Source organism: Pontibacter sp. YIM B11418 (assembly GCF_059278805.1).
This window is the reverse complement of the sequence record NZ_JCAEMH010000001.1, coordinates 344,613-803,491: the sequence shown is the minus strand read 5'-3', so window position 1 is coordinate 803,491 and position 458,879 is coordinate 344,613. Positions and strand designations below refer to the sequence as shown.

General features: G+C 49.6%; 433 protein-coding genes, 8 tRNA genes and 2 riboswitches (2 of these 443 cut by a window edge). Of the genes, 223 read left to right on the top strand and 218 right to left on the bottom strand.

From position 1 onward, the window contains the following. Both AC4QZR_RS03655 and AC4QZR_RS03650 read right to left on the bottom strand, forming a co-directional pair. Positions 1–552, bottom strand: the 5' portion of a protein-coding gene (locus AC4QZR_RS03655) for a YceI family protein (protein WP_494479668.1). 171 nt of this gene lie to the left of the window's left edge; the window shows 552 of its 723 coding nt (coding positions 1–552); the start codon lies at positions 550–552; the stop codon falls past the left edge of the window. 176 nt (positions 553–728) lie between these two features. Then, on the bottom strand, positions 729–1,358 hold the full coding sequence (locus AC4QZR_RS03650) for a porin family protein (protein WP_494479667.1): 630 nt from the start codon (positions 1,356–1,358) through the stop codon (positions 729–731). Positions 1,359–1,912: 554 nt separating this feature from the next. Here AC4QZR_RS03650 and AC4QZR_RS03645 point away from each other — a divergent pair. Beyond that, complete coding sequence (locus AC4QZR_RS03645; protein ID WP_494479666.1) at positions 1,913–2,815, top strand: histone deacetylase family protein; 903 nt, start codon at positions 1,913–1,915, stop codon at positions 2,813–2,815. A 2-nt stretch (positions 2,816–2,817) separates the two neighbouring features. On the opposite strand, the gene AC4QZR_RS03640 is transcribed toward AC4QZR_RS03645, so the two are convergent. The 5 genes from AC4QZR_RS03640 to AC4QZR_RS03620 form a co-directional block, all read right to left on the bottom strand. Beyond that, entirely contained in the window at positions 2,818–3,030 is a 213-nt protein-coding gene (locus AC4QZR_RS03640) for a hypothetical protein (protein ID WP_494479665.1), read from the bottom strand. Between the two features lie 23 nt (positions 3,031–3,053). Beyond that, a complete protein-coding gene (locus AC4QZR_RS03635) occupies positions 3,054–3,230 on the bottom strand; it encodes a hypothetical protein (RefSeq protein ID WP_494479664.1) in 177 nt (58 codons plus the stop codon). Between the two features lie 39 nt (positions 3,231–3,269). Then, positions 3,270–3,971: a methyltransferase domain-containing protein gene (locus tag AC4QZR_RS03630; protein ID WP_494479663.1), complete on the bottom strand. Its 702-nt coding sequence runs from the start codon at positions 3,969–3,971 to the stop codon at positions 3,270–3,272. Next, a complete protein-coding gene (locus AC4QZR_RS03625) occupies positions 3,952–5,073 on the bottom strand; it encodes a type III polyketide synthase (RefSeq protein ID WP_494479662.1) in 1,122 nt (373 codons plus the stop codon). Before AC4QZR_RS03625 ends, AC4QZR_RS03630 begins: the two co-directional genes overlap by 20 nt. A 178-nt stretch (positions 5,074–5,251) precedes the next feature. Further along, positions 5,252–6,361: an NAD(P)/FAD-dependent oxidoreductase gene (locus AC4QZR_RS03620; RefSeq protein WP_494479661.1), complete on the bottom strand. Its 1,110-nt coding sequence runs from the start codon at positions 6,359–6,361 to the stop codon at positions 5,252–5,254. Between the two features lie 161 nt (positions 6,362–6,522). On the opposite strand from AC4QZR_RS03620, the gene AC4QZR_RS03615 reads away from it, so the two are divergent. Next, positions 6,523–6,891 (top strand): T9SS type A sorting domain-containing protein, encoded by a 369-nt coding sequence (locus tag AC4QZR_RS03615; RefSeq protein ID WP_494479660.1) that lies wholly within the window; start codon positions 6,523–6,525, stop codon positions 6,889–6,891. 72 nt (positions 6,892–6,963) lie between these two features. Here AC4QZR_RS03615 and AC4QZR_RS03610 read toward each other — a convergent pair whose 3' ends face one another. Both AC4QZR_RS03610 and AC4QZR_RS03605 read right to left on the bottom strand, forming a co-directional pair. Further along, on the bottom strand, positions 6,964–7,299 hold the full coding sequence (locus AC4QZR_RS03610; RefSeq protein WP_253401078.1) for a hypothetical protein: 336 nt from the start codon (positions 7,297–7,299) through the stop codon (positions 6,964–6,966). Positions 7,300–7,447: 148 nt separating this feature from the next. After that, a tRNA-Arg gene (locus AC4QZR_RS03605) sits at positions 7,448–7,522 on the bottom strand. A gap of 329 nt (positions 7,523–7,851) precedes the next feature. Here AC4QZR_RS03605 and AC4QZR_RS03600 point away from each other — a divergent pair. Beyond that, positions 7,852–9,147 (top strand): hemolysin family protein, encoded by a 1,296-nt coding sequence (locus tag AC4QZR_RS03600; protein WP_494479659.1) that lies wholly within the window; start codon positions 7,852–7,854, stop codon positions 9,145–9,147. Positions 9,148–9,284: 137 nt separating this feature from the next. On the opposite strand, the gene AC4QZR_RS03595 is transcribed toward AC4QZR_RS03600, so the two are convergent. Then, positions 9,285–10,613 (bottom strand): Pycsar system effector family protein, encoded by a 1,329-nt coding sequence (locus tag AC4QZR_RS03595; protein WP_494479658.1) that lies wholly within the window; start codon positions 10,611–10,613, stop codon positions 9,285–9,287. Positions 10,614–10,935: 322 nt separating this feature from the next. Between AC4QZR_RS03595 and AC4QZR_RS03590 the strand changes: the two genes are divergently transcribed. After that, positions 10,936–14,745, top strand: coding sequence for a metallophosphoesterase (locus AC4QZR_RS03590; protein WP_494479657.1), 3,810 nt, complete (start codon positions 10,936–10,938; stop codon positions 14,743–14,745). An 81-nt stretch (positions 14,746–14,826) separates the two neighbouring features. Then, positions 14,827–15,876: a DUF6268 family outer membrane beta-barrel protein gene (locus tag AC4QZR_RS03585; RefSeq protein ID WP_494479656.1), complete on the top strand. Its 1,050-nt coding sequence runs from the start codon at positions 14,827–14,829 to the stop codon at positions 15,874–15,876. A 77-nt stretch (positions 15,877–15,953) separates the two neighbouring features. On the opposite strand, the gene ppk1 is transcribed toward AC4QZR_RS03585, so the two are convergent. From ppk1 to hflX, 4 genes are all read right to left on the bottom strand, one after another. Next, on the bottom strand, positions 15,954–18,134 hold the full coding sequence (gene ppk1, locus AC4QZR_RS03580) for a polyphosphate kinase 1 (RefSeq protein ID WP_494479655.1): 2,181 nt from the start codon (positions 18,132–18,134) through the stop codon (positions 15,954–15,956). An 18-nt stretch (positions 18,135–18,152) separates the two neighbouring features. Continuing rightward, a complete protein-coding gene (locus AC4QZR_RS03575; protein WP_494479654.1) occupies positions 18,153–18,644 on the bottom strand; it encodes a SixA phosphatase family protein in 492 nt (163 codons plus the stop codon). A 220-nt stretch (positions 18,645–18,864) separates the two neighbouring features. Continuing rightward, entirely contained in the window at positions 18,865–19,083 is a 219-nt protein-coding gene (locus tag AC4QZR_RS03570) for a hypothetical protein (protein ID WP_494479653.1), read from the bottom strand. 597 nt (positions 19,084–19,680) lie between these two features. Then, positions 19,681–20,886, bottom strand: a complete 1,206-nt coding sequence (gene hflX / locus AC4QZR_RS03565; protein WP_494479652.1) for a GTPase HflX — start codon at positions 20,884–20,886, stop codon at positions 19,681–19,683. A 211-nt stretch (positions 20,887–21,097) separates the two neighbouring features. Between hflX and rfbC the strand changes: the two genes are divergently transcribed. After that, positions 21,098–21,640, top strand: coding sequence for a dTDP-4-dehydrorhamnose 3,5-epimerase (gene rfbC / locus AC4QZR_RS03560; protein ID WP_494479651.1), 543 nt, complete (start codon positions 21,098–21,100; stop codon positions 21,638–21,640). A gap of 124 nt (positions 21,641–21,764) precedes the next feature. Here rfbC and AC4QZR_RS03555 read toward each other — a convergent pair whose 3' ends face one another. Further along, positions 21,765–23,051 (bottom strand): UDP-N-acetylmuramoyl-tripeptide--D-alanyl-D-alanine ligase, encoded by a 1,287-nt coding sequence (locus AC4QZR_RS03555; protein ID WP_494479650.1) that lies wholly within the window; start codon positions 23,049–23,051, stop codon positions 21,765–21,767. Positions 23,052–23,175: 124 nt separating this feature from the next. Here AC4QZR_RS03555 and AC4QZR_RS03550 point away from each other — a divergent pair, with 124 nt between their 5' ends. Both AC4QZR_RS03550 and AC4QZR_RS03545 read left to right on the top strand, forming a co-directional pair. Then, positions 23,176–25,407 (top strand): T9SS type A sorting domain-containing protein, encoded by a 2,232-nt coding sequence (locus AC4QZR_RS03550; RefSeq protein ID WP_494479649.1) that lies wholly within the window; start codon positions 23,176–23,178, stop codon positions 25,405–25,407. Continuing rightward, entirely contained in the window at positions 25,407–25,784 is a 378-nt protein-coding gene (locus AC4QZR_RS03545; protein WP_494479648.1) for a hypothetical protein, read from the top strand. Before AC4QZR_RS03550 ends, AC4QZR_RS03545 begins: the two co-directional genes overlap by 1 nt. On the opposite strand, the gene AC4QZR_RS03540 is transcribed toward AC4QZR_RS03545, so the two are convergent. The 3 genes from AC4QZR_RS03540 to AC4QZR_RS03530 all read right to left on the bottom strand — a co-directional run bounded on the left by AC4QZR_RS03540 (position 25,776) and on the right by AC4QZR_RS03530 (position 28,777). Further along, entirely contained in the window at positions 25,776–26,552 is a 777-nt protein-coding gene (locus AC4QZR_RS03540) for an amidohydrolase (protein ID WP_494479647.1), read from the bottom strand. The two genes, AC4QZR_RS03545 and AC4QZR_RS03540, sit on opposite strands and share 9 nt — an antisense overlap. 431 nt (positions 26,553–26,983) lie before the next feature. Next, on the bottom strand, positions 26,984–28,132 hold the full coding sequence (locus AC4QZR_RS03535) for a pyridoxal phosphate-dependent aminotransferase (protein WP_494479646.1): 1,149 nt from the start codon (positions 28,130–28,132) through the stop codon (positions 26,984–26,986). 60 nt (positions 28,133–28,192) lie between these two features. Next, positions 28,193–28,777 carry a uracil-DNA glycosylase family protein gene (locus AC4QZR_RS03530; protein ID WP_494479645.1) on the bottom strand — a complete coding sequence of 195 codons (585 nt, stop codon included), beginning with the start codon at positions 28,775–28,777 and terminating at the stop codon, positions 28,193–28,195. 63 nt (positions 28,778–28,840) lie between these two features. Between AC4QZR_RS03530 and AC4QZR_RS03525 the strand changes: the two genes are divergently transcribed. Then, on the top strand, positions 28,841–29,428 hold the full coding sequence (locus AC4QZR_RS03525) for a hypothetical protein (RefSeq protein WP_494479644.1): 588 nt from the start codon (positions 28,841–28,843) through the stop codon (positions 29,426–29,428). A 14-nt stretch (positions 29,429–29,442) separates the two neighbouring features. Here the strand turns inward: AC4QZR_RS03525 and AC4QZR_RS03520 are convergent, their stop codons facing one another. The 6 genes from AC4QZR_RS03520 to AC4QZR_RS03495 all read right to left on the bottom strand — a co-directional run bounded on the left by AC4QZR_RS03520 (position 29,443) and on the right by AC4QZR_RS03495 (position 37,407). Then, positions 29,443–29,886 carry an acyltransferase gene (locus AC4QZR_RS03520; protein ID WP_494479643.1) on the bottom strand — a complete coding sequence of 148 codons (444 nt, stop codon included), beginning with the start codon at positions 29,884–29,886 and terminating at the stop codon, positions 29,443–29,445. Between the two features lie 181 nt (positions 29,887–30,067). Beyond that, positions 30,068–30,898: a hypothetical protein gene (locus AC4QZR_RS03515; protein ID WP_494479642.1), complete on the bottom strand. Its 831-nt coding sequence runs from the start codon at positions 30,896–30,898 to the stop codon at positions 30,068–30,070. 159 nt (positions 30,899–31,057) lie between these two features. Next, positions 31,058–31,465, bottom strand: coding sequence for a response regulator (locus AC4QZR_RS03510; protein ID WP_253401060.1), 408 nt, complete (start codon positions 31,463–31,465; stop codon positions 31,058–31,060). A gap of 62 nt (positions 31,466–31,527) precedes the next feature. Continuing rightward, positions 31,528–33,129: a PAS domain-containing protein gene (locus tag AC4QZR_RS03505; protein ID WP_494479641.1), complete on the bottom strand. Its 1,602-nt coding sequence runs from the start codon at positions 33,127–33,129 to the stop codon at positions 31,528–31,530. Between the two features lie 188 nt (positions 33,130–33,317). Continuing rightward, a complete protein-coding gene (gene mfd, locus AC4QZR_RS03500) occupies positions 33,318–36,689 on the bottom strand; it encodes a transcription-repair coupling factor (protein ID WP_494479640.1) in 3,372 nt (1,123 codons plus the stop codon). 181 nt (positions 36,690–36,870) lie between these two features. Further along, a complete protein-coding gene (locus AC4QZR_RS03495) occupies positions 36,871–37,407 on the bottom strand; it encodes a hypothetical protein (RefSeq protein ID WP_494479639.1) in 537 nt (178 codons plus the stop codon). A 172-nt stretch (positions 37,408–37,579) separates the two neighbouring features. Here AC4QZR_RS03495 and AC4QZR_RS03490 point away from each other — a divergent pair, with 172 nt between their 5' ends. The 3 genes from AC4QZR_RS03490 to AC4QZR_RS03480 all read left to right on the top strand — a co-directional run bounded on the left by AC4QZR_RS03490 (position 37,580) and on the right by AC4QZR_RS03480 (position 40,604). Next, a complete protein-coding gene (locus tag AC4QZR_RS03490) occupies positions 37,580–38,065 on the top strand; it encodes a hypothetical protein (protein WP_494479638.1) in 486 nt (161 codons plus the stop codon). A 243-nt stretch (positions 38,066–38,308) separates the two neighbouring features. After that, positions 38,309–39,103 carry an alpha/beta fold hydrolase gene (locus AC4QZR_RS03485; RefSeq protein ID WP_494479637.1) on the top strand — a complete coding sequence of 265 codons (795 nt, stop codon included), beginning with the start codon at positions 38,309–38,311 and terminating at the stop codon, positions 39,101–39,103. Positions 39,104–39,206: 103 nt separating this feature from the next. After that, entirely contained in the window at positions 39,207–40,604 is a 1,398-nt protein-coding gene (locus AC4QZR_RS03480; RefSeq protein WP_494479636.1) for a CPBP family glutamic-type intramembrane protease, read from the top strand. Positions 40,605–40,659: 55 nt separating this feature from the next. Here the strand turns inward: AC4QZR_RS03480 and AC4QZR_RS03475 are convergent, their stop codons facing one another. The 5 genes from AC4QZR_RS03475 to AC4QZR_RS03455 form a co-directional block, all read right to left on the bottom strand. Further along, positions 40,660–41,736: a J domain-containing protein gene (locus AC4QZR_RS03475; protein WP_494479635.1), complete on the bottom strand. Its 1,077-nt coding sequence runs from the start codon at positions 41,734–41,736 to the stop codon at positions 40,660–40,662. A gap of 66 nt (positions 41,737–41,802) precedes the next feature. Beyond that, positions 41,803–42,432: a hypothetical protein gene (locus AC4QZR_RS03470; protein ID WP_494479634.1), complete on the bottom strand. Its 630-nt coding sequence runs from the start codon at positions 42,430–42,432 to the stop codon at positions 41,803–41,805. Between the two features lie 466 nt (positions 42,433–42,898). Further along, positions 42,899–44,656: an ABC transporter ATP-binding protein gene (locus tag AC4QZR_RS03465; RefSeq protein ID WP_494479633.1), complete on the bottom strand. Its 1,758-nt coding sequence runs from the start codon at positions 44,654–44,656 to the stop codon at positions 42,899–42,901. Positions 44,657–44,838: 182 nt separating this feature from the next. Then, positions 44,839–45,285: a PepSY-like domain-containing protein gene (locus tag AC4QZR_RS03460; RefSeq protein WP_494479632.1), complete on the bottom strand. Its 447-nt coding sequence runs from the start codon at positions 45,283–45,285 to the stop codon at positions 44,839–44,841. Positions 45,286–45,389: 104 nt separating this feature from the next. Continuing rightward, positions 45,390–46,748, bottom strand: a complete 1,359-nt coding sequence (locus AC4QZR_RS03455) for a mechanosensitive ion channel family protein (protein ID WP_494479631.1) — start codon at positions 46,746–46,748, stop codon at positions 45,390–45,392. Positions 46,749–46,957: 209 nt separating this feature from the next. Between AC4QZR_RS03455 and AC4QZR_RS03450 the strand changes: the two genes are divergently transcribed. After that, the gene (locus AC4QZR_RS03450) at positions 46,958–47,485 is read left to right on the top strand and encodes a DUF2911 domain-containing protein (protein ID WP_494479630.1); all 528 of its coding nucleotides are present in this window, start codon (positions 46,958–46,960) and stop codon (positions 47,483–47,485) included. A gap of 85 nt (positions 47,486–47,570) precedes the next feature. Here AC4QZR_RS03450 and AC4QZR_RS03445 read toward each other — a convergent pair whose 3' ends face one another. Then, positions 47,571–48,539 carry a glutamate--tRNA ligase family protein gene (locus tag AC4QZR_RS03445; protein WP_494479629.1) on the bottom strand — a complete coding sequence of 323 codons (969 nt, stop codon included), beginning with the start codon at positions 48,537–48,539 and terminating at the stop codon, positions 47,571–47,573. Between the two features lie 226 nt (positions 48,540–48,765). On the opposite strand from AC4QZR_RS03445, the gene AC4QZR_RS03440 reads away from it, so the two are divergent. The 9 genes from AC4QZR_RS03440 (at position 48,766) to AC4QZR_RS03400 (ending at position 55,753) form a co-directional block, all read left to right on the top strand. Beyond that, positions 48,766–50,376, top strand: a complete 1,611-nt coding sequence (locus AC4QZR_RS03440) for a sensor histidine kinase (RefSeq protein ID WP_494479628.1) — start codon at positions 48,766–48,768, stop codon at positions 50,374–50,376. 1 nt (position 50,377) lies between these two features. Continuing rightward, positions 50,378–51,127, top strand: a complete 750-nt coding sequence (locus AC4QZR_RS03435) for a LytR/AlgR family response regulator transcription factor (RefSeq protein ID WP_494479627.1) — start codon at positions 50,378–50,380, stop codon at positions 51,125–51,127. A gap of 50 nt (positions 51,128–51,177) precedes the next feature. Continuing rightward, the gene (locus AC4QZR_RS03430) at positions 51,178–51,744 is read left to right on the top strand and encodes a Crp/Fnr family transcriptional regulator (protein ID WP_494479626.1); all 567 of its coding nucleotides are present in this window, start codon (positions 51,178–51,180) and stop codon (positions 51,742–51,744) included. An 82-nt stretch (positions 51,745–51,826) separates the two neighbouring features. Next, positions 51,827–52,249, top strand: coding sequence for an inner membrane protein YiaA (gene yiaA, locus AC4QZR_RS03425; protein ID WP_253401039.1), 423 nt, complete (start codon positions 51,827–51,829; stop codon positions 52,247–52,249). Between the two features lie 72 nt (positions 52,250–52,321). Then, on the top strand, positions 52,322–53,287 hold the full coding sequence (locus AC4QZR_RS03420; RefSeq protein ID WP_494479625.1) for a DUF2157 domain-containing protein: 966 nt from the start codon (positions 52,322–52,324) through the stop codon (positions 53,285–53,287). Next, positions 53,277–54,353 carry a DUF4401 domain-containing protein gene (locus AC4QZR_RS03415; RefSeq protein WP_494479624.1) on the top strand — a complete coding sequence of 359 codons (1,077 nt, stop codon included), beginning with the start codon at positions 53,277–53,279 and terminating at the stop codon, positions 54,351–54,353. The genes AC4QZR_RS03420 and AC4QZR_RS03415 overlap by 11 nt, the downstream gene beginning before the upstream one ends. Then, on the top strand, positions 54,343–54,858 hold the full coding sequence (locus tag AC4QZR_RS03410) for a GDYXXLXY domain-containing protein (protein ID WP_494479623.1): 516 nt from the start codon (positions 54,343–54,345) through the stop codon (positions 54,856–54,858). Before AC4QZR_RS03415 ends, AC4QZR_RS03410 begins: the two co-directional genes overlap by 11 nt. A 30-nt stretch (positions 54,859–54,888) precedes the next feature. Beyond that, complete coding sequence (locus AC4QZR_RS03405; protein WP_494479622.1) at positions 54,889–55,377, top strand: hypothetical protein; 489 nt, start codon at positions 54,889–54,891, stop codon at positions 55,375–55,377. Positions 55,378–55,384: 7 nt separating this feature from the next. After that, positions 55,385–55,753 carry a hypothetical protein gene (locus tag AC4QZR_RS03400; RefSeq protein ID WP_494479621.1) on the top strand — a complete coding sequence of 123 codons (369 nt, stop codon included), beginning with the start codon at positions 55,385–55,387 and terminating at the stop codon, positions 55,751–55,753. Between the two features lie 29 nt (positions 55,754–55,782). Here AC4QZR_RS03400 and AC4QZR_RS03395 read toward each other — a convergent pair whose 3' ends face one another. Continuing rightward, positions 55,783–56,331, bottom strand: a complete 549-nt coding sequence (locus AC4QZR_RS03395; RefSeq protein ID WP_494479620.1) for a lipocalin family protein — start codon at positions 56,329–56,331, stop codon at positions 55,783–55,785. 12 nt (positions 56,332–56,343) lie between these two features. Beyond that, a complete protein-coding gene (locus tag AC4QZR_RS03390; protein ID WP_494479619.1) occupies positions 56,344–56,775 on the bottom strand; it encodes a GNAT family N-acetyltransferase in 432 nt (143 codons plus the stop codon). 617 nt (positions 56,776–57,392) lie between these two features. Here AC4QZR_RS03390 and AC4QZR_RS03385 point away from each other — a divergent pair. From AC4QZR_RS03385 to AC4QZR_RS03370, 4 genes are all read left to right on the top strand, one after another. Further along, positions 57,393–57,890, top strand: coding sequence for a YajQ family cyclic di-GMP-binding protein (locus tag AC4QZR_RS03385; RefSeq protein ID WP_494479618.1), 498 nt, complete (start codon positions 57,393–57,395; stop codon positions 57,888–57,890). Between the two features lie 92 nt (positions 57,891–57,982). After that, positions 57,983–58,762 carry a TerC family protein gene (locus AC4QZR_RS03380; protein ID WP_494479617.1) on the top strand — a complete coding sequence of 260 codons (780 nt, stop codon included), beginning with the start codon at positions 57,983–57,985 and terminating at the stop codon, positions 58,760–58,762. A 222-nt stretch (positions 58,763–58,984) separates the two neighbouring features. Then, positions 58,985–61,300, top strand: a complete 2,316-nt coding sequence (locus tag AC4QZR_RS03375) for a M20/M25/M40 family metallo-hydrolase (protein WP_494479616.1) — start codon at positions 58,985–58,987, stop codon at positions 61,298–61,300. A 75-nt stretch (positions 61,301–61,375) separates the two neighbouring features. Beyond that, positions 61,376–61,957, top strand: coding sequence for a DUF4142 domain-containing protein (locus AC4QZR_RS03370; RefSeq protein WP_494479615.1), 582 nt, complete (start codon positions 61,376–61,378; stop codon positions 61,955–61,957). Between the two features lie 17 nt (positions 61,958–61,974). Here AC4QZR_RS03370 and AC4QZR_RS03365 read toward each other — a convergent pair whose 3' ends face one another. The 5 genes from AC4QZR_RS03365 to AC4QZR_RS03345 all read right to left on the bottom strand — a co-directional run bounded on the left by AC4QZR_RS03365 (position 61,975) and on the right by AC4QZR_RS03345 (position 67,865). Further along, positions 61,975–62,643, bottom strand: a complete 669-nt coding sequence (locus AC4QZR_RS03365) for a hypothetical protein (RefSeq protein WP_494479614.1) — start codon at positions 62,641–62,643, stop codon at positions 61,975–61,977. 90 nt (positions 62,644–62,733) lie between these two features. Then, complete coding sequence (locus AC4QZR_RS03360) at positions 62,734–62,919, bottom strand: hypothetical protein (protein ID WP_220627928.1); 186 nt, start codon at positions 62,917–62,919, stop codon at positions 62,734–62,736. A 179-nt stretch (positions 62,920–63,098) separates the two neighbouring features. Beyond that, positions 63,099–64,106 carry a dipeptidase gene (locus tag AC4QZR_RS03355; protein ID WP_494479613.1) on the bottom strand — a complete coding sequence of 336 codons (1,008 nt, stop codon included), beginning with the start codon at positions 64,104–64,106 and terminating at the stop codon, positions 63,099–63,101. A gap of 505 nt (positions 64,107–64,611) precedes the next feature. Beyond that, positions 64,612–67,089 carry a TonB-dependent receptor gene (locus AC4QZR_RS03350; protein WP_494479612.1) on the bottom strand — a complete coding sequence of 826 codons (2,478 nt, stop codon included), beginning with the start codon at positions 67,087–67,089 and terminating at the stop codon, positions 64,612–64,614. A 245-nt stretch (positions 67,090–67,334) separates the two neighbouring features. Next, positions 67,335–67,865, bottom strand: a complete 531-nt coding sequence (locus AC4QZR_RS03345) for an RNA methyltransferase (protein WP_494479611.1) — start codon at positions 67,863–67,865, stop codon at positions 67,335–67,337. Between the two features lie 610 nt (positions 67,866–68,475). Between AC4QZR_RS03345 and mutS the strand changes: the two genes are divergently transcribed. The 10 genes from mutS to AC4QZR_RS03295 all read left to right on the top strand — a co-directional run bounded on the left by mutS (position 68,476) and on the right by AC4QZR_RS03295 (position 77,393). Beyond that, entirely contained in the window at positions 68,476–71,106 is a 2,631-nt protein-coding gene (mutS, locus tag AC4QZR_RS03340) for a DNA mismatch repair protein MutS (protein ID WP_494479610.1), read from the top strand. A 167-nt stretch (positions 71,107–71,273) separates the two neighbouring features. Next, positions 71,274–71,346, top strand: a tRNA-Gly gene (locus AC4QZR_RS03335). A gap of 77 nt (positions 71,347–71,423) precedes the next feature. Beyond that, positions 71,424–71,507, top strand: a tRNA-Leu gene (locus tag AC4QZR_RS03330). Between the two features lie 202 nt (positions 71,508–71,709). Then, positions 71,710–72,804, top strand: a complete 1,095-nt coding sequence (locus AC4QZR_RS03325; protein WP_494479609.1) for a tyrosine-type recombinase/integrase — start codon at positions 71,710–71,712, stop codon at positions 72,802–72,804. Positions 72,805–72,808: 4 nt separating this feature from the next. After that, complete coding sequence (locus tag AC4QZR_RS03320; protein WP_494479608.1) at positions 72,809–73,897, top strand: hypothetical protein; 1,089 nt, start codon at positions 72,809–72,811, stop codon at positions 73,895–73,897. A gap of 144 nt (positions 73,898–74,041) precedes the next feature. Then, positions 74,042–74,347, top strand: coding sequence for a helix-turn-helix domain-containing protein (locus tag AC4QZR_RS03315; RefSeq protein WP_494479607.1), 306 nt, complete (start codon positions 74,042–74,044; stop codon positions 74,345–74,347). Then, complete coding sequence (locus tag AC4QZR_RS03310) at positions 74,344–74,877, top strand: hypothetical protein (RefSeq protein ID WP_494479606.1); 534 nt, start codon at positions 74,344–74,346, stop codon at positions 74,875–74,877. The genes AC4QZR_RS03315 and AC4QZR_RS03310 overlap by 4 nt, the downstream gene beginning before the upstream one ends. Then, positions 74,861–75,841, top strand: coding sequence for a phage/plasmid replication domain-containing protein (locus AC4QZR_RS03305; protein ID WP_494479605.1), 981 nt, complete (start codon positions 74,861–74,863; stop codon positions 75,839–75,841). The genes AC4QZR_RS03310 and AC4QZR_RS03305 overlap by 17 nt, the downstream gene beginning before the upstream one ends. A gap of 354 nt (positions 75,842–76,195) precedes the next feature. Then, positions 76,196–76,780, top strand: coding sequence for a hypothetical protein (locus AC4QZR_RS03300; RefSeq protein ID WP_494479604.1), 585 nt, complete (start codon positions 76,196–76,198; stop codon positions 76,778–76,780). 310 nt (positions 76,781–77,090) lie between these two features. Continuing rightward, entirely contained in the window at positions 77,091–77,393 is a 303-nt protein-coding gene (locus AC4QZR_RS03295) for a hypothetical protein (protein WP_494479603.1), read from the top strand. A gap of 350 nt (positions 77,394–77,743) precedes the next feature. On the opposite strand, the gene AC4QZR_RS03290 is transcribed toward AC4QZR_RS03295, so the two are convergent. Together AC4QZR_RS03290 and AC4QZR_RS03285 are read right to left on the bottom strand one after the other, a co-directional pair. Continuing rightward, positions 77,744–78,616 (bottom strand): hypothetical protein, encoded by an 873-nt coding sequence (locus tag AC4QZR_RS03290; protein ID WP_494479602.1) that lies wholly within the window; start codon positions 78,614–78,616, stop codon positions 77,744–77,746. 89 nt (positions 78,617–78,705) lie between these two features. Further along, positions 78,706–80,190: an MBOAT family O-acyltransferase gene (locus AC4QZR_RS03285; protein ID WP_494479601.1), complete on the bottom strand. Its 1,485-nt coding sequence runs from the start codon at positions 80,188–80,190 to the stop codon at positions 78,706–78,708. A gap of 779 nt (positions 80,191–80,969) precedes the next feature. On the opposite strand from AC4QZR_RS03285, the gene AC4QZR_RS03280 reads away from it, so the two are divergent. Further along, positions 80,970–82,088: a class I SAM-dependent methyltransferase gene (locus AC4QZR_RS03280; RefSeq protein WP_494479600.1), complete on the top strand. Its 1,119-nt coding sequence runs from the start codon at positions 80,970–80,972 to the stop codon at positions 82,086–82,088. A gap of 137 nt (positions 82,089–82,225) precedes the next feature. Here AC4QZR_RS03280 and AC4QZR_RS03275 read toward each other — a convergent pair whose 3' ends face one another. The 39 genes from AC4QZR_RS03275 to AC4QZR_RS03085 all read right to left on the bottom strand — a co-directional run bounded on the left by AC4QZR_RS03275 (position 82,226) and on the right by AC4QZR_RS03085 (position 118,697). Next, positions 82,226–82,507 carry a DUF4242 domain-containing protein gene (locus AC4QZR_RS03275; protein ID WP_494479599.1) on the bottom strand — a complete coding sequence of 94 codons (282 nt, stop codon included), beginning with the start codon at positions 82,505–82,507 and terminating at the stop codon, positions 82,226–82,228. Positions 82,508–82,805: 298 nt separating this feature from the next. Then, the gene (rodA, locus tag AC4QZR_RS03270) at positions 82,806–84,131 is read right to left on the bottom strand and encodes a rod shape-determining protein RodA (RefSeq protein WP_494479598.1); all 1,326 of its coding nucleotides are present in this window, start codon (positions 84,129–84,131) and stop codon (positions 82,806–82,808) included. A gap of 3 nt (positions 84,132–84,134) precedes the next feature. Further along, the gene (gene mrdA, locus AC4QZR_RS03265; RefSeq protein WP_494479597.1) at positions 84,135–85,964 is read right to left on the bottom strand and encodes a penicillin-binding protein 2; all 1,830 of its coding nucleotides are present in this window, start codon (positions 85,962–85,964) and stop codon (positions 84,135–84,137) included. Further along, a complete protein-coding gene (locus AC4QZR_RS03260) occupies positions 85,961–86,485 on the bottom strand; it encodes a hypothetical protein (RefSeq protein ID WP_253401008.1) in 525 nt (174 codons plus the stop codon). Before AC4QZR_RS03260 ends, mrdA begins: the two co-directional genes overlap by 4 nt. Next, complete coding sequence (gene mreC / locus AC4QZR_RS03255) at positions 86,478–87,341, bottom strand: rod shape-determining protein MreC (RefSeq protein ID WP_494479596.1); 864 nt, start codon at positions 87,339–87,341, stop codon at positions 86,478–86,480. The genes AC4QZR_RS03260 and mreC overlap by 8 nt, the downstream gene beginning before the upstream one ends. Positions 87,342–87,350: 9 nt before the next feature. Beyond that, positions 87,351–88,376 (bottom strand): rod shape-determining protein, encoded by a 1,026-nt coding sequence (locus AC4QZR_RS03250; protein ID WP_007652384.1) that lies wholly within the window; start codon positions 88,374–88,376, stop codon positions 87,351–87,353. A 410-nt stretch (positions 88,377–88,786) separates the two neighbouring features. Then, on the bottom strand, positions 88,787–90,310 hold the full coding sequence (gene purH / locus AC4QZR_RS03245; protein ID WP_494479595.1) for a bifunctional phosphoribosylaminoimidazolecarboxamide formyltransferase/IMP cyclohydrolase: 1,524 nt from the start codon (positions 90,308–90,310) through the stop codon (positions 88,787–88,789). A 50-nt stretch (positions 90,311–90,360) separates the two neighbouring features. After that, the gene (purN, locus tag AC4QZR_RS03240; protein WP_494479594.1) at positions 90,361–90,948 is read right to left on the bottom strand and encodes a phosphoribosylglycinamide formyltransferase; all 588 of its coding nucleotides are present in this window, start codon (positions 90,946–90,948) and stop codon (positions 90,361–90,363) included. 82 nt (positions 90,949–91,030) lie between these two features. After that, the gene (locus tag AC4QZR_RS03235; protein WP_494479593.1) at positions 91,031–91,486 is read right to left on the bottom strand and encodes a DUF1801 domain-containing protein; all 456 of its coding nucleotides are present in this window, start codon (positions 91,484–91,486) and stop codon (positions 91,031–91,033) included. 137 nt (positions 91,487–91,623) lie between these two features. Next, a complete protein-coding gene (locus AC4QZR_RS03230; RefSeq protein ID WP_494479592.1) occupies positions 91,624–92,163 on the bottom strand; it encodes a DUF1697 domain-containing protein in 540 nt (179 codons plus the stop codon). Between the two features lie 124 nt (positions 92,164–92,287). Continuing rightward, the gene (locus AC4QZR_RS03225) at positions 92,288–92,704 is read right to left on the bottom strand and encodes a hypothetical protein (protein WP_494479591.1); all 417 of its coding nucleotides are present in this window, start codon (positions 92,702–92,704) and stop codon (positions 92,288–92,290) included. Between the two features lie 86 nt (positions 92,705–92,790). Further along, positions 92,791–93,294, bottom strand: a complete 504-nt coding sequence (locus tag AC4QZR_RS03220) for a PaaI family thioesterase (protein ID WP_494479590.1) — start codon at positions 93,292–93,294, stop codon at positions 92,791–92,793. Positions 93,295–93,354: 60 nt separating this feature from the next. Then, positions 93,355–93,798, bottom strand: a complete 444-nt coding sequence (locus tag AC4QZR_RS03215; RefSeq protein ID WP_494479589.1) for a Fur family transcriptional regulator — start codon at positions 93,796–93,798, stop codon at positions 93,355–93,357. An 86-nt stretch (positions 93,799–93,884) separates the two neighbouring features. Continuing rightward, positions 93,885–94,100: a hypothetical protein gene (locus AC4QZR_RS03210; protein WP_494479588.1), complete on the bottom strand. Its 216-nt coding sequence runs from the start codon at positions 94,098–94,100 to the stop codon at positions 93,885–93,887. Positions 94,101–94,162: 62 nt separating this feature from the next. Then, positions 94,163–95,008 (bottom strand): geranylgeranylglycerol-phosphate geranylgeranyltransferase, encoded by an 846-nt coding sequence (locus AC4QZR_RS03205; RefSeq protein ID WP_494479587.1) that lies wholly within the window; start codon positions 95,006–95,008, stop codon positions 94,163–94,165. Between the two features lie 112 nt (positions 95,009–95,120). Beyond that, on the bottom strand, positions 95,121–95,315 hold the full coding sequence (locus tag AC4QZR_RS03200) for a cold-shock protein (RefSeq protein ID WP_076669063.1): 195 nt from the start codon (positions 95,313–95,315) through the stop codon (positions 95,121–95,123). A 117-nt stretch (positions 95,316–95,432) separates the two neighbouring features. Then, a complete protein-coding gene (locus AC4QZR_RS03195) occupies positions 95,433–95,930 on the bottom strand; it encodes a KdsC family phosphatase (RefSeq protein ID WP_253400998.1) in 498 nt (165 codons plus the stop codon). A gap of 92 nt (positions 95,931–96,022) precedes the next feature. After that, positions 96,023–96,265 carry a Fe-S cluster assembly protein IscX gene (gene iscX, locus AC4QZR_RS03190; protein WP_188500466.1) on the bottom strand — a complete coding sequence of 81 codons (243 nt, stop codon included), beginning with the start codon at positions 96,263–96,265 and terminating at the stop codon, positions 96,023–96,025. A 45-nt stretch (positions 96,266–96,310) separates the two neighbouring features. Next, on the bottom strand, positions 96,311–96,640 hold the full coding sequence (locus AC4QZR_RS03185; protein WP_494479586.1) for a 2Fe-2S iron-sulfur cluster-binding protein: 330 nt from the start codon (positions 96,638–96,640) through the stop codon (positions 96,311–96,313). A 116-nt stretch (positions 96,641–96,756) separates the two neighbouring features. Beyond that, a complete protein-coding gene (locus AC4QZR_RS03180; protein WP_494479585.1) occupies positions 96,757–97,536 on the bottom strand; it encodes a Rossmann-like and DUF2520 domain-containing protein in 780 nt (259 codons plus the stop codon). Next, complete coding sequence (locus AC4QZR_RS03175) at positions 97,533–98,756, bottom strand: glycosyltransferase (RefSeq protein ID WP_494479584.1); 1,224 nt, start codon at positions 98,754–98,756, stop codon at positions 97,533–97,535. The genes AC4QZR_RS03180 and AC4QZR_RS03175 overlap by 4 nt, the downstream gene beginning before the upstream one ends. 104 nt (positions 98,757–98,860) lie before the next feature. Next, the gene (gene ccsA / locus AC4QZR_RS03170; protein WP_494479583.1) at positions 98,861–101,458 is read right to left on the bottom strand and encodes a cytochrome c biogenesis protein CcsA; all 2,598 of its coding nucleotides are present in this window, start codon (positions 101,456–101,458) and stop codon (positions 98,861–98,863) included. Between the two features lie 82 nt (positions 101,459–101,540). After that, positions 101,541–101,966 (bottom strand): cytochrome c maturation protein CcmE domain-containing protein, encoded by a 426-nt coding sequence (locus tag AC4QZR_RS03165; protein ID WP_253400994.1) that lies wholly within the window; start codon positions 101,964–101,966, stop codon positions 101,541–101,543. Positions 101,967–102,080: 114 nt separating this feature from the next. After that, a complete protein-coding gene (locus tag AC4QZR_RS03160) occupies positions 102,081–102,362 on the bottom strand; it encodes a CcmD family protein (RefSeq protein WP_494479582.1) in 282 nt (93 codons plus the stop codon). Further along, the gene (locus AC4QZR_RS03155) at positions 102,349–103,014 is read right to left on the bottom strand and encodes a cytochrome c biogenesis protein (RefSeq protein WP_253400992.1); all 666 of its coding nucleotides are present in this window, start codon (positions 103,012–103,014) and stop codon (positions 102,349–102,351) included. The genes AC4QZR_RS03160 and AC4QZR_RS03155 overlap by 14 nt, the downstream gene beginning before the upstream one ends. 183 nt (positions 103,015–103,197) lie before the next feature. Beyond that, positions 103,198–103,839, bottom strand: coding sequence for a heme exporter protein CcmB (locus AC4QZR_RS03150; RefSeq protein ID WP_007652356.1), 642 nt, complete (start codon positions 103,837–103,839; stop codon positions 103,198–103,200). A 391-nt stretch (positions 103,840–104,230) separates the two neighbouring features. Beyond that, positions 104,231–104,908 carry a phosphate signaling complex protein PhoU gene (phoU, locus tag AC4QZR_RS03145; protein ID WP_494479581.1) on the bottom strand — a complete coding sequence of 226 codons (678 nt, stop codon included), beginning with the start codon at positions 104,906–104,908 and terminating at the stop codon, positions 104,231–104,233. 60 nt (positions 104,909–104,968) lie between these two features. Continuing rightward, positions 104,969–105,733 (bottom strand): phosphate ABC transporter ATP-binding protein PstB, encoded by a 765-nt coding sequence (pstB, locus tag AC4QZR_RS03140; protein WP_253400990.1) that lies wholly within the window; start codon positions 105,731–105,733, stop codon positions 104,969–104,971. A gap of 10 nt (positions 105,734–105,743) precedes the next feature. After that, positions 105,744–106,601, bottom strand: a complete 858-nt coding sequence (gene pstA / locus AC4QZR_RS03135; protein WP_253400989.1) for a phosphate ABC transporter permease PstA — start codon at positions 106,599–106,601, stop codon at positions 105,744–105,746. Beyond that, on the bottom strand, positions 106,594–107,469 hold the full coding sequence (pstC, locus tag AC4QZR_RS03130; RefSeq protein ID WP_494479580.1) for a phosphate ABC transporter permease subunit PstC: 876 nt from the start codon (positions 107,467–107,469) through the stop codon (positions 106,594–106,596). Before pstC ends, pstA begins: the two co-directional genes overlap by 8 nt. 72 nt (positions 107,470–107,541) lie before the next feature. Then, positions 107,542–108,519 (bottom strand): PstS family phosphate ABC transporter substrate-binding protein, encoded by a 978-nt coding sequence (locus AC4QZR_RS03125; protein ID WP_253400987.1) that lies wholly within the window; start codon positions 108,517–108,519, stop codon positions 107,542–107,544. 93 nt (positions 108,520–108,612) lie between these two features. After that, positions 108,613–109,800, bottom strand: a complete 1,188-nt coding sequence (locus AC4QZR_RS03120; RefSeq protein WP_494479579.1) for a porin — start codon at positions 109,798–109,800, stop codon at positions 108,613–108,615. Positions 109,801–110,191: 391 nt separating this feature from the next. Next, positions 110,192–111,325: a beta-helix domain-containing protein gene (locus AC4QZR_RS03115; protein ID WP_494479578.1), complete on the bottom strand. Its 1,134-nt coding sequence runs from the start codon at positions 111,323–111,325 to the stop codon at positions 110,192–110,194. A gap of 69 nt (positions 111,326–111,394) precedes the next feature. Beyond that, positions 111,395–114,118: a TonB-dependent receptor gene (locus AC4QZR_RS03110; protein WP_494479577.1), complete on the bottom strand. Its 2,724-nt coding sequence runs from the start codon at positions 114,116–114,118 to the stop codon at positions 111,395–111,397. A 455-nt stretch (positions 114,119–114,573) separates the two neighbouring features. After that, positions 114,574–114,762: a hypothetical protein gene (locus tag AC4QZR_RS03105; protein ID WP_494479576.1), complete on the bottom strand. Its 189-nt coding sequence runs from the start codon at positions 114,760–114,762 to the stop codon at positions 114,574–114,576. 157 nt (positions 114,763–114,919) lie between these two features. Next, positions 114,920–115,912, bottom strand: a complete 993-nt coding sequence (locus tag AC4QZR_RS03100; protein ID WP_253400982.1) for an AAA family ATPase — start codon at positions 115,910–115,912, stop codon at positions 114,920–114,922. Positions 115,913–116,025: 113 nt separating this feature from the next. Next, positions 116,026–116,490: a hypothetical protein gene (locus AC4QZR_RS03095; RefSeq protein ID WP_494479575.1), complete on the bottom strand. Its 465-nt coding sequence runs from the start codon at positions 116,488–116,490 to the stop codon at positions 116,026–116,028. Between the two features lie 371 nt (positions 116,491–116,861). Further along, a complete protein-coding gene (locus AC4QZR_RS03090; protein WP_253400980.1) occupies positions 116,862–117,248 on the bottom strand; it encodes a hypothetical protein in 387 nt (128 codons plus the stop codon). Positions 117,249–117,554: 306 nt separating this feature from the next. After that, on the bottom strand, positions 117,555–118,697 hold the full coding sequence (locus tag AC4QZR_RS03085) for a DUF8457 domain-containing protein (RefSeq protein ID WP_494479574.1): 1,143 nt from the start codon (positions 118,695–118,697) through the stop codon (positions 117,555–117,557). Between the two features lie 35 nt (positions 118,698–118,732). Between AC4QZR_RS03085 and AC4QZR_RS03080 the strand changes: the two genes are divergently transcribed. Together AC4QZR_RS03080 and AC4QZR_RS03075 are read left to right on the top strand one after the other, a co-directional pair. Then, on the top strand, positions 118,733–119,056 hold the full coding sequence (locus AC4QZR_RS03080) for a 2Fe-2S iron-sulfur cluster-binding protein (RefSeq protein ID WP_494479573.1): 324 nt from the start codon (positions 118,733–118,735) through the stop codon (positions 119,054–119,056). 26 nt (positions 119,057–119,082) lie between these two features. Continuing rightward, positions 119,083–119,676: a thymidine kinase gene (locus AC4QZR_RS03075; protein ID WP_188500443.1), complete on the top strand. Its 594-nt coding sequence runs from the start codon at positions 119,083–119,085 to the stop codon at positions 119,674–119,676. A gap of 38 nt (positions 119,677–119,714) precedes the next feature. Here AC4QZR_RS03075 and AC4QZR_RS03070 read toward each other — a convergent pair whose 3' ends face one another. Then, entirely contained in the window at positions 119,715–119,882 is a 168-nt protein-coding gene (locus tag AC4QZR_RS03070; protein WP_494479572.1) for a hypothetical protein, read from the bottom strand. Positions 119,883–119,915: 33 nt separating this feature from the next. On the opposite strand from AC4QZR_RS03070, the gene recO reads away from it, so the two are divergent. Then, positions 119,916–120,626, top strand: a complete 711-nt coding sequence (recO, locus tag AC4QZR_RS03065; RefSeq protein ID WP_494479571.1) for a DNA repair protein RecO — start codon at positions 119,916–119,918, stop codon at positions 120,624–120,626. Between the two features lie 56 nt (positions 120,627–120,682). Here the strand turns inward: recO and AC4QZR_RS03060 are convergent, their stop codons facing one another. Genes AC4QZR_RS03060 through AC4QZR_RS03050 form a run of 3 tightly spaced genes read right to left on the bottom strand, consistent with a single transcriptional unit; the run spans position 120,683 to position 123,262 of the window. Further along, positions 120,683–121,225, bottom strand: coding sequence for an FKBP-type peptidyl-prolyl cis-trans isomerase (locus AC4QZR_RS03060; protein ID WP_494479570.1), 543 nt, complete (start codon positions 121,223–121,225; stop codon positions 120,683–120,685). Positions 121,226–121,252: 27 nt separating this feature from the next. Beyond that, the gene (locus tag AC4QZR_RS03055) at positions 121,253–122,215 is read right to left on the bottom strand and encodes an FKBP-type peptidyl-prolyl cis-trans isomerase (RefSeq protein ID WP_494479569.1); all 963 of its coding nucleotides are present in this window, start codon (positions 122,213–122,215) and stop codon (positions 121,253–121,255) included. 30 nt (positions 122,216–122,245) lie between these two features. Then, the gene (locus AC4QZR_RS03050; RefSeq protein ID WP_253400973.1) at positions 122,246–123,262 is read right to left on the bottom strand and encodes a DHH family phosphoesterase; all 1,017 of its coding nucleotides are present in this window, start codon (positions 123,260–123,262) and stop codon (positions 122,246–122,248) included. Positions 123,263–123,525: 263 nt separating this feature from the next. Between AC4QZR_RS03050 and AC4QZR_RS03045 the strand changes: the two genes are divergently transcribed. Both AC4QZR_RS03045 and AC4QZR_RS03040 read left to right on the top strand, forming a co-directional pair. Beyond that, positions 123,526–123,945: a nucleoside-diphosphate kinase gene (locus AC4QZR_RS03045; protein ID WP_220625955.1), complete on the top strand. Its 420-nt coding sequence runs from the start codon at positions 123,526–123,528 to the stop codon at positions 123,943–123,945. Between the two features lie 99 nt (positions 123,946–124,044). Beyond that, positions 124,045–125,313 (top strand): energy transducer TonB, encoded by a 1,269-nt coding sequence (locus AC4QZR_RS03040; RefSeq protein WP_494479568.1) that lies wholly within the window; start codon positions 124,045–124,047, stop codon positions 125,311–125,313. A 68-nt stretch (positions 125,314–125,381) separates the two neighbouring features. Here the strand turns inward: AC4QZR_RS03040 and AC4QZR_RS03035 are convergent, their stop codons facing one another. Beyond that, positions 125,382–125,687 (bottom strand): LysM peptidoglycan-binding domain-containing protein, encoded by a 306-nt coding sequence (locus AC4QZR_RS03035; protein WP_253400971.1) that lies wholly within the window; start codon positions 125,685–125,687, stop codon positions 125,382–125,384. 210 nt (positions 125,688–125,897) lie between these two features. Between AC4QZR_RS03035 and AC4QZR_RS03030 the strand changes: the two genes are divergently transcribed. After that, positions 125,898–126,329, top strand: a complete 432-nt coding sequence (locus tag AC4QZR_RS03030) for a lipocalin family protein (protein WP_253400970.1) — start codon at positions 125,898–125,900, stop codon at positions 126,327–126,329. 120 nt (positions 126,330–126,449) lie between these two features. Here the strand turns inward: AC4QZR_RS03030 and AC4QZR_RS03025 are convergent, their stop codons facing one another. The 3 genes from AC4QZR_RS03025 to dxs all read right to left on the bottom strand — a co-directional run bounded on the left by AC4QZR_RS03025 (position 126,450) and on the right by dxs (position 131,051). After that, positions 126,450–127,589: an MFS transporter gene (locus tag AC4QZR_RS03025; protein WP_494479567.1), complete on the bottom strand. Its 1,140-nt coding sequence runs from the start codon at positions 127,587–127,589 to the stop codon at positions 126,450–126,452. Between the two features lie 518 nt (positions 127,590–128,107). Continuing rightward, positions 128,108–128,887 carry an alpha/beta fold hydrolase gene (locus AC4QZR_RS03020; protein ID WP_494479566.1) on the bottom strand — a complete coding sequence of 260 codons (780 nt, stop codon included), beginning with the start codon at positions 128,885–128,887 and terminating at the stop codon, positions 128,108–128,110. A gap of 247 nt (positions 128,888–129,134) precedes the next feature. After that, positions 129,135–131,051 (bottom strand): 1-deoxy-D-xylulose-5-phosphate synthase, encoded by a 1,917-nt coding sequence (dxs, locus tag AC4QZR_RS03015; RefSeq protein ID WP_494479565.1) that lies wholly within the window; start codon positions 131,049–131,051, stop codon positions 129,135–129,137. Positions 131,052–131,438: 387 nt separating this feature from the next. Here dxs and AC4QZR_RS03010 point away from each other — a divergent pair, with 387 nt between their 5' ends. The 3 genes from AC4QZR_RS03010 to AC4QZR_RS03000 all read left to right on the top strand — a co-directional run bounded on the left by AC4QZR_RS03010 (position 131,439) and on the right by AC4QZR_RS03000 (position 134,544). Next, complete coding sequence (locus AC4QZR_RS03010) at positions 131,439–132,209, top strand: segregation and condensation protein A (RefSeq protein WP_494479564.1); 771 nt, start codon at positions 131,439–131,441, stop codon at positions 132,207–132,209. 118 nt (positions 132,210–132,327) lie between these two features. Continuing rightward, positions 132,328–133,389: a lysylphosphatidylglycerol synthase transmembrane domain-containing protein gene (locus AC4QZR_RS03005; protein WP_494479563.1), complete on the top strand. Its 1,062-nt coding sequence runs from the start codon at positions 132,328–132,330 to the stop codon at positions 133,387–133,389. Between the two features lie 12 nt (positions 133,390–133,401). Further along, positions 133,402–134,544 (top strand): FAD-dependent monooxygenase, encoded by a 1,143-nt coding sequence (locus tag AC4QZR_RS03000; protein WP_494479562.1) that lies wholly within the window; start codon positions 133,402–133,404, stop codon positions 134,542–134,544. A gap of 13 nt (positions 134,545–134,557) precedes the next feature. On the opposite strand, the gene AC4QZR_RS02995 is transcribed toward AC4QZR_RS03000, so the two are convergent. The 3 genes from AC4QZR_RS02995 to AC4QZR_RS02985 form a co-directional block, all read right to left on the bottom strand. Beyond that, on the bottom strand, positions 134,558–135,082 hold the full coding sequence (locus AC4QZR_RS02995) for a GNAT family N-acetyltransferase (RefSeq protein ID WP_494479561.1): 525 nt from the start codon (positions 135,080–135,082) through the stop codon (positions 134,558–134,560). 132 nt (positions 135,083–135,214) lie between these two features. Further along, a complete protein-coding gene (locus AC4QZR_RS02990) occupies positions 135,215–136,015 on the bottom strand; it encodes a hypothetical protein (RefSeq protein WP_494479560.1) in 801 nt (266 codons plus the stop codon). A gap of 247 nt (positions 136,016–136,262) precedes the next feature. Next, positions 136,263–137,252, bottom strand: a complete 990-nt coding sequence (locus AC4QZR_RS02985) for an aspartate-semialdehyde dehydrogenase (protein WP_494479559.1) — start codon at positions 137,250–137,252, stop codon at positions 136,263–136,265. Positions 137,253–137,756: 504 nt separating this feature from the next. On the opposite strand from AC4QZR_RS02985, the gene AC4QZR_RS02980 reads away from it, so the two are divergent. Both AC4QZR_RS02980 and AC4QZR_RS02975 read left to right on the top strand, forming a co-directional pair. Beyond that, positions 137,757–140,417: a lamin tail domain-containing protein gene (locus AC4QZR_RS02980; RefSeq protein WP_494479558.1), complete on the top strand. Its 2,661-nt coding sequence runs from the start codon at positions 137,757–137,759 to the stop codon at positions 140,415–140,417. Between the two features lie 973 nt (positions 140,418–141,390). Then, a complete protein-coding gene (locus AC4QZR_RS02975) occupies positions 141,391–142,656 on the top strand; it encodes a DEAD/DEAH box helicase (protein ID WP_494479557.1) in 1,266 nt (421 codons plus the stop codon). 219 nt (positions 142,657–142,875) lie between these two features. On the opposite strand, the gene AC4QZR_RS02970 is transcribed toward AC4QZR_RS02975, so the two are convergent. From AC4QZR_RS02970 to AC4QZR_RS02950, 5 genes are all read right to left on the bottom strand, one after another. Then, positions 142,876–143,973, bottom strand: a complete 1,098-nt coding sequence (locus AC4QZR_RS02970) for a BamA/TamA family outer membrane protein (RefSeq protein ID WP_494479556.1) — start codon at positions 143,971–143,973, stop codon at positions 142,876–142,878. Continuing rightward, positions 143,970–144,329: a c-type cytochrome gene (locus AC4QZR_RS02965; protein ID WP_494479555.1), complete on the bottom strand. Its 360-nt coding sequence runs from the start codon at positions 144,327–144,329 to the stop codon at positions 143,970–143,972. Before AC4QZR_RS02965 ends, AC4QZR_RS02970 begins: the two co-directional genes overlap by 4 nt. Positions 144,330–144,336: 7 nt before the next feature. Further along, positions 144,337–145,791, bottom strand: a complete 1,455-nt coding sequence (locus tag AC4QZR_RS02960; protein WP_494479554.1) for a PQQ-dependent sugar dehydrogenase — start codon at positions 145,789–145,791, stop codon at positions 144,337–144,339. A 227-nt stretch (positions 145,792–146,018) separates the two neighbouring features. After that, positions 146,019–146,552: a dihydrofolate reductase family protein gene (locus tag AC4QZR_RS02955; RefSeq protein ID WP_494479553.1), complete on the bottom strand. Its 534-nt coding sequence runs from the start codon at positions 146,550–146,552 to the stop codon at positions 146,019–146,021. Positions 146,553–146,607: 55 nt separating this feature from the next. Next, positions 146,608–146,823: a YgaP family membrane protein gene (locus AC4QZR_RS02950; RefSeq protein ID WP_494479552.1), complete on the bottom strand. Its 216-nt coding sequence runs from the start codon at positions 146,821–146,823 to the stop codon at positions 146,608–146,610. A 122-nt stretch (positions 146,824–146,945) separates the two neighbouring features. Between AC4QZR_RS02950 and AC4QZR_RS02945 the strand changes: the two genes are divergently transcribed. The 6 genes from AC4QZR_RS02945 (at position 146,946) to AC4QZR_RS02920 (ending at position 156,937) form a co-directional block, all read left to right on the top strand. Then, positions 146,946–147,266, top strand: a complete 321-nt coding sequence (locus tag AC4QZR_RS02945; protein ID WP_494479551.1) for a DUF2752 domain-containing protein — start codon at positions 146,946–146,948, stop codon at positions 147,264–147,266. Positions 147,267–147,269: 3 nt separating this feature from the next. Beyond that, positions 147,270–147,656 (top strand): TM2 domain-containing protein, encoded by a 387-nt coding sequence (locus AC4QZR_RS02940; RefSeq protein WP_494479550.1) that lies wholly within the window; start codon positions 147,270–147,272, stop codon positions 147,654–147,656. Positions 147,657–147,983: 327 nt separating this feature from the next. Continuing rightward, complete coding sequence (locus AC4QZR_RS02935; RefSeq protein WP_494479549.1) at positions 147,984–151,130, top strand: SusC/RagA family TonB-linked outer membrane protein; 3,147 nt, start codon at positions 147,984–147,986, stop codon at positions 151,128–151,130. Between the two features lie 17 nt (positions 151,131–151,147). After that, positions 151,148–152,626 carry a RagB/SusD family nutrient uptake outer membrane protein gene (locus AC4QZR_RS02930; RefSeq protein ID WP_494479548.1) on the top strand — a complete coding sequence of 493 codons (1,479 nt, stop codon included), beginning with the start codon at positions 151,148–151,150 and terminating at the stop codon, positions 152,624–152,626. A gap of 141 nt (positions 152,627–152,767) precedes the next feature. Beyond that, on the top strand, positions 152,768–154,438 hold the full coding sequence (locus AC4QZR_RS02925) for an amidase (protein ID WP_494479547.1): 1,671 nt from the start codon (positions 152,768–152,770) through the stop codon (positions 154,436–154,438). Positions 154,439–154,534: 96 nt separating this feature from the next. Further along, positions 154,535–156,937: a prolyl oligopeptidase family serine peptidase gene (locus tag AC4QZR_RS02920; RefSeq protein WP_494479546.1), complete on the top strand. Its 2,403-nt coding sequence runs from the start codon at positions 154,535–154,537 to the stop codon at positions 156,935–156,937. Positions 156,938–157,138: 201 nt separating this feature from the next. On the opposite strand, the gene AC4QZR_RS02915 is transcribed toward AC4QZR_RS02920, so the two are convergent. Beyond that, on the bottom strand, positions 157,139–157,960 hold the full coding sequence (locus tag AC4QZR_RS02915; protein ID WP_494479545.1) for a phosphatase PAP2 family protein: 822 nt from the start codon (positions 157,958–157,960) through the stop codon (positions 157,139–157,141). 309 nt (positions 157,961–158,269) lie between these two features. Here AC4QZR_RS02915 and metK point away from each other — a divergent pair, with 309 nt between their 5' ends. Next, entirely contained in the window at positions 158,270–159,574 is a 1,305-nt protein-coding gene (gene metK / locus AC4QZR_RS02910) for a methionine adenosyltransferase (protein ID WP_494479544.1), read from the top strand. Between the two features lie 94 nt (positions 159,575–159,668). Here the strand turns inward: metK and hpf are convergent, their stop codons facing one another. The 4 genes from hpf to AC4QZR_RS02890 form a co-directional block, all read right to left on the bottom strand. Then, complete coding sequence (gene hpf, locus AC4QZR_RS02905) at positions 159,669–159,968, bottom strand: ribosome hibernation-promoting factor, HPF/YfiA family (protein ID WP_253400945.1); 300 nt, start codon at positions 159,966–159,968, stop codon at positions 159,669–159,671. Positions 159,969–159,992: 24 nt separating this feature from the next. Beyond that, complete coding sequence (locus AC4QZR_RS02900) at positions 159,993–160,871, bottom strand: tyrosine-type recombinase/integrase (RefSeq protein WP_494479543.1); 879 nt, start codon at positions 160,869–160,871, stop codon at positions 159,993–159,995. Positions 160,872–160,945: 74 nt separating this feature from the next. Further along, positions 160,946–161,140 carry a 30S ribosomal protein S21 gene (gene rpsU / locus AC4QZR_RS02895; RefSeq protein ID WP_253400943.1) on the bottom strand — a complete coding sequence of 65 codons (195 nt, stop codon included), beginning with the start codon at positions 161,138–161,140 and terminating at the stop codon, positions 160,946–160,948. A 161-nt stretch (positions 161,141–161,301) separates the two neighbouring features. Next, on the bottom strand, positions 161,302–162,441 hold the full coding sequence (locus AC4QZR_RS02890; protein ID WP_494479542.1) for an acyl-CoA dehydrogenase: 1,140 nt from the start codon (positions 162,439–162,441) through the stop codon (positions 161,302–161,304). Positions 162,442–162,769: 328 nt separating this feature from the next. Between AC4QZR_RS02890 and AC4QZR_RS02885 the strand changes: the two genes are divergently transcribed. From AC4QZR_RS02885 to AC4QZR_RS02815, 15 genes are all read left to right on the top strand, one after another. After that, positions 162,770–163,516 (top strand): tyrosine-protein phosphatase, encoded by a 747-nt coding sequence (locus AC4QZR_RS02885; protein WP_253400941.1) that lies wholly within the window; start codon positions 162,770–162,772, stop codon positions 163,514–163,516. Between the two features lie 22 nt (positions 163,517–163,538). Continuing rightward, complete coding sequence (locus AC4QZR_RS02880; RefSeq protein WP_494479541.1) at positions 163,539–164,549, top strand: NAD-dependent epimerase/dehydratase family protein; 1,011 nt, start codon at positions 163,539–163,541, stop codon at positions 164,547–164,549. A gap of 68 nt (positions 164,550–164,617) precedes the next feature. Beyond that, entirely contained in the window at positions 164,618–166,015 is a 1,398-nt protein-coding gene (locus AC4QZR_RS02875) for a tetratricopeptide repeat protein (RefSeq protein ID WP_253400939.1), read from the top strand. Continuing rightward, positions 166,015–166,803, top strand: a complete 789-nt coding sequence (locus tag AC4QZR_RS02870; protein ID WP_253400938.1) for a phosphosulfolactate synthase — start codon at positions 166,015–166,017, stop codon at positions 166,801–166,803. Before AC4QZR_RS02875 ends, AC4QZR_RS02870 begins: the two co-directional genes overlap by 1 nt. 84 nt (positions 166,804–166,887) lie before the next feature. Continuing rightward, entirely contained in the window at positions 166,888–167,832 is a 945-nt protein-coding gene (locus AC4QZR_RS02865; protein ID WP_494479540.1) for a polyprenyl-phosphate transporter, read from the top strand. A 23-nt stretch (positions 167,833–167,855) separates the two neighbouring features. Further along, positions 167,856–168,593: a shikimate dehydrogenase family protein gene (locus tag AC4QZR_RS02860; protein WP_494479539.1), complete on the top strand. Its 738-nt coding sequence runs from the start codon at positions 167,856–167,858 to the stop codon at positions 168,591–168,593. Positions 168,594–168,690: 97 nt separating this feature from the next. After that, complete coding sequence (locus AC4QZR_RS02855) at positions 168,691–169,092, top strand: YkvA family protein (protein ID WP_494479538.1); 402 nt, start codon at positions 168,691–168,693, stop codon at positions 169,090–169,092. Positions 169,093–169,322: 230 nt separating this feature from the next. Then, entirely contained in the window at positions 169,323–169,901 is a 579-nt protein-coding gene (locus tag AC4QZR_RS02850; RefSeq protein ID WP_494479537.1) for an RNA polymerase sigma factor, read from the top strand. Beyond that, the gene (locus AC4QZR_RS02845) at positions 169,885–171,618 is read left to right on the top strand and encodes an outer membrane beta-barrel protein (RefSeq protein WP_494479536.1); all 1,734 of its coding nucleotides are present in this window, start codon (positions 169,885–169,887) and stop codon (positions 171,616–171,618) included. Before AC4QZR_RS02850 ends, AC4QZR_RS02845 begins: the two co-directional genes overlap by 17 nt. Before the next feature lie 91 nt (positions 171,619–171,709). Further along, entirely contained in the window at positions 171,710–171,877 is a 168-nt protein-coding gene (locus AC4QZR_RS02840; RefSeq protein ID WP_494479535.1) for a hypothetical protein, read from the top strand. Positions 171,878–171,894: 17 nt separating this feature from the next. Then, a complete protein-coding gene (locus tag AC4QZR_RS02835) occupies positions 171,895–172,353 on the top strand; it encodes a hypothetical protein (protein ID WP_494479534.1) in 459 nt (152 codons plus the stop codon). Positions 172,354–172,475: 122 nt separating this feature from the next. Further along, the gene (locus AC4QZR_RS02830) at positions 172,476–172,844 is read left to right on the top strand and encodes a hypothetical protein (protein ID WP_494479533.1); all 369 of its coding nucleotides are present in this window, start codon (positions 172,476–172,478) and stop codon (positions 172,842–172,844) included. A gap of 189 nt (positions 172,845–173,033) precedes the next feature. Then, positions 173,034–175,061 carry an excinuclease ABC subunit UvrB gene (gene uvrB, locus AC4QZR_RS02825; protein WP_494479532.1) on the top strand — a complete coding sequence of 676 codons (2,028 nt, stop codon included), beginning with the start codon at positions 173,034–173,036 and terminating at the stop codon, positions 175,059–175,061. A 342-nt stretch (positions 175,062–175,403) separates the two neighbouring features. Next, a complete protein-coding gene (locus tag AC4QZR_RS02820; protein WP_494479531.1) occupies positions 175,404–177,077 on the top strand; it encodes a M28 family metallopeptidase in 1,674 nt (557 codons plus the stop codon). Positions 177,078–177,166: 89 nt separating this feature from the next. Further along, entirely contained in the window at positions 177,167–178,063 is an 897-nt protein-coding gene (locus AC4QZR_RS02815; protein WP_494479530.1) for a hypothetical protein, read from the top strand. A 21-nt stretch (positions 178,064–178,084) separates the two neighbouring features. On the opposite strand, the gene AC4QZR_RS02810 is transcribed toward AC4QZR_RS02815, so the two are convergent. The 4 genes from AC4QZR_RS02810 to AC4QZR_RS02795 form a co-directional block, all read right to left on the bottom strand. Continuing rightward, on the bottom strand, positions 178,085–180,289 hold the full coding sequence (locus AC4QZR_RS02810) for a B12-binding domain-containing radical SAM protein (RefSeq protein ID WP_494479529.1): 2,205 nt from the start codon (positions 180,287–180,289) through the stop codon (positions 178,085–178,087). Between the two features lie 424 nt (positions 180,290–180,713). Next, complete coding sequence (locus tag AC4QZR_RS02805) at positions 180,714–181,091, bottom strand: hypothetical protein (protein ID WP_494479528.1); 378 nt, start codon at positions 181,089–181,091, stop codon at positions 180,714–180,716. A gap of 33 nt (positions 181,092–181,124) precedes the next feature. Beyond that, the gene (locus AC4QZR_RS02800) at positions 181,125–181,358 is read right to left on the bottom strand and encodes a DUF2798 domain-containing protein (RefSeq protein ID WP_494479527.1); all 234 of its coding nucleotides are present in this window, start codon (positions 181,356–181,358) and stop codon (positions 181,125–181,127) included. Positions 181,359–181,409: 51 nt separating this feature from the next. Beyond that, on the bottom strand, positions 181,410–181,586 hold the full coding sequence (locus AC4QZR_RS02795) for a hypothetical protein (protein ID WP_494479526.1): 177 nt from the start codon (positions 181,584–181,586) through the stop codon (positions 181,410–181,412). 142 nt (positions 181,587–181,728) lie between these two features. Between AC4QZR_RS02795 and AC4QZR_RS02790 the strand changes: the two genes are divergently transcribed. Next, positions 181,729–182,013: a hypothetical protein gene (locus AC4QZR_RS02790; RefSeq protein ID WP_253400923.1), complete on the top strand. Its 285-nt coding sequence runs from the start codon at positions 181,729–181,731 to the stop codon at positions 182,011–182,013. 80 nt (positions 182,014–182,093) lie between these two features. On the opposite strand, the gene AC4QZR_RS02785 is transcribed toward AC4QZR_RS02790, so the two are convergent. Together AC4QZR_RS02785 and AC4QZR_RS02780 are read right to left on the bottom strand one after the other, a co-directional pair. Next, complete coding sequence (locus tag AC4QZR_RS02785) at positions 182,094–183,224, bottom strand: YncE family protein (protein ID WP_494479525.1); 1,131 nt, start codon at positions 183,222–183,224, stop codon at positions 182,094–182,096. Positions 183,225–183,249: 25 nt separating this feature from the next. Further along, a complete protein-coding gene (locus AC4QZR_RS02780; RefSeq protein WP_494479524.1) occupies positions 183,250–185,163 on the bottom strand; it encodes a TonB-dependent receptor plug domain-containing protein in 1,914 nt (637 codons plus the stop codon). A 101-nt stretch (positions 185,164–185,264) separates the two neighbouring features. Next, positions 185,265–185,466, bottom strand: a riboswitch (cobalamin riboswitch). A 188-nt stretch (positions 185,467–185,654) separates the two neighbouring features. Here AC4QZR_RS02780 and AC4QZR_RS02775 point away from each other — a divergent pair. Continuing rightward, the gene (locus tag AC4QZR_RS02775) at positions 185,655–186,254 is read left to right on the top strand and encodes a DNA-3-methyladenine glycosylase (protein WP_494479523.1); all 600 of its coding nucleotides are present in this window, start codon (positions 185,655–185,657) and stop codon (positions 186,252–186,254) included. Positions 186,255–186,256: 2 nt separating this feature from the next. Here the strand turns inward: AC4QZR_RS02775 and AC4QZR_RS02770 are convergent, their stop codons facing one another. From AC4QZR_RS02770 to AC4QZR_RS02750, 5 genes are all read right to left on the bottom strand, one after another. Next, positions 186,257–187,162, bottom strand: coding sequence for an arginase family protein (locus tag AC4QZR_RS02770; protein ID WP_494479522.1), 906 nt, complete (start codon positions 187,160–187,162; stop codon positions 186,257–186,259). A gap of 71 nt (positions 187,163–187,233) precedes the next feature. Continuing rightward, complete coding sequence (locus AC4QZR_RS02765) at positions 187,234–187,971, bottom strand: EcsC family protein (RefSeq protein ID WP_494479521.1); 738 nt, start codon at positions 187,969–187,971, stop codon at positions 187,234–187,236. A 99-nt stretch (positions 187,972–188,070) separates the two neighbouring features. Beyond that, entirely contained in the window at positions 188,071–188,250 is a 180-nt protein-coding gene (locus AC4QZR_RS02760; protein WP_494479520.1) for a hypothetical protein, read from the bottom strand. Between the two features lie 141 nt (positions 188,251–188,391). After that, positions 188,392–188,868, bottom strand: a complete 477-nt coding sequence (locus AC4QZR_RS02755; RefSeq protein ID WP_253400916.1) for a hypothetical protein — start codon at positions 188,866–188,868, stop codon at positions 188,392–188,394. 293 nt (positions 188,869–189,161) lie between these two features. After that, positions 189,162–190,358 (bottom strand): THUMP-like domain-containing protein, encoded by a 1,197-nt coding sequence (locus AC4QZR_RS02750; protein ID WP_494479519.1) that lies wholly within the window; start codon positions 190,356–190,358, stop codon positions 189,162–189,164. 135 nt (positions 190,359–190,493) lie between these two features. On the opposite strand from AC4QZR_RS02750, the gene AC4QZR_RS02745 reads away from it, so the two are divergent. Continuing rightward, on the top strand, positions 190,494–191,186 hold the full coding sequence (locus AC4QZR_RS02745) for a DUF4397 domain-containing protein (RefSeq protein ID WP_494479518.1): 693 nt from the start codon (positions 190,494–190,496) through the stop codon (positions 191,184–191,186). A gap of 150 nt (positions 191,187–191,336) precedes the next feature. Continuing rightward, positions 191,337–192,644, top strand: coding sequence for an adenosylhomocysteinase (ahcY, locus tag AC4QZR_RS02740; protein ID WP_253400913.1), 1,308 nt, complete (start codon positions 191,337–191,339; stop codon positions 192,642–192,644). A 54-nt stretch (positions 192,645–192,698) separates the two neighbouring features. On the opposite strand, the gene AC4QZR_RS02735 is transcribed toward ahcY, so the two are convergent. The 4 genes from AC4QZR_RS02735 to AC4QZR_RS02720 all read right to left on the bottom strand — a co-directional run bounded on the left by AC4QZR_RS02735 (position 192,699) and on the right by AC4QZR_RS02720 (position 199,064). Continuing rightward, on the bottom strand, positions 192,699–193,433 hold the full coding sequence (locus AC4QZR_RS02735) for a glycosyltransferase family 2 protein (RefSeq protein ID WP_494479517.1): 735 nt from the start codon (positions 193,431–193,433) through the stop codon (positions 192,699–192,701). A 116-nt stretch (positions 193,434–193,549) separates the two neighbouring features. Continuing rightward, positions 193,550–194,290, bottom strand: a complete 741-nt coding sequence (locus tag AC4QZR_RS02730; RefSeq protein ID WP_494479516.1) for a LytR/AlgR family response regulator transcription factor — start codon at positions 194,288–194,290, stop codon at positions 193,550–193,552. 30 nt (positions 194,291–194,320) lie between these two features. After that, positions 194,321–197,293 carry a two-component regulator propeller domain-containing protein gene (locus tag AC4QZR_RS02725; RefSeq protein WP_494479515.1) on the bottom strand — a complete coding sequence of 991 codons (2,973 nt, stop codon included), beginning with the start codon at positions 197,291–197,293 and terminating at the stop codon, positions 194,321–194,323. A 232-nt stretch (positions 197,294–197,525) separates the two neighbouring features. After that, positions 197,526–199,064: a glycosyltransferase family 2 protein gene (locus tag AC4QZR_RS02720; RefSeq protein WP_494479514.1), complete on the bottom strand. Its 1,539-nt coding sequence runs from the start codon at positions 199,062–199,064 to the stop codon at positions 197,526–197,528. A 267-nt stretch (positions 199,065–199,331) separates the two neighbouring features. On the opposite strand from AC4QZR_RS02720, the gene AC4QZR_RS02715 reads away from it, so the two are divergent. The 4 genes from AC4QZR_RS02715 to nadD are packed head-to-tail and all read left to right on the top strand — an operon-like array spanning position 199,332 to position 201,392. Continuing rightward, positions 199,332–199,925 carry a sigma-70 family RNA polymerase sigma factor gene (locus AC4QZR_RS02715; protein WP_007653448.1) on the top strand — a complete coding sequence of 198 codons (594 nt, stop codon included), beginning with the start codon at positions 199,332–199,334 and terminating at the stop codon, positions 199,923–199,925. A gap of 25 nt (positions 199,926–199,950) precedes the next feature. Continuing rightward, entirely contained in the window at positions 199,951–200,232 is a 282-nt protein-coding gene (locus AC4QZR_RS02710; RefSeq protein ID WP_253400908.1) for a zf-HC2 domain-containing protein, read from the top strand. 6 nt (positions 200,233–200,238) lie between these two features. Then, complete coding sequence (gene gmk / locus AC4QZR_RS02705) at positions 200,239–200,823, top strand: guanylate kinase (RefSeq protein WP_494479513.1); 585 nt, start codon at positions 200,239–200,241, stop codon at positions 200,821–200,823. Beyond that, complete coding sequence (gene nadD, locus AC4QZR_RS02700) at positions 200,820–201,392, top strand: nicotinate (nicotinamide) nucleotide adenylyltransferase (protein WP_494479512.1); 573 nt, start codon at positions 200,820–200,822, stop codon at positions 201,390–201,392. The genes gmk and nadD overlap by 4 nt, the downstream gene beginning before the upstream one ends. Before the next feature lie 74 nt (positions 201,393–201,466). Here the strand turns inward: nadD and frr are convergent, their stop codons facing one another. The 3 genes from frr to AC4QZR_RS02685 form a co-directional block, all read right to left on the bottom strand. Beyond that, entirely contained in the window at positions 201,467–202,030 is a 564-nt protein-coding gene (gene frr / locus AC4QZR_RS02695; RefSeq protein WP_253400905.1) for a ribosome recycling factor, read from the bottom strand. Between the two features lie 52 nt (positions 202,031–202,082). Continuing rightward, positions 202,083–202,868 (bottom strand): UMP kinase, encoded by a 786-nt coding sequence (pyrH, locus tag AC4QZR_RS02690; RefSeq protein WP_494479511.1) that lies wholly within the window; start codon positions 202,866–202,868, stop codon positions 202,083–202,085. Positions 202,869–202,952: 84 nt separating this feature from the next. Then, complete coding sequence (locus AC4QZR_RS02685; protein ID WP_253400903.1) at positions 202,953–203,450, bottom strand: acyl-CoA carboxylase biotin carboxyl carrier protein subunit; 498 nt, start codon at positions 203,448–203,450, stop codon at positions 202,953–202,955. An 87-nt stretch (positions 203,451–203,537) separates the two neighbouring features. On the opposite strand from AC4QZR_RS02685, the gene AC4QZR_RS02680 reads away from it, so the two are divergent. The 54 genes from AC4QZR_RS02680 (at position 203,538) to hscA (ending at position 243,288) form a co-directional block, all read left to right on the top strand. Next, positions 203,538–206,093 (top strand): M1 family aminopeptidase, encoded by a 2,556-nt coding sequence (locus AC4QZR_RS02680; protein ID WP_494479510.1) that lies wholly within the window; start codon positions 203,538–203,540, stop codon positions 206,091–206,093. 154 nt (positions 206,094–206,247) lie between these two features. Continuing rightward, a tRNA-Tyr gene (locus tag AC4QZR_RS02675) sits at positions 206,248–206,330 on the top strand. A 40-nt stretch (positions 206,331–206,370) separates the two neighbouring features. Beyond that, a tRNA-Gly gene (locus AC4QZR_RS02670) sits at positions 206,371–206,443 on the top strand. Positions 206,444–206,555: 112 nt separating this feature from the next. After that, a tRNA-Thr gene (locus tag AC4QZR_RS02665) sits at positions 206,556–206,627 on the top strand. A gap of 69 nt (positions 206,628–206,696) precedes the next feature. Next, positions 206,697–207,884 carry an elongation factor Tu gene (gene tuf / locus AC4QZR_RS02660; RefSeq protein WP_253400901.1) on the top strand — a complete coding sequence of 396 codons (1,188 nt, stop codon included), beginning with the start codon at positions 206,697–206,699 and terminating at the stop codon, positions 207,882–207,884. Between the two features lie 107 nt (positions 207,885–207,991). Then, positions 207,992–208,064, top strand: a tRNA-Trp gene (locus AC4QZR_RS02655). Positions 208,065–208,092: 28 nt separating this feature from the next. Next, complete coding sequence (secE, locus tag AC4QZR_RS02650) at positions 208,093–208,284, top strand: preprotein translocase subunit SecE (protein ID WP_188501539.1); 192 nt, start codon at positions 208,093–208,095, stop codon at positions 208,282–208,284. 9 nt (positions 208,285–208,293) lie between these two features. After that, positions 208,294–208,851, top strand: coding sequence for a transcription termination/antitermination protein NusG (nusG, locus tag AC4QZR_RS02645; protein WP_253400900.1), 558 nt, complete (start codon positions 208,294–208,296; stop codon positions 208,849–208,851). A 12-nt stretch (positions 208,852–208,863) separates the two neighbouring features. After that, a complete protein-coding gene (rplK, locus tag AC4QZR_RS02640; RefSeq protein ID WP_007654322.1) occupies positions 208,864–209,307 on the top strand; it encodes a 50S ribosomal protein L11 in 444 nt (147 codons plus the stop codon). Positions 209,308–209,323: 16 nt separating this feature from the next. Beyond that, the gene (rplA, locus tag AC4QZR_RS02635) at positions 209,324–210,016 is read left to right on the top strand and encodes a 50S ribosomal protein L1 (RefSeq protein ID WP_007654321.1); all 693 of its coding nucleotides are present in this window, start codon (positions 209,324–209,326) and stop codon (positions 210,014–210,016) included. Between the two features lie 4 nt (positions 210,017–210,020). Next, positions 210,021–210,545, top strand: a complete 525-nt coding sequence (gene rplJ, locus AC4QZR_RS02630; protein WP_253400899.1) for a 50S ribosomal protein L10 — start codon at positions 210,021–210,023, stop codon at positions 210,543–210,545. A gap of 41 nt (positions 210,546–210,586) precedes the next feature. After that, positions 210,587–210,967: a 50S ribosomal protein L7/L12 gene (rplL, locus tag AC4QZR_RS02625; protein WP_007654319.1), complete on the top strand. Its 381-nt coding sequence runs from the start codon at positions 210,587–210,589 to the stop codon at positions 210,965–210,967. A 151-nt stretch (positions 210,968–211,118) separates the two neighbouring features. Beyond that, complete coding sequence (gene rpoB / locus AC4QZR_RS02620) at positions 211,119–214,997, top strand: DNA-directed RNA polymerase subunit beta (RefSeq protein ID WP_371927305.1); 3,879 nt, start codon at positions 211,119–211,121, stop codon at positions 214,995–214,997. 102 nt (positions 214,998–215,099) lie between these two features. Beyond that, positions 215,100–219,425 carry a DNA-directed RNA polymerase subunit beta' gene (gene rpoC, locus AC4QZR_RS02615; protein WP_494479509.1) on the top strand — a complete coding sequence of 1,442 codons (4,326 nt, stop codon included), beginning with the start codon at positions 215,100–215,102 and terminating at the stop codon, positions 219,423–219,425. 6 nt (positions 219,426–219,431) lie between these two features. Beyond that, a complete protein-coding gene (locus tag AC4QZR_RS02610; RefSeq protein WP_188501544.1) occupies positions 219,432–219,749 on the top strand; it encodes a DUF3467 domain-containing protein in 318 nt (105 codons plus the stop codon). A gap of 106 nt (positions 219,750–219,855) precedes the next feature. Beyond that, on the top strand, positions 219,856–220,272 hold the full coding sequence (gene rpsL, locus AC4QZR_RS02605; protein WP_250427896.1) for a 30S ribosomal protein S12: 417 nt from the start codon (positions 219,856–219,858) through the stop codon (positions 220,270–220,272). 19 nt (positions 220,273–220,291) lie between these two features. Next, positions 220,292–220,759: a 30S ribosomal protein S7 gene (rpsG, locus tag AC4QZR_RS02600; RefSeq protein ID WP_076669252.1), complete on the top strand. Its 468-nt coding sequence runs from the start codon at positions 220,292–220,294 to the stop codon at positions 220,757–220,759. A 3-nt stretch (positions 220,760–220,762) separates the two neighbouring features. Then, positions 220,763–222,865: an elongation factor G gene (gene fusA / locus AC4QZR_RS02595; RefSeq protein WP_494479508.1), complete on the top strand. Its 2,103-nt coding sequence runs from the start codon at positions 220,763–220,765 to the stop codon at positions 222,863–222,865. A 12-nt stretch (positions 222,866–222,877) separates the two neighbouring features. Then, entirely contained in the window at positions 222,878–223,183 is a 306-nt protein-coding gene (gene rpsJ / locus AC4QZR_RS02590; RefSeq protein ID WP_007654312.1) for a 30S ribosomal protein S10, read from the top strand. Positions 223,184–223,357: 174 nt separating this feature from the next. After that, positions 223,358–223,975, top strand: a complete 618-nt coding sequence (rplC, locus tag AC4QZR_RS02585) for a 50S ribosomal protein L3 (protein WP_116541568.1) — start codon at positions 223,358–223,360, stop codon at positions 223,973–223,975. Position 223,976: 1 nt separating this feature from the next. After that, entirely contained in the window at positions 223,977–224,603 is a 627-nt protein-coding gene (gene rplD / locus AC4QZR_RS02580; protein WP_494479507.1) for a 50S ribosomal protein L4, read from the top strand. Between the two features lies 1 nt (position 224,604). Next, positions 224,605–224,892 carry a 50S ribosomal protein L23 gene (gene rplW, locus AC4QZR_RS02575; RefSeq protein WP_253401941.1) on the top strand — a complete coding sequence of 96 codons (288 nt, stop codon included), beginning with the start codon at positions 224,605–224,607 and terminating at the stop codon, positions 224,890–224,892. Between the two features lie 10 nt (positions 224,893–224,902). Further along, the gene (gene rplB / locus AC4QZR_RS02570; RefSeq protein WP_253400894.1) at positions 224,903–225,727 is read left to right on the top strand and encodes a 50S ribosomal protein L2; all 825 of its coding nucleotides are present in this window, start codon (positions 224,903–224,905) and stop codon (positions 225,725–225,727) included. A gap of 3 nt (positions 225,728–225,730) precedes the next feature. Then, a complete protein-coding gene (rpsS, locus tag AC4QZR_RS02565) occupies positions 225,731–226,009 on the top strand; it encodes a 30S ribosomal protein S19 (protein WP_188501548.1) in 279 nt (92 codons plus the stop codon). Next, the gene (gene rplV, locus AC4QZR_RS02560) at positions 226,009–226,404 is read left to right on the top strand and encodes a 50S ribosomal protein L22 (protein ID WP_188501549.1); all 396 of its coding nucleotides are present in this window, start codon (positions 226,009–226,011) and stop codon (positions 226,402–226,404) included. Before rpsS ends, rplV begins: the two co-directional genes overlap by 1 nt. Before the next feature lie 4 nt (positions 226,405–226,408). Then, on the top strand, positions 226,409–227,182 hold the full coding sequence (gene rpsC, locus AC4QZR_RS02555) for a 30S ribosomal protein S3 (RefSeq protein WP_076669267.1): 774 nt from the start codon (positions 226,409–226,411) through the stop codon (positions 227,180–227,182). Positions 227,183–227,212: 30 nt separating this feature from the next. Then, positions 227,213–227,635, top strand: a complete 423-nt coding sequence (gene rplP / locus AC4QZR_RS02550; RefSeq protein WP_116541563.1) for a 50S ribosomal protein L16 — start codon at positions 227,213–227,215, stop codon at positions 227,633–227,635. Between the two features lie 3 nt (positions 227,636–227,638). Next, positions 227,639–227,839 carry a 50S ribosomal protein L29 gene (gene rpmC / locus AC4QZR_RS02545; protein ID WP_188501550.1) on the top strand — a complete coding sequence of 67 codons (201 nt, stop codon included), beginning with the start codon at positions 227,639–227,641 and terminating at the stop codon, positions 227,837–227,839. 15 nt (positions 227,840–227,854) lie between these two features. Continuing rightward, positions 227,855–228,112 carry a 30S ribosomal protein S17 gene (gene rpsQ, locus AC4QZR_RS02540; protein WP_220626035.1) on the top strand — a complete coding sequence of 86 codons (258 nt, stop codon included), beginning with the start codon at positions 227,855–227,857 and terminating at the stop codon, positions 228,110–228,112. A gap of 1 nt (position 228,113) precedes the next feature. Continuing rightward, entirely contained in the window at positions 228,114–228,482 is a 369-nt protein-coding gene (rplN, locus tag AC4QZR_RS02535) for a 50S ribosomal protein L14 (protein WP_076420876.1), read from the top strand. 20 nt (positions 228,483–228,502) lie between these two features. Beyond that, entirely contained in the window at positions 228,503–228,826 is a 324-nt protein-coding gene (gene rplX / locus AC4QZR_RS02530) for a 50S ribosomal protein L24 (protein WP_220626036.1), read from the top strand. A 1-nt stretch (position 228,827) separates the two neighbouring features. After that, on the top strand, positions 228,828–229,382 hold the full coding sequence (gene rplE / locus AC4QZR_RS02525) for a 50S ribosomal protein L5 (RefSeq protein WP_116541561.1): 555 nt from the start codon (positions 228,828–228,830) through the stop codon (positions 229,380–229,382). Between the two features lie 4 nt (positions 229,383–229,386). Further along, positions 229,387–229,656 carry a 30S ribosomal protein S14 gene (gene rpsN / locus AC4QZR_RS02520; RefSeq protein WP_188501552.1) on the top strand — a complete coding sequence of 90 codons (270 nt, stop codon included), beginning with the start codon at positions 229,387–229,389 and terminating at the stop codon, positions 229,654–229,656. A gap of 90 nt (positions 229,657–229,746) precedes the next feature. Next, positions 229,747–230,145, top strand: a complete 399-nt coding sequence (gene rpsH / locus AC4QZR_RS02515; protein WP_188501553.1) for a 30S ribosomal protein S8 — start codon at positions 229,747–229,749, stop codon at positions 230,143–230,145. Between the two features lie 14 nt (positions 230,146–230,159). Then, complete coding sequence (gene rplF / locus AC4QZR_RS02510) at positions 230,160–230,714, top strand: 50S ribosomal protein L6 (protein ID WP_253400893.1); 555 nt, start codon at positions 230,160–230,162, stop codon at positions 230,712–230,714. Positions 230,715–230,722: 8 nt separating this feature from the next. Beyond that, complete coding sequence (gene rplR, locus AC4QZR_RS02505) at positions 230,723–231,073, top strand: 50S ribosomal protein L18 (protein ID WP_494479506.1); 351 nt, start codon at positions 230,723–230,725, stop codon at positions 231,071–231,073. A gap of 5 nt (positions 231,074–231,078) precedes the next feature. After that, positions 231,079–231,597, top strand: a complete 519-nt coding sequence (gene rpsE / locus AC4QZR_RS02500; protein ID WP_188501556.1) for a 30S ribosomal protein S5 — start codon at positions 231,079–231,081, stop codon at positions 231,595–231,597. Positions 231,598–231,602: 5 nt separating this feature from the next. Further along, positions 231,603–231,782 (top strand): 50S ribosomal protein L30, encoded by a 180-nt coding sequence (gene rpmD / locus AC4QZR_RS02495; protein ID WP_188501557.1) that lies wholly within the window; start codon positions 231,603–231,605, stop codon positions 231,780–231,782. A gap of 1 nt (position 231,783) precedes the next feature. Further along, complete coding sequence (gene rplO / locus AC4QZR_RS02490; RefSeq protein WP_116541558.1) at positions 231,784–232,230, top strand: 50S ribosomal protein L15; 447 nt, start codon at positions 231,784–231,786, stop codon at positions 232,228–232,230. 5 nt (positions 232,231–232,235) lie between these two features. After that, the gene (gene secY, locus AC4QZR_RS02485) at positions 232,236–233,552 is read left to right on the top strand and encodes a preprotein translocase subunit SecY (RefSeq protein ID WP_188501558.1); all 1,317 of its coding nucleotides are present in this window, start codon (positions 232,236–232,238) and stop codon (positions 233,550–233,552) included. A 3-nt stretch (positions 233,553–233,555) separates the two neighbouring features. Further along, entirely contained in the window at positions 233,556–234,329 is a 774-nt protein-coding gene (gene map, locus AC4QZR_RS02480) for a type I methionyl aminopeptidase (protein ID WP_494479505.1), read from the top strand. Continuing rightward, positions 234,330–234,548, top strand: coding sequence for a translation initiation factor IF-1 (infA, locus tag AC4QZR_RS02475; RefSeq protein WP_018476861.1), 219 nt, complete (start codon positions 234,330–234,332; stop codon positions 234,546–234,548). A gap of 5 nt (positions 234,549–234,553) precedes the next feature. Continuing rightward, entirely contained in the window at positions 234,554–234,670 is a 117-nt protein-coding gene (rpmJ, locus tag AC4QZR_RS02470; protein WP_045688470.1) for a 50S ribosomal protein L36, read from the top strand. Positions 234,671–234,679: 9 nt separating this feature from the next. After that, on the top strand, positions 234,680–235,057 hold the full coding sequence (rpsM, locus tag AC4QZR_RS02465; RefSeq protein ID WP_076669293.1) for a 30S ribosomal protein S13: 378 nt from the start codon (positions 234,680–234,682) through the stop codon (positions 235,055–235,057). 9 nt (positions 235,058–235,066) lie between these two features. Beyond that, positions 235,067–235,459 carry a 30S ribosomal protein S11 gene (gene rpsK, locus AC4QZR_RS02460; RefSeq protein WP_116541555.1) on the top strand — a complete coding sequence of 131 codons (393 nt, stop codon included), beginning with the start codon at positions 235,067–235,069 and terminating at the stop codon, positions 235,457–235,459. Between the two features lie 22 nt (positions 235,460–235,481). Next, positions 235,482–236,087: a 30S ribosomal protein S4 gene (gene rpsD / locus AC4QZR_RS02455; protein ID WP_076669294.1), complete on the top strand. Its 606-nt coding sequence runs from the start codon at positions 235,482–235,484 to the stop codon at positions 236,085–236,087. Between the two features lie 37 nt (positions 236,088–236,124). Continuing rightward, complete coding sequence (locus AC4QZR_RS02450) at positions 236,125–237,114, top strand: DNA-directed RNA polymerase subunit alpha (RefSeq protein ID WP_253400890.1); 990 nt, start codon at positions 236,125–236,127, stop codon at positions 237,112–237,114. A 70-nt stretch (positions 237,115–237,184) separates the two neighbouring features. Beyond that, on the top strand, positions 237,185–237,694 hold the full coding sequence (gene rplQ, locus AC4QZR_RS02445; protein ID WP_253400889.1) for a 50S ribosomal protein L17: 510 nt from the start codon (positions 237,185–237,187) through the stop codon (positions 237,692–237,694). A 76-nt stretch (positions 237,695–237,770) separates the two neighbouring features. Continuing rightward, positions 237,771–238,877 (top strand): glutamine-hydrolyzing carbamoyl-phosphate synthase small subunit, encoded by a 1,107-nt coding sequence (gene carA / locus AC4QZR_RS02440; RefSeq protein WP_494479504.1) that lies wholly within the window; start codon positions 237,771–237,773, stop codon positions 238,875–238,877. Between the two features lie 20 nt (positions 238,878–238,897). After that, positions 238,898–240,175: a phosphopyruvate hydratase gene (gene eno / locus AC4QZR_RS02435; protein WP_494479503.1), complete on the top strand. Its 1,278-nt coding sequence runs from the start codon at positions 238,898–238,900 to the stop codon at positions 240,173–240,175. A 101-nt stretch (positions 240,176–240,276) separates the two neighbouring features. Then, the gene (locus AC4QZR_RS02430; RefSeq protein WP_253400886.1) at positions 240,277–240,576 is read left to right on the top strand and encodes an FtsB family cell division protein; all 300 of its coding nucleotides are present in this window, start codon (positions 240,277–240,279) and stop codon (positions 240,574–240,576) included. 172 nt (positions 240,577–240,748) lie between these two features. Next, positions 240,749–241,006 (top strand): helix-turn-helix domain-containing protein, encoded by a 258-nt coding sequence (locus AC4QZR_RS02425; RefSeq protein WP_494479502.1) that lies wholly within the window; start codon positions 240,749–240,751, stop codon positions 241,004–241,006. Next, entirely contained in the window at positions 241,006–241,314 is a 309-nt protein-coding gene (locus AC4QZR_RS02420; protein ID WP_494479501.1) for a magnetosome magnetite crystal formation protein family, read from the top strand. The genes AC4QZR_RS02425 and AC4QZR_RS02420 overlap by 1 nt, the downstream gene beginning before the upstream one ends. Before the next feature lie 111 nt (positions 241,315–241,425). Beyond that, positions 241,426–243,288 carry a Fe-S protein assembly chaperone HscA gene (gene hscA / locus AC4QZR_RS02415; RefSeq protein WP_494479500.1) on the top strand — a complete coding sequence of 621 codons (1,863 nt, stop codon included), beginning with the start codon at positions 241,426–241,428 and terminating at the stop codon, positions 243,286–243,288. Between the two features lie 64 nt (positions 243,289–243,352). Here hscA and AC4QZR_RS02410 read toward each other — a convergent pair whose 3' ends face one another. Both AC4QZR_RS02410 and AC4QZR_RS02405 read right to left on the bottom strand, forming a co-directional pair. After that, positions 243,353–243,691 (bottom strand): hypothetical protein, encoded by a 339-nt coding sequence (locus AC4QZR_RS02410; RefSeq protein WP_494479499.1) that lies wholly within the window; start codon positions 243,689–243,691, stop codon positions 243,353–243,355. 3 nt (positions 243,692–243,694) lie between these two features. Beyond that, the gene (locus AC4QZR_RS02405; protein ID WP_494479498.1) at positions 243,695–244,762 is read right to left on the bottom strand and encodes an Ldh family oxidoreductase; all 1,068 of its coding nucleotides are present in this window, start codon (positions 244,760–244,762) and stop codon (positions 243,695–243,697) included. 189 nt (positions 244,763–244,951) lie between these two features. Here AC4QZR_RS02405 and AC4QZR_RS02400 point away from each other — a divergent pair, with 189 nt between their 5' ends. Beyond that, positions 244,952–247,339, top strand: coding sequence for a hypothetical protein (locus AC4QZR_RS02400; protein ID WP_494479497.1), 2,388 nt, complete (start codon positions 244,952–244,954; stop codon positions 247,337–247,339). 69 nt (positions 247,340–247,408) lie between these two features. Here AC4QZR_RS02400 and AC4QZR_RS02395 read toward each other — a convergent pair whose 3' ends face one another. From AC4QZR_RS02395 to AC4QZR_RS02380, 4 genes are all read right to left on the bottom strand, one after another. After that, the gene (locus tag AC4QZR_RS02395) at positions 247,409–248,347 is read right to left on the bottom strand and encodes a Ppx/GppA phosphatase family protein (RefSeq protein ID WP_494479496.1); all 939 of its coding nucleotides are present in this window, start codon (positions 248,345–248,347) and stop codon (positions 247,409–247,411) included. Positions 248,348–248,367: 20 nt separating this feature from the next. Further along, entirely contained in the window at positions 248,368–248,634 is a 267-nt protein-coding gene (locus tag AC4QZR_RS02390; protein WP_494479495.1) for a hypothetical protein, read from the bottom strand. A gap of 77 nt (positions 248,635–248,711) precedes the next feature. Beyond that, on the bottom strand, positions 248,712–249,788 hold the full coding sequence (locus tag AC4QZR_RS02385) for a calcium:cation antiporter (RefSeq protein ID WP_494479494.1): 1,077 nt from the start codon (positions 249,786–249,788) through the stop codon (positions 248,712–248,714). 143 nt (positions 249,789–249,931) lie between these two features. Next, on the bottom strand, positions 249,932–250,825 hold the full coding sequence (locus tag AC4QZR_RS02380) for a class I SAM-dependent methyltransferase (RefSeq protein ID WP_494479493.1): 894 nt from the start codon (positions 250,823–250,825) through the stop codon (positions 249,932–249,934). 102 nt (positions 250,826–250,927) lie between these two features. On the opposite strand from AC4QZR_RS02380, the gene dapF reads away from it, so the two are divergent. From dapF to AC4QZR_RS02295, 17 genes are all read left to right on the top strand, one after another. After that, a complete protein-coding gene (gene dapF, locus AC4QZR_RS02375; RefSeq protein WP_494479492.1) occupies positions 250,928–251,713 on the top strand; it encodes a diaminopimelate epimerase in 786 nt (261 codons plus the stop codon). Positions 251,714–251,716: 3 nt separating this feature from the next. Next, positions 251,717–252,238 carry a GNAT family N-acetyltransferase gene (locus tag AC4QZR_RS02370; RefSeq protein WP_494479491.1) on the top strand — a complete coding sequence of 174 codons (522 nt, stop codon included), beginning with the start codon at positions 251,717–251,719 and terminating at the stop codon, positions 252,236–252,238. 863 nt (positions 252,239–253,101) lie between these two features. After that, entirely contained in the window at positions 253,102–256,467 is a 3,366-nt protein-coding gene (secA, locus tag AC4QZR_RS02365) for a preprotein translocase subunit SecA (protein WP_494479490.1), read from the top strand. 135 nt (positions 256,468–256,602) lie between these two features. Further along, positions 256,603–257,274 carry a deoxyribose-phosphate aldolase gene (gene deoC / locus AC4QZR_RS02360; protein WP_494479489.1) on the top strand — a complete coding sequence of 224 codons (672 nt, stop codon included), beginning with the start codon at positions 256,603–256,605 and terminating at the stop codon, positions 257,272–257,274. After that, the gene (locus tag AC4QZR_RS02355) at positions 257,258–257,764 is read left to right on the top strand and encodes a sporulation protein (RefSeq protein WP_494479488.1); all 507 of its coding nucleotides are present in this window, start codon (positions 257,258–257,260) and stop codon (positions 257,762–257,764) included. The genes deoC and AC4QZR_RS02355 overlap by 17 nt, the downstream gene beginning before the upstream one ends. Before the next feature lie 120 nt (positions 257,765–257,884). After that, positions 257,885–259,087, top strand: a complete 1,203-nt coding sequence (locus AC4QZR_RS02350) for a M20 metallopeptidase family protein (RefSeq protein WP_494479487.1) — start codon at positions 257,885–257,887, stop codon at positions 259,085–259,087. A 6-nt stretch (positions 259,088–259,093) separates the two neighbouring features. Next, positions 259,094–259,870: a porin family protein gene (locus AC4QZR_RS02345; protein WP_494479486.1), complete on the top strand. Its 777-nt coding sequence runs from the start codon at positions 259,094–259,096 to the stop codon at positions 259,868–259,870. Between the two features lie 146 nt (positions 259,871–260,016). After that, positions 260,017–260,511: an Hsp20/alpha crystallin family protein gene (locus AC4QZR_RS02340; RefSeq protein ID WP_494479485.1), complete on the top strand. Its 495-nt coding sequence runs from the start codon at positions 260,017–260,019 to the stop codon at positions 260,509–260,511. 183 nt (positions 260,512–260,694) lie between these two features. After that, complete coding sequence (locus AC4QZR_RS02335) at positions 260,695–262,188, top strand: Do family serine endopeptidase (RefSeq protein WP_494479484.1); 1,494 nt, start codon at positions 260,695–260,697, stop codon at positions 262,186–262,188. A gap of 165 nt (positions 262,189–262,353) precedes the next feature. Then, the gene (gene amaB / locus AC4QZR_RS02330; protein ID WP_494479483.1) at positions 262,354–263,931 is read left to right on the top strand and encodes an L-piperidine-6-carboxylate dehydrogenase; all 1,578 of its coding nucleotides are present in this window, start codon (positions 262,354–262,356) and stop codon (positions 263,929–263,931) included. A 352-nt stretch (positions 263,932–264,283) separates the two neighbouring features. Then, positions 264,284–264,841: an RNA polymerase sigma factor gene (locus AC4QZR_RS02325; protein WP_494479482.1), complete on the top strand. Its 558-nt coding sequence runs from the start codon at positions 264,284–264,286 to the stop codon at positions 264,839–264,841. A gap of 27 nt (positions 264,842–264,868) precedes the next feature. Then, a complete protein-coding gene (locus AC4QZR_RS02320; protein ID WP_494479481.1) occupies positions 264,869–265,534 on the top strand; it encodes a hypothetical protein in 666 nt (221 codons plus the stop codon). After that, complete coding sequence (locus tag AC4QZR_RS02315; RefSeq protein ID WP_494479480.1) at positions 265,515–266,633, top strand: DUF4097 family beta strand repeat-containing protein; 1,119 nt, start codon at positions 265,515–265,517, stop codon at positions 266,631–266,633. The genes AC4QZR_RS02320 and AC4QZR_RS02315 overlap by 20 nt, the downstream gene beginning before the upstream one ends. Before the next feature lie 158 nt (positions 266,634–266,791). Next, complete coding sequence (locus tag AC4QZR_RS02310; protein WP_494479479.1) at positions 266,792–267,217, top strand: RidA family protein; 426 nt, start codon at positions 266,792–266,794, stop codon at positions 267,215–267,217. Between the two features lie 31 nt (positions 267,218–267,248). Continuing rightward, positions 267,249–269,069, top strand: coding sequence for a MutS-related protein (locus AC4QZR_RS02305; protein ID WP_494479478.1), 1,821 nt, complete (start codon positions 267,249–267,251; stop codon positions 269,067–269,069). 64 nt (positions 269,070–269,133) lie between these two features. After that, positions 269,134–269,376: a hypothetical protein gene (locus tag AC4QZR_RS02300; RefSeq protein WP_494479477.1), complete on the top strand. Its 243-nt coding sequence runs from the start codon at positions 269,134–269,136 to the stop codon at positions 269,374–269,376. Between the two features lie 104 nt (positions 269,377–269,480). Then, positions 269,481–269,798 carry a hypothetical protein gene (locus tag AC4QZR_RS02295; RefSeq protein ID WP_494479476.1) on the top strand — a complete coding sequence of 106 codons (318 nt, stop codon included), beginning with the start codon at positions 269,481–269,483 and terminating at the stop codon, positions 269,796–269,798. 100 nt (positions 269,799–269,898) lie between these two features. Here AC4QZR_RS02295 and tsf read toward each other — a convergent pair whose 3' ends face one another. The 7 genes from tsf to AC4QZR_RS02260 all read right to left on the bottom strand — a co-directional run bounded on the left by tsf (position 269,899) and on the right by AC4QZR_RS02260 (position 276,184). Continuing rightward, on the bottom strand, positions 269,899–270,732 hold the full coding sequence (tsf, locus tag AC4QZR_RS02290; RefSeq protein WP_494479475.1) for a translation elongation factor Ts: 834 nt from the start codon (positions 270,730–270,732) through the stop codon (positions 269,899–269,901). A 222-nt stretch (positions 270,733–270,954) separates the two neighbouring features. Continuing rightward, entirely contained in the window at positions 270,955–271,722 is a 768-nt protein-coding gene (gene rpsB / locus AC4QZR_RS02285; RefSeq protein ID WP_188501590.1) for a 30S ribosomal protein S2, read from the bottom strand. A 21-nt stretch (positions 271,723–271,743) separates the two neighbouring features. Next, on the bottom strand, positions 271,744–272,130 hold the full coding sequence (gene rpsI, locus AC4QZR_RS02280; RefSeq protein WP_116541526.1) for a 30S ribosomal protein S9: 387 nt from the start codon (positions 272,128–272,130) through the stop codon (positions 271,744–271,746). A gap of 6 nt (positions 272,131–272,136) precedes the next feature. Further along, positions 272,137–272,586, bottom strand: coding sequence for a 50S ribosomal protein L13 (rplM, locus tag AC4QZR_RS02275; RefSeq protein WP_494479474.1), 450 nt, complete (start codon positions 272,584–272,586; stop codon positions 272,137–272,139). Positions 272,587–272,881: 295 nt separating this feature from the next. After that, positions 272,882–273,679 carry a TlpA family protein disulfide reductase gene (locus AC4QZR_RS02270; protein WP_494479473.1) on the bottom strand — a complete coding sequence of 266 codons (798 nt, stop codon included), beginning with the start codon at positions 273,677–273,679 and terminating at the stop codon, positions 272,882–272,884. A 32-nt stretch (positions 273,680–273,711) separates the two neighbouring features. Beyond that, on the bottom strand, positions 273,712–275,817 hold the full coding sequence (locus AC4QZR_RS02265; RefSeq protein WP_494479472.1) for a M56 family metallopeptidase: 2,106 nt from the start codon (positions 275,815–275,817) through the stop codon (positions 273,712–273,714). Position 275,818: 1 nt separating this feature from the next. After that, positions 275,819–276,184, bottom strand: a complete 366-nt coding sequence (locus tag AC4QZR_RS02260) for a BlaI/MecI/CopY family transcriptional regulator (protein ID WP_494479471.1) — start codon at positions 276,182–276,184, stop codon at positions 275,819–275,821. Between the two features lie 197 nt (positions 276,185–276,381). Here AC4QZR_RS02260 and AC4QZR_RS02255 point away from each other — a divergent pair, with 197 nt between their 5' ends. After that, on the top strand, positions 276,382–277,362 hold the full coding sequence (locus tag AC4QZR_RS02255) for an NAD(P)H-quinone oxidoreductase (RefSeq protein WP_494479470.1): 981 nt from the start codon (positions 276,382–276,384) through the stop codon (positions 277,360–277,362). Positions 277,363–277,542: 180 nt separating this feature from the next. Here the strand turns inward: AC4QZR_RS02255 and AC4QZR_RS02250 are convergent, their stop codons facing one another. From AC4QZR_RS02250 to recA, 5 genes are all read right to left on the bottom strand, one after another. Next, the gene (locus tag AC4QZR_RS02250; protein WP_494479469.1) at positions 277,543–278,256 is read right to left on the bottom strand and encodes an RluA family pseudouridine synthase; all 714 of its coding nucleotides are present in this window, start codon (positions 278,254–278,256) and stop codon (positions 277,543–277,545) included. Between the two features lie 242 nt (positions 278,257–278,498). Continuing rightward, positions 278,499–279,542 carry a sensor histidine kinase gene (locus AC4QZR_RS02245; protein WP_494479468.1) on the bottom strand — a complete coding sequence of 348 codons (1,044 nt, stop codon included), beginning with the start codon at positions 279,540–279,542 and terminating at the stop codon, positions 278,499–278,501. A gap of 3 nt (positions 279,543–279,545) precedes the next feature. Continuing rightward, positions 279,546–280,304 carry a response regulator transcription factor gene (locus AC4QZR_RS02240; RefSeq protein ID WP_494479467.1) on the bottom strand — a complete coding sequence of 253 codons (759 nt, stop codon included), beginning with the start codon at positions 280,302–280,304 and terminating at the stop codon, positions 279,546–279,548. A 133-nt stretch (positions 280,305–280,437) separates the two neighbouring features. Beyond that, a complete protein-coding gene (locus tag AC4QZR_RS02235; RefSeq protein ID WP_494479466.1) occupies positions 280,438–281,250 on the bottom strand; it encodes a DUF3108 domain-containing protein in 813 nt (270 codons plus the stop codon). Positions 281,251–281,425: 175 nt separating this feature from the next. Then, the gene (recA, locus tag AC4QZR_RS02230; protein ID WP_116541516.1) at positions 281,426–282,469 is read right to left on the bottom strand and encodes a recombinase RecA; all 1,044 of its coding nucleotides are present in this window, start codon (positions 282,467–282,469) and stop codon (positions 281,426–281,428) included. Positions 282,470–282,629: 160 nt separating this feature from the next. Here recA and AC4QZR_RS02225 point away from each other — a divergent pair, with 160 nt between their 5' ends. After that, a complete protein-coding gene (locus tag AC4QZR_RS02225) occupies positions 282,630–283,778 on the top strand; it encodes a lipid A deacylase (protein ID WP_494479465.1) in 1,149 nt (382 codons plus the stop codon). Between the two features lie 6 nt (positions 283,779–283,784). On the opposite strand, the gene AC4QZR_RS02220 is transcribed toward AC4QZR_RS02225, so the two are convergent. Further along, positions 283,785–284,414 (bottom strand): GNAT family N-acetyltransferase, encoded by a 630-nt coding sequence (locus AC4QZR_RS02220; protein ID WP_494479464.1) that lies wholly within the window; start codon positions 284,412–284,414, stop codon positions 283,785–283,787. 180 nt (positions 284,415–284,594) lie between these two features. Here AC4QZR_RS02220 and AC4QZR_RS02215 point away from each other — a divergent pair, with 180 nt between their 5' ends. Beyond that, positions 284,595–285,461 (top strand): SDR family NAD(P)-dependent oxidoreductase, encoded by an 867-nt coding sequence (locus tag AC4QZR_RS02215; RefSeq protein ID WP_494479463.1) that lies wholly within the window; start codon positions 284,595–284,597, stop codon positions 285,459–285,461. 67 nt (positions 285,462–285,528) lie between these two features. On the opposite strand, the gene AC4QZR_RS02210 is transcribed toward AC4QZR_RS02215, so the two are convergent. The 9 genes from AC4QZR_RS02210 to AC4QZR_RS02170 form a co-directional block, all read right to left on the bottom strand. Further along, a complete protein-coding gene (locus tag AC4QZR_RS02210) occupies positions 285,529–285,960 on the bottom strand; it encodes a hypothetical protein (protein ID WP_494479462.1) in 432 nt (143 codons plus the stop codon). A gap of 264 nt (positions 285,961–286,224) precedes the next feature. Continuing rightward, positions 286,225–287,190 (bottom strand): AAA family ATPase, encoded by a 966-nt coding sequence (locus AC4QZR_RS02205; RefSeq protein ID WP_494479461.1) that lies wholly within the window; start codon positions 287,188–287,190, stop codon positions 286,225–286,227. Positions 287,191–287,198: 8 nt separating this feature from the next. After that, a complete protein-coding gene (locus AC4QZR_RS02200) occupies positions 287,199–288,572 on the bottom strand; it encodes a peptidylprolyl isomerase (protein ID WP_494479460.1) in 1,374 nt (457 codons plus the stop codon). Positions 288,573–288,608: 36 nt separating this feature from the next. Continuing rightward, positions 288,609–290,918: a peptidylprolyl isomerase gene (locus AC4QZR_RS02195; RefSeq protein ID WP_494479459.1), complete on the bottom strand. Its 2,310-nt coding sequence runs from the start codon at positions 290,916–290,918 to the stop codon at positions 288,609–288,611. A gap of 164 nt (positions 290,919–291,082) precedes the next feature. Further along, positions 291,083–291,493 (bottom strand): ATP-binding protein, encoded by a 411-nt coding sequence (locus AC4QZR_RS02190; RefSeq protein WP_253400842.1) that lies wholly within the window; start codon positions 291,491–291,493, stop codon positions 291,083–291,085. Further along, positions 291,486–291,824, bottom strand: a complete 339-nt coding sequence (locus tag AC4QZR_RS02185) for an STAS domain-containing protein (protein WP_188501609.1) — start codon at positions 291,822–291,824, stop codon at positions 291,486–291,488. The genes AC4QZR_RS02190 and AC4QZR_RS02185 overlap by 8 nt, the downstream gene beginning before the upstream one ends. A gap of 19 nt (positions 291,825–291,843) precedes the next feature. Next, on the bottom strand, positions 291,844–293,919 hold the full coding sequence (locus tag AC4QZR_RS02180; RefSeq protein ID WP_253400841.1) for a SpoIIE family protein phosphatase: 2,076 nt from the start codon (positions 293,917–293,919) through the stop codon (positions 291,844–291,846). 203 nt (positions 293,920–294,122) lie between these two features. Continuing rightward, positions 294,123–295,592 carry an IMP dehydrogenase gene (gene guaB, locus AC4QZR_RS02175; RefSeq protein WP_494479458.1) on the bottom strand — a complete coding sequence of 490 codons (1,470 nt, stop codon included), beginning with the start codon at positions 295,590–295,592 and terminating at the stop codon, positions 294,123–294,125. Between the two features lie 215 nt (positions 295,593–295,807). Further along, complete coding sequence (locus AC4QZR_RS02170) at positions 295,808–296,125, bottom strand: rhodanese-like domain-containing protein (protein WP_494479457.1); 318 nt, start codon at positions 296,123–296,125, stop codon at positions 295,808–295,810. Between the two features lie 106 nt (positions 296,126–296,231). Between AC4QZR_RS02170 and pnuC the strand changes: the two genes are divergently transcribed. From pnuC to AC4QZR_RS02145, 5 genes are all read left to right on the top strand, one after another. Further along, positions 296,232–296,855 (top strand): nicotinamide riboside transporter PnuC, encoded by a 624-nt coding sequence (pnuC, locus tag AC4QZR_RS02165; RefSeq protein ID WP_494479456.1) that lies wholly within the window; start codon positions 296,232–296,234, stop codon positions 296,853–296,855. Between the two features lie 146 nt (positions 296,856–297,001). Continuing rightward, entirely contained in the window at positions 297,002–297,178 is a 177-nt protein-coding gene (locus AC4QZR_RS02160; RefSeq protein WP_253400838.1) for a hypothetical protein, read from the top strand. Positions 297,179–297,787: 609 nt separating this feature from the next. After that, entirely contained in the window at positions 297,788–300,349 is a 2,562-nt protein-coding gene (locus AC4QZR_RS02155; protein ID WP_494479455.1) for a T9SS type A sorting domain-containing protein, read from the top strand. Between the two features lie 114 nt (positions 300,350–300,463). Further along, positions 300,464–300,985 carry an AAA family ATPase gene (locus tag AC4QZR_RS02150; RefSeq protein WP_494479454.1) on the top strand — a complete coding sequence of 174 codons (522 nt, stop codon included), beginning with the start codon at positions 300,464–300,466 and terminating at the stop codon, positions 300,983–300,985. A 14-nt stretch (positions 300,986–300,999) separates the two neighbouring features. After that, positions 301,000–301,875 (top strand): aldose 1-epimerase family protein, encoded by an 876-nt coding sequence (locus AC4QZR_RS02145; RefSeq protein WP_494479453.1) that lies wholly within the window; start codon positions 301,000–301,002, stop codon positions 301,873–301,875. 75 nt (positions 301,876–301,950) lie between these two features. Here AC4QZR_RS02145 and AC4QZR_RS02140 read toward each other — a convergent pair whose 3' ends face one another. After that, positions 301,951–302,199 carry a hypothetical protein gene (locus AC4QZR_RS02140; protein WP_076669363.1) on the bottom strand — a complete coding sequence of 83 codons (249 nt, stop codon included), beginning with the start codon at positions 302,197–302,199 and terminating at the stop codon, positions 301,951–301,953. A gap of 235 nt (positions 302,200–302,434) precedes the next feature. Then, a riboswitch (TPP riboswitch) is annotated at positions 302,435–302,532 on the top strand. Between the two features lie 61 nt (positions 302,533–302,593). Between AC4QZR_RS02140 and AC4QZR_RS02135 the strand changes: the two genes are divergently transcribed. Both AC4QZR_RS02135 and AC4QZR_RS02130 read left to right on the top strand, forming a co-directional pair. Next, on the top strand, positions 302,594–305,071 hold the full coding sequence (locus tag AC4QZR_RS02135) for a TonB-dependent receptor (RefSeq protein WP_494479452.1): 2,478 nt from the start codon (positions 302,594–302,596) through the stop codon (positions 305,069–305,071). A gap of 675 nt (positions 305,072–305,746) precedes the next feature. Beyond that, positions 305,747–306,925: an acyl-CoA dehydrogenase family protein gene (locus AC4QZR_RS02130; protein WP_494479451.1), complete on the top strand. Its 1,179-nt coding sequence runs from the start codon at positions 305,747–305,749 to the stop codon at positions 306,923–306,925. A 224-nt stretch (positions 306,926–307,149) separates the two neighbouring features. Here the strand turns inward: AC4QZR_RS02130 and AC4QZR_RS02125 are convergent, their stop codons facing one another. Then, on the bottom strand, positions 307,150–307,656 hold the full coding sequence (locus tag AC4QZR_RS02125) for a phospholipase D-like domain-containing protein (protein ID WP_494479450.1): 507 nt from the start codon (positions 307,654–307,656) through the stop codon (positions 307,150–307,152). Positions 307,657–307,868: 212 nt separating this feature from the next. Between AC4QZR_RS02125 and ruvB the strand changes: the two genes are divergently transcribed. Further along, on the top strand, positions 307,869–308,912 hold the full coding sequence (gene ruvB, locus AC4QZR_RS02120) for a Holliday junction branch migration DNA helicase RuvB (RefSeq protein ID WP_116541501.1): 1,044 nt from the start codon (positions 307,869–307,871) through the stop codon (positions 308,910–308,912). Between the two features lie 97 nt (positions 308,913–309,009). Here the strand turns inward: ruvB and AC4QZR_RS02115 are convergent, their stop codons facing one another. Next, positions 309,010–310,212 (bottom strand): amidohydrolase family protein, encoded by a 1,203-nt coding sequence (locus tag AC4QZR_RS02115; protein WP_494479449.1) that lies wholly within the window; start codon positions 310,210–310,212, stop codon positions 309,010–309,012. A gap of 142 nt (positions 310,213–310,354) precedes the next feature. Between AC4QZR_RS02115 and queG the strand changes: the two genes are divergently transcribed. Continuing rightward, entirely contained in the window at positions 310,355–311,302 is a 948-nt protein-coding gene (gene queG / locus AC4QZR_RS02110) for a tRNA epoxyqueuosine(34) reductase QueG (RefSeq protein ID WP_494479448.1), read from the top strand. Here the strand turns inward: queG and AC4QZR_RS02105 are convergent. Continuing rightward, a complete protein-coding gene (locus tag AC4QZR_RS02105) occupies positions 311,293–311,484 on the bottom strand; it encodes a hypothetical protein (protein WP_076669372.1) in 192 nt (63 codons plus the stop codon). The genes queG and AC4QZR_RS02105 overlap by 10 nt on opposite strands. 288 nt (positions 311,485–311,772) lie before the next feature. Between AC4QZR_RS02105 and AC4QZR_RS02100 the strand changes: the two genes are divergently transcribed. The 4 genes from AC4QZR_RS02100 to AC4QZR_RS02085 all read left to right on the top strand — a co-directional run bounded on the left by AC4QZR_RS02100 (position 311,773) and on the right by AC4QZR_RS02085 (position 315,725). Then, a complete protein-coding gene (locus AC4QZR_RS02100; RefSeq protein WP_494479447.1) occupies positions 311,773–313,215 on the top strand; it encodes a BatD family protein in 1,443 nt (480 codons plus the stop codon). Then, complete coding sequence (gene aroC / locus AC4QZR_RS02095; RefSeq protein WP_494479446.1) at positions 313,212–314,297, top strand: chorismate synthase; 1,086 nt, start codon at positions 313,212–313,214, stop codon at positions 314,295–314,297. Before AC4QZR_RS02100 ends, aroC begins: the two co-directional genes overlap by 4 nt. An 86-nt stretch (positions 314,298–314,383) precedes the next feature. Beyond that, entirely contained in the window at positions 314,384–314,722 is a 339-nt protein-coding gene (locus AC4QZR_RS02090) for a hypothetical protein (protein WP_494479445.1), read from the top strand. A 244-nt stretch (positions 314,723–314,966) separates the two neighbouring features. Further along, on the top strand, positions 314,967–315,725 hold the full coding sequence (locus AC4QZR_RS02085) for a hypothetical protein (protein WP_494479444.1): 759 nt from the start codon (positions 314,967–314,969) through the stop codon (positions 315,723–315,725). Between the two features lie 37 nt (positions 315,726–315,762). Here the strand turns inward: AC4QZR_RS02085 and AC4QZR_RS02080 are convergent, their stop codons facing one another. Together AC4QZR_RS02080 and AC4QZR_RS02075 are read right to left on the bottom strand one after the other, a co-directional pair. Next, positions 315,763–317,268, bottom strand: coding sequence for a potassium/proton antiporter (locus tag AC4QZR_RS02080; RefSeq protein ID WP_494479443.1), 1,506 nt, complete (start codon positions 317,266–317,268; stop codon positions 315,763–315,765). Between the two features lie 244 nt (positions 317,269–317,512). Next, a complete protein-coding gene (locus tag AC4QZR_RS02075; protein WP_494479442.1) occupies positions 317,513–318,904 on the bottom strand; it encodes a sodium:proton antiporter in 1,392 nt (463 codons plus the stop codon). A 263-nt stretch (positions 318,905–319,167) separates the two neighbouring features. On the opposite strand from AC4QZR_RS02075, the gene AC4QZR_RS02070 reads away from it, so the two are divergent. Next, positions 319,168–319,782: a NifU family protein gene (locus AC4QZR_RS02070; RefSeq protein WP_253400823.1), complete on the top strand. Its 615-nt coding sequence runs from the start codon at positions 319,168–319,170 to the stop codon at positions 319,780–319,782. A gap of 117 nt (positions 319,783–319,899) precedes the next feature. Here AC4QZR_RS02070 and secDF read toward each other — a convergent pair whose 3' ends face one another. From secDF to AC4QZR_RS02035, 7 genes are all read right to left on the bottom strand, one after another. Further along, on the bottom strand, positions 319,900–322,944 hold the full coding sequence (secDF, locus tag AC4QZR_RS02065) for a protein translocase subunit SecDF (protein WP_494479441.1): 3,045 nt from the start codon (positions 322,942–322,944) through the stop codon (positions 319,900–319,902). Between the two features lie 171 nt (positions 322,945–323,115). Then, a complete protein-coding gene (locus AC4QZR_RS02060; RefSeq protein ID WP_253400821.1) occupies positions 323,116–323,487 on the bottom strand; it encodes an RNA methyltransferase in 372 nt (123 codons plus the stop codon). Between the two features lie 43 nt (positions 323,488–323,530). After that, the gene (locus AC4QZR_RS02055; RefSeq protein WP_253400820.1) at positions 323,531–324,223 is read right to left on the bottom strand and encodes a potassium channel family protein; all 693 of its coding nucleotides are present in this window, start codon (positions 324,221–324,223) and stop codon (positions 323,531–323,533) included. A gap of 2 nt (positions 324,224–324,225) precedes the next feature. Further along, positions 324,226–324,840 (bottom strand): uridine kinase, encoded by a 615-nt coding sequence (udk, locus tag AC4QZR_RS02050; protein WP_494479440.1) that lies wholly within the window; start codon positions 324,838–324,840, stop codon positions 324,226–324,228. Between the two features lie 85 nt (positions 324,841–324,925). Continuing rightward, a complete protein-coding gene (locus AC4QZR_RS02045) occupies positions 324,926–325,504 on the bottom strand; it encodes a non-canonical purine NTP diphosphatase (protein ID WP_494479439.1) in 579 nt (192 codons plus the stop codon). A gap of 114 nt (positions 325,505–325,618) precedes the next feature. Continuing rightward, entirely contained in the window at positions 325,619–325,975 is a 357-nt protein-coding gene (locus tag AC4QZR_RS02040; protein WP_494479438.1) for a hypothetical protein, read from the bottom strand. A gap of 49 nt (positions 325,976–326,024) precedes the next feature. Further along, positions 326,025–326,534 (bottom strand): phosphoribosyltransferase family protein, encoded by a 510-nt coding sequence (locus tag AC4QZR_RS02035; protein ID WP_494479437.1) that lies wholly within the window; start codon positions 326,532–326,534, stop codon positions 326,025–326,027. Positions 326,535–326,700: 166 nt separating this feature from the next. Here AC4QZR_RS02035 and AC4QZR_RS02030 point away from each other — a divergent pair, with 166 nt between their 5' ends. The 9 genes from AC4QZR_RS02030 to AC4QZR_RS01990 all read left to right on the top strand — a co-directional run bounded on the left by AC4QZR_RS02030 (position 326,701) and on the right by AC4QZR_RS01990 (position 335,391). Beyond that, the gene (locus tag AC4QZR_RS02030; protein ID WP_101444000.1) at positions 326,701–326,946 is read left to right on the top strand and encodes a type B 50S ribosomal protein L31; all 246 of its coding nucleotides are present in this window, start codon (positions 326,701–326,703) and stop codon (positions 326,944–326,946) included. A 172-nt stretch (positions 326,947–327,118) separates the two neighbouring features. Beyond that, the gene (locus tag AC4QZR_RS02025) at positions 327,119–328,324 is read left to right on the top strand and encodes a GlmU family protein (RefSeq protein WP_494479436.1); all 1,206 of its coding nucleotides are present in this window, start codon (positions 327,119–327,121) and stop codon (positions 328,322–328,324) included. 107 nt (positions 328,325–328,431) lie between these two features. After that, entirely contained in the window at positions 328,432–329,559 is a 1,128-nt protein-coding gene (locus AC4QZR_RS02020; RefSeq protein ID WP_494479435.1) for a DNA polymerase III subunit, read from the top strand. Positions 329,560–329,571: 12 nt separating this feature from the next. Then, positions 329,572–330,525: a hydroxymethylbilane synthase gene (hemC, locus tag AC4QZR_RS02015; RefSeq protein ID WP_494479434.1), complete on the top strand. Its 954-nt coding sequence runs from the start codon at positions 329,572–329,574 to the stop codon at positions 330,523–330,525. Positions 330,526–330,753: 228 nt separating this feature from the next. Further along, a complete protein-coding gene (locus AC4QZR_RS02010) occupies positions 330,754–331,395 on the top strand; it encodes a peptidylprolyl isomerase (protein WP_494479433.1) in 642 nt (213 codons plus the stop codon). A gap of 175 nt (positions 331,396–331,570) precedes the next feature. Beyond that, positions 331,571–332,479, top strand: a complete 909-nt coding sequence (locus tag AC4QZR_RS02005; protein ID WP_494479432.1) for an SDR family oxidoreductase — start codon at positions 331,571–331,573, stop codon at positions 332,477–332,479. A gap of 121 nt (positions 332,480–332,600) precedes the next feature. Next, the gene (locus tag AC4QZR_RS02000; RefSeq protein ID WP_494479431.1) at positions 332,601–334,256 is read left to right on the top strand and encodes a sodium-dependent transporter; all 1,656 of its coding nucleotides are present in this window, start codon (positions 332,601–332,603) and stop codon (positions 334,254–334,256) included. A 6-nt stretch (positions 334,257–334,262) separates the two neighbouring features. Then, a complete protein-coding gene (locus AC4QZR_RS01995; protein WP_494479430.1) occupies positions 334,263–334,424 on the top strand; it encodes a hypothetical protein in 162 nt (53 codons plus the stop codon). A gap of 7 nt (positions 334,425–334,431) precedes the next feature. Further along, entirely contained in the window at positions 334,432–335,391 is a 960-nt protein-coding gene (locus tag AC4QZR_RS01990; protein ID WP_494479429.1) for a ComEA family DNA-binding protein, read from the top strand. Positions 335,392–335,401: 10 nt separating this feature from the next. On the opposite strand, the gene AC4QZR_RS01985 is transcribed toward AC4QZR_RS01990, so the two are convergent. The 3 genes from AC4QZR_RS01985 to AC4QZR_RS01975 form a co-directional block, all read right to left on the bottom strand. After that, positions 335,402–335,884: an NUDIX hydrolase gene (locus AC4QZR_RS01985; protein WP_494479428.1), complete on the bottom strand. Its 483-nt coding sequence runs from the start codon at positions 335,882–335,884 to the stop codon at positions 335,402–335,404. 27 nt (positions 335,885–335,911) lie between these two features. After that, the gene (locus AC4QZR_RS01980; protein WP_494479427.1) at positions 335,912–337,003 is read right to left on the bottom strand and encodes an alpha/beta hydrolase family protein; all 1,092 of its coding nucleotides are present in this window, start codon (positions 337,001–337,003) and stop codon (positions 335,912–335,914) included. Between the two features lie 204 nt (positions 337,004–337,207). Then, the gene (locus AC4QZR_RS01975; RefSeq protein WP_494479426.1) at positions 337,208–337,852 is read right to left on the bottom strand and encodes a hypothetical protein; all 645 of its coding nucleotides are present in this window, start codon (positions 337,850–337,852) and stop codon (positions 337,208–337,210) included. Positions 337,853–338,163: 311 nt separating this feature from the next. On the opposite strand from AC4QZR_RS01975, the gene AC4QZR_RS01970 reads away from it, so the two are divergent. The 3 genes from AC4QZR_RS01970 to AC4QZR_RS01960 all read left to right on the top strand — a co-directional run bounded on the left by AC4QZR_RS01970 (position 338,164) and on the right by AC4QZR_RS01960 (position 344,053). Further along, positions 338,164–342,120 (top strand): DEAD/DEAH box helicase, encoded by a 3,957-nt coding sequence (locus AC4QZR_RS01970; RefSeq protein ID WP_494479425.1) that lies wholly within the window; start codon positions 338,164–338,166, stop codon positions 342,118–342,120. Between the two features lie 93 nt (positions 342,121–342,213). Then, complete coding sequence (locus AC4QZR_RS01965; RefSeq protein WP_494479424.1) at positions 342,214–343,071, top strand: hypothetical protein; 858 nt, start codon at positions 342,214–342,216, stop codon at positions 343,069–343,071. A 115-nt stretch (positions 343,072–343,186) separates the two neighbouring features. Beyond that, complete coding sequence (locus tag AC4QZR_RS01960; RefSeq protein ID WP_494479423.1) at positions 343,187–344,053, top strand: SDR family oxidoreductase; 867 nt, start codon at positions 343,187–343,189, stop codon at positions 344,051–344,053. A gap of 74 nt (positions 344,054–344,127) precedes the next feature. Here AC4QZR_RS01960 and AC4QZR_RS01955 read toward each other — a convergent pair whose 3' ends face one another. After that, a complete protein-coding gene (locus AC4QZR_RS01955) occupies positions 344,128–346,149 on the bottom strand; it encodes a hypothetical protein (protein WP_494479422.1) in 2,022 nt (673 codons plus the stop codon). A 382-nt stretch (positions 346,150–346,531) separates the two neighbouring features. On the opposite strand from AC4QZR_RS01955, the gene AC4QZR_RS01950 reads away from it, so the two are divergent. Continuing rightward, the gene (locus AC4QZR_RS01950; protein WP_116541469.1) at positions 346,532–346,723 is read left to right on the top strand and encodes a cold-shock protein; all 192 of its coding nucleotides are present in this window, start codon (positions 346,532–346,534) and stop codon (positions 346,721–346,723) included. Positions 346,724–346,795: 72 nt separating this feature from the next. Here the strand turns inward: AC4QZR_RS01950 and AC4QZR_RS01945 are convergent, their stop codons facing one another. The 3 genes from AC4QZR_RS01945 to AC4QZR_RS01935 all read right to left on the bottom strand — a co-directional run bounded on the left by AC4QZR_RS01945 (position 346,796) and on the right by AC4QZR_RS01935 (position 350,080). Continuing rightward, positions 346,796–347,896, bottom strand: coding sequence for an endonuclease/exonuclease/phosphatase family protein (locus tag AC4QZR_RS01945; protein ID WP_494479421.1), 1,101 nt, complete (start codon positions 347,894–347,896; stop codon positions 346,796–346,798). Between the two features lie 194 nt (positions 347,897–348,090). Then, a complete protein-coding gene (locus AC4QZR_RS01940; RefSeq protein ID WP_494479420.1) occupies positions 348,091–348,567 on the bottom strand; it encodes a gliding motility lipoprotein GldH in 477 nt (158 codons plus the stop codon). Continuing rightward, positions 348,560–350,080 (bottom strand): PSP1 domain-containing protein, encoded by a 1,521-nt coding sequence (locus AC4QZR_RS01935; RefSeq protein ID WP_494479419.1) that lies wholly within the window; start codon positions 350,078–350,080, stop codon positions 348,560–348,562. Before AC4QZR_RS01935 ends, AC4QZR_RS01940 begins: the two co-directional genes overlap by 8 nt. Positions 350,081–350,442: 362 nt before the next feature. On the opposite strand from AC4QZR_RS01935, the gene AC4QZR_RS01930 reads away from it, so the two are divergent. Beyond that, entirely contained in the window at positions 350,443–351,858 is a 1,416-nt protein-coding gene (locus AC4QZR_RS01930) for a lipopolysaccharide biosynthesis protein (protein WP_494479418.1), read from the top strand. A gap of 99 nt (positions 351,859–351,957) precedes the next feature. Here AC4QZR_RS01930 and AC4QZR_RS01925 read toward each other — a convergent pair whose 3' ends face one another. Beyond that, positions 351,958–353,121: a zinc-dependent alcohol dehydrogenase gene (locus tag AC4QZR_RS01925; RefSeq protein ID WP_494479417.1), complete on the bottom strand. Its 1,164-nt coding sequence runs from the start codon at positions 353,119–353,121 to the stop codon at positions 351,958–351,960. A 157-nt stretch (positions 353,122–353,278) separates the two neighbouring features. Between AC4QZR_RS01925 and AC4QZR_RS01920 the strand changes: the two genes are divergently transcribed. From AC4QZR_RS01920 to AC4QZR_RS01910, 3 genes are all read left to right on the top strand, one after another. Further along, entirely contained in the window at positions 353,279–353,644 is a 366-nt protein-coding gene (locus AC4QZR_RS01920; protein ID WP_494479416.1) for a hypothetical protein, read from the top strand. Beyond that, complete coding sequence (locus AC4QZR_RS01915) at positions 353,542–354,156, top strand: GNAT family N-acetyltransferase (RefSeq protein ID WP_494479415.1); 615 nt, start codon at positions 353,542–353,544, stop codon at positions 354,154–354,156. Before AC4QZR_RS01920 ends, AC4QZR_RS01915 begins: the two co-directional genes overlap by 103 nt. Before the next feature lie 84 nt (positions 354,157–354,240). Next, entirely contained in the window at positions 354,241–354,570 is a 330-nt protein-coding gene (locus tag AC4QZR_RS01910) for a DMT family transporter (protein ID WP_494479414.1), read from the top strand. Here AC4QZR_RS01910 and AC4QZR_RS01905 read toward each other — a convergent pair. The 5 genes from AC4QZR_RS01905 to rsfS all read right to left on the bottom strand — a co-directional run bounded on the left by AC4QZR_RS01905 (position 354,567) and on the right by rsfS (position 359,391). Then, positions 354,567–355,433, bottom strand: a complete 867-nt coding sequence (locus AC4QZR_RS01905) for a hypothetical protein (protein ID WP_494479413.1) — start codon at positions 355,431–355,433, stop codon at positions 354,567–354,569. The two genes, AC4QZR_RS01910 and AC4QZR_RS01905, sit on opposite strands and share 4 nt — an antisense overlap. Then, complete coding sequence (locus tag AC4QZR_RS01900; RefSeq protein WP_494479412.1) at positions 355,396–356,166, bottom strand: UDP-2,3-diacylglucosamine diphosphatase; 771 nt, start codon at positions 356,164–356,166, stop codon at positions 355,396–355,398. Before AC4QZR_RS01900 ends, AC4QZR_RS01905 begins: the two co-directional genes overlap by 38 nt. Next, a complete protein-coding gene (locus tag AC4QZR_RS01895) occupies positions 356,150–356,800 on the bottom strand; it encodes a LutC/YkgG family protein (protein WP_494479411.1) in 651 nt (216 codons plus the stop codon). The genes AC4QZR_RS01900 and AC4QZR_RS01895 overlap by 17 nt, the downstream gene beginning before the upstream one ends. Positions 356,801–356,812: 12 nt before the next feature. After that, a complete protein-coding gene (ftsH, locus tag AC4QZR_RS01890; RefSeq protein WP_494479410.1) occupies positions 356,813–358,948 on the bottom strand; it encodes an ATP-dependent zinc metalloprotease FtsH in 2,136 nt (711 codons plus the stop codon). 68 nt (positions 358,949–359,016) lie between these two features. Further along, on the bottom strand, positions 359,017–359,391 hold the full coding sequence (gene rsfS / locus AC4QZR_RS01885; protein ID WP_253400791.1) for a ribosome silencing factor: 375 nt from the start codon (positions 359,389–359,391) through the stop codon (positions 359,017–359,019). Positions 359,392–359,440: 49 nt separating this feature from the next. On the opposite strand from rsfS, the gene AC4QZR_RS01880 reads away from it, so the two are divergent. Beyond that, the gene (locus AC4QZR_RS01880; protein WP_494479409.1) at positions 359,441–360,190 is read left to right on the top strand and encodes a biotin--[acetyl-CoA-carboxylase] ligase; all 750 of its coding nucleotides are present in this window, start codon (positions 359,441–359,443) and stop codon (positions 360,188–360,190) included. On the opposite strand, the gene AC4QZR_RS01875 is transcribed toward AC4QZR_RS01880, so the two are convergent. Continuing rightward, the gene (locus AC4QZR_RS01875) at positions 360,183–360,776 is read right to left on the bottom strand and encodes a YceI family protein (protein WP_494479408.1); all 594 of its coding nucleotides are present in this window, start codon (positions 360,774–360,776) and stop codon (positions 360,183–360,185) included. The genes AC4QZR_RS01880 and AC4QZR_RS01875 overlap by 8 nt on opposite strands. An 802-nt stretch (positions 360,777–361,578) precedes the next feature. Here AC4QZR_RS01875 and AC4QZR_RS01870 point away from each other — a divergent pair. From AC4QZR_RS01870 to rlmB, 4 genes are all read left to right on the top strand, one after another. Then, complete coding sequence (locus tag AC4QZR_RS01870; protein ID WP_494479407.1) at positions 361,579–362,139, top strand: T9SS type A sorting domain-containing protein; 561 nt, start codon at positions 361,579–361,581, stop codon at positions 362,137–362,139. A gap of 128 nt (positions 362,140–362,267) precedes the next feature. After that, positions 362,268–365,222 (top strand): glycosyltransferase family 117 protein, encoded by a 2,955-nt coding sequence (locus tag AC4QZR_RS01865; protein WP_494479406.1) that lies wholly within the window; start codon positions 362,268–362,270, stop codon positions 365,220–365,222. A 90-nt stretch (positions 365,223–365,312) separates the two neighbouring features. Next, complete coding sequence (locus tag AC4QZR_RS01860; RefSeq protein WP_494479405.1) at positions 365,313–366,566, top strand: GWxTD domain-containing protein; 1,254 nt, start codon at positions 365,313–365,315, stop codon at positions 366,564–366,566. Then, positions 366,539–367,384 carry a 23S rRNA (guanosine(2251)-2'-O)-methyltransferase RlmB gene (gene rlmB, locus AC4QZR_RS01855; protein WP_494479404.1) on the top strand — a complete coding sequence of 282 codons (846 nt, stop codon included), beginning with the start codon at positions 366,539–366,541 and terminating at the stop codon, positions 367,382–367,384. Before AC4QZR_RS01860 ends, rlmB begins: the two co-directional genes overlap by 28 nt. Before the next feature lie 122 nt (positions 367,385–367,506). Here the strand turns inward: rlmB and AC4QZR_RS01850 are convergent, their stop codons facing one another. Then, positions 367,507–368,583 (bottom strand): mannose-1-phosphate guanylyltransferase, encoded by a 1,077-nt coding sequence (locus AC4QZR_RS01850; protein ID WP_494479403.1) that lies wholly within the window; start codon positions 368,581–368,583, stop codon positions 367,507–367,509. Between the two features lie 2 nt (positions 368,584–368,585). Continuing rightward, on the bottom strand, positions 368,586–369,557 hold the full coding sequence (locus AC4QZR_RS01845) for a KpsF/GutQ family sugar-phosphate isomerase (protein ID WP_253400783.1): 972 nt from the start codon (positions 369,555–369,557) through the stop codon (positions 368,586–368,588). A 68-nt stretch (positions 369,558–369,625) separates the two neighbouring features. On the opposite strand from AC4QZR_RS01845, the gene recQ reads away from it, so the two are divergent. Together recQ and purD are read left to right on the top strand one after the other, a co-directional pair. After that, positions 369,626–371,806: a DNA helicase RecQ gene (recQ, locus tag AC4QZR_RS01840; RefSeq protein WP_253400782.1), complete on the top strand. Its 2,181-nt coding sequence runs from the start codon at positions 369,626–369,628 to the stop codon at positions 371,804–371,806. Positions 371,807–372,026: 220 nt separating this feature from the next. Further along, on the top strand, positions 372,027–373,319 hold the full coding sequence (gene purD, locus AC4QZR_RS01835) for a phosphoribosylamine--glycine ligase (RefSeq protein WP_494479402.1): 1,293 nt from the start codon (positions 372,027–372,029) through the stop codon (positions 373,317–373,319). A 73-nt stretch (positions 373,320–373,392) separates the two neighbouring features. On the opposite strand, the gene AC4QZR_RS01830 is transcribed toward purD, so the two are convergent. Further along, positions 373,393–373,809, bottom strand: coding sequence for a BrxA/BrxB family bacilliredoxin (locus AC4QZR_RS01830; RefSeq protein WP_305884434.1), 417 nt, complete (start codon positions 373,807–373,809; stop codon positions 373,393–373,395). 268 nt (positions 373,810–374,077) lie between these two features. On the opposite strand from AC4QZR_RS01830, the gene AC4QZR_RS01825 reads away from it, so the two are divergent. Beyond that, entirely contained in the window at positions 374,078–374,434 is a 357-nt protein-coding gene (locus AC4QZR_RS01825) for a hypothetical protein (protein ID WP_494479401.1), read from the top strand. Positions 374,435–374,544: 110 nt separating this feature from the next. Here the strand turns inward: AC4QZR_RS01825 and AC4QZR_RS01820 are convergent, their stop codons facing one another. Next, positions 374,545–375,309, bottom strand: coding sequence for an SDR family NAD(P)-dependent oxidoreductase (locus AC4QZR_RS01820; RefSeq protein WP_494479400.1), 765 nt, complete (start codon positions 375,307–375,309; stop codon positions 374,545–374,547). 674 nt (positions 375,310–375,983) lie between these two features. Here AC4QZR_RS01820 and AC4QZR_RS01815 point away from each other — a divergent pair. Further along, entirely contained in the window at positions 375,984–378,722 is a 2,739-nt protein-coding gene (locus AC4QZR_RS01815; RefSeq protein WP_494479399.1) for a family 10 glycosylhydrolase, read from the top strand. A 537-nt stretch (positions 378,723–379,259) separates the two neighbouring features. Beyond that, entirely contained in the window at positions 379,260–379,934 is a 675-nt protein-coding gene (locus AC4QZR_RS01810) for a response regulator transcription factor (RefSeq protein ID WP_494479398.1), read from the top strand. A 14-nt stretch (positions 379,935–379,948) separates the two neighbouring features. Here AC4QZR_RS01810 and AC4QZR_RS01805 read toward each other — a convergent pair whose 3' ends face one another. After that, the gene (locus AC4QZR_RS01805; protein WP_494479397.1) at positions 379,949–380,254 is read right to left on the bottom strand and encodes a hypothetical protein; all 306 of its coding nucleotides are present in this window, start codon (positions 380,252–380,254) and stop codon (positions 379,949–379,951) included. Between the two features lie 258 nt (positions 380,255–380,512). After that, positions 380,513–384,508, bottom strand: a complete 3,996-nt coding sequence (locus AC4QZR_RS01800; protein WP_494479396.1) for a chemotaxis protein CheB — start codon at positions 384,506–384,508, stop codon at positions 380,513–380,515. 239 nt (positions 384,509–384,747) lie between these two features. On the opposite strand from AC4QZR_RS01800, the gene AC4QZR_RS01795 reads away from it, so the two are divergent. The 4 genes from AC4QZR_RS01795 (at position 384,748) to AC4QZR_RS01780 (ending at position 388,176) form a co-directional block, all read left to right on the top strand. Then, positions 384,748–385,788, top strand: coding sequence for a chemotaxis protein CheB (locus tag AC4QZR_RS01795; protein WP_494479395.1), 1,041 nt, complete (start codon positions 384,748–384,750; stop codon positions 385,786–385,788). A 323-nt stretch (positions 385,789–386,111) separates the two neighbouring features. Beyond that, on the top strand, positions 386,112–386,453 hold the full coding sequence (locus AC4QZR_RS01790; protein WP_494479394.1) for a hypothetical protein: 342 nt from the start codon (positions 386,112–386,114) through the stop codon (positions 386,451–386,453). 925 nt (positions 386,454–387,378) lie between these two features. Beyond that, complete coding sequence (locus tag AC4QZR_RS01785) at positions 387,379–387,720, top strand: STAS/SEC14 domain-containing protein (RefSeq protein WP_494479393.1); 342 nt, start codon at positions 387,379–387,381, stop codon at positions 387,718–387,720. Between the two features lie 39 nt (positions 387,721–387,759). Next, the gene (locus AC4QZR_RS01780) at positions 387,760–388,176 is read left to right on the top strand and encodes a hypothetical protein (protein WP_494479392.1); all 417 of its coding nucleotides are present in this window, start codon (positions 387,760–387,762) and stop codon (positions 388,174–388,176) included. 170 nt (positions 388,177–388,346) lie between these two features. Here AC4QZR_RS01780 and AC4QZR_RS01775 read toward each other — a convergent pair whose 3' ends face one another. From AC4QZR_RS01775 to AC4QZR_RS01755, 5 genes are all read right to left on the bottom strand, one after another. Beyond that, positions 388,347–389,432: a hypothetical protein gene (locus AC4QZR_RS01775; protein ID WP_494479391.1), complete on the bottom strand. Its 1,086-nt coding sequence runs from the start codon at positions 389,430–389,432 to the stop codon at positions 388,347–388,349. Between the two features lie 451 nt (positions 389,433–389,883). Beyond that, the gene (locus AC4QZR_RS01770; RefSeq protein ID WP_494479390.1) at positions 389,884–391,089 is read right to left on the bottom strand and encodes an N-6 DNA methylase; all 1,206 of its coding nucleotides are present in this window, start codon (positions 391,087–391,089) and stop codon (positions 389,884–389,886) included. Positions 391,090–391,091: 2 nt separating this feature from the next. Further along, on the bottom strand, positions 391,092–392,051 hold the full coding sequence (locus tag AC4QZR_RS01765; RefSeq protein ID WP_494479389.1) for a hypothetical protein: 960 nt from the start codon (positions 392,049–392,051) through the stop codon (positions 391,092–391,094). Beyond that, entirely contained in the window at positions 392,048–393,979 is a 1,932-nt protein-coding gene (locus AC4QZR_RS01760) for an ORC-CDC6 family AAA ATPase (RefSeq protein WP_494479388.1), read from the bottom strand. The genes AC4QZR_RS01765 and AC4QZR_RS01760 overlap by 4 nt, the downstream gene beginning before the upstream one ends. After that, on the bottom strand, positions 393,940–394,881 hold the full coding sequence (locus AC4QZR_RS01755; protein WP_494479387.1) for a phosphoribosyltransferase-like protein: 942 nt from the start codon (positions 394,879–394,881) through the stop codon (positions 393,940–393,942). The genes AC4QZR_RS01760 and AC4QZR_RS01755 overlap by 40 nt, the downstream gene beginning before the upstream one ends. 353 nt (positions 394,882–395,234) lie before the next feature. Here AC4QZR_RS01755 and AC4QZR_RS01750 point away from each other — a divergent pair, with 353 nt between their 5' ends. Next, positions 395,235–396,374, top strand: coding sequence for a hypothetical protein (locus AC4QZR_RS01750; protein WP_494479386.1), 1,140 nt, complete (start codon positions 395,235–395,237; stop codon positions 396,372–396,374). A 163-nt stretch (positions 396,375–396,537) separates the two neighbouring features. Here the strand turns inward: AC4QZR_RS01750 and AC4QZR_RS01745 are convergent, their stop codons facing one another. After that, positions 396,538–396,963 (bottom strand): PH domain-containing protein, encoded by a 426-nt coding sequence (locus AC4QZR_RS01745; RefSeq protein WP_494479385.1) that lies wholly within the window; start codon positions 396,961–396,963, stop codon positions 396,538–396,540. A 398-nt stretch (positions 396,964–397,361) separates the two neighbouring features. Here AC4QZR_RS01745 and AC4QZR_RS01740 point away from each other — a divergent pair, with 398 nt between their 5' ends. From AC4QZR_RS01740 to AC4QZR_RS01715, 6 genes are all read left to right on the top strand, one after another. Next, on the top strand, positions 397,362–400,130 hold the full coding sequence (locus AC4QZR_RS01740; RefSeq protein WP_494479384.1) for a class I SAM-dependent DNA methyltransferase: 2,769 nt from the start codon (positions 397,362–397,364) through the stop codon (positions 400,128–400,130). 77 nt (positions 400,131–400,207) lie between these two features. After that, positions 400,208–401,332 (top strand): DUF4268 domain-containing protein, encoded by a 1,125-nt coding sequence (locus AC4QZR_RS01735; RefSeq protein WP_494479383.1) that lies wholly within the window; start codon positions 400,208–400,210, stop codon positions 401,330–401,332. A 311-nt stretch (positions 401,333–401,643) separates the two neighbouring features. After that, positions 401,644–403,005 carry a tyrosine-type recombinase/integrase gene (locus AC4QZR_RS01730; RefSeq protein ID WP_494479382.1) on the top strand — a complete coding sequence of 454 codons (1,362 nt, stop codon included), beginning with the start codon at positions 401,644–401,646 and terminating at the stop codon, positions 403,003–403,005. A 228-nt stretch (positions 403,006–403,233) separates the two neighbouring features. After that, positions 403,234–404,079 (top strand): hypothetical protein, encoded by an 846-nt coding sequence (locus AC4QZR_RS01725; protein WP_494479381.1) that lies wholly within the window; start codon positions 403,234–403,236, stop codon positions 404,077–404,079. 130 nt (positions 404,080–404,209) lie between these two features. Next, on the top strand, positions 404,210–404,554 hold the full coding sequence (locus tag AC4QZR_RS01720; RefSeq protein WP_494479380.1) for a helix-turn-helix domain-containing protein: 345 nt from the start codon (positions 404,210–404,212) through the stop codon (positions 404,552–404,554). Positions 404,555–404,620: 66 nt separating this feature from the next. Next, the gene (locus AC4QZR_RS01715) at positions 404,621–405,376 is read left to right on the top strand and encodes a hypothetical protein (RefSeq protein ID WP_494479379.1); all 756 of its coding nucleotides are present in this window, start codon (positions 404,621–404,623) and stop codon (positions 405,374–405,376) included. 357 nt (positions 405,377–405,733) lie between these two features. Here AC4QZR_RS01715 and AC4QZR_RS01710 read toward each other — a convergent pair whose 3' ends face one another. Beyond that, positions 405,734–405,970 (bottom strand): helix-turn-helix domain-containing protein, encoded by a 237-nt coding sequence (locus tag AC4QZR_RS01710; protein ID WP_494479378.1) that lies wholly within the window; start codon positions 405,968–405,970, stop codon positions 405,734–405,736. A 98-nt stretch (positions 405,971–406,068) separates the two neighbouring features. Between AC4QZR_RS01710 and AC4QZR_RS01705 the strand changes: the two genes are divergently transcribed. Both AC4QZR_RS01705 and AC4QZR_RS01700 read left to right on the top strand, forming a co-directional pair. Beyond that, positions 406,069–406,593 (top strand): hypothetical protein, encoded by a 525-nt coding sequence (locus AC4QZR_RS01705; RefSeq protein WP_494479377.1) that lies wholly within the window; start codon positions 406,069–406,071, stop codon positions 406,591–406,593. Positions 406,594–406,809: 216 nt separating this feature from the next. Further along, positions 406,810–407,067 (top strand): helix-turn-helix domain-containing protein, encoded by a 258-nt coding sequence (locus AC4QZR_RS01700; protein WP_494479376.1) that lies wholly within the window; start codon positions 406,810–406,812, stop codon positions 407,065–407,067. A 125-nt stretch (positions 407,068–407,192) separates the two neighbouring features. Here the strand turns inward: AC4QZR_RS01700 and AC4QZR_RS01695 are convergent. Both AC4QZR_RS01695 and AC4QZR_RS01690 read right to left on the bottom strand, forming a co-directional pair. Beyond that, positions 407,193–407,266: transfer RNA gene (locus tag AC4QZR_RS01695), tRNA-Arg, on the bottom strand. A gap of 70 nt (positions 407,267–407,336) precedes the next feature. Further along, a complete protein-coding gene (locus tag AC4QZR_RS01690; RefSeq protein WP_494479375.1) occupies positions 407,337–408,056 on the bottom strand; it encodes a TVP38/TMEM64 family protein in 720 nt (239 codons plus the stop codon). 186 nt (positions 408,057–408,242) lie between these two features. Between AC4QZR_RS01690 and AC4QZR_RS01685 the strand changes: the two genes are divergently transcribed. Further along, positions 408,243–409,382: a cystathionine gamma-synthase gene (locus tag AC4QZR_RS01685; RefSeq protein WP_494479374.1), complete on the top strand. Its 1,140-nt coding sequence runs from the start codon at positions 408,243–408,245 to the stop codon at positions 409,380–409,382. Between the two features lie 74 nt (positions 409,383–409,456). Next, positions 409,457–409,981 carry a DUF6141 family protein gene (locus AC4QZR_RS01680; protein WP_494479373.1) on the top strand — a complete coding sequence of 175 codons (525 nt, stop codon included), beginning with the start codon at positions 409,457–409,459 and terminating at the stop codon, positions 409,979–409,981. A gap of 90 nt (positions 409,982–410,071) precedes the next feature. Here the strand turns inward: AC4QZR_RS01680 and AC4QZR_RS01675 are convergent, their stop codons facing one another. The 3 genes from AC4QZR_RS01675 to AC4QZR_RS01665 form a co-directional block, all read right to left on the bottom strand. Next, positions 410,072–410,788, bottom strand: coding sequence for an OmpA family protein (locus AC4QZR_RS01675; RefSeq protein ID WP_253400766.1), 717 nt, complete (start codon positions 410,786–410,788; stop codon positions 410,072–410,074). A 320-nt stretch (positions 410,789–411,108) separates the two neighbouring features. Then, positions 411,109–411,474 carry a SpoIIAA family protein gene (locus tag AC4QZR_RS01670; protein ID WP_494479372.1) on the bottom strand — a complete coding sequence of 122 codons (366 nt, stop codon included), beginning with the start codon at positions 411,472–411,474 and terminating at the stop codon, positions 411,109–411,111. Positions 411,475–411,578: 104 nt separating this feature from the next. Continuing rightward, positions 411,579–411,971: a DUF5329 family protein gene (locus tag AC4QZR_RS01665; protein WP_494479371.1), complete on the bottom strand. Its 393-nt coding sequence runs from the start codon at positions 411,969–411,971 to the stop codon at positions 411,579–411,581. A 146-nt stretch (positions 411,972–412,117) separates the two neighbouring features. Here AC4QZR_RS01665 and AC4QZR_RS01660 point away from each other — a divergent pair, with 146 nt between their 5' ends. Continuing rightward, positions 412,118–414,046 carry a hypothetical protein gene (locus tag AC4QZR_RS01660; protein WP_494479370.1) on the top strand — a complete coding sequence of 643 codons (1,929 nt, stop codon included), beginning with the start codon at positions 412,118–412,120 and terminating at the stop codon, positions 414,044–414,046. A gap of 41 nt (positions 414,047–414,087) precedes the next feature. Next, positions 414,088–414,585 carry a DUF421 domain-containing protein gene (locus AC4QZR_RS01655; RefSeq protein WP_494479369.1) on the top strand — a complete coding sequence of 166 codons (498 nt, stop codon included), beginning with the start codon at positions 414,088–414,090 and terminating at the stop codon, positions 414,583–414,585. A 60-nt stretch (positions 414,586–414,645) separates the two neighbouring features. On the opposite strand, the gene trxA is transcribed toward AC4QZR_RS01655, so the two are convergent. The 3 genes from trxA to dnaE all read right to left on the bottom strand — a co-directional run bounded on the left by trxA (position 414,646) and on the right by dnaE (position 419,673). Further along, positions 414,646–414,972 carry a thioredoxin gene (trxA, locus tag AC4QZR_RS01650; protein WP_076669473.1) on the bottom strand — a complete coding sequence of 109 codons (327 nt, stop codon included), beginning with the start codon at positions 414,970–414,972 and terminating at the stop codon, positions 414,646–414,648. A gap of 253 nt (positions 414,973–415,225) precedes the next feature. After that, positions 415,226–415,771, bottom strand: coding sequence for an REP-associated tyrosine transposase (locus tag AC4QZR_RS01645; protein ID WP_494479368.1), 546 nt, complete (start codon positions 415,769–415,771; stop codon positions 415,226–415,228). 278 nt (positions 415,772–416,049) lie between these two features. Further along, positions 416,050–419,673, bottom strand: a complete 3,624-nt coding sequence (dnaE, locus tag AC4QZR_RS01640) for a DNA polymerase III subunit alpha (protein WP_494479367.1) — start codon at positions 419,671–419,673, stop codon at positions 416,050–416,052. 288 nt (positions 419,674–419,961) lie between these two features. Between dnaE and AC4QZR_RS01635 the strand changes: the two genes are divergently transcribed. Further along, the gene (locus AC4QZR_RS01635) at positions 419,962–421,290 is read left to right on the top strand and encodes an MFS transporter (RefSeq protein ID WP_494479366.1); all 1,329 of its coding nucleotides are present in this window, start codon (positions 419,962–419,964) and stop codon (positions 421,288–421,290) included. A 73-nt stretch (positions 421,291–421,363) separates the two neighbouring features. Here AC4QZR_RS01635 and AC4QZR_RS01630 read toward each other — a convergent pair whose 3' ends face one another. The 4 genes from AC4QZR_RS01630 to AC4QZR_RS01615 all read right to left on the bottom strand — a co-directional run bounded on the left by AC4QZR_RS01630 (position 421,364) and on the right by AC4QZR_RS01615 (position 427,066). Continuing rightward, a complete protein-coding gene (locus AC4QZR_RS01630) occupies positions 421,364–423,937 on the bottom strand; it encodes a LysM peptidoglycan-binding domain-containing protein (RefSeq protein ID WP_494479365.1) in 2,574 nt (857 codons plus the stop codon). A gap of 329 nt (positions 423,938–424,266) precedes the next feature. After that, positions 424,267–424,911: an O-methyltransferase gene (locus AC4QZR_RS01625; protein ID WP_494479364.1), complete on the bottom strand. Its 645-nt coding sequence runs from the start codon at positions 424,909–424,911 to the stop codon at positions 424,267–424,269. A gap of 97 nt (positions 424,912–425,008) precedes the next feature. Continuing rightward, positions 425,009–426,247: a M16 family metallopeptidase gene (locus AC4QZR_RS01620; RefSeq protein ID WP_494479363.1), complete on the bottom strand. Its 1,239-nt coding sequence runs from the start codon at positions 426,245–426,247 to the stop codon at positions 425,009–425,011. A gap of 66 nt (positions 426,248–426,313) precedes the next feature. Beyond that, positions 426,314–427,066 carry a hypothetical protein gene (locus AC4QZR_RS01615; protein ID WP_494479362.1) on the bottom strand — a complete coding sequence of 251 codons (753 nt, stop codon included), beginning with the start codon at positions 427,064–427,066 and terminating at the stop codon, positions 426,314–426,316. 162 nt (positions 427,067–427,228) lie between these two features. Here AC4QZR_RS01615 and AC4QZR_RS01610 point away from each other — a divergent pair, with 162 nt between their 5' ends. The 3 genes from AC4QZR_RS01610 (at position 427,229) to AC4QZR_RS01600 (ending at position 431,548) form a co-directional block, all read left to right on the top strand. Then, complete coding sequence (locus tag AC4QZR_RS01610; protein WP_494479361.1) at positions 427,229–428,227, top strand: glycosyltransferase family 9 protein; 999 nt, start codon at positions 427,229–427,231, stop codon at positions 428,225–428,227. Between the two features lie 187 nt (positions 428,228–428,414). Then, complete coding sequence (locus AC4QZR_RS01605; RefSeq protein WP_494479360.1) at positions 428,415–429,707, top strand: aminopeptidase P N-terminal domain-containing protein; 1,293 nt, start codon at positions 428,415–428,417, stop codon at positions 429,705–429,707. A 386-nt stretch (positions 429,708–430,093) separates the two neighbouring features. Next, on the top strand, positions 430,094–431,548 hold the full coding sequence (locus AC4QZR_RS01600) for an OmpA family protein (RefSeq protein ID WP_494479359.1): 1,455 nt from the start codon (positions 430,094–430,096) through the stop codon (positions 431,546–431,548). 796 nt (positions 431,549–432,344) lie between these two features. Here AC4QZR_RS01600 and AC4QZR_RS01595 read toward each other — a convergent pair. From AC4QZR_RS01595 to AC4QZR_RS01575, 5 genes are all read right to left on the bottom strand, one after another. After that, entirely contained in the window at positions 432,345–433,268 is a 924-nt protein-coding gene (locus AC4QZR_RS01595) for an aspartate carbamoyltransferase catalytic subunit (RefSeq protein WP_494479358.1), read from the bottom strand. A gap of 7 nt (positions 433,269–433,275) precedes the next feature. Continuing rightward, positions 433,276–433,824, bottom strand: a complete 549-nt coding sequence (gene pyrR, locus AC4QZR_RS01590; RefSeq protein WP_188501759.1) for a bifunctional pyr operon transcriptional regulator/uracil phosphoribosyltransferase PyrR — start codon at positions 433,822–433,824, stop codon at positions 433,276–433,278. Between the two features lie 205 nt (positions 433,825–434,029). Further along, entirely contained in the window at positions 434,030–435,508 is a 1,479-nt protein-coding gene (locus AC4QZR_RS01585; protein ID WP_494479357.1) for a hypothetical protein, read from the bottom strand. A 106-nt stretch (positions 435,509–435,614) separates the two neighbouring features. After that, positions 435,615–436,019, bottom strand: a complete 405-nt coding sequence (locus tag AC4QZR_RS01580; protein ID WP_494479356.1) for an EVE domain-containing protein — start codon at positions 436,017–436,019, stop codon at positions 435,615–435,617. Between the two features lie 70 nt (positions 436,020–436,089). After that, on the bottom strand, positions 436,090–436,488 hold the full coding sequence (locus AC4QZR_RS01575) for a hypothetical protein (protein WP_494479355.1): 399 nt from the start codon (positions 436,486–436,488) through the stop codon (positions 436,090–436,092). A 159-nt stretch (positions 436,489–436,647) separates the two neighbouring features. On the opposite strand from AC4QZR_RS01575, the gene polX reads away from it, so the two are divergent. From polX to AC4QZR_RS01560, 3 genes are read left to right on the top strand one after another with little or no spacing between them, the layout of a single operon-like run. Then, positions 436,648–438,351, top strand: coding sequence for a DNA polymerase/3'-5' exonuclease PolX (polX, locus tag AC4QZR_RS01570; RefSeq protein ID WP_494479354.1), 1,704 nt, complete (start codon positions 436,648–436,650; stop codon positions 438,349–438,351). Between the two features lie 32 nt (positions 438,352–438,383). Then, entirely contained in the window at positions 438,384–439,574 is a 1,191-nt protein-coding gene (locus AC4QZR_RS01565) for a tetratricopeptide repeat protein (protein ID WP_494479353.1), read from the top strand. Beyond that, positions 439,571–440,557, top strand: coding sequence for a glycosyltransferase family 9 protein (locus AC4QZR_RS01560; RefSeq protein WP_494479352.1), 987 nt, complete (start codon positions 439,571–439,573; stop codon positions 440,555–440,557). Before AC4QZR_RS01565 ends, AC4QZR_RS01560 begins: the two co-directional genes overlap by 4 nt. 110 nt (positions 440,558–440,667) lie before the next feature. Here the strand turns inward: AC4QZR_RS01560 and AC4QZR_RS01555 are convergent, their stop codons facing one another. Continuing rightward, positions 440,668–441,615: a TraB/GumN family protein gene (locus AC4QZR_RS01555; RefSeq protein ID WP_494479351.1), complete on the bottom strand. Its 948-nt coding sequence runs from the start codon at positions 441,613–441,615 to the stop codon at positions 440,668–440,670. A gap of 121 nt (positions 441,616–441,736) precedes the next feature. Between AC4QZR_RS01555 and AC4QZR_RS01550 the strand changes: the two genes are divergently transcribed. Further along, positions 441,737–442,147, top strand: coding sequence for a hypothetical protein (locus AC4QZR_RS01550; RefSeq protein ID WP_494479350.1), 411 nt, complete (start codon positions 441,737–441,739; stop codon positions 442,145–442,147). A gap of 188 nt (positions 442,148–442,335) precedes the next feature. Here the strand turns inward: AC4QZR_RS01550 and serS are convergent, their stop codons facing one another. Then, complete coding sequence (serS, locus tag AC4QZR_RS01545; RefSeq protein ID WP_494479349.1) at positions 442,336–443,610, bottom strand: serine--tRNA ligase; 1,275 nt, start codon at positions 443,608–443,610, stop codon at positions 442,336–442,338. A 282-nt stretch (positions 443,611–443,892) separates the two neighbouring features. Between serS and rho the strand changes: the two genes are divergently transcribed. Continuing rightward, a complete protein-coding gene (gene rho / locus AC4QZR_RS01540) occupies positions 443,893–445,752 on the top strand; it encodes a transcription termination factor Rho (RefSeq protein ID WP_494479348.1) in 1,860 nt (619 codons plus the stop codon). Positions 445,753–445,884: 132 nt separating this feature from the next. Here rho and AC4QZR_RS01535 read toward each other — a convergent pair whose 3' ends face one another. The 6 genes from AC4QZR_RS01535 to AC4QZR_RS01510 form a co-directional block, all read right to left on the bottom strand. Next, on the bottom strand, positions 445,885–446,259 hold the full coding sequence (locus AC4QZR_RS01535; RefSeq protein WP_494479347.1) for a four helix bundle protein: 375 nt from the start codon (positions 446,257–446,259) through the stop codon (positions 445,885–445,887). Between the two features lie 100 nt (positions 446,260–446,359). Next, on the bottom strand, positions 446,360–446,833 hold the full coding sequence (locus tag AC4QZR_RS01530; protein WP_494479346.1) for a hypothetical protein: 474 nt from the start codon (positions 446,831–446,833) through the stop codon (positions 446,360–446,362). Between the two features lie 68 nt (positions 446,834–446,901). Next, positions 446,902–447,807, bottom strand: a complete 906-nt coding sequence (locus AC4QZR_RS01525) for a UbiA family prenyltransferase (protein ID WP_494479345.1) — start codon at positions 447,805–447,807, stop codon at positions 446,902–446,904. 140 nt (positions 447,808–447,947) lie between these two features. Further along, positions 447,948–448,760, bottom strand: a complete 813-nt coding sequence (locus AC4QZR_RS01520; RefSeq protein ID WP_494479344.1) for a class I SAM-dependent methyltransferase — start codon at positions 448,758–448,760, stop codon at positions 447,948–447,950. Positions 448,761–448,784: 24 nt separating this feature from the next. After that, on the bottom strand, positions 448,785–449,225 hold the full coding sequence (locus tag AC4QZR_RS01515; protein WP_494479343.1) for a YciI family protein: 441 nt from the start codon (positions 449,223–449,225) through the stop codon (positions 448,785–448,787). A 19-nt stretch (positions 449,226–449,244) separates the two neighbouring features. Further along, positions 449,245–449,757 (bottom strand): hypothetical protein, encoded by a 513-nt coding sequence (locus AC4QZR_RS01510; protein ID WP_253400737.1) that lies wholly within the window; start codon positions 449,755–449,757, stop codon positions 449,245–449,247. Positions 449,758–449,942: 185 nt separating this feature from the next. Here AC4QZR_RS01510 and AC4QZR_RS01505 point away from each other — a divergent pair, with 185 nt between their 5' ends. Further along, positions 449,943–452,282: a penicillin-binding protein 1A gene (locus AC4QZR_RS01505; RefSeq protein ID WP_494479342.1), complete on the top strand. Its 2,340-nt coding sequence runs from the start codon at positions 449,943–449,945 to the stop codon at positions 452,280–452,282. 110 nt (positions 452,283–452,392) lie between these two features. Here the strand turns inward: AC4QZR_RS01505 and AC4QZR_RS01500 are convergent, their stop codons facing one another. The 3 genes from AC4QZR_RS01500 to AC4QZR_RS01490 all read right to left on the bottom strand — a co-directional run bounded on the left by AC4QZR_RS01500 (position 452,393) and on the right by AC4QZR_RS01490 (position 454,503). After that, positions 452,393–453,316 (bottom strand): TIGR01777 family oxidoreductase, encoded by a 924-nt coding sequence (locus AC4QZR_RS01500; protein ID WP_494479341.1) that lies wholly within the window; start codon positions 453,314–453,316, stop codon positions 452,393–452,395. Between the two features lie 121 nt (positions 453,317–453,437). Beyond that, entirely contained in the window at positions 453,438–454,133 is a 696-nt protein-coding gene (folE, locus tag AC4QZR_RS01495) for a GTP cyclohydrolase I FolE (RefSeq protein ID WP_494479340.1), read from the bottom strand. Continuing rightward, positions 454,096–454,503, bottom strand: coding sequence for a 6-pyruvoyl trahydropterin synthase family protein (locus tag AC4QZR_RS01490; protein ID WP_494479339.1), 408 nt, complete (start codon positions 454,501–454,503; stop codon positions 454,096–454,098). Before AC4QZR_RS01490 ends, folE begins: the two co-directional genes overlap by 38 nt. Before the next feature lie 220 nt (positions 454,504–454,723). Here AC4QZR_RS01490 and AC4QZR_RS01485 point away from each other — a divergent pair, with 220 nt between their 5' ends. Beyond that, on the top strand, positions 454,724–455,428 hold the full coding sequence (locus AC4QZR_RS01485) for a DNA repair ATPase (RefSeq protein ID WP_494479338.1): 705 nt from the start codon (positions 454,724–454,726) through the stop codon (positions 455,426–455,428). Positions 455,429–455,607: 179 nt separating this feature from the next. Beyond that, entirely contained in the window at positions 455,608–456,147 is a 540-nt protein-coding gene (locus AC4QZR_RS01480; protein ID WP_494479786.1) for a DUF6630 family protein, read from the top strand. 123 nt (positions 456,148–456,270) lie between these two features. Here AC4QZR_RS01480 and AC4QZR_RS01475 read toward each other — a convergent pair whose 3' ends face one another. From AC4QZR_RS01475 to AC4QZR_RS01455, 5 genes are all read right to left on the bottom strand, one after another. Beyond that, positions 456,271–456,858, bottom strand: coding sequence for an inorganic diphosphatase (locus tag AC4QZR_RS01475; protein ID WP_494479337.1), 588 nt, complete (start codon positions 456,856–456,858; stop codon positions 456,271–456,273). Between the two features lie 175 nt (positions 456,859–457,033). Then, positions 457,034–457,387, bottom strand: a complete 354-nt coding sequence (gene rplS, locus AC4QZR_RS01470; RefSeq protein WP_007657440.1) for a 50S ribosomal protein L19 — start codon at positions 457,385–457,387, stop codon at positions 457,034–457,036. A gap of 163 nt (positions 457,388–457,550) precedes the next feature. Then, a complete protein-coding gene (gene trmD, locus AC4QZR_RS01465; protein ID WP_494479336.1) occupies positions 457,551–458,228 on the bottom strand; it encodes a tRNA (guanosine(37)-N1)-methyltransferase TrmD in 678 nt (225 codons plus the stop codon). A gap of 11 nt (positions 458,229–458,239) precedes the next feature. Next, a complete protein-coding gene (rimM, locus tag AC4QZR_RS01460) occupies positions 458,240–458,803 on the bottom strand; it encodes a ribosome maturation factor RimM (protein WP_494479335.1) in 564 nt (187 codons plus the stop codon). Between the two features lie 12 nt (positions 458,804–458,815). Next, positions 458,816–458,879: the 3' portion of a 30S ribosomal protein S16 gene (locus AC4QZR_RS01455; RefSeq protein ID WP_253400730.1), read on the bottom strand. 485 nt of this gene lie beyond the right edge of the window; the window shows 64 of its 549 coding nt (coding positions 486–549); the start codon falls outside the window, past its right edge — the gene reads right to left on this strand; it ends in the stop codon at positions 458,816–458,818.

The window sequence follows — 458,879 nt, the reverse complement described above, 5'->3', positions numbered from 1 at the left end:
GATGCTCTTGGTGATATCCTTAATGGTGAGGTTGCCTGTTATCCTGTAATTTGGATCTTTGACGCGCATTCGTTTTGCGTGCCCTGCGGGGGCAGGCGTTTCCTGACGCTCCGTACTGTCAAACGGGGCAATGGTGGTGATTACAAAGGAGGCGGTGGGATGCTGCTCCACAGCAAAAAAATCGGCAGAGCGCAGTTGGTTTGTCAGCTTCATGTTACCTGCCTGGTCAATGGCCTTGTCCTCCGATCGCACATGCGCCATGTCAAAGACCGTTTTCCCGCCGCGCAGTTCGCCGTTGTGCAACGTGATGGTGCCTTCCCTGATGGGGATAAGGCCGTTGTGGCGGCCCGTCACTTTAGCGCCTATCCATGTGACGGTGCTCCTGGACGTGTCGATCTGAAAGGTTTGGTCGGGGTTAACCGGAGCCAGGAAGTTCGCGGCTGCACCTATCTCCGCTTCGTCCGTTTTAACAGTGGTGTCGCAGGCCATGCCGGCAATAGCGAGCAGGGTCCAAAGCAGGGTATAGAACGGTCGCAATCTGTACGTGTTCATAAGTATGGGCGCTGTGTCTGTCGATACAAGGGTGATTTCTTCGCATTATCCCGTTATTATAAAATACGATAGGCAAAGTCAAAGGTCTGAAACAGAACGCTCTATATTTGTGCTAAAACAAAGCAGGGACCTGTTGCCAAGTCCCTGCGTCGGGTTGATCGGAGGTGATTAATTCCTTAAAAGCCGACACCCAGGTATACCTGGAAAACGCCGTGCTTCAAATCCTGAGTGATTTTCTGCCCCTCGTTATTTTCTTTGCGAAGGTCCTCCAACCCCAGATTGTAGCGGGCTCCCAGCCTGAAGATACTCAAACGCGCCTCGGCTCCAGCCGCCACGCCATAAGCAAAGGTGTTCAGCGGCTCTATGCTCACTTCTGTGTCTTCTTCTTTGGCTGACATCAGCACGCCTACCTGCGGACCAAAATGCACACTTACGGTCTCGGTGATATTGAACACGGCCAGAATCGGTACCTCCAGGTAGTCGAAACGGAAAGTGGAGTCGTTGCGCTCGATGCCTTTGCGAGAGTAAAGCGCCTCCGGCTGTATGGAGAAGGTATTGCCCAGCGAAAACTGGGTATAGACGCCAGCATGAAAAGTAGTGAGGCCACTGAAATTGCCCAGCACCTCTTTGTCGCTGCCGCGGAGTGTGGCGAAGTTCACGCCACCTTTAATGCCGAAGCCCGCATTTCTTCCGGAGTCGCTAAACAGGTTATGATTCTGCTGCCCCGTCGAAGGACCGTATTCAGTTTGAGCAAAAGCAACGGCTGAGATCAGGAAGGCAATGAAGAGTAGTATCGGTTTTTTCATGGTGTTGGCTGGTTTAAATAGAAGTTTGCGGTAGCACAACTTACATATTATTAATTTATAAAGTTATATATAGCGTTTTATATTTACTAAGGTTGCATGAGGCTTTCGCATAGACTTGCAGGTATAGCTTTTGTCTTGCCGGAATCGATAGGGAATCATCACTTTTTTGGATTACGCTGGGTATAGGTGGTGCCGAAAGGACTGCCCAATGGGAGGGAAGGTGATGAAAATTTACCTGAAATTAACATAGAGTTAACACGAAATGGTGGATAATTCACCCTAATCAACATAGTTATCCACATTTTTCCACATTCTGAATGGGCATTTGTGGGCAATTATATAGGGTTTCAAGAATTTATGCACCGGTGTGCAAAGGGTGTTTTACATAATGTTGTGCGTTTGTAATTGCACTGAAAATCAGGTATAAGTGAGGTGAAATTTATTAGAGCAGAAGCCTGAATATGCATCCGGAGTACAGGTATGAGTGCCTTTTAAAAAGCAAAAATGCACTCGTGGATAAACCAGTCAAGGGGTTTAAATGTTAATTTTACGTTATGTTGAAAATTGCCTGGACCGAGATATTTGCCCATTCCCTGCCCGAAGGCCATCGCTTCCCGATGGCCAAGTACGACCTGCTGCCCGAGCAGTTGCTTTACGAAGGTACCATCACCCAAGACAATCTCTTCGCTCCCAAGCCAATCAAGGAACAGTACATCCTCGACACCCACGACGCCACCTACTGGCAGCGCCTGCGCAACCTGGAGCTGAGTCCGTCAGAGATCCGCAAAACAGGCTTTCCGTTATCAGAGCAGCTGGTGCAGCGGGAGGTGGTGATCATGAATGGCACGCTGCAGGCGGCCTTGTTTGCGCTGGAGTTCGGCATTGGCATGAATATCGCCGGTGGCACGCACCATGCCTTTACGGATAGGGGCGAGGGCTTCTGCCTGCTCAACGACATAGCCATCGCCGCCAATCACCTGCTCAGGTATAAGGGTATCAAAAAAGTGCTGGTAGTGGATCTGGACGTGCACCAGGGCAACGGTACGGCGCAGATTTTCCGGGATGAGCCGCGGGTATTTACCTTCAGCATGCACGGCGGGCACAACTATCCTTTTCACAAAGAGCAGTCGGACCTGGATGTGCCGTTGGCGGAGGGCACGGATGACAAAACTTACCTGAAACTACTGGGAGAGCACCTGCCACGGCTGCTGGACGAGCAGCAACCGGAGTTTGTGTTTTTTCAGTCGGGGGTGGATGTGCTAGCAACCGATAAGCTCGGGAAACTGGGCATGAGCATAGCCGGTTGCAAAGCCCGCGACCGCATGGTGCTGGAAGCCTGCGCACGCCACCGTATACCTGTCACGGTTAGTATGGGTGGCGGCTACTCCAAACAGATCGCGCATATTATAGAGGCGCACGCCAACACTTTCCGGCTGGCGCAGCAGCTCTTTTTCTAAACTTAAGGTCTGGATTTCAGCTTGTCGTCCTCGCTCTTGCCTCTTGCTCCCGGGAGCAGCAGCTTGAGCACAATGTAAACGATCGGAGCCAGTACAAGCACCAGGATCACAAACAGCGCAATCTTGATCACCTTTACAAAAACAGAGATAATCAGGACTGAGATAATGATGGAAACTATGAAAAGGATCCAGAAGTTGAGCGTGCTTTTGTTCATGTCAAAAGGGTTAAGTGAGCGATTCAGCCATACCTGTTGCGGGCGTGCCGCAGCACCAGGTAGATAGCCGGTAGCAGCGTTGCAATAAGGGCCAGTGCCAGCCATACATTCGTCACAAACTCACGGGACCAGGCGAAATAAAACGCCACGGCAGCCAGCAGTACCGAAAGCAGGTAAGGCACGTTGATCCGTCGCATCATAAGGGAGTTGGTTTGTATACCTTGTTAAGGTACTAATTGTTAAGCTTTTTTCAAAAGGAGCTGCCACCTGAAAGCCCACATCCAGCGCAGGTTATACCTGTCTATACCTGCCTCCTGTACCAGTTGCTGTAACTCATCTTTTCGAAATGCCCGCCAAACTGAGAGCGGTGCGTCGTTTTTAACCAGGTGAGATTCTGAAAAAAAGCGGGTTAGTATTTTAATGGAATGATAAGCCAGCCAGTGCCGGTGCAGGTCATTGACGATAACGGCTATACCTGACTGCCGGTGCAGCTGCCGGAACATGCTCACGAGTTGCTCGTCGGTGAAGTGGTGGCAGAACAGGCTGCAAACGATTATGTCATACTGTTGCTGCTGAAAACTCTCCGAAAACACATTATGCTGCACCAGATCTATCTCAGGGAAGCCACCGCAGCGCTGCCGGGCGTAACGCACCATAAAGTCGTTGGCGTCTATACCTGTGAGTTGCATCGGGATGTTTTTGCGGCGGGCCCACTTGGCAATATGGCGCAATGTGTCGCCGCCACCGCAGCCGATGTCAGCCAGGCGCAGAGGAGGGCCCGTATACCCGGCTAACAGCCTTTCCAGCGCATCGAGCACTACTTTATAGCCGCCCAGCCAAGTATTGATGGTTTCCAGTTCTTCGAGGTTGCGCCGTAGCTCGTCGCCAGACAAGTTGAGGTCGTCCATCAGTTCGGCTTGGTTAGACCTTTGCTTCAGCATAGTGCACTTTCAATAGCATCGATTCCAATGTGAGGCCGGGGCCAAAGGCAAAGCTCAGCACCGGTTCGTCTTTTTCCTGCGTGGTCAGGCTCGCCATCAACTCTTTCAGCACAAAGAGCACCGTCGCCGACGACATATTACCAAACTCATGCAGCACCCGGTAAGCAAAGCGGTTGTCGTCGCGGGTCATGCCCAGTTCCTGTTCTATCACTTCCAGAATGCGGCGCCCGCCGGGGTGTATGGCGAAAAGTTTAATTTCCGAAACGGTGGTACGAAGCCCTTGCAGCAGGCGATCAGTCAGTTGTTTGATGCCGTTTTTGATCAGATCGGGCACGTAGGAGGAGAGCGTCATTTCAAAGCCGGTGTCGCCGATGTGCCAAGCCATTTCGCGCTTGCCTGCTGGAGCCAGATCGCAGTGGAAAGACTGTAGCTCGAGGCTCACTTCCTGACAAGGTTGGCCCTGCATGAGCACCGCCGCCGCGCCGTCGCCAAAGAGCGCATTGGATACCAGGTGGTCCTGCTCCGGGTTCTTCTGGAAATGGATAGTGCAGATCTCGGTACACACCAGCATTACTCGGGCACTCGGATCAGCTTTGCAGATGGCGTCGGCCAGTTTGATGGCGTTGAAGGCCGCGTAGCAGCCCATGAAATTAACGGCCGTGCGCTGCACACTGTAGTTCAGCTCCAGCCGTTCCACGAGCTCAATGTCGAGGCCGGGTGCGTACATGCCGGTGCAGCTCACGGTGATCAGGTGCGTCAGACTCTGCAGGGAAGTGCCGCTGACCTGGTCCAGGCAGTTGCGCACCGCTTGCTCCGAGAGATCGAGGGCGTGCTTGCGGTATACCTCCATGCGTTGCTGCACGGTGGGGAAAGGCTCCAGGTCAGGGGTGTTGGGGAAGAAGGTATAGTCGCCGTTGCGGCGGGTAAAATCCGTGAGCACACTGTAGCGCTGGCCTATACCTGACACACGGTAAAGTGCCTTGAGTTTGCGGCTTCCCTCTTCATCCAACTGGTGGGCCGCGGCCATAAAGTCGACTACCTGCATTTGCGGCATTTTGTTGGGAGGGTTAGCTGTGCCTATACCGCATATATAGCTTTTCATAAGCTGGTGTGTGTTCTAAGAATTTGTTTCAGAGCAATAGGGCCTTATACCTGCATCCTGTCAGTGTGTCTTAAGGTATAGCAGCAACAGCCAAGTAATTATCATGTTCAGGCTTTCCTCCTAAAAGTGGCTACAGGTTTGGATAAGTACGAAAGCGGGCGTTTTAAGATGTACGGGGTTAGAAGGGCTGCCCATGGGTTTGGCGCATGATCAGGTGCACGGCTGCCGGCAGGTAGCGCAGCGTGCCCACCGCCACTTCCGAGAGCAATGGGTTGCCAAACAGCCGCTGCACCGCGCGGCCCAGCTGCAAGCGCTGCTTGAACTGCCGTTCCCAAGCTAGGGTATAGCCTGCCTCCAGGGCCTGGCGGTTGCGACCGTTTTCGAAGTATTGCACCACCTGCTCTGACGCCAGCTTGCCTGCATGGATAGCCATGGCCATGCCGTTGCCGCAAAGCGGGGTGATCATGCCGGCCGCATCGCCGCACATGAGCATATGGTTTTCCACGCAGGTTTTGGTGGCAAAGGAAATTTCGTTGATGACCTCCGGCTGCTCATACAGAAATTCCGCCTCTGAAAAAATGCGGCGCAGGTGCGGGTTTTGATAAAGGATAGCCTGCTCCATGTCAGGTATAGACCCGTGTCGGCGCACGTTCTCACGAGTAGTCAGGTAGCAGAAGCAGTAGCGCCCGTCCTCAATGGCCGATATGCCGGCATAGCCATCCTCAAAATTATGCAGAGCGATGAGATCGGCTGGCATGTCGAGGCGCAGGTGGTATTTGACGCCAATGTAAGGGGAGCGTTTTGCAAAAAAGGAGCGGTTGAGTTGCCGGTCGAGGGTGCTGCGCTTGCCATAGGCCCCCAGTGCTACTTCAGCTCGAAGTGTGTCGCCGTTGGATAATTTTAGCGAAAACTGATTGTCTGCGAATTGCACGTCCTGCACCACCGTCTGCAGCTGTACCTGCACCCCTTTCGCCAGCGCCACCTGGTAAAGGAAGTGATCAAGGGTATAGCGACTCACGCCAAAGCCTCCCAGGTCGAGGGGTGATTCCAGTATAACGCCTTTGGGGGAGGTGAGCATAAAACGCGAAATTGAAGCAGGCTGAAGCCCTGCCGGGTCGGCTCCGATGGCACGCAAATAAGGCAGTACTTCGTTCGAGACGTATTCGCCACATACCTTATGCAAGGGGTAGGACTTTTTTTCGATCAGCGTCACAGAAAGTCCTTGGTTGGCCAGTGCGATTGCACTGGTCAGCCCGGCAAGGCCCCCTCCGATAACGGCTATCTGCATAATTGACAGGCAATATGTTTTAAGTCCAAAAAAACTTTCTGTTATTTGGTGAAAGCATCTGATTTGGTGCGTAAAATGCAAGAACAAATTGTTGCTCCAAACGTTAACAATATGGAACAACTTTTGTATATAATCAGAAGGACAAAATCTTAATTTTCAATATGAAGCAAATTATACTTACTTTCTTTTTCTCTATGACAGTCTTACTGGCAGATGCCCAGGTACGCGATCCTGTTCCCGTGCAAGCTGATACGAAGAGTAAGAGCCTGGAGCAACAGGAAAAGGAAGTTGCTATTTATCCTAACCCCAACAACGGGGTTTTTACGATTTCGTTTGCCCAGCTTAATACCCAGCAGGTGGAGTTGCGCATTTTAAATGTGATTGGAAACGAGGTGTATCATGAAGTGATCAGCCGCCCTGACATTCATGCAACCAAGACCGTAGACCTGACCCGGCTTGCCAAGGGGCTATACTATGTCAAGATCGAAGCTGACGGCTACAGTTCTGTCAGACGGGTAGTCGTTAAATAAAGCAGCATTGATAAAAACAAGAAAGGCCGCTCTGCAAACAGAGCGGCCTTTCTTGTTTTACGCTTAAGCCAATTATTCCGGCAGGATAGCTTTGGATACAAACCCGGTATATGCGGTGGTGTCTCGGTGCACGCGGGCTTTCACAAACATCACATCGGATGTGTCGAGCACCTGGATGACCTGCGTGGTGTCGAAGTGAAGCAGGCTGGCCGCCTGAAAGCTGGCTGTTTTGTATACTTCCCCGCCCATCAGGGGCCTGGTGGCATACAGCACATCTATGGGGAGTTCCCCGGTCTCACTGGCTACGGTAGCTTCAGAACCGTCCACTTCCATGCTTCTCTGTTCGCTGTTGCAGGCAGCAAGGCTGGCAAAAAGGGCCAGCAAGCATACTGTTAAAGTTGTTTTCATGGTGTTAGAGAGTGGCTTCAGCTCCAATATAGCAAAGAAAATATAAATTCGAAAATATAGTGAATTAGCAAAGTATCTCAGGCTCTTACTATTAAGACGAGCCGCTGGGTTTTAGTTCCCTGATCACGCTGAAAAACAACTCTTAAAATGGTGGCCCTGAGCAGAATCGAACTGCTATCTAAAGTTTAGGAAACTCCTATTCTATCCATTGAACTACAGGGCCTTATGGACTTTATACCTGGCTGGTTCATTTCAGCCTACTCATACCTTTGTCTGTAAAAATGCGCTACGCTTTGTGTTACACGTTTTCCTGAACTTCAGCTAAACAGCACAAAGTATAATTACTGAGTGTGCAAAGATAACTTTTCTGGTTACATCATAAAAGGCGTATAACGTTTAAATAAAGTATGATTTTATGCTTGTAAGATGCCGCGTGTCATTAACAGCATGCTTTGCTGAGGATTTACTTAAATTAGTGGCATTCTTTATACTCTTTTCATCGCATCAGGTATAAAGGCAGGTAATTCATCTTTCTCACTACCCGACACCTTTATGGAAATTGTCATTTTAATACTCCTGACCCTGTTAAACGGCTTCTTCGCCTTGTCAGAACTGTCCATCATCTCCGTTAACAGAAACAGGATTATGAACAAAGCAAAGCAGGGAAGCAAAAATGCGGAGACGGTTTTGAAATTACTCGAATCGCCGGAGAATTTCCTGTCAGCCATACAGGTCGGTATCACGCTTATCGGTATTGTGTCTGGTGCCTATGGCGGGGCCGCGCTGTCCGACGATATGAGGCAGTGGCTAGTAGGTATAGATTTCCTGGCGCCATACGCCGATACGCTCTCCATTGTGCTGGTGATTGGACTTATCACTTACTTCACCATCGTGATCGGGGAGCTGATACCCAAAACCATAGCGCTTGGCAATGCCGACAACATCGCCCTTTTTGTAGCGCCCATCATCAGGGTATTCACCACCCTTACCCTACCGCTGGTGAAGCTACTCTCCGGCTCCACTAATCTGGTCATTAAAGTGCTCGGCATCAAGGAACCCTCAGAAGAGAAGATGTCAGAGGAAGAGCTCCGGCAGATTATAAAGACAGCAGGCAAGCAGGGCATTCTGGCCAAAGAAGAAATTCAGCTGCACCAGAACATTTTCACTTACTCCGAGCAGCGCGCCAAAAACCTGCGCACCCACCGCATGGATGTGGAGTACATCGACATCAATCAACCCATCGAAGCCATCCGGGATATGATTCAGCACAGCGCACACTCTAAATTTCCGGTGGGCGATGGCAGCTTCGATAAGATCATCGGGATACTGACGGCAAAGCGCTTCTACGAGTATCTGGCGGAGAATAACGGGGAACCGCTACAAAGTGTCCTGCAGCCGCCCATTTACATCCCCGAAACGATGATGGTAAGCGTAGTGTTGAACATTTTCAAAAAGCAGAAGCAGTACCTGGGCATTGTAGTGGATGAATACGGTTCGAGTGAAGGTATCATCACGCTGCATGACATCCTGGAAGCCATTGTGGGAGACATTCCGGACGTGGACGAGCATGATGAACCGGATGTTGTGAAAAGAGATGATGGGTCGCTTCTCGTGAACGGCTCTATGGAGATATATGACCTCAACCGGGAACTGAGGCGGGAAGTTATACCTAAGGATGCCGACAACTACGTAACGCTAGCCGGATTCATTTCCTATGAACTGGACAAGCTGCCGGTCGCCGGCGACAAGTTTCAGGTCAGCGGCTACGAGTTCGAGATAGTGGACATGGATGGTTTCAGGGTGGACAAGGTTATTTTAAAGTCCATTGAAAGCGAAGAAGCATCTTAGCCTGAATCAGTAGACCAATCTAATCTCCAAAAAAAGAGAGCCTGGCAGCAGTAGCTAGGCTCTCTTCCTGTTTTGTACTTTTCGGTCTGGTAGCGTGCTTTCGCCAACTTGCACAGGCCTTAGCTTATACCCACTATTTACTGGTTGGTCCGTTGCTGTGGGTTCTGTTCTTGCGGAGTTTGTTGACCCTGCGTGGTCTGCTCCTGTGGGGTCGGTTCCAGCATAGGTTCGTCGTACAGGGCGATGGAAATGCCGAAGGCGATCACGGTCAAGATTAACCCCACCATAAAAATAGAGTAAGAAATACGCAGGATCTTATACTTGCGGCTCAGCACCTCACCCAGATAATAGATGTCGGTGATCATGTTCGTATAAAGCGATTGCTTGTCGCGCATGATCTCGTGCATACCGTTTTGGAAATCCTCCAGCGGGATGTTGGTGAAGTTGCCGAAGAAGAGCAGGTTCACTTTTTTGCTGTCGATCTTCTTTCGGTTGAAAGAGAAACTTGTCACCTCCGGCTGCGCTGAAATAATGGCGAAGATCACCGAGCCGAGCGTGGTGAGCAACAGCGTGCCCACCGGTATAAGCAGCGAACGGTGCTGGGCAAACTCAGCCCCCGTAATGGAGGTCTTGGTGCTCAGGTAGGTGATGATTACGGACATGATGATGGCGTTGAGGCTGATCATCATGTTGGCCTTGTTGTCGGCGATGGCGCTCAGGTTCAGGTGCGTGCGGTAGGTGTTGCGAAACATGGTTTCGATGCCGCGCTTGGGCTGGGCCAGTGTCTCGCGCTGCTCTTTCTCTTCCTTCTTCAGCTTCTTCGACTCTTTCTGCAGCTGGTTGCGCTGCTCCTGTATGTTCAGGCCGAGCTGCTCGGCATATTTGTGCTGGGCCTTCGCGGTGTAAAAAGTGGTGGAGAGCAGAAACTCCATCTGAAACTGTGCCCACTCCTGATCTGTGAAAAACTTGTCTTTGAATATTTCCCACTCCACACGCAGCAGTTCGGCTGTGGCGAAAAAGGTTTCTTTGCCGATATTGGCCATGTCCGCATCCACGATCACCTCCTGCAGCAGGGACTGGGGTTTGATACCGTGCCTGGTGGCCATGATGCAGTCAGTCACACGGGCGATGCGCTCAGGTGGGTAGTTCATCTTCTGCAGCCAGGAAGTAGCATAACCTACGCTTTCTTCCTCGTGCCCGTCGTAGGTTTTAATATAACCCGTATCATGAAACCAGGCGGCCAGCTCCAGGTCCTGCAGTTCCTCAGGGCTAAAACCGTACAGTTCGCCCAGTTGCCGGGCTTCATTGGCAGTCTCGAAAGTGTGTTTGTAATTGTGATAGACAAGCTTCTTGGACAGCTGTTCCTTAAAAAGCCTGAAAACGTACTCACTGGCTTGCTTGACGATATCTTGTTCTTCCATAATGGTATCTGCCGCCATGGTCAGGGAGCTCTGCAAGTGGTGCATAGTTGTGAGCGGCGGTTATAGGGTGGTGCTTGTATTCTTTTGCCGTTACGGTGAATACCGGTTTTTGTTGAAAGGACCGACCACGATGCACACAATGCCCTATATAGTAAAGCAAAAACTTAATGCAGCTGCCCTACGTTATTTATCTCAGCCCGGACGTAACCCCGATGTTACCTTCAGGCGCTGACACCAACCATGCACTACCGAAACCAACCATCGCTTTTAGTCCTTGCCGAACGACAGCAAGCACATCTCCAAACGAAGTGTTGTTGCCGCCACGCTTGCTTTCGCTAGACAGGACACCCCGTACACACAGAATCTTATGAAAAACCGTCTTCACCTTATACCTCTTATCCTGCGTCCTCTGGCTGTGGGCTTTTTTTTGGTGCTTTTGCAAGCCTGCGCCACCAAAAAACCTTACTACAGCCGCGATGTGCTCAACTGGCAGCAAACCGAGCCCAAAGCTGACAACAAAGTAAATTATACCGTGTTTCTGATTGGCGACGTGGGCGCACCCGACCTGAAGCAGCAGGAGCCCTCGCTCAAGCTTATGCAAAAGCAGATGAACGAAGCCGGCGCGCAAAGCACAACCGTTTTTCTGGGAGACAACGTGTACCACAACGGTCTGCCTGAGCCAGGGCGTTACGACCGGGAAGTATCAGAACAGCGCCTGAACGCCCAGCTGGATGTGCTGCGGGGCTACCAGGGAGAGAAATACATGATTCCGGGCAACCACGACTGGAACCACAGCGGCCGCGGTGGGCTCGAGTTTGTGGTGCGCCAACAGAACTACGTGAATGAGTACCTGACGGAAGAGGGCATTGTGGTGGGCGGTGACTTCTATGTGCCGGGCGATGGCTGTCCTGGTCCTTATGAAGTGAAGATAAGCGATGATGTTGTATTAATTGCGCTGGACTCGGAGTGGTGGCTGCACCCCTGGGAGCGCCCTTACGGAGCGGGCAGCAACTGCTGGGCGTCTACAGAGGCTGACTTCCTGGTAAAACTGGAGGATATCATAGAAAAGCATCAGGGCTCCAACATCGTGGTAGTGGCGCACCACCCCTTGTTCACGCGCGGTAATCACGGTGGATTCTTCACCTTGAAAGACCACATTTTTCCGCTCACCATGCTGCGCGACTGGATCTACCTGCCGCTGCCTGTCATCGGGTCCATCTATCCGTTTGCCCGCAAGTACGGCGGCATCCTGCAGGACATTCCGCACCCGCGCTACAACGCTTACATCGAGGGGCTGCTCAACATCTTTGATAAGTATGATAACATTGTGTATGCTGCCGGTCACGAGCACTCCCTGCAGCATTTCAAGCACAACAAACTGGCTCACATTGTTAGTGGATCGGGTTGTAAGATACAGCACGTAAAGCCAGGCGGCAACGCCATGTACACCCACCAGGTGAAAGGTTTTGCCAAGCTGATGTATTACGAAAACGGGGAGGCCTGGGTGGAATACTGGACGCCGGAGGGCGACGGATCGGAGGGCACCATGACCTTCCGGACGCCGCTCTATGCCAAGGAGCCGCGCCGCAAGCGGTCAGCCATAGTAGACGAAACCAACTACGCGGACAGTACTATTGTGGTGGCTGCTAACGATAACTACACTGCCAAAGGGCTGCGCCGCACCATGCTGGGCGACCACTACCGCCGCGAGTGGGCCACCCCGGTAGAAGTGCCCTTGCTGGACATGCGCAACGAGTTGGGCGGGCTCACACCCTACCAGAAGGGGGGCGGTAAGCAAACGGCTTCGCTGAAAGTGCGTAACCCTGATGCCCGCGAGTATACCTTACGCACCGTCGATAAGGACCCGACGATGGCATTGCCGGAGTATCTGCGCCAAACCGCTGCCAAAGCCTTGCTGCAGGACCAGATTTCAGCCCAGCACCCTTATGGTGCGCTGGCTATACCTAGGCTGGCAGATGGGGCCGGTGTGTTCCATACCAATCCGAAACTGGTGTACATTCCCCAAACGCCATACCTGCGCCAGTATATGGATGAATTCAGCAACACGCTGGCTTTTCTGGAGGAGGATGCCGACGAGAACCACGAGGACGTGGAGAGCTTGGGCTTTGCCGAGAACCTGGTAGGTACAGATAAAGTGCTGAAGGAGCTGCGGCAGGACAACGACAACAAAGTGAACCAGCAGGAGTTTGTGCGTGCCAGACTGTTCGATATGCTCGTAGGCGACTGGGACCGACACGAGGGGCAGTGGCGCTGGAAAGAAGAGAAGACCGACAGTGGCAAGGTATACATCCCGGTGCCCGAAGACCGTGACCAGGTGTTCTTCAAAGCGGATGGCATTATACCCTGGCTGGCCACCCGGAAGTGGGGCGTGCGCAACGTTCAGAACTTCGGCCACGACTTCCCTGACATCGTGGGACTCAACCTGAGTGCACTTACCATCGACCGCACTTTTACCTCATCCATCACCCGGCAGGACTGGATCCGCATTGCCGAAGAGATAAAGGCAGGTGTAACGGATCAGGTAATTGAAGAGGCCATCAACCAGTGGCCGGAAGAGGTGCGGACTATATCTGGGGAGGACATCAAAGCCAAACTGCGCTCACGACGCGATAAGCTGCCGCAGGCGGCCGAGGCCTATTACGAACACCTCGCTGAAATGGTAGACGTAGCCGGGAGCGACAAGCACGAGCACTTTGTAGTGAACCGCCTCAATGACGAGGAAACCCACCTGACGGTATACAAGATCAACAAAGAGGGTGTGCTGCGCGACACTCTTTACAAGCGCACCTTCTATACCCCTGAAACCGAAGAGCTGCGCCTGTACGGGCAACGCGGCAAAGATATTTTTGAAGTGAAGGGAGATGTGAACAAAGGCATCGTGGTGCGCATCATTGGGGGAAATGACGAGGATGTGATCACTGATAACTCGCGTGTGGCCGGTATTAAACGACACACGATTGTGTATGATACGGAAGAAGGCAACGTGTTCAACTTCGGACCTGAAACAAAAGTCCGTACCAGCATTAGCCCGGATGTGAATTTTTATGACCGGGACAATTACAAACTACCCTACCTGGGGCCGCGTCTGTCGCTGGAGTACAACGTGGACGACGGGCTGTTTTTAGGAGCCGGTATACTGGCCCGCACGCATAAGTTCCGCAAATCGCCCTATGCTTCGGAGCACCTGCTGGAGGGCAATTATGCCTTTCACACAAACTCATTTAACGTGCGCTATACCGGCGATGTCCGGCAGGTGTTCGGTAACTGGAACATCGGTGTGAATGCTGCCATACAGGGGCCGCAATACCAGCGTAACTTCTACGGCTACGGCAACGACACGCACCAGCAGGATGGGGCGGATGACTCCTTCTACCGTGTTCGGTTCAAGCGGGTGAACGTGGGCGCAACGCTCAACAACAACCTGGCACCTTTCTTCAAAGTAGGTATAGGCCCTACTTACGATCGCTTCCGGGTAGTGAACTCCGAGCATGACACCTACCTGGTAAACGAGGCACTGAGCGGCCGGATGGAGCCAGGCACCTACGACTTTGAGCAGGACCGCTTCGAATCGCAGCACTACGTGGGTGTGATGGCTTTTGCCGACATGGATGTGCTGGGAGAGGGCAATCAGAAGAACCCGCGCATCGGCATGCGCCTGCATAACCGCGTGAGTTACAACAAGCAGACCGACGGTGAGGGGCTGAGCTATACCCACGTAAGCTCTGAGTTCGCCTTCTACCTGACGCCTGGCTTCCCGTTCCAACTCACCTGGGCGGGCCGTCTGGGGGCAGCGCATAACTTCGGTGACTTTCGCTTCTACCAGGCCAACACGCTGGGCGGCATGGACAACATGCGTGGCTACCGCCGTACCCGGTTTGCCGGCCGCAGTGCCATCTATGCCAACGCCGAAGCCCGCCTCTCGCTCCTTGACTTTAACCTATACCTGACGCCGGGGAGGCTCGGAGTACTGGGCTTGTACGATGTGGGTCGCGTGTACCAGGATGGCGAGCGCGATTCTGCCTTCTTCCGCAGCCTGCATACAGGTATAGGCGGTGGTGTATGGGCCGATATTATGCAGAAAAACGTTATCGTGCTGACCTACGCCAAAGGCGATGTGGAAAGGCTGTGGACATTAAGCTTCGGCTTTTTATTCTAAAAATATCTAAAGACGTATAGCAAAAAGTGCCTCTGTTTTGGCACTTTTTGCATTTACCGCCATGTAATTTAGCTACTAACTATGAAATTAACCTTACCTAAACTACTCCTTATACCTTTGCTCCTGCTAGGAGAACGCGCACTGGCCCAGGAAACCGAACAGGATCTGAGCGATGTCCAAAAACAGACCAAAGAATACGCCAGCCCGGGCGTAAGGGGCATGGGCAAAAGCCGGGGCATTGTGATTGGCTACGAGCGCCTGCCGCAGTTCGACATGGAATCGGAGTCGGACAACCCGGAAGTGGGCAACGGACAGGCGCGGGTGCGGCGACACAACAAGTTTTCTGTGCGGGCGCTGGCCCCTGTCATGAACAAGCCGCAAACCAAGCTGATCCTGGGCATAGACCACAGCTTCGAGGAGTTTAATTTCGAGAGTGTATCGCCAGCCTCATACAGCCTGTACCGCAACCTGGAAGACAAAAACCTGAAGAGCCTGGGCCTGCAGCTGGCTTTCCTGCACTCTTTTGACGAGGTGCGCTTCCTGCTGGTGCGCGCCAAGGGCGAGCTCAACGGCGATTATACCCGCGACAACATCAGCGTGTCGGATTACCTGAAAACCACTATAGACGTGGGCTATGGCTGGAAGCGCAGCCCTGACTTTGCCTGGGGTGTCGGCTTCCAATTGGGCTATACCTTCGGGCGGCAGCGCCTCTACCCGGGCATCATCTACAACCGCACCTTCAACGACCGCTGGGGCGTGGAGTCCATCTTCCCGGCCAACCTGCGGGTGCGCTACAACGTGTCCGAAAAGACGCTCCTCTATACCGGCTACCGCATTGAGGGGGCCAGCTACAACCTTTACGCCAGCGAACCACCGCTCTCGCAGTTCAACGACATCGAACTCCGGCGCACCGACATCAAAGGCTTGCTGCGGCTGGAGCAGGAGATCTATGACTTTTTGTGGTTTGCCGTGGAAGGGGGCTTCAGGCAGTATTACCGTCACCGGGCTTTCGATGATGTGGGCTCACGCGATGTGCTGATCAAAAACACGCTGAAAGGAGCAGGCTACGTTGGGATAGAGCTTTACGCAGTGCCACCCCGCAAGCTGTTGGAACGCAGCCAGAACCGATAAGAAACACAGGTATAGAAATGACAAAGCCCGACTTGCAGGTATAGCGAGTCGGGCTTTGCTCTTTATATGAGGTACAGTTACTTCGATTTCCGGGTCGGTTCCATCCCCTCGGGTATCAGCTTGCGCAAATACTCGTACGTGGCGTACTGCGACCGGATGTGGGTGGGGCTGGGCTGCTCCACATAGTTGTTGTCTATGTCGCGGGCCTTGGTGTCGTCGGCGAGCTGCAGATCAATGATCGCACGCAGCTGCTCCACAAGGTCCTTTTGCAGAATCGGGAAAGCCACTTCTACACGGCGGCTCAGGTTGCGCGTCATCCAGTCGGCGGAGGCCACGTAGTATTCTTCTTTGCCGTCGTTGTGAAAGATATATACCCGCGCATGCTCCAGGTAGCGGTCCACGATGCTGCGCACCCGGATGTTTTCACTCAACCCTTCCACGCCCGGCACCAGGCAGCAAATGCCGCGCACCAGCAGTTCTATCTTCACACCAGCCTGACTGGCAGCGTACAGTTTCCTGATCATGCGCTCGTCCTGCAGGGCGTTCATCTTGAGGATCATGGAGGCAGGCTTGCCTTTGCTGGCATTTTTTATTTCCCGGTTGATCAGATCCACGAAGCGATCCCGCATGTTGATCGGGGCCATCAGCAGCTTCTTGAATTTCTTGTCGTGCTGGCGATCGATGAAGAAGTTGAACACCTGCTCCACATCCTGTGTGATGACTTTGTTGGAGGTGAACAGGGCGTGGTCAGCGTAGATTTTGGAAGTATCTTCGTTGTAGTTGCCTGTGCTCAGGTAGGCATAGTTTACCAGTTGGCCGTCTTCGTTGCGGGTGATCAGGCCCAGCTTGGTATGCACCTTCAGGTCAGGAAGGCCCAGGATGACGTTGGCGCCGGCTTTCTGCAGCTTGCCTGCCCAGAAGATGTTCGATTCTTCATCGAAGCGGGCTTTGAGCTCCACCACCACCGTTACCAACTTTCCGCTCTTGGCAGCCTTCACCAGCGATTTGGCAATGGCGGAGTCCTCGGCTACGCGGTACAGGGTGGCGCTCATTGCGGTTACTTTGGGGTCGTTGGCGGCTTCATCGAACAAGCGCAGCACGTAGTCGAAGGACTGGTAAGGGTAGTGCGCCAGGTAGTCCTGCTTTTTCATGGCCTCAATCAGGCTTGCTTCCTTCTCCAGAAGCGGGTGCACTAACGTCGGCTGCGGCGAGTACTTCAGGTCCGGCAGGTCAAAGTCGGGGAACCCAAAGAAGTCGCGGAAGTTGTGGTACTTGCTGCCCTCCACCAGTTCATCTTCCGATATGCCGGTATGCGCCATAATCGCCTCCAGCATCGGTCTGGGCGTAACGGGGTCGTAGAGCAGGCGGGCCGGATAGCCGGTTTCACGCTTCTGCAGGCTCTTCTGGATCTTGGCCATCAAACTGCCTGATACTTCCTCTTCAATATCCAGCTCGGCGTCGCGCGACACCTTCACGGCATGCGCCTCGAAGCGACTGTAATTCGGGTACAGGGCGGGCAGGCAAAAGCGAATCGCATCGTCGAGGAACATGACATAGCGCTGTTCGCCCACCGTTGGCAGTTTCACGAAGCGGCCGCCGTGCTTTTTGGTAGGTATCTCGAGCATGGAAAAGCGCTCCGGCTTCAAGTTCTTCTCTTTCGGTTCGAAGAGTTGCACACCCAGGTATACGGTCTGGTCTTTCAGGAAAAAGTGCGTCTCGGTAGCATCGAGCAAAAGCGGCAGGATGTGAGGTTGAATGTGCTCGGCAAAGTAGGTTTGCACCCACTTTTGCTGCTCCTCGTTCAGGTCGTTTTCGGTGAGCAGGTGGATATTTTGTTGGCGAAGGTCGGCGAGGATGCCTTCCCTGAAAACTTCTCCGAACTCTTCCTGCTGGCGTTTTACCTCCTGCATTACCTGCTCAAAGGTATCGGCGGGGTCTTCGGACAGCTTTTCGCGGGTCTTCTTTTTGAGTTTGATAAGGCGCTTGAGCGTGGCCACGCGCACTTTGAAGTACTCGTCGAGGTTCGACGAGAAGATGGCCATAAACTTGATGCGTTCCAGTAGCGGCACCCTACGGTCTTTCGCCTCCTGCAGCACGCGGTAGTTAAATGCCAGCCAGCTGAGCTCACGGTTGATCAGCGGCGTGGTGGTTGGTTTTTTATCTTGGGTATCAGTTTCCATGGTCTGGTTTGTTGCCCGGTGAGGCAATGGTGTAAAGGTATAGGCGGCGTGGGCAGGTATGGGGTTATACCTGCCCACGCCGCTGTGCTGTGTTATTTATAATTTTTTGGGCACTTCGTAAAACAAAAGCCCGGCATTGCTGCGGTTGATGTCGTGCCAGCTATTGCAGTCGAAGCGTAGCGCAACCACCCCGGCAGTCGGCATGCTGGTGAGAGGCTTGGGTGAGAGCGTGTTGGCAAACTCCGAGATGGCATCATTGTGACCTACCATCAGCATACAATCCACATCAGCGGGTGCCTCGTGGACTATCTCGAGTAATTCTGCAGCGCTGGCGCCATAGATGCGGTCATCTATCGCAATGTCATCGGCATCATAATCGAGCTCGCGGGCCACCAGCGTGGCTGTCGTAATTGCCCGCACCGCAGGGCTTGACAGGATAAGCTGAATTTTGGCGTTGTTGGCCACCAGTTCCTGCCCCATAAGCGGAGCATCCGTACGGCCGCGTTTGTTAAGAGGTCGGTCATGGTCGCTCAGCTCCTCGAACTTCCAGCTGGACTTGGCATGACGCATGATATATAAGGTTTTCATAAGATGATTCACATTCAGAAAGGTATAACAGCACGCCTGTTACATAGCGCGTCTGCTATACCTGCTGTTTACTGAAAGCAAGGGAAAATAGTTGTGACGGGGGAGGGGAGTGTGATGGCTTGGCTGGCTAGGGGAAATTTGCTGTTGAAATAGTTGGTTGTAGGGATAGCTTTGGCGGGTGCAGGTAAAGCAGGTATGGCGCGAGCGTCCTCGCTTGTGACTAGTATAGAGGGGTCTCTGGCCCAGGTATAAGGTATAGCTGATAGTCTCGCAAGGTATAGCAATCTACAGGTAGTCTCTTTCGGATCTCCAGATCCGAAAGCAAACTGTTGGGGATGTCCACATTCCCGTGGGCAGGTATAGGTATAGCTACTGCTGCTGTTGCAGAGTATGCCTTGGCCAGGCGGGCGGCTGTTTCGCCTGTGCGGCGGGCACTCACTTTTTTCCTTGATGAAAGGAAAGAGGGCCCCTTCCCCCAACACAAAATCGTCAAAAGTGCACATGGCTAAAGTTGTTTCTTTCATAGTTCAAGGGCCAAGGATGTCTTTCGATGCGTGTCAGTGGTATGTGTGGTCTGTGACTGAAATAACAGGACTATATCTACGATGGCTAGTTGCTACAGCGCCTATACGCTAGAATGGCAGTGGCCAAAAGCTCCCCTCCTTGGACAAGGAGGGGCAGGGGTGGTTTGACCCGGCAACTATGAAACAGTAACTACGAAGCTATACCTGTTGAATGGCAGCTAGAGAAAGTCCCCCTTCGAAGGGGGCAGGGGGATGTCAATCGTGCACCGCTCCTTCCCCTGTTTTGAGGGTAGGGGCCCTCGATAAAAGGGAAGGTCCGGGGTGGGGTTACAAACGTGCACGAGCATCCTGTAAATCCTTTAATCCTGAAAATTCTGATCCAGACAAGCTATACCCACCAGACACTCACAGGTATAAAAGCCATTGCAAGATTTGAACATCACATAGCAATCACAAAAAAGGGAACAACCCTTACCGGGTTGTTCCCTTTTCTGGTGCTTCCAGGAGCTGCGTTATACGTTATTTGGATACCTCTCGAAGTGGATTTCCGCCACACGGCGCTGCAACTCGGCACGCAGCTCGTCGATGTTAATGCGGTTGGTTGCTGAAATAAACAGGGCAGGGGCGTGTACCTTGGCCATGTAGGTGGCTTTGAGATCTTCGATGGAAGGGCGCACTTCGTGACCCTCTTCATTATTCGCACTTTCTTCCTGCATCTCCTGCTCCCGCTGCTCCAGGTATTGGTCTATCTTATTGAACACCAGCAACACGGGTTTGTCAGCAGAGTTGATGTCAAGCAACGTGTTGTTTACCACCGCAATCTGGTCTTCAAACGAAGAATGCGACACGTCAACCACGTGCACCAGCAGGTCGGCTTCGCGGATCTCGTCGAGCGTAGATTTAAAGGCCTCGATCAACTTGGTAGGCAACTTGCGGATGAACCCTACCGTGTCGGAGAGCAGGAACGGAATGTTGTCGAGCACGACCTTGCGCACCGTGGCATCCACTGTCGCGAAGAGTTTGTTTTCGGCAAACACGTCGGATTTGGAGAGCAGGTTCATGAGCGTAGATTTGCCCACGTTGGTATACCCTACCAGTGCCACACGCACCATACCGGCCCGTGATTTGCGCTGCTCAAAATTCTGCTTCTCGAACTTCTCCAGTCGGTCGCGCAACAACGAGATTTTGTCGCGCACGATACGACGGTCCGTCTCAATCTCGGTTTCACCCGGACCCTTCATGCCGATACCACCCTTTTGTTTGGAAAGGTGAGTCCAGAGGTTAGTCAGGCGGGGCAGCAGGTACTGGTATTGGGCCAGTTCCACTTGTGTATGGGCCTGCGCCGTTTTGGCACGAAGCGCGAAGATGTCGAGAATCAGTAAGCTTCTATCCACAATCTTCACCTGCAGTTCGCGCTCAATGTTGCGCACCTGCGAGGGGGTGAGGTCATCGTCAAAGATTACCATGTCCACTTTATGCTCCGTTACATAGGCTTTGATCTCTTCCAGTTTGCCGCTTCCCACAAAGGTTCGGATGTCGGGTTTGTCGAGTTTCTGGATGAAGCGCTTCAGGGTCACGGCACCGGCTGTTTCGGTCAGGAAGGCCAGTTCGTCGAGGTATTCGTTGGTTTGTTCGTCGGTTTGCTTGTAGGCAGGCACCGCTACCAGCACGGCAGTTTCCTGCGGCTTGGCGGTTTCGTAGTATTTTTGTTTACCCATTTTCAGATGTTAAGCGTAGCGGTTAGTCAGCCTTTTTTCGGCGTGCATCATTGTACGTAATTGTTCCCGGCCCCGGTCAAAATTAGCAGGTATAGCGCCGTGGAAGCAGGCAGGATGGGTGCAAGTTAGTTGAAAAATTTCAGAAGAAAGGGGAAAAAACCTAACTTGCCACCCTTCTAAAAGAACCAAAGCAGATCCATTTACACCAGCTATGCAGCATAAGACCTATCACATTGAAGGCCTGATCGAATTTATACCACGCGTGTTCCGCGACGAGCGTGGCTGGTTCATGGAAACCTACAATGCCGGCATGTTTGCGCCCTACGGCATTAACCCGGTGTTTGTGCAGGACAACGAATCGGTGTCGAAAAAAGGTGTGCTGCGCGGACTGCATTTTCAGAAGCCGCCCTACGCGCAGGGCAAGCTGGTGCGGGTTGCTTCGGGCCGTGTGTTAGATGTGGCGCTCGACCTTCGCAAAAACTCCCCTACCTACGGACAGCATGCCACCTGCATACTTGATGCCGGGCAGCACAACATGCTCTACATACCGGAAGGCTTCGCACACGGCTTTGTAGCGCTGGAGGACAACACCAGTTTCCTGTATAAATGCACCAACCTCTACCACCAGGCATCCGAAGGCGGCATCCTCTGGAACGACCCTGCTCTGGGTATAAACTGGGGTATAGCCGAGCCGCTGGTATCGCCGAAGGATGAGGTGCTGCCGCTGTTGCAGGACTTTGACTCGCCGTTTTAAAGAAGTTTCAGTAAATGGAGTATAGAGCGTCTGAATAAAACCAAAAGAGCAAGGCCCACGATTGTCTAAATCGCGGGCCTTGTTATTAGGTATAGGAGTGGCTAGAACCAGCGCACTCTCAAATCTACAGTACTTCCACCAGCGTTTCCAGTCCCATACCGCGTGAGCCCTTCACGAGCACATAACTTTCCGAAACAGGATTGGCCTCTAGCCATTTTTGAAGCTCAGCCTTGGTAGCGAAGTAGTGGAAGCGGCTGTCTGCATTTGCCGCATGCTTCATCTCAGGTCCGCATAGCAATACGGTTTCAAAATTCTGTTCTGCGATGACCTCGCCGATGGCTTTGTGCTCGGAGGCACTCTCACTACCCATCTCCAGCATATCACCCACGATCACAACCTTGCGCGGGGCGTTCATGCCGCCGAAGTTGCGGATAGCCGCCGCCATCGAAGTCGGGTTGGCATTGTAGGCGTCGAGGATGAGGGTGTTAGAGCCTTTCTGCATCACCTGCGAGCGGTTGTTTACCGGGCTGTAGTTAGCGATGGCTGTGTTGGCTTTCTCCAGCGGTACCCCGAAGTACTTGCCGATACAGGCTGCCGCAGCCATGTTCTCGTAATTGTAGCTGCCTACCAGTTGCGTATGCACCACGTTACCTTCTTCGTCCTTATACACTACATAAGGCGAGGCCTCCAGTAACGCACTTTGGTAAAAGTCGCCTTGGGCCGGGTAGGTTACTTTGTGCTCAATGCGGCGACTCATGCGCAGCAGATGCTCGTTGCCGGTGTTCACGAACACAGTGCCGCCATGCTCCAGCAGATGCATGTACAGTTCGCTCTTACCACGGGCCACACCCTCCAGACTGCCGAAACCTTCCAGATGCGCTTTGCCGATGTTCGTAATCATGCCGTGGGTGGGCATTGCGATGCTGCTTAGCAAAGCAATCTCCCCAATGTGGTTGGCGCCCATCTCGATGATCGCCATTTCGTGCTCCGGCTTGAGGCGCAGCAAGGTGAGCGGCACCCCGATGTGGTTGTTGAGGTTGCCTTGAGTATAGAGGGTGTTGAACTTCTGGCTCAGCACCGCATAGATCAGTTCTTTGGTCGTAGTTTTGCCGTTGCTGCCCGTAATGCCGATCACCGGTATGCTCAATAGTTGACGATGGTGACGGGCCAGGTCCTGTAGCGCCTGCAGCGTGTCTTCTACCACAAACACGGTGTCAGAAGCCAATGCCGGGTCGTCTACCACGGCGTATCTGGCACCTTTCTCCAAGGCGCCTTGTGCGAACTTGGCACCCTTGAAATTAGGTCCGTTCAGGGAAAAGAACAGGCTCTGGTCCTGCGGGGCACGGGAGTCGGTGCTGACGTGGCGGCACTCCAGGTATTTTTGGTAAAGAAAGTCGATGCTGTTCGGCATGAAATGCGTATTTTTAGTCTGAAAATTGGCGCAGCTGCCCGTGGTAAGGTATAGCACGCAGTCGCCATGGCAATATACACTCAAAACGGCAAAAGCAACAGCCCGATTGCCTAACAAACTGTCTATGCGCTACCTGTTATCACCTCTCCTTTTCCTGTTACTTATTGATGCGTCTGCTCAGGAGCCTTTGCGGTTCCAGCAACGCACGGATGTGCCTGTAAAGATGGGTGAAACCGAATTGCGCAACCCCTGGGGTGGCGGACTCAATACACCGCAGTACTCCACCATCGACCTGAACAGAGACGGGCGCGACGACCTGTTCGTCTTCGACCGCATGCTGCGCAAAGTCTATACCTACATGGCCGTGCAGGAAGAAGGGCAGTGGCGCTATACCTACGCTCCTGAGTACGAGGTCTTGTTTCCGGCCGAACTCGAAAACTGGGTGCTGCTGCGCGACTATAATTGCGACGGCCTGAAAGATATCTTCACCAGCACACCGCTTGGTATACGGGTATACCAGCAGGAGGCGAGCAGCAACAAATACCCCACCTTTGAACTGACAGAAGATGCTCTCTTTTACCGGAGCCGCAATGGCGTGAACAGCATCAACATGCAGATGAACATCTCTGACATACCTGCCATCGTGGACATGGACGGCGACGGCGACCTGGATATCCTGCTTTCAGAATTTTCGGGAGGCTATACCCTGGAGTATTACCAGAACATGCAGGTGGAAGAAGGAAAAACCTGCGGATCGCTGGAGTTCGCGCTTGCCTCTGACTGGTGGGGACAGATCACAGAGTGCCATGGCTGTAATAATTTTGGCTTCGGCATCCAGTGCCGTATGGCAGGTCCCCTGCACTCGGGCCACGACGGTTCCGCGCTGCTGGCCATCGACCTGGATGGCGACGGCGACAAAGATCTGCTGATGGGCAGTGTGGAGTGCGAAAGCCTGGTGAAGATGGAGAATGTGGGCACGAAGACGCAGGCGCGCATGGAGAGCTTTGAGACGGTTTTTCCGGCAGGTAGTCGTGCTGCCAGTTTCAATCGTTTCCCGGCAGCCTATTACGAGGATGTGACATTTGATGGTATACCTGACCTGCTGGTGGCGCCTAACAGCAACGAAAACGCAGGAGACCTGGAACTGCAGCGCTCGTCATGGCTTTACCAAAACAAGGGCACTGCCAGCCAGCCTAACTTTGACTTTGTACAAGATAACTTTCTGCAGAGTCAGATGATCGACCTGGGTGAAAATGCCCACCCTGCTTTTGCCGACATTGATGGCGACGGCCTGCTCGACCTAGTAGTCGGTAACGGACGGGCAAACCGCAACGGCAAGTTTGTGGCAACGCTGAGTCTCTATCGCAACACGGGCACCCTGGCTGAACCCGCTTTTACTTTTATCACCGACGATTACCTGGCGCTGTCCACCCAGAACATGCTTTCGCTGAAACCGTCGTTCTTCGACATCAACCAGGACGACGTGCCGGATCTTGTCCTGACTTACAGAGCGCAGTTTGGCTCTGATCATGCCACAGCAGGCACCACACACATCGATTATTACATAAACAACGGCAAAGCCGGTCAGCCTTCTGCTTTTAACACGGCCCGCCTGTTTCACTTGCATACCCTGGCCAATGGCGATACACCACACCTGTTCCGGGTGGATGGGCAGCGCGTGGAAATGCTGGTCGGCAAAGCCGGTGGTACGCTGGACTACTACCGCTCTTCCGGAAATGAATTTGTGCTGGAGAAGCAAAGCATAGGCGGAATCAAATTTGACTTCTTTCGCCGCAACCTGGCGCCCGTAGTAGTGGACATAGATGGCAATGCCAAGCTCGACCTGCTTACCACAGACGACAGCGGAGCCCTGCGCATATACCCTGATTTCCTCGGCAAACTGGATGGCGACTTCACTGAAACAACTGAGGTGCTGGAAAACGAGCTGACAGGGAAGGCGCAAACCACCCGTTTTGGTCGCGGACTTGGGTTGGCTGTGGCTGAGCTGGGCGGGCCCAATAACACCTACCTGGCCATCGGCACGCAGGGGGGCGGCCTATACCTGTTGGAGCAAACCGGTGGCAATTATGGCAACCCGGATGATAAAACGAGCGGCTTGGAACTGAAGGTATACCCGAATCCGGTGGCAGGCGCTCAGGAGCCTGTGCAAGTACAGGCAAGCGAGTCCGTTTCCATCGTGCTGCACGACATGATCGGGCGCAAGGTATACGATGGAACCGAAAGCTTCAATCGCCGCCATACCTTGCATGTGAGCCACCTAAAGGCGGGCGTATACCTGCTGCGTGCCACCTCACGCAACGGCCGCCACGAAACTTGCAGACTGGTCATACACTGATGCAAGCCTTTCTGTTCATTGATCTTTCGGAAGAAACGGCTTTTGACAAACCCATCCTCAAAATGGTGCGACAATACGCTCCGGCTATACCTGTCTTTGATGTAGACGCCAAATCAGATGCCACCTTGCAACAATACGCGGTGCGGCTTCTCCAGGAAAATCCGGAAACAGTTGTGTGTATAAAGGGTGGGGCAGGAGACTTAAACCGGTTGATGCCCTTACTCGAGGAGTTGCTTTTGCCACATGCACAGCGACACATTGTCCTTGTCGGTCAGCAGCCTCGCTTGTTGCGCATGCTGCAGGCCCGGTCAGGTATAGCCTATACCTTGCTGGCCAATGAAGAGGCGCTGCGCCAGTTTCTGACAAAATCAGTTTAACGTAAAATCATCTGCATCGAGGTGCGCCGGGAAAGCCTCCCGAAAATCGGTCAACTCCTGTTTGCTCAAGGTGATGGTATGTATACCTTCCGCCTCGGAAGTTTCAAGCAGCTTATGTCCTTTAGGGTGGATGATGGCTGAGTCGCCGGTGTAAGGGTGGCCGTTGCCGTCAGTTCCGACGCGGTTCACACCCACCACATAGCTCAGGTTTTCGATGGCACGTGCCTGCAACAGCGTGCTCCAGGCATTGGCCCGGGGCTTTGGCCAGTTGGCTACGTAGAGGAGCAAATCGTATTGGCTATTCGTGTTGCGGCTCCAAACCGGGAAGCGCAGGTCGTAGCACACCAGCGGGTAAATGTTCCAGCCTTTTAATTCTACCAACAGCTTTTCTTTGCCCGAGGTATAGCTGTGGTGCTCCTTCGCCATCCGGAACAGGTGGCGCTTGTTGTAATGCTCGTACGTGCCGTCGGGGCGTACCCAATAGAGCCGGTTGTAATAGTTATCCCCTTCCTTCACCATCACGCTGCCGGTCAGCACGGCGCTATACCTGGCTGCTTCCTTCTGCATCCACTGCAGGGTTGGTCCCTCCGCGTCTTCTGCCAGCCCGGCCGCGTCCATGCTAAAACCGGTCGTGAACATCTCCGGAAGTACAATCAGATCAGTCGTGGGCGCTGCAGCGGCCATTTTTTCCGAGAACATGTTTCGGTTGGCTGTAGCGTCCTGCCAGTGCAGTGTGGTTTGGATGATGGTGATGCGTAAGTCTTGCATGGGTGATAGGTATAAGGAATAACGTTTTACGGTTGTACTGACATTTTATCCCAAGCTAACCCTTTTGTCATTCTGAAAGAATCTTGGGTAAAAGGTAGGTAAGCTCCTGCTTCGAATCTTCTACTGTTGCTTCGCTTAACTTGGCGTTGTTTTATAGCTTGCCCTGGCCGGGCGGGCCCTACTTTTTTCCTTGATGAAAAGAAAGAGGGCCCCTACCCCCAGTAAGCAAAAAAATCAAGACGCTCCAAACTCGCTGAACGCTCAGACAGTGGAGCGCCAATTGGTGCACCTGGCTAAGGGGATCCGCTTCGTAGCTCAAGGGGCAAGTTAGTCTGGCTATACCTGCTAGTGGTTGTGTAATATCAGACTTATACCTAAACCGCTTACCCCTTCAGCAATTTAACCATTTAACAATTTAACAATTCATCCAATCACAACTTCACTAGCCGCTCCGCTGCCTGTCTCAAGGTTTCCTCACTTTTGGCGAAGCAGAAGCGTAGGTAGTGGTGGTCGGTTTTGTTGTGGTAGAAGGCCGAGACAGGCACAGAGGCTACGCCGATTTCCTGTGTGAGGCGCTTGGCAAATTCCAGGTCGTGCTCTTGAGAAATAGCGTCATACTTCAGTAACTGAAAATAAGTGCCGGCCGAAGGGACAAGCTCGAAACGCGATGGCTGCACCAACTCGCAGAACAGGTCACGCTTGGCCTGGTAGAAGTCGGGGAGGGAGCGGTAGTGGGCTTCGTTGTCCATGTAGTCGGCAATGGCCAGCTGCAGCGGCGTAACCGTGCTGAAGGTGATGAACTGGTGCATCTTGCGCAGCTCTGCCGTAAGCGCAGGTGGTGCTACCACATAGCCTATCTTCCAGCCGGTGGTATGGTAGGTTTTCCCGAAGGACGAGACTACAAAGGCCCGCTGCCGCAGCGACTCTACCTGCAGGGCACTCACGTGCTCCTTCCCGTCAAACACCATGTGCTCGTATACCTCATCGCTCAGGATCAGGATGTCGGAGCCGTCGGTCAGGTTGGCCAGCTTTTCCAGGTCCTCGCGCGGAATCACGGCACCGGTCGGGTTGTGCGGCGTGTTGATGATGATCAGGCGGGTGCGGCTTGAGATGTTCTTCTTCAGCAAATCCCAGTCGATGCTGAAGTCAGGTATAGCTAGGGGCACGTAAATAGGGATGCCGCCCGCCAGGCGGATGGCAGGAGCGTAGCTGTCGTAGCAGGGCTCCAGCACCACAACCTCATCACCGGGTTTTACTACCGCCGTGATGGCTGCAAACAGCGCCTCTGTCGCGCCGGATGTGACCGTTACTTCCTGGTCCGGGTCTGGGCGGTAGCCGTATACTTTCTCTGTTTTTTCGCTGATCTTGTGGCGCAAAGCCGGCATGCCAGGCATCGGGGCATATTGGTTGTAGCCCTCCTGCATATACCTGGTCACAAGTGCTATCAGCTCGTCGGGACAGTTAAAATCCGGGAAGCCCTGCGACAGGTTAATTGCTCCGTGCTCATTAGCCATCGCCGACATCACAGCGAAAATACTGGTGCCGACATCAGGTAGTTTGCTGCTTGGGTAGTTGATCATAGGGTAGGTTTTGTGCTGATGAACGAAGATAGAAGTTAAAGGGAATATTCCAAGTAAAAATTAGCCAAGGGCCTCTGCCACGAGCTGCTGCAGCACAGGTATAGCCTCCTGCTCAAACCAGGGGTTGCGCCGCAGCCAAAACTGGTTGCGTGGCGAAGGGTGGGGCAGGGGCATGTACGCAGGCAGATAGTCGGCCCAGTTTGTTACGGTTTCGGTTAAGGAAGGTCTGGCCCTCTCGCCCAGAAAGTAGTCCTGCGCATACTTGCCGACCAGCAGCGTGAGTTGTACGTCGGGCAGCAGGGGCAGTAGCTGCTGGTGCCAATGCCGGGCGCATTCGGGGCGGGGCGGCAGGTCGCCACTTTTCCCTTTTCCGGGGTAGCAGAAGCCCATCGGGATGATGGCCACCTGTTGCCCATCATAAAACACCTCCGGTGCTATACCCATCCACTGCCTGAGGCGCTTGCCGCTCTGGTCGTCCCAAGGTATACCGCTGGCGTGTACCCGGGTGCCTGGCGCCTGCCCCACAATCAGCAGTCGTGCAGAGGGAGAGGCCCGGAGCACAGGGCGGGGCCCATGTGGCAGGTGTTCGGCACAAAGGCGGCAGGCACGTACCTGCTCAAGTAAAATGTCCAGGGTATCGTTCATACGGAGTGCAAAGGTATAGCGATCTGCTAACAAAATGCGCTTTATCCTGTATAATCAGGTTGTATGCAGCATTTTATACGTTTTATACTTCTTCTTTTTTTGTGCTGTCAGGGTATACCGTCGGGCTGGGCGCAGTCGCCCATAGCTTATAAAAATGCCTTTACCGTGAAGTACTTTGGTTTGTCGATGCACCTGCGCCAAACGCCCTACCCGGAGCTTTTCAAAAACAGGCTTGACGGGAAAGGTATAGCCGTACTCAATTTTGGAGGTATAGTAGGCTACGACCGGTTTGTGGTGCGCGACGTCATTAGTGTGCGGGTAGAGCAGGGGCTGTACTCCGACTGCGCCTCGTCAATGGCCGGCTTTACGCACCTGGGCTGGCGCGGGCAGATTTTTAAGGCGGGTCGACACTCACTTAATGGCGGCTTCGGCCCCACTCTGGTCTACCGCCGCGACTGGAACCGACTGCCGGGTTACGAAGACGACGGCTACTTTGACCGCAGCGGCGACTGGCAGTATAAGTTTTACTGGTACGGCGGCGAGTTCGAGTACAACTATCAGCTGAAAGGTCAGTATGACCTGTCGCTTAACCTGGTACCCGGCATACCGGAACTGGTATCGTTCGGGGCCGGGTTCAGGAAGCGTTTCTAAACGATGGGGCTCAATTACCAGCCCCGTTCATCCCAGTCCTCATCACGACGGCTCTGTTGCCGGCGGCGCTGTTCGCGTAGCGGGGGGAGCTGCTCCTGCTGCTGCCATCTGTCGCGGGCATGCTGGTTCTCGGCGCTAAACTGCCCGCCGTCATCCCGCCAGTTACGGTGCTCGCCTCTTATATGGTGGACATGGTGGTCATCTGAAAAACCGTGCAGATGTCTGTCTATGTTCTCATGTTGCTGGCGGTCGCTTTGCTGCTGGCGGTAGGCATGCCGCTCCCGCTCTTCCCGCGCACGCATTTCTTCTTCGTAATGTCTTCTATCCCGGTCATGCATAAAAGGTCTGGGTTCTTCCCAGCGGCTGCGAAAATTCTGCTGCTCGCTCTCGTGGCGTGGGTGCGGACGACCTGGGCGTTCGTGCCGCTCATGATGTCTGTTTTCTTCCTCGTGGTGCATATCTTTTCTTTTTAAATACTGAGATGCCTCTAAATAGAGTGTCGAGTTTTATGTACGGGCACCTGAGCCTGATGTTTATCAGCGTTCGGAATCAGCAAAAAAAAGGCAGCTCGCCGATGCCGGTGAGCTGCCTTTTTTACTAATCTACTACCAAAGTAACCTAATCTGTCTGCTATACGCATTAGCGGCGGTTGCGTTGGTTTCTGCCAGCATCTTTGTAATAATTGTCGTTGCCGGAGTCAGTTTCATCGGCCCAGCGCGGTCCGCCCTCGTAGCCACGGTCAAATTTGCGGTCGCGGAATGACTCCCCGCCGTAACGCTGGCGGGTGCTCAGCTGCTCGGCGCGGCGCTCCGGGTCGTATCTGTTGTGTGGCTCGTAGTCCGGGTTGTCGGACTGCATAATGTCATCCCAAGTGTCGCGCATGCGCTTAAAAAATCCGCGCTTGTCCTGGTTCTCCGGCTCCACGTCCGGGGAGTAGCGGCCCTCGTTGTACCAGTTGTGCGTGCCGCTTCCATAACGGTAGTCGTCCTCTTTATAACGGCTGCGGGTGCCTGGTCCCTCACGCCACAGGCTGTCCTGCGAGGTTGGGGGTTCGTTGTAGTTGCCCGGCTGGGATCCACTGCCCATCTGCGAACGATAAGGCTGCTGACCGGCACTTCCCGGGCCTCTGTAGCCATGGTTCAGGTATTGACTTTCGTTACGGTAAGGGCTTTCGCTGCGGCTGCCATAGTGGCCGGTCTGGTAAGTGCCCCGGTCGCTTTGGTAGGGCCCCGGTCTATTACCTGTGTAATGATGTCCGCTTTCAGCTTCCCGGTTGCGGTCCTGCGCGCCACGCGGACTAGGGCCGGTATGGAAGTAGTTGCCTTCATCCCACTTCTTTTGATTCTGACCCTGACCTCTATAGCTGTAGCGCTGTGGGTGTTCCTGTCCTTTGTCCTTATTGTATAGCTCACGGCCGATGCGCTGGTTGTAGTCGCCCGGTTGGTCGTGATGTTCTGCGTCGTTTCTCATAGTTGTTTTATTTTTGAATAATAGATGCCTTGATCTTATGTCACATAATGGTGGCATTATTTTTTACGGTTTATGGGGGCTATTGTTGGCGCAGGCACAGGTATAAAAAAAGAGGCGCCCTTTGTGAAGGCGCCTCTTAAACAATAAAATGGGGTTCGATTAAAAATAGGTTTCCATGATCTCGCGCACATCGGCTTCGGCAAGGGGCTTGGAGTAATGCCTGCGTACCTCCGGGTATTTTTTAAGTCGCTCCAGATCGTAAAAACTGGCCGAAGAAGTAAGCATGAGCATTACTGTGCGTAGCTTTTTATCCTCCTCAAATCGCTGGTACTCATCCAAAAACTCAAAACCATCCATTACTGACATCTTGATGTCAACAAAAATAAGGTCCGGCTTCGGATAGTTCTCCTCGCCGTTGAAAGCTTTGTTCAGGTAGTCGAGAGCCTCTTCACCATTTGTCACTACCCTGATGTCCGATGCCGCCTCCATACGGGAGAGCAGGCGCTGGTTCAGGTAATTGGTTGTATCGTCGTCGTCTATCAGCAGGATAGTCTTTACAGATTTCATAGCTTGTATTTTGAGTTCTTTTACAAATTATGGCCTTTTTTGTTTTAAACAAAGTTAAAAAATTAAGATCCGGATTCTCCCCTTGCCAGTGCCTCCGCTCTTTGCCTGGCTATTACCAGGTTGGTTACTTCTATGGCCGAAATCATAATGCCCTCTACAGTAGAGGTGCTGTCGAACAAAGGCTGGTATTTAAAGTTAAAAAAGGCATCGCGCGGGTTGCCATTGAAGTCGTCGTCAATTTGTGTGCGGAACTCGTTGATGTACACGGTGCGCCCTTTGGCGTATACCTCATGCAGCAGATCAAAAAAACCGATCGGCTCGAGCTCCGGCCAAATCTCACGGGCAGTGTGACCAACGTAGCTGCGGTTGCCATATAGCTTGTATACGCCGGGGGTTACATACTGGCACACATGGTTAGGACCATGCAACAGGCACAGGTGCACCGGCGAAAGACGGAGCAGGTTCTCCAGGTGGTCGTCTTTGTGCTCCTCCACCTGATTCTTCTGGTCATCTATATCCGTGTAAGTGCCGATCCAGAGAGTAATGTTTCCATTGGCGTCGCGCATCGGCAGGCCACGTTCCAGAAACCAGCGGTAGCTGCCGTCCAGGTGGTGGCGAATACGATACTCCAGTTCAAAGCTGCTGCCTGTGGCCACGGCGTTGTGCCAGCTGGTGAGTATGAAGGCTGAGTCCTCCGGATGGACCGCGTTGATCCAGCCATCTGTCTGGCCCCGGAGCATGCCGGTATAGCTGTACCAGTTCTTGTTGAAGAAGAGCACCTTGCCTTTTGGTGAGGCCGTCCAGGCCATGTGCGGCAGCGTCTCCAGCAGGTGATGGAAGCGGGCGTCGCTTTCTTTGAGTGCCTCCTTCGTATCATGGTTCTGGGTGATGTCGATAATGGAGCCGGTGGTGCGGATGGGTTCACCCTCAGCATCGTATGTTGTATAGCCCTGGTCCAGGATGTAAGCGTAGCTGCCATCTGCTTTCCGAAAACGGTACTCGCCCGTCCATGTGCTCTGCTTATTGGCCAGCGCCTCTTGTATACTGCGTTGCACCTTCTCAAAATCATCCGGATGCACCCGCGAATCCCAGGATTCTCCACTTGGTCCTATTTCCTCGGGTGTGTAGCCAAACAGTTCCTTGAGCCCTTTCCCCCAGTGCATGCGGTCATTGGCGATGTCGTACTCCCAGGCAATGGCTTTGGTGGCGTTGCTGATCAGGTTCAGTTGTTCCTGACTTTGCTGGTGCAGGCGTTCGACCTGGATCTTGTCGGTCACCTCGATAACCTCGTGTATGAGGTACTGCACTTCCCCGACGTCGTTCAGCACAGGTACAGTGGTTGCACTCCAGTAGCGCTCCTCGTACTCTGAGCCACATTGAATGTCGTAACGGAGCATGCCATTATGAAAAGGCTCTTTGTGTATTAGGGCATGCTGCAGGCATTGCATCACAGCCGCCCGGGATTCAGGTTGGTTGGGATCGTTTGGGAACAGATCGAACAGGGAGTGCCCTAAGATCTGCTCGCGTGTCAGGTGCAGCCCTTTCAGCAGTAAATCGGTCACCTCAACGATGACAAGATCCGGGGTCAGGACAGCGTATAGCCTGGGCAGGGCCCTGAAGATGGGCTCTAGCGTGGGCAGTGATATCGCAGTTGTGTGGGGCACAGCAATAAATATTAGATTAAGTTCGGTTTTCGTAGCTTATAAGTTTCCAAAATAGCAAAATTTAATCTAAATATTACCCTGAATCGCGCGGTCGTAAGAAAAATGTTCAGCTGCACACACCTTGTAGTTTCATAGCGTGTGCAGCTGTTACAGTTCTGCCTACTTTTAAGGACTCGCGCTATATGTGTTTATCCTTTCACAGTGGCTTTTACATCGAGACTGTCGAATACTTCGCGGGCATCGGCAATGTTCCGGATGTCTTCCACGATCACAATCAGTTTGTCTTTGGCCTCCTTCAGGCGGGAGCGGCGTGAGTGCTGCTGCACGTACTTGAGGATGTTGCCAAAGGTATCGGACTGGAAATAGGCGTCGTTGTTCTCGCTCGGCAGGTAGCCTTTCATCACTTCCTTTTTGATAGTAAGCTTCTCGAAACCCAATTGCTGTGCCTGCCAGCGCAGTTTCACGATCTCGATCAGTTTCTGTACCTCCTGCGGCAGCGGGCCAAAGCGGTCTACGATACTGGCTTGTAATTTCTCCAGGTCCTGCAGGTCTTTGGTGCTGTCGAGTTTGCTGTAGAGGCTGAGGCGCTCCGAGATGTTGCCCACATACCAATCAGGTATAAGCACTTCCATGTCCGTCTCGATGTTACAGTCGCGCACCGGCTCCACAAACTCCGCCAGGTTGTCCTTCAGGAAGAGGTCGCGGAACTCCGTTTCCTTCAGCTCTTTGATGGCATCGTCGAGCACCTGGTGGTACATCTCGAATCCCAGGTCGTTGATGAAGCCGCTTTGCTCGCCTCCCAGCAGGTTACCAGCCCCGCGTATATCCAGGTCACGCATCGCGATTTTGAATCCTTCGCCCAGATCGGAGAATTCTTCGAGCACGCTCAGGCGTTTGCGGGCATCGGTTGGCAAACCGGCCACTGGTGGCGTGAGCAAGTAGCAATAGGCTTTCTTGTTGGAGCGGCCTACGCGGCCCCGCATCTGGTGCAGGTCCGACAAACCGAACATGTGTGCCCGGTTGATGATGATGGTGTTGGCGTTCGGTATATCGAGGCCCGATTCAATGATGTTGGTCGACACGAGCACGTCGTATTCGCCATCCACGAACTTCATCATGCGCTTTTCCAGTGTCTCGCCGTCCATCTGCCCATGGGCGAAGGTAATGCGGGCATCCGGCACCAGCTTCAGGATCATGTTGGCCATCTCCTCGATATCCTTCACGCGGTTGTGCACAAAAAACACCTGCCCGCCCCGCTTCAGTTCGGTCGCCACGGCATCCCGGATCAGTACTTCATCGAACACATGCAATTCCGTTTTTACTGGCTGACGGTTCGGTGGTGGTGTAGCGATCACGCTCAGGTCGCGGGCACCCATGAGCGAAAAGTGCAGTGTTCTAGGTATAGGCGTAGCTGTGAGCGTAAGGGTATCCACGTTCACGCGCATCTCCTTGAGCTTCTCTTTGGTCTTCACACCAAACTTCTGTTCCTCGTCAATCACGAGCAAGCCAAGATCCTTGAACTTGACGTCCTTGCTGGCAATGCGGTGCGTTCCGATCAGGATGTCCACTTTGCCCTCGGCAACACGTTGCAGTGTGTTCTTGATATCCTTGGCCGTTTTGAAGCGGTTGATGTAGTCCACTGTAATCGGGAATTGCTCCAGCCGGTCGCGGAAGGTTTTGAAGTGCTGCATGGCCAGTACCGTAGTCGGTACCAGCACGGCCACCTGCTTGCCGTCGCAGGCTGCTTTGAAGGCAGCACGCATGGCCACTTCTGTTTTGCCAAAACCTACGTCGCCGCACACGAGGCGGTCCATCGGATGCGGCTGTTCCATGTCGGCTTTCACATCTTCAGTGGCTTTGCCCTGGTCGGGGGTGTCTTCGTAAATGAACGACGACTCCAGCTCGGCCTGCAGGAAGCCATCGCGGGTATAGGCGTAACCTGGCGCGGCTTTGCGCTTGGCGTATAGCTGTATGAGTTCGGCAGCAATGTCCTTTACCTTGCTCTTTACTTTCTTTTTCTTGTTTTCCCACTCCGGCGAGCCTAGCTTGCTCATGGTCGGCGGACCGCCTTCCTTGCCGCTATACTTGCTGATTTTGTGCAGCGAATGGATGGAAACGTACAGCAAATCGTCGTCGCGGTATACCAGTCGGATGGCCTCCTGCAGACGGCCGCCAACCTCCACTTTCTCCAGTCCGGCGAACCGGCCCACGCCGTAGTCCATGTGCGTGATGTAGTCGCCGGGCTGCAGCGTGCGCAGCTCTTTCAGCGTCATCGCCTTAGTCTTGGAGCGGCCCTCTTTGGCTTTGTGCTGATAAAAACGATCGAACAACTGGTGATCGGTATAGCAGGTGATCTTAAGCTGCTCGTCAATAAATCCTTCGCGCAACGACACGGCCAAATGCTGGAAACGCATGTCGTGGTCCAGCTCGTCGAAAATGGTGGTGAGACGGTTGATCTGGCGCGGGGACTCTGTAGCAATGACGTTTACAAAGCCCTTGGTCTGTTGCTCGTGCAGGTCTTTTACCAGTCGGTTGAAGTCTTTGTTGAACGAGGGCTGCGGCTTGGACTGGAACTGCAGCACCTCCGTGTCTTTGTAGTTAAAGCGTTTGCCAAACTCCACGATGCTGAATTTCTCAAGCAGCTTTTTGAACTGCTTCTGCGTCTGGAACAGCTGCTCCGGGTCGGACACAATCTGGGTGCCGCCGCTTCCGGCCATCAGCTTCTCGAAGGCGTGGGAAGCCTTGTCGAAGTACTCGTCAATCACGTCCAGTGTCTGGCGCACATCCTTGAACCAGATGGCAGTGTTCTTTGGCACGAAATCAAGGAAAGCCTCACGTGTCTCCTGTAGCAATTTGGTCTGCACGTTAGGTATAATCGAGATGCTTTTTTTCGTCTCTACAGACAGCTGCGTGTCCGGGTCGAAGGAGCGTATACTCTCGATCTCGTCGCCGAAAAGCTCGATGCGGTAGGGCAGGTCGTTGGCGTAAGAAAACACGTCCACAATACCACCGCGCACGGCGTACTGGCCGGCCTCATACACAAACTCCGTCCGCTCAAAGCCATACTCAGCCAGCATCTCGCTCAGGAAGTTCACGTCCAGCTTTTCGCCTACCTTGGCACCCAGCGTATTCTCCACCAGCGATTTTTTGTTGATCACTTTTTCGGTGAGCGCTTCCGGGTAGGTCACGATCAGCTCGCCTTTGTCGGATTTGGTGTTGAGGCGGTTGAGCACCTCGGCCCGCATGAGGATGTTGGCGTTCTCGGTATCGTCGAAGCTGTAGGGCCGCTTGTAGGAAGTCGGGAACAGCATGACCTCCTTCTCGTCGCCAAGCAGATTTTTGAGATCGGTATAGAAATAGGCTGCCTCCTCCTTGTCGTGCAAGACGAAGAGTTGGTGCTGCGGGTGCAAGGTATAGACGGCCGAGGCCATGACGGCATCCAGGCTGCCCGCCATACCTTTAAGTTGCAGACGGTAGGGTTTATCGGCTTTGAGTCGCTCGGCAATGGTCTGCACCACCCCATCGAGTCGGTACAGCTCTAGAAAATCAGTTACTTTCATTCAGGTATATCACAAAACAGCAAAGGCAGAACACAGGACTTTTCGATAGTCGTGTTCTGCTGGTTGTTATTTTACAAAGGTAAATAAACTAATGCTTTATCAGAACTGAGAGGAGCGGGAGAAAGTTGCGGGGAAGCGGAATTGTTTTATACTACAAGTATCTTAAATCTAAGTCTGTGAACTAGGCGGCTAAATAGCCCATGATCCACAAATGAACGGGTAGTAGTAGAAAATTCATGATAGCTGCATTTAGGAGCTGCTCCTTATTGTTCCGCATGGCTACACCGAAGATAGCAATCAGGCCGAAGCTGATCGGGAGAAAGCAGAAAGTACCAAATATGCCTGCATTTTGAACTAACTCTTTTTCTTCACCAAATCTTTTGACATATCCTGTCTTAACAATACTGAATAGATAAGTGGTAACGAGTTTTACTGAATCAGCTTCTTTGGGATTAAAACCCTGAATTTTGTCGTATGGGTAGTAAAAGTTCTCTGTAATTAGAATCACGTTATCAAGCTGGCTTCTACTTGATTTTCCTGTGAATTTAGAGCGAGTCGTAACATACAGCGCTTCTCTAGCCAATATTTTCTCGTTTCGAATCACCTTAGGCAGCAAGAAAACATCAAGACATACTAAAAAAATTAATAGTAAGCAGAAGGCATTAAACCATCTGCAAATCTTAATAACAATAGGCGGAAGTGAGTTCGCGTAAGCCATACGTTTACAATATAGATATTGCTGAATGAAATAGAAAACAGTACATTTTCTATTGTATTATCCGTTCTCGGATTGCAAATCCGAAAAGCAAGGAAACCGAATGGGCGGTTTACTGCTTCACTTTAACTGTTGGTATGGCTAATCTCCCATAAATCTATACCTTGTACACTCAATGGAAACACCTCTACTACGCTATAGACTGACTGATCCTGCTGGCTTCACGACGAAGGTATACGCTCTTGTGATTATCGCTGGGGGCGTTTGGGTTTTCATGACTTATCCAGTGGTTGGTGTCCTGATGATTGTGCTCGGGATTTTTCCATTGGTCCAGTTTAAGTGCCTCGAAATTGATCTGTACCAAGGCACTTATTGCATGGGAGTAAATGTACTAGGCCATACTGTTGGCACCAGAGAACCTTACCCCGGCACTAAATGCATTTTTCTCAAGAAGAACAGATACCTTTCTTCCGACTCGCGCCGTACCTGGCGTCCTACCGCTTCTACTTCGTTCGATAGCTTTCTGTGGTTGGAGGACGACACCAAGATCCTGCTGTCACGTGACGGTGAAAAAGAGGAGGCAATGGCACGAATACAGCCTCTTGCCCAGGAGCTGCAGACGGAGATCGAGGATCTGACAGCACCCCTATCACACATTTAGCCTCCGCCCTTCCTGATTTCAAATCAAAAGAACTCAACTGAATAGATAGGTAGTTGAACTCATCAAAGTATTTCCTCTCTCCTTTAGGGTCCCCAAACGGAAGGACAATTGCTTAAATAAACTTTCCTTGTATAATTATGGTTTTGTCATATTTTAAATGCGTATAGGTATAATTAGGGTGTTTCGTATCGGAGGAGAGCTATACCTTATTAAATAATTAGTAAAGGCTAGTAGTCGCATGCAATGGATGTGATCAAACGAAATAATATCAATATCTCCGGAAAGGGGGAGAAGCCGCTTGTGTTCGGTCATGGCTTTGGCTGCGATCAGAATATGTGGCGTTTTGTGACACCGGCTTTTCAGCAGCATTACAAAATCGTGCTGTTCGACCATGTGGGGGCCGGTAACTCCGATCTTGCTGCATACAATACCGTGAAGTATAACACCCTGCATGGCTATGCAACCGACATCCTGGAAATAATCGATTTCCTGGATTTGCAGGATGTGATTTTTGTAGGGCACTCGGTGAGTGCCATGATGGGGGTGCTCAGCGCGATCAAAACACCAGCCTTGTTCAGCAAACTCATCCTGATCGGTCCGTCGCCCTGCTACATCAATGACAAAAACTACATCGGTGGGTTTGACCGGGCCGACATCCTGTCGATGCTGAAATATATGGAGCGCGACTATACGCTTTGGGCCGATACGTTTGCTCCCCTGATCATGGGAAATCCGGATAAGCCCTCGCTGGGCGAAGAATTGATAGAGAGTTTCTGCAATACCGACCCCGATATTGCCAGGCACTTTGCCCATGTCACCTTTCTGTCAGACAATCGCCCGGACCTTCCTAAACTGCAGACCGAGGCCCTGATTATGCAGTGTGCTGATGATATTATTGCGCCGGAAGAAGTTGGCAATTACGTGCATAAAGCAATCAAAAACTCTACGCTGGTGCACCTGAAAGCGACAGGGCACTGTCCGAATCTGAGCTCTCCGTTAGAGGTGATCGACACCATGGAAAACTACCTGCAGGTATAGCGCGCGCCAGGACAAAGATTAACAGCAGGAATTCATAGAAGTATAGGCAGAATTATATATATTTAGACTGCAATTAGTGCAACAGTAGCTCTATCTTTATTCCATGCTTCAATCCTTTACCCTCCAGCTAAAACAAACTGCCTCCGACATCTGGCTTTTCCTGAAAAACCCGAAAGACCAGCCTGCTGCTCAAAATAGCCGTTCCATCAAGTTGCGCATTCTTTTGCTCGTGATCCTGCTTAACATGATGCTTACATTTGCCTTCATTGGTGTGATGCAACTTATGAAACTGATGGGCTGGTATGTAAACAGCAGCCACTCTGTGTTGGAAATGATGCGGTCTTTACCAATCTGGGCTTTCCTGCTACTGGGTGTACTGGCAGTCCCGCTTCTGGAGGAATTGGTATTTCGATATGGTTTGCGATTTAAGAGCGGCTATATAGCCTTTCTTACTGTGGTAGCCTCCATTGCACTAAGCAGCTTGGCCTACTCACAATTGCCTTTGGCCGGTGCTATAGGCGTATGGATTATACTAGGTATGGCGCTGGTGTTGTATGCGCTGAACGCTGACAGAATAGCTGGCTTTTGGAAGAAAATCTGGGACAGGGTATACTGGGTATTCTTTTACTTTATGGCCGTTGCCTTCGGTCTTATTCACATTACCAATTTTACTGACTTCGATTACGCATCGGCAGCTGTACTGCTTATCCCTATTTTGATTGCACCCCAAGCGATAGGCGGTATGCTGATGGGCTATATGCGGGTGAAGCATGGCTTTCGCTGGGGCTACTTTATGCATGCTGGGCACAACGCGCTATTATTTGGACTGGCATTTGCCACGATGGACACGTTGGAAGAGAAACTGCAAATCCAGAACGAAAACTATACCCTGCAGCTAGGGGAGTATATGCTGCACGACCAGACAGCCCTTGCCTCTCAATTTGTCGGACCCGACTCGATCGGGTTTAAGAACCAAAAGCTACACGATGTTATCCTGGCGCTGCTGGATAAAGAGGAATCTCTTGTAGAGCTTGACAAAAAGCGGCATCAGTACACAGCCATAGATCTGCACTTTAAAACCCATGCGGCCTCCAAAGACATAAAGCAAAACAAGCAACTGGTACTGGAGCAACTGCAGGAAGTGTATAAGTTTGATGTAACCTACCGCACACAGAAACAGGATGCCTGGGACGTGGCGATTGCCGATTCGAGCCTGCTGGCAACAAACGCTGTGGCAGATATTGGGAAGTCTACGGTGATGTATAACGAAGAAGGCATTACATTCGAGAACGTAACCTTGGGCGAGTTAGTGGGCGCTATCGAAAAGAATTTCAAGGTGGGGCTTATTGCGAAAAGAGAACTCCTGGAGTCGGGTAAGTATAACTTCAAACTGCCTAAAAGCGACTTTGAAAAAGCAAAGGAAGACCTGAAAACAAAGTACGGCATCCTGTTGCAATCACGGATGGAGCTGGCCGATCTGGCGGTGGTATCTTTTAAGTAGCAAAGAAAGTTTGAAGCAGCCGCTCACAAGTCAGGGAGACAAGTGAGCGGCTGTTCTATTTTAGAATCACCTTGATCTGCACCGGGTCCTGCAGCACTTTGAGGTTCTGCTTCAGCTGCTCCAGTTCATAAGTTAAACCTTCCTTTGCCTGCTTAAATTTTTGGTTCATCTGTTTAGGACTTCCGCAGAAGCGGTCGTAAAAGCTGGCATTCGGGCCAGAGATGAAACCGTGTAATTCTGCCTGCAACTCGCTTAGCTGGTCGTTCAGGATTTTGATGTAGTAAGCTAGCTGCTCGTCGGGGAGCTTGTCGAGTGCCTGGCCTTGTTCCTGCAAAAACTCCATCTGCAGGCGTAACAGCTCGAAGAAGTCGTCGTGGTGGTAGGCTTGGGTAACGCGCTTCATGGCTTCTTCCTTCCAGGCACGTTTGGTTTCGTCACGCTCCTTGTCGGGGTGCAGCTGCTTGGCGAGGTCGGTGTACACGCGGCGACTGGCCTTGCTGATGTTGCTGAGTTCGGCCTTTGCTTTTGCCTCTTTTTCCTGCTGGGCTTTGGTCTTGCGGCCTTTCTGGCGGTTTTGCCTGGCCTTTTCCCGCTCTTCCTCTTCACGGTCAAGCTTAGCCTGTATGCGCTCAAACTCATCGAGCTCATCCCAGTTGTCAGGTATAGCTTCTTCTTCCTCGTCGGCTATACCTTCCTCCGGAAAATCATTCTCCTCAGCCAGGTATACATCACGCTCGGCATACGGCACCTCGGCATACCGATCGTGCAGGGCGACTAAGTCTTTGCGCTCGTAATTCTGGATCAGATCAAATGCGATGCTGGCAATCAGTTGGGCAAGTTTTTCTTTCTCCCTGAAGCTGAACAAGGGCAAGGCAAAGGCATCATCAAGCAAATGGGCCAACTCCACTCGCTGTGCCACCTGCTGCATGATGATGGGGCGCAGGTCCTTTTCGATGCGCTTCTGAGCAAGATCCATGCTGTCGCGCCGTGTGGCCAGCTCCTGCTTCAGCTGTTCTATCTGCGCCACTTTCTTATTGAATTCCTGCTGCAACTGGCTCAGCTTGCGCTGGTCCGGAGAGGTGATCTGTGGGGTGAGCGATGGAACAGGTTTGTCAGACTTAAAAGCAGGCATAAGCGGGTAGCAGGTATAAAAGCAAGGTATAGCGCCTGCAATTTACGGATTAGCCGGCGCTATACCTTACTGCTGCGCGTCGAAAGGTATAAAACGGTTGTTCTGCAACAGGTATAGCGTCGTGCGGTTACCGTCCAGCACGGACACACCATCGGTCTTGAGATTGGTGAACTGCTGCTGACGCGGGTTGCGCACAAGCGAATCCTGAGGTGCCAGCCTGAGTTGCAGGTTGCTATACCTGCGGTCGTTCAACTGCTGTGATGGGTAAGATGCCACTTTCATTTCGCGGACCTGCGGAGTGCCGTAATCCAGAAAAGCCAGGATGTGGATAGAGTCGTTCTGCAGCACCTGCACCGCATAATCGGGGTTTTGGTTGCCGTTGAGGTTGCCGCGCAAGTATACCGGATTGTCGACATGCCGCGTGCGGTTAGACATTGTTTGGTCTGTCAGGACTGCCACTTCTGCCTGCGGCTGGCGCTGTTGCAGCAGGGTAGTTAGCGTGTCGGGGAGTGGGTGCAGAATAGCGCCTTCGTCGGTGGCACGCGCCACGCTGTCAATAGAGGTTTTGGTGTCGGAATCGATCTGGCTTTCGATCAGGTCATCGTCAGCAGCGCGGTTGTAGTTGCCGTCGGCGGAGTCGGAGCCGCAGGAGGCAAGCGCCAGCAGACCGGCTATGGCTGGTAGGTATAGTTTCATAGGTATAGGCTTCGTTTCTGATTTGTTGCTTTGCATACCTGAGCTGCAGGTATAAAGTTGCAATCCATCGTGTTGCGGCAGGTATAGGTAGAGGCGGAGTTGTTAAGTTCTGTCAGGAACTATCCCCTTGAGGGGATTATAGGGGTGTAAATACAGAGCCGAAAAGCCAGTGTATGACCAACTCTCAGTTTCCTCGCAGATGTAAACATCCCTCTGCGCTCCCCTCAAGGGGAGAATTCGTTAGAACTTAACGGCCCTAGGTATAATCGCAAAGAATTTCCCAGGAAGACAAGTTAGTGCTTTAAGCACTCGTAGTGAGTCGGTTGCAGGAAAGGACTGTAACTATAGCAGCAAGCTCAAGTTGCTGCAATGTCCTCAAAGTTCCACTATGACTTTCACAGGTCTGGGGGCCTGTCCCGAACTTGATTCAGGAACAAACTCACAGGTAGATCAGGCACTATGCGACCTACCGTATCAACTCCACCTTACGTTCGCCGATCTGCTGGCGCCACATGGCGTAGTACAAACCTTTTTGCTCCACCAACCCGGCGTGGTTGCCCTGCTCTACAATCTTGCCTTTTTCGAGCACATAAATGGTGTCGGCGTGCATGATGGTGCTGAGACGGTGGGCGATGAGGATGGTGATCTGTTCACGCAGGGCTGATATTTCTTTTACGGTGGCGGTAATTTCCTCTTCGGTGAGCGAGTCGAGGGCCGAGGTGGCTTCGTCGAAAATGAGCAGTCGCGGGTTGCGGATGAGGGCGCGGGCAATGGAGAGGCGCTGCTTCTCACCACCTGACATCTTCAGACCACCCTCGCCGATCTGGGTATGGATGCCTTGCTCGGAGCGAGTGAGCAGGTGGGTGGCGGAGGCCTTTTCCATCGCCCGGATTACTTCTTCGTCGGTGGCGTCGGGCTTCACATACTGGAGGTTCTCCTTGATGGTGCCCGAAAAAAGGTTGGTCTCCTGTGTCACAAAACCCAGTTGTCGACGCGCCTCATTCAGCCAGATTTCCTTCACAGGCGTGCCGTTGTAGTAGATCTCGCCGCTGGCTGGCAGGTATAGCCCCACCAGCAGCTTTACCAGCGTAGACTTGCCCGAACCCGAGGGCCCCACGAAAGCAACGGTGTCGCCGGTATTGGCCTCAAAGGAAATGCCGTCCACTGAGTTCTGCGGCGCGCCTTTGTGCCGGAACACCACATTCTCGAAACGCAGTTGCTGCAGGGGGCCCACGTTAATCGCCGATTCGGGTCGGGTCTCTACAGGCTTGTTCATCAGTTCGTCGAAGTTATGGAGCGAGGCCTCTGCTTCGCGGTAGGTGAGGATGATGGTGCCCATGTCCTGCAGCGGGCCGAAAATACTGACCGAAATAAACTGCATCGAGATCAGTTCGCCGGTGGTGAGCACATCCCGAAAGATCAGCCAGAGCAACGTGAACAGGATGGACTGCCTGAGCAGATTGAGGGCCGTGCCCTGCAGAAAAGAAAGCGTGCGCACCCGTTTGACTTTGGCCATCTCCAGCGAGAAAATTCGCTCTGTATGTTCGCGCAGACGGCGTATCTCCGGATAGGTGAGGCCCAGACTCTTTACCAACTCAATATTGCGCAGCGATTCCGTGATCACGCCCGACATTTTGTTCGTGGCCCGGTTGATGGATCGTTGCATGGTCTTGATCTTGGCGCTGAGTATACTGGTTAAACCGCCGAGCACCACCATTCCGATGAGGAAAATAGGCACCAGCGCCCAGTGTTTGGTGATAGCATACCACACCAGGAAACCCACACCTACCAAAGACGAAAAAAGGATGTTGATGAACGAGTTGATGAAGCGCTCGGTGTCGCGGCGCACCCGCTGCAGGATCGAAAGCGTTTCGCCGCTGTTCTGGTCAGCATACTCTTGGTAAGAGAGTTTGAGTGTCTGTTTGAGGCCGTCGTTAAAGATCTGCACACCGAATTTCTGTACGACCAGGTTAGTGAAATACTCCTGAAAAGCCTTTGCTAAACGTGAGAGCAGCGCCACCGCTACGGCCAGCAGCATTAGCCAGAGAGCACCTTTCACCCGCTCTTCGCTGGACATGGTAAAAGGCGGCGTGGCGTACTTGTCGATGATCTTTCCGAAAATGATCGGGTCGACCAGCGCCAGTATCTGACTGATGCCGGCCAGGAATAACGAAAGTATAACCAGCCCACGGTGAGGCTGCAGGTAGTTCCAGAGTACGCGCATGAAAGATGATATAAGTTCGGGTTCTCTTCCTACGGGCGTACTCAGTGCAGGTATACAGATCGCGTATCCTCCGCCGGAGGCAGCAGGCAATTAGCTGGCAGGTATAGGAATTAAGGTATAGGTCAAAAAAATGCCCGAAGCGTGGCCCCGGGCATCCCATGTAGTATTTAAAAGACAAGTGGTTAGTCCCAATAGGCAGGGTCAGTTACCTCTTTCCCGTCTTTTGACATCACAATCTTTTTGTCTTTTCCTTTCTGGTCGAGCTCCAACTGATAATAGGTGTTGCCGTCTTTCTCCACCTGCTCTACGTCATCCACGCGCATCCCTTTGTAATTCTGGCTGATGGCAGTTTGTATATTCTGTGGCAGGTCTTTCTCCATCAAGTCGTGTCTGGTCATCAATATTTTGCCGGATGGGTCGATCATAACAGCGTGGTCGATGCGGTTCACATCAAAATCGGCCTCGTAGTTCTCACCGTGCTTTTCCCAATCCAGGTCGGTGGCGTTGGCATACTTTTGAGAGAGCGCGCTTTTCACAGCTTCCGGAACATCCTTCTCGGCTACGTCCTGCGCCTGCACTGCCACAACTGAGCCTATTACGAAGGCAAATCCAACTAATATCTTTTTCATAAATCTAGATTTTAAGTTTTAAAAATTGGTATGTTACAAGTATACGGTCCAATTCTGAAGCAAATCTGAATTTTGGAAATTATTGATAGTAAAATAGTTGTGTTCTAGAATTCGCTGCTGCTTTTGGGGTTGGTTTGTGAAGGAGTACCATCGGGGTTGATGAACTGCACCTGCTGCCGTGGGTATACCGGTATGATTTTATTTATATACTCGGGCTTGTTCAGCTCCATAGTGAGGCGCAGCGTGAGCTCGCTCTTCCACTTGCGCCGCTCGCGTGCCCCCACCAGGTAGCGGATAGTGATGTTGGTCCACGACTCATCCATGGAAACAAACACCTGGGGCTTGTCCGGCACCGTATTGTCCAGGCCAGCCTGCTGCAGTAGCTGGGCGTAAGAGGTGGTTGGCCCTTTCATGTAATCGCCCAGGAGTCCCAGCGCCACACTTTCGACCACCCCCATGGCGAGCGGCATATCGGACTCATTGGCCACACCCACATCCAGTTCGTCCCATACAAAGGGGAAATCGGCGGTCAGGTTGATCACAGAGCCCGTCAGGACTTCGTTGTTGGGGAACGTGACCAGTCGGCCTGTGGGCTGCTCGGCCCGCACAAAACCCGGCTGGTAAGGCGCGCCGATCTCCCAAACCGTGGTGGTCAGAAAGTCGATGCGGTAGACGTCGCCGAACACCTCGCCAACCTGGATGCGGTCGCCCACCCGGTAGTAGCCCTGGTACGAATTCATGAGCCAACCGGTAAAACTTTCGATGGGTGTCTGCAACGACCACGACAGAGCCAGGCCGATCAGGCCAAAGGAGCCGACCAGCGCCCGGATATCGCCTGCAACCACACTCACCGCCACGCCAATGGCCAGCAACCACACGGCAATGGAAACCAGGGAGATAACGGCGCTGGCGCTTTGCCACTTGCCGATGGAGCGGTGCAGAATGGCCCGCAGTATACGCACGGTCAGCCAGGCTAAAAAAAGGGTGATGAAGGCGATAATTATTTTAGGCAGGTTGAAAATAAAGCCTTCCCAAAGGCCCTGCAGCGCCCCGATCGCCTCCTCCGTTGCCTCTTTGGAACCTTTTTTCTTAACTACTGCCTCTTCGGTAACAGTGCTGCCAGATACAGGGTCCTGCACCGCCACCTCTTCCACTACTGCAACCGTGTCGGGGTAGTTGTCCTGAGCCAGGCCTGCCTCGCTTGGGGCAAACAGCATCAAAATCAAACCTGTAATGGCCACGGCCAAAAGGGAGGCTTGCCGGAAATTGCGTAGCCGGTTCTGGGCCCCTTTCACGGCTGAGCCGCGGGTGCGTTTTCTTTTTCGTAATCTGGTGCGGAGGTTTCTGCGTGTGGGAGTAGAGGTATAGCTTTGCGGCTGCCCCATACTTTGCGTACCGGTGCCGGGTGTGGGGAGGCGTACGTTTCGCTTAGAGATTCTTCTGTTTCGATTATAAGAAGGCATAGGTTCCGCGGCTTTCTCTTTTTTGAGCTTTTTCCTTCTATACGCAAGAAAAGCCGGGGTGCTGCAAAGGACGGTTTGTGGGCTCCGAAAACCTTTGCTTCGCCTGTACAATCCAAAACAGCTATTATACGTTAGCTAATTGGTTGATAATCTTGTAGTAGAATATTGCTCAATTGCTTATCTTTCCTTTAAAACCAAAATATAACACTATGAAAAACCTGAAAATCACAAATGTACTCGCCATGTTGCTTATTGGCATACTCGTTTCATCAACCGCCTGGGCGCAGGATGCGAAGCCAAAAGCAAGTCCGGCTGCTACTGCCACAGGCAAGGTTGGAAATGCCACTATCACCATCAACTACAGCAGTCCGTCTGTAAAGGGACGCACCATTTGGGGTGAACTGGTGCCTTATGGCAAGGTATGGCGTGCAGGTGCAAACGAGGCCACAACCATTACTGCCGACCAGGACGTGATGGTGGAAGGTAAAAAGCTACCAGCCGGTACTTACAGTTTCTATACTATACCTGGCGAGGACGAGTGGACCATCATTTTTAACAAAACAAACAAGCAATGGGGCACGCAGTACGACGAAAAACAAGATGCCCTGCGCGTGATGGCCAAACCACGAAAGGCGGCTTCGATGAACGAGCGCTTGGTATACGATGTGACCAAAGATGGCATTGTGCTGCGTTGGGAGAACCTGGAAGTGCCGGTTAAGGTACAGGCAGCAAAGTAAAGTCTTACATAAAGCAAGAAGCCCTGCTGTGGATTCAGGTATAGCCTGGAAACAGCAGGGCTTTTTTGTGCCCACTTGCAAGCGGCTATACCTGAGCGATGTGTCGTGGCAGATCCTCCAGCCGGAACCTGCTCAGGAAACTTTGCGCGTCTTCTATACCTGCGTTTTGCCAGCCGAGCAGCTCGGCCAGTTTTTGCCAGAGTTGCTGGGTGGTGAGTCCGGCCTTACGCATTTCGGTAAGCGAGAGGGCGTCGTGGGACTTGGAGAGCTTGTTGCCTTCGCTCACGATAAGCGGGTGGTGCACAAAAGCTGCATTGGTAAAGGCAGTGGCGCCCGTGTGCTGCGCCAGGAAAAGCTGCGCCGCCGTGGAAAGCATCAGGTCCTCGCCCCGCACGATCAGGTTCACGCCCATGGCCAGGTCATCGACGATCGAGGCGATCTGGTAGGCAGGTATACCGTCTTTGCGGCGCACCACAAAGTCGGGCATTTCGAGGGCAAGCGCCACGGTGCAGTGGCCCATCAACTGGTCCTGGAAAGAGATGGTTGTGCCCTCAGGTATACGCACACGCCAGGCAGCGTTGGTCGTGTCGAGCGGCAGCTGCTCGTCGCGGCAGGTGAGCGGGTATAGCCCCTGCAGCGACAGGGCCGCTATCTGGCTGCGGGAGCAGGGGCAGGCGTACACCATACCTTGCTGCACCAGTTTATCCAGTTGCGCCTGGTAGGCCGGTAGCTTTAAAAGTTGGGAGTAGTTCTCCTGAAAATCCTGTGGGTTGCACGGCCCTTCGTCGTAGTCGAGGCCCATGAAGTCGAGCGTGTCGAAGATGTCCTGCAGGTACTCGGGGCGGAAGCGGGCATTGTCGAGGTCGTCGATGCGGAGGGCGACTATACCTTGTTGCTTGCGCGCCAGCGCCCACGTAATGGCAAACGACAGCGCATTGCCCAGGTGCAGATAACCGCTGGGAGTAGGGGCGATGCGGGTTTTTATTTGCTGCTTCGTTTCCACAGGTATAGCGCTGGGTTTGATGAGGTCAAAGGTATAGCTGCTATTTCTCAAGTCAAATTATAAACTGTTAAAATGCCTGAGGATGAATAAGGGCCTTGGTGCTACGGCCAATACGGATGGCTCCCTACAGGTTCAGCCACTGGTGGGCGGAATTGGCGGCAATATTCAAATACTGCTCAAAACAACACATCTGCTATTTCAATCACTGTCGTTAATGTTTTAGGGTTTTTGTTTCGCTATTATTGCTACAAGTTTGGTGAAAATCAAACCTAACATTATGAAAAAGATACTCTTCATCCTTCTCAGCTTCATCACTGCGCTTTCTACGGTCAATGCGCAAAAAGGCATTGACTTTTCTCGTACATACCCTGCTGGAGGAAAATTACTTATGAGTGTGGATAGTTTAGCCAAAAAAGTCTACTATAACTTTGTGTTTCCTAATCAACCCCGAACCTCATTTAATTATTTGCCTGACGTTAGCAACGTAAGCATCCAAATTTATTTTAGAGAGACAGATAGCGTACAGCATTATCGCTACACCATTTTGGAGGATGACAAACCACTAGTGGTAAACATGCCGATCAACGAAGCGGAACTAAAAGATGTTGATAGACCAGGCGAAGTATTCAGGTCAACCACACTTGGCGTTTTTCCTATTAAAGGTAAAACCATCACAACATTAATCTACAGCATCGAAAAACCACTCGACATTGACAAAGCTGTTTTTTACGGGAAGCCTATTCCAAGAGCAAAAATTAAAGGTTTTTCAAAGCGCTTCGCTACTGACAATGGCGTTGACTACAGCGACATAAACGCCATAAAAGAAAGAACAGACCTCACCTTCTCTGAAAAAGACGACGAATTAACCATCGTAAAAGACAGATCAGATAATGATTATCTCTACTACACCATAATAAAAGACAAGCAAACAAATAAAATAATTTTCGAATCCACTGCCTGGCAATATGGCGGCTACATTGAAGAACATCAGTATTTACCTTATGTGAAGATCGACAAAAGCCTATTCAAAAAATCGGGAGATTATGAAATTATCATTCAGCCGTTAATTGATTGGTCTAATTGCCTTGATTGCGATATTTCAGAAAAAGAAACAGAAAAGTACATAACCAGGCATACGCTCTCTGTCACATTAGATGAAGAGAACTACACTAAAAAAGAACTTCTGCTATATATCTTCATTGTCGGGTTTTTAATTGGATTATTTTTCCTGGTTATCCTCTACCTCAACAAAAAGAAAAATAAAAAGCGACTAGCAGAAAATGAGCAGCAAAAAAACACGGCAAAGCTCCAGCTTACTTCTATTCGATCCCAATTGAACCCTCATTTTCTGTTCAATGCACTCGCTGGCATTCAAAATTTAATGAACAGAAACGAAATAGACAAAGCCAATAAATACCTCTCTAAATTCGCCAGGTTGACCCGTAACGTGCTTGACGATAAAGAATTGATAAGTTTATCGCAGGAAAAGACTTTACTGGACGATTACCTGCAAATGGAGCAATTGCGGTTCGGCTTTGAATACGAAATTAACTACTCCGAAGACTTAGATTTAGCTAACATAGAAATACCAAGTATGCTCCTGCAACCTTTCGTTGAAAATGCGGTGAAGCACGGGATATCGCAAAAGGCTACTGATGGAAAAGTGATGGTCACATTTATTAAACAAGCAAATGATTTGCAGTTAACTGTCACCGATAATGGCAATGGATTTGACACAGTGAAAAAGACCAATGGTTTGGGTCTACCATTAAGTGAAAGTAGGATAGCACTCTTAAACAGTATTTACAAAGAAAATCGCTTTACTTTAGCCATACAGTCAACCACCAACGGCACTACAATAAGCTTAATATTAACAGATTGGCTATAATATGATGAGAGCGGTTTTAGTAGATGATGAAATATCCAACTTAGAAAACCTGCGAATTTTGCTGGAAAAGCACTGTCCGCAGGTAACTATAATCGCAACAGCACAAAATGTAGGCGATGCAGTTGATGCTATTGAAAAATACTTGCCTCATTTAGTGTTTCTGGATATTCAAATGGGCGAGCAAACTGGTTTTGATGTGCTCAGACTGCTTCCAAAGCGTAATTTCGAAGTTATCTTTATTACCGCCTACGACCAATATGGAATACAAGCTGTAAAATTTGCCGCCTTAGATTATCTTTTAAAGCCTATTGATATAGACGAATTGATAAATGCAGTACATAAAGCTGGGCATAAATTGTCAGCACAGATACAAACTTCGCAGCTTGATTTTTTAATGCAACAATTAAAAAAGCCAGAAACGCATGTTAGCACAATTGCCCTGCAGATGCAAAGCGAAATAAGATATGTTACTTTGTCAGAAATTATACGCTGCGAAGCAGACAATACTTATACCCACTTTTTCCTATCGAGTAATGAAAAAATATTGGTTTCAAAATCACTTAAAGAATATGCTGATTTACTGAGGCCTAAAGGATTTTTAAGAACTCATCAAAGTCATTTAGTAAATCCAAAATATGTAAAAAGCTGGTTAAAAGAAGACGGTGGTATCCTACTTTTGACATCTGGAGAAAAAATACCAATCTCTAAACCCAACAAAGAAACAGTTAAACAAGCTTTGCAACGGCTATAAGTAATTTCTCAACAAATAAATTCTTACCTCATACCTAAGAAACGCTTTAAATGAACGCCCTACACCAATGCATCTTCCAATACCACCCTATTTCTATACCAGCATGGGAGGCGCTTTCCAAGGCGTTAACGCAGGTGGAGTTGCCCAAAAATGCCTTTTTGGTACGGGAGGGAATGGTGTGCAATAAGCTGTACTTTCTGGAGCGGGGTTGTTTGCGCGGATACTACAACAACCTGGATGGCAAGGAAGTGACGTACTGGTTTGGCTTTGAAAACAATTTCATTACCTCTTTTTACAGCTTCATCTCCCGGAAGCCGGGTATTGAAAACATCCAAACCCTGGAAGACTCGACCTTGTGGGGGATCAGTTTCGAAGCCCTGAACCAGTTGTTTGACCAGCACCAGGACCTGGAGCGCCTGGTGCGGATCATAAACGAGCAGTACTACATCCGGCTGGAAGAGCGGTTGATGGCTATGCAGTTCAAGACGGCGCGGGAACGGTATGAACAGCTCTTGGAAACCTCGCCGCATATTCTACAGCGAATCCCGCTCGGGCAAATTGCTTCTTACCTGGGTATAAGCCAGGAAACGCTGAGCAGGATCCGGAGTCAGGTTTGATGGGTTTCCTTTTTTGATAATTGTCAAAAGAAAGATTTAGGGGCTGCTATACCTTTGATTCATCACTTAAACGAAAGACAAAATGAATCAGAAACCATCCAACGCATTTGTAGCAGCCTCCTGGGCTACTTTACTCACCGGTATAACCGCCTACCTCATCGGCCTCTGGAACGCCGACATGCTGCTGAACGAAAAGGGCTATTATTTTGCCATCTTAATGTTTGGTTTATTCTCAGCCATCTCGCTCCAGAAAAGCGTGCGCGACCAACTGGAGGGTATACCGGTGACCAACATCTATTATGCACTTAGCTGGTTTTCTACCATTCTGGCGATCGTGCTGCTGACAGTGGGGCTTTGGAATGCAGATTTACTCCTGAGCGAAAAAGGCTTCTATGGCATGTCGTTCTTGTTAAGCCTTTTCGCAGCTATTGCGGTGCAGAAAAATACCCGTGACAGTTTAGACAGAGAATTGCCTGCAAAGCAAGATGGGGAGCTATATTATTAAAAGCCACTGTGCTTCAGATTCAAAACATATCAGCTTCTATTCCGGAATGACAGCATCTTTTCAAATGATTCTATGAAACCACACCTCACCCGTGAGATCATTTACAGCATTGCCCGGCACAGCAACTGGCACGAGACAGGTATAGCCGCTTGGCTGCGCAAAGAGCAGGTATACGCCGGGCCACAGGACTGGATCAAGTTTGTCCGGCTGTTTCTGCTGGGGCTCGGGGGCAGCTTTCTGATTTCGGGAATCATTTTCTTCTTTGCCTACAACTGGGCCGATATGCACAAGTTCGTGAAGCTGGGACTGATCGAGTTGCTGATACTGGCTGTTACGTTTGCGGCGGTGTTTACCAAGCTCAGCAGCACGGTAAAAAATGTGCTGCTCACAGCCAGTACCATGCTGGTGGGCGTCCTTTTTGCCGTATTCGGGCAGATTTATCAGACCGGCGCCAATGCCTACGACTTCTTCCTGGGCTGGACGATGTGCGTGGTGCTATGGGTGCTGGTGGCCAGGTTTCAGCCGCTGTGGTTCATCTTTTTGGTGCTGCTCAACACGACCTTTGTGCTCTATACCCAGCAGGTGGCCACACACTGGCGCTTTGTCGTGGTGATGGATGTGATGTTCATCCTCAATGCAGCGGCCGTTGTCATCTGGGAAGTTTTAGCTGCAAAAGGCCGTGTAGGTATACAGCACCGCTGGTTTCCGCGCCTGGTGGGGCTGGCGGCGATCACGGTCATCACCATCAGTATGATCTCAGCACTGTTTGCAGGTATACGCGAAGATTACGGACTGGCTTATGTGCTCGGCGCGGCGATGTATGGCGCAGGTATAGCTTATGGCCTGAAAGTGCGCGATATCTTTTACCTGACGGCCCTGCCCTTTAGCGCCATAGCGGTGGTGACGGCCATCCTGGTGCGGATCGGGGAGAACGTGCCGGAAATTATGCTGTTGCTGGCGACGCTTTTTGTGGTGGGCAGCATCACCTTACTGATTCAGTATTTGGGCAAACTTAACCGACAGTGGCATGGCCGATAAAGAATATCCACGTCTGGGCAATGTGCTGGAGCAAATTGCACAGGAGCAACCCGACTTCCAATACAACGAGCTAGTGATAGCTGCAGAAATTGATCAAGCTACATCGCTGCTCAAGCGCTGGCCTGTGAAATTGCTCACCATTTTGGGCGGCATGCTGGCGATGGGTACATTAATGGGTGCTATAGCTGGTACGCAGTTACTCCAATCAAGTACAGCCATGCTGATTTTTGGCTTGATTTTCCTGATCGGGGCTGAAGTAGTGATTCGTAGCAACAAAGATACGACCGCTGACGCGCTGGGTATCTCTATGAATATTACGAGCTACGTAATGCTGGCCTTCGGTATTGGCCAAATGACGGATAGCGCCTCGGCCGCAGCTCTCACTTTAGGTATAGCTTCAGCACTGGTGCTGGTTTTCTCGAAGAGTGCCGTCTGTGTTTTTATCTCAGTGCTGGTGCTCAACGGCAGCCTGCTGAGCCTGATTTTCATACATAAGGTATATAACCTGTCGCATGCCCTGATCATAGTGCTGGCAGGTATACTGACCCTAATGAGTTTGTACGAAGCAAAGCTGCTGGCTCTGTCGCGGCGCTTTGCGTTGGTTTTCGGGCCGGTCCGCATGGGGCTGATCTTCTCCCTGATCGCCACACTGGTGCTGTTTGTACATCAGAAACTGCTCTCCACCAACATCACCCATTTCTGGCTGTCGGGTTTGTTTCTGATCGGCTTTCTGCTGCTGTTGCTGCACCGTGTGCTGCGCGAAAGTGGGGTGAAGAATCAGAAGACGCTGGGCATTTTCTATACCTGCTGCGCGGTGGTGTTGCTGCCGACTGTGCTGGCGCCATCGGTGCCGGGCGCTTTGCTGGTGGTGCTTTCCAGTTTTTACATCGGGCACCGGACAGGCTCTTGGGTCGGGCTGCTGGCGCTGGCTTATTTTCTGGTGCTCTACTACTACGACCTCAACATGACGCTCCTGGCTAAGTCCGGGGTGCTGGTGCTCACGGGTAGCCTTTTTCTGGCTGGTCTATACCTGTTAAACCGTTATCTGCGAAGCCATGAAGCGTAACCTGAAAAGCATTGTCGTGCTGGTCAACCTGGTGGCGGTGCTGGCCTTTTTTAACTTGTCGGTGGTAGAGAAAGAGGAAATCCTGGAAGATGGCCAACTGGTGCTGCTCAGCCTAGCGCCGGTAGACCCGCGCTCGCTCATGCAGGGCGATTACATGGTGCTCAGCTACGCCATCAGCCAGACGCAGGAACTGGAGAAACTTCCCAACCGCGGCTATGCCGTCGTGCAGCTGGACTCACAAAACGTGGCGCAACTCGTGCGTTATCAACCAGGAAAAGAGCCACTGCAGTCTGGCGAAATCTTGCTCAGGTATAGCAAAGGCGGTTGGTCGCTCAACTTAGGGGCGGAATCCTACTTTTTTGAAGAAGGGCAGGCCGAAACGTTCGAAAAAGCAGCCTATGGCGGGCTGAAAGTAGACGATGCAGGCAACAGCATATTGGTGGGGCTCTATGATGAAAACAGGCAGTTGATCGTGCCAAAGCGGGAGCAGAGATCTCGGAAATAAACCTTACCTTGACGATCATTTCACATGCCCATGTCAGCAACACGACACAGCTACCGCACAGGCCAATACTTCAGTGCAAGCGCACGGGCGCTCGGCTGGATCACCACCACACTTGCCATCACGATGGTTGTAAACGGTTCAATAGCGGCCTACGCCTTCCTTCCGATCGCCATCATCACGCAATTCACACACTATCGCACTGAGTTCGATCTGGCACAAAAGACCTACCGTGAAGGCGTTCGGTTTGAAGGTATAACGTTCGGTAAAATGCTGCCCCTGGCCGGGATCAATTTCCTGTTTTTGAAAAAGAACAGTTATGGGCAGTCCAATGCGGTCGGAGGATCGACGCATACCTATCAATTAGAGCGATACGATGGCTACATCAAGCTCTCGGATAACGTGAAACTGCACCTGCTGCAGCGCAAAACGAAAGAGCAGGCCATGCAGGAAATGCAACGGGTAGCGCAGGATCTGCAGGCAGAACTGCGCGACCTGACTGATAAGAAACTACAGGGTTAGAAAAAACATGCGCATCGAGAAGCAATTTGTGACAGGTATAGCCCGCGGACTCGCATACTATGCGGGTGGTGTTGTTTTAGTTTGGATTACCTACCTGCTGTTTGGCTGGGAATATGCGCACGCACCCGGGGCGCACCACATGGTGGGGCTGCTGGTGCTGGTGATTGGCGCGGTGCTGCTCATCAGGCGGTTGATCGGTGTACTTGCAGCACCCGCCGACCCGCATAACAAAGGAGCGCTTCTGGTCCATGCCTTGGCAGTGGTTGGGTTCATTCTCTTCTTCAAGCTCTTCATTCTGAACGGTGCCCTCAAGCGCGATACCGGCGACCCAGCCAGTTTCAAAACCACTACCACCAGTCTCCGGCGGGCGTATTAAGGCACTTCAAGTGTAGATTTCGAGGCGAATTATTCCGCACAACCCTGATCCGTCATTTGCATTTGCTCCACCGGGAAGCCCTTGGCATTGGCCAGTTGCTCTAGTCTGGCGTAAGTGGCCTCGTCCATGGTAGGAGTGCGGGAGAGGAACCAGAGGCTCTCGCGGTCGGGCGCACCCACCATCACGTAGCGGTACTCTGGGTCGAGCTCCAGAATCCAATAGTCGCCTTTGAAAGGCCAGAAGAACTGTACCCTGAGTTTGCTGTTGTTACTACCCTCCACCGGAAAAGCCTTCCCCTTCACATCGCTCGTCTTGCCTTTTTTCAGGCAGGAGTTGTATACCTCCACATAGCCCTTTTCGGCATTGAGTTTATAGTCTGCTGTAGTGCAGCGGCAGCCTTTTGTGAAGCGCTGTGGAATAGAGGCGATCTCGTACCACCTACCCATGTAGCGTTCCAGGTCCACGTCTGGCACCGTTTCGAGTGGCGCGTTTGTGCTGCTGCAACTGCTGATGATAGCAGCGCCGAGTATTACTGCACCGGCGGTCAGTAAAAGTTTTTTGTTTTTGTTCAAAGCCATTTCTGCAACGTGTTAGAGTTGCCTGGCCATTTTGTAATGCTGAATAGAGCCAAACAACAGGTATGTTTTTTCTACTACTTCATACCCGTTGCGGCGGTAAAAGTTTACGGCGTTTTCGCGCGCCTGCAATGTCATGATAGTGGCCCCAAGCTGTCGGGCGCGGTCCTCGAGGTAGCTGATTAACTGATCGCCGAGGCGCATACCCTGTTTATCGGCTCGCACGCCCATAAAGCGGATCTGCCCTTCCTGCGGCGTGTTCAGGTGCAGACGGCAAACGCCTACAGCTTCATTGTTTTCATCTATGAGCATGGCGTGTATGGCTTGGTCATCGTCTTCGGCACGTTCGCTGCCCTCGGGCTGGTTCCAGGGTTTGCGCAGGGTGTCGTAACGGAGTTGGTAGTATTGTTTGAATTGCTCAGGTGTAGCGGGTTCTATGACGTGCATGGGTATGTGTTTTTATGATGCAAGTTTACTATAAAATGTGGTGTTGTGGGTATAGCGGAGGTTGTATTACTAGCTGCTGTTGCAGGTATAGCGGGTTGTGTTGTTTTATAGCTTCGCCTGTGCGGCGGGCACCTACTTTTTTCCTTGATAAAAAAAGTAGGCAAAAAAATCAAGACCCTCCAAACTCGCTGACCGCTCAAACAGTGGAGTGTCAAGAGGTGCACCCGGCTAATGCTTTCTGTTTCATCGCTGAAGGGACAAGTTAGTCTTGTTATACCTGCCAGTGGTATGTGCTACGAAGCTATACCTAACAACTGGCTATAGCTGAAAGTCCCCCTCCTGTTTTTAGGAGGGGCTAGGGGAGGTTATTCTCCCTTCTAAGGGGGCAGGGGGATGTTAATCGTGCACAAGAATCCTGTCAATCCTTTATTCCTGAAAATCCTGATTTAGACAAAGATGCCCCGCGCGTTCCATTCATTCCACAATCCAATCATTAACCCCAACAACCAACAATTTACCCATTTAGCAACTCACCCCCTAGCAATCAACAATTAGATAAATAACTTTGCAGCTTATTAACCGTGTAAATCTTATCATTTAACCTAACCCGAAAAACTATGGCATCTTTCGATATTATCAGCAAAGTAGATCCGCAGATCATGGACAATGCGATAAACGTGGCCCGCAAGGAAATCATGAACCGCTACGACTTCCGCGACACCAAAGGCTCGCTGGAGTTCGACAAGAAAAACAACGAAGTGCACATCAGCATGGAAAACGACATGCGCGTGCAGCACACTGAGGACGTGCTCATTGGCAAAATGGTGAAGCAGGGCCTCGACGCGACCGCCCTCGACTTTTCCAAGGAAGCCTACCAGAGCGGCGCGATGGTGAAGAAAGACATCAAAGTGAAAGCCGGCATCGACAAAGAGACTTCCAAAAAGATCATGAAGCTGATCAAAGACAGCAAGGTGAAGGTGTCGGCCGCCATCATGGACGAAACCATTCGGGTGACAGGTAAAAAGATTGACGATCTGCAGCAAATAATCGCTGTTTTGCGTACAAACGCCGAAGAAATTGGTATGCCGCTTCAGTACGTCAACATGAAGTCGTAATATCTGATTGCTGCCTGGCTAAATGGTTAAATAGTTACCCTCTATAAAAACAATCTAACCATTTAGCCATTTAACAATTCAACCTTCACCTTATGGAAATATTCGCTAATCCGGACACCTGGATCAGTCTGCTGACCCTGACCTTTATGGAGGTTGTGCTGGGCATCGACAACATTGTTTTCATCTCGATCATTGTAAGTCGACTGCCCAAAGACCAGCAGGCCAAAGGGCGCAACATCGGCTTGACGCTGGCACTGGTTTTCCGCATCATCCTGCTGATGTTCATCGCCTGGATCGTGAGCGCAAGCAACCCGATTTTCTCGATCAATTTGCCGTTTACCGAAGAGGATTTTCCGGTGTCGTGGCGCGACATTATTCTCTTTGCGGGTGGTCTGTTCTTGCTGGCTAAGTCCGTAACCGAGATACACAACAAACTGGAGGGTGAGGAGGAAGGCCACAATGCCGGACAGGGTACGGCCACGCTGGGCAAAGTGCTCATCCAGATCATCCTGATCGATATCGTGTTCTCGTTCGACTCCATTCTGACAGCTGTTGGCCTGGCGCAGGAAATTATTGTCATGATTGTTGCCGTGATCATCGCGATGGGCATTATGCTGATCTTCGCCAAGTACGTGAGCGATTTTGTGAACAAGCACCCGACCGTGAAAATGCTGGCGCTTTCCTTCCTGCTCCTCATCGGCTTTATGCTGATCGTAGAGGCCCTGCACCAGCACATCCCGAAAGGCTACATTTACTTTGCCATGTTCTTCTCGCTGATGGTGGAGATGCTCAACCTACGCCTGCGCAAGAAAACCATACCGGTGCATCTGCGTCAGAACGAAGTATTGCCCGAAGGCGATCCCTCCAACTAAAGCAGCTTATACCTCTTTTGCAAAGGCCCTGGCAGTATACCTGTCAGGGCTTTGTTTTATAGCCATTTGTTTTCCCAACAGCTTCCAGCAGCGGTATAGCCGAAGCACAGTTTAGCAGGTATAGATTTCATTACGGCCGGAATATCCTGGTAGTCCGGAGAATTAACAGACATACATAGGAATTTACTATATTAACCGTACGGAACCTCTCTATACCTGGCCATGTCTACAAGACCTTATCTCATAGCGCTCTTTCTGCTGATCGCCCTTGTGGGCTTGAGTGTGTATAGCGTCAGCCTGATGCGTCCACCGGAGGCACTGCCAGCCGATGCGCCGGCTGCCGATTTTTCAGCAGAGCGGGCCATGGCCTATGTGCAGCAGGTGGCCAGTCAACCCCACGCCATGGGCACGCCCGGCCATGCTCAGGTGCGGCAGTATCTGCTAAAACAAATGGAGATGCTGGGGCTGCAGCCACAAGTGCAGGAAGCGGTGATCGTAAACCCGGTGGGCGAAACCAGCAACGTGGGCTATGTGTACAACCTGTTGGGCCGCTTGAAAGGGACGCAACCGGGCGGCAAAGCTGTGCTGGTGATGGCGCACTACGACTCGCAACCCAACACCCCGGGCGCCGGCGACGACGGTGCAGGTATAGCCGCCATGCTCGAGACAGCCCGGGCCCTGCAAACGGGTGAGCCGCTGCAGCACGACGTTATTTTCCTGATGACCGATGGCGAGGAGTACGGCCTGTACGGGGCCAAGGCTTTTCTGAAGCACCCCTGGGCACAGGAGGTGGGCGTGGTCGTGAATGTGGAGGCGCGCGGCAATGCCGGCCCGAGCATGACCTTCGAGATCAGTCCTGAAAACGGCTGGATCGTGGAGCAGTTTGCAGCGGCCGCACCCTACCCCTTTGCCAGCTCCATGATGTACGAGGTATACCGTAACCTGCCTAACAACACCGACTTCACCGTGTTTCGCGACGCTGGTTACACGGGCGTCAACTCCGCCTTCATCGACGGATTCGTGCACTACCACAAAATGACCGATTCGCCCGAGAACCTGGACCGGAGCAGCCTGCAGCACCACGGCAGCAACATGCTGGCGCTGGTACGGCACCTGGGCAATGTGTCGCTCGACAACACCAGGGCGCAGGACAAGATCTTCTTTAACCCGGCAGGCAGTTGGCTGGTGCAGTACCCGGCCGGTATGAACATCGTCTGGGCGGTGCTCACCACGGTGCTCTTGCTGGCCAGCATTGTGGTGGGATTGCGCAAAAAAGCCTTTTCTCTTCCGCAACTGCTGGGTGCTTTCATCGGCTTTTTGCTGGTGGCAGGTATTATCGCAGGCTTGTTTTTCCCGCTCAACAGCTTCGTGAAAGGTATGTTGCCTTACAGCCATGAAATGAACGGGGTATACGGCGCTGACCGTTTCTTCATGGCCTATCTGTTGCTGGCACTCGGCATGCTGCTCTTCCTTTGCTGGCTGCTGCTGCGCTGGATGTCGGTGTTTGCGCTGGCCATGGGTGTGTGTCTGCTGTGGTTTTTATTGATGGCTGTCACGCTGGTGATAGTGCCGTCGGCCGCTTATCTGTTCATGTTTCCGCCGCTTTTCTGCCTGGCGGCCTTGCTGGTGCTTTTCCTGAGAGACCTGCACCGCCAGCCGGTGGGCTGGGCCTATGTGCTGGTGCTGCTGGCAGGTATAGTACCCGCTATTTTTATGCTGATGCCGCTGGTTCGTTTCCTGTTTGTGGTGTTTGCGCTGCAGATGCCGGTGGCCATGGTCGCGACGCTGCTCCTGCTTTCCGGGTTGGCTATACCTCTGCTGGTGGTGATAGAGCGGAGCTTCGGCTGGCGCACCTTGCCGCTGCTGCCAGGCCTGCTACTTTTTGTAGGCGGTATCCAGTTGTTCCGGGCCATAGAGGCGGAGAAGCCGAGCGAAACCCAGCCCCTGCACAGCCACGTCAGCTACTACCTCAACACCGACGACAGCGTGGCCGTCTGGGCTTCCGCCTTCCAGCGCACCGACGACTGGAACCAGCAGTTCTTCCCGAACCCAACTACAGGAGCCCTGACTGAAATATACCCCATGGCCGCACGGGAGTACCTGAAAAACGAAGCCAAACCTATACCTGTGCAGGCGCCTGTCGCCAGTCTGGTGAACGAAGCGATAGCCCCCGGCGAACGCGTGCTGACCATCCGGCTGCAGTCGCCACGAGGGGCCGCTCACCTGGACCTGGTGCTGCAGCCTTCCGAAGAGGGTGGGATGCTGGAAGCCGCCATCAACGGCGAGGCCCTCACCCTGGGTCCGATTAAAACAGCGCAAGGGGCAGTATACTTTGCCAAGGTACATGGTCTACCAGACTCAAAGGAAGTGGAATTGGAAGTGCGCCTGAAACAGAGCAGCGGACTGCAGCTATACCTGTACGATGTGAGCATCGGCCTACCGCAGCAGTTGGTGCGGGAGCCGGTGCCCGCCCACGTCATACCGGAGCAGGGCCGCGAAAGCAACCTGACGCTGGTTCGGAAGTCGTACCGGTTCTAAACCAAGGCATTGCTGTACTTTGGAGTGTTTCTAGGTATAGAACATAACTTGTGAGGCGAGGTATACGGTATAGCTATGGACGACACCTTGCGCCCCTTGCTTATGCTCACCGATAAACTGCTCACCCTGGCCTGCGGGCTACTGTTTTTGCTCATGATCGCCTGCGACGACGGCCCCAAAACTGTACAGGCCAAAACCGACACGCCTCCGGCTGTAAAAGAAATGAGCCGCAGCGCCGCCTTCCTGGACTATGCTGCCAGCACCACCATGTTGCAGGCCGAGCTAGCCCGGTTGGCCTCTAAGCGTGCTCAATCCGAAGAGGTAAAAGCCCTTGGCACCGAAATGCTGGATTTTTACAGCCAGGCCATGAAGCAATTGCAGCAGGTTGCCAGAGCCGAGGGGCTGCACACCAGCCTACCCGACTCGCTGGGATCGGCCGACAGAATAACGGTAGAAGAGTTTGGAAAACTGACCGGTGCTGCGTTCGACGAGCGCTACAAAGCGTACGTGTATACCTCACAACAATCGCAGCTAGACCATTACCAGGAGGCGCTTTTGCGCGCAGAAGAGGAGGAGATCAGGAATTGGGTAAACGAAATGCAGCTACAGTTGCGGGCACGCCAGCAATTAGCTGCGCAAGATGACAGTGCCAAGTAGGTATAGCAGGTATAGAATTAACTCCAGAGATCGGCGGCTTTGCGGGCCATCCGGAAGAAAAGGTCTTTTTCAAGGCCAGCCACCTGGCGGGCCTCGCACTCCGAGTAGCCATTTTCGGAGGCATTGAGATAATCGTAGTAGAGCTGCGCCAGTTCCAGTGAGTCATCCTCAAACTGTTCTGTCATGCTTTCGCGCTGCAGCTTCTCGGGCTCGAAGATCTTGGAAGGGTATAGCTTGTCGAGCTGGTAGATCAGGTACTTCTGCGAGGTATTGTCGGAACGCTTGCTGCCGCCACCCAAAAGTTGCTCCAAGGGCAGGTCATCGTCATCTTCGTACTCATCCTCCAGTTCATCATCCACCGCCAGCGGCTCATACACGATCAGGTCGAAACCGGTTAGCTCCAGGTAGTCATCAAACTGCTCTTTGATGGGCACCAGGGTAGGGGAGTCGTGGTCGCTGTTGAGCACATTGGCCATGTGCAGGGCAATCTCCTTGCCTTTATCGCCGGCACCGATCAAAATCTGATTGAACTGTGTGAAGTCGCAGCCCAGGTAAATGAACTTGTACGTGTCATCGAGCACAGTAAAACACCACAAGGTAATGAACTCTGTATCGTCTATTACGACCGTGTCTATGTAGAGCTCATTTATCTGAATATAGTATGGTGCGTACTGCGGAGAGTCCATGGCTGATTCGGCATTTAGTGTACATTATTTGCGTATACGCAGTTTGTTTGCACATGGCAAAGTTTCTATATAGAAAATAAGCGAATGGCCTTAATCTTCGTGTCGGTAAATATAGTACAATACCCCACCGAGCGCCGTTATACCTGCCCGTATGGCCCATCCAATACCTTCGCCCCACTGGTTAACCCAGTTCAATACAAGTAAGTTAGCACCTGTAAGACCAATAACGAGCGAAACCAGCCCGGCAAGAAGGAGAAACAGTCCGATGAATTTCATAGTGGCTTTTTATAAGGTGACAAACCCGAAATATAGAAGTATGTTATAACAAAGAAAGGCTTGTTTTAAACGGCTTCTATATAGTCCACATGAAATATAATAAATATTATTTTCAGCACAAGATTTCATGCAGAAAATAGCTGTTTCTGCTACTGCAAAGGATAGGATTAAAGCCTGAATCAGGACCAAATGCGCTCCAGAAAGCGCTGTACATTTCGGAATGCAAGTTTCTCGAGCTGAGGTTGCTGGAGCTTTTCCTGCAGCTGCTCCAGCAGGTAGGTATAGCTGGTGCCCGCGTGCTCGTGCTCTTTAAAATAGTAAGGTATACGGCTCAGATCGGGCGAATCGAGGGTATAGAAATAGTCGGCTCCGAAGCAGATGCTGTCTTCAGCCCCTTTCTCAAAGCCATACAGAATGTGCTGCAACAGGGCCTCGGGCTGCTCATTGTTCACAAAGGCGCGCAAAAAGTTCATGCCGATCAGTCCCTTCCGGCGAATGATCTCCTGTGCAATCTCGTCGGGCAGGTTGCGGTTATGCTCCCAGACTGGCCGGAAGTTGGAGTGGCTGGCCATAACAGGTATATCGAGTCGCTCGCGGTCGATGTGCTCGAGGATGTCGTAGGCCAGGGCATCGCTGGTGTGTGAAAAGTCCACGGCGATGCGGCGGCCGTGCAGGTAGTCGAGCAGCATTTTGCCGTCGCGGGTAATGCCCCGGTCCGTCATGTTGCCGCCCCCGAAGCGGTTGCCCATATGGTGCGTGAAACTGATGTACAAAAGCCGCTCCACCGCTTCGATGATCTTCTCCAGTTTCTTAAAGCCATCTTCCAGCGGTTCGTCCTCCTTGCAAAAGCCAGAGGCATTCTCAATAGAGGCAATCATGCCGATATCGCCACGTCCGCTCAGCGCATTTTGTAACGATGCTGTATCCGTTACCGCCGTTAGGCAGCTGCGCTCGTCTGTGGCCAGCTTGCGGAATATCTCGGCCTGCAGGTGGGCATAGTTGGTGCTTCCCGGCGCGGTGGCGCAATAAATAGCCATCGTCTGTAACCGCACGTTGCCCTGGGTGAGGGCCGGCAGCGAACACCCGATCTCGGCAACATTGTCAATAGCTGAGTCCGGTACGTCCGACAGGTATACCAGTAAGTCACAGTGCAGGTCTATAATGGGCAGTCGGGCAGGAGCAGTCATGAAGTTGATTTTTTGTTCGGTGTAAGATACGGAGAAGCAGGGCAGAAGGTATAGCTGTGTGTCATTCCGGCTACCCGTCTGTCATTTCGACGAAAGGAGAAATCTGAAATACAGCATCAGGTATAGCAGTGCGAACTATAGCGGAGGAACCGGGAGCAATTGTCATTCCTTGTATCCTTTAAAGGAAGATTGTTAGGTTCTGATGGAGACTGTCCCCTTGAGGGCAGGGTTGTTTCATTTCAGGGAACTCGCCACTCGTGGGTGCGAAGAGAGATATTTAGATCTGTGAGAATAACCTAGATTGGCCAATTTATGCCTATTAGCACCATATCTACACCCCTATAATCCCCTCAAGGGGATAGTTTACTACAGAACTTAACAGACCTAGCTTCAAAAGGGGACTTCTTACAAATCCTCCCGCCGGAAGACCCCACAGGGGAGATAGCAGCCAAACAAAAGAGCCGGAGATTTCTCCCCGGCCTCTTTTTATCTGTTTCAATGTGGTTTAGTTGTCAAAACCCTCGTCGTCTCCACCGTTTTGTTCGTTTGGTCGGCGGCGTTCGCGGTTGTTGCCCTCACTGTTGAGGCGGTAGGTGAAGCCCAGGTAGATGATGCGGCTCTGGCGACGGTTCTCACTTTCGGTTCTGAACTCAGGGCCAAAACTCACAAAGTTGAATTGCCGCGTGTTGAACACATCCGACACCCGGAGCGAAATGGTGCCGTTCTTTTTGAGCACATCTTTTTTCATGGCCAGGTCAGCGCTGAACATCTGCTCCATGCGGCCCTGTATGTCGGCTGTCGGAGCGCGGTAGAAACCAGACAGCTGGATGTTCAAATCTTCCCATACCGTGAAAGTCGAGTTTACCTTCGAGCTCCAGCTGAATTGCGCGTTGCTCAGTTCCGTGTCGCCCTGTGTGGTGTTGAGCTGCGTCCGGAAGCCGGAAATACTGCCGTTGATGCGCCACCAGTTTGTAGCAGGGTAATTAAAGCCGAGTTCTGCCCCATAGGCTTTGTTGTCGGAGATGTTCAGGAAAGTAGTCTCAGTGGCAGGTATAGTGTCGTTGCCAACTACCACCTGAGTCCCCATCCGGAAGCGCTCTATCTCATCCATGGTATGGCGGTAAAAGACCGTGGCATTGATGGAGGCATCGCCCCAGTACCTCAGGTAGCCCAACTCCAGCGAGTTGACAAACTCCGGCTTTAGGTCGGGGTTGCCATAGTGCACACTGAAACGGTCCGAGCGGTCCACAAACGGGTTCAGGAAACGGCTGCGTGGCCTGTTGATGCGGCGGCTGTAGCTGAACTGCACTTTGTTGTCCGGGTTGAAGTCTTTGGTGATGAAAAACGTCGGGAAGAGGCTGAAATAGTCATTGTCGCTCTTTTTGTTCTCGGTACGCAGGTCGGTTTTGGTCACGGTCTGCTCGGCGCGCAGCCCTACCTGGTAACTGATGGACTTATACTTGTTGCTGTAGTTGGAGTAGACAGAGTAGATGTTCTGGTCGAAAACGAAATGATTGCTCTGGTCGGTGCTGTACACCAGGTCACCGGTCTCGTTGTTCCGGTTAAAAAAGCGGGAGTCTTCGTCCAGTCGCTCAAAAGAACTGCGGAAACCGGCCTCGAAACGGCTGTTCTCCGAAATAGGGTGCACGTAATCGGCTTTGGCGACTATTTCCCGGTTAGCATCGTCCACTAATGTCTGCTGCATCTCCGGAAAGTTACCTTGCAAGCCACTCCGCTCGTTATACAGTGCCACTTCGTCGTCGATGTTGGTGTTGTAGACGATGTCAGCCGTCAGTTCCTGGCCCTTTTTCTCGAAGGTCTGACGGTAGCCCAGCGTCACATCCACGGCCTTCTCGTTTTCCTCCTCATCAGTTTCGCGTGTGCGGGTATTCACCAGCTGGCGATTCTCATTCTCGAAGCGGTAGAAAATGTTGTTATACCCGGTGTCGCGGCCGAAGCGGTATATGCCGGATGCCGACAAGGTATGGCGGGGCGTGAGGTAATAATCAGCTCCCAACCGGAAGCTGTGCGAAATATCTTTGCTGTTGCGTGTGCCTTCCTGCAGACGGTAGCTGGTGCTGTCCTGCTGCCCGAAGTCGTTCAAATGGTAGTTAGTCGTAAAGCTGTTGCTCTCCCCCGGCCGGGTGCGCTGCCTGAAGTCGTAACCGGAGTTCAGAGACCACTTGTAGTAGCGGTAGTTCAGGTTGAGCGAGGTGTTGTAGTTGTCGTAAGTGCCGGCTGTAACAGAGGCCGAGCCATTAAAGCCGGGCTTTTTCTCCTTCTTCAGCACCAGGTTTATGATGCCGGATGTTCCTTCGGGGTTATACTTGGATGAGGGGTTGGTAATTAGTTCGATGCTCTCAATCAGGTTCGCAGGAATCTGGTCGAGGGTGAGGTTGGAGAGGGCGGAGCGTTTGCCGTCAACAAGAATAGTCACGTTGGAACTGCCGCGCATGCTCACGTTGCCGTCCACGTCAACAGTCACTGAGGGTAGATTCTGCATCACCTCGGCCACCGAGCCGCTTTCGGCGTTGATGTCCTGGCTCACGTTCACCACCCGCTTGTCCAGCTCGAACGCCACGATGGGGCGTTCCGTCACAATCTGCACTTCTTTTAGCTGAGTGGCGCTTCCACGCACAGGTATAGCGCCTAGCTGCAGGTTGTTGTTGGCCGCCGAAATGGAGATGTTAGGTATAAACTTAGTAGGATAGCCCACCGATGAAACACGCAGAATAAAGCGCCCCTGTGGCACGCGTGTCAGCTCGAATTTACCTTCTATGTCGGAAGTGGCGCCGGTTACCAGGCTGGAATCAAGGGCAGTGAGCAACACCACGTTGGCAAAGCCGAGCGGTGCCTTGGTCTCCTGGTCCTGCACCGTACCGGAAATTCTGCCTTGGGTAGCGGCTTCCTGAGCCAGTAGCGCGGTGTTGGAGATAAGTAGTAGAAAAAGAACGAGAGGTAATGGTAAGATATAGATTCTCATAGTGTATTATACGGATAATCAAAGAAGCAGCTTTTGTTCCCTCAGGGTGTGGAGGCAGCAGATGGGGAGGGTGTTAAAGGTAATAACCGGGGTACGCCGCTTTTCCTGTTACGGAGATGGCAGTTTCCCCCGGCTCAACTTTTAGCCGTAGGTAAGACAAACTGCGGCACCAAAGGTTTAAACGGAGCGTTTAAAAATTCTGATAAACGTGGATGTAGAATGACAATAGGTTCAGAACCAATTAATTAGCGGATGATTTTGCTCAGAAAATCCCAAACTACCACGCCCGTGGCCACTGATATGTTGAGAGAGTGCTTGGTACCGAACTGGGGAATCTCCAGCACAAAATCAGAGTGGTTAATGACCTCCTGCTCCACGCCAAACACTTCGTTGCCCAGTACCAGCGCGTAGTTCTGTTGCGGTTCAGGTATAAACTTATCAAGCTTCACACTATTTTCCGCCTGTTCCACCGAGCCAATCTGATACCCTTGTTCTTTGAGTTGCTTCACCAGTTCCAATGTATCGGGTACATGCTCCCATTCCACGGACTCCGTGGCGCCAAGTGCCGTCTTCTCGATGTCGCGGTGGGGTGGGGTGCCGGTGATGCCGCACAGGTATACCTTGCTCACCATAAAGGCATCGGCGGTGCGGAAAACAGAGCCTACATTATTGAGGCTACGCACATTGTCGAGCACCAAGACTAACGGTATTTTTTTCTTATTTTTGAATTCTTCAACCGAGTCGCGGTTGAGGTCGTCCATGGAAAGTTTTCGCATTGGATTGTTGGTAATGGGTATTGGGGCAAAGGTACAAAGAAAGGATTGTCTGAATCAGGATTTAGAGATTTTAGGATTTACAGGATTCACGCGCACGATTGACATCCCCCTGCCCCCTTCAAAGGGGGGATCTGAGCCGTTGCCAATTAATAGGTATAAGCGTTGCCGTTAAAGTCATGCGCCACTGGCAGGTATAGCAAGAGTAACTTGCACGGGAGCTACGAAGGTATAGCCTTCGCCAGGTGCACAAGTGACGATTTTGTGTTTGAGCGGTCAGCGAGTTTAAAATCGTCTTGATTTTTTTGCTTACTGGGGGTAGGGGCCCTCTTTCTTTTCATCAAGGAAAAAAGTGAGGCCCGCCCGGCCAAGCTATAAAACAGCAAAGGTCGCTATACCTACAGCTCTTGCTACGCCAGTTACAAACTGGCCCTATGCGCAACCACAAGTTACGCTCCGCTAAACTTGCGGTATATAATAGTATAAGTAGGTAGGCTATACCTGACACAGGGGCCAGAGGCCCCACCATAGTAGACACGAGCGAGGACGCTCGCGCCATAAAAACACAGTTAAGATTAACAGGGAATCTATTTCCCATCAAAGATACACAGGTATGAAAGGAGGAGACAACGGCACAGTAACCCCACTGATGAAACAGTACAACGCCATTAAGGCGAAGCATCCGGGAGCACTGCTGCTATTCAGGGTAGGGGACTTTTACGAAACTTTCGGCGAAGATGCCGTGAGGGCCAGCAAGATATTAGACATCGTGTTGACCAAGCGTGGTGCTGGCTCGAGCTCTGAGACGGCTTTGGCAGGTTTCCCGCACCACTCCCTCGATACGTACCTGCCTAAACTGGTGCGTGCTGGTGAGCGTGTGGCCATCTGCGACCAGCTCGAGGACCCGAAATCCGTGAAAGGCATTGTGAAGCGGGGCGTGACCGAACTGGTAACACCGGGCGTCTCCTTTAATGACCAGGTGCTGGAGCGACGCAGTAACAATTACCTGGCGGCCGTGCATTTTGGTAAGACCGAAGCTGGTGTTTCCTTTCTGGATATCTCTACGGGCGAATTCATCACGGCGCAGGGCGACAAGAATTATGTGGGCAAATTGCTGCAGAGTCTGGCACCAGCGGAGGTGCTGTTCTGCAAGCGTGAGAAAGAAACCTTCTTTCAGAGCTATGGTCCTGATTTTCGGTATTATGCTTTAGAGGAATGGGTGTTCAGTTACGACTTTGCATATGAGTCCCTGACGCGGCATTTTAGTACGACCTCCCTCAAAGGCTTTGGTATAGAAGGGATGCAGGAGGCGATCACTTCGGCAGGGGCTATCCTTCATTACCTCTCTGAGACGCATCACCACGAAATCAGCCACATCGCCACCATCTCCCGGTTGGAAGAGGACAAATACGTATGGTTGGACCGCTTCACAGTGCGCAACCTCGAGCTGGTATACCCTCAAAACCAGGACGGCGTGCCGCTGATTCAGATACTTGACCAGACAACCACGCCCATGGGTGCCCGCTTGCTCAAAAAGTGGGTAGTGCTGCCGCTGAAGGATGTGGTACAGATCAAGCGCCGCCTCGACACAGTGGAAGCGCTAACCAAGCATGCTGAGCTACTCGACGAGCTATACCTGCAACTCAAGCAGATCAACGACCTCGAGCGACTTATCTCTAAAGTAGCTGTGCGTCGTGTGAACCCACGGGAGCTGATGCAGTTGGCCAAGGCCTTGGATGCGATTCAGCCGATTAAAAAAATGCTCGCTGCCAGTGGTATACATGCGCTTGTTAAGTTAGCCGACCAGTTAGCGCCTTGCGATGGACTGCGCGAAGAGATCAAGAACATCCTGAAACCCGACGCGCCGATGCTCACGAACCAGGGCAACATGATCAACGACGGCGTGAACGAGGAGCTGGACGAACTGCGCCAAATTGCGTTCTCGGGTAAGGACTATCTGGCACAATTGCAGCAGCGGGAGGTACGCAACACAGGTATAAGCTCCCTCAAGATTGCCTATAATAAGGTGTTTGGCTATTACCTGGAGGTGACGCACGCCCATAAAGACAAGGTGCCGGCCAGTTGGATCCGCAAGCAGACGCTCGTGAACGCTGAGCGCTACATCACAGAGGAACTAAAGACCTACGAAGAAAAGATCTTGAACGCAGAAGAGCGCATCTATACTATCGAATTCAGCCTATTCAACGAACTTGTGCTTCAGGCCATGGATTATGTGGGGCAGATACAGCAAAACGCTAAAGTAATTGCCGTCATCGACTGCCTGAGTGCTTTTGCAGGTATAGCGGTGGCCGGTAACTACGTGAAGCCCGAGGTGAGTGAGAGCCGCGTGCTGGACATTAAGAAAGGGCGCCATCCGGTTATCGAGAAGCAACTGCCGCTGGGAGAGGAGTACGTGCCCAACGACATCTACCTTGATAATGAAGAGCAGCAGGTTATCATCATTACCGGTCCGAACATGGCCGGTAAAAGTGCTTTGCTCCGCCAGACGGCCCTGATCGTGCTGATGGCGCAGATTGGTTGCTTCGTACCTGCCGAGGCCGCCAGTATCGGCATCATCGACAAGATCTTTACCCGTGTGGGCGCTTCGGATAACCTCTCCAAAGGCGAATCGACCTTTATGGTGGAGATGACCGAGACGGCCAGCATCCTGAACAACCTCTCGGACCGTAGCTTGGTGCTGATGGACGAAATCGGGCGTGGTACAAGCACCTACGATGGTATTTCGATTGCATGGGCCATTGTGGAGCACCTGCACAACCACCCGAAGTTCCGGGCTAAGACGCTTTTCGCCACGCACTACCACGAACTCAACCAACTGGCCGAAGATTTACCGCGTGTGAAGAATTTTAATGTGTCGGTAAAAGAGGCGGGTGGCAAGATACTCTTTATGCGCAAACTGGTTGAGGGTGGCAGCGAGCACAGCTTCGGTATACATGTGGCCCAGATGGCAGGAATGCCCAACAGCGTGGTATTGCGTGCCGATGTGATTATGCATCACCTCGAAAAAGAGAAGGTATCGGAGCATGCGCCGAAGCAGCGTATGAAGTCGGCTCCCAAGAATAACTACCAGTTGAGCATGTTTGAGCTGCAGGACCCGCAATTGCAGCGTGTGAAAGAGCTGATGGAGCAGCTCGATATTAATACCATCACGCCTGTAGAGGCCCTTTTGAAACTCAACGAGCTCAAATTATTGTTGAAAGACAAAGGCGAAATGGTGCGTTAACAGGTATAGGTAGACATGAGCTAAAGATTTTCTGAAAATTTTCTCGCTGAAAATCAGTGTAAAAAGAAAAACTGGCGGAAAATTTTAGTGCTGCCTCTTGACTTCTGAAATTTTGTCTATATCTTTGTATCACTAAATCGCTAAGGGGGTTTAGGGAATGACTAAAAGCGGGAGTAGCTCAGTTGGTAGAGCGCGACCTTGCCAAGGTCGAGGTCGCGAGTTCGAACCTCGTCTCCCGCTCAAGAATGACAAAGACGTTGTGATAAGCAACGTCTTTGTTTTTTAAAGTCACCCCTCCGGAAAACGTTTCGGAAGGCGCCGGGATGGTGGAACTGGTAGACACGCAAGACTTAAAATCTTGTGAGCGCAAGCTCGTGCGGGTTCGATTCCCGCTCCTGGTACTTAACTTACTATATTTGGATAACCAAATGTTAAGAAAAACCCGCTTAGATGCATTCTAAGCGGGTTTTTGCTTTTATAGCCTTTCCCTAATACACCCCGCTTTTTCCCTTGTTTTGATGTTATTTGTAACCAGTTTGTAACTCGTTTGTAACTGATGTAAATATCTTTTCTTATATTGGATAAGAAAGGAATACAAAAGCTATGCAAGGGAAAAAACGAGCCCCAAAAGAACCTGTTAGGCTGAGAGAAAAGAAACTGGCAAACGGCAAACTGAGCCTGTACTTAAATTTCTACTATGAGGGGGTAAGGGAATTTGAGTTCCTGAAACTGTACATAGTGGCAAAACCTAAGGATAAGCTAGAAAAAGACTCTAATAAGACCGTTCTGGAGCTTGCACAGCGTATCAAGGCCAAACGCACAGAGGAACTGCTAACAGGAGCCCTGAACCTGAGTTCTAAGACACAGGGCTCAGTGGATTTTGTACAGTACTGGCAGGCTTACAACACACAATACACAAAGGCAGATCATAGGGTATTGAGTGCCTGCCTTAATAAGTTTAAATCCTTTCTGAAAGACAGGTATGATACAGCCCGCCTGCCTTGCAAAGACATTACCCCAAACTTTGTATTAGGTTTTAAGGACTACCTGGAATCCAAGCAGACAGGCGATGGCCCACAAACTTACTTTACACGCTTTAAGAAAGTGGTAAAGCATGGCATGAGGGAAAACCTGTTCCCACATTACCCACTGCCTGAAAAGGTAAAGTTTAAGAGCGGGGGCATGAATAAAGGGGTACTGAACTTAGATGAGATCAAAGCATTAGCGGCCGCCTATTGTGGTAACGAGGTAATAAAGCGGGCTTTTCTGTTTGCCTGCAATACTGGCTTAAGGTTTGGCGATATAAAAGCCCTTAAATGGCAGGATATAGGCGGCTCAGAGCTGTTTGTAGTGCAGAACAAGACTAAGGAGGTACTCAGGCTTAAACTCAATCAGAACGCCCTTAAACTGATAGGGGAGCGGGGTACACCTGACAGCCTGGTATTTCCCTTACCATCATTTGAGGGCTCAGTCAAGACTGTTAAGAATTGGGTAGCAAGAGCAGGTATAGATAAGCGCATTACCTGGCATAGTGCCCGCCATTCCTTTGCTACCAACATACTTGTATTGGGGTATGACATTAAAACCCTTTCCCAACTCTTAGGCCACACTTCCATACAGCACACACAAAAGTACCTGAGCATTGCAGACGAGCGCAAAGCACAGGCTGTAAACGCTTTGCCTGAACTTAATTTTTAAAATTATGGATATAGCAAAATACACCTTAAAAGATTGGTTGTTATGGGGGGTACTACCAGAGGATCTGAAAATTGATAATGAAGATTTAAACTATACAGTGTATTATGAAAAAGGGGTAGGGATTAAGGGTGTACACTCCTATGGTTATATAGACTGGTATAATGGGGTAATACAGTCAGATGAAGTTAATGGTTTATATGAAAATAATGAATTAGGTACTGGTGCTTATATAGCAATAACTTCATTGCAATCACTAGCATATCTTAAAATGCTAACTAGTGAACTATGGGCTAGGACTAACCCTATAAGTGATAGATTCAGGTTTTCCCTTATGAAACAGGAAATGTTGACTGAGGAAATTGAAAAAGCAAAAATAGATATAGTAGAATTTAAGAAAACCTATCCTGAGGTGTATGCTAATGCTTTGAAAGGGGTAGATGAAAGAAACAGCCTTAGTTTTAAAGAGGTTATTAACACTGTTAGCTCAGAGCGGTATTATTACATGGATATTGATACTGCCTTTGAAGTAATAGTCAAAGCTAAATATTTAAAGTGGTTAATCTGGTTTAGTAGTCCTGACTCTAACAAACTGCCTGAACCAACATTTAGAGAGGACGCTAAGCCCCATATTCATGACTTATTACATTTCAGCGGGCAGTTAAGCCAATATAATGAAGATGCTGAGCCTTATTGGTACACTTCGCAAAGACAGGCAGGCCATGACATTCCTGTAAAGCCAGATAGCAACCTTCCAGGTAAGAGAGAACTGATAAACTATACCTGGCCTTACCTTTTTAAAGACCCAGAACAGGCGGGTAAGATTCTTAAAAACATAGAAGAACACTTATCTAGTACAGGTCAATGGCTTACAGAGCCCAAAGGAAGGCACTTAGTAGCACTTTGCATGGAGTTGGAAAGTAAAGGATATTTTAAGAACCATAATTCATTAACCAATCCCAAAAAGGCCGCTGCTTTTAACGCACAGTTTGAAACAACCCTAACCAGCAAAAACTTTCAGCCAGAAGAAAGGAATAGAGCAGAGGATTATAGAGAACATTTTAAGCATATACCTTTTTACCAGCCTGCCTTATAATCAATACTAGTCTGTTCCATTAGTTCTTACTTTGTTCCATTGGAATGAATGGAACAAGTTACTTTACTTGCTTGCCTACCTTTACCTTATCGATATTAAAGGATAAGGCCTTATCCATTTGACTGACTTTTAACAAGTTTAGAAATGGATTTACAACAAGTAGAACAGGAACTAAGGACAATCAAAACATTGCTCCTTAGCCAAAAAACAGTATTCAATTTTGATGAAGTGGCGGCCTATACAGGACTATCCAAAAGCTACCTGTATAAGCTAACCCACACCGCCCAAATACCCCATTTTAAGCCACAGGGTAAGCATATCTATTTCAACAAAGTAGACATAGACCAATGGCTGCAAAGAAACCCTGTAACGCCTGTAAATGCTGATGAGATAGAACAGCAGGCAGCAACCTATGTGGCACTTAAGAACATGGGGAGGGCTAAGGCATGATAGCGGCATACTTTAGATTTGACAACCTGCCAGGTCAGGTAAAGGCTAAGTATGGTATTAGAAGTAAAGCCCGCTTAGACTGCACAACCCACGCCAACACTAAAGGCTATACAGGGTTGATAGATTTTATAAACGCCAAAGGGCAAATGTACCTGTTTAAGATACCTGCCAGAGAGTTTGTAAAGGCCAATAGCAAACGCCTGGCAGAATGGGCACTATCCAACGGTAAACTAAACCTATCCAGCATCTACTTTGAAGATGTAGACTTTCCTGAGTATGGCTATGGATACCCCAACGCTAACAGGCTCCTGAGCAATGGCACAGCCAACCCGCTATTCCCTTACAGGAATGACTGCTATCTGTTCATCACTAATCAGGATCTAACCTTAGTAGAAGTGTTTATAATACTTAATGGCAGGAACCTTATACCTGGCTACTATCAAAACCTAATAGATGGAGCATTAGACAGCGAGATAGAACAGCTAAGGGCACAGGCTAAGCCGTTCTTTGACTATGGTATTTCCTTATAGTAAGCAGTACAGATTTATACTTTTTATAAACGCTATGTACTGTACTATAGGCCAATTCCTAGCAGTGGATATGATAGGCGGTTCTGTTTGGGACTGCCTGCCACATCTGACCAACCTATCAGAGACCTACAGGCAGGACACAGGCAAAACTTATATTACTGGCAATGCTGGTAATTTAAGGATAGGCATATCAGAGCATGGAGTAAGTATAAAAGGGAGTCTAGCTAAGTTCTACTTAGGCACTAACCTGCACACCCTAACCCGCTCAGATAGTAAAAGAGCCTTTGAACTGATGGCAGACACGCTACACCTGCCAGTATATAAGGCAAAGGTTACAAGAATGGATGTAGGGCATAACATCATGACAGAATATAAGCCTGAGCTGTATTACCCTTATCTAGGCCAAAGCCCAAGGTACACGCGCCTTACCCAGCCCACAAGCATAAGCTATCAGAACAGCCAAAGAAGCATAAAGGCATATAACAAGATAGCTGAGAGCAAAAAGAACGGGGTAACTATTCCTGATGTGTTCAGGGGTAAGAACCTGCTCAGGTTTGAGGTAAGCTACACGGCCCGCCTGACTAAGCAGTTCAATCGGGCGGTAATAACACCAGATACACTGATAGATGAGCGGTTTTACATGGGCGTGTATGACCGTTGGTACAATGAATATGAAGCAATACACAAAGTAGGACTTACTCTAATGGATACAAGTAAGATAAACACCCCAAAGGATTATACAGATCAAGTGCTAAGGCTTGTAGTGCAGGAAAAAGGCTTAGAAGCCTTCTTACACCATATTGAGGTAATGAAAGAGCAAAAGGTCTTCAAACACAAGAAGTATTATACAGACCTTAGAAACATCTTTAAGGGCATGGCAAAGGCTCAGAGTATTGCAGAACAGCCTGAATTGATACAGGAGCTTAACAACAAAATAACAAAGGCAAAGCAGTACTACCGCTAAGAGGTAAGTTAGAGCATGGCAGCCCCTTACAGCGACCGCTTGTTCCTATGCTTTACATGCTGGCAACTAAAAGGTGAAAGGGGGTAGGGCCTAGTAAATCCTTAAAAGGTATTTAGTTACAGCGACCGCTTGTTCCTGAAAAAAAATCGCTGCCAATTTAAAGGTAAGGGGGGTATGCTGAATCTCTAGGTGGTTCCAAAATAGCGACCGTTAGCCCCTAAAGTGGGTTTACATGCAACTGAGAAAGAAAAAGTAACTAAGTAGGGGCCCTAAAAAGGGCCTGTTATTAAGCCTGTTTATCCTGCACATTCCCTAAAGATTTAGGTTTCATTTCCAACCCAAACCCATACCCTTATGCCAAAGCCTTACACATTCCCGACCTTATTTGATGAGGTTAAAACAGTATCCATATCTAACCTTAACAGATGGGGCTATCTTAAGCCCAACCGTTACCGATCAGGCACTGTTACATGGAGTAGGAACGGCTCAGTATACAGCAGCATAGGTATAGCTGTTAGCACCCTGACAGATAACCCTTACCTGGAATTGAGTTATACCTATGGGGATAAGCCTGTTAAGTACAAAGTGGAGCTTACAACCGTTCCCGCCAACATTGGCAAAGGGGAGGTATGGTACTTTGTTTGTCCCAGCACTGGCAAAAATTGCAGGATACTTTACTCAGTGGGGGCTCTGTTCCTGCACAGGTCTGCCTGCAAAGGCTATATGTATGAAAAGCAGACATACAGCCATAAGAACAGGGGCATCATGAGGATGTATGAAAAGCTGTTCAGTTCTGAGAAAGTGTATGAGGAGCTATACAGCAAACACTTTAAAAGAATTTATAAAGGGAAGCCTACCAAACGATTCTTAAAGCTAATGCAAAAGATTAGAGAAAGTGAGAGCGTGCCCTATACTGAAACAGACCTGCTGTTAATGTAATGGCAGAAACTGAGGAAACCTCATATTTTAGGTCTAATTCTCACAGTCCATAAAATAGGGCTGAACTTCATAAAACTACAGGTTATAACCTGACAAAACCTGACAATTACCAATAGTATAACAGTGGAAAAACAGTGATAACTTAGTACCTCACTCGTTAGTAATTGTTAGTATTCCTGCGCGTGTAGATGTTATGAAATGTTAAGGTTTTCACGCGCGCGAGCCTAGCGCACAAGACCAAAGGGAGTTATCAGGGCTTAAGGTCTTAGCCTGGCAAAAACCGCTTTCCCTTACCCATAATCTATAGTGCATGAACTATATAAATCTTACAAACACCCATAGACTTTATGCTTTTCCTGATTACTGGAGCATGAGAGAGGCTAAGACCAACATGAAGCGGGTAATTATGGCTAAGGAGTTTAAGGAAGTAAAAGAGATTGAGGCAAAGCACTATACAGAGAAGTATGCAGATTATGCCTATAGGAACTACCTGAGAGCTGATAAGAAAGAGCTTAAGCAATCGGGCCTGCAATCACTGATAACCGCTTTACAGGGTCTTTATAAGCTAAATGGACACCCTGCAAAATACATCATAATAGAGGGGAGGTATTAAAGCAGGTTAGTAAAAGTTGCTATTGCCTGTTACACATATAGAGAGCAATAAAACCAGCCTAAACTTATCATAACTTGACATTATTGGGAAACCATAAAAGGGCCTGAGCTTTACACAGGGGCTTAACAAAACCTGACAAATCCGAAACCTAAAAAAGGCTCAACTGTTAGACCGTGGAAGTTACGTACATGAACAAAACTGAACACCCCTAAAAAACAGTTGAGTTTTCATGTATCAAAAAGGGGGACTTTTTACCAGTACGCGCGTGGGCAAAGGAGGTAATTCTACAGTAGATATAAATAAATTTACAACCAAAGAAAATGTAATTGTTCAGGATGTATGAAAAGCCTTTAATTTAAATAATTTAATGAATATAAATCTTGAAGAATAGTATTGCTCACCTTCAGAGCGCCATTTGGATTTAAGTGATTGGCATCAAGGAAATCATTAATAGAGTTTAGCTCTAATTCCCTTTTACTATAATCAATCATTTTAACTCCGTTTTCGGTTGCTAATTTATTCACCTCGCTCACGCAGAAATCAAAATTTATTATGCTATTCCTAAATTCCTTGGTAACAGGTAGAACTGTGAATAAAAGTTTAATGTCTTTCTGTTGGCAAAGTTCTATAATCTTACTTAAGTACTCCTGTTGAATTTCACTGATGCCTGCTTTTCTTTTAGATAATTTATTTAAATGTTCTGGCTTCAGTTCATTTACAAGGTTTTTAGACTCAATGTAACCCCCTGCAATGTAGTTGTCGTCATCTAACTTCATCTCTCTAACCTCTGAAAGGGGCGTATGTAATCTAGAGACTTGGATAGCATACAGGCTGCTTATTGTCTCTATATCTATTTTCCGGGTTGCCATTTCCAGTATATTGTCTGACAACTCATGATTAGATGCTATCTCAATAGCAGCCTTTGAACCGTCACCATTTAGCCCCTCCATATAAAGATCTAAGACAATAACATCAGGGTTAAGATGCTCCAAATGGTCTTTTAAAAGATAATAAGTATTGAGAGGAGTTTGACCAGATGTTCCAAGGTTGAATGCCTTTATACCTGCACCCTCAAATACTCTTGTGTCTATCGCTCTATATACATGAGAGGAGCCTGTAAAAAGAACATCAACATTTTGTGCACTGTTTAACTCTTGGAGTCTTGAATATGTATAGTAGCCTCTTCCTGTAGTATTTCTTGCATTAGGTATCCACCTGTTCATACCTAGATATGTCATGAAGAAAATTAGACCAGTATACACTATAGCAATCAGTAATATCACTGAAAAGCCTCTAAGGATTAACTTTTGCATTAGAACTGAAAATAAATGAATTCAGAATCAGAGAAATTGCCATACAGTAAGATTACAACAACCAACAAGCTGTAGGCAACTGTTCTTCTTAGAGGAGAAAAACTATAGATCCAGATTCTTACCGATCTTGCTCTCTGAATGTACTCTACTACCAACAAAGCTATAATAGCCATCAATGAAATAACTAGTACCTCTTTAGCTTTCCCGAATAATATGTACTTCTTTAGCATCACTGTGCTCGATGTAATTTCTTTTACTGACTCACCAAAGCCGGTAAACATATGAGTGGTAATATACCAGGCGTCTGAGATTGTATTTGCCCGGAAGTACACCCATGCGAGGCACACGAGGATGAAGGTAGTCCCTATCTGCATGATCTTATAAAAGACTTTGTTTCTGTCCATCCCTAGCGTTCTAACAGCAGCATCCCGCTGTTTAGCTGTTAAGAAGCCGAATATCTGGTAGAAACCGTGCAGGGCTCCCCATACAAGGAAGGTCCAATTGGCCCCGTGCCAGATCCCGCTTACTAGGAACACAATAAAAATATTGTAGTACCACCGCCACCTCACCACACGGTTACCACCCAATGGGATGTAGAGGTAATCTCTGAACCAGGTGGATAAGGAAATATGCCAGCGGCTCCAGAACTCTCTGATGGACTTGGAGAAGTAAGGCCTCCTGAAGTTCTCCATCAGCCTGAAGCCCATTACCTGAGCTGAGCCAATAGCAATGTCCGAGTAGCCAGAGAAATCACAGTAAATTTGGAAGGCAAAGAAGACAGTAGCGATGATAAGTGGAATGCCCTCATAGTCAGTTGGATTGTTGTAGACTTGGTTGACCATCACAGCCAGTCTGTCAGCGATTACCACCTTTTTGAACAGGCCCCAGGCTATCAGCTTAAGGCCGCTTGTCACTCTATCATAGTTAAACTCGTGCTTTTCCTTTAGCTGATCCAGTAGGTTACCGGCCCTTTCAATAGGACCTGCCACCAATTGGGGGAAAAAGGTAACGAACAGGGCAAATATTCCTAAGTGATGCTCTGCCTTTATCCTGCCATAGTACACATCAATTGAGTAGCTCATCGTCTGGAAAGTATAAAATGAAATGCCCATTGGCAACAGCAATTCAAAGGCAGGGGCCGCATATCCTACCCCCATCAACTCTGCTAGGTCTTTGGCAGCGGTGTTGAAGAAGTTGTAGTACTTGAAGGTAAAGAGGATACCTAGGTTGGAAAGCAAGCTCAACCAGAGCCACGGCTTCCTTTTATACTGTTGCTCTAGTGGGTAACGGTCCATCATCCTGCTGCACATGTAGTCAATCAGTGTAGAGATGACAAGGATAATAGCATAGTCCACCCGCCAAAACATGTAAAAAGTGTAGCTGGCAATAAGTAGGAGCAGCCACCGGTAGCGGTGAGGCAAGAGAAAGAAGAGCGCCACCACCGTTGGGAAAAAGATGAGGAACTCAAACGAGTTGAAAAGCATAAAATTACAAGGAAGGCTTTTTATCCAAACTGCAAATTTGGATATTTAAATTTTTGAATAAAAGCATAGGGCTAAATAAATTAGCTTGTGTAAGCTAAATAGTTTCCTTCTTCTCTTTCCAACAGCAAAAGGTGAAATAGCCTTCTTCTCAGTTGGGCAATGCTCCTGCACAATGGAGCATTAAAAGAATTGTATGAGTATTAGACCTATCACTGGGAGAACAGGCAGCAAAAGCCTTTAACTGATTGGGAAAAGGCTCTAAGACGGCTTTTGCAGGTAAGCCCTCCAAACAGTTCCTGAAGCTGATGCAAAGAATCGAAATAAGAAGTTTATCTGAATTCTTTATCTTGCGAAATGAAACTGATTTACCGAGGGACAATCTTATTGTGCTGGCGTGTGTTTTCTCATAAGCGATTCAACTATTACAAATCACTTCTAAAGCAAGGCTATCATCCCGATGTAGCTTGGAAGCTAGCATGCCTGTAAATTGTAGATTCAAGAGGATAGATTTATTATAGGCTTTTTCTGCTACTTTCCAATATTTTGTAACTAGTTTGTAACTCGTTCCTTAATATGTAGGGTTAAATTTTTGGTTATCAATATAATACATAGCGGGTTAAATACACGCTCCTGGTACTAGAATAAACTGTAGAAAAGCCCTTGTAACGGAAGTTGCAGGGGCTTTTTTGTTTTGTGAAGCTGTATCTTTGTATACCTAAACCAGCACTTCTGTACAGGGTAAGCTCAGTATACCTCGATAACAAACAGCATTACAACCCATGCCCGCAGCGCCCAGCGACTTCTTCAAAACTGAAAGAACTGCCTCAGAAATCAAAGCTGAGCTGTTGCCTCGTTTTTTTGAGGTATGGACGGCCACTATACTGCAGCAGCCGGATAAGCCGCTCGCCCCTATACCTTTCATTGACTTGCAGGCCGGGTTGGATAGCGACGAGCCGGCACCTGCCGCCTTGCAGTTGCTACGGCAGGTATACAAAAGCACCGGCTCCCGACTAGACCTAAATCAAGGTATAAAAGCTATCTTTTATGATGCTGACCAGCCTGCCCTGGCTGAACTGCAGGAGCGGGTAGAGCAGCTGCCGTTCTACCGGGATCTGCTGCACCCGCCGGTTATGCTGCTGGAGGAGAGCGGACGGGTAGTGGAAGAGCAAATCCTGGATACGGAACGACCGGCCTTTACTTTTCTTAATCCGGTTGAGGAAGTTTTTTCACAACAGATCCTGCTACAAGCTATCCAGACCAAAGCATCGGATTTGCTGATGCTTTTCAACCCAAAAGCTTTGGAAGCCGCGGTAAAGAAAGCCAAAGCTGATAGCTTGCTTCAGGTAATTTTTGGGGAGCGACTAGAGCAGATCAGAGGCTTTTATAAGAAGAACAAGAACGCTGACCGGCGGGAGGCGTATTTGCTGGACTGCTTTGAAGAGATCTTCAGCAGCAAAGGCTTCTATACCTTAAAGTTCAGGGTAAACCATCCGTACAAGAAACAAACCAATCAGTACCTCGTTCTGGCTTCTACATCAGCGCAGGCATATATCAGGCTAAAGGAACTGCTGGAAGGGTATAGCGACTACCAGGAAGACGGGGTGCCGCTCTTCGGCGCTAACCTGCAGACGCAGCAGACAGCCCTGTTTCACGAGCACTACAGGTTCTCGATTGAAAGTCTGATGAAAGATCTGGTGCAAAATGCTCGGCTGTACAATAACATGGCCTTGCAGCAGGTATACGAAAAAAACAGTGTTGGCACCCACTACAACTTGGAGAACTACAAGCAGGCCTATGAGCGGCTACTGAAAAAGGGGGCGGTACGCTTCATCAACCCCAAAACCGGCCATGCTATTAGTAAGCCGACCTATACCTCCAAGATCAGGTATAGCCTTTAGAGTAGTATAAGGTATAAAAGACAAGGCTATACCTGTTGCCCACATGCAGCAAGCTTACACCAGCACCCCATCTTCTGAGAGAGACACAGCGGTTCCCTGGCAGCTCTGGTTTAGGGCAAAAGGCACACCCGCAGTTTCTAAACCGTAGGTTCTGCGGTGATCGGATCTATCTTGGCATGCACTCTTTTCACAGAGTTCGCCGGGAAGCCGCCTAGCTTTGCATGTTCCCGCACCATTTCCTCATCTGGCGCATTGTAAACACAATAGATCTTGTCATCCGTCACGTAGCTGTGTACCCACTGTATTTTTGGGCCCATGCTATCCAACACGCCACAGGAATTCTGTGAAATGGACTGTAACTGTTCCTGCGTTAAATTACCGGCACCCGGAATCTCTCTTTCGATTATATACTTAGGCATATGATTTTGTTTAAAGATGGCTACATGTTTTGTTTCAGGCAATCTCTGCCTGCCGCAATAGTTAGGGAGGTGACTACCTAGTGCTAACGGGTTGTGTTTTCCATAGGCTGAGCCAAACAGCGGCAATTTAGTAAACGACATATTTTACAGGACAAAGCCAACCCAGGTCATGAGGAATAGGGAAGTGCTTCAGAGATTCCGGTAGCGGAGAGGGGGCAATTGTTGAGTCCGGTAAAACATCAAGCCCGTGCAGAAGTAATGCACGGGCTTGATGTTGAATGTCCTACAAGAATAAAGCTTATCTTACCAACTCCCTGTTTCTGTTTGCATCAATAGCCAGCAGGATGAACAGCAGGATAGTGAACGACCACAGCGAAGAGCCGCCGTAGCTGAAGAAAGGCAGTGGTATACCTACTACCGGCGCCAGGCCGATGGTCATGCCCACGTTGATGACGAAGTGAAAGAAGATAACCGACACCACGCAGTAGCCATAGGTGCGCCCAAAGACGGACTTCTGCCGTTCAGCAATGTACACGATGCGCATCATGAGCAGGAGGAACAGCGCAATCAGGATGGTGCTGCCTACCCAGCCGTGCTCTTCGCCGATGGTACAGAAGATGAAGTCAGTGCTTTGCTCGGGCACAAAGTCGAACTTGGTCTGCGTCCCCTCCAGAAAACCTTTGCCCCAGAAACCACCAGAGCCAATCGCAATTTTCGACTGCGTCACGTTCCAGCCATAGCCCAGCGGATCTGCCTCCGGGTTGATGAGCGCCTTGATACGGTTTTGCTGGTGCGGTTGCAGGACGTCGTTTACGAAGTAGTCTACACTGAACACCATACCTACTACCAGTACAAAAAGCGCGATCATGGTTTTAAAGCGGCGCATGAGGCGGTAATCCAGAAACATAGCCAGGCCCATAAGTGCGGCGATACCGATGAGCAGGTATAGCTTTGGCACAAGCAATGTCAGAATGAAAATAGCCGCGGCAGAACCACCGATGATCAGGATAAGTGGCGACATGCCTTCGCGGAAGAATGCCAGAATGAAGGCGCCAAACACGAGGGCCGAACCTGTTTCGTTTTGCAAAATGATAATGACAGCGGGCAGGAAAGTAATGGCAGCCAGAACCATCTGGTCCTTCATCTTTTGTTGCCGCAGGCTCACCTGACTCAGGAACTTGGAGATAGCCAGGGCAGTCGCAAATTTAGCGAGCTCGGCGGGCTGCAGGCGTACACCGCCCCCCAGTTCGAGCCAGGAGCGCGAACCCGCCACCGGACTGGCCACGGCCAGCGTAAACAGAAGTAATAGGATAATGCCGCCGTAAATGGGGTAGGCCAGGTGTTCGTATACCTTGTAATCGACAACGAGCAGCACGATCATCAGGATCACGCCCGTACCGATCCATAACAGCTGCTTGCCTGAGTTGATGTCGAAGCTGAAGATGTTCACCACGTTGTCAGGGCTATAGACCACGGCGTAGATGTTCATCCAGCCCAGCGCCACCAGTACAAAGTAAATGAGCACCGTGAACCAGTCCAGGTTGCCGAACACGCTGGTCGACTGCCGGCGGCTGCTAGGCTGCACGATCTTTCCTCCGAGTACTCGATGTTGCGTTGTTGACATACCTTACTTCGATCTAATATTTAAATACTCCCGGCTCAGCACCCACTTCTCCTGCTCTTTGATCGTCACCGTGTCCGTCAGGTACTGCTCGATCATCAGGCCGGCAATAGGCGCTGCCGACTGACCGCCCCACTTACCGTGCTCCACATACACAGCTATGGCTATCTTTGGGTCTTCCATCGGAGCAAAAGCCACAAACACGGCGTGGTCAGGTCCCTGCGGATTCTGAGCCGTTCCGGTTTTGCCACACACAGTGATACCTACTTTCCCGAGGCCGGCCTTACGGCCTGTGCCGGCGCGCACCACTTCAGCCATACCCTCAATGATCGGGTCGAAGTGGTGTGGCTTTACAGAGGTATAGTGGCGTTCGTAGTTTTCTGCCAGCGGCTTGCCGTCCTCGCCAATCGAGCGGATGAGGTGCGGGGTCACATAATAGCCCTTGTTGGCGACAATGGCCATAAAATTCGCCATTTGCAGCGGCGTCACACCCAATTCACCCTGCCCGATGCTGAGGGAGTAGATGGTAGAGTATTTCCAGCGGTCTTTGCCATACACGCGGTCGTACAGTTCAGTAGAGGCAATGATACCCGATTTTTCACCCGGTATATCGATGCCCAGTTTCTTACCGAAGCCAAAAGTAAGCACATGCTCGCGCCAGTCCTTCAGGCCAATCGACGTGTCGGTAAACGTATTTTTAGACTTGCCCTGGTTAATGAGCGCCTTATAGGCCTGGAAGAACCACGGGTTGCAGGAGTGCTGTACCGCACCGCGCAAATCGAGCGGCGAGGGGTGCGGGTGGCAATTCACCAGCGATTTGTTGCAGGCATACCTTGTGTTCGGGTCTATCACACCATCTTCCAGTGCGATCAAAGCCTGCGTCAGTTTGAAGATAGAACCGGGCGGGTTTTGGTCGGCCATGATCGGACGGTTGAACATGGTCTTATCCGGGTCCTTCAGCAGCTGCATGTAGTTCTTGCCGTAGTCTTTGCCGGTGAACAGGTTCGGGTCGTAGAAAGGGGCCGAGATGTAAGCCAGGATCTCACCGGTCTTCGGTTCGATGGCCACGATGCTGCCTTTGGCCCCGTTCATCAGGCGTTCGCCGTAGGCCTGCAAATCCAGGTCGATGGTGCTTACCATGTTCTGGCCGGCTATGGAAAGCGTATCGTAGGCGCCGTCTTTAAAAGAGCCCTTGTCAATGCCGCGCACGTTCACCATTTTGTACTTCACGCCGCGCTTGCCCATCAGGTACTCCTCATAAGCCATCTCTATACCTGCTTTGCCGATATAGTCGCCAGGGCGATAGCCTGCATAGGTGCTGTCCTCGAGCTGTTTCGGGCTGATCTCGGCAATATACCCCAGCGCATGCCCCAGACTCTGGTGCGGATAGCCGCGGGCGGTACGGGCGTTGATGTAAAAACCGGGGAAGTCGATCAGGTTATCCTGGATATGGGCAAAGTCCTGGGTACTCAGCATCTGCTGAAAGATGGAAGGTTTCACCCAGGAATAGGCACGGGCTTTTTTGAAGCGCTCTCGGGCATCCTCCAGTGGGATGTCGAGCATATTGGCCAGGCGCAGCGTATCGATGTTACGGGCCTCTTTGGGCACGATCATGAGGTCGTATACGGGTGTATTCTGCACCAGCAGTTCGCCGTTACGGTCGTAGATCAATCCCCGGAAAGGATACTGGATAACGGTCTTAATCGCGTTGGTCTCAGCGGCTTGCTTGTAACTGCTGTCCACTACCTGGATGTAGAAAAGGCGAAGTGCGTAAACCACACCCACCACCAGGAAGATTGCTTGTATGACGTATTTTCTGTTTTCGAGGTAATTCATCTATTCGCTCTCTTAAGGGAGAAGAACAGTAACTGCAATATAACCATAACAACCCCCGTGAACAAGGTACTCAGCAGTATTTTGGGCACTGCGGCCGATAACCCCTCCAGGCTGAAAATCTCGAGGAGGAACACAGCCGTGTGGTGCGCCAGGATCAGGGTGAGGGCGTACGCAAGAAACCAGCGCCAACCCATGATGTGTATGTTCACGGAGTCATTCGTATCGTAACCATCACGTGGTGTGAGAAGGTTCAATATCATGGGTCTTAAATAAGCCAAGAGCACACTAGCCGCTGCATGGATACCCATCGTGTCATAAAAAATGTCGACTGCAAAACCGGCTATGAAGCCCAGGAATAGGAGCAGGACCCGGTTCATCTCAAGTGGCAGGAAAAGCAGAAAAGCAATGTAGATAAAGCTAAAGCCGGTACCGAAAAGCACCAGATTGTCCATCAGCAGTATCTGCAAGGCCACAAACACCACAAACTGCACGATATGTCTTATACCTAAGCTGTTATTCATGAGGTAGTATTCCTGCTTCTGTTTCAAGGGAGTCCTGTTCCGGGCGTCGCAGATTTTCCACAACATATACATAAGAGAGCTGAGCGAAGTCAACAGAGAGTTGCACACGAATGGTATAAAAGCTCTTATCCAGCTCGCGCTCCACCTCGCTGATCGTGCCGATCATGATCCCTTCCGGAAACACGGTGTTATAGCCGCTCGTCACCACGGTGTCACCGGGCTCGGGCTTTACGTGAAGTGGGATGTAGTCGAGCAGAGCCGTGCGGTAGTCGCCACCCGTCCACTTAATAGTGCCAAAGGTGTTGTCTTTCTTGATCTTGGCTGAAATCAGCATTTGTGAGTGCAGCAGTGAGGTGACAGTTGCATAGTGCTTTGATACTGTCTTCACGCGTCCTACGGCCCCGTTCGGGGAAATAACGCCCATACCCGGTTTCACGCCATCCAGGCTGCCTGCTGCCAGCGTCAGATAGTTGTTGGTGCGGCGGATCGAGTTGTTGATGACGCGGCCGGCATGCAAAATGAATGGCTCTGCCTTGGCAGAGTCGGTAGCAGCGAAAAAGGTCGTGTCAAGTTGATCGGTGCTGTTTGCTTCGGCGTCCTGCCTGTAAGCCATGAGTTGCTGGCGTAGTACGGCATTCTCCTGGGCAAGCGTACTGTTCACAGACGCCAGCCTGAAGTAGTCGGTTACGCCACTTTGAAACTCCAGCACACGTCCTACATAGGTGTTGGCGGAGTTGAACATAGCTGCTCCCTGGTATGTGTTGTAGCGCACAATCAGGAAGATGCAGAGCGCCTCCAGCAACACGAATAGAAGGAATGCACGGAACCGGTAAATGAATGCAAATAGATTCCGCATGCGGCACTTTTAAGTCAGGAGGACGTTCTTAAAACCTTCCAGATTTTTAATAGCCGCACCCGTGCCACGCACCACCGCTCTGAGCGGGTCTTCGGCGATGTGGATCGGCAGTTTGGTTTTGGCAGCCAGACGCTTGTCGAAGCCACGTAGCAATGCACCACCACCTGTCAGGTGAATACCGTTGTCGTAAATGTCGGCAGACAGCTCCGGCGGCGCGATTTCCAGCGCTTTCAGTACCGCTTCCTCGATCTTGGACACCGACTTGTCCAGTGCAATCGCGATTTCCTGGTAGGTCACCTTAATTACTTTTGGTATACCTGTCATCAGGTCGCGGCCACGTATTTCGTAGTCGGCTGGCGGATTTTCGAGTTCAGTCAGGGCAGAGCCTACTTCAATTTTTATTTTCTCGGCAGAACGCTCGCCAATCAACAGGTTGTGCTGGCGGCGCATGTAGTCCAGAATGTCTTTGGTGAACACGTCGCCCGCAATACGGATAGACTGATCGCACACGATACCTGAAAGGGCTACCACGGCGATCTCCGTTGTACCACCCCCGATGTCCACGATCATGGAACCAATCGGTTGCTCCACGTCAATGCCTATACCTATCGCGGCGGCCATTGGCTCCTGGATCATCCATACCTCCTTGGCGCCGGCATGCTGGGCCGAGTCACGCACAGCACGTTTCTCCACCTCAGTTATACCTGAAGGAATACAGATCACCATGCGGTGCGAAGGCTGGAACAAACGACGGCCCGTGTCAATCATTTTGATCATACCCCGGATCATCTCCTCGGCAGCGTGGAAGTCGGCAATTACGCCATCTTTCAGCGGACGAATCGTCTTGATGTTCTCGTGGGTTTTTTCGTGCATCTGCATGGCGTTTCGGCCAATAGCAAGTACACGACCCGTGGTGCGGTCCACGGCAATGATAGACGGCTCGTCCACCACAATCTTATCGTTATGAATGATGAGGGTATTGGCGGTACCCAAATCAATAGCAATATCGCTGGTAAGAAAGTTAAATAGTCCCATTCTTATTTTTTGAAGGCGTGCGGCTGCCCGTTATATTTTTAATATACAATATTTCTAATCAAAAACTAGCCGCAAAATTAGTGATTTTCAGCGGAATTAATAATGCTGATGCAGAAGAGGCAAAAGTTTTCAAAGTTTTTCTTTCCCATATTCCATACAATTCTCTTTGCTGCCTTACATAACGCATTTGCAGGTATAAAATTGGATGGGTTCTGGAGTTTGATTTGGCCGGTCAGGTATAGGATTTGTGCTATGTAATCAGGTTGGGCGAGGTGATCGTTGCAACGATGCAGACTTCCTGTTTCATATCTGCTATACCTGTGAGGCCAAAAACTGTGGACTTAAAAAAAGCCCCATCCGGTAAAGAATGGGGCTTTTTGAAAAGCTATACCTGCAACAGGCGCTATACCTTAGTGTTTGAAATGTCGCACGCCTGTCATCACCATGGCCATGTTGTGAGCATCGCAATAGTTAATCGAGTCCTGGTCTTTGATGGAGCCGCCTGGCTGCACGACTGCTTTTATACCTGCCTGATCAGCGATTTCTACGCAGTCCGGGAAAGGGAAGAAAGCGTCGGAAGCCATCACGGTGTTGCTGATGTCGAAGCCGAAACTTTTGGCTTTTTCGATAGCCTGGCGCAGGGCGTCCACACGCGATGTCTGGCCCACACCGCTGGAGATCATCATTTTATCGGTAGCCAGCACAATGGTGTTGGACTTGGTATGCTTGCATACCTTGGCAGCAAACACGAGTGCCTTTTTCTCCTCAGTTGAAGGCTCGCGCTTGGTAGCAGTTTTAAAATCAGCTTCCGTTTCGGTTTTCAAATCCTTGTCCTGCTCAATCACACCGTTCAGCAAAGTCTTAAACTGCTTGGCAGGTAGCTCCACTGGCTTCTGCTTCAAAAGAATACGATTCTTCTTGGTGCGCAGCAAGTCAAGCGCATCCGTGTCAAAATCTGGCGCGATGAGTACTTCGAAGAACAACTTGTTCAACTCTTCGGCAGCACCTAATTCGATGGTACGGTTTGCGATGATCACACCACCAAATGCTGAAACCGGATCGGTTGACAAGGCGGACAAGTAAGCGTCTTTGATATTTTCGCCGGTAGCACAACCGCAGGCGTTGGTGTGTTTCAGGATAGCCACAGCCGGTTCTTCGAATTCAGCGCCCAGTGCCACGGCAGCGTCCACGTCCACGAGGTTGTTGTAAGAAAGCTGCTTGCCATTTAACTGCTCAAACAGGTCTTCGAGCTTGCCGTAGAAAGTGCCCTGCTGGTGCGGGTTCTCACCGTAACGCAGCGACGTAGCCTCCCGCACGCTCTGCTTGAACACGTTGATGTCCTGCTCTTTGCTCAGGTAATTGAAAATGTGTGTGTCGTAGTTAGAAGAGATATCAAAGGCCTTGGCTGCGAAGCGTTTGCGGTCAGCCAGCTCCGTAGCACCGTCTTTTTCTTTCAGCAAATCCACCACTTCGTCATACTGCTCGCGCGATGACACGATGAGCACGTCCTGGAAATTCTTGGCCGCCGCTCTGATCAGGGAAATGCCGCCAATGTCAATCTTTTCAATCACATCCGCTTCCGATGCACCTGATGCTACGGTTTCTTCAAAAGGGTATAGGTCCACTACTACGAGGTCAATCGGTGGGATCTCGTACTGCGCACGCTCGGCCAGGTCGCTTTCGTTGGCACGGCGGTGCAGGATGCCACCAAACACTTTCGGGTGCAGGGTCTTCACACGACCACCAAATATGGATGGATAGGCCGTCAGGTCTTCCACGGCTACTACGTCAGCGCCTTGCTCTTCCAGAAAAGCCTGTGTGCCGCCAGTAGAGTAGATGGTTACGTTGTGCTGCTTCAGGAGCTCAACCAGTGGTTCGAGGCGGTCTTTGTAGTAAACCGAAATTAGTGCGGATTTGATTTTGACAGATTGCATAGGTATGGACTATATAATGTGCTGATTTTTTAAATGTGCTAGTGCTTGATTTACAGTTTCTCCAAGAGCAGTTTTTCAACTACTTCCGGCAAATACTTGTGCTCGAGTGCAAGGACGCGGGCAGCTAAAGCCTCAGGTGTGTCGTCGGGGTGCACCGGGCAGCGCTCCTGCAGCACAAATTCACCTTTGTCGTACTCCTCGTTTACGCGGTGTATTGTTATACCTGACTCCTTGTCGCCAGCCGACACTACGGCCGTGTGCACATTGAGGCCGTGCATACCTTTGCCGCCGTATTGGGGCAGCAGGGCAGGGTGGATGTTGATGATACGATCCGGGAAAGCCTGCAGGAAGTTCTGCGGCACAAGCCAGAGGAAACCGGCCAGCACAATCAGGTCGGGCTTGAAAGACTGCACCTGTTCTAATACGCTTTCGGAATTGTAAAACGCATCGCGGGAAAATAAAAAAGCCGGGACGTGGAAGGTCTCGGCTCGTTTTAGGGCATACGCTTTTGGGTTATTGGCAAACAGGGCGGCCACACGAATGGCTGGGTGGTGCTCAAAGTACTCCATCAGGCGCTGCGCGTTGCTGCCCGATCCCGAAGCGAAAAGGACTATATTCTTTTTATCTGCTGGTGCCAAAGGTATAGCTATGGATTGAAACCGCAAATATAGCTGGTTTAGGTATAGGAGTCAGCAAAAACCGGCAGAAAAGGTATGGCTTTTATCTTTTGAAGGTATGGGTATAGAGATCGATCCACTCCTGCGGCGTCATTTTGGAAGCCAGTTCGCCAATCAGCGCCAGCGGTACATGCTCCGGTTTCCGGAAGCGGATACAGCTTTTGCCCATGTCCAGCTTGGTTTTGCTGTGTTTAGGATACTCCTCTTTAAACCAGTTGAGCAAATTTTCATCTGCGTAGATGCCCATGTGGTAAACGGCGATGTGGTTCTTCTGCGAGGCAATTCCCATAAAAGGCAGCGGCAATTTCGGATCGCAGTGGTAGCCGGCCGGGTATAGCGTATGGGGTACTACGTAGCCAAGCATACCATAACCCATTACTTCCTCAAAGCCAGCGGGTATGTTCTCGAGAATCACCTCTCTTAGGTCGTTCATAATTTGCTGGCGCGCTTCGGGCAGTTCGGCCAGGTATAGCTCGGGGTTTGGGGCGGTTGATTGCATATTGATTGTTGTGGCTTTTTATACTTGTTACTTTCTTTTGCTTGTACTTGTACTTGTACTACCAGTGCATTACTTAGATAAGTGCTGGCGCTAAACAAATAGCAGATTTAAGCACTTTTCAAGAGGCTACCTACAGCTTATTCTTCCTCGGCCCAGGCAATCATTTTGGTAATGGTGTTAAAGTTTCGCGTGGTAGCTGCTACGCCTAGTTTCCGCTCCAGGAAATTATTGCTGAGCTTGCTGTCGCTGTAGGCCTGGGGAATGAACATGTAGGCTGACATGCCGTCAATACGAAGTTTCTCCGGAGAAAAGTCCTGAGCGAGCAATGCCTGTACCTTTTCATCGGGTGGCCTCTCCTGGAAAGATACAAAAAATACCCGCGCTATGGGGTGCTCTTCTTCCTGAAACGGGTTATTGTCAATCATTTGCCTGAGTTCGTTGCCGGTCCTTACCACAATGGCCAACTCCGGACCGATGTGCTCTTTTATCAGCTGATGTACCCGCAACTCCAGTTCCCTGGCTGTTAAATCGCTTTGGAGTACAACATTCCCACTCTGGATCCAGGTGCGAACCTGCTGAAAGCCGGCATCACTTAGCACCTGCCTGAGCTGCGCCATCGGCACCCTGTTTTTCCCGGTAGGCATCACACCTCGTAGCAGCACAATATATGTCTTCATGATGGCAGGGAAGGGTATAGAATTAGGGTTTGTTATATGGGATCGAACTTAGCGCAGTTCAATACGCGTGGGTATAAGATATAGAACCAGGGCATAACTGTGCGCTTTGGCTCGACTGTAGCCGCTATTTTACCTGGATTTGCTTTTCCTCAAAGAAAGTGCGCAGCTCTTCGGCAGCCGGTGCTATCCTGATGACACGTCTTTTTAAACCATTTCTTAGCTTCAAATCCATGAACTTGTTTCCGAACCTCGATTTGAAAGTGACCTGCTCCACCTCATTTAAGTGTACTTCTGATTTGGTTGTTCTAAACAACGACAATACAAAAACCACTAAGTGCCCAATGCCAATCAGTAAACCTGTCCAGAGGAGAAACTCATCGCCTGTTTTTAGGTAGCGGAGAACAGATATGGTCCCATAGAACGTCCAGAGTGCTGATGAAACCATTCGGATGATGTACTCCCTTTTGGCATTGTCCTGAATCAGGATTTTGTCCTCAAGCAATTGCACGGTGCCTTTTTCCAAGGGTAATGATTTTTCCATCGTAGCGTATATTTTGATGTAGCAACTGTATCGTTTAAATATAGAAAATCTTTTATAAACCAGTTGGGTGCTGCCAAGTGCTTGACTTATTTTCTGAGTTTCGCTTTGAGCGACCAGGTAAACCGAAACTCCGCTACTTTATCGCCGGCCTCGTCTATACCTGTGCTGGTGGCTACTACCGTCACGCCTTCGCCTGTGGCTTTAGTCTGGTCTGCTACAGCTTTAATCTTCTGTCCGTCTTCGCAGGTGAAGGTGATTTTCCCTACTGCTTTCTTCATAAAATCCGCTTCCAGGTGCACCACCAGCATCGACACAGCCGGGTCTGACTTGTAAGTCTGGGCCATGCACAACAAACCCGTCGAAAGCTCGGCCGCCATGCTCAAACTGGCAAAATAAATTGAGTTGAAGGGGTTCTTGTTGAGATACTTATATGGGATCGTAACCTCAGCCCGCTCTTCTGAAATAGACCCAACCCGCAGGCCAGCCATATAGGCCATCGGCAGCCTGGACAACATAAAGAGCCGCAGTTTGCTGGGCGAGGCGGCAAGCTGGCGGAACTGATCGGCAGCGGTTAAAGTGGTTGCGGGCATAACAATGGGTTGTATACAGGTTTTGCTTACGGATCAAGGGTTAGCAGGTATAGTAAAGGCCTATGCGTGCGCCAGTTGTTCTACCGGCTGCATAACACACCTATCGCACACCCCCTGCACGCAAAACCTAAACTCCTTTACCTGGTAGCCCTCCGGCATGCGCAGCGTAGGTACGTATACCTCATTGAGGCAGTAGGTATGTCCGCAGGCAGTACAGCTGAAGTGAATGTGGTCATGCTGGTGCCGGTGTTTGTTGCAAGCCTGCTGGCAGAGGGCATAGCGTGTAATGCCATCAGTGCTGGGGATGCTGTGCAGCAGACCGTGCTCCTCAAAGGCATGCAGGGTGCGGTATAGCGTGACCCGGTCAAACTGTTGGCCAAGCTGCTGTTCTATGGCAGCGTGCGCCAAGGCGTGTCGGTGCTCAAGAAATAAACGAAGCACCTCTATACGGCACTTCGTCTTCCGAAGCCCGTAGGCCTCGAATAACAGGTGAAGTTTGTTCATAAGGTAAGGTAGGTTTGGGAACGGCAATCCGTCGCGAAAGCAAACAGACTATGTAAATAACAAAATGCGCTGCTAAAATGCAAGTCCTATACCTCCTGTCCCGCTGCCAACGACTGTGCAGTGCTGTTGCCAGGCAATTTGTGCGCAGGTATAGGTATAAGTACCGGTTTCCGCCGCTCAAATGATGATGGCGATGGAGGTTTAAAGTGAGTCTCCCTCGTGCACCAGGTTAGGTATAGCACAGTGCTCGTTTCTTCAAAAGAGATAAGCGGAGATAAAGTAGCGGGCAAAAGCTTCATCATTCTCTCACCTTCAGGAAGTATGAATTGAAAGGGGCTAATTGGTATACCTGGTCAACCTGGTTTTAATTGATCAAGAGCATCGACAAAATGCCGGTCAGCATAATGAACTTGCCTAGGTTACTTAGGAAGGTGAAGTCACGCTTGCGGTCGGCCCGCACTAGTTTTACTGTCATCCAGATGCTCGGGATCAGCACCAGTAACAGCATGTAAATATCAAAGCCTATACCTGTGACGGGGTGAAAAATGACCACCAGCAGGAAGGCCTGGAAAAGCGCAATAATAGGGTATAGCACGTACTTGGCACGTCGTATACCTAGCACGATCGGGAGCGTGCGGCAATCGAAAGAGGCGTCGCCGCGTACATCCTCCATGTCTTTGATGATCTCCCGGATAAGCGAAATCAGAAAGGCGAAAACCGCATAGCTAATGGTGATTTTGTTGAGCTTGCCCGCGTAAACAGCTACGACCAGCAGCATGGAGGCCGACAAAAGTGCAATAACCAAGTTGCCAATTAATGGTAATTTCTTTAACTGGTCAGAGTAGCCCCACAGTAGGAAAACAGCACCTACATTGATAAGCCCTACTGGTATTGAAAGGTAAAAACCCAGTGCTATACCTATAAACGAAAGTACCATGTGCGTAAACATAGCCGGTCTGCGGCGTATGCTCTTGCCAACCACCACCCGGTCAGGTTTGTTGATGGCATCGATCTTGACATCGTAATAATCGTTGATGATATAGCCCGCTGCTGCAATACACATCGTGGAGAGCGTGAGCACCAGAAATCCGGGTGTGGCTATGCCTGCTAAGTTTATACCTGCGCTCAGCAAACTAGCCTGCACCAGTGCCTGGCTCAGCAGTATAAGCAGCAGATTGGGGAAGCGGATAAGGTATAAGAATTCTTTCAAGACAGGATAACAGGTATAGCCCTTGTAAAGTTAAGGCCAGAAGGTGGCACCTCAAACAAAGGACATAAAAAAACCCCTTGCTGGAAGGGGTTTTCTTGTCGGTGTAGAGCTGTTAGAGGCGCTGTACGTTCACCGCGTTGATTCCTTTTTTGCCTTCCTGCGTATCGAAAGCTACTCTGTCATGCTGCTGAATTTGCAGGCCGTTCAGGCCAGTTACGTGCACGAAGAAATCCTCATTTGTTTCGTCTTCGGTGATGAAGCCGAAGCCTTTTGACTCAATAAAGAACTTTACTTTTCCTGTCTTCATAAAAATGAAAATAAATAATTTTGAATAAACTGTCTGTAAGATTAAAAAATAATTATATATATGCAAATTTTTATGTAAAAGAAATCTGCTATTTGATTTGAGAAAAGTATAATGCGTTTACCAGGTATCCTGCACCTTCATAATTTTTTCAATCAGCTCACGCACAGCTCCCTTACCGCCGTCTTTGGTTGAAATAAAGGTGCAGATCTCGCGTATGTCATCGGCCGCATCGGCAGGGCAGGCCCTAAGGCCGCAGCGTTGCATGGCTTCCAGATCTGGCATGTCGTCGCCCATGTAGGCTACTGTTGCCGGGTGCACTCCCTGCATATACAGGTAATTTTCAAGCTCTTCTACTTTGTCTTCCGCACCCAGGAAAAGGTGCTCAATTTCAAGCTCCTCAAGTCGCACGCGTACGCCCGGCTCGTTTTTGGCAGAGATAATGGCCACGTTGTATCCCTGGCGTATAGCATGTTTAATGGCAAAGCCGTCTTTGATGTTAAAGGCACGCACTTTCTCTCCGTCTGCAAATACGTAGAGAGAACCATCTGTTAGTACACCGTCTACATCGAAAACAAAGGTGTTGATGCGAGTAAGATCAGGTTGTGTGATAGACATAGGATAAAAGAAAAAGGTCCTTTCTAGTGAAAGGACCTTTAAAAATATATATTTAATTTAATATAACGAATTTTTCAGGGCTGAATATCAGCTTAGTCCTGGTTATCGCGCCACTCGTATACCCAAGCCGCCTGAATTTGCTCCAAATGCCCCTCATTGGATTCTTCGCGTTTTCCGGCAAAGTTCGGCAGCGTCAGGATCCACTCCAGCAGTTCGGTAAAGCGTACGCGGTAAATTTTTGACTCGTTGAAGTCATCGCCGAATTTCTCATACAGGGCCATCGCGATGTCTTCGTGGTCGCTCCAGTGAATTGGCGGCTCATAATTCTTATCCATGTCTTTTCAAGTTATCTATGTTGACTTAAGTTTAATCGCTTCCTCTTAGTGACCCAGGAAGTCCTGCTCTGGGATGGTGACCACAATGTCCTCGTTGCCCTGCATTACGCACTGGCAGCCCAGGCGGGAGTTAATGCGCGGGTCTACGGCACGGTCAATGTAGTCTTCCTCTTTGTCAGAGATCTCGGGCAGGTCGTCCATTCCCGACTCGATGTATACATGACAAGTACTGCAACCGCACACGCCGCCACAGTTGTGCTGTAGCTTGATGTCGTTATTAAGCGCCACGTCCAGCACCGATTCGCCCTCCACAGCCGGGAGGACCTGATCTGGTGACCCGTCAGCGAATTTGAAAGTTATATTTACAATTTTCATGAGTCTTGCTATTTACGGTGCAAAGTTAGTAAACATGCCTCCCGATTCAAAGCCGGGCGCTTTATACCTCCACCGAATATAACTGTAGGGGGATCAATAGGTTACGCTGGGGATACCTATCGCTTTGGGGAATGATCCTGTATACTTTGCGTAAGTAGTTGGTATACCTGCTGGTAAAGTGGCTGGTCCTGCAGCAGAATCAGATGCTCATCAATCACATTTTGGTCGTGGCGAACTGCAGGACCCGTCTGTACCTGAAAGGGGTGGCTTTGCATCGCCTTGGCAATTGTCTCTTGAATAAGCGGTTGCAGCAGCGTGTCGGGCAACGCTGCCTGTTGGAGTAGCTGACGGCTTATGCCCAGCAGGTGATTCGTGAAGTTACAGGCAAACACAGCCGCCAGGTGCAACTGCTTTCTTTTAAGTGAATCAACCTGATGCACCTCCTGTGAGATTGTGCTGGCTAGGGTCTGCAAAGCCAGCAAAGTCTGCTCATCCCCTGCCTCTATTAGTATGGGTATCGTGTTGAAATCTACAGGCTTCGACTTCGAGAAGGTTTGCAAAGGATAAAATACGCCGGGTCGGGCACCCGCTATACCCTGCAGCGCTGTCAGTGGCTGCGAGCCGGAGGTATGGACTACGATCGCGCCATCCGGGACCCGAACTGCCGCAGCTACCGAGGCGATGGCCGCATCCGGCACGGCAATCACAAACAGCTCGGCACCTGTGGCACGCAAGTCCAGCGAGTCGACTGCCTTGGCTGGCGGCAGCACCTGAGCCAGGGCCTTCCGGTGGGCCGCAGTAGGGCTGTACACGGCTACGATATCATGCCTTGCCTGCTGCAGCGCTTTGCCCAAGAGCCAGGCCACATTGCCGGAGCCAATGAGGGTGATTTTCATAGGGTGTACTTGTGTTGGGCGATGACTTGTTTGTATAAGTCCATGATTTGTTTACAGACTACAGGCCTTGAATATTTGCTCATAAAATCGGCTCTTATTTCTTCAGCACTATACCGCTGGTGGTTTAAATACATATCTTCCATAGCGCCATATAACGCATCTACATTACCCGGCTCTACTACTAATCCATTTTTCTCGTTAATAATACTCTCAGAGCCACCGCAATAAGTGCCAATTAGCGGCTTACCGCAAGCAGAAGCTTCAAGTAAGACAAGTGGTAGGTTTTCATGGAAACTAGGAAGCACAAAAGCGTCGCAGTTTTGCATTTCATCTGCAGCCAGTTGTCGATTTAATGTACCCAGCCATCGTACCTCTTCCTGAATTCCAATTTCTTGTGCAATGGCTTTATAGGGCTCTCGCATCTCACCATCACCTCCAATTATTAATTTACAATCAGGGTATCTCTGGTTAATTAGCTTAAATGCTTGTAGTAAAATAGATATTCCTTTTCCTTCAACCAAACGAGCCAAAGTAAAGAAAGTGAAGCAAGGATTATCTACAGGTATCTGAGGTTTTATCGTAAAAAAACTTTCATCTGTTAGGTTAGGGATAAAAGTTACTCTTTTTACCCCCCACTTTATCATCGTATCTTTTAGTTGAGGGCTAACTGCAATATTTGCAAATGACTCTTGCAATGGTTCATTCAGGAACTTACTGAGCTGCCTAGAACTTGTTAGGAATACTTTAAATGGGAAAGGTCCCATGTGTTCAGTAATGATGTACGGAATATTGTACTTTGTTGCTATTTCCTTCGCAATCCAGCCTGCAGGATGTGCACTATGGGCATGTATAATTTTTACATCCCCAAATCTCTTCTGGAATGATAGGAAATGCTTATCATTAACTTTAATGATATTTTTAATATTACCCTTCAATAGTTTCCTAGTCCAAGTAAATGCAGGAGTATAAAATTCAACGAGGTTCTCTTTAGGCTTATGCTCACTGGCTTTCTTTGAATTAGACCTTATAAGTTTTGCAATGTTCTTAATATGGTCTTTACCCTCGAGTAAAAGGTCATTTTCGTGAGAGCCCCAAGTGCTTATTGCAAAATTCGACTCAGGGAAGACTTGAGCTAGTGCTTCAGCTTGTTCCTTAAAAAAAATCCCAGTATGTGGTTGATCTTTACTGGGGTACCAAGATGGAATGATAAATACATTCATAGGTGAGATTATTCAAGCTGAGCACCTTTCTAGTTTTACCTAAGTGAACAAATAAGGCAGGCCTCTACAAGCCTGCCTTACAAATCTAATACAATTAAGCAATTTTACGCCACCTGTGCCTTACGTTCCTGCTTCACCTTGGGAGCTTTCCCCTCACCTGTATTTCCTTCTTTATTACGGCGCAATATTGCCATTACAAAGCCGATGGACATGATGATGGTACCGATCCAAAGGATGTTTACGAAAGGCTTCTCCATCGCTTTCAGGATGATGTAGTCTTTCTGTGTCACGTTCACCCCGATCGTGAAGCGGTCGTTCTCGGTGTCGATGTTCAGGAAGGTGATGCGTATACCCAGGTCTTCTATGACTTCCGGTACGCGGCCCATCATCTGGTCTTTGATCATCAGCACAGGGTGGGCGTGGTAGGTTTTGCGCTCGCCCATAATCTTCATGGCAGCCTGCACAGCTACGTCGCCCTCAGCCAACTTTACGCCCGGTACTTGCTCAATCTGCTCAATACCGTTGAATATCGCGATGTAGTCATTGATTACGATCGTGTCGCCGGCAGAGAGTACGTACTCCTGCAGTTCGCCCCAGTCTTTTTCCTCATTCGGGTCCGGAACAGTGGAAACGTGCGTGTACAAATCCTTGCCAGCGAAGCGCTTGATATCAGGAGAAGCCAATAGGCCCATGTTCGGGTTAACCTGCGCTCTAGGGTATAGCACAAAGTTTTCTTTGTCGCTCATGTAGCTTACTTCATAGTAGGTGTTCTCCGGAGAAATCAGGTCCAGCGTGTCGCCGGTTTCGAAGTATACCTTGCCTTTCGCTTCTATTCTACCACGGGCAATGGCTTTGTACATATCATCGGTCTGGTAGAGTAACTCTTTGGTCACATAGCCCGGTACGCCTTCCACTTCCTGGAACTGACCGTGGTAACTTACCTTAAAGCGGTCCATCTGCACAGGCGTGTTGCGCCATAGAAGCACGTTGTCACGGTTGATTTCGTCAGGGAACTCACGTGAATAAAGCAGGCCTGAGTTGTTTTGTGAGATGATCTGCGAGTAACCTGAAGAGAACAGGATGCCGATCAACATCAACGCTATACCAATGTGGGCAACTGCGCCACCCGACAGCGTGATTTTCTTCTGTAGCAGACCAAGTATAATGCTGAAGTTAGCAAACACTGCAAACAGGGATACCACAAACAGCAGGATGTATATCGGGTTGTCGAGTTTGAAAGTGAAGACATCAAACTTGTTGGACAGGATAATCACCAGGCTGGCAAATAACAGCGTTAGCATCAGCGGCATGGTGATTGCGTCCTTGAAACTCTTCTTGTTCGCTTTTTTCCACCACAGCAACTGACCTACTCCCGTCAGGATGGCGATGGCTACACCAGCCCATAACTGGAACTTGGTGTAGTGCTCAATCTGGTCGGCAGGCAGGGCGGCGTTAGATTCTATCCCGATGAAACCAAGGAAGGAATTGTATACAGGTATAGAAGTCGTTACGAGCACCTGGAAGGCGGCCAGGCAAAGCACGGCTGCACCAATAAATACCCAGAACTCAGCACTGTAAGTCGAAAGCTCCTTCTCTGTGGTCGGGATCTTCTTCCAGTTATACACCAGCAGTCCGATGGCAAGCACCGTGAAGACCATCATGTAGGTAAACAGCTGACCTGACAGACCTAAGTCCGTGAAGGAGTGCACGGAGGCGTTGCCCAGAATACCGCTTCGCGTCAGGAAAGTAGCGTACAGAATCAGAACAAATGAGGTGATCACCAGAATGAACGAGGCACGCAGGCCTTGCTTGCTGCGGCGGTAGGCAATCATGGTGTGGATGCCACCCACCAGCACGAGCCACGGGATATATACCGCGTTCTCCACCGGGTCCCAGTTCCAGTAACCACCAAAGTTCAGGGTTTCGTAAGCCCAGTAAGCACCCATCATGATACCAATACCCAATGTCACGGCTGCGAAATGTGACCATGGCATTGCAGGACGAATCCACTCGCTGAACTTACCTTTCCAAAGACCGGCAATAGCGAAAGCAAACGGAACAAGCGAGGCGGCATAACCCAGGAATAGGGTCGGCGGGTGAATGACCATCCAATAGTTCTGCAACAGTGGGTTCAGGCCGGTACCGTCAGCTGGTCTAAAGTTAGGGTCCATGGCAAACACCGGGGCGTCGGCCATAAAATCACGCATCAGGATAAAAGGAGAGGAGCCCAGTTTGAAATCACCGATCACCACACCCAGAATCATGGACGAGATGAAGATCTGCACGAAAGAGAAAATGGCCATCACAGGCGCTTCCCACTGCTTGTTCTTCTTGCCGGCGTTCATCAGCACCACGCCCAGGGCCACGTGCCAGAACATCCAAAGCAGGAATGAACCTTCCTGACCTTCCCAGAAACAGGAAATCATGTAGTGAACCGGCAGGTGGTTGGACGAGTGACTCCAGGCGTAATAGTACTCGTAGCGGTGCTCGTAGATAATATTGAAAAGGCTGAAGATAATGGCTACTACCGCTATACTGTGCACATAGAAGGCAGCACGTGCCAGTTTGCGCCAGCTGGTATCGCCGCTCTCTTCCGTTTTCTGGCGCGCGGCCATAAAATAAGCATAGGAGGCTACAATGGCCGCTACAAAAGCCACAATCACACTCGCGTGGCCAAAGTCTCCGATTAGCGTATTAATCATCTTATATAGTTAAGAGTTGAGAGTTATGAGTTAAGAGTTGAAGAGGTATAAAAAGACTTTTAACCCTTAACTTTTAACTAATTTATATACCTGCGGTGTTGGTTTGAATTTCGTTCTCCGTGTACTTGGACGGGCACTTGAGGAGTATCTTGTCGGCCACGAACACATCGTTTTGCATGTTGCCCGTAATCACAACCTGCTCAGAGCGCTCAAAGTCCTGCGGTTTTGGGTTGAAGTAGACCACACGCTGTTCGAAGCGGTTGGTGTCCACCAGCGTAAAAGCGAAGTAGTTCGGGTCCATTAGCGGGTCGTACTGCATACCTACTATGTGTCCTTTGTCATCCTTCTTGAGGCGTCCTACCACGTGCACTTTCGTGGATTTCCCGTCTTCTGCCAGTTCAATGGCCTCGCCAAATGAAACATAGGTACTTGCGTCGCCAGCCGTGGTCATGATAATACCAATGGCCATGGCGATAACGATAATGCCGATGATGTGTGATTTTTTCATCTTTACCTGATTATAGATACTCCATTTCTGTTAGCCTAACACACGATAGAATGTTTTAAATCCATCGCAGATAGGGATATTTGTCATTTTTCGCCTCGGTCGGGCAAAAAAGTTTTAGCGGTTCACATACTCGTCTTTCAGCTGTTTCTCCAGTCGGCCCACCTTGCGGTCGAGGGCGATCAGGTAAAACAGCACACCGGCCAGCACGGTGAGCAGCACGGCTACCACCACGTATATCTTGCCGTCCTGGCGCAGGGTGTCGGCCATTTCGATGTTTTGCTGCGGCGCTGACGAGAACTCCACCATCTGGTCTTGAGCCATTGCCATGGTAGGCTCAAAGGCGAACAGGACGCCCAGCATAAAGCAGCAAATGGCCAGTATTCTAAACATTTTCATATATGCGTTGTCTCAGTAATTCAAGTCTTGATTTTACGTTGATAATCCAGACGCCCAGCAGCGTCCAGCCCAGCACGGCCGGGTAAAACACCATTCGCAGGCTACTATCTAGGTCGTATGCGTTAAAGCCGGGGTTGCCGCCGTTGCCCGGGTGAAGCGAGTCCGTCAGGCGTGGCAGGATGAAAAGCAATGGGATAAGGGCTGCGAAAGCGAAGATGTTGTATACCGCGCTGATGCGGGCGCGTTGCTGCTGCTCGGCAAAAGAGCTGCGCAGCACGAGGTAGGCAAAATAAATCAGCAGGCCAATTGCCGCACCGTTCTGTTTCGGGTCGTTGCTCCAGTACTCGCCCCACGTAAACTTGGCCCACTCCATACCTGTCACGATGCCCAGAACGCCGAAAAGGATGCCCACCTTGGCGGCTTCGTGTGCGATGATGTCGTTCCTGAAGCTCGGCTTGCGCAGGTATTTGATAGAATAGACCACCGAAACCAACAGAATGAGGATCATCCCGAACCACATCGGCACGTGGAAGTACAGGTTGCGGATCGTCTCGTTCAGGATGGCCAGTCGGGGAACTTCCGACAGCATACCTACTGCCACGGTAAACACCAGCAGCAGCACGGTCAGTATTTTCCACCAGTTCTTCTTCATGTTCCTTCTTCTCTTATTTTGACGAAAGCCAATTGGTGCCGGCTTTCATTCTACTTTTTATTTCTAACAGTTCTGCCGCCCAAATTGTCGCAAACCTGCGCTGAAACTGTGTTTTAATTTTAGGTAACTCAGCTACTTATACCTTGGTTAGTGTCGGCTATACCTTACTTAATAGGCTATACCTTACGAACGCCAAAGGTAAGGGAACAAAATATAAGAAACAGTGACAACGATCATGTTTATGGCAAGCAAAGTAAGTAGTTCGTCGAGACTCGCAGCCCGCTCCAGTCCATCCATGGCGTTTTTGGACATCTTAATCAGCATCAGCAGCATGGGCACGATCACCGGGAAGCTGAGCACCGCCATGAGTGTGCTGCTGTTGGCGGCCTTAGAGGCTATACCTGAAATCATGGTGAGGGAAGTCGCGAAACCGATGGCGCCGAGCAGAATGCTGAGCAAAAACATCGGAATGTCTTCCACGGGGTTCCCTAGTACAAAAGCGTAGAACACAAAGCAGATCAGCGCCAGCACTAGCATCAGGCAGGCGTTGTATAGTATCTTGGCCAGAATGATGCCCTGCGGACTTACAATGGAGTAAAAGTAGAGCAGCCGGCCGCGGTTCTCCTGCATAAAGCTCTTGGCAATAGCATTGACCGACGTAAAAAGCATGATAATCCAGAACAGCGCGTTCCAGACGGGCACCTGCAGGGCGTTCGAGCGGAGCCCGAAGCTGAGGTAGCAGACGAACACCGTACTGCTGACGTAGAGCAGCATGCCATTGAAAGCATACTTCTGCCGCCACTCCAGCAGGAAATCCTTCTGCATTAAGTATATGACTTCTTTAAACAGCACCTTCGTGATTTTGCGCAAAGGTACGACACAAATTGTATAATTACTAAGGGGCAGCATATGACCTGGCGAGGGTGTAATTCCAGTGCCAGGATGTAAAGTTCGAGGTTATAAACGGCTAGTTGCCGTAGGGGGCAAGCTCAGGTATAGCAGGTATAGCCGATGAGCATTAGAGTAATGCCCTCGCTCGCGTAACTAGAGCGAGGGCGCTAGGTATAGCGAGGCTTTCAAGTCCGATATGGTAGAGGTATCTGCATCCATCACAAACCCAAGTTCATAAAAAAGGCGCAGGTCCGAAAACCTGCGCCACTTATTTTTAATCACGTCGGATTTACTCCCCGCGAATCACTACGAAGCTATCAACAATTTAATTTTCCTTCTTTTTCTTCTTCCTTTTGTGCTTCACCACTTTCGCTTCGCGGTAGAAGATGATTTCCTCGGCCATGTTGGTCACCTGGTCGCCTACGCGTTCCAATTTCTTAATAATAGAAAGGAGTGCCAGTGCTTCAGGTATGCGATCAGGATTAGCCTGCAGGTATTTGGTGATAATCACGTCCGATTTGCGGTATATTTTGTTGAGAGCCTTGTCGAGCTTGATAACGTCCTTGGCAAGCTTGGTATCGTCTTTTACGAGCGCGACGCGGCATTCGCGGAACATGGCAAGCGCCTGGTCATACATCACCATCATGTTCGTTAACTCTATCAGTTCAGGGTCGAAGGGACGGTCGAGTTTTTTAACGAAATGGGCCATCCCCTCGGCAGTGTCGCCGATGCGCTCCAGATTGGTGTTTATCTTCAGCATGGCCAGCACCGTTCGCAGGTCCACCGCCACAGGGGTATACAGGGCGAAAAAGTTTTCGCACATCCGGTCGATTTTGATGTCGTAGTTGTTGACTTTACGTTCAAGCTTGATAATCTGGTCTGCCAGTTCATGGTCGGCATTCATCACGGCGTCGCGTCCACTAGTGAGCTGGTAGTCAACCAGGTCCCACATCTCCAACAGCTTTTCCCGCAGCCGCTTAAGTTCTTCATCAATATGTAGCATTCGTATGTCTTTATTTGCGTGAGACTAAATTCCTATACGTGAATCGGCGGTGAGCACCTATTAACCAAATCGGCCCGTAATGTAGTTCTGCGTACGCTCGTTTTTTGGGCTCGTAAACATGGTTTTCGTTTTGGCATACTCCACCAACTCACCCATGTAAAAGAAGGCAGTGTGGTCACTTACGCGGCCTGCCTGCTGCATGTTGTGCGTCACAATAATGATGGTGTAGTGCTGCTTCAGCTCATGAATCAAGTCCTCGATTTTGGCCGTTGAAATCGGGTCAAGGGCCGATGTGGGCTCATCCATCAGAATAACCGACGGCGAAATGGCCAGCGCGCGGGCAATGCAGAGGCGCTGCTGCTGTCCACCTGAAAGTGCTAGCGCCGATTTATCGAGCTTATCTTTCACTTCTTCCCAAAGTGCAGTCTGGCGTAGCGACGTCTCGCAGGCCTCCTGCAATACTTTCTTGTCTTTTATACCTTGTATTCTGAGGCCGTAGACTACGTTCTCAAAAATTGTCTTCGGGAAAGGGTTCGGTTTCTGAAACACCATACCTACTTCTTTGCGGAGCTCGTCTACCCGTACATTACTAGCGTAAATATCGCGGTCGTCCAGCAAAATCTGCCCTTGAATGCGGAAGCCGTCGATGTAGTCGTTCATGCGGTTAAGGGTGCGCAGGAACGTGGACTTGCCGCAGCCCGACGGACCGATAAAGGCCGTGACAGCCTTTTCTTCCATAGCTACGTTGATGTTCTTGAGCGCATGAAAATCGCCGTAAAAGGCATCGAGGTTTGTGGCTTCTAACTTGTTGTGTTTCTTGGTCATGGGTGAAAACTTACCATTTTATTTTCTTTTGCTGACGGTGACGCAGGTATACTGCAATGCCGTTCAGCAAGAAGGTAATCAATAACAGGACAATAATGGCGGCCGCCGCATTGGTCAGGAAGGCCGCCTGCGGACGCGAGGTCCAGTTGAAAATCTGGATCGGCAGCACCGTAAACTCGTCCATCGGTGTTTTAGGGACGAAAGGCACGTAAGCCAGCGCTCCGATCACAATAAGCGGGGCCGCTTCGCCCACCGCCCGTGAGAGCGCCAGAATCACGCCCGTCAGGATACCGCCAAACGAGGCGGGCAGTACCTGGTTCCACACTGTTTGCCATTTAGAGGCACCCAGCGCAAAAGAACCGTCGCGGATGGTGCGGGGCACGGCCTTGATCGCTTCACGTGTTGTTACAATCACGATGGGCAGGATAAGGAGCGAGAGTGTGAGCGCACCTACCAGCAAAACCGGTCCTAAATGCATAAAACGTACAAACAGTTCCAGACCCAGCAAACCATAGATAATAGACGGTACGCCAGCCAGGTTGGCAATGTTAATCTCAAGGAAATCCGAGAGCTTCGTCTTCTTGGCGTACTCCTCCAGGTAGATGCCGGCGGCTATACCTAGCGGGAAAGCAATTAGCGCGGACAGTACCAGAATCCAGAGCGTACCTGCCCAGGCGGTCAGTATACCTGCGCGGGCGGCACGGCGCGAGGGCAGACTGGTCAGAAAGTCCCAGTCGATGCGGCCTATACCTTCTATTACGATATCGATCAGGAAGATGGCCAGTACCACCAGTCCAATGAAGGTACAAAAAATACCGAACACCTGAAAGGCCTTGTCTTTGAGGCGGTTTTTCTCGGAGTTAGTCATACTTTTCCTGATATTTCTTTTTAATCCAGAAGCTGAGGTTGTTCAGCAAAAACGTGAATACGAACAGTGTCATACCTGCCGCGAAAATAGTGCGGTACTCCAGCGAGCCGTGCGGCACATCGCCCATACTTACCTGCACAATGTAGGTGGTAATCGTTTCGATCGGCACCAGCGGGTTGAGCGTGAGGCGCGGCTGCTGACCGGCTGCAATGGCCACAATCATAGTTTCGCCCACGGCTCTGGAAATAGCCAGAATCACCGACACAAGTATACCTGACGAAGCGGCGGGCACCATCACTCCGAAGGCGGTCTGTAGGCGGGTGGAGCCCATGCCGTAGGCGGCTTCGCGCAGAGAACGGGGCACGGCGCTGATGGCGTCTTCACTCAGCGAGGAGATCATTGGGATGATCATGACGCCCATCACGATGCCGGCCGACAGCGCGTTGAAGCCCGCCAGCCCAGGTATAAACGATTGCAGGAAAGGCGTTACCACAGTCAGGGCGAAGAAGCCGTAGACTACCGTAGGTATAGTGGCCAGCACTTCCAGCAAAGGTTTGATAATGGTTTTGAAACGGGCATGGGCATACTCGTTCAGGTAGATGGCGATGGTGAGCCCGATGGGCAGCGCTACCGCAATGGCAATGGCTGTGGTCAGGAAGGTACCCGCCACGAGCGGCATGATGCCAAACTTCTTGTCAGCAAAGAGGGGCGTCCATTCCTTCTCCGTCAGGAAGCGCACAATGGACACTTCGCTGAAAAACTGGATTGACTCCGACAGCAAGACCCAAATGATACTGACCGTGACTAGTATCGTGATGGCGGCCGACAGCCACAGCAAGCCTTCTATTATTTTCTCCTGTACTCTCAAGGTGCTTTTAATTGAAGCGCAGGTATAGCCTTTGTCTCCGTGGGCTATACCTGCGCTGGTTATTTCAGGAAATTATTGTTTGGCCGTAGCGGCACCGGTGGCAAATTGCTCGAACTTCTGTTTCTGCTCGTTGTACACGTTGTCAGGCAGGGGAATGTAACCTACCTCCTGGGCCAGTTCACCTGCGTTTTCGAGGTAGAAGTTGATGAAGTCCACCACTTCTGGTCTAACCACGGCCTTAGAGCTGACATACAAGAACAGGGCACGCGAAAGCGGGGCGTAAGAACCGTCCTTCACAGTTTCCAGTGACGGCAGTACAGGACCTGCGCCGTTGTCTACAGGTATAGCCTTCAGCTTGCTCTTGTTTTCTTCGTAGTAAGCGTATCCGAAAAAGCCTAGCGCCAGCGGGTCAGTCGACACGCCCTGCACCAGCACATTGTCGTCTTCACTGGCGGTATAGTCGCCGCGGCTCGAGTGGCTCTTGCCTACAATGGCTTCGGTGAAGTAGTCGTACGTGCCAGACTCCACGCCTGCACCGTAGAGGTGAATCTCTTTGTCAGGCCACTCCGGGCGGATCTGGTTCCAGCGCGTGATGGTACCCTGTGCTTCAGGCTCCCACATTTTCTTCAGCTCAGCCACAGTAATGTCTTTTGCCCAGTCGTTGGAAGGGTGCACAACCACAGTCAGGCCGTCATAAGCTACCGAAAGCTGTACATAGGAGATACCGTTTTCTTTTGCCGTCTTCGCTTCTGAATCGTTGATAGAGCGGGAGGCGTTTACGATGTCGATTTCGCCGCGGGAGAATTTCTTCATACCACCGCCCGTGCCCGACACGCCCACGGTTACTTTCACGTCCGGAGCCTCGGCGCGGTATTCTTCGGCCACGGCTTCCGTCACAGGGTATACCGTAGAAGAGCCGTCAATCGAGATAGAACCCGACATGTCGCTGCCGCCTTCCTGGGTGTTGCCGCCGCACGATGTGAAAGCAAGCGAAGCACCCACCAGGATGGCTGCGCTAAGTTTGAATCGGGAAAAGCTAAGGTTTAGCATACAATTTGATTTTAGGATGTATAAGTTATTGTGTCTGGTCTGTTTGTGCTGAATTATTAAGCGGTGTACTTGTTTGGTAATCAGTTGGTTTTATTATAAGGCTAATTCCATTTGTAACCTGAACTGGGTGCGGTCTTCGCGGTTTGCTTCCTGTATCAGCGTTACGTCACTCTGCACCTTCAGCGAGTGCCCCACTATGTATTTTGATACGCCCAGGGTATACTGATCCTGTTGGCGTATACCTGTCACGGCAGTCGGGTTGAAGTCGGTATAGCGGGCCGCCACTTCCCAGTTGGTCGGCAACAGATAGCCTGCCTGCAGGTTCAGGGCCGTGCCCGTCACGAAAGTTTCCGCCACATCGCCCAGGTCGTCGCGCAGCACCACAGGTCCATCGGTGGCTTTGCGGTTGGCATACTCGCCCATGGCCGAAAAGCCACGGTACTTGAACATAGCGTCCACAAACCAGGTGCGCAGGCTGCGCGTGTCGCTCAGGAAGTCGCCAAGCTGCCCTTGCTCGCGCCCGGCGTTGCTGTTGTAGTCAAAGGAAGTAGCCAGCGAGAGTTTCGGTGTTGGCTCGCGCTCAATGTCGCTGCCTACGTAATCGCCACCACCTTCAAACGCCCCGAAAGGCAGTATCTCAAAACGACCTGTGTAGTCATAGCCGCCCGTATTGTTCACGGTAATGTCGCGGCCTTCGCCCATCGAGATGGAGCCGATCTCTCTTAACACAACCTGACCTAACTGGTGCTCGTGGTGTAGTTGCAGACCCGCGTCGCGGTCGAGGTTGAAGCGCGAGTTGAGCAGGCTGCGGTCCACGAACTGCAGCTTCTGCGAGGAGACCACACGCTCGCGGTTACCCGGCAGTTTGGTCTGGCCTACCCATAGTTGCAGGTTCGGAGTGAGGTGCCATTTGGCTACCGCGTCCAGTATGATGTTGTCAGCGTTGTTGGTCAGGTCAGGCACGTCGCTGCCGATGTCGCTGTTGCTCAGGCCGAGCTCTATTTTGTATTCCAGCCTTGGAGAAAAGGCGAAGCCGTCGAACTTCAGGCGCGCCCGGCGAATCAGGAAGCGGTCGTCCCAGTTGCCGGTGGCGGGCGTGTTGCCACCTTGGTAAAGCAGCTGAAAGCGGGTGCCAAGCCTGAGGCTGAAAGAGGAATCTGCGGCCACGAATTGGAGGCCTTTGCCAAACTTGGTGTCGTTTACGGTCTGGGCTTGTGAGCTGGAGGTATAGAAGAGGCTGATTAAGAGCACCAAAAGGACTCCTTTGAGGTTATAGTTCACGCGTTATATTAGTTAAGGTGAGAATTAAGCTAATGTCTTGCTGTTATTTTTTTAATCAAAACGCAGTAGTCCAAACTGCGCTCTTCTATGTGTTTTTCAGAATGCTGCAATGGCTAGTCAGGCCATTTATACTGTTGCTGAATCACGGTGCAATATTACCACATTCATATTACTTGAAGGTTACGGCCATGTTACCGTTATGTTAAGAATTAAGGTTAAGGAGGAAAGGCAGGTATAGGTATAGGTATAAGTATAAGTATAGGCGGCTCAATGCTCCTTTGCATTAGCCACTGTTTTATGCCTGCTATACCCTTGGTCGAACTGCCCGCAAACAAATCGGGCTGCCACAGATATGCTCTGTGGCAGCCCAATTTTATATTTTAACTCTTACTTAGAACTTGTAGCCAGTCCAGCCGAATGCTGTTGTATTGGCACCTGTAATAGCGCTGTTAACTTTGATGTCAGCGTTTTCAGGGTTTTTAACTTCCTGCTTAACTGTAATGCCGTCGTTTTTGTATTCGATTACAGTTCCTGCATTTCCGTTGCCCTTGCCATCTGTCAAGTCGATCAGGTCTGTAGCAATGGTACCTTTAACAAGCAGGTTGGTAATAGTTGCCTTGGCTCCTCTGCGAACTTTAACAGCATCCTGCATCTCGGAAGTAGACTCGTTCACGATTGTGATGTTCTTGAAGATAAAGTCAGACTGGTTCACGTCGCCAGGAGTGTTGCCATCCAGGTTGCCATCCAGCTCAGCGCCACGTGGGTCAGATTCTGTGCTGGTATAGCCGGCCTTCCATACGCCATAGGCGTTATCCAGTGTGCCTGACCAGCCCTGCGTTACGTCAAACATATCGTCGTCAGAATCCACCACTAACAGGTTCTTCACATTTACTGAACCGCCAAAGAACTCAACCGCGTCATCAGCACCGTAAGGTATGTAAACGTTCTCGATCTTAGTGCCGCTTCCCACGCCATTAAGCGTCAGGCCGTTGTGCTCAATATCGGCTGAAGACTTTGCACCAGTATACTCCAGGATTAGATATTCTATTACGCCTGAGTTATCGTTGTTATTCTCGCCACCGTAAATAACAGCAGGATTCACTTCAGTAGTGCTGGTGGTTACTTTGCCAGCCGGGCCGGAAAGTCTTGCCTTACCGTTGATGATCAAACCACCCCAGTCGCCTTGCTTCGGATCAGCTGCTCCAGAGGTTATTTTTACCGGTTTATCAGCTGTGCCATTCACAAAGATCTGGCCGCCCTGCTCTACAAGAATGTACTTGTTAAAGCCCTTTTCAGCCTTGATAACTGTACCCGCCGGTATTCTGAGTTTTCCTCCATTAACAACAAGCAGCGACCCTGTCAGTTTGTATTCGGTGCTTGGGTCAAGCGTTACATCGGTCGAAATATCACCGCTTAGCTCTTTTGTGGCCGCAGGCCCTGGTTCCGGGTTTGTAGTGTCGTCATCGTCTTTGCATGAGAACAGACCCAGCGGAAGCAGTAACAGGTAAAGGAATGTCTTTTTCATTTTTCTTATTGTTTATACAAATTTAAAATTGGTAGATCAACTGAATGTGACCGGAACGTTATTGAATTGTTAAAACTGGTAGGTCACTCCGAAATCGAATTGAACGCCTCGCTTATAGCTGCCGATTGTAACGCTTTGAGCATTGGTATCTGAGCCGGCACCTTCTCTGGTGAGCTTATAGGCAGGGTTTAAGAGGTTTTTGGCTTTTAAATTGAACTTAAGGTGCTCGTTAAGGCCCACTGCGGTAACAAAGTCCAGGGTCGTGATGCTTTTTTCGATCAGGTTGTTGAAGCCACGTGTACCCAGGGTGTGTACTTTGTCGCTCAGGTAGTTCAGCACCAGCGCAGATGTTACGTCCACATTTTTGTCGGTTACCAGATTGTAAGTCAGGTCCGCATTAAGAATGTAAGGTGCGGCACCTTCCAGAGTAGAGGAGGTTTCAGTAAAAAAGCTTGGGAGATTTACGTTCGTGTGGATGTAGGACGCATTCAGGCCGGCATTCAAACGATGCTTCTCGGCAAGGTTCATCAGCGATTTCCGCACTTCTACCTCAAGACCGGCTGCCACTGCGTTATCCGACACGTTGTCGTAGGTTCTCAGGCCTGCTGAGTTGCCCTGGTCAACCCGTGCAATTGGGTTGAGAATGTGTTTGTAAAAAGCATTCACCGACATCTGCTCGCCTGCTGACGGATAAAAGTCCCACTTCAGGTCGAAGTTGTAATTGGTGGAAGGTTCCAGATTCGGGTTGCCATTCTCCGGGCCAAAGATTCCCTGGTAAATGAAGGGCGATACCTCTCTATCCTGCGGCAAGGTATAGGTGCGGCTGATGCCTGTTCTGATATGGTTTTTATCGTCGAGCTCGTACTTGGCATTAAAGCTGGGCGATAGGAAGAGTTCATCTATTGTATTAGATCCTTGGTCAGCGCCGCGGTTAACATTATAGTTGATCTTCATGTTAACATCATCTGCCCTTACCCCTGCATTTAAAGTAAGCTTGTTTCCAACCTTGTGTACCATGTCAACATAGGCACCATGGTTATTCCACTCAACATCGTAGGTGTCGTTGAAGTGTTCCATCCGGAAATTGCCATTGGCCAGACTCTCTTGGTTAAAGTATGGGTCGAGGCGGATATCATCTAACCTGAAAGTGGGGAGCGTGCCTTGTCCGCCTGACCAGATAAGGTTGTAAGTAGGGGCCGAGAAGTCCTTGAAACTTACCCTGCCGTTATAGCCGACTTCGACGTAAGACAGTTTTTCAGGGTCTGCCGAAAGCGCGTATTGCAGGTTAACTTTAGGGATGAAAGCAGTTTCTGTTAATTTGCTGTTGAAGCGTTGGTTTCTTCCTTCCCCCATACCTAGTTCCACCATGCCGTTTCCGATAGACGGCAACATGAAGATTCTGCGGTCAGGCTCCTGGCCGATCACGTGGTTTACCGCAGCACCTATGTTATATTTTATTCTGTCCGAGAGGTCTCCGTTCCAGATGAGCTGGTTTATAAAAACCGAGTTGTCGTTGACCTGCAGGCGCCTCTGGTGGCCTTCGGAATTATAATCCTCCGCTTTCTGGAATATCTCTGTTTCCTTGCCATAGAAGTCGTAGGCGGCAGCCGTGGCGGTGTGCAGGTATAGAGAATTGAAATTCAGTTGGCTGCTGTTGAGGTTAAACTCCAGGTTGCCCGCCAGCATGTGAGAGGCGCTGCGCATAGATTGCTGGTAATCGAAATCGCGGAAAGGATTCTCTGGGTTGGTTGCTGTAATCAATCGGGCAACACCTTCCTGGTAATGGTACTTGTTATCCATAGAGCCCATTATAGAAAAGCGGTGTTTGTTCAGGAATCTGCTACCTCCCGAAAAGGAAACGCCTCCATTGAGGAGCGGGCTTTTCTGTGCCGGGTCAAGCGAGTTGTTAAAAGAATGATTTGTTACATACTCCTCGCCGTTCTGGCTTGCCGGTATGCCAGATGCAGTGGCGTAACCAAATTTGTTCATGCCACTTGGAAGCGAGAAGTTGCTGCCTGGTACCTGGCTGTTTATACCGGTTGAGATCCCGATTTGAAAGGCATTGTCATCAACAAGTTCTTTGGAATTGATATTGATCAAAGCGCCGCCCACATCGCCATTCATAGATGCCGAGAATACCTTGTTCACATCAACCGACTTAATCATATCGCTCGTGAAAAAATCGAGTGATATGTTCTTAAATTCAGGGTCTTCAGAAGGTATGGCAAAGCCGTTCAGGGTGGTCGTGTTATAGCGGTCGCCCAGGCCGCGAACGAATACATTCTTTAAACCGTCGCTTTTTGAAATGCCTGAGATCTTGGCAACCGCGCCTTCGGCATCACTAACCCCTTTTCGGGAGAGTTCCTGTGCGCCGATGGCCTGTGTCGCTATTACGGCTTTCTTTTGATCTAATAGCAGAATATGCTCGGTTTCCCTGTTCCCTTTAGCTGTTATGGTCACCTCCGCCAGTTGCGATGTGTTCTGCTCCATTGCCACATTAACTGTTGCGGTTTTGCCTGCCGTCACGATCACGTCGGCAATCGTTTTAGGCGCGTAGGATAAGCTATTGACTTCTAAGGTATAGGTACCTTCTTTTATATTGTCGATGCGGAAGTTACCGAAGGCATCCGAAGGAGCGCCCAGCCCCGTTCCCTGCACTTTGATGATAGCGCCAATCAACTCTTCGCCGTTCGTGGCGTCTTTGATGGCTCCCTGAATGCTGCCAGTCTGCGCATGCACAGAAAGGAAAGCGGATAGCAGGAAAAATAGAACTGTGGTGAGATTCTGTCGCATTGTATTTGTAGTCTGATTAATGCGACAAAAGTAGAGGTGCTATATTACCTCAATATTACTGAGGGGTTAAGTTTCTATTAATTAAACCTAATATTTATTTATAACCTGTTGATATACAGATAATATTGAATTTGATGGGCTGGCTTTGGCAGCAGTGAGAGGTAAAAGCAGCTGTTATAGAGGCAGCCGGATGGTAGCCAGGATAGATTTTAACAATATAGTAACCTTACAATAATCTACAGCTAATATTGCAGGTATAGTTTTGCTGCATCAATCCTGTCTTTATAAGAAAATGATTGCGCATTATGGGTGAGATCAATTGCGACAATCAATAGTGGTGTGGCTTAGTCTCCCACACTACGCACAAGGCCCGCCTCGAAAGAGCGGGCCTTTTTTTGTTGTCTATACCTGCGGGGTCAGGCAAATAAGGTATACCTTCTATCCAAAGCCATACCTTAAAAGTCTGCTGTGGTGCCTGCACCTCCGCCCAGATATTGAAACAGAAAATAGGCTAGTACGGCGAGTACGATAATGCCCAGGCACCCAATACCACCGCAACCGCCACGTCCTCTTCCGCCACCTGCACCGCCCCGGCCGCCAAACAATTTACTTAGCAGCCAGAACCTGAATAAGCCTCTTAACATAGTTTATACCTTAGTTAGAAAATACATAACCCCGGCTGTACTGCGCATCTGCACCGAACAGTCGGGGTTAAAACTTACGGAAAGGTATAGACGCTTGTTATGAAAGGAGATGCTATAGTAATGCACTCGTCCTTATACCTGCAGGTATAGGTATACCTTAGCTGATTGGAACTTTACGTAGGATCGCCTCGATGAAGTCTTTGGTTTTGATGCCGTCGGCCTCCGCTTCGTAGTTGAGGATGATGCGGTGGTTCATTACGTCGTGGGCTACTTCCTTAATGTCTTCGGGCAGCACATAGTCGCGATCGTCGAAGTAGGCGATGGCTTTGGCGGCTCGGTTCATGGCAATGCTGGCACGCGGCGAAACACCAAACTGAATATAGTCGGCAAACTCGCTGAGATCGTACTCGGCAGGGCGGCGGGTCGCAAACACGAGTTCAATGATGTACTTTTCCAGCGTCTCCGAAATCTGCACCTGGTTGATCTCACTGCGGATGGCAAAGATATCCTCCTTGGAGAGCACCTTGTTCACTGTGTCGTTAAAGGCCATGTTGGCCATGCGGCGCATAATCTCCAGCTCATCCGATTTCTTGGGGTAGTCGATGTATACCTTCATCATGAAACGGTCGACCTGCGCCTCGGGCAGCGGGTAGGTACCTTCGTGCTCCACCGGGTTTTGGGTGGCTAAAACAAGGAAAGGAAGATCAAGCTTATAAGTGGTCTCACCGATGGTCACCTGCTTTTCCTGCATGGCCTCCAGCAAGGCCGACTGTACCTTGGCCGGGGAGCGGTTCACTTCGTCGGCCAGGATCAGGTTAGCGAAAATAGGTCCCTTCTTTACCTCAAACTGCGAGGCGTTCTGGTTATAGATCATGGTGCCGATCAGGTCAGAGGGTAGCAGATCGGGGGTGAACTGGATGCGCTGAAAATCGAGGCGCAGGGCGCGCGCCAGTGAGTTAATCGTGAGCGTTTTGGCCAGTCCGGGTACGCCTTCCAGCAAAATGTGGCCGCCGGTGAACAAACCAATGAGCAGACGACTAACCATATAGGACTGTCCGACCACCACTTTCCCCACTTCCTGAACCACTTGCTTTATCTTTTGCTGGTGGTCTTTCACCTGGTCCGGGTATACTAATTCTTCTGCTGGCATAGCTCAATGGCATTTAAAGGCCCTAAATATAGCAACTCTAAGGGACGGTCGCAATTAAATGCCTCTGGCTGTGCGGGTGAAGCATAAAAAAGGGCTAAAAAGAAAAGAGCGCCCTAGGCGCTCTTTTTATGATTTGTCTCGAATGCAATGGGGTTTTCTGCCTGTTGCTTCAACGTTTCCATGCGCTCCCGCTTGGCTTGCCGCACCAGCTCAATCATGCTGTTGAGCCTGTTTTCCTCCACATCTTCAATTGGCAGGATCATGGTGGTGTAGGGTGCTTCGATATGAATGCGATGCTGCCGGGTCATCAGGTATAGCATCAGGAAGAAGCCGCTGAGGAGGGCAAATACATCGTTGAAGTAAACGAAAAAGGCCGAAACGACGCTCAGCGCCAGGTATAGGGGCTTGCCTGTGGCTTTGATCTGCCAGGAAGTAATGTCTTCGAGCATCACAGACTGGTAGCTTCTGAAAAGCCAGTTGTTCTGCCGCATCATCACGCGATGCGTCGTAAGTATCAGCTTCTTATCCACCGTCTGGATAAGGTGCCTTTCACCACCAAGAAGTCGTGTTACTGCCATTCCTGCTGGAGTATTAAGTTTGTTTATTTTCGTGTTGAGTCGTAGCGAGTGTATCACAGCTGATAATTGGTGTTAACTATATCCAGGATTCCCGGAGGCACCAAAAGGTTGCATGTAAGTCCGGTACAAAGGTAAATAAATATTAATTCTTATACGAAGCCAACCTGCCTTGTATCGGTTTTATTATAAATCGGGACAATTGGTACTATACCTACGGTAATTAGATTTATAGGATTGTAAATTAGGTAGCAAAAACTTTGCCCGTTTAATGAAATAGGTATAAATATTAGAAATAAATTATATTCATATATAGAAAAAGCCGCCCTTTAGGTATAGGGCGGCTTTTTCTATAAGTGCTTTCGGGTTCTATTCTAAGCAGTCAGGTAAAATTCTCCTTCATGGCCATGGGCGCGCTGGTTTTTGAAGCGGCCAATGTCGGTTTGCATATTCTCGTAAATTTCCAAAATCTCTTCTGAGTCCTGGGTTAGTGGTTTTATGTGTTCCAGCAGCAGTTTGGCTGCCAGTGGGTAGAATTTAGAGTCGTCTGTGTTCTTGGCATTCACCTTAAAACTACTCACGTGCGTCTCCAGCTTTTTCAGGGCAGGGTATTCGCCCTTGAACTCTTGAATGGTGTCGCGGAGTTTCTCCCGTATCATCAGGTATAAATCCTCTTCGAAGGTCATCCCGAAGTCATCCTCCTCCTCTTCATCATCGAAGCTGTAATCTAAGTCGTCATCGTAATCGAAATCGTCTCTCATGGCTGATAATAAGGTTATTTTGAATTGTTAGTACGAGCGGTTAATCTTTGGGTGTTGCATAAAGTATACTGTTTTCTTTCCGAACAGATACATAAAAACGCCGTGGCCTCTGCTCCAGCCCCCAAAGAAAATGCATAAATAATGTTTCGAATCCGTATTTGCAACGCCTGAGGTATACCTGGATTGAATTATTTTGCTTTGGTAAAAAATGGGGCGGGGTAGCGGATTGAGGCTAAAGCTGATAGGCATAAAAAAAAGACCTGCTCCCGAAGGACAGGTCTTTTATGTGATATGTATGGCCTGCGCCTAGGCGAACTTGCGCTCGATCAGACGAAGCAGCTTGTTCACGCTGTCCTGCTTTTTGCTCCAGTCATACCTGCGGGCCAGGTCGTTGGTGATAAAGTGCGTCGCCTCGTCCGGGCTCCTGAACTGGTCCAACTGCTGAATCGTGTTGTAGTAGGTCATGTTATCGCCATCAAACAGCTCGTTGATGAAGCTGAAACGCTGGTTGATCGAAATCGAGTTTTTGAGCGACTCAATCTTGCCATTGCCCAGCGAGTCGCCGAGAGAAGCGGTGGCCGGTTTGCTGAACCTTTCGTTCATGGTAGGCCGCTCCGCCGCTTTGAAGCGCTCGTTCAGGTTGTTGTCGGACATGGCGGCAGGCCGGGGCGCTGCTGCCATGGCTGGTGCTGGAGCAGGCGCTGCTACAGGTATAGAAGCCTCACGCTGCGCCATATGAATGGGCGCTACCACGTCTTTCTCTTCGATTGGAGCGGCTGGCGTAGGCTTAGCTACAGAAGCGGCGTAGGCGGCCAGAGGTGATATCTGTTGTTGCCTGATCTCTTCCTCCGTAATCGGCAACAGGCTATTGAATGCCTGCAGCACCTCAGCCAGTGGCGCAATGCTGTCGCGGTTGGCGTTCAGGTATAGCCTGAAGCGGCTCAGGATGTAGTCGCGGTCGCGGTTAGAAGGGGAGAGCGTACCCACAAAACCCGCAAACAGAGACTTATCCAGGTCAATGTACTTGAGGTTTTCCTGCAGTTTGGACAGGGTGATGTCCTCCTGGATGCGCAGGAACTTCTCTTCGAACATGGTTGCAGGGGATAGTTTGAGCAGGAACGTGTCGAGGATCGCTTTTTGAAGCAGGGGCTCAAAGGCGTCGCGTTTGATGAGGATTTTGCGCGAGAGCACGTTCATAAAGTTGAGCAGCGCCTCTTTCACCTCCTCATGTTCATAGTCAAAATACGGACTGCGCAGGTTGGCCATCTCGTGGTGCCACTTAAGCAGAAGCTCTTTTATCACAAACAAATTGACCTGTTTAATGGGCGTAAAGCCAATTAGTTGGGGTCCGTTAATGGTGTCGTGTGCAGCAAAGTGGCGGTCGCAAAGTACATTTGCCAGTTCTTTGCTGTAACGTTCAAGCCTTAATTGATTATATTTGTCTTCCATTGGTATACCTTTCTTTCGTAAAGTTAATAAATAATATGCCAAATTTAACGGTGCAAAACCTGTTCAATCGGCAGGTAGAGGTGGCACCCGGTCAAACGCTGCTGCAGGCCCTGCAAGCCGATGGCATTGATTGGATGCACGCCTGCGGCGCCAAAGGCCGCTGCACCACCTGCCGTATTGTGGTGCAGGAGGGTTTGGATCATTTCGGGCCACTCACCGACAGCGAAGAGCGCTACCGTAGCAGAGGCCGCCTGCAGGATAACGAAAGACTTACTTGCCAATGTACATTAGTGAGCGGAGACGCCCAGGGCCGTGTGCCCCGGCAGACCATGCTCCCGCACATGAAGTATAGCAACTAGCCAAATCAGCCATTACATATTAGTAGATGTTTATAGAACCACGCGTTGGGAATGATAACCACGCAATCAGAAGAGGGTGGATAGAGGTGATCTGCGGATCGATGTTTTCGGGGAAGACCGAAGAGCTGATCCGGCGGCTGAACAGGGCCAAGATTGCCAAGCAGAAGGTGGAGATCTTTAAGCCGACGATTGACAAGCGCTACCACGAGGAGGATGTGGTGTCGCACAACGCCAATGCCATACGCTCTACGCCGATAGATTTTGCCCAGGACATGCTGTTGCTGGGCGGCAGCTGCGATGTGGTAGGTATAGACGAAGCGCAGTTCTTTGACGACGGTCTGGCCGAGGTATGCGTGAAGCTGGCCAACAGCGGCGTGCGCGTAATAGCCGCAGGCCTGGACATGGATTACCTGGGCAAGCCTTTCGGCCCGATGCCGGCCTTGATGGCCGTAGCCGAGTACGTGACCAAGGTGCATGCTATTTGCGTGCAGTGCGGCGATATTGCAACTTATTCTTTTAGAAACTCCCCCTCAGAGCAGCAGGTGCTCCTGGGCGAGACCGAATCTTACGAAGCCCGTTGCCGGCACTGCTTTCAGGAAGGCATGAAGCAGAAGAGGTAAGAGCGGGTGCTATACCTGTGGCCCAGGCCCTAATGTCTCTAGTAATTTTGACGCAGTTTCCTGTAAGCCTGATCTATACCTGAAACTTTTATACCTGTGCCGAAGACATCGGAGGTACACTCGCCTGAGATGCACGCAAGTATAACGGCAAGCGTATAAAAGCTGGCGTATACCTGGTCTTTTCTGATGGCTGCGAAGCACGCCAAACCTGTAATACTAAATTAGCCGTACTGGATTAAATGTTAGTCAAGACAAGAGGCATCGTACTCAACTATATCAAGTTTCGCGAGTCGTCAATCATCGCCAAGGTATACACCGAGCAACTGGGCGTGCAGTCGTACATCGTGAACAGCGTGCGTAAAAAAGGCCCGGGCTCCCGCATTGCCCTGTTTCAGCCTTTCACGCTGCTCGATATGGTGGTCTATACCTCGCAAAGGGGCGGCATCACCCGCATTTCAGAGTACAAAAGTGCCTATCCATACGCTACCATACCTTTCGACATCCGCAAGAGCAGCATTTTGCTGTTTCTGTCAGAGATGGTGTCGCGCACTGTCAAAGAGGAGGAGGAAAACCCGGCTCTCTTTCATTTCCTGTTCAACGCCATCATCGAGTTTGACGAGTTGCAGGACCATTTCGAGAATTTTCACCTGGTCTTTCTGCTGCACCTGAGCCACCACCTGGGCTTTGGGCCGAGCAGCGGGACGGAAATTGTAGAGCAAGTGGCCTTCTCTCCGAATGCACAATCGCTGACCGATGCCCCACCGGTTCTGGCCTTGCAGGCTTATGAGCAGCTCTTCGACCAGTTGTTGCGCACGCCTGCGCAGGCTGCTATACCTAATGGTAAGGTACGCCGAGAAATGCTCTCTATCCTGATCCGTTATTACCAGCTCCACGTGGAGCGGCTGGGCGAAATCAAGTCACTGGCTATCCTTTCGGAAGTGCTGAGCTGATACACAGAAAAGGCGATGCATTTGCATCGCCTTTTCTGTGTAAGTAAAAATAGCTATTAGCGTACGTTCAGCACGTCTATTTCGAAGATCAGCACGGAGTTTGGCGGAATGTTACCGCTACCGTACATACCATACCCCAGGTAGGAGGGGATATACAGGTTCGCTTCTTCGCCTTTGCGCATGTGCTGCAGTCCTTCGTCCCAGCCCTTGATCACTTGACCCGCACCTACCAGCACCGAAAACGTCTTGCCGCTTCTGAACGAACTGTCAAACACGTCGTTGCTCACGTTCCGGCCAATGTAATTTACCTCCGCATACTGCCCGGCCTTAATCACATCGCCTTCACCTGCTTTTTTGGTCAGGATGTAAATGCCGCTGTTGAGGCGAACAACTTTGGTCGTATCCACATTGTTGGTCCTGAAGTACTTTCTGATCGTCTCCTCGTCTACCTTTTTCTGGGCTTCGATCTGCTCAGGCGTTATATAATAAGGGTTTTCGTTTTCTTCCTTGCAGGATGAAAACGAAACCACCACTACGAAGAAGAAGAGAGCCTTTGCAAACCAAGTGCTCAATTTCTGCTTTGGATGTGTCAGGTGCATGGTAATCGGGTTAAAGGTATTCTGAAATTAGTTTTTGATGTCCACAAGTTCCACGTCGAAACGCAGGATCGAGTTGGCTGGCATTTGCTCGCCGCGTGCCTGCTCGCCGTAAGCCAGCGGAGAAGGTATAAGCAGAATGGCTTTGCTTCCTTTGTTCAGCTGCGCAATGCCATCGTCCCAACCTGGTATCACCTGGCCCTGGCCAAGCGGGAAAGTGAATGGCTGACCACCGCTCATCGGGTTGTCGTAAGAAGACTCAAGCTCCTTGCCGTCCAGGAAAGACAGTTTGTAATGCACCGATACGTTGTCGCCGGCTTTGGCTTTCGGGCCTTTGCCTTGCTCTGTTATAACGTAGTACACACCAGCGTCGGTTTTCTGTACGTTCTTCAGGCCTTTTTCTTTGATGTACTCCTGAATTTTAGCGTCGTCAACTTTGATTTGCTCCTTAGCACGCTCCTGCTGGGCCAGCATCTGCTCTTCGAACATTTTCTGCTGGTCGGCTACGGCTTCCTGCTCAGACTGAATTTTGTCAGCTTTCAGGAAGAAAGTAAAGTGTGTGCCCGGCTTCACAAACGGAGGCATCGGCTGGTTGAAAGTGTTGGCGAAAAGTGAGTCTACACTGATCTTGAACACGCCGCTGTCACCAGCACGCATCATGGTCAGGGCGTTTTCCAGACTGCCTTTAAAGGTTGGCTCCATTACCGGGAGCATCACTGGCTGGCCCTGCTTGCGGGAATCGAACAGCACAGAGTCATCGGCGGTGCGGTACGACATGTGCATCGTGATCACCTGACCCAGACGGGCGCCTGAGGTGTCGTTGGTAGCAATTTCGCCACGGTTCACATACTCACCATCTTTCTGCTCATATACTTTATAAGCTAGGCCGTCAGCCGTAGTGCGAAATTCGTCGCTTTTGTTTTTGTCGCCACAAGATTGCAGCAACATGGCACCGGCTAGTACCGGCAGTAAGAACTTTGATTTAAATAGCATCGGTTATAGGTTGGATAAAGTGTTTGTTACTTAACAGGAAGCCTGCAACTGCTCTTTGTACTGTGGCAGCAGGCTTTCGAATTTGGCCACGGTGTTCTCGAGGGTGTCGAGCGACATGCCGCCGGCTGCATTTTTGTGTCCGCCGCCGTTGAAGTTGGCGCGGGCAAACTCATTTACTGAAAAATTGCCTACAGAGCGGAAAGACATCTTCACGGCCTGCACACGGTCGATGATCACGGCTGCAAAAACAATGCCCTCAATGGAGAGTGCAAAGTTCACGAGGCCTTCCGTATCGCCGGTTTTGGAGTCGTAAGCCTTCAGCTCTTCGGCCGTAATGGTAATATAAGCTGTTCTGTACTCGTGGTGCACCACTAACTTATCTTTAAGGGCATAACCCAGAAAACGCAAGCGCATTTCTGTGGAGCTGTCGTAGATAAGACGGTGGATGTTGGAGGTGTTTACCCCGATGTGCAGCAGGTCGGCAATGATCAGGTGCACGTTTTTAGAGGTGCTCGGGTGTCGGAATGAGCCAGTATCGGTCATGATGCCGGCATACAGGCACTCACCTATACCTGTGTCAATCTTGTCGCCATCGCCCAGCGCCTTGATCAGGTCGTAAACCAGTTCGGCGGTAGCGGCGGCCTGTGGGTTAGAGAAATCCAGGTCAGCGAAATCCTCCGGCTGCAGGTGGTGGTCTATCAGCACTTTAGTGCCTTTGGCATTGCGGATGTAATCACCCATTTCGTGGATGCGCGACAGGTTAGAGAAGTCGAGGCAGAAAATCACCTGCGACTCTGCGATGATGCGCTGCACCAAAGCGTCGTTTTTCTCTGAGTAAGCGAGTACATCATCATTGCCCTCCATCCAGGTAAGAAAGCTCGGGTAGTCGGAAGGCGTAATAACCGTAACCCGGTGCCCGAGCTTTTTGAGGTAGCCGGCCAGACCCAGCGACGAACCCAACGCATCGGCGTCTGGTTTGTGGTGTGTGGTGATCATCACCTCTTTAGGTTCTCTCAGGAGCTCTTTGAGAGCATTAATGTCATGCATAAAGCTTGTTATAAATCCGCTGATTAATAGGGATATAAGGCGCGAATTTCTGAAGAAATAACTTCTAATGCAATAAAAAAATAGCGTTTTAAGACGCTCCAGGCCGTTCTGAAAGTATTACCAAGGTATAGCCTGCAGGTATAGCAGTATGCGCATCGGCATAAATATTTGCAGAAAGTATGGGCCAAGTACTGCTATAATTAAGCTAAATGCGCTAATTTTGCACCTTCGAAACGAAACATACACACATTAACACAATAGACATGGCTGGAAACATCACATTTACCATGATTAAGCCGGATGCGGTTGCAGATAACAACATCGGTGGCATTACTAAAATGATCGAGGAAGGCGGCTTCCGCATCGTGGCGATGAAGAAGACAAGACTGACTGAGGAGCGTGCCGGCAAGTTTTACGAAGTGCACAAGGAGCGTCCTTTCTACGGTGACCTGGTAAAATACATGTCTTCCGGCCCGATCGTAGCCATGATCCTGGAGAAAGACAACGCAGTAGAAGATTTCCGTAAGCTGATCGGTGCTACTAACCCGGCCCAGGCTGAAGAAGGCACCATCCGTAAGGTATACGCCAAGTCTATCGAAGCCAACGCCGTACACGGCTCTGACTCTGACGAAAACGCACAGATCGAAGGCGACTTCTACTTCTCGGCCGACGAGCGTTTCTAAGCTATTAAAGAGTACTTATTGATTTCTCAAAAGCCCGCAGGACTATATGCCCTCGCGGGCTTTTTTGATTATGTTTGAATCAGCAACCCCACCCTTTTTATGAAACATACTTTACTCGCTGTTCTGCTTCTTTTTTTGACGGCGCAGGCTTTCGCTCAACGAGACGAAGAACCAGAGTACAAAGCCGTGATACTTCATTACAATGCCGATTGGCAAATTACCTCACCAAAGGACGCTGTGGCTAAGCGGCTGACCTACTTCTCTGCTGAAGTGAAGGAAATGCAGCACCTGGGCGCTCCTTTGTTTCAGCATGTCGTTACCGATTACTATGCAGATAACACAGTTATGGCCAAAGGCTATTATAATGCGCAGGGCAAGAAGTGGGGTAAGTGGGTTTTCTACCATCCTAATGGTCAGGTGGATTGTGAGGGCAATTTTTCTGAAAATGTTCCAACCGGGAACTGGAAGTTTTGGAGTGCTTCGGGAACGCCTTTGGCAGATGTAACGCTGAACGGAGAAGAGATGCGGGTGAATAATCTTTGGAGCGAAACCGGGAATCAGCTCGTAAAAGACGGTCAAGGAGAGTATAAAGCACCTTTTGCGGCGGCAAATGGAAAGGGTACCTCCATACTGGAAGGTATGTTCGTTGACGGCTATAAGACAGGTTGGTGGCGACTTACAGATGCTAGCGGAAAAATGGAGCTTGAGCAGATATATGATAGCAAAGGCAAAATTCTGAGTGGTACAATTTATGTAAATGGGGTGCCGACTATCAGTAAAGATGATTTAATGCATTTAGTGAGTTTGCCAGACTATCTTTTTTATATAGAGCAATGGAGAACTGATCCGAAGTATTATGCGGCCAAATATCCGGTTGCAGCTGATTTGTTGGGATGTCAGATTACAAAAGTGGATCTGCCGCAGTCGGATGTTGCGCCTGCAGATTATTATTTCCAGGTTGTGCAGCGTAGAAGTAATGGTGAAGTCGACACGTTGCAATATGGGGTACCAGTTATAGAAGCTAGTTTCAAAGGTGACTTGTTTGAGTACACAAAGAAAAACTTCAAGGGACCATCAAGTACCTATATGGGGAGGAATAAAATAGAAGGTTTACTAATGATAAGTTTTACTGTGATGGAAGACGGGCAGGTGAAGGATGCCACGGTTAAGAAAAGCGTACATCCTAAGGTTGATGAAGAAGGGCTGCGGTTTGTAAACAGCATGCCAGCCTGGAACCCGGCTACGAGGCTAGGAAAACCAATAGCGTCTGAAATGATCCTTCCAATTAGATTTAGTGTGCGTACACAACATGTACAACCTCCATCTCCCCGCATGCCGGACCCGTTCTCTAACATTTACAGATGGTGAGTTTTTTAGTTAAAACAGAAAGGGCCAGCTTAATAAAGCCGGCCCTTTCTGTTTTAACTTGAGCAAACCTACTGCTTCGGAATTACAAACTGCTGGCCTGGTTTGATCAGGTCAGGGTTGCTGCCGATAGTTGCCTTGTTTGCCTCGTAAATCTTTTTCCAGGCGTTGGCATCACCGTAGTAGTGCTTAGCAATTTTAGAAAGCGAGTCACCACTCTTTACGGTATAAGTGTCCTGGCCTGTTGCTGGCTGTGCCCCTGGTTGCTGAGGCGACTGCTGGTTAAAAAATGAGCCATCGCCTGGCTGGCGGTTGGTAGGGTTTGGAGCCTTAACGGGTTCCTTGTCCCCTTTCTTAAAAAAATCACGCAATCCCATATTTCAAATTCTTATAATGTCAGTAAACAGTTTTTATGGTGCAGCTGTAAAAGCGCACTGCTTAAATAGATACGCCAAATGGTTTGCATGGTTGTATCTCATTGTATTCCTGCCAGATTATATAGCTTTCATCAACTTTAAAAAAGTTTTAACCGTACTCTATGCACGCCGCTTAAGTAAACAGGCGCAGGAAAGTATAACCAATAAACTATGAATAAAATGAACAGGAATCTGAAACAGGTGAAAGCCTACTTTACATTTGTAATGGCCTTCGTGCTGATGGCTTTTATGACGAGCTGCGGCGGTGACAAAGACAACGCCGGCAACGCCAACATGATATCAGGTGGCAGCAGCAAGACCTGGAAAGCCGCCAAAGAAACAACAGCCTCCGGCGACAAAGACAAACTAACCTCGGACGAAAAGGACGAAACCATGCAGTTCTACTCGGACGGTCGTTTTGCCATGGGGGGCGGTGGCTCTCTCCAAACCGGCACCTGGACCTACGACCAGGCGGGCAGACGCCTGTCTCTTACGTTTGAGGGCGCTAACGAGTCGCAGAACTTTACAGTAGAGAAACTGACGGATAAAGAGATGGACCTTGTGGCAGGTGATGGCTCCAAGATGGAGATGAAAGCCGAATAAGGTATAAAAGCAAAGTATATTTTGAGCAGAAAAGCCGGCCCAATTTTGAGCCGGCTTTTTTATTGGCCGGATAGGTATAGGCCATTACTTAAGGTATAGCCGGAAGGGCCGCGGGGCACACTATACCAGGCGACGCAGACCCAACAAACCCAGCATCGGGCCGATAGCCAGTAGCGCCAGAGTATAGTGTAGCGGCAACTGGGTGAGCAAAAAACCTGTGAGCTGGATGCTGACCACCGTAATGGCAAAACCAATGGCTACTACAATAGTGAGTGCGGTGCCAACCAGTTGCGGCGGGGCAGTCTGGGCTGTCAGGGCTGAAAACTGCGGTGAATCGCCTGCCACCACAATGCCCCAGAAGAGCAGAAATGGTATGATAAGTTGTGACGATCCTAGTTGCAGCACGAGCAGCGAAAGCAGGCAGCACAAGCCTGAAAGTAATAATTGCACAAAGGCCACCCGCGCGCTTCCCCATACCTGCGACAGATAACCACCGCCTATACAGCCAACCGCGCCGGCCGCGATCACAGCAAAGCTATAAGCCGACACCTCGCTACTGGAAAGTTGGGGGAGTGACAGGGTTAGGATAAGCGGTGTGAAAGCCCACAAGGTATAGAGTTCCCACATATGGCCAAAGTAACCAAAGGCAGCAGAGCTGAATCCGCGATCACGAAAAGCCTGCAACATGTTTCCGATCCTGAATGTGGCGCCTTTTTTCAGGTATGGTCCGTCGGGCACAAGCAGGTATAGGAGCAAGCCGCCTGCTGCTGCCAATGCGCTTATCGTTCCCAGCACCTGCTGCCAGGGCAACGAAGCACCCAATGCCCGGATCAAATGCGGAAAAGCAGTGCCCAGCACCAGCGCGCCTACCAGGTAGCCAATGGCTTTCCCGAGTCCTGTGCTATACCAACTGGCCGCTATCTTCATGCCTACCGGGTAGATGCCTGCCAGTAAAAAGCCCGTCAGCGCCCGGAGTAACAGCACAGCATAAAGATCTTTGGCCGCGAATATCACCACAGCATTGGCCACAGCACCAAGCAAAGCACAAAGCAAGAACAGCAGACGCGGCGACACCCGATCGGCCAGCGAAAGAAAAGCAAATACCAGCGTACCTGCTATAAAGCCCAACTGCACCGCTGAGGTTAGCAAAGCCAGCGCCCCATCCTGCAACTGCAGCGATTCCTGCAGCTCCGGTAATACTGCATTGCCGGCAAACCAAAGCGAAGTACCCGCAAACTGCGAAAACACAAGCGTAGGCAAGATTCGGGCGGGCGGAGCTAAGGTTTGTTGGAGCAAGGAAGTTTGAGAGTTGAGGGGTCTGAGAGTTAGGGAATCGGGAAGTTAGAAAATTTAAAAGCTAAAAAGTTAAAATGCGGCGACGTTACACTGTAACGTCTTTCGTGTTTAGAGCAATCCAGACGCTCTTTCGGACGTCTACGTCCGGAAGTATTTCTAAAACTGCTCTTCCGGACATCCGTGTCCGGAAGAATTTCTGCCGGGGACATTCTTGTCCCCGTATACCTGCAAATCTTAACCTACATACGGGGATGTGGACATCCCCAACAGTTTGCTTCGGGACATGGATGTCCCGAAGAGCCTTTTATAAAATTATGAATGCCTGTAAAGGCCAATCATCCCTGCTGAATCTTGCATCATTATACCTGTCCGAATCGTGATGAAACCTCACTGAGACTGGAGCCATATACAAAGGAGAGGCAGGTTAATTATGCACCCAGCAATCAACAATTTAACAATATAGCCATTTAGCAATTCAACCCTCACCCATAAATCGTTTCAGCGAATTTCTCCAGTGCTTTGCGTGTTTCGTAGGTGCGCTCGAACATGCCCATGTGGCCGGTCTGCCCCAGGAAATAGACCATGCTGTTGTCGGGGAGGTGACATTGCTCCAGGGCTTTGTCGAGTGGAACGGCTCCATCGTCTTTTCCGAAGATGAATAGAAACGGATACTTTGCAGCAGCCAGTATGTCAGTTCGGTCTTTGCGGTCGCGCATGGCGGCAAGGCCTCCGGTTACGCTTTCTTTCGGTGTGTTGGTGCCGATCTTTTTCATTAACGCGATTTCTTTCTTCAGTCGGTCACGATTTTCACTATAGAAGAGTGGTTCAATGAAGGACTGCATGAACTTCTCTACGCCGTGTTTCTCTACAAACTCGATGGTCTTGTTGCGGTTATCTTTCTTCTCGTCGGTGTCGGGGAGGGCAGAGGAGTGGAAAAGGCAAACGCCGTTGAGCATGCTGCTATACTTCTCAGCGAAAGCCATACTCACATAGCCGCCCATGGAGTGGCCAACCAGAATGCATTTTTTAATGCCGAGTTCTTCCAGCTTTTCCTTCACATAGTCGGCCATACCTTCCATGCTGTAATCGGCTATACCTGAGGTATTGCCGCCGAAGCCGGGCAGGTCCAGCGCCACTACCCGGAATTGCTTTTGCAGTGGTTTTGTGAATTCATACCAAACTTCTGTGCTTTCGCAGAAGCCGTGCAGGAAAACGAGTGTGTCGCCGGAGCCGGCAGAGGTATAGGTCGTATGTTTTGTCATAGTTTATGGTATTTCTTTGTAGGTATAGGCCGCGACCTGTTCGAATCGTGCATAAATAATTGTGTCGTTATAAAAGTATGTGTTGGAATGTGTATCGCAAAGGATAATTTCTTGTTTCATTGCAAAGTATACCTCGGGCAGGTCGCGACCTGTCCCTATACCCATATTCCAAATAAAAACCCCGCGGCTCCTAAAGAACTGCGGGGTTTGTCTTATGTCTTTTTTCAAAAAGTCCTTTGTCAGGAAACTATACCTTCACTGCCACACCGATCATCTCCCTTACGGTGTTCTCGATAGCAGCCGGGTCGAAGCCAGCATCGCGGTGTAGTTCCAGTTGTGAGCCGTGCTCGAACACCTGGTCAGGCATGCCGAGGCGTTTCACCTGCGAGGTATAGCCGTTGTCGACCATGAACTCCAGCACCGCGCTTCCGAAACCGCCTTGCAGGCAGCCGTCTTCTACAGTGATCACTTTGCTATACTTGCTGAAAATGTGGTGCAACAGCTCCTCGTCCAGTGGCTTGCAATAGCGCATGTCGTAGTGGCCCGGGTTGATACCGTCATAGCTCAGTTTCTGGCAAACATCCACGGCATAATTACCAATGTGTCCGAATGTCAGGATCGCTACTTCTTCGCCTTCCTGCACGGTGCGTCCTTTACCTACCTGCTGCAGTTCCAGCGGAGTACGCCAGTTTGGCATCACACCTTCGCCACGCGGGTAACGGATCGTAAACGGACCAGCACCTTCCTGCGAAGCGGTATACATCATGTTACGCAGTTCCTGCTCGTTCATCGGGGCGGCTACCACCATGTTCGGGATGCAGCGCATGTAGGCAATGTCGTAAGCACCGTGGTGCGTCGGTCCATCGGCACCGGCAAAGCCGGCACGGTCGAGACAGAATACTACGTGCAGGTTCTGGAGGCACACATCGTGCACCACCTGGTCGTAGCCACGCTGCATAAACGTGCTGTAAATGTTGCAGAACGGCACCATGCCCTGCGTAGCCAGACCTGCAGAGAAAGTTACCGCATGCTGCTCGGCTATACCTACGTCAAAAGCACGGTCGGGCATGGCCTCCATCATGATGTTGAGCGAGCAGCCAGACGGCATGGCAGGTGTTACACCCATGATCTTGTCGTTCTTTTCGGCAAGCTCCACCATCGTATGGCCAAACACATCCTGGTACTTCGGCGGCTGTGGTGTATCGTATTGCTTCTTATAGATTTCGCCCGTTATCTTGTCGAACAGACCCGGCGCGTGCCATTTGGTCTGGTCTTTTTCAGCCAGCGCAAATCCTTTGCCTTTAGTGGTAAGCACGTGCAGGATCTTCGGACCAGGTATACGCTTCAGGTCTTCCATCACCGACACGAGATGGTTGATGTCGTGCCCATCGATCGGGCCGAAATAGCGGAAGTTGAGACCTTCAAACAGATTGCTCTGCTTTGATAGCGTGGCTTTGATGCCGCTTTCTACCTTAGAGGCAATGTGCTGGGCGTTCGGACCGAATTTGCTGATCTTGCCAAGTACATTCCACAATTCGTCGCGCAGCTTGTTGTAAGTGCGCGAAGTGGTAATGTCAGTTAAATATTCTTTCAGAGCACCCACATTCGGGTCAATGCTCATGCAATTGTCGTTGAGCACTACCAGCAGGTTGGCGTTAGTGGCGCCACCGTGGTTCAGGGCTTCGAAGGCCATTCCACCGGTCAGGGCGCCATCACCGATCACGGCAATGTGCTGGCGGTCTTCTTCGTTTTTGTATTGCGAGGCGACAGCCATACCCAGCGCCGCCGAAATGGAGGTGCTTGAGTGGCCTACGCCAAAGGTGTCGTATTCGCTTTCTTTACGCTTCGGAAAACCAGAGATTCCGCCATACTTACGGTTAGTGTGGAAGTTGTCGCGGCGGCCGGTCAGGATCTTGTGTCCGTAGGCTTGGTGCCCCACATCCCATACCAGCTGATCGTAAGGGGTTTGAAACACATAGTGCAGCGCCGTGGTCAGTTCCACCACCCCAAGGCTGGCCCCAAAGTGGCCGCCGTGGATCGATACCACATCGATTATGTATTGCCTTAGCTCCTGGCATACCTGCAGCAGTTGCTCTGGCTTAAGGGCGCGGAGGTCGGCAGGCGAGTCAATGGAGGCAAGGAGATCTCCTGGTTTGATGATCATAGAAATGTCTTTATTATAGACTTCCAACAAATTTTTCAGGCAAAAGTTTGCATTGTGCAAAATACAGTCTGCCGGACAAAACGTAAAGTTAGCAAAAATCAGAATACGAGCTGCTATTTCTCCTCCCTATCCTGTCAGGGCAGCCGACGGCGATGTATGGTGTGCGGGTGGTAAGCGGTTGATTGCCAACAGGTAGGGTGTTTTACGGAACTAAATAGCAAACACTCCCCTTGATAATGTTACACTTATACAGTTGTGAGCTTAATTTGTTTGGAAATCGTGGAGGTACGGCCTTTGTAGCGTGGCCATTGGGCTGCTATTTCATCCGAATAAATTAGTATTTTTGTCCATCAGTTGCGATCAGCGCATTAACCAAAGGCCAGAGAAGTGAGTTTCGAAATTAAATTACCGTTGTTTGAGGGGCCGTTTGACCTGTTGCTCTTTTTTATCGAGCGTGACGAGCTGGACATCCACGACATTCCGATTTTTCAGATCACGAACGAGTTTATGGGCTACATTCGGCAAATGGAGCAGCTCAATATTGAGGTGGCCAGCGACTTTATTCTGACTGCCGCCACGCTCATGCGCATCAAGGCCAAAATGCTGCTGCCCCGCACCGAAAAAGACGAGGAAGGCAACGAGATAGACCCGCGCCAGGAGCTGGTACAGCACCTGTTGGAGTATAAGAAGTACAAGGCTGTGCTAGGCGACCTCGGGCAGATGGAAGACATGCGTCTGGCACAGGAAAACCGGGGCAACGTGCACGAAGAGCTACAGCAGATCGCCAACGCCAACCACTTCGAGTACGAACTGCAGGACCTGAGCCTCTACAAACTCATGCGCGTGTTCGACAAAGTAATGCTGCGTTTTGAAGAGGAGCAGAGCCGCCCAAAACATACCGTTCTCACCTATCCTTATACCATAGAGGAGCAGCGGGATTACATAATTCGTGTGATGGGAGAGAAAGAAAAGATAGCCTTCTCGGAGATCATTTCGGCCTTCCCGGACAAGATAGGCATGATCTTCAACTTCCTGGCAATACTCGACATGCTGCAACTCAACCTGATCGGCATCGAAGTAGGCGACGGGTTCAACGACTTTATAATTACCAGAGCCGAAGGGCAGGCGGCCCAGGTAATACAGCTCATTCTGGAATAGCAATGCCAGAAAATCCTTAAAAAGCCAACCCGACTTCCCTAGTTGCCGAATAGTTAAGTAGTTTTGCACGTCAGCTATTTAAGAGCAAGCGCCGAAGAACTGGGTTAGAATAGCCTACATGGATCAAAATAAAAAAACCATATTAAAGAGTTTCAGTCCGATCAAGATCCTGATTCCGGTTCTGCTGGGTTTGGGCGCCACGGCCTGGCTGTTCATCAAAGACGACAAGCTCGGCGACCTGAAAGGTATAGCTCAGGCTAACTGGTGGTGGCTGGCCGCGGCGCTGCTCGTGCTCGTGATCCGTGACTTGGGCTACATGTACCGCATTCGCAACCTGACCGATAAGTTTTTGAGCTGGCGAAGCAGCCTTGATGTGATCATGCTCTGGGAGTTCGCCTCAGCCATCACGCCCTCAGTAGTGGGCGGCTCCACCATCGCCACTATTTTGCTCAACAAAGAAGGTATACCGCTGGGCAAGTCGCTGGCCTACGTCATGGTCACGGCCGTGCTCGACAATATGTTCTTTATTATAGCGGCACCCCTTGTGTTGCTTTTCATCCAGGGCGAGGTGTTCCCCAGTCTAGGACTTTCGGATTCTGATGTGGGTGCGCTCAAAATGGCCTTTTATATCAGCTACTCACTCATTGCCACCTATACCTTTGTTATGATCTACGCGCTGTTTGTGCGACCGCGTGCCTTCAAGTGGATTTTGCTGAAGCTAACCGGCTGGAAACTGCTGCGCAAGTGGCGCATCAATGCGCACCAGCATGGCAACGAAATTATATGGGCTTCGCAGCAACTGCGCGGCAAAGACTTTAACTACTGGGCCCGGGCCATCATCTCGACTATTTTCGTGTGGAGCGCCCGCTACTTCCTGCTCAACTGCCTGATTGCAGCCTTTACCGACGTTACGCTTGCCGAGCATATGCTCATTATCTCGCGCAACCTTATTTTCTGGATCGTGATGCTGGTGGCCATAACACCAGGCGGGGCCGGTATCGTGGAAATGGCTTTCCCGAGCTTCTTTGGCTTATTCCTGGGTGGCTTCAGCAATATTGTGGTGGTGCTCTACCGCCTGATTACGTACTATCCATACCTGGTACTGGGTTCTGTTTTCCTGCCAAGATGGGTGGCAAAAGTGTTTGGCAGGTCTTCGGTAGAAGATGAAGTGAAGGTATAAACAGGAACTTGTATGAAAGCCATTATAGTAGGAGGTGGAATCGGCGGTCTGTGCGCGGCGCTTGCACTGCAGCAGGCAGGTATAGAAGCCACCGTTTACGAGGCGGCTCCTAAGTTCAAAGGGCTGGGAGCGGGCGTAGGACTGGCGGCCAATGCCATGCAAGGACTTCAGCGATTAGGTGTGATGGACGACGTGGTGGCCAGAGGGAAGCAACTCGATGCGCTGGTTATTTTTGACGAGCACGGCCGCGAAATCAGCAACATGGATACCCGTCCCTTGAGCAGCAGGTATGGCATCAACAATTTTGTGATTCACCGCGCCGACCTGCATGAAGTACTCCTGAGCCACCTCAAGCCGGATACAGTAGTGCTGGGCAAGCGCTGCGAGGAAATAACGCAGCACGGTGACCAGGTGCAGATCCTGTTTGCCGATGGCTGCCTCGCTACCGCCGATCTGCTCATCGCCGCCGATGGCATCAGTTCGGTGGTACGCCAGCAACTGGTGCCTGACAGCATCCCGCGCTACGCCGGCTATACCTGCTGGCGGGCTGTGATCGAGAACCCAGGAGTAGACATCAACAAGATGATATCGGCAGAAACCTGGGCGCCGGAGGGCAGGGTAGGTATAGCGCCGCTGCAGGGCGACAAAATTTACTGGTATGCCTGCATCAACGCCCCGCAGCGCGACGAGAAAATGCGCCGTATGACGCCCGAAAAACTGGCCCGGCACTTCGAAAAAGTGCATTCGCCTGTAGAAGCCGTACTGGCCTCCACTTCGCAGGACCAACTCATCTGGAACGATATTGCTGACCTGAAACCACTCAGGCATTTTGTGTATGGTCGTGTTGTGTTGCTCGGTGATGCCGCCCACGCCACAACGCCCAACATGGGGCAGGGCGCCTGCCAAGCCATAGAAGATGCCGTGGTGCTGGCGCAGTGCCTAAAGCAGGAGCCTGTGCTGGCCAACGCTCTTAAAAATTACGAAAAACGCCGTAAGGCCCGTACTGCCAAAGTGATTTATCTGTCAAGAACACTGGGGGAGGTGGCGCACTGGCGAAATCCGCTGCTGGGTAAGCTTCGGAACACGTTCTTCCGTGCCATGCCCCGGTTCGTGACCCAACGGCAGATGGAAGATTTGTATAAAGTAGATTTTTAACTGTACCTGCGTTTTATCTGGTAGCTTCCGGGCGGAGTAGCCTCCAGTAAACCAATTCATCATCCCGAACCACTTCTTCCATACCTAATTTCTGAAGTATGCGTGCAGAGGGAATATTTTCCACCAGGCAGTTTGCCGTGACAGCTTTCACTTCCGGGTGCCAGAAGGCCCAATCAACCAAGGCCCTTGCCGTTTCCAGTCCATAGCTCTTCTGTTGTTCCTGCTCGATTATGGAGTAACCGATGTCTACAGTCCCTTCCTGATTCGGTCCGCCCTTGAAACCGGCATCGCCAATCACAGTGGCATTGTGTTTCAGCACGATCATCCACGATTCAAAACCAGTTGGCTCCGGTAGTTGCTCCAGCCTTTTGATGATTCGGGGCAGGGTATCCATGCTCTCCTGATCGGGCCAGAAGCGGGTGGGTTGCAAGCCGATCTGGGTAAGTATACCTGTGTTGAAGGCATAAAGTGCCTGTGCTACCGGAAGCGTGAAAGGGACTAGGGCTAGTCGCTGGGTATGAATGGGTTGAATGGGCATTAATGTTGTATGATCTGCTGTTTATGAGTGCAAATCCTGAACTTTTATAATTGCGGATTTGCACTCTACCTGCTTATAAGTTATAGTCTCTTCTAAACGCGGATTACAAATTCGAAGGAGTAGAGTTTTGAGTTAAAAATTCTTTTGCTCTAGTATCTGATTTATTTTCTGTAGCTCGGATAAGCTATTTATTGTTAAGTTTTCACTAGATATCAATTTTTTAATTTCTGCCAGAATTTTACTCTCAATTATTTGAAGTGTTGATTCGTAGGCATTTGGATTTACATTAGACAAATACTCAAATTCTGCTTCGGATAGTACCGTCATTAATATTTGTTTAGTGCCTGGATCTTTTTTCCAATTACATATATGCTCTTTCAAATAACCGTCTACTAACAAGTAGCTGGTCCTGCCTATAAATCCTTGGTATGCAAGCAAAAGAAGCCATAGTTGTTCAGAAATGAAAGGTCTGTAACGGATAATTTTATAAGAAATATTGGTTAATTCTATACTAGAACTAATTAGAGGAACATTCCCTATTTCAGATTCAAAGCCTTGCTTCTTCTTGAGGGTTGAGAAGTTTAATTCTTCATCTATAAAAACTTGATAGGTAAGATAAACTATAGAAGGGATAGAAGATTTCATCTTAAGTATTCCATCCCAAAATATTTCAGCAGCTTCAATTCTTTTGTCTAATAGCTTTTGGAAGCTATGGCCATGCTGCTGAGTTAAAGTAGTTATAACCGAATTGTTTTTGTTTAATACACTTTTTAATTCTTCAAGCTTCTTATTACTAGATTCTTGCCATTTATGTACGATTCTTTGGTTAATTAATTTACTTGAATAGAGGAGAATTGCAGAGGCTACTACGCTAACTCCACCGATTAACTTAATTAATCTCAAATTATCTATCTGAGAAAGAAACTCATCCATACTTTTCTCTTAATATGTGTATAGTTTGGCTAAATTAATATAATCCGAGTATTGTGCATCATCACTCCTGCTATCTTTGGTCTCTGAGTCTGAACCCAACCTGCTGAGGATATGGATATCCGCTTAACTCGGCACAAATAAAAAATGGGGACTTCTTAGTCCCCATTTTCTAGCTCTCAGGCTTGGAAGTCCGGAAGAGCAAATTTTGTAGTTCTACTTGATGTATGTGTCGTGATCGCAGCTATACCTACACCAGCCCCTCCTTCACCAAATACTCTGCAATCTGCACAGCATTGGTCGCAGCGCCTTTGCGCAGGTTATCGGCTACGATCCACATGTTCAGCGTTCTTGGCTGAGTTTCGTCTAAACGCACACGGCCTACGAGCACCTCATCTTTGCCGTGGGCGTCTTTCGGCATCGGGTATTGCAGGTTTTTTACGTCATCTACTACCTTGACACCTTCCGTTTCGTTGAGGATGCGGTATACCTCTTCCAGCGTAAAGTCTTTCTCAAACTCCACGTTCACCGACTCCGAGTGGCCACCCATGACAGGTATACGCACCGCTGTGGCCGTTACACGAATGGAGTCGTCACCCATGATCTTCCTGGTTTCGAGGATCATCTTCATTTCCTCTTTGGTGTAGCCGTTGTCCTGGAACACGTCGATGTGCGGCAGCACGTTCAGGTCGATGGGGTAAGGATACGCCATCTCGCCTTCCTTGCCGGCGCGCTCGTTCATGAGTTGCTCCACTGCTTTCACGCCGGTGCCTGTTACCGATTGGTAGGTGCTCACCACGATGCGCTTGGCCTGCAGCTCTTCGTGCAGCTTGTTCAGGGCTACCACCATCTGGATGGTCGAGCAGTTCGGGTTAGCAATAATCTTATCTTCTTTGGTCAATTCTTTGGCGTTGATCTCCGGTACCACCAGCTTTTTGGTCGGGTCCATGCGCCAGGCTGAGGAATTGTCCACTACTACTATGCCTGCTTCGGCAAACTTTGGCGCCCACTCGGTAGAGGTGCTACCGCCGGCTGAGAAAATGGCAATTTGCGGGGCAGCCGCAATCGCGTCCTGCATCCCGATTACCTTTATCTGTTTACCCTTAAACGCCATCTGTTTACCAACAGATCTCTCAGAAGCAACCAACAACAGTTCCGTTACCGGGAAGTCGCGCTCCGCCAGTACTTTCAAAATCTCGCCGCCCACTAGTCCAGTGGCGCCTACTACTGCTACTTTCATTGTTTAGGGTATATTAATTAATTGTTTAATGGTTGAATTGTTGATCCGAGTATAGCCTATCCCAGTGCGATGGCTACTCCAAATAACAGACAATTCGAGATACTCTAGTCTGAATCCTGCCAATTTTTTAATCCTGCAAATCCTGATTCAGACAATTATACCTGTGCACGCTTCGAACGAGTCGCGACCTGTTTCTACAAGAGCCTTCCAACACAAGATCCGTGACACAGCATTCCTAAACTCTCCAGCCTCCTCTAACTAACTTATCTGGGCCGCGTAAAAGTTCTAAATTTTCAAAAACGGTTCGTATACCCGATTTCACAGTGTCTTCGAAGATCTGTGCGTGCCATCGTTCTTTGGACTCTCGTTCCGCCTTTCCCTTTTTGCGGCTGCGAAGTTCGTAAGTTTTCACCGAAACATCTGCGCATGAAACAAACTTTACGCCAAGCTATAATAGATTCTCAAATCATTACATATCATGCTGGCCCTCAGTATTCTTTGAGAATGACGACATGGGTGCAGGGGCTCGTGATAGGTATAAACTACTTTATCCCTGATCTCCTCAGAGCAGGTTTCACGCAAAAGGTGCTGGCGACAGGGCTTCTTCTCTTTCTCCCATACCTGACTAGCGCTCAACTCCAGGAGGATTTCTCTGACGGAAACTTCACCCAAAATCCTATCTGGGCGGGCGATGTGAGCGGCTTTATGGTAAATCCTCAAAACCAGTTGCAGAGCAACGGGCCGGCAGTGACAGGCACCACGCTATACCTGTCCACACCCTCGCAGGCAGCAGAAGGTACGGTATGGGAGTTCTGGGCCAATCTGCGCCTGGCTACCTCATCGAGCAACTATGCCGATATTTTCCTGATCGCAGACAAAGGGGATTTGAAAGCCGCAGATGTGAATGGCTACTTTGTCCGGATTGGCAACACGGCCGACGAGGTGAGTCTCCATAGAAAAGATACCGGCAAGCCCTCTGTACTAATCATCAACGGCGTGGACAAAAAGTTGGCAACTTCCAACAACATCGTGCGGGTGCGGGTGACGCGGGGCCTCGATTATACCTGGCGGCTCGAGATTGATGTGACCGGAACGGGGCAAAGTTATGTGAGCCAGGGGACTGTAACAGATGCTACTCACAAACACTCCGCCTATTTTGGCGTGCTGGTCAGGTATAGCTCAGCCAATAGCCAACGGTTTTTCTTTGATGATTTCCGGATAACGGACACGAACCCGCCCGTGCTGGAGAGCGCCCAGCCGCTGAGCACGCAAACGCTGGAACTACGCTTTAATGAGCCGCTGGCGCCGGAGCAAGCCCAAAATCCGGATTACTATACCTTAAATGGCAGCATCAAACCAACTTCAGCTGAACTTACGGCAAGCAACACTGTTTTGCTTACGTTTGCGCAATCTCTGCGGAATGGGCCAAATACAATTGCAGTTTCAGGTATAGCCGACCTCTATGGCAATGCCTTGCAGAGCCTTGTAGAGTTGACTTTTCAATATGCGCTGCCACCTGCGTTGCCCGGGTATAACGAGCTGCTCATCACCGAGGTCATGTCCCGCGAAACACCCTTTGTCGGGTTGCCAGCCGTTGAATACATCGAGCTGCACAACCCAACCGAAAAGGTGCTTACGCTGCAAGGTATACGCTATGCTGATGCCACCTCTACTGCGGTCCTGCCCAACGTGCTGCTGCAGCCCGGCGAGTATGCCGTGGTGGTGCCCAACACGCAGGTGGCCAATTTTACAGAATACGGTCGCGTAATCGGTATCAGCAATTTTCCGAGCCTGAACAACACCGGTGAACTTCTGCAACTACGCCAGCCCAATGGCCGGTTGATCTACGCCGTGAGCTACAATGACACCTGGTACCGCGACAATGCCAAGCGCAACGGTGGCTGGAGCTTGGAGATGATTGACGTGACCAACCCCTGTGCCGGAGCCGAGAACTGGATAGCCTCCAACGACCCTCGAGGCGGTACGCCCGCTCAACCTAACTCCGTAGCCGCTTCTATACCTGACAACACGCCTCCAACACTACTAAATATCACCGTCCTGGCATTTGACCGGCTGCTGCTGCGTTTCAATGAGCGCCTCGACAGCGCACAGGTTGCCGATGCGGGTCGCTATACCTTGGGCCCGGTAGGTATAGGTATAGCAGCCATTCAGGTTGCCTCGCCTTTGTTTGAGGAGGTGATATTGCAACTCAATGCGCCACTGCAGGAGCGGCAGCGTTATACCTTAACCGCCACAGGTATACGCGACTGTGCCGGCAATCTGAGTTCGCAGCCCCTGACAGCTACTTTTGCCCTGCCTTCTGCACCGGAGCCCGGCGACGTGGTGATCAACGAAGTACTGTTTAACCCCAGACCCGGCGGCGTAGATTTTGTGGAGCTCGTTAACCACAGCGACAAATACATTAACCTGCAAAACTGGCAACTGGCCGATACCAGTAACGACAGCATCGTTAACCGGCGTGTGATCACAGCGGCCCCTTATGTACTGGAGCCCGGTCAATATGTGGTGCTCACGACCAATCCCGAGAACATCAAAGCCAATTATCCGGCAGCCCGCGAAGAGACATTGCTACGGATGCCCTCACTGCCTTCCTACCCCGATGCGGCTGGCTCGGTTATCGTGTTGCAGCCCGACAGTCGAGTTGCCGATCGCTTTGATTACAGCGAGCGCATGCACTTTAGCCTGATCGACGACCGCAATGGCATCTCGCTGGAGCGCATCCGGCTGGATGGTCCCACCACACCTGAAAACTTTCATTCGGCCGCGACCACAGTCTTTGCTACACCGGGTTACCCCAATTCACAATCCCAGCCAGGTATAGCAGCGCAACGCATTTTCACGATAGAGCCCAAGGTCTTCTCTCCGGATGGCGATGGCTACGAAGATTTCACTACTATCAATTACAGTACAGACCAAACCGGCTTCGTAGCCAACATCACTGTGTTTGATGCGCAGGGGCGGGAAGTGCGCAAGCTGGTTCGTAATGAGCTGCTGGCTTCTGAAGGCTTCTTCCGCTGGGACGGCATCCGGCAGGATGGCACCAAAGCCGCTATCGGTTACTACCTGTTTTACATCGAGCTGTTTGGCTTAGATGGACAAAAGAGTGTGCACAAAGAACGGGTAGTGATAGGAGGGAGGCTGTGAGATCTTGATAGTTATGAGTTTGGAAATTAGAGAGGAGTGATGTAGTCACGTTAAATCTTAACGTCATTCACGAGCAACTGCTTTACGTTGGCTCTTCCGGACTTCCGAATCTGGAAGTATTCCTGCTGGGGACTATACTTGCACACAGGCCCACAGGCTCTTTCGGATTTACTAATCCGAAAGTAAACGGTAGGGGATTTCCTAATCCCCGTATACCTGCAGACTTACGAACGGGGATGTGGATATCCCCAACAGAAAGCTTCGGGATATCCATGTCCCGAAAAGCCTTGTAGCAAAGCCTTTCAGGACGAGACTACCTGTAAGGACAGGTCGCGACCTGTCCGAATCGTGTACTTCTAAACCTTGTTAAATCACGCACCGGTATAACTATCTGAACCGTGCAGGGAAATCTCCTCTGGGGATATAGGCCCTCGATAAATGGAGGGGCAGGTAAATCATGCACTAAACAATTCAACCTTAATAGGTATAGCCCTTAATCAAATCCTTCGTAAAGTCATATATAAACTTTACAAACTAACTTCTTTGGGAAGTGGCTAAATATGTTAGCAACTTTGTTGATAACTTACACTTATCCACAAGTGCTTGCTATTTTTTTTAGAATATACGTCTACTCCTGCTAAATGCTGTTAGCTGGCCGGCGGCGTTCGGTTTAGTTTTTACGTATTTGCTGCTTAAATCATAAAGCCTGCACTGTGACTCCAGTAGCTGCTCACCACGCTGGCCAGTATGAACGGGTCCTCTTATTATTGGCATTGTGCCAAAGCGCTGTAGGAACTTGACGATACTATGAAGAACTGGGTCGGGGACAGCTGACAAATCGCAAGGGGAAGCTATACCTTAGAAGCCGGCACCTCATTTCAGGCAGTAGAATTAAATCAGAAAAAGAAGCCGTACCTTTGCATTTCGCTGCGGCCCTGCGTAATGGTCAGTAGCTAACCAGTAACGCAACACCATGAAGTTCGAAGATTACCGCATATCCGACGAGATCAAAAAAAGCCTGGACAAGCTTGGTTTCCGCAAACCAACCGATATCCAGTTCAAAGCCATACCGCCTATTATGAAAGGGGAGGACGTGCTGGCCATCGCCCAGACCGGCACGGGAAAGACCGCCGCCTTCGCTATACCTATCCTCGACAGGCTGCAGTATGCCATCAACCGCCGGCGCTCCGACGGTATTAAGTGTGTGGTGATGGTGCCGACCCGCGAGCTGGCCTTGCAGATTACAGAAGTGTTCGAAGAATTGGGTCGCCATACCCGCGTTAAGACTTTTTGCGTGTTCGGTGGCGTGGAGCAGGGGCCACAGATTGCTAAACTGGAGGCAGGTATAGACATCCTGGTAGCCACCCCCGGCCGTCTGTTTGACCTCGTGAGCCAAGGGTATATCCGCCTGGAGCGCGTGGAGGTGCTGGTGCTCGACGAGGCCGACCACATGCTCGACCTGGGCTTCATCCACGACATCCGCCAACTGATCACCAAGCTGCCACGCAAGCGCCAGACACTGTTCTTTTCGGCCACGATCAACGAAAAGATCAAGGAACTGGCCTATTCGCTGGTGAACAAGCCAGTGCGTATCCAGATCTCTCCGAAGGACCCCGTGTCCAAAAATGTGGACCACTCGGTGATGTATGTGGAGATGGACGAGAAGCGCTTTTTTCTGGAGCGTGTCGTGAAGGAGAATCCGGATAAGAAGATATTGGCCTTTGTGCGCACGCAGGTACGTGCCGAGCGTGTGGTGGCAGCCATGGAGCGGGTAGGTATAGAAGCCCTCAGTATACACGGCGGCAAAGAGCAGAAAGACCGCACCGACGTGATGAAGCGCTTCAAGAAGGGTGACGTTAAGCTGTTGATCGCCACCGATGTGAGTGCCCGTGGCATTGATATTCCGAACGTGGACTATGTGGTAAACTACGACTTGCCCGACCAGCCTGAGAACTACGTGCACCGCGTGGGCCGTACCGGTCGCGGCACCGCTAAAGGTATAGCCGTGTCGTTCTGCAGCTCCGAAGAGAAGCCCATTCTGGACGAAATTCAGACCTACCTCACCAAAGACATCAAAGTACTGCAGCTTGACCCGGAAGACCGCGAAGCTACCATCGACTTCAGCCCGGAGGCCAAATTTGACTGGAAAGCGCTGATGAAGGAAGCCGAAGAGACAGAGTCGAAAGTAAAGGCCGCCAAATCCAAAAAAGCCAAAGCGAAGGCCAAGAAAAAGAAATAGACAGGTATAGTTGATAATCGAAAAGAGCCTGCGTGGACGTACTGTCTGTGCAGGCTCTTTCGATTATCAACTATACCTAATTGTTAGCTATACCTTAGTCTTGGCTATACCTGCCAACTAAAGTTTACAGAAGCCGCCATCGGACCTATGGAAGTAGAACCGGAAAGGACAGGGGATGGGGCAATCTTTAGGGCCTGGGTATCTTCAGAGGGTATTCACCTAAAAGGCTTCTCCGAACGAGACATAAAACCCGCTGGCCCCTTCTTTGCCGATAGCGTAATCGAAACGGAGGTTGATGTTCTCCTGCCGGTCTATCAGGAACCGAAGACCCAAGCCATAACTCGGTTTGAACTCTCCCTGCTCAAATGCCCCCAACCGCGGCGCCACATCGCCTGCTCCCCCAAAGGCAGTACCCGCAATCCGCCAGAAAATTGGGAATCTGTACTCTGCCTGCAATGCCACATACTGCCGATCGCGGTAACGGCCCCGGTAATACCCCCGCATATCGCTGTCGCTGCCCAGGAGCCCCATCATGCGGAAGGGTGGATTGCCGGAATTAAACACACCATAGCCTTGCACCGCAAGCAAGTGGCTCCAGGGTAGCGGGAAGTATTTCCGCAGGTCGAGCTCGAAACGTGTGAAGCGGAAATCACTTCCGAGTACTTTGCCAAAGCGGGTTAGTGCCAGTAAAGCATAGGCGCCCTGTTGGGGATTGAGGATGTTCTGGCGGTTGTCGAAGGCGAAGACGGCTCCTGCTCCGGACGAGGTGCCGCCCCCGCTGCCAGGTATAGCATCGTTGTCCAAAATCCCTTCCGATGTTGGTTCTACTGCGTACATATGCTGCAGTTGGTAGCGTGGCCCTATGTACCAGTAACGGGGCAGACGACGGAGCAGCGTGGCATTGAACTCAAGGCGTTTACTGTCATAGTTCTCCTCCATCTCTTGTGTCGTGGAATTGCCGATGCCATAGAAGTTCTCCGGGAACTTCAAATAGGCTGCTTCTCCGGAAAAGAAGGTTCTGTCGCCCTTCGAAAACATGTTCCACTCCGACGAAAGAATAAGCTGTTTGTTTTGTGTGTAGTTGCCTTCTACCTTAAAGTTAGACGTGCGCGTCAGGCTATCTTGGTGCAACCGTGCGGTGAGCAGTACAACGGCGCCCGCATACCAGCGTGTCTCAGGAGAGTAGCCAAAAGCGGGCAAGGGCAACACGCCGACCTTTCTTGAAGTTACTGAATCGTTTTGAACAGGCCATCGTTCTGCCGTAGCAGTCCGGCAGAACGATAGCATGAGCAGGATGGCAAGAATGATGCGTTTCAAGATGCCTCCTCTTTGTTCTTTTTAGCTTTGCGCTGTGCTTTGATGTAGGCCATCAGGTCATCGAGTTGCTCAGGCGAGATGACCTCTTTCTTGAAAGCAGGCATGGCGCCCAGCCCATTTCTGATCTGGAATCGGATGACAAAACCTGGTGCGGGCTTATCATTGATGGCAGGTCCCAAGCCGGTCTCGCCTCCGGGATGGCATGGCTGGCAGTAGGTGTTGAAAACAACTTCTCCCCGGGCAATGGCGGGTTCAGAGGTAGGAATGGGCGCATACGTGGGCTCGCCCCGTTTTGCCGTGCCACAGGCCACGATGAACAGCAGGCCGAATAGGAGCAAGGTATAGCGTTGTTTCATAGCCAGCTTAGTTGTTGGTTCTGCTTACTTTCCACACAACACCGGTTTTTTGTTGCGGAGCAGGCCCTTGCTCGGTCATCTGCATCACACCGAAGTCCACGATGTAGAGGCTCTGCCCATCCGGTGAAAACTTGACGGACATGGGTCTTTCGAGGCCCCCATGCTTCAGTTTGGAGGCAGGTCCATTCTCTTTGCCTTTATTTACGGCAAAGTCTGTGATGATCCCGTTGCCAACGTCAACCCGGACTACTTTAAAGCCTACCGGGTCCAGCACTTTTCCCGCATTTGGCGCCATGTCGCCAAACTGGGCAATAAAAGCCTGACCCCGGTGCCCGAATTCGTCGCTTCTAGAGAAATCCATCCCGTTAGATGAGGAGTGCACGCCGAGTGTGGCACTAGGCCGGGGTGGTTTGTTAGGATGCCTGGCGAGTAGCGGTTTAGGGGCTTCTCCACTAGGCTTGCCGAACTTCTCACCGTCGAATGCCAAGCCGCCCGAGTAATCAGGCCAGCCATACCAGGTGCCGGGCTGTACCTGCCATAGGTAATCGCCGGTCCCCCATACGGGCCTGCTGCCTCTTTCGTCGTAGCTGTTGTCGGTCACGTATAGCTTGCCCTCGGTGGAAAAGGCAATGCCGAAGGGGTTGCGAAAGCCCCAGGCTACGAGCTCGGTAGTACCGCCTTCCAGGGGTACGCGCATGACGGCCCCGGAGCAGGGCACACGGCCTTTGATAACCTGGCCTTTGGTGGTAGGGGTGCCATAGGGAGAGTAGGCGCCTGTGGTCTGTTGTCCTGGCTTATCCGGTAGCGGGCTGTCCGTGGTGAAGTTCTGACCTGTCAGTGTGATATCGTCGCACGGCACATCATGGAAATCAGGGAACCGCTTCAGCCATCCGAAATCAGCGTTGTCAGTTCCCACTATACCTGAGTTTGTCGCGGAGCCTTGTCCAAAATAAATGTAGCCATCAGGGCCGACTGCCAGCGCATCCGTATGGTGGTCTCCAAAAGAGGGCATGCCTTCAGCCAGAGTTGTGAGTGAACCGTCAGGAGAGATCCGGAGAATTTTACCGCCTTCCATCTGGCCGCCTTCTGATACATAGAAGTTGCCCCTGTAGAAGGCGACCCCTGTCCAAGGACCGTTTTTCTGCCCAGCCGCTATGGGTGTCAGGCTGCCTCCCTGGTCCAGGCGCACGAGCTTAGGATCCAGGAATACCTCGCCATAAGAGTAGCCGGCTTCTATCACATAAGCCATGCCTTGGTCATCGAAGGTTATGTCAGTAGGAAAGGTAAGGCCCGTGGCCACCGCTTCGGCTTTGTAACCAGGAGGTAACTCGATGTCCTCCGCATTCACCGGCCTGGAGTCTGTTCTTATGTCTCCCTGGCCACCACCTTCAGAGGAAAGCGTTCGGTAGCAGCTGCTCAACCCAATAAGCACAAGCAGTGGAAAGATGTAGCGGTGCGTCATGACGATACATTTATTTTTTAGGATATAGTCAATATAACGACTCAGGTTTTTTTAAGTTAGAAAGCTTTTAGCTTAAGATTAGATACTTGTTGATAAGGCATAATATGCTTGCTGCCAGTGTCTTGTGATTGCATAAAAGCCTTGGTAGGAACTGATATCAATACCAGAAGCAGAAGGGCCTCGCTGTGATGCAAGGCCCTTCTGCTTCTGGTGGCTATACCTGACTTTCAGCAACTGTACCTGATCTGCAGGAAGCCGTTGCGGTACAGTTTGTTTTCGGTCGGTATCAGTTTCAGTCTATGCTCCTCGGTTTCCGCAGAAAACAGTGGGATGCCTTTCCCTAGCACGATTGGTATATAAGTCAGGATGATCTCGTCCAGCAGGCCTGCATTCAGCACCGTGGCGTTCAGCTGGCCGCCGCCTATCAGCCAGATGTCTTTACCTGGCTGCTCTTTTAGTTTTTCGACAAAATCCACTGCTCCGTCTTTCACAAACGAGACGTGCTCCGTATCCTGCTGCTTTGAGCGGCTGAAGACGTAGTTTTTCAGCTCAGGGTAGGGGAACGGCATATCGAAGCCCAGGATTTCGCGGTAGGTATTGTGCCCCATCAGGGTAGTGTCGATGGTTTGCAAAAAAGCGCTGTAGCCGAAGTCCTCGTCCGGGATGTTGTATTTCTTGTCGTGCAGCCAGTCAATGTTCCCGTCAGGTCGGGCTATATACCCGTCGGTGCTGGTCGCAATGTATAGGATGATCTTTCTCATAGCGCTATAGGTACGTAAAGCCGACGCGCAGGTATAGCAGGTGAGGTACTATTAATTAGAGTACCGCGCTTTTTACCCGATGCTCCTCGCCTGCGCACCCATTATAGCCGAGCGCCTGATTTACGGGACAATAGCGTAGCATACCTGTCAGGATAGGTATAACGCCAATAGCCGACAAGGCCTTTATATTATAGTAAGCTCCCACCCCGATCATGGCAAGACCTGCCAACACTCGAACCTTTTGCTCAGTCAATCCTACGTTACATTCCATATTGATATCTTTTATACCTTTTACTGTCATACGAGACACCTACAGGAAGATGTTATGAAATGATCGTGCTATAATTTGGACAATCATGATATTAACTATACCTTATAGGGGCAATGCAAGCAATGAACAGAAATAGCGCCCTTTATGCGGCACGCAGCGTCGTGCCGGAGGCCGGTGCCTGGATCCTAGGCCTGTTGCTGCTGGCTGGTCTGGAGCCCACGAGCGACCATCTGTTCAGTCTGTGCCCGGTGAGCTGGGTATGGGAGGGTGGCTGCCCGGGCTGCGGCCTTGGGCATAGCATAGCCTACCTGTTCAGGGGAGAATTGGGGCCTTCCTGGAAAGCCCACCCGCTGGGGGTACCCGCGTTGTTGCTGCTAAGCTGGCGTGTGACGGAGCTTTTAGCACAGACCCGCAAATTATATCTGCATCACTCTAAACTATAAACTATGGCTAATGTATTTAATTTAATGCCTGAACTTGAGCCCGACGAGATGGCTTATGTGCAAGGTTTGCTGAACTCCATGTCGGACCACGAGGCGCAGCAGTTTGTTTCTGTTTACAGAGCACGGCGCCGGGAGCCATTGCTGGTGCTAATAACGGCCGCCATCGGTTTCTTCGGGGTAGCCGGTGTGCACCGTTTTGTGCTGGGGCATATAGGTATGGGGCTGCTGTACATCTTTACGGGCGGGCTGTGTTTTATAGGTACCATCATCGATGTGATTAATCATAAGCGCCTGGCGTTCGAGTACAACATCAAAGAAGCGCAGCAGGCACATGCGATCGTCATGGCCCAGTCAGGTGCTTACGGTGGCTCCGGGGACTACGGCGTTTAGCTTTTGTTACGGATGACCTCTTCTCTGTTATAACACCTCGTGTACAGAACGAAAAAAATCTTCTGAATAAAGGAAGTAGCAGGTAGAGGTGTGCCTTGGATATTCTCCAAAAAAATATATGTTTTATCGAATGATGTGGCCTTCAATGTGTTGCAAAGGCTATTTTGTGCCTTTAGACGCTGTCAGAGGGATTTCAAAGGGTAAGAAAAATATTACGCAGAATCTTTGTTAAGGTTTTGTTAAATGTTTTTAATGCCTATATTTGGTGATAAAACTATTCTATTATCTAATCTATTTATTATCAACCTAACAAAACAAGTGTAGTTTATGAAGAAAGTATTACTACTTAACTTCTTGTTTTTGTTTGCGCTTTTGGGCCAGGTAGCGGCACAGAGCAGGACAATAACAGGTAAAGTTACGGGGGCAGGGGACGGAGTACCTCTTCCTGGGGTATCTGTAGTTGTGAAAGGTACCACTACTGGTACAGCAACTAATGCAGACGGTTCATTCAGCGTAAACGTACCAGAAAATGCGAACACCCTGGTGTTCCGTTACATTGGATACGTGGCACAAGAGGTGGCGATTGGCGCAAATACTTCTATCAACGTGGCATTGGAAATGGATAGCAAGCAGCTGTCAGAGGTTGTGATCCAGGTGCCTTACGGCACTGTGGCAAAAACAGCTTTTACTGGTGCTGAGTCTACTATCTCTACAAAGTCAATTGAAAGACAGCAGGTGACTTCGGTTACTAAGGTGCTGGAAGGTCTTGTGGCTGGTGTTCAGACTACTAACGGTGGTGGTGGCCCAGGTTCAAACGCTGATATCCGTGTTCGTGGTATCGGTTCGATCAACGCTAGCAGCGCACCACTGTATGTAGTGGATGGTATCCCTTACGATGGAACACTGCAGTCTATCTCTACTGACGACATCGCAACTGTAACTGTATTGAAAGATGCTGCTGCTTCTGCTCTTTACGGTTCACGTGCTGCAAACGGTGTGGTAATGATCACAACAAAGAGAGGTAGCAAAGCTAGAGCAGGTGTTACAGTTAACCTGAGAAAAGGTGTCTCTGAGCGTGCTATTCCAGAATACGAGCGTGTGAACTCACAGCAGTATTATGAGTTGAACTGGGAAGCAATGCGTAACAACCGTCTTGCTGCAGGCCTTTCTCCTGAAGCTGCTAATAAATATGCTTCTGATAACATCGGATCTGGTATTGGCTTGGTTTACAATCCTTTCAACGTAGGCAGAACTGAGATCATCGACCCTGCAACAGGTAAACTGAACCCTAACGCATCACTGCTTTATCAGGATAACTGGTCTGATGTGCTGTTCCAGCAGGCGAACAGAACAGACCTAAACGTAAACGTTTCAGGTGCCGGAGATAAGAGCGACTATTATCTTTCTGTTGGTTATATCGATGAAGAAGGTATCGCTAAGTTCTCTGGTTACGACCGTGTAAACGCTCGTGCTAGCATCAATACCCAAGTGAATGACTGGTTGAAAACTGGCATTAACTTAACTGGTAACCTGTCTGAGAACCAAGGTAACTATGCTACAGGTACTGCTACTTCTAACCCATTCTACTATTCTCGTAACATGGGCCCTATCTATCCGGTGTGGCAGCGTGACGGAGAAGGTAACTTTATCCCAGATCCAGTTCGTGGTGGTAATGCCCTTGACTGGGGTGGTGGCACAAATGCTCCTATGGGCATCAGACCATACGCGCCAAACTCTAACCTATTAGGTACATTGGCTCTTGATGAGAGATCCATGAGAAGAAGTGAGGCTACTGCAAACACATACGCAGAGATTAAATTCCTGAAGGACTTTACTTTTAAGACTACTTTCGGTGGTAACTACTACAACGGTTTTGCGACAACTTACCAGAACTCTCAGTTCGGTGATGCTCAAGCTGACAAAGGTAGATCTACTAAAGCCGATACAAGAACACTTTCTTACACTTTCAACCAGGTGTTGACCTGGAACAAGAAGTTCGGCGAGCATAGCATTACTGCATTAGCTGGGCACGAGAACTACTCTTGGGAGTCTAGAAGCGTTTCTTCTACTAAAACAGGCTTCCCTTTCCCAGGTACAACTGAACTGGCTTCTGCAGCAAACATCACAGGTGGTACTTCTTCCTTTAGCGAGCACAGAATCGAAGGTTACTTCTCTCAACTTAGCTATAGCTTAAAAGATAAGTACTTAGCTTCTGCCAGCTTTAGACGTGACGGTACATCAAGATTCTTCGAAGATGTACGTTGGGGTAACTTCTACTCAATTGGCGCTGGCTGGAGAATTTCTGAAGAAGATTTCCTTTCAGCTGACTGGATTGACGAACTGAAACTTAGAGGTAGCTATGGTGAGCAAGGTAACGAGGTGACTAGCAGTGTTTACCAGTGGCAGGGTCTTTACGGCCTGGGCTGGAACAACGCTTCGAATCCAGGAGCCCTTGTAGAAAACCTCGCTGCGAAAGATCTGCAGTGGGAAACCAACGCAAACTTTAACATTGGCGCTGACTTCAGACTCTTCAACAAAGTTGACGGTACTGTAGAATACTTCCAGAGAACTTCTGATAACCTGTTGTTCCAGGTGCAGCTTCCTTACTCATCAGCTGGTGACTTAAGACAGTGGGCTAACATTGGTACCATGACGAACAAAGGATGGGAGTTCCAAATAGGCTATAACGCAATCTCTACATCTGATTTCGATTGGAGAATTGATCTCAACGCAACTACTTTCAAGAATGAGATTACTAAACTTCCAAACGGTGATCCAATCATTAGTGGTACTAAGAGAATGGCAGAAGGCAAAGATGTATATGCATTCTGGGCACGTGAGTACATGGGCGTAGATCCGAAGAATGGTGATGCCCTTTACCGTGCGGACTCCAAGCTGTACAATCCTTCAAGCGCTGCCTACCAGATCATTGGTTCTGACACAGTAACGAATAACATCAACAATGGTGTATTTGGCTACCATGGTACTGCAATCCCAGACTGGACAGGTGGTATTTCTAACTCGTTCAGATACAAAGCGTTTGACTTGGCCGTTCTTGCTACATTCCAGGTTGGTGGTACATTCTACGACTCTAACTACCTGACTTTGATGCACAGAGGTGCTTATGGAACGCACATGCACAAGGACCTTCTGAACCGTTGGACTCCAGAGAACACTAACACAGATGTGCCTAGATTGCAAAACGCGATTACAAATCAGGATGGTTATTCATCAAGATGGTTGTTTGATGCATCTTACCTGAACATTAAGAACATCAACTTCGGTTATACCCTTCCAGCTTCTCTTATCTCTAAAGTAGGTGTGAGCAGTGTAAGAGCTTTTGCTTCAGTTGAGAACGCATTTATTCTTACTAAGAACCCAGGTATGGACCCTCAGCGTAGCTTCAACGGAACAGCTGATTTCTCTTATCCTGTAATGCGTACTTACACGGTAGGCTTAAATGCTAACTTTTAATTAGGATTATAAATTTTATGAAGAATATATTCAAAAAGGTTGCCCCATTAGCGCTAGCAGCGCTAATGCTGGTGGGCTGCGAGAAGGAGTACCTGGAGACTAGTCCTAACTCAGAGGTTCCAAATGAACTGGTATTTGCTACTACAGATGGAGCCTTAGTAGGACTGAATGGTATCTACAGATTCATGTGGGACAGTGAAGACCATGACAAGTTCGGCCAGAAGGCACTCGATATCGCCATGGACTACATGGGCACGGACATGTTCACTCCTGTAAGAGGCTATGGCTGGTATGTGGCAGACTATAACCTGTCATCTATTACGTCAACTACAGCTACTTCCAGATCTGGTTATGCCTGGAGACACTACTATCGTGTAATCTTCAATGCAAACAACCTGATAGCGAACATTGATAATGCAACCGGCCCTCAGGCAGATAAAGATTATATCAAGGGTAATGCACTGACTCTTAGAGCATACGCTTACTTCTACCTGGTTAATCTGTATCAGCATACCTACAAAGGTCATGAAAATGCTCCAGGTGTTCCATTGTACACTGAGCCAAACGCTGCCGTAGGAAAAGGCAGAGGCACTGTACAAGAAGTTTACAACCAGATTGTTGCTGACCTTTCTGCTGCTGAAGCACTTCTAGATGGTAAAACCAGAAAAGTAACTCCTTCGCATATCAATGTGAATGTTGCTAGAGGATTGCATGCCCGCGTAGCATTGCAGATGGAAGACTATGCCACTGCAGCCGTTAAGGCAAATGCAGCTCGTCAGGGTCGCACACTTATGAATGCTACAACTTATGCAAATGGTTTCAGCACGCATAACACTGAGTGGATCTGGGGTCTTCAGATTCCTAACGACCAGGCAACAATCTACGCCTCATTCTACTCTCACATGGATAACACCGCAGGTGGCTATGCAGGTCTGGGAAGTACGAAGCTGGTTGCAAGAGAAATTTATGATGCGATGGCAGACGGAGACGTTCGTAAGACATTGGTTCAGGCTCCGCTTGCGAATCCAACAGACAATGACTACGAGAACTATACTTCATTCAAGTTCCGTAAGCCACTTACAAGCTCATGGCAAGGTGACTATGTGCTGATGAGAGCTTCTGAGATGTACCTGATCGAAGCTGAAGCACTTGCAAGACTTGGCAGAGACGCGGAAGCTGTAGCATTATTAGAAACTCTTGTTAAAGCTAGATATGCAGGTTATACTGCTCCAGCCACATCTGGCCAGGCACTGATCGACGAGATCCTGATGCAGAGAAGAATCGAGCTTTGGGGCGAAGGCTTCCAGTTGCTAGATATGAAACGCTTAAACAGAGACCTGGAGAGAACTCCTGGTGATCCGAAAGAAGGTTATCACAACGCTGGTCTTGCTATCGTACTTAACCGATCAATAACAGATAATGCGTTCTTGTGGAGAATCCCTCAGACAGAAATTGACTCTAACGATCAATTGTCTGCATCTGATCAGAACCCATAACAGATTCTGAACACTTAGAATTTACAAACCGCCCCTTGCTCTGCAGGGGGCGGTTTTTTTGTACCCAGTATTTCCGAGGCATAAGCTAAAAATGAAACAGAATTATTAACTTAAAGCTCTCAAATACAGCTGAATGTTTCTATGAAGAAATCCTATACCTATACCGCACTCGGTGCTACATGCTTCCTGTTTGGTGCTTTTGTGACAAAGCTAGCTGATGACAAGATCACCGTGGACGTGCTGCGGAGTGCTCAGCAAATGATAGGTCTGAACTTCACGGATGCGCAACTGGACTCAGCTACAGCCAGCGTTGCAGAGTTTCGGGAAAGTTATCAGCGCATCAGAAAGCAGCCGGTAACAAATGATGTTGCACCTGCTCTGCAGTTTAATCCTATACCTGTCGGGTTTATGTTGGAGAAGAAACGGGAAAAGTTTGAGGTGGAGCGCAGGAAAGGTATAAAACTACCTACCAACAGAGAAGAACTCGCTTTCTACTCCGTCCCGCAACTGGCAGAGTTGGTACGCACAAAGCAGCTTAGCTCCGAGGAACTGACCAAGTTCTTCCTGGGCCGGTTGAAACAGCATGGACCTACCTTGCAATGTGTAACCAGTCTGACCGAAGAGCTAGCCCTAGAACAAGCACGACGCGCAGACCAGGAGATAAAAGCAGGGAAGTATAAAGGCATACTGCACGGTATACCGTATGGCGTGAAAGATCTGCTGGCCACCAAACGATACAAAACAACATGGGGCTCAGTGCCCTATAAAGACCAGCAAATTGACCTGGATGCCACAGTTGTTCAGCGACTGGAGCAGGCTGGTGCTGTGCTGGTTGCTAAATTAACTCTTGGTGAGTTGGCGATGGGCGATGTATGGTATGGCGGCAAAACCCGCTCGCCCTGGGACACCACAAAAGGCTCCAGTGGCTCCTCAGCCGGATCAGCGGCAGCCGTATCAGCAGGTTTGCTTCCCTTTGCTATCGGAACCGAAACGCTTGGCTCTATCGTATCGCCTTCCACAGCTTGCGGAACTACAGGGTTGCGACCAACATTCGGCCGGGTGAGCCGGCATGGTGCCATGGCGCTGAGCTGGTCCATGGATAAGATCGGACCAATTGCCCGCTCCGCCGAAGACTGCGCCATCGTGTTTAACGCTATTTATGGACCGGACGGAAAAGACCTGACCGTCGTAGATGCCCCGTTTAATTACAACAAAAATGTGGATGTGCGAAAGCTGCGGGTTGGCTACCTGCACAAAGACTTTGAACGTGACTATCCTTTTAAAGAAAATGACAAAGCCACACTGGAAGCCCTCAGGAACGCAGGTATAGAGCTGGTGCCGATTGAACTGCCTAATCTACCGGCCCGGGACCTGACCATGACCATTTCGGTGGAAGGGGCCACCGCATTTGACGAACTGACCCGCAGCGGCCGCGACAGCCTGATGGTGCAGCAGCATAAGAATGCCTGGCCAAATATATTCAGGGCAGGTCGTTTTGTTACTGCCGTGGAGTATCTGCAGGCACAGCGGGTACGCTCCCTGATCATTCAGCAAATGCACGAGAAGCTCAAAGGTATAGACGTATACCTAAGCCCCTCCTTTGCAGGCAGCAACCTGGTGATGACGAACCTGAGCGGACACCCCTGTGTAGTGCTGCCAAATGGCTTCCAGAAAAACGGTATGCCGACGACGATTACCTTCATGGGGCAACTCTACGGGGAGGCAAAAGTGTTGGCACTGGCCAAGCTATACCAGGAACTGACGAACCATGACGAGCAGCGTCCGCCAATGGCACTAAGTAGCAATAAGTAAGGTATAGCCCCAGGCGCAAAAAGGTAAATGCCTCCGTTTGGTAAGTTTGGATTTTATAGCTTAATTTCATTTCAAACAACAATCTAATCATCTATTATGCTTCTTAAGAAGAAAGCCCTTCTCCTGATGTCCTGGCTTGTGCTGGCTGGCGGTGCCGCTGTACAGGCACAGGAGAACAGCAACAAGCTGAGTGTGGAGAAGATCATGCGCGACCCGACCTGGATTGGCACCTCTCCGAGCAATGTGTTCTGGTCAGAGGATGGCAAAAAGATCTACTTCAACTGGAACCCTGATACCAACCGCAAAGACTCGCTCTACAGCGTATCTGCTAGTGGCAGTAACCTGCAAAAGGTGAGCGCGCAGGAGCGCCGTGCGTTGCCAGGAACTTGGAACGCCCGCTACAACAGAGCCAAAACCCAGAAAGTATATGAGAAAAATGGCGACCTATACCTGCTCGACATCAAGAGTGGAAAGTCCCGGCAGATTACCAATACGGTAGAGCGGGAGAACAGCCCTTCGTTTAGCCATGACGAGAAAAAGGTGGCCTTCGTGAAAGATGGTAACCTATACCTGTGGACGATTGCCAATGGCCAGTTAGCACAGTTAACTGATTTCAAAAAGGGAAACAAACCAGCGGAAGAGAGCAAAAACCCACAGCGTGACTGGCTGAAAGAGCAGCAACTGGCTCTCCTGCAGATCGTGCGCGAACGCGAAGCGGACAGCAAAGCAGCCAAGCAACAACAGAAAGCTGACAACCCAAAAAGGCCGAAAGAGATTTTCATTGGCGACAAGTCCGTGGATAACATTGTGCTTAGTCCGGATGAGCGCTACATCAGCTACCGGATGGTAACGCGTCCTAAAAACGCGAAAGTAGCCATTGTGCCAGACTTCGTTACCTCGACGGGCTACACAGAGGATATCAACACCCGCACCAAGGTAGGCGATGCACAGGCAACCTTCGAGTCATTTGTGTACGACATCAGCCGTGATTCAACCTATGCACTGCAGGTGAGAGGTATAGAAGGTATAAACGATCAACCTGCCTATCTCCGTGACCGAGATACCAAAGCAAGTATAGCCAAAGAACCAGCCACAAAACCTGTCAAAACAGAAGCACGCGCCGTAACCCTGTTTGGGCCCGTGTGGTCAGACAATGGCAAGCACGCCGTGATGGTAGCCCGTGCAGCCGACAACAAAGACCGCTGGATACTGAAGCTTGACCCGGCTTCTGGCAAGCTGAGCACACTCGACCGCCAGCGCGACGAAGCCTGGATCAATGGACCAGGTATAGGATACGGAACAGGCGATATCGGTTTTATGCCCGACAACGAGCAGGTGTGGTTCCAGTCCGAGGAGAGCGGTTATTCACACCTCTACTCCGTGAACCTGAACAATGGCAAGAAGAAAGCACTTACAAGTGGCAAGTTTGAGATTTCCGGCCCCCAGATTTCCAAAGACAAGAAGAACTGGTATTTCACAGCGAACAAGGTACACCCGGGCGAGAAGCATTTTTACAGAATGCCAGTCAATGGAGGCGAGATGACCCAACTGACCTCCGGCACTGGCGCGCACGAGGTAACCCTTTCACCAGACGAGAAAAAACTGGCCATTCGCTACTCTTACAGCAACAAGCCCTGGGAGCTGTTTGTGCAGGACAACAAAAAAGGAGCCAAGCCACGCCAGGTAACCCAATCACTCACCGACGAGTTCAAGTCCTACAACTGGCGCGAACCGGAGGTGATCAGCTTCAAGGCAAGCGATGAAGAGGACGTATACGCCCGACTGTATCGTCCGGAGAAAGCGGTGGCGAATGGCCCAGCAGTGATCTTCGTACACGGTGCCGGCTACCTGCAGAACGCCCATAAGTGGTGGAGCTCCTACTTCAGAGAGTACATGTTCCACAACTTCCTGGCTGACAACGGCTATACCGTGCTGGATATCGATTACCGTGGCAGCGCCGGTTATGGCCGCGACGTGCGTACCGGTATTTACCAATTTATGGGTGGAAAAGACCTGAGCGACCACGTGGATGGTGCCAAGTTGCTCGTAGACAAGTATAACGTGGATCCAAAACGCATCGGGATTTACGGTGGTTCTTACGGCGGCTTTATCACACTGATGGCCATGTTCACAGAGCCGGATGTGTTTGCCGCAGGCGCTGCCCTGCGATCTGTAACAGATTGGGCGCATTACAACCACGGCTATACCTCCAATATCCTGAACGTGCCGCAGCTCGATAGCCTGGCGTATGCCAAGAGCTCGCCCATTTACTACGCGGAAGGCCTGAAGGGAGCACTCCTGATCTGCCACGGTATGGTGGACACCAACGTACACTTTCAGGATGTGGTGCGCCTGACCCAGCGATTGATTGAGTTGGGAAAAGACAACTGGGAGCTGGCCGTCTACCCGGTAGAGGACCACGGCTTCACAGAGCCAGCCAGTTGGACTGACGAATACAAACGTATCTACAAACTCTTTGAGGAGAATCTCAAAAAATAAAACTCACCTCCAGTTAATAAAAAAGCGCCCGGCAGTTTATACCGGGCGCTTTTTTTATGTCGCTTATCAACGGAAGCAGCACTTTATCAGTTATTGCAAATCAACCTCCTTCGCTTCCTGCTCCCAATCCCGTTATCGAAATGCCAGGACTGATTTTAGCGGAAGAGGTATAGTGAGTATGGTGGTCTTTATACCTTGTGCTTAGAAGGTATAGCTCAGGTTAGCTCCCTGCGAGGCTGAGCCGGTAAACGTTGGGATAATGGTCGGACTTAGCGAAAGGCCGCTGTTATTGGATTTTTTGTGTAGTTGTGGCACCAGAATACCAACAGCCGAACCCACCGCGTAGCCCAGCAGGTTATCGCTGAGGAAGTGCTTGCCGGCTCGCAGACGCAGGTAGCCTACGGTAGCAGGTACGGCGGCCGCTCCTAACCACACATAGGTACGGGCAGGCGAGTCGGGGTTGAAGTCATGGAACACTTTGGCAAAGAAGAAAGAAGCCGCCGCTGCCGCCGTCGTGTGCCCGGCATAAAAGGAGTTACGGGCATTGGCACGCATTTTATCTCCTATCTCTACATCCGGACTATAGACCAGGGGCCTTGTTCTTGGATTAAAACCACTCGACATTGTGAACAGGGCACCTGTGATGGCCATGGTCTGCACATACATGCCAAAAACCTGCCCTGCGTTGCTGCGCACATCGTCGTCGAAAGCCGTCAGGAGGAGCGGAAGCGCAAAAGAGCCGTAGAATGGGATGTCACTTACTTTCTTGGCCTGGTCGGAGTCCCAGCCAGCAGAAAAGCGGTCAAAGCTGTTGACCTGGTTTTTGTTCAGGTTGGCAATCTGCTCTTCGGTAAGCCCGTCTTTGTCCTGCATGCGGGTGAGGCCATAGTAACTGAGGCCCATACCTGCCGCCGTAATCGGGGCGTCTACTGCAAATTTGGTTCTGTAGGGGGAGTCGTTCTGGGCCAGGCTGACCTGTGCTGTCATGGCCAGGCACCATATCATCAAAATATATTTTTTCATCGTTGAGTCTTAAATGTGCAATTTTAATGAATGAAACGGGGCTATATATAAAAGGTTTTGTATAGCTTTTGTTTAGTTGCCATGCCCTGTAAGTATCTTTTGACTGACACGGGCTATGCTGCAGGGCGACTGGCTTTTATCTGTTATATACAATTCTGAGGGGATAAGGTTGGCGTATCAAATTAGATTTTAAATACAAGTATACCCTGTGTAAATGATCGTTTTTATTGTGACGGAATTGCTGTAGCTTTGCAATCGCTGTCGTTTCTGGCAGTTGGTTTATACTTTGTACCTAAACCCATCATTGAGATGCCATATTTGTTCACATCCGAGTCTGTATCAGAAGGACATCCGGATAAAGTAGCGGATCAGATTTCTGATGCCCTCTTAGATGCATTTTTAAAGCAGGACCCACAGTCTAAAGTGGCTTGCGAAACGCTTGTTACGACAGGGCTTGTTGTGCTGAGCGGCGAAGTGAAGACGGAAGCATACGTCGATGTGCAGAAGATTGCCCGCGACGTGATAAAGCGTATAGGCTATACCAAATCAGAATATATGTTTGATGCCGACGCCTGTGGTGTGATATCGGCTATACATGAGCAGTCCCCGGACATCAACCAAGGCGTGGAGCGCACCAACCCTGAAGACCAGGGTGCCGGCGACCAGGGGATGATGTTTGGCTATGCCACCAACGAAACGGACAACTACATGCCGTTGGCGCTGAGCATTTCGCACTTGCTGCTGGAGGAACTCTCTGCCATCCGCAAAGAAGGCAAGGAGATGACATACCTGCGTCCGGATGCCAAATCACAGGTGACTATCCGCTACAGTGACAACCACGTGCCGGAGGAGATTGATACGATCGTGATTTCGACCCAGCATGACGAGTTTGTGCTTCCTGCAACTGACAGCAATGACGCCAAGTTAGCAGCTGAGAAGCAGATGGTAGCTAAGATTAAAGAAGATGTAGACAGCATCCTGATGCCACGTGTGCTGAAGCTATTGCCGGAGCGCATCCAGAAGTTGTTCAATAACGAAATTACTTACCACATCAATCCAACCGGCAAGTTCGTGATCGGTGGCCCACACGGCGACACTGGCCTGACCGGTCGTAAGATCATCGTGGATACCTACGGAGGTAAAGGTGCCCATGGTGGTGGCGCTTTCTCGGGTAAGGACTCCTCTAAGGTAGACCGTTCTGCCGCGTACGCCACGCGTCACATCGCCAAGAACTTGGTGGCGGCCGGCGTAGCCGATCAGGTGCTGGTACAAGTCGCTTACGCCATTGGCGTGGCCAAGCCGGTTGGTTTGTACGTAACCACCTATGGCTCTACCAAAGTGAAGGATGCGAGCGGTAACCTGATGAGTGATGGTGAAATTGCCGAGAAGGTAAACAAGCTGTTCGACATGCGCCCTTACGCGATCGTGCAGCGCTTTGGACTGCAGAACCCGATCTTCTCTGAAACAGCCGCTTACGGCCACATGGGCAGAACGCCGGGCAAGAAACAGGTAGAAGTTTCTGTAAATGGCACCAAAGAAGTGAAAGAGTTCGAGACCTTCACCTGGGAGAAACTCGACTACGTAGACAAGATCAAGGCAGAGTTCGGTTTATAACCGACTTATACCTTGCGCCATAAAAAAGGCCTGCTGAGCAATCAGCAGGCCTTTTGTTTTATACCTGTCCAGGTATAGCAGAGTTCAAACGGGCTTAGTGCGCCATTTGCTTTTGCTTGAATCTTTTAAGCTGACGGCGCATGGCCTCTACTGCTGCGTCAGCTGCAGCTTCGAAAGAGGTTGCATCTTCTTTGGCGAACAGGGTGGAGCCTGGTACGTAAAGCTTTATCTCTACAGTCTTATTATCTGTTCCATCGTTGTTGTTATGTTTAAGAAACACCTCGCCCTCTACAACGCGGTCGTAGAATGTTTCCAGTTTATCTACTTTCTGCTGGATGAAATCGGTCAGCTGTCTGTCAGCCTCGAAGTGGATTGAATGCATCTGTAGCTTCATAATCGTAACATTTTATGGTTAAACTTATGCTTTTGGATGAGCCTTCTCGAAAATCGATTTCAGCTTCTCTATTGAATTGTGTGTGTATACCTGTGTGGCAGCCAGGCTGGCATGCCCCAGCAAGTCTTTGATGGCATTGAGATCAGCGCCGTTGTTCAGCAGATGAGTAGCGAAGGAGTGTCGTAGCACATGTGGGCTGTTATGTTCAGAAGTGGTAACCAAGCTGATGTACTTTTTAGCGACACGGTAAACGAACTTCGGATAGAGAGGTCGTTCTTTATTAGTAACGAGCAGCCTTTCCGAATTGTTATTGCCAAACAGGCTTTTCTTGTGCTCCAGAAATTGCCTGATGGAATGGACGAGCGTGTCGTTTAGGGGGATGATGCGTGCCTTGTTTCCCTTGCCCAGCACACGCACGGTTTTGGCATGCAGGTCTACGTCTTCGTGCGCTATACCTATGAGTTCGGCAAGTCGCATACCGGTCCCGTACAAGAACTCTAGTATCAGGCGGTCGCGCTGCCCTTCAAAGGTATCTTCGAAAGTAAAGGTGTCCAGGAAATTATTGAAAGGCTCTTCCGGTACAAAGGCGGGCAGCTTCTTCGACACTTTAGGTGCCTTGATGCGCAGCATCGGGTTGGCGCTGATGCGCTGCTGGCCCAACAGGAATTTATAGTAGGAGCGGAGGCAGGCGATCTTGCGGTTAACAGAACGGGCCTCCAGGTTTTTGTGCACAAGGGTCAGGATCCACGACCGGATGATGGCATGGTCTGCCTCGGCAGGATCGGTGATCTGATAGGTGTCCTGCAGGTACTGCGCGAACTGGCCCAGATCGGTGTGGTAAGAGGTAAGCGTATGCGGACTATACCGCTTCTCGTATTCGAGATACTTAAAAAATAATTCCATACCTTGATGTAAAAGACAGGGGTGCCTGCCATTTATACCAAGGTATGGAAAAATAAAATATCTTTAAAGAAAGACTAGTAGTTTTCGTTAGCGAAAAGCTGCTGCTTATATCTCGCTCTTTCTTTTTGCTTTCTCTTAGAAACAGATGGTTTCTCGAAGAACGTTCTCGCTCTCAGCTCTTTCAGAACACCAGTTCTTTCAAATTTCTTCTTGAATCTCTTCAGGGCACGGTCTACAGACTCGTTATCTTTTACGTTTACAATAATCATGTTTTTCCTCGCTTCTTCTGATATTTAGGGATGCAAATTTAGTTAATGTTTTACTTAAAAATCAATAGTTTGACGAAAATAATTCCGCGAACCATACAAAAGTGCCGCAGGCACAGCCAAAACCAGCTTGCGTGCAAGTTAAAACACTTTTGATTGCCAACCTATTTCAGGATGGCTCTGGAGATAACCAGTTTCTGGATCTCGCTTGTCCCCTCGCCGATGGTACACAGCTTGGCATCGCGGTAATACTTCTCGGCCGGGTAGTCTTTCGTGAAGCCATAGCCGCCGAAGATCTGCACGCCCTCGTTCGCCACTCGCACCGATACCTCAGAGGCATACAGTTTTGCCATGGCGGACTCCTTGTTCACGTTCAGGCCGCGGTTTTTCATATCGGCCGCCTGGTAGGTGAGGAGAGAAGCTGCCTCGATCTCCGTCGCCATGTCAGCCAGTTTGAAAGAGATGCCCTGGAAGCTGGAGATCGGTTTGTTGAACTGGCTGCGCTCCTGCGAGTAAGCCAAAGCCGCCTCAAAAGCGCCCTGTGCTATACCTAGCGAAAGCGCCGCGATAGAGATACGACCACCGTCGAGCACTTTCATGGCCTGAATAAAGCCTTCACCCACTTTGCCCAGCATCTGGTCTTTGTGCACGCGGCAGTCTTCGAAGATCAGTTCTGTGGTTTCGGAGGCACGCATGCCCAGCTTGTCTTCCTTGCGACCTGCGCTGAAGCCCGGTGTGCCTTTTTCGATGATGAAAGCGGTCATACCATGGGAGTCACCCACTTCGCCGGTGCGCACGATCACAACAGCCACGTTGCCGCTCTTGCCGTGCGTGATAAAGTTCTTGGCACCGTTAATCACCCAGTGGTCGCCGTCCTGCACGGCCACGGTACGCATGTTGCCGGCGTCAGAACCTGTGTTAGGCTCTGTCAGGCCCCAGGCACCGATCCACTCGGCAGTAGCAAGTTTAGGCAGGTATTGTTTTTTCTGCGCCTCGTTACCGAATTGCAGGATGTGGCCGGTGCAAAGGGAGTTGTGCGCCGCCATGGACAGGCCAATAGAACCATCGATCTTAGACAGCTCCGCGATAGCCGTTACATATTCCAGGTAGCCAAAGCCGGAGCCGCCGTACTCGGTTGGTACCAGCACGCCCATCAGGCCCAGTTCGCCCAGCTTCTTGAACACTTCCACCGGAAACTCCTGACTCTCGTCCCACTCCATCATTTTTGGTTTGATGTGCTTGGCTCCGAAGTCACGGATCATATCGGCAATCATGCGCTGGTTTTCTGTGTAGTTAAATTCCATTTAAGTTTAGATGTTATAAAGTCGCGTGTATTAAACTGATAAACGAATAAAGGGTTTACAAAGCTAAGTAAATTAGCCTGATTGCCAAATTCGGTGTTTTAGTTTCATTTAGTTAATGTTTGAACGCCGGCCATGATTTTCTTGCTGACTGCTTTCAGTGTCGTATAAAAATCAGTAATTTGACGGCTGCGCTCCCTGGTCTTATATTAAATCCAAACGGACTGCGTTTATTTTGATAGCGGATAATATTTGCGTTATTTTGATGTTGCGTTGCCGTGTTTGGCAACGTTTGTGTTTTGTGCCGTGTACATACGGTTGAATAGAGCCAATGATAAAGTTTTTCCAGAATCTGTTTGGCAAGGAGGAAATGCAGGTTGAGTCGCTGGGTATACTCGGTGTGGACATGCATTCGCACATACTGCCAGGTATAGACGACGGCGCCGCCACCCTGGAGCAGTCGCTGGAACTGGTGCGCGGTATGCAGGAGATGGGTTACCGCAAGCTGATCATGACGCCTCACATCATGAGCGATTTCTACCGCAACACGCCCGAGATTATTCGCATGCAATTGAAAGTGCTGCAGGATGCCGTCACGGCTGAAGGTATAGAGATGGAGCTGGCTTGTGCCGCCGAGCACTACCTGGACGAGGCCCTGCTGCAGAAGCTGGAAGACAACGAGGAACTGCTCACATTCGGTGACAACTACCTGCTGTTCGAGACCTCTTTCCTGAACGAGCCGCTCAACCTGCGCGAAGCCATTTTCCGGATGCAGTCGCTGGGCTACAAGCCGGTGCTGGCGCATCCCGAGCGCTATACCTACTTCTATGGCAAGTTCGATGATCTGGTAGGGCTCCGGGAGCAGGGTGTGCTGTTGCAGCCAAACCTCAACTCGCTTACGGGCTATTACTCTCCAGGCGCCAAAATGATCATCGAAAAACTAATTGATGCCGGTCTGGTTGATTTTCTGGGCTCTGATACACACAGCCTGAAGCACATTGCCAACCTGCAGAAGGTGCTTTGCTCGAAGTATCTGGTAAAGGCCCTGGAACTTCCGCTACTCAACAGTAAACTATAATCCCTTAACTCACCCTATACCCATGTCGATGGTTTTCGTGACAGGCGGCAGCGGCCTGATTGGCAGCTATCTTATACCGGCACTCGTCGCGCAGGGCCACCGGGTGCGTGCGCTATACCGTGGCCAGGTGCCGGCTGTAGCGCAGGCTGACCAGGTAGAGTGGGTGGAGGGCGATATTCTGGATGTTGCCTTGCTGCGAAAAGCGCTACAGGGCGCAGCCTACGTGTTTCATAGTGCCGGCCTGGTGTCGTATGCGCCGCAGGATGCCGAGTTGCTGCAGCAGGTGAATGTGGTTGGCACTGCCAATATCGTGGATGCCTGTCTGGAAGCGGAGGAAGAGATCAAGCTGTGTCATGTTAGCTCAATTGCCGCCATTGGCCGCAACAAGGATGCAACGCTGCTGAATGAAACCAGCAAGTGGGATGCCGGCGAGAAGCAATCAGCCTATGCCGAGTCGAAGCACTACGGCGAGCTGGAGGTATGGCGAGGTATAGCCGAAGGGCTGCAGGCCGTGATCGTGAACCCTTCTGTGGTGTTGGGACCGGCCGACTGGAACCGCAGCAGCACACGTCTTTTCAAGTATGTGTACCAGCAGCGACCATTCTATACCCCAGGCAGTGCTAATTTCGTGGATGTGCGCGACGTGGTGGAGGCCATGCTGCGTCTGACGTTCTCGGATGTTTCCGGCGAAAGATTTATCCTGAATGCCGGACAACTCACTTATAAAGAGTTTTTTGAGGAGGCTGCCCAATGCTTTGGCAAGAAGGCACCTTCTTTCAGAGTTTCTCCGGCATTGGCCGAAGTGGTGTGGCGACTGGAGCATGCCCGTGCCTGGCTGACGGGGGGGCGACCGCTCATCACAAAAGACACTGCCCGCGTGACCACCAAAAGCCACGTGTTTGACAATCAGAAGGTTCATAAAACAACAGGTATGGATTTCAGGCCACTGACCGAATCCATTGCCTGGACTTGCCAGGGTTTGCTGCAAATAGCACAGAATCAGAGAGGTCCGGAACTGACCCGCGCAAACTAAACTATTTGCAGTTTATAAATGTAGTTAAAAGACAAGAACTGCCTTTTGCAGTTTGTGGGATATAGGAGATGAAAGAGAATTTTGACGAGCACAGCGAAGATTCTGAACTGATTATTCGGTTCGAGCAGATGCTGGGTACAAACGAGACCGTTTTTTTTGACCTGACCGATTTTGAATATATAATAGACCACTATACCGCTAGCTTTGACTATAAGAAGGCGCTGCTGGCCTGTGAGTCCGCTATTGCACAGTATCCTTTCTCGACAGGGCTCCAGATAGACAAAGCGCAGCTGCTGGCCATGTCCGGCAACTTCGAAGACGCCATGGTGCTCATCGATCAGGTGGCCGAAGTGGAGCCGCAGAACCCCGATGTGCTCCTGACCCGGGGCATCATTTTTACGCAGCGCGGCGAGTATCGCAATGCCGTAGACCATTTCAAGAAAGCCCTGGCCTTTGCTGAGGACCGAGACGATATCTATTTCAACATTGGCCTCACTTACCAGAGTTGGGGCAAGTTCAGCTCAGCTATTAAGTACTATAAGAAGTGCATCGAACTGAACGTGGAGAACGAAGCTGCCATGCAGGAGATCATCTACTGCATGGAGATAACCGGCTCTATGCGCGAGGAACTGCCCTTCTTTCAGGCCTTTATTGACAAAGACCCTTACTCGTATGTGGCCTGGTTTAATCTGGGTAACGTGTACAACAAGATGGGATCTTACGATAAGGCCATTGCCGCTTACGACTACTCTACTCTTATCAAGCCCGATTTTATCACGGCTTACAACAACATGGCCAATGCCTATGTGTTTATTGGGGAGTATACCAAAGCCATCGAAGCCTTTAACGGCATGCTGGAGCACGGTTCGCCCTCAGCAGAGGTGTTCTGCAACATAGGCGAGTGCTACGAGAAGATGCAGCAATGGGACCTGTCGCGCCGCTATTACCAAAAGGCTATTGACCTGGATCCGGAGATGGACGAGGCGTGGTTTGGCATTGGTGTGGTGCTGGATGCGCAGGGCAAGTGGTATGAGTCGGTGCACTTCTTTAAGAAGGCCGTCACGCTTTACGACGATAGTGTGGATTACTGGGTGGCGCTGGCTTCGGCCGAGTACCATGTGGGCCACGTGGTATCGGCGCTGGAAAGCTATGCGCGTGCCGCTGAAATTCAGCCGGAAGATAAAGACATATACCTTAACTGGTCAATCATTCTCTACGAGCAGGGTAATTTTGAGGAAGCGACCGAAATAATTCTGAATGCGATAGAGCTGCAGCCTGATGAAGCAGAGCTGTATTACAGGGCTTGTGCCTACATGCTTTCGGCAGGAAAATACCGAGAAGCATACAATTATCTGGAAAATGCATTAATTTTGGACTTCGAAAAACATAAGCTGTTGTTTGAGTTCTTCCCTGAGCTTGAGTCTCAGCGCGCATTATCCCGACTAATTGACCAATATCGCAAATAATGAACAGCAATTATATTCTGAACGGCCTGCCAGAGCGTGCAGCAAAGCCGCGTGAGCGTGGCTTTACCATGGCCATGGACAAAGGCCTGAGCATACGTGAAGTAGAAGACTTCCTGGATGTGGCAGGTGAGTACGTAGACATCGTGAAACTGGGCTGGGCTACCTCGTATGTGGTGCCAAACCTGCAGCGGAAGCTGGATGCCTACCGCGCAGCCGGTATACCTGTCTACTTCGGAGGTACCTTGTTTGAGGCCTTCATCGCCCGCAACCAGTTTGAAGACTACCGCCGTGTGCTCGATAAGTATAATATGACATTTGCGGAGGTATCGGACGGCTCTATCGAAATGAACCACGAGAAAAAGTGCGGTTACATCCGGACGCTGTCTGAGCAGGTGACGGTTCTCTCAGAAGTTGGCTCAAAGGACGCTGAGAAGATCATCCCGCCTTATATGTGGATCAGGCTGATGCAGGCTGAGCTGGAAGCAGGTGCTTGGAAAGTGATCGGGGAGGCCCGCGAGGGAGGCAACGTAGGCTTGTTCCGCTCCACAGGAGAGGTGCGTAGCGGTCTGGTAGAAGAGATACTGACCAAAATTCCGTTTGAGAAGATCCTGTGGGAAGCGCCTCAGAAAGCGCAGCAGGTATGGTTCATCAAACTGCTGGGTGCTAACGTGAACCTGGGTAACATTGCGCCAAGCGAGGTTATTCCGCTCGAGACGATCCGACTCGGTTTGCGGGGTGACACTTTCACGCACTTCATCAACAACGGACAGCCCATCATAGACGCTTAATACAAAACGAATCAAAAAAATTGCCCGTCAGGTTTACCGATGGGCAATTTTTTTGTGCTTAGCCAAATCCAGATTATTAAAAGCATGAAACGACGATCTTTAAAAGAACACCTGCTCCTCTATTTAAAAGGTATGAGTATGGGTGCTGCTGACGTGGTGCCTGGCGTTTCCGGAGGTACTATTGCCTTTATATCAGGTATTTACGAAGAGTTGCTGGATGCCATCCGTTCTGTTAATGGTGATGCGCTGCGATTGCTGTCACGTTTCGATATCAAAGGTTTCTGGCAGCACATTAATGGAAGTTTTCTGGTGGTGCTGCTGTCCGGGATTTTCACTTCCATCCTGACTCTTTCCAATCTGGTGGTATACCTGCTGGCGACCTACCCAATTATGGTGTGGGGTTTCTTCTTTGGCTTGATCGTGGCGTCGGTTGTTGTGGTGGCTAAAAAGATAACCCATTGGCGGCCTGCTACCATCTTGTTTGGGCTTATCGGGGCGGTTATGGCCTATTACATAACGGTGGCTGTGCCCATGCAGACACCTGAGGCGCATTGGTTCGTTTTCATAGCAGGCGCTATCGCGATTTGCGCCATGATCCTGCCCGGTATTTCGGGAAGCTTCCTGTTGCTGCTGATGGCCAAGTACGAGTTCATCATGAATGCGCTCAAAGAGTTTAAGATTGACATCATTCTGGTGTTCGGCGTAGGCTGCGTGACGGGCCTGCTGGCTTTTTCGCATGTGCTCAACTGGATGCTGAAGAAGTACCATAACGTGACCGTGGCGCTCCTGACAGGCTTTATGCTGGGTTCGCTCAACAAGGTATGGCCCTGGAAAAAGACACTCGAAACGTATACCGACCGCCACGGCGAAGTGAAGCCGCTCCTGCAGGAAAACATACTGCCGGCTCAATATGCCCAGCTGACAGGCGAAAGCTCATACCTGCTCTACACGGTGCTGCTGGCCATTTTCGGTTTCCTGGTGGTATACCTGCTCGATCGCATCGCCGAGCGCCCTGCCGGGAAGGTATAGCTTTACTTAAATCAAAAAAAGATATGCGTAAATTCGGTCTCATCGGCAAAAAGCTCGGGCACTCCTTCTCGAAGCGCTACTTCTCAGAGAAGTTCGCCCACGAAGGTATAGCCGACGCTGCTTACGAACTTTACGAACTGCCCGATATCGCCGGTTTCCCTGAACTGCTAGCGCATGAGCCTGAGTTGGTCGGGTTGAATGTGACGGTGCCTTATAAAGAAGTCGTTATCCCATACCTGCACGAACTGGACGATAGCGCTGCCCGTATAGGCGCTGTGAATACCATCAAAATAGCGGGCGGCAGAACCAAAGGCTATAACACCGACTATATTGGTTTCCGGGATACGCTGCAGCAGTTTTATCCGGCGGGTGAGGGCGCCCAAGCGCTTGTGCTCGGAACGGGCGGCGCTGCCAAAGCCGTCTGGGCTGCTCTGGACGAGTTGGCTATACCTTATACCTCCGTCTCCCGAATCCCAGCCCAAAATCAGCTGCCTTACGAGGCCATAACACCAGAGGTGCTGCAGGCTTATGCCCTGATTATCAACACGACACCGTTAGGTATGGCCCCTGCTACAGATACCGCTCCGGCTATACCTTACGAGGCCCTGACACCGGAGCACTTTCTCTACGACCTGGTCTATAACCCCCAGGAAACCCTATTCCTGCAAAAAGGCCGTCTGGCAGGGGCGCATACGATGAACGGGTTGCCCATGCTCCATGCGCAGGCCGAAGCTGCCTGGAAAATCTGGGCTAACGAATAGCCTGGATAAAATATTGCGTATATTTTATGTTATTATGAAACTTTCTGGTAGTGCTGCTGCGTAAGGAGAAATAAATCACCCCCTTGCCCTTACACCCATGATGCACTTGACCTACCTTCGCCAGAAAGCGCATGAGATAAATGCGGAGATCTACGCCCTATACCTGTCTGCCCGTCACCCGGAGGTGAGATGGTATGTGCCGCTCTTGCTGGCTGTGGTCATCGGCTATGCTATTTCTCCCATCGATCTGATTCCTGACCTGGTGCCTGTCTTTGGTTTTCTGGATGATGTGGTGCTGGTGGTGCTGGGTATACACACTGCTTATCAATTGGTGTCCAAAAACATACTGGGGCAAGCCCGGTTGCAGGCCTATGAAGTGCTGAGTCAGGATGGCGAAGGGGCCTCTGACGCTTACCAGATCATCGGCTATACCTGGGTTTTGATCGCTGCCCTTTTCTCGATCATGTTCTACAAGCTTTTGTTCTTAACTGTCCTCTAAAACCTCTCTCACCTTAAATAATTCCGGCAAGGGCCTTTCCGTTTTGGAGAGGCCCTTGCTGTTTATACACAGTTTTCTGTTGTGGGAATATTTAATCTTAATATATTTACTGTGCAATTGTTCTTGGTGCGCTTTTATGCCATCCACCAGAGGTGAAAAATTATTTTTTTGTGCTTGCAACCATTGCCTCGCTATGGGAATCATAGGAGTGGAGCTAAAAGAAAAGGCGTTTGAAGCTTTTTACAAAACCTAAGTCAGACGAGGATAAACTCATAGAGGGGTGCATTGCCGGCAAGCGGGACATGCAGCGACTGCTCTATGACCTTTACTCGCGCAAGATGATGGCGGTTTGTATGCGCTACGCCCCCACGAGCTTCGAGGCAGAGGATATGATGCAGGAAGGGTTTGTGAAAGTGTTTGCCAATATTCAGAATTTCAAGCGGGACTGTCCGCTGGAGTTTTGGGTGCGTCGCATCATGATCAACACCGCCCTGAAACAGCTGCGGCAGAAGTCGCTCATGACCGTTTCACATGAAACGGAGGAAGTGGGCAACATCGCATCAGCAGATGTCAACCTGACAGGCTACTCTATGGATGAGTTGCTCAGCATGGTCCAAAGCCTGGCCCCACGCTACCGCATGGTGTTCAACCTGTACGCCATCGAGGGTTACAATCACAAAGAAATAGGGGAGATGCTTGGCATTTCCGAAGGTACATCAAAGTCACAGTATTCACGCGCCAGGGCCATACTGCAAGGTATGCTCGAGCGCCAGGAGAAAACATATCAAGAGCATGTCATCAGCCAATAACCATAAGCGAAACACCCTGGAAGACGAATTCCAGAGCCGCCTGTTCGATGCTGAGGCCAGGCCTGCCACGGACCTATGGGCCCGCATCGACCACGACCTGACCGTGCAGGAAAATAAGGATTACAAGAAACGGGCACTCTTTTATCGGCAGCTTGCCGCGGCCTGTTTTGTGCTGTTTGCCCTGACCGGCGCACTGCTGGCCTATTACTACAGTGGCAGCCTGAACCAGCCTGGAGCCCAGCCAGGTATAGCCGCCGCGCCGGCAACCAAACCAGCTGCTGCCCCTGTAACTGTGGAGGAGGCCATGCAGGCCTACGCCACCCAGCAAGAGGAGGCCGCTGCTATGGCCTATACCTACATAGAGGAAACAGCAACTACCAAGCAAGCGGCAACTACTAAAAGAGCAGCGAATGCTACCGCTTCACGCCAGGACAGGCAGCCTATACCTGCCAAAGTAATCAAACTTAATGAAGGCCCACAGGCAGGCGATTATTACGACGTGTCGCCGGGTTACAGCCCATACCTGGGCTACACGCCTATGCCGGGCCGTAGCAGAGGTTATGTGTCGGGTGGTTTGCCTGGCAACGCTGCTGGTGGTGCGCAAGGCAATCTTTTCGCTCCTCATGGCAATCGCTATACCCAGATCATCACCTGGGAGAGTGTAACGATCACATTCGGAAACAGTGCACCAGCTACAGGACAACAATTCCCAGTAGGAAGTCAGTCGCTGGCAGCCAGGCCTAAGACGTTTGCCGAGATGAGCGAGGCGCAGCAGGCCAGCCGTCAGCAGGCTCAGCAGTCTGTGGAGGCGGCACAGAGTAAACTTGCTGCCCAGCAACCGAAAACTGTGGAAGCAGCAACCAAATCAAACAGCCGTTGGAGCCTGAACCTGGCTTATGTGCCGTCTGTGTTCGAACAGAACATTGGCCTGCCGGACCCGCTCTCCATGCCACCACAGAACAGTGCAAACAGATTCAGCCTGGCAGCAGCAGGGCCAAGTGTTAATGCGTCAAAAGAGTCTTTCCAAAATATATCGGCCGCCCGTGACGAGTTTGAGGAGAGCACGCAACCGGCCTACTCATATGCAGTGGAGGCGAAAGCCGGTTTTAAATTAAAGAACAAGCTGAAACTACTGACAGGTATAGGCTACAGCGAGAACAAGTCACGCTCCAGGTCTAACTTTATCGTGCGCCAGTTCTGGACGAAACCGCGTTCCAACGAGCGCTACGAACTCAGCCCAACCACCTACTTTACATCGGCACTAAACGATGGCTTCTCATCCGACTCCGTGAGCGTAGCCCGCACAGGCGACTCGTTTGATACTGAGTATAAGTATCGTCACCTGACCGTACCGGTAGGTTTGCAGTACGAACATGACATCAACAAAGACTGGTTTGTGTATGCCGCCGCGGGCGTGGCTGCCAACTTCCTGCTGGAGTCCAGCGTGACAGCCTCTAACCAGGAGGTGCAGTCAGTCAATTACACCGCCGACGACTACGACTCGCCTTTCCGCAACGTGCAATTCTCCGGAAATGGCTCTGTGGGTGTTGGCAAACGCATCTCGCCTAACCTGACGCTGGCACTTGGTCCGGAGGTGCGGCATTACTTCAATACCCTCGTGGCAGACCCGGACAAAGCCGCCGTACCACAGGGAAAACCCTACGCGATCGGGATGAACATGAGCCTGAACTACCAGCTGGGCAACTCCCGAAAATAATTTCAGATTTTTTTTAGGGCCTTGCAACCCTTCGGCGCCAATTGGAATCATAAGAGTATAGAGTGATTGGTTGATTTTAGATAAAAGCGCTATGCAAATGATGCTGTTCATGAGATACGTTCTGCAGACTCTGGTTGCCCTGGTGGCTGCCGGCCGTGAAAACATATCGGGGTGGTATGTATTGCTGGCGCTTTTACTCTTTTCTGTGCTGCTCTCAGGCTGCGCGATCCAAGACAATTCCCTTTTGGGCGCCTTCTAAACGTCGCCTTCTGTGCTATGAAAAAGATGTTGTGGTGCGCGACTATGGCTATTGTTCTGTGGGGGACGACGACAGGCTGCGCAAAATCAGATGAAGACATGCAACCGGTAGTAAATGAGAAAGGCCTGCGCGAGTCCGTTCAGGGCAAGTGGCGCATTGAGCGCGTGAATAATAAACTGTGCCGTAGTGGCAATTGCACCTCGGTGATGTACACAGGCACTACAAGCGACTACTTCGAGTTTAAGGCTGATAGTGCCTTCTTGCAGCGTGCAAGTCAGCAGAACGACAAGAGTGTGTACCGCGACAGTTTTAAAGCCGACTACTCGCAGCCCAACGCATTTGTGCTGAGCAATTTCGGATGGTCCGCCCGGTTCCATGTCCTGCATCACGACCAACGCATGCTGGTGCTGGAAGGAACCTATTACGGATCTGACCCAAGTGCCATCTTTACGGATACTTATTATTTATACAGATAAAGGGCTCCCGACGCAGCGCAAAGGTGCCGGCAGATGAAGAAGACTACGCATCAAACAACCCGGCAACCAATGCCCGTGTTGGGTAGCCCTGCTCACCAAAGCCATTAGTACAACATAAAACTATGAAAAGTGTCCTGTCCCTTGTTGTGCTATACCTGCTGCTGGCGCTGCTGCTCGTGAGCTGCGCCGACCAGGAAGAGGCGGTTCCGGCCTGCCTGCAGGTAGAGGTGGTGGGACCTGACTGCGAATCCGGCTGGTATGTGCTCCAGATTATGGATGCCGACGGCACAGGCGAACAGCGCAGTAACCAGTACATCGGGCAATTGCAGAGCGGCTTTGTCACCACCGACAATCTGCCTGAAGACTTAAGGCATTCCGGTAAAGTAGCTTACCTATCGCTTGAGCGCAACACCAAGTATGGGCCGCGTTGCACTGCCAACTACATGATGTTTCCGCCGGTGCGGGTAAAGCAGGTTTGCTCAGATGAATAGAACAGTTTTTACAGAGTGCCTAATTTTTTTAATTGTTAGGAATAGTTAAACATGCAAAGACCTGCTCACTAGAGCAGGTTTTTTGTTTCCGGGGTATTCGTGTTGTGGCTGCTATTATAATGACAAAAGCTAAACTTACAGCCCATTTTTCATGTTATAGTATATCTTTACAAGTTGTAAAACCAACGAATGGATTTTAAGCTAACATCAGAATTTCAACCGACCGGCGACCAGCCGAAAGCGATTGCTCAGCTCACCGAGGGCGTTAACAAGGGAGAACCTGTGCAGGTGCTGCTGGGAGCCACTGGTACAGGCAAGACCTTTACCATGGCCAACGTGATCAAGAATACGGGTAAACCAACGCTCGTGCTTTGCCACAACAAGACCCTGGCCGCGCAGCTCTACGGCGAATTCAAGCAATTTTTCCCTGATAATGCGGTGGAGTATTTTATCTCCTACTACGATTACTACCAGCCGGAGGCCTACATTGCTTCTTCGGATGTGTTTATCGAGAAGGATCTGCAAATCAATGAGGAAATCGAGAAGCTACGTCTGCACACTACTTCCGCTTTGCTTTCCGGGCGCCGCGATGTGATCGTGGTGGCGTCGGTGTCGTGTATTTACGGTATCGGTAACCCCGAGGAGTTTGGCAAGAACGTGATCTACCTGGCACCGGGCCAAAAGTATAGTCGCAACAACCTGCTCTATACCTTTGTGCAAATTCTGTATAGCCGCACCGAGGCCGAGTTCACACGTGGAACATTCCGCGTAAAAGGCGACACGGTGGATATCTTCCCGGCCTATGCTGACTTCGCGTACCGACTGTACTTTTTCGGCGATGAGCTGGAGCAGATTCACCGCATCGATCCGGAGTCAGGTAAAAAAATAGCCGACGAGAAAGCCGTGACGTTATACCCGGCTAACCTCTTCGTGACGGGTAAGGACACGCTGCAGCAGGCCATCCATGAGATACAGTTCGACATGGTAGCCCAACACGACTACTTCCTGAAAGAAGACCGCCCGGTGGAAGCGAAGCGGATTAAGGAGCGGACCGAGTTTGACCTGGAGATGATCCGGGAACTGGGCTACTGCTCAGGTATAGAAAACTACTCCCGCTACTTCGACCGCCGTGCCCCGGGTGCACGTCCGTTCTGTTTGCTCGATTATTTTCCGGATGATTTCCTGATGGTGATCGACGAGAGCCACGTGACGGTGCCGCAGGTACGCGCTATGTGGGGCGGCGACCGCTCGCGTAAGGTAGCGCTGGTGGAGTATGGCTTCCGTTTGCCGGCGGCCATGGATAACCGTCCTCTCACTTTCAACGAGTTTGAAAGCCTGATGCACCAGGTGGTGTTCGTAAGTGCCACGCCAGGCGATTACGAGATTCAGAAATCAGAAGGCGTTATTGTGGAGCAGATCATCCGTCCGACCGGTCTGCTGGATCCGGAGATCGAGATCAGGCCAAGCGCTAACCAGGTGGATGATTTGCTGGACGAGGTAGACGAGCGTATCAAGCGCAAAGAGCGTGTGCTGGTAACGACCCTGACCAAGCGTATGTCCGAGGAACTGACCAAATACATGGATCGCCTCAACATCAAAGTAAAATACCTGCACTCGGAAGTGAAGACGCTGGATCGCGTGGAAATTCTGCGCGAACTGCGACTCGGTGAAATCGACGTACTGGTAGGCGTGAACCTCCTGCGCGAGGGACTTGACTTGCCGGAAGTGAGTCTGGTAGCCATCCTTGATGCCGATAAAGAAGGTTTCCTGCGCGACCAGCGCTCCCTGATACAGACCATGGGCCGAGCCGCCCGTAACGAACGGGGACGCGTGATCATGTACGCTGACCGCATCACAGGCTCTATGCAGCGGGCGATTGACGAAACCACCCGTCGTCGCGCGACGCAGATGGCTTATAACGAAGAGCATGGCATTACACCACGCACCATCCTCAAGACCAAGGACGAGATTTTCGAGCAGACATCAGTAGCGGATTCTAAGAAGAAGGAAGTGAAAATATACGCTGGTCCGGAAGATGTATCGATTGCGGCAGAACCGGTGATTCAGATGATGAAGCGCGACGAGCTCGAGAAGCTGATCAAGAAAACCGAGAAGCAGATGGAAGCTGCCGCCAAAGACCTCGACTTCCTGCAAGCCGCCAAGTATCGCGACGAACTGGCTGAACTGCGCCAGTTGCTCAAATCGAAGCGAGATTAAGATAAGTTTGAAAGTTTAGTAAATAGAAAGACTGAAAGTATAAGAGCACTCATGGCGTAAAGCTGTGAGTGCTTTTTGTTTTTAAAGATGCTGCTGCTTTGCCATACCTCGCTCTGAATACCATACCCGCGAGCTTCTATACCCTAAGCCTTCTATACCCTAAGCCAAGGCTATACCTGATTCCAATTTCAGAATGAGCAACAAGCAGTCAGCTACGCAGCAATAAGGTATAAGGTATAGCCCCGGCCAAGCTGCTTTTTTTCCTGCACAGCTTTGTGTACTTTAACACTTCCATAGCCGCTATACCTTAGCTTCGGCTAATTCCATCAACCTGATAGCACGATGATCAAAAGAATCAAACCACTTTTCCTGCCGGTAATATTGGCCGGAGCATTCACAGCCTGCCAATCCTCCAGCCCTGAAACAGGAGAAGCTGGTGCCGAAACCGTAGCTACACTCTCAACCGAAAGCTATAGCAACTATCTGAGCGCACTGGCCGCTGACGACATGGAAGGTCGCAAGCCTTTCACTTCCGGCGAGCAAAAAACGCTGGACTACCTGGAGCGGGAGTTCAAGGCGCTCGGAGTAGAACCGGGCAATGGCGAGAGCTATTTCCAGGAGGTGCCGATGGTGGAAGTGAACACCACTGCCAGCCCGAACATGATTATCAAAGGCAAGCAGCAGGAACTGAAACTCGAAGGCCGCAACGACTACGTGATCTGGACCCGCCGCACAGACGAAAACATTAACATCGACCCGACCGAGATGGTGTTCGCCGGCTTTGGTATTGTGGCCCCTGAATATAACTGGAACGACTACGCCGGTCTGGATGTGAAGGACAAGATCGTGGTGGTGCTGGTGAACGATCCGGGTTTCTACGCCCAAGATAAAGCTGTGTTCAATGGAAAAGCCATGACCTACTACGGGCGTTGGACCTACAAATTTGAAGAGGCAGCCCGTCAGGGAGCAAAAGGAGCGCTGATCATCCACGACACGGAGCCGGCCGGTTATGGCTTTCAGGTAGTGCAGAACAACTGGAATACTTCCAAGATGTATCTCGACAGCCGTGGCAAAGAAACTTATCGTTGCGCTATGGAAGGTTGGATCACTACACCAATTGCCGAGAAACTATTCGCTGCGGCAGGTATGGATTATAAGGCTGTACTCAACAAAGCGCATCAGCCAGGAAACAAACCTTTTCCGCTCAACCTGCAGGCCAGCACTTCCATGAAAGTGAAGACCCGTTACGACAAAACTTCCAACTTCATCGCCAAAATCACCGGTAGCACACGTCCTGACGAGACCATCATCTATACCGGTCACTGGGACCATCTAGGTATAGGCAAACCCGACGCAGCTGGCGACAGCATTTACAACGGAGCCGTGGATAATGCCAGTGGAGTAGCCGGTTTGCTGGAGATCGCCAAAGCATTTAAGAATCAGCCGACGCAGCCGGAGCGAACGGTCGTTTTTTTGGCTGTAACAGCAGAGGAACAGGGACTGTGGGGCTCGGCCTACTATGCTGAAAATCCGGTATTCCCGAAAGAAAAGACGGTTGCCAACATCAACATGGACATGATGAACCCTTACGGAAAGACAAAAGACGTGGTGCTGTACGGTATGGGCCAATCCGAATTGGAGGATTATATCTCAGCGGAGGCTGAAGCGGCAGGGCGTTACATTGCGCCGGAAGAGAATCCGGAAGCGGGGCTATACTACCGCTCTGACCACTTCAATTTTGCCAAAATAGGTATACCTGCCTTATTCATCGGCCCGGGTGTGGACCTCGTAGAAGGCGGCAAAGAAGCAGGCAAGAAGAAGCTGGACGGGTACTACGCCAACTACTACCACAAAGCAGCCGACCAAATGCACCCCGATTATAAAGTGGATGGAGTAGTCGAAGATTTGAAGCTGCTATACCAGGTAGGCAAGCGCCTGGCTGGTTCAGCAGAGTGGCCGCAGTGGAAATCAGGATCTGAGTTCAAGGCGGTGCGGGATAGTTACATGAATAAGTAGTAATATCTGTATCAACACTTTCACCAGACTGTACCGGCAGTGCAAGGGTACAGATTTCCTATTCCTCAATTTATCGTTTAAACTATTTCATGAAATTTAATCTGCTGCTTTTCGCTGCCCTCTTACCGTTTTACTGCTTAGGCCAACACGCATTGGTAGGCGACCCAACTTATAACAAAACGGTGCCTCGCCTGATTATGATGAAGCATAATGAGAGTAGCGGCCCCTTGTCGAACACAAGAATTAGCCCCACCGACTTTGAAGGGAAGATGTCATCCAAAGAGACGAACATTTTTGTCACTTACAAACGCAATGAGAAAGTAGGGTCTACTGTAGGAAATTACGCTGAGCTCACAGTGCCCCCCAACAGACTGATGGATTTTCACTTGATTTATGGCTATAACTATAGCGTGTTTATTGATGAGGCTACAGCTACTAATGGATTACGCTTTAATATTGCGCTTACGCCAAACGATAAGGTGCAAAACAAGAGTCTAGCAAGCCATGCGCTGCAAAAAGGCAAGGTTATTTCGAAAAAAGTAAGCTCAAAGTCATTCGAAATAAGCCAGAACGATAGTAGCCTTACAGTAAATATTGCCGCATCAAATTTGACAGCAGGCTCATACCTGACCTTCAATGTTCAGGTTAGTTCGGTTAACTTTGGCGAGATCGGGCCTTTCGGGATTGAAAATACAGCCTACACGGATTTTATTAGTTTTAATATGCCGGAGATTTTTCTCTATGATCTAGTCGCACAGGATGTAACGTTAGAATTGATTTCGCAGGAAAAGAGACCGTACGAGCTGCTCCATTTTAAAAGGGATAAAGAAGGAACAATCGACAAATTTAAAATCGACAATTACAGTTATAAATGGAAAATAAACCCCAAAAGCAGTGAAGGTGGCTATAAATTTAAGCTAACAGAAATGCTTTTCCCTGAGAAGAAAGATATAGGAATTACGCCTGCCGACCTGCTCGTGCTATAATTGCTTCAGCTCTTAATGATATTACAGCAACAGCAACCCCTTTTCCCTAAGCTCAAACCAAACCGGCGAGGCCAGGAATTCCGTGAAGTTCAGGTGCGCATCCAGCGGGTACGTTTCTTCCAGTTGCTTCAGCGTCATGGCCGGCGCCTCTTCTGAGGTCAGTAGCGTGAGTTGTTCCAGCAGCCACTGTCCGATGTTCGCTGTGGTTTTGATCTCGAAGTCCTCCGCCTTTTCATAGAAGGTCAGCACGCAGCGCTCAATGGTCTGGCCTTTCTTGGCGTACATCATAAAGTCGATCTCAGGTACATTGCCCAGCCAGAACACGCGGGCCAGTTTGCGCTCACTGTCTGGTTTGGCGGGTTCCTGTATGGCGTTGGCAATCAGGTCGCGGTCAATGGTCACGCGCGGCACCTTAAAGTCGAACCAGAAAGACAGTGGCTCCTCCAGTCCCACGCCGTGCATGAAGTTGTAGAGCGCCTTGGCCAGTCCCGGGCCGAACAGCTCGTGATCAGTGCCCTGCGGGTCGTCGTGCCAGAGGTCGTTGTTGGCAAAGGCACCTTCCGGCGGACCAACTTTTACCACGCCAAACTTCTCCGGGTGCTTGCCTACCGGACTGTGCGCCGTCATACTAAAGCGGTGCCAGTAACCGGACTGTATCACGCCGGTCAGGAACAGTTGTCGCACCACTTCCAGCGAGTCGATGGTTTCCTGAGCCGTTTGAGTCGGGAAACCATACATGAGGTAAGCGTGCACCATAATGCCGGCCTGCGTAAAACCATCGGTCACACGGGCTACCTGCGCAATGCTCACACCTTTCTTCATCAGGTCAAGCAATCGATCCGAGGCTACTTCCAGACCACCCGAAACGGCAATGCAACCTGAAGCAGCCAACAGATGGCAAAGGTCAGGCGAAAAGGTTTTCTCGAAGCGGATGTTTCCCCACCAGGTAATTTTCACGCCGCGGCGAATTAGCTCAATGGCCAGGTCGCGCAGGGCGGCAGGCGGCGCAGCTTCGTCTACAAAGTGAAAGCCCGTTTGGCCGGTTTGTGCAATGATCTGCTCGATGCGGTCGACCAGCAAAGCGGCCGGAGCCGTTTCGTAACGGGAAATATAATCGAGGGTGATATCGCAGAAAGAGCAACGTTTCCAGTAGCAGCCGTGCGCCACCGTCAGCTTGTTCCAGCGGCCATCGCTCCAGAGGCGGTGCATCGGGTTGATCACATCAATCACCGAGAGGTACTCCTGCAACGGCAGGTCGCTGTAGTCGGGTGTGCCGACTTCGGTATGCGGAATATCTTTGTCAAGGCAGCCGTTGATGTAATCCACTTCGCCGTTCTGTAGCAGGAAGGTACGCTGCAGAAAATCCAATTGGCGCTCGCCCTGTAGGTATTCCAGTAGTTTCAGCCACGGGCCTTCGCCATCATCCAGCGTTACAAAATCGATGTACTTGAACAGACGAGTCTCCCGGAGTGTGCGCAGCTCGGTATTTGGGTAGCCGCCGCCCATCAGGGTATGGATGTGCGGGTACTTTTGTTTGATGTACTGTGCCAGCCGCAGACCGCCATACAGGTTGCCCGGGAAAGGTATAGAAAAACCCACCACATCCGGCTGCACCTCCTGCAAACGTTCCTCCAGCAATTCCAGCAGTAGCTGGTCCACCAGGTTCGGCTCCTGTTGCAACGACTCTTCCAGCGGATCAAACGAAGTAGCCGACAGAGCCAGCTTCTCGGCGTAACGACTGAACGCAAAGTAAGGGCAGATCGTCTCCTTGATCAGATCACCCAGATCCTCGAGGTATAGCGTGGCCAGATAGCGGGCGCGGTCCGTGATGCCCATGCTGCCAAAAGCCCAGTCGATGTCCTCTACCTGGTCGAAGCGGGAGGCCTCGGGCAGGTAACGGCTGTAGCTGATCTGCTGAGCCAGGGTCGTGTCCTTGTTCTGTAAGAAGCGGATGACCGGCTCGATGGTGTTCAGGTACTCCCGCTTCAGCCGCAGGATGCGTAGGCTGTTGTCCGACAACTCGAAATCGCCTGCTTCCACCGCCTGGAAAATTCTTGACAAACCATTTCGGGTGAACATGCGCAATACCAGCTCAATGCCAAAATCGGCTTGGGTAACAGAGTAACCCTGACCTGCGAGAAAGCCTTTGATGTAGGCAGTGGCAGGGTATGGCGTGTTGAGCTGCGTGAGCGGCGGTGTGATGAGCAGTATGGTGGGCTTCTTCAAGTCTCGGGAATCTTAAAATAACAAACGCCCCACAGGGCGCGGACTACAAAACTACTGATTCTGTAGCGCTTTCTAAACAGATGTTGTCAGGTTAACAGTTCTGCCACACACAGGGTTCAGTATGGAGGTATTGGGAATGAGGAGGTTATACAGGGTTTTAAAAAAAGCTTGAATAATTCTGCACTAAGGCAGTATTAAATTATATAAATCTATTTTTATATACTTATATTTGCATTATTATCATCTATAGTTGAATGCTTCTGGGCGTTAAAGCCAGGGTTTTAAGCTGTGAAAACATGAAAACCTGGAGCAATGGCTAGTGATGGTGTAAGTGTTTCAATTGTTCCCTAAAACAAAAGGCCCGCGGTGTTATCGCGGGCTTTTTGTTTGTTTCGTGTATACCTTATGTGAGGCAGACAAAGTTCTATTTCAGATTTATCAATTCTATTACTTCACATTCTCCAACCTTTTTATTGCCTTCCATGAAAAACCCGCGGGTGCCGGCTTTTATTTTGTTTCTATGATATTCAGTCTTTACATCTGCTAAAATCCACATCCTTGCAGTTCCATACTTGGATATTGTCAAAGTAGGGTCAGTAACTATATTCCCATTAAAATCTTCGAATTCTGGGTAAATCATGAAAAGCATTCCTTTAGGATGTGCTGGATGTTCATACCAGAAGTCCCACCTTATCCCTTGATTTAGGAGATTATACCTTCCTCCTTCTTCTTGTGAAAAAATGGTATACGTGACCCTGAAGTCAGGCTTTCTCTTAAATATTTCTTCGTAGGGTCTATACATTACTTATGACTGTCATGTAAGGTATAGCAACGCCTAACTGAGCAACTGCGACGTTTTATTGACAAGGTAATTTGCGCCGGGCACAATGGCTAGCACGGTACCTGCCACCAGCACAAACAGCACCACAAACATACGAAGCCAGTTTATAAAGAAGTTATCGGCAAAGCCGAAGGTATAGAGTTGCAGGGCGGAGGCTATGAGTAGGCACAGCAGGGAAATGACCACCAGCTTGCGCTTGAGCGCCGGGTTCAAAAATTTCTTTTTCATGGCAGACCAGGTATAGCCGCAAAGTTAAGGTATAGCCGGCTTACTGCATCATCAGGCGTGGCCTTTTTGTGCTTCGGCGTCCGAGCTATCATCCTTGGTATGGCGCGGATCATTTGCGCCTGTGCCCTGCGGCGGCGGCGTTTGCTTTTCGGCCGCTACTTTTTTCGTGTCCGACGACATCTCTTTGGTGCTCTTCTCCTGATCCGACTTACTTTTACCGTTCATCATGTTTTCAAGTTCTGGTATGCTATGTCATACGTCGAAACCTGGCTGATGTAGCTTTTTTTAACTCTAATTGTGGGGAGGTCGTACATTAAAGAGCTATACCCTGAGGCGGTATGGCACTTTGAAAATCTAAAACAGAAGAACTATGAAATCGATAAAGACAACGGCTGCTGTGCTGGGCGTATTGCTAGGTATAGGTATGGCATCCTGTAACACGGGCACCGACCCCGGCGAGACAAACACGGAACGCAGCGATTATGAACGCACCGAAGAAATGGACCGCAGCAGCATGGACAATGATACCACCGAAAATTACGAGGACATTTACGAAGGCCGTGAAGGTACCGCCATCGGCGACAGCGCCTACAACCAGGAAGGTGACCGTAAGAAACGCTACGACAAGGACCTGAAGCCGAATCCAAATCAGTAAGCTGGCTCAGGTATAAAAGCACGATGCCCGGCGCTCTGTTAGTGAGTGCCGGGCATCGTGCTTTTCAGGAAAGGGAATTTTTACCGGAATAGAAACCCGTTTGGTGCTATACCTACCCGGAAGGAATCTACAGCAGCGCCGCTCTGCGGATTGTAGCGCACTACCCAGCCGTTGGAGGCGTAGTCGGTTGCTTTGCCGGCGTAAATGGTGCCGCTTGCAGGTTCCACACCCAACCCATTGAAGCCATAAGCTACATAAGTGCCCCGGTCAATGAGCGGTTGAGAAGCCAGTGAAGTCGCGTTCACATCCTGTACCCATACCTTGTTGTTGAACACATAGTAGAGTTTATCGCTGTTCAGGTTTGGTGTGAGTTTGCCCGGAGCCGGTGCGTTTTGGCTGAAGGTAAGCGTAGCCACTACAGAGTTGCTGGTCGTGTTGATTTTAGCAAGGGAGCCAGGCGTGCTGCTCTCTTCACTCACCGACCAGTCAACTGGATCGTAGGCTTTTATACCCTGGCTGCTCACCCAAAGCACATTGTTACGGTCCAGGGCCAGGCTGTTGGGGCCATCGTTTACTGTAATTTCGGTTTCGATGGCATCTGTCGCGGTGTTGATGACCGTTACGGTATTTCCGCCGTTGTTCGCTACATATAGTTTACTACCAGCTATTACAAGCTGTTCCGGCTGCACGCCAACCGTAATGGTTTTGGTCACAGTCAGCGTTTTCAGGTCAATTACGGCCACACGACCGTTGCCATATACATAAGTAGCGGGGTCATAACCCAACCACTCGGTTACGTAAGCCTTGTCATCGTTCAAGGCAGCAAAATAGCGGGGAGCTTCCAGTCCGGTAATCTCGCCTTCGGCCTTCAGGGTCTGGGCATTGGTTACGACCACCTTGCCACTGTTATTCATCACCAGGTATAGCCGGTCGCCCTGTTGTGTCATGTGCTGCAACACATCACCCAACACAAGCGGGGCATTCACTTTCTTGAACGATTCGTTTTCCACTGATTTGCTGTCATGGCTGTAGAAACTCACCGAAGCATTCGATTTGGTCATGGCGCCTTCGTTGGAAATGAGCACTCCGTTGCGGGCATATTCTCCGGTTGGGCCAGTAGTATTATCATCGTCACAGCTAGTAAAAGCAACTGCGCTCAAGGCAAAAGCCGCGGATAGTAAATAGCTGCGTAAACGGGTAATTTTTTTCATGTTGTTGAAAGGTATGGATATGAAATTAAGGTATAACAAAGCGTAAGCCGGCTGTCAGGCTGCGGGGTGGCATCGGTACATTTTCGAGCACGGTATAGGTATGGTTGGTCACATTATCGCTGCGCACCGAAGCGACAAACTGATACTGACCAAGGTTGAATTTTTTATGTACTGCGAGGTTGAGCAAGGTATAGCCCGGCAGGCTGCCGGCATTGCTGTTGTCGGTATAGCGAAGTCCGGTATGCGTCAGGTTGCCGAGTATTGTCCAGGTGCGGAAGGAGAGTTCGGCACCCAACTGTACTTTATGCAGCGGCACGTGGGCGAGTTGCCTGTTCAATTCCTGGGTTCCTTCGTACGCTTTCACCTGCTCAGAAGAGGTATAGGTATAAGCACCTGTAGCTGCAAGTCGCCAATCGCCGAGAGTAGTGGTAGCGCGGCTGCTGAGTTCTATACCTTGGGAGCGCACTTTCTGCAGGTTGCGGGGGGACCAGTAGCTGGACGTGACAGGCATCCACTGTATCCAGTTGTCCACGAGCATGCGGTAAACCGAAAGTTCTGACTCCAATTTTAGAGTGCCTAAGGTATAGCGGTGGCGCAGACCGGTTTCGTAACTCCAGCCCTGCTCCGGTTTGATGTCCGGATTGCCACCCGGCTGCCAGAAGCGCTCGTTCAGCGTCGGCACCCGGTAGCTGCCCGATAGGTTGCCCTTCAGGTATAGCTGGTGCTCGCTTTGCTCCAGCAGCAGCCAGTTGGCACCCAGCGTAGGTGCAGGAATAGGATTATAGCCTTTCACAAAAGCCTGGCGCAGATTCAGGCTCAGGTCGAGTCGCTTGCTTGGGTCGTAGCGGAAAAGCAGGAAAGCAGAGACGCGGTCTTCAGTTACCTGTCTGCCATAGCCTTGCACATCGGCCTCGAAATGCTGCAGGTTAAGGCCGCCCCGCAAACTCCAGCTGCGGGCATAGGTATAGGTCTGCTCGGCCTGCACCTGGTAGGTATTGATGTCGGTGAGGGAGTTATTGCTGTTGTCGGTGTAGCGGAGATAATCGTTGAAGACGGCTGCTTTCACGGAGGTTTCGCCCCAGTTGCTGCTGTGGTTAAGCTCTGTCATCAGGCGCAGGTTGCGGTCGAGTTGTTTGGCGTTGGTGTTGGCAGCTCCCAGGGCTGGCGGCACTTCGCGATCGGCATAGGTATACCAGCCGTGTAAAGCCAGTCGGGTATTGGGAGAGAGTTGCCAGCTTACATCCTGCGTAAAACCATGCTGTGCCACCTCTGCCTGGTCCTGCCGACGGGTAGGTGCCCCGATGCGACCATAATCCCGGAAAGAAAAGTCGTTCTCTGCCGCCAGGTAATAGCTACCTAAAGCAACAGATACCTTCTGGCCACTATAACGGGCGCTGGCACTGGAGAAGTAGCGCCCAAAACTGCCGACCTCCTGGGATATTTCCGCACCAAAACCTGGCTCTTGTTGTGTTAGAGAGTTAAGTAAAACAGCCCCACCAATCGCTCCGCTGCCATAGGTAGCACCTGCCGCACCGTGTTGTACCGCAATGCTCCCGATACTGCTCAGAGGCAACAAGGACATATCATTCTGCCCCAAAGCAGGCTGACTGATGTTGAGTCCGTTCCAGAGTACGGCGGTATGTGTGGCGCTGGTGCCCCGGAAGGAGGGAGTGGAAATTCCGCTCGGTCCGTTCGTTTTCAGAAATACCGGTGTGCGGGCCTGCAAAGCGTCGGCAATAGAGCCGGAGGCGTAGGTGCGGATGTAACTGCTGTCGAGGGTGCTCACGCGGCTGCCAGAGGCAAAAACCTCAGCGGGCTTACCAAAGATCTCGACAGTGCGCAGGTGGTACAACGTAGTATCCTGCTGCGCAAAAGCGGGTGAAGTTATACCTAGCGAAAGGGCCAGGTACGATATAAGACGGTAGTGAAACTTTGCCACGTATACGCTTGCTTAAATCCCGAAGCATGCAGGCAGGTAGGGCAGGAACAGCGCGCGCAGGTATAGCGAAGGCCGTGCAGCTTTTTACCCGAAAGCATACGACAATTTTGGTCGAACTGGCAGGTCTCCTGGCTCTCTTCAGGTCAGCCAGCCTTCCCATGCGTTGTGCGGCACAGTGGCGGTGGTTTTGGCTACCCTTTTTAAGAAGATTACAGTTGCGGGAACAGCATAGGTATTTCACCTATTTCCCTTTTAAGGCCTTGCGTTGGATATAACAAGGCCACCAATCTGAAGGCAAAGCTAGTGATTAATGCTGAATGATAGATGAAGTGTGTTGGAATAATTAGGGAAGGCCAGGCAGGTACGGGTAAAAGTCAGCCTGCTGGCTATAGGCGAGGGTGTTTTCTCCTCCAGCTTACAACTGTTTTACCGTTCTTCAGTAATCATCAGGAACGATCAATTAGTAGTTATTCATCCTTACTCATTCATAAGTGAAACTCGATAAAGACTTTTATACCCGGCCGGATGTCGTGCAAGTGGCCCAGGACCTGCTGGGGAAGTATCTCTACACGAACCACGATGGCATCCTCACCGGCGGCATGATCGTAGAAACGGAGGCTTACTCTGGTACAAACGACAAGGCCTGCCATGCCCACATGAACCGCCGGACACAACGCACCGAAATTATGTACTACGAAGGCGGCGTGGCCTATGTATACCTAGTGTACGGCATCTACAACCTGTTCAACATCATCACTAACGTAGAAGGAAGCGCCGACGCCGTGCTGGTGCGCGCCATCCAACCAATAGAAGGTATAGAAGAAATGCTGCTGCGCCGCAACATGAATACCATCAAGCCCAACCTAACCGCTGGACCAGGCGTGCTCAGCATCGCCTTAGGCATAAACCGCAGCCACTACGGCGCTCCCCTCACCGGCGACACCATCTGGATAGAAGACAAAGGTATAGACTTACCTGCCGAAGGTATAGCCATTGGCCCCCGCATAGGTATAGATTATGCCGGCGAAGATGCGCTGCTGCCCTGGCGCTTCTGGCTGAAAGGAAACAAATGGGTGAGCCGGAAGAAGTAGTTTTACTTTGCTGTACGGGCTTTCTGGAAGGTATCTGTAAAATGTTGGACAAACAGTTTCGTATACTTTCCGCCCGAATCCAGGTCAGGGTCCAGAATAGTAATTTCTATTCCGGTGGCTTTCGGACTGGATAAAAGCAGGTATAGGATACGGTCAAACTCTTCGTAGCTTAGCCCACCGGCAGTCCGGGAGTCAACGGCAGGCATGACCTTGTCATCCAGGACGTCTACATCCAGGTGAATCCAGAAGCCGTCTAGGTTATTGATGTCTACCATGTTCAGGAAAGAGCTTACGCACTTGTCTATACTTGTCTCACGAAGTAAATCCAAGGTGAAATAAGTAGCCTGTGAGTCTCGTATTATTTGCTCATATTCGTCATCGTACTCACGGTTGCCCACACACCAAACATATTCCTCCTGTATGTAAGGAGAATGCCCCTGAATGTCAGTAAGCTTCTTAGGGCCTCGGCCGACTGCAAGGGCTGCTGCCATACCTCCGGCGCCTCCGGTACCGGATTGTGGTGGTTCAATAAAGTCTGTATGCCCGTCTAGGTAAAAAAGCGCATAGGTACCTCTTTGCTTTAAGGCCAGTGCACTTCCAATCAGAATACTGCAGTCCCCGCCCAGAATCAAAGGAAATTTCTGTTCAGACAATACCTCATTTAAGAGCTTCGCTTCTTCTTGAGCATATTGTGCAAGCGCATCTGCATTCAGCACCGCCGATTCCGGGTCGTGGTGCATGCGGTAGGGAGGAGGGGGAAGTACCCGAGTAGCTTCTGGTGCGATTAACTGATGAAAATGATGCTGGCGCAGCCATTCCGGGAGTTTCCTGACACCCGGCTCTTGCCCCTGCGAAGGCTCTTTCAGCCCAAGGTTAGACGGAAACTCTAGAATCGTAACGCTATTCATCTCTTTGGTTTTGCATGGTGTGGCAAGCAGATTTTACCTGAACCACTTATACAAAGTACGAGGATGGGAGCCTAACGGTGTAGCTGCTTTTTCTCTTCCAGCCACCGCATGCGGTAAGCGTTCATGGCAGTTGTGCCTAGTTTGTTGATGAGCCGGTAATTAACCACAGCTCCGATCGGCGCTCCTACAATAGGTATGAGCTGTGCCATTTTAGCCAGGTCGATGTGGTCGCGGTACTCCTGCTGAAACGTGCGCCAATCAAATTGGTGGATGTCTTCGGGAAGGTGCTGTGCCTGCTGCTGCCAGTGCTCGATCTGTAGGTATACCTCCCGGCGGCGCTCCTGGCTGCTAAAGGCAAGCTGAAAAATGTGGAGGAGGTATACGCGCTCCCGGTAATCATCGGCAGAATAGCCGTAGAGTGCAGCTATCTCAAAAAGCAATTTTAGCTTCAGGCCCAGCAGGAGCGGGAAGTCCGCTATACCTAACAGAAAGCCGCCTGCTCCGGTAATACCTCCTTCTGCGGCAGCTGCCTTTCTATAGAAATTGATGCGTTCCAGCACGATGGATTCGGTTAGCTGCAGAGAAGAAAAGGGATAAGGCTTTCTGGTGGTAAGCTCAGACCCAAAGAGTACGGCCCGCACCATCTGCTTTATGGTGGCCGTGATAGCCTGATGCACCTTCTCCGGAATGTAGCTGTTAATCTTGTCCTGCATACGCTTCGCCAGCTTATTTACCAGCGAAGGTCTGCCGCGCATTTCATGTTGCCAGTTTCTGAGTTCATGTATAGCGTGTTGTTCGTATGCAGTCATTGTTCGGGAGATGTAGCAGGTATAGATACGAAATGGCCAGCCACAACATACAACTGCTGTGGCTGGCCTAATATACAGAATATCGTTCTGTTTATGGTTCTACTGCCCTTGGTTCTTCTGCTCGTTGTCGGTGCGGGCTTGTGGCGTTGGGTTGTTGGAGCCCATTTTGCCCACTGCGTCTTTGTGCAGGTCATTGCCGATGTCCTTCTTAGAGCCAGACTTGCCTGTGCTGGATTGCTGGTTCTTCGGCATGTTTTTGTTTTCTTTCTCGTTTTTCATAGCATTCAAATTTTAGTACGGTTACAACTTGTGTCTTCTATACCTGGTTTACGCAGCCTGGTAGCACTGGTTTAAGCCAACAGAGAAGCCCGCAGCATTTGCCACGGGCTTCTCTGTATTATATGCAGCTAAACTATATTATTAGGAATTATCGTTGCTGGAGCCTGAGTTGCTGTTGTTCTTGTTGCTCTGGCGTCCTGCTTCTGCATGTCCCTCAGAGTCACCGTGCCAGCCTTTGCCTTGGTTCTGGCTGCTGCCCTGAGACTGACTGCTGCTCCTGGCCTGTGACTGGTTGCCACTTCTGGCCTGAGTCTGGCCACTCTGTGAAGAGTTGCTGCTCGAAGACGAAGAGCTGTCGTTCTTATGGCTCTGTCGACCGGCCTCTGCGTGACCTTGTGAATCACCGTGCCAGCCCTGGCCCTGGTTGCTGCTTCTTGCCTGCGAACCCTGATTGCTCTGTCCCGAAGGATTGTTCTGAGAACGTGAAGTGCTCTCAAACTCACCGGATTCGTTTCTTGGTTGGTTCTGATTACGATTCTGATTCTGACCCTGATTCAGGTTGTCCTCATTACCACGTTTCATATTCTGATTCTGGTTTTCCTCATTATTACGTTTCATAGCTTTCGTGTATTTAAGTTGAACATAGTGCCTCCTTCTCAGACGAGACTCTCATTTTTACGAGTTAAGTTTCTAACGGTTAGCAATTTAAGCGAATCGGAATTGTGACATGTATAGCAATAAAACCGACTGTAACTAGTATGGGTATATAGCGTTATGCAAGTATAACAGAGGGTGTATGTGATTGTGAATGAACCTGTTGATGGGCTAAACAAGTAGGGTTGGCCAAAAATAGGATTGGACTATGCAAAGAGAGGAGAAAACTAAAGCGGTCGAAATTAGTATGAAAAAAATTAGCTCGAAGGGAGCGTCGCTTTGCGGCAATAGATCACCAAAGGCTTTTGGTGCATATCTGTTGTAAAGAAAAGATAGTCTTCGCCACCTTCTTTTATACCTGTCTTTTTTCGAATATCAGCCACCGACTCCAGAAAATTGCGAACCGTTATGTTGGCCTTGCTTTGCGGCAGCCTGGCCAGGATCTCTTTTTTATTATAGCGTCCTATACCCTGGCAGACAAACGCCCGGCCCGGAAAATCAGGTATAAGCTGATCGGAGGTATAGAGGTGACTGTTAGGGTGAAGCTTATAAAGGCCAAACTGACTGGCCACACTGCGGTAAGCTCCGGATTTAAGTATAGCAGAGTTGGGCTCGTAGAGATATGCCTTCGGGTCGGCAAAGGAGACGGTTGTCTGTTCTTCCTGCTCTTTGGTAAAGGTAAGCTTCTGTATACTGCCGTCGGGTAGCAGGTTGACCGCGTGGCGCTCGGGGTTAGCAGTTGCCTGGGGTTGTAGCAGGTATAGCACTTCCTTGCATTCGTTGTGCAGCGCGATCACCCATACCTGCACGACGGCGCCCAGTTGCTCCAGCGCCAGTTCTATGTCCAGCATAGGGGAAGTCTTGAGCAGTACCGCGTCCGCCTTTGCAAACAGCACCGGAAGCAGCCGCAGCACATCCGGTTCACAGTCTTTCAGCAGGTGTACTTTCTCCTGTCTTTCGCCACGCCGTGCCGGATCCAGGTATAGCACATCAGCATGGCCGGTAAAGCTTTGCAGGAAATCTTCAGCGGTAGTATTCACAGCCTCTATATTAGCAGCACCTAGCAATTTAAAATTATAGGCGGCTATCTCCGAAAGCTCGCTGTTCTGCTCCACATGCACCACCTGCTCAAACTGCTTTGCAAAAAAGAAACTGTCCACTCCAAAACCGCCTGTCAGGTCAACTAGTAGTTTGCCCTCCACCAGCGAGGCTTTAAAAGCCGCTGCAGGCTCCGAGGAAGTCTGCTCTACCGACATCGCTGTTGGAAACACCACATCCGGATGCGCTACCCAGGTCGGCAGTTTGTCAGTAGCTTTTTGCCGAGCCTGGATCTGTTTGACCAGGTCAGCGACCGGCAGCTGCGGGTAACGGCCTGCCTGCAGCATCAGTTCGGCGGGGTTGCGGTGCTGGTGCTGCTGTATAAAATCTTTCTCTTCCGGAGTATAGTGCTTCATGGTGCGCTGCAAAGGTACAAATTTAATCAGCCCCGTTTTTTTTCATAAAAATCGAGTGGTCGCAAACAATCCTTATACCTGCTGGTTCTAATCACAGCTAAAAGAAATCTTTAACAAATAATTTATCGGATTACTATGAAGAAATGGATGAAAATCATGCTGCTGGCCGTGCTGCCGGCAATGGTGCTGACAAGCTGCGATGATGACGACGACGATGACAACGCTATGATCGAAACCTCCAATGTAATGGTGGTGCATGCCTCTCCTGACGCTCCTGGCGTCGACCTGTTGGTGGATAATAGCAAGGTAAACACAGCTGCCCTTACTTTCCCGAACAACACCGGCTACCTCGAAGTGCAGGCAGGCCGACGTAATGTGAAGGTAAATGCTGCAGGTACTAGCACAACCGTGATAGACGCTAACCTGGACCTGGAAAGAAACGAGAGCTACTCCGTGTTCGCAATCAACACGCTAAGCGCCATTGAACCTTTGGTGCTGGAAGACGACCTGGATACCCCTGCCGCCGGCAAAGCGCACGTGCGCTTTGTGCACCTGTCGCCTGACGCGCCTGCCGTGGACGTGGCCGTGACCAACGGACCTGTGCTGTTCGGCAACCGGGCCTTTAAGAGCGCAACCGACTTCACGCCTGTTGATGCCGCCTCTTATAACCTGGAAGTGCGCCTGGCCGGTACTCAAACAGTAGTGCTGACCGTACCAAACGTGCAGCTGGCCGCTGGTCGTATCTATACCATTTTTGCCAGAGGTTTTGTGGCCCCTCCGGCAAGCAACACGAACACCCTTGGCGCCGAGATCATTACGAACCGATAACTGCGAAGGAGACATACCTACAAGAGGCCTGTGCCATTGGCACGGGCCTCTGTATTTAAAACTGTTTGACTTTCAGCCGTATACTTATCTGGTGTTGAAGATGACAGAGAAATTTTATAATTTTGTGCTTCCTTAAGAAAATATTACAACATGATTGATACGCAACTAAAGTACAAGGTAAAAGATATTTCGCTGGCCGAGTGGGGCCGCAAAGAGATCAGACTGGCTGAGGCAGAGATGCCTGGCCTGATGGCAATCCGTCAGGAGTATGGCCCAAGCAAGCCGCTGGCGGGTGCCCGCATTGCCGGCTGTCTGCACATGACCATCCAGACTGCCGTGCTGATCGAGACGCTGGTGGAACTGGGCGCTGAGGTGACATGGTCTTCGTGCAACATTTTCTCTACGCAGGACCATGCCGCCGCTGCCATTGCCGCTGCCGGTATCTCGGTTTACGCTTGGAAAGGTATGACTGCTGAGGAGTTTGACTGGTGCATCGAGCAGACGCTCTTCTTCGGTGAAGACCGCAAGCCACTCAACATGATCCTGGACGACGGCGGTGACCTGACCAACATGGTGCTGGACAAGTACCCTGAACTGGCCGATGGCATTAAAGGCCTTTCTGAAGAAACGACTACCGGTGTTCACCGCCTGTATGAGCGCGTGAAGAATGGTACACTGCCAATGCCTGCCATTAATGTGAACGACTCGGTAACCAAGTCGAAGTTTGATAACAAGTATGGTTGCAAAGAGTCGTTGGTAGATGCGATCCGTCGTGCTACGGATGTGATGATGGCTGGTAAAGTAGCGGTTGTAGCTGGCTACGGTGACGTTGGAAAAGGTTCTGCCGCTTCATTGCGTGGTGCCGGTGCCCGCGTGATCGTAACCGAAATCGATCCGATTTGCGCGCTGCAGGCTGCCATGGACGGCTTTGCGGTGAAGCGTATGGTCGATGCCGTGAAAGAAGCTGATATTGTGGTGACAGCTACTGGTAACAAAGACATCATATCTGAGCAGCATTTCCGCAGCCTGAAAGATAAGGCGATCGTTTGTAACATCGGTCACTTCGACAACGAGATCGACATGGCCTGGCTGAACGGTGCTTACGGTCATACAAAAGATACCATCAAGCCGCAGGTCGACCTCTATAACATCGAAGGCAAAGACATCATCGTGCTGGCCGAAGGCCGCCTGGTAAACCTGGGTTGCGCGACTGGTCACCCATCGTTTGTAATGTCGAACTCTTTCTCTAACCAAACTTTGGCCCAGCTGGAGCTTTGGACAAACGCAGCCGCCTACGAGAACCAGGTATACACCCTGCCAAAGCACCTCGACGAGAAAGTAGCCCGCCTGCACCTAAGCAAGATCGGCGTTGAACTGGACGAGCTTCGTCCGGACCAGGCCGCTTATATTGGTGTGGAAGTAGAAGGCCCTTACAAGCCGGAGTACTACAGATACTAATTTTAGAATTCAGGTATAAGCAAAAAAGCCGGGGCATCAGCTCCGGCTTTTTTGTTATTGCGATTTGAATCTGCCTAATTTAAAGAACTTGTAGACGGAGGCCTTCACCTGTTTGAACTTGTTGTCAAGTTTGAGGTATTTGTTGGCTCTATCGCGGTAATGGACACGGCGATGCAAACCCAGATGCGTGGTATAGGGCCTGTCCAGAATCACGGCGGTGTAACCCAGGTCACTGAAGAAGTCTGATATCTCCCGCTCAAACTGCCCGAGGCTAAACTGTGTGAAGCCACCCATCAGCTTATAGTCGCTCATGCGCTTCAGGCTTGGATTCAGGATAAAAATCTCCTTCTTCACTTCTCTATACCTGATGCCCTGATACTCCTGCTCTTTTTCCGCGAAAAAATCGGACGGGAGCTCTTTTGCTATTCTTCCCCAAACCGTGATGAGTTTCGGGAATGCCTCCATCAAAGTAAGCGAGTCCTCTATAAAACCTTCACGCAGGAATACCCAGTCGTCTTCGCAATGGAAGATATACTCTGTGTCTACGTGGCTATAGGCAATCTCGATGCTCCTGCGCTGGCCCAGTTGCTCCGGGTTCACAATCGTCTCAAACTTGTCGTAGCTGAACTTCTGCAGCACCTTCTCCAGGCCTTTACGGTTCCCGCTGTCTTCAATCACCAATATCTTTTCGACAGGGTAGGTGTTGAACTTAAAAAAGGTCTTCAATGTGGCTTCGAGCAGATCGAAGCGGTTGCAGCTGGTAAAAACGACGGTGATTCTCTGGGACATAAAAATGCTGTGACAAAGCACAAAGATAGGGGTACGTCTAAAATAATTGCCCTGACCTTTCAATTATTTAAAGGTCAGGGCAATTAGTGGCTTTTACCGGTGTAGTAGCGTTTCTGTCAGATAATGTTAAAGCGCGACATCAGCGACTTCTTATAAGATTTGCCAATCGGGATATCACCTTTAGAGAACACAACCGCGTTTTCTTCCAGAGCCTCCACTTTGTCGAGGTTGGCAATATAAGAGCGGTGCACCCGCACGAAATTGCTGGAAGGCAGCTTGTGCTCCATGTCTTTGAGTGTGGAGCTGACAAGGTACTTCTGATCTGCTGTGACGATAAAAGAATAGTTGTCATACGCCTCTACCCACAGAATGTCGCTGTAATGCACTTTGATGATGCGGTGCTTTACCTTTACGAAAATGTAGTCGGTTTGCGGTTCCGCTTCCTTTGGCGCCTTGCCTGCGCCGTTGTCAACTCCCTTCTGTCCGGAATCGTGCTTGTAGAGTGCCAACTCAATGGCAGAACGCAGGTTCTTTTCGTCGAACGGCTTGGCCAGGAAGCCATCAGGCTCTGTTTTCTTTGCCCTGTCCAGTGTGTCCTTGTCGGCATAGGCGGTCAGGTAGATGAAAGGAATGTCGAATTCCTCCCGAATTTTAGAGCCAATCTCGATACCATCAATGTCACCTTTCAGGTTCACATCGAGCAGTACCAAGTCTGGTTGCATGGTTCGGATCATGTCAAGTGTGCTTTCACCGGAGTCGATGGCGCACGTCTGGTAGCCCAACTCCTCTAAACAGGCAGCCAGGTCTTCTGCGATTATAATCTCGTCTTCCGAAATAAGAATCTTTGGTTTCGTCATAGCATTAGACTCTTACGTAAAATTATCAACTTACGGTGACAAAACAAAATATAATATTGCTTTTGTACCATTATTATTTAAGTATTCGATGTGGCCCCCTAACTTTTTGGCCAGAGAAGACACTAGTTGTAAACCAAACGACTTTTTGCGCCGCTCATCGAAGTCGGTTGGCAGGCCTATCCCGTCATCGTGCACCGTCAGGGTATAGGCGTCCTGCTGTTCCGACCTCAGGTAAATAACGACCTGCCCGTACCGATTTGGGAAAGCGTATTTGATGGAGTTTGAAACAAGCTCATTGACAATCAGCCCCAATGAAAGCGCTGTATCGGCTTCCACCATAATAGCAGGAATATCAAGCTTGATTTTGATATGGCGCTCCCGTATCCCATAAGTAGCGCCCAATCCCTCACATATCGCTTCTATGTAGGCATTCAGATCAATTGAAGCCAGGTCTTCATGCTGGTATAGGCGCTCATGCAGAATGGCCATCGACCTGACCCGCCCCCGTACAGCCTGCATCACTTCGAGGGATTTGGGGTCCTGCACCCGTCGTGTCTGCAGGTTAAGCATGCTCATGATGATCTGCAGGTTATTCTTGACGCGGTGGTGTATTTCTTTTAGCAAGATTTCCTTCTCCCGGTTTTTTTCCTCGAGCAGTTGGGTGCGATGCTGTACCTTCTGCTCCAGCAATGAATTGAGCTTCACCAGGCTTCTTTCGCGTAACCTGACCACACTGATGGCAGCACCGGTAGCTACTAGTACCATCAGGACAATAAACCATTCCCGACGCCATACTGGCGGCACGATCGTGAAGGTATAGGTGAGCGGGCTCGGGGTCCAGTAGCCGTCGCTGTTGGCGGCCAGCAGCTGAAAGGTATAGCTACCCGGATCAAGGCTGGCATAGGTGGCGAAAGAATGATCCGTGACGGCAGACCATTGCTCATCGTGCCCCTTAAGGCGGTAGCGGTAACGCACCCGATCGGGAGCAGTGAGCGAGATGCCATGAAAGTCGAACGTCAGGTGGTTTCGGTTGTGCGGCAGTCGCAGGTTGACCGGGAGCCCGGTAGTTGAGTCGATGATGTAGCCCATACTTGTCCAGTCGGTAGGTTTTTGGAAAAGCATGATGTTGGTAATCAGTGTGTTTGGGTATACCTGGTTGCGGCGATCCATTTCGGGCAGGTACATGGTCAGCCCTTTGGCTGTGGCGAACCATACAGTGCCGTCAGGCGTCTGCGTAATCCCCCTGTTACTCACTTCCAGGCCCCTGAACCCTTCCTGGTTTGCGTAAGACCGGATGCTGAGGCGGCCTTGGTTGTGGAGCTGGTCGAGCTGCACTTTCAGCACTCCCCGGCTGGTGCCTACCCACAGGTGGTTTGTGTTGTCGACGTAAAGGCTTTTTATACCTTCGTTTGGCAGGCCATTGCTTGAGTTGTATACCTTGGGTGCCTTCCATTTGTCGTGCCAGGCCATGATGCCGTAGTTGAAGCCGCCAAAATACAGCGTACCTGACTCGTCTTCAGCAATGGTGAATATCTCGCGGAAATCCGTCTCCCCCAGACCTTTGGCTGCAGCTAGTTTGTTTTTTTCATACCTGAATACGCCTTTCTCGGCACCGATCCAGATCTTGTCGCTGCTGTCACGGTGCAGGGCGTATACCTTGCCTGTGAGGGATAGCGAGTGCAGAGGCTTGATGTATTGTTGATTGGGGAGCAGGATGGCTAATCCGGCCGCTGTAGCCAACAGCAGTTCACCAGTTAGCATAGGCATGGCCTGGTATACCTCAGCCGATGGAAGCCCCTGCGCAGTGCCATAATGGGCTACTTTACCAGGTCCCAGTCGGTACAGTCCGTTACTGGTGCATACCCAGACGTCGTTCTCGTTTGCCACCCACATGCTGTGCAGCGTGGTTCCTTTTGGCCAGATGTCGGTTTGAAGCCAGTTCAGGATACCGCCTTCCATAAAAGCCGCGTAGCCGTCATCGGTCCCGAGCCATACCCTGCCTTTGGTGTCCTGCGCCAGGGCCGATATGACGGGCTCCTTTACCTGTCCCATATCGAAGAAGTGGACGAACCAAGGGTTGCGGTACTGCATCAGGCCTTGGCCGGTGGTGCCGATCCAGATGTTGCCTTCGCGGTCTGTTGTAATGCAATTGACTCTATCTGTGCGCAAACCACTGTAACGGGTAAGGTGCTGGAACTCCCGGCCGTCGTATTTGAGCACGCCTTTGAGATGCAGACTCAGCCACTGGTGGCCGTAGTTGTCAGTGGTGAAGTCTCTTACGTTCGGGCTTTCTATACCTGCCGGAAGCTCAAAGTTTTCCAGCTTATTCATTTTGAAAGTGGCCGCGCCGCTCGCCGTGCCGATCCAAATGGTGCCGTCTGGTGACTGGTCCAGTGCATTGATGCTGTTATTAGGCAGGGCGCTGTTGGCAACGGTATAGTTGCTTGTCCCTTTTGCGTTTATTCTGTACACACCCAGCGAATTGCTTCCTGCCCAAAGCTCGTTGGTAGCCGTAATGAGTATATCGTTGTATCGGACGGGCGGCAGGTCAGTGTGCCGCACAAAACTGTCTTTAGCCAGGGAGTAAACACCGCTGTCCGTAGCAGCCCAGATAGTGCCCTGATGATCTTCTGCGATGCTGTGAACACCACCAAGTGGCAGACCAGCTTCCAGTTCAAACACATCAAAGCTGTCCCCATTAAGCACCATCAGTCCCCGGTCAGTTGTGCCGATCCAGACACGTTGCCGGCTGTCAAGCAACAGACAACTTATGCTGTTACTGCTCATGCCTTCCCGTTTGGTATAGGTATGGAAAACAGATCCGTCAAAGCGACTGAGGCCTCCAAGGGTGGCCACCCAGAGCTGCCCTTTGTCATCCTGCAAAATGTCGTTTACCTGCGATTGCGGCAAGCCCTGCTCAAGCGACCAGTTTCGGAAATTGAACTGCTGCGCCTGTGAGTTGAGCGAAACTACCAGCAAGAGTATAAGAGCAAAAAGGCGCATCCGGATGCCAGGGCGTTAGAGAGAATAATATATGCAGCTAATATATTTTGTAATAAAAAATAGCTTAATATTTATACTACTCTAAAGCTAAAATTTTGTTGCCTGCATCCTATACCTGATGTTATGCCATTGTTCTGTCTACTGTCCCAGTACTGAAAAAAAGCAATGCCTATACCTGCCACAGACTTAGCCAAACAGCAGGTATAGGCATAGAAAAAATGGGATTCGCTTATTAGTTAGTGAGGTGTTTGTCGATACCGTTCGGGCAAAAGGTGCTGTTTTGATTTACGGCTTTCTCCAGTATAGCATCGTTTTCGGCCAGGCTCTGTCGTGAGTTTTCCTGGTGATGCAGGTGGTAGGCCACACCTCCAAAAGCCAGGTTTTGCCGTTTAGTGCCGCTGTTGAGCAACCGGATGGCAAACTCACTGTCTTCCCGGCCCCAACCCACGAAATCCTCATTAAAGCCATTCACCCGGATGATGTCCTCCATCCAGAATCCCATGTTGCAGCTCTTGATAGACGTTATACCCGCTTTGTCTTTGCTGAAAAGCTTAGACAGAAATGGAGAGTTGGTGGCGTTGAGCCTGTTCTTTATACCTGACGAAAGAGGAGAGATGGGAGCGGGACCACGGTTGATCAGGTCCTGACTCAGCTCCGGGCTCAGCAGCACCCGCTTCCCCTGCGTGAAATAGCCTTTTCGTGCTGCCCGGCGGTGGCCTTCCAAAAAATCGGGGTGCAGCACCATGTCACCGTCAATGATTACCACATACTCGCCGGTCGCCATCGCGATGGCCCTGTTGCGGCTCTCAGCCGCTCTGAAGCCAAGGTCTTCCTGCCAGCTATGCAGCAACGGCACCGGCGACTCCTTGGCTAAACTCTGTACAAGGGCACGTGTGTCGTCGCGCGAGCCGTCATCGGCCACAATAATTTCGCGTGGCAGTTCGCTTTGCTTGAAGGCGCTGCGGAGTACGGTGCCCAGGGCTTCCTTCCAGTTGTAGGTGGTGATGATCAAGCTGATACCGAGGCGCTGGTTCTCTTCGTGCAGTTTCATGTATTTGTAAAAAGTGCCGTTGGCGTTTGAGAAGGAAATGGCCATACCTTCATACCCATACAAAAACCCACGCTGCAGCACATAGTTCCTGAAAAGCGAGAAGGCCCATTTAAGATAGCTTTTGGCAGGGGAGGAGCTTTTACGGAATCGTTTCTCTTTGGCAAAGAGGGTCGTATACTGGTCCATCTTGGCAATCAGCTGCGAAATGCTGTTGAAAGAAAAGTGGTCCATGGTGCCTCGCAAAGCCTGTAACTGCAAGCCATCCGTTTGAATATACTCGTGCACAGGCAGGTCTGCAAAGCGGGTCGTGTCTTTGTGGTAGAGGCGCAGCACATAATCGTTGTCCCAGCCACAGGCTTTGATATGCTTACGGCCGTAAAAGTTGTGGCGCAGGAAGCTGTATACCTTGCGTGTGTCGCGGAGGTCGAGCTGCAGTATTTCGTCCGCTAGTTCGGGGGAAAGCACCTCGTCGCTGTCGATGGAGAGGACCCAGGGGTGGGCGGCGTGCTGCGCGGCCAGGTTCTTCATCGGTCCAAACCCGAGAAAGGAATGCTCCACGATGCGCACATTCGGAAAGTGGCCCGCTATGGTTAGGGTGTCGTCCGTAGAGCCATTATCCAGTACAATTATCTCGGCAAAGCGATGCAATGATTGCAGACAGTCGGCAAGATACTGCTGGCTGTTTTTGGTTAAAATGGTAACGGATATGGCTTGGTCCATGCTTGGGAATCCCCTGAGAGGTTTGAACTGCAAAATTAAGTTTTAACACTTAAATCAATTAAAAAAAGCGCAGGAACTACTGAAAGTACGGAAATTCCGTATGTTTCTAATAAAGATAAGGATTAGAGCGGTTGATTGCGCCTTATCCTATACATGCCGAAGCACTTCCATGCAACCCAAACGCGGCTAGAAAGGTATGTAGTTAAAATTTCTATATTTGCGTATAATTACGCGATTACGACTTTATCAATTACAAAATCAAGTCAAATGAGCGAGCAAACAGGTAAACAGTTGAGTAAAGAGGAAAAAGACGCCCGATTCGAGGCGGAGCTACTGCCTGTGCTGGATCCTTTGTACAATTTTGCCTACAGGCTCACCCTCGATGAAGATGATGCGAATGACCTGGTGCAGGAGACATACCTGAAGGCTTATCGCTTTTTCGACTACTTTGAGCAAGGAACTAATGCAAAAGCCTGGCTGTTCCGAATCCTGAAGAACTCTTTCATCAACGAGTTCCGGAAAAAGAGCAAACAGCCTGCCAAGGTAGACTACAGTGAGGTCGAGGGCTACTACAATTCGGACGACGTAGAGGGTGAGGGCGGCGTAGCCTCCACCACCGATATGCGCACCGAAAGTGTACAGGACCTGATTGGCGACGAAGTGGCCAGCGCCCTAAACGCATTGCCGGTTGACTTCAGGACCGTGATCATCCTTTGCGATCTTGAAGGCTTCACCTACGAGGAAATGGCTAAAATTCTGGATATACCGATTGGTACTGTGCGATCCAGGTTGCACCGTGCCCGTAACTCTTTGAAAGAGAAGTTGGAAAAGTATGCGAAGAGCATGGGATATAACAGTTAGAATAACCTAAAGACTTTGAGTTAAGATGGAATCAAGATTTACAGAAACGCACCAGAAACTTTCCGATGACGGGCATGAGTCGGAATGCGACAAGATTGTCAAGTTATTGGACCTGATGATTGATGGAGAGGCCTCCACAGAAGAACAGTCCTATTTTAATACCCATATCGAAGAGTGCGTTCCCTGCTTCGAAAGCCATCAAAAGCAAAAACTCCTAAAAGGGCTTGTATGTGGTCATCTTAAGCGCGTAATTGTGCCGGAAAGCTTAGCTTTGTCCATTAAAGCAAGGATTCAAGAAACTGTATAACCCCTGATGCAAGGAAAGATCATCATTTTTTCGGCTCCCTCCGGTGCCGGCAAAACTACTATTGTAAAGCACCTCTTACAGGTAAACCCATCGCTTGCCTTCTCTATTTCGGCCTGCACACGCGACAAGCGCGGCCGCACCGAGGAAAACGGAAAAGACTACTACTTCATAACACCGGAAGAATTCAAGCAGAAGATCGCCAACGACGAATTTGTGGAGTGGGAGGAAGTATACGAAGGTGCCTTCTACGGCACTTTGAAATCTGAAATAGAGCGCATCTGGGAAAGTGGCAACCACGTGATACTGGACGTGGATGTAAAAGGAGGGCTAAGCATAAAGCATTTTTACAAAGAGAGAGCATTGGCGGTGTTCGTAAAGCCGCCCTCCATTGAGGAACTGGCCAAGCGCCTGCAGGCCCGCAACACCGACTCGGCGTCCAGCATTTCAAGCCGCGTGTTCAAAGCGGAGTTTGAGATGAAGTTTGAAGACCAGTTTGATAAGGTGATCGTGAACGACAACCTGGAACAGGCTTGTGGCAAAGCCGAAAAACTGGTGAACGAGTTCCTGAACGCTGAACCAGCTATCGTATGAAAGTAGGGTTGCTGTTCGGCTCCTTCAATCCCATCCATATCGGGCACCTGATTCTGGCCAATTATATGGCCACCAATACTGACCTGGATGCGGTATGGCTGGTGGTGTCGCCGCAGAATCCTTTTAAGCCAAGCAATACACTGCTGCATGAGTTCGACCGGTTGCACATGGTGTCGCTGGCTGTGGCCGATAACCCGGATCTTGGAGTATCGAACATCGAGTTCAACATGCCTAAACCGAGCTACACCATCGACACGCTCACCTACCTGCAGGAAAAATACCCGAGCTATGAATTTGTGCTGATCATGGGGGAGGACAACCTGCCGCTCTTTCCGAAGTGGAAGAACTCAGAGAAGATATTGGAATACCACCGGGTATACGTATACCCGCGGTCCGGCTCCACGACCACCGAGTTGCCTGCTATGCCGAACGTTACCTTTGTCAAAGCCCCTGTGCTGGATATCTCAGCTACCTTCATCAGGCAGTGCATCAAAGAGGAGAAGTCTATTAAATATATGGTGCCCGACGAAGTGGCAGACTATATTAAGGTACACAAGCTATACCTATAAGCTATACCTTAAAAAAGGAGAAGCCCGCTGAGCAATCAGCGGGCTTCTCCTTTTTTAAGGTATAGTTCTGCAGCTTACACGGTCATGATCTCAGCTTCTTTCTTGGTCAGAAGCTCGTCGATCTTCACGATGTAGCTATCAGTCATCTTCTGCACTTTGGCCTCCGCGTCACGAACAGCATCCTCAGAAGTTCCTTCTTTCTGCAGCTTGCGTAGAGAGTCGTTCACGTCTTTACGGATGTTGCGGATAGCGATTTTGCCACCTTCGGTCTCATTTTTTGCCTGCTTTACCAAGTCACGGCGACGCTCTTCCGTAAGCGGAGGTATGTTCAAACGAACGCCGTCAGCCTCGACAAGAGGATTCAGGTTCAGGTCACTGTTCTTGATGGCCTTGCCTACTTCTGCCACCATCTGCTTTTCCCATGGCTTGATCATCAGGGTACGGGCGTCTGGCACCGTGATGTTAGCTACCTGGGAGATAGGGGTTGGAGTGCCGTAGTAATCTACGCGCAGGTCCTCTACCATAGCAGGGGATGCTTTGCCGGCTCTGATTTTGAGTAGCTCCGAGTTAGTGTGCTGTAATGCTTTCTGCATAGACTCCTCGGCTTCGCTGAGGTAAAACTGAATTTCTTCCGTCATATCAATTTTAGCTTAATAAGGTTCTTCGTGTTATCTTATGTACTAGGTTTTACTAATTTCTGTCAGTCGGCCTGGCGCTCTCAGTAGCCTGGATTTTGTCTGCGGTTGCCTCTACCGATTCAACCAGATCTTCCATGGTCACAAGCGTGCCTATTTTCTCGCCCTGTACCAGTCGCTTCAGGTTGCCTGCTGTGTTCATGTCAAACACGATGATAGGCAGATCGTTTTCCTTGCAAAGTGTAAAGGCGGTCATATCCATTACGTTCAGGCCTTTCTCAAATACATCTTTGAATGAAATGCTAGAATAGAAGATTGCATTCGGGTCTTTTTCCGGATCGGCAGAGTAAATACCGTCTACGCGGGTTCCTTTGAGCACGACATCCGCCTCAATCTCAATTGCACGAAGGCTGGCTGCGGAATCTGTGGTGAAGTATGGATTGCCGGTACCAGCTCCGAAGATCACGACACGCCCTTTCTCAAGGTGACGTACGGCACGACGGCGGATGTAGGGTTCGCATACCTGCTGAATGTTAAGGCCAGACAGCAAACGAGTATAGACACCCAGTTTTTCGAGGGCGCTCTGCAAAGCCATGCTGTTAATGACAGTAGCAAGCATACCCATGTAGTCGCCCTGTACGCGGTCAAGTCCCACCTGCTCAGCCTGAACACCTCTGAAGATGTTACCTCCACCGATCACAACTGCTACCTCTATGCCAAGTGCGGCTACTTCCTTAATCTCCTGCGAGTACTGCATCAGTCTGTCTGAATCAATGCCGTACTGCTGTTCTCCCATCAGCGCTTCGCCGCTTAACTTCAGCAATATTCTTTTATACTTCACGGTCGTTTTATAGTAATGTTAACGTTTATGGTGCTCATGCTGCGGCAAGGCAGTACGTGCTGCCCAATTGGCAACTCAAAAAAATTAAAATAGAATCAAGATCTGGTTTTTCTCCACGTTCTGCTTCACGGCTACCTTTATCTCCCTCACCACGCCGTCTCCAGGCGACTTAAGAATATTTTCCATCTTCATGGCCTCCAGGATCATGATCGGATCTCCTTTTTTAACTTCCTGTCCGGGCTGCACTTTTATTTCAAGTATGAGACCTGGCATCGGCGCCTTCACATCGTTCACTTTCTGCGCATTGGTATTGCTCATACCCAGCTTATCGAGTAGCAGGTCGAAGCGGTCCTTTGCACTCACGGTCTGCTTCACGCCGTTTATCTTGAAAGTGAATGTTTTGGCCTGATAATCAGCCTCTACCAGCTCTGCGGTATACGACTTATCGTCTTTTATGATGTGGTATTTGTTAGGGCCAAGAGGGGAAATGTCCCAGTTGAAAGGTGATCCATTAAGGAGAATAGCGTCTTTTTGAATATCAACCTGCCATGTCTTGTCGTTAGCGGTTTTTATCTGGAGCATCTTTATAAATCAGGTTTTGGAAGCTTAAAGATAATTGATTTATCAGAGTATTTTTAGAAATTGAGCTCAAAATTAAAACATTCCATCATGAATCATAGGTTTCTGAGCATAGTTAGCCTTGCCGCCGCTATGGCTTTTACAGGCGGTTGCAGTGTGAATAAACAAACCAAGGCGACTGCTGTGGTTGAGCCAGTAGCAGGCAAACCGGCCTTGGAGGTGGCCGAGCCTCCTGTATGGGCGCCCAAAAACCATGCCTTCAACCCATCCAAGGCCAGGGTACATGACCTGCTGCACACCAAGCTGCGTGTCAGCTTTGACTGGGACAAGCAGTACCTGCACGGCCTTGCGGAGCTTACCCTCAAGCCTTATTTCTATCCGCAGCGCCAGCTCGTGCTCGACGCCAAAGGCTTCGATATTCACAGCGTGAATTTGATGCAGGATGATGCTGAGGCGAAAGAACTCCAGTATACCTATGATGGCATGAAGCTGACGATAGACCTAGGCAAGGCCTATACCCGGAACGACAAGTATACCCTGGAGATAGATTATACAGCCAAACCGAACGAGCTGGCAGTTGGTGGCAGCGATGCCATCACCCAGGACAAGGGCCTGTACTTCATCAACCCGAAAGGAGAGGAAGCAAACAAACCGCGTCAGATCTGGACACAGGGCGAAACAGAAGCCAATTCCGCCTGGTTTCCAACCATTGACTCGCCCAACGAGCGCATGACACAGGAGATTTACATCACGGTAGATCAGAAATATACCACGCTCTCCAACGGCACCTTCATCTACTCACGCAAAAACGCGAACGGCACCAAGACCGATTACTGGAAAATGGAGCAGCCCCATGCGCCATACCTGGCCATGATGGCGATAGGGGAGTATGCTGTAGTGAAAGACAAATGGCGCGACCTGGAAGTTGATTATTATGTGGAGCCAGCCTATGAGAAAACTGCCAAAAAAATATTTGGCAACACCCCCGAAATGATGGAGTTCTTTTCAAAAAAGTTAGGTGTGAATTACCCCTGGTCGAAGTATTCTCAGGTGGTCGTTCGCGACTTTGTGTCGGGGGCCATGGAAAACACTACAGCCTCTACCTTTATGGAGGACCTGCAGCTGAACGAACGGGAACTGCTGGACAAGAACTGGGATGGCATTATTGCGCATGAGTTGTTCCACCATTGGTTTGGCAACTATGTCACCACCGAGTCGTGGGCCAACCTGCCGCTTAACGAGGCCTTTGCCAACTACTCTGAATACCTATGGACGGAGCACAAGTATGGTGCTGATGAGGCTGCCTTCCATTACCTGGAGGAGCTGGGTCAGTATCTCGATGAGTCCGAAACAAAACGGGAGCCGCTGATCCGCTACCGCTACGCTGACCGCGAAGACATGTTCGACAGCCACTCTTACGCCAAAGGGGGACGCGTGCTGCACATGCTGCGCAAATACGTTGGCGATGAAGCTTTCTTCGTCTCGCTTAACCGTTACCTTACGAAAAATAAACTCTCGGATGTAGAGGTGGCCGAATTGCGTATGGCCTTTGAAGATACTACCGGGGAAGACCTGATGTGGTTCTTTGACCAGTGGTTTATGCGTGCCGGCCATCCGGAACTGAAAGTAAACCATACCTATCAGAATGGTGCGCTTAAGCTACAGGTATGGCAGCAGCAGGACACCCTCTACCAGCCGGTATACAAATTGCCTCTGAAAGTAGCCATCTGGGAAAACGGGAAAAAAACCGAGCATGGTATCGAAATTACCAAAGCCAATCAAGTTTTCACTTTACCAGCAAGTACTGAGCCCCAGCTCGTACTGTTCGACAGCGAGCAGCAGCTACTCGGCACAGTGGAGCATGCAAAGACAACCGAAGAGCTGGTTTTCCAATTCAAAAATGCAAAGGCCCTGGCTCCGCGATTGGGAGCGTTAGAGGAGCTCGGGCAGGAGTTGAACCAGCAGGAAATGGCGACGTTGCTGCAAGGCGCTTTGAAGGACAACTTCTGGGCAATTCGAAATCTAGCCTTGGACGTGGCAGGTCGATTGCCGGCTAAGCACACCGAATCCTTGGAGCCGATCGTGCAGCGAATGGCAGAAAGTGATAAGAAAGGGGAAGTGAGAGCGGGTGCAATCATGCTGCTGTCAGAGTGGGGTGAAGATGAATACACTGACCTATATAAGGCAGCTATGCGGGACAGTTCTTATAAAGTAGCGGCGGCAGGTATACTGAGTTATGCCATGACGGAGGCACCGGATATCAACCAGCGCCTGGCGGCTTTTGAAAAAGAGACAAACGAGGAGATTGTGCTGGCACTGGCATCCTACTACGCCGTGAAAGGAGGTCCGGGAAAGTACGAATGGTTCATGAAGCAGCTGAAGAATGCCAAAGGGTCGGGGCTGTACTATCTGCTGCAAAGCTATGGAGCGTTCATGGCAGTGAACCCGGAAACCTATAAACCTGAAGCGATCAACATGCTGTCAGAAATGGCGCAGAATCATTCATTGTATTTTGTGCGCATGGCTGCCTTTCAGACACTTATGGTGCACTCAGAGCGTCCCGAGATAGTGGAATTGCTTAAGGAAATAAGAGCGAACGAGCAGGATAAAAGGCTATTGGAACTGTATAATCAGGTTTCATTGTAATGCACCGGTAAAAAAAAGTGAATTATTTTACAGAGAATATTTGACTGGAAAGAAAAAGCGCTTAATTTTGCATCTCCTTAGAACAAGCAGCTGGCAGAAAAGCAGTTTTGACGAGCTAAGGAGAGGCTGAATAAGTCAGCCAGGTTAAATATTTGGGGAGATTCCAGAGCGGCCAAATGGGACGGACTGTAACTCCGTTGTAGTGATACTTCGCAGGTTCGAATCCTGCTCTCCCCACAATTAAGACCACGCATTTTAATGGTTTGCTGCATTAGAAGCGGGAGTAGCTCAGTTGGTAGAGCGATAGCCTTCCAAGCTATAGGCCGCGAGTTCGACCCTCGTCTCCCGCTCAATAGGCAAACAGCGTGCTGCTTATCAAATATGGGTTGTCTGGTGAGGAATTTCATGAAGATGGATTTCCTTTTTAGTATAAACTCATTTTTAAGATAAGTGATGGAAAAAGCCGACGTAGCTCAGGGGTAGAGTACTTCCTTGGTAAGGAAGGGGTCGTGGGTTCAATTCCCATCGTTGGCTCAAAGTCCGTTACGTGTATAATTAACGCAACATACTTAAACGTTTTAACCTTAATTTAATTATCATACAATGGCTAAAGAAACATTTGACCGTTCCAAACCGCACGTAAACATCGGTACAATCGGTCACGTTGACCACGGCAAAACAACTTTGACTGCTGCCATTACAACAGTTTTGGCTAATAAAGGTCTTGCTACACTTCGCGACTTCTCTTCTATTGATAACGCTCCAGAAGAAAAAGAAAGAGGTATTACTATTAATACTTCTCACGTAGAGTACGCAACTGAGAACCGTCACTATGCTCACGTTGACTGCCCAGGTCACGCTGACTACGTGAAGAACATGGTTACAGGTGCTGCACAGATGGACGGCGCTATCCTTGTGGTTGCTGCAACTGATGGCCCAATGCCACAGACGCGTGAGCACATCCTTCTTGCTCGTCAGGTAGGTGTACCTCAGCTAGTAGTATTCATGAACAAAGTGGACATGGTGGACGATCCAGAGCTTCTTGAGCTTGTTGAGATGGAAATCCGTGAGCTTCTTTCTTTCTATGACTTCGACGGCGATAACATCCCAGTTATTCAGGGTTCAGCACTTGGTGGCTTGAACGGTGATGCGAAATGGGTTGCTACTATTGAAGAGTTGATGGCTGCAGTTGATAGCTGGATTCCAATCCCAGCTCGTTTGACTGACCTTCCATTCTTGATGCCAGTTGAGGACGTATTCTCAATCACTGGTCGTGGTACTGTAGCAACAGGCCGTATCGAGCGTGGTGTTATCAACTCTGGTGAGCAGGTTGAGATCCTTGGTATGGGAGCTGAGAACTTGAAGTCAGTAGTTACTGGTGTTGAGATGTTCCGTAAGATCCTTGACAGAGGTGAAGCTGGTGACAACGTAGGTCTTCTTCTTCGTGGTATTGAGAAAACTGATATCCGTCGTGGTATGGTTATCTGTAAGCCAGGTTCTGTGAAGCCTCACACGAAATTCAAAGCCGAGGTTTACGTTCTTTCTAAAGAAGAAGGTGGCCGTCACACGCCATTCTTTAACAAGTATCGTCCACAGTTCTACTTCAGAACGACAGACGTTACTGGAGAGATCATGCTGCCAGAAGGTGTAGAAATGGTTATGCCAGGTGATAACATCACTATTGATGTGACTTTGATCAACGCTGTGGCGATGGAGAAAGGCCTTCGTTTCGCTATCCGTGAGGGTGGTAGAACAGTAGGTGCCGGTCAGGTAACTGAAATCATTGCCTAAATAATATTAAACAAGCCCGTTTCTGGAATCTTTTTCGGGAACGGGTTTGTTTTTAATATTCTTTTAAATAAATTTGCACTCCAATTAAAATTGGTGTGCATTTTTTTACGGGTGTAGCTCAATTGGTAGAGTAGTGGTCTCCAAAACCATTGGCTGGGAGTTCGAGTCTCTCCACCCGTGCAATATTAAATTTATTAAAGCGAAGGCGATGAGCAAAGTAAAAGGCTACATAGACGAGACAGTGGAGGAAATGAAAAACAAAGTTTCATGGCCTGCATATTCTGAACTACAGAATAGTTCTGTATTGGTGTTGATCGGGTCTTTGATATTTGCTCTGGTTGTTGGAGCTATGGATTTTGTTTTTGACTCTACGCTGTCTTGGTTTTACAACCAGTTTTAATCTAGGTCTATGGCTGATTTAAAATGGTATGTGGTTCGCGCAGTTAGCGGACAGGAGAAAAAAGCAAAAGCGTACCTTGAAAACGAAGTCGTAAGGCAAAATCTTGGCGAGTACGTTCCCCAGGTTCTCATACCAGCCGAAAAGGTGTATGAGATGCGGGGTGGGAAGAAAAAGATCCGAGAGAGAAACTTTTTCCCAGGCTATGTCCTTGTACAAGCTGATCTTTCGCATGGTGAAGCTGAGCACATTATCATCAGTACACCAGGCGTTATAGGTTTCCTTGGATCAAACGAGGGAGGCCAAAATAAAAAGCCGGTTCCGCTGCGCCAGACAGAAGTAAACAGAATACTGGGTACTGTTGATGAAGCAGAAGAGCAGGCAGAAGTGTTGGATACTCCATTCTTAGTTGGAGAAATGGTGAAAGTGATGGACGGTCCTTTCAGTGGATTCTCAGGTACTGTGGAGGAAGTGTTCGAAGAACGTAAGAAACTCAATGTTATGGTGAAAATATTCGGCCGTAACACACCAGTTGAGTTGAATTACATGCAGGTAGAAAAAGAATCGTAGTAAATACAAATAATGGCAAAGGAAATAAAAGGTTACCTGAAACTTCAGGTAAAGGGAGGTGCCGCGAACCCATCGCCACCGATTGGACCTGCACTTGGTTCTAAAGGTCTTAACATCATGGAGTTCTGTAAGCAGTTTAATGCTAGAACACAGGATAAGCCAGGACAAGTGTTACCAGTGTTGATTACAATATACGCAGATAAGTCCTTCGACTTCGTTATTAAGACGCCCCCTGCTCCGGTATTGTTAATGGATGCTGCTAAAATTAAGGGAGGTTCGAAAGAGCCTAACCGTAACAAAGTAGGTTCAGTTACATGGGATCAGGTGAGAGAGATTGCAGAGCTGAAAATGCCTGACTTAAATGCTTTCAAACTGGAGGCCGCCATGAAGATGGTTGCTGGTACAGCGAGAAGCATGGGCATAACAGTGTCTGGAAACGCTCCGTGGAACGAATAATTAGAGTTAAAGGATAATGGCGAAGATTTCAAAGAACAGGAAAGCAGCTTTAGAAAAGGCTGACCTGACAAAAGAGTATTCTTTAACAGATGCGGCTTCAGTAGTAAAAGATATCACTTTTACCAAGTTTGATGCCTCTGTTGATATTGATGTACGCTTAGGCGTTGACCCTCGCAAAGCCGACCAGATGGTTCGTGGTATCGTTACCCTCCCACATGGCACCGGTAAAGACGTAAAAGTACTGGCATTGGTAACACCTGACAAAGAGCAGGAAGCCAAAGATGCAGGAGCTGACTTCGTAGGTCTGGATGATTATATCCAAAAGATTGAAAAAGGCTGGACAGATGTAGATGTGATCATCACGATGCCTGCCGTAATGGCTAAAGTTGGCCGTTTAGGTAGAATTCTGGGTCCTCGTAACCTGATGCCAAACCCTAAGTCTGGTACAGTTACACAAGACGTTGCTAAAGCAGTAAAAGAAGTAAAAGCCGGTAAGATCGACTTTAAAGTTGACAAGTATGGCATCATCCATACGAGCGTTGGCAAAGTTTCCTTCTCTCCAGAGCAGCTAGCTGCTAACGCTGCTGAAGTAATTGCTACACTGAACCGCCTGAAGCCATCTTCAGCAAAGGGTACTTACATTAAGAGCATAACATTGTCTAGCACAATGAGCCCGGCCGTAATCGTTGACAAGAACGCAACTATCTAAGAACATGACCAGGGAAGAAAAAGAGATAATTGTTAAAGACCTGAGCGAGAAGTTAGCGAACACTAACTATTTCTATATCACAGATGCGTCTACCATGAGCGTAGCCGGCATCAACCAGTTCAGGAGAATGGCCTTTGAAAGAGGCCTCGAGTACAAAGTTTACAAAAACACTTTCATTAAGAAAGCATTAGATACCCTAGAAGCGGACACTACTTCTCTGGAAGAAGTACTGAAAGGTTCATCTGGTATCGTGTTTTCTGCTGAATCAGGAAATGCTCCTGGTAAGCTGTTGAAAGACTTTAGAAAGAAAGGCAATGCACTTCCATTGTTGAAGGGTGCCTACATTGATGGCGGTATTTACGTTGGTGAAAGCCAACTTGATACACTTGCCAGCATCAAGTCTAAGAACGAGCTTATCGGTGATATCATTGGCTTGCTTCAGTCTCCAGCTAAGAATGTTGTTTCTGCTCTTCAGAGCAGCGGCGGCAAACTAGCCGGCATCCTGAAAACCCTATCTGAAAAAGAATAATTTAAAAACGTAATCAATAAGTAACTTTTAATTTCAATAAAATGGCAGATTTGAAAGCATTCGCTGAGCAGTTAGTAAACTTAACTGTGAAAGAGGTTAATGAACTAGCTACAATTCTTAAGGATGAGTATGGTATCGAGCCAGCTGCTGCTGCTCCAGTTATGATGGCTGGTGGTGGTGCTGCTGAAGGAGGAGCTGCTGCAGAAGAAAAAACTTCTTTTGACGTAATCCTTAAGTCAGCTGGTGCATCTAAGCTTGCAGTAGTTAAGCTTGTAAAAGAATTGACTGGTCTTGGCCTGAAAGAAGCTAAAGAATTGGTAGACGGCGCTCCTAAGCCTTTGAAAGAAGGCGTAGACAAGAACGAAGCTGAATCACTGAAGAAATCTTTGGAAGAAGCTGGTGCTGAAGTAGAGGTTAAATAATCTCACTTACCAACATACCGACAACAGGTAGACCTGGCAGTTTCGTCAGGTCTTTTCCTGTTTGTATATGGATTCAAATTTGAATCCTTTTTTTGCCCGTAACCAATTCCAAGGTTATGTGCTGGAATCATATTGTAAACGTTAAAATTCCATGGCTTTGGCTAAGAATAAAACGACAGAGCGAATCAATTTTGCCTCGATCAATCCGGTGATCGACTACCCTGACTTCCTAGATGTTCAGCTACAGTCGTTTCAGGATTTCTTTCAGCTGGAAACTCCGGCAGAAAATAGGGCACAGGAAGGATTGTTCAAGGTGTTTGCCGAGAACTTCCCAATTTCTGATTCTCGGGAAAACTTTGTTCTCGAATTTATCGACTATCATATAGACCCTCCGAAATACTCTGTTGATGAGTGTATTGACCGAGGGCTCACTTATTCGGTTCCACTTAAGGCAAAGCTTCGTCTGATTTGTAACGATGAGGACAATGAGGACTTTGAAACAATTGAGCAGGAAGTGTTTTTGGGTAACATCCCATACATGACCGAGAAAGGCTCATTTGTGATTAATGGTGCTGAACGTGTTATTGTATCCCAATTACACAGATCACCAGGCGTGTTCTTTGCACAAAGCAAGCACACGAACGGTACAAAACTGTATTCTGCCAGAATTATACCTTTCAAAGGTTCTTGGGTTGAGTTTGCTACAGACGTGAATAACGTGATGTATGCTTACATCGACCGTAAGAAGAAATTCCCTGTAACTACATTGCTTCGTGCAATCGGCTATGGTACGGACAAGGACATTCTCGATCTGTTTGGTCTTTCAGAAGAATTGCCTGCAACGAAGGCAAATCTGAAAAATGCCATCGGCAGAAAGTTGGCTGCACGTGTGCTCCGCACATGGACAGAAGACTTTGTGGATGAGGATACCGGCGAAGTGGTTTCAATTGACCGTAACGAGGTACTGCTTGAGCGTGACTCTGAAATCTCGCAGGATGATATCGATGTTATCGTTAGTTCCGGTACGAAGTCTATCATTCTTCACCGCGAGAATGTAAACATTGCAGACTATGCGATTATCTACAACACACTTCAGAAAGATAACTCGAACTCTGAGAAGGAAGCAGTAGAGCAGATCTACCGTCAGCTTCGGAACACGGAAGCACCTGATGAGGAAACTGCACGCGATATCATTCAAAAGCTGTTCTTCTCTGATAAGCGTTACGACCTGGGTGAAGTTGGTCGTTACAGAATTAACAAGAAACTGGGTCTCGACACGAACTGGGATGCGAAGGTTCTCACAAATGAGGATATCGTACTGATCGTGAAATACCTGATTGGTTTGATCAACTCCAGAGCTGTAGTGGATGATATTGACCACTTGAGCAACCGTCGTGTAAGAACGGTAGGCGAGCAGCTTTATGCGCAGTTTGGTGTTGGTCTTGCCCGTATGGCAAGAACAATCAAGGAGCGTATGAACGTGCGTGACAACGAAGATTTCAAGCCGGTTGACCTGATCAACGCGCGTACGCTTTCTTCTGTGATCAACTCGTTTTTCGGAACAAACCAGTTGTCTCAGTTCATGGACCAGACAAACCCATTGGCAGAAGTGACGCACAAGCGTCGTGTGTCTGCACTGGGGCCAGGCGGTCTGTCAAGAGAGCGTGCCGGTTTCGAGGTTCGTGACGTTCACTATACCCACTATGGCCGTCTGTGTACAATTGAAACACCGGAAGGTCCGAACATCGGTCTGATATCTTCTCTGTGCGTGCATGCTCGTGTGAATCACATGGGCTTCATCGAAACACCTTACCGCAAGGTAAACGAAGGTATAGTAGAGATGGACGGTACCGTTGAGTATCTGACCGCAGAAGAAGAGGATACCCACCACATCGCACAGGCTAACGCCATTATCGATGATAAGGGTAACTTTATTAATGATAGAGTGAAGGGTAGATTTGAGGGTGACTTCCCTGTGGAAGAACCTAATACCTATACCTACATGGACGTTGCTCCGAACCAGATTGTATCAGTAGCGGCATCGTTGATTCCTTTCCTGGAGCATGATGACGCCAACCGTGCCCTGATGGGTTCAAACATGCAACGCCAGGCCGTTCCACTCTTGAAGGCGGAAGCCCCAATTGTAGGTACCGGTTTGGAAAGAAGAGCCGCTATTGACTCAAGAGCGCTAGTTATCGCTGAAGGCGATGGTGTGATTGACTTCGTAGATGCGAATAAGATTGTTGTAAAATACGATCTGACGGAAGATGAGAAGTTGGTTGCTTTTGATGCGGAGTATATCACATACAACCTGATCAAGTTCAGAAGAACGAACCAGGATACCTGCATTAACCTGACGCCGATTGTTTATACTGGTCAGCGCGTGACAAAAGGCCAGCCGCTTTGCGAAGGTTATGCCACTAACAATGGTGAACTGGCGATCGGCCGTAACATGCAGGTGGCGTTCATGCCATGGCAAGGTTACAACTTCGAGGATGCTATTGTTATCTCTGAAAAAGTAGTAAGAGATGATATCTTTACTTCGATCCACATCGAGGAATTTGAGCTGGAAGTTCGTGAGACGAAGCGTGGTGAAGAAGAACTTACTTCTGAGATTCCGAACGTGAGCGAGGAAGCCGTGAAGAACCTGGACGAGAACGGTATTATCCGTATCGGTGCTGAGGTTCGAGAAGGCGATATCCTGATTGGCAAGATCACACCAAAAGGTGAGACTGACCCGACTCCGGAAGAAAAACTGCTGCGTGCGATCTTCGGTGACAAAGCCGGTGATGTGAAGGATGCCTCGCTTAAGGCGCCGCCATCACTGAACGGTGTAGTAATCGAGACCAAACTTTTCTCCAGACCTAAGAAAGACAAAAACCTGCGGGCTAAGTCTAAGAAAGAGGTTGAAGAGCTGAAAGTAAAATACTCGAAGGATCTGAATGTTATCAAGAACGTAATGGTTGATAAACTGGTGGGTTTGCTGGAAGGCAAAACGTCTCAGGGCATCAAGCACAAGTTCGGCGACGAGATTCTGACGAAAGGTGTGAAGTTCACCAGAAAGAACATCATCGAGGCCCTGTTCCCTGAGAAGAACCCATATAAGGACGAAAGTAACTATGCGGTTCCTGAGGAAGTGAACATGTTCAAGGATCTGATTTTGGAAAACTGGACTGCCGACGAAAAGACTAACAGCATGCTGTTAGAGCTTGTGAAGAATTACAACAAGCGCCGCAACATCACTTCTGCACACTTCAAGCGTGAGCGTTTCACACTGGAAGTAGGAGATGAGTTGCCAGCAGGTATAGTGCAGCTAGCCAAGGTATACATCGCGAAGAAGCGCAAGCTGAAAGTGGGTGATAAGATGGCCGGTCGTCACGGTAACAAAGGTGTAGTAGCCCGTATCGTGCGTGAAGAGGATATGCCATTCCTGGAGACAGGTGAACCAATGGATATCGTGCTGAACCCGCTGGGTGTACCTTCAAGGATGAACATCGGTCAGATCTATGAAACTGTACTGGGTTGGGCTGGTAAGAAACTGGGTAGAACTTATGCTACTCCGATCTTCGACGGCGCCACTGAAGACCAGGTACAGGCCGAACTGAAAGAAGCAGGTCTGCCAAGCTTCGGTCGTACATACCTGTACGATGGTCTGTCAGGCGATCGTTTCGACCAGCCGGTAACCGTAGGTGTGATTTACATGCTGAAACTGGGTCACTTGGTTGACGATAAGATGCACGCCCGTTCTATCGGTCCATACTCGCTGATTACACAGCAACCATTGGGTGGTAAAGCCCAGTTCGGTGGTCAGCGTTTTGGTGAGATGGAAGTGTGGGCGCTTGAAGCATTCGGTGCTTCGAACGTACTGCAGGAAATACTTACAGTGAAATCTGACGACGTGATCGGCCGTGCGAAAGCCTACGAGGCAATCGTGAAAGGCGACGTGTTGCCAAAACCAAATATCCCGGAATCATTCAACGTACTGATTCACGAGTTAAGAGGTCTGGCACTCGAGATCACCTTAGAGTAGTAAAGTATAAGCTGAGCGCCCTGGCAAGAATCGGGGCGCTTAGCGCACTTTATACACAATTGCTGTAAGGCACATTCATTGTATCGACATTATTGTAATAATATGGCATTTGCAAAAAACAAAAAGCTAACTCAGGACTTCTCCAAAGTAACGATAAGCCTGGCTTCTCCAGAGTCGATTCTAGAGAGATCAAATGGCGAGGTTACAAAGCCTGAGACAATCAACTATAGAACCTATAAGCCTGAAATGGGTGGTCTGTTCTGCGAAAGAATATTCGGACCCGTTAAGGACTGGGAATGCCACTGCGGAAAGTATAAGAGAATCAGGTATAAAGGTATCATCTGCGACCGTTGCGGTGTGGAGGTTACTGAAAAGAAAGTGCGTCGCGAGCGTATGGGCCACATCGAGCTTGTAGTTCCTGTAGCGCACATCTGGTACTTCAAGTCTCTTCCAAACAAAATCGGTTATCTGCTGGGCTTGCCAACCAAGAAGCTTGACCAGATTATCTATTATGAAAGATATGTAGTTATCCAACCGGGTATTTTGGCAGAAGACGGTGTGAACACACTGGACTTCCTGACAGAAGACGAATATCTGGATATGATCGACAAGCTCCCACGCGAGAACCAGATGTTGGATAACAACGATCCAAACAAGTTCATCGCGAAAATGGGTGCAGAGTCACTGCAAATGCTGTTGGAGCGCACGAACCTGGATGACTTGTCATACGAGCTTCGTCACGCAGCAGCGCACGAGACATCGCAGCAGCGTAAGGCTGAGGCGTTGAAGCGTCTTCGTGTAGTGGAAGCATTCCGTGATGCAACTACCAGAATCGAGAACAGACCTGAGTGGATGATCATCCGCATGGTGCCTGTTATTCCGCCAGAGCTTCGTCCGCTTGTTCCGTTGGATGGTGGCCGTTTCGCTACATCGGATTTGAACGACCTATACCGTCGTGTTATCATCCGTAACAACCGTCTAAAGCGTCTGATCGAGATCAAGGCTCCTGAAGTAATCCTTCGTAACGAGAAGCGTATGCTCCAGGAAGCGGTTGACTCTCTGTTTGACAACTCACGTAAAGTGAACGCTGTTCGTGCAGAAGGTAACCGTGCGCTGAAGTCGCTTTCTGACATGCTGAAAGGTAAGCAAGGACGTTTCCGTCAGAACTTGCTTGGTAAGCGTGTTGACTACTCTGGCCGTTCAGTAATTGTGGTTGGTCCTGAACTGAAGCTGCACGAGTGCGGTCTGCCTAAGAACATGGCAGCCGAGCTCTTCAAGCCGTTCATCATCCGCAAGCTGATCGAAAGAGGTATAGTAAAGACTGTAAAGTCAGCTAAGAAGATAGTAGACCGTAAGGACCCTGTTGTTTGGGATATTCTGGAAAATGTGCTGAAAGGCCATCCAGTGCTCCTCAACCGTGCTCCTACACTCCACAGATTAGGTATACAGGCCTTCCAGCCAAAACTGATCGAGGGTAAGGCGATCCAGTTGCACCCACTGGTGTGTACGGCATTCAACGCCGACTTTGACGGTGACCAGATGGCGGTGCACGTTCCACTCGGACCTGCTGCTGTACTGGAAGCCTCTATGCTGATGCTTGCTTCGCATAACATCCTGAACCCTGCTAACGGTGCGCCTATCGCGGTACCTTCTCAGGACATGGTACTTGGTCTATATTATGTATCAAAAGGAAAGCGTAGCACAGAGAAGGAAAATATACCTGGTGAAGGCATGAGCTTCTACTCTGCGGAGGAAGTGATCATTGCCATCAACGAAGGGCGTCTGTCTAAGCAGGCATATATTAAAGTAAGAGCGAAGATAAAGGACGAAAAAGGCGAACTGGTTACTAAACTTATAGAGACGGTTGCCGGTCGCGTTATCTTCAACCAGTTTGTTCCGGAAGAAGTTGGATACATTGATGAACTGTTGACAAAGAAAAAACTTCAGCAGATCATCTCCAGAGTGTTCAAAGAGACGGGTATGGCCCGTACCGCTCACTTCCTGGACGATATTAAAACACTAGGATTCCAGTCTGCCTATAAAGGCGGTCTGTCAATGGGTCTGGGTGATATCCAGATTCCAGCTGAAAAAGACATCCTGGTAGCCCAGGCCAAGAAAGATGTAGATGCTGTATGGCAGAACTACTCGATGGGTCTGATCACAGACAATGAGCGTTATAACCAGGTTATTGATATCTGGACCCGTATCAACAACCAGATCACTGAAACGTTGATGCGCCGACTGGAGAATGATGACCAAGGCTTTAACTCGATCTTCATGATGATGCACTCTGGTGCTCGTGGTTCGAGAGAACAGATCCGTCAGTTGGGTGGTATGCGTGGTCTGATGGCGAAGCCTCAGAAATCATTGCAAGGCTCAGTAGGTGAGATTATCGAGAACCCGATCCTTTCGAACTTTAAGGAAGGTCTGGATGTAATCGAGTACTTCATCTCGACGCACGGTGCCCGTAAAGGTCTTGCCGATACAGCCCTTAAAACTGCGGATGCTGGTTACCTGACTCGTCGTCTGGTAGACGTATCGCAGGACGTAATCGTGAACGAGGAAGACTGCGGTACGCTGAGAGGTCTGGAAGTGAGTGCACTGAAAGATAACGAAGACATTGTGGAGTCGCTCTCTGAGCGTATTTTGGGACGTGTGACGGTACACGATGTATACGATCCAATCACCAATGAACTGATCGTAGAGTCTGGTTCAGAAGTGACAGAAGAAGTTGCGCGTGCCATTGAGAACACAGCGATTGAAACCGTTGAGATCCGTTCGGTGCTGACTTGTGAGTCGAAGCGTGGTATCTGTGCCAAGTGCTATGGCCGTAACCTGGCAACAGGCTTTATGGTGCAGAAGGGCGAGGCTGTAGGTGTAATCGCAGCACAGTCCATCGGTGAGCCTGGTACTCAGCTGACACTCCGTACATTCCACGTGGGTGGTACTGCCTCAAACATTGCGGTGGATGCCATGATCCGTGCCAAATTTGCTGGTAGAGTAGAGTTCGAGGATGTTCGTACAATTGATACGATCAACAACGAAGGTGAGCCAGTGAAGGTAGTAATGGGGCGTTCAGGTGAAATTAAGATAGCTGATCCGGCTACCGGAAAAATGCTTATCAGTAATCACGTGCCTTACGGGTCATTTATTACAGTAAATGAAGGCCAGGAAGTAGAGAAAAATGATCAGCTGTGTATATGGGATCCATACAACGCGGTTATTCTTTCAGAGTTCGATGGTGAGATTGCTTACGAGTCGATCATTGAAGGTATAACTTACCGTGAGGAATCAGATGAGCAGACAGGCTACCGTGAAAAGGTAATTATCGATACAAAAGATAAGACACAGAACCCTGCTATTATCGTGAATCCGAAGAGTGGCGAGCCAAAAGGCTACAACATTCCGGTGGGAGCTCACTTAACAGTAGAGAACGGCGAGAAAATCAAAGCCGGTCAGATTCTGGTGAAAATTCCACGTGCGATCGGTAAGACAAGGGACATTACAGGTGGTCTTCCACGTGTGACGGAACTGTTCGAGGCGCGAAACCCATCTAACCCAGCCGTAGTGTCTGAGATCGACGGTGTGGTAACCTATGGTAGCGTGAAGCGTGGTAACCGTGAAATCTACATCGAGTCGAAAGACGGCGTGAAGAAGAAATACATGGTGCCGCTTTCCAAGCACATCCTGGTACAGGACAACGACTTCGTTCGTGCAGGTATGCCGCTGTCAGATGGCGCCATTACGCCAAGCGACATCCTGAATATTCAGGGTCCTGGCGCCGTGCAGGAGTACCTGGTGAATGAGATCCAGGAGGTATACCGTCTGCAGGGTGTGAAGATCAACGACAAGCACATTGAGGTAGTTGTACGCCAGATGATGCAGAAGGTAGTGATCATTGACGCAGGCGATACGAGCTTCCTGGAGCATCAGGTAGTGGACAAGATCAACTTCATGGAAGAGAACGACCGCATCATTGACATGAAAGTGGTGGAAGATGCAGGAGACTCTTCGAGCATGAAGCCAGGCCAGATTGTGACGGCAAGAAGATTGCGTGACGAAAACTCCAGCTTGAAGCGAAGAGACTTGAAATTGGTTACTGTGCGTGATGCATCGCCAGCCGTTTCGCGTCCAACGTTGCAAGGTATAACCCAGGCTTCTTTGGGTACACAGAGCTTTATATCGGCCGCATCGTTCCAGGAAACTACGAAGGTACTGAGCGAAGCAGCAATTAAAGGTAAAGCGGACGAACTGTTAGGTCTAAAGGAAAACGTGATCGTTGGTCACCTGATTCCGGCCGGTACAGGTCTGCGCGAATACCAGAATCTGATTGTTGGAAGCCAGGAAGAATACGATTCATTAGTAGAATCAAAAAAATCTGGAGTAGGGAGCCGCGCCAAGCAGCAGGAACTTCAGAATAACAGATAAGCAGGTATGGCAGAGGAACTAAAAAATCAGAATCAAATCAACATCGAGCTTTCGGAAGAGATAGCGGAAGGAGAATACGCCAATCTGGCTATGATTGCCCATTCGAGTGGAGAGTTTGTGATTGATTTTATACGACTGATGCCAGGATTGCCCAAAGCAAAAGTTAAATCCAGAATCGTTATCACGCCGGAGCACGCCAAAAGATTATTGGCGGCTCTGGCCGATAACATTCAAAAGTTTGAAAGCAGCTTTGGGGAAATTAAGCCGGCAAAAGACGCACCTTCCTTCCCGATGAACTTCGGAGGAACAGTGGGTGAAGCCTAAGGTGCTAATAATTAGTGGATTAAAATTTTGAAATTGCAAGGCGATTTTCATACCTTTGCAGACCAAAATTTAGAGTGAAAAATATCTTATAATTAACAAATTATAAATGCCTACTATACAGCAATTAGTAAGAAAAGGTAGAGAGAAACTGACTTATAATTCTAAGTCTCCTGCCTTAGACTCATGCCCACAACGTCGTGGCGTATGCACAAGAGTGTACACAACCACTCCTAAGAAGCCAAACTCAGCTATGCGTAAGGTAGCCAGGGTAAGACTTACAAACGGTAAAGAAGTGAACGCTTATATCCCTGGTGAGGGCCACAACCTTCAGGAGCACTCTATTGTGCTGATCAGAGGTGGTAGAGTAAAAGACCTTCCAGGTGTTCGTTATCACATCGTACGTGGAGCTCTGGATACTGCCGGTGTAAGCGGTCGTCTTCAGTCACGTTCTAAGTACGGTGCTAAAAGACCTAAGCCAGGCCAGCCAGCTGCTGCTGCAGGTAAGGGTGGTAAGAAAAAATAATTGTTAGAGTTATAATATAATGAGAAAAGCAAAGCCTAAAAGTAGAGTTCTCCTTCCAGATCCAAAGTTCAAAGAGACCCTGGTAACACGTTTCGTAAACTATCTGATGGAAGATGGTAAGAAAAGTATTGCTTATGGTATCTTCTATGATGCTGTAGAATTAGTAGAGCAAAGAACGAAGGAGAACGGCCTTGAGACTTGGAAGAAAGCATTGAACAATGTGATGCCAAGCGTAGAGGTAAAGAGCCGCCGTGTAGGTGGTGCTACTTTCCAAGTGCCGACTGAGGTTCGTCCGGACCGCAGAGTATCTCTTGGTATCAAGTGGATGATTTCTTACGCTCGCAGGAGAGGTGAGAAGACAATGAAAGACAAATTGGCTGGCGAAATTATCGCAGCTGCAAAAGGTGAAGGTGCTGCCGTGAAGAAGAAAGACGACACGCACAGAATGGCCGAGGCAAACAAAGCATTCTCACACTTTAGATTTTAATTAATGGCAAGAGACTTAAAATACACACGCAATATTGGTATTGCCGCTCACATTGACGCCGGTAAGACCACAACAACAGAGCGTATACTGTATTATACAGGTAAATCACACAAGTTGGGTGAGGTTCACGAAGGCGGTGCAACCACTGACTGGATGGAGCAGGAGCAGGAGCGTGGTATCACAATTACGTCTGCTGCGGTAACTGTGAACTGGAATTATAGAGGACAGCCATACCACATAAACATCATTGATACGCCAGGTCACGTGGACTTTACCGTAGAGGTAAACCGCTCACTGCGTGTACTGGATGGATTGGTTTTCCTTTTTAGTGCAGTTGACGGTGTAGAGCCTCAGTCTGAGACAAACTGGAGACTTGCTGATAACTACAAAGTAGCTCGCATTGGCTTCGTGAACAAGATGGACCGTTCAGGAGCTGACTTCCTTGCTGTGTGCAAGCAGGTAAAGGAAATGCTGGGAAGCAATGCTGTAGCGCTTCAATTGCCAATCGGTTCAGAAGAAAACTTCAAAGGAGTGGTTGACCTCGTGAATAACCGTGGTATCATCTGGAATGAAGCAGATAAGGGCATGACCTTTACTGAAGTGCCGATTCCAGAGGACATGGTAGAGGAAGCCGCAGAGTACAGAGAAAAGTTACTAGAAGCGGTAGCAGAGTACGACGAATCTTTGATGGAGAAATACTTCGAAGATCCAGACTCGATTTCTGAAGATGAAATTCTTGCTGCCCTTCGTGCGGCAACAATCGATATGGCCATTGTGCCTATGTTGTGCGGTTCATCATTTAAGAACAAGGGTGTACAGACAATGCTTGATTATGTGATGGCGTTGATTCCATCACCTATGGACAAAGAAAGCATAATAGGTACGGACCCAGACACAGGTAATGAGATCTCTCGCAAGCCAAGTGCGTCTGAGCCATTTGCAGGTTTGGCTTTTAAAATTGCCACTGACCCTTATGTAGGCCGTCTTTGCTTTGTAAGAGCGTACTCAGGCATACTGGAATCTGGATCCTATATTTACAACACAAGGTCTAATAATAAAGAGCGTATTTCCCGTATCTTCCAGATGCACGCCAACAAGCAGAACCAGATCGAAAGATTAGAAGCTGGTGATATCGGAGCGGTTGTAGGCTTTAAGGATATAAAGACTGGCGATACTCTTTGCGATCAGAACGCTAAAATCGTTCTAGAGTCAATGGACTTCCCAGAGCCAGTAATCGGTTACGCTATTGAACCTAAAACACAGGCGGACTCTGATAAAATGGGTATGGCTATTGCCAAGCTTGTTGAAGAGGATCCAACGCTTCAGGTTAATACTGACGAGGAAACAGGTCAGACCATCCTTAGAGGTATGGGTGAACTTCACCTGGAGATCATCATCGACCGTATGAAGCGCGAGTTCAAAGTAGAACTGAACCAGGGTGCGCCTCAGGTAGCTTATAAAGAAACCATCACCAAGTCAGTAGAGCACAGAGAAGTGTTCAAGAAGCAGTCTGGTGGTCGTGGTAAGTTTGCCGATATCGTGTTCACTATGGGACCACGTGAGGATGGCAAGCAAGGACTAGAGTTCGAAAACGCGATTGTAGGCGGTGTTATTCCAAGAGAATTCATCCCAGCGATACAGAAAGGTTTCGAGGAGTCAATGAAGAATGGTATTCTGGCTGGCTTCCCGATCGACTCCATGAAAGTTCGCCTATTCCATGGTTCATTCCACGACGTTGACTCTGACTCACTTTCTTTTGAACTTGCTGCACGTCAGGGCTTCAAAGAGGCAGGTAAGCAGTGTGCTCCTAAGCTACTTGAGCCTATCATGGCTGTGGACGTTGTAACTCCTGACGAATACACAGGTCCTGTGACTGGTGACTTGAACAGAAGAAGAGGTATCATGAAAGGTATGGATACAAAAGGAACCTCATCGGTAGTGAAAGCAAACGTTCCGCTTTCAGAACTGTTCGGTTATGTAACAGACCTTCGTACTATCACTTCAGGTAGAGCTACGGCTTCTCTTACTTTCTCTCATTACGAGCAAGTACCACAAAACCTGGCCGATGGCATCATTGCTAAATTAAAAGGAACTGCAGCTAAATAGTAGTAAAAGATAATGAATCAGAAAATTAGAATTAAACTCAAGTCTTACGACCACAACCTGGTAGACAAGTCTTCAGAGAAGATTGTAAAGGCTGTAAAGGCTACTGGTGCAATCGTAAGCGGTCCTATTCCTCTTCCAACTGAGAAGGATAAATTCACTGTACTTCGTTCACCACACGTTAACAAGAAGTCAAGAGAGCAGTTCCAGCTTTGCACGTACAAGCGACTGGTTGATATCTACTCTACTAGCTCTAAAACAGTTGACGCCCTGATGAAGCTTGAGCTTCCAAGTGGTGTAGATGTTGAGATCAAAGTTTGATAAGATCACACATGATAAGGAAAAGAGAACCTTCGGGTTCTCTTTTTTTATGTGCTGATTAATAATATTTTAGACAAATGTTGTTAAAGAATTTTAAAATTCATTAACTTTGCACTCCCTTAGCAAAAGCTGAGGGGTGAAATTATTATATCCATCTTTTAAAAAACAAGTTGAATGCCTGGAATTATCGGTAAAAAAATCGGAATGACAAGCCTCTTCACAGCAGATGGTAAATACACGCCAGTTACGCTTATTCAAGCAGGCCCATGTGTAGTTACTCAGGTGAAGACGGTTGAGACTGATGGCTACGCAGCTGTGCAGCTTGGCTATGGCGACAAAAAGCTTAAGAGAGTAACGAAAGCAGAAGCTGGTCATTACAAGAAAGCTAATACGTCAGCTAAGAAAAAAGTTGCTGAATTCGATACAGAAGGAGTGTCACTGAATCTGGGAGATACAGTTGATGTGAATCTGTTCGAAGAAGGAGAGTTTATTGACGTGGTTGGCACATCAAAAGGTAAAGGTTTTCAAGGTGTTGTAAAGCGCCATAACTTTGCCGGTGTTGGTGGTCAGACGCACGGTCAACACAACAGAGCAAGACACCCTGGTTCAATTGGTGCATGCTCTTGGCCATCAAGAGTATTTAAAGGAATGCGCATGGCTGGCCGTATGGGCGGTAACCGTGTGAAAATTCAAAACCTGACGGTAGTGCGTGTTATCGCAGACAAAAATCTGTTAGTAGTTAGTGGCTCTGTTCCTGGTGCCAAAAATTCTTACGTGTTAATTGAGAAATAAAATGGAGCTTTCTGTATTGAATATTAAAGGTGAGGATACAGGTAGAAAGGTAACACTTTCTGATGCTGTGTTTGGTGCTACACCAAATGAGCATGCGATGTATCTTGACGTGAAGCAGTACCTGGCAAATCAGAGACAGGGAACGCACAAGTCCAAAGAAAGAAACGAAGTTGCTGGATCTACAAAGAAGATCAAAAAGCAAAAAGGTACTGGTGGTGCTCGTGCAGGTAGCTTGAAAGCTCCTCTTTTTGTTGGTGGCGGTAGAGTGTTTGGTCCTAGACCAAGAAACTATAGCTTTAAACTGAACAAAAAACTGAAAGAAGTGGCACGTGTTTCAGCGCTTTCATTATTGGCGAAAGACAATAAAGTGTCTCTTTTAGAATCTTTCACATTTGAAGCTCCAAAGACCAAAGAATTCAAGAATATACTGAGCAACCTGAAGGTAGAAGGCAAAACTTTAATCGTGCTACCTGCAGTTGATAAGAATGTTGTTCTTTCTGGCCGCAACCTGAACAAAGTGAAGATTTCAACAGCTGGCGATTTAAATACATATGATCTGCTGAATACAGACCGTGTACTGCTGGTTGAAGATTCAGTTAACATTATTGAAAACCTCTTAAGCGCATAATATTATGATTCTGAAGAAACCGCTTCTGACGGAAAAGTTCGCTGCCATGACCGAAGTTGGAAAGTATGCTTTCGAGGTGAACATCAAAGCCAACAAAGTAGAAATCAAAAAGGCAGTTGAGAAACTTTATGGAGTTACCGTTGAGAAAGTAGCTACCATGAAAACGCAGGGCAAAGTTAAAAGCAAATACACCAAATCTGGTGCTGTAACTGGCCGTACGTCTTCCAAGAAAAAAGCAATCGTTACCTTGAAAGAGGGCGAAGTGATAGACTTTTACAGCAGCATTTAATTAAATAACAATGGCTTTAAAGAAGTTAAGACCAACAACACCAGGTCAAAGATTCCGCGTAGCGCCGGCGTTCGATGAGATCACGACAGCTACTCCAGAGAAATCTTTGTTGGCACCGAGTAAAAAATCTGGTGGACGCAATAACTCAGGCAGAATGACCTTGCGCTATTTGGGCGGTGGTCATAAGCAAAAGTACAGAGTAATAGACTTCAAGCGTACGAAGCACGGCGTGCCGGCTACTGTGAAGACTATTGAGTACGATCCGAACAGAACTGCTCGTATTGCTCTGCTATACTACGCTGATGGTGAGAAGAGCTACATCATCGCACCGTCAGGTATAGAGGTAGGCACAGTAATTGTGTCTGGCCCTGGTGTAGCACCAGAGGTAGGTAACTGCCTTCCATTATCTGATATTCCTCTAGGTACTATTGTACACAACATTGAACTACAGCCAGGCAACGGCGCAACCCTCGCAAGAAGCGCAGGCTCTTACGCGCAGTTGGTAGCAAGAGAAGGCCGCTATGCGACTATCAAGCTTCCATCTGGTGAGCTTCGCATGGTGCTGGTTAAATGCTATGCTACTGTAGGTACAGTTTCTAACTCAGACCACATGAACGTTAAGCTTGGTAAGGCTGGCCGTAACAGATGGTTAGGCAGACGTCCAAGAGTACGTGGTGTTGCGATGAACCCAGTCGATCACCCAATGGGTGGTGGTGAAGGTAAGTCTTCAGGTGGTCACCCACGTTCACGCAAAGGCTTACTGTCGAAAGGTCTGAAGACCCGTAGCAAGAAGAAGCATTCTGAGAAACTTATAGTTAATAGAGGAAAGAAATAGTAAATGGCTAGATCACTAAAAAAAGGGCCTTATATTGACTATAGGCTCGAGAAGAAAGTAGACGTGATGAATGAGTCTGGTAAGAAGACTGTTATCAAGACTTGGTCACGCAGATCCATGATTTCTCCAGATTTCGTTGGACATACATTTGCAGTTCATAACGGTAACAAATTCATACCAGTGTATGTGACTGAGAACATGGTAGGACATAAACTCGGTGAGTTTGCTCCAACCAGAAACTTTAGAGGTCACGTAGCTAAAAAAGATAAAGGAAAGCGATAATGGAAGCAGTAGCAAGACTTAAGAACGTGCCTACTTCTCCTCGCAAAATGCGATTAGTAGCAGGTTTGGTACGCGGTAAGAGCGTAAACAAAGCCCTTGGCTTATTAAAATTCGAAGCAAACTCAGGTGCTGCCAGAATCGAGAAACTTCTTTTATCTGCCTTAGCAAACTGGCAGCAGAAGAATGAAGATTCACGCATCGAAGATGCCAATCTTTTCATCAAAGAGATTTTTGTAGATGAAGGCAAAATGCTGAAGCGTCTTCGTCCGGCTCCACAAGGACGTGGATACCGCATCAGAAAGAGATCTAACCACGTGACACTCGTGATAGACAGCATGACTGAAGAGCAATTCGAGCAACAGCAATCTAAGAAATCTAAAAAAGCCAATAAGTAAGAATATGGGACAGAAAGTAAATCCGATCGGTTTTCGCCTAGGAGTTATCAAAGGTTGGGATTCTAACTGGTATGGTGGCAAAGATTTCGCTGAGAAGCTGGTTGAAGACGAGAAAATCAGAAAATATATTTTAGCGCGTATCCCTAAAGGTGGCATTTCTAAAATCATTATTGAAAGAACCCTTAAGCGCATCACTATTACTGTTAACACAGCCCGCCCAGGCGTTGTGATTGGTAAAGGTGGACAGGAAGTAGATAAGATCAAGGAAGAGCTTAAGAAACTTACTAACAAAGATGTTCAGATTAACATTTTTGAAATTAAGCGTCCGGAGCTTGATGCTAAACTGGTAGGCGAGTCAATCGCCCAGCAGCTGCAGGCTCGTATCTCTTTCCGTCGCGCCATGAAGCAGGCAATTGCTTCTGCTCTGCGTGTTGGTGCTGAAGGTATCAAGGTGCAGGTTTCAGGTCGTTTAGGCGGTGCTGAAATGGCCCGTACGGAGCACTACAAAGAGGGAAGAACTCCTCTGCACACGCTTCGTGCTGATATCGACTATGCATTGTCTGAAGCCCAGACTGTATATGGTAAGCTTGGTATCAAAGTTTGGATCTTCAAAGGCGAAGTTTATGGTAAGAAAGATCTTACTCCAAACGCTGGTCTAGAGACCAAGGGTGGACCAGGTGCACAAAGCGGAAGTGGTGACAGAAGAAGCCGTGGTGGCGAGCGTGGCGACCGTAAGAAAACGGACGGAGCAGCGAAGCCGCGTAAGCGTCGTCAATAATTGATTGATAACATTATTAAGTTTTAGAAAATGTTACAGCCTAAAAGGACTAAATATAGAAAAATGCAAAAAGGCCGCGTGAAAGGTCTGGCTCATAGAGGCAGTACTATTTCATTTGGTTCTTTTGCCATCAAATCTCTTGAAGCATCTTGGATTACCAGCCGCCAGATTGAAGCCGCTCGTATCGCCATGACAAGAGCAATGAAACGTGAGGGTCAGGTTTGGATCCGTATTTTCCCTGATAAACCTATTACGAAGAAGCCTGCAGAGGTTCGTATGGGTAAGGGTAAAGGTTCGCCTGAATATTGGGTAGCCGTTGTTAAGCCAGGTACCATCATGTTCGAATCTGACGGTGTACCTCTGGAAGTAGCTCAGGAGTCATTGAGACTAGCTGCACAGAAGCTGCCAGTTAAAACAAAGTTTGTAGTACGTAGAGATTACGTTGAGAAATAGTATATGAAAAATTCAGAGATTAAAGCTTTGTCTTTAGAAGAGCTGAAAGAGAAGCTTAATACGGAGCACACAACCATGCAGAACCTACGTTTCGCACATGCTATCTCTCCGTTGGAAAATCCGATGAAAATCCGTGAGACGAAGAAATCTATCGCTCGTCTGAATACTGAGATTCGTCGCCGTGAAATTGAAGCTAACTCTTAATACTTAATAGAAATCATGGAAGAGAGAAATCTTAGAAAAGAAAGAAGTGGTAAGGTTGTTAGCAACAAGATGGACAAATCTATCACTGTATTAGTGGAAAGCAGAATGAAGCACCCGATCTACGGTAAGTTCGTTAGCAAGTCCACCAAGTTCATGGCTCATGACGAGAAAAACGAGTGCAACATCGGTGATACCGTTCGCATTCAGGAGACGCGTCCTCTTAGCAAGACAAAGAACTGGCGTTTAGTAGAAATTATAGAAAGGGCGAAATAAGATGATACAGCAGGAATCAAGATTGAACGTAGCCGACAACAGTGGAGCTAAAGAAGTTCTTTGCATCCGCGTTCTAGGTGGTACAGGAAAGAAATACGCTTCTATCGGTGATAGAATAGTAGTAACTGTAAAGTCAGCCCTTTCTTCTGGAAACGTTAAAAAGGGAACTGTTTCGAAAGCAGTTATTGTAAGAACTAAGAAGGAGATCAGAAGAAAAGACGGTTCTTATATCCGTTTCGATGACAATGCCGCTGTTCTTCTGAACGCTAACAACGAGCCACGTGGTACACGTATTTTCGGACCAGTAGCGCGTGAGCTTCGTGAAAAGCAATTCATGAAAATTGTTTCGTTGGCACCTGAAGTTCTTTAATCATTAATTCAGACATCAAGATGAATAAGAAAAAACTTCATGTAAAAACTGGCGATACAGTTAAAGTAATTGCCGGTGACGACCGCGGAAAAACAGGCCGCATTACAGCTGTTAACATAGAGAAGCAAAGAGTAACTGTAGAGGGTATCAACATGGTGACAAAGCATGCTAAGCCTAGCGCCAAGAATCCTCAAGGTGGAATCTCCAAAATGGAAGCTCCTATTCACGCCAGCAATGTAGCTTTGGTAGACTCTAAGTCAGGTGAAACTACTAAGGCAGGCAGAAGAAAAAACAGCGAAGGTAAAACAGAGCGTTATTCTAAAAAATCAGGAGAAGTAATCTAATATGGCAACTGCAAGATTTAAAGAAAAATATCAGAAGGAGGTTGTACCTGCTCTGCTAGAAAAGTTCCAGTATAAGAACGTTATGCAGGTGCCTAAGATCACTAAGATCTCCATTAACAAAGGTATCGGCGCTGCTGTAGCTGATAAAAAACTGGTTGACATCGGGGTAGAAGAACTTACAACCATTTCTGGTCAGAAGGCTGTTGCTACTATCGCTAAGAAATCAGTTTCTAACTTCAAGCTTCGTGAAGGCATGCCAATTGGCGCCCGTGTGACACTAAGAGGTCAGCGTATGTACGAATTCATGGACCGTCTTTTGACAATCGCTCTTCCAAGAGTACGTGACTTCAGAGGCGTAAATGATAAAGGATTCGATGGTCGTGGTAACTATACACTAGGTGTTAAGGAGCAGATCATTTTCCCAGAGATCAGCATCGATAAAATTAAAGCCATTAGTGGTATGGATATTACCTTCGTAACTACTGCTCAGACAGATGAGGAGAGCTACGAGTTGCTTAAAGCGTTTGGTATGCCTTTCACTAATATTAAGAAATAAGAAAATGGCTAAAGAAGCAGTAAAAGCGAGAGAGCTTAAAAGACAGAAATTAGTAGCTAAGTACGCTGCGAAGCGTGCAGAACTTAAAGCTAAAGGAGATTACGAAGGACTCGACAAGCTTCCTAAGAACTCTTCTCCTGTAAGACTACACAATCGTTGCAAGTTAACCGGAAGGCCACGTGGCTACATGAGAAAGTTTGGTATTTCTCGTGTTACTTTCAGAGAGCTTGCTTCTGCTGGTAAAATCCCTGGCGTAACAAAGTCCAGCTGGTAATTTTTTCTTAAGAAACTAAGAAAGAAGAAAAGATATTCCTATCTTTGCCGCTCGCTTAGAAAAAAGCAATAAAGATTTAAGTGATTCATAATGAACTCAGATCCAATAGCAGATTATTTAACTAGAGTGCGTAATGCCATAAAGGCAAACCACAGAGTAGTTGAAATACCATCTAGCAATATCAAGAAAGAGATAACAAAAGTATTGTACGACAAAGGATACATTCAAAGCTATAAGTTTGAAGATTCTTCTGTACAAGGTACTATTAAGATCGCTCTGAAATACAATCCTACCACTAAGCAGTCTGCTATTGTGAAACTTGAGAGGATTAGTAAGCCAGGGCTTCGCAAGTACACTGGAAATGACAACCTGCCACGCGTTCTGAACGGATTGGGTGTAGCTATCTTGTCAACTTCCAAAGGTGTAATGACTGAAAAAGAAGCCAAGTCACTGAATGTAGGTGGTGAGGTGTTGTGTTACGTTTACTAATAGGAGGATAGACAATGTCACGTATAGGAAAATTGCCAATCAGCCTGCCAAATAATGTTGAATTTGCGATAGCAAAAGATAACGTTGTTACTGTAAAAGGACCAAAAGGCTCACTTACTACTCCGGTAGACAAAGACATGATTGTAAAGCAGGAGGAAAACCAGATCGTGGTGGAGCGTCCTACTGAGCAAAAGCGTCATAAAGCTATGCACGGTCTTTACCGCTCGCTGATCAACAACATGGTTGTTGGTGTAAGCGAAGGTTACAAAGAGCAGCTTGAGCTAGTGGGTGTAGGTTATAAAGCAACCGTGCAGGGAAACGTAATAGAGCTAGCTCTGGGATACTCTCACAATATCTTTATGGCCATGCCTCCGGAAGTTACTGCTACCGCAGTAACAGAAAAAGGTAAAGCTCCAGTTATTACGCTTGAAAGCAATGACAAGCAACTGATCGGTCAGGTAGCTGCTAAAATCAGAGCACTGCGCAAAGTAGAGCCTTACAAAGGTAAAGGTATCCGTTTTGTAGGTGAAGTTGTAAGAAGAAAAGCTGGTAAGACAGCGTCTAAATAATCATCATCATGTCTGTTAATAAAGTATCAAGAAGACTTAGAATTAAAAGAAGTATCAGAAACAAGATTTCTGGTACTTCTGCCAGACCGAGATTATCTGTTTTTAGAAGCAACAAAGCTATCTATGCGCAGTTGATCGATGACACTACAGGAAAAACTTTGGCGGCTGCCTCTTCTGCGAAGCTTGACGGTGTATCCAACGCTAATATTTCAGTGTCCAATCAGGTTGGAAAAGAAATAGGAGCAAAAGCTCTCGAGATGGGTATCTCTCAGGTGGTGTTTGACCGTTCTGGATACCTTTACCATGGTAACGTAAAATCATTGGCTGAAGGCGCTCGCGAGGCAGGCCTAAAATTCTAAGAATTATGTTGAAAAATAATGTTCGTAGTGTAAAGGCTAGCGAGATCGAACTCAAAGAAAGAGTAGTAGCGATCAATCGTGTGGCCAAAGTTGTAAAAGGTGGTAGAAGATTTAGCTTCGCTGCCATCGTCGTAGTAGGTGATGGTAACGGTGTAGTTGGATATGGCCTTGGTAAAGCAAATGAAGTTACTGACGCTATTGCGAAAGGTATTGATGATGCTAAGAAGAACCTGGTTAAAGTTCCTCTTTACCATCACACTGTGCCGCATGCAATGGAAGGTAAGTATTCAGGTGGTTTCGTGCTTGTGAAGCCTGCAGCTCCAGGTACAGGTGTAATTGCCGGTGGTGCAATGCGTGCCGTGCTTGAAAGTGCTGGTATAAAAGACGTACTTTGCAAGTCTAAAGGTTCTTCTAACCCACACAACGTGGTAAAGGCAACTTTTGACGCTTTGGCTAAGATGCGTGACCCTTTGGCCGTAGCACAGCAGCGTGGTGTTAATTTGCAGAAAGTATTTAACGGTTAATTGAGATGGCTAAAGTAACAATCACACAAGTTAAAAGCATTATTGACAGACCGAAAGACCAGAAGCTAACAATTCAAGCTTTAGGTCTTGGTAAGATCAATAAATCAGTAACTGTTGAAAAAACGCCTCAGATTGCTGGTATGATTAACAAGGTTCACAATTTAGTAGAAGTAAAGGACATTTAATATGTATTTGAATTCATTAAAACCTGCAGAAGGGTCTGTTAAGACTAGAAAGAGAATAGGCAGAGGAACTGGCTCAGGTAGAGGTGGAACTTCTACTAGAGGTCACAAAGGTGCCAAGTCTCGTTCAGGCTACTCGCAGAAGTCTGGCTTTGAAGGCGGTCAGATGCCACTTCAGAGACGTGTTCCTAAGTTTGGTTTCAAAAACTTCAACAGAGTAGAGTATAAAGGAATTAATTTAGATGTTCTGGAGTCATTGGCTGCGGATACTAATGAAAAAGTTTTTAACTTTGATTTCTTCAAGGCACACGGTTTAGTGTCCAAGAATGACAAAGTTAAGATCTTAGGTAGAGGAGAGATTTCTAAAGCTGTAGAAGTACACGCTCATGCTTTTTCTCAGACTGCCATTTCATCCATCGAAAAAGCAGGCGGTAAAACAGTAGCCCTTTAATTTTTATGAAGAAGTTTATAACAACAATTAAGAACATTTTTGCTATTGATGATCTAAGGGTACGAATTCTTAATACCTTAGGTTTTATAGCTATTTTTAGATTAGGTTCTTATGTTGTTCTTCCTGGTATAGATCCTAACCAGCTCAAGTCCAACACAGAGGGTATATTCGGCCTGTTGGATACGTTCTTAGGTGGAGCATTTAGCAATGCTTCCATCTTTGCGTTGGGTATTATGCCATATATATCAGCTTCTATCGTTTTACAGCTACTTACCATAGCCGTTCCTTATTTTCAGAAAATGCAGAAGGAGGGTGAGTCTGGTAGAAAGAAAATAAACCAAATCACCCGAGTTCTTACTATTATCATTACCCTTGCACAGGCGGTCGGCTTTGTGGCCACCATCAACAGCGAGGCAATCATAGTCAACACGACACTGTTTACCATCAGTTCGATGATTGTCCTGACATCAGGAACCATATTCTGTATGTGGCTTGGTGAAAAGATCACGGATAAAGGTATAGGCAACGGTATTTCAATGCTTATCATGATAGGCATTATCTCTCGTTTCCCTGGTGCTATTGTGGCAGAGGCATTGTCTAAAGAGTTGAATGGCGCTTTGCTATTTATCTTTGAGCTGATTGTTCTCTTCTTCGTTGTAATGTCTGTAGTTATGTTGACACAGGCTATCAGAAGAATTCCTGTACAGTATGCTAAGCAAGTTGGTGGCAGTTCTCTTTACAGCGGTCAGCGTCAGTTCATTCCACTGAAAGTGAATGCTGCAGGTGTTATGCCGATCATTTTCGCTCAATCACTAATGTTCCTGCCTTCTATGATTGCTTCAATCTGGGCTGACTCAAATGAAACAGCGAGTTACATCGGTGCTACATTCTCTGACTTTACATCATGGCAGTACAATGTAGTGTTTGGATTAATGATTCTGATCTTTACATACTTCTACACAGCGATCACGGTTAATCCAAATCAGATTGCTGACGATCTGAAGCGTAGCGGTGGCTTTGTGCCAGGTGTAAAACCGGGTCGTGCTACCTCTGAGTATATCGATAATATTCTCACTAAGATCACGCTTCCTGGTGCTATTTATCTAGCACTTGTGGCAATCTTCCCTGCTATCGCCATGCTATTCGGAGTGACAAGAGAGTTCGCCCAATTCTATGGTGGTACTTCACTTATCATTATGGTGGGTGTCGTGCTTGACACGCTGCAGCAAATCGAAAGTTATTTACTAATGCGTCATTATGATGGCATGATGAAATCTGGAAAGCTAAGAGGCAGAACAGAAAATATTGCCATGGTATCCTAATAAATGGTTTTTTACAAGACTGAAGAAGAAATTGAGCTAATTCGCCAGAGTGCTTTAATATTAAGTAAAGCACATGGCGAAATAGCTCTTCTTATAAAAGAGGGGGTATCCACCCTTACACTGGATAAAAGAGCTGAAGAGTTCATAAAAGATCATGGTGCTGTCCCATCTTTTAAAAACTATAATGGGTTTCCTTTTAGCCTTTGTATCTCGGTAAATTCTAATGTAGTGCATGGGATGCCAGGGAATTACGTTTTGAACGATGGGGATATAATTTCTGTTGACGGTGGTGTCTATCTCAATGGATTCCATAGTGACTCTGCCTATACCCATGCTGTTGGAAATGTCTCAGAAGAGGTTGCCCAACTACTGGAAGTTACTAAAGAGTCCTTGTACAAGGGAATCGAAAAGGCAGTTGTCGGAAACCGACTTGGTGATATAAGCCATGCTATCCAGACATACGCTGAAGCTTCTAAATATGGAGTTGTTCGTGAATTGGTAGGACACGGTATTGGCCGCAACTTGCATGAATCTCCTGAAGTGCCCAACTACGGAAAACGTGGTCAGGGAATGAAGCTTCAAAACGGTTTGGTACTTGCGATTGAGCCCATGGTTAATCTCGGTACCAGGTATATTATTCAGGAAGAGGACGGATGGACAATCCGTACTCGTGATAATAAACCTTCCGCTCATTTTGAGCATACAGTAGTCGTAAGAAATAACAAAGCAGAAGTATTAACAACTTTTGAATACATAGATAAAGCTAAACAACAATAAATGGCGAAGCAGTCCTCTATCGAGCAAGACGGTACTATCATCGAAGCATTATCAAATGCAATGTTCCGGGTAGAGTTAGAAAATGGACATCAGGTAGTGGCGCATATCTCAGGTAAAATGAGAATGAATTATATCAAAATACTGCCAGGTGACCGCGTTAAGTTGGAGATGTCACCCTATGATTTAACTAAAGGAAGAATTGTTTATCGTTATAAATAACTACAATGAAAGTCAAAGCATCAGTAAAAAAGAGAAGTGTTGACTGTAAGATTATCCGTCGCAAGGGTAAGCTCTACGTTATCAACAAAAAGAATCCAAGATATAAACAAAGACAAGGATAATTATTAATTATGGCAAGAATAGCAGGAGTTGATATTCCGGACAACAAAAGAGGAGAGATCTCTTTGACTTACATTTTTGGTATAGGTCGTAATCTCTCTGTTCAAATCCTAAACAAAGCCGGGGTGGATCTTGACAAAAAGGTGAAAGACTGGACCGAAGATGAAGCTAATGAGATCAGAAATATCATTGCAGCTGAGATCAAAACAGAAGGTGTTCTGAGATCAGAAGTGCAATTGCATATTAAGCGTCTTCTTGATATTGGCTGCTACCGTGGTTTGAGACACCGTAAAGGTCTACCTGTACGAGGTCAGCGCACGAAGAATAACTCGCGCACAAGAAAAGGTAAGCGCAAGACAGTAGCAAACAAGAAGAAAGCTTCTAAATAATTTTTGATCATGGCTCAGAAAAGAAAAGACAAAGCTAAGAAGCGTGTTGTAATTGTTGAATCAACAGGCCAGGTACACATCAAAGCTTCTTTCAACAATATCATTATCTCAGTAACCAATAACGCAGGACAAGTTATCTCTTGGGCTTCTGCTGGTAAAATGGGTTTTAAAGGTTCTAAAAAGAACACTCCTTACGCTGCACAAATGGCAGCTTCAGATTGCGCTAAGGTTGCTTATGACCTAGGAATGCGCAAAGCTGAGGTTTTCGTTAAAGGTCCTGGTGCAGGTAGAGAGTCCGCCATCCGTACTGTACAGAATACTGGCATCGAAGTGACAACTATCAAAGATGTTACGCCACTTCCTCACAACGGATGTCGTCCTCCTAAACGCAGAAGAGTTTAATTAGTAATTCAGATTAAATACAATGGCAAGATATACTGGTCCTAAAAGCAAAATCTCTAGAAAGTTTAACGAGGAGATTTTCGGCCCAAGCAAAGCATTAAAAAAGAAAAGCTATCCTCCGGGACAGCACGGCCGTGGCCGTCGTAAGAAGCAGTCCGAATACGCGCTTCAGCTGACTGAAAAGCAGAAAGCCAAGTTCATTTATGGCATGCTTGAAAAGCAATTCGCAAATCTGTTTGAGAAAGCTGCCAGAAAAGGTGGTGTAACTGGTGAGCAATTCCTGACCCTTCTGGAGTCTAGACTTGATAACACAGTTTACAGACTTGGTATTGCTCCAACAAGAAGAGCTGCTCGTCAGCTAGTATTGCACAAGCACATCACTGTTAACGGTGAGATTGTAAACATACCTTCATATAGCTTAAAAGTTGGTGATACGGTAGCTGTTAGAGAGAAATCTAAATCTCTAGAAGCAATTACTACTAGCCTGAGCGTTCGCAATGCGCGTGCTTTCAGTTGGTTAGAGTGGGATGGAGCTGAGATGGTTGGTAAATTTGTGTCTGCGCCACAGCGTGACCAGATCCCTGAGAAAATTCAGGAGCAGCTGATCGTCGAGTTCTATTCTAAGTAAGCCGCATAATCAAATTTTAACCTTTAACACTGCAAGTATGTCAATATTAGCATTTCAAATGCCAGAGAAAGTTGTGATGGAAAAAGCCGACGACTTTCATGGTTTATTTGAATTCAAGCCGCTTGAAAAAGGTTACGGAGTAACCATCGGTAATGCTCTGCGAAGAATTTTGCTTTCTTCTTTGGAAGGATTCGCAATTACTAGCGTTCGCATACCTGGTGTACTGCATGAGTTCTCGTCTGTTGAAGGCGTAGTGGAGGATGTATCTGATATTATCCTCAACCTGAAAATGGTTCGCTTTAAGAAAATAAGCGAAGTTATCGATGACAAAGTTACCGTTACCATCTCAGGTCAGGATAAGTTTGTAGCTGGCGACATAAGTAAGTTTTCTACAAGCTTTGAGGTGTTAAACCCAGAGTTGGTAATCTGCAACCTGGATAAGAACATGACACTGGAAGTTGAGTTGACTATTCAGAAAGGACGTGGCTACGTTCCTGCTGAAGAGAACAAGCCGGTTGACCAGGTGTTCGGTCTTATCCCGATCGATGCCATCTTTACGCCTATCAAGAATGTAAAGTTCAGTGTAGAGAATACACGCGTTGAGCAGAAGACTGACTATGAAAAGCTAGTGCTTGACATACAGACTGATGGTTCTATTCATCCGGAAGATGCCCTGAAAGGTGCTGCAAATATTTTGATCCAGCACTTCATGCTCTTCTCTGACAACACAATGACCTTCGAAACAGCTAAGCCTGAAGAAGAAGAAGCTGTAGATGAGGAACTGCTGCACATGCGCAAAGTACTGAAGACTTCGCTTCAGGATATGGATCTTTCAGTTAGAGCTTACAACTGTCTTAAGGCCGCCGACATCAAAACGCTTGGTGACCTTGTACAGCTTGACATCTCTGACATGATGAAGTTCCGTAACTTTGGTAAGAAGTCTTTGACTGAGCTTGAGAACCTGGTACAAGAGAAGGGCCTGACTTTTGGCATGGACCTTTCTAAGTATAAATTAGAAGAAGATTAATCAATCTACGGCATAATTCCCGATCCCCGGGTGGGTTGATCGACGGTATGCACGTGCACAATTCAAAATAATGAGACACGGTAAAAAAGTAAATCACTTAGGAAGAACCGCTTCGCACCGCAAAGCAATGCTGTCAAACATGGCTGCTTCGCTTATCCTGCACAAGCGTCTTTCTACTACAGTAGCCAAGGCAAAAGCACTACGCAAGTATGTTGAGCCCCTACTGACTAAAGCTAAAAACGACACAACTCACTCTAGAAGAACTGTTTTCGCATACCTGCAAGACAAGGAGTCTGTGAAAGAGCTGTTTGACGAAGTATCTGTTAAAATCGCGAACAGACCAGGTGGCTATACCCGCATTCTGAAGACTGGTTACAGACTAGGTGACAACGCAGAAATGTGCGTTATCGAGCTTGTTGACTACAACGAAGATATGCTGACTACAACTGGTACTGCTGGTGCTAAGAAAACTCGTCGTCGTTCTTCTTCTAAGAAAAAAGGTGCTGAGTCTACTGAGGCTTCAACTCCTGCAACTCCAGAAGCAGAGGGTACTAAAGAAGAGACAAAAGATGCTGAATAAGCTTCATTTGTGAAATATTGTAAAGGGACATGACATTAGTCGTGTCCCTTTTTTATTTTTGTATCAAATTATCAAGATGAAGAAACACACAACTTCCGAAGCTATTCTTTTATTGCAAGATGGTACCGTCTTCACGGGCAAAAGCCTGGGACGCATTGGTACGACAGGTGGTGAGTTATGCTTTAATACAGGTATGACAGGTTACCAGGAAATCTTCACGGATCCGTCTTATTACGGTCAGTTAGTTGTCACTACATTTTCCCACATAGGCAATTATGGTGTACAGTCTGACGAGGTAGAATCGGATAAAGTACAGATCAATGGCCTTGTTTGTAAGGAATTCTCGCATTTCTTTTCCCGTAAGCAAGCAGAAGGTTCTCTGCAGGATTATTTTGAAAAAGCAGGTATAGTAGGGATCTGTGAAATCGACACCCGTGCCCTAGTGCGACATATTCGCGATAAAGGAGCCATGAACGGTATTATCTCATCTGAGACTGCTGACGTAGCAGTGTTGAAGCAGAGATTAGCGGAGGTGCCTTCCATGGATGGTCTTGAGCTTTCATCGCATGTGAGTACGCATGAGATTTACCACATGAAACCTGAGGAGGTGAAGTATAAAGTGGCTGTGCTGGACCTTGGTGTTAAGCGTAATAGTTTGAACAACCTGGTGGCACGTGGCTGCGAAGTGAAGGTATTCCCATACGATACGCCATTCGAAGAAATGGAGAAGTGGAACCCAGATGGTTACTTTATATCAAACGGCCCTGGCGATCCGGCTGCAACAACAGTAGCTATCAACAGTGTGAAGCAAATACTGGATAAGAGCAGACCGATGTTCGGTATTTGCATGGGGCATCAGATGCTGGCGCAGGCCAATGGCATTGCTACCTACAAAATGCACAATGGACACAGAGGCCTGAATCATCCTGTGAAAAACCTGATCACCGGGCTGAGCGAGATCACCTCGCAAAACCACGGTTTTGTGGTAGATGCAGAACAACTGAAGAACCATCCGGACGTAGAAGTGACGCATATCAACCTGAACGATAACACAGTGGAAGGTATACGCATGAAGTCGAAGCCGGCGTTCTCGGTGCAGTATCACCCTGAGTCTTCACCGGGACCTCATGATTCCGTTTACCTGTTCGACGATTTTATCGCCCTGTTAGAGCAAAACAAGTAAAACTATATAAAAACAAACCGATGAGCTTAATTACAGATATTAAAGCCCGCCAGATCTTTGATTCAAGAGGCAACCCGACAGTAGAAGTTGATGTGTTTACAGAGAGCGGCGTGCTAGGCCGTGCTGCTGTGCCTTCCGGCGCTTCTACGGGTGTGCATGAGGCGGTAGAACTTCGCGATGGTGACAAAGGCAGATACATGGGCAAAGGTGTACTGCAGGCCGTTCAGAATGTAAACGAGAAAATAGCTGAAGAGCTTGTCGGATTTCCGGTTTTTGAGCAGAACCTGCTTGACAAGATCATGATTGAGCTGGATGGCACGGAGAACAAAGGCAACCTGGGCGCTAATGCCATACTAGGCGTTTCGCTGGCTATTGCTCGTGCAGCTGCACAGGAACTTGGTATGCCGTTGTACCGCTACGTAGGTGGTGTCAATGCCAACACATTGCCTGTGCCAATGATGAACATCCTGAACGGTGGTAGTCACGCTGACAATGCCATCGACTTCCAGGAGTTTATGATCATGCCGGTTGGTGCGCCTTCATTCTCTGAAGCGCTGCGTATGGGATCTGAGGTGTTCCATCACCTGAAAAATGTACTCAAGAAGAAAGGTCTTTCTACGAACGTAGGTGACGAGGGCGGCTTTGCTCCGAATATTGCGTCTAACGTAGAGGCGATCGAGGTAGTACTGCAGGCGATCGAAGCGGCTGGTTATAAGCCAGGCGATGACATGATGATCGCCATGGATGCGGCCAGCTCTGAGTTCTACGACAAGTCTACGGGTCTCTATACCTTCAAGAAGTCTACCGGCGATAAGTTGACCTCTTCTGAAATGGTGAGCTACTGGAAAGAGTGGACCGAGAAATACCCAATTGCTTCGATTGAAGACGGTATGGACGAAGACGACTGGAAAGGCTGGAAAGAGCTGACTGAGTCAATCGGCAGCAAAGTACAACTGGTAGGTGACGACTTGTTTGTTACGAACGTGAACCGTCTGCAGCAAGGTATAGACCAGGGCGTGGCCAACTCCATCCTGATCAAAGTAAACCAGATTGGTACACTGACAGAGACGATCAACGCGATTAACCTGGGCCTGCGCCATGGGTATAAGAGTGTGATGTCGCACCGCTCAGGTGAAACGGAAGACAACACCATCGCAGACCTGGCAGTGGCCCTTAACACAGGCCAGATCAAGACAGGCTCAGCTTCCCGCTCTGACCGTATGGCTAAGTACAACCAACTGCTCCGTATTGAGGAGGAGCTCGGAGAAGTGGCTTATTATCCTGGAAAGAAGTTCTAACGAACATCCTGAAAATATTTTAGGCATAAGGCTGTGGGTTTATGACTCACAGCCTTATTTTTGTGTAAAGCCCTCAGTGTAATATCTATAGTATCCTATATATGCTCAATCGTATACCTAAGTTTGTCCGCAGTTTCTATTTCATAACAGGTATGCTGTTTTTGGTGTGGATGTTATTTTTCGACTCTAACGACTTTATCACACAGTACCGCATGAGTAGGGAGCTGCACAATAAAGAGAAAGACAAGGAGTACTACCTCGAGAAAATGGCCGAGGTGCAGCAGGACCGCGAGGAACTGATGGGCAACCCGGAACTGCTCGAGAAATTTGCGAGAGAGAAATACCTGATGAAGCGCCCAAGTGAGGACGTGTTTATCGTTGTGCCAAAGAAAGAAAAGTAAGGTATAGGTCCATCGAGGGATATGCAGAAAGCTGTTTTGATGAACAGCTTTCTGCATTTATAGCCTCAAAGAGCGAAAAAGTCATTAATGTCATAGGAATGACGTAGAAATACCGCAAGCCTGGATGGCACTTTTACTGTAGTATTGAGAAACAAACCTAAAAAACTACACTATGAATGAGTTAGGAAACAGAATTCTCGAAATACGAAAGCGACAGGGCCTGAGCCAGGAGGAGCTATCAGAAATGGCAGGTATAAGTCTGCGGACTTTGCAGCGTATAGAGAAAGGAGAGACCGAACCGCGCGGCTATACCTTGAAATCCATCTGCCAGGCACTAAACGTAGACGTGGAGGAGGTATACGATTATGGCAAGGAGCCTGACAAAAGCGTGCTGCTGTTGATGCACCTGTCCGTGCTTCGTATTTGCTGATGCCGCTCGGCAATCTCGTTTTTCCGCTCATCATCTGGATTACACAGAAAAAGAAAGTGCTCCATGTGCATGAGCAGGGCATCAGCCTGTTGAACTTTCAGATTACCTGGTCTCTGGTCACCTATCCGCTAGTCATGCTTTTTGCCTGGATGAAGATCATGCACTACCCGGGTTCGTGGTATGTGTTTGCCGCCTATCTGGTGCTCTACTTCCTCAATGCGCTCTACGTCATTAGAGTCTGCTGGCTGGTGAGCAAAGACGCAACTCACGATCCATACCCTGTCTCGTTCACTATATTGAAGGCATAAGCCCGGAGATCAGGTATAAAGCGCCGACATCCCGACACCTCCCCTGATTTTTTCGTAACTTTGCGTATAGTGCTGCCCAGGTATAGGGCGGCCTCACTAACGTATACAAACATGGCAAAAGTTGCGATAAACCTTTCTACAGGAGCCCTTCAGCAGGAAGAGGTGATTGTAGGTATAGACCTCGGGACTACCAACAGCCTGGTAGCCTACATACATCCAGAAACCAAAAAACCAGTAGCCATCAACGACCTGGGGCGTGGTACCATTGTGCCGTCCATTGTGCATTTTACACAGAGCGGAGAGACGATTGTGGGCACGGAAGCGAAAGACTACCTGACCACCGACCCCGCCAACACCATTTACTCCGTTAAGCGCCTGCTGGGCAAATCATACAAAGACCTCGGCGAGCACAAAGACTACTTCGGCTATAAGATCATCGACGACGACAGCGAAGGCCTGGTGAAAATTAGGGTAGGAGATAAGTTCTACTCCCCAATCGAGCTGTCTGCGGAAATACTGAAGGAACTGCGCGAGCGTGCCGAACATGCCCTAAAAACTCCGGTAAACAGAGCCGTGATCACAGTGCCCGCCTACTTCAACGACTCCCAGCGCCAGGCCACCCGCGATGCCGGCAAGCTGGCCGGGCTGGAAGTGCTGCGCATCGTAAACGAGCCAACGGCGGCCTCGCTTGCTTATGGTATAGGTATAGATCCCTCTGAAGAAAAGACGATTGCCGTATACGACCTGGGCGGTGGTACGTTTGATATCTCTATCCTAAGCCTGCATCAAGGTATATTTGAGGTGCTCTCCACGCACGGCGATACTTACTTGGGCGGCGACGACATGGACCGGGCCATTATCAACTACTGGATTCAGGAAAACCAGCTCGTGGCAGATAGCATCAACGAGGACAAAAAACTACAGCAGGTACTGCGCCTGAAAGCTGAAGAGGCTAAAAAGGCGCTCAGTCAGCAGCAGATCTATACCAGCAGGGTGAACGACACGATAGAATGCGGCATCACGCGTCACAAGTTCGAGGAACTGATTGCCCCGATCGTGGCCAAGACCATCGAAAGCTGCCGACAGGCGATGGGCGATGCCAAACTAAAGCCGGAACAAATTGATGCCGTGATCATGGTGGGTGGCTCTACCCGTGTGCCGCTGGTATACGAGACGGTATCGGAGTTTTTCGGCAAGCCCGCGAACATTTCCCTCAACCCTGATGAAGTGGTATCCCTGGGAGCGGCCATTCAGGCTGATATCCTATCAGGTAACCGCAAAGACATCCTCTTACTGGACGTGACGCCACTCACGCTAGGTATAGAAACCATGGGCGGACTGATGGACTCGATCATCCCACGCAACTCCAAGATCCCTACCAAAGCCGGCCGCCAGTACACGACATCGATCGACGGGCAGGTTAACATGAAAATATCCGTTTACCAGGGTGAGCGTGACCTGGTGCAGGAAAACAGAAAGCTGGCCGAGTTCGACCTGAAAGGTATACCGGCCATGCCAGCAGGCTTTCCGAAAGTGGACGTGAACTTCATTCTGAACGCCGACGGCATCTTGAAAGTAGAGGCGATTGAACTGCGCTCTGGTGTGCGGCAGGAGGTAGAAGTGAAACCACAGTACGGCCTGACGGACTCGCAGGTAGAGCAAATGCTGATGGACTCTATCACGCACGCCCGCGAAGACGTGTCGGCACGTATGGTGATTGAAGCCCGCACCACAGCTGAGCAGATGCTGTACCAGGTGGAGCGCTTCCTGGAGAAGAACGGACAGCACCTGACCGAAGCCGAAGTAAACCTGACACGCGAGAATCTGCAGAAACTGCGTGATGTGCTGCCAAGCGGCGACAAAGACCAGATACTGAAAGCGGTGGATAATCTAGAAGAGCAGACCAGCCCGTTTGCAGAGCGTGTGATGCAGATTTCCATCAAGCAGGCCATGGCCGGCAAGAAAATCGAATAGGCTATACCTGTTGCCTATACCTGCAAACAAGAAGAGCTGACCGTAATGGCCAGCTCTTCTCGTTTTATCGGCTAATGGAAATCAGCGCGTCGAGTAAGGTATAGTTCAGGTATAGCAGCGTTAAGGCCACGATCACCCCGACCAGCACACTGGCATAAGGCTCATCTTGTTCGCGTACGCCTTTAACGCCCCAGTATACATAGGCCACCAAGGCAAGCAGACCGTAAAGCAGCAGGAGCACAGGTATAGCAATCAGCACCGACTCCGGAACAAGGCTCCAGAAATAATTGAAACCGAGCCAGGCCACATTTAAGGTCCAGGACACTACCAGCATCAGGATACTGCGCCGCGTGGAGCCCAGGCCCAGTACCTGGAACAGGGCTATACCTTTGTCGGTCGCCATGGCTTAGAATTTCACGCCTAGTTTTTTGCCTAACTCCGCCAGGTCTTTCTCAACAGGTGGCAGCAATGGTATACCTTTTTGCAGGCGTATAGCAGTCATGATGCGCTCCGGATCGCCAGGTATAAGCACGGCTTCTTCACCGCTCTTCACATCCGCCTTGCGAAATGATGTGATCCAGTTGTCCATGTGCTGCTTGAACTCGTCGGCTGGACGGAAAGCGTCGATGCGCATCGCTCCGAGGAAGTGGCCTATCCCTTTGCCCACTGGGTCGATAGGCGGCGCCAGGAAGCTCACAAAAGGCGGCACCCACGGACCGTAATTTGCTCCGGATAGTACCGCAGAGAATATATCGACGATAGCGCCCAGAGCATAACCCTTGTGACTGCCATGAGTCAGGTCACTGCCTAGTGGTAGGAGCGAACCACCCTGTTTTAATTCGTCTGCATTGTCCGTGTCCTCGCCTTGAGCCGTTTGTATCCAGCCGAGTGGCGCTTTTTCGTTTTTGCGCTGCAGGATTTCCAGCTTGCCATTGGCTGCAGAAGCAGTAGCAAAGTCTGCCACGAAAGGAGGCTGTTCTTTGGCAGGCACCGCCACCGCAATCGGGTTGGTGCCCAGCATGCGCTTCGTCGAGTGGGTGGGCGCCACCAGCGGGCTGGCGTTCGTCATGGCCATCCCGATCATGTCGCGCTGCAGGGCCTGCATGGCGTGGTAGCCTGCTATACCGAAGTGGTTTGAGTTCCGAACCGACACCCAACCTGTACCTACGTTCTCTGCTTTCTGCATGGCAATGTCCATGGCGCGTGGCGCCACCACCAGGCCGAGTCCGCCGTCGCCGTCTACTGTGGCAGTGCTGGGCGTTTCGTGCACAATGGAAATGGAGGGCTTCGGGTTGATGCGGCCTGCTTCCCAAAGGCGAACGTAACCGCTCAGTCGGGCCACGCCATGGGAATCAATGCCGCGCAGGTCAGCTTCCAGCAATACCTGGGTCGCCAGTTGGGCGTCTTCCAGCGGGCAGCCGATGTTCAGAAAAATCTCGCGGGTGAAGTCAAAGAGGTGTCGGTATGGGTACATAGTAATCGGATTAGGGCCGCAAATTAAAAAAATATCAGGCCAATGCCTCGCAATTCCTAAAGCGATTGTCCTTCACGGAAATTATGGGGCTGATTACCATTTATATACCCTTTTTTCTATACTTTCGGAGTTTGGTAGAAAAGTGGAATAGATTTTGACTTGGCCAAAGCAGGCTAAAACGATACGATTATGAAAAGAGCACTACTTCTGATTTGGCTACTCACAGCGGCTGTTGCAGTACAGGCACAGAGCCAGCTTGTGTTTAACGAAGCCATACCTGTTTCTTTCCTGATAAAGCAGGAAGCGGCTGGCAGCAGCAGTCAGGTGAATAGCAACAAGATGATCCAGCTGCTAACCGAAGGCGGCACGACTAGCAGTAAAACCGGGGGCCGCCCCAGCCGCAAGCCTGAGTTTGTAGTGCGCCTGGAGCAGCATTCCCGCATTGCCAGAGCCGGTGATCAGTTGCAGATCAAGGTGCAGCTGCAGCAGATAGGAGTGAACGGCGATGTGCATTACCGTGGTTTCGACCTGGGCAACGTGCTCTTGCCCGAGCAGGCCAAAATGACGGTACGGTTGCTCAACAGCCAGCAGAAGGAAGTGAAGCGTTATAGCCTGCCTATCCTGAATCTGAAGCCAAACGGCATCGTGGCGCTGGAAACTTCTGTGCCGGACACCGCCAACAGCCAGGGCTATACCTTAAAAGTAGAGAGTTTGGGCTTGGTGTATACTCAGGCCGATGTGCAGGAACTGGAAGGACAGATCAACCTGGTCAAAGACTATTATGCAGCCGATGCCACGTTGAACAAGATGCTGCAGGATGTCGTGTTGATCAAGCACGACGATGTGGACCGCATCAAACAGGAGGACAAGCGCCTGCGCGATATGGAGGAAATGCTGGACAAACTGCAGGACAAGCGCTTCTCTGACAAGCTGAGCCTGAATCAGTACGACCCGCAGCGCTATACCGCCAAATCAAACCAACTGAATCAGTTGCTGAAAGAGCGCCGCAAAGCCGTGAACCATACCCTGGCTACGCTCGACCAGCAGTTTTACAACCGGGGCATTAGCCTGATGGCCCGCAACAACCTGGCCGCTGCCAGCACTTACTTTGTGAAATCGCTGGAGGTGAACCCACGCTTTGCACCGGCGCACCTGCAACTGGCCCGCCTGGACTTTATGAGCGGCAACCTGCAGGGAGCGGCCGGCCGTACCCGCGACATCCTCACCCAAATGCGCGTGGACCCTGAAACGCAGCAAATGGCACTGGGGCTGGCGCACGATATCTACAGTTCGTTCATGGCAGAAGGCCACGCTCACAACGGTCGCGGTGATTACCGTAGTGCCGTAGCCGCCTACGCCGATGCCCGCGCCCTGTGCAGCACCCTGGGCGGACTGCGTTGTAACATGCCCGCCCTGAACGACGGCGAAGGCCGCGCCGTGTACGGCTACTACCGCAGCATGGTGGAGGAGGGCAAGCGCTTTCTGAGCAGAGGCGACCTGGCACAGGCCGACCAGTTGGCTAACGAAGCCTATACCTTCCAGCGCCAGTACGACTACCTGCTGCGCGACGCACCCGAGGCTGCCGAACTGCAGGGACAGGTGAAATACCAGTACTATGTGCAGCACATCGACAAAGGTCGTCAGGCCATCAAGTCGAAAGACTACCGTTATGCGCTGGAGCAGTTCGAGTCAGCATTGGCTTTGGAGCAGGGCTATACCTTCCAGCCTGTGCGTGAGCTTAATGGTTTGCTGCAGCAGGCCGCGAAACCGGTGCTGCTGAGTCAGTTGGCGGAGGGCTATACCCTGGCCATGAACAACCGGTTAAGCGATGCCAGAGCAGTGGCCAGTTCCGCTGAGAACATGCGCGCACGTTATGCCCTGGAGCGTGACAATGAGGTGCAGGGCAAGTACATTGAGCTCCGGGATCGCATCTTCACGCAGGAGTGTCTGAATGTCCAGGCCGATTACGATCGCCACTACCAGAATGCGCAGGCGCTTGTACGCGAGAAGAAGTTCATTGCCGCTGACCAGGCCTACCAGGCTGCTTTAACTGCGGCGGAAACGAAAGTAACCTGCACCATTGCTACGTTCACGGCAGAAGACGGCCGTGCCACCATTGGCGATGCTGTTGCCTATCAAAGTATGCTGGAAGAAGCAAACCGTATGGTAGCGACAGGTCGGTACACGGATGCGATACAACGCTACAACACTGCCGAACAACACTACCTGAGCAAGAAAGTTGCTCGTTTTGGATTGGATCATATTTCGCTTTACAATTTTGCCCGTGAGCAAAGCAAACTGGCTTTCACGGCTTCTGTGGTAGATCACTTCACCGACATCCATCAGGAGAAAGCTGCTCTGCAACTCCTGACCAACCTGCTCAACCATGGCTATGCGAAAGGCAAAACCAAGAAGGTGCAGCAGCAGCTAGGTATACAGCTGGCGATACAAGACGTGAGCAGCGGCCGGACTGAAGCGGCCAAGGTGCTGGCAGCCGGCTATACCCAGGGCGATAAAAAGCTGAAACACCTGGGCAAGGCCTACGAGAAAGAGCGCAAGAAACTGGCAAAAGGGTAAATGCCGATGAAAACAACAAAGCCTATCCAATGGATAGGCTTTGTTGTTTTTCTGAACAAGGTATAGCGGCTACATTTTTTCAAGTGCCTGTGCCAAAACCCCTTCCTTCAGCGCATAAGCCGACACCCGGATCTCTTTCAGGTGATAGGTCTCCAGCACGAAGTCGACCAGTATACTTGCCAGCACGATCATATCCACGCGCATCTCCAGCATACCAGGTATAGCCAGGCGCTCGTCGTGGGTTTTGTGCAGCAGTTCCTGGTATATCTTGTAGAAGTCCGAGATTTGCAGTGAAGAAGCGGCAGGCTGCGAAAGCTGCCGGGCATTGTCACCGTGGCTCAGGGCATCGATGTCGCAGAGGGTGTCGAACGTACCGGATGCGCCTACCAGCCGGACGGGCTTATACCTTGCTACAGCATCGGTGAGTGGCTGTAGTTGCACCGCCAGGAATTGCTTCTCGGCTGCGACCTCCGCATCAGGTATAGGATCGGCGCTGAAGAATTTGTCCATCAGGCGCTGGGCACCTACCTCAAAGCTTTGCTTCCAGAAAATCTCCTGATTGTTGCAGATAATAAACTCCACACTGCCCCCGCCAATGTCCATGATCAGCGAGGTCTGTTCGTCCAGCACACCAGCCGAGCGCACGCCGTGGTAAATCAGCTCTGCCTCACGTTCCCCGTCGATGACCTCTACCTGAATGTCAGTTTGTTTGTAAATGTCTTTAATAAAGTCCTCCCCGTTGCTGGCATTGCGCACCATGCTCGTGGCCATGGCCCGCACCGTCTCCACGTCGTATTCGTCAATTTGCCTGCGAAAATCATTCAGCGTTTTCAAAGCCCGCTCATAAGCCTCCGGCGCAATAGCCCCCTTGCTGATGCCGCCCTGGCCCAGTCGAACCGGCAGCTTGGTTTTCACGAAGTCCGTGCGGTTACCGTTTTCATCTACCTCTGTGATGAGGAGGTGAAAGGTGTTGGTACCCATGTCGATGAGTGCGAGGCGTTTGGTCATAGGAGAGGGGTTAAAACGAATTACATCGTATCAAAAGTGGCGAAGATTGCCCCAATCAGAAACAAGAGAATATAAAAAGCTATTGCAGCAGATATAAGCGCAAATACCAGAAAGAACAGGTATACGAAAAATTTCTGTATAGCCGGGTAATTAGTATAGCTCAGATTGTAAAAAGGGGTTTTGGTGGCATATATGTGCGACCAGATAATAACGGCCAATGCTCCTAAGAATGCTCCAAGGAGGCTGGTAAGCATACCTGTCGAAAATCCTCCGCTTAGTAGAATCATAACTTAATCTTCAATGTCAATGATTGAGAAGCCAACCTTACACTACCTCTTCGTGGCCGCAGCCAACATAATTCACCTCAAGGATAAATCATCAAAAACACGAAAGCGAACAGGTTGACGAGCAATACCACCCCGTACACAATATTCGTCTTACCGCCACTCAGCGACAGCATCACCGTGAACACGGACAGGCCTAGTAGGATAATGGACTTGATGTCGAGCCCCAGGATGATGGGAATATCATAGTAGATGCAGACTGCCGCCACGCTTGGTATCGTTAGGCCGATACTTGCCAGGGCCGAGCCGAGCGACAGGTTGATACTGGTCTGTAGTCTGTTTTTTCTGGCGGCGTTGATGGCGGCTATACCTTCCGGCAACAGAATGATGCCTGCAATCACAATACCTACCAGTGTTTTGGGAAGGCTGTAGCTCGTGATAATACTCTCGATGGTAGGCGACAGCGTTTTTGCCAGCAGCACGACAATGCCCAGGCAGACAATCAGAAACAGCAGGCTGATTATAAACACCCTGTTACTGATGATGATCGGCACCGCTTTTTCTTCATCTTCATCCTTCCCAACTGTCAGGAAATATTGGCGGTATCTTCTGGTTTGCGCAAACAAAAAGCATCCGTAAATAACCAGGCAGGCACCAGAGGCAAAAACGAGTTGGGGTGTAGAGTAGTAAGCTCCGGATACGCTTTCCGTGAAAGTAGGAAACACTAGTGTGAAAACGACAATGGAGATAAGCGAAACCAAGGCAATGGTAACGGAGGGTTTGGAAAAGTCCTGTTCGTAATGCTTCAAACTTCCAATCAGCAGGCAAAGCCCGACTATGCCGTTGAGAATAAGCATGGTAGCGGCATACACGGTGTCTCTGGCAAGCGAAACAGCCGCCTGTCCTTCTGTCATCATCAGTGAGACAATGATCGAAACCTCAATAACTGTGATGGATATAGCCAGAATGATCGTGCCGTAGGGTTCGCCAACTCTTTCAGCAATTACTTCAGAATGATGCACTGCTGCCATCACACTAAATACAAGTAGTAAACTAGCTACAACCTGAAATATACTACTGTCGCTGATAAGTCCGGAAAAGAAAAGTACCCAGGCTAGTACCGGGATGACAGTCGTCCACTGTAACAATGATCTCATTGTATATATAAGGGTATAAGTGTGATTTAAAAGTTTTTCAACTTGTATGGTAGCGCCACCCCGGAGCTAGTGCTACTAATTGTTTTTAATAGGCTTAGCAGAAAACAAAAGCGCCAGGAAAAGTCTATTTCTGCAGTATATTCCTAATTTCCCGCGGAGCTAAACCGGAAGAAAGTGCCCAGGGGCAGTTTGCGCGCGCCACGGTCGTGCAGGTATATCTCACCCAGTTCTTCATGCTTGATTTGCTCTCCAAACGTCAAACGCATCAGGTTGTCCAAGATCAGGGCTGAGAAGCCAAGGGAGTAGAGGTTGATGACCAGGAAATAGTCAGTTTTGTCGAGCATCTGGTGGCAGAGTTTGATGAGCTCGTTCAGTTCGTTTTCCAGTTGCCATTTCTCGCCGTTCGGACCACGGCCATAGGCGGGCGGGTCCAGTATGATGCCGTTGTAGGTATTGCCGCGCTTCACCTCCCGGCGGGCGTACTTCATGGCGTCTTCCACGATCCAACGCACATTGTCCAGGCCGCTGGCCTCCATGTTGTCGCGGGCCCAGAAATTCACCTGCTTCACCGAGTCAAGGTGGGTCACGTCGGCGCCGGCGGCTTTGGCGGCCAGGGTGGCGGCACCGGTATACGCAAACATGTTGAGCACCTTCGGCGTTTTAGTCTTCAACGAGCGGGTGTTGTCGTAGATGAACTTCCAGTTACTGTCCTGCTCCGGAAAGAGGCCCACGTGCTTGAACGAGGACAAGCCCAAGCGGAAGCGTAACTTCAGGTCCTGGTACTGGTAATTGATGAACCACTGCTCGGGCATTCCTTTTTTAAGTTTCCACTGGCCTTTGTCCTGGCTGCCTTTGTCGCGGGTGAACTCGGCATTGGCCATGCGCTGCCACTCCGACTCGGGAAGATGCTTGTCCCAGATGGCCTGCGGTTCGGGGCGTGCCACATAGTATTGCCCGAATCGCTCCAGTTTTTCGAAATTTCCGGAGTCAACGAGTTCGTAGTCAGTCCAGTTTTCTGTTGTTAAAAAGGAATACATATATTTGCTGTTTATAATCGGCGCACGCCGGGGGACGGCAATTTACGAATTTAATGCCGCGTCTGAAAGTGCACGTATCAGCTGTTTTAAATGTTTTAAAGTATGCCACTAAGCTTTTATAAATACCAGGGTACGGGCAACGACTTCGTTATGGTTGATAACCGGAAGATGAACTTCCCGGCAGAGGACGAACAGATGATAAAGCATTTGTGTGACCGCCGGACCGGCATCGGCGCTGATGGACTGATTCTGTTGCAGGACCACGACGAATACGACTTCGAGATGGTTTACTTTAACGCAGACGGTCGCTTGGGTTCTATGTGCGGAAACGGAGCCCGCTGCACAGTGCGTTTTGCCAAACAGCTTGGTGTAATCGAGGATGTGGCTTATTTTCTGGCAGCCGACGGCGAGCACCAGGCCACCATCGAGCGTGAAGAGATACAGCTGAAAATGGGCGATGTGACGGGTGTGGAGCGTATTGGAGAGGACTTCTATCTGAATACCGGCTCGCCTCACTATGTGCGCTTTGTAGACAATGTGCGTGACCTGGATGTATATGCCGAGGGCCGCGCCGTGCGCTACAACGACCGCTTCGAGGCTAAAGGGACCAACGTGAATTTTGTGGAACGTCTTTCTGAGGACACCATTTACGTGCGCACCTACGAGCGCGGTGTGGAAAACGAAACGCTATCGTGCGGAACCGGCGTAACGGCCTGCGCCCTGGTGGCAGGTATGCGCGGTATGGAAAGCCCGGTGCGCGTTAAAACCCCCGGAGGTAACCTGCAGGTGAGCTTCGAACAGCACGGCGACAACTTCCGGTACGTATATCTGACGGGCCCTGCCAGACTGGTGTTCACTGGCACGGTGCCGCTTCCGGAGAAGGTATAGCCCATGTTTCTGAAAGGCGACCATACCTGCCTGCGGGCCCTCGAGCCGACCGACCTGGATTTTCTCTATACCCTGGAGAACGATACTTCCACCTGGCATGTCAGCAACACGCTTACGCCCTACGCCAAGTTTGTGCTGGAGCAATACCTCGAAAACGCCGCCCTCGATATCTACACCGTCAAGCAACTCCGGCTCGTCATCTGCAACCATCAGCAGGAACCCATTGGCGCCATCGACCTCTTCGACTTCGATCCACTGCATCGCCGCGCAGGTATAGGCATTGTTGTTTCTGCCGCATACCGTGGCCAGGGACACTCATCCGAAGCATTACATCTTTTGCTCAACTACTGTCAGCATACCTTGCAGATGCACCAGGTATACTGCAGCATCACGGCCACCAACCACACCAGCATCAGGCTTTTTAATAACGCCGGCTTCGAGGAAGTCGGTATACGACGCGAATGGCTGCGCAAATCTGATGGTAGTTGGGATGATGTGGTAGAGATGCAGCTGCTGTTCGTCTGAATCGGGATTTAAGGATTGACAGGATTCTCGTGCATGATTGACATCCCCCTGCCCCCTTCAAAGGGGGACTTTGGCCTTTACCATTTCAGGGGTATAGGTGTTGTAGTTTCTGCAGTTTAGATTCCTTCTGATTTAATCCACTCCTGCCCCTCCCGAGAGGGGAACTAGCCCTTGCCATTCTACAGGTATAAGTTTCGTGGTTATAGCAGTTTTTTTGCCGTACCGGGTCCAACCACCCCTGCCCCTCCTTATCCAAGGAGGGGAGTTTGCCGCTGCCCAATTCTTAGGTATAAGTGTTGTGGCAAACTACTTCTGGCAGGTATAGGAAGACTAACTTGCACGCCTACTACGAAGCAGAAAGCTGTTCCCGGTGCACTCTTGACGATTTTGTGTTTGAGCGGTCAGCGAGTTTAAAAGCGTCTTGATTTTTTTGCTTACTTTTTTCATCAAGGAAAAAAGTAAGGCCCGCCCGGCCAGGGCAAGCTATAAAACAACATAGGTTCCTATACCTGCGAAAGCATTAGCCACAAAGCAAGCTATACCTATACCTGGGCTAGAGGCCCCACTATACTAGTCACGAGCGAGGACGCTCGCGCTATACCTGCACCAACTCCAAAAAACAAAAAACCTGATATGTCACAATGCCACAGCCCTTCCCAATACTTTCCCTTTCTGACACAGGAATTTACAAGGCCTGTGCTTTGTTGAGGATGTAAGTATAGCCGATCGGTAAATATGGCAGATTGGCTATACCCGTGTTATTCTGGTATTGTTTTGGCGCATTGCCTTAGATATGTCAGAAAAACACTTTATTTTTGACGATATTGCAAACGCAGAATTTCATTTAAGAACAACCAATACAGATGTTTGATTTTTTCGGTAAAACCGTTGCGAAACTATTCGGAACCAAGTCCGACAGAGATATAAAGGAGGTAGTACCTTACGTATCCAAAATTAATGAGGAGTACGCGAAGCTTACCAGCCTGACCGACGACCAGCTTCGCCAGAAAACGGTCGAAATTAAAGGCATTATTGATGAGCGCCTGAAGCCTACCGACGATAAAATAGCTGCCCTGCACAAGCGGGTGGCCGATGAGACGGAACTGAACATCGTGCAGAAGGAGAGCATCTTCTCTGAGATAGATGAACTGGAGAAGGAGCGTAACAAAGAACTGGAGGTAGTGCTGATGGAAGTGCTGCCTGTCGGTTTTGCCATTGTGAAAGAAACAGCCCGCCGCTGGAAAGAGAACGGTCAACTGGTGGTAACCGCCACTGACATGGACCGCCAACTGGCTGCGCGCAAGCCAAACGTGCAACTGGACGGCGAAAAAGCTGTTTGGGCCAACAAGTGGGAGGCTGCCGGCAACGAAATTACCTGGGACATGCTGCACTACGACGTGCAGCTGATCGGTGGTATCGTGCTGCACCAGGGCAAGATCGCGGAGATGGCTACTGGTGAGGGTAAGACCCTGGTGGCGACGCTGCCAGCTTTCCTGAACGCCCTGTCTAAGCGTGGCGTGCACGTAGTAACCGTAAACGACTACCTGGCCCGTCGTGACTCCGAGTGGATGGCACCATTATTCGAGTTCCACGGCCTGACCATTGACTGCATCGACAAACACCAGCCTAACTCCGAAGGACGTCGTAACGCCTACCGCGCCGACATCACCTACGGTACCAACAATGAGTTCGGTTTTGACTACCTGCGCGACAATATGTCACGCGAAACAAAAGACCTGGTACAGCGCAAGCACCATTACGCCATGGTCGATGAAGTGGACTCCGTGTTGATCGACGACGCCCGTACACCACTGATCATTTCTGGTCCGGTGCCGCGCGGCGATGAGCACGAGTTTTATCAACTGAAGCCACGCATCGCGATGCTGGTGGAGGCGCAGCGCAAAGTCGTGAACAACTTCCTGACGGAGGCCAAGCGCATGATCAAGGAAGGAAACACACAGGAGGGCGGTCTTTCGCTTTTCAGAGCCTACCGTGGTCTGCCAAAGAGCAAGCCGTTGATCAAGTTCCTGAGCGAGACGGGTAACCGTGCCATCATGCAGAAGGTGGAAAACCACTACCTGCAGGATAACTCCCGCATGATGCCGGAGGCCGACGAGCCGCTTTACTTTACCATCGACGAGAAGCACAACCAGATCGAGCTGACCGAAAAGGGCCTCGACCTCATCACAGGCCAGGGCGAAGATCCGCAGCTATTCATCCTGCCAGATATCGGCACCGAGATCGCTAACATCGAGAACAATAAATCGCTGAACGAAGAAGAGATACTGCACGCCAAAGAAAAGCTGATCGCTGACTTCCAAGAGAAGACCAAGCGCGTGCATACCATTAACCAGTTGCTCAAGGCCTATACCTTGTTCGAGAAGGACACGGAGTACATCGTGACGCCGGACAATAAGGTGAAGATCGTAGATGAGCAAACCGGTCGTGTAATGGAAGGCCGTCGCTACTCTGATGGTCTGCACCAGGCCATCGAGGCAAAAGAAAACGTGAAAGTAGAGGATGCCACGCAGACCTACGCCACCGTTACGCTGCAGAACTACTTCCGTATGTACCATAAACTGTCAGGTATGACGGGTACAGCCGAGACGGAAGCGGGCGAATTCTGGGATATCTACAAACTGGATGTGGTGGTTATACCTACCAACCGCCCAATCTCCAGAAAGGATGAGCACGACAAGGTATACAAGACCACGCGTGAGAAATACAATGCCGTAGCCGACGAAATCGTGCAACTGACAGAGAAAGGCCGCCCGGTGCTGGTAGGTACTACTTCGGTAGAGATCTCGGAGCTCCTGAGCCGTATGCTGACATTGCGCAAGATCAGACACCAGGTACTGAACGCCAAAATGCACCAGAAAGAAGCCGAAATTGTGGCCGAAGCTGGTAAGCCAGGCACAGTTACCATCGCGACCAACATGGCTGGTCGTGGTACCGACATTAAGCTAACACCAGAGTCGAAGGGTTCAGGTGGTCTGGCCATCATCGGTACGGAGCGCCACGAGTCCCGTCGCGTTGACCGCCAGCTGCGTGGTCGTGCCGGCCGTCAGGGTGACCCGGGTTCTTCGCAGTTCTTCGTGTCGCTTGAGGATAACCTGATGCGCCTGTTCGGATCTGACCGTATTGCCCGTCTGATGGACCGCATGGGTCTGGAAGAAGGCGAAGTGATTCAGCACTCGATGATCACGAACTCGATTGAGCGTGCGCAGAAGAAAGTGGAGGAAAACAACTTCGGACAGCGTAAGCGCCTGCTTGAGTACGACGACGTGATGAACGCCCAGCGTGAGGTGGTGTACAAGCGCCGCCGCAATGCCCTGTACGGCGAGCGTCTGGAGCTCGATATCTGGAACATGATCTATGATATCAGCGAGGACATGGTGGTGAACTACAAAAACACGGTTGACTACGACAACTTCCAGCTCAACATTATCCGTGTATTTGGTATCAATACCACAATCACGGAAGACGAGTTTAAGTCTGGTCAGGCCAATGCCCTGGTAGAGCGCCTGTACAATGAGGCTCTGAATCACTACCTGGCCAAGAACAAGCAAATCGCAGAGCAGGCCTACCCGATCATCGAGAACATCCACCTGAACCGTGGGCCGATGATCGAGAACGTGGCCGTGCCGTTCACAGATGGCAAGCGCCAACTGGCCGCTGTGGCTAACCTGACCAAGACGTATGAGTCGCATGGCATGGAGCTGATCCGTGCAATGGAGAAGATTATTACGCTAGGTACGATTGACCAAGCCTGGACTGACCACCTGCGCCAGATGGACGACCTGAAGCAAGTGGTGCAGAACGCCGTGTACGAGCAGAAAGACCCACTGTTGATCTACAAGTTTGAGTCGTTTGAACTGTTCAAGCGTATGATCGGCAAAGTGAACGAGGAAACGGTATCGTTCCTGTTCCACGCCTATATTCCGGTACAGGCACCAGAGCAGGTACAGGAGCCGCGTGTGCCGCAAATGCCAAAAGCGCCGGTGCTGCACGAGCAGAAAGAGGAAGTGCACTCGTCGCTGGATCATAACAGCAGCCCGATGCACGCTCCGGAACCTGAGAAGATAATGCCCGCCCATTCGCAGAAACTGGCCGGACGCAATGACCGCGTGAGTGTACAATACAACGATGGCCGCGTGTTGAAAGACGTGAAATTCAAGACGGTAGAGGACGACTTGCTCCACAACCGTTGCGTACTGATTGAAGAATAATTAAGATAGCCGCCTTCTGAAAAGCTGAGCGGCTATACTTTTATATGATCATCTAAAAGTGAAGGATATAAAAGCGGATGCAAATCCAGTCTTTATATCCTTTACTTTTGTAAAAAACATCTTTTGTCAAAAATTATGTCAGGAGAAGAACTTGCTACCTATATAGACCACACCATCCTGCGTCCGGATGCTACACAGGATCAGGTGCTGCAGCTTTGCGACGAAGCCCGCGACTACGGTTTCGCGGCAGTATGTGTACCGCCTTGCTACGTGCAGGCTGCCACTGAGCGCCTGGGACCGGGCGCCCGGGTAAAAGTAGCCACAGTGATCGGCTTTCCGCTGGGTTATCAGCATCCTAAAGTAAAGATTCTGGAAACCCACCAAGCCATCGCCGACGGCGCTAATGAAATCGATGTCGTGATGAATGTGTCGTTTTTCAAGTCGGGCAGGTATAGCGAGATAGAGAGTGAGTTAAGCGATCTGGCTAACTTCTGTCATCTGAAAGAGGCGGAACTGAAGGTGATTATTGAGACCGCGTTGCTTTCGCAGGACGAGATTACCAAAGCCTGTGAAATTTGCGCTGCGGCCAGGGTAGACTTTGTGAAAACATCGACAGGTTTTGCTTCGGGTGGAGCCCGGGTGGAAGATGTGCAACTGATGCGTCGCGTTCTGCCAAACCACATCAAAATAAAAGCATCGGGCGGCATTAAAACATACGCCGATGCTGTCGCGTTAATTGAGGCTGGAGCCGACCGTTTAGGTTGCTCGGCCAGTATCCAAATTGTAAAGCATGAACAGAGCGCTTAGTTTCCTTTTTATCATTGCCCTAATGGTATCCTCGGCCTGCAAGCCTTCGGCAGAGGCCCGTACAAGCACGCCGGACAGAGCTAGTGCCCGCGTAGTGGACGACATCAGTGTATACCGCCCAACGTACCCAGCCGATGATGCCAATGCCCCGGCAGTTGCCAGGGTAGAGCCCACGAACCATGCCAATGCCAAGGTAGCTGTACTGATGGATTCGGTGGCCAGCGTCAACAAGAACATTCGCTATGCGCAAGGTTACCGTATTATGGCCTATAACGGATCGGAACGCCAGACCGTGATGAACCTACGCAAAGCCATCATTGCCCGCGTGCCGGAGCAAAAGGATTATCTGACCTACCAGCAACCGAACTTCCGACTCAAAATAGGCGACTACTTTAGCCGTATGGAGGCGCAGCAGGTACTCAACCAGATCAGCGACCTGATACCCAATGCCCACATTGTGCAGGACCAGATCAACATACCGAAGCAATAAGGTATAGCGGTCTGCTACAGGTATACAGCGTTGCAGTTGCTTAGGCGGCTGCAACGTTTTTCTTTTTATATTTGACAGCTTGTAATAAGGTGAATAGTGCCTTATCACTGAAATACTTACATGAATCAACTAGCACAGAAAATAAAAAAGCTGGCCACGACCTATACCCACGATACGGTAGGTATACGCCGGCACATCCACGCCAATCCGGAGCTTTCCTTTGAAGAGCACAATACGGCCGCTTACGTGGAGCAGGTGTTGCAAAGCTATGGATTGGAAACAGTGCGTATGGCTCATACCGGGGTGGTAGCCTTGATCAAAGGACATCATCCGGAAAGCAAAACCATCGCCCTGCGCGCTGATTTGGATGCCCTGCCGATCACGGAGCAAAACGCCGTGGATTACAAATCGAAGAATGCAGGTGTGATGCATGCCTGCGGGCACGATGTGCACACGGCCTCTTTGCTGGGCGCGGCCCGTATTCTGCAGGAAGTACGAGGAGAGTTTGAAGGTACTGTGAAGCTGGTGTTTCAACCAGGTGAGGAGAAGTTTCCGGGAGGAGCCTCTATCATGATCAAAGAAGGGGTACTGCAGCAACCGGCCCCATCAGGTATCATAGGCCAGCACGTGTTCCCGATGTTGCCGGCCGGCAAGGTTGGTTTCCGGTCAGGCATGTACATGGCTAGCGCCGACGAAATCTACATTACCGTAAAAGGCAAGGGCGGTCACGCAGCCCTGCCGGAGCTTAATGTGGACCCGGTGCTGATCACGTCGCACCTGATTGTGGCGCTGCAGCAGATCGTGAGCCGGCACGCTAGCCCCAAAGTGCCGACAGTGCTCTCCTTTGGCAAAGTGGAAGCGTTGGGTGCTACGAATGTGATTCCGAATGAAGTGAAGGTGGAAGGCACGTTTCGGACCATGGATGAGGTATGGCGCAAAGAGGCACACGGCCGTATACGCAAACTGGCCGAAGGGCTTTGCGAAAGCATGGGCGGCAGCTGCGACATCGACATTAAGTTTGGCTACCCTTTCCTGAAGAACGACCCAGACCTGACCGGCCGTGCCCGCGAGGCGGCAGTGCTATACCTTGGGGAAGAAAACGTGGTGGACCTTGACCTGTGGATGGGTGCTGAGGACTTTGCCTATTACTCGCAGGAAGTGGCTGCCTGCTTCTACCGCCTGGGTACACGCAACGAGGCGCGAGGCATCACCTCTGGCGTACATACCCCAACATTCGATATAGACGAAACAGCATTGGAAACCAGCATCGGCTTGATGGCCTGGATTGCCGTGCAGGAATTAGTAGCCCAATCAATAGACTAAACAAATATGAAGAAGCTATACCTGATACTATCACTGGCTGTGCTGCCGTTCTTGGGCCAAGCCCAGAGCAAGGTGAGTGCGCCTACCGCCATCTGGCCCGAACTGCAACTGAGCTACGGCCTGGGCGAAAGCGGGCTATTGTTTCTGCAGAACCAGTATCGCATCAACACCGATAGCCGCTACAACGGGGTGGGCAGCTTCGAGCGCATAGAGTTCACGCTGGGATATGAGCATACCTTTACCGACCACTGGCTGGCAGGCGCTATGTTCCGTTATGCGAAAGAGGACATGCCTTCGAGTAACTTCACATCAGCTTTCCTGCGCCATGCCGGCACTATCAAGAGTTTGTATTTTAACAAACAGTTGACACTCGATTATGTGAACCAGGAGCGCCGCGATCCTTTCGCGCGGTTCAGGCTGGGGATAGAGCTGGGCAAACGCCTTCCGTTGGGAGACCGTTTCATCACACCGTCCCTGTCGTATGAGATGCTGGTGGTAAAGGATTTTGGGGAAGAAACGAACGATCTGCTGGTGCGCACCATCGACCGGACCCGCCTCAGATTAGACGCCACTTACGAGATCAGCGACAAGTTCCGTATCACGCCCTACTTCCTGCGGCAGACCGACTACTATTTTGTGGAGGTGAGTCCGAAATATGATGAAGACGGGGTGCTGGTCGAGCAGGGTTATACCACGAAGCGCAACCGCATCTCGCCTGTGTTTGGGCTAGAACTAAAATATACCTTTAACAGAGCCACCTCTACAGCCAGCTATTCCTATTAAACTTCTGAAAAATTGGCAGAATTGACAGGTTTGTACCTTTAATTTAAATGACATTATTTCATGATTATATAAAATAATCCGGTTGGCAAACTTTTGGCTATACCCTCTTTGTAATGAAAACATTAACTCAAAAAAAGGAGGTAGCTATGGTACTCAGAAAATATAACGGCATGCAGAACGACATGCCGCAGACTTTCAGTTCAATGCTAGACAGATTCTTCAACGAGTCTGTAAACTCACGAGGCTTTGCCGGATTTACGCCGCATGTGGATGCCTGCGAAACCGAGAATGGTTACGAAATTGAAGTAGCCCTGCCCGGCATTCGCAAAGAGGACATCGCCATCGATTTTCAGGAAGGCAAGCTGACCATTTCAGGTGAGCGCCGCTTCGAGAAGAAAGAGGAAGGACGCCGCTACCAGATGCTCGAAACCCAGTACGGTACATTCTCCCGCTCTTTCTACCTGCCTGACAACGTGAACCCGGATAAGATATCAGCGCAGCTCGAGGACGGTGTGCTGCGGGTGAACGTGCCGAAAGACGAGCACAAAACCATGAAGCGCCAGATCACGATCGCCGGTGGAGAGGAAGCCAGGCAGAGTAGCAAGCAAAAGCGTGTGAGTGCTTCTGAGAATGGTAAATAATGACAAGGAATTTAAATTGACAAAAAAGAGGCCACCGAAACTGGCCTCTTTTTTGTTATAGAAATGTTAAAGAATGCAAATCGCCTTGACTAGGTATACTGTCGTATAGTATATTAGCGTTAAAGGTTTGTTATATATATAATACTTAATATTAAAACCCATCAATTAGAAGGAGTTCAATACATGAAGACGAAACAGTTTATTGTTGGCCTCACACTTTCGGCGCTAATGGGCGGCGGTGTGGCAGTAGGCAGCTATAAGTTGCTGGAAAATGATAGTCCGCAGGGAGTAGAGACTCAACAGCAGTACCCGACCGTACGCTACACAAGCGACATGCGCAGCAGCAACGTGATCGTGCCGGAAGGTCTTAATTTTGTTAATGCAGCGCAAGTGACTACGCCAGCCGTTGTGCACGTTATGACGGAATACAGTGCACGTACCACACAGCGCAGCAACACCCCAATGGATCCTTTCCTGCGGGAGTTTTTCGGTGATGGCTTTGGCGAACGTGTACCGCGTGGTCCGCAGATGGGCTCTGGCTCCGGCGTTATCATCGCCTCGAACGGCTACATCGTCACCAACAACCACGTAATCGACCGCGCCGACAAAATAGAAGTGACGCTGGATGATAAACGTAAGTTTGAGGCAACATTGGTAGGCACTGACCCTACTACAGACCTTGCCTTACTGAAGATCAACGCCGACAAACTGCCGGTTATTCGCTACGGTAACTCCGACGACCTGCAGGTAGGCGAGTGGGTGCTGGCCGTGGGTAACCCCATGAACCTGACCTCTACGGTAACAGCAGGTATAGTGAGCGCCAAAGGACGTAACATCAACATTCTGCGCACCAGCGCCACTGATGACCTGAGCATCGAATCTTTTATTCAGACTGATGCTGCTGTAAACCCCGGTAACAGTGGCGGCGCCCTGGTAAACCTGAACGGTGATCTGGTAGGTATAAACACAGCGATTGCTTCGCAGACCGGCTCTTTTGCCGGATACTCTTTTGCGGTGCCTTCGGCCATTGTGAGCAAGGTGGTAGACGACCTGCTGAAATACGGAGAAGTGCAGCGTGCCTTGCTTGGGGCGACTATTCGTGAAATTGATGCGGCTCTTGCCAAAGAGAAAAGCCTTAACACCCTGAGCGGAGTATACCTGGAGGAAGTGCGTGAAGGTGGCGCTAAAGAAGCAGGTCTGCGCAATGGTGACGTGGTAACAGCTATCAACGATGTGAAAGTAGCTCGTACGTCGCAACTGCTCGAGCAGGTAGCGCGCTATCGCCCTGGCGACAAGGTGAAAGTAGAGTACCTGCGTGACGGCAAGACCCGTACAGCAAACGTAACGCTCCGTAACCTGAACAACAGCACCGAGATATCGAAGCGCAGCAATGCTAGTACCGTGACATTCGACGGCGCTTCTTTTGAGGCGGTGAGTAAGCAGGAAATGAACAAGCTAGGTATAGACGGTGGTGCCAAAATCTCCAACGTGGCCAAGAGCAAGTTCCGCGACACGGGCATGAAAGATGGCTTCATAATCACCCGAATCGATAAGTATGCGGTAAACGTGCCTTCCGATGTGGAGCGCCACCTGAAGAACTTCGAAACCGGCATCGTTTACATAGAAGGTGTATACCCTGACGGTCTGAAAGCGTACTACCCGATCGGGAAACGCTAAGATTTAACCATTCGACAAAAAAGCTTCTGCCATGCAAGGCGGGAGCTTTTTTGTTTTATTAGAAAAGAAAAAAAGGCTATCTTCATGCTGCAGAGCCTCCTGTGTACAGGAAATGCCGCTCAGTAGATGTTTAAACACCATAACCCGAGAATAACAGATAGAATTATGAAACAAGCCATAGATGAAATGCCCATGACAAAGGCTATTGCCGATGTGTTGCAGCAGCTAGGTATAAAAGAACTGAACCCGGCCTACAGCACAGGTTTGAACTGGGGCGGCGAAAACAACAAGACCATCCGCGATATTCACTCGCCTGCCGACGGTAACCTGATTGCGAGCGTAAACATGGCCACCGCCGACGACTACGAGCAAGTGGTGAAGACCGCTCAGGAAGCCTTTAAGGTATGGCGTACCGTACCGGCCCCAAAACGCGGCGATATCGTGCGGCAGATCAGCAACAAGCTGCGTGAGCACAAAGACGCGCTAGGCAAACTGGTGAGCTACGAAATGGGCAAAATCCTGCAGGAAGGCCTTGGCGAAGTGCAGGAAATGATCGACATCTGCGACTTTGCAGTAGGTCTGTCGCGCCAGTTGCACGGGTATACCATGCACTCCGAGCGTCCGCAGCACCGCATGTACGAACAGTACCATCCGCTGGGCATCGTGGGCGTGATCTCAGCCTTCAACTTCCCGGTAGCGGTTTGGAGTTGGAACGCTATGCTGGCCGCTGTTTGCGGTGACGTGACCATCTGGAAACCATCTGAAAAAACACCGCTTACAGCCGTTGCCTGTCAGCACATCATCCGCGACGTGCTCGCTGAAAACGAGCTGCCAGAAGGTATCTTTAACGTAATTATCGGAGATGCTGAGATCGGCAGCCTGATGGCGCATGACACCCGCGTACCACTAGTATCAGCTACAGGCTCTACCCGCATGGGCAAGAAAGTAGGCGAGGCAGTTGGTGCTCGTCTGGGCAAGTCTTTGCTGGAACTGGGAGGTAACAATGCCATCATCATCACCGAAAACGCAGATATCGAAATGGCGCTTCGTGCCGTAGTATTCGGTGCCGTGGGTACCTGCGGACAGCGCTGTACTTCCACCCGTCGCCTGATTGTTCACGAGAATGTTTTCGATCAGGTTCGAGACCGCCTGCTCAAGATCTACCCGAACCTGCCGATCGGTCACCCGCTGAGCGACACAACACTCGTTGGTCCGCTGATCGACAAAGATGCCGTGAAGGCTTTCCAGAACGCGTTGGAAGAAGTACAGGGCGAAGGTGGCAAGCTGTTGATCGGTGGTGAGGTGCTGGAAGGCGAACAATATGCAACCGGTACCTATGTGACGCCTGCCATCGTAGAGGCCGAGAATCATTACCACATGGTGCAGGAGGAGACATTTGCACCCATCCTATACCTGATCCGGTATAGCGGTGACGTAGAGAATGCTATCGACATCCAGAATGGGGTGAAGCAAGGGCTATCTTCTTCCATCTTCTCAACAAACCTGCTCGAGACAGAAGCCTTCCTGACCCATTGGGGTTCAGACTGCGGTATAGCCAACGTGAACATCGGTACATCTGGTGCCGAGATTGGTGGTGCCTTCGGAGGTGAGAAAGACACTGGTGGTGGCCGTGAGTCGGGTTCCGACGCCTGGAGGATTTACATGCGCCGTCAGACCAATACCATCAATTACAGCCGAGAACTGCCACTGGCGCAAGGCATCAAGTTTGATATCATGGACTAATTCTTTGCATCAGGATTTTCAGGACTCAATTTGTGCAGATTTAGAATTTGAGAACTTTGAAGAGTCGTTGTTTGAGGAAATCCTGTTCATCTTGAAATCTTATAAATTTCGATTCAGGCAAAGCCAGCTCCATCCGGGGCTGGCTTTTTTTGTGGCTATACCTGACAAATAAGTGAAGCGGTGTAATGCAGCTGTGGGCAGCGGATAATTTAAAAATATTTTGCAACTTGATGCAACCCAACGGATTTAGCTGTGTCTTTAGTGCAGATAGAATGAAGGGAGGAAAGAAATTAAGATGAAGTAAGAGAATAAGTCGACTAACAAGGTAAACGGAACGATAAACGAGGCGATTTTGGGAAAAAGCACTTTTCAGGATGTGAACGCACAAGTCGTGCAGCGCTGCAGGGAAGGGGATAACCGTGCCCAGTATGAGCTATACAAACTGTATTCCAAGGCCATGTTTAACGTGAGCATGCGCATCACCAACGACTATGCTGAGTCCGAAGACGTGCTGCAGGAAGCCTTCATCAGCGCCTTCAAAAACTTACATTCTTACAAAGCAGAAGCTTCATTCGGGAGCTGGCTCAAACGGATCGTGATCAATGCATCGGTCAACGCCGTGCGCAAGCGCCGTTCGGAACTGGTACCGCTCGAAGACCGCATCGCCGGGGACATTGCAGACGAGGACTACGACGATGATACCGAGTGGCAGGTAGAACAAGTGCGACGCGCCATACAGCGTCTGCCCGACGGCTACAGAGTGGTGCTCAGCCTATACCTGCTGGAAGGACTCGATCATGCCGAAATTGGAGAGGTGCTGGGTATAAGCGAGTCAACTTCGAAGTCGCAGTATAGCCGGGCCCGCAAGAAGCTCCTGGAGATTATGAAAGACACACATTCCATGGCCTAGCCGTGGATAATGATAAAGAAGAGAAAGATGAAAGATAGGTTAAAGGATTTTGTGAATGAAAACCGGGAAGACTTCGACGTGTTCGAGCCCAGACCGGAACTGTGGCAGGAAATCTGTTCCGAGCTGAAAGTGCAGAAAGCACAGCAAGAGAAGCCCCGCAAAGAAGCCAAGGTGATCAGCATCAACTTCGGAGAGCGCCTCAACTTCACTGCCGATTTTATGTTTATGCGCGTGGCCGCCACCATCGTACTCTTGCTGGCCTGTGGCATCACGCTCTGGACGGTGAAACAAAACAACCCGGCAGCCACCAATACCCTTGCCGCTACTACCGAAACAGGAGAACAGGCATCGGTATACCAAGTAGCGCCTGAGCTCGCGGAGGTGGAGGTATACTATACCAGCCAGATCAACAGCAAACGCGAAGAGCTAAGCGAGTACGACCTGAAAGTGCTCGGTCTGGACGAAACACGCGAGATAGACAGCGAGTTGGCCCGACTCGACAGCAGCTATACCCGACTCAAGAATCAATTACAAACTACTCCGAATACCGACCAGGTGATGGCGGCCATGATCCGAAACCTGCAGATCCGGATCGACGTGCTGAACCGTCAGCTGGAGGTGCTCAAGAAAATAGAAGCTATAAAAGAACAGGATACTACTGAACCACAGAACAATGAAACTACTACTATTTAAATCGTTGCGCTACCACATAGCCACGCTTTTGGTTATACTTCCCGCGCTGGCCTTAGCACAGCCCTATGCGCCGGAGCCTTGCCCAAGCCAAACGCTCCCTGCACCACCAACCCCTGTCGTGCAGCAGACACTACCGCCCACTCCTCCAGTTCCTCCGGCGCCTCCTGTAATTGTGGTGCCACATCAGCCGGAAGCAGAGGCCTATACCTATAAATCGGAAAAACGTAAGACCTTCGACAAGACTTACAAAGTGAGCAAGTCGGATGTGCTGAACATCGATAACAAGTTTGGTAACGTGCACGTGAACACCTGGAACCGCAGTGAAATACAGGTGAAGGTCGACATCATCAGTCGCGCCAACTCAGAGCAAGTGGCGCAGGAAATGCTGAACAAGATCAACGTAACAGATAACCGCAGTGGCAATACCATCGTTGTGAAAACCGAAATGGGATCTATGAACTCCAAGAGCGGTCATCAGAGCTTTGAGATCAACTATACAGTGAACATGCCTGCCGATAATAATCTGGTGGTGAAGAACAGCTTTGGCAACGTATATCTGCCCGACATGAAAGGCAAAGTGGACCTGCATGTGCGCTATGGTGCGTTTAAGGCAGGTAATCTGACTAACTCTTCCAACAGCATCAAAGCCTCATTCTGTAACAGTTCCTCTAACACTATCGGCTTCCTGAACAAGGGCAATGTGGAGTTAGCTTATTCTACATTAAGTCTTGGTAAAACCAATGGTGTGCACGGTTCGTCTAAATTCAGCGACTTCAAGATCGGGAATCTCTCCGAAGCCCTGGAGATTGATGTGAAATACGGCACATTCAGAGTGGATAACGTGCAGAAGAACTTCAAATCCATCAATGTAAATGGTGGCTTCACCCCAATCCAACTGAACTTCGAGAGCGATTCGGCCTTTGACTTTGATGTAAACGTTCAGTTTGCCGATTTTAAGGTGGACCGCAACCTGGTGAAGTTCACATCTCTGGAGAAAGGCCATACCTCAGCAGAGTATAAAGGCAAGTACGGCAACGCCTCATCTAAAGGCACGCTCAGCATCACTTCCAAGTACAACGATGTGAAGTTCACAAAATAGCCTATTGATTTTAAACATATTAGCCCGAATCGGGTTAAATAATAGAGTTTGTTTAAGGGAAGAGAAGCCGGCCTGGTTAGGGTCGGCTTTTTTTGTTGTAGTGTTACAGAAGCAGGAACTCAAAGCACAATGCTGGCCAGAATGTTTTATATTTGAGTATGACAAACGACAAAGAGCTTCTCAATTCATCGAAAGCCCCGGAGCCGGTGGGGTTATACCCGCATGCCCGCCGTGTGGGCAATCTTTTGTTCCTGTCTGGCGTTGGACCAAGGGAGCGTGGCACCAAAAAGATCCCAGGGGTGGAGCTGGACGAGGCAGGCAACATTGCCTCGTACGACATTGAGAAACAGTGCCGTTCTGTGTTTCAAAATGTACGCTACATACTGGAGGACGCCGGATCGAACTGGGCGAACCTGGTGGACGTAACCGTATACCTGACAAACATGAAGGACGACTTTGCTACCTACAACCGCATCTATGCTGAGTATTTCAAGGACAACCAGCCTTGCCGCACTACCGTGGAGATCAATAAACTACCAACGCCCATTGCCATTGAGTTGAAGTGCATCGCCACGATTGACTAACCTCCTATACCTGCAAACAGAACAACTATACGTGAACAGTAGAGAAGAAGAATTTAAGAAGCGGGCCGCGGCCTATGCGGAACAGGAACAGAAAGCAGCCGGCAAATCGAAGTCCGTGTCGTGGTTAAGGGTAGTGGTGTTTGTGGCAGGCGCTATTGCAGCCTGGCTCTTTTTCAGAGATGGCAATATCAGTGCAGGAATCATCAGCATTGTCGGGTTTTACATCCTTTTTATACTGGTGATGCGCTGGCACAGCCGACTCGACTACAGGTATAAGCAGCTGCAGCTACTCAGCAAACTCAATCTGCAGGAGATCGATAGGCTGCAGGGCAAGCTCCATTCCTTTGACGGAGGAAATGCCTTCAAAGACGATCATCATCCCTATACCTCCGACCTGGATATCTTCGGTCCCGATTCGCTCTTCCAGCTGATGAACCGTTCTGTAAGTAGTATCGGGAAGCTGCGGCTGGCTCAGTGGTTCCGGCAGGCCGCACCCACCCCGGAAGTATTGCGCAGACAAGAAGCGGTAGCAGAACTGGCACAGCCCGATCAGCAGGAATGGCTGCAGCAGGCCATCGTGAAACCCATGCATTACAAGCACACCGAGGCAAACACACAGGAGTTCTTTGACTGGCTACGTGCACAGGACCTGTACAAAGTGCATCCATGGCTGAAGCTACTGGTGTTTGTGTTGCCTGTTTTGACTTTGGCTGCTATTGCGGCCTGGTTCTATGGCTACTCGGGTTACATTGCCGTTGCGTTTTTGGTTATTCAGTACCTCCTGGGACTTAAGTTTCAGAAGCAACGCGATGATTACTACGAAAAGAGCATCGGCATGTACGAGGCCATGCAAAGCTATACCGACCAGCTACGGCACCTGGAGGCGCATACCTTTAAAGCACCGCTTCTGGAGGAGATCAGGACAGGACTTTATAAAGCCGACACGCCTGCCTCCACAGCCATCGGCAAAGTCGCTACCATCATCGATTATTTCTCGTGGCGACTCAGCACATTGATGAGTTTTTTCCTGAACACTATCCTGATGTGGGATTTTGTGTGGATCTACCGGATCGAGTCCTGGAAAGCAGTGCATCTGGACCAGGTAGAGAACAGCCTTGTTCTGCTTGCAGACTTCGAAGCACTCTCCAGTATGGCGGCTTACCAGTATGCCCAGCCGCATTATGCTATACCTGAGTTGAGCGCTATACCTTTCGAGTTTGATGCCGAGCAGCTGGCGCACCCGCTTATCTTTTCGGTAGAGCGCATTGCTAATGATTTTCAAATGCAGGGAGCCGGTAAAACGATTGTGGTAACGGGCTCCAATATGTCCGGTAAGACGACCTTCCTGCGCACGGTAGGTATCAACATGATACTGGCCTTTATGGGAGCAGCCGTGTGCGCCCGCCGCCTGACAGTGGCCCCGGCACAGGTATACACCGCCATGCGCACTGTCGATAACCTGGCCGAGAACACCTCTTCCTTTTACGCTGAGCTCAAGCGCCTGCGCATTTTGTTGAATATGACGGAAGGGGAGGAGCCGGTCTTCTACTTGCTAGATGAAATACTGAAAGGCACCAACTCCCGCGACCGCCACGCTGGCGCGATGGCCCTGATCCGGCAACTGCATCGCCGCAACGCTTCCGGCCTTATCTCGACGCACGACTTGGAGCTAGGCGCCATGGAGCAGGAGTTGCCGGGCAGTGTGGAGAACTTCAGCTTCAACAGCACCATCGAGGGTGACAAGATCCTCTTTGACTATACCTTGCACCGGGGCATCTGCCGAAGTTTCAACGCCAGCAAACTGATGCAGCTGATGGGTATAGAGATGGAGCGGACCGATGCGGCAGGCTAGAGTCGTGCACCTGCCGCCTGATTTTACGTTAGCATATTAAAACATATAAGAAGCAAATAAACCCATGAGAGTAGTAGCAGACATACCTAACCCGCACGTGAAGATCACGCTGCATTCCTATAACAACAAGTATATCCTGAAGCTGGAGAAAGCCAACCTGGAGCAGATTTATAAGATAGAGGAAACCGAAGTAGCTGGAGATGAGGGAGCCATGGCCTTACTGGATGAGGACTTTATCGAAGCAGTAGTCAACCGTTTTCAGGACATGCGCGATGCTTTTGTGAGCACGGTGAGGCGGAATAATTAAGGTATAGCCTGTTGGTTTTTATTTGGAATCGACTGTAATTCAGGTATATTTACTTAAACTATATTTGGAATATACCTTATACACTAGCTAACCTCATCTATCTCATGAAAAAACTTATCCTGCAAAATACCTTAGTGACCCAGTGCCTGATGTATGGCGGGTTAGCCCTGATGATGTGGCCAAATATGCTACGCTCGCTGGGCGTGATGAATTATGGGGATACTTTCAATTCCATTTTTCTTTATGCAGGCCTGACCGTTACACTTGCAGGCGTTGTCCTACGACTTTACCAGCAGCAGCAAATGGGGCAGTCAGCGCTCAGGAGCTATTTCCTCCGTTTTGCTTTCGGTATAACCATTGTCGTGATCATGATGATGACGGGTTTGGTCCGCACACCGGCTTTCCTGCAGAATCTGTTTTAAGGCTGATTAGCCTATTTTAAAGCTTATACCTCAGGTACAGACAAACAAAAAAGGCTCTGATTTCTCAGAGCCTTTTTTTTAATATAGTTGCTAAAACGGATTAACCGATCGCTACACGCTTGAACTCAGTTACAGTCAAACCTTTGCTTGTTTTCTCAAGCAGCTGAGAGATTGTAAGTGAAGAGTCTTTTACGAACTCCTGGTTCAGAAGAGTGCTCTCTTTGTAGAACTTGTTCAGTTTACCCTGCGCGATCTTCTCCAGCATTTGCTCTGGCTTGCCTTCCTGGCGCGCCTGCTCTTTGCCGATCTCGATCTCACGCTCGATTGTAGCAGCGTCAACGCCGTCTTTGTCAAGCGCGATTGGCTTCATGGCAGCGATCTGCATCGCGATGTCCTTGCCAACTTCAGTCACATCCGTACCGCTGGTGTTGTTCATACCTACTAATACACCCAACTTACCGTTAGAGTGGTTGTAAGCTACCACTTTCTCAGCCTTCACAGTTTCGTAAGAAACCACGTCGATTTTCTCACCGATTTTACCCATCAGGTCCGTGATGTGGTCCTGCAGTGAGCGACCGTCAGCCTGAGCAGCAGCCAGCAATTCTTCTTTAGAAGAAGCGTTAGTAGAAACAGCAGCCTCCAGAACAGTGTTAGCCAGGTTCTTGAAGTCTTCAACCTTAGATACTGGCTCAGTTTCGCAAGCCAATGCCACTACGCGACCAGTTGAACCGTCAGCGCTCACGTTTGTCAATACGATACCTTCAGAAGTAGCATTGTCAGCACGCTTGCTGGCAATCTTCTGGCCTTGCTTACGCAGAATATCTTTAGCAGCTTCGAAGTCACCGTTGGCTTCTGTAAGTGCTTTTTTGCAATCCATCATACCTGCACCAGTTTCCTGGCGAAGTCTGTTAACGTCTTGTGCTGTAATAGCCATCTTTTTATAATTAAGAATTAAGAATTATAAATGTTGTACTCAGTTTGAAAGGAGCATTGCAGGAAGGTATAGAACGGGAAAGTAGTGCTCTAGCCCCTTATCTTTTGTCAGAATTTCTCTTGTCAAAGAAGCGTTTCCTTCCGATTTGCCCTAAAACAAACTGAACATTGAAGCTTATGAGCCCAATGTTCAGTTTATTGATTATGCTATATGCATGCGAGATTATTGCTCGTCAGCTTCCTGCTTGGCTTTGATGCCTTCTTCTTCAGAACGCTTACGCTCAGTCTCTTCTTTGTCTACTTTGCGCTCAGACAGACCTTCTTCAATGGCCTTACCGATCACAGAAACGATAAGAGCGATAGACTTAGAAGCATCGTCGTTTGCTGGAATTGGGAAGTCAACCGTCTCTGGGTTAGAGTTTGTATCGCAAACTGCGAATACAGGCAGGTTCAACTTGTGTGCTTCCTTTACGGCAATGTGCTCACGCTTCACGTCCACGATGAACAGAGCAGCTGGCAGGCGAGACAGATCAGCGATACCGCCGAGAACACGCTCCAGTTTCTCACGCTCACGAGAAAGCATCAGACGCTCACGCTTTGCAATTGCTGCATAAGCCGTGTTGTCTTTTACCATCTTGTCGATCGTAGACATTTTCTTAAGTGACTTGCGCACAGTGGCGAAGTTCGTCAGCATACCACCCAACCAACGGTCGGTTACGTAAGGCATTTTCAGACGACGTGCTTCTTCTGCAACGATGTCCTGCGCCTGCTTTTTTGTAGCTACGAAAAGGATTTTACGACCAGACTTGGCGATGTTCTTGATAGCCGAAGAAGCTTCCTCAAGGGCAACCAGTGTCTTGTTCAGGTCAATGATGTGGATTCCGTTCTTCTCCATGAAGATGTATGGAGCCATTTTCGGATCCCACTTGCGGGTAAGGTGACCGAAGTGAACACCTGCCTCAAGTAATTCTTTATAATTAGTACTTGCCATGTTGTTGATACACCTTTAATATTAACGTTTACTGAACTGGAATGAACGACGCGCTTTGCGCTTACCGAACTTCTTACGCTCCACCATACGAGGATCTCTGGTTACGAATCCTTCTTTGCGGAGTGCAGATTTTGTCTCGGCGTTTTCTACTACCAGTGCTTTAGATATAGCAAGTCTAAGTGCTTCAGCCTGGCCGCTTACACCACCACCTTTTAGATTAGCAGTAACATCGTACTTGCCAATTAGTTCTAAGGTTTGAAACGGCTGATTCACAATAGTTTGCAGTACTTCGTCAGGGAAGTACGCCTTGATATCTTTACCGTTAATAGTGATATTCCCTTGCCCGGCCGTCATGTAGATACGAGCCACCGAGGTTTTTCTTCTACCAGATGTATTGATAACTTCCATTAATTATTAGATGTTGAGGGTTAATTCTTTAGGCTGCTGAGCTCCGAAAGGATGCTCACTTCCTGCAAAAACATGAAGATTTCTGAATAGCTCGCGGCCTAGTGGGCCCTTAGGCAACATGCCACGAACAGCGTGCTCAACGAGCAGCGTTGATGATTTAGCCTTAAGCTCACGTGGAGAAGTCTTGCGCTGACCACCTGGGTAACCAGTGTGCGACAGGTAGTACTTCTGATCCCACTTGCGACCAGTGAAACGCGTGTCATCAGCATTGATAACGATTACGTTGTCGCCGCAGTCAGCGTTTGGCGTGTACGAAGGCTTGTTCTTGCCTTTCAGGATCTTGGCGATTTCAGACGCCACGCGACCCAAGCTTCCTTGCCCTGCATCAATAATCACCCAGCCTTTGTTGGCTGTCTTCTTATTGACAGTAAGGGTCTTATAACTTAAATGATCCATTTTTGGTGGTTGTAAGCGATTTATTTAACAATTAATTTCTTCTCGAGGGTTCTTGAAAAATGGTCACAAAGATAGGAACTCTTTATTTGATATGCAATACTTGGTGTAGAAATATGCTGGAATACAGGGGGATACTGAAAAAAGAAAGGCAGCGACACAAAGTTGCGTCGCTGCCTGTAAGCGAGTCTATTATCCAAGTCGAAGCTACTAGGAGTTGCAGCCCATTGCGAAGTGTATGCAGGTTTGATGTAACGCAGTATAGCAGAACCTACCCAACTGTGACTGCATTAGGATTTTATTCCAGCAGCGTGTCTAACAGAGCAGCCATTTCCTTGAGTTTCGGTTCGCCGTAACCCATGGACACATATTTTACTACGCCTTCTTTATCAAGAATGAAATTCAAGGGCAAGCCTCCTTCTTCATAAAGTTTCCAGATGTCTTCTTGTGGGTCTAGACCAGAATTGATGTCTATACCTTTTTCCCTGAGCTTAGCCAACGTTTTCTGCACCCTTTCCTTGGGTTCACCTCTTGAGATTGGCAAGAACACGAAATCCTTTATCTTGTATTTCTGCAAAATGGCTTCAGGTAATTCATGAAACTCCATGATGCAGGGTTGGCACCAGGTGGCCCAGAAATTGAGCAGTACCACCTTGCCTTTCAGATCCGATAGCTTCACGTGAGTTCCGTCGACCAACTCTACTTGAAAGTCCCTCGCCATGTCGCCGACTTTTAAAGCAGAAGCATTATTAGGTGATTCTTTGGGTGCAGCAGACTTAGCAACTTTAATCAGGGCGCCATTTTTTGCCTTTTCCTTTTTTTCCTCATCTGTCAAGGTATAGATTCTGGCTATGAAATTATCCCCAATCACATCGCCAAATTTCGCCTGATAGCTTTGCCTTTCCTCGTCAGTAGCGCCAGACACTACATTTTTCACGTATCCGCTTTTGGCGATTTCATTTATCTCGTTCTCTGTGACAATCCTGCTGTCATTTAAGATATAGACTCTTTGTGGCTTTTTTATCGCTTTGTTTTCTTGCGCCTGCGCTAGACCAACAAATCCCAAAAACAGCAGAGTTAGCAACTTAAGCTTCATATAAGGTCTCTTTTAGTTGTACACAATGACTCTTATCTCGGTGCGAGCGTGGTGGCGATCCTTACCTCGCCGGTCTTCTTGTTGCCCTGCACTATCACAATGTTGTCTGCATCCAGAATGCTTTTTAAAGCCTCCGCATTATAAGCTGCGCTTGCGCGAGAATTGTTGTTTCTGGAAGCAATCTCGATTTTCAGGCTGCTGATCTTCCCACCTTCATATTTTTCGTTAAAGTTCAGTTCGAAACCACTGCCTAAAAATGCCTGCTGTGCTACTTCAAGTTCACGCTTTGTAATTTCTTCTGGCCAAAGAAAGTATGCTACATACTCTTCTGTTTCAACCAGCCGGGTTCCTCCAACTTTAGGTATAGCCGGGCCTTCATACCTGGTCGGAGGCGGAGGTGGAGGAAGTTGCTCCCTTGATGGTGCCGGAGGTACGGGTGGTATTGCTTCTTTGCCAGGCGCAGGGGGCGGTGGCGGTGTTCCCGGAGCTGGCGGTGCAGGAGGCGTTGGAAGTTTTTTGTTGAACTCCTGCACCTGACGGGAATCTTTGTTCCTTTCAGTTACAACCGAAATAACACCTTGTGCAGCTTCCTTGCCGAATATCTCTACTGCGGATTTACCTTTGATCACATTCAGACTATGGATAGTCTTTGGGTCAAGCTTTTGTACGGCTTCCCGGCTAGCCTTTACTCCGTCAATATAATACAGAGCTGCTGGCATACCAGCTATCATTTCGGATTTATCCGGTGCTGGTGGAGCTGGTGGCGCATCCGGGGCAGCCGGTGCTGGCGGTGGTGGAGGCGGTAACTCCGGCTGCACGTACTTGCGCTCTAACTCAGCCAGACTGCCTGCATCTGATACAATGTATACCTCCGTGCCGCCACCTTTCAAGGCGACCACTATAGCATCTCTACCGTCTACTTTTTTAGCCTGCACACTCTTTATCGCACGGTTTTGCTTGAGCTGATTTATAAGCTTTTCGATGTCGCGTTTTTGGGTACCCTGCTCCGGATTGTCCCTTCTGGCAATGGGTGGTGCGCTTGGCATTTCGCCATACTTCAGCTCGGCCGAAGCCATGCTTTGCTTGTCACCAAAGGTATAGACCTCTTCAGCACCAGACTTGAGCGCAACTACTATTTTCTTGTTCGATCTCCAGGATATTCGGTTTACATCGGGATTGCGGGCATAGAAAGCAGCGTATTCGTCAGTCGGGTCAGAAGGAGCCTGTATTGCTTCATCCGGGAATATGGCTTCCGTCATAGTGGTCATATCATCCTGCGAGGCGCTCTGGAAGGCAACAAGCAGCACCATTATGAGGGGCAGCACGACCAGCAATCTGAGCCGGTTTGCTTTATTTGTGGGCATTTTGTTCATCATGGCAATTCGTCGTTTAAGTGATGGAAAATTAAACTGATTGGCAATCTGAGGTTGTGTGGCGCCCACAACTTTCAGTAAGAGGTATTGGTAAGCTACTCGATCGACGCCAGCATTTACAACATGCTGGTCGGCTATAAATTCAAGGTTTTCTTTCATGGCCTGCTTCATCAGCCACACCCCCGGGTTGAACCAGTAAAACACAGTGCTCAGCTCAGCCAGCAGCACATCCAGGGTATGCCACCCGTTCACGTGTATCTGCTCGTGTCTTAAAATAGACTCCAGCTCAGGCGATTGGTGCTGCGTTGGGTTCAGGTAGATGGTTTTCCAGAACGAAAAGGCTTCGCTTATACCTGGCACCTTCCGAAATTTCACCCCTTGGTAAGAGGCGGGCACCGAGGCGCGGTGTATCCGGTAAAGCGAGATGAATTGCACGGCTAACCGAATCAGCATTAGTCCGCAGCCGAGCCAGAACAGGGCAACAGGTATAAGCCAGTAGTCGAATGCGGCCTGTTCAGGTATAGGGGTTGGTGACCACGCAGGCAACACCACGGCATAAGTTTGCATGGCGGCCAGCTCTTCGTGCCGGCTAAATAACTCGGTCAGATCTATCAAAGGATAAACTGCAGAGAACACGATGCCGAACACCAGGAAAAGCCGGTTGAGGTGGTAGAACGTGAGTTTGCGCAGTACCAGGTGGTAAACCAGGTAAAACAGTACCAGGGCTATGTTCGCTTTCAGCAGGTATAGGAACAGGGCTGGCATATCATTTCGTTTTTTTGTTCTCGATCATGTCAATAATCTCCTTCAACTCCTCCGCACTGATCTGCTTTTCCTTGGCAAAAAAGGCCACCAGTTCTTTGTAAGAACTCTTGAAGTAATCGCCGACAAAGCCCTTCATGAAACGTTTCTTGTAGTCTTCTTCTTTAATGGCCGGGGTATAGCGGTAGGTGTTGCCAAATTTCTCGCTCTCCAAAAAGCCTTTCTTCTCCAGGTTCTTCACCGTAGAGGCCAGCGTGGTATAGGGCGGCTTGGGCTCTTCCAGCTTTTCCAGGAATTCTTTGATGAAACCGCCGTCCAGCGACCAAATCGCCTGCATAGCTTCCTCTTCTTGTTGTGTCAGCTTCTCCATAGTTCTACGATGTTTTCGTATAGTTACGAAAGTTTCGTAATAAGGTCAAATGAATTGGTATAATTCTTTCAGAATTTATTTCAGTTAGGTATAGAAAACTTGTTTGGAACCAATGGAAGCGGTTTTGATAGAAGAGCGGAAACATCTAATTTTAGCTGGCGTCTTAAGGTATAGCCACAACCACACCATCATCTGATATGAAAGCCATACTTGTAAAGCAACCCGGCGGGCCAGAGCAACTGGAACTGGGCGAATACGAACAGCCGTTGCCTAAACCTTACGAATTGCTGGTGCGCGTACACGCCACTGCGCTCAACCGTGCCGACACCATGCAGCGCCAGGGTAAGTACCCGCCTCCGAAGGGAGAAAGTCCGCTGTTGGGCCTCGAAATAGCGGGGGAGGTGGTGGAGGCAGGTATAAGCTGCACCCGTTTCAAGAAAGGCGACAAGATTATGGGGTTGCTGCCGGGCGGAGGTTATGCTGAGTACGCCGTGATACACGAAGAAATGGCCATGGCTATACCTGAAAACCTGAGCATGGAAGAAGCCGCTGCTATACCTGAAGTCTTCCTCACGGCCTGGCAAGGCATCTCATGGCTGGGCAAACTGCAGGCTGGCGAACGGGTGCTTATTCATGCTGGCGCAAGTGGGGTAGGTACGGCAGGTATACAACTGGCACGCGCCCTAAACGCCGAAGTGCTCGTGACAGCCTCCGAAAAGAAACTGCAGGCCTGTCTGGACCTGGGAGCGCATAAAGCCATCAACTACAAAGAGGTGCCGTTCGAAGAAGAAGTGCTCGCCTATACCCACTCAGAAGGAGTTGACGTGATCGTGGACTTTATCGCGGGACCCTACTTCAGGCAAAATATCGAATGTCTGCGCCTGGATGGCAGAATGGTACTGCTGGCGAGCCTGGGCGGTGGCAAAGTAGAAGAGTTTGATCTTCGAAAGATCCTGACCAAGCGCCTGCAGGTGATTGGCTCTACGCTGCGTTCCCGTACCCGCGACTACCAGATCAAACTCACACAAGACATGGCTGCTTTTGCTATACCTTTGTTCACGAACGGCACGATTAAACCGGTAGTAGATTCTGTATTTGATTGGGCAGACGCGGCCGAGGCGCACCGCTACATGGAGGCCAACAAGAACATCGGGAAGATTGTGCTGCGTGTAAATTAGCTTGACAAAAGACTTTTTGATAAAGGGTAGAATTGGAGTGAAGTTGGAAAAATTGCCGAAACCATTCTTTGATTTCAAAATCCGAAAAAAATAAAAGGACAAAAGATGAAGGTTCGCCCAGCGTCTTTTGTCCTTTGTCACATAATCCTTTGTCAAAAATAAAATGGTCTATTGTTAAAACTAACTATACTGCCGAAGTTGCTTGATCAGTACGGCCATGTCCTTTGGGTAAGGCGCCTCAATCTTGATCGGCTCTTCGTTCATCAGCCTGAAACCGATAGCGTGCGAGTGCAGCGCAAAGCGTTTGATTAGCGGCTGTTCCTCGGTCTGCTGCTTCAGGTTAAACTTGCGTTTCAGGGTGCTCAGGTATAGGTCCTCGCCACCGTATAATTTATCCCCCACAATTGGAGCTCCCAAAAAAGCCAGGTGCACACGAATCTGGTGTAGGCGACCAGTTACCGGCATACATTCCAGCAAGGTATGGCGACTGTAGCTTTCCAGCGTAGTGAAGTATGTTTCGGCGGGTTTGCCCTGCGGCGTGAGTTTAGCTACACCTTTGGCACCTGCTAGTATTGAACGGTTCACCAACTGGTCTTCAAATTTGTGTACGCCCCAGGCTACGGCATGGTATACCTTGTATACCTCGCGGTGCTCAAACTGCATTGACACGTGTCGGTAAGCCTCGGGATTTTTGGCAAACACCAGGCAGCCCGATGTGTCTTTGTCGAGTCGGTGGCAGGCCTGCAGATTCGGATCGTGCTGTTTTGCCAGCTTAAGCAGGTTGGTGGTGTTCGGAGTGCGGTCTTCGAGTGTGGCCAGATAAGGCGGCTTGTTCACCACCAGGAAGTCCTCGTTCTCAAATATGATCAGGTCTTTAAAAACCGGGTATTTCATGCTGTACTGTATCGTTAATGCGCGCAGCTATACCTTAACCGCACGGCCCGCAAAGATACTTATAATTATGGTTGGATGGTTGAGGGTTAAATTGTTGAATTGCTAAATGGCTAAATTGTTAATTGTCTGAAGATTGATAAGGTACAGCCTCCGCTTTTCTATTTAATCAAGCACATCATCCAAAGTTATACCCCTAAATCGTTTTGGGATCACAACAATTCAACCATCAACAATTTAACAATTCAATTAACCTTCGCCTTGAGCAGTTTGAATCGGAGCGTAGTGCCCTTGTCGAGCTCGCTTTTGACGGCGATGAAGGAGCGGTGGGCTTCGATGATGTGCTTGGAAATGGCCAGGCCGAGGCCGGAGCCGCCTTTGTCGCGGGAGCGGCTCTTGTCGATGCGGTAGAAGCGCTCGAATATGCGGTTGATGTGCTCCTGGGCTATACCCGGGCCATCGTCTTTCACGGTAATGGTAAAGCGCTTGCGCCCTTCCGTAAACGAAACCCAGATATTGCCCCCTTCATGACCGTATTTAATGGCATTGTCCACCAGGTTGATGAATACCTGACGAATACGATTAGGGTCGGCATAGATCATTACTTTCTCGCCGGGGTTCACATCCAACAGATGCAGTTTCGTCTGGCTTTTGTTTGCTTTTTGCTCCAGCTGCTCAAAGACTTCCCGCACCAGCTGCACAGCGTCAAAGTCCTGCTTCTCCATCCTTACAACGCCCTTCTCGAACTGCGAGATGCTGATCAGGTCCTGCACCAAAGTATCGAGTCCGTCGAGGCTGTTGGCCGCTTTCTGTAAAAACTTGTCACGCACATTAGGGTCGTCCACGGCGCCGTCTAGCAGGGTATGGATGAAGCCCTGCGCGGCGAAGATCGGGGTCTTGAGCTCGTGCGATACGTCGGCCAGAAATTCGCGTCGCATCACCTGCAAGTGCCGGAGTTCGTCAATCTCTTGCTGCTTACGCTCGGCAATAAGGAAGATGTCGTCTTTTATTTTCCGGAGCGGGTCGGCCGTAAACAGAGAGCGGCCCTCTGCTTTGCGGTATTCCTGCTTCTTTATTTTCTCCAGGCTGGAGTACAAGTTTTTGATTTCACGGAATACAAGCGCCTCGTACGAAAAATAGATCAGCAGGAAACAGCAGATGAAAACCAGTACAAGCGCCGCCATTAAACCCCGTGAGGAAAAGTAGCTGGCTAAAGCCAAAAAGGCAGTGAGCACAAGGGCCACTGCCAGGGATATTAAAAGGGCAAGCGTACGGGAGTTTAAATTCATGTTTTAGTCGGTGTTAAACTTATAGCCAACACCCTTGATGGTCCTGATCTTGTCTTCGCCTATCTTCTCACGCACTTTCCTGATGTGTACATCCACGGTGCGTGCGATCACATACACGTCACTTCCCCACACGTTGTTGAGCAGCTCTTCGCGTGTAAATACTTTATTTGGAGTAGCTGCCAGAAAGGCCAGTAATTCAAATTCTTTTTTCGGGAGCGTGATCTTCTCTTCGCCTTTGTACACGGCAAAACTGGTGCGGTCTATCCTCAAACCACCTATCTCGATCACCTGCTCTTGTTCTTCCTGCTGCGCATCGCGGCGGGCGTAGGCTGCCAGGCGGCTGAGCAGGGCACGTGGCTTTATAGGTTTTGTGATAAAATCATCAGCACCGGCGTCGAAAGCGGCTACTTCGGAAAATTCCTCTGATCGGGCGGTGAGAAAAATGATGTGTGTATGACGGAAATCCTGCTCTTCGCGCAGTTGGCGGCAGGCGGCTATCCCGTCCAGTACCGGCATCATCACATCCATCAGGATCACGTCAGGCTTAAAAGTATTCGCTACCTCTATCGCTTTTTTGCCGTTGTCGGCTTGGGCGACGTCGTAGCCTTCGCGGGCCAAGTTATATTGCAGCAGCTCTACGATATCCGGGTCATCGTCAACTACCAGTATTTTATAATGGGCTTGGTTCGGTGTCAGCACGTTTTTAGGATTAGGTTTTTCCGCCTTTACTAACAGGTCGGTATAACTATTGTCGGAAGCCATTCAGTGCACTCCATTTCAATACAAAGATACCATTCCGGAAGGTATAGAAGCAGCTGGCGGTCAAATCATAATATTTTCTTAACATTGGCTTTTTGGCAAAAGAAAAACCAGCTGTCTAAGCTGGCTTATTCTCTTATTTCTGTGCCACAAGGGCAGGTTTATGCTTCAGATTCCGGTGTTCGTAAAGGTCAACTTTTACAGATCCCACAAACATATTAGCGGAGATCAGTACCGGTATCTTGTTTTTGTCATCTGACAGGTATACGGTAATGGCATCCTCACCATTAAACAACTTGTTTTTTGGCATACGTGGCACCAGTTTGATCGCTCTAAAAGAACCGGCCTTGGTGCTGATCGTTTCGCGGCCCTGGTAGGTGACTACCATGTCGAATGCCTCCTCATCGAAGAATCCTTTGACCGTAAACTTGTCACCGGGCTTATAACGGTCGTAATCTAGGGTGCGCAGGTAATAAAACCCGCTCACAATATCCTGCGCGCCAGAAGGGATCTTATGGCTACTTTGCCTTTTGTCTCTGTTCTTTTTCTTTGATTCTACCTTAGCTGTGTTTGTGAAGTGGTTAAAGTCCACGGTTTCGCGCTTACGGTAGCTGCCTTCCTCAATGTTGCGGAAAGAGCGGTGCGGTAGAATGGCAGCTGTATCAATGTAAGACTGGTAAGTATTACGAATCTTAATGAACAGGTCGAATGAACTGCTCGTCTTGCCGTACACGGTGGCTTTATAGGTCGGTCTGTCGTTGACGCGGTGCAGGTTAGGTGCGATATCGATTACAGCTTCGGCTGCCGTTATCGGGCCGTAGTGTACTTTATATTTAAGCAGTTCGCCTGCACTAAAGCTTTCGTTAGGGATAGTGCGAAGTGACTCCTTGGCTGCAAAGCCAGAGAGCACCATAATGGCTAATATTATCGCTGGAAAAATCTTCTTCATAAACAGTTTCAGACTTACAGTGTTTTTATAGTATCTCCAATATCAACTATTATACCAACTGCGGGTCCTTACTCTAAAGATAATAAGTTGTCTTCACACTACCAACAACTTAAAATGCAAAAAGGTGCTACACAGTGTAGCACCTTTTTGATTATTTGTTAGTTGGAAATAATGTTCATTCCGCGCCGCTCAGATCTTCCAATGCTGCGGCCACCTTCTCAGGCTCGCCTTTCACAATTGCTCTGATCTTAGCTTCGATCTCCTCCTGCAATTCCGGGTTGTCAAGCAGGATCTGCTTCACGCCATCACGGCCCTGACCCAGCTTGTCGCCGTTGTAAGAGAACCATGAACCAGATTTCTGCACCACACCCAGCTCAACGCCCAGGTCCAGAATCTCACCTACTTTAGAGATGCCTTCGCCATACATAATGTCGAACTCAACTACTTTGAACGGAGGCGCTACTTTGTTTTTTACCACCTTCACGCGGGTACGGTTACCTGTAATATTGTCAGCAGACTCTTTGATCTGGCCAATACGACGGATGTCCAGACGCACAGAGGCATAGAACTTCAAAGCGTTACCACCTGTAGTAGTTTCCGGGTTACCGAACATCACACCGATCTTCTCACGAAGTTGGTTGATGAAGATACAGCAGCAGCCGGTTTTGTTGATCGTACCGGTCAGCTTACGCAATGCCTGCGACATTAAACGAGCCTGAAGACCCATTTTGCTGTCACCCATGTCGCCTTCCAGTTCGCCTTTCGGTACCAATGCGGCCACAGAGTCAATTACAATAATATCGATCGCGCCGGAGCGGATCAGGTGATCGGCAATCTCCAGGGCCTGCTCACCGTTGTCAGGCTGCGAGATCAGGAGGTTCTCCGTGTCTATTCCAAGTTTTTCGGCATATGCCTTGTCAAATGCGTGCTCTGCGTCGATAAAGGCGGCCAGGCCACCGGCGCGCTGCGCCTCTGCAATAGCATGCATGGTAAGCGTAGTTTTACCAGACGATTCAGGACCGTAGATTTCGATGACACGGCCGCGCGGCAAACCGCCAATTCCTAAAGCAATGTCAAGTCCAAGCGAGCCGGTAGAGATAGCCGGAATGTCTTCCACTTTGTTGTCGCTCAACTTCATTACAGTACCTTTACCGTAAGTCTTGTCAAGCTTGTCTATCGTCAGCTGCAGGGCTTTTAGTTTTTCGTTGCTTACGCTCATGTGTGTTTAATTAAATAGCTTTATATTGATGTGAAATTACGACGTTCAAAATCAATTTGCAAAAAAAGTAGCAGGTATTTTGCTAAATATTTTAGTTGATTATGGCCGTCTTGTTACAACATACACAATGGCAATTTTGTGCCATCCTACACGCTTTTTTATGAGATATTTCAGGCTTTTAATTTGTGCGTTTGCTGTGCTATACAGCCATTTAGGGTATAGCCAGCTAAACAACGATGCACTGAAGCTGGCTATACCTGTTAAACCTGAGAATGCTAATCAGATTAGAATTGGCCTGCACGCCTTTGGCTTCTCTAAAAACAACGAGTACTTCAATAAGATAGCCGATGGCTATACCTTGTTTGGCTATCACCTGATGCCGCGCGTCAGCTATTATCCGTCTGCTTCCGTGCGAATTGATGCGGGCGCTTTTCTCTGGAAGGACTTCGGTAGTTCAGGCTACCAGGAATTTCAGCCAACCTTCACTGTAAAATGGCAGCAGGAAAACTGGGCTTTTGTGTTTGGTACGTTAGAGGGCAACGTGAGCCATGGTTACGTGGAGCCGCTCTATGATTTTGAGCGGGTGATCAACGACCGGCTGGAGAACGGCCTGCAGTTTCTGCTAAGCACCCATCGGGTTAAATTGGATGCCTGGATCGACTGGAGCAAAATGATTTACCCGGCTGACCCGGTGCGGGAGGAAGTGGCCGGTGGCATCAGCTCGGCCATACACCTGCTTAACAAACCCGGCAGGGTGGAAGGCGATACTCTGCGCCTGGCTATACCTGTGCAGTTCACGGCGCAACACAAAGGCGGGCAGATCGACAGTTCACCCTTGCCGCTGCTCACGGTGTTCAATGCTGCCGTGGGATTTGAGTTAGAAAGGCAACTGCCGCACCGCGTGCTTCACCGGGTATACACCAAAAACTACCTGCTTGGCTTCAATGACTTTTCGAACACGTTTCAACTGCCTTTCACAAAGGGCGGTGCTATTTACCTGAATGCAGGTATAGACACCAGGTACCAGGATGTGATGCTGAGCTATTGGCGCGGTGACGGGTATATCACCGAACTGGGCGGCAAGCTCTTTCAGTCGGCTTCCACGACTTACAAAGACCCCGACTACATACAGGAAGACCGGCACCTGCTGATCCTCCGCCTGATGAAGGACATCAAGATAATGGAAGATCTATACCTGACGCTGCGCCTGGAGCCTGTGGTCGACCTGGATGATCCGAAACTGGAGTTTTCGAACGCAATCTACCTAACGTTCGATACCGATTTTTTTGTCGGGAAACCACGTAAGTAAAGGTAGTTAAACCGCTTCCTGAGAATCTCTCTGCTTAAGCTGGGTTGCCTGCTCGTAGTCGTCGCGGGTCATGCCATAGTAGCTCAGGTCCAGAAGCTCCTCGGAGTCGGCACCTCTGAAGTCGCTTCTGAGCACGCCTTCTTTCACAAAACCACAGCTCTCGGCCAACTGCGAACACACATTATTATACTGTGTGCAGCGCATGTATACCTTGTTGAGCTTCAAGTCCTCAAATGCAAAGTGCAGCACCGCCCTGAAAGCCTCCTGCGCCAGGTCCAGCATTTCGGACCAGCTGGTGAAGTATAAGGCAGCCTCCGCTTTTGGCACGGACCGATCTATGTTTTTGAGTGTGATATCGCCAATATACGTGTTGCTCTCCCGAAGCCATACACCAAAATCAAACTGCTTGCGGTTATCCCAGTCAGTGCGCAACTGGGCCAGCTGGGTGCGGGCATCCTCCAATACACGCACGCTGGCCACTCTTCCGGTAAAGGCCGGGCTCAGGGCTGATGTATCCTCATGGATAACACGCATAAACTCCTGCTCGTCTCCTTCTGCATAGGGCCTGATGACCAAGTGGTCTGTCCCTAGTTGTTCATCAAAAGCATCCGGCAGGGTATTGTATAAAAAGCTCATGGACATGTTTCGTTTTAATGGAACAGATGGATCGTTGCCTCTCCTGCTTTGTCTGTCATACGCTATTTAGTCAAAAATGTAAGTATAATCTTTCCTGCCCCACTAAGTACTAACCGACCAGGAGTTGCGGCCGTTATAGGATGATACAATATATGTGCTAAAAACTTTAACTATTGATCTATGAAAAACAGACTGGAAGGCAAAGTCGCCATCGTAACGGGCGGCGGAACAGGTATAGGAGAGGCCATCTGCAAGAAATTTGCGCAGGAAGGCGCCCGCGTCGTAGTAGCAGGTTTCCCGGAAGACCCCGTGGAAGACGTGGTGAAGGAGATCCAAAAGCAGGGCGGTGAAGCGATCGCCTATAATGGTGATATTTCCACTGCAGCCAATGCGAAGGCGTGTGTTGAGCTGGCTGTCAAGCAATATGGACAACTCGATATTCTGGTTAATAATGCCGGGGTTTTCCCGGAGGTGAATCTTCTGCAGGACTACACGGAGGAAGCGCTGGATTACATGATCAAGAACAACATCAAGACAGCTTTTGCCATGAGCAAGGCCGCGCTGCCCGAACTGCACAAAACGAAAGGAAATATCGTGTCAGCCGGATCGGAAGCTGGCGTGATAGGTATAGCCCAGAACACGCCCTATGGTGGCACCAAAGGTTTCATACATGCCTTTATGAAAGGGCTGGCCGTGGAGCAAGCGCAGTTCGGTGTGCGGGTGAACATTGTGGGCCCGGGGCCGATTGATACGGCCTGGACCCATGAGAGCACCGGCCCTATGGATGGCAAAATGGTAAAGACTATGAAAGGAGCCACACCTATGGGCCGCAGAGGCAGCCCGGAGGAGGTAGCGAACGTTTACTGCTTCCTGGCCTCAGACGAAGCCTCGTATGTGACGGGTGCGCTCTATATGGTGGATGGCGGCATCACGGTTGCAAAAGGCCCGGTAGGGGAGGAAGCAGACTCCAGCATGAAGAAAGAGCCCAAAGGTGAGCTTGACCTAGAGCATTCCAAAGAGGGGCATACTTCTATCCGGAACAAGTAAGCATTCCCTGGTATAATAAGCAAAGCGCCCGCAGGTATAAGACTGCGGGCGCTTTGAGTTTATCAGGCTATTGATTCAGTAGGAAAGGGTACTTGAAGTGTTTCGGGCTGTTGAGTTGCTGCTGGCGCATCATTACCTGCAGGGTATGGGCCGTTTCGTTGAAAAACTCCAATCTGCGGATCAGCATTTCTTTCTGCAATATCACACCGCCTGCCGTTTTCATGTAAGCTTTTTTGTCTTCCATGACACGCTGCAGTTTGTCCATCACCGTGTTCTCGTTCTGTTCAAACCAACGCGTGAAATCCTCCAGGCGGGCTGCTCCAGCTGTTTCAGATTTGAACTCAAGGCCATGCAAATGCAAGATATCAGCCAGCAGATCTACCTCCAGCGGAATAGATACATTGTATGGCATGGAGCGAACCTCCAGCTTGCTGTTTAGGGCTCCGATGATCGTGGCCAGGTTTTCTTTAAAGCGAACGTATAGCGCTGCCGCCTCCATAAGTTTCAGAGTAATGTGTCAAAAAATCAGTACAGGCGCAAAATTACACCAATAAGCTTAGATTGCTAAATTGTTGAAGGGTTAAATTGTTAAATGGCTGAATTGTTAGATCGTTGACTATTGGATGGTTTAGTTGCTAAATTGTTGAAACCCCATGTATCCAATAAATTGAACAAGACACGACTCTGCTTTAATCTTCAACTATATTCAGCAAACTGAAGCTATACCTGAGTAGTTAGACAATTAGCAATCTACAAGCAGCAATTACAGGAGTTCCTGAATCAGCTGCTCTACCGTTATACCTTCTGCCTCGGCTTTGAAGTTACGCACAATGCGGTGACGAAGGATTGGCAGGGCAACAGCCTGCACGTCTTCTATATCTGGGGAGTATTTGCCGTTGAGGAGGGCGTTGCACTTTGCGCCGATAATCAGGTGCTGGGAGGCACGAGGTCCTGCGCCCCATTCCAGGTATTGACTGGCCCGCTCAGATCCCATCGCTGTATTTGGGCGGGTCTTGTGCACCAGTTTCACGGCATACTCCACCACATTGTCCACCACGGGTACGCGGCGCACCAGTTGCTGGAATGCCATGATATCATCAGCGTGCAAAATCTTGTCGAGGGCCACGCGGGCTGCGCCTGTTGTATTCTTCACAATCTGAAGTTCCGACTCGTAGCTGGGGTAGCCCAGCGTGATGTTGAACATGAAACGGTCGAGCTGCGCTTCGGGCAGGGGGTAGGTGCCTTCCTGCTCGATCGGGTTTTGGGTGGCCAGCACAAAGAAGGGGCGGGGCAGTTCGTAGCGCTTGCCGGCTACGGTTACAGCATACTCCTGCATGGCCTCCAACAGGGCCGCCTGCGTTTTGGGAGGTGTACGGTTTATCTCGTCCGCCAGAATGATGTTGGCGAAGATAGGACCCGTCACGAAGTTGAAATTACGGTCCTTGTCCATTGTTTCGGCTCCCACAATATCGCTTGGCATCAGGTCCGGAGTAAACTGTACCCGGCTAAAAGACATATCGAGCGAGGAGGCGATGGTCTGGATGAGGAGGGTTTTGGCAAGGCCTGGGACGCCGACCAGGAGGCAGTGCCCCTGACAAAAAACAGCTGTGAGCACCAGGCGCACGACTTCTTCCTGTCCTACGATCACTTTTGATATTTCGGAAGTGAGGTCGTGGTAGGACCGGTGCAGCGCGTCGGCTGCTTCTTTGTCAGAGGTATACTGCTTCATGTATGTGTTTATTGCGTTAAGTCAAGCACTTTGCATTGGTCGTACTCAGGGTCGATCTCAATGAATACGGTGTCTATGTTTTTTCGGAACCACTCATCCACAGCTTTGTCCCTTTTCTGGGCCAGGGCGGCGGCGGCTATTTTCTGGTAGTCGTCGCTCATGTTGGCCAGGTGAGGAGTCGATTTGTAACGAAGCTGAATGATACGAGCTGCCTCTCTGCCGTCTGGCGTGGTAAAGCTCACTGGTTTCGACACATCATCCACTTTCATGGTGTCGATCACGAAGAATATACTTGGTTCCACTTCATTCATCGGGATGTACGAGTTACCCGTCATACGGCTTATAATGGTACCACCGTTGTCCTTTGTGTTCTTATCGTCCGAAAAATCTTTGGCAGCTTTTGCAAAGCTGATACTATCGTTCACAATAAGGGTGCGCACGCTGTCCAGTGCGGCGATGGCGTCCTGCACATCCACACGTTCAGTGGCAGGCTTGATGAGGATGTGGCGTGTGTTGAACTCCTGTCCTTTGCGCTCGATCAACTGAATCAGGTGAAAGCCGAACATCGACTCGATTACGTTTGACATCTGGCCTGGCTCGAGGCGCAGTGCAGCGGCTTCGTACTCCGGTACCAGTTCCTTTTTCTTGAAGAAACCGAGTTCTCCGCCTGCTTCTGCCGAGCCTGGGTCTTCTGAGTGTTCTTTTGCTAATGTGGCAAAATCTTCACCGGCCACAATGCGGGCACGCAGTGCTTCCAGCTTCTGGCGGGCGGCCTGCTTCTGCTGGCGGCTTACCTCTGCATACTTTACGATGTGGCTCAGCTGCACTTCGCTGGAGAAGTAAGGCAAGCTGTCAGCGGGAATCTGGTTAAAGTAGCGACGCACCTCTTTCGGGGTTACGGTTACTTTATCAGTGATTTCGCGCTGCATCTTTTCCGACAACATCTGGTTGCGAACAGAGCGTCGCAATTCGTCGCGCAGTTGCTTAACGCTCTTGTTATAGTATTGCTCCAGGCGCTCCGTGCCACCTACCTGCGAGGCCAGGTAATCAATTCTGCGGTTCAGTTCGCCAGTTATGGCGGTTTCTTCTACTACAACAGAGTCGATCTCGGCGCGGGCCAGCAAGAGTTTTTCCTGCACCATCGACTTTAATATTTCGCACTTCATTGGCTCTGTCTGTGCGCTTGGCTGCTGTTTGTTCTGGGCCAGGAACTGCAGGTAGCTGAACTCAAGCTCTGAGCGCAGGATCACGTGGTTGTCTACCTTGGCTATGATGCCGTCCAGTTTTTTCTGGGTGGGCGCCTGTGCCGTAGCTGTAAATGCCGTGATCAGGCAGAGCAGTAGCAGGGACAGGGTTCTCGTTTTATGGGTTGTGTTGTGCATGTTGACTTGTATCGGTTCTCTTGTTACGGACCCGCTTTATTTTCTGATAATTTTATCGACCTCTGTCTGGTTAACGCTAACCGGGTTCTTTTCCTGCAGCTGCTTCACCCACTGCTCGTCCAGGTAGTTCTGGTAGTCGGCCGTTACCTGGCCTCTTACCTCGGAAAGCTGCTTCGGAGCAGGAGCCAGCACATCGTGCACGATCACCAGGTACTGGCGCTCGTTCAGTTCGGTATTGTAAGTGCCCTTTTCCCACTTCACAGCGTCTACGGCTTTGTTTTCGCCTTTCTGAAATCTCTTTTCAGTGATCTGAACACCCAGCGGATTACCGGCATTCAGGTTTTCAGCCAGCACGCTCAGCTCTGGTGAGTAAAGCGTAAACGATACGCGTCTGTTGCGGCGGCGACCGGTTTCGGTATTGTCGGCAGCGGCTTGCTTGGTTTTGCCCAGTGCTTTGGAGCTGAGTTGGTCAGCTGCTACACCACGGCTCGTCAGGAAGGCTACAATGGCTTTGGAACGCTCTGCTGAGAGGTCGCGCTTGCCAGCTGCCTCACGTGCGTCGGCGTGGCCGTTCACTTCCAGAGTCAGGTTCGGATTATTGCTCAGGCGGTCTGCCAGTTCGCTTAGTCGGGCTACACTTGCCTGGTCTGGCGTAGCGCTGTTTGTTTCGAATGTGATATCAGCTGGTTTGCCGTTGCGTATTTCGTAGCGGCGTTCGCTTAACTGCTGCTGGGCCTTGTTGAGTAGCTCCTTATTCGCAGCACTGATCACGGTGGCGTGCGCACGTTCTTTCCACTGGTACTTGTCGCGGTTCTGATCAAAGTAGGCCTTGAGTCCAGTGGTATCTTCCACCGCCTTCGACCATACCTTCTCGTCCATCAACTGGAACAGCAGGATGCCGTCGTGGTACTCACGCACCAGCATGCGGTAGTCGGGGTACTTATTCTCCAGGTTGGCACGCTCATACGCCAGCAAGCTCTTCTGCACAAAGTTGTCGTAGAGCGAGTTCATATGATGTTGCGGAGTACCAGCCATGCGCGGGCGCTGTTCAGCCTTTACGTAGGTATAGAAGTCAGACACGGTATAAGGCTTGCCCTGTATCGTGAAGAGTGTGTTCTTGAGTGTTTTGTCGGCGGCATCAAAATCCCACTTGCCTTGCAGCAGGTCATCTGTTCCCTTGCTTAAAGCGGCGGCTTTAACAGTGGCGTCTTCGCTAAAGTTGTTTTCTGATTTAATTCGCTTCAGGAAGGCCGCTTTATTGAGCTCAGAACGGGAGTCTTTCGCGATCTTGTTGCGCAGGTTTTGTTCCATGTCCTCAAACGAAGGAAGCGGCTGCTTGCCGATCAGCTTGATGATGTGCCAGCCGTAGGGCGTCAGGACAGCAGGTGCTATTTCGCCTTCTTTCTTCAGACCAAACGCTACTTCTTCAAAAGACGGGATCATACGGCCGGTACCGAACCAGGGCAGCTCACCTCCGTTGGCGGCAGAGTTGGCGTCCTCCGAAAACTCTGCAGCCAGGCGGTCCCAGTTCTCGTTACGCTGCACACGCTTGTAGATGGCGTCTACGCGCTGTTTGGCTGCCAGCGAGTCTGCCTTAGGCATACCCGGCGTGGCGCGCACCATAATATGGGCCACTTTCACTTCGCCCTTCGCGTTGCGCTTGTCGTTTACTTTGATCAGGTGATAGCCAAAACGGGAGCGAACCGGCTGCGAGATCTGGCCAACCGGGGTTTTGTAGGCGGCGTCTTCGAATCGGTATACCATCTGCATGGCTGTGAAATAACCCAGGTTGCCGCCGTTTTCGGCTGCGGACGGGTCGTGCGAAAACTCACGGGCCAGCTTGCCGAAATCCTCACCGCCCTCGAGTCGCTTGCGCAGTTCCAGGGCCTGGTTATAGGCAGCCAGCGTGTCCTGCGGACTCGGGTCGTTAGGCAGGCCTAGCAAAATGTGCGATGCGTTTACCTCCTGTTTCAGGCGCTCATAAGCCTCCCGCACCAGTTGGTCGGTCACACTCTTTTCGGTGAGGTAGGGTTGTGCAAGCTGCTCTTTGTAGCCCTCCAGTTCGCGCTTAAAAGCGGCGGTGGTGTCCAGGCCACGGCTCTCGCCTTCCATTACCTTCAGTTTGAATCGGGTATAGAGGTCGAGGTACTCGCTTACACTTTGGCGGGTATAGGCATCTTCGTTGCCCCCGTTGTTCTTCTCATACACATACTGAAACTCGGATGTGTAAATAGGTTGGGAGCCAATGGTCGCAATGATAGGTTCCTGCTTGTCATTCTTCTTAGTTGCGGTACAGCCAGCCATAACAAGAGCCGCTGCCGCAACAAGTAGTTGATTGCTGCGCATAAATAGATGATAAACTAACGCTTGGTTTTGCTCTGACGAGGTCAGATCATGCAATTTTAGTTAATTTTTCTGACAGATTAGTCAAAAAGTACCACTATAATCCTATTGCATGCGATTTCGTTCCGGATAACGGACACGGGGCGCTAAAAGTGTGCAGTTCAGCCCTATTTAATTTTTTTGTACAGAAAGCAGGTGTTCTGCCTGTCAGTCGTCTCAAATTCCACACGGTCCATGATGCGGTTGACCAGGGCGATGCCGACGCCCCCTTTCTTGCCGACCCGGATGTGTTCTTCGATGTTAGGCTCTTTATACTCAGAGCGACGGAAGGCCACCCCGTTGTCGACGATCTCGAATTTGACGATGCCGGCCTTCTCCGTGATGGAGAGGGAAATGCTTTTGGACGGGTCTTCGTTGTTGGCGTGGATGATGAGGTTGGCGCATATCTCATCCACGGCCAATACGATCTGGTTCATCTGGATGTCTGACAAGGTATACGCTGCCAGATACTCCGTGACGAAGTCCCGTATTTGCTTCAGATTTTTTTTAGTACAGCTAACTGTAATTTTATTATTCATCAGCAATGGTCATGGCTTCCTCGTAATCCGAAACGATGGTCATGAGCAGGTCGAGGCCCAGGATTTCGAATACGTTGCGCACTTTGTCCTGCATGTTGTAGAAAATGAGTTTGATGTGAGCATCCTCAAAGCGCTGCAGATGCGAAATAAATACCCCAAGGCCTGCAGACGAAATGTAGTTCAGGTCTTTGCAATCTACCAGGATCTTGCTGTAGGTCATGATCTCGGGGTCGGACAGTGCTTCATCGAGCATTACAGATGAGCTTGCGTCCAGTTCACCATCCAGGGTGATGATGATCGTTGTGTCTTTGATTTGGTTAGTAATTTTCATCGGCATCCTTTACGTATAACTATTCACTAGGTTGAGTCGGTTTAAATTTGATGACGAGCAGCGTCTGGTCGTCGTATATGTTTTCTGTCGGACCGGTAAAATCTTCCAGATCGTTGATGATGGCGTACTTGATGTCCTCGGCCTCCAGGTGGTAGGTTTGGGTGAGCATGTAGCGCAACCTGTCCTCCCCATACTCCTCGTTGGTCGGACTGCGGGCCTCCACGATGCCATCCGTGTAAATCACCATCACGTCGGTCGGGTTGTAGTCATAATACATTTCCCGGACGTGATTGTTATAACTTTTATCACGAATGATGCCAAGTCCCAGTCCATCCGTCTGAAAATAGAAGGTATCGTCCATCATGGAGTTGTAATACAGGGTATGGCAGTGGCCCGCGCGGGCAAACATAAAGCCCTTCATGCGATAATCAATGATGTATAGCGCAGAAGTGATAAAAGAGGTTTTCTCGAGGCAGCGGCTCAGAGCGCTATTGGCCTGTTTCATAAACTCGCTCGGTGGCATGTCCTGCTGCATCAGGCCATGAAAGATACCTTTCATCTGAGCCATGTGGAAGGCCGCCGAAATACCTTTACCTGATACGTCGCCGATGATGATGGCAATGCGCGACTCGCTCAGTTGCAGGAAGTCATAAAAGTCACCGCCCACCTCTTTGGCGGCTTTGGCGTAGGTCGAGATCTCAAACCAACTGTCGCTCGGGAATTTTTTCGGGATCAGGCTGTCCTGCACCACCGAGGCGATCTTGAGTTCTTCTTTGTAACGCTCGTTCTGCAGCGACTCGTGCACCAGGCGCAGGTTCTCGATCGTGAGAATGGTCTGGTTGGTAAAAGTGCGCAGCACGTTCACCGTTTCCCTGTCAAAGCCCTGCTCAATATCCTTGAGCAGGTATAGCACCCCAAACAGGTGTTTCTTGGATTTGATTGGCAGGATGATGAGCGACTTCCAGGGCAGCGTCAGGTCACGGAAGCCGGGGTTGCGGTCGAGGTTGTTGTTGATGTAGTCGATGTGCTGGATGTTGTAGGCCAGCAGCAGGTGGCGGATGCGCTTGATCTGCTCTTCTTCTATCGTGAGCTGGTGGCAAAGTTCTATCTCGTCTTTCTTCTCGCCCCTGAATATCTCGAGCCAGGCGGCGCTGGCATCCGATGCCTTCACGGTACTCTCAAAGAGCATATCGTATACCTGTTTCTCACTCTGTCCCTGCTGTATAGACTGGCTCAGGCGCTGAAAGTTGAGTAGGTCCTCGCTCTTTTGCTCAAACACGCTGGAAGTTGGCAGGCTAAAAAGCGCCACCAGGAAAGAGGCCAGGGTATACAGGGCCACAAAGAACATGGCCAGCAGCAGGAAGCCCACGTCAGAGTAATCGATTACCAGCAGCGGGCTGTCCGCAAAGCCGTAGAAAAAGTCAAAGAAGATGTAGCAGGCCAGCAGGATAGCTACGAGCAATATAAGAGATCTGCCTTTTTTGTTGAATGTCAGGTAGGCAACCCACTTCAGGTTGGTGCACAGGAACAAGGTATAGAGCCCGATCAAGCCGAGCAGTGGCAGGAAGATCAGACTACTGTAGTTGAAATTGAGCAGCGTGAGAATCAGCGTGGCAAAAAGCAGAATCTCGTACCAGTCCCAGGCGATCTGGATAAACTTGTTTTTATGATAGAGTATGAGCTGGCGCCAAACGTAAAAGGCCTTTGCCAGGAACAACACCATCAAGCCGAAGTTTAGCTGGTAGACCATGTGCAACAGCAGCGGCGACTGCACACTCGAGTAGTTGGTGACCATGCGGTATACCATGTACAAGGCAATGCTCAGGTAGGCGGCTATACCTCCTTTGGCAAAGATGTTCCAAAGGTAGCCGATAAAGTCTATACCTTTAAGGTTCTCGGCGCTAAGGCGTTGAAAGCCGAACACTGATATGATGAATACAACGATCAGGAAATTGTTGACGAAAGGAAGATCCAGCGCAATGGAGCTCTCGCGATGCATACTCTCAGCCGCCAACAGCACATTAGCCAGCAGGAGTGACCAGCTGATCAGGGCAGAGGTAATAAATAGAGATTTTGCGTTGGTTCTATAAAGCATAAAACGGAAAACCGTGCTTAGTTTTTTCGGCGATAGAAAATGGCTTGCCCGAGACTTTATCAGTTTGTAAGGTAAGAAAATTTTTTGCTCTTTGCCCAAGTTGTCGAGGTGAGTTTTGAAAGAACAACTTGCATAACGTAAAAAAGAAGAAGTAGGTTAACAAAAGCCAACCTACTTCTTCTTTTATGCTATATATGAAATGACTAGCGGCTGTAGTTCGGCGCCTCGCGCATGATGTGCACATCATGCGGATGACTTTCGCGCAGGCCAGCCCCTGTTATTTTCACCATTTTGGCCTCTTGCAGTCTAGGTATAGTAGGCGTACCGCAATAGCCCATGCCAGCGCGGATGCCGCCCACCAATTGGTAGATCACCTCCGACACCAGACCTTTGTAAGCCACACGGCCCACTATACCTTCCGGCACCAGTTTCTTGCTGTCTTTTTCGTTGCCCTGGAAGTAGCGGTCTTTCGAGCCTTCCTCCATCGCCTCGATAGAGCCCATGCCGCGGTAGGTCTTGAACTTGCGACCTTCGTAAATGATCATCTCGCCCGGAGCCTCTTCGGTACCAGCTAGCAGCGAACCCACCATTACGGTGCTGGCGCCTCCGGCAAGTGCTTTCACGATGTCGCCCGAGAACTTGATGCCGCCGTCGGCAATAACCGGAACGCCGGTACCCAGCAAGCCTCTGGCGGCTTCCATTACGGCAGACAGCTGCGGCATGCCTATACCTGCAATCACGCGGGTGGTACAGATACTGCCCGGGCCCACGCCCACTTTCACGGCATCGGCACCGGCATCGGCCAGGGCTTTCGCGCCATCGGCAGTGGCTACGTTACCGGCAATCACCTCTAGCTTCGGGAAGTTCTCTTTGATCTTGCGTACCACATCAAGCACGCCTTTGGAGTGGCCGTGCGCCGTATCCACGCTGATCACGTCCACGCCGGCTTCTACCAGCGCCTTGATGCGGTCCATCACGTCAGGCGTCACGCCCACGGCGGCACCTACACGCAGACGGCCGTACTCATCTTTGCAGGCATTCGGGCGGTCTTTCTTTTTGAGGATGTCTTTGTATGTGATCAGACCCACCAGGTTGCCTTCGTCATCCACCACAGGCAGTTTCTCGATCTTGTACTCCTGCAGAATGTCTTCGGCTTTGGCCAGGTCTGTTCCTTTCGCGGCCGTGATCAGGTTTTCGGTCGTCATCACGCCTCTTACAGGCAGCGACATGTTCTTCTCGAAACGCAGGTCGCGGTTGGTGAGGATGCCGGTAAGCTTGCCGTTTCCGTTGGTAATAGGTATACCACCGATTTTGTTCTCCGACATGATGCGGATAGCATCGCCGAGCGTGGCGTCTTCCTGCAGGGTGATCGGGTCGAGGATCATGCCGCTTTCGGAGCGTTTTACTTTGCGCACCTGCTCCGCCTGCTTCTTGATCGACATGTTTTTGTGAATGATGCCGATGCCCCCTTCCTGCGCCATGGAGATGGCCAGTTCAGTCTCGGTAACAGTGTCCATAGCCGCGGATAGCAGCGGAATGTTGATTCGGATATTACGAGTAAGCTGTGTGGAAGTATCGGTGTTGTGGGGGAGCACCTCGGAGTAGGCCGGGAGCAGAAGCACGTCATCGTAAGTGAGTGCCTCAAATACTATTTTGGATTGATCTGCGATCATGGCAAATAAATTAGGGGTCCTTATTTGCCGCGTAAAATTACATAAATTAATCCGGAAAATATAGCAAGCGGTGTGAGAAAATTATTCGGGTCATGCTACCGGGCTGCTGCCTTTGGCATTTTTTAGTGTCAAATGCCCCTTAGGATCGCATAAGGGGAAATATTATAAAAAGGGGATGAAAGCCTCTGATTTAAAAAGGATCCGGTACTGTATACCTAGTATACCCGCATAGTTGGATCAATCTGTGTTGCCCAAGCATGGATGCCGCCCTTCAGGTTGAGGAGGTTGTCATAGCCGAGGCGTTGGGTGAGGTATAGGATAGCTTGAGCGCTGCGGAAGCCGTGGTGGCAAACCATGACCACGGGTACATCGCGGCGGATGCGGTTTGCCTGCTTCGGTACATCACCCAAAGGTATAAGCTCGCCGCCCAGGTTGCAGATCGCAAACTCCTCCGGCTCGCGCACATCCACGATCTGCAGTTCGGCGCTGCGGCCTAGTCTCTCCTTTAGTTCCTGTGCTGTGATCTCGTCCATAGTAGTAGCGCTCCTGCCTGTGCTATACCTTAAGCTTTGGTGTTTTGGTTTCGATTTGCAAACTTAGCAACAATTTAGCCCAAAACATGGGCTTGCACAGGTATAGATGACAGATTTTTACAATAGCATGACAGCGGCGCTGCAGGCCATGAGCCTGGTCGAAGTAATAGGGGTAATTACAGGTATAGCAGGGGTATGGCTGGCGGCCCGCCAAAGCATCTGGACTTGGCCGATCAGTGTGGTGAGTGTAACGGCTTACGTATTTGTGTTCTACGACGCCCGCCTCTATGCCGACATGGGGCTGAATGCCTTTTACATCATCACAAGTTTTTATGGCTGGTACGAGTGGCTGTACGGCGGAAGCGGACATACCGAGCGGAAAGTAACCCGAGTGGGAAAGCGGGAGTTATGGGTGATGATTGCGCTTGCAGTGGTGTTTACGGCTAGCCTCGGCTATTTCCTGGACAACTATACCAACGCCGACCTCTCCTATACCGACTCGGCCACGACCGCTGTGAGCCTAATGGCCTACTGGATGATGGCCAAGAAGCGGCTCGAAAACTGGCTGGTATGGCTGGCCGTGGATGTCGTGTACATCGGGGTGTTTACTTATAAGGAGCTATACCTGACAGCTCTTCTGTACTTTATCTTCCTCATACTGGCTACTATGGGCTACCTGGATTGGAAGCGGGGCATGGAAAAGGAAACTGCAGCTCCTGTTATAAAGTGATTATTGGAAATATCCTGTTTTATGTTTTTATCTTATGCAGTCATGGCATGGTATGTGCCGTACATGAGTATAACTGAGGCAATCGTTGAATTTTAGTGCGCCAAAGTATGCGAGTACCTATGTTCCACGCTACAACGACACTATGTATGATGAATCACAAGATTGAATTGCCAGATGAACTGAAGTACGAGAACCGTATGAAGTGGGGCTACGAGTCCCCGGACGAGAGCCCCAAGCGCCTGCTGCTCTGTCAGTACGGCGATCGGCACCCCAAAGAGGTAGAGGTATATAACTTTTACGATTATAGCTTCACCGAGAATTAAGAAATGCCCGTCTCCACCAAAGTAGAGAGACGAAAGTACAGCGGGGACACATTTTAAGGAATGTGTCCCCGTTTTTTTGTCTAGGCTTTCTACTAGGAGCCCTTATCCATTAATTAGGTTCAAATTGTCTTGTTCTTTCAGGTCACAGTGTGCAATAATTAAATCAGGGAGTTTTTACAATTAAAATTTGTGCCTGAATTGTTATATGCCTTGTTGGATATTCTTCCTACACATCAAAAACTTATGTCCACCCATCTCTAGCACATAACAACTAAGAATATAAACATTCCATTTATTTATTTTAGTTTTCATAGTATATCTATTTAAGGTTCATCCATTTAGCAGCTGTCATTCAATAATTTAGCTGTTGGATTGGTGCTAAACCACCGCTACATTTCCTTACTTGTTCTATGATCCATTGGTGATTCAACCCTCTCCGCCAATTCTAGTTTCTTAATTATATAGTACGCACTTATTTTTAGCAAACCAACCATGCTACACGCCTCCTATTACTGGCAATTCCTGGTATAGTCACCACCATAAGCCTTTCATTTTACTGAGTAGTCATTTGGCTGCTTAAGCCTCTTCGTGAGAACTGGCCTTACACTGATGAACGCACAAGCATCGGACAGGCGCTGTTTTGCCAAATTTTCATGCTTACAAACACCACTTAAAACACTTTCTAACAATCAAAAAATCTTTACACTTATGGAAAATCTTAACAATTACACGAGGGGAACGGGGTACGTTCTGCCGAATCTGATGTCGGGGCTATGGCGATTTGCTATAATATTGTTTGTATTGCCTCTATTTGTGAGTACTGAAGCATTTTCCCAAAAAACTCCGCCAGATCCTGGGGTGGGCGGTACTGTATATGGAGTAGAGATAGATGCAGATTTTTTTTCAGGCACCAAACCCAGTTTTTGGAATAACACGAATTATACAAACCTAAGTCTATTCGGTGCTGACTGGTCAGGGCCTAATGGAATTTTGAATAAATCAGGCGTCAACTCAGTAGTTGGTAGATCTGCAGATGGTAGAACACTTTGGCAACAGGATGGCAACTGGGGAACTAGGGCAGGTGTAGCTGAAATTTCTACCTTTAGTGGTACCAGTAATAAAAATGGACAAATCATTAACAGTGCTGCAACTGGAGGTGATCCTTATACTGTGCAGCTTGGTGGATCAGGCCCACAAAAGAACGATATCACTGATATGTTCCTGCATACCCGAGATGTAATGGTACAGGGCGAACTCCATACTATTCTGTTTTTTGGAGCTGGAACACGCGCAACAACTGGCTCAAGCTACCTTGACTTCGAGTATAATCAAGCTGGTGTAACAGTAGCAGATGGCTTCATGACTGGTAAGGGTACTGTAGGCGGTCGTACACCCGGAGACTTTGTTCTGGTAGTTAACTATGAAGGGGGAGGTAGCAAACCTGTTGTCGGCTACAGAGTTTGGTTAGCTTCAGGGCAATGGTCTGAAGAAACAATGGTTACAGGCTCTAATGGCTATATCACAACTAATATTGTAAACATTGCTCCTGTAGCACCTAATATGGGTGTAGCTAGTAACGGTGCTTTTGCAAATATTACGGGGGCGTTCCAGTTTGTTGAAGGTGGCGTTGATATTACAGCGCTCAATCTTGATGGTGCAGATCTTTGTAACCCTGAAGCTACTTTAACTGCAAAAACCCGTTCTTCCCCTTCATTTACAGCTGAATTAAAAGATTTTTCTTATGCTACATTTCCATTAGTGCCTGGGGCAACCATTACCGATCTGTCACCCGTAACAAAGTGCCCTGGCGAAAGCGCTGTATTCAGCACAAGTGTGAGCGGTGATGGTGCCTTGGCGGCTAACGTAGAATGGTATAAAGGTACTACCAAAATCGTAGACGATAATAGTAAGTATAACATCGAGGTCTCAAATGGAACCAGTACTCTTACCATCAATAATCTAGTAACGGCTGATGGCGATACCTACAAGGCTTTGCTTACAGCAGCTACCTGTGGGGATCCAGAAAAGACAGCATTACTTACTATAAATCCTAGTCCTGCTACAGATGATGTTGCAAACAGAACCCACTGCCATGGTGAATCTGGTGGAGTTATTATTTTTAGTAGTTCTGTGGCAGGCGCAACCTTCGCATGGACCTCTGATATAAATGTAGGCTTTGGCGTCAGCGGCACAGGCAATATTCCTGCTTACACAGCCTCTAATACTACTACAGCACCCATTATTGCGACTGTAACAGTAACTGCGGCTGCCAACAACTGTCCTGGACCTCCTAATACATTTACAGTAACAGTGAATCCAATACCAGCAGGAGTTAATACCACAATGGAAACCTGCCCTACCACTGGCGGAGGTACTACTGCGGTATTTGATTTAACTTCTAAAAATACTACTGTAGTGGGCACTAGTGGAGCAGCCGTAGAAGGTTGGTATACAACCTATTCCAACGGAGTATTCTCAGGTAAGATTGATGAACCAGAAAGTTACGTTTCTGCTACAGGCAATACTGTATTCGCCAAATTGGTAGGCACAGGTAATTGTGTTGGGGTAGCTCAGAATGCGCTGACTGTAAACCCATCAGCGCCAGGGCCCGATGTTACTTACAATGCACCCAAATGTGATGAAGCTGTCTTTAGTGTCACTGTCAATAATCCGGCTGTAGGAGCTACTTATACAATAGTAGATAAAAACGGAGGAAATTCTGCGAGTATTATTGTCACTATGGCGAATCAGGAGGTAATATTTACGAATAGACCTGCAGGTTCAGGTTATAGTGTGACTGCTACAGTTGGTCAGTGTGTCTCAGAGGCCACTGATTGTGAAAGTAGTGCACCTGGTGTATTGAAAACCGAAGCACCTGTCCAATCACTTCAAGGAGTTAGTGAATTACAAGGCAGGCAGCTTACTGCTTACCCGGTTCCATTTTATGATAGAGCAACTGTGGAGTATACTGCTGAACACGAAGGGAATTATGTAATTAATCTCTATGACATGAAGGGAAGCTTAATTAAGCAACTTCAATCAGGAAATGCTAGAGCAGGTGAGAAGACTACTATTGAAGTTGATGGGAACGGAATGCCTGAAGGAATGTATCTTATCCGTGTTGTAAATGGACGTGGTGCGAAAACCGTGAAACTACTTAAAAAAGAATAACAGTAGGAGGCTGTTAAATAAGGCTGCCGCCGGTGGGGAAACCTGTTGGTGGCAGCTTTTTTGTGGCAGGCCCTGTGATGGCGACTTTCAGCATAATTGGGCTACCTTTGCGGTATGTTGAAAGTCGCCATCACAGGGCCTGAATCCACGGGCAAATCTACGCTGTCGCAGCAGTTGGCTGCGCACTACAACACCGTGTGGGTGCCGGAGTATGCGCGCACCTACGTCGAAACGCTCGACAGACCCTATACCTTGCAGGACCTGGAACAGATTGCCAAAGGACAGCTGGCACTGGAGGCCCGTATACAGGAAGAAGCAAGCCGCATCTTGTTCTCAGACACCGACCTGCTGGTGATCAAAATATGGAGCGAACATGCCTTCGGCGAGTGCCCCGACTGGGTGCTGCAAAAACTAAAGCAACAGGACTACAACCTTTACCTGCTGATGGGCGTTGATTTGCCCTGGGAGCCTGATCCGCAACGGGAGCATCCGCACCTGCGCCAGTACTTTTATGACTGGTACAAGCGGGAACTGGAGGAACTGCAGGTGCCCTACCTGGAGATCAGCGGGCAGCACGAAGACCGGTTCGATAAGGCCACTGAGTACATCGATGCTTTGCTCCGGCAACATACCTAAAACCATACCTGGCCATGCTATACTATTTACAGAACTATAACTTTAAGGTGGGCGTCGAGAGTAAAGGCGCTGAGTTGCAGCACTTCGTTAAGCTCGATGAGGGCCTGGAGTTTATCTGGCAGGCCGACCCGGAGATCTGGGGCAGCCACGCGCCCAACCTTTTCCCGATCGTGGGGGAGTTGCCCGAAGGAACCTATACCTACGAAGACGAGATTTTCGCCCTGAAACGCCATGGTTTTGCGCGACACAAGGAATTCAAGCTGATTGAGGAGGAAGAAGACAAACTGGTGTTTGAGCTAGAGGACGATGAGGAAACCCTGCAGGTATACCCGTTTAAGTTCAGGCTCCTGATCGCCTACAAGCTCGAAAACAATAAATTGTCGGTTACTTACCAGGTGCTCAACCGCGACAAGAAAGGCATGTACTTTTCCATCGGCGGCCATCCGGGCTTCAATGTGCCATTTTATGCGGGGGAGCAATACGAAGACTATTTCATCGAGTTTGATAAAGAAGAGACCCTGCACCGCTACCTGCTCACTGACGAAGGGCTGCAAAGCGGCGACACGGCAAAAGTGTTGGAGCACGATCGGCTGCTGCCCCTGAAGCACAGCTATTTTGACAAGGATGCACTGGTGTTCAAAAACCTGAACTCAGACAAGCTGTCGTTGGGGAGCCGCACTAACCAGCGCCGCATCGAAATGACCTTTCCGGGCTTTCCATACCTGGGTATCTGGGCGAAGCCGGGGCCGACTCCTTACGTGTGCATCGAGCCCTGGTGTGGTATAGCAGGCCGTGATGGGGAGTCCGGCGAATTGGACAAAAAGGAAGGCATTAACCTGCTCAGTCCGATGCATGTGTTTGAGCGCACTTTTACCATGGAAGTGCTATAGCAGAATCTAAGCTATTTAAACCAAAAAGTCCCCTGTCGAATGGTCGAGCAGGGGACTTTTTGGTTTCATCGTGTTTCATTGCAGGGAAGGCTCCGGAAACTTGGGAACCTTGATGCGTCTCAAGTCATAATGCGGTTCATAATCATTGATAGGCAATGATATGCCGGGTGGCAGGTCCAGATCTGGCAGATCGTCGCCTAGTGGCTCGCCTCCATCGTCATCGTTATCAGTAGAGGAAGACCCTCTGAATTTTTTGCGCGGAGCGAAAGCGTAGTATGCCAGTATCGTTAGCAGTGCTAAAGTATACAGTAAGCTGATCATCATCACATTTCTTCTTTAACTCTCTAAAATTGTTTCAGCCGGCCTGTTTTCCTGGCAAATCCTGCTTTGTTAGAAGCGGGCGCTTGAAAACGTGCCTTGTATTGTTTTCAACGTAGTTTGCCCGCAAGGGGTTATCGGCTTTTGTTAAAATAAAATTGCACTTAACTGGCTGATACTGTGGGTTGGCCATTCATAGCGCCACAGGACTTTGTTTTGATCAAAAAACGGGTCTACCTTTGCATCAGTTTAGGGGTGCCTTATAACAACGGGCTGAGATCATACCCATTGAACCTGATCCGGGTAATGCCGGCGAAGGGAAAAACACGGGGAAACTATGTAGCAGGCTGCCGGCCCCAGGCAGGTCTGTATGTTTCAACTTATTCTTTTTTACACCTCAATGAAAAAATTACTGATTGTGATGGCAGTCGTTGTACTGTTGCCATTGCAGTTGCTTGCTCAGTTCAATCTGAGCGGCTACGTAACCGATGCTACCCAAAACGAAGCGCTGGCGGGAGCCACCGTCGAACTTTCCGGCAGCAATCAAGCCACCGTGTCTGCCCCCGATGGCCGCTTCCAATTCCAGAACCTGCCAGCCGGCAGCTATACCTTGGAGGTGTCATACCTGGGCTATGCTCAAATGAGCAGACAAGTGCAACTCAACGCCGACACTGAACTTCGCCTGGCCTTGCAGCCAACCAGTGTGACCACCGGTGAAGTACTGGTATCGTCTACCCGCGCCAACGAAAGAACGGGAACAACCTTCACGAACGTGACGCGCGAAGAGATAGCAGAACGCAACTTCGGACAGGACCTACCCTACCTACTGGAACAGACGCCCTCGGTGGTGGTGAACTCCGATGCGGGCGCTGGCGTGGGCTATACCGGTATTCGCATACGTGGCTCCGATATTACCCGCATCAACGTGACCGTGAACGGTATACCTGTCAACGACTCCGAAAGCCACGGGACCTTCTTTGTGAACATGCCGGATTTTTCCTCTTCTGTAGAAGATATGCAGGTGCAGCGCGGTGTAGGTACGTCCACCAACGGAGCAGGTGCCTTTGGGGCCAGCATCAACATTCAAACGCAGGGGGTGCGCCGTGAAGCCTACGCCGAAACCGACAACAGCTACGGCTCTTTCAACACCTGGAAAAACAATGTGCGCTTCGGCACGGGCCTGATCAACGGAAAATTTGCTTTTGATGGCCGACTGTCGCGCATCAAGTCAGATGGCTACATCGATCGTGCTTTTTCTGACCTGAAATCCATGTACTTCTCGGGAGGTTACTATGGCGATAAAACAACCGTGAAATTTGTGACCTTCTCGGGTAAGGAGCAAACTTACCAGGCCTGGTATGGTACGCCGGAGGCGCTGGTGTATGGCAACGCCGCTGACCTGCAGGCCTATATCGATCGTAACGGGATTGAAGGCAGCGACCTGGAGAACCTGCGTACCGCCGGCCGCAGGTACAATTACTATACCTACGACAACGAAACCGATAACTACCAGCAGGACCACTACCAGCTGCACTTGTCGCATGATTTCTCTCCGGAGCTTACTTTCTCCACTGCCCTGCACTATACCTATGGCCGCGGCTATTACGAGCAGTTCCGTACCAATGACAAACTCTCGAACTACGGTTTGCCGAATGTGATGATAGGAGAGGAGACGATCAGCAGGACTGACCTGATCCGCCGCCGCTGGCTCGACAATAACTTTTTCGGTGCCACTTATGCCTTTCAGTACAATCCGACGCCACGCCTGAATGCTACCCTGGGTGGTGCCTGGAACAGGTATGACGGTGACCACTTCGGGGAGGTGATCTGGGCCAGATTTGCCTCGACCTCCAACATCGGCGACCGCTATTACGACAACAATGCCGTGAAGACGGACTTCAACATTTTTGGTAAAGTGATCTATAGTCTGACGGATCAGTTGAGTCTGTTTGGTGACATGCAGGTGCGAACCGTGAATTATACCTTCGAGGGCATCGACAAGAACTTCGAGAACCTGGAACAGAACGTGGATTATACCTTCTATAACCCCAAAGCAGGTATAAGCTATGAATTTAAGCCGGGGCATCAGCTCTACGCTTCTTATGCGATCGGCAACCGCGAACCAGTTCGTGACGACTTTACAGAGTCTACCGCCGACAGCCGCCCGAAGCACGAGACACTGCGCAACGTAGAGGCTGGCTACCGTGGTCAGTTGGCGCTGGGCGAACTGGCAGGACGCGAACTGGGCGCGAGTCTCGAGGCAAACTACTTTTTCATGGACTACAAAAACCAGCTGGTGCTGACCGGAGAGATCAACGATGTAGGTGCCTATACCCGCACGAACATTGATCGCAGCTACCGTCAAGGTATAGAGTTGGCAGGAGCAGTTCGCCTGGGTGGTTTGGCCAGTCTGAGCAGTAACCTGAGCTACAGCCAAAATAAAGTGCGCGACTTTGAAGAGTACATCGACGACTACGACGAGGGAGGCCAGGTAATGAACAGCTACAGCGAAGCCACTATTGCTTACTCTCCGGATTTTGTGTCGGCCACGCAACTGGAGGTAGAGGTGCTGAAAGGACTGAAGGCCGCCTTTATTTACAAAACAGTGAGCAAGCAGTACCTGGACAATACACAGAATGATAACCGCATTATACCTGCCTATCAGGTGGGCGACCTGCGTCTGCGCTACACCACCGGTTTCACGGGCGTGCTGAAAGGCCTGGAGCTTGGTCTGCTGGTGAACAATATTTTCAACGAGCGTTATGCCGCCAATGGCTATACCTACAGCTACCTGGCAGGAGGGGAGCTGACAACCGAAAACTTCTATTACCCGCAAGCCACCCGCAACTTCCTGGCGTCTGTAGGCTTAAGATTTTAACATAGATTGATTTTTGATGTTTAAAGGCCTCACCAACTGGTGGGGCTTTTTTTTGATCTGGATTTGCAGGGTGGGTAAATTGTTGAATGGTTAAATGATTAATTTGTTGCCGGTGCACGATTGGTAGAGTACACACCCAATGCCTTTTATTAAGTTAACGCTCTTTCGGACATCCCTGTCCGGATGTATTTCTGCAGGGGGACATCCGTGTCCCCTATACCTAAAATAAGATATGCATACGGGGATGTGGACATCCCCAGCAGATAGCTTTCGGACTCGGAAGTCCGAAAGAGCGCTAAAACCGACACACGGGGGTTAGGAAATCCCTGGCAGTTTACTTCGGGATTGAGAAATATCGAAGAGCTTTTTTGACAGAATTTCTCAATCCCGAAGAGTTTTTTAGAAAACGTGACAACTTGTAGGGACAGGTCGCGGCCTGTCCGAATCGTGCACCTCTATTCCTTACCAAGTGCCGGACCATCATACCTTTCGGAATCTTACAGGGAAATTCCTCTCTCGGGAGGGGCGGGAGTGGGTTAATCTTATACTGAACTATTCAACCACTTAACCTTTCAACAATTCAACCATTTAGCAATTTAACTACTCAACAAACCCCGATTCAGAAATCTTGTTATATTTGCGTGTTACCCTTACCCTTAAAAGACAAATTAAGCTATGGCCTACGAATCATCAGGAGCCCCTGATTATTATAACATTGACGACCTACTCACTGAGGAGCATATCCTTATCCGCCAGTCCCTGCGTGAATTTGTGAAGCGTGAGATCTCTCCAAACATCGAGCAGTGGGCGCAGGACGCACACTTCCCTTCCGAAATCGTGAAAAAATTTGGCGATGTAGGCGCTTTCGGCCCGACTATACCTGCTGAGTACGGCGGTGGTGGTCTGGACTACATCAGCTACGGCATCATTATGCAGGAGATTGAGCGCGGCGACTCCGGTATGCGTTCTACGGCTTCGGTGCAGGGCTCGCTGGTGATGTATCCGATCTACGCTTATGGCTCAGAAGAGCAACGCAAAAAGTACCTGCCCAAGCTTGCCAGCGGCGAATGGTTGGGCTGCTTCGGCCTCACAGAGCCTGACCATGGTTCTAACCCGGGTGGCATGACGACCAACATCAAAGATATGGGCGACCACTACCTGCTCAACGGTGCCAAGATGTGGATTTCCAACTCACCAGAGTGCCAGGTGGCCGTGGTGTGGGCCAAGAACGAACAGGGTCGCATCAAAGGTCTGATCGTGGAGCGTGGTATGGAAGGCTTCTCTACACCGGAAATCCATAACAAGTGGAGCCTGCGTGCCAGCTGCACCGGCGAACTGGTATTCGACAACGTGAAAGTGCCGAAAGAAAACCTGCTACCGAATATTGAAGGTCTGCGCGGTCCGCTCGGTTGCCTCGATTCTGCCCGCTACGGTATAGCCTGGGGTGCAATTGGTGTAGCCATCGATTGCTACGAGTCAGCCCGCAAGTATGCCATGGAGCGTATTCAGTTCGATAAGCCGATTGGTGCTTTCCAGCTTACACAAAAGAAACTGGCCGAAATGCTGACTGAGATCACAAAGGCCCAGCTACTGGCCTGGAGACTCGGCACCTTGAAAAACGAAGGCAAAGCGACAACCCAGCAAATCTCGATGGCCAAGCGTAACAACGTGGACATGGCCCTGCACATCGCCCGCGAGGCACGGCAGATTCATGGCGGTATGGGCATCACGGGCGAGTACCCGATTATGCGCCACATGATGAACCTGGAGTCGGTGATCACCTACGAAGGCACCCACGATATTCACTTGCTCATTACCGGAGCAGATATCACAGGTATACCGGCGTTTAAATAATAGTTGATTATTATGCGTTGTCCGTTGATCGGGCAGCGAGTAAGGTATAGAAAGGCAGCTGCGCAAGTGGCTGCCTTTTCTGTTTCTGTATACCTCGCGGTGTGCGTCGCTCCCGCGCGTGTCTGTGATAAACCTGTTATCGCAAGGCTTGAGGAAATACAACAGAAGCTGAAAGAGGTATAGGTATAGGTATAGGTATAGGTGATTTTGTTGGAGCAATCAGATTACTCTCCCAGCTCCCGAAGCTCCTCCCTGCTTTTGCCTCCGGGGTTGTACTTCATCATATCCTGCCAGAGCCGGTCAAACTCCTCGCTGAAATCCTGCACAATGCTGCGGTTGTCGGTGATCAGGATGTTCTCGTGGTTGTATAGAGCGGCGCTACGGGTCCAGTTGTAGCTACCGGTCAATACCTGCACTTCATCAAAAATGGCGAACTTGTGATGCATGTGGTTACGCGTTTTGTCAATACGGATCTCCAGCCCTCTGGCAGCGAGTTCCTGTATGTCCGATCCCGCGTCGTGCAGCTTGTGGTTGTCAGTCATGATTTTGATGGCAATACCTCGTTTGTACGCCCGCACAATGGCGTCTGAAATACGGTTGTCGCTGATGGTGAACACGCATATTTTTACACTCTCTTCGGCCGCGTCCATAGAAGCGATGATGGCGTTGAGGCAGTCGTCTCCGGGGCTGAAGAAAGCATGGCTGGTGATCTTTTGCTGATGGGTATGCATCGGGAGCTTGTTGTTAAGTCTTGTAAGGTAACACAGGTATATCATATTCTTAAACAAATCCTGTATTTTGCTAACCTCGTTAGATTTTTGATGAATTACTATAATATAGTTAGCAAAATTTAGTAAATTCGTAGGCAGAAATGGAGCGAAAGCGACGCTGAAACTGTTACCTTTAGGTATAGCAGAAAGCGCTAAATCAGATAGCATTTTTTATGAGAGAAGATTACCTGACTGGCAGTAACGACTACATGTCGCCGGTCGAAAAAGACATAGACAAGGCGCTTCGTCCGCTGAGCTTTGCCGACTTTACGGGGCAGGCCAAAGTGGTGGAGAACCTCAAGATATTTGTGCTGGCGGCCAAAAACCGTGGCGAGGCTTTGGACCACGTGCTGCTGCACGGACCTCCCGGCCTGGGCAAAACCACGCTGTCGCATATCATTGCTTCTGAGCTGGACGCAGGTATAAAAATGACCTCCGGACCGGTGCTGGACAAGCCAAGCGATCTGGCGGGTTTGCTCACCAACCTCGATCCGAACGATGTGCTCTTCATCGACGAGATTCACCGACTCAACCCGATTGTGGAAGAGTACCTGTACTCGGCAATGGAGGACTATAAGATCGACATTATGCTCGACTCTGGTCCGAATGCCCGCTCCGTGCAGATCAGCCTGAACCCGTTTACGCTGATCGGAGCCACGACACGTTCCGGCTTGCTGACAGCACCGTTGCGTGCCCGTTTCAGCATTAACTCACGTCTGGAGTACTATGATGCTGAGTTGCTGACTTCGATTGTGAAGCGTTCCTCTGCCTTGCTTGGAGCGCCTATACATGAGGATGCCGCTTTCGAGATTGCCCGCCGTAGCCGTGGTACGCCGCGTATCGCCAACAACCTGCTGCGCCGTACCCGCGACTTTGCGCAGGTGAAGAGCAACGGTACCATCGACGTGGAGATCGCGCGTTTCGCCCTGGCTGCCCTGGATGTAGACCACAATGGCCTCGATGATATGGACAAGCGCATCCTGTCCTGCATTATCGACAAGTACAAAGGCGGTCCGGTAGGTCTATCCACCATCGCGACGGCCTGCGGCGAAGAGGCCGAGACGATAGAGGAGGTATACGAGCCGTTCCTGATCCAGGAAGGCTACATCAAGCGCACCGCCCGCGGACGTGAAGCAACAGAAGCTGCCTACCGCCACCTAGGCAAAATTCCGCCACAGCAAGTTGTAGCTGGTGGTTTGTTTGATCAGGCTGAATAATAATTGTTTGTGATATATGAAAAAAGCAGGCTGTAGGCCTGCTTTTTTTGTTTTAACAGGTGCAACCACTCCTATACCTTGGATTAATAGGAAAGCTTCATTTTAACCTCGTTCCGCTTTTCCAGATTCCGATGATTTTGCAGAGGGATTCAATGTCGCTGGTTGGATCACCCTCAATCAGTAAAAAGTTAGCTTTATTATTCTCTTTTATAAGCTGGGTCTCCAAAAAATTGAAAGCTATTGCCGGATTGATGGTAGCAGTTTTCAGAGTTTCAAAATCGCTGAGGCCTGATGCCTTAAGTAATCTCAATTCCTCCAATAAGTCATCATGGAAATTTATACCTAGATTAGGCGCATCTGTTCCAGCCAGTATAAGTAGTTGGCTCTTGTGTAGCTTATGCACTTCTTTCTGTATTTCTTCAAACGGGAGATAATTCACCGCTATACCTTTTTGTTCTGCAAATTGAAATAATTTCTGAGTGGCATATAAGGTTGGGATGACAAACGGTTTATGTTTTGCCAATTGGGAGAGCTGTTCTTCACCAATCGCTTTGTCTACCCAGATATGGGCAAATCCATTTATGCCAAGTTTACTTATTGCAAGCGCATCATCCAAAGTCGAAATATGCACAATCACAGCTTTATCGTTTTGGTGAGAGGCTTTTGTGAGCGCCTCAATGGTTTTAAAATCAAGCGTAGCGCGTAAAGGCTCACGGATGATCTTGGTAAAATCAACGCCTTCATCGACTCTGTCCTGTATAAAGGCTTCTGCCTCGCTAGCACTAGAAACAGTGGGTACTGCATAGCCCAATTGTGTACCATGACCACCCGGGGCTGTGGCTCCAGGTCCGGAGGTATAGTAAGTAGCGTAATGTGTAGAATCATTAAACGTCCGGAGTTGCTTCGCCTTTTCACTGGAAGTATACAAGTCGAGAACAGTACCTATACCCTGTGTCAGGCTTTCTTTTAGATGCAGCGGTTCGTGCACATGGGCGTGCCCATTTACCAGCAGCGGTACAATGGTTTTGCCTTTCCCATCCACTACGGTAGCGGCTGGATCGGATATATGTTCCCCAATGGAAATAATTACCCCGTCCGAAATCAGTACATCCACCTGCTCCCTGATTGTTGAGCCGTCATACAGCTTGACATTTTGGATCAGTACGTCCTCTTTGCTGCCGTCACACCCATAAAGTAGCATGCAATACAAAAGCGCTAATATTTTAAAGTTATAGGTTAGGGTTTGGGGTGACATGAGTTCAGGATGGTAGGAATAAGGCAAATGTATACCATTCTTCAAATATTTTGCAATGGTTTGCCATACATGGAGTTCTCACAAGCTTCTAGCTATATAACATCCAACCAAAATCCTGCACAGGGACTTTTTTCTCCCTAAATTTGTTCTCCTCCAGGTGTAGCTATACCTGAGCGACACGCATATTTTGAACAAAGCACAACATACATACCTCATCAAGCAGAAAGCACAGGAACTGGGCTTCATGTACTGTGGTATTTCCAAAGCAGATTTTCTGGAAGAGGAGGCGCCGCGGCTGGAGAACTGGCTGAAGCAGAACATGCACGGGCAAATGCGCTACATGGAAAACCACTTCGACAAGCGCCTGGACCCGCGGCTGTTGGTGGAAGGGGCAAAATCGGTGGTATCGCTGCTGCTCAACTATTACCCCGAAAAAGAAAACCAGCAGGCCGGCGAGGATACCTATAAAGTGTCGAAGTATGCCTACGGTACCGACTATCACTTTGTCATCAAAGACAAGCTGAAGACGCTGCTCAATTATATAAACGAGGAAATAGGGGAGGTCGGTGGTCGCTGCTTCGTGGATTCTGCCCCGGTGCTGGACAAGGCCTGGGCCTCGAAAAGCGGACTTGGCTGGGTTGGTAAACATACCCTCCTCATAACACCCCAGGCAGGAAGTTTTCATTTTGTCGCCGAACTGATCATCGATCTGGAACTGGAATACGACGGCCCGATCAAAGACTACTGTGGCTCCTGCACCCGCTGTCTGGATGCCTGCCCGACCGATGCGATCGTGGCGCCCTATGTGGTTGACGGGAGCAAGTGCATCTCCTACTTTACCATCGAGCTGAAAGACCAGCTGCCGCAGGAAATGAACGGGAAGTTCGGTAACTGGATATTCGGCTGCGACATCTGCCAGGATGTATGCCCCTGGAACCGGTTCAGCAAGCCGCACCAGGAGCCGGCCTTTGAGCCGCACCCGCAGCTGAAGGAAATGAAGAAGTCGGACTGGGAGGAAATCACACAGGAGGTCTTTGCGCAGCTGTTCAAGAAATCAGCTGTGAAACGAACAGGTTACAATGGCCTACTGCGCAATATCCGCTTCCTTGAGCAAAGCCCCGGCTCTCATACCTGAGCTCTGGAGAACACCTTGTTCAGCACATAAAGGTACATCTCCGAAAATTTTTCATAGCACCATTGCTTCAGCTGCTTAAGTTCTTCTGGAATCAGCACTTTAAAGGCTTTTCTCAGTTCTTTCTCAAACAGCATTTTGTCGAAGCTCACCTTCAACAAGATCGTTTTAACGTACTCCAGCATTATTATCGTTTGGTATTTCGGTATTCTACTCTGCTATACGAAATTAATCTAAAAGGTTCATTCAGTCTTGATTAAATTGTAAAATTCTACGTTAATCAGTTGATTCTGAATGCGAAAACCGGGCCGGCTTCCATTGTTTGACTGATAGCAGAACGCTCAAAACAGGCCTGTATTTTAAAGGAACAGCCAGTCAACCCGAAACAGACAGAAGCGACAAATTCCCGAAAATTGGACTATAATATTCCGGTGGATAGCGACAAGAATTTGTAAATTTGCTATTATACCTGAATGATGCGCCTGACTTTCCTACTTATGCTGCTATACCTGTTGGTGCTGGTGCCCGCTTTTGGGCAGCAGGCCCGCATTGAGCTAGGCAAAAGTCCGCTGCCCATCAACACCTACTTCACGGTTTCCATCCGGCTGCAGGATCAGCAACTCAAGGATTATTCTCCTTTTCCGGAGATTGAAGGCTTCAAAAAAAGCAACCGCTTTTCGTCCACCAAAACAGTCATAGCAGGAGGCAAGACCACCACCGTGCTCACCATTACCCAGAATTATGCTGCCCTGGCCGAAGGAGACTACGAGCTCAAGCCCTTCAGCATGACCGTGAACGGGCAGCCCCTGAAGTCGGCCGGTATGAAGATCAAGGTGGGCCCGATGGCCGCTGTCAGTCCCCAGGAACCGGAACTGGTTATACCTGAGCAGCCCGAGCAGGGCGAAGCGAAACCCCAGGAGTACGTGGATCAGGAAGATAATGCCTTCCTGACTCTTTATACCGATAAGAAGGAGGTATATGTGGGTGAGGGCCTGAACATTGTGCTGTACTTCTATCTGGCCGAAGCAGATCAGCGGTTGCTGGACTTTCATGATTTTGGCAACCAGATAACAGGTATACTACGTCAGCTGAAACAACCCAACGCCTGGGAGGAAGTGTTCGAGATAGACGAAGTAACGCCTGAGCAGGTGGTAGTACAAGGTGAGCCATACCTGCGTTTCAGGCTGTATGAAGCCGTGCTATACCCGCTCACTACCGAGCCACTGCACTTTCCGAAGCTGTCACTGCGCATGCTCAAATACAAAGTAGCCGTTGACCCAACGCTGCTTGAGGACAGGATGGAAGGCTATAAGACCTTTTTTGCCCGGGAGCGCATCATACCTGTCAAAGAGCTGCCGCCGCACCCGTTGCGCGACATGGTACCCGTCGGAGAGTATACCTTGCGGGAGGGGCTGTCGAGCCAGTCGGTGCCGCTGAACAAAAGCTTCAGGTATATGTTTGAGCTGGAAGGGGAGGGAAACCTGGCTGCCCTTATGCCACCAAGCCCAACAACTACTGGTACACTCGACTTCTATCAGCCCGATATGCGGCAGGACATTACCTTGCGTGCCGGGCGTGTGCAGGGCGTGAAGCGCTTCACGTATTCCGTACTCGGCCGCGTGCCAGGCACTTACAACCTGGCCAACGACTTTCAGTGGATCTACTTCAACCCGGTTACCGCTACGTACGACACACTTCGATCTGAGCAGAGCGTTACGGTAACAGGTGTAGCCGAAGCGGGTACCATGGTGCTGGCCCGCGATCTGGGCCCTTTTTACAAGATCATCGAGAACGAAGACCATACCTTGGTCAGTCTCTACCAGGACGAAGTCATTAAGCGCTATACAAACATTATCCTGCTGGTGCTGCTGGCCTTGTCAGGATTCATTTTCTTAAAGTATCGGAACATCAAATGAGCAATTCATACGGTAAGATTTTCAAAATAACCACCTTTGGCGAGTCCCATGGCGTGGCAGTGGGCGTGATTGTAGATGGCTGCCCTGCGGGACTGGAGATCACAGCAGAAGAGATACAAACCGCCCTGGACCGTCGCCGGCCCGGGCAGTCCGACATCACGACTCCCCGTAAGGAAGAAGATAAAGTAACGATACTTTCCGGCGTGTTCGAAGGCAAAACCACAGGCACCCCGATCGCGTTGGTGGTGGGCAACAAAGACCAGGCAAGCCACGACTACTCGCATGTGGCGCAGGCTTTCCGCCCTTCGCACGCTGACTATACCTACACCGCTAAGTATGGCTTGCGTGACCACCGTGGTGGTGGCCGCAGCTCAGCCCGCGAAACTGTGGCGCGTGTGGCAGCAGGTGCTTTGGCAGCCAAGCTGTTGCAGCACTACGGCATCACGGTGCGCTCCTATGTGTCGCAGGTGGGAGGTATAAAAGTGCGCAAGCATTACTCCAAACTCGACTTGTCGCAGATCGACAGCAATAAAGTGCGCTGCCCCGATGGCAAAACAGCCGCCCGAATGATCAGTCTGATAGAAGATGCCCGTGATAGCCTGGATACCATTGGTGGCGTTGTAAGCTGTGTGGTGCAGGGCGTTCCGGTTGGACTGGGCGAGCCTGTTTTCGACAAGCTGCACGCGGAGTTGGGCAAGGCCATGCTGAGCATCAATGCTGTGAAAGGCTTTGAGTACGGCAGCGGCTTTGAGGGCGTGAAACTGCGTGGTTCACAGCATAATGACCAATTCTATACGGATGAGGAAGGACATGTGCGTACCAGAACCAACCACTCCGGCGGTATACAGGGCGGCATCAGCAACGGGCAGGACATTTACTTCAATGTAGCCTTTAAGCCCGTCGCTACTATCCTGCAGCCGCAGCAAACCATCAACGATGCCGGCGAGGAGATCACGCTGCAGGGCAAAGGCCGCCACGACCCTTGTGTGTTGCCACGCGCCGTCCCGATCGTGGATGCCATGGCTGCGCTCGTGCTGGCTGACTTTCTGCTGCGGAAGCGAGCTAACAGGCTGGACATCTGAAAGGAGGTTGCCGCGTTAGCTTAAAATGATTATATTTGTTAATAGTGATGATAAGCGGCGTTTACATATCCACCTGTGTCAGACCTTTGATGATGGCCTTCGCGTTGTTCGTGATCTTCATGAGCAACGGGCATGCGGCATCAGGCTGTATCACTGAATCTAAATTCTCTGCCCTACCCGAATCCGCTGCGATCACACTAGAAGAAACGGGCTCTGTTCTTTCGCAGGGGAAGCAGCGCCTCTCCCAGGATGCTACCCCGCCTTCTGTCCTTTATTACGGATTTCAAAAGGCAGAAACACCGTTAAAGAGCTTTACTTTCCTCGTTCCTTCTGATGAGCCTATTCCGCTTTATGCCCCCAGAGCTCCCGGCAGAGACGGCTTTTTCAAATACTTCTATCGGTCCATTCAACCGCAAGCCCCTTAGACAGCTTTTCTTGCTACGCATGCCCATTTATTGGCAAAGCAAACTTACCTGACCGGTAGGTATACGCTTTGCTGTAAAAGACGCAGTCTGCCCGACGATTACTTCGATTCCATTATACCCTACCTAAGCGACTGCCCGGAATGATCCAATTCCGTTGGGCCATTCGCCTATACCTGTGGTCTGCCCTGTACAGCTGCTGTTATGCAGTTACATTATTTACACAATTCTTAATTCTGCTAATAAAATGACTAACGATACAACTCTGATCATACTAGAAGATATAACGACCTGGCCCCAGGAGATCCTTGACTATGTAAACCCGAACCTTGCCCGTATCAGCCAGGAGCGTGAACTGGAACTAGCCAAAAACCTGCAGGGAAAGAGCTGGCTTTCAAATATACCTGACTCCATTTATGTAAGAGCCCAGAAGCAGCTGGCAATCATGCTGCGTAGCTACGCCATTAAGGCGTATCACTGTACCAGGCTCATCTCTCCTGACAAAGTGCTTCAGAAAGGCTTGTTGCCACTCAGTTTGAAAACGCTGGCAACGGGGCTGAAAAAAATGTCCACGCTACTTACGTCACCGGAAGATGGTGTGGAGGCAGAATTGGAGTTGATCCATTTTGTAAAAGGCGAAGATTTCAAAAACCAGCAGGGGCTTGTGTGGCTATACCTGACAGAAGCGCAGACGCAGCAGTATGATTGCCAGGACCTGCAGGAATTTTATGGAGGGCGCTCGCTGCGTGCTGCTTTGGCCAACAAGCGGTACAAATTTTACCCGCTTCTCAAGCGCCTGGGAGCTCCTGCTGTAATTGCCTGCCGTGTTCAGATTGCGGACGCTACCGACAGTCAGGTGGAAGCACTAGCTAAACTGATGCTGGACCATATGCTGGATGATGCTAACGGATATCCGGCCCGACCTTTAATGGGTGAGCTTTCAGTTAACACGGCGGTGCCTGCAACAGATATCATTGAGATTCAGGAGCAATTGCAGTACGCCTGACAGACAGCACTGAAAAGCGCTTCGCTATAGGAGCGCTTTACAACTTGCTTGTGGTGCTTCCCAAGCTCTGCATGTTCTGCATCAGGGCGTCCAGGTCGTCTGTGATGATGAGCAGTTTGTCATCTTCCTGCAGTGCCGTTTTACCTTTCGGTACAAAGTATTTGTCGTCTCGCTTCACCATTACGGCGAGCGTCTTGTCTGGTAGCGGCAGATCCATCAGGTAAATGCCGTTTGCCAACATCGGTTCTGTAATGTTAATCTCGGTCGTGATGGATTTGATCTCGTCCGAGAATTCAATATCAAAATCCTTCAGCTTGTGAAGCTCCTTCGGCTTCTCTGCCAGCCCCAGCCAGACTGCCACCTGCGAGAGCGTCGTGCCCTGCACTATCAGCGATATCAGCGTACAGAAGAACACGATGTTGAATATCAGGCGGGCATGCGGTACATCGGCAGCCAGCGGTAAAATGGCAAAGATAATGGGCACTGCACCCCGCAGACCCACCCACGACACGTAGGTTTTGTCTTTGGTACTCATGCTGCGGAAAGGCAACAGGCACAGGAACACGCTCAGCGGACGGGTTATGAATATCATCAGAAAGCTGATAATCAGGCCGGGTACGATGAGCGGTACCAGTTCATGCGGATTAACGAGCAGGCCCAGGGTAAGGAACAAAAGCAGTTGGCTCATCCAGGCCATGCCATCGAAGAAGTTGAGCGAAGAGCGTTTGTGTACGAACTTAGAATTGCCAATCACGAGGCCACCAATGTATACTGCCAGGAAACCGTTGCCTTTGATAAAGTAAGTGGCCGAGAAAATAAAGATACAAACCGTAAAAACAAGGATCGGGTAGAGCGAGCTGTTGTCTATGTCCACGTAGTTGATCAGCCGTATAGCCAGTCTGCCTAACACATAACCAGCAACCGCGCCTACAATCAACTGCACCAGCAACATGCCGCCTGCCGCCCAATAGTTCACGCCACTTTCCATTAATATAATCTCAATGAGCGTGATGGTCAGGATATAGGCCATCGGGTCGTTACTGCCGCTCTCCAGCTCCAGCATAGGGCGGAGGTTGTTTTTGAGGTTTAGGCTCTTGGAGCGGAGAATCGAGAAAACAGAGGCCGAGTCAGTGGAGGACATGGTGGCCGCCAGAAGCATCGAAGTGGTCAGGCCTATACCTGCAGACTCCATCGTCATGCCCAATACCCACCAGATGGCAAAGCCCGTCACTAAAGCAGTGAGAAATACGCCGATAGTGGCCAGCACGACACCTTGCGCTATGACCGGACGGATGTCGGCGATCTTGGTGTCCATACCGCCCGAGAAAAGAATGATACACAGTGCCACCGTACCGATAATCTGAGCAATCTGGATGTTTTGGAACTGTATGCCCAGGCCGTCGCTACCTGAGATCATACCTATTGAAAGGAACAGCAATAAAGCGGGAACACCGAATCTGTGCCCTGCTTTTCCGGCCATGATACTTACAAAAAAGAGAATAGCAATAGCAAATAATATCAGTTCAACATTTATGTTCTCCATGCGGTAGGGGTATCGGGTTACTGTTTTCAGCCTGCTGCGAAGCCATACAAATATAACGATAAAAACCTAATTAAGTGGCTCTGAAAGTGCCCTGGCACAAAGTTAGATGCATTTTTTGCCATTAGTGTTCTACAATATTCCGCTCATAGCTATGTAGACAAAAGCTAATTGTCCAAAAAAAGAGCCGCGCCCTGGACCAGGGAGCGGCTCTCGTATGATCATGGCCATACCTTGTTTGGATGGCTTAGAAGAGTCTCAGGTGCACCACGAAGAACCAAACCAGGATGAGGATTGGCAGCAGGAACGGGATAGAGTAACGCAGCACGTAGCCGAAGAAAGAAGGCATTTTCACGCCGGCGCTCTCGGCGATTGCTTTCACCATAAAGTTTGGCCCGTTGCCGATGTAGGTGAAGGCTCCGAATAATACCGATGCCAGCGAGATGGCCTCGAGCTGTATAAGCGTTTCCATACCTGCGGCAGAGGTGCCGGCGGCAAATTGTCTGACATCTTCCACATTGCTCTGTGCCAAATCGAACTTAGCCATGGCCAGCGACAGGAAGTTGGCGTAGGTAGGCGCATTGTCCAGGAAGCCCGAGAGTGAACCTGTGGCCCAGTACAGGAAGTTCGACGTGATGTAGCTGGAGTAGGCTGGCGAAGAAGCGATTTCGGCAGACAGCTGCAGGGCCGGCATCATGGTAAAGAAGATACCGAAGAACAGGAACACCACTTCCAGGATCGGGTGAAAATTGAACTGGTTACCAGCCAGGGCCTCTTTGTTTGAGTTACGATAGCACATAAAGGCGGCACCCAGCTGGATGATCTCGCGCAGGTATGAGAACTTGTTACCGTCATAGTAGATGTGCGGCAGCGAATCGATCACGTTCGGGTCGAGGAACACGGCACCGATGATGACAGCCAGCCAAAGCAGGTTGCGACGACCCTTGAAGCTGAATTCCGTTTTGCCGGAGCTTGGCACTACCATATCGAGCTCAGCTATGATCTGCCCGCCTTTGTTGCGGCTGTCCACAAAGAAGAACATGATGCAAAGTAGTACGATAGCCAACACCCATGGCATAATCAGGTGCTGCAGTGTCCAGAAAAACGGTACGCCTTTGATGAAGCCGATGAAGAGTGGCGGGTCACCCAGCGGCGTTAACAGACCGCCCGCGTTACTCACGATAAAAATGAAAAATATGATCTGATAAGGCTGCAGACGGTGTGCGTTGAGGCGCATGAACGGACGGATCAGGAGTAGCGATGCACCTGTTGTACCGATAAAGTTGGCCAGTATGGCGCCTATGGCCACTATCACCACGTTTATCAAGGGCGTTGCCTTTGCATTCACGTTGATATATATACCGCCTGCCGCAATGTAGAGGGAACTGAGGAGCACGGCAAAGGTAAAGTACTCTGCTAAGGTATGTATTGGCATGTGCACATCGCCTAATACAAACAGGTAGTAGGCCAGCACAGTAAGTCCGAGGGTAACAGCTATTTTTTTATAATTGTGCTCCCAAAAGTGTCCGAAAAAAATGGGACCACTGGCGATAAGACCAATCAGGAGCAGGAAGGGGATAATCATGAAACCGGGAATGGCTTGCTGCGATTGCGCCAGCAGAATATAGTTGTAAAGCATGTTAAACGCGCGGAGAGTTTTTCAGATCAAAAATTTAACTGCGTTACAAAGTTACTTTTTCTGGACTAATTATCTAACCAAATTGCTGTATATACAGGCCTTGTGAGGTAATCTGCCAGCGTGAATTAAAGAAAAACGAACCGGTTGCGGGCGCTTTTGTCATGTAAGTCGGCATGCGGTATACTATCACTTGTCAGAATAATTGAGTAATTTTGGAAACTTTAAGGCGAAGGCCTAGGTTTTAATTTAAAACGCTGATATCCATGTTAGAAAATAGAGAAAAGACGGTTTCGGTATACGCCGAAGCCAACCCGAACCCCGAGTCAATGAAGTTTGTGATGAACGTTGGCCTTCTGCCAGATGGCCAGAGCGTAGACTACCCGAACTTAGAGAGCGCCGCCGACTCACCGTTGGCGCAGGAGCTCTTTAACTTCGACTACGTAACGCGCGTGTTCATTGCCAGCAACTTTGTTACCGTAACGAAAGCTGCCAACATCGAGTGGGTGAAGCTTATACCTGAACTGCGTACTTTCTTGAAGTCGTATGTAGAGGCAGGTGGCCCTGTCTTTGTGGAAGGCTTCCAGGCAAACAAACCAGCAACAAGTGACGAAACTCATGCAGATGCTACAGAAGAGGACGCCGCTATCTCTAAGAAAGTAACTGACCTTTTGGAAAATTATGTGCGTCCGGCTGTAGAGCAGGATGGCGGTAACATTTCTTTTAAGTCTTACAAAGACGGCGTGGTGACCGTGCACCTGCAAGGTTCTTGCAGCGGCTGCCCATCAGCTACCGTAACGCTGAAGGCAGGTATAGAGAACCTGTTGAAGCGTATGGTACCTGAAGTGACGGAAGTAGTGGCAGACGGTGTAACCATCTAAGGTATACCTGAAGGAGAAATGATATAAAAAAGGCCAGCCCTGTTCAGTGCTGGCCTTTTTTGTTGCTATGAAAGAAAGAATCCCCGGAGCAGGCTAATCCGCTCCGGGGTTTCTGTTTTAGGCTTTCTGTGCCTGTGTTGCAGGCTTAGCTGGAGCAGGCGTAGGCTGCGGCTTTTTCTTCATGGTGTCGACCACTATCGGTGATGCGATGAACAGCGTAGAGTATACACCGAACAGGACACCGATCATCATAGCAAGAGAGAAACCACGCAGGATCTCGCCACCGAAGATGAAGAGCACCAACACCACCATGAACACAGTGAAGGAAGTGATAATAGTACGGCTGAACGTGTGTACGAGCGCCGGGTTAATGATCTCACTCACATGCAGACGTGGGTTATCGTTCAGGTACTCCCGCACACGGTCAAAGATTACCACGGTATCGTTGATGGAGAAACCGATGATGGTCAGCACCGCCGCAATGAAGATCTGATCCATCTCGTAGGAGATGCCAAACAGGTCAAGGATGGCAAAAATAGAGATGATCATGATGGCGTCATGGAGCAAGGCGATCACACCTCCCAAGCTGAACTGCCAGTTGCTGAAACGGAACATCACATAGATGAAGATACCCACCAGTGCCAGCACCAGCGATATCACAGCCGTCTTTTGGATGTCATCTGCCATAGTGGCACCTACCTTCGATGAGCTCAGAATCTCAGGATTGAGGTTTTTGTACTCTTCCAGACCCTGTAAAAGGGCTGTTTTCACCTGCTCATCCGCTGTCGTGCTCTCGTCATCCGCCAGGTAACTGGTGATCACTTTCAGACGGTTAGAAGCGCCGAAGGTTTTCACTTCCGTGCCTTCCTCCTCAAAGTTGTCGAGTAAAGCGCCACGTACGTCAGATGCCGGAACGGCGTCATCAAACTGCACAACGTAAGAACGACCGCCCTTGAAGTCTACGCCCAGGTTCGGGCCCTTAATGGCCATGGCTACCATACCGAAGGTAATTACAGCCAACGAGAAGGCATAGGCAGGCTTCTTCCACTTCATCACATCGAACTGCACGTTAGCGAAAAGCCTATCGGTGAATGAGCTTGAGAAAGACAGTTTGCCAGCTCTCTTGAAGCTACGCTCGATCAGCAACCTGGAAATGAATACCGAGGTGAAGAAAGAAGTAACGATACCAAGCATCATGGTGATGGCAAAGCCTTTCACCGGACCCGAGCCGAAGAAGTAGAGGATGAAACCGGCCAGGAACGTCGTGGCGTTCGCATCCAGAATCGTCAGGAATGCCTTGTCATATCCCTTGTTGATCACGTCACGCAGGCTCAGGCCTTTGGCGGCCTCTTCGCGCATACGCTCAAATATCAGTACGTTCGCATCCACGGCCATACCCAGGGTAAGCACGATACCGGCGATACCAGGGAGTGTGAGGGCTGCGTTGAACTGGGCCAGAATACCCAGGATAAAGAACACGTTGAAAACGAGAGCCAGGTTAGCGATAAAACCACCCGTTCTATAGTAAGCGATCATGAAAACTACTACTACCAGTAAACCGGCCAGTGTTGACAACAAACCCTGGTTGATGGCTTCCTGACCCAGTGAAGGACCTACGATAGCTTCTTCCACGATGCGTGTAGGGGCTGGCATTTTACCGGCTTTCAGGATGTTGGCAAGGTCTTTTGCTTCTTCGATCGTAAAGTTACCTGTGATAGAAGAGTTACCGCCTGTAATCTCGCCTTGCACCACTGGTGCAGAGTATACATAGTTGTCGAGTACGATGGCTACCTGACGACCTACATTGTCGCCTGTAAGTTTGGCCCAACGCTTGGCACCGGCCGGCGTCATGGTCATGTTGATCTCAGGGCGTCCGTTCTGGTCAAAGTCCTGGCGGGCGTCGTTCACAGCCTCACCGGTCATCGGCGCCTTGCCGTCACGTCCTTTTTTGATGGCGTAGAATTCTACGAACTCCTGACGGTTGTCACCTTTTATAGGCTTCACACCCCACAGGAACTTCATGTTTGGAGGGAAGATGGCGCGTACGTCCGATCTTTGGAAAATGTCGTTGATTCTGGCTGTGTCGCGCACGTTGGCACCGATACCGCCCGGCATCATGGTGAACAGACGGCCCATTACGCCCATCTGCTCTTCTTGCAGCGACTGAAGCGCATCAGCAGTGTCAGTCTTTGCCTGGTCGGCAGAAGCTAGCGCTGTGGTGTCGTTTGAAGCGGCAGCTGTGTCATTAGTAGTAGCGGCAGCCTGTGCCAGTACATCGTCAGCAGCAGCATCTTGTACGGCAGCTGGCGTCGTGTCACCAGCTGTTGGAGCAGTTTGTGCAGAAGTACGGCCAATGTTCAGACGACCGGCTTTTTCTTCTTTGTCAAGATGCTCGCTCAGTTGAGAGAAATACGGAGAGAATTCTTCCGGCGTCCATACCTCCCAGAATTCCAGGTTCGCCATACCTTGCAGGAGCTTACGTACACGGTCCGGGTTGTCTATACCTGGAAGCTCAATCTGGATACGGCCACCTCCCTTGAGGCGCTGAATGTTTGGCTGGTTTACACCGAACTTATCGATACGCGTGCGCAGGATGTTGAAAGAGCGCTCGATGGCGTCATCTACTTCCTGGTCAATTACGTTGATAACTTCCGCGTTGCTGGACTCGAAGCTGATCTTACCACGGTTGGCTGTGTTAGAGAAGATGCGGCTCAGGCGTCCGTCCGGCTCCACCTCGCGGTAAGCCTCGGCAAACAGGGTAGTGAACTTCTCCTGGCTGTTCTTCTGCATCTCCTGGGCGCGGGCAAGCGCCTTCAGGAAGTTAGGGTCTTTGCTGTTGCCAGAGAGGGACCGGATGATTTCAACCGGGGAAACCTCGAGCACCACGTGCATACCGCCACGCAAGTCAAGGCCAAGGCCCAGTTCGTTTTCCTTTACATCCTGGTAGGTGTACTCAGCACCCAGGAAGTTGTAAACAGGCTCCTTCCAGATAGAGTCGAGGTAGGTTTGCTGTTTGTCGTGGTTTACGTTGCCTTGTGCGTCTGTGGCGTAAGCCTCAGCGTCGTTCTGCACACTGCGGGCAACAAACGAAAATGACAGGTAGTACAGGCAGAGTGCCGATACAATCACCGTCATAATGATAATGAAATTCTTATTCCGCATGGGTTGGTTGATAAAAAAGGTATAGTTGATAGAATGTTAATACTCAGAAAATCACAGCGGCGCTATCTTACATAAACCAAGAAATGCTGTGAAGCCGTTCCGCTATACCTTGCAATTCAGGCATGCGCAACGGGGCAGGACCGTAGGTGGACCTGCAGGGAAAGGGTTCGCTTAGGGCGCGTTGGGTTGAATGGAAATAGGGAAGAAGCGGGCTACGAAGCCAGCTCCGGGCGCTCTGGCCGCATAGGCAGGCAGCGCCTCGTCGGTAGGTATAGCAAAAGCAGGTATAGGAGTCGGCTCCAGTGCGTCCTGCTCCAGGTTGAGCACCACAAATGAGGTCGTCGCCTCCAGCGTCACCTTTTGCTTGATAACCGTTTTCTCCTGCGGTGCCGAGGCCAGTTGGGAGGCCGACTTAACAGGAGTGCCTTGCGCCGGGTAGGTATACGCCACTACTTCCTGCCCATTGAGCATAAGCGCCCAAAGCAGGGTTACGGTCATCAGAAGATGACGGAAGTGTGGCAATATGTTGGCAGCGTGTGGCATACAGAAAGCAAATGTAAGGCTTTCTTTGAAAAATTAAAACCTGTTAGCGGTTTATATCAATAAATCGTTTGATGTCGTGCTTTTTTCCGATAAGGATCAGAATGTCAGAGGGATATATAATGGTGTCGGCCTTGGGTACACCGATGATGTGCTCCACCTGCGTGGGTTTACCGTCCTGTATCTCCTCAAAAAAGCGCTTGATCGTGATCAGGTTGAGGTTGTACTTCTCGCGCAGTGATATCTTGGCGAGGCTTTTATTGGAGATGCCACGCGGGGTGTTGATCTCCACGATCTCATAGTTGTCGGGCAGCGACAGGAAGGTTCGGATGCTTGGCTGCAGCAGGCGCTCAGCCACTGTTTTTCCAACTTCCCCCTCCGGCGACAGAATTTCCTGCACACCCATCTTTTCCAGAATGCGGCGCTGCTGCTTGTTGGCGGCACGCGTAATAATCCGCTTGATGTTGAGTTCCTGCAGGTTGGCTGTTGTGATGAGCAGGGCTTCGAAGTCCTCACCGATGGACACGATGGCCGCGTCCATGTCCTGCACGTTCTGAGCCTCCAGTGCCCGGATGTCCGTCGCGTCCAGGGTCACGGCATAGGCCACGTCGTCCTTTATGTCCTCCACATGGTCCTCGTTGTTGTCGATGGCGAGCACCTCTGCACCGCGCTCTGCGAGCGTGCGGGCGATGGAGTTGCCAAATCTACCCAGTCCGATTACTGCAAACTTGTGTCGCATCCTTATAGTTTGGAATTAAGAAATGTGGTCAGAACCTCCAGTCCGCGGTCAAACTTCTCGTTGTTCGGGATGATGATGTCTGCGTCGTTTTTGTAAGGTTTGATGTACTTCTCGTACGTGGGCGCCACGTGGTGGGTGTAGCGGTAGAGCACATCGTCGAGGTCGTAGCCGCGCTCCACTTTGTCGCGCACGATGCGGCGCTGCAGCTTAATGTACTCCTTGGCGTCGATGTATACCTTCAGGTCCAGCAGTTTGGCGATTTCCTCAAAGTAGAAAACGAAAATACCCTCTACCACCACAATGGGGGCCGGCTTAAACTCCAGCTGCTTGGGCACTACATTGGGGTTGTTGTAGGTATACTCTTTGCGGAAAACGGACTCGCCTTTGCTCAGCTTCAGGATGTCCTGCGCATAAGCCTCGTCGTCGATGCAGGAAGGAAGGTCAAAGTTGACGACCCCGTTAAGGTCGCGGGTCTGGTGCTCGCGGTCTTTGTAGTAGTTGTCCTGAGAGATCAGGCAGATGTTCTCAGGGGAGAAAGACGCAAGTAGTCTGTTCAAAAAAGTGGTTTTCCCTGAAGCACTACCTCCTGTAATTCCGACGATAAATGGCTTTTGCATTGGAGATTATAGTTTCAGGCTACAAAATTAGTCTTTTAAGGCCAATGTGGCTACAGCCTGCGCTAATTATTTTACCTCCCAAACGCTAAGTTGCTTTCAAAAATTCCACCAGCTTCCGGATGGCCTCTCCACGGTGACTGATGGCGTTTTTCTCTTCCGGCGACATCTCCGCAAAAGTGCGGTCGTAGCCCTCAGGTATAAACACGGGGTCGTAGCCAAAGCCTTTGTCGCCTTTCCACTCAGTGGTGATGTGCCCGTTCACAATGCCCTCGAACTGGTACTCCTGCCCATCCAGGTATAGCGTAATGGAGGTACGGAAGCGGGCGCGACGAATGTCGTGGCCTTCGAGATTCTTAAGTAGGTGGCGGATGTTGTCGGCATCATTGCGCTGCGGACCGGCATAGCGGGCCGAGTAGACGCCCGGTTCACCGCAAATGGCGTCTACTTCCAGCCCAGTATCATCGGCAAAGCAGTTGACCTTGTACTTCTCCCACACATATTGCGCTTTCTGGCGTGAGTTGCCTTCCAGCGTGTCCTGGTCCTCGGCCAGTTCCTCGTGGCAGCCTATGTCCTCGAGGGTGAGCAGTTTATACTTGCCTTCGAGCATGCGGCTTACCTCAGCTACTTTGTTTTTGTTGTTGGTGGCGAAGCAGAGTTCTTTCATAGTTTATGATTTGCAGGGTTAGCAAGGACATCCAAGCATACTAAATGGGGTAAAAAAACCCAAAAGTAGTTTTCCGATCTCAAGGTGATTAGTACGAACTGAGGTATAATTGGATTAATTGGCTGCTTCGGAATGGCTCTTCGTGGTATCCGACACGGCTTGTGAATGCCTTTCGATGTTTTTCAGTTGGTTATACCTTTTGGTGTTGAAATTCCAATGGTAAGCGTATATACCTAACCCGATTGTGCTGTAGATCAAGAGTCTAACAAAGAAGTCAGAAGAAATAAAGCTATCTGCAAGTACGGTGGTGTCCCATGCTTTAAGCGAATCCCAAGACTGAAAAAGATATGAAAAGACACTGACCATCGCACCCCACAGCAAACCGCGTGTCAGGATGTAGCGCCACTGGCCTCGCTCTTTCGCCCTGGCCCATCTGCTGCTGAATCGTGTTTCTTCTTTGTTCAGATGCATAAGACCTCTTTTAAGGTATAGATGCTTTTATAAGATAAGTGTTATGCTCTTAATGCAGGTACGCCGCTACTTCATCATCCTGCAGCACCACATCCACGCGCTCGCGCAAAGTCGTGGCCAGCGAGTAACCGGTATAGGTGCACGACACCGGGAACAGGGTGTGGTGGCGGTTCACCAGCGTGGCGATTTCCACTTTCTTGGGGTTTTGTGGCAGTAGGGAGTTCAAGGTATAGGCGAGTGTTTTGCCGGTGTTTAGCACATCGTCCACAATAATTACCACGGCTTTCTCAATAGAGGCGGTTTCGGGTGTGATAGCGACCGGCGACTGCAGCGGAGCGGTTTTGTCTATCGTTACCTTCAGCAGCGTTACTTTGATGGGGGAAATCTTCTCCAGTTCGGTAGCCAGCATGCCTGCCAGGGTATAGCCGTTGCGGTGTATACCTGCCAGTACAAGTGCCTGTTCCTCAAAGTTCTGCTCGTATACCTCGTAGGCCATGCGGGTGATCTTCTGCTGGATCTGCCCCTGGTCGAGTATCAGGTTCTGCTGTGGGTGTGTCATGAGGGTATGGGTGTAAGGTATGGCGCTGTGCCTGAGACAAATTTATATAAATATCGCTAGCAACGTCGAATGTTAAAATAATTTGGTTAGTAACATTTTAAATTCGAAAATACTTCTTAAATTTGCAGTCCGATTCAGAAATTAAGGTTAATTAACGTTTATAATAATGAAAAAAGGCATTCACCCAGAATACAGAGAGGTGGTTTTCCAGGATATGACGAGTGATTTTAAATTTATCACCCGTTCTACGATGAACTCTAGCGAGACAATCACGATGGAAGACGGCAAAGAATATCCAGTAATCAAAGTGGAAGTTTCTTCTGCGTCACACCCTTTCTACACTGGTAAAAACATCTTTGTGGATACTGCGGGTCGTGTGGAGCGTTTCAACACACGTTACAAGAAAAAATAGTCAGGTATAAAGCTTGGTTAAAACGTTTGAAAAAAGTCTTTCTGTTACCATACGGAAAGACTTTTTTGCTTTTAACAACTTTCTGAAGGCCCTGTCCGGTACAGGTACGGCATGCATTATTGAGATTAAAGAACCTGTTTCAAATTCCGCAAGACTTTTTATTTTTACAGCTATGAACATCATTCTCTTCGATGACCCTGTTATCCGGCAGTCGCTTTTGCCGCTGACTTTTACCAGGCCAGTGGCCGATATCCGCGTTGGCATCATGACCATTGCCGAAAAGTGGCAGCTACAGGCAGGGGCGACCGTGTCGTATCTGACGCAGCCATACCTGCAGCAGAAGTTTCCGGCGCACTACGATATCCACAATGTGTTTGTCAACGGCGCTGTTTGTCCGGACGAAGCGCTGGTAGATAAAATAAAATCCCTGAAAGCGGGGGAAGGATTGTATTGCGAAGGTATGTTAGTAGCCCTCCATGCTGATAACCTGGACCTGCACGATGCCGGTGAACTGGCCATCTACTCTTCCTCCAAAAAGATAGAATGCCAACCTGAAAACATCGTTCGGGAGGTATGGGAGATTTTCGTTCAGAACGGCAACCAGATCCGCAGCGACTTTAAAGTGCTGACGGCAGGGCGCCAGAGCCAGCCCATCGACGATAAGTATACCATGGTGTACGACGAGGAAAATATCTTCATAGAAGAGGGCGTCAAGATACGTGCGGCTATCCTCAATGCCGAAAACGGGCCGATCTACATCGGGAAGAATGCACAGATACACGAAGGCGCAATTATCAAAGGGCCATTTGCGATCTGTGAAGGCAGCAATGTGAACGTCGGCGGCAAAATGCGCGGCGACGTGACCATCGGGCCTTTCTGCAAAGTAGGCGGCGAGGTGGCAGCTTCGGTTATCTTTGGCCATACTAACAAAGGACACGAAGGCTACCTGGGCAATTCGGTGCTGGGCGAGTGGTGCAACCTGGGCGCCGACACCAATACTTCGAACCTGAAGAACAACTACGCCGAAGTGAAAATATGGAGCTATGCCAAAGGTGGCTTCAAAAGCACCGGGCAGCAGTTCTGCGGCCTGATCATGGGCGACCACAGCAAGAGCGGCATCAACACCATGTTCAACACGGGCACGGTGGTGGGTGTGAGCGCCAACATCTTTGGGGCCGGCTACCCGCGCAACTTTATACCTTCCTTTGCCTGGGGAGGCGCCTCCGGTTTCGAGACTTTTCAGCTGCGCAAAGCCAGCGAAGTAGCCGAAAAAGTAATGGGACGGCGCAATTTGCCCTTCGATGACACAGAAAAGGCTATCTTCGCAGAAATATTCGAGCAAACCCAGGAATACCGGGTGTGGGATAGGAAAGGGTAGTGGCTGAATTGTTATAGGTTAAATTGTTAACTTCGTGGAATGTAAATTCTGCGTGTGTTACCCAGCAGATTAACAATTTAACCATTCAACAATTTAATAATTAAAACGTGCATTTCTCTCAAATACTAGGGCATCAGGAAACGAAAACCTTACTGGTTAACTCGGTGCGACAGAACCATGTGGCGCATGCGCAGCTGTTTCTGGGGCAGGAGGGAAGTGCAAATCTGGCCTTAGCGCTGGCTTACGCTACCTACATTAATTGCGAGGACAGGCAGCCCGATGATTCATGTGGAACGTGCAACAGCTGCGTGAAAATGAACAAGCTGGTGCACCCCGACTTTAACTTCGTGATGCCGGTAACGAGCACCAAGTCCATTACCAAGGATGTACTGAGCCAGAAGTTCCTGACCGAGTGGCGCGAATTCGTGCTGGCCAATCCCTACCAGGGGCTCAACGAATGGATGCAGCACATCGGCGCTGAGAACAAGCAGGGCAATGTCTCCAAAGAGGAAAGCCGCCAACTGGTAAAACTGGTGTCACTGAAAGCTTTTGAGGGCGATTACAAGATCATACTCATCTGGCTGCCGGAACTGATGCACCCTTTCGCGGCCAATGCGTTACTTAAATTACTCGAAGAACCGCCAGCCAAAACGCTCTTTCTGTTGGTGTCGCAGTCGGCCGACAAGCTCTTAGCAACCATCACCTCGCGTACCCAGATTGTGCAGGTGCGGGCTTTTACCGAAGAGGAAGTGATCAGCTACCTGCAGGAAAAGCACGGACTCGTCAACACAGCCGCCTACCAGGTGGCGCAGCTGGCAGAGGGAAGTCTGAATGCCGCTTCCAAACTCACCAGCGAGGTCAGCAGCGACTACTTCACCTTCTTCACCGACTGGATGCGTAACTGCTACAGCTACAAGTTCGAGAAAGTGGTGGACGCCAGCGAGGAGTTTCAGAAGTTGGGCCGCGAGAACCAGAAGAACTTTTTGCTTTATGCGCTAAACCTCTTCCGTAAGGTGATGCTCTACGGCGTGGATGAGTCGTTGATCGCCTACCTACCCCCTAACGAGCTCGATTTCGTACAAAAGTTCTCGAAGCTGATCACAGAAAACAATGCCGATAAACTGGCGCAGGAACTAAACGAGGCGCACTATCATATAGAGCGCAACGCCAACCCGAAAATGGTGTTTGTAGACAGCTCGATTCAGATCGCCCAGTACCTGCGCAATGCTAGTTAAGGAGAAAATATCATGGAAAATAATACAATAGTTAAAACCATCCGAATCGGAACGCGTGGCAGCAAGCTGGCCCTTTGGCAGGCGAATGCCGTCGCCGATAAACTACAGGCCGCCGGTCTCGATACTGAGATTGTCATCATCAGCACCAAAGGCGACCAGATACTCGACCGTTCCCTCGTTAAGCTGGGTTCAAAGGGCGTGTTCACTGAAGAGCTGGAAGTAGGTCTGCGCGAAGGCACCATCGAGGTTGCCGTGCACAGCGCCAAAGATGTGCAGTCGACTATACCTGACGAGCTGGAGTTGGTGGCCTTTATGGAGCGCGAGATTGTTAACGACGTGGTCCTGTCCTTCAACCCGGACTTCAAACTAGAGCGCGACAGCAAGGTGATGCTTGGTACATCTTCTACACGTCGCAGAGCCCTGCTCAGAAAGTACTACCCGAACGTGACCACTGATGAGTCGCGCGGCAACCTGCAGACCCGCTTGCAGAAGCTAAAGGAAGGCCCCTTTGAAGCACTGGTACTAGCCTATGCCGGTGTGATCCGGATGGGCTACGACCACATGATCGTGCATACCTTCCCGGACGATGAATTTGTGCCTGCAGCCGGCCAGGGCAGCGTGGCCGTGGAGTGCGCCCGCGACCTTGATCCCGAGCTGAAGCAGCTGATAAAAGATGCCGTTAACCACGCCGATACCCACGTGTGCCTGCTGGCAGAGCGCGCTTTCCTGCGTACCATGGAGGGCGGTTGCAGCATACCTTCTTTTGCACTGGCTAAACTGACGGCGGAGGGAAATGTGCGCATACATGGCGGCATCGTGAGCCTCGACGGGCAGCAGCACCTCTCAGAGGTATATGAAGGTAGCCAGGAGGAGGCCGAAGCATTGGGCACAAGGCTGGCCGAAACGATTCTGAGCCGTGGCGGAGACAAGATCCTGAAGGAGATCAGGTCTGAAAGAGAAGAATAAGTACACTAAAGATTCAAATAAGAAATGGGCCATCTGTAGAAAGCAGGTGGCCCCTTTCTTTTACAGGTATAGAAGTATTCAGCATAATGGTCCTGCCTGTAGCTTCCTAACATGCTCAAAAGAATTCGTATGAACCTGCAGAAAATGCAGGCAATACATGGAAAGGAACCAAAAAGGCTTAAATTTGGAATCTGGACTTGATTTTAAACCGAAAACTTACCCCTCAACATGAACATGCTTAGAAAGATAATTGTTTTCATTTTGATGCTGGCGCTTCTGCCAATGGCCGCGATGGCACAGAAAGCCCCCAAAGGCAAAGATCAACTGGTAACCATCTCCACTCCGCACGGAGAAATGAAACTGGTGCTCTTCGATGACACGCCGTTCCACAAAGAGAACTTCCTGAAACTCGCACGGCAGGGCTTTTACGACGGCACCACTTTCCACCGCGTGATCGATGGGTTTATGATCCAGGGCGGCGACCCAAACACCAAGGACGATGATCCACGGAACGACGGAGCCGGCAACCCGGGTTATACCGTGCCTGCCGAGATCAAACCCAGGTATAAGCATGTGCGTGGCGCCCTGGCCGCCGCCCGTATGGGTGACCAGGTAAATCCTAAAAAAGAGTCGAGCGGCTCCCAGTTCTATATTGTGGAGAACCACCAGGGAACGCCACAGCTTGATGAAGCCTACACGGTGTATGGGCAGGTGATCGATGGTCTGGATGTGATCGATAAGATTGCAGCACAAGCTGTAGACGGTCGAAATCGCCCACTTTCCGATATACCTATGAAAGTGAAGGTGGAGGAAGTGAAGAAGAAAAAGATCGCCAAGAAGTACCGCTATACCTATCAGCAGGCGGACTAACTATACCTGAAACAACTTTGCCTCTTCAGTCAATTGCTATACCTGCAAGTAGGGCCATGTCGATAAGTAACCACGCACTTACCTTTATAATGAGGGCATGATGCCGTTGCTTCTCGAAGGGATAGTGAAGTGATCCACTTCAAGGAGAATCAATCATACAACAGAAACTGAAAACATGAAAAAAATACTAATCACAGGCTCCAACGGTCTGCTGGGCCAGAAACTGGCTTCCCTGCTGCTTCCTCGCACCGATGTGGAATTGCTGGCGACCAGCCGTGGCGAGAACAAACTGGCGGAGATTTTCCCAACACTGTCCTTTGCCTCGATGGATGTGACTAACCGCGAAGAGATCGAAAAGGTAGTGGCCGATTTCAAACCAACGCACCTGATCCATACCGCCGCCATGACCAACGTGGATCAGTGCGAATCGGACCAGGCGGGCGCCCTGAAACTCAACCGCGACGCGGTAGCCTACGTGGTAGAGGCCTGCGAAAAGCACAACGTGCACCTTATCCATCTGTCCACGGACTTTATTTTTGATGGCGAAGACGGCCCTTATGACGAGGAGGCAGCAGGCAACCCGATCAGCTTTTATGGCGAAACCAAGCTGATGGCAGAGGAAATTGTGAAACAGGCCAAGTGCAAATGGGCGATACTACGCACGGTGCTCGTGTACGGCGTGGTGCACGACTACGGCCGCACCAACATTGTGCTGTGGGTGCGCGACAGCCTGCGGGCTGGCAAGGTGATCAAGGTAGTAACCGACCAGTTCCGTACCCCGACACTGGCCGAGGACCTGGCCATGGGCTGCTGGCTGGCCGTGCAGCACGATGCAGAGGGCATTTATAACATCTCGGGCAAGGAAATGTACACCCCCTACGACATGGCCCTGCTGGTAGCCGACTATTTCAAGCTGGACAAATCGCTGATCGACAAAGCCGACGGCAGCACCTTCTCGCAGCCTGCCAGGCGCCCTGCCCGCACTGGTTTCATCATCACCAAAGCCGAACGGGAGCTTGGGTACAAACCGCATACGTTTCAGGAGGGCATTGCCATGGTGGCAGAACAGGCTGATATGTATTAAAAATATTGAATTTAATATGGTTCAATCAGAACCATTGCTTAAATTGGAAGCTTTAAATCCTGATTACCCGTGCCTTTACACTAAACCAACTAATCTAAACTAACCAACCTTTACCCTTTTTATGAGTGCTAACAAAGAATCATGGGGCTCCCGGGTGGGTCTCATTCTGGCCATGGCCGGCAACGCAGTGGGCCTGGGGAACTTCCTCCGTTTCCCGGTGCAGGCGGTGCAGAACGGCGGAGGAGCCTTCATTATACCTTACCTGGTCTGCTTTCTGGTGATGGGTATTCCCCTGCTCTGGATTGAATGGTCTATGGGCCGCTTCGGGGGCAAGTTCGGTCACCACTCCACTCCCTTCATTGTAGATACCATGCACAAGAACCGCCTGTGGAAGTACATCGGCGTATTCGGCATCTGGACCAACATTGCGGTTGCTTCTTACTACTGCTACCTGGAATCCTGGACGCTTTCCTATGTGTTCCACTCGCTGGCTGGCTCTTTCAATGGACTCGACCAGAACGGCGTTTCCAACTTCTTTGATCAGTATGTGAGCCTGGGTGAGTCTACCTTCGGTATCCCTTACGAGCCCATCTTCTTCTTTGTCATCTGCTTGCTGCTTAACACCTGGATTCTCTCCCAGGGTCTTGCCAAAGGAGTGGAGCGCGTTGCCAAGATAGGTATGCCGCTCCTGATTCTTTTCGGTATGTTCCTGGCCTACAAAGGCTTTACGATTACCGCAGGTGAAAATGGTGCCATTAACGACAGCTCAGTTGGCCTTAACTTCCTATGGACGCCAAACTTCGATGAGCTCTGGTCTCCTACGGTATGGTTGGCTGCGGCCGGTCAAATCTTCTTTACACTTTCGGTAGGTATGGGTACCATACACTGCTATGCTTCCTATGTGCGCTCCAAAGACGATATCGCCCTCAATGCCATGTCGGCAGGTTGGATGAACGAGTTCGTGGAAGTGGTGCTGGGTGCTTCTATCCTGATTCCAATTTCGATTGGTTACCTGGGTATAGATGGTGTAGTTGACCTCGTAAACAGCCAGGGTGGTCTTGGATTAGGCTTCCGAACGCTGCCATACCTGTTCTACCAGTGGGGCGATGTACTTGGTGCCGTTGCCGGTGTGATGTGGTTTGGCTTGCTGTTCTTTGCGGGCATCACGTCTTCTTTGGCCATGGGAACACCGTGGATTGGTTTCTTGCAGGACGAGTTTAACTGGAATCGCAGACCTGCTGCCTGGTCTTTTGGCCTTATCGTGCTGGTGCTGGGTATGCCAACGGTGCTGTTCTTCAAGTACGGCGTGTTCGACGAGTACGACTACTGGGCAGGTACGGTATCGCTGGTGGTGTTTGCCTTGTTTGAATCCATTTTGTTTGCGTGGGTGTTTGGTATGAACAAAGGCTGGAGAGAAATTACCTCTGGTGCTGACATCAAAGTGCCGAACATCTACAAATTCATCATCAAATTCGTAACCCCACTGCTGTTGCTATGGGTGTTCATCGGCTCCCTTATCACACCGAAGGGCGGCGATTGGGCAGGCGCATTCAGCAACGGCTGGGAACTGGACGATAGCTCCATCATCAACAAGATAAAGAACTCGAACCTGAAGCGCCAGCTGGCCGAAGCCACCGACCCGGCCGTGATTGAGCAACTGCAGGATACGCTGTTCTTTGTGAATGCTTCGCGCATACTGCTGGTAGTTGTGTTCCTGAGTATAGCGGGGCTAGTATACATGGCGTATAAAAAAAGAGTTAGAGAAGGAAGAATTTAGGAAACTATGAATACATCTGCACTTGTTGTCATGCTCAGTACCATGTTGTTAGTAACTGGCGCAACTATCTACTTTTTTATAAGGGTGCTCAATGCCCCTCACAAACCGGAGCCTGACTCCTATCTTGACAACGACGACGAGATAGAGCGGCGGACTCCACAGGCTTAACTATTTTATGAAGAAAATCAGGTACTGGATTCGACGCAACTTTGGCTTTTCGCAGCGTGAAGTAAACGGGTTTCTGGTACTGATAGGAGCAATGGTGCTGCTGACGGCAGCACCATTGCTGTTTAAATGGTTCACGACACTGGAAACTGGCGTTGTTGAGAGCAGCCCGGCCGACAAGCAACTGCTCGACAGCCTGGTGGCGCAACTCGAAGCAAAGCAGCCAGAGAAAACGGGCAGAAAACAGATATACCAACTGCCTGTAGCGCTGCAGCCATTTAACCCCAATCACCTGACAGAAGCACAATGGCAGGAGCTCGGCATGCCTAAGTACATGGCCCAACGCATCCTCAACTACCGCAACAAAGTCGGCGACTTCACCTACAAGGCCCAGCTTGCGACTATCTACGGTCTACCCGATTCCGTTTTTCAGACGCTATACCCGTACATTCAGCTCCCCGAATCCAAGCCTGACAGGTATGGCCGCAAGCAAGGTATAGCCGCCAACTCGCGTACGACCCCCAATCCAAACTGGGCAAACAACCCACGACCCCGCGAGCGTTTTATCCTTGCCCCTTTCAACATCAACACCGCCGACACAACTGCCTTGAAACAGATCAGGGGAATTGGCAGCAAACTTTCGGCGAGGATTGTGAAATACCGGGATGGGCTGGGAGGCTTTCACAGCATGGCGCAGGTACAGGAGGTATACGCCCTGCCGCCCGCAGTGGTAGACAGTCTGCATAAGTATACCTTCGTGCCGAAAGCCAACACCCTGCAACAATTATCACTCAACCAGGCTAGTGTCGAACAGCTACGAGCACATCCGTACATCAGTTCCAATGTGGCGCGTGCCATCGTGGCCTATAGGGAGCAGCACGGGGAGTTCAGCAAAGTAGAGGATGTGCGGCAGATCAAGATCGTAACGGCAGAGTTGTTTGAGAAGATCAGCCCATACCTGGTGCTGTAGGTATAGTGTGTTACTTTTCGAGGGCGTCGATCAGCCGCTCCGCTTTTTCCAACGCTTGCCGTTCGCTTTTAAAAGACAGTAGTTCCTTAGCCGCCTGCAGATCCACCCAGCGGGCTTCGTTCACTTCCCAGTCGTGCTGGCCAATGTCGCCTGACTGGTAAGCGAGCAAAAAGAAATGCACAAACTTATGAAAACGGACCCGCTGCCCCGCCCTGTCGCCCACATACCAGTACTCAATCGTATCTATCTTCTCGACCAGCGCAGCCGTCACACCGGTTTCTTCCCGCACTTCCCGCACAGCCGTTACCTCGGGCGTTTCGCCGGGGTCTACTATACCTTTCGGCAGTTGCCAGCGCTCGGGCTTGCCTACCGATATCAACGCTACTTCTATACCTGAGGCTCCCTGCCGGAACACCACACCGCCAGAAGAAACCTGCTCCAGCGTGGGTACAGTAGGTTTGGCGTGCTCGTCTTTATTAGAAGCTTCAGGCATCGGTTCTATCTGAAATAGGAAAATTTCTTAGTGCCCGGCAACTGGCTCAAGGGTAGTTGGAGCCACTTTCCTGCGCTGTTCGTTCAGCCACAACAGACCGGGGTTGTAGGCCATGTCGTGCTGCCCCACAAATAGCACCAGACGCACATTTTCGGATTGCCGCACAAACACCACCTCCGGGTCCGAAGGTCCGAAGTACTTGCTCTCCTCAGTTGTCCTGGCCATTTCCTCTGGCAGCGCCTGTTCTTTCAGAAGATAGTCGATGTCCTGCTGCGAAATAGTATCGCCCGGGCTGGCCAGAATGTTGAAGGGCCGGATAGAGTGATCCGGCGGGACCAGCACATCTTCTGTGCCGTGCGCCAGGAAGATCGGGACGTCTTTGGCTTGGTGGATGTAAGTACTGGGGCTGCGGCGTTTGCATTCTTCGGCGGCGGGAGTGCCTGGCAGCGGCTCGCCCCCACAGGCAGCCACCACGTGGCGGTTGTAGTCGCGGTGCGGGTAGTTCTGGCTGAAGGCATACCAGTCCACCAGATCAAAAACGGGCACCCAGGCCACTACGCCTGCCCAGATCTCGGGGTGCCGGCCGGCCGCCACCAGCGCCGTCATCGCGCCGCCGGAGGAGCCGAGGATATAGATGCGGTTCGTGTCGATCTCTGTGTGCTGTTTGGCGTAATTCACGGCATCCACAATGTCCTGTATGGCCAGGTCAGAGGCCATGGCGTCCGGATTGTCGAACTTGCCACGGTAGTTGGGATGAATGAAAGCCCAGTCGTATTCCTTGCTCCAGAGTGCGTACGGGATGCTCTTTACCTGCAGGTACTCGCTGCTCCAACTGTGAAGCATCACCAGCAGCGGTCTGGGGCCGGTTGTTTCGGAGGTATAGAACAGGGCCGGCTGCTGGACGCCGTCCATCGTGGACTTAATGTTGACTTTCTGGATCTCCGGAACCTGCTCTTTCCATTTCTCCAGGCTCTCGTCTGTAAACTTAAAAGGGTACTTCTTGGAGGTCGTGACTTCGTCCATGCGTTCTACTTCTTTCTCCACCCGCTCTTTGCGGCAGGAGGCAAGTAGGGTGAGGATCAACCCAAAGAAAAGGAGTAGATTGGTAGGCTTTTTCATAGTAAATGTCGGTGCAAGCAGATGCAAGCTACAGCATGTGCGTGACACTACAACTGCTGCTCAGCGGAAAATGTTGTAAGGTATAGCAGGTCACGAAACCACAAAATAGCTTGGCAGGAAATTTTTACTCCATACGGTTAAACAGGCCGGATAGGTTAGTGGCATGCCTTTGAATTTCAGGCTGCTTTCGGTTAAAAGGATAGGCTATACCTGAGTCGGGTGCGAAATGCTCCTGTTGTAAGGCATCAGGAAGGCGTAAAAAATAAAGCTAACGAGCACGAATTCCTGCAGTTCCCACTTTTTCCCATCATTAATGAGCAGCAGGCTGATGAATAGAAAGGTATAGAGCAGCGCTTGCAAAGGAGTTGGCAAAGGAAGCCTGATTTTATCTACCAGTTGCCTAAACCACTGCCTGTGCCGGTATAGCGCGGGCAAAGCCAAAAAGTAAACGAATACGCCCAGGTATAATATTTTGCCGAAAATAAGCTTGTTCAGGTTCACGCCATTCAAGTGAATGTTGTGGAGGTTAAACTCGCTTTGCGGATTGATCTTCTCCAGGTCCTCCGGCACTTCAAAGCCCAGTAGGCGCTGCCCCCAGGAAATCTCCTCGCCAAAGCCAAAGAAAAAAACAGCCGCCGCCACATAAAAGAACGCCTTTGCCCATTTGCCATCTATCCGGGGTGCTTTATAAAAACAGTACAGCGAAGTAGCTAGCAAAAAAAAAGACGTGAAATATTCGATATAGCCGTCTTCTGTGAGATAGCTGTAAAAGCGACTCGTATCCTGAAAATAAAACGCGATGCCGACCAAAACATGCGCCACGGCAAAGGTATAGAGAAAAGTACTCAACAGAACAGTCCTGTTGATAGTAACATGTCCCAGGCTTTCTCCGGCAACAGTAATAAATAAGCTGGATGATCTGAATTTTCTGATCGGATTCATAGGTACAGGTATCGCGCTGAGGTATGAGCCCTGCTGATGCTGTATCCGGTTTGTAAACAAGGCTTTATGAATATTTTTACGGAAATAATACCAGAATGATAGCCGTTTCATCGTTTCCAAGTCCACTAAATTCATACTAACTTGCCGTCATGCTGCCGACTTGCCGTATAGCTACAGACTATTCTGCAATTCTATCCGTTTTCGGAACAACGCACTTTATGAAATCCATTCTCAAAAGCTATCGTCATCGTCTGCTAAACCTGAGCGCCGGCAACAGGGCCCTGTTGCTGTTGCGGCTTTCGCGTGAGCTGCACCTGGATGTCAACGAGCTGGATTTCATCAACAACAAGCCCGCTTTCCATATACTGGAGAAAGTGATTAGTGGCAAAACTGCTGTGCTGGCTCCTTTCGCCGACAGTCGCTATGCCCCCGTTACGCCCGTCAGCCAGCGATTGCGTTTTATACGCCGCAAAGCCGACATGATTCTGGAGGAGCGCGGAAGCCGGGAGCTATACCTGGGCTGGCCTTTTGTGCATGGCAAGTTCGCCGATGGCACCACGGTGCGCTGCCCGCTGCTATTTTTTCCGGTGCAGCTGCAGGTAAACGGCAGGCAGGAGTGGGAGCTTATACCTGACACCTCGCAGCCAGCGCAGTTCAATCAGAGTTTTGTGCTGGCCTATGCGCACTACATGGGCACGCCGCTGGCCGAGCCTCTGCTGGAGCTTGACCTGAGCACACTGCCCTCGCACCCGCTGGAATTCCGCACACAGGTATACGAGCTCCTGAAAGAAAACCAGCTGACTGTAAACGCCGGCCGCGAATTCTTTACCGATAAACTCAAGCCATTCCACGATTCCCGCAAAGCCGATTATGAAGCCGATCTCAAACCCGGTCAGCTATACCTGGAGCAGGAGGCTGTGCTCGGTCTATACCCGCAAGCCGCGTCTTATCTGCTGGGCGACTACGACGAACTGTTGCAGCGCAGCGGCTTGCAGGAAATGGAAGACTTGTTTATAGGGCCCGATACAGGTATAACCCAGGCCACCACGCAGGCACAACATACCTTTACTGCTTTTGCCATGGATGCGTCGCAGGAGGCGGCTTTGCAGCAGGTGAAACAGGGGCGTTCGCTCGTAGTACAGGGGCCTCCGGGCACGGGCAAGTCACAGCTCATCTGTAACCTGGTATCGGACTTTACGGCCCGCGGCAAAAGGGTGCTCGTAGTGAGTCAAAAACGCGCTGCCCTCGACGTAGTGCACCAGCGCTTGTCACCAGCCGGGCTCGGTCCGTTTGCCGCTTTAGTGCACGACATCAACGCCGACCGCAAAAGCATCTACCAGCAACTACTCCTGCAGATAGACCAGCTGGAAGAATACAAAAAACAGAACAACGCCCTCAACAGCATTTACACCGACCGTACTTTCCTGGAAGTAAGCCGTGGCATTAACCAGTGCCTGCAAAAGCTGGAGAGTTTCCGCACCGCCCTGTTCGACAGCAGTCGTTGTGGCTGGTCACCCAAGGAGTTATACCTGCGCAGCAGCCTGCAGCAGCCGCACGTGCAGTTGTCAGAAGTATTCAAGCAGTTCACAGCCGCTACGGTGAATGACTTTTTGCCTCGTTTGCGGGCCAGTCTGCAGCAGGGCATCGTGCTGGAGAAGGCCGATTTTATCTGGAAAGTGCGGCATAGCATGCAGGGCTTCGGTTGGCCGCAGCAGCAGGAAATGGAGCGCACCATCGAAGCACTGCCCGAGCAGTACCGCGCCATGCAGCAAGGTATAAGCCAGCTGAGCGGTGCCGAATTCGAATTGAGCAGCCTGGAACGCTTCCGCACCGCCTACGACACCCTGGACGAACTGCAGCACTTGCTCGATCGGGAAGGCGTGGCCGAGGCACTGCAACCTCTGCTTCGAAAAGAGGCCAAAGCTTCAGAATTGAAAAAACTGGTGCGCCAGCTCAAAGCGCTATACCTGACTTGCCCCGCTCCGGACGCCACTATACCTATTGAGCAACTGACGCTGGTGAAATCGGCAATCACGGTCTTTGAGGCGAAGAAGCAGGATTTTTTTAAAGGGATAGGCTGGTATTTTTCGCAGGACAAGAAAGTGCTGCAGCAGGCACTGGCCAAGTATAAGCTTGAACTGACTCCTAAGAGAGTGGGCGAATTGCAGCGCCGCATCGAGCTGCGGGAGGAGGCACAGGGGCTGATCAAATCCATTAATAAAAGCATCCGCTATACCTTGCGCCTCGAAGACAACCCCACCCCGATGCTGCAAAAGCTGGAGGTGGTGGAGCAGGCCCTGGAGGCGCATCAACTACTGAAGCAACTGCACCGGGAGCGGGTGCTGCACGAGAAGATGTGGCTGGAGAAAAACTTGTCGGATCATTTGCAAGCGCTGGCGCAGGCGCTACAAGTGTTTGAGCAGCGCTACGGCGAGTGGGAGCAATGGCTTCCGAAAATGCATATCGAAAAACTGGCAGAACAGGAAGACTATAGCCCTAAATTGCTGGAAAGCTTGCGTCAGTATTTTGAGCCGATGGTGGCTTACGATGAGCTGCGCAGCACACTTTCGGCTGCTGAACAGGAAGTCTGCAGGCAAGTGCTGCACGAAGGTATAGCTACCCCCCAACTAGGTGAGACGCTGTTTTTGAACAGCTTATACCTGGCCTGGTTGCACGAACTCGAAAGTCAGTGGCCTGAACTGCGCATGCCCGATAGCGGCGAGCTGGACCGGGTTGAAGCTGATCTCCAGAACCTGCTGCAGCAAAAGCAGGACCTGAGTCAGGAGATTGTGCTGTCGCGGTTGCGTGAACAGACCTACCGGAACATGGAGTACAACCGCCTTGGCAACGCCGTGACCTATCGTCGTCTGCATGCGCAGGTCAGCAAAAAACGCAGTCTATACCCGATCCGCAAGTTGTTCGAACTTTTCAGCGATGAAATCCTGAATTTGGCTCCTTGCTGGCTGGCTTCACCTGAAACAGTGTCGGCGGTGTTCCCGCTGGAGCGCTGCTTTGATCTGGTAATCTTTGACGAGGCCAGCCAATGTTTTGCCGAAACAGGTATACCCTCCATGCTGCGCGGGCAGCAGGTGGTCGTGGCCGGCGACGAGCAGCAGCTGCGTCCGTCAGACCTGTACCGTTCCCGCTGGGGCGGCAACGGCAACGAAGAGCCAGAGGAACTGACCGCAGAATCGCTGCTGCAACTTTGCGGACTATACCTGCCACAGACCATGCTCACGCAGCATTACCGCAGCCGCTTCCCGGAATTGATCGATTTCTCTAACCGCTACTTTTACCGCAACCGCCTGGAGCTTATACCTGAGCGACATGACGTGAACGCCCACCAGCCCGCCATACAGTTTGTGAAAGTACAGGGGCTGTGGCAACAGAACAGCAACCTGCCCGAAGCCGAAAAAGTGGTGGAGCAGGTATGGCAGCTTGTACAGAGCGGTATGGAGGATGTGGGGGTGATCACTTTCAACTACAATCAGCAAATGCTGGTGCAGGACCTGCTCGAAGAAAAAGCCCAATTGCAAGGTATAGCTTTGCCACCAACCGTAACGGTCAAAAACATCGAAAACATGCAGGGCGATGAGAAAGAGGTGGTGATCTTATCGGTAGGGTATGCACCGGATGCGAAAGGCAAAATGGTGATGCAGTTCGGTAGTCTGAACCAGGCCGGTGGCGAAAACCGGTTGAATGTGGCCATTACCCGTGCCAGGCAACTAGTGATTGTGGTGAGCAGTATCCGGAGTGAGCAGTTGCAGGTAGAGAACGCACAGCATGCCGGACCGAAGCTGCTGCGCGATTACCTGCATTATGCCCAGCAGGTTAGTCGTCGCTATTTCAAGTACGAGCCGCAGGTGCTGCCCATGCCATCGCAGGTGCCGATGCTTAAAGAGCAACTGGCCCGGGCAGTTCCTGCTTTGCAAGCCGCCGTGCCTTTCGCGGACTTGACCGTAGTCGAGGAGGGCAACTACAGCAGCGTAGTACTGACCGATGACGACCTGTACTTCAACAACCTCTCCGTGCGCCACGCCCACGCCGATATACCCAAACTGCTCCGGCAAAGAAACTGGCCTTCTCAAAGAATCTACAGTCGGCAGTTCTGGTCTAACAGCAAGGCGGTGCTGGATAAGTTTAAGCGTCTGGGAGTGAAAGAGTTTGGGAGTTGAAGATTTTGGAAGGTATATCCTGTTGGGACAGGTCGCGACCTGTTCAAATCGTGCACCGGCAACAATCAACAATTAGCTATCAATAATTAAAAAATGCTCATCAAGCTTTTCACCCTGTATGTATACCTGCAAACGGCGCTGTGTGGCTGCGGACCTGACAGACGCAACAGCGATTTTGAGCGGCTGCGGAAAGATTACAAGGTGAGCGTGCAGCGTATCGGCCGACTGGACGCGCGCATAAGGGAGAGCTCCGGGCTGGCCCATGCTACTGACAGCACTTTCTGGACCCATCCCGACGGTGGCCAGCCAGCAGAGCTATACCTTTTCAACCTGAAGGGTAAGTTGCTGAAAACTGTACCGCTGTCTATACCTAACCGCGATTGGGAAGAGCTGGCGCAGGACGACAACGGCAATCTCTACATCGGCGACTTCGGCAACAACGCCAATGCCCGCCGCGACTTGCGCGCCTTTAAGTTGCAGCAGGAGGGGATGATCGTGCAGGATACCATACTATTCAGCTTCGCCGACCAGCAGGATTTTCCGCCACCGGCACAGGAGCGAAACTTCGATCTGGAGGCTTTCTTCTACCGTGCTGACAGTCTGCACCTATTCACCAAAAGCCGGGCCCGCAAAGGCATTACCCGCCGCTATACCTTGCCTGCCACAGCTGGTTCCTATACCTTATCGCCGCAGGAAGAATTGCGTGTTAGTTCAGCCATCACAGCTGCCGACAGCGCCCCGAACGGGAAATACTTTGCCCTGCTGGGGTATGGGCGGCTATACCTGTTTGAACCCGAAAACGAGCTGGTGCAGTTTACCGGCAAGCGCTATTGTCTGCCGCTGGGCCGCACAGGGCAGGCGGAAGCGGTGCTATACCTGTCACCTACAGAACTGCTCATCAGTAATGAGAAAGGGAAACTATACTTGGTTAGTTTTGAGCTGAAGCGGTAAACACAACAGCACCCTCAACCTAACACCAGCCAGATCAGTTTATAGGTATAGCTGCAAAACGACACGCCAGCAGTGCTGTGCACGTATAGTGAACATACCTCAAAAGAATAAAACGATGCGACAAACGATATTGGTAACGGGTGCTACAGGTACGGTAGGCCATGAAATTGTAAATCAGCTTTCCATGCAGGATGTCATAGTGAGGGCAGGTGTACACTCCGTCATCAAAGGTGAAAATCTGAGACGGCTGCCCGGTGTGGAGATTGTGGAGATCGACTTCAATGATTCTGATTCGCTGCATGCTGCTTTCACAAACATAGATAAGCTTGTGCTCATTACGCCACTTTCCGAAAACCAGCTGGAGATGACCCGCAACCTGGTAGAAGAGGCGAAGAAGAAGGGTGTGAAACATATTGTCAGGCTGTCGGCGTTGGGAGCAGGGGCTGAGCCAGGTATACAACTGGGCCGTTGGCACCGGGAGATGGAGAAGTATGTAGAGGAAAGCGGCATCCCTTACACTATCCTGCGGCCCGCGGCCTTTATGCAGAACTTGGTGAACTACAGTGCTGAGTCGATTAAGCGGGAAGGTAAATTCTACATGCCCGTAGGGGAGAGCAAGGTAAGTTACATTGACACGCGTGATATTGCGGCCGTAACCGAAGAGGTGCTTCTGTCAGACAAGCATCATGGAAAGGTATACGAACTGACCGGACCGGAGGCGCTCTCGCATCAGGAAATGGCTGCGCTGCTGGGGGAGATAACAGGCAAGCAAATTGACTTTGTGGATGTGCCTGAAGATGCAGTCCGGCAAGCCATGCTGAAGCATCATACGCCAGTACGAATAGCTGACGCCATCTTAGAATTGTACGCTGCTTACAAGGCTGGGAAATCTGCTGACGTAACACATACAGTACAGGAAGTAACAGGTCGCTCGCCCCACAGTTTCCGCCAGTTTGCCAACGACTACCAAGAGTGCTTTTAAGCATCAGGTATAGCACAAAAAAAGAGGCCCCTTCCTGATGCAGGAAAGGGCCTCTTGCTTTAGATCAATTCAGATTAGTCAAGGTCGCGGTAGCGGTCGCTTCTTCTTGTTTCGAAGCTGCTGCTATCGTCATCATAGTTGGAGCGTCCGCGCTGCGAAGAATCCTGGCCGCCCATACCACTGCGATAATTTTCGCGTGAAGATGAGCCCTGGTTATCGCTGTAGTAAGAGGTGCCGCTGTCCATAGAGCCATAGCGGCTCTGGTCGCCTCCTCGTCCGCCTTGGCCGTAGCCACCTTCACGGTAACCACTCTGGCCATAGCCGCTCATGCCGCCGCTTCTTTCAGAGCCACCGTAGCCGCCACTGCTCATAGAGCCGTAACCGCCTTGTGACCTGCCCTGCGAGCCGTAACCGCCTTGCGATGAAGAACCATAGCCGCCTTGAGAACCACTGCGGCCACTCATAGAGCCGTAATCACCCTGTGAAGAAGAGCCATAGCCACTACCTTGTGAGCCCTGACGGGAAGAACCGCCGTAGCTACTCTGTGAGCCGTAGTTATCACCGTAAGAGCTTCCGCCACGGCCGCGGTCCTGAGACGAACGGTATTCATCGTTGTAAGAACCACCACGTGAGCCGTAGCCGCCCTGCGAGCCATAGCCACCCTGCATGGAGCTTTGTGAGCTGTAACCTCTTTGTGAGCCATAGTCATCGCGGTCGTATTCACTCATGCCTCTGGATGAGCCATATCCCATAGAACCGTAACGGTCACGGTCGCCGGAGCTGCCCTGCGAGCCACCCATAGAACCATAGCTGCCTTGCGAAGACGAGCCGTAGCCACCCTGCGAGCCACTGCGGCCGCCCATAGAGCCAGATCCTCCTTGTGAGGAAGAGCTATAGCCACTACTGTCGCCGTAGCCGCGCTGCATGCCGCTGCCCTGCGATGAACCATAGCCACCCTGAGAGCCGCGCTGGCCATAATCGCCTTGTCCGTAGCCCTGCTGGTAGCTGCCTTGGCTACCATAGCCACCATGCATGTTTGTTCTGGATGAACCAGAGCCCGTCATGCTGGAGCCGTAACCTTCCTGTCCACTGCCCTGCGAACCATAGCCGCCCTGAGACGAGCCTCCATAATTGCCTTGGTTACTGCTGCGGTAGCTACCGCCTTGTTCGTATCCACCGCGGCCGCTATCGTAGCTGCCGTAGCCGCCCTGGTTAGAGCCACTGCCTTGCATACCGAAAGAGCCCTGCGAACCACCGTAGCTCTGGCCACCGATGTTGTCGCCTTCTCTGTCCTGCATGCCGCCCTGCATACCACCTCTCGAGGCACCGTAGTCCTGATCCTGGTAGCGGGTGCGGTTGCCTTCCATGCCGCCTTGGTTGCCATAGTTAAAGCCGCCCTGCGAGCCTCCGTAGTTACCCTGTGAAGAAGAGCTGTAGCCGCTGCTGTCGCCGTAGCCGCGCTGCATGCCACCGCCTTGCTGCGAAGAACCGTAGTCGCCCTGATAACCATAGCCACTCTGGCCGCCGTAGCCGCCGCTGTGCTGCGAACCGTAGCCGTAGCCGCCCTGCGAGCCATAACCCTGCTGGCTGTCGCCGTAGCCCTGGCCACCCTGCTGTGAACCATATCCACCCATGCCGCCTTGCTGCTGGCTGCCATAACCCTGCTGTGAGCCGCTCTGACTACCATAGCTCTGGCTCTGGTCGCTGCTGCCCATCAGGTTGCTATCAGAATCTTTGCTGCTTCTGGAAGAAGTTGAAGATTTTCCTGTTTTGGAATCAGAAGATTTGGAAGAGGTTTTAGTGCCTGATTTGGCTTTTGTACCTGTCGACTTGCTGTCAGAAGAAGCAGATTTGCTGCTCTTCGAGGAAGGAGTAGAACTGGAAGATGATGAGCCCATACCGGAACTTCCCTGGCTCATGGAGCCCATACCAGAACCACTCTGACCGGAGCCACTTTGGCTGGAACCACTCAAGCCTGAACCACTTTGACTTGAGCCACTTAAATTAGATCCGCTTTGGTTAGAGCTACCCGATGACGAGCTGCCCGACATACTTCCAGACTGGCTGGATGATTGATTTTTTTCGTTTTCTTTCATAGTTCTGATCTCCTCAGTTTATAGTTATAGATTAATTGGAATAGTAAAGGCTCGATTAAATCTGACATCGCCACCGCACAGCACAAAGCGCCGGAACAGAGGCAAGGCCTTGTTCAAGCCACATCAAAAAATGGTGGTCATACCTATTTAGTTAGTGTAACTGAACGTTTTAGCTATACGCACCTCACGTAGGAGGGTTATGAGGTGCGCACCGGGTAGAAGCGTGCAGATTAGTGCCGACGTTGCTCGCGACAGGTACCTTCAGGAGTCACAAAATCAAGGCTATGTTTCTGAGACAGATATCCTTATTTTATTTTTATGAATTTGGTTATTTATAAGAACTTATTTTTACCTTTGCTTCTATTATTAACAATTATTTATCATGCAAACAGGTAAAGTAAAATTCTACAACGTATCTAAGGGCTTCGGCTTCATCGTAGCTGACGATACAAACCAAGACATCTTCGTTCACCAGACTGGTCTAGTTCACGAAATCCGTGAGAATGACCGTGTTTCTTTCGAAGTGAAAGATGGCAAAAAAGGATTGAATGCAATTAACGTAGAGCGTATCTAGGTTGACGAACATATAGCCCTTTAGGCAGGGCATTCATCTATTTTGACCCGCTCAGTTTACTGAGCGGGTTTTTTATTTCATGCCGTTTTCGGCCTTCTTTTCTCCGTTGCGCTCCTCGCCTTTTTCCAGCCCTTCCTGTATCAGTTCATTGGCTTCTTCGTGGTCTTCGGCATCGGCTTTAGGAGGCTGTTGTTCTTCCTGATTCTTTGGCTCGTAGTTGAGTGTGATCAGAATCGGGAAATGGTCGGATCCGAACTTTGGCAGTCGCTCCATGTGCACCAATCGGAATGAGGGATCATAAAAGACATGGTCCAGGGGGTAGCGGAAAAGTGGTATGTAGGCATTGTAGGTGTTGAAAAAGCCACGACCAACCCGTGGGTCCAGCATGCCACTTATCTGCTTGAACAGTTTGGTGGTGCTAGACCAGGCCACATCGTTCAGGTCGCCTGCTACGATAGAGGGGTGCGGGGATTTCTTTACAACCTTCGCCGCGATGAGCAGTTCCGCCTCGCGGGTCTCGGTATTTTGCATGAGCCGGGGCGGCTGCGGATGTACTGTATACAAGTCAAACTGAAGGCCGCTCGGCAATTCCACCACCGTGAAAAACGAAGGGATATCATCTTCCACCATAAAGCGTATCTCACTGTCCAGAAGCTTGAACTTGCTGAAGAGCAACATGCCGTAGGTATTCTCCAGCGGCTTTTTGATGGCATAGGGGAAGCGCTTATCGAGTTCCGGCTGCAAATGATCGTACCACGCCTGATTGGGCTCATTGATCAGCACGATGTCAGGGTCAGTGCGCAGGACGAGTTGCAAGAACTTTTCATACTTTTTGTTGGTCATGCGCACATTCGACACCATCAGTGTGACACAGTTGGCTGGCACCTCTACTTCCGTGCGCAGGGCTTCTATTGGAGCGAGTGGCGTAAAGTAGTAGACATAGCGCAATTCATTCACAATAGCCAGCACCCAAAGCGCGAGCATCCCAATCTCACCTGCGCTACCTGTCACACCATAAAGCGCCACATACGCCACCAGTACGCCCGTGAGCAGTATGGCCACATGCAGGCGGGGAAAGTCAAGCACCCTGATCCACCACAAGGGGGATTTGATAAGAGGCAGGAAAGAAAATAGCGTCAGAACGAATCCGGCTATCTGGAGGGTGAGCTTCATACAGTTGCAAGCAATTAGGTATAGGACTTAAGATATACTGCATACTTTCAACCGTAATTTTTTGTTGTAGAAGCCTGCTGTTTCTTGTCAGGATATAAAGCGTTCGATGTAAAGTATAGAGTGCTGATGCGCACAAAAAAACGGCCGGAGCTACATGCTAGCTCCGGCCGTTTTCTCAATGATCGTGTATGGTCCTAATTGGCAGCTTCTTCCACACGCACACCCACTGCCAGGATATTTGGAAGCGGATCGCGGCGCATGTACTGTGTCAGCTGCAGGCGGTAAGTGCCCACCTGTGGGAGTGCCACCTCCTTCAGCACAAGCGACTGTACATCGTAAATATCGCTCGAACCTTTTCCTTCCGGCTTGCCTGTTTTGGCATCCATCAAGTGCAGTTCTTGTAGCGACGATGATACCAGGCTGCTATCGGGCGCCGTGAGGCGATGCTGCAGGTATAGGTTATAGTAGTCGTAAGCCAGGGAGTAACGCACATTGAAGTACACATTGTACCGCTTGGTGGTGTCCTCGATGGCAAACTCAAACACAGGCGCATTGTCTACTGTCCAGTTCTTGTCGGGCATTTCTACGTTCTGCTCATATACCCGTGAAGGGTCGCAAGCCGACAGTACAAGGGTGCCCATTACCGCCAGCGTTAGCATCATGTTACGCATCAGACGAAGGTGTATTAGGTTGGTTTGGTTTTGGGCCTCGGTTTGGTCTGCGTGACTTCTGACGCCTTGGCTGCTGCGGGGCGCCTTCGCCTTGCGGTTGCTGCGCTTCCGGTCTGCCTTCACCACGCGGCTGTCTTGGCGCTCCACCTTCCCGTGCAGGCCTTGGCTCACGCGGCTGCCTTTCATCTCCTCTTGGCGGCCTGTCCTCCCTGTTTTCACGTCCTTCGCGGTTACCACGGTTGCGCGGTGGGCGCTGCTTTTTAGGGCGCTGGCCCTGTTCGGCAGGTGCTCCTTCCGTTCCCGTTGTAGGCATTTCCGCTTTCGCCTGTTGCTGCTGGTCGGCAGGTTTTGCTTCGCGCGGACCTCTGTCACGGCCACGGCCGTCACGCTGCCCTCTGCCTTCGCGCGGTCCTCGGTCCTCACGAGGCCCTCTGTCTTCACGCGGGGCACGTGGCTCGCGAACTTCTGTGTCCTGAATGCCACTCCCTGACAAGCCTTCTACCTTATCGCCAGCTGACTTTTTCTTCTTTTTCTTCTTTTTCTTGTTCTTGAACTTGTCATCAAGGCGCTCCAGGCTGCCTTCTACCTGAGCTACAAACTCGTTCTGCTTCGATTCCTGTACAGGTTCCTCTACCAGCGTTTCAGGCACAATGCCTTGGCTGTTCATTTTTAGGATTTCGTGCACACGCTCTACCGGCACAGGGTACCAGTTATTGTCGCCCCGGTAGCCGAACCACATCATCTTTTTAAAGATGTCTGTTTTCTGCAGCATGGCATCGCCCTGCTTGGTCTGCAGCGGACGCGACACGGTAGGTATATCCTTGAGCGCTTCCATGTAGGTTTCCAGCTCATAGTTGAGGCAGCACTTCAGGCGCCCGCACTGTCCAGACAGTTTGCTCGGGTTGAGAGAAAGGTTCTGGTAACGGGCCGCCGTAGTGGACACGCTCTTGAAATCGGTGAGCCAGGTGGAGCAGCAAAGTTCGCGTCCGCAGGAGCCGATGCCACCCAGGCGACCGGCCTCATGGCGCAGGCTGATCTGGCGCATCTCGATGCGTACCTTAAACTCCTCAGCCAGCTTTTTGATCAGGTCACGGAAATCGACGCGGTCGTCGGCAGAGTAGTAGAACGTTGCCTTGGAGCGGTCGGCCTGGAACTCCACGTCGGAGAGTTTCATGCGGAGCCCCGTCTGCTGTATGATCTCGCGGGAACGGTACATGGTCGTAGCTTCCTGCTCCTGCACCTCGCGCAGCTTTTCCATGTCGCGCTCGTTGGCGATGCGGTAGATGGTGCGGATCTCCTCGCTGTTGTCTACCTTTTTCTTGAGCATCTGCAGGCGCACGAGTTCGCCTTTCAGCGATACGGTGCCGATGTGATGCCCATTCGGCACGTCTACTACTACCGGGTCGCCGGTGGTCAGGTCAATCCTGTTTATGTTGCGGAAGAAATCCTTGCGACCTCCCTTGAATCTTACTTCTACAATGTCGAACTCCTCAAACGCGGTTGGAATCTCCATATCGCTGAGCCAGTCGAACACGTTTAAACGATTGCAGCCTCCTGTGCTACAACCGCCGTTACTTTTGCAGCCGCCTGGCTTTTCGCCGGTGCTGCATCCGCCACTAGAACATGAACTACATCCCACTTATTATATCTCCTATATAGCCGTGAAGCTTCTTGTTTTCTTATTGTCTGAATTAACAAATATACTAATTTTTTGAGCTTATGCTCAACATGACAACTTTTGTGCCTGCGGTTTTTGACAGACCGGAGCATAAATTAATGCTTTTACGGAAGTTTAAACAGCCTGGGATAAAGTGATTTCTGAAAATGCATTTGCTCAGGTATGGCTGTGAATGGATTATCACCTAATTTTAGAGGATGCTTCGAAAACTCCTGTCACACGCTGCGATCTACGGCCTGTCAGCACAGATCCCCCGTCTGGCGGGTGTGCTGGCCCTGCCGCTGATCACGCAGCACCTGACCCCGGTTGATTATGGGGTGGCAGGGGTCGTGACAGCCTACTACAGTGCCCTGATCATGCTGCAGTCGCTGGGCTTTACGGTAGTGATGGAAAACAGCTTTGCACGGCATCCCAGCCGCTTCCAATGGATCTGGCGCCAGCTCTACGGCTTTCTGACTAGTTGGTCAGTGCTTTATGGGCTTGTCTCTATGGGCATACTCTATTGGGTGGTGCCTGCCGATGCGCATGATAACCGATTTCTCATTGCGCTGCTTGTCGGGATTCCGATGGTCTTTTTTGTAGTCACCGATCTGTTTGGGGGGATGTTTTGCCTGCACACACAGCGGCCGCTCCCTACTGCACTGCGATCTTTTTTGATGGGAGGCGTTAACGTGATCCTGACCATCTACTTTATTGCAGAACTCCGAATGGGGTATATGGGCTGGTTTTATGCCAGTACCATTTCTGCGGCGGCAGGCTTTGTGGTGAGTATCTACATTATAGCCAGTCAGAAGCTCTGGCCTATCTTTAATTTTAAATGGTACCGCATCCGGCACAGTCTCAAAGTTTCTTTACCGGCTGTGCCGCATGGCTTTTCGTTTTTTATGCTCGATACCTCTGATCGACTTGTGTTGGATGTGGTTGGTATACCTGTCGGGCGGATCGGTCTCTACAATGTGGCTTCGAACTTTGGGATTTATTTTGCCTCGGCCAGCTTCGCCGTGGTGCAGGCGGCCACACCCTTATACATGAAGCTTTATGCCCAGACAAAAAGCATAGAAGCCGCGCTGCAGGCACGCTACATGACCTATACATTGCAGCTGCTCTTTTTCATCGGCACATTTATCGGGAGCCTTTGGATGAAGGAAATTTTCGGCTTCCTGATCCGAAACCAGGAACTGCAACAGGCTTATCCGTTGGCTATTGTCATTCTGATGGGGTATAACTTCCGGCCCATGTACATGGCGGTCATCAACCTGCTCACTTTCCATGAAAAAACAAATAAACTCTGGCGCATCTCCACCGTGGCAGGTATAGGAAACATTGTGCTCAACCTGATTTTAGTGCCGCTCTACGGTTTTCAGATGGCAGCCTATACCACTTTTGCCGCATTGATGTACATGGGCTATGCCGGCTTTTTCCTGAAGGTATACAAAGAGTTGGCCTTGGTGCGCTACCATGCTATTTGGTGGCTGCTGGCAACGGTTGTGTTGCTCGTATTGGCATATCAACTGCGGGAAGTAGAAGTGTGGCAGAAAACGTTGATTACACTCCTGAGTTTGTGTGCAGGTATAGCGGCTTTCTGGAAATACAGGAGCAAGGCACAGTCCTAAGATTGTAGCTGTGGCTAACGCTTCCGAATATTTTTAAGCAAAAAAACCAGCAACAAGGTTTAGCCCTGCTGCTGGTTTTCTATTTAAGTGGTCTCCAGATTATGGTTTTAGTACTACCTTTAGGCAGTTGTCTTCTTTTTTGTTGAAGATATCGTACATGCGCGACGCTTCCGCCAATGGCACGGTATGGGTGATAATGTCGTCGAGCTTGACTTTGCCTTCCTGCACCAGCGAAATGAGATGATCAATGTAGCGGTGTACCCAGGCCTGTCCACCCCGCAGCGTCAGGCCCTTGTCGAACCACTTGTAGAGCGGGAAGTTATTGTAAGGCGAGCCGTACACACCAACTACTGTTACAGTTCCGGACCGCCTCACAGAGTCCATGCACTTTTCGAGTACTTTCATAGTGCCTTTCTCCATCTGCACGACGTTCATGGCTTTTTCCAGCACGGTGCGGTCGGCCTCCATACCTACGGCATCTACGCACACATCGGCTCCGTAGCCGCCGGTCATATCCCGTATCACTTGCACAGCGTCTACTTCAGCGTAGTTGATAACTTCTGCGTTGGCTGATTTGCGGGCCATTTCCAGACGGTAGGGCTGTATGTCCACGCCAATCACCCGCTTGGCGCCTTGCAGCCAGGCCGATTTCATGGCCATGATGCCTACCGGACCGCAACCCCACACTACCACGGTCTCACCGCCTTTCAACTGCGCCCAGTCAATGGCTGCCCAACCGGTCGGGAAGATGTCTGTCAGGAAAAGCACCTGCTCGTCTGTCAGGTTATCCTGTACTTTGCGGGGACCGTAGTCGGCGTAAGGCACGCGCACATACTCTGCCTGCCCGCCATTGTAGCCGCCATAAATATCGGTATAGCCAAACAAAGCCGCACCGACACCCTTCATCAAGGGGACTTCACCTTCGGGTCCGTAGTTATCCGGGTTGGAGTTTTCGCAGTGCGTGGGCAGCTGCATGTTGCAGTAGTGGCAAGTGCCGCAGGAGATAGGGAAGGGCACCACCACACGGTCGCCTTTTTTGAGGTTTTTCACACCCGAGCCTACTTCCTCGACAATGCCCATAAATTCATGGCCCATCACCATGTCACGTGCCTGGGGTACCATGCCGTTATAAATGTGCAGGTCGGAGCCGCAAATGGCCGTGGAGGTTACCCGAAGTATACAGTCGCGCGCGTCCTCTATTCTGGGGTCATCGATGGTCTCCACCTGGATATCTTTCATTTTGTGGAATACTGCTGCTTTCATAGTTTATTTTTTAGGTTTTCGTATTAGCTTCTATAAGCTTTTGTATTTTTCAGTACTTCAGTTTAACGGTAAGCAGTGAAGGCGGGTTATCGGGGAAGGCGTGTTGATAATGCTGATGCTGGAAGTGCTTCCTTCTTGTATTTCAAATCTATACCTCATGCAGACTCAGGCTTCTTATACTTTCTCGTTTTTGCGCGAACACGATGTCCCTGCGCTTTACGATACCTTCCTGGCCGCCTTTGCCGACTACGTGATCCCCATCAAGGTAAGCAGGGAAGAATTTGCCATGAAGTTTAAGCGCGAAGGCGTAGAGCCCACCTTTTGTGCAGGTGCTTTCTACGGCGGGCAACTGGTGGGCTTTATACTCACAGGTCTGGGGAATGGCAGGGTATACCTACCGCCTACAACGCGGGCACGGGCGTGCTTCCTGAGCATCGGGGAAACCAGCTCACCAAGCGGCTCTATGCGTTTCTGCTCCCCAAGTTGCGCGAAAGTGGCGTGGAGCAGTGCCTGCTGGAGGTAATTAAGGGCAATGCGGCCGCCTTTAAGGTATACCGCTCCATCGGCTTTGGGGTAGTCCGCACGCTGGAGTGCTATCGGAACCCGGTTGGGGAATTGCTGCTCTCAGGTAAAGAACCTGAGCCCACGGTGGAGATCCGGCCGGCAGCTACGCCAGATTGGAAAACCTATGACGGCTTCTGCGATATCCGGCCGAGCTGGCAAAATACCAAAGGCGCCTTTTGCAAAAATCCCGATCAGAAACTGGTGCTGGAGGCTTATGCAGAAAAACAACCGGTAGGCTTCCTTGCTTTACTCCCGCGTACAGGCGTTATTGCCCAATTGGGAGTGCATCCGGCTAACCGTAACCAGGGTATAGCGAAGGCGCTGCTTAAGGAAGCGTCAAAACAAACCCAGGTACCGGCCCTGCTGCTGCTCAACATAGATCATACAAGCACCACCCTGGCTGCTTTTTTAGAGCGTATGCATCTCAACCGCTTTTTGACGCAGCACGAAATGCTCCTGCGCCTGCAGTAGGTATGGCGATCCACTTTAATCTGCCTAATTTGCAGCCTGATTCTATTATCACCGGGGCTTCAGCGCTCTTCAAAACTTAATTGTATGAACACTGCGTGGATTTACCTGCTATTGGCAGGTATATGCGAAATTGGATGGGCCTTTGGGCTGAAGTATAGCGAAGGATTTTCAAAACCTTTGATCAGCATCGTGACGGTCATCGTGATGATTCTGAGCTTTATCCTGCTGGCGCAAGCCATGAAAACGCTGCCGCTCGGCACCGCTTATGCCATCTGGACAGGTATAGGCGCCGCGGGCACCGCCATCCTGGGGATGGTATTCCTCAACGAGCCCAAAGACCTGATGCGGATCTTGTGCCTGCTGATGATCGTAGCGGGTGTGGTGGGGTTGAAATACTTTGCCGAAAGCAATTAGCGGCTCAGTCGGAACACATCGGCCTGCTCTTTGGTGAACAGGTAGAGCGTGTTGTTGCTGATCAGGGCGGAGAGGTAGTTCTTGTCGGCCGGCAGGGGCAAGGTGCGCTCCTGCAGCTTGTACAGATCGAAAAAGTGCAGTGCGTTGTCTTTCACAAAGTATAGCTCGTTCCCTTTGAAAGAAATGTAAGATACCCCCGTAAAAGGCAGCTTCTTCTTGTAGTTGCCCAGGTTGTCGAACACATAGATGCCGCTGTTATAATCGAGCAGGTAGACCATGTTCTGATACTCCCGGATAAAGCGCACATCAAAGCGGGCTTTGTCGAGGATAAGATTGAGCGGGGTTTCGATGATAGGTTTCTGGTAGCGCAGGTCCAGCTTGCTGAGCGTGAAGTCCGATTCGTTGAAGAGCCAGAAACTATCGTCGGAGGTGAGGGTAGCTGCCTGTACGTTGCCCATGTAGCCCAGGTCCGTCAGGCGGGTGTTGGCAATGGGGCGCATAAAACGGTCGAGCAGAGTGAGTTCCTGGCGGTCTTCGTAAAAGAGAAAGACTTTCATGGGGTTCCAGGCTTCCACGGCTGTGATGCGACCCCGGCTGGGCGGTGAAAAAGTGTTGACCGGCTTGCCCAGTGTGTCGATCACAAACAGGTTCTGGCTCTGGTCCATGAGGTATACGTTGCCGTTTCGGGCAACGGAGACCGTAGCCGGAGAGGAGATGGCAAAGCTGTGGCTGAAGGTGAGCGCAACCGATGAGTCCGGCTGCTGCGCGAATGCAGGTATAGCCAGCACGGCCAGGAGCAGGTATAGGACTGCGCTCAGGTATAGTCTACTGTTCAAAATACTCCAGTTTAAGGTCTTTGCCATCGTATACGCCGTAAGAGCAAAAATTGACCCATTCTCCCAGGTTCACATACCGGCTGCCGCCGTTAATGGGCATGTCGAGGGGCAGGTGGCGGTGACCGAATATGTAGAAGTCGTGGTGCTGTTCGTTTTCTACTTCCTTGCAGTACTGCACCAGCCATTCCTCCTCGCCAAAAAATTTTTCGTCTTCCTTGGTGTTGCTGATGCGGCTCCGGCGTGACCACCTGTTGGCAATGCCTATGCCTGCGTTGGGGTGAAGCCAGCCAAACATCCACTGACAGGCTTTGTTATTGAACACCTTCTTGAGCACTTTGTAGGTATGGTCGCCCGGACCCAGGCCATCGCCGTGGCCGATGTAGAATTTGTGACCGCCAAAGTTTGTAGAAATCGGCTCCCGGATAATGGGGATGTTGAGCTCTTCTGGAAAGTAATCGAACATCCACATGTCGTGGTTCCCCGTGAAAAATAGCACCGGTATACCAGCATCGGTCAGTTCGGCTAGTTTGCCCTGTAATCGGATAAAGCCCTTAGGTATAGCATGCCGGTACTCGAACCAAAAATCGAATATGTCGCCCAGCAGCAGGATGGCCGCAGCGTCGTGCTTTACGGTGTCGAGCCAGCGCACGATCTTTTTCTCGCGGGCAAGGCTCTGCTCGGCGTTGGGCACACCCAGGTGAAAGTCAGAGGCGAAATACACTTTCTGGCCGGGAGCCAGCTGGTCAATGCGGAAGGTCATCTATCAGAAAAAGTACGAGCTGTTTTGGGCCGTGAGCGCCCATTACCAATGTTTTTTCGATATCGGCTGTGCGACTCGGGCCACTCACCAGCGATACCATGGAAGGGAAATTCTCCTTATACTTGTCGCGCACCCGCTGCAGACCGTCTTTGATATCGGGCACCAGTTGGCTGGCTTTGGCTACAACCATATGCGTTTCAGGGTAGATACTCAAACGCCGGCCACCAGCATTGCCTGAGCTCACCAGGATGCTGCCGGTACGCGTCACGAGCGCTTCGCAGGTGGTAAGACTGGCCTGGGCCTTTTGAATAAAGTCCTCCTCTGTGGATGTGAAATCTATACCTGCCTGGTAGAGGATGTTCTGCAGATTGGGCTCCCAAACGTGTAGGAACTCGATCTGCTGCTCTCTCTTTAAGTTGAAAAGCTGGTCGAAAAAGTCCTCCTCGTCTTCGCAGTATACAAAAAGGCCGCTGTTGGCGATAAATGCCTGTGCAAAGGCAATGGACTGATCTTCAGAGAGCGGCAAATGCAGGGGCGAGCTGAAGTCAGGGGTGGGAGGCAGAAAAGGCGCTGACTTAGCCAGCGCCTCTCTTACTCTTCTTAATACAATTTCTTTCGATTTTGCTTCGTACATGCTCGGGGTTTATCAAGCAGTTCTGCTATTGATGGTATCATTCGGGTTAGCAGATGCATCGTTCTGAATAGGTGTGCCCGGAACGCCGCCCTGGCCATTTTGTTCAGGGTGCTCTGTCTGTCCAACCTCTACCGGATGCTGTTCCTGGCTTACTTCGCTCTTTGTTTTGCTGCGATCCGTACCGGCAGTGTGGGCCTGGTAAGTCGTGAGCTCATCAAAAGGACGTTTGCCAACCAGTCGCTCCAGATCACTCTGGAACAGAATCTCTTTCTGCAACAGCTCCTGCGCCACTATTTCCAGTTCTCTCGCCTTGTCCGTCAGCAATTGCTTGGTGCGGAGGTAAGCGGTCTCGATGATATTGCGTACCTCGTTGTCGATGGTTTCGGCAGTAGCCTCAGAATACGGCTTGTTGAAACTCATATCCGTCTGCTTTGAATCGTAGAACGACACATTACCGATTTTAGCGTTCATGCCATACATCGTCACGATGCTGTAAGCCATTTTGGTGATGCGCTCCAGGTCACTCAAAGCGCCTGTAGATATCTTTCCAAACACGAGCTCTTCAGCGGCGCGTCCACCCAGGGCCATGCACATTTCGTCGATCAGCTGCTCTGTGGTATACAGGAACTGCTCTTTTGGTAAGTACTGCGCATAACCCAGCGCGGCAACGCCACGTGGAACAATGCTCACTTTTACCAACGGATCGGCGTGCTCCAGGAACCAGCCTGCAATGGCGTGACCCGCTTCGTGGTAAGCCACGATCTTCTTCTCTCCAGGAGAGATGATCTTGTTCTTCTTCTCCAGACCACCAATTACTCGGTCGATGGCGTCGTTGAAGTCCTGCTGGTCTACTGCCTTTTTGTTGCGACGGGCAGCGATTAGAGCGGCCTCGTTACAAACGTTGGCAATTTCGGCACCAGCAAAACCAGGCGTCTGGGCGGCCAGCTTACGGGCATCTACATCAGGCGCCAGCGTAAGCGGCTTCAGGTGCACGTCAAATATTTCGGTACGGCCGTTAATGTCTGGCTTATCGATGCTGATCTGGCGGTCAAAACGACCCGGACGCAGCAGGGCGGAGTCCAGGGTGTCAGGGCGGTTGGTCGCCGCCAGGATAATCACACCGGAGTCAGTCGCGAAACCGTCCATTTCTACCAGCAGGGAGTTCAGTGTGTTCTCACGTTCGTCGTTGCCACCTGGCGTTGCGCCACGGCTACGGTGACGGCCAATGGCGTCAATCTCGTCAATGAAGATGATACACGGCGCTTTGGCTTTTGCCTGCTTAAACAAGTCACGCACACGGGCCGCACCCACACCTACGAACATTTCCACGAAGTCAGAACCTGACAGTGAGAAGAATGGCACGTCGGCTTCACCGGCCACCGCTTTGGCAAGCAAGGTTTTACCTGTACCGGGAGGGCCTACCAGGAGTGCGCCTTTCGGGATCTTACCACCCAGGATCGTGAATTTGCTTGGGTTCTTGAGGAACTCTACAATCTCCTGAATCTCTTCTTTCGCCTCTTCCAGGCCAGCCACGTCCTTGAACGTGATCTTTACTTTGTTTTCGGCATCAAACAGGGCAGCCTTAGACTTGCCGATGTTAAAAATCTGGCCACCTGCGCCACCCGCTGTTACGCGGCGCATCAGGAACCAGAAACCAAACAGCAACAAGATCAGGAAGCCCCACTGGAAGAAGAAGTCAGCGAAACCGGTGCGTGTCTCAATGGTGTAAGGCACGCGATTCTCACGCGGGATGTTCTCCTGCAGTTTCTCATAGTCCTCTTTAAAAGACTCTGCTGTGATGATGGTGAAGTGGTAGTGCGGACCCTGGTCTACGCTGCCTAAGGTGCCACGACCCGACAGCTCGCTGCTATACTTTTCGTTCTTGAGAGCATCGTCCTTCAGGTATACTTCCACGATTTTGCCGTTCACGATGGTCAGTTTCTTCACATCGTTACTGACCAGCATCTCCTCAAAGTTCTGCTGGGTGGTTTCTACGGAGGCGTTGCTCTTGTTAAGCCAGGTGAGTCCGAAAATAAGCAGGATGAGTACCGCCAGCATCCACAGCTGCATCGTAGGCCGTGGGGGCGTCTGGGGTATCATCGGCTTTTTCTTCTTGTTATTATTTCCTTTATTATTCTTTTCAGCCATGAATGTGTTGTTTCAGATACATGAAATACAGGAAGGAACCCCTCTTTGTTCAGGATTCCTTCTTAGGGTTAAGCATCTTCTATACGCTTGATGTTGGCATCGCCCCATAGTTCCTCAAGCGCATAGAATTCGCGCTTGTCTTTCAGAAACACGTGCGCCACTACGTCTACGTAGTCCAGCAGCACCCACTCCTTGTTGGTGCGGCCTTCGCTCTGCCAGGGATTCTGGCGGACGGCTTTGAATATTTCCTCTTCTATGGAAGTCGCGATGGCGTCAAGCTGCGAGTCTGATGATGCGGATGCGATCACAAAGTAATCAGATACGGCATTTTTGAGTGACTTCAGGTTAAGAACGACGATATTGCTGGCTTTCTTTTCCTGCATGCCTTTTACTACAAGCTCTGCCAATATGTCTGAATTGGCCTCAGCCTTGGTTTCTTTCATTTGTACTACTTAAATTTGATTTACAAAAGTACTAAATTCTGTTCAATTTATGGTGCCTAATACGCTCTTTATGGGCCAGCAGCTGTTTTTTCTGCCGGTATGTGCATCCACTAACTCAGAAGCCCAGCAGCTACTCCTCAAAAATGAAGCCACAGAGGGTTGTGTGGTGCTTACTGACGAGCAGACGCAAGGTCGCGGCCAGCGGGGCAACACCTGGGAGGCAGCGCCAGGTAAAAACATTACCCTTTCTGTAATTCTGTCACCTGTTTTTCTGGCTGTCAGGCACCAGTTTTACCTCAACATGGCGGTTTCGCTGGCAGTGCTTGACCTGTTGCGCGAACAGGGGCTGGCGCAGGCCCGTATCAAATGGCCCAACGACCTTTACTTCGAGGACAGGAAGCTTGGCGGGATTCTGATAGAAAATACAGTTACCAGTCAATCCATACAACACAGTATTGTAGGGATTGGTTTAAACGTAAATCAGCTTCATTTCGGAATCAGCACGGCCACTTCGCTGGCAGCCGAGATAGGTACGCAACTCGACGTGAAAAGATTGGTGAATAGGCTGCTCGAACTGCTCGAGAAACGCTACCTGGAGCTGCGTAGTGGAAAAACTGATAAGCTGAAGTACGAATACCTGCAGGCGCTCTACCGTTACCAGGAGGAGTATGATTATCAGATTGGCTTGGAACAGGTGCGGGGTCAGATCATGGGAGTGGACGAAGACGGCAGACTGGCGCTTGAAGTGGATGGCGAGCTGCGCTACTTCGCTTTTAAGGAAATCGCCTACCTTATCTAAAACTGAATTTCTTGATGGCTACAATTTGCTGCGGTTCAGGCTCAGTGGGCGTAAGCGGCATTTTGAGCGAAACGTTCATAGTACTGGCGCCATAGCCCGAACTTAGCCTGGGCGCCTGGATGTGATGGTCAGCCAGCTTAACCGGGAAGTCAGTCACAAGCTGCCAGGTGTTTCCCTTCTGTACAATTGTGCCGGTGATGGTTCTTTTTTTAGAAACGCCGTGGATGGTCAGGATGCCTTCAGCAGTTACTTTCGCCTCTCCCTTCGCTGAACCCGGACCTTTTTCGGTAATCTTGCCTACAAAGGTTGCCTTCTGAAATCGGCTGCTTTGCATGTACTTGTCGTTGAAACGCTCCTGCATGAGCGAGTTTAGAAACTGGAAAGAAGTGATGGGAACGTCGAATCTGAATTTGCCTGTCTCTAGGTCAATCAATCCGTTGGCGGACTCGGAGGTGCCTTTGATCAGGCTGAGGGGAGCGCCGGCCTCGAACACGATGGTGCCGATGCCTTTATAGGTGCCTGTCTGGGCCTGTGCCTGCGGGAGTAGCCAGTAAAGGCTGCATACAATTAGGAGTAGCTTTTTCATACATGTCTCGTCTTCTCATCGGGTAAGCTTTCCTTCCTTTTATTTAACTAGTCTGCGCAGAGATAGTTGAGCCCGTTTACTAAAAATAACAGGTCACTGAGAATTTTTTTGCTGTTTGGCTTCTCCAATCGCTGCGCGCTCTTTTGTTTCTCCAGGTAAGAGTGTCTGCTCTGTTTCTTGCGGAAACCTTGTTGCTGTCAACTATTTTTAAAAAATATCGGACTAACGGATTTGATGCTGGGCAAAAGGATTAGTCCAATAAGCTGCTTATTTTTGATGTAACGGGGTGTCTGCCTATGAGTTGCACAATTTCTATGTATGGCTTTATAGTTCAATCAGATTCTTTTTATCTTTATAAATCTTGATTAGGCTTATTTTGGGTCTGTGATAGTGAATTATGAAATCATGTAGGCGGCGTGTTGTGATGTGAGATGGAGATTGATAGTATAGTATAATATTAATATAATTGTCGCCTCTAAAGCAGCAGAATTGGAAAGTGTAAGTGCTATTTATGTCGCCGTAACACAGGGCACGGGAGGAATAATTTGGCTGCATGCGATGCAACCTCAGGTATAGGTATGGGGTCATGATGGTACAAAGGGTATTGAAAGGCATGGTTCTTGATAATGTCTGAGCGAATCCAAAACAGTAAAAATTCCAGGTATAGCTATTTCTATAGTATCCTGCATTTTTAATTAGATTTTTTCTATTTACTATATTTTGGTATATCTTTGACAGCCTGCCAGCTCGTGGCCAGGACCTTTAGAAAAGTGAGGTGTGATATATGAGAACTTTTACAAAAATGATAATAACGGCTGTCTTTGCGGTTTCGCATTTGGCAGCATACAGTGTAATGGCCGATGGCCGCTTAAAAGAGGCTGGCGCCCTCTCCACCAAAGAAGGAGGTAGCTCCGTCTGGAAAGCCGTTCCTGAGAAGAAAGCCGAAGCGAATGTGCGTGCCGAAAATGCCAGAACCGCTGCCTGGGTTAAGGATTACACCAAAAACAAGAGCAAAAGCTTATACCTGACAGAAACGGCCTACGCCAGCTCTTCCAGATTTGTAATCAACTCTTACATGGCCTTCATGCCGTCGCCTGAGCATCAGACGCCTTCGATCAATGCTTACCCGAACCCTTCGCGTGGCATTACCCGGGTGCAGCTGTCGCAGGTGGGTGTGGCTGAAAACTACAAGCTGAAAATATCGAACACGATTGGCAAGGTGATGGAAACGCACGAATTGCCGGTAACGCACTCCAACGTGTTTGTGCTCGACATGACAGGATACCCGGCTGGGGTGTATTTCTACAGCCTGCTCGTGAACGATAAGACCGTGGAAACGAAGCGTTTGATTCTTCAGAAATAATAGGGAGCTATACCCTTTACAAAGCGAAAGCCAGTTGAGAGACTGGCTTTTTTTTATGGCAGACTCTCCAAAGGTGCGCAGGCACCAATTTATTTAGTATTTTCGACGCTGAATATTTGTAAATTGCTATGACGGATTATCGCAAGATAAACAACCTCGTAGGCTGGCTCGTGTTTTTGATCGCGACCGCCGTGTATGTATTGACGCTGGAACCTACTGCCAGCTTTTGGGACGCGGGCGAATTCATCGCCTGTTCTTACAAGCTTTTAGTGCCACACCCTCCGGGGGCACCGTTCTACCTGCTGGTAGGTCGTATGTTCTCCATGCTTGCCGGCGATCCAACCCAGGTAGCCTGGTGGGTGAACCTCCTTTCTGCGCTCTGCAGCTCATTTACCGTGTTGTTCCTTTTCTGGTCCATTACCATCCTGTCGCGCCGCCTGCTGGTGAAGGAGGAGGGAGTAGCTCCTGCCAAAGGGCAGACTGTACTCATTATGGGCGCTGGTGCCGTGGGAGCGCTTGCCTATACCTTTACTGACTCAGCCTGGTTCTCGGCAGTAGAAGCCGAGGTATACGCCATGTCGTCTTTCTTCACGGCTATCGTATTCTGGGCCATGCTGCGCTGGGAATCCAAGGTAGGGGAGTCACTCTCTGACAAGTGGCTGATCCTGATTGCCTACCTCATCGGGCTTTCAATTGGCGCGCACTTACTGAACCTGGTGGCTATACCTGCACTAGCCTTCATCTATTACTTCCGTCTGTACAAACCAAGCTGGAAAGGTGGCCTGATCGCGTTTCTGATCAGTGCTGTAATCGTGATGGCCATTCTATGGGGCATTATACCTGGTCTGCCGTCGCTGGCAGGAAATGTGGAGGTGTTCTTCGTCAACTCACTGGGAATGCCTTTCGGCTCGGGTATCATCTTCTTTGTGATTCTGCTGGTGGCAGCCATCATCTACGGTATACGCTACTCTATCCAGCGCAACCTTCGGGTGCTGAACACAGCCATTCTTTGCTTCTCCTTCATCCTGATCGGCTACTCGTCTTACATGATCATCCCGATCAGATCATCTTACAACCCAACGATTGACGAAAATGCGCCGGACGATATTCTGAGCTTTGTCTCCTACCTGAAGCGCGAGCAGTACGGCGACCGTCCACTACTTTACGGACCACAGTACAACGCGCAGCCTGTTGCCCAGGAGGAGGGAGCCCCGCGTTACGTAAAGGGCAAAGATAAATACGTGATGGCAGGGCGTAAGCTCGAAACCATTTACGACAGCAAAGACAAAACCCTCCTGCCGCGCATCTACAGCGACAATCCGCAGCACCTGCAGGAGTATAAAAAATGGGTAGATCTCCGGGAAGGACAGGCGCCATCCTTTGGCCAGAACCTGAGCTTCCTGTTCCGCTACCAGCTGGGGCACATGTACTGGCGCTATTTTCTTTGGAATTTTGTAGGTCGCGAAAGTGACGTGCAACAGTCGGGCGTGCTGTGGTTTGGTAAGCCAACCGACGGCATACCAGACCGGGTGGCCAACAGTAAGGCGCGCAACACCTTCTACCTGCTGCCCCTTATCTTCGGTATTGTTGGTCTGATCTATCAGATACGAAAGAACGAGCGGGATGCCTTTATTGTGGGTCTGCTCTTCTTCTTTACAGGTATAGCCATTGCCCTATACTTGAACCAGCCGCCAATAGAGCCGCGCGAGCGTGACTATACCTTTGCGGGTTCCTTCTATGCCTTCTCCATCTGGATCGGTCTGGGGGTGCTAGGTATAGCCGAGCTGCTTAATCGTGGCCTGCGCAACGTTACAACCAGCGGTGCCATTGCCACCGTCATTGGTCTGGCAGTGCCGGGTATACTGGCCGCAGAAGGCTGGGACGACCACGACCGCTCTAACCGTTATCACTCCGTAGACTCCGCTAAAAACTTACTGGACTCCGTGGCGCCAAACGGCATCCTGTTCACAAACGGCGACAACGATACCTTCCCGCTGTGGTATGCGCAGGAGGTGGAAGGTTACCGTACCGATGTGCGCGTGGCCGTACTCAGCTACCTGAACACCGATTGGTACATCGATCAGATGAAGCGCCAGGCATACAAGTCCGAGCCATGGCCGCTGACGCTCGAGAACGAGAACTACCGCCAGGGCACCAACGACTACCTGCCGTACGTAGAGCGCCAGCAGGTGGCGGCAGGTATAGACCTGAAGCAGTTTATTAGTCTGGTGCGTCAGAATCATCCGGCGCTGCAGGTGCAGGCAGGTAGCGGTACTTCGCTGTTGAGTTTCCCAACCAAGAACTTCTTCCTGGATGTAGACCAGAACAAAGTTGCGCAGGACGGCTTTGTTGCCAAAGACTTCCAGGACCAGATCACGGACCGCATGCAGTGGACCATCAACAAGTCGCTGCTGGAGAAGAAACACCTGATCATACTGGACCTGTTGTCCACAAACGAGTGGGAGCGTCCGGTGTACTTCTCCACGACTGTGAACAGTGCCGATTTTATGGGCTTGTCGGAATACTTCCAGCTCGAGGGACTCGCCTATCGCGTAGTGCCTGTTAAGGTGAGCAGCGAGGAGGCGCCAGGCTTCCTGAACAAGGAACTCATGTATAAGAACATGATGAACTTCAGCTTCCGCAACTTCAACGATCCGAGCATCTTCTACGACGAGAACTACTTCCGTTTCGCCGCCAATGCCCGCGACAAGTTCGGCAAGCTGGCCGCGGAGTATCTGTTAAGCGGCGACAATGCCCGTGCCAAGGAGCTCGTAGACCATTGCTTTGAGCAACTGCCGCCAAGCACCGTGCCTTACGACTACTATACACCGCAGTTTATTTCCATTATGGCGGATTTAGGGGAAGAGGAAAGAGCGAAGAGCCTGTGGGAAGACATGGCCAAAAACTCGCGTGAGTCAGTGGACTACTACCTCGAAAAAGGCGCCCTGTTTGACATGGAGATACAAACCAACCTGTTTATCATGCAGCAGCTTATCGGCGAGGCGCAGGCCATCGGCGAAGAGGAGAAGGCAAAAGAACTGCAGGACGTGTTTGTGCAATATCTGCAACGCATGCGGCGTTAAACAAAATAGAGAGTTAAACAGTACAAAAGCCGAACCCGTTTGTGTGTTCGGCTTTTGCTATTTTCGGGTGCCTGCTTTATCTTCAAGCTAATGAAACAGATAAGTCTACTTACCTGCCTGTCCATACTGCTGCTCTCCTCGTGCGGCAGCTCAGACATTGCCTATGCGCCAATGTACCGCGACACTGCGCCCGTTGCCGCCAAATCAGAGCAACCCGAGGTGGTGCTGCAGCACGGCTATTACAGCACCCCCGACAGCCTGCACCTGATCCTGCGCTTTGACGAGCTCCGGCAGTTGCTCGACCTGACACAGGCCGCAGACCGCGTGGACTTCACCATCCGCTCAGGCAGCACCGAACGGGATATGCTTCTGCTGCGCGATACCGTGCAGGTGCTGCCACAGTACAGGATTGCGTCAAATGGAACATTAGAGGTGCCGGTGACAGTACCTGCCAAGTTTGCAGCGGCGGGCAACACCATGCAGGTGCGACTTTGGATGAAGCTGGCCGGGCAGGAGCGCCTGGGTGTGTCTCACCGGTTGGCGCTGCACCCCAACATGCTGCAGAAAGACTTTATGCTGTTGCAGGTGCGGACGAATGCGCCGCTACTGCGTGGCTTTGCGACCATTACGGATAGCCTATACCTGTGGCAGCCAAGCGATACCAATGCTTCTTTTACGGCGCAGCGGGTAGACTATACCTTGCAGCCCGCTTTGCCCCCCATGTCAACGCGCCAGGAGAGTATGCCAGCGGTGCCCCAAGCTGCCGGAGACACGCTGGCGATGGCCGTTCTGGATACCTTTCGTTTAGAGCAGGAGGGGCTATACCTGCTGCGCACCAGTTCAGGCGCTACACAGGGTCTGGTGGTGGAGGCCGGTACCTTTCCGCTCATCACCCGCGTGCAGGACATGATTACCCCGCTCATTTATCTGACTACTTCAGCTGAGCGGGAAGCACTTTACAATACACAGGACAAGAAAGCTGCCGTGGATGCCTTCTGGCTGAAAATTGCGAAGGATAAGAAGCTGGCGCGTGAGTTGATTAAGGCCTACTATACCCGCGTTGAGACGGCGAACAAGCTCTATACCTCATTCAAGCCTGGCTGGGCCACCGACCGCGGCATGATCTACATCATCTATGGCAAGCCGCACAACGTAAGCGTCAGCACCGATGCCGAAACCTGGATCTACCGTGAATCAGAGGCGACGCCCTACGTCAAGTTCGTATTTACAAAAAAAGACAATACCTTTACCGAAAATCACTTTGAGCTGGTACGGAACCGTGAATACGAGGAGAACTGGTACAGCACTGTAGCAAGATGGAGAGCAGGAATAACAAATTTGTAGGTGGAAACCGCTATGGCGGCCCCAGAACTCCGAAGGAGGATAAAATGGAAATGATCTTCGGCCTAAGACCGATCATAGAGGCCATGCTGGCCGGAAAGGTGCTGGAGAAGATCTTTGTACAGAAGGGCGCCCGAAATGCCAACACGGATGAATTGCTTGACCTGGCCAAAAAGCACGATATACCGGTTGCCAGCGTGCCGATCGAAAAACTCAACAACCTGACCCGCAAAAATCACCAGGGAGCCGTTGCACTAATTTCAGCCATCACCTACATGCCGCTGGACGAGATCGTGACCTCGCTTTTTGAGAAAGGCAAGAGCCCGTTGTTGCTTATACTGGATCGCATCACGGACGTGCGAAACTTTGGTTCGATTGCCCGTAACGCCGAGTGTATGGGCGTGGATGCCATCGTTATACCGAGCAGGGGAGGCGCCCAGATCAATGCGGATGCGATTAAAACATCGGCCGGCGCCCTGCACTTGGTGCCTGTCTGCCGTGAGCAGAACCTGAAACACACGATCGATTATCTGAAGGACTACGGCGTGCAAATCGTAGCCTGTACAGAAAAGACTGAGCATAACCTGACCGATAACACGGTGGATTTCGTGGGCCCGACTGCCATTATCATGGGCAGCGAGGAAGATGGTATCTCGCCGGAGTACCTCAAGCGTGCCGATGCCAAACTGCGTATTCCGCTGATAGGCCAGATCGGATCACTCAACGTTTCGGTTGCCACGGGCATCATCCTTTATGAGGCTATGAGCCACCGCCTGCGCGAAAGCGGTTATTCAAGCCTGAATACTTTTGAGCCGAGATAAGCAGGTATAGCCTAACCTATTGAAGGTATAGCTTACCGGAAACAGAACGAAAAAGGGGAACGCTGACAGCAGCGTTCCCCTTTTTCGTTCTGAACTATACCTCAGCAGGTATAGAAAGTATGCTAGATATACTCAGCGCCTTTTTTAGACTTGGCATCCGACATGAATTCCTTCACTTTCTGCTCTTCGCTCAGGCGGCAGATCATCAGCACATTGTCGTGCTCGGCCACAATATAGCCTTCCAGCCCCTCCACCACCACCAAGCGGTCTTTCGGGGTTTTGATGATGCAGTTTTTGGTATCGTAAAGCAGCACATCGCCGCCTACTACGTTGCCGGCTTCGTCTTTCTCATTGATGGTATAGAGCGAGTTCCAGGTACCCAAGTCGGACCAGCCGATATCAGCCAGCACCACATACACATTGTCCACCTTCTCCATAATACCATAGTCGATGGAAATGTTGCGGCAATGCGAGTAGGCCTTCACAATGAAATTGGATTCTTTGGGCGTATTCAGGGTGGTGGCGCCCTCTTCAAAAATTTCGCTTATCTCAGGCAGGTACTGTCTGAAGGCCCGCATAATGCTCTGCACATTCCAGATGAAAATGCCGGAGTTCCACACAAAGTCGCCGCTGTTGAGGAACATCTGTGCCAGCTCCAGGTTCGGCTTCTCCGTGAAGGTCTTTACCTTCTTGATGTTCTGTGAGTCTCCATCGATGTACTGGATGTACCCGTAGCCGGTGTCAGGGCGGCTTGGCGTGATGCCGAGCGTAATGAGCACGTCGTCGCTGTCGGCAGCCTCCACTGCTTTTTTGATTACCTGAGTAAAAGCGTCCTGCTTCAGTACCACGTGGTCCGAAGGCGTCACGATCAGGTTGGCGTTCGGGTTGATCTGCGCAATCTTCCAGGAGGCGTAGGCAATGCAGGGAGCGGTGTTGCGTCCGATCGGCTCGAGCAGAATCTGGTTGTCGCTCAGTTCAGGCAGCTGCTCCTTCACCAGGTTTTCATAGTCGCGGTTGGTTACCACGTATATGTTTTCGGGTGGGCAGATGTCCTTAAACCGGTTCATGGTCATCTGGAGCATGCTTTCGCCTACGCCCAGCACATCATGAAACTGCTTTGGGAAATCGGTACGGCTAAATGGCCAGAAGCGGCTTCCGATGCCGCCTGCCATGATGACCACAAAAGTGTTTTCGTTCATGTCTATATGAGTCCTTCTTTCAGCAAGTCGTGGAGGTGTACGAATCCCTCGAACTTACCTGCTTTCGTGACAATGAGTTGTGTGATGTTTTTTTCCTGCATGATAGCAAGGGCTTCTGCGGCATAGGTTTCAGGCTCTATGGAAAGAGGGGAGGCTGTCATGATATCTGATGCGCGTATACCTTCTATCGAATCATATTTGTTGAGCATACGGCGTAAATCGCCATCAGTTATGATTCCCACTAATTCTGCCGTGCCGTCCTTTACAACGGCGGTGGCTCCCAGTCTTTTAGAGGAAATTTCGATAATAATATCCTTCAGCGGGGCGTTCTCTGAAACGTGTGGGGCCATGTTCTGGCGGAAGATGTCGTCCACTTTCAGGTATAGGCGCTTGCCCAGCGAGCCGCCCGGATGCAGCGTGGCAAAGTCGGCGCTGCTGAAACCGCGGGCCTCCAGCAGGCTCACCGCCAGGGCGTCGCCAAGCGCCAGGGCGGCCGTGGTGCTGGTAGTAGGGGCCAGGTTGTGCGGACAGGCTTCGCGCTCTACAGAGGCATTCAGCACGAAGTCTGCGCTCTGAGCCAGGTATGAGTCAGTGCTCGAAACCAGGGCCGCCAGCTGCGCACCTTTGCGTTTGAGCAAAGGAACAAGTACCTTTATCTCAGGCGTGTTGCCGCTCTTGGAGATACAGATCACAAAATCATCGGGCTGGATCATACCAAGGTCGCCGTGAATGGCATCAGCCGCGTGCATAAAAAGCGCAGGCGTGCCCGTCGAGTTGAGGGTGGCGACAATCTTGGTGGCGATGTTGGCGCTCTTGCCTATACCTGTCACCACCACGCGGCCTTTGATGTTCAAAATGGCTTTGACACAATTTTCGAAGCTTTCGTCGATAAAATCTGCCAGTCTGGCGATAGCCTCGGCTTCGTCAGTCAATACTTTTTTTGCCGTAAGGGCTATATTATTAAGAAGATTCAATTTAAATTTGTGTTAGAGGTATCCTACAGGGGATACGTTGCTTTACAGTTAAATTTCTGATTTATTACATGTCTACCAAAACGGAGATCAATCTCAAGAACAAATTAAAGGAAGTTTTTGGGTATAATCAATTTAGGGGGAATCAGGAGTTGATAATAAACAATATTATCAACGGAAAGAACACCTTTGTGATTATGCCGACCGGAGCTGGCAAGTCGTTGTGCTACCAACTGCCTGCCCTATCGCTGCCGGGAACTGCCATCGTTATCTCGCCGCTTATTGCCCTGATGAAAAATCAGGTGGATCAACTGAACGCTTTCGGGGTGAATGCTCAGTTCTTGAACTCCACACTTTCTAAGTCGGAGATCAACAAAGTGAAGAAGGAAACCCTGGCCGGCGAAGTGAAGCTGCTCTACGTAGCACCGGAATCGCTGACCAAAGAGGAAACGGTTGAGTTCCTGCGTGCGTCCAATATCTCCTTTGTAGCCATCGATGAGGCGCACTGCATCTCGGAGTGGGGGCATGATTTCCGTCCGGAGTACCGTCGTATCCGTGGTATCATCGACCAGATTGGCAACCTGCCGATCATCGCCCTGACGGCTACGGCCACGCCGAAGGTACAGCTCGACATCCAACGCAACCTGCAGATGGACGAAGCCTCGGTGTTTAAGTCTTCGTTTAACCGTACGAACCTGTACTACGAGGTGCGCCCCAAGCACAACACCAAGAAGCAGGTGATCCAGTACGTGAAGAAGCACAAAGGCAAGAGCGGCGTGATCTATTGCCTGAGCCGCAAAAAAGTTGAAGAGATCGCGGAGCTGCTCCGCGTGAATGATATTAAGGCATTGCCTTACCACGCTGGTCTGGATTCCCACATCCGTATGGCTAACCAGGATGCCTTCCTGAATGAAGACGCCGACGTGATCGTGGCGACCATCGCCTTCGGTATGGGTATCGATAAACCGGACGTGCGTTTTGTGATCCACTACGACACGCCAAAATCCATTGAAGGCTACTACCAGGAAACCGGCCGTGCCGGCCGCGATGGCCTGGAAGGTAACTGTATCATGTTCTACAGCTACGACGATATCATCAAGCTGGAGAAATTCAACAAAGACAAGCCGGTAACAGAGCGCGACAACTCCAAACTGCTATTGCAGGAGATGGCCGCTTACGCCGACTCGGCCGTGTGCCGCCGCAAGCAACTGCTGCACTATTTTGGAGAAGCTTACGAAAAAGACTGTGGCTTCTGCGACAACTGCCTGCACCCAAAAGAACGTTTCGAGGCGCAGAACGAAGCATTGCTGGCCCTTAAAACCATCCAGCAGACAGGAGAGCGCTTCAGCATTGAGCATAACACAGCGGTGCTGACAGGTCTGCGCAACCAGCACGTTACAAGCTACGAGCACGATCAACTGGAAGTGTTTGGCGCCGGCAAAGCGTACGATGCGCAGTTCTGGAGTTCGGTGCTGCGCCAGGTGTTGCTGTCGGAGTATCTGGAGAAGGACATTGAGCAGTTTGGTATCGTGAAGCTGACCCAAAAAGGGCTCGACTTTATTGCCAACCCGCACCCGATCCAGCTGACCAAAGACCACGATTTTGAGCAGGAGGTAAAAGAGGACGAGGAGAAGGAGGAAACACAGGCCGCTGCCGGCCACGACGAAGTACTCTTTGATCTGCTCAAAAACCTGCGCAAAAAACTGGCGAAGGAGAAGAACCTTCCTCCTTACGTACTGTTCCAGGATCCGTCCCTGAAGGAGATGGCCACCGTATACCCGACTACCCGCGACGAGCTGGCCTATATAGCCGGTGTAGGTATGGGCAAGGTGCAGAAGTTCGGTAAGCCCTTTCTGGATCTGATCAGCAAGTATGTAGAGGAAAACGACATTGTAACGGCCGCTGATGTGGTGGTAAAGACCACTGTCAACAAGTCGAAAATCAAGATCTACATCATTCAGCAGATAGACAAAAAGGTGGACCTGGAGGAGATTGCCTCTTCCAAAGACCTGACCATGCAGGAACTGATCGAGGAGATTGAGCACATTTGCTACTCGGGCACCAAACTGAACCTGAACTACTATATCGACAACATTCTGGATGATGAGCGCCAGGATGAGATATACGACTACTTCATGAGTGCCAACACCGACAACATAGCGGTGGCGCTCAAGGAGCTTGGCACAGACGACTACAGCGAAGAGGATGTGCGCCTGATGCGGATCAAGTTCCTGTCGGAGTATGCGAATTAAATTGTTGATGGCTGGGTGCTGATCGTTTGATCAGAAACAATGGCAAGAATAAGTACAGGAGACCGTTGTATTGGAGCAGCGGTCTCTTTTTGCTTAAAAGCTATACCTGGCTAAAAAGTAAAAACCATGATTTGTGCTTTACTGCGCCTTATAAATTTATAACTTCGTGCCAACGCTTTTGGAACGCTGAGAGCACCGAATAACAACGAGCAATTAGACTATGAACGTACTGATAATAGGTTCCGGAGCAAGAGAACATGCGCTTGCCTGGAAACTGAGCCAGAGCCCATACGCCCAACAGATATTTGTCGCACCCGGAAACGCAGGCACAGACGAGTTTCATACAAGCTGCGCCATCGACATCCACAACTTCGATGAGGTTGCCAAGTTTGTCACAGATTTCAACATCATGATGGTCGTAGTGGGTCCTGAAAACACGCTGGTAGAAGGTATACACGATTACTTCCAGGAGAAGGATTTTCTGCGCGATGTGTTGGTGGTAGGCCCTAAAAAGCTGGGTGCGATGCTGGAAGGCAGCAAGGACTTCTGCAAGGCCTTTCTGCAGAAGTACAACATCCCGACGGCACGTTACGAAACATTCACTGAAGCTAACTACCGCGAGGCCGTGGAGTACCTGCGCTCGCACAGTTACCCTGTGGTGCTCAAAGCCGACGGCCTGGCTGCCGGCAAAGGTGTGATCATTGCACAGAGCTTTGAGGAAGCCGTTGACAGCCTGGAGGCCATGCTGCGCAATAACAAGTTTGGCAAAGCCGGCAGCAAGGTCGTGATCGAGGAGTACCTGCAAGGTATAGAAGTGTCGGTGTTTATTTTGACGGACGGCAAAGAGTATGTGCTGTTGCCTGAGGCAAAAGACTACAAGCGCATCGGCGAAGGCGATGCGGGTCTGAACACAGGAGGTATGGGCGCTGTTTCGCCTGTTCCGTTTGCCGACGACGCCTTTATGCAGAAGGTACGCGAGCGTGTGATCGAGCCGACCATCCACGGCATGCAGGCCGATAACCTGGACTATACCGGCTTCCTGTTCATTGGCCTGATGAACGTGAACGGCGACCCTTACGTGATCGAGTTCAACGTGCGTTTGGGCGACCCGGAAACAGAGGCCATTCTACCGCGCATTAAGTCAGATTTGTTTGAGCTTTTTCTGGCCCTGCACGACCATAAACTCGGCGAGTTCAAACTGGAGATAGACCCGCGTACAGCGGCCACGGTTTTCCTGGTGTCCGGTGGTTATCCGGAAGGCTTTGACAAAGGCAAGGAGATCTCAGGCCTGGGGCAGGTGAACCCTGATACCCTGGTGTTCCATGCCGGCACAAAACGTGTAAATGATAAGATTGTGAACAACGGTGGCCGTGTGATTGCGGTAACCGGGTTGGGCGATACCATGGAAGAAGCACTGGCAAAAGCCAACCAGGCAGCCGAAGCGATTACCTGGACCGACCGTTACTATCGTCGTGACATAGGCTTTGACTTACAGAAGCAACCAATACGCTAGGGCTATACCTGTATAAAAACAAAGGCCGGTGTTTTGCGAAACACCGGCCTTTTTGTTGGGATAAATTCGAAGCTTAGCAGTAAGCTTCAAAAGCGCCTTGCAGGTTATCTACAATGCGGTTAAGTTCATTTCCCTCGATGTGGTAGCGCTCGATCATGTGCACCAGTTCGCCGTCCTTGAACAGGGCAATAGAAGGAGATGATGGCGGATAGGGCAGCATGTACTCACGCGCTTTGGCCACAGCGTCCTGCTCCATACCTGCAAACACGGTAATCATTTTAGACGGGCGCTTCTCAGAAGCGGCAACAGCCATCTTAAGAGCAGGGCGCGCCTTAGAAGCGGCGCAGCCGCAAACAGAGTTTACCGCTACCAGCACTGTACCTTCTTTAGAAGAAAGTGCCTGCTCTACCTCTTCTGCGGTCATCAGTTGTTCGAAGCCTGCAGAGGTGAGGTCTTCACGGATCGGGGCGACCATATATTCAGGATACATTCCCATGATTATCAGCTTTTTAATTGAAAGATAATTGACTCCGCAAAATTAATCATAATTCTGCAGAAAGGCTACATATCAGAAGTATAACACGGGATAGGGAACTTAAAATATATCTTTTTGTATAGTTTTGAGAATATGCATTTTAGCTAAACACAAGGTATAGAATAAGGGTATATACGCTTATTCCGTTATGCTGTGTTCACGGCCTGATTTAGGGTACATGGCAATCGGGGAATTTACGCGATCCTTGGCTTAAGACCTGACTATGCAACCTCACTCTTACCCACATCCTTTCGGCATGAAAAGGCTCCACCAGACAGCCTACTTTTATATGCCCGCTAATGAGGAGCGGCCTGCTGAGCTTATCCAGATTCTGAATTGCGACCGCACCTACATCCATGTGCCCATGCGGGAAGAGGACATCACGCTGGACGCCTTTTTTGTGCGCAACATGACGGAGGCGGAGGTCCAAAACTTTAGCAGCCATCAGACCTGGCAGATATTCGTGCACTGGGACGAACTTCACGAGGACCACGTGCGCTACAAGGTGAGTGGGAAAGTGATAAAAGAACTGGAGCAATTCAAACAGAAGTTCCCCTTATCTGAAAGTGTAGCGGCCTAGCACTAATAATTACAAAATTTAGAACAGGTATAAGAGATTGATTCTTCTAACGATCAAGGTATAATACAAAGTAAAAAGCCTCTCAGAGAATACGGAGAGGCCTTTTATTATCACATCGCGGTATAGCCACCATCCACAGCATAAACTGCACCCGTTACAAAAGAGGCATCATCAGAAGCCAACCAGAGATTCGCCTGGGCTACTTCTTCGGCCTTTGCAAAGCGTCCAAGCATACTCAGCTGTTTAGCGTATTCCTCCGCATTCAATCCAAACTGTTCCAACGCGCCTCTCAGCATCGGCGTATCAATTGCTCCCGGCGCAACAGAATTAATCCGGATGCCGTGCGGAGAATAATCCATTGCTGCGCTCTTTGTCAGTCCAATAACAGCATGTTTGGCCGCAATGTAGGCTGGGGTTCCCGGCTGTGGACGAATACCACTTACAGAAGAAGTACAAATGATAGAACCGCCATTTCCCTGAGCCATCATCTGCTGCACTTCATATTTAAGACACAGCGCAACACCTTTTAAATCGATTGACATTAACCGGTCCCAATACGCTTCATCGAAGTCGGCAATCGGTTTGTCATCCGGAGTGATCGCTGCGTTGTTGAGGGCAATATCGAGTCTTCCATAAGTCTCCACCGTGAATTGCACCATCTTCTGAACGTCTACTGATTTTGAGACGTCCGTTTTCACAAAGGCGCATTCGCCACCGGCAGCCTTTATCTTGTTGGTCTGCTCCTGGCCTTTTTCTTCATTGAAATCGGCGATCACCACTTTGGCTCCCTCTTTTGCAAAGAGCTCGGCTGTTACTGCGCCCATGCCTTGCGCTCCTCCGGTAATGATGGCGACTTTATTCTCCAGCTTTCTCATAGTATAGATTTTAATCGGTTATGCTTATTTAAGTTGCTTATCAGTGATTGCTATACCTGCAGGAGAACTGAGATCCCCTCCCTGCCAAAGCGAGCTTACTTGCGTTCCTTTACATTTATTCCCTTGGTTTGCGGATAATCTTCAGGCTCTGGCTTGTTATACATAACACAATGAGTACTTGGTTATGTTCTGTATGTAAATCAAACGAGGAAACAGTTTTGGAGTTGTTTAAGTGTTTTTCTAAGGCTTTTCCTGGAAATGGTGATCAAATCTATGCGGTAGTTAGAGCGGCTCACATCCGTGGTGTGGCAGTAGGCGCCATCCTTCGCCAAAAACATAAATTCTCTTAAATCAGAGTCATAAGTTAAGTCACCAGAAAGCAGCAAATTCGCGCCTTAACCTGCGCAGGGATGCTGCTTTTCTATTTGATTGAAACTTAACCCGGGAGGAGAGTTGCTCACAAAGCAGTGCGCCTTCAACCTGCCCGAAACGTGACGGGACAGAAAGAATCCTGCTTCCTATACCTTGAAAAACCCTTTCTGCACATTTTTGAGCATGGTTTTTCAATCGCTGCCAAATTATTAAGTGTTATATTAAAACATTCCTATAAACAAATGCGTTTATTTGTCCATCCTTACATCATTCACGCATAAAAACTTAAAAACAGTCTGCTTATGAAAACACCTCTACTCACCATCTTCCTTTCCTTAGTGCTACTCCTGAATGGGATGGCCCAAAACGCACCCAAGCGGGAGTTCCGTGGCGCCTGGATCGCCACCTATGCCAGTATAGACTGGCCGAACAGGAACCAGACGCCAGCCCAGCAGCGGACTGCTCTCATCTCGATCCTGGACCACCACAAGGCCACTGGCATCAACGCCATATTCCTGCAGGTGCGCAGCCAGTGCGATGCGCTATACCCTAGCCCAATTGAACCCTGGTCTGCAGACCTGACCGGTCTGCAGGGTAGAGCGCCCAGCACGCCCTGGGACCCGATGGCCTTCGCGATCGAAGAGTGCCGCAAGCGGGGTATGGAGTTCCACGCCTGGATTAACCCGTACCGGGCCATTGCCAACTATAACAACATCGGCACTTTCGACCCGAACCATGTGGCCCGACGCAAGCCGGAGTGGTTGCTGGCAGCGGGCAACCAGCGCATCCTCAACCCTGCCCTGCCAGAGGTGCGCGACTATGTGACTTCTGTTATTGAAGACATCGTGACGCGTTATGATGTAGACGGTATCCACTTCGACGACTACTTTTACCCGAACGCGGTTTTCAACGACGACGCTAACTACCTGGCTGACCCGAGAGGCTTCACTGACCGTAGCGACTGGAGAAGGGATAATGTGAACATGCTCGTAAAACAAGTGAGCGAGAACATCAAGTCAGCAAAACCTTGGGTGAAGTTTGGCATTTCTCCATCGGGCATCTACCGCAACAGCACTAACCCGGCCATTGGCTCCAATACCACTGGCCTGCAGCACTACGTGACACTTTATGCCGATTCCCGCAAATGGCTGCAGGAAGGTTGGATCGATTACCTGGCTCCCCAGGTATACTGGTACATCGGCCAGCCGGGCGCCGACTACGGCAGGCTCATCCCCTGGTGGAATAATAATGCCTACGGCCGCCACATTTATATCGGCATGGCTGGCTATAAAGTGAATGACCCAGCACAGGGTGCGCACTGGGCCAATCCGTCGCAGATACCGAACCAGGTGCGTATGAACCGTGATGCTGCCCACAGCAACATCTACGGGCAGGCGATCTACAATACCAACAGCCTGCGCAGCGCCACCAAACTGGGCTTCCGCGACTCGCTGCGATACGACTTCTACAGCAAGCCTGCCCTGATGCCCAACATGCCTTGGCGAGACAACGCAGCACCAGCAACTCCTGCCGACCTCATTGCACAGCGCCACGGCAATGACTCCGTGGTCATCACCTGGAACAAGCCCGCGGATAGCGGTAACGAATTTGACAAGGTGAGGCAGTTTGCCGTATACCGCTCGCTCAGCCCGATGATGGATCCGGAGAACACCGACAACCTGCTGGCTATTACCAACACGGCCACCGGCAGGTATACCGACAAGGCCCTGCCTTCTGACGCACCTTACTACTATTTTGTGACGGCGCTGGACCGCTTCCACAACGAGAGTGCGCCTTCTAACGTGAGCGACTACATGGCACCGATCATAGCCGGTGTGAGCAACCAGGAGATTGCGCTGGATGCAGCCAACTGCTCCGCCACGCTGCCTGACTACACCAGCATGCTGACAATAAGTGACGACGTGTCCTTCCCGGACCAGATCACGCTGACACAGTCACCAGCTGCCGGTACCGTCATTAGCGGTGCCGGAACCATGCAGATCACCTTCACGGCGACTGATGCCTCCGGCAAGTCCAGCTCCGAAAGCTTCACCCTCACGAAGAAAGACGTTACGGCACCGGTTATCCTGGTTCAGAACATCACACGCACACTCAGCAACGGCATCGTCAACATCACAGCAGCTGACCTTGACCTGGGTACCTGGGATAACTGTGGTCTGGATGTGAATTCACTTCAAGTTTCGCAGAGCAGCTTTGATTGCAGTCACATCGGCGAAAACACCGTGACACTGACAGCCCGTGACCTGAGCGGCAACGAGGCTTCGTCCACAGCCGTGGTAACGATCAACGGTGTGGTGCCACAAGCGGCCATCAGCCTCAGCAGAACGGATAATACCTATACTGGTCTGCCTGACAACACCATCGCTCTGGGCTACGGCGCCCAGACGCTGACACTCACAGCAAGCGACGCCACGTCAGCCGATGCCACCACCCGCTATACCTGGACGCCGGCAACCGGTCTGAGCAGCACAACAAGCGCTGTAGCTGAGTTCTCTCCGCAGGCAGCAGGTACTTATACCTTCACCGTGGAAGCGACCAATGCGTATGGCTGTACCTCTACTGCCACCGTTACCGTGGAGGTGATTGATGTGCGCTGCGGCGAGAACAATGACAAGGTACTGGTATACCACAAGACAGGCAGTAACGCTAACCCGGGCAACGGCATTTGTATAGCGTCCGAGGCAGTGGCAACGCACCTGAGCAAGGGTAGCGCGCTGGGCGGCTCTGTTCCGGCTGCAGTGGCCGGCAAAGGCCTTGCTCCTGTGCTGAGTGCGTATCCAAACCCGTTCACCAGCGAGACGACAGTTCGGTTTACCCTGGGTCAGGCAGAAGAGAAAGCAGTGCTGGAGGTATATGACCTGAACGGCAATAGGGTAGCACGTCTGTTTGAAGGCAGTGCAGCAGCCGAAAGAACCTATACCTTCACGCTCAACGGTAGCACCCTGCGAAACAACGTGTACATCGTGCGCCTGGTAACATCCGGAGAGGTGCAAACCTTCCGCCTGATGAAGAACAGGTAAGCTTACACTGATTTTATTTATGGAAAAGCACCTGCCGGGGAATAGGCAGGTGCTTTTTTTTGTGAGGTATAGCACGGTTTTCGGTTTGGAGCGGACCTTCCCTGGCAGAGACACTTAATGAGCTGTACGCGCAGCTTCAAGATCAGCTGTTGATTCATTTCAGGTACCAGCAAAGCATTAGAGAACGGGCTTAAGCCAGGCAGCCAATAAAAAAGCAGAGAAGGTATAGCTACACCAGAAGATTTGTGAAATGCCGTATTAATACGTACTGCTTGAGGCAAAACTGTATTTATGCGCTTAAACCCTGTAATTAACCCGATAAGGTCTTTTCTCTTTAAAATCTCTGCCCTAATACACGTATAAGGCTAAGTTGCCTGCTCCAGAGAAGGTTAGAAGCCGGGAGGCACTGGAGCGGAATACCCCTTTAATGGTCTGAATACAAGGCAGCCTGAAGCAGTATATCCGTATACAGCATGAGCAGCTGTATTTTTGTAGCCTACCCGAACATCTTTATTTACATCCGCATATAGCATACCCATGGAAGAGCATAACCCTGTTAAAGTTATCATAACAGAAGATCACATCATCTTACGGCAGGGCCTGAAAGCACTGCTGAGCGAGGACAGTGGAATAGAGGTGGTAGGAGAGGCCAGCAACGGAGTGCAGTTACTTGAATTACTTGCAGAAGTGCCTGCCGATGTGGTGCTGATGGATATTAATATGCCCCAGATGGATGGTTTTGAAGCCACTGAGCGTGTTGTAGCAGCGTACCCTGAAACAAAGGTTGTAGCGCTTTCTATGCTCAACAGTATACCTTATGTGCAGAAGATGATGAATTACGGTGCCTCAGGTTACATCTTAAAAACCACCGGAAAGGATGAACTGCGCTCTGCCATCAAGCTGGTAGCGAACGGCACAAATTACATTTGTAGCGAACTCTCTATCAAAATGCTTTCTAACACTATGTCGCCGGTGGCTGCCAGTAACGAAAAAGTGGAAAAGATCGGGCTGTCGAAGCGGGAAGTGGAGGTATTGACCCTGATTGCAGAAGGACTTACAAATGCCGAAATTGCCGATAAGCTTTTCACCAGCAAGCGAACCATCGAAACGCATCGCCAGAACATACTGGAGAAAACAGGAGCCCGGAATACTGCTAACCTGATCAAGTACGCCATCGGCCACAAAATCATTGATGTGGATGTTTCGGAATAACCCTTCGAGGCCTTTTACTTCCCTTCCGTATTCCCCGTTTTGTGCGCCATGCGCTCGAGCGTTGCATGTGCATTCAGTAGACTCATCAGCATCCTGTAATCGTAAGATTTGTAGGTAATCCCATCAATATCGGAGAAGAAGATCTGCAGTGTGTAAAGCAATTCAGGTGTGAGTTCCACTTCCTTTGCCTCAGCTGCATCAACAGGCTGTGGTTGTACAAGTAAGCCGGCAGGGATGACCTTCACGTGAAAGGTTTCGACACTTCCTGCGGCCTGCTTATCCTCATATTCCTGAAGTAATGCATGCACCTTCTCAATCATACCTCTACCTTTATTAAGCGGGTTTGCTTACAGCTATTTCCTGCAAACGAGTCTTAAAGGTAGGTCTTGTAATAAGTAACTACACCAGTATTAATACTCAAGAAAGGCGTTATAAGTGCTCATATTTTATGTCTATTTTGCTATAAATCAGAACTTTGAGCAAAGCGGCTCTGGAATGTAGGGAGCGGTTTCAAAAAAAGGCTGAAGGCAAACCTGAGTCGGTATACCTTCAGCCTTTGGAAACACACCCGTAGCAGATCAGCTTGTTTTGTTATTGTGGCACTGGGTAAATGTGACCTCGATCAAACAGCCCTTGCCGGCTGTAGTAGCTAATTCAAATTCCCCATCCAGTAACTTTATCCTGTTTTTAATACTTTTCAGGCCAACTCCTTCCTTATTCTGCAGTTGGTTCTGGTCTATACCTTTGCCGTTGTCGCGGACACTCAGATATACTTTTTTATCGGCTATAGTTAGTGCTACGTCCGCTTTCGTGGCCCCCGAGTGTTTGATTACATTATTCAACAGTTCCTGTATAATTCTGTACACCGATAGGGACGTGGCGTAGTCCAGGCCATTGACAGGCAATACAAGGTTTGACGTAATCCGTAGTTTAGGGCTCTGATACCGGTTTATAATCTCTTCTACGGCTGTTTTAAGCCCAAATTCTCTCAGAATGGCAGGCGTAAGTTCGAAAGAAATATTACGGGTGATCTGTATACCTTCCGTCAGAAACTGCTCAACGTCCTCTTTCGATGATCTTTGCTGCGCAGTGCTTGCCGGCAGGTTGTCCAGCTTGAGTTTTGCTGCGTAAAGTATCTGCCCGAGGCCGTTATGCAACGCTTCCGAAATACGACTGCGCTCTTCTTCCTGTGTCTGCAGCATCGTATTGATGGTTTCGCGTTGCTGCGACAGCTTCAGTCTTATAGTAGCTTCTTCGGCATCTTTCTGGTCCTGTATGTCGGTGGCAGTTCCGATCCAGAGCGTAATTTCGCTCTTTTCATTTTTAACAGGCACATCTTTGATCAGGTGCCACCGGTAGGTGTTATCCGCCTTGCGGAGAATCCGGGCCTGCGCACTATGCACTTCTCCTGTTTTCAGGCAACGTTCGTAATCCGGGATGATAATTTTCAGATCGTCCGGGTGAAAGGCTTTCTGCCACTTCCAGCCTTCCGACTCTTCTTTTGTAAGGCCCGTATACTCGTACCAAAAGTTGTTGAAGGAGCTGTTTTCCCCATTTGGTTTATTGGTCCAGGTAATGTGCGGCACGGCTTCCAGCAGGGTTTTAAACCGGTCGGCATTTTGACTTAGCTCTTCCTGCTGCTTCAGCACGGCTTGCTCGTTCAGTTTCCGTTCTGTTATGTCCTGCAGGGTTAGCACCAGGCCGTCGTCAAACTTAACCGCCACCACATGCAGCCATACCTCTTTGTGGTTTATTTCCTGCATCAGTTCTGTGTCAAGCGAATCGCCGGTTTCCACCACCTGCACCATCTTCTCAAACACACCCTGCTCCATTAATTTAGGATAGGCGTTCCAGAGTGTTCTGTCTATCAGTTTGCTTTCCGGCTTGTCGAACAGGTCCTGTGCCTTCTGGTTAACGGTGCTGATGCTGAAATCTGTGATCACGTGGGCAGCAGACCGGACTGCTTTTAAGGCAAGTATGGCGTTAGGAGAGCTATGGAGTATACCTGTATGCAACAGGTGCATGGTCTTCAGTTCGTTGATCTGGATGAAGATGATAATGGCCCCATCGATTTTCCTGTCCTGCGTTATGTAAGGCAACAAGCGCATTTGGTGCCACACGCCGTTCTTGTCCTGCAGCTCTTTCTCGATAACCTGGTTGCTTTCTATGACATGCTTTATGTCTTCTGTGAGCTTGTCGTAGCGCAGGTTGTTGGAGATGTGGTCTATGGAGCGGCCAATGTCGCTTTCGATCAGATTTATCAGGCGCGTGGCCGATGGCGTATACTTCCGGATGATCAGTTTGCGGTCCACGAAGATCTGCCCGATGTCGGTGCTCCGGAAGTAATTGTTCAGGTCGTCGTCGAGCTCAATAAGGGCCTTAATTTTGTACTGGTGCTCGGCATTGATGGTATGCAGCTCCTCGTTCAGCGACTGCAGCTCCTCGTTGGTGCTTTGCAGCTCCTCGTTTGATGACAGCAGCTCTTCGTTGGTGCTCTGCAGTTCTTCGTTGGCGGTTTCAAGTTCCTCTACTACCGCCTGCAGGTCGTCTTTGGTATACTGTAGTTCCTGTTCCAGCTCATCAACCCGGTTCTTGTACTGGCTTTCGCTTGCTCCCAACATCTGGTCCGGCTTGAGCGGAATACGCGGCTGCTCCTCGGAGAACAGTATAAGAATGTAGGACTGGAGCTGCTTTTTATCTGCCGGATATGGTTGCACAATCACATCGATATGGCGTATATGATCGCCTTCATTGACCTGTACATTGTGGGCAACTACTTTGTGCTTATCTACAGTTGCCTTGCGCAGCATGGCGCCCAGGCTTACGGCCAGGTCCTGTGGTACGAGCTTCAGCAGGTTAAATGTAAAGCTCTGCTCGGGCAGGTCGAGGAACTTTTTGAATTTACCGGCCGCATGCAGCACATCATAGTTCTCATCCACATACACGGCAGCGTACCCATACTCTTCCAGCACGGTTTCGCTCAGCAGTTCGTTAAAGCTGTGCTGCAATACCTGTTTTGCCGTCAGGTCGCGGGATAAGGATGGGAGCGTGCTAATGATGGGGCGCTTACTCAGGTTTCCTGAAAACGACTCTGTTATCCCCAGCGGGCGGGCGGGCTCCGCATTCCGGAAGATCTTCCACTTCTTGTTCACCTCCTCAAAGCTCTTCAGATCTCCTATACTCTCGCTGGACCCCAGGAACAGGTAGCCCTGGATAACGAGGGAATAGTGAAATTTGTCGATTACTCTTTTCTGCAGCATCGGGTTCAGGTATATGAGCATGTTGCGGCAGCTCACCAGGTCTATCCTGCTGAAAGGAGGGTCGTTGGTGACGTTGTGGGGCGAGAAGATAACCGTGCGGCGCACACGCTGCGCTATTCTGTAGCGGCCATCCTCTTTTACAAAGTAATCGTACAGCCTGTCTTCAGATACTTCAGATAAGCTACTCTGTACATACAAGCCTTTGCTCGCAAAATCAAGCGCTTCACGGTCAATGTCTGAAGCGAATATTTTAACTTCGAGCTCTTTCTTTACTTTGTCGAGGTGTTCCCGCACCAGTATGGCAATAGAATAGGCTTCTTCGCCGGTTGAGCAGTCGGCTACCCAGATCCGGAGTTGTTCGTTGGCTTTTTTATTGTTTACAATGTCCGGAATAACATTGCTGGCCAGTATCTTATAGGCCTCCTCGTCGCGGAAGAATTTGGTGACCCCGATCAGGAACTCCTTGCCCAGCATCTCCACTTCGTCGGCGTTCATATTCAGGTAATCGAGGTAATCCGTGAAGTTATTGAAGCCTCTGATGTTCATGCGCCTGCTGATGCGCCGGATTATAGTAGGCTGTTTATAATTGCTGAAATCAATGCCTGTCTGCCGGTTTATCATGTCCAGTATCTGGAAGAAAGTGGCTTCCATCTCACTGTCAGCAAGCTCCATCAGGTTAGGGTTTACGGGCCCTAGTTTGATGTAATCCAGTATCTCGGCAGACATCAGTTCAGGAGGGAGGATAAAGTCTGCATACCCAGAGTTGATGGCGCTGCGCGGCATGCCATCGAACCGGGCAGTGGTTGGGTCCTGTACCAGCACCAACCCGCCTTCTTTTTTAATGGCTTCTATACCTTTGGTGCCATCAGTGCCGGTGCCGGATAACACCACCCCGATCGCACGCTGCTTTTTGTCCTGCGCCAGGGAAATAAAGAATGTGTCAATGGTTTGGGAGCGGTTCAGGTTCGTCTTATTGCTGAGCTTAAACCGGTTGTTTTGGACGATAAGCTCTTTGGAGCTGGGTATTACGTATACCCGGTTGGCTTGAATCGGCGCACCGTCCTCTGCTTCCTGCACTTTAAGGGCCGAGTATTGTTCCAGTATTTCTGTTAGCAGGCTGCGATACTCAGATGAAATGTGCTGCACAATAACGTAGGCCACGTTGTCCTGCGGTACAGTACTGAACATGGCCTCCAAGGCCTGCAAGCCGCCGGCAGAGGCTCCGATCCCGATCACATACACATCCTGTTCCCTTTTTTTTGCCACTTTGGCCTCCGAACTACTGCCTTTGCCGTCTTTAGCTGCTTCTGCCATACCTGTTTCTTTAGCCTCTGTATTGCGCCGATTTTTTTCCTCGCCAATTTACCTAATTATACTTATAACATAACGATGGTAAGGTAGGTGCAGTTAGTTACAGAATACCGTGCTGCCAGCGCAAGGATGTTTCTCAGTTTGCTGCTAAAAGCTTAACACTTCATTTTGATGCCCGTACAAACATTTACTGTGTGCATGAGCTTTAGTTAGTTGCTCCGGATGAACCACAGCGCCACTTTATGACTGAGAACATACCTAAAATAATCGTCATCGGGATGTCGGCAGGAGGGATGCAGGCACTTACCACGCTGCTCTCGCGGTTGCCGGAAGAGCTGCCCGCTTCCATTTTTATAGTGCAGCACCTGAGCCCCGATTCGTCTGCCACTTTTCTGGTAGACCGCCTGAACAGGTATACCGGACTGGTTTGCAAAGTAGCGGAGCATGAGCTCGAGTTTCAGCTCGGCACCGTATACCTTTCCCCTCCGGATAAGCACCTGCTGGTAAGCGGCAACAAAATGCTGGTAGTTAAGGGACCACGTGAAAACCAGTTCAGGCCGGCCATAGACCCCCTGTTCCGGTCGGCGGCGGCACATCATGGCGGCAATGCTGTAGGCATCGTCCTAACCGGTTTTATGAGTGATGGCGTGATCGGGATGGAATGTATCAAAAGAAGTGGCGGCACAACGATTGTACAGCACCCGAACGATGCAGAGTTTCCTGCCCTGCCCGAAAATGTACTTAAGAAGGTAGACTTGGATTATGTAGTGCCCCTAAGCGAGATGAGTGAAATACTGGAAGAGCTGACGCGACAACCTGCTCAGCAATCATTAACAATTCCGGCTGACATACGGCAGGAAGCCTTAATTGCAGAACGTATCATGACCAATACAACACACACGAGCATCGAGGAATTGGAAAAAGCAGGCGCCCGCTCAGCCTATAGTTGCCCGGATTGCGGGGGCGGCTTGTGGGAGATGAGCCAGGAGGGAACTATGAAGCGATACAGATGCCACTCCGGCCACGCCTATTCGCAGGACTCGCTGTTGCTGGGCATGTCCAACTCGCTGGAGGAAACACTTTGGGTGGCATTGCGAACCCTGGAGGAACGACGTAATATTTTACTGAATATGTCGCAGGGCGAGACTGTTAAGGGAAACCACAGGTGGGCCACTATGCAGGAAAAGCGCGTGGAAGAAATGAAAGTGCATATTGAGCGGCTAAAGGAGCTTCTGTCCAAATCATCTGCAGCGGATAGCGAGCACATGGGAGAACTGGGGTAATAAGGGAAGGGCTGGATAAAAACAGAACTGGCAAGCCTGGTTATACCTAAAATGCTATACCTGATTGCGAGACCGAAATAATGCGTAGAGGGATTGTGTAAAACCCTTATTCTGCCGTTTAAAGTCGGTATTTATAGTCAATTCTATATTCGTGGAGTACAGCGGGGCGTATACCTGAAAACAGTGTGTTTCTTCAGGGAGGGATGCTTATGCGCTTCAATGCTGGTTGAAAAGATCCGATCCCGCAATTGGTTCATAGGTGCGTTTCCTAAAGAAGCTTTAGACCGACTTCCAACACCACGACACCCAGGAAAAAACTTATAATGAACACTTCCCGAACCCTTCTAGTAGAGGAATTAGAAAAGCTCTCTCTTGGCTTACTTAACAGCAACACCCTTTTACTCAAACAGATAAACGGTTCTTTGTTATGTCAGTTTCTGTCGCAAGGTCTTGTAAACTACACCGTTACGGTTACAAACCAACTGCTAGCCACAACACTCTGGCAAGTAAGCAGTTTGGGAATTATAAATGGCTCCGACTTTGTGGTCTTCAAAAACGTCTTCAGCAAATTCTCCTTACACGTAAAAACCAGGCACCTGTACCACGAACTCGGAGTGCAGCGGCCTGATCTGGATATTGAACTGCAAAACCTGTTGGCGGCGTAGGTTATACAATAGTTGCAAATTATCGGCAAATGCAAAAAGCCACTTGACAGTTTTACCTGCAAGTGGCTTTTAAAATGAAGCAGCTTACCGGTTGGTAGCTTTAACAGAACTTCATGTTGTTTCGTAGTTTATAAGATCAGGTTAAGAATTGACTACGTTAACTACGTAATCAAACCTTATAATGGATTTACCTATGTGGAGTTAGTTGCACAAGGTACTTTATTTTAAGCTGATACAAAGGCGAGGTAAGCGAAATGATCGTACTGGGCTCTCACTTAGAGTGAAAAGGGAAGGGGGTTTATTCGATTCATTTTCCAAACATGTGTTTGAGCTTATCAACCATTTGGGTTCCTCCACTTCATTTTCCAGAAGAAACGCAAATGGGTTTAGTCTCGGCGCATGCTGACATACAATCCGTACCACAGCGAGCATAGGCTCAAAAAGGATCATGCCGGGTATACATGCCGTTTTCTCCTTTAGCTGTACTCTCCATATAAACTTTAGTTCAGAGATCTGAAAGAGGGATTTTGGGAGGCAAATCTACCATTTGAAGGCAAGGCCTCACTGGATCCTGGTGAATAGGGTAACAGCTACACAAGAGGTGGCGAATCCCAGCGCTATAAGGATTGGGAGCAGGTAGAGGTGCTACGGGAGTCGGCCGCCAGGGTGATGGACGAAATCAAACCCAGGCTGGCAGCACGCACAACTTTAGCTGAAAGCAATGAGCAGATTACTACCCCTGAAAAGAGTATCGGGAGGTACGCAGCAGGATGTTGCAATATTGAATTTATCTTATGATTGCTGAGATTAAAACCTATATTTGCTATGATTAAAGTACGATTTACTTCCATCAATGAGGCAGGAACTTAGAAATGCGTTTGGGAAAGTGTTCCTCACGATAACCCCGGACACAGAAAACAGGTGGGTGCATACAGACTGGGTCGGCTATCTGACGCAGGACAACATCAAGGCTGGTGCCCTGGCATATGCCAATACTGTCAGGGAGGCCGGGTTCAACTGTGTCCTGAACGACACAAGACAGGTTGTTGGGAGCTGGGACCATTCCCTTGACTGGGTATTGAATGAGTGGGCGCCTCAGGCAGCCGCAGCGGGCATCAGGTTCTTCGCTCTCATCGCCACGCCCGAGTCCTTTGCTGAGACAACCGCCTCCAACTTCTACTCTAAGATCAGCGCGTTTGAGGTAAAAATGTTTGACAACGAAAACGACGCCAGAGATTGGCTGCTCCGCCATTCCCTGGGGAAATAGGTTGAACAGTGAGGCGAATACACCGGGTAATCATACAGCATGGAACAGCAAGTTAAGCTAAGGAAAGTATTTGGGGACATTTTCTTCACAGCCACGAGGTTAAACGGAGATTCCATCCTTCAAGCGCAGTGGTATGGGGTGCAGTCGGTGGAGACTGTGAAAGAGGGCGGCTACAAGCTACTGGACATGATACGGGAGGCGCCCTGCTCCAAGCTGCTCAACAGCAACAAGGACGTCGTCGGATCCTGGGACATGGCGCTCGAGTGGGCAGAGAATACGTGGACTCCCCTCATGCGGGAGGCCGGCCTGCGTTATCTGGCGCAAGTGGTGCCAACCAGTATTTATGCCACCCTGACCATTGAAAGCCTGATACAGCGGATTGACAAAAATTTTGAGATAAGAACCTTCGGAGACGCTGAGGAGGCTGAAGCATGGTTGCGCTCAGTCGAGGATTAAGCACCCTGGCTTCACGCCACAGGTCTACTCGAAATTCCCGGCAATGAATAACACAACCGTGGCAGGGCCGGCGGTCGAAGGCAGCTTACCAGTGATTAATCGGAAAAGCTTTCAGATGAGATATAACCTGCTCAGACGGGACATTGGTAAAGTCGTTTGTAGCTGTAAACTTACATTTTCCGGAAGTGGATCTTTTTTTCGTCTTCCCAGACGCACAGCGTTTTATTATCGGACATTTCAGCGGTTTCAATGTAGCTGCCTTTCCCCACCACGGTTTCCGTATCTGCATTCAGGAATTTTAGCTTCAGGTCCGTATCATTCTTCCAGACAATAACCGGATTTGTTCTCCCGCTGATACGGCAGTTCCGGCCTTTGCCAATTTGCACTTCCTGCTGGCCCGGCTGTGCATAGAAGATGCTTCCTTCCCGCTGCCAGGCAGTGTGCATCACATTTTTACTGTCCAGCAGTATATCTCCGCCATCCATGGGACAGCCTTTCAGTTTCCAGGTGCCGGTTCCAAGCTTCTGTGGCTGGGAAAACTGCTGTCCGTTGTCTGTAGACTTGGTCAGGTAGAAATCCCGGGAGCCATCTATCCAGTTTCTGAACATCAGGTATACCTGCCTGCCTTCTACGGCTATACTTGGCTTACAGCACTCGCACACGGTGCTGTCAGGCGATTCGTACACGACTTTGTTTTCTGACCATTTCTCAGCGCCACCAGTTGTGGAAGCAAACACGATCTTATTTTGCTTGTTGTTTCTAACGTCCAGCCACACCGCATAAAAGGTGTCCTGTTCATCGGAGGCGATACTCATCAGGCCTTCAGGTGCAACACCGGGCACGTCATTTACAGCAGCAGCTTTCACCCACTTATCCGTAGTGTGGTTGAGGCTGTAGGTATGGATATCGCCCTGCTTATCTATTGCGGTCACCACCGAGTAATTCGTTGAACTGGCGATCTGAGGCCCCATGGACATGCCCAGATACAAGCCCTCTAGTTGTCCTACTAAAACGGGTTCAGAGAAGGTTTCCCCGTTATCTTTCGAGGTGACGCAGTAGATCTTATCCTGCAGACCATATACCACCCGGGTAATGCCTTTCGTGTCTACAGCGATTTGTGGCTGCCGGCCTGCGCCCAGTAGCGTAGCTGTAATATCAGTATCTGTTTTCGTTGCCCTTTCTTTATCAGTACTGTTACAGGAAACGCTCAGGGACAAAAGCAGAACAAACGACAGGAGTTGTAAGGGTATCCTCATGTTTCTAAAAGTGTCAATTCATAGTTTAGTGTAAGATAGGGAATTTCTGGAGAAACCTGATCGGAGGCAGTAAGGGGTAATCTGCCGGCTAATTATGTGCAGGCCGGAAACTGTAGCCTATTGCCGGAAGTAAGGTCTGCAGCAGCGGAAATAACAGATAGATGTGTGCAAATCGCGACCACATAAAAAAAGCCACTTAACAGTTATACCTGTAAGTGGCTGATTTTTCGGTGGTCGCGAAGGGAGTAAACGCGGCTTTATTGTATTAAATCTTACTGGATCATTAGTGTTCAATTCTGCTTTTCAATCCTGTTTCTCCCGCTGCTCTTTGGTTATGCTTAATCATAAACATTCACTTCTGTCAGCTGAAGTGTACCGTAATGTGTACCGCCTCTTAGCCTGACCCTTTTGCGTTTTCTTAAGAAAATTGCTAGCGCTAATTTCTCAATATTTATATGCATGGGATGTTAATTATTTGTTCAACAAATTTCTGTTGTAAGTTTTCTTTATCAGCTACCAAATTTACTTCATTGTTATTTGAAACTATAGAAAGGGAATTACTAATAGAAGCTCTAATATTAATGGATTGGAAAAATGCTTCAAGTCTGTTAAGTGTTAAATATTGTGCACAAGTACCTGTATAAAGTTGCATTAGTAGGGGCCAGTAAGTTTGTATAGTATTCTTGATAGTATTAACATCTAAATCCGAACTAGGAAAAACAGCAATTATACAGTCAGATATAACAATAGGTTCTTCTAAATAATACACTGCAATTTTACTTAATGATGGTTTGCACACACGTGGTATCAAAATACATGGGCCTGAAATTGTTGAATTTGACTTTGTTACAAGTATTTTAGATGGCGTAATGTTACCATTATTTAAGCTGGTAGTATGTATAAGTTGATAACCTGTGTCATTATCAATGAATTCTCTTGATCGGGGAATAGATAGTTTTCCTCGGAACAGTTTTAAAGCTGATGTGCTTACTTTAGAATTACTTTCGAGATCTCTTTTGCTTCGTTGATGAGAATTATAAGTTTTGACTTTAAAATCGAGCTTAGATATTCTAACGCATATTGTATGAACAGAGCAGCCGCTAAATGTCCTTTTCGATAGTTTAAGTTCCATCGATAGATTGTAATAGGACTGAAGCAAGTTACGGGCTAATTCATCTTTATCACTTGTTAAACAGCTTGAGGGAAGAATTGCTACAAGTTCACCTTCTGACTTCAAAAAATTAAGACTGTTGATAACAAATGCTAAGGCTGGACTACATTTAATTATCTGATTATGATAAAAAGCGCTAACTAGTCCACCACCTCTTTGAGAAAAAGGTGGATTAAGCAGTATAATATCAAATTTATCATCTGTTGATTTAAATTCCTCATCTAGATATCGTTTAACACGATTTAGATCAAGAAAATCAATATTTGTTGATTCCCAGTTCGGGTATTGAGTTGAAATATAGGAGATTGCATCTTCTGAAATGTCATTTGCCAGAATTTGAGCAGATGAAAACTTACTTTTGGCAGCCTCAAGTAAAGACCCATAGCCTGCTGCAAAATCTGCAACTCTCAATGGGGTATCTACTTTAGACAAATTCACAAGTTCCTCCGCAATGTGGGCGGGGGTATAATGCGAGTCAAATTTCATTATTAAGCTCCTTGAAGGAATAGTTTAAATTTATCTGTATGGTAAATATGTAGCTTATATGCGCCAGATGTTCTACCTTTTTTCCTTGTCGGATGATCATATAATAATTCAACTGTAAGTCCTGAGCATAAATAAAATAGAACAGCTCCAAGAGCATGCGGTTTTGTTCCAATCAAAGCTACTTTATACAAATCGGACCTCTCACGATTATGAATATCAAATAAAGTGTAATATAATCTAAAAGGGCAATTTGCAGCCGCAAATCTGATGTTGTGCCACATTCCATTTTCCAATAAACGCTTTCTATTTACTAAATATGTTTCGAATGGAAAAGCCATTTGAAAACCTGGTACACCAATTATCGGGAAAATTGAATATTGAGGAGGGTCTACACTTGTAAACATCAAATCAAACCGTCGTCTTTCAAACCCTAATAATGGAATGAACGAGAATTTTGATGAACCAAAAGATCTTAGAACTACAAAACCTGGAATAGATTTAATGGGTTTTAAATTTTGACTGAGGTCATATGAATATGGCTTATCTGTATTTGGAATGTAAGTTTCAGGTTCAGCGTATAAAACTTTAACCTCAATATTTAACTTAAAGCAGGTTTTTAATAATACCGCCCAAATGTGATGCGATAAGCCGGTAATATCTAAATAGAGTGTTTCACTGCTATAGTATAATTTAATGAATTCAATTACTTGAATTTCATTGACAATACTAACTGTAGCTTCCTTGCCATTTGTACTGTAGGTAAAAGAATCATCGCTTTCTTCAGTTATATGAATATGGTTTGGGTGACTTGGTCCAAGATATTCTGGAATTCTAGTTGTCCTTTCCTCATCTGTAACACGATAAATAACTATACCATCTTTAAGTAAAGGGTTAGAGCTTTTTAACTCATAGGTTTCAGAAAATATTGGTCTAAGAGCAAGGGCTCTATCAGTAGAGATCATCTATTAAATAAGTTTAATTGGGTACCCTCGCCAGTTATCTTATCGTTCAAAATCAAATACTCGTCACTAAATGATTCTTCTCTATTGTGTTGTTTCAATAGTTTATCGATCGCTGATTTCTGATCTGTTATTAACTCGGTCAGATTGTTTTTGGATAAACTCAATTTACGCTTTTTTCTGTGGCTTATTTGGAACAAGGCACTGTAAATAGGGTGTATTGAGTAGTCGTAGGATTTGGGGTCATTACTTGATAACTTAGTTGAAATACTTCTTCTGATTGCCAGATGAGATATGCTTGCTTCAAGTAGTGAAATAATATTAATAGAATGACTATCTTCAGGTGAATCATTAGCCTCACCATCATTCAGAGTGAATTGATTGATTTCTGGCGCATGACCCAGTGGCTGCCTTGCTAAAATTTCAAATGCTCTTCCTAATCCCTGAAGCATCTGCATTATATAATTTCCCCTTACATCTAATCCTTCTAATTCTTCAAAATTACTGAATCCGACTTGATGGGCTGCTTTTGTTTGGATAATGGCTTGAACTGGTTGTCCTATTTTTCCGTCATCTTTTATATGCATTTTGAGGCAGTACTCTACTAGTTGTAGTAAGAACCTAATATTTGCGCCCGCCATTATTACAAGTGTGCTCCAGCCAGAATAATATTTACGGAAGCCTACCTTATTTCCTTTGATAGCAAACAGCAATGCATACTTATAATTACCATATCTAAAAGTCCATTGTCTAGTATTGTTTTTAAAGTTTTTTACTATTTCTTGTGGTGAAAGATTAATGTTATGCTCCCATTTACATAGCAGCCAGATAAATAAATAATGATGATCAGGTAATAAATTTGCTACCTCAGAATACTTACTGGACTCTTTAATTATATCCTTTATACCTAGAAGCTCCGCCTCAGCTTCGATAGAAAGACTCGGAAATAAATTGTTAACTAAAGGCTTTGTGTCTATATTGAGTTGTTTATACAATACACTGATTCTTTCTTCGCATATAGTTTTAGCGAATTGATCAAAGTCTTTTTCTAGTTCATTTTGGATGTCAATCTTTCTATAATCACTCGGTGAACGTAACTCTTGGTTATTTAATGTGATTCTACTCTTCCAGCCTAATTCTCTTACTCCTACTTTGAAACAATAATTCTTTCCAGAGGCTTGCTTTATCAATGTGTTTACAACTTTTTGCTGATATTCAGAAAAGCTTTCATATTCATCTATTAGAATAAAAAACTTCTTTTTATTAAAAAAATTTAATGATCGAGTTGCTTCAAACAATCTATCAATAGGGCCTCCTAGAATACTAAGATTATATTCATCCCTTATGTTGGAATTTATATAATTTTCAAATCTACTTAGCTCGGAATAAACAAAGGTTTTAATCTCAGCAAAACTGTTCAGTTTATTACAACCTAAGGAGCTTTCGAAAATTCGCCAACTGACGTCTGCTAGATCATCAGAGTTTATAAACTGTTTATTTTCAAGCCATATTAAAAGATCAGCTACAAGAGAAAGCACAACTAGGTTTACGTAATGACCAAAGGGACGAATCCATTCTTCATCACTTTTGCCTAATCCTGTAAATGCACTTACCCTGTTAGATTCTACTTTGTAATATAATCCATAATAGTCCCACTTATCGGGTGTTCTGCCAAGTAAATAATTTTCACCCTCGTATGAGAGTCCTTTTAAAACAGTTGTCTTGCCAGTTCCTCTTCCTCCTATCAGAACACAACTCTCTACACCCGTAATCTCAGGAAAATAAGAAGGTTTGGTATACAAGCTAAACATATCATTGTCTAGCCACTCAGCTTTGTAAACAAACAGTTTGTTTATAAGCTCATATACATGGTCGTTTGTATCTTCTGCCATTACTGTATTATAAGAGGTTGCCAACCATTTCTCTCCCATCTGATAGCTCCTATAGAAGCGTCTGGAGCTTTATCTCTAATGCCTAATAGTAATCCTTGTTCACTATAACCCTTCCAGTCATATTCATCCGCTCCATCAGTATTAGGTATGCCACCTCTTTTACTTGCGCTTTCTAGTGCCTTTATTCCATCTAACTGTGTATTTCCTGCCCAGGCATTAGAAGGTATGTTGAATATATTGTCATCATTTGAGATTACATGGCTGATACAAAATGTTACATTTTTGCAGTATAGCTTAAGTTTAGATAGCCCAGATTCCGTACCAAGTAAGGCACAGTAATAGATTTGTGAACTATCTGTTTTATAGGACATTGTTTCATAAGAATGGTCTTCGATGTTGAACATATCATGTGCCTTTGTCCACATAGTATAGAATTGACTTCCACTTCCTATAAAGTCATCTACAAAAATTATAGGTCTGCGGTCTTGACTATTTACCCAGGCATTGTACCAGATTTTAAGTGCTTCTTCTGGTTCTCTAAATTGGTCCTCTCCGATCCCAAATAAATTTCTCGCCTTTTGCACAAAGCTATAGCCACTGTCTGTTAAGCTTGGCTTTTCGCCTCTTACAGGACAAATTATACAAGAATTGTAGAAATTACTCCATTGAGTTTGGATACTAATAGGGCTATTATAATCAATTGCAGCCTGGCCCGCTTTTATAAAGGCTTCTCTAAAAAGCTCATTACAAAGCTCATCATTAAAATAAGTGAAATTGTCTAGTAGGCGAAGAGCAAAGGGCTTCTCCTGCTCAGTAAAGTTCTTTAGCCAACTTATATAATCAATTTTCCTTCTACTCGGCCATAGACCGATAGTTACTAAGTATTCACATTTATCAAATAAACTTTTTTCGAATTCATCATCATCAAGCAAACTTTCCATTATATGTTTTATAGCATATTTATATATGCTAATTTAATAAATTACTTTTATCATCAATCAAAAATTACTTAAGATTGTATAATGCTTTATAAGTATCTGAAAGCAAGCGTTATATATGCTGTTCAATCGTATTAGGTAGTGCTGAATTCAAAGATTTCATTCCTTCATTAAAATAGCAATTCTCACTTTCCTCTTTTATTAGGCTTAACCATCGGGAACAATATCTTTAAACTAGAAGGAACCGTGGTTCTGCTTATGGATTATATTAAAAGAGAATCTAGTATTAAATATATACGTTGTTATATATATTATGTAGTTAATTGTTAGTTTTGAATACAGACTAACCTCGCTATATGAAATCAACTTTTACTGCAATCCTATTTTTACTCCTAATGCCATGCTGCTTGTTTGCCCAGCAAACCCCTATCGAAGTAGCTGACTTGTCTGTTAAGGTGCCATCTCTCAGCACACAAGAATTTTATTATGGCTTTGAGGAGGGGGATGAGCTTGTATTTAATTACAAAGACATAAGTAAAAAAGGCATCAAGCAAATCGAAATTATTGAGTATCCATCAAATGTTAAGTATTCCGGATATGAAGTAAAGGAGGTGGCAAAGAATTTAAAAATAAATAAGAGAGGAATCTATCTTTTCAGATTCACTAACTCAGCTTTAGCGCAACGAGTAGGTTCAGTTAAAATTAGCAGGCTTCCAGCCAAAGAAGAGACTAATGCTTTCAATACTAATATCTCTTGGAAAGAAATTACTGATACGACCTTTACTGCTGTTTCGAAAAAAGAGCTTATTGCTTATGATACTACATACAAGCTCGTCAATAAGAAAGAGTTGGTAAAGACTGAAACGATAGTTGAAGATATTCTTAACAAGAATGAGCAGGTTGCTGCTCAAACTTCAGCAGGGAAGCCTAGTGAGTCACTCGTATACATAACATTGCCTCAGAATTATGCTTCTGCTTTAGAAACACGAGAAGTGGTTTCATGGGCATACTGGATAGGAGTAGGCCAGGAAGGCCATCAAGCTTTCGAAGCTAATAAAGCTACTTATATGAAGGCTTTAGGAACTTTAGCGAATGCAGTGGGTAATCCTCTTATTGGTTTCGCTCTTAACCAGTTTTCGTTTTTGCCAACGGGAAATGCTGGAAGTAATGTCGCGTATTACTTTTTGGAAAATCAAGCCAGCGCTGAAATGTTTATTAGGAATCACGATGGAGGAGGGTGGAGGTTCCTTGACAAGGGCAATGGAGTTTCTGGCTATGGCAAAAAAGAATTCCCTCTACAGGGTACTGTTTTTCTTGGACTTCATAATGACAATTTCCATAATGAAATAATAGTAAACGTAAGGATTGTTGCTGTAATGGTTAAGAAAACTTATGAGAATAAGCAATACAACCAAGCAATAGTTACTCCGCGCTATGAGGACAAAGTATATAAGCAACCAAGCGTTAGTATAAAAAAGGTACCTGTACATCTTTAAGATGTATTTGAGAGCAGTAATTTTTTGAAGCTCTCACTCAGGATGTTTGATTTAATGGTAACATAAGCTAAACAAGAAAAGGGAAGCTCTTCGCTTCCCTTTTCTATTCGTGATTATTACAGATTATTTTTAAAAGGTGCTAACAAGAAATAGCTTATGGACATTATAATTGATAGTCAACCTCCCTTACTTTCTTCTTATCTCTTCTTATTTCGATTGCGCTTCTTAATTCCTCCCGCAGCTCTTTTCCATTCGGAATGCCTTTGATCATAATAACAGAATGCGTTTTATCGGTAGCAGATAATAAGATAGTAGAAAGGCCTACTAATCGTAGCAAGAATGGTTGTTCTTGTCTTACATCTTTTACTCTATAAAGCTCTAATTCGTCAGTTGTCTTGGAAAGAACACCCTTATGTTCAATTATTCTCTGATCAGTAATTTCAAACTTATGAAACTTAGTTGTCAGAAATCTCCACAGAGCCATTACCAGTCCTAATCCAATAACAGCTGTTAAAGGAATACAAACTAGATAGAAACCCAGATTTGTCCATTGCGAAGGGCTACCTACCCAAATTTCTTTTTCTTCCATTTTGAATGTTTTCTTAATGCCTATAAGATTCTAATTCAGCTATGAATTAATAGTTAGAGTTCATGAATCTTGGTTGATTATTATCAACTATAAACCCGTCTTTGATAGAGATTACTAAAGATCGCTGCTAGAGCAGATAAAGCTATATGCAAACTATAAATAAATATTAGACTCGTACAATATATGAAAGAATAGGTATTGGTATAGTTTTTTATGTTAATATTTTTTTAAATATTAGAATGATTCAGAATAGGTAACTTAAATAGTACTATATGCTATTAATTAATTTTACTATTTCTATTAGACACGCTCCCTTTGTAACGTTTCACTCGGTACTTACTTTTTCTAATATTTTACTTAATTAATATCTATCTTGAAGACTTGAAAGCACATTAACTATGGCATTAAGCTGGAATGAGATTAAAGACCGAGCCGTTAGATTCTCTAAAGAGTGGCAGGATACTGTAAGGGAAGAGGCAGATGCAAAACCTTTCCTGATTGAGTTCTTCAACGTGTTCGGTATTAGTAGTAAGCGCGTTTCCACATTCGAGCACAAAGTAAAGAAACTAAGCCAATCAGACGGGTATATAGACCTGCTCTGGAAAGGGGTAATACTGATTGAAATGAAGTCTAAGGGAAAGAACTTAGACAAAGCTTACCAGCAAGCCTTAGGCTATTTCCCCGGTTTAAAAGAGTATGAGTTACCTCGTTATATACTCGTATCAGATTTTGAGCGGTTTAGGCTTTATGATCTAGAGGAAAACACACAACAGGAGTTTTTGCTTAAAGACCTTTACAAGAACGTAAGGCTTTTTGGTTATATGCTGGGGTATCAAACCAAAGTGTATAAGAGTGAAGACCCTGTAAACGTGGAGGCAGCTGAACGTATGGGCAAGCTGCACGATCAGCTAAAGGCTATAGGGTATGAGGGGCACGCGTTGGAGGTATATCTGGTGCGTATTCTGTTCTGCCTATTTGCTGAGGATACAAGCATCTTTGAGAAGCGCTTGTTTCAGGACTACATAGAGCAGAAAACCGCTGAGGATGGCTCTGATTTGGCTGCTCATTTGTCTCAGTTGTTCTATATCCTGAATACGCCTATAGATAAGCGCCTAAAGAACATAGATGAGCATCTCACCATGTTTCCGTATGTAAACGGGAAACTGTTTGAGGAGCATTTGCCATATGCCGCTTTTGATAGCACTATGCGTGCTTTACTGTTAGAGTGTTGCGGTCTGGACTGGAGCAAAATTTCTCCGGCTGTTTTCGGCTCTCTGTTTCAGAGTGTAATGAATCCTAAGGAACGTAGGAACTTGGGGGCTCACTATACATCAGAAAAGAACATCCTTAAGCTTATAAAACCGCTCTTCTTAGATGAGCTTTGGCAGGAGTTTGAGAGCATCAAATCGAATCGTAACAAGCTTCCAGAATTCCACAAGAAACTAAGCTCCCTTAAGTTCCTGGACCCTGCCTGCGGTTGCGGAAATTTCCTGATTATAACTTACCGTGAATTGCGCTTACTTGAAATAGAAATCCTGCGGGCTATAAATAGGAGCGGGCAAGGCTTCCTGAATGTGAGTGATATTATCTGGCTTGATGTGGATATGGTGTATGGCATAGAGTACGAGGAGTTTCCGGCCCGTATTGCTGAGGTTGCCATGTGGTTAATAGACCATCAAATGAACATGCTCATTAGTGAGGAGTTCGGCCAATACTTTGCGCGACTGCCATTAAAAAAATCGGCTAATATAACTGTTGGTAATGCTTTGCAGGTTGATTGGCAGGCTGTAGTATCTAAAAATGAACTTTCCTACATTTTAGGAAACCCACCCTTCATAGGGAAACATTTGCAGAATACTCACCAGAAAGCTGATATGAATAAGGTTTTTGCAGGTGTAAAAGGAGTAGGATTGTTGGACTATGTAGCAGGTTGGTACATTAAAGCAGCACAATTTATTCAAGGTACTAAGGTTAAAGTAGCTTTCGTTTCTACCAACTCTATTGCTCAAGGTGAGCAAACAGGAATTATTTGGAATGAGCTATTCAATAAATACAATGTAAAAATTCATTTTGCACACCGCACTTTTAGTTGGAGTAATGAAGCAAGAGGGAATGCAGCAGTGCATGTAGTGATAATTGGCTTTGCTAATTATGATGTAGTCGATAAGTATGTTTATGAGTATGAAAATATTAAGGCTGAACCACACGAGATAAAGGTTAAGAACATAAACCCATACCTTATAGATGGGAGCGACACGCTCATACAGGGCCGGAGCATGCCAATTTCTAACATACCACAAATGGCTTGGGGGAATAAGCCAGTAGATGGAGGATACTTATTATTTACGGATTTAGAAAAAGAGGAATTTATTAAAAAAGAGCCTAAAGCGTTAGCTTTATTCAAACCGTTGATAAGCGCTAGAGAGTTTCTTCATGGTGAAAATCGCTGGTGTTTATGGCTAGTAGACGCTTCACCGACAGAGTTAAGAGAAATGCCTCTTGTATTAGAAAGAATTAAAAAAGTAAAGGAGGTCAGAGAGTCAAGCATAGATGAAGGAGCTAGAAGACTTGCATTAAGACCTTCTCAATTCAGAGATTTAAAAAATCCTGACAGCTATATATTAATACCTGCACACACCTCAGAGAATAGAAAATATATACCGCTCGGATTCTTTGGCAAGAATGATATAGCTAATAACAGCTGCCAAATAATTCCTTATGGAGAGTTATTTCATTTTGGAGTTTTGTCATCAACTATGCATATGACTTGGGTTAAGCATACTTGTGGTCGGATTAAGAGTGATTATAGGTACTCAAAAGATATTGTATACAATAACTATCCTTGGCCTGAAAGCCCAAGTGAAAAGCAAATCAAAGCTGTAGAACAAGCCGCTCAAAGCATTTTAGATGCCCGTGCTCTGTTTCCAGATAGTTCCTTAGCAGATCTATACGACCCTCTTACAATGCCGCCTGCACTTGTTAAAGCACATCAGGATTTAGATAAAGCAGTTGATCTATGTTACCGCCCTCAGCCTTTCGTGTCAGAAGCTAAGCGTATGGAGTTCCTGTTTGAGCTGTATGAAAAGTATACAGCAGGTTTATTTGCGAAGGAGAAGAAAAGTAAGGCAAAGAAGACTGTGAAAGAATCATCTGTAGAAGCCGAATAAGAAGCATTTTGATTTAGAGCAAATACACTGCATTATGCATCTGCTGATATTGAAAGCTATTTAACTACTTTAAATTAATGTATTTAATCAAAACAGATACGAATAGTATTGAAAAGGTCGAGACCTCATCATTTAGTGAGTTAAGGTTTAGTGAAAGACATCATTTACAGGAATGGATAGCTAAAAATCCAGAAGCACTTGGAGAGGAATTGCTTATCATACAAAAGGAGTTTAGTGATTTTGATGACACACTGGAAAGATTAGACTTACTAGCACTCGATAAAAACTACAATCTTGTAGTGATCGAAAATAAGCTTGATGATTCTGGAAGGGATGTAACTTGGCAAGCTCTAAAATATGCTTCTTACTGCTCGACCTTAAGTGGAAGTGATATAAAAAGCATTTATCAAGATTATTTAGACGACAATTCTGTTGATCAGAAAGCAGAAGAAAATCTGTACCAGTTTTTCAAGACTGAGGATTATGAAGAAAAGCTAAATATTGGGAATAGCCTCCGCATAATCCTTGTAGCTGCAAAGTTTCGTAAGGAAGTAACCTCTACGGTATTATGGCCCCTTAATTACGGTATCAAAATTCAGTGCCACCGGGTAACACCCTATAATGTTCAGGGGCAAGCATTCTTAAGTATAGAGCAGATTATACCTCTGCGTGACGCTGAGGATTACACAATTAAAGTAGCAAAGAAAGCTCAAGATCAGGCGCAATCACGGGAAGATAGTATTCAGCGAAATGGAATAAGGAAAGAGTTTTGGCAACAGCTTTTAGGTGAGTTTAATAAAAAGAGCGACCTTTTTAAAAATGCTAAGCCAAGCAATGAGCCATACATTATTGCAAGTTCCGGAATAGGTAATTGCCCATATGTTTTTACGGTTAATTGGAAATCAGCTTCGGTGTCTTTTAATATCCAGAGAGCAATTAAAGCCGAAAACGATAGCATATTTCATAGTATGCTAAAGAGACGCTCGCAGATAGAAGCAGCTTTTGGGCATACTTTGAATTGGAGTAAAGAAGAGAACCGGAAGAAAAATATTATCGAATATAAGAAAGAAGGCTTTGATTATAGAAATAAGAATGATTGGCCTGCGATAACTGATTTTCTAGTAGAATCGATGGTTAAATTCGAAATGGCAACTAAGTCCTACTTACAGGAAATTGCTTCAGAAGCTTCTCTAAAGACATAAATTATCAAATTGTATAGATACTAATGCAAAGCCTGCTTCTTATGAGCAGGCTTTTTGTTTTATAACCGTGTATCTACTTCATATTTAATTAAATAGAAAGATGTCTTTTCTATCTCATTTTTTTATGTGAAGGTTGCTTCTACTAACTCTTACAAGTGAAATAGGATTAAAAAGGAGTGTTTTAAATGTCTCTTTATCTAAATGTGGATATTGAATACTCCTAGAAAGTGGGGAAAGAGGAAAGATAGGGGAACATTAACTAAATGAAACATCCCAACGTTCAAAATGTCAACACTAAAAAATTGTACATTATGATAAGCAACTTTTATCTAAAAGGTAAGGCAACCAAGGACAAGGCGGCAGCCCGAACAAAAAAAGCCAAAGAAGAGAAAACGTATGTTGAATTAAGGGCAAGGTATGATGGATACCTTTTGGTTTACAACACTGGACTAATTGCTCTAGAGAAGAAAGTATGGGATGTAGGTAAACAAAGGTTTAAAGCTCAATCATCACAACAGGGTCAGAACAAGTACCTTGATTATTTAGAAGATGAGTTAAACAGCTTATATCTCCAGAACAAAATGAAAGGTGTCGTACTACCGCCGAAACAGTTCAGAGATCAGCTCAAACAACATTTAGTAAAAGACCAAAGAAAAGAAAAAACGTTACTAGAGTACTTTCAGCAGGATTTCATCGAAGCAAAACATCTAAAGGCTTCTCCAACTGAACGGGTAGTAAGTACCACAGTAGCTAGATATAAAGTTGTAGTTAAACATCTAGAGATATATCAGAACAGCAAAAATGTAGTGCTGACGTTTGATTCGATGACAAAAGAGTTTTACAATGACTTTGTAAGCTTTTTTACATACAGGTACACATACTTAGAGAAGAAGAAAGTAATCATAGGCTTGGAGGACAGTACAATAGGTAACACTGTAAAGTCTTTGAAAGTATTTTTGAAGTGGGCACAGGAGGAAGGTCTGCATAAAAACGAGGCTTACAGGAAGTTTAAGGTTCTGAAGCCAGAGGATGAACTTATCATTACACTGAATGACGACGAGTACAGAAAGCTTGTAGATGTAGACTTGAGCGACAGCGAAAAGCTACAGCAGGTGAGAGATATATTTATCGTAGGAGCAGCTGTAGGAGCAAGGGTATCAGACTTACTTGTTTTAAAGCGGGGAAACGTGGTTCGTAAGGAGGGAAGATGTTTCATCGAGTATTTGCCTAAGAAAACAAGAAAACATCGCTTAAAACCTCTGTCAGTTCCGATAATCGATAATGAAGCATTAGCAGTTATTAGCAAGTACGAAGGACGTTTTGAGACTCTGCTTCCAACAATTTCAGACGTAAAGTTTAACAAGCATCTGAAGGAATTAGGTAGAAGAGCGAAAATTGACCAGAAGCTTAACAAGACAAAAACGCAAGGCGGTCAACAGATAATCGTGGAGACATTACCAAAGTGGAAAATGCTTACCTCACATTGTATGAGAAAAACGTTTATAACCAAAGCGCTTAAGGCAGGTATGCCGGCGGAACTGGTGATGGAATGCTCAGGTCACTCAGATTACAAGTCGTTCAAGCGTTACATCGATATGTCTGACGCCAAATACAAAGCAGAAACTTTTGAAAAATTTATCAAAAAAACTAACAACATGACTATTGCAGCTTAAAAAACCTTGCTTACATTTGCATCAGACAATTCAGCTAGAGCAATTCAAAGCGATAGCAAAAAGACCGTAACATAAGTTAAAGCATCAATTCAGGCTTTAACAAAAGATCGTAAAATAGGGCAGTAATAGCTGCTCAGATAGACTGTAAAGTAGGGGTAAAGCACGCCTACACAAATGGAATTATTTAGTGTAAAATTCCAAAGTCTAACTATTTTATAAATTAATCTTATGTTACATTCAAACAAAAACCAAAATTCAGTACAGTTAGTTTCAGATCAGGGAGCAAATAACCAATTTAGCTCTGAACAGCTCTATGTTTCTTACATTTCTTCAAAGGCATCACTTGGTCTAGCAGGCATAGGGTATCGATGCATTAAAGGCTATGTAAAGGAGGACTTATCTGTTGAGCTTAAGTCAAGGCTTAAGCTTCAGCATGTTAGGGGCAAAGGGTGGATATACGTCCACAACAATGCAGAAATTATTTTTACTTTCCCCAAGTATACCAAGGTAACTTGCATCGAGTTCAGCATACCAAAGCTTTTGTACAAGGACAGAACTAGAATAGCAACACCAGAAGATACTAAAAGAGCAGTAGAGCTTTTAAGCATTCTTATCGGCAGAGATTTCTCAAGCTTCAACATATCCAGGCTTGATATTACTAGTAATTTCACTTGCTTAGGTAGTCTAGAATTATACAGAGATTTACTTCGTAGACCCTTAAGATTTGCAGGTTTTACTATACGTCAGAATAGTATAGTATTTCATAATGGAAGGGCTGAAACTACTTCAACACGACTTCTGATATTCTATAAGACAGGTGGGGGTTTACGAGTTGAAGCTAGATTCACTAGTGGTGGTTATGCAAGTGTTCAAGGACAAATAAGAAAACATCTAGGTCACAACTCACAGGTCTCAGAAATTTTGACGGAGAGCTTCTATGATAATTGTGTACACTACTTCTACAACCTGGTGCTAAGTGCAATCGCTTACAACGGTTTAGACGATAGGCCAGAAATAGAAGCTATGATAAAAAACCTACAGGAAAACTACGATAGCACGTACCAACCTAAGTAGCAGCTAGATTTACGATAGTGTATCTAATCTAGTAAATCTTCAAAAAGATCGTAAAGGGTAGCTTATAATAGCTTTGAAAGCAGAGCTACCCACAGAACGGAACATTTAAAACCTTAAAATCACAAGTTTTATGTTCCAAGAACAAAATAACACAAACAAATTATTAGTACAGCTTACTACAGAGCAGCTTTCAGAAATCATTAGCTCAATTATCGCAATAGAGCTATTTAAGTTACGCCCATACATCAAGAAGACTGTAGAAGAGTCTATCAGCGAAAAGAAGCTTTACACAAGAAGCGAATTAGCTAAAAAGCTTGGGGTATCTAAAACCACTCTTCACAATTGGATGGTATCTGGCAAACTGGTGCCACTTAAGCCAGGTGCTGGGAGAAAGTGCTTATACACAGCAGAACAGCTTGAGATGTTCCTGAATCAAGGGGACACGGATGATCTTCCGTTTAGCAACTCGCTTTAATCAATCATTTCTAGGACTGTAAAGGTGCATCAGTGGCTTTAACGCTGCTGATGCCACTCTCTGTGTATGTACAACTATGGATACGATACGCTTAGAGCGTTTCAGCAAAAAGATTATAGTAAAGACTTAGGCTTAAGGTTAAACAGAGAATTCAAGCGCAATGAAGGCTATAAATACAGTTATAATAATGCAGATATACATTTATCGTTTCCCAACGGTATGACTTGTATATCTTTTAGTATTCCAAAGCTCTTGTTTGGCGGTAATAATATGGAGCTTGCTGGTATTAATGAAGCAATTGAAGCTGTTGATATGATATCCGAGTTGTTAGGATTAGACTTCTCTGAATTTGGCACTTCAAGACTTGATGTGACTAACAATGTTATTAGCTCAATCAATGCTAAAGCATTTTCAGAGCACTTGCGGCAACCTCCATATTTCAAAGGCTGTACTGTAAGAAAGGGTGGAGTATACTACCATACAGCCCTAGAATTGCCTAAATCAGGTAGAGTGCTATTCTTTTATAATAAGGAAAATTGTGTGCGAATTGAATCAAGAATTATAGGTAAATATAAACTAGGTATACACGCTTCAGATCTTTTTAGGAAACATCTTAAACACGAACCTTTAGTTTCAGAGTTGCTCAAGGAAAGCTTTTATGTTAACAGCACTTATTACTTGTATGATTTAGTAATGTCTGCTAATCCTGAGAAGCGAATGGGCAAGAAAGTAAAAGAAGAGAGCAAGGCAGTATTTAGTGAGCTTAAGGCATCTCTCGATGCTAATTTGCACTATACACTACCCAGTCAATTTTTAAGATAGTGTATGTTAAGGATAGAAATGTTTGTTAAAGTGGGTCAAGATGCTTCGACAAAGGATGTGAATAGGGTTGAAATAGGGGTGAGAACAAGGATTAAGAGGAAGTCAGTAAGAATAAAAGAATTCAGAAGTCAGTAAGAATAAAAGAATTCAAGAGTGATACTTAGTGGGAGATAAGATAATAATCAATAGCAATCGAATAGTAAAAAGGTATTGATTATGAAAGAAGAACAAACAATACATTTTAACGCAATTTCAGCAGCTTTAAAACAAGAGAAGAAAGTTAAACGATAACTTCTCAAGTTGACGTTTTAAGTCGCTCAGAAACGCTAAAAAAGTAGTCTGGCAATAAGTAAAAGATCAAGGCTTCTCTACTACTGTAACAATAAAGGCTAACGAAGTACTGAGAGCTTTAGAAATAACATAAAGGGTACTGATTGTAGGGTTGATCTCTCCTCGCTCTATTCTTCCAATCTGATTAACCGGAATATCAGCTGCATAAGCGACTTCTTCTTGGGATAAGCTCTTAGAAATTCTAATCTGGCGGATATTCTCTCCAACAGACTTAATAATAAACTCGTCTCTTACTCTAGTCACAAAGCAAGAAGGAGAGATTACAGAAGTTTTGTTAACACATATATGTGTTATTTATATATTCAAAGGTATATTTACTGTGTAAACAAAACTTTAATGGAATGAAAAAATCACTTTACTTCTTGGTCATTTTAACATCGCTTCTTTTCGTTTATAGCGATTCATTTGGTCAGAAAATGAATTTAGGTTATGAATCCTGGGTAGACAAGGCAGGCTCTAAGGAATTCAGGTATATAAGGTATATGGATGTCCTAAAGGATGAAGGTACCACTGAATCGACAAATACTCCTTTTTATCGCACAAGCTACCATTTATACAATGACAGAGGTAGTCGATATTTGATTATCAATGCGGTAAATTTTAAGGATAGGGGATATGTGCAGATTCATTTGATTCCAGTATCTATAGCAGGAGACAGGGACTATGCAAATGCTGACGTTTATGAAATTAAGTTAGATGAGTTTGAAGGACTTAACTTTACAGAAAAAGGAATGCGAGCTGCTTTGGGATCAAGGATGTACGAAATAGATATATCGTTTGTGTCTTCAAAGAGAGAGCATTTAAAAATTAAGCAGATAATGGATGATGACACTACAGATAGGATTCATTACAAGCTTGATAGCTAGATGAGATATTGATTTATGTTAGGAGAAACAGAGAGGAGAGAAGTCTTATAGTGATGGGAGATACTTTACACAAGCTTTATCTTTTCAGAATAGGCAATCTTTAATTAATCGTAAGCTTCTTCTATAAAGAATACTGAATAGTAAGTTTGAGAGGGTACTGCAAAGAATTGTGGTATCCTCTTTTGCGTTAATCGTAAGCGTTCATCATATTTGTTTATGGGAAACGGATATGATTACTACGATCTAATGATAGATGAGCTTATCAAGCTTAGAAAAGAAAAAGGGTTTTCGCAGAACGATTTAGCTTTAAGAATGCAATCTCCTTTGAGCTACATTCAGGATATCGAGAATCAAAAAATAATTTTGGAGCCAAGAGAAATGGCTTTTGCTTTAGCAGTACTAGGATATGATGTCTTTGAATTACATAGAAGAGTAAAACTAAGAAAAGATAATTCGAATGGATTAGCCTCCTAAGCTTGATACGAATGTTTTAAAGCGAGACTTATATAAAACTTAGCAAAGTGTACCGTATAGTGTACCGCGGAAATGAAAAAGAGCTTCTAAATACTTGATTTAGAAGCTCTTATCTTAAAGTGATGTGGTCGCGAAGGGAGTCGAACCCCTAACCTTCTGATTCGTAGTCAGATGCTCTATCCAGTTGAGCTACGTGACCATTTTTCCGTTATGGTGATGCAAAGTAAAGGCCTTTTTTCTTGCCATGCAAGCCCTAAAGCGAATTTTTCTCAACTTTTTGCCGTCGCTTTCCGCAGCGCCCGCTTCAGGGCGTGGTCAAAAATAAAGTATAAGCCACCTATGGATATGATTACCAGTGCGATCATCAGCAGCTGACTTCCCTTGTTGCTGCCGGGGTCCTGCAATAATTTTATAACGTCGCTGGCCTGCGTTCCCACCCAAAAAAAGAAAAGTGTACGCGGCAGCATCCCCACAATGCTTGCCAGGAAGAACCGTGTCTTGTCTACCTGCAGCAACGAGAGCACAAAATTCATCAGCGCGAAAGGAAGCACCGGCGAAATGCGCGTCAGAAAGATCAGCCCCCAGCTCTGGTCACGCAGTTCCTGCATGAGGTACATCGTCTTCTCGAAGCGATTCAGGAAGGACATCATTTTGCCATGGTCGATAAGCCGCGCTAAGGTATAGCCGATGAGCGAAGCGATGCCATAAGACACCACCACACCCGCAAAACCAGGCCAACCCAAGTAAAAACCACTCACCAGCGCCACAAAGGTAGTCGGGGTGAGGGCCAGTGACATGGTAATAGAGATCACGACGAAGTATAAGAGCATCTGTGGCCAGCTCAAGTCCTGTAGCAGGGTTTCGTTCTGGTAGAGGTATACAGCAGCCGAGGAACTTACTACCAGTGGCACGATGACCAACAGCAGCATAGAAATAAACGAAGGCGCGTTTTCCCGTATAAAAGTCCGCAGCATGGACAGTTTAGGCATAGTAGGTGTTTTAGTCAAAGATAGAGACTTGCAGGCAAGAATTTCTGAACGTATACGTAGATTACGGTACAGCTAATAAAATTTTCACGTTAGGTGCTGTGAAGCACTAAGCTCCCTGATTCATTCAACTCCTGAAAGGTAAATTTATTAACTTGTGTCAAACCATTTATCCATAAAATAGATAATATGAAATTCGGAACAAAAGCTATACATGCCGGCGTGGAGCCGGACCCAACCACAGGCGCTATCATGACGCCCATCTACCAGACCTCCACTTATGTACAGCGTTCGCCGGGCGATCACAAGGGTTACGAGTATTCGCGCACGCATAACCCAACGCGCACGGCCCTGCAAAATGCGCTGGCGGAGTTGGAGAACGGGAAGCATGGCCTTTGTTTCGCTTCAGGTATGGCGGCCATCGATGCCATCATCAAAATGCTGAAGCCAGGCGACGAAGTGATCTCGACTAATGACCTGTATGGCGGAAGCTACCGCATCTTCACCAAAATATTCCAGAACTACGGCCTCAAGTTTCACTTCACTGACATGAGCGACCTGAGCAAGGTTGAGGCACTGGTGAACGAAAACACCCGCATGATCTGGGTGGAGACGCCCACCAACCCGCTGCTCAACATCATCGACATCAAAGGTTGCGCCGCCATCGCCAAAAAGCACAACCTGCTGCTGGTAGCCGACAACACCTTCGCCACCCCGTTCCTGCAAACGCCCCTCGACCTGGGCGCCGACATTGTGATGCACTCGCTTACCAAGTACATGGCCGGACATTCGGATGTGGTAATGGGTGCCGTGATTGTGAAGGATGACGCGTTGCATGAGAAACTGGCTTTTATCCAGAACGCCTGTGGTGGCACCCCAGGTCCGCAGGACTGCTTCCTGGTGTTGCGTGGCATCAAAACGCTGCATATCCGTATGGAGCGCCACTGCGAAAACGGCCGCGCCGTAGCCCAGTACCTCAAGAACCACGACAAGGTAGAGAAGGTATACTGGCCTGGCCTGGAAGATCATCCGGGCCACCGTGTAGCTAAGGAACAGATGCGCTCATACGGTGGCATGGTGTCGTTCGTGCTGAAAGGCGACCGGATGGAAGACGCCATCGCTGCGCTGGAGCGCTTCAAGTACTTTTCTTTGGCCGAGTCGCTGGGTGGTGTGGAATCGCTTTGCGGGCATCCTGCCTCTATGACGCACGCCAGTATACCTAGCGCCGAACGCCTGAAGGCTGGCCTGAGCGACTCGCTGATCCGCCTGAGTGTAGGTATAGAAGACATCGAGGACCTGCTGGCCGACCTGGAGCAGGCGATTGGCTAATCATAAAAATGACTGAAAGGTATAGCCGTTCCGCTCACAAACGGGGCGGCTATTTCTGTAAGGTATAGGTATAGATGGAAGAGCAACACATCTTGTTCCGGGAAAAGCAACGGTTCACGCAGTTCTGGCTATGGGCGCTGCTGCTGGGTCTGGCTGCCATCATGTTAGCAGGTTTTGTGTACCAGGTGCTGCTGGGTGGCACTTTCGGCAACCGGCCTGTGTCGGATGTGCCGCTGAGTATTATGACGGCCCTGATCGGCTTCGGTTTGCCTTTCTTTTTCTACTGGATGACCCTGACCACAGAAGTAATGCCAGGTGTGCTGCAGGTGCGTTTCCGGCCTTTCCATCTGAAACCGGTGCGTATACCCTTGCATACTGTGCGCGATTTTGAGAAGGTAACGTATGACCCGATCCGTGAGTACGGCGGCTGGGGAATACGATGGGGAGCAAAAGGCAAGGCGTACAGCACGTCGGGCAGGGAAGGCGTACTGCTGCGCTTTTACAACCAGCAGCCTGTCCTGATCGGCTCACAGCACGCCAAAGAGCTATTTCTGGCAATAGAGCAGGCTAAAGTGCTGGGCAAAGGTATAGCAGACTAAACTTGCAGGTATAGCACTCAATTAGCAGGTATAGAAAAGGCCGCTGATCGATAGGAGCAGCGGCCTTTTCTAATGTATGAGGTATAGGGATTATTTCATTGACTGGATGCCCAGGATCTTGTAGATCTCCGTGAAGTCAGGTGTCAGGATGATTTCTGTGCGGCGGTTCTTGGCCTTGGCGGCAGGCGTGCGACCTGTGTCAATCGGCTGGAAGAAGGCGCGTCCGGCCGGTGTGATGCGGTCAGGTGACAGCCCACGCTTGGCCATCAGGCGGGTAATTTCGGTTGCACGCAGCACGCTCAGGTCCCAGTTGTCAGCGATATCCTTCGTGCCTGGTCGGACTTCCACGTCATCGGTGTGGCCCTCTACCATCACGCCTACGCTCTGATTTTTCTTCAGCACATCCACCAATTGGTCGAGGGCTTCCTTACCCGTGTTGTTCACTTTTGTGCTGCCAGTGGCAAACAAAAGCTTATCAGACATAGACACATATACCTTGCCGTCCTTGATATTCACGCTCAGGTCGCCCTGGTTAAAGCCGGCCAGCGCAGTATTTACTTCGTTGCGCAGATCGTCCAGTATTTTTTTCTGGTCGTTCATAGCACGCTCCAATTCAGTCAGTTTCTGCTCACGCGCGCGCAGTGTATTACTTAATTCCTTTTCTTTTTCGCGGCTGGCGGCCTGCTCGCGTTCCAGGGCCTCTTTGCTGGCTTTCAGCTCGTCGTACTTTTTAGAGGAAACGCATGATGACATGAGGGCGCCACATAGAAGAAATGACAGGGATACTTTCGTGAAATTAGATTTCATGTGTGTTAGGGTGTTTATTGATCAGGTTGTTTGTAATTGATTTTTACCGGCAACTATGGTACAAAACGAGAAATGAGGCACGTAAGTATAATCCGGTTCAATTCCATTCCTCGATGGCCTCAATTTCAGAGCGAATATTATACTTAAGCTATATAAGACGCAACCGGACTGATAAATGTTTTGTTTTTGTAACAGGGGAGCAGGGAGATTGGGCCAATAGAGATTGAATAAACAGAAAAGCGGTTTGGCTTGTTACTCAGGTAATGGCTACTGTGTATGTAAAGGAGGAACGGTTAGAATGCTGCAGGTATGCTTGATTTTTACTCATCATCCCTTCGAACCCATTCCAATGCTTTGTCGCGTTCCAGTACTTCAAAGTGCCTTATTTTTGCCGTAGTAAAAGGGCTTGCCATCACAGTGAGCCAGTCCAGCCATTTGCGGTTACCGACGAGCGCAACTTTTCTGAAGTCGCCTGCGTGGCGGAAGTCAAATTTCAGGTCTTCCCAAAGCGCCTGCAGCGAAATTTCTTCGGCATCCTGCAACTCGGCATACACCCGTATCTTGCCGTACTGTTTGATTTTCTCTTCCAGTATCGGCAACATCACTTCATAGTCATGGCGGTCTACACTGCCAGCCAGGCGAAAAGCAACCAGCTCTTCCCGCGACTCTTCAAGTAACTGTAGCATTGGGATCAGGTTTGTCGTCATAGATACGTAACGACGATGACCACGTTCAAGTATAGTATTCAGCCACGGCTATACTTATACCTGTTATTGTACAATATTATGGCCTATTGGGCAACCAGCGTGCTCAGCTGGCGAAGTAGCACATCGCGGGTGGTACTGGTGGAGCCGTCGGCAAACCGGATGCTGTAAGGCGTGCCAGACGAAGACTGAGTAGCCAGTTCTGTAACGAACCCTTCCGCTGTTTTAATTTTTGAGGCGTGCTTTTTCCATTTTGAATACAAGTGCTCTGCAGCCTTTTCAGGTGCAAATTCGCTGTTGTCGCGTATAAAGGTGGCACCTTGCAGGGTGCGGATGTATTCGATCAGTTTCTGGACTTTCTGATCTTCTGACATCGTTTCGGAAGAGCCACTGTGTTCGTAAGAAGCTTGCGCAGCAGCGGGTTGTGTTGCACTATGAAATAAGAGAATGGCCACCGCCACGAATAGTACTCTGAACATGGTTTTTGTACTCGTTTTATTTTAAAATAATCTTGTCAGATAGGTAATTTAGCAAACCGGTAAGGCACTTAATTTCGAGTCTTAACGTTAGGTTCAGAAGCAAAAGCTATACCTGAATCTGCCGCTGTAACGGCTATACGTATTTTATGAAGAAAATTTTCTCCCTTTTTGCGATGGCCCTTTTGCTATGCCAGCAGGCCTTTGCCCAGCAGAACATCGAAACCAGACTGGGTTACAGTTACAACGATAAATTTGAATTTTCGGACGAGTGGCAATACCTCTCCACCGATATTTACCTCTATAATGGTGGTCAGTTTAACCGTGTACTCAACGAGTTGGAGTCGGGGGTGAAGAAGAAAAGCAAGAAGAATTACGCTTACGAACTGGAGTATCTGTTCATCACGGCGCAGCTCAAAAATCTGAAGCTCTTCGGCAACGACCAGATCGTATACCCGCTCTTCAACTTTCAGATCAACACCGACAAGAAAGAGTACCATACTCAGGTAAGTGATCATCTGGAAGTGGTGCGCATCATCGACAAAATGCCGCTGACTTCTGCCCAGAGCAGCATCGATGCGGCCATCAACGCTAAGGCTGTTACCAACCAGGACGGGGACCAGGTGTTCAACCTGGTGGCTAGCCAACTCGTGAGTTTATCTAATTTAACTAACCCATCGGTGGCAGTGATGTCGTTGGTAGGGGAGTTTGGTAACCTGCTCAACTCACGCGCCAAGAAGAAAGAGTATAAGTTCAGTTCGACCATACGTCTGTACGAAGGGCAGGATTTTGACACGCGTCTGCATTCGGTGAAGGTATACGTTTTCGTGCCGGGCAGTGTGAAAACCGTTACTTTAAAGCCAGCCAAACTGGCCGATTACCTCAGCAAGAACTCGAGCAAGCTGGACCGAAAGCAAATAGAGGATGCCATCGGGTATAAAGAGTATCCTTATATTGTGGTGGCCAATTACAAGTCGCTTTATAAAGTGGATGTGCTGACCGGCGATGAGGTGACCATGGACCTGATCGAGAAGCGCAAGCAGAAGATCCAGACGGCCTACGACACCAAGCTGATGAACGACGAAACGTACCGCCAGGAGAAGCTGTACGTAGAGTTTCTGCGCATATTCGCTGAGATGAAGCAGAACCTAAATGCCTACCGACTCAACTATCGCAATAATAGCCCGGAAATCAACGCGAAAAACCTGTTTGGAATCATGCAGGAGTGCAAGCGCCTGAAAACCGCTTTTGAGGCCCGCGAAAAGGAGTTTGAGAAGAACACGACGTATATGAACATCTTCCGGTCGGAATACGAGTCGATACTGGCCAACGCCGACCTATACCTAGACGCCGACCACAACCTGAAAAATGCCAAGGTGCTGGTGAACACGCTGCAGGAGCTCGAGAACAATCCGAAAGCATGGGACACACCGGCCAAACGTGAAGCGGCGCTGGCTAAGCTGTCGTCAGTGGAGTTGCCGCGCGCCGATTACCTGTCTGCTTCAGTGGAAGGAGAGGCCATCGTGCGCCTGACCAAGAGGCTGGAGGATATGCAATACCGCGAAGTATTCGAAAAAGAGGTGAAGAAGTTGACAGATACGCAGGCTTCTGAAGAAACGCTGTCTGTGCGCAACGCCCTGCAGGACAAAGCCAACACAAGCAACTGCCTGAGCTGCCGCGACAAGGTGCGCGATGCAGTGAACGAGTATAACAAGCGTTACGAAAACTCTAAACTCAAAGAAGAAACAAATGAAATGGGCAAGCTGCAGAGTGCAGCCGAACAACAGGTGCTGCGCCACCTGCGCTGGCGGCTGTGTTTCGACAATAACTTGCAGGCTGTAGCTGTGGCCAGTTCCGACAATGGCATGGACCGGTACTACGCCAAGCTGAGTGAAAAGAGCAGTTCGTTTGCAGCCACGATCAAAGAGCTGGACGCGCTCGCTAAAAACGCACCCGAGAACGCTCACCTGCAACAGGTGCAGGGCTATAACAAACAGCTAATCAATCTGATGAAAGAAGTAGAGCAACACTATGCCATGCTTTGCGAGTTAGATAAGAAACTCTGCGAGTGTCAGTAATGGGCCAATAACATTCCCGCAATTTTACCCGTTGGGAGTGTATGGTCGATTTTCTGGATACACTTCTAGGTATAGGCTCGGACTCGCTCACGTGGTGGCAAATGTCTATCCGGGCGGTGGTTGTTTTTATCGCGGCTTTGCTGATTATGCGGGTCGGCAACAAGCGCATTTTCGGAAAGCATACCGCTTTCGATATCGTGTTGGGTATCATCTATGGCTCAGTCCTCAGCCGCGCCATCACAGGCAACTCTCCCTTCTGGCCCACGCTAGCTGCTGCACTTACGCTGGTTTTACTGCACCGATTTCTGGCCTTTCTGGCTTATAGTACTTCTGGTTTCCTCGGGCCTTTTATTAAGGGCGATCCTGTGTGTCTGATAAAAGACGGAAAAGTACAGGAGGATGAGCTCAAAAAACTTAACCTGACTGAAAATGACCTGCAGGAAGCTCTGCGCGTGGGAGGCGTTACAGATACTAAAGACGTGGCGTACGGCTGTCTGGAACGGAGCGGTAACATCAGTATTGTTAAAAAGGATTCCTAAACACGAAAGCCTCTCCAGTTGTGGAAAGGCTTTCGTGTTTAGATAATATCAGACCGGTACTTAGGCCATCTGAGCGTCCAGTTTACCAGCCAGTACGTTTTTAGGTACAGCGCCTACCTGCTTGTCCACAACCTGTCCGTTTTTGAAAACGAGCAGTGTCGGGATGCTGCGGATACCGAATTTGGCAGAAGTCTGCGGGTTCGCGTCAACGTCTACTTTGCCAATTACGGCTTTGCCTTCGTATTCGCCAGCCAGCTCTTCCACGATCGGACCTACCATGCGGCACGGACCGCACCACTCTGCCCAAAAGTCTACCAATACTGGTTTATCTGAATTGATGATCTCATCAAAATTAGCGTCAGTGATTTCTAATGCTTTGTTAGCCATAACTTTAACGTTTTGTTGGTTAAATTCTCTGTTTTAAATATAGTAACATTTTATAGCTTGTCAAATTTAAGCCCAAACTAGGTGGGTATGACAAGCTGTCCTGTTCCCGGGCAATTCCCGCTGCAAATTTAGAACTTATACATACGAATTTACAAGCCGAGGGTATATTTATTTGTATAAACAAATGTTGCGGAATTAAGTTTCAAAAGGGTGAGTATGGGAGGGGACAGAATGGTAGAGAGAGGGATTGTCGCTAATCTGGCAACTCAATTGGTAGTAATCCAGGCAAATTAGCATAGCTTGCTGCGGAGCTATACCTATAGTGTTCTGCTTCATCAACCCACTCTGCCCGTACTGGGTTTTGGTGGATGTACTCCAGCTTTTGGTCTAGGAATGTGTTGCTGTGAATCTCCTTTGCTTGGTTGCCATCTTGCCAAAGTTTATAGTGACGCACCTTGGGATTAGGCTTAGCTGAGAATTCAAAACGATGTAGCATCCACTGTCTACGGCTTTCTGGCTCTTCCTGAATAGCGGTTACTATCTTCCGGCTGGTATATCCTTTAAAATCCCGGAGGATATCAGAAAGGTTTTTACATTCATCAGCCGCTGCAATTATGTGTAAATGATTACTCATCAGGCACCATGCATACAGTTTGAGGCCCTTATTTTCCTGACAGAATTTTAATGTGTCTACTATGATATGTTTGTAAGTGGGCCGAGTAAAAACATCAACCCAATCTACCACTGTCATGGTCAAGTAATACAAACCATCAGGTACAATTTTGTTTTTGAGTCGCATGCTGGGATTATACCTTATTTATTGAAATGCTGTTGCAAGACATGATGTGCTGCTGTTTCGGACATCTGTGTCCGAACCCCCTCTGTTGCGGACGTCCACGTCCGCGTGTGATGGGGACATGGATGTCCCCATCAGAAAGCATTCGGACACGGATGTCCGAATGAGCAGTTACAGCGATTGCAAATAAAGGTATGCCAGTTCCGCAGCATACCTTTCCTATACCTAAAGAGACAGGAGCGATTCATCTCTAAATCCCCACCTCCAAATTTTCAAATCAATTACAGCAGCTTACACTCACCCAATCCCAAATCCTTGATCTGTCCTAAGAAAACTTTCGGATCGACGCGGTACTTGCGGGAGTAAGTCGGCAGCACCAGCTTTTCGTCTGGTACGTGAAGCGTGATCTCCAGTCGCTTCTGGCCTGGGCTGGTCGCGATGGCTTCTTCCAAAGCCTCGGCTATGTTCGGGGTGAGGAGCTGCAGGTTCACGTTCAACTGTACGCCCTGCGCCATTTTGTCCATCACGTCGCCTAAAAGCTGTATGTTGGTTGGCTTGAGTTCCCACTGGTCTTCGGTACGATAGCGCAACTGCACTTTGCCCCGAATGAACAGGTATAGCCCTTGGCGAAGGTATGGCTGGAACTTCATGTAGTCTTCGCCGAATAGCGCCATTTGCAGCGTGGTATCATAGTCCTCGATGGAGAATAGCGCAAATGGGTTACCATTCTTCGCCGTCCTGATCACGACCTCCGAAACCATACCGGCCACGTTGATGTCCTTGTTCTTATAATTGGCAATATCAGCCAGCGCAGAGGTACAGTAGGAATCGATTTCCATCTTGAACTGGTCGAGTGGGTGGCCCGAGATGTAGAAACCTACGACTTCTTTCTCACGGCGCAGCATTTCAGCCTGCGTCCATACCTGTACTTCCGGTATCTTAGGAAGCGGGGAAGCTACAGCGGCGCTGCCCCCGAACAGCGACTGTTGCGCTGCCTGCTGCTCTGCCTGGTAGTTATTGCCATACCTAACAGCCTTCTCCAGCAAGCTGATGTTCTCGCCTTCAGGCACTTCCATCAGCTGGGCGCGGTGGTAAAGTCCCCACGAGTCGAATGCTCCGGCCAGGGCCATGCTTTCAAAGGTCTTCTTGTTCACGGCACGCAGGTTAACGCGCTTTGCAAAGTCGAAAATATCCTGGTAGGGGCCGTTCTTCTCTCTTTCTGAAATAATAGCGTCTACGGCTGCTTCGCCGGTGCCTTTGATAGCGGCCAGACCGAAACGGATCTGCCCCTGTTCGTTCACGTTGAACTTCAGCAAAGATTCATTCACGTCCGGACCCAGCACAGCCACGCCTTGTTTGCGGGCTTCTTCAATAAAGAACGTCACCTTTTTGATGTCGTTCATGTTGTTGGTCAGCACCGCCGCCATATACTCGGCCGGGTAGTGCGCCTTGAGGTAGCCGGTCTGATATGCTACCACAGAGTAAGCGGCGGAGTGGGAGCGGTTGAAGCCGTACTGGGCGAACTTCTCCATCACGTCGAATACCTCCGAAGCTTTCTTTGCCGGGATCTTGTGCATTTCTGCAGCACCGGCAATAAACTTCTCGCGCTCCTCGGCCATCTTTTTCATGTCCTTCTTACCCATGGCGCGGCGCAGCAAGTCGGCACCTCCCAATGAGTAACCAGCCAGAATCTGGGCCGTCTGCATGATCTGCTCCTGGTATACCATGATCCCGTATGAGTAATTCAGGATTGGCTCGAGCAGCTCATGCGGGTATTCCACTTCCTCTTTGCCGTGCTTGCGGTTAATGAAGTTTGGGATGAACTGCATCGGGCCCGGACGGTAAAGGGCGTTCATGGCAATCAAATCTTCAATGTTGGTCGGCTGCAAGTCCTTGAGGTACATGCGCATACCTTCCGACTCGAACTGGAACGTGCCGATCGTGTCGCCACGCTGGTAGAGTTCGTAGGTTTTCTCGTCGTCGATCGGAATGTTGTCGATGTCGATCTCCACGCCATGGTTCTTTTTGATGAGCTCCATGGCGTCTTTGATGATGGTCAGGGTTTTCAGGCCCAAAAAGTCCATCTTCAGCATACCTGCGCTCTCGATCACCTTGCCGTCGAACTGCGTTACGAGCAGGTCGGAGTCCTTGGAGGTCGAAACAGGTATGTAATTGGTAATATCGTCCGGAGCGATGATTACGCCGGCCGCATGTATACCTGTGTTGCGCACCGAGCCTTCCAGCTTTTCTGCCAGCCTCAGTACAGCAGCGCGCGCATCTTCCCCTTCGCGGATGGCGGCCAGTTCCAGGTTTTCTATAAAGGCCTTGGCCAGGGTGGTGCCCGGTGCTTCCGGTACCATTTTGGCCAGTTCGTTGGCCTCGGCCAGCGGCAGGGAGGTAGCACGGGCCACGTCCTTGATAGACGATTTGGCGGCCATCGTGCCGAAGGTGATGATCTGAGCCACCTGCGTTTTGCCATACTTGTCCACCACATAATCGATCACGCGCTGGCGGTTCACGTCGTCAAAGTCAATATCAATATCGGGCATGGACACACGCTCCGGATTCAGGAATCGTTCGAAGAGGAGGTTATACCTGATCGGGTCGATGTTGGTGATACCGACGCAGTAAGCCACTGCCGAACCGGCAGCCGAACCACGGCCCGGCCCCACGAACACCCCCATGTCGCGGCCACGGTTGATGAAGTCCTGCACGATCAAAAAGTAACCGGCAAAACCCATCGTCTTGATCACGTGCAGCTCAAAGTCGAGTCGCTCGGTCACTTCCGGCGTAATCTCAGAGTAGCGCTTGGCCGCGCCTTCGTAGGTGAGGTGGCGCAGGAACTCGTCGGCATCGGCGTGCTGCGGAGGTATAGGGAAGTTCGGCAACAGAATATCGCGCTTCAGCTTTGGCGGCGTGATCTTGTCAACGATCTCGTTGGTATTGTCCACAGCTTCCGGCACGTCCTGGAACAGTTGGTTCATCTCGGCCTGCGTCTTGAAGTAGAACTGGTCGTTCGGGAAACCGAAACGGGTTTTCGGACCGGCCTCATCAATGCGCTGCAGCATCTGGCGCACGTTCATGTGGTTGCTATACTTGTTGCGCACGTTTTCCACGGTGTCGTAGATCACCTTCTGGTCGTCGCTCAGGAAGCGGTAGTATTTGGTGGTAAAGTCGCCCACTGGGGTGCTCTGGTCTTCGCCGGTGTTCACGCACAGCAAAATGTCGTGCGCGTTCCAGTCCTCCTGGTCCACGTAATGCGAGTCGTTGGTGCAGATGACCTTGCAGTTATACTTCTTCGCCCACTTCAGCAGCACCTGGTTGATGTCCTCCTGGCTCTTGCCGGTGCCGTCGATGTTCATCAAACCGTGGCGCTGAATTTCGATGTAATAGTCCTCACCGAACACATCGAGCCACCACTTGAATATTTCTTCTGCTTCTTCTTCGCTTTTCCACAAAATCGCCTGCGGCACTTCGGCGCCAATGCAGCAGCTGGTTGCAATCAGACCTTTGCTATACTTGAGCAACAGTTCCTTATCAATGCGCGGCCACTTGCTGTATATCCCCTCGATGTAAGAAAGTGAGCAAAGTTTGGCCAGATTCTGATAGCCCTCCTGATCCTTAGCGAGTAGTAGCTGATGGTGGCGTACGTCTTTCTGTTCCTTTGTGAAGGTCTTCAAGTGACGATCTTTCACCAGGTAAAACTCGCAGCCTACGATCGGTTTCACGTTATACTTGTTGGCCTCGTTCACAAAGTTGAAGGCGGCGAACATGTTGCCGTGGTCGGTCATGGCAACGGCGGGCATGCCATCGGCCTGCGCCTTTTTCATGAGCGCGCTGATGCTGGCCTGTCCGTCGAGCAGGGAGTACTGTGTATGGGTGTGTAAGTGCGAAAAAACTGGCAAGACTATCTAGAATTAGTAATGACGAATGATGAATTTCTAATGACCCGCAGGTATAGCGATCCTATACCTGGAGCCTTTTCCGGGATGTTAAAATTACGCAAAATCGGGCGGCTGCCCAAACCAAAAACAGCTCTGCAGCAAAACAAAAGCGGGAGCGTAATCATCCCCTGCGCATGAAGTAATTTACTAACAGGCATTCCCGAATAAAGCGTATAATTATAACTCGAAAAGCGTCACTTGACGTAAGATAAAGCCTGTGCCCAAACAGGTATAAGAAAAAAGAACAGCATGGCAGAAACAGTTGAGTCAGGGAAGATAGGAGGTATGTTCCGGGCTTTGCGCTCGCGCAATTACCGGATCTTTTTCATGGGGCAGGGAGTCTCACTCATCGGTACCTGGATGCAGCAGATCGCCATCAGCTGGCTCGTATACCGTCTCACAGACTCTGTGTTCCTGCTGGGCGCCGTCACGTTCGCCAACCAGATTCCTTCTTTTTTGCTCGGGCCCTTCGCCGGGGTGCTAGCCGATAAGTTCAATCGCCACCATGTGTTGCTGGTCACGCAATTCCTGTCGATGCTGCAGGCGGGTACCTTGGCTACGCTGGTGCTGACGGGTACGGTGCAGGTATGGCATGTGATGACGCTGATGGTGGTGCTCGGTACGATCAACGCCTTCGATGTGGCCACCCGGCAGGCCTTTGTAGTGCAACTAGTCGACAAGCGCGAAGACATCAGCAACGCCATTGCGCTCAATTCCTCGATGTTCAACATGGCCCGCCTGGTGGGACCTTCCATAGCAGGGGTACTGATTGCCTGGGTAGGAGAGGGCGTCTGCATCCTGATCAACGCCGTGAGCTACCTGGCAGTACTGGCCTCGCTCCTGACGCTCCGGCTCAACCCCTTTGTGCGGGAAATTCGCCAGGAAAATGTATGGAACTCCCTCAAACAGGGCTTTTCCTATGCTTTCGGTTTTCCGCCCATCCGCACACTTATCCTGATCGTGGGTTTGATCAGCATGTTCGGTATGCCTTTCAGTGTGATGCTACCGGTGTTCGCCCGCGACATTCTGCACGGCGGGGCCAACACGCTGGGCTACCTGATGGGGGCATCCGGGCTGGGAGCTTTGTCAGGGGCACTGTTCCTGGCGCAGCGTAAATCGGTGATCGGGCTTGGCAAGGTGATCATTTTTACGATGACTTTGTTTGGTACGGCGCTGATGGCTTTCTCTTTTTCTACCGTGCTGTGGCTGTCGCTGGTGCTGATGCTCTTCACTGGTTTTGGGATGATCGTGACGATGGCTTCCTGCAACACGTTACTGCAAACGCTGGTAGACGAGGACAAGCGGGGCCGCGTCATGAGCCTCTACGCCACTGCCTTTATGGGGATGGCGCCGCTTGGCAGTATGCTGGCGAGCAGTATAGCAGAGCAGGTCGGAGTGGCTTATACCTTGCTGGGTTGCGGCTTCCTTTGTGCTGTCAGCGTCATTCCCTTTGCTCTGAACCTGAAACGTTTGCGTATGATGGTGCAGCCCATCTACGAGCGCCTCGGCATCATCCCCGAGATTGCCAACGGCCTTCGTACCGCCACGAAATTGACCGCCCCTCCAGGAAAACGCTAAGAGCAACTATTCCTTAAAACCGAAAGAGCCAGCTATTGCAGCTGGCTCTTTCGGTTTAGGATTCTTTAAAAAACTACTTTTTTCGGATCACCAGCTTATCGCCCGGTTTCACGTTGAAGTCAGATTTGTTGTTCCACTCCATGATGTCCTTGATAGTGACGCCATATTTGCGGGAGATCTGGTAAAGGCTCTCGCCGGATGCCACCGTATGCTGGGTGCTGGAACCGGTAAAGGTTTCTGACGGAGCTTCTTCCAGGTCTTCGTTTGTTGCTTTCTGATCAGTAGGAGCAGTCACGCGAAGTTCTTGTCCAATGGAAAGCGCTGAGCTGCGCAGGTTGTTCCAGGCTTTCAGCTCGTTCACTGTCACGTTATACCTGCGCGACAGGACGTACAGTGATTCGCCGGCAGCTACGGTGTGGACCTCTGTTTTCGCTGCTGCAACAGGCGCTTCTGTATTTGCCTCCACATTAGGAGCAGACTCCTCAGGTACCGTCTGCGGTTCGGCAATGATCAACTCCTGGCCAATCTTAATGGGCGCGTCACCCAGGTTGTTCCAGGTCGTGATGTCGTTCACGGTCACGGCGTACAACCTCGAGATGCCCCAGAGCGACTCCCCTTGTTTTACTATGTGGCGGGCAGGTTTGGCAAGTGGGGCAACATTCTCTTTCGCTACTGTACTAGACTGGCTAGTTTTGGCTGACTCCTGTCTGGCAGGTTTTGGTTTTGCAGGTTCAGCTTTGGCAGGAGTTTTCTTCACTGTTACATGCTCTGTAGCAGCTGTTTCCACTGTTTTCTCTGCCTCAAGCACTTCAGCTGTTTCTTCCTCCTCGTTTCCGGAGAAACCCACAAACACATCTTCGCTCAGACCTACCGCCCACTCGGCATTTTCCTCTTCTGTCTCTTCAGCTTGTACTTCCTGAGTTACTGTTTTTTGTTCCTCAGCTTCCTGAGCTTTTTTGCCAGGGTATAGGGCAGCGTTTTTGGGCTTCTCCGTAGCAGCTGGCGTTGCCGCTTTTTGAGCTTCAACAGGTTCTGCGGCTTTTACTTCCTGCTCAGGCTGTTTCATGACAGGTACGGGCACCGTTTCATTTTTTGTAGTAACGGCCTCCTCTATTTTCGACTCTTCTTGGGCTATACCTTGTTCAGCTTCCTGGGCAGGTATAGCGGCAATAGCTGTTTCTTCCTGCTTTGCTGTGGCAGCGGTTTGCGTTTCTGGTTGCTCCGGCGCTGTTGGCTGACCTTTCAGTTTGTTCCAGCTTCTCTTAAAACGTGTCAGAAAGTCGTCTTGCTGGGCAGCAGGCTCTGCAGCAGTTGTCTTAGCCGAAGCTTTGACAGTTTGTGGGGCTTTCTCCTGTGCAGCAACTGCTTGTCTTTCAGCACCTGGAACAGGTTTCAATTCACGCACCTCGATGGCTACCTTGGCCGGACGACGCTTCTGCAGCCAGAGCACACGGCCTGGTACCGGCACTTCCGCGCGCTTCATGCGGTTCTTAAACTGCAGGTAGTCCATCCGGATGCCGTACTGCTGAGCAATCTCCTGCATGGTTTCGCCGTGCTGCACCACGTGGTATTCTTTGTCGGCGTTCAGGCGTTTTGCTTCGATGTAATAAGCTTCGCCTTCCTCGAACCTGTCGAAGTCGCGCATGTCGTTAAAGCGGAGTAGCTTGCGGGTGGTAATACCGGCTTTGATGGCCAGCTTGTCTTTGGTGTCGCCTTTGCCAGCTACGATGGCGTTCAGGTTGTTACGCTTGATGATGCTGCCTGCTGCAGGTATAGCAGCCGTCTGTCGAACAGGTGTCGTACGCACAGGCTCGGTTGATGCTACTATACCTGGCTCTGAAGTATGGCGAACCGGAAGCATGACATAATAATCCTTGTCGGCAGGTATAGTACTGCCTAACAGCCATTTGTTGTATTTTTCGAGTTCAGAGGGATCGGTTTGATAAGCCAGTGCAATATCGGCCAGGCTTTGGCCAGGGGTAGCACGCAGCTCACGCAGCGAAACCACGGGAGGAGCACTCTTCCCAATAAAGCTGTCGTAGGCTACTTTATGCGCCAGAAACGTCAGCAGGTATGGGTCAGACTTCTCGGTGATGTCCATTCTTTTGCTGCCCTTGTCCGACTCTTTGGTATAGGCTTTAGCACCAGAGTAACCGTGGTAGTAAGAGAGAAGGGCATTGAACCAGTTGTTGTAGAAGTTGTTGCTGCGCTTAAAATAGCGGGCAGCTCCACGGCTGGCCTCTATAATATGCCGTCGTTCATCCACCAGGTGGTCCATGCGCAGATTAAAGTCCAAGGCAGCTTCTTTTTTGAACTGCCAGTAGCCTACGGCATTGGAAGTAGACACGGCATCGCCGCGCAGGCCGCTTTCCTGTAGGGCCAGGTACTTGAAATCATCCGGAACGCCTTCTTCCTGAAATGTGCGCTCAATCAGCGGAAAGTAGGCATCGGCCAGCTCCACCTTCATCTGGAAGAACTTCGGGCTACGGTGCAAGGCATCCACTTTTTTCTGGATCTCTTCCTGGGCCCTGGGCGAAATGCGCAGGTGGATGTCACCAAAATACAGGTTGTGCGGCACAGTGACAGTTTGTGCCACAGCGAATAGTGGCAGAAGCAGGAGCAACAAAAATGGTAATGGTGTCTTCATAAAGGTAAACGGGTAAAATAAGCGAAGCTATCCACAATGTGGCTACAGTATATGTTGAAACAGCTGTTGATAACTCATTAAGGTATAGGATGTTCTCTATATAGAGATAGACTTGCAAAATTAACGCAATTTACCCCGCATTCTAAAGCTTAGAACGAAGTTATTTTAGAGAAATTTTTTGATGTGGATAAGTAATAGGGAGTACTTGCGGACTGTTGCGCAAACAACTGATGCGCAGAAGCCATGCAATGCAAACAGGTATACCTATGCCCAAGCGCTTTAGCTATACCTATGGGCATAAAAAAAAGCGACACGCGGTCGCTTTTCTGTTATTTTTTGCGGGCAACCATCAGCCCGTCGCGCACCGGCAGCAGAATGTTCTCTACCCGTGGGTCGTCCTGTACCATTTTGTTGAAGTCTAGTAGGGCGGCCGTGTCTTCGTCGAGCTTCTTGCGGTACTTGGCCAGCACCTTGCCGCTCCAGAGCACATTGTCTGCAATGATGTAGCCACCCGAACGTACACGGTCGATTACCAGGTCGTAATAGTTGGCATAATTATACTTGTCGGCATCGATGAACACCAGGTCAAAAGTAGCATTGATGGTTGGGATGATTTCCAAAGCATTGCCGATGTAATACTTCACGCTCTCGCTCAGGCCGGCCTCTTTGATATAGCCACGGACGGTATCTTCGAGCTCTTCGTTGATGTCGATGGTGTGCAGCGTGCCGTCTTCCTGCAGTCCCTCCGCCAGGCAAAGGGCCGAGTAACCGGTATACGTTCCTACTTCCAGGATCTGCTTGGGGCGAATCATGTGGGAGAACATGGAAAGCAGACGGCCCTGCAGGTGACCCGACAACATGCGCGGTCGCATCACGTTCAGGTGCGTCTGGCGGTTTATCTTGTGCAGCAACTCCAACTCTGGTGAGGTATGGTCCTCTGCGTATTGCTGCAGTTCTTCGTCCAGGAATTCCATTTTATTGAATTGTTAAATGGTTGATGGTTAAATTGTTGTTTACTCAGTTAGCCCAAAAAGGCAATGCGCTTATTGCGGCTACAGCCTTCTTAACAATTTAGCCTTTAACAGGTACGTAATTCAGGAAACTCAGCTTCTCTTCGCGCAATACATCGTTGGCAATATCGATCAGGTCCTGGGCGGTGGTGTTTTTGATCTGTTCGAAGATCTCGTTCAGAGTGTCGATGTGGCCCTGGTCGAGGATGCTCTTGCCCATCATCATCATCAGGCCCATGTTGCTTTCCTCCGCCATGGCCAGCTGACCCATCAGCTGCTCCTTGGCCGTGTGCAGTTGCAGTGAGCCCAATTGTTTTTCGCGCAGCTTCTTGAGCTCCTTCAGTACCAGCGAGGTGGTGCGCTTCAGTTGCTTTTTCTCCGTGCCGAAGTAGATCGACAGCAGGCCCGTGTCAACGTAAGTGGCGTAGTTGGCGTCGATGGTATACACCAAACCGTGCTTTTCGCGGACGGCCAGGTTCAGGCGCGAGTTCATACCCGGACCGCCCAACAAATTCACTAGCATAAAGAAAGGAATGCGGCGGTCGTCGTTGAGGGCGTAAGCCGGGCAGCCGATCACGCAGTGTGCCTGTGAGATCGGCTTTTCGAACGTAACCGCCTTTGGTGTGTAGTTCTCAAAAGCAACACGCTGTCGTGGCTTGCTGATGGCCGGGATGTCAGCCAGATACTTTTCGGCCAGCTTTACCACCTTCTCGAAAGGCAGGTTGCTCACCGAGCAGAATACAAGGGCCTCAGTGCTCAGGTTGTCTTTGATAAAGCGCTGGAAGTCGTCTTTCTTAAAGCCAGATACACTCTCTTTGGTGCCCAGAATGTTGTTGCCGAGCGGATGAGTGTCGAATACCACATTGTCAAACTCGTCCACGATCGCCTCTTCCGGGGTGTCCAGGTACATGGCCATTTCCTCGAGTATCACGCCGCGCTCTTTCTCAATTTCCTTTTCAGGGAAGATAGAATGGAAGGTAATATCTGTTAGGAGCTCAAATGACTTCTCGAAGTGTTTGTCGAGCACGGAGCTGTAAAAGCAGAGCTTTTCTTTGGTAGTGTAGGCGTTCAGTTCGCCGCCCACCGACTCCAGTCTGTTGAGGATGTGGAAAGACTTGCGCTTGGCCGTGCCCTTAAAAGCCATGTGCTCCCAGAAATGGGCCAGGCCCAACTGGTCAGGCTGCTCATCGCGGCTGCCCAGGTCCAGAATGAAGCCACTGTGGGCAATTTTGGTGTGTAGTACTTGTTTGTGAACGATTCGAATACCGTTCGGCAATGTATGAATATGATAATCAAGCATTCAGTTCGCAATTAGCCTGCAAAGATAGGCAAAAAGTACCAAAACAGGCCGCTTGTCCGCCAAATGTTAGCGGTCGAGGCTGCGTCCGCCCACGTTGATCACGAAGCCCAGCGAAAAAACAGAATAGCCCGCCGTGAGTGCCTTGCGGTTGCGCAGACCGAAGTTGGTGCCGCTCGTGTACTGCAGTTGCACCGAAGGGCTGAGTACCATGCGGGTGTAGAAGATCGGCTCCAGGAAAATGTTGTCCTCGTTTGGTTGCTCCACTCCATCGAGTATATGTTTGTTCATGTTGACGTAACTCACACGGAGGGCCGTACCATAATTGAGCGGAAACTCATTGCCGAGCAGTCGCAGCGACTTTTTCTTTTTCGAGCTGAAGTTCACCTGCGTGAAATATTTACTGAAACCGGCCTCGCGACGGGTATGGGTCATTATACCTTCTTTCTCTTCCTTTTCTGTGCGGTCGCTGCTGCCACCGCCAAAGCCGGCGTATACCTCCAGCACCCGGTTCTGGTTCGGGCCAAATGTGGTAAAATAGCCCGCGCCGGCCTCTATCAGGTTGTGGCGGAAGTCCCGCTTCTTGCGTTCCTGGTTAAGCATAGAGCCGTTCAGCATTACCCCGATGTTGTCGGTAACGGCATACGCGGTATTAAATGTGATATTGCCTTTTGGTGTGATGTGCCCGCCGGCGCTCAGTTCGCCTTTTTCGGTGAACATGGGCACGTTGGGCACGTTAGGCATGTACGTAGACACACAGCCTGTGGTCAGGAGGAGGAGGGCAACAGCAAAGAGTTTAGCAGAATGTAATAGTGCTTTCATATGGGTAAGCGTGGCTAAAAGAACTGCTAAACTAACTTTCCTGTCGCTAAGAAGAAAAATATTTTTGCTCTTTTCCGTGAAAGCTGCCGCAAGCCTATACCTGCAGCTTCTAAACTTTCAAGTCTAACCGCATTGGCGTAGCTTTGCAGCAGCTTATACCTGATGAAAAAGATCCTGATCATACAGACCGCCTTTCTGGGCGATGTGGTGCTGGCAACCGGGCTGGTGGAAAAACTGCATGCTCATTATCCGGAAGCACAGCTCGATTTTCTACTTCGCAAAGGCAACGAGTCGCTGCTGAAAGGGCACCCGCTGCTAAGGCAGGTCTTAATCTGGAACAAGCAGGAAGGGAAGTATAAAAGCCTGATGAGTCTGCTCAAACAGATCCGGCACGAGCGTTATGATCTGGTCGTGAATCTGCAGCGCTTCGGTGCCACAGGTATACTCACCGCCCTTTCCGGCGCCCGCGAGACAGTTGGTTTCGACAAAAATCCTTTCTCCCGCTTCTTTACCCGCCGTTATACCCACAGCGTGGACTCCGGTACGCATGAAGTGGAGCGCAACCACCTGCTCATCGCCAGCCTCACCGACGGGCAAGCGGCCAAACCCAGATTATACCCTTCTCCGGAAGACTTCAACAAAGTGCAGTCATTAAAGCAGGAGCCGTTTATCTGCATGGCACCAACCTCGGTGTGGTTCACCAAGCAGTACCCGCTTGAGCAGTGGGTAGAGCTGCTCGACCAGTTGGGTGAGAGGTATAAGGTATACCTGCTCGGTGCTCCTGCTGACAAAGCCCACTGCGAGGAGATCATCAGCAAGACTAAAAACCGGCGGGTAGAAAACCTGTGCGGCCAGCTCAACCTGCTGCAGTCAGCGGCCCTTATGCGCGATGCCGTGCTCAACTACGTAAACGATTCAGGTCCCATGCACCTCGCCTCTGCCTTGGATGCGCCTACCTGTGCCATCTTCTGCTCCACCGTGCCCCGCTTTGGCTTTGGGCCGCTGGCAAACTTCTCGGCTGTTGTCGAGAAAAATGAGCAGCTTTATTGCCGCCCTTGCGGCCTGCACGGGTATAAAACCTGCCCTGAAGGACATTTTAAATGTGCAAAAGATATAGCCACGGCACAGCTGTTGAATGTGCTCGCTACCCGCACAGCTTAAGAGGGTTATAGTAGTGTGTGTAGTGTGGTAGGAGTAGGAATAAGATAAGTTTGCAATCCCTGGTATATTAGGTTTTTTCTATAGAGGTGTTTGGACTAATAATAAAAGTACTACCTTTGCAGTGCAAGTTCAGTCAGGCCTAAGAATCTGACAGACGACTGCACCTAGCCACTATACCTACAAAACTATGAAATACCAGCCCATCGACAGGGAGCTGTTCTGCTATAACAGGCGCAATTTTGTGCGGCAGCTCAAGCCTTCCTCTCTTGCTGTTTTTCATTCTAATGATGTGATGCCTACCAATGCGGATGGCACCATGGCGTTCCGTCAAAACAGCGACCTCTTCTATCTTTCGGGAGTAGACCAGGAGGAAAGCATTCTTTTGCTTTTCCCGGACGCACGCGACGAGCGCATGAAGGAAGTGCTGTTTGTGCGCGAGTCCAATGAGCACATCATGGTATGGGAAGGGTATAAGCTTTCCAAAGAGCAGGCCCGCGACACCTCAGGTATAACCTCTGTGCTGTGGCTGAAAGACTTTAAGCAGGTTTTCAACAGCCTAATGGCCGAGGCCGAGCACGTATACCTGAACACCAACGAGCACCTGCGTGCCGTGGTAGAGGTAGAAACACGCGATGCCCGCTTTATTAAGTGGTGCCAGGAGGTATACCCGCTGCACCGCTACGAGCGCAGTGCGCCCATCATGCACCACCTGCGTGCCATCAAATCCGAAAAAGAAATAGAGCTTCTCCGCAAAGCGTGCGATATCACGGAGCTGGGCTTCCGCAGACTACTGCAGTTTATTAAGCCCGGGGTGATGGAGTACGAAGTGGAGGCAGAGCTCTATCACGAATTTATACGCAACCGCTCACGAGGACCAGCCTATAGCCCGATCATCGCTTCGGGTGAGAATGCCTGCATCCTGCACTACACCGATAACAGTCGCGAGTGCAAGGATGGCGACCTGCTGTTGATGGACGTTGGAGCCGAGTACGCTAACTATGCCGCCGATATGACGCGCACAGTGCCGGTAAACGGCAAGTTTACCAAGCGCCAGCGCGAGGTATACGATGCGGTACTGCGTGTGATGAAAGCCGCTACTCAGATGCTGGTGCCCGGCAACTCACTTGACCAGTACCATAAGTTTGTGGGGACGGTGATGGAGAACGAACTGATCGGACTCGGTTTGCTTGACGCAGGCGATGTGCGCAACCAGGATCCGTCGAATCCGCTATACAGGAAATATTTCATGCACGGTACCTCGCACCACTTGGGGCTCGACGTGCATGATGTGGGTAGCAAGTACCGCTCTTTTGAAGAAGGAATGGTGTTTACCTGCGAGCCGGGTATTTATATAAGAGAAGAAGGTATAGGCGTGAGGCTGGAGAATGATATTCTGGTTACCAAAAGCGGACCGGTGGATCTGATGAAGAATATTCCGCTGGAGGCAGATGATATTGAAAGGCTGATGCAAAAGCGCTAAGCACGTGCATAACAAGGGTTTACAGATAACTACTTGCAGCCTTTTTTATTGTATTTACGTTAAAAAACAGATGCTTTGCATTTATTGATGTTGAGCACACAACTTACGACCCGTAAAAAGGGTTGAAATACAGGGATGCGCGGTTGCGGATAGCAGGTGAAGCAGTGCAAACAGCGCATCGGAGTAGGTTTAGAATTTAAGCTGTTAAGACCGTTTTTTTAGACATTAACAAAATGCTTCTGCTTATGGATAAAAACTACAACAATGCAATGACTACCCGCCTGACGTATCGAAATATACGTTCCGTCTGTTTTTTTATAGAAATATAAAAAAACTTACCTGAAAATATGTACGTATTGTCATATCAAAATATACTTTTTAAAATTATGCGAAAAACTCTAACGAAACTATTTACAACTGCACTCGCGCTTGTATTCCTGCTGTCTGCCAATACAGCTGTGCTTGCGCAGAACGCTGACCAAAAGACGAACCTCCAGATCTACGGAAGTGCGCTCCAATATAAAGGTGATTTAGGTAACAACTGGTGGAAAGATAAAATGGGCTGGGGAGGCGGCGTATCGCTGAACCAATACCTGAGCCCCTCTTTCGACGCTGGTTTGCACCTGAGCTATGGTAATACTGAATTCAGCAGATTCGGATCCTCTATGGATACCAAACTCGGTATGGCAATGCTCGGACTGAGACTGAAAATGTATGGCAACATCCTGAAAGAAGATGCTTTCATCGGTCCATACCTGACAGTTGGTGGTGGTGCCCACTTCGTAAGACCAGAAGGTGTATCGCCAACAGGTACTTATGACGAAAACTTCGTAGCAGGTGCTGCTTTTGGTGGTGCCGGTATCCGTTTCAGATTCTCTGACGCGGTGAGCCTGTTCATTGAAACAAGAGCACACTTCACCAGCAACGACAAGTATGACAACATCGAGTCGAACATCAACGACCGCTTCCTGCAGCACAACATCGGCCTTGGCTTTAACCTTGGCAAAGGCAAAGACACAGACGCTGACGGTGTGCCTGATAGAAGAGACAAATGCCCAGACACTCCAACTGGCGTACAGGTTGACAAAGACGGTTGCCCAATCGACACAGATGGTGACAGTGTTCCGGATTACCAGGATGAGTGCCCGACTGAGGCTGGTGTAGCTAACCTGGGTGGTTGCCCTGACCGTGACGGTGATGGTGTAGCTGACAAAGATGACCAGTGCCCAGACGAGCCAGGTACTGCTGCCACACAAGGTTGCCCAGATAGCGACGGTGACGGTGTTCCGGATAAAGACGACAAGTGCCCTGACACGCCATCTGGTGTGCAAGTAGGTGCCGATGGCTGCCCAGTTGACTCTGACGGTGACGGTGTTCCGGATAACGAAGACCTTTGCCCTAACTCTGCTGGTACTGCCGAAACGAAAGGTTGCCCTGAACTGGACGAGCGTACTAAGAAACTGATCGAAGAGAAAGTTAAATTCGAATTTGACCAGGCTCGCGTACAGGACGGTTACCGTCAGCTGCTTGACAGCATCGTGGTAGCTCTTGAGAAATACCCTGACCACGTACTGTTGATCAAAGGTCACGCTGACCACGTTGGTTCAGAAGAGTACAACCAGGCACTGTCTGAGCAAAGAGCACAAGCTGTGAAGGATTACCTGATCCAGCGTGGTGTTCAGAACCCAGACCGTTTGGTGACAAGAGGTTACGGTGAAACTCAGCCACTTGTACAGGTTAATACAAGACTCTCTAAAGCCAGAACTGCTGCTGCCCGTGCTCAGAACCGACGTGTCGGATTCGAGATGAACACGCCAGACATGCAACTGAATCTGGAGTAACATAACTAGCCGTTAAGGTTAAAACACAAAAAGGCCCCGCAGAGCAATCTGCGGGGCCTTTTTGTGTTAATGCGTAGTTGGAGTGTAGCTAAGGATTGATAGAGTCGGAGGGGAGCGCCAAGACCTCGCAGTGTCTCTTAGATCTGCGAGTGTCTAATGGGCTGGTTAGGTATAGCTTGTCTGAATCAGGATTTTCAGGATTTAAGGATTTACAGGATTATCGTGCATGATTAACATCCCCCTGCCCCCTTCAAAGGGGACTTCTGCCGTTACCAATTTAATGGTATAGGCGCAATAGCTGCCGTCCAAGTTTAACAATACCGGGTCCAACCACCCTCGCCCCTCCTTGTCTAAGGAGGGGAGTTTTAGCCACTACTACTTTACAGGTATAAGCGCTCTAAGACTTGACACATACCACATGCACCACCTGCACGCATAGAAAGACTTACTTGCACACCAGCTATGAAATGAATCACCTTGGCCAGGTGCACTTTATGGCGCTCCACTGTTCGAGCGTTCAGCGAGTTTGGAGCGTCTTGACCTTTTTGCTTACTTTTTGTGTCAAGACAAAAAGTGAGTGCTCGCCGCACAGGCGGAGCTATAAAACAATATTAGGTTGCTATACCTGCAACAGCCCTAGCTACAAAGCAACCCAAGCTATACCTGGGCCAGAGGCCCCGCCATAGCAGACACGAGCGTGGACGCTCGCGCCATGATACATAGCTCCGCCGAGCAGGCAAAGGAACCGCTTCGCTATACCTATACAGCTGTTCCTTAAAACAAGAAGACAGAAAATTTACTGCTTCGAAGCCAGCAAGTATAGCACCGCCATGCGGACGGCAACGCCGTTCTCTACTTGGTTGAGAATGATGGAATGATGGGAATCAGCGGCGTCGGAGCTTAGTTCAACACCGCGGTTGATAGGGCCGGGGTGCATGAGCACGATCTCCTTATCGAGGCTGTCGAGCATCTTCTTGTCGATGCCATAGTAAAGCGTATACTCGCGCAGGGACGGGAAATACTTCATTTGCTGGCGCTCCAGTTGTATGCGCAGCACGTTCGCTACATCGCACCAGGCAAGGGCTTTGCGGACATCAAATTCCACTTTCACGCCCAGCTCTCTGATATACTTGGGTAGCAACGTAACAGGCCCGCATACCATGACTTCGGCACCGAGTTTCTGCAGCGCAAAGATGTTGGATAGCGCCACACGCGAGTGCAAAATATCACCAATGATCACTACTTTCTTGCCAGCTACATCACCCAGTTTCTCACGAATGGAAAAAGAGTCGAGCAGGGCTTGGGTGGGGTGTTCGTGTGTGCCGTCGCCAGCGTTTACGATGTTGGCGTTAATATGGCGGCTGAGGAAGTGTGGTGCACCCGGACTGGAGTGCCGCATAACGATCATGTCCACTTTCATGGCCAGGATGTTGTTGACTGTGTCAAGCAGGGTTTCGCCTTTTTTAACGGAGCTGCCGCTAGATGAGAAGTTAATCACATCGGCAGAAAGTCTTTTTTCGGCCAGTTCAAACGATAGACGGGTGCGGGTCGAGTTCTCGAAAAAGACGTTGGCAATGGTGATGTCACGCAGCGAGGGCACTTTCTTGATGGGCCGGTTCAGAACATCTTTAAAGTTATCAGCAGTCTCAAAAATGAGTTGAATGTCTTCTGCTGTAATGTCTTTGATGCCGAGTAGATGCCGGACGCTGAGCTCTTGCATGGGTGCTTTATTCTTCGTTTTTGGTCACTAACCAGATATTGTCTTCTTGTGTTTCGGACCCTTGCCACTCCACCAGTACCCGTTGCGATTGCAGGGAGTTAACACGCCGGCCCACATAGGTTGGCTCAATGGGCAGGTGGCGGCTATAGAGGCGGTCAATCAGCACCAGCAACTCCACATTGGCCGGACGCCCAAAGGAGATCATGGCATCCATCGCGGCCCTCACCGAGCGACCTGTATAGAGCACGTCATCCGCTAAAATCACTTTTTTGCCTTCGATCAGGAAGTCGATGTGCGTGGCGTTGGCGGCTAGTGGCGTTTCCCTTCTTCTGAAATCGTCGCGGTGGAATGTGGTGTCGAGGTAGCCGGTTGGTACGGTGGTGCCCAGGATGGCTTTCAGGGTGCTTTGGATGCGTTGTGCCACCTGTCGTCCGCGCGGCTGCAGACCGATGATCACAGAGTCAGAGAAATCGCCATGGTTCTCGATGAGCTGGTGGCAAAGGCGCATCACCATAATCTCGAGCAACTGGTGGTTTACGATGAGTCTTTTCTGCATGGCCTGGGGTCTTGGTTGCAAATATAGGATGTTCGGTTGAATTGTGGGATAGCTAAATGGCTAAATTGTTGGATGGTTAAATTGTTAATTGCTGATTGATATCACATAAGGAGGAAAATCAAGTCAGCGATAAAAATTCAGACAGCAGTGTCCTTAGGTATAAAGGATCAACCATTTAACCATCTAACAATTTAACAATCAACAATTAGAAACTAATCTTATTGATGTAGAATACTGTGCGGTTGGGGCCGTTGGGGACGCGTATACGCTGGAAACCGAAGGCGGCAAAGTGAGGGCCATACCAGCGGATCAGGCCCGGTAGGTCGGTGCTCAGGATTTTTTCTTCTTTTTCGTAAGGCAGGAGCTCTATGGAAGTTTCCTCATCCGTGTACTTGTTCTGCACCATCTGGCGGTAGATGATTTTTTCCTGCTCTGGGTAGGCCATCACCAGGCGCCCGTCCGACAGACTGGCGACCTCCACTGCATGGGTAAGGGAATTGGTCAGCACGTCGCGGAGGGGGAAGGCATTGTCCCAGAGCAGTACCCCGTCCCGGTCAAAGCCCAAGGCAATGGCGTGCGTGCGCTTGTAGGCCTGCGCTTCACGCTCCAGCCCTCTGATGCGCGTGTCGAAGAAGCTGCTGTTGCTGCGGTACTGTGGGAAGTATACCTCTGCGGCCAGTACATACCCATTGGGTGTCTGGATCAGGTCGTGCAGGAGCATGCGGTAGCGCTGCAGTGGCTCTTTGCCATCAGCAATGCGGGCGAACTCACGCTTGCGGGTGCGCTCCTCGCGGCGCGGCTTCATGTATTTGAAGAAGTTTTGCAGATCCAGCAACGAGTAAAACTCCCCTTCCGCAATTTTAAAAGCCACTGGCGACGTGAAAAACCCTTGCACAAAGCGCAGGTCGCGGGCGCCGTAAGTACCTACCAACATGCGGGAAAGCGTATCGCCGGGCGTAACTTCGGCGTTGAGCAGGCTTCTGTCCTGAGGCTGGAGGATGAAGTAGTTCTGGGACAGTTTGCCGTTTTGGTCGAAGCTCTTGACCTGCAGGCGCGAAATCCGGCGGTTAGTCTCGGACAATACCACATCCACACGGCCGTGCTCGTGGTCGGTGTGCAGGTCCGAGAAAGAGGACTCTTCGCCATACAGGGCAGGCAGGATGGTGGGCTGTGGCTTAGCCGGATTCAGGTATAGCAGGTTTGGTTTGGTGTCGTAGCTGTTGCCCGTGATCAGGAAATGGTTTCCGCGCAGCACATTGAACTCATAGATATACTCTGCTTTTTCGAGCTCGATTTCACTCTGGCTTACGTCGCCGTTACTCAGGTGGAGCCGCACAAAGGTATAGAGCGTCGGTTTGGCTGCCTGAAAGATAAGGTAGGTATAGGGAGCCTCCGTGTAGTAGCGCACAAATTCGAATTCGGGCTTCAGGTCCAGGGTACTTTTCCAGACAGGCTCTAATTTTGCGTTATACTTCTCTAGAACAAATTCAGGATCTTTGGCCCAGGTGTCGGCTTTGCGACTGTAGACCAGCAAACTGCTGTCGGGCAGGGCCAGTACCTCTACGTGGCTGGTTTCGTACTGGTAGGGCAGCTCGAGGCGTACGGGTTGCTGTGGCTCCTGCGCCCAAAGTAGGACAGGTGCCAGCCCGGCAAGGCAGAACAGCAAAAGGCGCAAGTATGGCATGTTACAATCTTGTGCTGCCGGTAGGCAGTGGGTATAAGGCAGTTAAATGCTTTTTACTCTTTTTTGTAAAGTAACGTTGTGCCTGCGTGCGGCTAGCCGCCCCGGATTAATTGCCCAGGGCGAGCAACACGTCAAATTCCTCAGCTTTGAGCGGCATCACCGACAGGCGCGACTGGCGCAGCAGGGCGATGTTTTCCAGGCGAGGGTCTTTCTTAATCTGATCCAGTGTTACGGGAGCCTTAAACGCACTTTCCGGCACCAGGTCTACCGCCATCCACTTCGGGTCGTCGGCGCTTGGGTCAGGGTAGGCGGCTTTCGCTACTTTGGCCATGCCCACAATGGCTTTTTCAGACACGCTGTGGTAAAAGAGCACCAGGTCGCCGGGCTGCATCAGCTGCAAGTTGTTGCGGGCCTGGTAATTGCGAACGCCATCCCAGCAGACACGGCCTTCTTTTACAAATCTGGCCCAGGAATAGGCCTCGGGTTCTGATTTTACTAACCAGTATTGCATGTTTAAGGTATAGGTAAACGAATTTGAAATCTGTTAATGCGGCTACAATCTGCTGAAAAGACCTCCTTTACTAATCCTGCACTTCAGGCTTTATTCGCACCTTCAGCACATTGTCTTTGAGCGACACGACTTCCATGGTATAGCGCTGCTCGGGGTAGCCGTTGCCTTGGATGTGCACCCGTATGGTGTTCTTGTCTTTGTACTCCCAGATGCCGATGTGTTCCTCCAGCCCGTCAGCAGGGGCGATGGCATACTGTTTGGCCACGCCTTCTTGCTCCAGCGCAAAACCGGTTCGCCCTCTGGAGGGCGGAAAGTCGTAGGTGTTGGGGCGGTACACGAGCACGTCGTCTTCATCTTCTTCGTAAGAGTGTAACCAGGTCTGGCCCAGGAGTTCGGCCTCCGCCTTTTTACGGCAGGTATTGGCCAGCAGCACGAGGCACAGAACGCATAGCAGCGAAGCGTATTTCATATAATTTGTTTTGATAGCGTCTTTTTCAAACAGCTGAATAGATAGCCAAGTTAAGGATTTCCTGCTTTATATAGAAGCCCCGTAATATAAAAGGCTGCCGTGCAGGGGTGGCAAAGGTATGGCGGCTTTTTCTATCTTTGTACTCATACACACATTGCCTTGGAAAATAAGAAAATCATAAAGCTGTTTAAGCTGGCCGCCGAGCTCATGGAACTGCACGACGAGAATCCGTTTAAGGTACGCTCGTACGTGAACGGGGCCGCTGCGCTGGAATTGGTAGAGGAGCCATTGGCGCTAAAAAGTCAGGCCGAGCTGGAAGGTATAACCGGCGTGGGCAAAAGCATCGCTGCCCGCGTGATCGAGATAACCGAAACGGGTTCTTTTGCGGAGCTGGACCAGCTGCTGTCGGTAACGCCGCCGGGTGTGGTGGAAATGTTACGCATTAAGGGAATTGGCCCGAAAAAGGTACGAACGCTCTGGCGGGAACTTGGTACTGAGACGGTAGAGGAGCTGCTCGACGCCTGCGAACAGGACAAAGTGAGCAAGCTGAAGGGTTTCGGAGCCAAGACACAGGAGAACATCAAGCAGGCACTGCTATTCACGCAGCAGAACCGTGGCAAACTACTCTATGCAGAAGCCGAATCAGCTGCCCAGGCATTGCAGGAGCAGGTACAGCAGGCTCTTCCGGATGCTGAGGTAGCGCTGGTTGGCGATGTGCGCCGCTGTCTGGAGATTGTAGTGAAGCTGGAACTGATGATAGGAACTGATAATCCAACGGAAGCAGAAGCAGCCCTGAACAAACTGGATGAACTGCAACAGGACGAGCTAAGCTCCGGCCCTATGGTATGGCGCGGCAAGCACAGTCTGAGCGGACTAGCCACTGAGATCCGTTTTGCGAGCCCGGCTAATTTCCAGAACGAACGCTTCATACGATCCTCTTCACCAGAGCACCTGTCCCAGATATTTGCTGCCAATAAGAACATGCTCACCGTAGCCCGCGAGAGCAGCCACAGTTCGGAAGAGGATATCTACGCTTCGGCAGGTATGGCCTACATCGTGCCCGAATTGCGGGAAGGTACCAACGAACTGCAGCTGGCCATGGAAAACAAGCTGCCAAAGTTGCTCGAACTAAGCGATCTGAAAGGCATTCTGCACAACCACAGCACTTACTCTGACGGCGCCCATACTCTGGAGCAAATGGCGACTTACTGCCGCGACATGGGCTACCAGTATTTAGGAATATCCGACCATAGCAAAACGGCCGCTTATGCCGGTGGATTGCGCGAAGGCGATGTGCTGCGTCAGCAAAAGGAGATTGACGAGCTGAACCAGAAACTGGCTCCTTTTAAGATATTCAAAGGTATAGAATCTGATATTCTGGGCGATGGCTCCCTGGATTATGAAGAAGACATTCTGAAGACTTTCGACTTTATTGTAGCCAGCATCCACAGCAACCTCAACATGGATGAGCAAAAGGCTACAACCCGCCTGATCACAGCCATCGAGAATCCTTATACTACCATGCTTGGCCACCCGACCGGGCGTCTGCTGCTGCGTCGCGAAGGCTACCCGATCAACCACAAAATGGTGATCGATGCCTGTGCTGCCAACAACGTCATCATCGAAATCAACTCCAATCCCTGGCGCCTCGACATCGATTGGCGTTGGGTACACTATGCGCAGGAGAAGGGCGTAATGCTGAGCATTAACCCGGATGCACACCACACCAGCGGCTACGACGACATGCGCTACGGCGTGCTGGTCGGTCGCAAAGGCGGGCTTACCAAAGAGATGACCTTCAATGCGAAGTCTGCGGAGGAAGTGGAAGCTTATTTTAAAGCGCGGAAGGAGAAGATAAAGTAATTATACTTTCTGAAACTAGACTACGCCTTTAAATGGAATACTTTTATATTATATTAGGAGTAACTATAGTAGGGCTATTTTTTCAGTTCCTAGGGAAACTAATATTTCCACATTTTAATAAGTTAGTAACGAATACTCCATATGATAAAATTTTAAAAAGGCTACAGGAAGATTTGTTAAAGGCGGGTCTTTCAAATGACTTTTCTAGAAAGCAGGAGATTAATCTTCATCTCCTTTGGCTCAAAACTTTAAAAGAGATTAGATCTAAAGACTTTTTAGGCAGGAAAAGGCAAGAGTCTGAATATCTTATTTTGGTAAACATTAAAGAAGAAGAGCTAAAAGTGCCTGAAAAGTGGAGTTCGAATAACTATGACCACTCAATGTTTGTAGGAAACATAATTGCAGCCTTTGAACAAGTATTAGATGAGAATGAGTACAAAGGAGAGGTTGAGCCTGAGCCGATGGGTGGATACAAGCCAGACTTTACCCTGCCATTGCCTAAATCAGTTATAATGGAAGCTCTGTGTTATACATTAGATTGGGTACAGTCTAAACGCTCTTTTCATAATAAAGTAGACATGGCGGAATTAAAGGCAGGACTGCAGATTAACCTATCAATTCTCAATAATTATTTTGTTGATACAAAAGGGACCAATCTTCCTAAAGAAGACATAAAGGAGAATGATCGTTTAGGCAAAATGTACCTTGATATGCAACCTGGGCTGAATGGTGTTGAACAACATTTAATTTACTTGCTTGATGAACAGGAATTAGTACAGGAAGGCCAATTTTATCTAGATAAAGGAGAGCACAGTAAGGCTATTGAATACTTCAACAGATGTTTATCTAGGGATCCAGAGAATGCTTTTGCGCTACAAGGCTTAGGGGTTTGCTTCTATAATTTAAAAGAGTATAGTAAGTCTGCTGAATACCTTGAGAATGCATTGGCCTTGAAACCTAATGAAAAAATCATTCTTCATAACCTAGCGCAAACTTTATTCTGTATCGGAGATACAAAAAAAAGCTTCTCTTGTTATGATAAAATAATAAAACTCAATCCCAAAAATGGATTTGCATACTATCAGCGTGCTCTTTTACATTCAGAATTGGGAGACAATCAATTGGCTCAGGCATTGATGATTAGAGCAGCTAAGCGAGACTATCGGAAGGCAAGACTATGGCTGATAGACAAAGGTATAATAGAATCTAAGCCTACACCTTGAAAAAGATACTTATTCTCCGTTTTTCCTCTATCGGCGACATCGTGCTGACTACGCCGGTGGTGCGCTGCATTAAGCAGCAAGTGCCGGGGGCGGAGGTGCATTATTGTACCAAGCAGGGCTTTAAAGGTATACTGGAGCCGAACCCTTACATCGATAAGGTGCATACGCTAGGCGACAGCCTGGGCGAACTGGTGCAGCAACTAAAGGCCGAGAACTTCGATTTTGTGGTGGACCTGCACAACAACCTGCGCACGCGTATCATCAAAACAAGACTAGGCAAGCCCTCCAAAAGCTTCGATAAACTAAACTACGAAAAGTGGCTGATGGTGAACCTGAAAGTGAACCGCCTGCCCGATGTGCACATCGTCGAACGCTACTTGGCTGCTGCTGCGCCATTAGGTATACAGGACGACGGCAAAGGACTGGACTACTTTATACCTGCTGATGCTGAAGTAGACATTCATAGTTTGCCAGCTGGTTTTCAGAACGGCTATGTAGCTTTTGCCATCGGAGCTCAGCATTATACCAAGCGCTTGCCAGTGAAACGTATCATCGAACTTTGCCAAATTATTGAGCAGCCGATTATACTTTTGGGTGGTAAGGAGGACAGTCCCAATGGGGAAGTAATTGAAGCCTATTTTAAGATACATAGCATTCCCAAAACCATCTTCAACGCCTGCGGCAGGTATAGCCTGGCAGGTTCAGCCTCACTCGTGCGGCAGGCAAAGCAGGTGGTCAGTCACGATACAGGTCTGATGCACATTGCGGCGGCTTTCCAGAAGGATATCATCAGCGTCTGGGGAAACACCATACCTGAGTTTGGCATGTACCCTTTCCGGACCAGATATAAGGTGCTCGAAGTAAACGGACTGCCATGCCGGCCCTGCTCTAAAATAGGGTATAGCAAGTGCCCCAAAGGTCATTTTAAGTGCATGCGCGATATTGATTTCAGCGCTATCGAACGAAAGCCTTATAAGTTGTAGAGCAGCTTCGTTGTATAAAGAAACAGGTATAAAACAGCATCGCCCGCACAGGTATAGACTTGTGCGGGCGATGCTGTTTTATTAGGTATAGCTATACCTGACGAGTTGATTTATTGGAGTGGTTTTACGTTATAACCGGCTCTTTGCAACAACTTCAGCAGACCGTTTTCACCTGGTAGGTGCGCTGCGCCAACTGCAATAAAGGTTGACTGCTCTTTCATGATCGCAGGCAGTTTAGTCATCCAGTCTTTGTTACGGTCGTCCGTCATATAGGACATGTCGCCACCACCGGTCAGCTCGTTGTATTCCTGCGATAGCGCCCAGATGCCATCCAGGTCTTTAGCAAAATACAACTGCACGAGTTTGTTTGAAATTTGCATAGCGACATCTTTATTTTTGATGTAAGCTACGAGTTGCTCTGCCTGTTTATCCAGCGGATAGTGGTTGTAAAGCAGGTCAAACTGCTGCTCCATGGTCTCGAGCGTGCTCACTTTCTTATTGCTTTTCTTGGTGTGGCTGGTAAAGTACATATCCAGTGGCTGGCCTGTATATTTTTTCAGTACTTCCATGTCCTGGTAGTCTTTCATAGAGAGCATCAGCATCACCGTCATCGGTTTCATCTGGTCGGCCATGCTCAGCTCAAAGCCATACTTTTCTTTCACTTCCGCGTTCACCAGCGCATAATCTTCTTTGCTCAGCAAAGTTGAAAGCTTGTTATCCTGCATGACCATTTTAGAACCCAACTGCATCATCATAGCTGAGTCGATTTCTGTTTCTACTACCAGGCCGTGGCTTTCCATGAAGCGCTCCATTACTTCCGGTGTCGTGTCCAGGTAGCTGGAGTTGAGCAGGTGGTAAGTGCCATACAGGTATGAGGGTTGCTTCAATCCATTGCCGCTGATCTCCCAGAGCAGCGATTTGGCCGAAGCAACAGGTTGTGCCTTGGCCGTAGTCGCTTTGGCTGGTTTTGATTTTACTTTCTGGGCCTGGCTGAGGGTAGGGCAGATAAGGAAGGCTACTAACAGGTATAGCCAGGCAATCTTGTTTTTGAAATGCATGTGTATAAGATGATAAAAGGTTGTTTCAGATAAAGTAGGATAGCTGTAGTTTTGCAAATGAAAATGCCAGCTGCTGTTTTTGTGCGCATGACACCTATAAAGTTTCAGAAAAGTAATTAAGATGTCCAAATATAATTTGAATTGGCAAACCACCGACGAGCAACTACTCGATGCCCTGCTGCTGGCGACAGGCGGCGAGGGAGGTGCTACGCTGCAGGATGTGTTGCTGATGATCGATGCTCTGGACGGCGACGTGCTGGCATTGCAAGACCTGGAACAAGGACTCGAAAAGCTGGTGTCGGTTGGCTTTGTGCTGGTCCAGAAAAACAAGCTGGCCCTGACAGAGCAATTCCTGGCCAGGTATGAGGAAGCAACGCTGAACTCGGCAGAAGAAGCACCTGAAAGTCCGTTGCAAAAACTGCTCTCGCAAACGTCCCTTACCGAAGCAGGTATACAGCAGGCCAGAAACGAAACTCTCAAAAAGTACAAGCTTAAGAATTATTACCAGCAGTACCTGGAGCAGTTCGGATAGGTCGCCGATTTGGGGGTGTAGCAATCTGAAGATGATCAAAGAATGAATCCTCAATCTCTAACTTTAAGAATTGCAATCAAGAGTTAAGGTATAGGTCCAGAAAAAAACAGAAGCGCCGCTGAAATAACCCAGCGGCGCTTCTGTTTTCAGGTATAGAAGAATCTCTACAACTTTAAAATTTTCACTTTCTAAGAAATCTTCTCAAAACCCAGGTATGGGTGTAGCACTTTGGGCATGTTGATGCCATCTGGTGTCTGGTTGTTCTCCAGGAGGGCAGCTACAATGCGCGGCAGGGCCAGGGCACTACCATTGAGCGTGTGCAGCAGCTGTGTCTTACCTGACTCGGTTTTGGAGCGCAGCTTCAGGCGGTTTGACTGGTAAGTCTCAAAGTTAGAGGCAGAGCTTACTTCCAGCCAGCGGTTCTGGGCAGTAGAGTATACTTCCATATCGTAGGTGAGGGCAGAGGTAAAGCCCATATCGCCGCCGCACAGTCGCAGCACACGGTAAGGGAGCTCCAGTTTCTGCAACAAACCCTGAATATAGCTGCTCATTTCCTCGAGTGTTTCATAAGACTTTTCTGGCAGCGTAATCTGCACAATCTCTACCTTGTCGAACTGGTGCAGACGGTTCAGGCCACGCACATCGGCTCCCCACGATCCAGCCTCTCTTCTGAAACAGGGCGTATGGCCGGCGTTTTTGATCGGCAGTTGCTCCACCGGCACAATCACGTCGCGGTAAAGGTTTGTGATCGGCACCTCGGCCGTCGGGATCAGGTATAGGTTGTCTTCTGTGGCGTGGTACATCTGGCCGTCTTTGTCAGGCAGCTGACCGGTGCCGTAGCCTGAGGCTTCGTTCACCAAAATCGGCGGCTGCACTTCCATGTAGCCGGCTTTCATGGCCTCGTCCAGGAAGAAGTTGATGAGGGCACGCTGCAGGCGGGCACCTTGCTTCTTGTATACCGGAAAGCCAGCGCCGGAAATCTTGTTGCCTAGTTCGAAGTCGATGATGTCGTATTGCTGAATCAGCTCCCAATGTGGCAGGGCGCCTTCGTGCAAGGTAGGAATTTCACCGTGTTGCAGAACTACTTCGTTGTCTTCTGCTGTTCTACCTTCAGGAACACTTGCATGCGGAAGGTTCGGCAACTTGTATAGTGCTTGCTGTATTTGCTCTTCGATGGCGGCCAACTGCTCACTCAGCGATTTGGTCTGCTGCTTTAACTCTGATGTTTCTGCTTTGGAGGCTTCCGCTTTTTCGCGGTCGCCGTTCTTCATCAGTATACCGATCTCTTTTGAGATGGCATTGGCGCGGGCCTGCAGCTCATCGTGCTGGCTTTGCACCTGTCGGCGCTGCTGGTCCAGGGCTACAATGGCCTCTACCTCTTGGGCGGCATTTTTGTAGTTTTTCTTGGTAAGTCCAGCTATCACAAGCGCTGTCTGCTCTCTTAAAACGTTTAGCTGTAGCATAGTTTGGGTCGTTGTGTAGCTGCAAAAATATACTTTTTTAGGTTGTTAGCGGCATTTGCGAAATCTTTTAAGGAAAAACTGAAACATTTTCAACAAATTCCCCGCTAATATTTGTTAATTACTAAGCATTGCAATAACATTGCAGTGCAATTTATGGCAGGCCCTATCCTGAGCCGCACAAAACTCTATCGCATTCATTCATTTTCCGAATTAATAAGTCAAGCTCTCGCTGCGTCCGCCCATGCGTGCCAAGCAGGTTAATTTAACTACCATACCACATTTATGTACAAAATTGAAGAATTGAAAGATAGGCTTCTTTCAGAACTCAAGGAAATTGCAGAAGACCTGGGTGTCAAGAATTTCAAGAAACTCAGCAAACAGGATCTCGTCTACAAAATCCTTGATCAGCAAGCCATTACCCCTCCCGACAAATTGCCCAAAAAAGTAAAATCCTCCTCTAGCACAGCCGTCGCCAGCGAAACCGCAGCTACTGAAAACACAATTACCATCAGTGAAGAGAAAGAGGTGAATGAAGAGCAGGCGGCCCCTGTAGCCGAAACGACAGCCCAGCCAAAACCTGCCCGCGAAGCAGCCCGCCGCGAACAAACCAGTCCGACTTTAGTACAACAGGCAGCCCCCGTAAAAGACCATGGTCCGCAGCGTGAGCGTGTAACCACCCGCCGCGACAACCGCAATGATGGCGCCCCGCGTGAGCAGCGTCAGGAACAGCGTGTTGAGCGCACAGAGGCCCGCCCAGAACGCGCTGAGAGAACGGAGCAGCGTCCGGAACGTGTTGAGAGAACTGAGACCCAGCGTCCTGAGCGCAACGATCGGAATGAAAGAAACGACAACCGCACAGAGCAGCGTGAACAGCGCCCTGAGGTTGGAAACCGTGCAGAGCAGCAACGCGAGCAGCGCCCTGAAGTCGGAAACCGCAGTGATAGCCGCAATGACCAGAACCGTGGTGGAGATAACGCACCGCGCCGTCAGCAGAATGCGGCCGCAAGCAGCAATAACTTCCGCGAGTTTGACGGAATAATCCTAAATGAAGGTGTGTTGGAACTGATGCAGGATGGCTACGGCTTCCTTCGCTCTACGCACTATAACTACCTGGCCTCGCCAGATGATATCTATGTGTCTCCTTCGCAAATCAAATTGTTTGGTCTGAAGACAGGCGATACTGTAAAAGGCCAGATCCGTCCGCCGAAAGAAGGGGAGAAGTACTTTGCCCTGCTTAAAGTGGATTTGGTGAACGGACGTACCACAGAGGAGATCCGTGACCGTATACCTTTCCAGCACCTGACGCCGCTTTTCCCGGAAGAGCGTTTGAAACTGACCACCAAGCCTAACCTGCTTTCAACCCGTATCCTCGATCTGTTTGCCCCGATCGGTAAAGGCCAGCGTGGTATGATCGTGGCGCAGCCAAAAACAGGTAAGACCGTGTTGCTGAAAGAGATTGCCAACGCCATCTCCGAAAACCATCCGGAAGTATACCTGATGATCCTGCTCATAGACGAGCGCCCTGAAGAAGTTACTGATATGGCCCGCAGCGTGAGAGCGGAGGTAATTGCCTCTACGTTCGACGAAACTGCCGAGCGCCATGTGAAGGTTTCGAGCATTGTACTGGACAAGGCCAAGCGTATGGTAGAGTGCGGCCACGACGTAGTGATCCTGCTCGACTCCATCACGCGTCTGGCACGCGCCTACAACACCGTGGTGCCTTCATCAGGCAAGATCCTGTCGGGTGGTGTAGATGCCAACGCGCTGCACAAGCCGAAGCGTTTCTTCGGTGCGGCCCGTAACGTGGAGAATGGCGGCTCACTGACCATCATCGCGACTGCCCTGATTGACACTGGTTCTAAAATGGACGAGGTGATCTTCGAAGAATTTAAGGGTACCGGTAACATGGAACTACAACTGGACCGCAAACTGGCCAACCGCAGAATCTACCCTGCTATCGACGTACCGGCTTCAGGTACACGCCGCGAAGACCTGCTCATGGATCGCGACGAACTGAACCGTATCTGGATCCTGCGCAAGTTTATGTCCGATATGAACTCCGTGGAAGCCATGGAATTCCTGAAAGACAGAATGCAGGGAACCAAGAGCAACGAAGAGTTCCTGATCTCGATGAACGGATAAGGCGTAGTTCAAATAAAAAAAGACGCCCCCTGTGCTACTTGGCACAGGGGGCGTCTTTTTTTATTTGAACTGATTGAGTGAATGAGTGGTTTAGTGAATTGGTGAATGAGTGATTTTTGATTGGTGAATCTTTTATTTATTCATGGATTTTCGTGCTTTGGCCATGATGGATAGAACTTCAGTGAATTCCTTTTGCAGGTTTAGGACGGCAGTAGTTGAAGTGGTGCCGGATTCTTCCAAAAGCTCAAGCCAGAAGAGACTTTCGTCGGCCTCCTCCACCACAATGCAAAGCTTAGCATAAAATTCTGCTGATGACCAGGCTCTACAGGCCGCCCTATAGTTGGCCGCAACTGATGTGGCAGAGCGTAACAATTGTCGCTTCATAATAGTTGCTTCCTCCGTTTTCGGCAATTGCTTGCTAAACCTGATTACATCTAAGGCAAGCCGCTTGGTACGCTGCCTGAAAAGTTCAGCAAATTGGTATTTAGGTAGACGTTCTTTATCCACAGTGCTTTAGTTAAGTTTCCTGTGAAATCAAAAAGAAGCTGTTATAGTTCAAAAACTCACCGAATCAAAAATCACTCATTCACTAAATCACTCAATCCACCTAACTCCAAAACGGATAATCTGGCTTAGCTAGCAGATAGACGGTATAAGTCAGCACCACGCCATAAACGATGTGCGCAAAAATGAGTGTGATCAAGTAGGTGCGGAGCGCTATGAGAGGTGGTCTGGGATGCACCAGAAAAAACAGGTACCAGATGAACATTGCCATCAGACCATGGGCTAATCCGAAAAGGAAGCCCCAGGAAGCATTGATAAGCCCGACACCTGAGTGCCACAGCGCAATGTAGAACAGCGCGAAAATAATCCCGACCAGGTAGTGCGCTACGGTGCCATATACCTTGGTGCTGGTGGCTTCCGAGAGTGAACCATCAGGTTGCGTGCGGTTCGTGAGCATAGTGCCCAGTATCCGGATTACCTTCATAACGCGGTGCGTCGCAAATGAGAGCAGGTATAGGAAGGCGGTCATGGCGGCGGTGGCGGCAAGTCCGCCTATTACAGCGTAGAGAAATTTCATGTGGAGACGGTTTTTGCTGTTATACGAAATCAGGCTATGTAGTTATAAGAGGCTGGCCTGCAGGATGTTTACGAGGTATAAACAGTGCGTAGCAGGAGTATCAGGAAAAACGCCAGGCTGATACAGAGTGACGAGATCTTGTTCATGCGCATCGTGTTTTCGAAGTTTACCTCCTCAGGGTTCTGCCATGACCTTCGCACCCAATTCAGGAAAAAATAAGTAATTGGAGCAGTGAAAAGTATAAAAACGAGAATGTTGAGCAACTGACCCAGCGCCAGGTATAGCCCGATCAGAAGGGCTGCTCCCAGGCTCAGCGCTATACCTGCAAACACGAAAGTACCCCGTATACCTAGCAGTAAGCTCAGTGTTTTGTCTCCTCGTGCACTGTCTTCCTGGTGCTGGTAAATTTGCGTGAGCGGATAGGAGCCACAAAGAAAGAGCGTGCTCACCAAGGCAAACCAGACGTTGGGCGCTTGCAGGATTTGCTGCATGTCCAGACCACCCCCCACCTGTACCATCAGAAAAGTGAAGGCTCCCTGAAAAATTGTAACAACCAGTGTGCTAATGACCGGATATTTCTTGAGCCGGATGTCCCGGTCGCTGTAGGCTTTGGAAACCAGCAGGTATAGCGCAACCATCAAAGCAAACAGAGGAGAAAGTAAAAAGCTAAGCAACACGGCCAGTACATCAAAAAGCAGCACCAGGTGAAACAACTCCTGCGTGACTTTAGGCGGTTGCCGCAGCCCACCAATACTGCCTTCGTCGCGGTCGTGGTATGAGTTATAACCGTTGCTGGCAGGGTATACCAACACATGCAGAACCAGGAACACAGCCGCTGCCCGCCACCAGGTATAGCCATCCGTCACGCTGAGCGCAAACCAGTACACCGGCATCAGGTATACCGAAAACGGAATCCGCATGAGGGTCAGGGCGCTGCCGTATTTTCCGATGACAGGTATAGCGACTGGTTTCAAGGTGTGAATTGTTGATTGTTATTTGTTGATTGTTTTTGTCTCATTTACCAAAACTCTTTCATCTCAGGTTTTTAATTCTCAGATCAGACTTTACTCTTTTTTAATGTTGAAACCTGCCTATACAGCAATCAGCAATTTTATTAATCCGGATAGCCAAGCAGATAAATAACCTGCTGACCCGGTCCGGTACCGACAATGCCGCTGCGCCAGGTATAGCCGGGCGGTGTCTGGACGTGCGCCAGCAACTCATCGAGCATCCGTGGGTTGTAAAGCCTGAACAGCGATACCAGGCCATCCCACATGATACCGAGCGGGATGATTGGTATAAGGTACGTGAACAAGAGTCGGCTGAGTTTAAAAGGCCTGATAAAAGGTGTTACCAGCAGAATAATGATCGGGAAGGTAAGCAGGAAAATGATCAGTTCGGCCCAGGTTTTGCCACCCCCTTCAAAAATGCCGATAGGTGCACGTTGGTCGACGGCATTTTGCAAAATGGCTACTGCCTGCTGCGGTCTGAAATGGTGAAATGAGGAAAAGATGGTGCGTACGCCTTTTACCTTGGGTGGTACATTGGTGACATCCACTGGAGATGCAATGAAATCGATCAGACCTCCGGACTCAGCGTGCAGAAATTCGTAGGCGCCGATATTAGGGTATAGGTCAGATAAGGTGACGCGCACAGGCACTCCCATGCGCTGGCTCAGTGCCTCGCGTATACCTGCTATGCCGCCGCCGGCGCCGGAGCAAAGGTCAGTGAAGTGTGTCTGGTCGCTGCTACGGAGCAGATCCTCCAGCAAAGGTATAGCAGGGCCGTAAGCTCCGAGCTTCGAGATCATGAAGCGCAGGAAATCGAGCATGCCCTGCCTGAAAATGTGCGGAAACCAGGGTTGGTCTTCTAACTCGAAAAGGTGCAGGCGGAAGTTCAAGGGCAGCAGCGATTGTTTTGTTCGCATACTGCCCTCTGCCTATAAAAGTTACTACGGCAGCTTTGTGCCGCGCTGGCTCATCCAGGGATGTAGTTCCATGATCAGTTTACCAGCTTTTACGGCCGGATCTGCCTCGGTCAGTGCCTGCGCTTCCTCCAAAGTAGCTACATCAAAAATGAAAATACCACGCAGCTCACCGTTGTCCAGGAATGGGCCAGCCATCACTAGTTTGCCATCAGCGGCCATCTTCCGGATATGCGCCATGTGCCCGCGCTGGATGCTGTTCACTTCGGCTGTGTCGGTGGGCTGGTGAGGACCTTTTTTGAGCAGCGCCATGTAGTAAGTTTTCATCTGGCTCAAATCCGTCTCACCAGATGTAGTAGCCGGAGCCTTTTTGGCAGCAGGCTTTGCTTTGGATTGCGCCTGGGCACCTAACGTGCAGCAAAGGCTGAGTGCCAGCGCTATACCTGTGATTTGTAGCAGTTTTCTCATGGGGTAAAGGTATGCAAACTCAGTTACTTTCCACGATTCCTGCAGCACCAGCCCCAATGCTGAAGTTATCCCCAGAATTGCTGAACAGCTGCCAGTATTCTTCCTGTGGCTTACCCAAGTCAGGCGCTAAGGTCAGGCGGTCACCGTTCACAAAAGTCAGGGCTATACCGTATGCGTCTTTTATTTCTGCGCTTTCCACAGCCAGCGCCTGACTGCTGATCACCAGCCCCTGCAGACGCTGGTCGCGGAGGTTGGCACCGGGTACTTTCCAGTCGAATTTGAGAGAAGGGAGACCGGGCTCGCGCTTGCGCATGAAGACCTCGCTGTGCTTGATGGTCTCGCCGTTGGCAAGCTCGAAGGTCCAGGGGCAGTTCACGGCCAGGGTATAGAGGCCAACGTCCAGAATCAATCCTTGCGGCGTGGTATAGCTGGTTTTGCCGAAGTGGAAGTACTGTACCAGTTCGCTGCGGGTGGTTTTGGTCAGTGGCAGCCCCTTAATCTTGTCGAACGCTGCCTGTAATTGCTCTTGCATGGTTATGTGGGTAATGCTGTGCGGCAAAGATAGGCAGGGCCTGCCAAAGTTATAACAGCTTCTGCATATCGCTTGCTAAGTTTTATCCGTTTCTGAGAAAGTATTTGTACACAAAAGGTATATTTGCAGTAGATTAGAGAGAAGTGATCCGTAAAAATACAGGCAGTTTGCCCTGATGAAATAACATGCTGCAAGAGCAAGAAAAAGAACAAGTAAAGCAACCGGTTAAAAGGAGAAAGTCCGTTTACGGACACATCATTGGTTATACCTGGAAGCTGTTTCTGTTGGGACTGATGGTGGTGGTTGGCTACCTGGTGAGTGTGGAGTATAACTTCTTTTACCTCTTCGGCTCATCCCCAAGTCTGGACAGGCTGGAAAATCCGCGTAGCGACCAGGCCTCCGAACTTTATACCGCCGATGGGCAGTTGATCGGAAAATACTTCCGTGAAAACCGCAGTCCAGTGGGCTATAAAGAGATGTCGCCGACGCTCATCAATGCGTTGATTGCCACCGAGGATATCCGTTTTTATGAGCACGCAGGTATAGACCCGACGGCTATTTTCGGTGCCGTGTACGACAACCTGCGCGGCGAAAGCCGGGGCGGTAGTACCATTACGCAGCAGCTGGCCAAAAACCTGTACAAGACCCGAACCGACGACGCAAAGGGAGTGCTGGGCCACATACCTGGGCTGAACATTGTCATCTCCAAAACGAAGGAATGGCTCACTGCTATCAAGCTCGAGCAGCGCTATACCAAGGAAGAGATCCTGGCCATGTACCTCAACACCGTGGACTTCGGCAGTAACTCGTTTGGTATACAGGTAGCCTCCAAGACCTTTTTTAATACCTCGCCCGATAGCCTCAAGCCGGAGCAGGCGGCCGTGCTGGTGGGTTTGCTCAAAGCGCCGACTTACTACAGTCCCCGCTTCAACCCCGAAAACGCCACCCGCCGTCGCAACACGGTTCTGGCGCAGATGGCCAAGTATAACTACCTCACCCAGGCGCAAGCCGACTTGCTGAGCCAAGTGCCGCTGGAGCTGGACTATAAAGTAGAGAACCACTACGACGGGCCTGCTACTTACTTCCGGGGAGCTGTGGCTGACTTTATGAAGGAATGGTGCAAACAGAACGGCTACGACCTTTACCGCGACGGCCTGAAGGTATACACCACCATCGATTCGCGCGTACAGGCGCATGCCGAGGCGGCCATGGAGCAGCAGATGCGCACGCTGCAGCGCCGCTTCGACAACCACTGGAAGGGCAAAAATCCCTGGGTTGACGAGAAGAACAATGAAATTCCGGGCTTCATAGAAGAAACCATCAAGCGCACGGACTACTACAAGCGCCTCAAAAAGAAGCATGGCGACAATACAGCCGCGATCAACAAAGAATTGAACACGCCGCGCGACATGATGGTGTTTACCTGGGATAACCCGGAACGCGAGAAAAAAATGACCATGTCCCCATTGGACTCACTGCGCTATTACAAACGCTTCCTGCACGGCGGTATGATGACGATGGACCCCTTTTCCGGCGAGATCAAAGCCTGGGTGGGCGGTATTAACTACAAGTACTTCAAGTTCGACCACGTGAAGCAGGCGCGTCGCCAGCCGGGCTCTACTTTCAAACCATTCGTGTACGTGGCCGCCATCGACAACGGCTATTCGCCTTGCGACAAGATTGTGGACACACGCATCACCATCAATTATGTAGAAAAAGGGGAGAAGAAAAGCTGGTCACCGAACAACGCCGACTGGCAGTATACCGGAGCCCCGATGACGCTGCGCCGTGGCATGGGCAAATCGGTGAACTCTCTGACTGCGCAACTCACGGAGCTGGTAGGTTGGGAAACCGTGGTCGACTATGCGCACAAGCTGGGCATTACCAGCCCGCTGGATAAGGTGCCGTCTATTGGCCTGGGTCCGAGCGACGTGTCGGTTTATGAGATGGTAGGAGCCTACGGTACGTTCCCTAACCACGGTTTCCATACTGAGCCGCGTTTCATCACCCGCATCGAAGACCGTGACGGCAACCTGATCGAGCAGTTTGTGCCGGAACAGAAGAAGGTATTAAGTGAAGAAACGGCTTTCCTGATGATGCACATGCTCAAAGGAGGTATAGAAGAGCCCGGTGGTACCTCGCAGGCACTTTGGGAATACGACCTCTGGAAGGGCAACGAGATCGGCGGCAAGACCGGTACCACCTCCAATCACTCCGACGGCTGGTTTATGGGCGTAACTAAAGATCTGGTAACAGGGGTGTGGGTAGGCGGCGAGGACCGCAGCATCCACTTCCGTACCTCCAGCCTGGGCGAAGGCTCCAAGACGGCACTGCCGGTATACGGCCTTTTCATGGAGCGAATCTACCAAGACAAAGACCTGGGCTATACCATGGGCCGCTTCCCTAAGCCAACCGTTAAGATCAGCAAGAAGTACAACTGCACCACCGTGCTGCCAAAAGCTGAGCCCGACTCCCTTTTCCTCGACTTGAATTTTGAGATTCCTGAATTGATAGACATGTTTTAGGCTATACCTAACCCATAGAAAAACAGCAGCGCCGACTATACTTATAGCCGGCGCTGCTGTTTTAAGGAATGTGCTATACCTGTGAACACCTGTCAGGCAGGTATAGGGAATTAGCTTTTGTCTTTGCTCTTGCTGTAAAACGACTCCAGTGCCTCATCCAGGTAATTGTACTCGAAAGTAAAACCGGTCTGCATCACCTTATTGGCGCTCACACGCTGGCCACTTAGCACCACATCACTCATCTCACCGAGCATCAGGTTGAGGGCGAAAGATGGTACTTTAGGCAATACCAACGGTTTGTTCATGGCTTCGGCCAAAGCTTCGGTAAACTCCTGGTTGGTGACAGGGTGGGGCGCAACGGCATTGTATACGCCAGTAAATTGGGTGTCTTCAATAGCCCGGATGTAAAGGCGGCACAGGTCGTCGATGTGAATCCAGGACATGTATTGTTTACCGCTGCCGAGCGGGGCGCCTGCCATCATTTTGATCGGCCGGGCCATTTGCGGCAGCGCGCCACCTTTTTCGCTCAGCGCTATACCTGTGCGCAGGATGACGGTGCGTATACCCAGGTCTTTGATTTGCCACACGGCTGCCTCCCAGGCTTTGCACACTTCAGCCATAAAGTCCTCGCCGTAGCTGCTCTCCTCCGACATCAGCTGGTCACCTGAGTTACCGTAAATGCCGATAGCCGAAGCCGAAATGAAGCCTTTGACGTGGTGATTTTGCTGGCGGAGACTGTTGAGTAGCAGTTGCGTGCTATCTACCCGGCTGCGCAAAATCTCCTGCTTGCGTTCTTTCGTCCATTTCTCCTCTGCCAGTCCGGCACCCGCCAGGTGAATAATGTAGTCAGCGTGCGTGATGGCATTCTCGTCAATAGTAGATTTCTCTATATTCCAGCGGAAAGTCTTATAGTGAGAGAATTTGTCGGGATTTCGGGACAGATGCGCCACCTCATAGCCCTGATCGATCAGCATCTCCGAAAGACGTAACCCGATTAGTCCTGAACCACCTGATATGAGTATTTTCTCAGCCATAAGTACTAATCGTTGTTATAAATTATATAGAAATATATCTATACGCGTAAGGACTAACTGAAAGTTGCTTTCAACGATCGAAACCGGCTGGCAGCGCAAAGGTTCGCTCTAACAGCGGGGCTTATTTCTTCCGGATGTGGTTCAGGAACTCGTTGCGGTACTGGTCCTGCTCAAAAAGGCCGGAGTACTCCGCTGTGATGGTGCTGCTGCTTACGTCGTTCACGCCACGGCTCATCACACAAAGGTGATCCGCCTCAATCAGCACGGCCACGTTCTCGGTCTGCAACGCCTGCTTCAGCTCGTTGGCAATCTGCATGGTCATACGCTCCTGTACCTGCGGACGGCGGGCGTAGTACTGCACAATCCGGTTCAGTTTGGAAAGGCCGATCACATGCTCATTGGGCATATAGGCCACATGGGCTTTGCCAATGATGGGCACGAAGTGGTGCTCGCAGGAGGAGTACACGGTGATATCGCGCTCCACGAGCATCTGTTTGTACTTATACTTATTCTCAAATCGGCGGAGAACCGGCTTGTTTTCGGGGTGCAGGCCACTGAAAATTTCCTGCACATACATTTTAGCAACACGTAGCGGCGTTCCTTTCAGGCTATCGTCTGTGAGGTCGAGGCCCATGGTATGCATGATTTCGCGGAAGTGCCTTTCAATGATCACGATTTTCTCAGCGTCAGAAAGGTCAAATGCGTCAGGGCGCAGCGGCGTTTCCAGAGAGCCCATCATGTGGTCGTCTAGCTCCTCCGCGTCGGGGCCCAGGTCCTGGTTATCCATTATATTCAACAAAGTTTCTTTCAGTTTCATAAAGCGTTACTGCCAGTTCATACTCCCGGCTTATTTTTTCCCGCAATCGCTCCCAGATCACCATGGCAATGTGCTCGGCGGTGGGGTTCAGCTGCCGGAATTCCTCGGTGTCGAGGTTGAGGTTTTTGTGGTCAAACCTGTCTATTACCTCTTCTTTTACCAACTCGCTGAGCTTCTTCATGTCGTACACATAGCCGGTCTCCTCGTCCACAGCGCCCGTCAGCTTCACGATGAGCTCGTAGTTGTGCCCGTGGTAGTTGGGGTTGTTGCACAGTCCGAAAACCTCTGCGTTCTGCTCGTCGCTCCAGGCCGGATTGTGCAGGCGGTGGGCGGCATTAAAGTGCTCTTTTCTGCAGATCGTTATTTTCATTGCGGTTCAAACAGGTGGGCTGTGTTATTGTTCGCGTACGTGAAAAATTCACATTGGGCTAGCCGGGCTGTAAACCTACAAAGGTAAGCTTCGCAGCCCCTAAACCCAAACAGAACAGTCCCTAAATTAATCTGGGATCTTATATCTGAAATCTGCTATGGATTAACTATTTTCGTAGGTATACGATTGTTCCTGTCAAATCATTATTTCTAAGTAGAGTATGCGAGTAAAAGGATTGTTGGTAGCGGCCATGTTGCTGGTATCAGGTATGGCAAGTGCGCAGGTGATGCGTGTAGAAGAAAACGAACAGGTGGTAAGCGGCATCAAGCGTAACGGCCAGCAGCTGAGCGTGCAACTGGACCCTAAGTTTGTAGAGAAGATCTGGAAAGACCATTTGTCGGAGGAAGCGGGGAAGGTGAAACACTCCAAGGGCGTTTATACCGTGGAGGAGGCAAAGCTGAAAAACATCAGCAAAGAGCCTGTACGCATCATTTCCACGGTTGGCACCCATACCAGGGGCAGCTACGTATGGTGGTCGCTGGACATGGGCACATCGCATCTTGACAAAGAAACGAATCCTGAAGTATACGCCGCTGCAGAGCAGTTTATGGAAAGCTTCGGCAAAAAGCTGTACCAGGAAGACGTGCTGCTACAGATCAACGAGGCCGAAGCAGTGCTGCGCAGCACCAAAAAGGAGCAGGACCGTGTCGTGAAGCAGGCCAATGATCTGCAACTGGGCATAGAACGAAACAAGAAGCGCAAACAGGAGTTGGAAGCCGAGTTGGTACGTAATGCCGACGAACTGCGCCAACTGGAGCAGAATGTGGAGCTGAACGTGAAGCAGCAGGAGGCCAGCCGCCAGCAGGTACAGGCCATGGAGAAAGCTGTGGATGAGGTGAGGACAAAATTGCGTGACATCAAATAAGGTATACCTATACCTGTGTTGTGGATAATTAAAAATGAACGCTTAATATGATTACTAATATTTATTAATTTCAGTCAGTACTGATTTACCTCATGCAACAGTATAGTAGAAAATAAAAACCTTCAGAATGTTTCGAATATGGGAATATTAGATTTCTTTAAAAAGCTTCTAGTGAGCGTATATCTCAGGAAAATAAGATCAACCCAAAAGATACTCTTAACACTCAAAAACAAGGTTACCTTGAATTAATCAATATTGGCCTACGAGACCCGAAGAAAGAGGAAGTAATTGCTTTCATTAATAATCTAAAGGATTATAATGGTGATAGTGAATATATGACAACACTAAATTTTGTTATGTCATATCTTGATCAAAATGAAATCCATTTTATGATGGCATTAGATTGGAAGCAAGAGATTCAGGATTTAGAATGGAGGATTCATAGCTCATTGAGAGATAATTTTAATATTGCAATAGATTTACCTGACCCCGAGAAATATGGGAAAGACAAATCTGTGTCTTATAAGAATGTTTTCAAGGAGTATGACCAGGCACTAAGAAAAGACGGGTTTCAATTAAGCTTCATTGACACGAATTCAGACGAGTACGTAATTATAGTTCATAAAATGAAGGATGAACCAAACGTAATTGGCGCTATAAAGCAAATAGGCTATAATTGTTTGAATGCGAATTCATCTAAAATCAGTCCTGAAATGTGAGAATAACAACCCATAACACGGTGCATAAGCTGCACTGCGGCCGTGGCCTTGTACACTCATGCACAAATCCGATAAACAGAAAAGCCTCCAAATCCGGAGGCTTTTCTGTTTGAGGGCGATGCATTAGAGTTTCATCCAGCGCTGTATTTCCTGTTCGGCGAATTGCTCGTTGCGCCAGCCTACAAACTTGCTTTTGGCGGTTGGGTTGTGGTGCACAAACCATTGCTGCAGGATGGCCTTAGCGGCAGGGTAGTCGGCCGTGAAGCTGTTATAGTCAGCAGCGTTAATGGACCGTTCGCTCGGCCTTGCCGGTACTGCTATGATCTTGTGGTCCAGTTCGCCAGCCGTTTCCAGTTGCAGCACGCCCACGGGAATTACTTCCATCACCGTGCCTGTAGCAACACTTCCGGCCAGCACGACTACTTCCAAAGGTTTTTTCTGTGCATTGGTTTCGGTAGAAGGTATAAAGCCGAAATTGGCAGGGTAGGGCAGGAAAGGTATAATGCGATCCTGGCCGGCCTGCTGCTCTGCTTCAAATGTCTTGGTCTGTTGGTTATAGTGGTGTTTTATGGCACTGCCGGCGGGTACCTCAATCACGGCCTGTAACTGTTTCTTGGCGTTGTAGGTTGGTAGGGCAGTGTAGTCTGTCTGACAGGAAGCCAGCAGGACCAGTAATAGCAATAGGAAGGTATAGCGCTGTAGTGTTATCATGGGTGAAGAGGAGGCAAAAGGTGGAGAGAAGGTATAGCTGCACAAATATAGCAAGCCTGACCATAGCAGGTATAGCCTGACTGACAAAGCAGGTATAAAAAAAGGGAGCCGTTTGCTAACAAACGGCTCCCTTTTTACTAAAACTATGGAAAACTTATGAAAACAGGTTCTTCAATTATCTTCTTTCCTTGATACGAGCAGCCTTACCTTGCAGCCCTCTCAGGTAGTATAGTCTAGCTCTTCTAACACGGCCTTTTCTTACAAGCTCGATCTTCTCGATAGATGGAGAAAGCAGTGGGAAAATACGCTCCAGACCGATCTGGTTAGACACTTTTCTTACAGTGAAAGTCTCACCGTTTGTGTTAACGTTCTTGCGCTGAATAACAACGCCCTGGAACTGCTGGATACGCTCTTTGTTACCCTCACGGATTTTCACGTGGATGTTGATGGTATCACCAGACTGGAAAGTAGGGAAAGAGGCGCGCTTGTCTGTAGATTCCTGCTCGATAAATTTAAGTAATTCGCTCATGGCTATGTTGTTAAAGCTAAATATCTTCTTCAAAATTCGGACTGCAAAGATATGCAATTATTTATTACATAAGAATCTTTGCAGAAAAAAAATGTAATTTTTTGAAACTTATACCTGAAAAGCGCAAAAGAAACGCTTTTTGCAATGTTATGAAGCTGTTTTGTTACTCGTTCAGTAAATCCGGTCTGCGTTGTCTGGTGCGATCCACCGCCTGCTCAAAGCGCCACTGCTCTATTTTAGGCCCGTCTCCGGAAAGCAGGATATCTGGCACTGTCATACCTTTATAGTCTGCCGGTCGGGTATAAACCGGTGGTGCCAGCAATCCATCCTGAAACGAATCCGTCAGGGCAGAGGACTCGTCGTTGAGCACACCCGGTATGATCCGGATGATGGCATCGGCCAGTACAGCCGCTCCCAGCTCGCCACCCGAAAGCACATAGTCGCCTATGCTGATCTCGTGGGTTACGTAATGCTGTCGCACGCGCTCGTCCACACCCTTGTAGTGGCCACACAGGATGATCACATTGCGGAGAAGCGAGAACTGGTTTACTATTTTCTGGTTGAGCGTCTGTCCGTCGGGCGTCATGTAGATGACAGCGTCGTATTCCCGCTCTGCCCTCAATTCTGTCAGGAGTTTATCAATCGGTTCGATCATCATCACCATACCTGCCCCGCCGCCAAAAGCATAGTCGTCTATCTGACCATGCTTGTTGATGGCGTACTTACGAAGGTCGTGTATGTGGATGTCTACCAGACCTTTTTGCTGTGCTCTCTTAACAATGGAATGGCTAAAAGGACTGTCCAGCAGATCGGGCTGGCAACTGATGATGTCAAATCGCATGATAATGGGGGCTACTCGTCGCGGTCGTCGGCGTCGTCAGGGGTGCCGGGCTGGGTGTATACCTCCAGCAAACCTTCCGGCAAATTCACGTGAAGCACTTTGGCTTCGTGGTCGGCTCTCACAAATACTTCATCCAGCACAGGAACCAGCATTTCCTGCCCGTTGTACTCCATGGCCATCAGCTGCTGCTGCGGCATGTCGTAAAAGTCTTTCACGGTGCCAAGCGGGCCGTGGTTCTGGTCCACCACCTGGTAACCGATCACCTCATGGAAATAGAACTGTCCTTCTTCCAGCTCCGGGAGCTCGTCGAGTGGCAGATATAGGCTGACATTGCGGAGCTTTTCGGCTTGCTCTATCGTTTTAATATCCTCGAATGTGATAATAAAACGGCCTTTCTGCACGGGCTCCATCTTGTCAATAAAAAAAGGAATCAGCCTTCCTTGTTGTTCAAGAAAGACTGATTCCAGATCATCATAATCTTCGGGGTAGTCTACGTCAAAGAACGCAACCACTTGTCCCTTGATGCCATGGGTCTTGACGATGTGTCCTAACAGAAAGCAGTCATCAATGTGCATGGCCGATGTAATTTATGCTTGCTCTTCAGTAGACTCGCCTTCAGCAGCCGGTGCCTCAGGAGCTTCTTCAGCTTCA

What these genes read in the sequence shown, in the direction of transcription:
- AC4QZR_RS02975 (WP_494479557.1), top strand. Translation starts at nt 141,391, where the DNA reads ATGAAGTTCGAAGATTACCGCATATCCGACGAGATCAAAAAAAGCCTG.
- AC4QZR_RS01750 (WP_494479386.1), top strand. Translation starts at nt 395,235, where the DNA reads ATGAAATCAACTTTTACTGCAATCCTATTTTTACTCCTAATGCCATGC.
- rpsQ (WP_220626035.1), top strand. Translation starts at nt 227,855, where the DNA reads ATGGAAGAGAGAAATCTTAGAAAAGAAAGAAGTGGTAAGGTTGTTAGC.
- AC4QZR_RS01955 (WP_494479422.1), bottom strand. Translation starts at nt 346,149, where the DNA reads ATGAAAGAAAACGAAAAAAATCAATCATCCAGCCAGTCTGGAAGTATG.
- AC4QZR_RS01930 (WP_494479418.1), top strand. Translation starts at nt 350,443, where the DNA reads ATGCTTCGAAAACTCCTGTCACACGCTGCGATCTACGGCCTGTCAGCA.
- AC4QZR_RS03525 (WP_494479644.1), top strand. Translation starts at nt 28,841, where the DNA reads ATGCAGCATTTTATACGTTTTATACTTCTTCTTTTTTTGTGCTGTCAG.
- AC4QZR_RS02035 (WP_494479437.1), bottom strand. Translation starts at nt 326,534, where the DNA reads ATGACACACCCACAGCAGAACCTGATACTCGACCAGGGGCAGATCCAG.
- map (WP_494479505.1), top strand. Translation starts at nt 233,556, where the DNA reads ATGGTTTTTTACAAGACTGAAGAAGAAATTGAGCTAATTCGCCAGAGT.
- trxA (WP_076669473.1), bottom strand. Translation starts at nt 414,972, where the DNA reads ATGGCTAACAAAGCATTAGAAATCACTGACGCTAATTTTGATGAGATC.
- AC4QZR_RS03370 (WP_494479615.1), top strand. Translation starts at nt 61,376, where the DNA reads ATGGACGACACCTTGCGCCCCTTGCTTATGCTCACCGATAAACTGCTC.
- AC4QZR_RS03495 (WP_494479639.1), bottom strand. Translation starts at nt 37,407, where the DNA reads ATGGCTTACGCGAACTCACTTCCGCCTATTGTTATTAAGATTTGCAGA.
- AC4QZR_RS02945 (WP_494479551.1), top strand. Translation starts at nt 146,946, where the DNA reads ATGAACAGAAATAGCGCCCTTTATGCGGCACGCAGCGTCGTGCCGGAG.
- AC4QZR_RS03115 (WP_494479578.1), bottom strand. Translation starts at nt 111,325, where the DNA reads ATGAAAAAGACATTCCTTTACCTGTTACTGCTTCCGCTGGGTCTGTTC.
- AC4QZR_RS03305 (WP_494479605.1), top strand. Translation starts at nt 74,861, where the DNA reads ATGGTATTTCCTTATAGTAAGCAGTACAGATTTATACTTTTTATAAAC.
- AC4QZR_RS03280 (WP_494479600.1), top strand. Translation starts at nt 80,970, where the DNA reads ATGCCCGCAGCGCCCAGCGACTTCTTCAAAACTGAAAGAACTGCCTCA.
- AC4QZR_RS02430 (WP_253400886.1), top strand. Translation starts at nt 240,277, where the DNA reads ATGCTCAATCGTATACCTAAGTTTGTCCGCAGTTTCTATTTCATAACA.
- rpsL (WP_250427896.1), top strand. Translation starts at nt 219,856, where the DNA reads ATGCCTACTATACAGCAATTAGTAAGAAAAGGTAGAGAGAAACTGACT.
- rpmD (WP_188501557.1), top strand. Translation starts at nt 231,603, where the DNA reads ATGGCTAAAGTAACAATCACACAAGTTAAAAGCATTATTGACAGACCG.
- AC4QZR_RS03225 (WP_494479591.1), bottom strand. Translation starts at nt 92,704, where the DNA reads ATGGAAAAATCATTACCCTTGGAAAAAGGCACCGTGCAATTGCTTGAG.
- rpsS (WP_188501548.1), top strand. Translation starts at nt 225,731, where the DNA reads ATGGCTAGATCACTAAAAAAAGGGCCTTATATTGACTATAGGCTCGAG.
- AC4QZR_RS03105 (WP_494479576.1), bottom strand. Translation starts at nt 114,762, where the DNA reads ATGTTAAGAGGCTTATTCAGGTTCTGGCTGCTAAGTAAATTGTTTGGC.
- AC4QZR_RS02055 (WP_253400820.1), bottom strand. Translation starts at nt 324,223, where the DNA reads ATGCGACACAAGTTTGCAGTAATCGGACTGGGTAGATTTGGCAACTCC.
- AC4QZR_RS02855 (WP_494479538.1), top strand. Translation starts at nt 168,691, where the DNA reads ATGATGCACTTGACCTACCTTCGCCAGAAAGCGCATGAGATAAATGCG.
- AC4QZR_RS01665 (WP_494479371.1), bottom strand. Translation starts at nt 411,971, where the DNA reads ATGTTCAGAGTACTATTCGTGGCGGTGGCCATTCTCTTATTTCATAGT.
- AC4QZR_RS03510 (WP_253401060.1), bottom strand. Translation starts at nt 31,465, where the DNA reads ATGAAATCTGTAAAGACTATCCTGCTGATAGACGACGACGATACAACC.
- rplB (WP_253400894.1), top strand. Translation starts at nt 224,903, where the DNA reads ATGGCTTTAAAGAAGTTAAGACCAACAACACCAGGTCAAAGATTCCGC.
- rplX (WP_220626036.1), top strand. Translation starts at nt 228,503, where the DNA reads ATGAATAAGAAAAAACTTCATGTAAAAACTGGCGATACAGTTAAAGTA.
- hpf (WP_253400945.1), bottom strand. Translation starts at nt 159,968, where the DNA reads ATGAAGCTACAGATGCATTCAATCCACTTCGAGGCTGACAGACAGCTG.
- AC4QZR_RS01510 (WP_253400737.1), bottom strand. Translation starts at nt 449,757, where the DNA reads ATGCAAGAGCAATTACAGGCAGCGTTCGACAAGATTAAGGGGCTGCCA.
- AC4QZR_RS02960 (WP_494479554.1), bottom strand. Translation starts at nt 145,791, where the DNA reads ATGACGCACCGCTACATCTTTCCACTGCTTGTGCTTATTGGGTTGAGC.
- AC4QZR_RS03100 (WP_253400982.1), bottom strand. Translation starts at nt 115,912, where the DNA reads ATGCCAGCAGAAGAATTAGTATACCCGGACCAGGTGAAAGACCACCAG.
- rplN (WP_076420876.1), top strand. Translation starts at nt 228,114, where the DNA reads ATGATACAGCAGGAATCAAGATTGAACGTAGCCGACAACAGTGGAGCT.
- AC4QZR_RS03575 (WP_494479654.1), bottom strand. Translation starts at nt 18,644, where the DNA reads ATGAAAACCTTATATATCATGCGTCATGCCAAGTCCAGCTGGAAGTTC.
- AC4QZR_RS03470 (WP_494479634.1), bottom strand. Translation starts at nt 42,432, where the DNA reads ATGAAACTATACCTACCAGCCATAGCCGGTCTGCTGGCGCTTGCCTCC.
- AC4QZR_RS03075 (WP_188500443.1), top strand. Translation starts at nt 119,083, where the DNA reads ATGTTTATAGAACCACGCGTTGGGAATGATAACCACGCAATCAGAAGA.
- eno (WP_494479503.1), top strand. Translation starts at nt 238,898, where the DNA reads ATGAGCTTAATTACAGATATTAAAGCCCGCCAGATCTTTGATTCAAGA.
- AC4QZR_RS03275 (WP_494479599.1), bottom strand. Translation starts at nt 82,507, where the DNA reads ATGCCTAAGTATATAATCGAAAGAGAGATTCCGGGTGCCGGTAATTTA.
- AC4QZR_RS03585 (WP_494479656.1), top strand. Translation starts at nt 14,827, where the DNA reads ATGAAATTAACCTTACCTAAACTACTCCTTATACCTTTGCTCCTGCTA.
- AC4QZR_RS03175 (WP_494479584.1), bottom strand. Translation starts at nt 98,756, where the DNA reads ATGAATGTATTTATCATTCCATCTTGGTACCCCAGTAAAGATCAACCA.
- AC4QZR_RS01815 (WP_494479399.1), top strand. Translation starts at nt 375,984, where the DNA reads ATGAAAACACCTCTACTCACCATCTTCCTTTCCTTAGTGCTACTCCTG.
- AC4QZR_RS03165 (WP_253400994.1), bottom strand. Translation starts at nt 101,966, where the DNA reads ATGAAAAAATCACACATCATCGGCATTATCGTTATCGCCATGGCCATT.
- AC4QZR_RS01705 (WP_494479377.1), top strand. Translation starts at nt 406,069, where the DNA reads ATGAAAAAATCACTTTACTTCTTGGTCATTTTAACATCGCTTCTTTTC.
- AC4QZR_RS02770 (WP_494479522.1), bottom strand. Translation starts at nt 187,162, where the DNA reads ATGAATAGCGTTACGATTCTAGAGTTTCCGTCTAACCTTGGGCTGAAA.
- AC4QZR_RS01515 (WP_494479343.1), bottom strand. Translation starts at nt 449,225, where the DNA reads ATGAGAAAACTGCTACAAATCACAGGTATAGCGCTGGCACTCAGCCTT.
- AC4QZR_RS03600 (WP_494479659.1), top strand. Translation starts at nt 7,852, where the DNA reads ATGGAAATTGTCATTTTAATACTCCTGACCCTGTTAAACGGCTTCTTC.
- AC4QZR_RS01725 (WP_494479381.1), top strand. Translation starts at nt 403,234, where the DNA reads ATGTTACATTCAAACAAAAACCAAAATTCAGTACAGTTAGTTTCAGAT.
- AC4QZR_RS01825 (WP_494479401.1), top strand. Translation starts at nt 374,078, where the DNA reads ATGCAACCTCACTCTTACCCACATCCTTTCGGCATGAAAAGGCTCCAC.
- AC4QZR_RS02085 (WP_494479444.1), top strand. Translation starts at nt 314,967, where the DNA reads ATGACTAACGATACAACTCTGATCATACTAGAAGATATAACGACCTGG.
- AC4QZR_RS01945 (WP_494479421.1), bottom strand. Translation starts at nt 347,896, where the DNA reads ATGAAGCTCACCCTCCAGATAGCCGGATTCGTTCTGACGCTATTTTCT.
- AC4QZR_RS03640 (WP_494479665.1), bottom strand. Translation starts at nt 3,030, where the DNA reads ATGAACAAAAGCACGCTCAACTTCTGGATCCTTTTCATAGTTTCCATC.
- AC4QZR_RS01575 (WP_494479355.1), bottom strand. Translation starts at nt 436,488, where the DNA reads ATGAAATACGCTTCGCTGCTATGCGTTCTGTGCCTCGTGCTGCTGGCC.
- AC4QZR_RS01595 (WP_494479358.1), bottom strand. Translation starts at nt 433,268, where the DNA reads ATGCAAGAGCTCAGCGTCCGGCATCTACTCGGCATCAAAGACATTACA.
- AC4QZR_RS03455 (WP_494479631.1), bottom strand. Translation starts at nt 46,748, where the DNA reads ATGCCTTCTTATAATCGAAACAGAAGAATCTCTAAGCGAAACGTACGC.
- AC4QZR_RS01805 (WP_494479397.1), bottom strand. Translation starts at nt 380,254, where the DNA reads ATGATTGAGAAGGTGCATGCATTACTTCAGGAATATGAGGATAAGCAG.
- AC4QZR_RS02755 (WP_253400916.1), bottom strand. Translation starts at nt 188,868, where the DNA reads ATGAAACGTAATAATGAGGAAAACCAGAATCAGAATATGAAACGTGGT.
- phoU (WP_494479581.1), bottom strand. Translation starts at nt 104,908, where the DNA reads ATGCTACATATTGATGAAGAACTTAAGCGGCTGCGGGAAAAGCTGTTG.
- AC4QZR_RS01925 (WP_494479417.1), bottom strand. Translation starts at nt 353,121, where the DNA reads ATGAAAGCAGCAGTATTCCACAAAATGAAAGATATCCAGGTGGAGACC.
- AC4QZR_RS03290 (WP_494479602.1), bottom strand. Translation starts at nt 78,616, where the DNA reads ATGAACAGGTGGATACCTAATGCAAGAAATACTACAGGAAGAGGCTAC.
- AC4QZR_RS02385 (WP_494479494.1), bottom strand. Translation starts at nt 249,788, where the DNA reads ATGAGATCATTGTTACAGTGGACGACTGTCATCCCGGTACTAGCCTGG.
- rplJ (WP_253400899.1), top strand. Translation starts at nt 210,021, where the DNA reads ATGACCAGGGAAGAAAAAGAGATAATTGTTAAAGACCTGAGCGAGAAG.
- AC4QZR_RS01645 (WP_494479368.1), bottom strand. Translation starts at nt 415,771, where the DNA reads ATGCGACTCAAAAACAAAATTGTACCTGATGGTTTGTATTACTTGACC.
- rpsD (WP_076669294.1), top strand. Translation starts at nt 235,482, where the DNA reads ATGGCAAGATATACTGGTCCTAAAAGCAAAATCTCTAGAAAGTTTAAC.
- purD (WP_494479402.1), top strand. Translation starts at nt 372,027, where the DNA reads ATGAACGTACTGATAATAGGTTCCGGAGCAAGAGAACATGCGCTTGCC.
- AC4QZR_RS02785 (WP_494479525.1), bottom strand. Translation starts at nt 183,224, where the DNA reads ATGAAAAAAATTACCCGTTTACGCAGCTATTTACTATCCGCGGCTTTT.
- mreC (WP_494479596.1), bottom strand. Translation starts at nt 87,341, where the DNA reads ATGCGGAATCTATTTGCATTCATTTACCGGTTCCGTGCATTCCTTCTA.
- rpsN (WP_188501552.1), top strand. Translation starts at nt 229,387, where the DNA reads ATGGCTAAAGAAGCAGTAAAAGCGAGAGAGCTTAAAAGACAGAAATTA.
- AC4QZR_RS02955 (WP_494479553.1), bottom strand. Translation starts at nt 146,552, where the DNA reads ATGAGAAAGATCATCCTATACATTGCGACCAGCACCGACGGGTATATA.
- AC4QZR_RS02130 (WP_494479451.1), top strand. Translation starts at nt 305,747, where the DNA reads ATGGCCTACGAATCATCAGGAGCCCCTGATTATTATAACATTGACGAC.
- AC4QZR_RS02145 (WP_494479453.1), top strand. Translation starts at nt 301,000, where the DNA reads ATGCTATACTATTTACAGAACTATAACTTTAAGGTGGGCGTCGAGAGT.
- rpsC (WP_076669267.1), top strand. Translation starts at nt 226,409, where the DNA reads ATGGGACAGAAAGTAAATCCGATCGGTTTTCGCCTAGGAGTTATCAAA.
- AC4QZR_RS02890 (WP_494479542.1), bottom strand. Translation starts at nt 162,441, where the DNA reads ATGGAATTTAACTACACAGAAAACCAGCGCATGATTGCCGATATGATC.
- rpsG (WP_076669252.1), top strand. Translation starts at nt 220,292, where the DNA reads ATGAGAAAAGCAAAGCCTAAAAGTAGAGTTCTCCTTCCAGATCCAAAG.
- iscX (WP_188500466.1), bottom strand. Translation starts at nt 96,265, where the DNA reads ATGGATAAGAATTATGAGCCGCCAATTCACTGGAGCGACCACGAAGAC.
- AC4QZR_RS01685 (WP_494479374.1), top strand. Translation starts at nt 408,243, where the DNA reads ATGAAATTCGGAACAAAAGCTATACATGCCGGCGTGGAGCCGGACCCA.
- AC4QZR_RS03595 (WP_494479658.1), bottom strand. Translation starts at nt 10,613, where the DNA reads ATGCACCACTTGCAGAGCTCCCTGACCATGGCGGCAGATACCATTATG.
- AC4QZR_RS03295 (WP_494479603.1), top strand. Translation starts at nt 77,091, where the DNA reads ATGAACTATATAAATCTTACAAACACCCATAGACTTTATGCTTTTCCT.
- rpmJ (WP_045688470.1), top strand. Translation starts at nt 234,554, where the DNA reads ATGAAAGTCAAAGCATCAGTAAAAAAGAGAAGTGTTGACTGTAAGATT.
- AC4QZR_RS02180 (WP_253400841.1), bottom strand. Translation starts at nt 293,919, where the DNA reads ATGCTTTATAGAACCAACGCAAAATCTCTATTTATTACCTCTGCCCTG.
- AC4QZR_RS02450 (WP_253400890.1), top strand. Translation starts at nt 236,125, where the DNA reads ATGTCAATATTAGCATTTCAAATGCCAGAGAAAGTTGTGATGGAAAAA.
- AC4QZR_RS01635 (WP_494479366.1), top strand. Translation starts at nt 419,962, where the DNA reads ATGGCAGAAACAGTTGAGTCAGGGAAGATAGGAGGTATGTTCCGGGCT.
- AC4QZR_RS02835 (WP_494479534.1), top strand. Translation starts at nt 171,895, where the DNA reads ATGAAAAAGATGTTGTGGTGCGCGACTATGGCTATTGTTCTGTGGGGG.
- AC4QZR_RS03515 (WP_494479642.1), bottom strand. Translation starts at nt 30,898, where the DNA reads ATGAGAAACGACGCAGAACATCACGACCAACCGGGCGACTACAACCAG.
- AC4QZR_RS02310 (WP_494479479.1), top strand. Translation starts at nt 266,792, where the DNA reads ATGACAAACGACAAAGAGCTTCTCAATTCATCGAAAGCCCCGGAGCCG.
- AC4QZR_RS02425 (WP_494479502.1), top strand. Translation starts at nt 240,749, where the DNA reads ATGAATGAGTTAGGAAACAGAATTCTCGAAATACGAAAGCGACAGGGC.
- nusG (WP_253400900.1), top strand. Translation starts at nt 208,294, where the DNA reads ATGGCTGATTTAAAATGGTATGTGGTTCGCGCAGTTAGCGGACAGGAG.
- AC4QZR_RS03250 (WP_007652384.1), bottom strand. Translation starts at nt 88,376, where the DNA reads ATGGGACTATTTAACTTTCTTACCAGCGATATTGCTATTGATTTGGGT.
- AC4QZR_RS02160 (WP_253400838.1), top strand. Translation starts at nt 297,002, where the DNA reads ATGATGAATCACAAGATTGAATTGCCAGATGAACTGAAGTACGAGAAC.
- rsfS (WP_253400791.1), bottom strand. Translation starts at nt 359,391, where the DNA reads ATGAAAGAAACCAAGGCTGAGGCCAATTCAGACATATTGGCAGAGCTT.
- AC4QZR_RS02315 (WP_494479480.1), top strand. Translation starts at nt 265,515, where the DNA reads ATGAAACTACTACTATTTAAATCGTTGCGCTACCACATAGCCACGCTT.
- AC4QZR_RS03405 (WP_494479622.1), top strand. Translation starts at nt 54,889, where the DNA reads ATGTCAGCAACACGACACAGCTACCGCACAGGCCAATACTTCAGTGCA.
- AC4QZR_RS02235 (WP_494479466.1), bottom strand. Translation starts at nt 281,250, where the DNA reads ATGAAGAAGATTTTTCCAGCGATAATATTAGCCATTATGGTGCTCTCT.
- AC4QZR_RS03180 (WP_494479585.1), bottom strand. Translation starts at nt 97,536, where the DNA reads ATGAAAATCACCCTCATTGGCTCCGGCAATGTGGCCTGGCTCTTGGGC.
- AC4QZR_RS02265 (WP_494479472.1), bottom strand. Translation starts at nt 275,817, where the DNA reads ATGCCAGCCCTGTTCCTATACCTGCTGAAAGCGAACATAGCCCTGGTA.
- ccsA (WP_494479583.1), bottom strand. Translation starts at nt 101,458, where the DNA reads ATGATTAATACGCTAATCGGAGACTTTGGCCACGCGAGTGTGATTGTG.
- ruvB (WP_116541501.1), top strand. Translation starts at nt 307,869, where the DNA reads ATGAGAGAAGATTACCTGACTGGCAGTAACGACTACATGTCGCCGGTC.
- AC4QZR_RS03520 (WP_494479643.1), bottom strand. Translation starts at nt 29,886, where the DNA reads ATGCACCACGAGGAAGAAAACAGACATCATGAGCGGCACGAACGCCCA.
- AC4QZR_RS02010 (WP_494479433.1), top strand. Translation starts at nt 330,754, where the DNA reads ATGAACATGCTTAGAAAGATAATTGTTTTCATTTTGATGCTGGCGCTT.
- AC4QZR_RS02320 (WP_494479481.1), top strand. Translation starts at nt 264,869, where the DNA reads ATGAAAGATAGGTTAAAGGATTTTGTGAATGAAAACCGGGAAGACTTC.
- AC4QZR_RS01690 (WP_494479375.1), bottom strand. Translation starts at nt 408,056, where the DNA reads ATGCCTAAACTGTCCATGCTGCGGACTTTTATACGGGAAAACGCGCCT.
- AC4QZR_RS02765 (WP_494479521.1), bottom strand. Translation starts at nt 187,971, where the DNA reads ATGACTGCATACGAACAACACGCTATACATGAACTCAGAAACTGGCAA.
- rplK (WP_007654322.1), top strand. Translation starts at nt 208,864, where the DNA reads ATGGCAAAGGAAATAAAAGGTTACCTGAAACTTCAGGTAAAGGGAGGT.
- secE (WP_188501539.1), top strand. Translation starts at nt 208,093, where the DNA reads ATGAGCAAAGTAAAAGGCTACATAGACGAGACAGTGGAGGAAATGAAA.
- recQ (WP_253400782.1), top strand. Translation starts at nt 369,626, where the DNA reads ATGTCTACCAAAACGGAGATCAATCTCAAGAACAAATTAAAGGAAGTT.
- AC4QZR_RS03635 (WP_494479664.1), bottom strand. Translation starts at nt 3,230, where the DNA reads ATGATGCGACGGATCAACGTGCCTTACCTGCTTTCGGTACTGCTGGCT.
- AC4QZR_RS03360 (WP_220627928.1), bottom strand. Translation starts at nt 62,919, where the DNA reads ATGAAATTCATCGGACTGTTTCTCCTTCTTGCCGGGCTGGTTTCGCTC.
- AC4QZR_RS01990 (WP_494479429.1), top strand. Translation starts at nt 334,432, where the DNA reads ATGAAGAAAATCAGGTACTGGATTCGACGCAACTTTGGCTTTTCGCAG.
- AC4QZR_RS03090 (WP_253400980.1), bottom strand. Translation starts at nt 117,248, where the DNA reads ATGAGAGACGATTTCGATTACGATGACGACTTAGATTACAGCTTCGAT.
- AC4QZR_RS03420 (WP_494479625.1), top strand. Translation starts at nt 52,322, where the DNA reads ATGAAACCACACCTCACCCGTGAGATCATTTACAGCATTGCCCGGCAC.
- mfd (WP_494479640.1), bottom strand. Translation starts at nt 36,689, where the DNA reads ATGAAAGTAACTGATTTTCTAGAGCTGTACCGACTCGATGGGGTGGTG.
- AC4QZR_RS03475 (WP_494479635.1), bottom strand. Translation starts at nt 41,736, where the DNA reads ATGCCTGCTTTTAAGTCTGACAAACCTGTTCCATCGCTCACCCCACAG.
- AC4QZR_RS02875 (WP_253400939.1), top strand. Translation starts at nt 164,618, where the DNA reads ATGAAAGAGAATTTTGACGAGCACAGCGAAGATTCTGAACTGATTATT.
- AC4QZR_RS03485 (WP_494479637.1), top strand. Translation starts at nt 38,309, where the DNA reads ATGGATGTGATCAAACGAAATAATATCAATATCTCCGGAAAGGGGGAG.
- AC4QZR_RS02370 (WP_494479491.1), top strand. Translation starts at nt 251,717, where the DNA reads ATGTTTCTGAAAGGCGACCATACCTGCCTGCGGGCCCTCGAGCCGACC.
- aroC (WP_494479446.1), top strand. Translation starts at nt 313,212, where the DNA reads ATGAGCAATTCATACGGTAAGATTTTCAAAATAACCACCTTTGGCGAG.
- hscA (WP_494479500.1), top strand. Translation starts at nt 241,426, where the DNA reads ATGGCAAAAGTTGCGATAAACCTTTCTACAGGAGCCCTTCAGCAGGAA.
- AC4QZR_RS02200 (WP_494479460.1), bottom strand. Translation starts at nt 288,572, where the DNA reads ATGCACAACACAACCCATAAAACGAGAACCCTGTCCCTGCTACTGCTC.
- AC4QZR_RS02300 (WP_494479477.1), top strand. Translation starts at nt 269,134, where the DNA reads ATGAGAGTAGTAGCAGACATACCTAACCCGCACGTGAAGATCACGCTG.
- AC4QZR_RS02725 (WP_494479515.1), bottom strand. Translation starts at nt 197,293, where the DNA reads ATGCGCCTTTTTGCTCTTATACTCTTGCTGGTAGTTTCGCTCAACTCA.
- AC4QZR_RS01490 (WP_494479339.1), bottom strand. Translation starts at nt 454,503, where the DNA reads ATGAAAATAACGATCTGCAGAAAAGAGCACTTTAATGCCGCCCACCGC.
- AC4QZR_RS01565 (WP_494479353.1), top strand. Translation starts at nt 438,384, where the DNA reads ATGGAATACTTTTATATTATATTAGGAGTAACTATAGTAGGGCTATTT.
- AC4QZR_RS03555 (WP_494479650.1), bottom strand. Translation starts at nt 23,051, where the DNA reads ATGCCGAACAGCATCGACTTTCTTTACCAAAAATACCTGGAGTGCCGC.
- hflX (WP_494479652.1), bottom strand. Translation starts at nt 20,886, where the DNA reads ATGGGTAAACAAAAATACTACGAAACCGCCAAGCCGCAGGAAACTGCC.
- AC4QZR_RS01810 (WP_494479398.1), top strand. Translation starts at nt 379,260, where the DNA reads ATGGAAGAGCATAACCCTGTTAAAGTTATCATAACAGAAGATCACATC.
- rpmC (WP_188501550.1), top strand. Translation starts at nt 227,639, where the DNA reads ATGAAAAATTCAGAGATTAAAGCTTTGTCTTTAGAAGAGCTGAAAGAG.
- AC4QZR_RS03185 (WP_494479586.1), bottom strand. Translation starts at nt 96,640, where the DNA reads ATGAAAATTGTAAATATAACTTTCAAATTCGCTGACGGGTCACCAGAT.
- AC4QZR_RS02395 (WP_494479496.1), bottom strand. Translation starts at nt 248,347, where the DNA reads ATGACCAAACGCCTCGCACTCATCGACATGGGTACCAACACCTTTCAC.
- dxs (WP_494479565.1), bottom strand. Translation starts at nt 131,051, where the DNA reads ATGATCATCAAACCAGGAGATCTCCTTGCCTCCATTGACTCGCCTGCC.
- AC4QZR_RS02215 (WP_494479463.1), top strand. Translation starts at nt 284,595, where the DNA reads ATGAAAAACAGACTGGAAGGCAAAGTCGCCATCGTAACGGGCGGCGGA.
- trmD (WP_494479336.1), bottom strand. Translation starts at nt 458,228, where the DNA reads ATGCGATTTGACATCATCAGTTGCCAGCCCGATCTGCTGGACAGTCCT.
- AC4QZR_RS02860 (WP_494479539.1), top strand. Translation starts at nt 167,856, where the DNA reads ATGCGTAAATTCGGTCTCATCGGCAAAAAGCTCGGGCACTCCTTCTCG.
- AC4QZR_RS03365 (WP_494479614.1), bottom strand. Translation starts at nt 62,643, where the DNA reads ATGGACTCTCCGCAGTACGCACCATACTATATTCAGATAAATGAGCTC.
- tuf (WP_253400901.1), top strand. Translation starts at nt 206,697, where the DNA reads ATGGCTAAAGAAACATTTGACCGTTCCAAACCGCACGTAAACATCGGT.
- pstB (WP_253400990.1), bottom strand. Translation starts at nt 105,733, where the DNA reads ATGACCAAGAAACACAACAAGTTAGAAGCCACAAACCTCGATGCCTTT.
- deoC (WP_494479489.1), top strand. Translation starts at nt 256,603, where the DNA reads ATGTCAGGAGAAGAACTTGCTACCTATATAGACCACACCATCCTGCGT.
- AC4QZR_RS01755 (WP_494479387.1), bottom strand. Translation starts at nt 394,881, where the DNA reads ATGGAAAGTTTGCTTGATGATGATGAATTCGAAAAAAGTTTATTTGAT.
- AC4QZR_RS02610 (WP_188501544.1), top strand. Translation starts at nt 219,432, where the DNA reads ATGGCAGAGGAACTAAAAAATCAGAATCAAATCAACATCGAGCTTTCG.
- AC4QZR_RS02985 (WP_494479559.1), bottom strand. Translation starts at nt 137,252, where the DNA reads ATGAAAGTAGCAGTAGTAGGCGCCACTGGACTAGTGGGCGGCGAGATT.
- frr (WP_253400905.1), bottom strand. Translation starts at nt 202,030, where the DNA reads ATGACGGAAGAAATTCAGTTTTACCTCAGCGAAGCCGAGGAGTCTATG.
- uvrB (WP_494479532.1), top strand. Translation starts at nt 173,034, where the DNA reads ATGGATTTTAAGCTAACATCAGAATTTCAACCGACCGGCGACCAGCCG.
- folE (WP_494479340.1), bottom strand. Translation starts at nt 454,133, where the DNA reads ATGAAACTGAAAGAAACTTTGTTGAATATAATGGATAACCAGGACCTG.
- AC4QZR_RS02335 (WP_494479484.1), top strand. Translation starts at nt 260,695, where the DNA reads ATGAAGACGAAACAGTTTATTGTTGGCCTCACACTTTCGGCGCTAATG.
- secA (WP_494479490.1), top strand. Translation starts at nt 253,102, where the DNA reads ATGTTTGATTTTTTCGGTAAAACCGTTGCGAAACTATTCGGAACCAAG.
- AC4QZR_RS01830 (WP_305884434.1), bottom strand. Translation starts at nt 373,809, where the DNA reads ATGTATCCTGAATATATGGTCGCCCCGATCCGTGAAGACCTCACCTCT.
- secY (WP_188501558.1), top strand. Translation starts at nt 232,236, where the DNA reads ATGAAGAAGTTTATAACAACAATTAAGAACATTTTTGCTATTGATGAT.
- AC4QZR_RS03320 (WP_494479608.1), top strand. Translation starts at nt 72,809, where the DNA reads ATGGATATAGCAAAATACACCTTAAAAGATTGGTTGTTATGGGGGGTA.
- AC4QZR_RS02900 (WP_494479543.1), bottom strand. Translation starts at nt 160,871, where the DNA reads ATGGAATTATTTTTTAAGTATCTCGAATACGAGAAGCGGTATAGTCCG.
- rplC (WP_116541568.1), top strand. Translation starts at nt 223,358, where the DNA reads ATGCCTGGAATTATCGGTAAAAAAATCGGAATGACAAGCCTCTTCACA.
- AC4QZR_RS02125 (WP_494479450.1), bottom strand. Translation starts at nt 307,656, where the DNA reads ATGCATACCCATCAGCAAAAGATCACCAGCCATGCTTTCTTCAGCCCC.
- AC4QZR_RS02270 (WP_494479473.1), bottom strand. Translation starts at nt 273,679, where the DNA reads ATGAAGCTTAAGTTGCTAACTCTGCTGTTTTTGGGATTTGTTGGTCTA.
- AC4QZR_RS01875 (WP_494479408.1), bottom strand. Translation starts at nt 360,776, where the DNA reads ATGAAAAAGCTACTCCTAATTGTATGCAGCCTTTACTGGCTACTCCCG.
- AC4QZR_RS01850 (WP_494479403.1), bottom strand. Translation starts at nt 368,583, where the DNA reads ATGAACGAAAACACTTTTGTGGTCATCATGGCAGGCGGCATCGGAAGC.
- AC4QZR_RS01910 (WP_494479414.1), top strand. Translation starts at nt 354,241, where the DNA reads ATGAACACTGCGTGGATTTACCTGCTATTGGCAGGTATATGCGAAATT.
- gmk (WP_494479513.1), top strand. Translation starts at nt 200,239, where the DNA reads ATGCAAGGAAAGATCATCATTTTTTCGGCTCCCTCCGGTGCCGGCAAA.
- amaB (WP_494479483.1), top strand. Translation starts at nt 262,354, where the DNA reads ATGAAACAAGCCATAGATGAAATGCCCATGACAAAGGCTATTGCCGAT.
- AC4QZR_RS02720 (WP_494479514.1), bottom strand. Translation starts at nt 199,064, where the DNA reads ATGGACCAAGCCATATCCGTTACCATTTTAACCAAAAACAGCCAGCAG.
- AC4QZR_RS02925 (WP_494479547.1), top strand. Translation starts at nt 152,768, where the DNA reads ATGAAGAAATCCTATACCTATACCGCACTCGGTGCTACATGCTTCCTG.
- rpsE (WP_188501556.1), top strand. Translation starts at nt 231,079, where the DNA reads ATGTTGAAAAATAATGTTCGTAGTGTAAAGGCTAGCGAGATCGAACTC.
- AC4QZR_RS02025 (WP_494479436.1), top strand. Translation starts at nt 327,119, where the DNA reads ATGAACATCATTCTCTTCGATGACCCTGTTATCCGGCAGTCGCTTTTG.
- rplD (WP_494479507.1), top strand. Translation starts at nt 223,977, where the DNA reads ATGGAGCTTTCTGTATTGAATATTAAAGGTGAGGATACAGGTAGAAAG.
- AC4QZR_RS02840 (WP_494479535.1), top strand. Translation starts at nt 171,710, where the DNA reads ATGCAAATGATGCTGTTCATGAGATACGTTCTGCAGACTCTGGTTGCC.
- AC4QZR_RS02045 (WP_494479439.1), bottom strand. Translation starts at nt 325,504, where the DNA reads ATGAAAGAACTCTGCTTCGCCACCAACAACAAAAACAAAGTAGCTGAG.
- recO (WP_494479571.1), top strand. Translation starts at nt 119,916, where the DNA reads ATGTTAGTCAAGACAAGAGGCATCGTACTCAACTATATCAAGTTTCGC.
- guaB (WP_494479458.1), bottom strand. Translation starts at nt 295,592, where the DNA reads ATGATCGCAGATCAATCCAAAATAGTATTTGAGGCACTCACTTACGAT.
- AC4QZR_RS03345 (WP_494479611.1), bottom strand. Translation starts at nt 67,865, where the DNA reads ATGCGAAAACTTTCCATGGACGACCTCAACCGCGACTCGGTTGAAGAA.
- AC4QZR_RS02760 (WP_494479520.1), bottom strand. Translation starts at nt 188,250, where the DNA reads ATGAAAAACGAGAAAGAAAACAAAAACATGCCGAAGAACCAGCAATCC.
- AC4QZR_RS02345 (WP_494479486.1), top strand. Translation starts at nt 259,094, where the DNA reads ATGAAGAAGCTATACCTGATACTATCACTGGCTGTGCTGCCGTTCTTG.
- AC4QZR_RS03005 (WP_494479563.1), top strand. Translation starts at nt 132,328, where the DNA reads ATGGATCAAAATAAAAAAACCATATTAAAGAGTTTCAGTCCGATCAAG.
- AC4QZR_RS03490 (WP_494479638.1), top strand. Translation starts at nt 37,580, where the DNA reads ATGGAAACACCTCTACTACGCTATAGACTGACTGATCCTGCTGGCTTC.
- rpsJ (WP_007654312.1), top strand. Translation starts at nt 222,878, where the DNA reads ATGAATCAGAAAATTAGAATTAAACTCAAGTCTTACGACCACAACCTG.
- AC4QZR_RS03235 (WP_494479593.1), bottom strand. Translation starts at nt 91,486, where the DNA reads ATGCAATCAACCGCCCCAAACCCCGAGCTATACCTGGCCGAACTGCCC.
- AC4QZR_RS02170 (WP_494479457.1), bottom strand. Translation starts at nt 296,125, where the DNA reads ATGGACGAGATCACAGCACAGGAACTAAAGGAGAGACTAGGCCGCAGC.
- AC4QZR_RS03045 (WP_220625955.1), top strand. Translation starts at nt 123,526, where the DNA reads ATGGCTGGAAACATCACATTTACCATGATTAAGCCGGATGCGGTTGCA.
- AC4QZR_RS03030 (WP_253400970.1), top strand. Translation starts at nt 125,898, where the DNA reads ATGAATAAAATGAACAGGAATCTGAAACAGGTGAAAGCCTACTTTACA.
- AC4QZR_RS02245 (WP_494479468.1), bottom strand. Translation starts at nt 279,542, where the DNA reads ATGAATTTAAACTCCCGTACGCTTGCCCTTTTAATATCCCTGGCAGTG.
- AC4QZR_RS01895 (WP_494479411.1), bottom strand. Translation starts at nt 356,800, where the DNA reads ATGTACGAAGCAAAATCGAAAGAAATTGTATTAAGAAGAGTAAGAGAG.
- AC4QZR_RS03200 (WP_076669063.1), bottom strand. Translation starts at nt 95,315, where the DNA reads ATGAAGACAGGAAAAGTAAAGTTCTTTATTGAGTCAAAAGGCTTCGGC.
- AC4QZR_RS02885 (WP_253400941.1), top strand. Translation starts at nt 162,770, where the DNA reads ATGATAAAGTTTTTCCAGAATCTGTTTGGCAAGGAGGAAATGCAGGTT.
- AC4QZR_RS03080 (WP_494479573.1), top strand. Translation starts at nt 118,733, where the DNA reads ATGCCAAATTTAACGGTGCAAAACCTGTTCAATCGGCAGGTAGAGGTG.
- AC4QZR_RS02950 (WP_494479552.1), bottom strand. Translation starts at nt 146,823, where the DNA reads ATGGAATGTAACGTAGGATTGACTGAGCAAAAGGTTCGAGTGTTGGCA.
- rpsH (WP_188501553.1), top strand. Translation starts at nt 229,747, where the DNA reads ATGAACTCAGATCCAATAGCAGATTATTTAACTAGAGTGCGTAATGCC.
- AC4QZR_RS02795 (WP_494479526.1), bottom strand. Translation starts at nt 181,586, where the DNA reads ATGATGAACGGTAAAAGTAAGTCGGATCAGGAGAAGAGCACCAAAGAG.
- AC4QZR_RS01715 (WP_494479379.1), top strand. Translation starts at nt 404,621, where the DNA reads ATGTACAACTATGGATACGATACGCTTAGAGCGTTTCAGCAAAAAGAT.
- rodA (WP_494479598.1), bottom strand. Translation starts at nt 84,131, where the DNA reads ATGTCAACAACGCAACATCGAGTACTCGGAGGAAAGATCGTGCAGCCT.
- AC4QZR_RS01970 (WP_494479425.1), top strand. Translation starts at nt 338,164, where the DNA reads ATGAAATCCATTCTCAAAAGCTATCGTCATCGTCTGCTAAACCTGAGC.
- udk (WP_494479440.1), bottom strand. Translation starts at nt 324,840, where the DNA reads ATGCAAAAGCCATTTATCGTCGGAATTACAGGAGGTAGTGCTTCAGGG.
- AC4QZR_RS03315 (WP_494479607.1), top strand. Translation starts at nt 74,042, where the DNA reads ATGGATTTACAACAAGTAGAACAGGAACTAAGGACAATCAAAACATTG.
- AC4QZR_RS03460 (WP_494479632.1), bottom strand. Translation starts at nt 45,285, where the DNA reads ATGAAAAAGATATTAGTTGGATTTGCCTTCGTAATAGGCTCAGTTGTG.
- AC4QZR_RS01920 (WP_494479416.1), top strand. Translation starts at nt 353,279, where the DNA reads ATGCAGACTCAGGCTTCTTATACTTTCTCGTTTTTGCGCGAACACGAT.
- AC4QZR_RS02390 (WP_494479495.1), bottom strand. Translation starts at nt 248,634, where the DNA reads ATGATTCTACTAAGCGGAGGATTTTCGACAGGTATGCTTACCAGCCTC.
- pnuC (WP_494479456.1), top strand. Translation starts at nt 296,232, where the DNA reads ATGACAGATTTTTACAATAGCATGACAGCGGCGCTGCAGGCCATGAGC.
- AC4QZR_RS02030 (WP_101444000.1), top strand. Translation starts at nt 326,701, where the DNA reads ATGAAAAAAGGCATTCACCCAGAATACAGAGAGGTGGTTTTCCAGGAT.
- rpsI (WP_116541526.1), bottom strand. Translation starts at nt 272,130, where the DNA reads ATGGAAGTTATCAATACATCTGGTAGAAGAAAAACCTCGGTGGCTCGT.
- AC4QZR_RS02295 (WP_494479476.1), top strand. Translation starts at nt 269,481, where the DNA reads ATGAAAAAACTTATCCTGCAAAATACCTTAGTGACCCAGTGCCTGATG.
- AC4QZR_RS03480 (WP_494479636.1), top strand. Translation starts at nt 39,207, where the DNA reads ATGCTTCAATCCTTTACCCTCCAGCTAAAACAAACTGCCTCCGACATC.
- AC4QZR_RS02260 (WP_494479471.1), bottom strand. Translation starts at nt 276,184, where the DNA reads ATGGAGAAGCTGACACAACAAGAAGAGGAAGCTATGCAGGCGATTTGG.
- AC4QZR_RS01775 (WP_494479391.1), bottom strand. Translation starts at nt 389,432, where the DNA reads ATGAGGATACCCTTACAACTCCTGTCGTTTGTTCTGCTTTTGTCCCTG.
- AC4QZR_RS02220 (WP_494479464.1), bottom strand. Translation starts at nt 284,414, where the DNA reads ATGAGCTTTTTATACAATACCCTGCCGGATGCTTTTGATGAACAACTA.
- AC4QZR_RS02995 (WP_494479561.1), bottom strand. Translation starts at nt 135,082, where the DNA reads ATGCCCATTCAACCCATTCATACCCAGCGACTAGCCCTAGTCCCTTTC.
- AC4QZR_RS01950 (WP_116541469.1), top strand. Translation starts at nt 346,532, where the DNA reads ATGCAAACAGGTAAAGTAAAATTCTACAACGTATCTAAGGGCTTCGGC.
- AC4QZR_RS02805 (WP_494479528.1), bottom strand. Translation starts at nt 181,091, where the DNA reads ATGTATAGACCCTACGAAGAAATATTTAAGAGAAAGCCTGACTTCAGG.
- AC4QZR_RS02750 (WP_494479519.1), bottom strand. Translation starts at nt 190,358, where the DNA reads ATGAAGCACTATACTCCGGAAGAGAAAGATTTTATACAGCAGCACCAG.
- AC4QZR_RS03435 (WP_494479627.1), top strand. Translation starts at nt 50,378, where the DNA reads ATGATGAGAGCGGTTTTAGTAGATGATGAAATATCCAACTTAGAAAAC.
- AC4QZR_RS03160 (WP_494479582.1), bottom strand. Translation starts at nt 102,362, where the DNA reads ATGAAAATGTTTAGAATACTGGCCATTTGCTGCTTTATGCTGGGCGTC.
- AC4QZR_RS03195 (WP_253400998.1), bottom strand. Translation starts at nt 95,930, where the DNA reads ATGTCTATCACACAACCTGATCTTACTCGCATCAACACCTTTGTTTTC.
- AC4QZR_RS02185 (WP_188501609.1), bottom strand. Translation starts at nt 291,824, where the DNA reads ATGAAAATTACTAACCAAATCAAAGACACAACGATCATCATCACCCTG.
- carA (WP_494479504.1), top strand. Translation starts at nt 237,771, where the DNA reads ATGAAGAAACACACAACTTCCGAAGCTATTCTTTTATTGCAAGATGGT.
- AC4QZR_RS02845 (WP_494479536.1), top strand. Translation starts at nt 169,885, where the DNA reads ATGTCATCAGCCAATAACCATAAGCGAAACACCCTGGAAGACGAATTC.
- AC4QZR_RS02800 (WP_494479527.1), bottom strand. Translation starts at nt 181,358, where the DNA reads ATGAAAAAGAAATTTTTGAACCCGGCGCTCAAGCGCAAGCTGGTGGTC.
- AC4QZR_RS02240 (WP_494479467.1), bottom strand. Translation starts at nt 280,304, where the DNA reads ATGGCTTCCGACAATAGTTATACCGACCTGTTAGTAAAGGCGGAAAAA.
- AC4QZR_RS01790 (WP_494479394.1), top strand. Translation starts at nt 386,112, where the DNA reads ATGAACACTTCCCGAACCCTTCTAGTAGAGGAATTAGAAAAGCTCTCT.
- AC4QZR_RS02965 (WP_494479555.1), bottom strand. Translation starts at nt 144,329, where the DNA reads ATGAAACAACGCTATACCTTGCTCCTATTCGGCCTGCTGTTCATCGTG.
- dapF (WP_494479492.1), top strand. Translation starts at nt 250,928, where the DNA reads ATGCCACTAAGCTTTTATAAATACCAGGGTACGGGCAACGACTTCGTT.
- AC4QZR_RS03615 (WP_494479660.1), top strand. Translation starts at nt 6,523, where the DNA reads ATGAAGCAAATTATACTTACTTTCTTTTTCTCTATGACAGTCTTACTG.
- AC4QZR_RS03465 (WP_494479633.1), bottom strand. Translation starts at nt 44,656, where the DNA reads ATGCGCGTACTCTGGAACTACCTGCAGCCTCACCGTGGGCTGGTTATA.
- AC4QZR_RS03400 (WP_494479621.1), top strand. Translation starts at nt 55,385, where the DNA reads ATGCGCATCGAGAAGCAATTTGTGACAGGTATAGCCCGCGGACTCGCA.
- AC4QZR_RS02070 (WP_253400823.1), top strand. Translation starts at nt 319,168, where the DNA reads ATGTTAGAAAATAGAGAAAAGACGGTTTCGGTATACGCCGAAGCCAAC.
- AC4QZR_RS02210 (WP_494479462.1), bottom strand. Translation starts at nt 285,960, where the DNA reads ATGGAGGCGGCAGCGCTATACGTTCGCTTTAAAGAAAACCTGGCCACG.
- AC4QZR_RS02990 (WP_494479560.1), bottom strand. Translation starts at nt 136,015, where the DNA reads ATGGATGAGTTTCTTTCTCAGATAGATAATTTGAGATTAATTAAGTTA.
- AC4QZR_RS03590 (WP_494479657.1), top strand. Translation starts at nt 10,936, where the DNA reads ATGAAAAACCGTCTTCACCTTATACCTCTTATCCTGCGTCCTCTGGCT.
- AC4QZR_RS03610 (WP_253401078.1), bottom strand. Translation starts at nt 7,299, where the DNA reads ATGAAAACAACTTTAACAGTATGCTTGCTGGCCCTTTTTGCCAGCCTT.
- AC4QZR_RS02225 (WP_494479465.1), top strand. Translation starts at nt 282,630, where the DNA reads ATGAGATATTTCAGGCTTTTAATTTGTGCGTTTGCTGTGCTATACAGC.
- rpsM (WP_076669293.1), top strand. Translation starts at nt 234,680, where the DNA reads ATGGCAAGAATAGCAGGAGTTGATATTCCGGACAACAAAAGAGGAGAG.
- AC4QZR_RS02915 (WP_494479545.1), bottom strand. Translation starts at nt 157,960, where the DNA reads ATGAAAAAATATATTTTGATGATATGGTGCCTGGCCATGACAGCACAG.
- AC4QZR_RS01700 (WP_494479376.1), top strand. Translation starts at nt 406,810, where the DNA reads ATGGGAAACGGATATGATTACTACGATCTAATGATAGATGAGCTTATC.
- rho (WP_494479348.1), top strand. Translation starts at nt 443,893, where the DNA reads ATGTACAAAATTGAAGAATTGAAAGATAGGCTTCTTTCAGAACTCAAG.
- AC4QZR_RS01735 (WP_494479383.1), top strand. Translation starts at nt 400,208, where the DNA reads ATGTATTTAATCAAAACAGATACGAATAGTATTGAAAAGGTCGAGACC.
- recA (WP_116541516.1), bottom strand. Translation starts at nt 282,469, where the DNA reads ATGAGCGTAAGCAACGAAAAACTAAAAGCCCTGCAGCTGACGATAGAC.
- purH (WP_494479595.1), bottom strand. Translation starts at nt 90,310, where the DNA reads ATGCAATCTGTCAAAATCAAATCCGCACTAATTTCGGTTTACTACAAA.
- AC4QZR_RS02815 (WP_494479530.1), top strand. Translation starts at nt 177,167, where the DNA reads ATGAAATTTAATCTGCTGCTTTTCGCTGCCCTCTTACCGTTTTACTGC.
- AC4QZR_RS02355 (WP_494479488.1), top strand. Translation starts at nt 257,258, where the DNA reads ATGAACAGAGCGCTTAGTTTCCTTTTTATCATTGCCCTAATGGTATCC.
- AC4QZR_RS01505 (WP_494479342.1), top strand. Translation starts at nt 449,943, where the DNA reads ATGCTGCAAGAGCAAGAAAAAGAACAAGTAAAGCAACCGGTTAAAAGG.
- AC4QZR_RS01485 (WP_494479338.1), top strand. Translation starts at nt 454,724, where the DNA reads ATGCGAGTAAAAGGATTGTTGGTAGCGGCCATGTTGCTGGTATCAGGT.
- AC4QZR_RS02150 (WP_494479454.1), top strand. Translation starts at nt 300,464, where the DNA reads ATGTTGAAAGTCGCCATCACAGGGCCTGAATCCACGGGCAAATCTACG.
- AC4QZR_RS02735 (WP_494479517.1), bottom strand. Translation starts at nt 193,433, where the DNA reads ATGTCCCAGAGAATCACCGTCGTTTTTACCAGCTGCAACCGCTTCGAT.
- AC4QZR_RS03310 (WP_494479606.1), top strand. Translation starts at nt 74,344, where the DNA reads ATGATAGCGGCATACTTTAGATTTGACAACCTGCCAGGTCAGGTAAAG.
- AC4QZR_RS03645 (WP_494479666.1), top strand. Translation starts at nt 1,913, where the DNA reads ATGTTGAAAATTGCCTGGACCGAGATATTTGCCCATTCCCTGCCCGAA.
- AC4QZR_RS03150 (WP_007652356.1), bottom strand. Translation starts at nt 103,839, where the DNA reads ATGCAGAAGGATTTCCTGCTGGAGTGGCGGCAGAAGTATGCTTTCAAT.
- rpsB (WP_188501590.1), bottom strand. Translation starts at nt 271,722, where the DNA reads ATGGCAAGTACTAATTATAAAGAATTACTTGAGGCAGGTGTTCACTTC.
- rfbC (WP_494479651.1), top strand. Translation starts at nt 21,098, where the DNA reads ATGCAGCATAAGACCTATCACATTGAAGGCCTGATCGAATTTATACCA.
- AC4QZR_RS03395 (WP_494479620.1), bottom strand. Translation starts at nt 56,331, where the DNA reads ATGGCTTTGAACAAAAACAAAAAACTTTTACTGACCGCCGGTGCAGTA.
- AC4QZR_RS01615 (WP_494479362.1), bottom strand. Translation starts at nt 427,066, where the DNA reads ATGAAAGCACTATTACATTCTGCTAAACTCTTTGCTGTTGCCCTCCTC.
- AC4QZR_RS03050 (WP_253400973.1), bottom strand. Translation starts at nt 123,262, where the DNA reads ATGCATGACATTAATGCTCTCAAAGAGCTCCTGAGAGAACCTAAAGAG.
- secDF (WP_494479441.1), bottom strand. Translation starts at nt 322,944, where the DNA reads ATGCGGAATAAGAATTTCATTATCATTATGACGGTGATTGTATCGGCA.
- rplF (WP_253400893.1), top strand. Translation starts at nt 230,160, where the DNA reads ATGTCACGTATAGGAAAATTGCCAATCAGCCTGCCAAATAATGTTGAA.
- AC4QZR_RS02730 (WP_494479516.1), bottom strand. Translation starts at nt 194,290, where the DNA reads ATGACGAAACCAAAGATTCTTATTTCGGAAGACGAGATTATAATCGCA.
- AC4QZR_RS01655 (WP_494479369.1), top strand. Translation starts at nt 414,088, where the DNA reads ATGGTCGATTTTCTGGATACACTTCTAGGTATAGGCTCGGACTCGCTC.
- AC4QZR_RS01765 (WP_494479389.1), bottom strand. Translation starts at nt 392,051, where the DNA reads ATGATCTCTACTGATAGAGCCCTTGCTCTTAGACCAATATTTTCTGAA.
- AC4QZR_RS03110 (WP_494479577.1), bottom strand. Translation starts at nt 114,118, where the DNA reads ATGCGACAGAATCTCACCACAGTTCTATTTTTCCTGCTATCCGCTTTC.
- AC4QZR_RS01880 (WP_494479409.1), top strand. Translation starts at nt 359,441, where the DNA reads ATGGTGCCTAATACGCTCTTTATGGGCCAGCAGCTGTTTTTTCTGCCG.
- AC4QZR_RS02865 (WP_494479540.1), top strand. Translation starts at nt 166,888, where the DNA reads ATGAAACGACGATCTTTAAAAGAACACCTGCTCCTCTATTTAAAAGGT.
- AC4QZR_RS02005 (WP_494479432.1), top strand. Translation starts at nt 331,571, where the DNA reads ATGAAAAAAATACTAATCACAGGCTCCAACGGTCTGCTGGGCCAGAAA.
- AC4QZR_RS02710 (WP_253400908.1), top strand. Translation starts at nt 199,951, where the DNA reads ATGGAATCAAGATTTACAGAAACGCACCAGAAACTTTCCGATGACGGG.
- AC4QZR_RS02075 (WP_494479442.1), bottom strand. Translation starts at nt 318,904, where the DNA reads ATGCTTTACAACTATATTCTGCTGGCGCAATCGCAGCAAGCCATTCCC.
- AC4QZR_RS01625 (WP_494479364.1), bottom strand. Translation starts at nt 424,911, where the DNA reads ATGGAATTCCTGGACGAAGAACTGCAGCAATACGCAGAGGACCATACC.
- AC4QZR_RS01795 (WP_494479395.1), top strand. Translation starts at nt 384,748, where the DNA reads ATGACTGAGAACATACCTAAAATAATCGTCATCGGGATGTCGGCAGGA.
- serS (WP_494479349.1), bottom strand. Translation starts at nt 443,610, where the DNA reads ATGCTACAGCTAAACGTTTTAAGAGAGCAGACAGCGCTTGTGATAGCT.
- AC4QZR_RS02250 (WP_494479469.1), bottom strand. Translation starts at nt 278,256, where the DNA reads ATGAAATACCCGGTTTTTAAAGACCTGATCATATTTGAGAACGAGGAC.
- AC4QZR_RS03060 (WP_494479570.1), bottom strand. Translation starts at nt 121,225, where the DNA reads ATGCACCTGACACATCCAAAGCAGAAATTGAGCACTTGGTTTGCAAAG.
- AC4QZR_RS02155 (WP_494479455.1), top strand. Translation starts at nt 297,788, where the DNA reads ATGAACGCACAAGCATCGGACAGGCGCTGTTTTGCCAAATTTTCATGC.
- rpsK (WP_116541555.1), top strand. Translation starts at nt 235,067, where the DNA reads ATGGCTCAGAAAAGAAAAGACAAAGCTAAGAAGCGTGTTGTAATTGTT.
- tsf (WP_494479475.1), bottom strand. Translation starts at nt 270,732, where the DNA reads ATGGCTATTACAGCACAAGACGTTAACAGACTTCGCCAGGAAACTGGT.
- AC4QZR_RS01985 (WP_494479428.1), bottom strand. Translation starts at nt 335,884, where the DNA reads ATGCCTGAAGCTTCTAATAAAGACGAGCACGCCAAACCTACTGTACCC.
- AC4QZR_RS03350 (WP_494479612.1), bottom strand. Translation starts at nt 67,089, where the DNA reads ATGAGAATCTATATCTTACCATTACCTCTCGTTCTTTTTCTACTACTT.
- AC4QZR_RS01900 (WP_494479412.1), bottom strand. Translation starts at nt 356,166, where the DNA reads ATGACCTTCCGCATTGACCAGCTGGCTCCCGGCCAGAAAGTGTATTTC.
- AC4QZR_RS03220 (WP_494479590.1), bottom strand. Translation starts at nt 93,294, where the DNA reads ATGCCCGCAACCACTTTAACCGCTGCCGATCAGTTCCGCCAGCTTGCC.
- AC4QZR_RS01995 (WP_494479430.1), top strand. Translation starts at nt 334,263, where the DNA reads ATGAATACATCTGCACTTGTTGTCATGCTCAGTACCATGTTGTTAGTA.
- AC4QZR_RS02790 (WP_253400923.1), top strand. Translation starts at nt 181,729, where the DNA reads ATGAAATCGATAAAGACAACGGCTGCTGTGCTGGGCGTATTGCTAGGT.
- rpoC (WP_494479509.1), top strand. Translation starts at nt 215,100, where the DNA reads ATGGCATTTGCAAAAAACAAAAAGCTAACTCAGGACTTCTCCAAAGTA.
- AC4QZR_RS01630 (WP_494479365.1), bottom strand. Translation starts at nt 423,937, where the DNA reads ATGAAGACACCATTACCATTTTTGTTGCTCCTGCTTCTGCCACTATTC.
- AC4QZR_RS03095 (WP_494479575.1), bottom strand. Translation starts at nt 116,490, where the DNA reads ATGGCAGTAACACGACTTCTTGGTGGTGAAAGGCACCTTATCCAGACG.
- AC4QZR_RS03545 (WP_494479648.1), top strand. Translation starts at nt 25,407, where the DNA reads ATGCAAGCCTTTCTGTTCATTGATCTTTCGGAAGAAACGGCTTTTGAC.
- AC4QZR_RS03230 (WP_494479592.1), bottom strand. Translation starts at nt 92,163, where the DNA reads ATGAAGACATATATTGTGCTGCTACGAGGTGTGATGCCTACCGGGAAA.
- AC4QZR_RS02420 (WP_494479501.1), top strand. Translation starts at nt 241,006, where the DNA reads ATGCCGCTCGGCAATCTCGTTTTTCCGCTCATCATCTGGATTACACAG.
- AC4QZR_RS03415 (WP_494479624.1), top strand. Translation starts at nt 53,277, where the DNA reads ATGGCCGATAAAGAATATCCACGTCTGGGCAATGTGCTGGAGCAAATT.
- AC4QZR_RS03155 (WP_253400992.1), bottom strand. Translation starts at nt 103,014, where the DNA reads ATGAAGAAGAACTGGTGGAAAATACTGACCGTGCTGCTGCTGGTGTTT.
- AC4QZR_RS02350 (WP_494479487.1), top strand. Translation starts at nt 257,885, where the DNA reads ATGAATCAACTAGCACAGAAAATAAAAAAGCTGGCCACGACCTATACC.
- AC4QZR_RS03630 (WP_494479663.1), bottom strand. Translation starts at nt 3,971, where the DNA reads ATGCTGAAGCAAAGGTCTAACCAAGCCGAACTGATGGACGACCTCAAC.
- AC4QZR_RS02190 (WP_253400842.1), bottom strand. Translation starts at nt 291,493, where the DNA reads ATGAATAATAAAATTACAGTTAGCTGTACTAAAAAAAATCTGAAGCAA.
- ftsH (WP_494479410.1), bottom strand. Translation starts at nt 358,948, where the DNA reads ATGGCTGAAAAGAATAATAAAGGAAATAATAACAAGAAGAAAAAGCCG.
- AC4QZR_RS03355 (WP_494479613.1), bottom strand. Translation starts at nt 64,106, where the DNA reads ATGACTGCTCCTGCCCGACTGCCCATTATAGACCTGCACTGTGACTTA.
- AC4QZR_RS02380 (WP_494479493.1), bottom strand. Translation starts at nt 250,825, where the DNA reads ATGTATTCCTTTTTAACAACAGAAAACTGGACTGACTACGAACTCGTT.
- AC4QZR_RS02060 (WP_253400821.1), bottom strand. Translation starts at nt 323,487, where the DNA reads ATGCCACACGCTGCCAACATATTGCCACACTTCCGTCATCTTCTGATG.
- AC4QZR_RS01670 (WP_494479372.1), bottom strand. Translation starts at nt 411,474, where the DNA reads ATGCTACAGTTACTTGAAGAGTCGCGGGAAGAGCTGGTTGCTTTTCGC.
- AC4QZR_RS01610 (WP_494479361.1), top strand. Translation starts at nt 427,229, where the DNA reads ATGAAAAAGATCCTGATCATACAGACCGCCTTTCTGGGCGATGTGGTG.
- AC4QZR_RS02000 (WP_494479431.1), top strand. Translation starts at nt 332,601, where the DNA reads ATGAGTGCTAACAAAGAATCATGGGGCTCCCGGGTGGGTCTCATTCTG.
- AC4QZR_RS03040 (WP_494479568.1), top strand. Translation starts at nt 124,045, where the DNA reads ATGAAACATACTTTACTCGCTGTTCTGCTTCTTTTTTTGACGGCGCAG.
- AC4QZR_RS02195 (WP_494479459.1), bottom strand. Translation starts at nt 290,918, where the DNA reads ATGCGCAGCAATCAACTACTTGTTGCGGCAGCGGCTCTTGTTATGGCT.
- AC4QZR_RS03085 (WP_494479574.1), bottom strand. Translation starts at nt 118,697, where the DNA reads ATGGAAGACAAATATAATCAATTAAGGCTTGAACGTTACAGCAAAGAA.
- AC4QZR_RS03375 (WP_494479616.1), top strand. Translation starts at nt 58,985, where the DNA reads ATGTCTACAAGACCTTATCTCATAGCGCTCTTTCTGCTGATCGCCCTT.
- ahcY (WP_253400913.1), top strand. Translation starts at nt 191,337, where the DNA reads ATGATTGATACGCAACTAAAGTACAAGGTAAAAGATATTTCGCTGGCC.
- rplP (WP_116541563.1), top strand. Translation starts at nt 227,213, where the DNA reads ATGTTACAGCCTAAAAGGACTAAATATAGAAAAATGCAAAAAGGCCGC.
- AC4QZR_RS01965 (WP_494479424.1), top strand. Translation starts at nt 342,214, where the DNA reads ATGCTCATCAAGCTTTTCACCCTGTATGTATACCTGCAAACGGCGCTG.
- AC4QZR_RS02255 (WP_494479470.1), top strand. Translation starts at nt 276,382, where the DNA reads ATGAAAGCCATACTTGTAAAGCAACCCGGCGGGCCAGAGCAACTGGAA.
- AC4QZR_RS02745 (WP_494479518.1), top strand. Translation starts at nt 190,494, where the DNA reads ATGAAGAAATGGATGAAAATCATGCTGCTGGCCGTGCTGCCGGCAATG.
- AC4QZR_RS03620 (WP_494479661.1), bottom strand. Translation starts at nt 6,361, where the DNA reads ATGCAGATAGCCGTTATCGGAGGGGGCCTTGCCGGGCTGACCAGTGCA.
- AC4QZR_RS03385 (WP_494479618.1), top strand. Translation starts at nt 57,393, where the DNA reads ATGGCATCTTTCGATATTATCAGCAAAGTAGATCCGCAGATCATGGAC.
- AC4QZR_RS03285 (WP_494479601.1), bottom strand. Translation starts at nt 80,190, where the DNA reads ATGCTTTTCAACTCGTTTGAGTTCCTCATCTTTTTCCCAACGGTGGTG.
- AC4QZR_RS03550 (WP_494479649.1), top strand. Translation starts at nt 23,176, where the DNA reads ATGCGCTACCTGTTATCACCTCTCCTTTTCCTGTTACTTATTGATGCG.
- AC4QZR_RS02880 (WP_494479541.1), top strand. Translation starts at nt 163,539, where the DNA reads ATGTCGATGGTTTTCGTGACAGGCGGCAGCGGCCTGATTGGCAGCTAT.
- AC4QZR_RS01475 (WP_494479337.1), bottom strand. Translation starts at nt 456,858, where the DNA reads ATGATAACACTACAGCGCTATACCTTCCTATTGCTATTACTGGTCCTG.
- AC4QZR_RS02205 (WP_494479461.1), bottom strand. Translation starts at nt 287,190, where the DNA reads ATGAAGCAGTATACCTCTGACAAAGAAGCAGCCGACGCGCTGCACCGG.
- rplO (WP_116541558.1), top strand. Translation starts at nt 231,784, where the DNA reads ATGTATTTGAATTCATTAAAACCTGCAGAAGGGTCTGTTAAGACTAGA.
- AC4QZR_RS03260 (WP_253401008.1), bottom strand. Translation starts at nt 86,485, where the DNA reads ATGAATAACAGCTTAGGTATAAGACATATCGTGCAGTTTGTGGTGTTT.
- pstA (WP_253400989.1), bottom strand. Translation starts at nt 106,601, where the DNA reads ATGACTAACTCCGAGAAAAACCGCCTCAAAGACAAGGCCTTTCAGGTG.
- AC4QZR_RS01580 (WP_494479356.1), bottom strand. Translation starts at nt 436,019, where the DNA reads ATGCAATACTGGTTAGTAAAATCAGAACCCGAGGCCTATTCCTGGGCC.
- rlmB (WP_494479404.1), top strand. Translation starts at nt 366,539, where the DNA reads ATGGAGAGCAGGAATAACAAATTTGTAGGTGGAAACCGCTATGGCGGC.
- infA (WP_018476861.1), top strand. Translation starts at nt 234,330, where the DNA reads ATGGCGAAGCAGTCCTCTATCGAGCAAGACGGTACTATCATCGAAGCA.
- fusA (WP_494479508.1), top strand. Translation starts at nt 220,763, where the DNA reads ATGGCAAGAGACTTAAAATACACACGCAATATTGGTATTGCCGCTCAC.
- rpsU (WP_253400943.1), bottom strand. Translation starts at nt 161,140, where the DNA reads ATGATTATTGTAAACGTAAAAGATAACGAGTCTGTAGACCGTGCCCTG.
- AC4QZR_RS02080 (WP_494479443.1), bottom strand. Translation starts at nt 317,268, where the DNA reads ATGGAGAACATAAATGTTGAACTGATATTATTTGCTATTGCTATTCTC.
- AC4QZR_RS01530 (WP_494479346.1), bottom strand. Translation starts at nt 446,833, where the DNA reads ATGAAATTTCTCTACGCTGTAATAGGCGGACTTGCCGCCACCGCCGCC.
- AC4QZR_RS03625 (WP_494479662.1), bottom strand. Translation starts at nt 5,073, where the DNA reads ATGAAAAGCTATATATGCGGTATAGGCACAGCTAACCCTCCCAACAAA.
- AC4QZR_RS03410 (WP_494479623.1), top strand. Translation starts at nt 54,343, where the DNA reads ATGAAGCGTAACCTGAAAAGCATTGTCGTGCTGGTCAACCTGGTGGCG.
- AC4QZR_RS03125 (WP_253400987.1), bottom strand. Translation starts at nt 108,519, where the DNA reads ATGCTAAACCTTAGCTTTTCCCGATTCAAACTTAGCGCAGCCATCCTG.
- AC4QZR_RS02930 (WP_494479548.1), top strand. Translation starts at nt 151,148, where the DNA reads ATGAAGAATATATTCAAAAAGGTTGCCCCATTAGCGCTAGCAGCGCTA.
- AC4QZR_RS03430 (WP_494479626.1), top strand. Translation starts at nt 51,178, where the DNA reads ATGAACGCCCTACACCAATGCATCTTCCAATACCACCCTATTTCTATA.
- AC4QZR_RS03055 (WP_494479569.1), bottom strand. Translation starts at nt 122,215, where the DNA reads ATGCTATTTAAATCAAAGTTCTTACTGCCGGTACTAGCCGGTGCCATG.
- AC4QZR_RS02820 (WP_494479531.1), top strand. Translation starts at nt 175,404, where the DNA reads ATGATCAAAAGAATCAAACCACTTTTCCTGCCGGTAATATTGGCCGGA.
- AC4QZR_RS03300 (WP_494479604.1), top strand. Translation starts at nt 76,196, where the DNA reads ATGCCAAAGCCTTACACATTCCCGACCTTATTTGATGAGGTTAAAACA.
- AC4QZR_RS02105 (WP_076669372.1), bottom strand. Translation starts at nt 311,484, where the DNA reads ATGCTGGAGTACGTTAAAACGATCTTGTTGAAGGTGAGCTTCGACAAA.
- AC4QZR_RS01550 (WP_494479350.1), top strand. Translation starts at nt 441,737, where the DNA reads ATGTCCAAATATAATTTGAATTGGCAAACCACCGACGAGCAACTACTC.
- AC4QZR_RS03530 (WP_494479645.1), bottom strand. Translation starts at nt 28,777, where the DNA reads ATGAACGATACCCTGGACATTTTACTTGAGCAGGTACGTGCCTGCCGC.
- AC4QZR_RS01730 (WP_494479382.1), top strand. Translation starts at nt 401,644, where the DNA reads ATGATAAGCAACTTTTATCTAAAAGGTAAGGCAACCAAGGACAAGGCG.
- AC4QZR_RS03390 (WP_494479619.1), bottom strand. Translation starts at nt 56,775, where the DNA reads ATGCACGTCATAGAACCCGCTACACCTGAGCAATTCAAACAATACTAC.
- nadD (WP_494479512.1), top strand. Translation starts at nt 200,820, where the DNA reads ATGAAAGTAGGGTTGCTGTTCGGCTCCTTCAATCCCATCCATATCGGG.
- AC4QZR_RS01905 (WP_494479413.1), bottom strand. Translation starts at nt 355,433, where the DNA reads ATGGCAAAGACCTTAAACTGGAGTATTTTGAACAGTAGACTATACCTG.
- AC4QZR_RS02935 (WP_494479549.1), top strand. Translation starts at nt 147,984, where the DNA reads ATGAAGAAAGTATTACTACTTAACTTCTTGTTTTTGTTTGCGCTTTTG.
- AC4QZR_RS02870 (WP_253400938.1), top strand. Translation starts at nt 166,015, where the DNA reads ATGAACAGCAATTATATTCTGAACGGCCTGCCAGAGCGTGCAGCAAAG.
- AC4QZR_RS01980 (WP_494479427.1), bottom strand. Translation starts at nt 337,003, where the DNA reads ATGAAAAAGCCTACCAATCTACTCCTTTTCTTTGGGTTGATCCTCACC.
- AC4QZR_RS02680 (WP_494479510.1), top strand. Translation starts at nt 203,538, where the DNA reads ATGAATCATAGGTTTCTGAGCATAGTTAGCCTTGCCGCCGCTATGGCT.
- AC4QZR_RS02830 (WP_494479533.1), top strand. Translation starts at nt 172,476, where the DNA reads ATGAAAAGTGTCCTGTCCCTTGTTGTGCTATACCTGCTGCTGGCGCTG.
- mutS (WP_494479610.1), top strand. Translation starts at nt 68,476, where the DNA reads ATGAAAGGAGGAGACAACGGCACAGTAACCCCACTGATGAAACAGTAC.
- AC4QZR_RS01865 (WP_494479406.1), top strand. Translation starts at nt 362,268, where the DNA reads ATGACGGATTATCGCAAGATAAACAACCTCGTAGGCTGGCTCGTGTTT.
- AC4QZR_RS02405 (WP_494479498.1), bottom strand. Translation starts at nt 244,762, where the DNA reads ATGTACCCATACCGACACCTCTTTGACTTCACCCGCGAGATTTTTCTG.
- pyrR (WP_188501759.1), bottom strand. Translation starts at nt 433,824, where the DNA reads ATGCAGAAAAGACTCATCGTAAACCACCAGTTGCTCGAGATTATGGTG.
- rplE (WP_116541561.1), top strand. Translation starts at nt 228,828, where the DNA reads ATGGCAACTGCAAGATTTAAAGAAAAATATCAGAAGGAGGTTGTACCT.
- AC4QZR_RS02685 (WP_253400903.1), bottom strand. Translation starts at nt 203,450, where the DNA reads ATGCTCCAGATAAAAACCGCTAACGACAAGACATGGCAGGTTGATATT.
- AC4QZR_RS01935 (WP_494479419.1), bottom strand. Translation starts at nt 350,080, where the DNA reads ATGGAGATTCCAACCGCGTTTGAGGAGTTCGACATTGTAGAAGTAAGA.
- AC4QZR_RS01860 (WP_494479405.1), top strand. Translation starts at nt 365,313, where the DNA reads ATGAAACAGATAAGTCTACTTACCTGCCTGTCCATACTGCTGCTCTCC.
- AC4QZR_RS01800 (WP_494479396.1), bottom strand. Translation starts at nt 384,508, where the DNA reads ATGGCAGAAGCAGCTAAAGACGGCAAAGGCAGTAGTTCGGAGGCCAAA.
- AC4QZR_RS01680 (WP_494479373.1), top strand. Translation starts at nt 409,457, where the DNA reads ATGGAAGAGCAACACATCTTGTTCCGGGAAAAGCAACGGTTCACGCAG.
- AC4QZR_RS02135 (WP_494479452.1), top strand. Translation starts at nt 302,594, where the DNA reads ATGAAAAAATTACTGATTGTGATGGCAGTCGTTGTACTGTTGCCATTG.
- AC4QZR_RS01960 (WP_494479423.1), top strand. Translation starts at nt 343,187, where the DNA reads ATGCGACAAACGATATTGGTAACGGGTGCTACAGGTACGGTAGGCCAT.
- AC4QZR_RS01675 (WP_253400766.1), bottom strand. Translation starts at nt 410,788, where the DNA reads ATGAAATCTAATTTCACGAAAGTATCCCTGTCATTTCTTCTATGTGGC.
- rplS (WP_007657440.1), bottom strand. Translation starts at nt 457,387, where the DNA reads ATGAGCGAATTACTTAAATTTATCGAGCAGGAATCTACAGACAAGCGC.
- AC4QZR_RS02140 (WP_076669363.1), bottom strand. Translation starts at nt 302,199, where the DNA reads ATGATGATCAGCTTACTGTATACTTTAGCACTGCTAACGATACTGGCA.
- AC4QZR_RS01745 (WP_494479385.1), bottom strand. Translation starts at nt 396,963, where the DNA reads ATGGAAGAAAAAGAAATTTGGGTAGGTAGCCCTTCGCAATGGACAAAT.
- rplR (WP_494479506.1), top strand. Translation starts at nt 230,723, where the DNA reads ATGTCTGTTAATAAAGTATCAAGAAGACTTAGAATTAAAAGAAGTATC.
- AC4QZR_RS01780 (WP_494479392.1), top strand. Translation starts at nt 387,760, where the DNA reads ATGGAACAGCAAGTTAAGCTAAGGAAAGTATTTGGGGACATTTTCTTC.
- AC4QZR_RS02040 (WP_494479438.1), bottom strand. Translation starts at nt 325,975, where the DNA reads ATGCATCTGAACAAAGAAGAAACACGATTCAGCAGCAGATGGGCCAGG.
- AC4QZR_RS02980 (WP_494479558.1), top strand. Translation starts at nt 137,757, where the DNA reads ATGACGACATGGGTGCAGGGGCTCGTGATAGGTATAAACTACTTTATC.
- AC4QZR_RS02715 (WP_007653448.1), top strand. Translation starts at nt 199,332, where the DNA reads ATGAGCGAGCAAACAGGTAAACAGTTGAGTAAAGAGGAAAAAGACGCC.
- AC4QZR_RS01940 (WP_494479420.1), bottom strand. Translation starts at nt 348,567, where the DNA reads ATGCGTAACATGATGCTAACGCTGGCGGTAATGGGCACCCTTGTACTG.
- AC4QZR_RS01720 (WP_494479380.1), top strand. Translation starts at nt 404,210, where the DNA reads ATGTTCCAAGAACAAAATAACACAAACAAATTATTAGTACAGCTTACT.
- AC4QZR_RS01770 (WP_494479390.1), bottom strand. Translation starts at nt 391,089, where the DNA reads ATGAAATTTGACTCGCATTATACCCCCGCCCACATTGCGGAGGAACTT.
- rimM (WP_494479335.1), bottom strand. Translation starts at nt 458,803, where the DNA reads ATGCACATTGATGACTGCTTTCTGTTAGGACACATCGTCAAGACCCAT.
- AC4QZR_RS02410 (WP_494479499.1), bottom strand. Translation starts at nt 243,691, where the DNA reads ATGGCGACCGACAAAGGTATAGCCCTGTTCCAGGTACTGGGCCTGGGC.
- AC4QZR_RS01760 (WP_494479388.1), bottom strand. Translation starts at nt 393,979, where the DNA reads ATGGGAGAGAAATGGTTGGCAACCTCTTATAATACAGTAATGGCAGAA.
- rplQ (WP_253400889.1), top strand. Translation starts at nt 237,185, where the DNA reads ATGAGACACGGTAAAAAAGTAAATCACTTAGGAAGAACCGCTTCGCAC.
- AC4QZR_RS03650 (WP_494479667.1), bottom strand. Translation starts at nt 1,358, where the DNA reads ATGAAAAAACCGATACTACTCTTCATTGCCTTCCTGATCTCAGCCGTT.
- AC4QZR_RS03035 (WP_253400971.1), bottom strand. Translation starts at nt 125,687, where the DNA reads ATGGGATTGCGTGATTTTTTTAAGAAAGGGGACAAGGAACCCGTTAAG.
- mrdA (WP_494479597.1), bottom strand. Translation starts at nt 85,964, where the DNA reads ATGAATTACCTCGAAAACAGAAAATACGTCATACAAGCAATCTTCCTG.
- AC4QZR_RS01605 (WP_494479360.1), top strand. Translation starts at nt 428,415, where the DNA reads ATGAAATACCAGCCCATCGACAGGGAGCTGTTCTGCTATAACAGGCGC.
- AC4QZR_RS03450 (WP_494479630.1), top strand. Translation starts at nt 46,958, where the DNA reads ATGAAAAACCTGAAAATCACAAATGTACTCGCCATGTTGCTTATTGGC.
- AC4QZR_RS01620 (WP_494479363.1), bottom strand. Translation starts at nt 426,247, where the DNA reads ATGCTTGATTATCATATTCATACATTGCCGAACGGTATTCGAATCGTT.
- AC4QZR_RS03540 (WP_494479647.1), bottom strand. Translation starts at nt 26,552, where the DNA reads ATGCAAGACTTACGCATCACCATCATCCAAACCACACTGCACTGGCAG.
- AC4QZR_RS01820 (WP_494479400.1), bottom strand. Translation starts at nt 375,309, where the DNA reads ATGAGAAAGCTGGAGAATAAAGTCGCCATCATTACCGGAGGAGCGCAA.
- rplV (WP_188501549.1), top strand. Translation starts at nt 226,009, where the DNA reads ATGGAAGCAGTAGCAAGACTTAAGAACGTGCCTACTTCTCCTCGCAAA.
- AC4QZR_RS03020 (WP_494479566.1), bottom strand. Translation starts at nt 128,887, where the DNA reads ATGACAAAACATACGACCTATACCTCTGCCGGCTCCGGCGACACACTC.
- AC4QZR_RS01555 (WP_494479351.1), bottom strand. Translation starts at nt 441,615, where the DNA reads ATGCATTTCAAAAACAAGATTGCCTGGCTATACCTGTTAGTAGCCTTC.
- AC4QZR_RS02100 (WP_494479447.1), top strand. Translation starts at nt 311,773, where the DNA reads ATGATGCGCCTGACTTTCCTACTTATGCTGCTATACCTGTTGGTGCTG.
- AC4QZR_RS01585 (WP_494479357.1), bottom strand. Translation starts at nt 435,508, where the DNA reads ATGCCATACTTGCGCCTTTTGCTGTTCTGCCTTGCCGGGCTGGCACCT.
- yiaA (WP_253401039.1), top strand. Translation starts at nt 51,827, where the DNA reads ATGAATCAGAAACCATCCAACGCATTTGTAGCAGCCTCCTGGGCTACT.
- AC4QZR_RS02400 (WP_494479497.1), top strand. Translation starts at nt 244,952, where the DNA reads ATGAAAAGAGCACTACTTCTGATTTGGCTACTCACAGCGGCTGTTGCA.
- AC4QZR_RS03210 (WP_494479588.1), bottom strand. Translation starts at nt 94,100, where the DNA reads ATGATGAAGCTTTTGCCCGCTACTTTATCTCCGCTTATCTCTTTTGAA.
- AC4QZR_RS02920 (WP_494479546.1), top strand. Translation starts at nt 154,535, where the DNA reads ATGCTTCTTAAGAAGAAAGCCCTTCTCCTGATGTCCTGGCTTGTGCTG.
- AC4QZR_RS01600 (WP_494479359.1), top strand. Translation starts at nt 430,094, where the DNA reads ATGCGAAAAACTCTAACGAAACTATTTACAACTGCACTCGCGCTTGTA.
- AC4QZR_RS02940 (WP_494479550.1), top strand. Translation starts at nt 147,270, where the DNA reads ATGGCTAATGTATTTAATTTAATGCCTGAACTTGAGCCCGACGAGATG.
- AC4QZR_RS03380 (WP_494479617.1), top strand. Translation starts at nt 57,983, where the DNA reads ATGGAAATATTCGCTAATCCGGACACCTGGATCAGTCTGCTGACCCTG.
- AC4QZR_RS03215 (WP_494479589.1), bottom strand. Translation starts at nt 93,798, where the DNA reads ATGAACAAACTTCACCTGTTATTCGAGGCCTACGGGCTTCGGAAGACG.
- rplL (WP_007654319.1), top strand. Translation starts at nt 210,587, where the DNA reads ATGGCAGATTTGAAAGCATTCGCTGAGCAGTTAGTAAACTTAACTGTG.
- rpoB (WP_371927305.1), top strand. Translation starts at nt 211,119, where the DNA reads ATGGCTTTGGCTAAGAATAAAACGACAGAGCGAATCAATTTTGCCTCG.
- AC4QZR_RS03000 (WP_494479562.1), top strand. Translation starts at nt 133,402, where the DNA reads ATGAAAGCCATTATAGTAGGAGGTGGAATCGGCGGTCTGTGCGCGGCG.
- rplM (WP_494479474.1), bottom strand. Translation starts at nt 272,586, where the DNA reads ATGGATCATTTAAGTTATAAGACCCTTACTGTCAATAAGAAGACAGCC.
- AC4QZR_RS03535 (WP_494479646.1), bottom strand. Translation starts at nt 28,132, where the DNA reads ATGATCAACTACCCAAGCAGCAAACTACCTGATGTCGGCACCAGTATT.
- hemC (WP_494479434.1), top strand. Translation starts at nt 329,572, where the DNA reads ATGGAAAATAATACAATAGTTAAAACCATCCGAATCGGAACGCGTGGC.
- AC4QZR_RS01520 (WP_494479344.1), bottom strand. Translation starts at nt 448,760, where the DNA reads ATGCGAACAAAACAATCGCTGCTGCCCTTGAACTTCCGCCTGCACCTT.
- AC4QZR_RS03440 (WP_494479628.1), top strand. Translation starts at nt 48,766, where the DNA reads ATGAAAAAGATACTCTTCATCCTTCTCAGCTTCATCACTGCGCTTTCT.
- rplA (WP_007654321.1), top strand. Translation starts at nt 209,324, where the DNA reads ATGGCGAAGATTTCAAAGAACAGGAAAGCAGCTTTAGAAAAGGCTGAC.
- AC4QZR_RS01740 (WP_494479384.1), top strand. Translation starts at nt 397,362, where the DNA reads ATGGCATTAAGCTGGAATGAGATTAAAGACCGAGCCGTTAGATTCTCT.
- AC4QZR_RS02340 (WP_494479485.1), top strand. Translation starts at nt 260,017, where the DNA reads ATGGTACTCAGAAAATATAACGGCATGCAGAACGACATGCCGCAGACT.
- metK (WP_494479544.1), top strand. Translation starts at nt 158,270, where the DNA reads ATGCCATATTTGTTCACATCCGAGTCTGTATCAGAAGGACATCCGGAT.
- AC4QZR_RS01500 (WP_494479341.1), bottom strand. Translation starts at nt 453,316, where the DNA reads ATGGCTGAGAAAATACTCATATCAGGTGGTTCAGGACTAATCGGGTTA.
- AC4QZR_RS01870 (WP_494479407.1), top strand. Translation starts at nt 361,579, where the DNA reads ATGATAATAACGGCTGTCTTTGCGGTTTCGCATTTGGCAGCATACAGT.
- AC4QZR_RS01660 (WP_494479370.1), top strand. Translation starts at nt 412,118, where the DNA reads ATGAAGAAAATTTTCTCCCTTTTTGCGATGGCCCTTTTGCTATGCCAG.
- AC4QZR_RS03325 (WP_494479609.1), top strand. Translation starts at nt 71,710, where the DNA reads ATGCAAGGGAAAAAACGAGCCCCAAAAGAACCTGTTAGGCTGAGAGAA.